445 protein-coding genes, 6 tRNA genes and 4 pseudogenes (2 of these 455 running past the window's edge) are annotated in these 443,891 nt (G+C 64.6%); 220 read left to right on the top strand and 235 right to left on the bottom strand.

All coding sequences use genetic code 11. The annotated features are described in order from the left end of the window. The 3 genes in view from IB232_RS07300 to IB232_RS07290 are tightly spaced (at most 6 nt apart) and all read left to right on the top strand, a layout consistent with a single transcriptional unit that may run on beyond the window. A protein-coding gene (locus IB232_RS07300) for an alkaline phosphatase family protein (RefSeq protein ID WP_192397850.1) crosses the window boundary here: on the top strand, positions 1-870 show its 3' portion. Its footprint begins 741 nt before the window's first position; only the last 870 of its 1,611 coding nucleotides appear in the window; its start codon lies off the left edge, out of view; the stop codon is at positions 868-870. 6 nt (positions 871-876) lie between these two features. Continuing rightward, a complete protein-coding gene (locus IB232_RS07295) occupies positions 877-3,459 on the top strand; it encodes an alpha/beta fold hydrolase (RefSeq protein WP_192397849.1) in 2,583 nt (860 codons plus the stop codon). Continuing rightward, the gene (locus IB232_RS07290; RefSeq protein WP_192397848.1) at positions 3,456-5,987 is read left to right on the top strand and encodes an HlyD family secretion protein; all 2,532 of its coding nucleotides are present in this window, start codon (positions 3,456-3,458) and stop codon (positions 5,985-5,987) included. Before IB232_RS07295 ends, IB232_RS07290 begins: the two co-directional genes overlap by 4 nt. A gap of 141 nt (positions 5,988-6,128) precedes the next feature. On the opposite strand, the gene IB232_RS07285 is transcribed toward IB232_RS07290, so the two are convergent. Further along, positions 6,129-7,385 (bottom strand): NAD(P)/FAD-dependent oxidoreductase, encoded by a 1,257-nt coding sequence (locus IB232_RS07285; RefSeq protein ID WP_192397847.1) that lies wholly within the window; start codon positions 7,383-7,385, stop codon positions 6,129-6,131. A gap of 137 nt (positions 7,386-7,522) precedes the next feature. On the opposite strand from IB232_RS07285, the gene chrA reads away from it, so the two are divergent. Then, on the top strand, positions 7,523-8,875 hold the full coding sequence (gene chrA, locus IB232_RS07280; RefSeq protein ID WP_192397846.1) for a chromate efflux transporter: 1,353 nt from the start codon (positions 7,523-7,525) through the stop codon (positions 8,873-8,875). Positions 8,876-8,929: 54 nt separating this feature from the next. Next, positions 8,930-10,519 (top strand): sensor domain-containing diguanylate cyclase, encoded by a 1,590-nt coding sequence (locus tag IB232_RS07275; RefSeq protein WP_192397845.1) that lies wholly within the window; start codon positions 8,930-8,932, stop codon positions 10,517-10,519. Here IB232_RS07275 and IB232_RS07270 read toward each other — a convergent pair. Continuing rightward, the gene (locus IB232_RS07270) at positions 10,516-11,208 is read right to left on the bottom strand and encodes an aspartate/glutamate racemase family protein (RefSeq protein WP_192397844.1); all 693 of its coding nucleotides are present in this window, start codon (positions 11,206-11,208) and stop codon (positions 10,516-10,518) included. The genes IB232_RS07275 and IB232_RS07270 overlap by 4 nt on opposite strands. 80 nt (positions 11,209-11,288) lie before the next feature. Beyond that, a complete protein-coding gene (locus tag IB232_RS07265; protein ID WP_192397843.1) occupies positions 11,289-11,693 on the bottom strand; it encodes a GFA family protein in 405 nt (134 codons plus the stop codon). Between the two features lie 83 nt (positions 11,694-11,776). On the opposite strand from IB232_RS07265, the gene IB232_RS07260 reads away from it, so the two are divergent. Next, entirely contained in the window at positions 11,777-12,691 is a 915-nt protein-coding gene (locus IB232_RS07260; protein WP_412547711.1) for a pseudouridine synthase, read from the top strand. On the opposite strand, the gene IB232_RS07255 is transcribed toward IB232_RS07260, so the two are convergent. Beyond that, complete coding sequence (locus IB232_RS07255) at positions 12,692-13,609, bottom strand: AraC family transcriptional regulator (RefSeq protein ID WP_192397842.1); 918 nt, start codon at positions 13,607-13,609, stop codon at positions 12,692-12,694. A 257-nt stretch (positions 13,610-13,866) separates the two neighbouring features. On the opposite strand from IB232_RS07255, the gene IB232_RS07250 reads away from it, so the two are divergent. Together IB232_RS07250 and IB232_RS07245 are read left to right on the top strand one after the other, a co-directional pair. After that, positions 13,867-14,604, top strand: a complete 738-nt coding sequence (locus tag IB232_RS07250; protein ID WP_192397841.1) for an SDR family oxidoreductase — start codon at positions 13,867-13,869, stop codon at positions 14,602-14,604. A 74-nt stretch (positions 14,605-14,678) separates the two neighbouring features. Then, complete coding sequence (locus IB232_RS07245; protein WP_192397840.1) at positions 14,679-14,987, top strand: putative quinol monooxygenase; 309 nt, start codon at positions 14,679-14,681, stop codon at positions 14,985-14,987. Here the strand turns inward: IB232_RS07245 and IB232_RS07240 are convergent. The 3 genes from IB232_RS07240 to IB232_RS07230 form a co-directional block, all read right to left on the bottom strand. Continuing rightward, positions 14,963-15,415 (bottom strand): hypothetical protein, encoded by a 453-nt coding sequence (locus tag IB232_RS07240; protein ID WP_192397839.1) that lies wholly within the window; start codon positions 15,413-15,415, stop codon positions 14,963-14,965. The genes IB232_RS07245 and IB232_RS07240 overlap by 25 nt on opposite strands. Beyond that, entirely contained in the window at positions 15,415-15,717 is a 303-nt protein-coding gene (locus IB232_RS07235) for an I78 family peptidase inhibitor (protein WP_192397838.1), read from the bottom strand. Before IB232_RS07235 ends, IB232_RS07240 begins: the two co-directional genes overlap by 1 nt. 68 nt (positions 15,718-15,785) lie before the next feature. Next, on the bottom strand, positions 15,786-16,385 hold the full coding sequence (locus IB232_RS07230) for a short chain dehydrogenase (RefSeq protein ID WP_192397837.1): 600 nt from the start codon (positions 16,383-16,385) through the stop codon (positions 15,786-15,788). Between the two features lie 113 nt (positions 16,386-16,498). Between IB232_RS07230 and IB232_RS07225 the strand changes: the two genes are divergently transcribed. Then, the gene (locus tag IB232_RS07225) at positions 16,499-17,410 is read left to right on the top strand and encodes a LysR family transcriptional regulator (protein ID WP_192397836.1); all 912 of its coding nucleotides are present in this window, start codon (positions 16,499-16,501) and stop codon (positions 17,408-17,410) included. Here IB232_RS07225 and IB232_RS07220 read toward each other — a convergent pair. Then, the gene (locus tag IB232_RS07220) at positions 17,407-18,639 is read right to left on the bottom strand and encodes an NADH:flavin oxidoreductase/NADH oxidase family protein (protein WP_192397835.1); all 1,233 of its coding nucleotides are present in this window, start codon (positions 18,637-18,639) and stop codon (positions 17,407-17,409) included. The two genes, IB232_RS07225 and IB232_RS07220, sit on opposite strands and share 4 nt — an antisense overlap. Before the next feature lie 78 nt (positions 18,640-18,717). Here IB232_RS07220 and IB232_RS07215 point away from each other — a divergent pair, with 78 nt between their 5' ends. From IB232_RS07215 to IB232_RS07200, 4 genes are all read left to right on the top strand, one after another. Beyond that, positions 18,718-19,131, top strand: coding sequence for a MerR family transcriptional regulator (locus IB232_RS07215; protein ID WP_192397834.1), 414 nt, complete (start codon positions 18,718-18,720; stop codon positions 19,129-19,131). Between the two features lie 264 nt (positions 19,132-19,395). After that, the gene (locus tag IB232_RS07210; protein WP_192397833.1) at positions 19,396-19,809 is read left to right on the top strand and encodes an HPF/RaiA family ribosome-associated protein; all 414 of its coding nucleotides are present in this window, start codon (positions 19,396-19,398) and stop codon (positions 19,807-19,809) included. A gap of 215 nt (positions 19,810-20,024) precedes the next feature. Continuing rightward, positions 20,025-21,008, top strand: coding sequence for a hypothetical protein (locus IB232_RS07205; RefSeq protein WP_192397832.1), 984 nt, complete (start codon positions 20,025-20,027; stop codon positions 21,006-21,008). A gap of 444 nt (positions 21,009-21,452) precedes the next feature. Then, positions 21,453-22,766, top strand: coding sequence for an NAD(P)/FAD-dependent oxidoreductase (locus IB232_RS07200; protein WP_192397831.1), 1,314 nt, complete (start codon positions 21,453-21,455; stop codon positions 22,764-22,766). Between the two features lie 63 nt (positions 22,767-22,829). On the opposite strand, the gene IB232_RS07195 is transcribed toward IB232_RS07200, so the two are convergent. The 6 genes from IB232_RS07195 to IB232_RS07170 form a co-directional block, all read right to left on the bottom strand. After that, entirely contained in the window at positions 22,830-23,306 is a 477-nt protein-coding gene (locus IB232_RS07195) for a DUF1348 family protein (RefSeq protein WP_192397830.1), read from the bottom strand. 40 nt (positions 23,307-23,346) lie between these two features. Beyond that, entirely contained in the window at positions 23,347-23,586 is a 240-nt protein-coding gene (locus tag IB232_RS07190; protein WP_192397829.1) for a hypothetical protein, read from the bottom strand. Positions 23,587-23,601: 15 nt separating this feature from the next. Continuing rightward, on the bottom strand, positions 23,602-25,656 hold the full coding sequence (locus IB232_RS07185; protein ID WP_192397828.1) for a pyridoxamine 5'-phosphate oxidase family protein: 2,055 nt from the start codon (positions 25,654-25,656) through the stop codon (positions 23,602-23,604). A 50-nt stretch (positions 25,657-25,706) separates the two neighbouring features. Next, complete coding sequence (locus IB232_RS07180) at positions 25,707-26,336, bottom strand: glutathione S-transferase family protein (protein ID WP_192397827.1); 630 nt, start codon at positions 26,334-26,336, stop codon at positions 25,707-25,709. Between the two features lie 169 nt (positions 26,337-26,505). Beyond that, positions 26,506-27,411: a LysR family transcriptional regulator gene (locus IB232_RS07175; RefSeq protein WP_192397826.1), complete on the bottom strand. Its 906-nt coding sequence runs from the start codon at positions 27,409-27,411 to the stop codon at positions 26,506-26,508. Next, complete coding sequence (locus IB232_RS07170; protein ID WP_192397825.1) at positions 27,408-28,301, bottom strand: LysR family transcriptional regulator; 894 nt, start codon at positions 28,299-28,301, stop codon at positions 27,408-27,410. The genes IB232_RS07175 and IB232_RS07170 overlap by 4 nt, the downstream gene beginning before the upstream one ends. 298 nt (positions 28,302-28,599) lie before the next feature. Here IB232_RS07170 and IB232_RS07165 point away from each other — a divergent pair, with 298 nt between their 5' ends. Next, complete coding sequence (locus tag IB232_RS07165) at positions 28,600-30,027, top strand: mechanosensitive ion channel family protein (RefSeq protein ID WP_192397824.1); 1,428 nt, start codon at positions 28,600-28,602, stop codon at positions 30,025-30,027. Positions 30,028-30,244: 217 nt separating this feature from the next. On the opposite strand, the gene IB232_RS07160 is transcribed toward IB232_RS07165, so the two are convergent. Continuing rightward, positions 30,245-30,754 carry a ProQ/FinO family protein gene (locus IB232_RS07160; protein ID WP_192397823.1) on the bottom strand — a complete coding sequence of 170 codons (510 nt, stop codon included), beginning with the start codon at positions 30,752-30,754 and terminating at the stop codon, positions 30,245-30,247. Positions 30,755-30,859: 105 nt separating this feature from the next. Then, complete coding sequence (locus tag IB232_RS07155; protein ID WP_192397822.1) at positions 30,860-31,780, bottom strand: LysR family transcriptional regulator; 921 nt, start codon at positions 31,778-31,780, stop codon at positions 30,860-30,862. A gap of 140 nt (positions 31,781-31,920) precedes the next feature. On the opposite strand from IB232_RS07155, the gene IB232_RS07150 reads away from it, so the two are divergent. Continuing rightward, positions 31,921-32,316 carry a RidA family protein gene (locus IB232_RS07150; RefSeq protein WP_192397821.1) on the top strand — a complete coding sequence of 132 codons (396 nt, stop codon included), beginning with the start codon at positions 31,921-31,923 and terminating at the stop codon, positions 32,314-32,316. Between the two features lie 78 nt (positions 32,317-32,394). Here IB232_RS07150 and ycaC read toward each other — a convergent pair whose 3' ends face one another. Continuing rightward, the gene (gene ycaC, locus IB232_RS07145) at positions 32,395-33,027 is read right to left on the bottom strand and encodes an isochorismate family cysteine hydrolase YcaC (protein WP_192397820.1); all 633 of its coding nucleotides are present in this window, start codon (positions 33,025-33,027) and stop codon (positions 32,395-32,397) included. 159 nt (positions 33,028-33,186) lie between these two features. Here ycaC and IB232_RS07140 point away from each other — a divergent pair, with 159 nt between their 5' ends. Next, positions 33,187-34,089 carry a LysR substrate-binding domain-containing protein gene (locus IB232_RS07140; protein WP_192397819.1) on the top strand — a complete coding sequence of 301 codons (903 nt, stop codon included), beginning with the start codon at positions 33,187-33,189 and terminating at the stop codon, positions 34,087-34,089. A 161-nt stretch (positions 34,090-34,250) separates the two neighbouring features. Here IB232_RS07140 and grxC read toward each other — a convergent pair whose 3' ends face one another. Together grxC and IB232_RS07130 are read right to left on the bottom strand one after the other, a co-directional pair. Continuing rightward, entirely contained in the window at positions 34,251-34,505 is a 255-nt protein-coding gene (gene grxC, locus IB232_RS07135; protein WP_192397818.1) for a glutaredoxin 3, read from the bottom strand. Between the two features lie 12 nt (positions 34,506-34,517). Then, positions 34,518-35,036 (bottom strand): carboxymuconolactone decarboxylase family protein, encoded by a 519-nt coding sequence (locus tag IB232_RS07130; RefSeq protein ID WP_192397817.1) that lies wholly within the window; start codon positions 35,034-35,036, stop codon positions 34,518-34,520. A 129-nt stretch (positions 35,037-35,165) separates the two neighbouring features. On the opposite strand from IB232_RS07130, the gene IB232_RS07125 reads away from it, so the two are divergent. After that, the gene (locus IB232_RS07125) at positions 35,166-35,990 is read left to right on the top strand and encodes an AraC family transcriptional regulator (RefSeq protein WP_192397816.1); all 825 of its coding nucleotides are present in this window, start codon (positions 35,166-35,168) and stop codon (positions 35,988-35,990) included. Positions 35,991-36,035: 45 nt separating this feature from the next. On the opposite strand, the gene IB232_RS07120 is transcribed toward IB232_RS07125, so the two are convergent. After that, complete coding sequence (locus IB232_RS07120) at positions 36,036-36,914, bottom strand: LysR family transcriptional regulator (protein WP_192397815.1); 879 nt, start codon at positions 36,912-36,914, stop codon at positions 36,036-36,038. Positions 36,915-37,020: 106 nt separating this feature from the next. On the opposite strand from IB232_RS07120, the gene IB232_RS07115 reads away from it, so the two are divergent. After that, the gene (locus IB232_RS07115; protein WP_192397814.1) at positions 37,021-38,022 is read left to right on the top strand and encodes a zinc-dependent alcohol dehydrogenase family protein; all 1,002 of its coding nucleotides are present in this window, start codon (positions 37,021-37,023) and stop codon (positions 38,020-38,022) included. Between the two features lie 121 nt (positions 38,023-38,143). On the opposite strand, the gene IB232_RS07110 is transcribed toward IB232_RS07115, so the two are convergent. The 3 genes from IB232_RS07110 to IB232_RS07100 form a co-directional block, all read right to left on the bottom strand. Further along, a complete protein-coding gene (locus IB232_RS07110) occupies positions 38,144-38,413 on the bottom strand; it encodes an Atu4866 domain-containing protein (RefSeq protein ID WP_192397813.1) in 270 nt (89 codons plus the stop codon). 89 nt (positions 38,414-38,502) lie between these two features. After that, on the bottom strand, positions 38,503-39,240 hold the full coding sequence (locus IB232_RS07105) for an SDR family oxidoreductase (RefSeq protein ID WP_192397812.1): 738 nt from the start codon (positions 39,238-39,240) through the stop codon (positions 38,503-38,505). Between the two features lie 122 nt (positions 39,241-39,362). Beyond that, complete coding sequence (locus IB232_RS07100; protein WP_192397811.1) at positions 39,363-39,899, bottom strand: NADPH-dependent FMN reductase; 537 nt, start codon at positions 39,897-39,899, stop codon at positions 39,363-39,365. 146 nt (positions 39,900-40,045) lie between these two features. Between IB232_RS07100 and IB232_RS07095 the strand changes: the two genes are divergently transcribed. From IB232_RS07095 to IB232_RS07085, 3 genes are all read left to right on the top strand, one after another. Further along, on the top strand, positions 40,046-40,954 hold the full coding sequence (locus tag IB232_RS07095; protein ID WP_192397810.1) for a LysR family transcriptional regulator: 909 nt from the start codon (positions 40,046-40,048) through the stop codon (positions 40,952-40,954). Between the two features lie 187 nt (positions 40,955-41,141). Further along, positions 41,142-42,065 carry an NADP-dependent oxidoreductase gene (locus tag IB232_RS07090; protein ID WP_192397809.1) on the top strand — a complete coding sequence of 308 codons (924 nt, stop codon included), beginning with the start codon at positions 41,142-41,144 and terminating at the stop codon, positions 42,063-42,065. Between the two features lie 148 nt (positions 42,066-42,213). Next, positions 42,214-42,771, top strand: coding sequence for a flavin reductase family protein (locus tag IB232_RS07085; RefSeq protein ID WP_192397808.1), 558 nt, complete (start codon positions 42,214-42,216; stop codon positions 42,769-42,771). A 15-nt stretch (positions 42,772-42,786) separates the two neighbouring features. Here the strand turns inward: IB232_RS07085 and IB232_RS07080 are convergent, their stop codons facing one another. The 4 genes from IB232_RS07080 to IB232_RS07065 all read right to left on the bottom strand — a co-directional run bounded on the left by IB232_RS07080 (position 42,787) and on the right by IB232_RS07065 (position 45,878). Beyond that, positions 42,787-43,656 (bottom strand): helix-turn-helix domain-containing protein, encoded by an 870-nt coding sequence (locus IB232_RS07080; RefSeq protein WP_192397986.1) that lies wholly within the window; start codon positions 43,654-43,656, stop codon positions 42,787-42,789. Between the two features lie 145 nt (positions 43,657-43,801). Beyond that, positions 43,802-44,218: a nuclear transport factor 2 family protein gene (locus IB232_RS07075; protein WP_192397807.1), complete on the bottom strand. Its 417-nt coding sequence runs from the start codon at positions 44,216-44,218 to the stop codon at positions 43,802-43,804. A gap of 36 nt (positions 44,219-44,254) precedes the next feature. Beyond that, on the bottom strand, positions 44,255-44,854 hold the full coding sequence (wrbA, locus tag IB232_RS07070) for an NAD(P)H:quinone oxidoreductase (protein WP_192397806.1): 600 nt from the start codon (positions 44,852-44,854) through the stop codon (positions 44,255-44,257). A gap of 118 nt (positions 44,855-44,972) precedes the next feature. Then, the gene (locus tag IB232_RS07065) at positions 44,973-45,878 is read right to left on the bottom strand and encodes a LysR family transcriptional regulator (protein ID WP_192397805.1); all 906 of its coding nucleotides are present in this window, start codon (positions 45,876-45,878) and stop codon (positions 44,973-44,975) included. Between the two features lie 259 nt (positions 45,879-46,137). On the opposite strand from IB232_RS07065, the gene IB232_RS07060 reads away from it, so the two are divergent. Beyond that, positions 46,138-46,902 (top strand): SDR family NAD(P)-dependent oxidoreductase, encoded by a 765-nt coding sequence (locus IB232_RS07060; protein WP_192397804.1) that lies wholly within the window; start codon positions 46,138-46,140, stop codon positions 46,900-46,902. A 372-nt stretch (positions 46,903-47,274) separates the two neighbouring features. Here IB232_RS07060 and IB232_RS07055 read toward each other — a convergent pair whose 3' ends face one another. Both IB232_RS07055 and IB232_RS07050 read right to left on the bottom strand, forming a co-directional pair. Next, positions 47,275-47,460, bottom strand: coding sequence for a hypothetical protein (locus IB232_RS07055; RefSeq protein ID WP_192397803.1), 186 nt, complete (start codon positions 47,458-47,460; stop codon positions 47,275-47,277). Positions 47,461-47,501: 41 nt separating this feature from the next. Beyond that, positions 47,502-47,717 carry a general stress protein CsbD gene (locus IB232_RS07050; RefSeq protein WP_225592164.1) on the bottom strand — a complete coding sequence of 72 codons (216 nt, stop codon included), beginning with the start codon at positions 47,715-47,717 and terminating at the stop codon, positions 47,502-47,504. A gap of 238 nt (positions 47,718-47,955) precedes the next feature. Between IB232_RS07050 and IB232_RS07045 the strand changes: the two genes are divergently transcribed. The 4 genes from IB232_RS07045 to IB232_RS07030 all read left to right on the top strand — a co-directional run bounded on the left by IB232_RS07045 (position 47,956) and on the right by IB232_RS07030 (position 50,862). Then, entirely contained in the window at positions 47,956-49,278 is a 1,323-nt protein-coding gene (locus IB232_RS07045) for a cation:proton antiporter (RefSeq protein WP_192397802.1), read from the top strand. Positions 49,279-49,398: 120 nt separating this feature from the next. After that, complete coding sequence (locus IB232_RS23470) at positions 49,399-49,620, top strand: hypothetical protein (RefSeq protein ID WP_225592163.1); 222 nt, start codon at positions 49,399-49,401, stop codon at positions 49,618-49,620. A gap of 449 nt (positions 49,621-50,069) precedes the next feature. Further along, entirely contained in the window at positions 50,070-50,273 is a 204-nt protein-coding gene (locus tag IB232_RS07035) for a hypothetical protein (protein ID WP_192397801.1), read from the top strand. Positions 50,274-50,628: 355 nt separating this feature from the next. After that, on the top strand, positions 50,629-50,862 hold the full coding sequence (locus tag IB232_RS07030; protein ID WP_225592162.1) for a DUF3309 domain-containing protein: 234 nt from the start codon (positions 50,629-50,631) through the stop codon (positions 50,860-50,862). Here IB232_RS07030 and IB232_RS07025 read toward each other — a convergent pair. Next, on the bottom strand, positions 50,839-51,387 hold the full coding sequence (locus IB232_RS07025) for a hypothetical protein (protein ID WP_137972081.1): 549 nt from the start codon (positions 51,385-51,387) through the stop codon (positions 50,839-50,841). The genes IB232_RS07030 and IB232_RS07025 overlap by 24 nt on opposite strands. Before the next feature lie 194 nt (positions 51,388-51,581). Here IB232_RS07025 and IB232_RS07020 point away from each other — a divergent pair, with 194 nt between their 5' ends. Next, complete coding sequence (locus IB232_RS07020; RefSeq protein ID WP_192397800.1) at positions 51,582-52,313, top strand: alpha/beta fold hydrolase; 732 nt, start codon at positions 51,582-51,584, stop codon at positions 52,311-52,313. An 87-nt stretch (positions 52,314-52,400) separates the two neighbouring features. Here IB232_RS07020 and IB232_RS07015 read toward each other — a convergent pair whose 3' ends face one another. Next, positions 52,401-52,766, bottom strand: a complete 366-nt coding sequence (locus IB232_RS07015; RefSeq protein ID WP_192397799.1) for a DUF883 family protein — start codon at positions 52,764-52,766, stop codon at positions 52,401-52,403. A gap of 683 nt (positions 52,767-53,449) precedes the next feature. Here IB232_RS07015 and IB232_RS07010 point away from each other — a divergent pair. Then, complete coding sequence (locus IB232_RS07010) at positions 53,450-53,731, top strand: hypothetical protein (RefSeq protein ID WP_192397798.1); 282 nt, start codon at positions 53,450-53,452, stop codon at positions 53,729-53,731. 79 nt (positions 53,732-53,810) lie between these two features. On the opposite strand, the gene IB232_RS07005 is transcribed toward IB232_RS07010, so the two are convergent. Together IB232_RS07005 and IB232_RS07000 are read right to left on the bottom strand one after the other, a co-directional pair. Continuing rightward, positions 53,811-54,338, bottom strand: a complete 528-nt coding sequence (locus IB232_RS07005) for a hypothetical protein (RefSeq protein ID WP_192397797.1) — start codon at positions 54,336-54,338, stop codon at positions 53,811-53,813. A 124-nt stretch (positions 54,339-54,462) separates the two neighbouring features. Beyond that, positions 54,463-63,048, bottom strand: a complete 8,586-nt coding sequence (locus tag IB232_RS07000) for a GH36-type glycosyl hydrolase domain-containing protein (RefSeq protein ID WP_192397796.1) — start codon at positions 63,046-63,048, stop codon at positions 54,463-54,465. 246 nt (positions 63,049-63,294) lie between these two features. Between IB232_RS07000 and IB232_RS06995 the strand changes: the two genes are divergently transcribed. After that, complete coding sequence (locus tag IB232_RS06995; protein ID WP_192397795.1) at positions 63,295-64,128, top strand: BON domain-containing protein; 834 nt, start codon at positions 63,295-63,297, stop codon at positions 64,126-64,128. Positions 64,129-64,241: 113 nt separating this feature from the next. On the opposite strand, the gene IB232_RS06990 is transcribed toward IB232_RS06995, so the two are convergent. Both IB232_RS06990 and IB232_RS06985 read right to left on the bottom strand, forming a co-directional pair. Beyond that, positions 64,242-64,583: a hypothetical protein gene (locus IB232_RS06990; RefSeq protein WP_192397794.1), complete on the bottom strand. Its 342-nt coding sequence runs from the start codon at positions 64,581-64,583 to the stop codon at positions 64,242-64,244. 89 nt (positions 64,584-64,672) lie between these two features. Then, positions 64,673-64,882: a hypothetical protein gene (locus IB232_RS06985; RefSeq protein WP_225592161.1), complete on the bottom strand. Its 210-nt coding sequence runs from the start codon at positions 64,880-64,882 to the stop codon at positions 64,673-64,675. A gap of 219 nt (positions 64,883-65,101) precedes the next feature. On the opposite strand from IB232_RS06985, the gene IB232_RS06980 reads away from it, so the two are divergent. Beyond that, complete coding sequence (locus IB232_RS06980) at positions 65,102-65,320, top strand: hypothetical protein (RefSeq protein WP_192397793.1); 219 nt, start codon at positions 65,102-65,104, stop codon at positions 65,318-65,320. 68 nt (positions 65,321-65,388) lie between these two features. Further along, the gene (locus tag IB232_RS06975) at positions 65,389-67,506 is read left to right on the top strand and encodes an EAL domain-containing protein (protein ID WP_192397792.1); all 2,118 of its coding nucleotides are present in this window, start codon (positions 65,389-65,391) and stop codon (positions 67,504-67,506) included. Here the strand turns inward: IB232_RS06975 and IB232_RS06970 are convergent. The 3 genes from IB232_RS06970 to IB232_RS06960 form a co-directional block, all read right to left on the bottom strand. Beyond that, entirely contained in the window at positions 67,496-68,224 is a 729-nt protein-coding gene (locus tag IB232_RS06970) for a Crp/Fnr family transcriptional regulator (RefSeq protein WP_192397791.1), read from the bottom strand. The genes IB232_RS06975 and IB232_RS06970 overlap by 11 nt on opposite strands. 150 nt (positions 68,225-68,374) lie before the next feature. After that, a complete protein-coding gene (locus tag IB232_RS06965) occupies positions 68,375-69,112 on the bottom strand; it encodes a Crp/Fnr family transcriptional regulator (RefSeq protein WP_192397790.1) in 738 nt (245 codons plus the stop codon). 367 nt (positions 69,113-69,479) lie between these two features. Further along, on the bottom strand, positions 69,480-72,044 hold the full coding sequence (locus tag IB232_RS06960) for an EAL domain-containing protein (RefSeq protein WP_192397789.1): 2,565 nt from the start codon (positions 72,042-72,044) through the stop codon (positions 69,480-69,482). A 325-nt stretch (positions 72,045-72,369) separates the two neighbouring features. Between IB232_RS06960 and IB232_RS06955 the strand changes: the two genes are divergently transcribed. Then, the gene (locus IB232_RS06955) at positions 72,370-73,113 is read left to right on the top strand and encodes a polysaccharide lyase family 7 protein (RefSeq protein ID WP_192397788.1); all 744 of its coding nucleotides are present in this window, start codon (positions 72,370-72,372) and stop codon (positions 73,111-73,113) included. Positions 73,114-73,203: 90 nt separating this feature from the next. Continuing rightward, positions 73,204-73,734 carry a hypothetical protein gene (locus tag IB232_RS06950; protein ID WP_137971293.1) on the top strand — a complete coding sequence of 177 codons (531 nt, stop codon included), beginning with the start codon at positions 73,204-73,206 and terminating at the stop codon, positions 73,732-73,734. Positions 73,735-73,901: 167 nt separating this feature from the next. On the opposite strand, the gene IB232_RS06945 is transcribed toward IB232_RS06950, so the two are convergent. The 7 genes from IB232_RS06945 to IB232_RS06915 all read right to left on the bottom strand — a co-directional run bounded on the left by IB232_RS06945 (position 73,902) and on the right by IB232_RS06915 (position 81,751). Beyond that, the gene (locus tag IB232_RS06945) at positions 73,902-74,795 is read right to left on the bottom strand and encodes a hypothetical protein (RefSeq protein ID WP_192397787.1); all 894 of its coding nucleotides are present in this window, start codon (positions 74,793-74,795) and stop codon (positions 73,902-73,904) included. Between the two features lie 236 nt (positions 74,796-75,031). Beyond that, positions 75,032-75,862 (bottom strand): hypothetical protein, encoded by an 831-nt coding sequence (locus IB232_RS06940; protein WP_192397786.1) that lies wholly within the window; start codon positions 75,860-75,862, stop codon positions 75,032-75,034. A 75-nt stretch (positions 75,863-75,937) separates the two neighbouring features. Next, complete coding sequence (locus IB232_RS06935; RefSeq protein ID WP_192397785.1) at positions 75,938-78,037, bottom strand: PAS domain S-box protein; 2,100 nt, start codon at positions 78,035-78,037, stop codon at positions 75,938-75,940. Between the two features lie 196 nt (positions 78,038-78,233). Then, entirely contained in the window at positions 78,234-79,670 is a 1,437-nt protein-coding gene (locus IB232_RS06930; protein ID WP_192397784.1) for a catalase, read from the bottom strand. A gap of 104 nt (positions 79,671-79,774) precedes the next feature. Beyond that, the gene (locus tag IB232_RS06925; protein ID WP_192397783.1) at positions 79,775-80,341 is read right to left on the bottom strand and encodes a cysteine hydrolase family protein; all 567 of its coding nucleotides are present in this window, start codon (positions 80,339-80,341) and stop codon (positions 79,775-79,777) included. A gap of 53 nt (positions 80,342-80,394) precedes the next feature. Next, positions 80,395-81,219, bottom strand: coding sequence for an alpha/beta fold hydrolase (locus IB232_RS06920; protein WP_192397782.1), 825 nt, complete (start codon positions 81,217-81,219; stop codon positions 80,395-80,397). 13 nt (positions 81,220-81,232) lie between these two features. Then, a complete protein-coding gene (locus IB232_RS06915; protein WP_192397781.1) occupies positions 81,233-81,751 on the bottom strand; it encodes a hypothetical protein in 519 nt (172 codons plus the stop codon). Between the two features lie 315 nt (positions 81,752-82,066). On the opposite strand from IB232_RS06915, the gene IB232_RS06910 reads away from it, so the two are divergent. The 5 genes from IB232_RS06910 (at position 82,067) to IB232_RS06890 (ending at position 85,916) form a co-directional block, all read left to right on the top strand. Then, positions 82,067-82,702: a response regulator transcription factor gene (locus tag IB232_RS06910; RefSeq protein WP_192397780.1), complete on the top strand. Its 636-nt coding sequence runs from the start codon at positions 82,067-82,069 to the stop codon at positions 82,700-82,702. Between the two features lie 93 nt (positions 82,703-82,795). Continuing rightward, on the top strand, positions 82,796-83,179 hold the full coding sequence (locus tag IB232_RS06905; protein WP_192397779.1) for a response regulator transcription factor: 384 nt from the start codon (positions 82,796-82,798) through the stop codon (positions 83,177-83,179). A 205-nt stretch (positions 83,180-83,384) separates the two neighbouring features. Continuing rightward, positions 83,385-84,173, top strand: coding sequence for a hypothetical protein (locus IB232_RS06900; protein ID WP_318652240.1), 789 nt, complete (start codon positions 83,385-83,387; stop codon positions 84,171-84,173). Between the two features lie 49 nt (positions 84,174-84,222). Further along, a complete protein-coding gene (locus IB232_RS06895; RefSeq protein WP_192397778.1) occupies positions 84,223-84,834 on the top strand; it encodes an isochorismatase family cysteine hydrolase in 612 nt (203 codons plus the stop codon). Between the two features lie 29 nt (positions 84,835-84,863). Further along, positions 84,864-85,916: an aldo/keto reductase gene (locus tag IB232_RS06890; RefSeq protein WP_192397777.1), complete on the top strand. Its 1,053-nt coding sequence runs from the start codon at positions 84,864-84,866 to the stop codon at positions 85,914-85,916. Positions 85,917-85,926: 10 nt separating this feature from the next. On the opposite strand, the gene IB232_RS06885 is transcribed toward IB232_RS06890, so the two are convergent. The 5 genes from IB232_RS06885 to IB232_RS06865 form a co-directional block, all read right to left on the bottom strand. After that, on the bottom strand, positions 85,927-86,697 hold the full coding sequence (locus IB232_RS06885) for an SDR family oxidoreductase (protein ID WP_192397776.1): 771 nt from the start codon (positions 86,695-86,697) through the stop codon (positions 85,927-85,929). Positions 86,698-86,788: 91 nt separating this feature from the next. Next, complete coding sequence (locus IB232_RS06880; RefSeq protein WP_192397775.1) at positions 86,789-87,007, bottom strand: DUF3820 family protein; 219 nt, start codon at positions 87,005-87,007, stop codon at positions 86,789-86,791. Between the two features lie 94 nt (positions 87,008-87,101). Continuing rightward, on the bottom strand, positions 87,102-88,658 hold the full coding sequence (ahpF, locus tag IB232_RS06875) for an alkyl hydroperoxide reductase subunit F (protein WP_192397774.1): 1,557 nt from the start codon (positions 88,656-88,658) through the stop codon (positions 87,102-87,104). Between the two features lie 136 nt (positions 88,659-88,794). Then, the gene (ahpC, locus tag IB232_RS06870) at positions 88,795-89,358 is read right to left on the bottom strand and encodes an alkyl hydroperoxide reductase subunit C (protein ID WP_192397773.1); all 564 of its coding nucleotides are present in this window, start codon (positions 89,356-89,358) and stop codon (positions 88,795-88,797) included. Between the two features lie 143 nt (positions 89,359-89,501). After that, complete coding sequence (locus IB232_RS06865) at positions 89,502-90,110, bottom strand: PilZ domain-containing protein (RefSeq protein ID WP_192397772.1); 609 nt, start codon at positions 90,108-90,110, stop codon at positions 89,502-89,504. Positions 90,111-90,275: 165 nt separating this feature from the next. Here IB232_RS06865 and IB232_RS06860 point away from each other — a divergent pair, with 165 nt between their 5' ends. From IB232_RS06860 to IB232_RS06825, 8 genes are all read left to right on the top strand, one after another. Beyond that, complete coding sequence (locus IB232_RS06860; protein ID WP_192397771.1) at positions 90,276-90,725, top strand: flavodoxin; 450 nt, start codon at positions 90,276-90,278, stop codon at positions 90,723-90,725. Then, positions 90,725-91,192, top strand: a complete 468-nt coding sequence (locus IB232_RS06855; protein ID WP_192397770.1) for a cupin domain-containing protein — start codon at positions 90,725-90,727, stop codon at positions 91,190-91,192. The genes IB232_RS06860 and IB232_RS06855 overlap by 1 nt, the downstream gene beginning before the upstream one ends. A gap of 96 nt (positions 91,193-91,288) precedes the next feature. Beyond that, the gene (locus IB232_RS06850; protein ID WP_192397769.1) at positions 91,289-92,065 is read left to right on the top strand and encodes a class II aldolase/adducin family protein; all 777 of its coding nucleotides are present in this window, start codon (positions 91,289-91,291) and stop codon (positions 92,063-92,065) included. Beyond that, the gene (locus tag IB232_RS06845) at positions 92,062-92,967 is read left to right on the top strand and encodes an alpha/beta fold hydrolase (RefSeq protein WP_192397768.1); all 906 of its coding nucleotides are present in this window, start codon (positions 92,062-92,064) and stop codon (positions 92,965-92,967) included. Before IB232_RS06850 ends, IB232_RS06845 begins: the two co-directional genes overlap by 4 nt. Continuing rightward, positions 92,946-93,476 (top strand): DUF1569 domain-containing protein, encoded by a 531-nt coding sequence (locus tag IB232_RS06840; protein WP_192397767.1) that lies wholly within the window; start codon positions 92,946-92,948, stop codon positions 93,474-93,476. Before IB232_RS06845 ends, IB232_RS06840 begins: the two co-directional genes overlap by 22 nt. 124 nt (positions 93,477-93,600) lie before the next feature. Further along, entirely contained in the window at positions 93,601-94,185 is a 585-nt protein-coding gene (locus tag IB232_RS06835) for a hypothetical protein (protein ID WP_192397766.1), read from the top strand. 111 nt (positions 94,186-94,296) lie between these two features. Continuing rightward, positions 94,297-95,208, top strand: coding sequence for an SDR family oxidoreductase (locus tag IB232_RS06830; protein ID WP_192397765.1), 912 nt, complete (start codon positions 94,297-94,299; stop codon positions 95,206-95,208). Positions 95,209-95,322: 114 nt separating this feature from the next. Next, positions 95,323-96,096 carry a crotonase/enoyl-CoA hydratase family protein gene (locus IB232_RS06825; RefSeq protein ID WP_192397764.1) on the top strand — a complete coding sequence of 258 codons (774 nt, stop codon included), beginning with the start codon at positions 95,323-95,325 and terminating at the stop codon, positions 96,094-96,096. 37 nt (positions 96,097-96,133) lie between these two features. On the opposite strand, the gene IB232_RS06820 is transcribed toward IB232_RS06825, so the two are convergent. From IB232_RS06820 to IB232_RS06810, 3 genes are all read right to left on the bottom strand, one after another. Further along, positions 96,134-97,207, bottom strand: coding sequence for a hypothetical protein (locus tag IB232_RS06820; RefSeq protein ID WP_192397763.1), 1,074 nt, complete (start codon positions 97,205-97,207; stop codon positions 96,134-96,136). 70 nt (positions 97,208-97,277) lie between these two features. Next, complete coding sequence (locus tag IB232_RS06815) at positions 97,278-98,090, bottom strand: SirB1 family protein (protein WP_192397762.1); 813 nt, start codon at positions 98,088-98,090, stop codon at positions 97,278-97,280. A gap of 78 nt (positions 98,091-98,168) precedes the next feature. Continuing rightward, positions 98,169-98,501, bottom strand: coding sequence for a hypothetical protein (locus IB232_RS06810; protein WP_192397761.1), 333 nt, complete (start codon positions 98,499-98,501; stop codon positions 98,169-98,171). Positions 98,502-98,732: 231 nt separating this feature from the next. Between IB232_RS06810 and IB232_RS06805 the strand changes: the two genes are divergently transcribed. Continuing rightward, positions 98,733-99,563, top strand: coding sequence for an ATPase (locus IB232_RS06805; RefSeq protein ID WP_192397760.1), 831 nt, complete (start codon positions 98,733-98,735; stop codon positions 99,561-99,563). A gap of 56 nt (positions 99,564-99,619) precedes the next feature. On the opposite strand, the pseudogene IB232_RS06800 reads toward IB232_RS06805, so the two are convergent. The 8 genes and pseudogenes from IB232_RS06800 to IB232_RS06765 form a co-directional block, all read right to left on the bottom strand. Continuing rightward, positions 99,620-100,207 (bottom strand): annotated as a pseudogene (locus IB232_RS06800) (putative glycolipid-binding domain-containing protein). Positions 100,208-100,329: 122 nt separating this feature from the next. Continuing rightward, entirely contained in the window at positions 100,330-100,668 is a 339-nt protein-coding gene (locus IB232_RS06795; RefSeq protein ID WP_225592158.1) for a HopJ type III effector protein, read from the bottom strand. Continuing rightward, the gene (locus IB232_RS06790; RefSeq protein ID WP_192397759.1) at positions 100,668-100,961 is read right to left on the bottom strand and encodes a DUF1244 domain-containing protein; all 294 of its coding nucleotides are present in this window, start codon (positions 100,959-100,961) and stop codon (positions 100,668-100,670) included. The genes IB232_RS06795 and IB232_RS06790 overlap by 1 nt, the downstream gene beginning before the upstream one ends. Positions 100,962-101,121: 160 nt before the next feature. After that, complete coding sequence (folX, locus tag IB232_RS06785) at positions 101,122-101,493, bottom strand: dihydroneopterin triphosphate 2'-epimerase (RefSeq protein WP_137971322.1); 372 nt, start codon at positions 101,491-101,493, stop codon at positions 101,122-101,124. After that, a complete protein-coding gene (gene folE / locus IB232_RS06780; RefSeq protein ID WP_192397758.1) occupies positions 101,494-102,048 on the bottom strand; it encodes a GTP cyclohydrolase I FolE in 555 nt (184 codons plus the stop codon). It lies immediately after the preceding gene. Positions 102,049-102,058: 10 nt separating this feature from the next. Next, positions 102,059-102,769 (bottom strand): dihydromonapterin reductase, encoded by a 711-nt coding sequence (folM, locus tag IB232_RS06775; protein ID WP_192397757.1) that lies wholly within the window; start codon positions 102,767-102,769, stop codon positions 102,059-102,061. 90 nt (positions 102,770-102,859) lie between these two features. After that, entirely contained in the window at positions 102,860-103,423 is a 564-nt protein-coding gene (locus IB232_RS06770; RefSeq protein WP_137971325.1) for an antibiotic biosynthesis monooxygenase, read from the bottom strand. Positions 103,424-103,628: 205 nt separating this feature from the next. Next, entirely contained in the window at positions 103,629-105,152 is a 1,524-nt protein-coding gene (locus tag IB232_RS06765) for a fumarate hydratase (protein ID WP_192397756.1), read from the bottom strand. Between the two features lie 275 nt (positions 105,153-105,427). On the opposite strand from IB232_RS06765, the gene IB232_RS06760 reads away from it, so the two are divergent. The 3 genes from IB232_RS06760 to IB232_RS06750 are packed head-to-tail and all read left to right on the top strand — an operon-like array spanning position 105,428 to position 108,284. Next, on the top strand, positions 105,428-106,555 hold the full coding sequence (locus IB232_RS06760; protein WP_192397755.1) for a sensor domain-containing diguanylate cyclase: 1,128 nt from the start codon (positions 105,428-105,430) through the stop codon (positions 106,553-106,555). After that, on the top strand, positions 106,548-107,486 hold the full coding sequence (locus tag IB232_RS06755) for an iron-sulfur-binding ferredoxin reductase (RefSeq protein ID WP_192397754.1): 939 nt from the start codon (positions 106,548-106,550) through the stop codon (positions 107,484-107,486). The genes IB232_RS06760 and IB232_RS06755 overlap by 8 nt, the downstream gene beginning before the upstream one ends. 24 nt (positions 107,487-107,510) lie before the next feature. After that, positions 107,511-108,284 carry an enoyl-CoA hydratase gene (locus IB232_RS06750; RefSeq protein WP_192397753.1) on the top strand — a complete coding sequence of 258 codons (774 nt, stop codon included), beginning with the start codon at positions 107,511-107,513 and terminating at the stop codon, positions 108,282-108,284. A 145-nt stretch (positions 108,285-108,429) separates the two neighbouring features. Here IB232_RS06750 and pyk read toward each other — a convergent pair whose 3' ends face one another. Then, the gene (gene pyk, locus IB232_RS06745; RefSeq protein WP_192397752.1) at positions 108,430-109,881 is read right to left on the bottom strand and encodes a pyruvate kinase; all 1,452 of its coding nucleotides are present in this window, start codon (positions 109,879-109,881) and stop codon (positions 108,430-108,432) included. A 134-nt stretch (positions 109,882-110,015) separates the two neighbouring features. Between pyk and IB232_RS06740 the strand changes: the two genes are divergently transcribed. The 3 genes from IB232_RS06740 to IB232_RS06730 all read left to right on the top strand — a co-directional run bounded on the left by IB232_RS06740 (position 110,016) and on the right by IB232_RS06730 (position 111,308). Next, positions 110,016-110,390 carry a tetratricopeptide repeat protein gene (locus tag IB232_RS06740; protein ID WP_192397751.1) on the top strand — a complete coding sequence of 125 codons (375 nt, stop codon included), beginning with the start codon at positions 110,016-110,018 and terminating at the stop codon, positions 110,388-110,390. A 72-nt stretch (positions 110,391-110,462) separates the two neighbouring features. Continuing rightward, complete coding sequence (locus IB232_RS06735) at positions 110,463-110,888, top strand: DUF4124 domain-containing protein (RefSeq protein ID WP_192397750.1); 426 nt, start codon at positions 110,463-110,465, stop codon at positions 110,886-110,888. A 60-nt stretch (positions 110,889-110,948) separates the two neighbouring features. After that, positions 110,949-111,308: a PilZ domain-containing protein gene (locus IB232_RS06730; protein WP_192397749.1), complete on the top strand. Its 360-nt coding sequence runs from the start codon at positions 110,949-110,951 to the stop codon at positions 111,306-111,308. Positions 111,309-111,345: 37 nt separating this feature from the next. Here the strand turns inward: IB232_RS06730 and IB232_RS06725 are convergent, their stop codons facing one another. After that, positions 111,346-112,272, bottom strand: a complete 927-nt coding sequence (locus tag IB232_RS06725; RefSeq protein WP_171016255.1) for a LysR family transcriptional regulator — start codon at positions 112,270-112,272, stop codon at positions 111,346-111,348. 189 nt (positions 112,273-112,461) lie between these two features. Here IB232_RS06725 and fpr point away from each other — a divergent pair, with 189 nt between their 5' ends. After that, positions 112,462-113,241: a ferredoxin-NADP reductase gene (gene fpr / locus IB232_RS06720; protein WP_137971335.1), complete on the top strand. Its 780-nt coding sequence runs from the start codon at positions 112,462-112,464 to the stop codon at positions 113,239-113,241. Between the two features lie 60 nt (positions 113,242-113,301). Here the strand turns inward: fpr and tsaA are convergent, their stop codons facing one another. From tsaA to IB232_RS06645, 15 genes are all read right to left on the bottom strand, one after another. Continuing rightward, entirely contained in the window at positions 113,302-113,994 is a 693-nt protein-coding gene (gene tsaA / locus IB232_RS06715; protein WP_192397748.1) for a tRNA (N6-threonylcarbamoyladenosine(37)-N6)-methyltransferase TrmO, read from the bottom strand. Positions 113,995-114,041: 47 nt separating this feature from the next. Next, entirely contained in the window at positions 114,042-114,452 is a 411-nt protein-coding gene (locus IB232_RS06710; protein ID WP_192397747.1) for a VOC family protein, read from the bottom strand. Positions 114,453-114,519: 67 nt separating this feature from the next. Then, on the bottom strand, positions 114,520-114,798 hold the full coding sequence (locus tag IB232_RS06705) for a hypothetical protein (protein ID WP_192397746.1): 279 nt from the start codon (positions 114,796-114,798) through the stop codon (positions 114,520-114,522). A 10-nt stretch (positions 114,799-114,808) separates the two neighbouring features. Continuing rightward, entirely contained in the window at positions 114,809-115,225 is a 417-nt protein-coding gene (locus tag IB232_RS06700; RefSeq protein ID WP_192397745.1) for a GFA family protein, read from the bottom strand. Between the two features lie 22 nt (positions 115,226-115,247). Then, positions 115,248-115,679, bottom strand: coding sequence for a GNAT family N-acetyltransferase (locus IB232_RS06695; protein ID WP_192397744.1), 432 nt, complete (start codon positions 115,677-115,679; stop codon positions 115,248-115,250). A gap of 3 nt (positions 115,680-115,682) precedes the next feature. Continuing rightward, on the bottom strand, positions 115,683-116,081 hold the full coding sequence (locus IB232_RS06690) for a VOC family protein (RefSeq protein WP_192397743.1): 399 nt from the start codon (positions 116,079-116,081) through the stop codon (positions 115,683-115,685). Between the two features lie 70 nt (positions 116,082-116,151). Beyond that, a complete protein-coding gene (locus IB232_RS06685) occupies positions 116,152-116,505 on the bottom strand; it encodes a hypothetical protein (RefSeq protein WP_192397742.1) in 354 nt (117 codons plus the stop codon). Between the two features lie 75 nt (positions 116,506-116,580). After that, complete coding sequence (locus tag IB232_RS06680; RefSeq protein ID WP_192397741.1) at positions 116,581-116,853, bottom strand: hypothetical protein; 273 nt, start codon at positions 116,851-116,853, stop codon at positions 116,581-116,583. A 94-nt stretch (positions 116,854-116,947) separates the two neighbouring features. After that, complete coding sequence (rpsU, locus tag IB232_RS06675; protein ID WP_318652239.1) at positions 116,948-117,196, bottom strand: 30S ribosomal protein S21; 249 nt, start codon at positions 117,194-117,196, stop codon at positions 116,948-116,950. Positions 117,197-117,318: 122 nt separating this feature from the next. Next, on the bottom strand, positions 117,319-118,155 hold the full coding sequence (locus IB232_RS06670; protein WP_192397740.1) for a S1 family peptidase: 837 nt from the start codon (positions 118,153-118,155) through the stop codon (positions 117,319-117,321). A gap of 91 nt (positions 118,156-118,246) precedes the next feature. Then, the gene (locus tag IB232_RS06665) at positions 118,247-118,873 is read right to left on the bottom strand and encodes an ankyrin repeat domain-containing protein (RefSeq protein ID WP_192397739.1); all 627 of its coding nucleotides are present in this window, start codon (positions 118,871-118,873) and stop codon (positions 118,247-118,249) included. Positions 118,874-119,894: 1,021 nt separating this feature from the next. Continuing rightward, a complete protein-coding gene (locus IB232_RS06660; protein WP_192397738.1) occupies positions 119,895-120,446 on the bottom strand; it encodes an RNA 2'-phosphotransferase in 552 nt (183 codons plus the stop codon). 926 nt (positions 120,447-121,372) lie between these two features. Continuing rightward, positions 121,373-121,636 (bottom strand): hypothetical protein, encoded by a 264-nt coding sequence (locus IB232_RS06655; protein WP_192397737.1) that lies wholly within the window; start codon positions 121,634-121,636, stop codon positions 121,373-121,375. 676 nt (positions 121,637-122,312) lie between these two features. Beyond that, entirely contained in the window at positions 122,313-122,777 is a 465-nt protein-coding gene (locus IB232_RS06650; RefSeq protein WP_192397736.1) for a hypothetical protein, read from the bottom strand. Positions 122,778-122,866: 89 nt separating this feature from the next. Further along, a complete protein-coding gene (locus IB232_RS06645; RefSeq protein WP_192397735.1) occupies positions 122,867-123,247 on the bottom strand; it encodes a hypothetical protein in 381 nt (126 codons plus the stop codon). Positions 123,248-123,408: 161 nt separating this feature from the next. On the opposite strand from IB232_RS06645, the gene IB232_RS06640 reads away from it, so the two are divergent. Continuing rightward, positions 123,409-124,374 carry an integron integrase gene (locus IB232_RS06640; RefSeq protein ID WP_192397734.1) on the top strand — a complete coding sequence of 322 codons (966 nt, stop codon included), beginning with the start codon at positions 123,409-123,411 and terminating at the stop codon, positions 124,372-124,374. 48 nt (positions 124,375-124,422) lie between these two features. Here the strand turns inward: IB232_RS06640 and rimO are convergent, their stop codons facing one another. Next, positions 124,423-125,745: a 30S ribosomal protein S12 methylthiotransferase RimO gene (gene rimO, locus IB232_RS06635; protein WP_137971346.1), complete on the bottom strand. Its 1,323-nt coding sequence runs from the start codon at positions 125,743-125,745 to the stop codon at positions 124,423-124,425. A 206-nt stretch (positions 125,746-125,951) separates the two neighbouring features. Between rimO and IB232_RS06630 the strand changes: the two genes are divergently transcribed. Next, on the top strand, positions 125,952-127,850 hold the full coding sequence (locus IB232_RS06630; protein WP_192397733.1) for a potassium transporter Kup: 1,899 nt from the start codon (positions 125,952-125,954) through the stop codon (positions 127,848-127,850). On the opposite strand, the gene tcyN is transcribed toward IB232_RS06630, so the two are convergent. From tcyN to IB232_RS06600, 6 genes are all read right to left on the bottom strand, one after another. Then, positions 127,851-128,606, bottom strand: coding sequence for an L-cystine ABC transporter ATP-binding protein TcyN (tcyN, locus tag IB232_RS06625; RefSeq protein WP_192397732.1), 756 nt, complete (start codon positions 128,604-128,606; stop codon positions 127,851-127,853). Then, on the bottom strand, positions 128,606-129,274 hold the full coding sequence (gene tcyL, locus IB232_RS06620) for a cystine ABC transporter permease (protein ID WP_192397731.1): 669 nt from the start codon (positions 129,272-129,274) through the stop codon (positions 128,606-128,608). Before tcyL ends, tcyN begins: the two co-directional genes overlap by 1 nt. Next, positions 129,271-130,068, bottom strand: a complete 798-nt coding sequence (gene tcyJ / locus IB232_RS06615; RefSeq protein WP_192397730.1) for a cystine ABC transporter substrate-binding protein — start codon at positions 130,066-130,068, stop codon at positions 129,271-129,273. The genes tcyL and tcyJ overlap by 4 nt, the downstream gene beginning before the upstream one ends. 109 nt (positions 130,069-130,177) lie before the next feature. Beyond that, positions 130,178-131,179 carry a D-cysteine desulfhydrase gene (locus IB232_RS06610; protein WP_192397729.1) on the bottom strand — a complete coding sequence of 334 codons (1,002 nt, stop codon included), beginning with the start codon at positions 131,177-131,179 and terminating at the stop codon, positions 130,178-130,180. Between the two features lie 114 nt (positions 131,180-131,293). Continuing rightward, positions 131,294-131,370: transfer RNA gene (locus tag IB232_RS06605), tRNA-Met, on the bottom strand. Positions 131,371-131,484: 114 nt separating this feature from the next. Further along, a tRNA-Met gene (locus IB232_RS06600) sits at positions 131,485-131,561 on the bottom strand. A 127-nt stretch (positions 131,562-131,688) separates the two neighbouring features. On the opposite strand from IB232_RS06600, the gene dinB reads away from it, so the two are divergent. After that, positions 131,689-132,741: a DNA polymerase IV gene (dinB, locus tag IB232_RS06595; RefSeq protein ID WP_192397728.1), complete on the top strand. Its 1,053-nt coding sequence runs from the start codon at positions 131,689-131,691 to the stop codon at positions 132,739-132,741. A 187-nt stretch (positions 132,742-132,928) separates the two neighbouring features. Here the strand turns inward: dinB and IB232_RS06590 are convergent, their stop codons facing one another. Genes IB232_RS06590 through IB232_RS06575 form a run of 4 tightly spaced genes read right to left on the bottom strand, consistent with a single transcriptional unit; the run spans position 132,929 to position 137,554 of the window. Continuing rightward, entirely contained in the window at positions 132,929-133,333 is a 405-nt protein-coding gene (locus IB232_RS06590; protein WP_192397727.1) for an META domain-containing protein, read from the bottom strand. Then, complete coding sequence (locus tag IB232_RS06585; protein ID WP_192397726.1) at positions 133,330-133,767, bottom strand: hypothetical protein; 438 nt, start codon at positions 133,765-133,767, stop codon at positions 133,330-133,332. The genes IB232_RS06590 and IB232_RS06585 overlap by 4 nt, the downstream gene beginning before the upstream one ends. A gap of 28 nt (positions 133,768-133,795) precedes the next feature. Beyond that, the gene (locus tag IB232_RS06580) at positions 133,796-134,791 is read right to left on the bottom strand and encodes a 2-hydroxyacid dehydrogenase (RefSeq protein ID WP_192397725.1); all 996 of its coding nucleotides are present in this window, start codon (positions 134,789-134,791) and stop codon (positions 133,796-133,798) included. A gap of 9 nt (positions 134,792-134,800) precedes the next feature. Further along, positions 134,801-137,554 carry a response regulator gene (locus IB232_RS06575; RefSeq protein WP_192397724.1) on the bottom strand — a complete coding sequence of 918 codons (2,754 nt, stop codon included), beginning with the start codon at positions 137,552-137,554 and terminating at the stop codon, positions 134,801-134,803. Between the two features lie 164 nt (positions 137,555-137,718). Here IB232_RS06575 and cysM point away from each other — a divergent pair, with 164 nt between their 5' ends. The 6 genes from cysM (at position 137,719) to IB232_RS06545 (ending at position 145,582) form a co-directional block, all read left to right on the top strand. Next, positions 137,719-138,606, top strand: a complete 888-nt coding sequence (cysM, locus tag IB232_RS06570; protein ID WP_192397723.1) for a cysteine synthase CysM — start codon at positions 137,719-137,721, stop codon at positions 138,604-138,606. A 2-nt stretch (positions 138,607-138,608) separates the two neighbouring features. Beyond that, positions 138,609-139,958, top strand: a complete 1,350-nt coding sequence (gene rlmD, locus IB232_RS06565; protein ID WP_192397722.1) for a 23S rRNA (uracil(1939)-C(5))-methyltransferase RlmD — start codon at positions 138,609-138,611, stop codon at positions 139,956-139,958. Between the two features lie 80 nt (positions 139,959-140,038). Then, entirely contained in the window at positions 140,039-142,285 is a 2,247-nt protein-coding gene (relA, locus tag IB232_RS06560) for a GTP diphosphokinase (RefSeq protein WP_192397721.1), read from the top strand. A gap of 143 nt (positions 142,286-142,428) precedes the next feature. Further along, positions 142,429-143,259: a nucleoside triphosphate pyrophosphohydrolase gene (gene mazG / locus IB232_RS06555; protein ID WP_192397720.1), complete on the top strand. Its 831-nt coding sequence runs from the start codon at positions 142,429-142,431 to the stop codon at positions 143,257-143,259. A 15-nt stretch (positions 143,260-143,274) separates the two neighbouring features. Then, entirely contained in the window at positions 143,275-143,814 is a 540-nt protein-coding gene (locus tag IB232_RS06550) for a DUF2058 domain-containing protein (protein ID WP_192397719.1), read from the top strand. 112 nt (positions 143,815-143,926) lie between these two features. Next, positions 143,927-145,582: a GGDEF domain-containing protein gene (locus IB232_RS06545; protein WP_192397718.1), complete on the top strand. Its 1,656-nt coding sequence runs from the start codon at positions 143,927-143,929 to the stop codon at positions 145,580-145,582. 1 nt (position 145,583) lies between these two features. Here the strand turns inward: IB232_RS06545 and IB232_RS06540 are convergent, their stop codons facing one another. From IB232_RS06540 to purM, 4 genes are all read right to left on the bottom strand, one after another. Further along, positions 145,584-145,853 (bottom strand): Rho-binding antiterminator, encoded by a 270-nt coding sequence (locus IB232_RS06540; protein WP_192397717.1) that lies wholly within the window; start codon positions 145,851-145,853, stop codon positions 145,584-145,586. A 94-nt stretch (positions 145,854-145,947) separates the two neighbouring features. After that, positions 145,948-146,667 carry a DUF3108 domain-containing protein gene (locus IB232_RS06535; protein ID WP_192397716.1) on the bottom strand — a complete coding sequence of 240 codons (720 nt, stop codon included), beginning with the start codon at positions 146,665-146,667 and terminating at the stop codon, positions 145,948-145,950. Positions 146,668-146,675: 8 nt separating this feature from the next. Further along, a complete protein-coding gene (gene purN / locus IB232_RS06530; RefSeq protein ID WP_192397715.1) occupies positions 146,676-147,323 on the bottom strand; it encodes a phosphoribosylglycinamide formyltransferase in 648 nt (215 codons plus the stop codon). Continuing rightward, entirely contained in the window at positions 147,323-148,381 is a 1,059-nt protein-coding gene (gene purM, locus IB232_RS06525) for a phosphoribosylformylglycinamidine cyclo-ligase (protein ID WP_192397714.1), read from the bottom strand. Before purM ends, purN begins: the two co-directional genes overlap by 1 nt. A gap of 196 nt (positions 148,382-148,577) precedes the next feature. Between purM and IB232_RS06520 the strand changes: the two genes are divergently transcribed. The 3 genes from IB232_RS06520 (at position 148,578) to hda (ending at position 151,480) form a co-directional block, all read left to right on the top strand. Next, on the top strand, positions 148,578-149,603 hold the full coding sequence (locus IB232_RS06520; RefSeq protein ID WP_192397713.1) for a DUF2066 domain-containing protein: 1,026 nt from the start codon (positions 148,578-148,580) through the stop codon (positions 149,601-149,603). Between the two features lie 81 nt (positions 149,604-149,684). After that, positions 149,685-150,779 (top strand): AI-2E family transporter, encoded by a 1,095-nt coding sequence (locus IB232_RS06515; protein WP_192397712.1) that lies wholly within the window; start codon positions 149,685-149,687, stop codon positions 150,777-150,779. Beyond that, the gene (gene hda, locus IB232_RS06510; RefSeq protein ID WP_192397711.1) at positions 150,776-151,480 is read left to right on the top strand and encodes a DnaA regulatory inactivator Hda; all 705 of its coding nucleotides are present in this window, start codon (positions 150,776-150,778) and stop codon (positions 151,478-151,480) included. Before IB232_RS06515 ends, hda begins: the two co-directional genes overlap by 4 nt. Positions 151,481-151,499: 19 nt before the next feature. Here the strand turns inward: hda and IB232_RS06505 are convergent, their stop codons facing one another. Genes IB232_RS06505 through arsC form a run of 3 tightly spaced genes read right to left on the bottom strand, consistent with a single transcriptional unit; the run spans position 151,500 to position 152,855 of the window. Continuing rightward, on the bottom strand, positions 151,500-151,907 hold the full coding sequence (locus tag IB232_RS06505) for a DUF2069 domain-containing protein (protein WP_192397710.1): 408 nt from the start codon (positions 151,905-151,907) through the stop codon (positions 151,500-151,502). After that, positions 151,900-152,505 (bottom strand): NAD(P)H:quinone oxidoreductase, encoded by a 606-nt coding sequence (wrbA, locus tag IB232_RS06500; protein ID WP_192397709.1) that lies wholly within the window; start codon positions 152,503-152,505, stop codon positions 151,900-151,902. The genes IB232_RS06505 and wrbA (IB232_RS06500) overlap by 8 nt, the downstream gene beginning before the upstream one ends. Then, on the bottom strand, positions 152,502-152,855 hold the full coding sequence (gene arsC / locus IB232_RS06495; RefSeq protein WP_192397708.1) for an arsenate reductase (glutaredoxin): 354 nt from the start codon (positions 152,853-152,855) through the stop codon (positions 152,502-152,504). Before arsC ends, wrbA (IB232_RS06500) begins: the two co-directional genes overlap by 4 nt. Before the next feature lie 73 nt (positions 152,856-152,928). Here arsC and IB232_RS06490 point away from each other — a divergent pair, with 73 nt between their 5' ends. Both IB232_RS06490 and IB232_RS06485 read left to right on the top strand, forming a co-directional pair. Next, positions 152,929-154,146: a YihY family inner membrane protein gene (locus tag IB232_RS06490; protein ID WP_192397707.1), complete on the top strand. Its 1,218-nt coding sequence runs from the start codon at positions 152,929-152,931 to the stop codon at positions 154,144-154,146. Positions 154,147-154,325: 179 nt separating this feature from the next. Continuing rightward, positions 154,326-154,517, top strand: coding sequence for a hypothetical protein (locus tag IB232_RS06485; RefSeq protein ID WP_192397706.1), 192 nt, complete (start codon positions 154,326-154,328; stop codon positions 154,515-154,517). 53 nt (positions 154,518-154,570) lie between these two features. On the opposite strand, the gene IB232_RS06480 is transcribed toward IB232_RS06485, so the two are convergent. Further along, positions 154,571-154,963, bottom strand: a complete 393-nt coding sequence (locus tag IB232_RS06480) for a hypothetical protein (RefSeq protein WP_192397705.1) — start codon at positions 154,961-154,963, stop codon at positions 154,571-154,573. A gap of 124 nt (positions 154,964-155,087) precedes the next feature. Continuing rightward, positions 155,088-156,497: a PilZ domain-containing protein gene (locus tag IB232_RS06475; protein WP_192397704.1), complete on the bottom strand. Its 1,410-nt coding sequence runs from the start codon at positions 156,495-156,497 to the stop codon at positions 155,088-155,090. Positions 156,498-156,527: 30 nt separating this feature from the next. Here IB232_RS06475 and IB232_RS06470 point away from each other — a divergent pair, with 30 nt between their 5' ends. Beyond that, entirely contained in the window at positions 156,528-156,995 is a 468-nt protein-coding gene (locus tag IB232_RS06470) for a TlpA disulfide reductase family protein (protein ID WP_192397703.1), read from the top strand. A gap of 5 nt (positions 156,996-157,000) precedes the next feature. Then, on the top strand, positions 157,001-157,273 hold the full coding sequence (locus IB232_RS06465; protein ID WP_192397702.1) for an acylphosphatase: 273 nt from the start codon (positions 157,001-157,003) through the stop codon (positions 157,271-157,273). Here IB232_RS06465 and IB232_RS06460 read toward each other — a convergent pair whose 3' ends face one another. Together IB232_RS06460 and IB232_RS06455 are read right to left on the bottom strand one after the other, a co-directional pair. Next, entirely contained in the window at positions 157,274-158,224 is a 951-nt protein-coding gene (locus IB232_RS06460) for a hypothetical protein (RefSeq protein WP_192397701.1), read from the bottom strand. A 13-nt stretch (positions 158,225-158,237) separates the two neighbouring features. Then, entirely contained in the window at positions 158,238-159,953 is a 1,716-nt protein-coding gene (locus IB232_RS06455; protein ID WP_192397700.1) for a proline--tRNA ligase, read from the bottom strand. A gap of 101 nt (positions 159,954-160,054) precedes the next feature. Between IB232_RS06455 and IB232_RS06450 the strand changes: the two genes are divergently transcribed. Continuing rightward, complete coding sequence (locus IB232_RS06450) at positions 160,055-160,462, top strand: PaaI family thioesterase (RefSeq protein ID WP_225592205.1); 408 nt, start codon at positions 160,055-160,057, stop codon at positions 160,460-160,462. Positions 160,463-160,533: 71 nt separating this feature from the next. Here IB232_RS06450 and IB232_RS06445 read toward each other — a convergent pair whose 3' ends face one another. After that, complete coding sequence (locus IB232_RS06445) at positions 160,534-161,829, bottom strand: OprD family porin (RefSeq protein WP_192397699.1); 1,296 nt, start codon at positions 161,827-161,829, stop codon at positions 160,534-160,536. 745 nt (positions 161,830-162,574) lie between these two features. Here IB232_RS06445 and IB232_RS06440 point away from each other — a divergent pair. Then, entirely contained in the window at positions 162,575-163,000 is a 426-nt protein-coding gene (locus tag IB232_RS06440) for an HIT family protein (protein WP_192397698.1), read from the top strand. Between the two features lie 3 nt (positions 163,001-163,003). After that, the gene (locus IB232_RS06435; RefSeq protein WP_137971384.1) at positions 163,004-163,210 is read left to right on the top strand and encodes a SlyX family protein; all 207 of its coding nucleotides are present in this window, start codon (positions 163,004-163,006) and stop codon (positions 163,208-163,210) included. A gap of 47 nt (positions 163,211-163,257) precedes the next feature. Here the strand turns inward: IB232_RS06435 and IB232_RS23465 are convergent, their stop codons facing one another. The 5 genes and pseudogenes from IB232_RS23465 to IB232_RS06415 form a co-directional block, all read right to left on the bottom strand. After that, complete coding sequence (locus IB232_RS23465; RefSeq protein ID WP_225592204.1) at positions 163,258-163,500, bottom strand: cold shock domain-containing protein; 243 nt, start codon at positions 163,498-163,500, stop codon at positions 163,258-163,260. 90 nt (positions 163,501-163,590) lie between these two features. Next, positions 163,591-163,866 (bottom strand): annotated as a pseudogene (locus IB232_RS23740) (cold shock domain-containing protein membrane protein); the annotation flags it as partial. Positions 163,867-164,003: 137 nt separating this feature from the next. Continuing rightward, complete coding sequence (locus IB232_RS06425; protein WP_192397696.1) at positions 164,004-165,071, bottom strand: GGDEF domain-containing protein; 1,068 nt, start codon at positions 165,069-165,071, stop codon at positions 164,004-164,006. 102 nt (positions 165,072-165,173) lie between these two features. Further along, on the bottom strand, positions 165,174-165,644 hold the full coding sequence (locus tag IB232_RS06420) for a Dps family protein (protein ID WP_192397695.1): 471 nt from the start codon (positions 165,642-165,644) through the stop codon (positions 165,174-165,176). Positions 165,645-165,784: 140 nt separating this feature from the next. Next, positions 165,785-166,897 (bottom strand): HD-GYP domain-containing protein, encoded by a 1,113-nt coding sequence (locus IB232_RS06415; RefSeq protein WP_192397694.1) that lies wholly within the window; start codon positions 166,895-166,897, stop codon positions 165,785-165,787. Positions 166,898-167,158: 261 nt separating this feature from the next. On the opposite strand from IB232_RS06415, the gene aspS reads away from it, so the two are divergent. The 16 genes from aspS to nadA all read left to right on the top strand — a co-directional run bounded on the left by aspS (position 167,159) and on the right by nadA (position 180,211). Then, entirely contained in the window at positions 167,159-168,934 is a 1,776-nt protein-coding gene (gene aspS / locus IB232_RS06410; protein ID WP_192397693.1) for an aspartate--tRNA ligase, read from the top strand. A gap of 77 nt (positions 168,935-169,011) precedes the next feature. Then, a complete protein-coding gene (locus IB232_RS06405) occupies positions 169,012-169,761 on the top strand; it encodes a YebC/PmpR family DNA-binding transcriptional regulator (protein ID WP_192397692.1) in 750 nt (249 codons plus the stop codon). Positions 169,762-169,895: 134 nt separating this feature from the next. Beyond that, positions 169,896-170,420, top strand: coding sequence for a crossover junction endodeoxyribonuclease RuvC (gene ruvC, locus IB232_RS06400; protein ID WP_192397691.1), 525 nt, complete (start codon positions 169,896-169,898; stop codon positions 170,418-170,420). An 18-nt stretch (positions 170,421-170,438) separates the two neighbouring features. Beyond that, positions 170,439-171,044: a Holliday junction branch migration protein RuvA gene (gene ruvA / locus IB232_RS06395; protein WP_192397690.1), complete on the top strand. Its 606-nt coding sequence runs from the start codon at positions 170,439-170,441 to the stop codon at positions 171,042-171,044. A gap of 3 nt (positions 171,045-171,047) precedes the next feature. Continuing rightward, on the top strand, positions 171,048-172,100 hold the full coding sequence (gene ruvB / locus IB232_RS06390) for a Holliday junction branch migration DNA helicase RuvB (RefSeq protein ID WP_192397689.1): 1,053 nt from the start codon (positions 171,048-171,050) through the stop codon (positions 172,098-172,100). Positions 172,101-172,153: 53 nt separating this feature from the next. Then, the gene (gene ybgC, locus IB232_RS06385; protein WP_137971394.1) at positions 172,154-172,597 is read left to right on the top strand and encodes a tol-pal system-associated acyl-CoA thioesterase; all 444 of its coding nucleotides are present in this window, start codon (positions 172,154-172,156) and stop codon (positions 172,595-172,597) included. Positions 172,598-172,628: 31 nt separating this feature from the next. Next, entirely contained in the window at positions 172,629-173,300 is a 672-nt protein-coding gene (gene tolQ / locus IB232_RS06380; RefSeq protein WP_137972217.1) for a protein TolQ, read from the top strand. 10 nt (positions 173,301-173,310) lie between these two features. Next, a complete protein-coding gene (tolR, locus tag IB232_RS06375) occupies positions 173,311-173,769 on the top strand; it encodes a protein TolR (RefSeq protein ID WP_192397688.1) in 459 nt (152 codons plus the stop codon). Continuing rightward, positions 173,769-174,725 (top strand): cell envelope integrity protein TolA, encoded by a 957-nt coding sequence (tolA, locus tag IB232_RS06370; RefSeq protein ID WP_192397687.1) that lies wholly within the window; start codon positions 173,769-173,771, stop codon positions 174,723-174,725. Before tolR ends, tolA begins: the two co-directional genes overlap by 1 nt. Continuing rightward, positions 174,722-176,020: a Tol-Pal system beta propeller repeat protein TolB gene (gene tolB, locus IB232_RS06365; RefSeq protein ID WP_192397686.1), complete on the top strand. Its 1,299-nt coding sequence runs from the start codon at positions 174,722-174,724 to the stop codon at positions 176,018-176,020. Before tolA ends, tolB begins: the two co-directional genes overlap by 4 nt. Positions 176,021-176,075: 55 nt before the next feature. Then, positions 176,076-176,573 carry a peptidoglycan-associated lipoprotein Pal gene (gene pal / locus IB232_RS06360; protein ID WP_137971398.1) on the top strand — a complete coding sequence of 166 codons (498 nt, stop codon included), beginning with the start codon at positions 176,076-176,078 and terminating at the stop codon, positions 176,571-176,573. A 6-nt stretch (positions 176,574-176,579) separates the two neighbouring features. Then, a complete protein-coding gene (ybgF, locus tag IB232_RS06355) occupies positions 176,580-177,392 on the top strand; it encodes a tol-pal system protein YbgF (protein ID WP_192397685.1) in 813 nt (270 codons plus the stop codon). Between the two features lie 196 nt (positions 177,393-177,588). Next, positions 177,589-178,236, top strand: a complete 648-nt coding sequence (queE, locus tag IB232_RS06350) for a 7-carboxy-7-deazaguanine synthase QueE (protein WP_192397684.1) — start codon at positions 177,589-177,591, stop codon at positions 178,234-178,236. Between the two features lies 1 nt (position 178,237). Next, positions 178,238-178,912 (top strand): 7-cyano-7-deazaguanine synthase QueC, encoded by a 675-nt coding sequence (queC, locus tag IB232_RS06345; protein WP_192397683.1) that lies wholly within the window; start codon positions 178,238-178,240, stop codon positions 178,910-178,912. A 56-nt stretch (positions 178,913-178,968) separates the two neighbouring features. Then, positions 178,969-179,044: transfer RNA gene (locus tag IB232_RS06340), tRNA-Lys, on the top strand. A gap of 108 nt (positions 179,045-179,152) precedes the next feature. Further along, on the top strand, positions 179,153-180,211 hold the full coding sequence (nadA, locus tag IB232_RS06335; RefSeq protein ID WP_192397682.1) for a quinolinate synthase NadA: 1,059 nt from the start codon (positions 179,153-179,155) through the stop codon (positions 180,209-180,211). Between the two features lie 55 nt (positions 180,212-180,266). On the opposite strand, the gene IB232_RS06330 is transcribed toward nadA, so the two are convergent. Then, entirely contained in the window at positions 180,267-181,697 is a 1,431-nt protein-coding gene (locus tag IB232_RS06330; protein ID WP_192397681.1) for a M48 family metalloprotease, read from the bottom strand. A gap of 100 nt (positions 181,698-181,797) precedes the next feature. On the opposite strand from IB232_RS06330, the gene IB232_RS06325 reads away from it, so the two are divergent. Then, positions 181,798-182,037, top strand: coding sequence for a sulfurtransferase TusA family protein (locus tag IB232_RS06325; RefSeq protein WP_192397680.1), 240 nt, complete (start codon positions 181,798-181,800; stop codon positions 182,035-182,037). A gap of 52 nt (positions 182,038-182,089) precedes the next feature. Here IB232_RS06325 and IB232_RS06320 read toward each other — a convergent pair whose 3' ends face one another. Together IB232_RS06320 and IB232_RS06315 are read right to left on the bottom strand one after the other, a co-directional pair. Then, positions 182,090-182,563, bottom strand: coding sequence for a peroxiredoxin (locus IB232_RS06320; RefSeq protein ID WP_192397679.1), 474 nt, complete (start codon positions 182,561-182,563; stop codon positions 182,090-182,092). Positions 182,564-182,573: 10 nt separating this feature from the next. Next, a complete protein-coding gene (locus tag IB232_RS06315) occupies positions 182,574-183,131 on the bottom strand; it encodes a glycine cleavage system protein R (protein WP_192397678.1) in 558 nt (185 codons plus the stop codon). A 167-nt stretch (positions 183,132-183,298) separates the two neighbouring features. Between IB232_RS06315 and dapA the strand changes: the two genes are divergently transcribed. From dapA to rmuC, 8 genes are all read left to right on the top strand, one after another. Continuing rightward, a complete protein-coding gene (dapA, locus tag IB232_RS06310) occupies positions 183,299-184,177 on the top strand; it encodes a 4-hydroxy-tetrahydrodipicolinate synthase (protein ID WP_192397677.1) in 879 nt (292 codons plus the stop codon). A 17-nt stretch (positions 184,178-184,194) separates the two neighbouring features. Next, positions 184,195-185,310 (top strand): outer membrane protein assembly factor BamC, encoded by a 1,116-nt coding sequence (gene bamC / locus IB232_RS06305; protein ID WP_137971408.1) that lies wholly within the window; start codon positions 184,195-184,197, stop codon positions 185,308-185,310. 93 nt (positions 185,311-185,403) lie between these two features. Further along, a complete protein-coding gene (locus IB232_RS06300) occupies positions 185,404-186,273 on the top strand; it encodes a phosphoribosylaminoimidazolesuccinocarboxamide synthase (protein ID WP_192397676.1) in 870 nt (289 codons plus the stop codon). Positions 186,274-186,395: 122 nt separating this feature from the next. Continuing rightward, positions 186,396-186,485, top strand: a tRNA-Ser gene (locus IB232_RS06295). A gap of 179 nt (positions 186,486-186,664) precedes the next feature. Further along, complete coding sequence (locus IB232_RS06290; RefSeq protein WP_192397675.1) at positions 186,665-187,036, top strand: antitoxin Xre/MbcA/ParS toxin-binding domain-containing protein; 372 nt, start codon at positions 186,665-186,667, stop codon at positions 187,034-187,036. Positions 187,037-187,084: 48 nt separating this feature from the next. Further along, positions 187,085-187,837: an RES family NAD+ phosphorylase gene (locus IB232_RS06285; RefSeq protein WP_192397674.1), complete on the top strand. Its 753-nt coding sequence runs from the start codon at positions 187,085-187,087 to the stop codon at positions 187,835-187,837. A gap of 394 nt (positions 187,838-188,231) precedes the next feature. Next, complete coding sequence (locus IB232_RS06280) at positions 188,232-188,603, top strand: tetratricopeptide repeat protein (RefSeq protein ID WP_412547716.1); 372 nt, start codon at positions 188,232-188,234, stop codon at positions 188,601-188,603. Positions 188,604-188,731: 128 nt separating this feature from the next. After that, on the top strand, positions 188,732-190,141 hold the full coding sequence (gene rmuC, locus IB232_RS06275) for a DNA recombination protein RmuC (RefSeq protein WP_192397980.1): 1,410 nt from the start codon (positions 188,732-188,734) through the stop codon (positions 190,139-190,141). 16 nt (positions 190,142-190,157) lie between these two features. On the opposite strand, the gene IB232_RS06270 is transcribed toward rmuC, so the two are convergent. Then, positions 190,158-190,856: a pirin family protein gene (locus tag IB232_RS06270; RefSeq protein WP_192397672.1), complete on the bottom strand. Its 699-nt coding sequence runs from the start codon at positions 190,854-190,856 to the stop codon at positions 190,158-190,160. 120 nt (positions 190,857-190,976) lie between these two features. Beyond that, positions 190,977-194,447 carry a PAS domain-containing hybrid sensor histidine kinase/response regulator gene (locus IB232_RS06265; RefSeq protein WP_192397671.1) on the bottom strand — a complete coding sequence of 1,157 codons (3,471 nt, stop codon included), beginning with the start codon at positions 194,445-194,447 and terminating at the stop codon, positions 190,977-190,979. A 164-nt stretch (positions 194,448-194,611) separates the two neighbouring features. Here IB232_RS06265 and IB232_RS06260 point away from each other — a divergent pair, with 164 nt between their 5' ends. The 5 genes from IB232_RS06260 to IB232_RS06240 all read left to right on the top strand — a co-directional run bounded on the left by IB232_RS06260 (position 194,612) and on the right by IB232_RS06240 (position 199,246). Beyond that, complete coding sequence (locus tag IB232_RS06260; protein ID WP_192397670.1) at positions 194,612-195,181, top strand: GNAT family N-acetyltransferase; 570 nt, start codon at positions 194,612-194,614, stop codon at positions 195,179-195,181. Positions 195,182-195,186: 5 nt separating this feature from the next. After that, positions 195,187-196,014 (top strand): AraC family transcriptional regulator, encoded by an 828-nt coding sequence (locus IB232_RS06255; RefSeq protein WP_192397669.1) that lies wholly within the window; start codon positions 195,187-195,189, stop codon positions 196,012-196,014. 71 nt (positions 196,015-196,085) lie between these two features. Then, a complete protein-coding gene (locus IB232_RS06250; protein WP_192397668.1) occupies positions 196,086-196,796 on the top strand; it encodes an AzlC family ABC transporter permease in 711 nt (236 codons plus the stop codon). Continuing rightward, a complete protein-coding gene (locus IB232_RS06245) occupies positions 196,796-197,125 on the top strand; it encodes an AzlD domain-containing protein (protein WP_192397667.1) in 330 nt (109 codons plus the stop codon). The genes IB232_RS06250 and IB232_RS06245 overlap by 1 nt, the downstream gene beginning before the upstream one ends. A gap of 249 nt (positions 197,126-197,374) precedes the next feature. Continuing rightward, positions 197,375-199,246, top strand: a complete 1,872-nt coding sequence (locus tag IB232_RS06240; RefSeq protein ID WP_192397666.1) for an MFS transporter — start codon at positions 197,375-197,377, stop codon at positions 199,244-199,246. A gap of 55 nt (positions 199,247-199,301) precedes the next feature. Here IB232_RS06240 and sugE read toward each other — a convergent pair whose 3' ends face one another. Together sugE and rdgC are read right to left on the bottom strand one after the other, a co-directional pair. Next, a complete protein-coding gene (sugE, locus tag IB232_RS06235) occupies positions 199,302-199,616 on the bottom strand; it encodes a quaternary ammonium compound efflux SMR transporter SugE (protein ID WP_192397665.1) in 315 nt (104 codons plus the stop codon). Positions 199,617-199,785: 169 nt separating this feature from the next. Then, positions 199,786-200,706, bottom strand: coding sequence for a recombination-associated protein RdgC (rdgC, locus tag IB232_RS06230; protein ID WP_192397664.1), 921 nt, complete (start codon positions 200,704-200,706; stop codon positions 199,786-199,788). A gap of 160 nt (positions 200,707-200,866) precedes the next feature. On the opposite strand from rdgC, the gene IB232_RS06225 reads away from it, so the two are divergent. The 7 genes from IB232_RS06225 to IB232_RS06195 all read left to right on the top strand — a co-directional run bounded on the left by IB232_RS06225 (position 200,867) and on the right by IB232_RS06195 (position 204,217). Beyond that, positions 200,867-200,942 (top strand) — tRNA-Val (locus tag IB232_RS06225). 14 nt (positions 200,943-200,956) lie between these two features. Continuing rightward, positions 200,957-201,033: transfer RNA gene (locus IB232_RS06220), tRNA-Asp, on the top strand. A gap of 225 nt (positions 201,034-201,258) precedes the next feature. Continuing rightward, positions 201,259-201,975, top strand: a complete 717-nt coding sequence (locus IB232_RS06215; RefSeq protein ID WP_192397663.1) for an FKBP-type peptidyl-prolyl cis-trans isomerase — start codon at positions 201,259-201,261, stop codon at positions 201,973-201,975. A gap of 353 nt (positions 201,976-202,328) precedes the next feature. Then, positions 202,329-202,763 (top strand): DUF1232 domain-containing protein, encoded by a 435-nt coding sequence (locus IB232_RS06210; protein ID WP_192397662.1) that lies wholly within the window; start codon positions 202,329-202,331, stop codon positions 202,761-202,763. Between the two features lie 289 nt (positions 202,764-203,052). Continuing rightward, positions 203,053-203,376 carry a helix-turn-helix domain-containing protein gene (locus IB232_RS06205; protein ID WP_192397661.1) on the top strand — a complete coding sequence of 108 codons (324 nt, stop codon included), beginning with the start codon at positions 203,053-203,055 and terminating at the stop codon, positions 203,374-203,376. Continuing rightward, on the top strand, positions 203,373-203,738 hold the full coding sequence (locus IB232_RS06200) for a hypothetical protein (protein WP_137971427.1): 366 nt from the start codon (positions 203,373-203,375) through the stop codon (positions 203,736-203,738). Before IB232_RS06205 ends, IB232_RS06200 begins: the two co-directional genes overlap by 4 nt. After that, on the top strand, positions 203,738-204,217 hold the full coding sequence (locus IB232_RS06195; protein ID WP_192397660.1) for an SEL1-like repeat protein: 480 nt from the start codon (positions 203,738-203,740) through the stop codon (positions 204,215-204,217). The genes IB232_RS06200 and IB232_RS06195 overlap by 1 nt, the downstream gene beginning before the upstream one ends. On the opposite strand, the gene IB232_RS06190 is transcribed toward IB232_RS06195, so the two are convergent. Both IB232_RS06190 and IB232_RS06185 read right to left on the bottom strand, forming a co-directional pair. Next, positions 204,201-205,961, bottom strand: coding sequence for a bifunctional diguanylate cyclase/phosphodiesterase (locus tag IB232_RS06190; RefSeq protein WP_192397659.1), 1,761 nt, complete (start codon positions 205,959-205,961; stop codon positions 204,201-204,203). The genes IB232_RS06195 and IB232_RS06190 overlap by 17 nt on opposite strands. Positions 205,962-206,056: 95 nt before the next feature. Further along, positions 206,057-208,135 (bottom strand): carboxy terminal-processing peptidase, encoded by a 2,079-nt coding sequence (locus IB232_RS06185; protein ID WP_192397658.1) that lies wholly within the window; start codon positions 208,133-208,135, stop codon positions 206,057-206,059. A 153-nt stretch (positions 208,136-208,288) separates the two neighbouring features. Between IB232_RS06185 and IB232_RS06180 the strand changes: the two genes are divergently transcribed. Beyond that, positions 208,289-209,251: an NAD(P)H-quinone oxidoreductase gene (locus IB232_RS06180; RefSeq protein WP_192397657.1), complete on the top strand. Its 963-nt coding sequence runs from the start codon at positions 208,289-208,291 to the stop codon at positions 209,249-209,251. 2 nt (positions 209,252-209,253) lie between these two features. Here the strand turns inward: IB232_RS06180 and IB232_RS06175 are convergent, their stop codons facing one another. From IB232_RS06175 to IB232_RS06150, 6 genes are all read right to left on the bottom strand, one after another. Beyond that, entirely contained in the window at positions 209,254-209,907 is a 654-nt protein-coding gene (locus IB232_RS06175) for an HAD family hydrolase (protein WP_192397656.1), read from the bottom strand. Continuing rightward, on the bottom strand, positions 209,907-210,896 hold the full coding sequence (locus IB232_RS06170) for an ABC transporter ATP-binding protein (protein WP_192397655.1): 990 nt from the start codon (positions 210,894-210,896) through the stop codon (positions 209,907-209,909). The genes IB232_RS06175 and IB232_RS06170 overlap by 1 nt, the downstream gene beginning before the upstream one ends. A 44-nt stretch (positions 210,897-210,940) precedes the next feature. Then, positions 210,941-211,735 carry an ABC transporter permease gene (locus tag IB232_RS06165; protein ID WP_192397654.1) on the bottom strand — a complete coding sequence of 265 codons (795 nt, stop codon included), beginning with the start codon at positions 211,733-211,735 and terminating at the stop codon, positions 210,941-210,943. Further along, positions 211,725-212,567, bottom strand: coding sequence for an ABC transporter permease (locus IB232_RS06160; protein ID WP_192397653.1), 843 nt, complete (start codon positions 212,565-212,567; stop codon positions 211,725-211,727). Before IB232_RS06160 ends, IB232_RS06165 begins: the two co-directional genes overlap by 11 nt. Further along, positions 212,564-213,370, bottom strand: a complete 807-nt coding sequence (locus tag IB232_RS06155) for an alkaline phosphatase family protein (protein ID WP_192397652.1) — start codon at positions 213,368-213,370, stop codon at positions 212,564-212,566. The genes IB232_RS06160 and IB232_RS06155 overlap by 4 nt, the downstream gene beginning before the upstream one ends. A 94-nt stretch (positions 213,371-213,464) precedes the next feature. Beyond that, positions 213,465-214,520 (bottom strand): ABC transporter substrate-binding protein, encoded by a 1,056-nt coding sequence (locus IB232_RS06150; RefSeq protein ID WP_137971436.1) that lies wholly within the window; start codon positions 214,518-214,520, stop codon positions 213,465-213,467. 290 nt (positions 214,521-214,810) lie between these two features. On the opposite strand from IB232_RS06150, the gene IB232_RS06145 reads away from it, so the two are divergent. Next, positions 214,811-215,527 (top strand): UTRA domain-containing protein, encoded by a 717-nt coding sequence (locus IB232_RS06145; RefSeq protein ID WP_192397651.1) that lies wholly within the window; start codon positions 214,811-214,813, stop codon positions 215,525-215,527. Between the two features lie 51 nt (positions 215,528-215,578). Here IB232_RS06145 and IB232_RS06140 read toward each other — a convergent pair whose 3' ends face one another. The 5 genes from IB232_RS06140 to minC form a co-directional block, all read right to left on the bottom strand. Then, positions 215,579-216,868 carry a M18 family aminopeptidase gene (locus IB232_RS06140; protein WP_192397650.1) on the bottom strand — a complete coding sequence of 430 codons (1,290 nt, stop codon included), beginning with the start codon at positions 216,866-216,868 and terminating at the stop codon, positions 215,579-215,581. 252 nt (positions 216,869-217,120) lie between these two features. Further along, positions 217,121-217,756: an RluA family pseudouridine synthase gene (locus IB232_RS06135; protein ID WP_192397649.1), complete on the bottom strand. Its 636-nt coding sequence runs from the start codon at positions 217,754-217,756 to the stop codon at positions 217,121-217,123. 56 nt (positions 217,757-217,812) lie between these two features. Beyond that, positions 217,813-218,067, bottom strand: coding sequence for a cell division topological specificity factor MinE (gene minE, locus IB232_RS06130; protein WP_137971440.1), 255 nt, complete (start codon positions 218,065-218,067; stop codon positions 217,813-217,815). After that, the gene (gene minD, locus IB232_RS06125) at positions 218,067-218,879 is read right to left on the bottom strand and encodes a septum site-determining protein MinD (RefSeq protein WP_192397648.1); all 813 of its coding nucleotides are present in this window, start codon (positions 218,877-218,879) and stop codon (positions 218,067-218,069) included. Before minD ends, minE begins: the two co-directional genes overlap by 1 nt. Positions 218,880-218,979: 100 nt before the next feature. Continuing rightward, the gene (gene minC, locus IB232_RS06120; protein WP_192397647.1) at positions 218,980-219,711 is read right to left on the bottom strand and encodes a septum site-determining protein MinC; all 732 of its coding nucleotides are present in this window, start codon (positions 219,709-219,711) and stop codon (positions 218,980-218,982) included. A gap of 110 nt (positions 219,712-219,821) precedes the next feature. On the opposite strand from minC, the gene IB232_RS06115 reads away from it, so the two are divergent. Next, entirely contained in the window at positions 219,822-220,757 is a 936-nt protein-coding gene (locus IB232_RS06115) for a lipid A biosynthesis lauroyl acyltransferase (protein ID WP_192397646.1), read from the top strand. A 38-nt stretch (positions 220,758-220,795) separates the two neighbouring features. Then, a complete protein-coding gene (locus IB232_RS06110) occupies positions 220,796-221,998 on the top strand; it encodes a patatin-like phospholipase family protein (RefSeq protein WP_192397645.1) in 1,203 nt (400 codons plus the stop codon). On the opposite strand, the gene IB232_RS06105 is transcribed toward IB232_RS06110, so the two are convergent. The 4 genes from IB232_RS06105 to IB232_RS06090 form a co-directional block, all read right to left on the bottom strand. After that, entirely contained in the window at positions 221,995-222,843 is an 849-nt protein-coding gene (locus IB232_RS06105) for a pirin family protein (protein WP_192397644.1), read from the bottom strand. The genes IB232_RS06110 and IB232_RS06105 overlap by 4 nt on opposite strands. Positions 222,844-222,935: 92 nt before the next feature. Beyond that, a complete protein-coding gene (locus IB232_RS06100; protein WP_192397643.1) occupies positions 222,936-223,706 on the bottom strand; it encodes a VacJ family lipoprotein in 771 nt (256 codons plus the stop codon). Then, positions 223,699-224,997, bottom strand: a complete 1,299-nt coding sequence (locus tag IB232_RS06095) for a serine/threonine protein kinase (RefSeq protein WP_192397642.1) — start codon at positions 224,995-224,997, stop codon at positions 223,699-223,701. The genes IB232_RS06100 and IB232_RS06095 overlap by 8 nt, the downstream gene beginning before the upstream one ends. Before the next feature lie 79 nt (positions 224,998-225,076). Beyond that, on the bottom strand, positions 225,077-225,640 hold the full coding sequence (locus IB232_RS06090; protein WP_192397641.1) for a hypothetical protein: 564 nt from the start codon (positions 225,638-225,640) through the stop codon (positions 225,077-225,079). 84 nt (positions 225,641-225,724) lie between these two features. Between IB232_RS06090 and IB232_RS06085 the strand changes: the two genes are divergently transcribed. Beyond that, positions 225,725-226,093 (top strand): hypothetical protein, encoded by a 369-nt coding sequence (locus IB232_RS06085; protein ID WP_192397640.1) that lies wholly within the window; start codon positions 225,725-225,727, stop codon positions 226,091-226,093. Positions 226,094-226,100: 7 nt separating this feature from the next. On the opposite strand, the gene IB232_RS06080 is transcribed toward IB232_RS06085, so the two are convergent. From IB232_RS06080 to IB232_RS06065, 4 genes are all read right to left on the bottom strand, one after another. Beyond that, positions 226,101-226,505: a carboxypeptidase-like regulatory domain-containing protein gene (locus IB232_RS06080; protein ID WP_192397639.1), complete on the bottom strand. Its 405-nt coding sequence runs from the start codon at positions 226,503-226,505 to the stop codon at positions 226,101-226,103. Between the two features lie 14 nt (positions 226,506-226,519). After that, complete coding sequence (locus tag IB232_RS06075; RefSeq protein ID WP_192397638.1) at positions 226,520-228,073, bottom strand: beta (1-6) glucans synthase; 1,554 nt, start codon at positions 228,071-228,073, stop codon at positions 226,520-226,522. 82 nt (positions 228,074-228,155) lie between these two features. Next, on the bottom strand, positions 228,156-228,380 hold the full coding sequence (locus IB232_RS06070) for a DUF2061 domain-containing protein (protein WP_192397637.1): 225 nt from the start codon (positions 228,378-228,380) through the stop codon (positions 228,156-228,158). Between the two features lie 101 nt (positions 228,381-228,481). Then, positions 228,482-230,707: a putative bifunctional diguanylate cyclase/phosphodiesterase gene (locus tag IB232_RS06065; protein ID WP_192397636.1), complete on the bottom strand. Its 2,226-nt coding sequence runs from the start codon at positions 230,705-230,707 to the stop codon at positions 228,482-228,484. A gap of 213 nt (positions 230,708-230,920) precedes the next feature. On the opposite strand from IB232_RS06065, the gene IB232_RS06060 reads away from it, so the two are divergent. The 6 genes from IB232_RS06060 (at position 230,921) to IB232_RS06035 (ending at position 235,023) form a co-directional block, all read left to right on the top strand. Further along, positions 230,921-231,232, top strand: coding sequence for a DUF485 domain-containing protein (locus IB232_RS06060; RefSeq protein WP_192397635.1), 312 nt, complete (start codon positions 230,921-230,923; stop codon positions 231,230-231,232). Further along, on the top strand, positions 231,229-232,887 hold the full coding sequence (locus tag IB232_RS06055; protein ID WP_192397634.1) for a cation acetate symporter: 1,659 nt from the start codon (positions 231,229-231,231) through the stop codon (positions 232,885-232,887). Before IB232_RS06060 ends, IB232_RS06055 begins: the two co-directional genes overlap by 4 nt. 101 nt (positions 232,888-232,988) lie before the next feature. Beyond that, positions 232,989-233,696: a DUF4349 domain-containing protein gene (locus tag IB232_RS06050; protein WP_192397633.1), complete on the top strand. Its 708-nt coding sequence runs from the start codon at positions 232,989-232,991 to the stop codon at positions 233,694-233,696. Between the two features lie 7 nt (positions 233,697-233,703). Beyond that, a complete protein-coding gene (locus IB232_RS06045) occupies positions 233,704-233,979 on the top strand; it encodes a hypothetical protein (RefSeq protein ID WP_192397632.1) in 276 nt (91 codons plus the stop codon). Next, entirely contained in the window at positions 233,976-234,422 is a 447-nt protein-coding gene (locus tag IB232_RS06040) for a hypothetical protein (protein ID WP_192397631.1), read from the top strand. The genes IB232_RS06045 and IB232_RS06040 overlap by 4 nt, the downstream gene beginning before the upstream one ends. Before the next feature lie 70 nt (positions 234,423-234,492). Beyond that, a complete protein-coding gene (locus IB232_RS06035) occupies positions 234,493-235,023 on the top strand; it encodes an RBBP9/YdeN family alpha/beta hydrolase (RefSeq protein WP_192397630.1) in 531 nt (176 codons plus the stop codon). A gap of 43 nt (positions 235,024-235,066) precedes the next feature. On the opposite strand, the gene bfr is transcribed toward IB232_RS06035, so the two are convergent. Continuing rightward, positions 235,067-235,537, bottom strand: a complete 471-nt coding sequence (gene bfr / locus IB232_RS06030) for a bacterioferritin (protein ID WP_192397629.1) — start codon at positions 235,535-235,537, stop codon at positions 235,067-235,069. Between the two features lie 254 nt (positions 235,538-235,791). On the opposite strand from bfr, the gene IB232_RS06025 reads away from it, so the two are divergent. From IB232_RS06025 to IB232_RS06015, 3 genes are all read left to right on the top strand, one after another. Then, positions 235,792-236,157, top strand: coding sequence for a DUF2784 domain-containing protein (locus IB232_RS06025; RefSeq protein WP_192397628.1), 366 nt, complete (start codon positions 235,792-235,794; stop codon positions 236,155-236,157). Positions 236,158-236,303: 146 nt separating this feature from the next. Continuing rightward, positions 236,304-237,107, top strand: coding sequence for a CBS domain-containing protein (locus IB232_RS06020; protein ID WP_192397627.1), 804 nt, complete (start codon positions 236,304-236,306; stop codon positions 237,105-237,107). Positions 237,108-237,343: 236 nt separating this feature from the next. Continuing rightward, the gene (locus IB232_RS06015) at positions 237,344-238,153 is read left to right on the top strand and encodes an SDR family oxidoreductase (RefSeq protein ID WP_192397626.1); all 810 of its coding nucleotides are present in this window, start codon (positions 237,344-237,346) and stop codon (positions 238,151-238,153) included. Positions 238,154-238,210: 57 nt separating this feature from the next. Here the strand turns inward: IB232_RS06015 and rapA are convergent, their stop codons facing one another. Then, a complete protein-coding gene (gene rapA, locus IB232_RS06010) occupies positions 238,211-241,066 on the bottom strand; it encodes an RNA polymerase-associated protein RapA (RefSeq protein ID WP_192397625.1) in 2,856 nt (951 codons plus the stop codon). 166 nt (positions 241,067-241,232) lie between these two features. Between rapA and IB232_RS06005 the strand changes: the two genes are divergently transcribed. The 4 genes from IB232_RS06005 (at position 241,233) to ccoM (ending at position 242,564) form a co-directional block, all read left to right on the top strand. Further along, complete coding sequence (locus IB232_RS06005; protein ID WP_192397624.1) at positions 241,233-241,532, top strand: aspartate-semialdehyde dehydrogenase; 300 nt, start codon at positions 241,233-241,235, stop codon at positions 241,530-241,532. 5 nt (positions 241,533-241,537) lie between these two features. Further along, positions 241,538-242,140, top strand: coding sequence for an alpha-ketoglutarate-dependent dioxygenase AlkB family protein (locus IB232_RS06000; protein WP_192397623.1), 603 nt, complete (start codon positions 241,538-241,540; stop codon positions 242,138-242,140). Next, positions 242,137-242,289 carry a hypothetical protein gene (locus IB232_RS05995; protein WP_192397622.1) on the top strand — a complete coding sequence of 51 codons (153 nt, stop codon included), beginning with the start codon at positions 242,137-242,139 and terminating at the stop codon, positions 242,287-242,289. Before IB232_RS06000 ends, IB232_RS05995 begins: the two co-directional genes overlap by 4 nt. A gap of 143 nt (positions 242,290-242,432) precedes the next feature. Then, entirely contained in the window at positions 242,433-242,564 is a 132-nt protein-coding gene (gene ccoM, locus IB232_RS23670) for a cytochrome c oxidase subunit CcoM (protein WP_256662106.1), read from the top strand. Between the two features lie 102 nt (positions 242,565-242,666). Here ccoM and IB232_RS05990 read toward each other — a convergent pair whose 3' ends face one another. The 5 genes from IB232_RS05990 to IB232_RS05970 form a co-directional block, all read right to left on the bottom strand. Continuing rightward, a complete protein-coding gene (locus IB232_RS05990) occupies positions 242,667-243,683 on the bottom strand; it encodes an AbrB family transcriptional regulator (RefSeq protein WP_192397621.1) in 1,017 nt (338 codons plus the stop codon). Further along, entirely contained in the window at positions 243,676-245,184 is a 1,509-nt protein-coding gene (locus IB232_RS05985) for a tripartite tricarboxylate transporter permease (RefSeq protein WP_192397620.1), read from the bottom strand. The genes IB232_RS05990 and IB232_RS05985 overlap by 8 nt, the downstream gene beginning before the upstream one ends. A 1-nt stretch (position 245,185) precedes the next feature. Then, complete coding sequence (locus IB232_RS05980; protein ID WP_192397619.1) at positions 245,186-245,632, bottom strand: tripartite tricarboxylate transporter TctB family protein; 447 nt, start codon at positions 245,630-245,632, stop codon at positions 245,186-245,188. Positions 245,633-245,775: 143 nt separating this feature from the next. After that, the gene (locus tag IB232_RS05975) at positions 245,776-246,750 is read right to left on the bottom strand and encodes a Bug family tripartite tricarboxylate transporter substrate binding protein (protein WP_192397618.1); all 975 of its coding nucleotides are present in this window, start codon (positions 246,748-246,750) and stop codon (positions 245,776-245,778) included. Positions 246,751-246,779: 29 nt separating this feature from the next. Then, positions 246,780-248,048 carry an OprD family porin gene (locus IB232_RS05970; RefSeq protein ID WP_192397979.1) on the bottom strand — a complete coding sequence of 423 codons (1,269 nt, stop codon included), beginning with the start codon at positions 248,046-248,048 and terminating at the stop codon, positions 246,780-246,782. A gap of 207 nt (positions 248,049-248,255) precedes the next feature. On the opposite strand from IB232_RS05970, the gene IB232_RS05965 reads away from it, so the two are divergent. Continuing rightward, positions 248,256-248,927, top strand: coding sequence for a response regulator (locus tag IB232_RS05965; RefSeq protein ID WP_192397617.1), 672 nt, complete (start codon positions 248,256-248,258; stop codon positions 248,925-248,927). Next, positions 248,920-250,314 carry a sensor histidine kinase gene (locus tag IB232_RS05960; RefSeq protein WP_192397616.1) on the top strand — a complete coding sequence of 465 codons (1,395 nt, stop codon included), beginning with the start codon at positions 248,920-248,922 and terminating at the stop codon, positions 250,312-250,314. The genes IB232_RS05965 and IB232_RS05960 overlap by 8 nt, the downstream gene beginning before the upstream one ends. On the opposite strand, the gene IB232_RS05955 is transcribed toward IB232_RS05960, so the two are convergent. From IB232_RS05955 to IB232_RS05945, 3 genes are all read right to left on the bottom strand, one after another. Continuing rightward, positions 250,308-251,063: a substrate-binding periplasmic protein gene (locus IB232_RS05955; RefSeq protein ID WP_192397615.1), complete on the bottom strand. Its 756-nt coding sequence runs from the start codon at positions 251,061-251,063 to the stop codon at positions 250,308-250,310. The two genes, IB232_RS05960 and IB232_RS05955, sit on opposite strands and share 7 nt — an antisense overlap. Positions 251,064-251,221: 158 nt before the next feature. After that, on the bottom strand, positions 251,222-252,058 hold the full coding sequence (locus IB232_RS05950; RefSeq protein WP_192397614.1) for an HDOD domain-containing protein: 837 nt from the start codon (positions 252,056-252,058) through the stop codon (positions 251,222-251,224). A 111-nt stretch (positions 252,059-252,169) separates the two neighbouring features. Next, complete coding sequence (locus IB232_RS05945; protein ID WP_192397613.1) at positions 252,170-253,111, bottom strand: YgfZ/GcvT domain-containing protein; 942 nt, start codon at positions 253,109-253,111, stop codon at positions 252,170-252,172. A gap of 119 nt (positions 253,112-253,230) precedes the next feature. On the opposite strand from IB232_RS05945, the gene IB232_RS05940 reads away from it, so the two are divergent. Both IB232_RS05940 and IB232_RS05935 read left to right on the top strand, forming a co-directional pair. After that, positions 253,231-253,485, top strand: a complete 255-nt coding sequence (locus tag IB232_RS05940; RefSeq protein WP_192397612.1) for a succinate dehydrogenase assembly factor 2 — start codon at positions 253,231-253,233, stop codon at positions 253,483-253,485. Then, positions 253,469-253,921 (top strand): protein YgfX, encoded by a 453-nt coding sequence (locus IB232_RS05935; RefSeq protein WP_192397611.1) that lies wholly within the window; start codon positions 253,469-253,471, stop codon positions 253,919-253,921. The genes IB232_RS05940 and IB232_RS05935 overlap by 17 nt, the downstream gene beginning before the upstream one ends. On the opposite strand, the gene nadB is transcribed toward IB232_RS05935, so the two are convergent. Then, on the bottom strand, positions 253,890-255,506 hold the full coding sequence (gene nadB / locus IB232_RS05930; protein WP_192397610.1) for an L-aspartate oxidase: 1,617 nt from the start codon (positions 255,504-255,506) through the stop codon (positions 253,890-253,892). The two genes, IB232_RS05935 and nadB, sit on opposite strands and share 32 nt — an antisense overlap. A 345-nt stretch (positions 255,507-255,851) precedes the next feature. Between nadB and rpoE the strand changes: the two genes are divergently transcribed. The 11 genes from rpoE to pdxJ all read left to right on the top strand — a co-directional run bounded on the left by rpoE (position 255,852) and on the right by pdxJ (position 265,836). After that, entirely contained in the window at positions 255,852-256,433 is a 582-nt protein-coding gene (rpoE, locus tag IB232_RS05925; RefSeq protein ID WP_137971491.1) for an RNA polymerase sigma factor RpoE, read from the top strand. Positions 256,434-256,470: 37 nt separating this feature from the next. Beyond that, positions 256,471-257,052 (top strand): sigma-E factor negative regulatory protein, encoded by a 582-nt coding sequence (locus IB232_RS05920; RefSeq protein ID WP_192397609.1) that lies wholly within the window; start codon positions 256,471-256,473, stop codon positions 257,050-257,052. Positions 257,053-257,060: 8 nt separating this feature from the next. After that, positions 257,061-257,999, top strand: coding sequence for a MucB/RseB C-terminal domain-containing protein (locus IB232_RS05915; RefSeq protein ID WP_192397608.1), 939 nt, complete (start codon positions 257,061-257,063; stop codon positions 257,997-257,999). Positions 258,000-258,112: 113 nt separating this feature from the next. Further along, on the top strand, positions 258,113-259,537 hold the full coding sequence (locus IB232_RS05910; RefSeq protein WP_192397607.1) for a DegQ family serine endoprotease: 1,425 nt from the start codon (positions 258,113-258,115) through the stop codon (positions 259,535-259,537). 153 nt (positions 259,538-259,690) lie between these two features. Beyond that, positions 259,691-261,490: a translation elongation factor 4 gene (gene lepA / locus IB232_RS05905; protein WP_137971495.1), complete on the top strand. Its 1,800-nt coding sequence runs from the start codon at positions 259,691-259,693 to the stop codon at positions 261,488-261,490. Positions 261,491-261,495: 5 nt separating this feature from the next. Further along, positions 261,496-262,347 (top strand): signal peptidase I, encoded by an 852-nt coding sequence (lepB, locus tag IB232_RS05900; RefSeq protein WP_192397606.1) that lies wholly within the window; start codon positions 261,496-261,498, stop codon positions 262,345-262,347. Positions 262,348-262,436: 89 nt separating this feature from the next. Next, positions 262,437-262,814 carry a DUF4845 domain-containing protein gene (locus IB232_RS05895; protein WP_192397605.1) on the top strand — a complete coding sequence of 126 codons (378 nt, stop codon included), beginning with the start codon at positions 262,437-262,439 and terminating at the stop codon, positions 262,812-262,814. Beyond that, complete coding sequence (rnc, locus tag IB232_RS05890) at positions 262,811-263,500, top strand: ribonuclease III (RefSeq protein WP_137971498.1); 690 nt, start codon at positions 262,811-262,813, stop codon at positions 263,498-263,500. Before IB232_RS05895 ends, rnc begins: the two co-directional genes overlap by 4 nt. Further along, positions 263,493-264,395, top strand: coding sequence for a GTPase Era (era, locus tag IB232_RS05885; protein WP_137971499.1), 903 nt, complete (start codon positions 263,493-263,495; stop codon positions 264,393-264,395). The genes rnc and era overlap by 8 nt, the downstream gene beginning before the upstream one ends. 3 nt (positions 264,396-264,398) lie before the next feature. Further along, positions 264,399-265,097 (top strand): DNA repair protein RecO, encoded by a 699-nt coding sequence (recO, locus tag IB232_RS05880; protein WP_192397604.1) that lies wholly within the window; start codon positions 264,399-264,401, stop codon positions 265,095-265,097. Beyond that, on the top strand, positions 265,090-265,836 hold the full coding sequence (gene pdxJ, locus IB232_RS05875; RefSeq protein ID WP_192397603.1) for a pyridoxine 5'-phosphate synthase: 747 nt from the start codon (positions 265,090-265,092) through the stop codon (positions 265,834-265,836). Before recO ends, pdxJ begins: the two co-directional genes overlap by 8 nt. Before the next feature lie 3 nt (positions 265,837-265,839). On the opposite strand, the gene IB232_RS05870 is transcribed toward pdxJ, so the two are convergent. The 6 genes from IB232_RS05870 to IB232_RS05845 form a co-directional block, all read right to left on the bottom strand. Beyond that, positions 265,840-266,625 carry a substrate-binding periplasmic protein gene (locus IB232_RS05870; RefSeq protein WP_225592156.1) on the bottom strand — a complete coding sequence of 262 codons (786 nt, stop codon included), beginning with the start codon at positions 266,623-266,625 and terminating at the stop codon, positions 265,840-265,842. Between the two features lie 73 nt (positions 266,626-266,698). Further along, on the bottom strand, positions 266,699-267,256 hold the full coding sequence (locus tag IB232_RS05865; RefSeq protein WP_192397602.1) for a magnesium transporter: 558 nt from the start codon (positions 267,254-267,256) through the stop codon (positions 266,699-266,701). A gap of 78 nt (positions 267,257-267,334) precedes the next feature. Next, positions 267,335-268,372: a GGDEF domain-containing protein gene (locus IB232_RS05860; RefSeq protein ID WP_192397601.1), complete on the bottom strand. Its 1,038-nt coding sequence runs from the start codon at positions 268,370-268,372 to the stop codon at positions 267,335-267,337. A gap of 107 nt (positions 268,373-268,479) precedes the next feature. After that, entirely contained in the window at positions 268,480-268,659 is a 180-nt protein-coding gene (locus tag IB232_RS05855; protein ID WP_192397600.1) for a hypothetical protein, read from the bottom strand. A gap of 98 nt (positions 268,660-268,757) precedes the next feature. Then, entirely contained in the window at positions 268,758-268,967 is a 210-nt protein-coding gene (locus IB232_RS05850; protein ID WP_068825417.1) for a cold-shock protein, read from the bottom strand. A 167-nt stretch (positions 268,968-269,134) separates the two neighbouring features. Continuing rightward, positions 269,135-269,857 (bottom strand): endonuclease, encoded by a 723-nt coding sequence (locus IB232_RS05845; protein WP_192397599.1) that lies wholly within the window; start codon positions 269,855-269,857, stop codon positions 269,135-269,137. A gap of 139 nt (positions 269,858-269,996) precedes the next feature. On the opposite strand from IB232_RS05845, the gene IB232_RS05840 reads away from it, so the two are divergent. From IB232_RS05840 to IB232_RS05820, 5 genes are all read left to right on the top strand, one after another. Then, a complete protein-coding gene (locus tag IB232_RS05840; protein ID WP_137971506.1) occupies positions 269,997-270,320 on the top strand; it encodes a hypothetical protein in 324 nt (107 codons plus the stop codon). A 94-nt stretch (positions 270,321-270,414) separates the two neighbouring features. Then, on the top strand, positions 270,415-271,194 hold the full coding sequence (locus tag IB232_RS05835; RefSeq protein WP_137971507.1) for a PP2C family protein-serine/threonine phosphatase: 780 nt from the start codon (positions 270,415-270,417) through the stop codon (positions 271,192-271,194). 17 nt (positions 271,195-271,211) lie between these two features. Next, positions 271,212-272,900 carry a serine/threonine-protein kinase gene (locus IB232_RS05830; protein ID WP_192397598.1) on the top strand — a complete coding sequence of 563 codons (1,689 nt, stop codon included), beginning with the start codon at positions 271,212-271,214 and terminating at the stop codon, positions 272,898-272,900. Positions 272,901-272,909: 9 nt separating this feature from the next. Then, positions 272,910-273,770 carry an FHA domain-containing protein gene (locus IB232_RS05825; protein WP_192397597.1) on the top strand — a complete coding sequence of 287 codons (861 nt, stop codon included), beginning with the start codon at positions 272,910-272,912 and terminating at the stop codon, positions 273,768-273,770. Positions 273,771-273,866: 96 nt separating this feature from the next. Beyond that, a complete protein-coding gene (locus IB232_RS05820; protein WP_318652237.1) occupies positions 273,867-275,162 on the top strand; it encodes a phospholipase in 1,296 nt (431 codons plus the stop codon). Between the two features lie 3 nt (positions 275,163-275,165). Here IB232_RS05820 and IB232_RS05815 read toward each other — a convergent pair whose 3' ends face one another. From IB232_RS05815 to IB232_RS05785, 8 genes are all read right to left on the bottom strand, one after another. Further along, positions 275,166-276,017 (bottom strand): substrate-binding periplasmic protein, encoded by an 852-nt coding sequence (locus IB232_RS05815; protein WP_192397596.1) that lies wholly within the window; start codon positions 276,015-276,017, stop codon positions 275,166-275,168. Positions 276,018-276,126: 109 nt separating this feature from the next. Then, positions 276,127-276,447 (bottom strand): DUF2025 family protein, encoded by a 321-nt coding sequence (locus tag IB232_RS05810; protein ID WP_192397595.1) that lies wholly within the window; start codon positions 276,445-276,447, stop codon positions 276,127-276,129. 120 nt (positions 276,448-276,567) lie between these two features. Beyond that, complete coding sequence (locus tag IB232_RS05805; protein WP_192397594.1) at positions 276,568-277,263, bottom strand: polysaccharide lyase family 7 protein; 696 nt, start codon at positions 277,261-277,263, stop codon at positions 276,568-276,570. 182 nt (positions 277,264-277,445) lie between these two features. Continuing rightward, positions 277,446-277,577: a hypothetical protein gene (locus IB232_RS23665; protein WP_256662109.1), complete on the bottom strand. Its 132-nt coding sequence runs from the start codon at positions 277,575-277,577 to the stop codon at positions 277,446-277,448. Between the two features lie 202 nt (positions 277,578-277,779). Further along, complete coding sequence (locus IB232_RS05800) at positions 277,780-277,968, bottom strand: hypothetical protein (protein ID WP_192397593.1); 189 nt, start codon at positions 277,966-277,968, stop codon at positions 277,780-277,782. Between the two features lie 10 nt (positions 277,969-277,978). Next, complete coding sequence (locus IB232_RS05795; RefSeq protein WP_192397592.1) at positions 277,979-278,680, bottom strand: YebC/PmpR family DNA-binding transcriptional regulator; 702 nt, start codon at positions 278,678-278,680, stop codon at positions 277,979-277,981. Between the two features lie 81 nt (positions 278,681-278,761). Next, on the bottom strand, positions 278,762-279,124 hold the full coding sequence (locus tag IB232_RS05790) for a hypothetical protein (protein ID WP_192397591.1): 363 nt from the start codon (positions 279,122-279,124) through the stop codon (positions 278,762-278,764). A gap of 104 nt (positions 279,125-279,228) precedes the next feature. Beyond that, on the bottom strand, positions 279,229-279,978 hold the full coding sequence (locus IB232_RS05785; RefSeq protein WP_192397590.1) for a 3-oxoacyl-ACP reductase family protein: 750 nt from the start codon (positions 279,976-279,978) through the stop codon (positions 279,229-279,231). 114 nt (positions 279,979-280,092) lie between these two features. Between IB232_RS05785 and IB232_RS05780 the strand changes: the two genes are divergently transcribed. After that, positions 280,093-281,016 carry a LysR family transcriptional regulator gene (locus IB232_RS05780; protein WP_192397589.1) on the top strand — a complete coding sequence of 308 codons (924 nt, stop codon included), beginning with the start codon at positions 280,093-280,095 and terminating at the stop codon, positions 281,014-281,016. A 4-nt stretch (positions 281,017-281,020) separates the two neighbouring features. On the opposite strand, the gene IB232_RS05775 is transcribed toward IB232_RS05780, so the two are convergent. Then, positions 281,021-281,863: a class I SAM-dependent methyltransferase gene (locus IB232_RS05775; RefSeq protein WP_192397588.1), complete on the bottom strand. Its 843-nt coding sequence runs from the start codon at positions 281,861-281,863 to the stop codon at positions 281,021-281,023. Positions 281,864-281,982: 119 nt separating this feature from the next. On the opposite strand from IB232_RS05775, the gene IB232_RS05770 reads away from it, so the two are divergent. Then, positions 281,983-283,041 carry a DUF1176 domain-containing protein gene (locus IB232_RS05770; protein WP_192397587.1) on the top strand — a complete coding sequence of 353 codons (1,059 nt, stop codon included), beginning with the start codon at positions 281,983-281,985 and terminating at the stop codon, positions 283,039-283,041. A gap of 15 nt (positions 283,042-283,056) precedes the next feature. Here the strand turns inward: IB232_RS05770 and IB232_RS05765 are convergent, their stop codons facing one another. From IB232_RS05765 to IB232_RS05755, 3 genes are all read right to left on the bottom strand, one after another. Further along, on the bottom strand, positions 283,057-283,338 hold the full coding sequence (locus IB232_RS05765) for a peptidylprolyl isomerase (protein WP_192397586.1): 282 nt from the start codon (positions 283,336-283,338) through the stop codon (positions 283,057-283,059). A gap of 94 nt (positions 283,339-283,432) precedes the next feature. Beyond that, a complete protein-coding gene (locus IB232_RS05760; RefSeq protein WP_192397585.1) occupies positions 283,433-285,388 on the bottom strand; it encodes an AAA family ATPase in 1,956 nt (651 codons plus the stop codon). 206 nt (positions 285,389-285,594) lie between these two features. After that, a complete protein-coding gene (locus IB232_RS05755) occupies positions 285,595-285,732 on the bottom strand; it encodes a hypothetical protein (protein WP_192397994.1) in 138 nt (45 codons plus the stop codon). 268 nt (positions 285,733-286,000) lie between these two features. On the opposite strand from IB232_RS05755, the gene IB232_RS05750 reads away from it, so the two are divergent. The 3 genes from IB232_RS05750 to IB232_RS05740 all read left to right on the top strand — a co-directional run bounded on the left by IB232_RS05750 (position 286,001) and on the right by IB232_RS05740 (position 288,173). Then, positions 286,001-286,258 (top strand): transmembrane sensor/regulator PpyR, encoded by a 258-nt coding sequence (locus IB232_RS05750; protein ID WP_192397584.1) that lies wholly within the window; start codon positions 286,001-286,003, stop codon positions 286,256-286,258. After that, on the top strand, positions 286,245-287,429 hold the full coding sequence (locus IB232_RS05745) for an NnrS family protein (protein WP_192397583.1): 1,185 nt from the start codon (positions 286,245-286,247) through the stop codon (positions 287,427-287,429). The genes IB232_RS05750 and IB232_RS05745 overlap by 14 nt, the downstream gene beginning before the upstream one ends. Positions 287,430-287,714: 285 nt before the next feature. Continuing rightward, positions 287,715-288,173: a hypothetical protein gene (locus IB232_RS05740; RefSeq protein ID WP_192397582.1), complete on the top strand. Its 459-nt coding sequence runs from the start codon at positions 287,715-287,717 to the stop codon at positions 288,171-288,173. Here IB232_RS05740 and IB232_RS05735 read toward each other — a convergent pair. After that, positions 288,157-288,993, bottom strand: a pseudogene (locus IB232_RS05735) (class I SAM-dependent methyltransferase). The gene IB232_RS05740 and the pseudogene IB232_RS05735 overlap by 17 nt on opposite strands. A 130-nt stretch (positions 288,994-289,123) precedes the next feature. Between IB232_RS05735 and IB232_RS05730 the strand changes: the two are divergent. Beyond that, positions 289,124-289,963, top strand: coding sequence for a CAP domain-containing protein (locus IB232_RS05730; protein ID WP_412547710.1), 840 nt, complete (start codon positions 289,124-289,126; stop codon positions 289,961-289,963). A 37-nt stretch (positions 289,964-290,000) separates the two neighbouring features. Here IB232_RS05730 and IB232_RS05725 read toward each other — a convergent pair whose 3' ends face one another. After that, positions 290,001-290,588 (bottom strand): NAD(P)H-dependent oxidoreductase, encoded by a 588-nt coding sequence (locus IB232_RS05725; RefSeq protein ID WP_192397580.1) that lies wholly within the window; start codon positions 290,586-290,588, stop codon positions 290,001-290,003. Positions 290,589-290,741: 153 nt separating this feature from the next. On the opposite strand from IB232_RS05725, the gene IB232_RS05720 reads away from it, so the two are divergent. Then, a complete protein-coding gene (locus IB232_RS05720; protein WP_192397579.1) occupies positions 290,742-291,032 on the top strand; it encodes a putative quinol monooxygenase in 291 nt (96 codons plus the stop codon). A gap of 167 nt (positions 291,033-291,199) precedes the next feature. Here the strand turns inward: IB232_RS05720 and IB232_RS05715 are convergent, their stop codons facing one another. Then, complete coding sequence (locus IB232_RS05715; protein ID WP_192397578.1) at positions 291,200-291,634, bottom strand: helix-turn-helix domain-containing protein; 435 nt, start codon at positions 291,632-291,634, stop codon at positions 291,200-291,202. A gap of 74 nt (positions 291,635-291,708) precedes the next feature. Between IB232_RS05715 and IB232_RS05710 the strand changes: the two genes are divergently transcribed. Then, on the top strand, positions 291,709-292,197 hold the full coding sequence (locus IB232_RS05710) for a DUF2938 domain-containing protein (protein WP_192397577.1): 489 nt from the start codon (positions 291,709-291,711) through the stop codon (positions 292,195-292,197). A 72-nt stretch (positions 292,198-292,269) separates the two neighbouring features. On the opposite strand, the gene IB232_RS05705 is transcribed toward IB232_RS05710, so the two are convergent. The 7 genes from IB232_RS05705 to IB232_RS05675 form a co-directional block, all read right to left on the bottom strand. Beyond that, positions 292,270-294,285, bottom strand: a complete 2,016-nt coding sequence (locus IB232_RS05705; protein ID WP_192397576.1) for a peptidase U32 family protein — start codon at positions 294,283-294,285, stop codon at positions 292,270-292,272. Between the two features lie 125 nt (positions 294,286-294,410). Beyond that, the gene (locus tag IB232_RS05700) at positions 294,411-294,710 is read right to left on the bottom strand and encodes a hypothetical protein (protein ID WP_192397575.1); all 300 of its coding nucleotides are present in this window, start codon (positions 294,708-294,710) and stop codon (positions 294,411-294,413) included. Between the two features lie 145 nt (positions 294,711-294,855). Continuing rightward, positions 294,856-295,296 carry a hypothetical protein gene (locus IB232_RS05695; RefSeq protein ID WP_192397574.1) on the bottom strand — a complete coding sequence of 147 codons (441 nt, stop codon included), beginning with the start codon at positions 295,294-295,296 and terminating at the stop codon, positions 294,856-294,858. 47 nt (positions 295,297-295,343) lie between these two features. After that, positions 295,344-296,036: a GNAT family N-acetyltransferase gene (locus IB232_RS05690; RefSeq protein ID WP_192397573.1), complete on the bottom strand. Its 693-nt coding sequence runs from the start codon at positions 296,034-296,036 to the stop codon at positions 295,344-295,346. Between the two features lie 76 nt (positions 296,037-296,112). After that, positions 296,113-296,700 carry a hypothetical protein gene (locus IB232_RS05685; RefSeq protein ID WP_192397572.1) on the bottom strand — a complete coding sequence of 196 codons (588 nt, stop codon included), beginning with the start codon at positions 296,698-296,700 and terminating at the stop codon, positions 296,113-296,115. Then, on the bottom strand, positions 296,697-297,323 hold the full coding sequence (locus IB232_RS05680; protein ID WP_192397571.1) for a hypothetical protein: 627 nt from the start codon (positions 297,321-297,323) through the stop codon (positions 296,697-296,699). Before IB232_RS05680 ends, IB232_RS05685 begins: the two co-directional genes overlap by 4 nt. 235 nt (positions 297,324-297,558) lie before the next feature. Next, complete coding sequence (locus IB232_RS05675) at positions 297,559-298,260, bottom strand: FMN-dependent NADH-azoreductase (protein WP_192397570.1); 702 nt, start codon at positions 298,258-298,260, stop codon at positions 297,559-297,561. Positions 298,261-298,379: 119 nt separating this feature from the next. Here IB232_RS05675 and IB232_RS05670 point away from each other — a divergent pair, with 119 nt between their 5' ends. The 3 genes from IB232_RS05670 to IB232_RS05660 all read left to right on the top strand — a co-directional run bounded on the left by IB232_RS05670 (position 298,380) and on the right by IB232_RS05660 (position 300,218). After that, on the top strand, positions 298,380-299,279 hold the full coding sequence (locus IB232_RS05670; protein ID WP_192397569.1) for a LysR substrate-binding domain-containing protein: 900 nt from the start codon (positions 298,380-298,382) through the stop codon (positions 299,277-299,279). A gap of 140 nt (positions 299,280-299,419) precedes the next feature. Further along, entirely contained in the window at positions 299,420-299,611 is a 192-nt protein-coding gene (locus IB232_RS05665; RefSeq protein WP_192397568.1) for a CsbD family protein, read from the top strand. A gap of 337 nt (positions 299,612-299,948) precedes the next feature. Continuing rightward, entirely contained in the window at positions 299,949-300,218 is a 270-nt protein-coding gene (locus IB232_RS05660; protein WP_192397567.1) for a DUF2798 domain-containing protein, read from the top strand. Positions 300,219-300,983: 765 nt separating this feature from the next. Here IB232_RS05660 and IB232_RS05655 read toward each other — a convergent pair. The 3 genes from IB232_RS05655 to IB232_RS05645 form a co-directional block, all read right to left on the bottom strand. Continuing rightward, positions 300,984-302,663: an AIPR family protein gene (locus tag IB232_RS05655; RefSeq protein WP_192397566.1), complete on the bottom strand. Its 1,680-nt coding sequence runs from the start codon at positions 302,661-302,663 to the stop codon at positions 300,984-300,986. A 118-nt stretch (positions 302,664-302,781) separates the two neighbouring features. Further along, a complete protein-coding gene (locus IB232_RS05650; RefSeq protein WP_192397976.1) occupies positions 302,782-304,026 on the bottom strand; it encodes a ribonucleotide-diphosphate reductase subunit beta in 1,245 nt (414 codons plus the stop codon). Between the two features lie 352 nt (positions 304,027-304,378). Then, complete coding sequence (locus tag IB232_RS05645) at positions 304,379-307,261, bottom strand: ribonucleoside-diphosphate reductase subunit alpha (protein WP_192397565.1); 2,883 nt, start codon at positions 307,259-307,261, stop codon at positions 304,379-304,381. A 678-nt stretch (positions 307,262-307,939) separates the two neighbouring features. Between IB232_RS05645 and IB232_RS05640 the strand changes: the two genes are divergently transcribed. The 3 genes from IB232_RS05640 to IB232_RS05630 all read left to right on the top strand — a co-directional run bounded on the left by IB232_RS05640 (position 307,940) and on the right by IB232_RS05630 (position 311,560). Further along, positions 307,940-308,665, top strand: a complete 726-nt coding sequence (locus IB232_RS05640) for a winged helix-turn-helix domain-containing protein (protein WP_137971542.1) — start codon at positions 307,940-307,942, stop codon at positions 308,663-308,665. Further along, the gene (locus tag IB232_RS05635) at positions 308,662-310,281 is read left to right on the top strand and encodes an ATP-binding protein (protein WP_192397564.1); all 1,620 of its coding nucleotides are present in this window, start codon (positions 308,662-308,664) and stop codon (positions 310,279-310,281) included. Before IB232_RS05640 ends, IB232_RS05635 begins: the two co-directional genes overlap by 4 nt. A gap of 259 nt (positions 310,282-310,540) precedes the next feature. Further along, on the top strand, positions 310,541-311,560 hold the full coding sequence (locus tag IB232_RS05630) for an alpha/beta fold hydrolase (protein WP_192397563.1): 1,020 nt from the start codon (positions 310,541-310,543) through the stop codon (positions 311,558-311,560). Here IB232_RS05630 and glpD read toward each other — a convergent pair whose 3' ends face one another. Then, positions 311,561-313,099: a glycerol-3-phosphate dehydrogenase gene (gene glpD / locus IB232_RS05625; RefSeq protein ID WP_192397562.1), complete on the bottom strand. Its 1,539-nt coding sequence runs from the start codon at positions 313,097-313,099 to the stop codon at positions 311,561-311,563. 172 nt (positions 313,100-313,271) lie between these two features. Next, positions 313,272-314,030 carry a DeoR/GlpR family DNA-binding transcription regulator gene (locus tag IB232_RS05620; protein WP_192397561.1) on the bottom strand — a complete coding sequence of 253 codons (759 nt, stop codon included), beginning with the start codon at positions 314,028-314,030 and terminating at the stop codon, positions 313,272-313,274. Between the two features lie 165 nt (positions 314,031-314,195). Here IB232_RS05620 and ybaK point away from each other — a divergent pair, with 165 nt between their 5' ends. Genes ybaK through IB232_RS05605 form a run of 3 tightly spaced genes read left to right on the top strand, consistent with a single transcriptional unit; the run spans position 314,196 to position 317,021 of the window. Beyond that, positions 314,196-314,666, top strand: a complete 471-nt coding sequence (gene ybaK, locus IB232_RS05615) for a Cys-tRNA(Pro) deacylase (RefSeq protein WP_192397560.1) — start codon at positions 314,196-314,198, stop codon at positions 314,664-314,666. A 45-nt stretch (positions 314,667-314,711) separates the two neighbouring features. Further along, a complete protein-coding gene (glpK, locus tag IB232_RS05610) occupies positions 314,712-316,199 on the top strand; it encodes a glycerol kinase GlpK (RefSeq protein WP_192397559.1) in 1,488 nt (495 codons plus the stop codon). Between the two features lie 39 nt (positions 316,200-316,238). After that, positions 316,239-317,021, top strand: coding sequence for a substrate-binding periplasmic protein (locus IB232_RS05605; RefSeq protein ID WP_192397558.1), 783 nt, complete (start codon positions 316,239-316,241; stop codon positions 317,019-317,021). Here IB232_RS05605 and IB232_RS05600 read toward each other — a convergent pair. After that, positions 317,018-317,800, bottom strand: a complete 783-nt coding sequence (locus IB232_RS05600; RefSeq protein ID WP_192397557.1) for a type IV pili methyl-accepting chemotaxis transducer N-terminal domain-containing protein — start codon at positions 317,798-317,800, stop codon at positions 317,018-317,020. The two genes, IB232_RS05605 and IB232_RS05600, sit on opposite strands and share 4 nt — an antisense overlap. 81 nt (positions 317,801-317,881) lie before the next feature. Next, a complete protein-coding gene (locus tag IB232_RS05595; RefSeq protein WP_318652244.1) occupies positions 317,882-319,126 on the bottom strand; it encodes an alginate export family protein in 1,245 nt (414 codons plus the stop codon). Positions 319,127-319,484: 358 nt separating this feature from the next. Between IB232_RS05595 and IB232_RS05590 the strand changes: the two genes are divergently transcribed. Further along, positions 319,485-320,264, top strand: a complete 780-nt coding sequence (locus IB232_RS05590; RefSeq protein ID WP_192397555.1) for a PhzF family phenazine biosynthesis protein — start codon at positions 319,485-319,487, stop codon at positions 320,262-320,264. Between the two features lie 104 nt (positions 320,265-320,368). On the opposite strand, the gene IB232_RS05585 is transcribed toward IB232_RS05590, so the two are convergent. Together IB232_RS05585 and argF are read right to left on the bottom strand one after the other, a co-directional pair. Then, positions 320,369-321,472 (bottom strand): ABC transporter ATP-binding protein, encoded by a 1,104-nt coding sequence (locus IB232_RS05585; RefSeq protein WP_192397554.1) that lies wholly within the window; start codon positions 321,470-321,472, stop codon positions 320,369-320,371. Further along, positions 321,469-322,389 (bottom strand): ornithine carbamoyltransferase, encoded by a 921-nt coding sequence (gene argF / locus IB232_RS05580; protein ID WP_192397553.1) that lies wholly within the window; start codon positions 322,387-322,389, stop codon positions 321,469-321,471. Before argF ends, IB232_RS05585 begins: the two co-directional genes overlap by 4 nt. A gap of 328 nt (positions 322,390-322,717) precedes the next feature. Here argF and IB232_RS05575 point away from each other — a divergent pair, with 328 nt between their 5' ends. Both IB232_RS05575 and IB232_RS05570 read left to right on the top strand, forming a co-directional pair. Further along, on the top strand, positions 322,718-323,179 hold the full coding sequence (locus IB232_RS05575; protein ID WP_192397552.1) for a DUF1353 domain-containing protein: 462 nt from the start codon (positions 322,718-322,720) through the stop codon (positions 323,177-323,179). Positions 323,180-323,361: 182 nt separating this feature from the next. Then, positions 323,362-325,470 carry a molybdopterin oxidoreductase family protein gene (locus tag IB232_RS05570; protein ID WP_192397551.1) on the top strand — a complete coding sequence of 703 codons (2,109 nt, stop codon included), beginning with the start codon at positions 323,362-323,364 and terminating at the stop codon, positions 325,468-325,470. Positions 325,471-325,482: 12 nt separating this feature from the next. Here IB232_RS05570 and IB232_RS05565 read toward each other — a convergent pair whose 3' ends face one another. Then, complete coding sequence (locus tag IB232_RS05565) at positions 325,483-326,217, bottom strand: substrate-binding periplasmic protein (RefSeq protein WP_192397550.1); 735 nt, start codon at positions 326,215-326,217, stop codon at positions 325,483-325,485. A gap of 218 nt (positions 326,218-326,435) precedes the next feature. On the opposite strand from IB232_RS05565, the gene IB232_RS05560 reads away from it, so the two are divergent. The 5 genes from IB232_RS05560 (at position 326,436) to IB232_RS05540 (ending at position 329,226) form a co-directional block, all read left to right on the top strand. Beyond that, complete coding sequence (locus IB232_RS05560; protein WP_192397549.1) at positions 326,436-326,600, top strand: hypothetical protein; 165 nt, start codon at positions 326,436-326,438, stop codon at positions 326,598-326,600. 190 nt (positions 326,601-326,790) lie between these two features. After that, complete coding sequence (locus IB232_RS05555; RefSeq protein ID WP_192397548.1) at positions 326,791-327,270, top strand: hypothetical protein; 480 nt, start codon at positions 326,791-326,793, stop codon at positions 327,268-327,270. 111 nt (positions 327,271-327,381) lie between these two features. Then, the gene (locus IB232_RS05550) at positions 327,382-328,242 is read left to right on the top strand and encodes a leucine-rich repeat domain-containing protein (RefSeq protein WP_192397547.1); all 861 of its coding nucleotides are present in this window, start codon (positions 327,382-327,384) and stop codon (positions 328,240-328,242) included. A 93-nt stretch (positions 328,243-328,335) separates the two neighbouring features. Next, positions 328,336-328,665, top strand: a complete 330-nt coding sequence (gene grxD / locus IB232_RS05545) for a Grx4 family monothiol glutaredoxin (RefSeq protein ID WP_137971558.1) — start codon at positions 328,336-328,338, stop codon at positions 328,663-328,665. 63 nt (positions 328,666-328,728) lie between these two features. Further along, on the top strand, positions 328,729-329,226 hold the full coding sequence (locus IB232_RS05540) for a hypothetical protein (RefSeq protein ID WP_192397546.1): 498 nt from the start codon (positions 328,729-328,731) through the stop codon (positions 329,224-329,226). A 2-nt stretch (positions 329,227-329,228) separates the two neighbouring features. On the opposite strand, the gene IB232_RS05535 is transcribed toward IB232_RS05540, so the two are convergent. Then, on the bottom strand, positions 329,229-332,345 hold the full coding sequence (locus IB232_RS05535) for a transglycosylase domain-containing protein (RefSeq protein WP_192397545.1): 3,117 nt from the start codon (positions 332,343-332,345) through the stop codon (positions 329,229-329,231). A gap of 202 nt (positions 332,346-332,547) precedes the next feature. On the opposite strand from IB232_RS05535, the gene IB232_RS05530 reads away from it, so the two are divergent. After that, positions 332,548-332,958: a VOC family protein gene (locus IB232_RS05530; protein WP_192397544.1), complete on the top strand. Its 411-nt coding sequence runs from the start codon at positions 332,548-332,550 to the stop codon at positions 332,956-332,958. 3 nt (positions 332,959-332,961) lie between these two features. Here the strand turns inward: IB232_RS05530 and IB232_RS05525 are convergent, their stop codons facing one another. The 3 genes from IB232_RS05525 to metR all read right to left on the bottom strand — a co-directional run bounded on the left by IB232_RS05525 (position 332,962) and on the right by metR (position 336,361). After that, on the bottom strand, positions 332,962-333,702 hold the full coding sequence (locus tag IB232_RS05525; protein WP_192397543.1) for a glutathione S-transferase family protein: 741 nt from the start codon (positions 333,700-333,702) through the stop codon (positions 332,962-332,964). Positions 333,703-333,756: 54 nt separating this feature from the next. After that, positions 333,757-335,373 carry an FMN-binding glutamate synthase family protein gene (locus IB232_RS05520; RefSeq protein ID WP_192397542.1) on the bottom strand — a complete coding sequence of 539 codons (1,617 nt, stop codon included), beginning with the start codon at positions 335,371-335,373 and terminating at the stop codon, positions 333,757-333,759. A 67-nt stretch (positions 335,374-335,440) separates the two neighbouring features. After that, a complete protein-coding gene (gene metR, locus IB232_RS05515) occupies positions 335,441-336,361 on the bottom strand; it encodes a transcriptional regulator MetR (RefSeq protein WP_192397541.1) in 921 nt (306 codons plus the stop codon). A gap of 111 nt (positions 336,362-336,472) precedes the next feature. On the opposite strand from metR, the gene metE reads away from it, so the two are divergent. Then, a complete protein-coding gene (gene metE, locus IB232_RS05510; RefSeq protein ID WP_192397540.1) occupies positions 336,473-338,794 on the top strand; it encodes a 5-methyltetrahydropteroyltriglutamate--homocysteine S-methyltransferase in 2,322 nt (773 codons plus the stop codon). A gap of 208 nt (positions 338,795-339,002) precedes the next feature. Further along, on the top strand, positions 339,003-339,287 hold the full coding sequence (locus IB232_RS05505) for a hypothetical protein (RefSeq protein WP_192397539.1): 285 nt from the start codon (positions 339,003-339,005) through the stop codon (positions 339,285-339,287). Positions 339,288-339,372: 85 nt separating this feature from the next. On the opposite strand, the gene IB232_RS05500 is transcribed toward IB232_RS05505, so the two are convergent. The 4 genes from IB232_RS05500 to IB232_RS05485 all read right to left on the bottom strand — a co-directional run bounded on the left by IB232_RS05500 (position 339,373) and on the right by IB232_RS05485 (position 342,703). After that, complete coding sequence (locus IB232_RS05500; protein ID WP_192397538.1) at positions 339,373-340,089, bottom strand: 4'-phosphopantetheinyl transferase family protein; 717 nt, start codon at positions 340,087-340,089, stop codon at positions 339,373-339,375. Positions 340,090-340,310: 221 nt separating this feature from the next. Next, complete coding sequence (locus tag IB232_RS05495) at positions 340,311-341,090, bottom strand: dienelactone hydrolase family protein (RefSeq protein WP_192397537.1); 780 nt, start codon at positions 341,088-341,090, stop codon at positions 340,311-340,313. Between the two features lie 96 nt (positions 341,091-341,186). Continuing rightward, positions 341,187-342,047, bottom strand: a complete 861-nt coding sequence (locus tag IB232_RS05490) for a serine hydrolase domain-containing protein (RefSeq protein ID WP_192397975.1) — start codon at positions 342,045-342,047, stop codon at positions 341,187-341,189. 5 nt (positions 342,048-342,052) lie between these two features. Beyond that, positions 342,053-342,703, bottom strand: a complete 651-nt coding sequence (locus tag IB232_RS05485; RefSeq protein WP_192397536.1) for a DUF502 domain-containing protein — start codon at positions 342,701-342,703, stop codon at positions 342,053-342,055. 217 nt (positions 342,704-342,920) lie between these two features. Between IB232_RS05485 and IB232_RS05480 the strand changes: the two genes are divergently transcribed. Continuing rightward, entirely contained in the window at positions 342,921-345,902 is a 2,982-nt protein-coding gene (locus tag IB232_RS05480; protein ID WP_192397535.1) for a sel1 repeat family protein, read from the top strand. Here the strand turns inward: IB232_RS05480 and IB232_RS05475 are convergent. The 18 genes from IB232_RS05475 to nirB form a co-directional block, all read right to left on the bottom strand. After that, entirely contained in the window at positions 345,870-346,292 is a 423-nt protein-coding gene (locus IB232_RS05475) for a hypothetical protein (protein WP_192397534.1), read from the bottom strand. The genes IB232_RS05480 and IB232_RS05475 overlap by 33 nt on opposite strands. A gap of 146 nt (positions 346,293-346,438) precedes the next feature. Beyond that, positions 346,439-346,702, bottom strand: coding sequence for a hypothetical protein (locus IB232_RS05470; protein WP_192397533.1), 264 nt, complete (start codon positions 346,700-346,702; stop codon positions 346,439-346,441). A gap of 47 nt (positions 346,703-346,749) precedes the next feature. Beyond that, positions 346,750-346,872 (bottom strand): hypothetical protein, encoded by a 123-nt coding sequence (locus IB232_RS23660; protein ID WP_263863924.1) that lies wholly within the window; start codon positions 346,870-346,872, stop codon positions 346,750-346,752. Between the two features lie 83 nt (positions 346,873-346,955). Beyond that, positions 346,956-347,513 carry a cysteine hydrolase family protein gene (locus tag IB232_RS05465; protein ID WP_192397532.1) on the bottom strand — a complete coding sequence of 186 codons (558 nt, stop codon included), beginning with the start codon at positions 347,511-347,513 and terminating at the stop codon, positions 346,956-346,958. A gap of 89 nt (positions 347,514-347,602) precedes the next feature. Continuing rightward, the gene (locus tag IB232_RS05460) at positions 347,603-347,953 is read right to left on the bottom strand and encodes a hypothetical protein (RefSeq protein WP_192397531.1); all 351 of its coding nucleotides are present in this window, start codon (positions 347,951-347,953) and stop codon (positions 347,603-347,605) included. Between the two features lie 472 nt (positions 347,954-348,425). Then, a complete protein-coding gene (locus tag IB232_RS05455) occupies positions 348,426-348,605 on the bottom strand; it encodes a hypothetical protein (RefSeq protein WP_192397530.1) in 180 nt (59 codons plus the stop codon). A gap of 79 nt (positions 348,606-348,684) precedes the next feature. Next, positions 348,685-349,122 (bottom strand): hypothetical protein, encoded by a 438-nt coding sequence (locus IB232_RS05450; protein WP_192397529.1) that lies wholly within the window; start codon positions 349,120-349,122, stop codon positions 348,685-348,687. A 547-nt stretch (positions 349,123-349,669) separates the two neighbouring features. After that, complete coding sequence (locus IB232_RS05445; RefSeq protein WP_192397528.1) at positions 349,670-350,050, bottom strand: hypothetical protein; 381 nt, start codon at positions 350,048-350,050, stop codon at positions 349,670-349,672. A 407-nt stretch (positions 350,051-350,457) separates the two neighbouring features. Continuing rightward, positions 350,458-350,832, bottom strand: coding sequence for a hypothetical protein (locus IB232_RS05440; protein WP_192397527.1), 375 nt, complete (start codon positions 350,830-350,832; stop codon positions 350,458-350,460). A 97-nt stretch (positions 350,833-350,929) separates the two neighbouring features. Beyond that, complete coding sequence (locus tag IB232_RS05435) at positions 350,930-351,388, bottom strand: hypothetical protein (protein ID WP_192397526.1); 459 nt, start codon at positions 351,386-351,388, stop codon at positions 350,930-350,932. Between the two features lie 83 nt (positions 351,389-351,471). Beyond that, positions 351,472-351,801: a hypothetical protein gene (locus IB232_RS05430; RefSeq protein WP_192397525.1), complete on the bottom strand. Its 330-nt coding sequence runs from the start codon at positions 351,799-351,801 to the stop codon at positions 351,472-351,474. Between the two features lie 1,145 nt (positions 351,802-352,946). Beyond that, positions 352,947-353,471 carry a M23 family metallopeptidase gene (locus IB232_RS05425; protein WP_192397524.1) on the bottom strand — a complete coding sequence of 175 codons (525 nt, stop codon included), beginning with the start codon at positions 353,469-353,471 and terminating at the stop codon, positions 352,947-352,949. A 35-nt stretch (positions 353,472-353,506) separates the two neighbouring features. Beyond that, the gene (locus IB232_RS05420) at positions 353,507-353,974 is read right to left on the bottom strand and encodes a hypothetical protein (RefSeq protein WP_192397523.1); all 468 of its coding nucleotides are present in this window, start codon (positions 353,972-353,974) and stop codon (positions 353,507-353,509) included. Between the two features lie 71 nt (positions 353,975-354,045). Further along, positions 354,046-355,044, bottom strand: a complete 999-nt coding sequence (locus IB232_RS05415) for an AraC family transcriptional regulator (protein ID WP_192397974.1) — start codon at positions 355,042-355,044, stop codon at positions 354,046-354,048. A 100-nt stretch (positions 355,045-355,144) separates the two neighbouring features. Next, positions 355,145-356,860 carry a bifunctional protein-serine/threonine kinase/phosphatase gene (locus tag IB232_RS05410; protein ID WP_192397522.1) on the bottom strand — a complete coding sequence of 572 codons (1,716 nt, stop codon included), beginning with the start codon at positions 356,858-356,860 and terminating at the stop codon, positions 355,145-355,147. 43 nt (positions 356,861-356,903) lie between these two features. Further along, positions 356,904-357,716, bottom strand: coding sequence for a formate/nitrite transporter family protein (locus IB232_RS05405; protein ID WP_192397521.1), 813 nt, complete (start codon positions 357,714-357,716; stop codon positions 356,904-356,906). 56 nt (positions 357,717-357,772) lie between these two features. After that, on the bottom strand, positions 357,773-358,123 hold the full coding sequence (nirD, locus tag IB232_RS05400) for a nitrite reductase small subunit NirD (protein WP_192397520.1): 351 nt from the start codon (positions 358,121-358,123) through the stop codon (positions 357,773-357,775). Further along, positions 358,123-360,681 (bottom strand): nitrite reductase large subunit NirB, encoded by a 2,559-nt coding sequence (gene nirB, locus IB232_RS05395; RefSeq protein WP_192397519.1) that lies wholly within the window; start codon positions 360,679-360,681, stop codon positions 358,123-358,125. Before nirB ends, nirD begins: the two co-directional genes overlap by 1 nt. Before the next feature lie 544 nt (positions 360,682-361,225). On the opposite strand from nirB, the gene IB232_RS05390 reads away from it, so the two are divergent. The 7 genes and pseudogenes from IB232_RS05390 to IB232_RS05365 all read left to right on the top strand — a co-directional run bounded on the left by IB232_RS05390 (position 361,226) and on the right by IB232_RS05365 (position 371,508). Continuing rightward, entirely contained in the window at positions 361,226-365,320 is a 4,095-nt protein-coding gene (locus tag IB232_RS05390) for a bifunctional nitrate reductase/sulfite reductase flavoprotein subunit alpha (RefSeq protein ID WP_192397518.1), read from the top strand. Positions 365,321-365,577: 257 nt separating this feature from the next. Then, a complete protein-coding gene (locus IB232_RS05385; protein WP_192397517.1) occupies positions 365,578-366,870 on the top strand; it encodes a dicarboxylate/amino acid:cation symporter in 1,293 nt (430 codons plus the stop codon). 178 nt (positions 366,871-367,048) lie between these two features. Beyond that, complete coding sequence (locus IB232_RS05380; protein WP_192397516.1) at positions 367,049-367,231, top strand: hypothetical protein; 183 nt, start codon at positions 367,049-367,051, stop codon at positions 367,229-367,231. A 163-nt stretch (positions 367,232-367,394) separates the two neighbouring features. Continuing rightward, entirely contained in the window at positions 367,395-369,122 is a 1,728-nt protein-coding gene (gene aceK / locus IB232_RS05375; RefSeq protein WP_192397515.1) for a bifunctional isocitrate dehydrogenase kinase/phosphatase, read from the top strand. 71 nt (positions 369,123-369,193) lie between these two features. Beyond that, positions 369,194-369,553 (top strand): annotated as a pseudogene (locus IB232_RS23890) (PAS domain-containing protein); the annotation flags it as partial. 267 nt (positions 369,554-369,820) lie between these two features. Then, positions 369,821-370,840, top strand: coding sequence for a methyl-accepting chemotaxis protein (locus IB232_RS05370; protein WP_412547715.1), 1,020 nt, complete (start codon positions 369,821-369,823; stop codon positions 370,838-370,840). Between the two features lie 77 nt (positions 370,841-370,917). Next, positions 370,918-371,508, top strand: a complete 591-nt coding sequence (locus tag IB232_RS05365) for a tRNA-uridine aminocarboxypropyltransferase (protein ID WP_192397513.1) — start codon at positions 370,918-370,920, stop codon at positions 371,506-371,508. 4 nt (positions 371,509-371,512) lie between these two features. Here the strand turns inward: IB232_RS05365 and IB232_RS05360 are convergent, their stop codons facing one another. After that, positions 371,513-371,869 carry an antibiotic biosynthesis monooxygenase gene (locus IB232_RS05360; RefSeq protein WP_192397512.1) on the bottom strand — a complete coding sequence of 119 codons (357 nt, stop codon included), beginning with the start codon at positions 371,867-371,869 and terminating at the stop codon, positions 371,513-371,515. A 74-nt stretch (positions 371,870-371,943) separates the two neighbouring features. Here IB232_RS05360 and soxR point away from each other — a divergent pair, with 74 nt between their 5' ends. Continuing rightward, positions 371,944-372,399: a redox-sensitive transcriptional activator SoxR gene (gene soxR / locus IB232_RS05355; protein WP_192397511.1), complete on the top strand. Its 456-nt coding sequence runs from the start codon at positions 371,944-371,946 to the stop codon at positions 372,397-372,399. Here soxR and IB232_RS05350 read toward each other — a convergent pair. The 3 genes from IB232_RS05350 to IB232_RS05340 all read right to left on the bottom strand — a co-directional run bounded on the left by IB232_RS05350 (position 372,396) and on the right by IB232_RS05340 (position 377,339). Then, positions 372,396-373,754, bottom strand: coding sequence for an HlyD family type I secretion periplasmic adaptor subunit (locus IB232_RS05350; protein WP_192397510.1), 1,359 nt, complete (start codon positions 373,752-373,754; stop codon positions 372,396-372,398). The genes soxR and IB232_RS05350 overlap by 4 nt on opposite strands. Before the next feature lie 12 nt (positions 373,755-373,766). Beyond that, a complete protein-coding gene (locus IB232_RS05345; protein ID WP_192397973.1) occupies positions 373,767-375,914 on the bottom strand; it encodes a type I secretion system permease/ATPase in 2,148 nt (715 codons plus the stop codon). A gap of 69 nt (positions 375,915-375,983) precedes the next feature. Continuing rightward, on the bottom strand, positions 375,984-377,339 hold the full coding sequence (locus tag IB232_RS05340) for a TolC family outer membrane protein (RefSeq protein ID WP_192397509.1): 1,356 nt from the start codon (positions 377,337-377,339) through the stop codon (positions 375,984-375,986). A gap of 458 nt (positions 377,340-377,797) precedes the next feature. Between IB232_RS05340 and IB232_RS05335 the strand changes: the two genes are divergently transcribed. Both IB232_RS05335 and IB232_RS05330 read left to right on the top strand, forming a co-directional pair. Beyond that, complete coding sequence (locus IB232_RS05335) at positions 377,798-388,780, top strand: retention module-containing protein (protein ID WP_192397508.1); 10,983 nt, start codon at positions 377,798-377,800, stop codon at positions 388,778-388,780. A gap of 104 nt (positions 388,781-388,884) precedes the next feature. After that, complete coding sequence (locus IB232_RS05330) at positions 388,885-389,226, top strand: tryptophan synthase subunit beta (protein WP_192397507.1); 342 nt, start codon at positions 388,885-388,887, stop codon at positions 389,224-389,226. Between the two features lie 63 nt (positions 389,227-389,289). On the opposite strand, the gene lapD is transcribed toward IB232_RS05330, so the two are convergent. The 4 genes from lapD to IB232_RS05310 form a co-directional block, all read right to left on the bottom strand. Further along, the gene (gene lapD, locus IB232_RS05325; protein WP_192397506.1) at positions 389,290-391,236 is read right to left on the bottom strand and encodes a cyclic di-GMP receptor LapD; all 1,947 of its coding nucleotides are present in this window, start codon (positions 391,234-391,236) and stop codon (positions 389,290-389,292) included. Between the two features lie 9 nt (positions 391,237-391,245). Beyond that, positions 391,246-391,944 carry a cysteine protease LapG gene (gene lapG / locus IB232_RS05320; RefSeq protein ID WP_192397505.1) on the bottom strand — a complete coding sequence of 233 codons (699 nt, stop codon included), beginning with the start codon at positions 391,942-391,944 and terminating at the stop codon, positions 391,246-391,248. Between the two features lie 71 nt (positions 391,945-392,015). Then, positions 392,016-392,420 carry a YbaN family protein gene (locus IB232_RS05315; RefSeq protein ID WP_192397504.1) on the bottom strand — a complete coding sequence of 135 codons (405 nt, stop codon included), beginning with the start codon at positions 392,418-392,420 and terminating at the stop codon, positions 392,016-392,018. A 9-nt stretch (positions 392,421-392,429) separates the two neighbouring features. Then, a complete protein-coding gene (locus IB232_RS05310; RefSeq protein WP_192397503.1) occupies positions 392,430-393,017 on the bottom strand; it encodes a YecA family protein in 588 nt (195 codons plus the stop codon). A gap of 134 nt (positions 393,018-393,151) precedes the next feature. On the opposite strand from IB232_RS05310, the gene recQ reads away from it, so the two are divergent. The 6 genes from recQ (at position 393,152) to IB232_RS05280 (ending at position 400,878) form a co-directional block, all read left to right on the top strand. Continuing rightward, a complete protein-coding gene (recQ, locus tag IB232_RS05305) occupies positions 393,152-395,302 on the top strand; it encodes a DNA helicase RecQ (protein ID WP_192397502.1) in 2,151 nt (716 codons plus the stop codon). Positions 395,303-395,407: 105 nt separating this feature from the next. Further along, positions 395,408-396,568 carry a GGDEF domain-containing protein gene (locus IB232_RS05300; protein ID WP_318652235.1) on the top strand — a complete coding sequence of 387 codons (1,161 nt, stop codon included), beginning with the start codon at positions 395,408-395,410 and terminating at the stop codon, positions 396,566-396,568. An 85-nt stretch (positions 396,569-396,653) separates the two neighbouring features. Then, positions 396,654-397,658: a DUF2804 domain-containing protein gene (locus IB232_RS05295; protein ID WP_192397501.1), complete on the top strand. Its 1,005-nt coding sequence runs from the start codon at positions 396,654-396,656 to the stop codon at positions 397,656-397,658. Positions 397,659-397,775: 117 nt separating this feature from the next. Continuing rightward, positions 397,776-398,210: a MarR family transcriptional regulator gene (locus IB232_RS05290; RefSeq protein ID WP_192397500.1), complete on the top strand. Its 435-nt coding sequence runs from the start codon at positions 397,776-397,778 to the stop codon at positions 398,208-398,210. Between the two features lie 255 nt (positions 398,211-398,465). Next, a complete protein-coding gene (locus IB232_RS05285) occupies positions 398,466-400,505 on the top strand; it encodes a FimV family protein (RefSeq protein WP_192397499.1) in 2,040 nt (679 codons plus the stop codon). 94 nt (positions 400,506-400,599) lie between these two features. After that, a complete protein-coding gene (locus tag IB232_RS05280; RefSeq protein ID WP_137971601.1) occupies positions 400,600-400,878 on the top strand; it encodes a SelT/SelW/SelH family protein in 279 nt (92 codons plus the stop codon). On the opposite strand, the gene IB232_RS05275 is transcribed toward IB232_RS05280, so the two are convergent. From IB232_RS05275 to IB232_RS05265, 3 genes are all read right to left on the bottom strand, one after another. Continuing rightward, the gene (locus tag IB232_RS05275; protein ID WP_192397498.1) at positions 400,875-401,747 is read right to left on the bottom strand and encodes a DMT family transporter; all 873 of its coding nucleotides are present in this window, start codon (positions 401,745-401,747) and stop codon (positions 400,875-400,877) included. The genes IB232_RS05280 and IB232_RS05275 overlap by 4 nt on opposite strands. Positions 401,748-401,795: 48 nt before the next feature. Further along, positions 401,796-402,131: a tRNA-binding protein gene (locus IB232_RS05270; protein WP_192397497.1), complete on the bottom strand. Its 336-nt coding sequence runs from the start codon at positions 402,129-402,131 to the stop codon at positions 401,796-401,798. Between the two features lie 91 nt (positions 402,132-402,222). Beyond that, the gene (locus IB232_RS05265; protein ID WP_192397496.1) at positions 402,223-402,972 is read right to left on the bottom strand and encodes a helix-turn-helix domain-containing protein; all 750 of its coding nucleotides are present in this window, start codon (positions 402,970-402,972) and stop codon (positions 402,223-402,225) included. Between the two features lie 133 nt (positions 402,973-403,105). Here IB232_RS05265 and IB232_RS05260 point away from each other — a divergent pair, with 133 nt between their 5' ends. The 3 genes from IB232_RS05260 to IB232_RS05250 all read left to right on the top strand — a co-directional run bounded on the left by IB232_RS05260 (position 403,106) and on the right by IB232_RS05250 (position 405,870). After that, on the top strand, positions 403,106-403,915 hold the full coding sequence (locus IB232_RS05260; protein ID WP_192397495.1) for a UDP-2,3-diacylglucosamine diphosphatase: 810 nt from the start codon (positions 403,106-403,108) through the stop codon (positions 403,913-403,915). Next, on the top strand, positions 403,912-404,940 hold the full coding sequence (locus tag IB232_RS05255; RefSeq protein WP_192397494.1) for a glycosyltransferase family 4 protein: 1,029 nt from the start codon (positions 403,912-403,914) through the stop codon (positions 404,938-404,940). The genes IB232_RS05260 and IB232_RS05255 overlap by 4 nt, the downstream gene beginning before the upstream one ends. A gap of 93 nt (positions 404,941-405,033) precedes the next feature. Next, positions 405,034-405,870 carry a class I SAM-dependent methyltransferase gene (locus IB232_RS05250; protein WP_192397493.1) on the top strand — a complete coding sequence of 279 codons (837 nt, stop codon included), beginning with the start codon at positions 405,034-405,036 and terminating at the stop codon, positions 405,868-405,870. 168 nt (positions 405,871-406,038) lie between these two features. Here the strand turns inward: IB232_RS05250 and IB232_RS05245 are convergent, their stop codons facing one another. The 3 genes from IB232_RS05245 to IB232_RS05235 all read right to left on the bottom strand — a co-directional run bounded on the left by IB232_RS05245 (position 406,039) and on the right by IB232_RS05235 (position 408,488). Continuing rightward, complete coding sequence (locus IB232_RS05245) at positions 406,039-407,427, bottom strand: adenylate/guanylate cyclase domain-containing protein (RefSeq protein WP_192397492.1); 1,389 nt, start codon at positions 407,425-407,427, stop codon at positions 406,039-406,041. A gap of 145 nt (positions 407,428-407,572) precedes the next feature. Next, on the bottom strand, positions 407,573-408,160 hold the full coding sequence (locus IB232_RS05240) for an HD domain-containing protein (protein WP_192397491.1): 588 nt from the start codon (positions 408,158-408,160) through the stop codon (positions 407,573-407,575). A gap of 10 nt (positions 408,161-408,170) precedes the next feature. Further along, entirely contained in the window at positions 408,171-408,488 is a 318-nt protein-coding gene (locus IB232_RS05235; RefSeq protein WP_192397490.1) for an Mpo1-like protein, read from the bottom strand. Between the two features lie 127 nt (positions 408,489-408,615). Between IB232_RS05235 and IB232_RS05230 the strand changes: the two genes are divergently transcribed. Then, positions 408,616-409,617: an AraC family transcriptional regulator gene (locus tag IB232_RS05230; protein WP_192397489.1), complete on the top strand. Its 1,002-nt coding sequence runs from the start codon at positions 408,616-408,618 to the stop codon at positions 409,615-409,617. Between the two features lie 163 nt (positions 409,618-409,780). Here IB232_RS05230 and IB232_RS05225 read toward each other — a convergent pair whose 3' ends face one another. Then, a complete protein-coding gene (locus tag IB232_RS05225) occupies positions 409,781-411,235 on the bottom strand; it encodes a TrkH family potassium uptake protein (protein WP_192397488.1) in 1,455 nt (484 codons plus the stop codon). Positions 411,236-411,425: 190 nt separating this feature from the next. Between IB232_RS05225 and IB232_RS05220 the strand changes: the two genes are divergently transcribed. Both IB232_RS05220 and IB232_RS05215 read left to right on the top strand, forming a co-directional pair. Beyond that, positions 411,426-411,773 carry a YkgJ family cysteine cluster protein gene (locus IB232_RS05220; protein ID WP_192397487.1) on the top strand — a complete coding sequence of 116 codons (348 nt, stop codon included), beginning with the start codon at positions 411,426-411,428 and terminating at the stop codon, positions 411,771-411,773. A 30-nt stretch (positions 411,774-411,803) separates the two neighbouring features. Beyond that, positions 411,804-412,361 (top strand): nitroreductase family protein, encoded by a 558-nt coding sequence (locus tag IB232_RS05215; protein ID WP_192397486.1) that lies wholly within the window; start codon positions 411,804-411,806, stop codon positions 412,359-412,361. A gap of 332 nt (positions 412,362-412,693) precedes the next feature. On the opposite strand, the gene IB232_RS05210 is transcribed toward IB232_RS05215, so the two are convergent. The 6 genes from IB232_RS05210 to IB232_RS05185 all read right to left on the bottom strand — a co-directional run bounded on the left by IB232_RS05210 (position 412,694) and on the right by IB232_RS05185 (position 416,696). Continuing rightward, entirely contained in the window at positions 412,694-414,016 is a 1,323-nt protein-coding gene (locus tag IB232_RS05210; RefSeq protein ID WP_192397485.1) for a sensor histidine kinase, read from the bottom strand. 56 nt (positions 414,017-414,072) lie between these two features. Next, the gene (locus tag IB232_RS05205) at positions 414,073-414,516 is read right to left on the bottom strand and encodes a Spy/CpxP family protein refolding chaperone (protein WP_192397484.1); all 444 of its coding nucleotides are present in this window, start codon (positions 414,514-414,516) and stop codon (positions 414,073-414,075) included. Positions 414,517-414,621: 105 nt separating this feature from the next. After that, the gene (locus tag IB232_RS05200) at positions 414,622-415,299 is read right to left on the bottom strand and encodes a response regulator transcription factor (RefSeq protein ID WP_137971617.1); all 678 of its coding nucleotides are present in this window, start codon (positions 415,297-415,299) and stop codon (positions 414,622-414,624) included. Positions 415,300-415,327: 28 nt separating this feature from the next. Beyond that, on the bottom strand, positions 415,328-415,753 hold the full coding sequence (locus IB232_RS05195; protein ID WP_192397483.1) for a hypothetical protein: 426 nt from the start codon (positions 415,751-415,753) through the stop codon (positions 415,328-415,330). A gap of 51 nt (positions 415,754-415,804) precedes the next feature. Then, on the bottom strand, positions 415,805-416,104 hold the full coding sequence (locus IB232_RS05190; protein ID WP_192397482.1) for a YciI family protein: 300 nt from the start codon (positions 416,102-416,104) through the stop codon (positions 415,805-415,807). Position 416,105: 1 nt separating this feature from the next. Further along, positions 416,106-416,696, bottom strand: a complete 591-nt coding sequence (locus IB232_RS05185) for a septation protein A (protein WP_192397481.1) — start codon at positions 416,694-416,696, stop codon at positions 416,106-416,108. Between the two features lie 65 nt (positions 416,697-416,761). On the opposite strand from IB232_RS05185, the gene IB232_RS05180 reads away from it, so the two are divergent. From IB232_RS05180 to rluB, 6 genes are all read left to right on the top strand, one after another. Further along, entirely contained in the window at positions 416,762-417,622 is an 861-nt protein-coding gene (locus tag IB232_RS05180) for a PHP domain-containing protein (RefSeq protein WP_192397480.1), read from the top strand. Positions 417,623-417,635: 13 nt separating this feature from the next. Further along, a complete protein-coding gene (locus IB232_RS05175; RefSeq protein ID WP_192397479.1) occupies positions 417,636-418,268 on the top strand; it encodes an L-threonylcarbamoyladenylate synthase in 633 nt (210 codons plus the stop codon). A 110-nt stretch (positions 418,269-418,378) separates the two neighbouring features. After that, positions 418,379-419,077 carry a segregation and condensation protein A gene (locus tag IB232_RS05170; RefSeq protein ID WP_167629469.1) on the top strand — a complete coding sequence of 233 codons (699 nt, stop codon included), beginning with the start codon at positions 418,379-418,381 and terminating at the stop codon, positions 419,075-419,077. Continuing rightward, complete coding sequence (gene scpB / locus IB232_RS05165) at positions 419,078-419,869, top strand: SMC-Scp complex subunit ScpB (RefSeq protein ID WP_192397478.1); 792 nt, start codon at positions 419,078-419,080, stop codon at positions 419,867-419,869. Positions 419,870-419,961: 92 nt separating this feature from the next. Continuing rightward, positions 419,962-420,147: a DUF1289 domain-containing protein gene (locus tag IB232_RS05160; protein WP_192397477.1), complete on the top strand. Its 186-nt coding sequence runs from the start codon at positions 419,962-419,964 to the stop codon at positions 420,145-420,147. An 88-nt stretch (positions 420,148-420,235) separates the two neighbouring features. Beyond that, a complete protein-coding gene (gene rluB, locus IB232_RS05155) occupies positions 420,236-421,405 on the top strand; it encodes a 23S rRNA pseudouridine(2605) synthase RluB (RefSeq protein WP_192397476.1) in 1,170 nt (389 codons plus the stop codon). 206 nt (positions 421,406-421,611) lie between these two features. Here the strand turns inward: rluB and IB232_RS05150 are convergent, their stop codons facing one another. The 5 genes from IB232_RS05150 to IB232_RS05130 all read right to left on the bottom strand — a co-directional run bounded on the left by IB232_RS05150 (position 421,612) and on the right by IB232_RS05130 (position 426,246). After that, entirely contained in the window at positions 421,612-422,538 is a 927-nt protein-coding gene (locus tag IB232_RS05150; RefSeq protein ID WP_192397475.1) for a GGDEF domain-containing protein, read from the bottom strand. A 202-nt stretch (positions 422,539-422,740) separates the two neighbouring features. Next, positions 422,741-423,481, bottom strand: coding sequence for a YciK family oxidoreductase (locus IB232_RS05145; protein ID WP_192397474.1), 741 nt, complete (start codon positions 423,479-423,481; stop codon positions 422,741-422,743). A 30-nt stretch (positions 423,482-423,511) separates the two neighbouring features. After that, positions 423,512-424,183 (bottom strand): N-acetylmuramic acid 6-phosphate phosphatase MupP, encoded by a 672-nt coding sequence (gene mupP, locus IB232_RS05140; RefSeq protein ID WP_192397473.1) that lies wholly within the window; start codon positions 424,181-424,183, stop codon positions 423,512-423,514. A 5-nt stretch (positions 424,184-424,188) separates the two neighbouring features. Next, complete coding sequence (gene ubiG / locus IB232_RS05135) at positions 424,189-424,887, bottom strand: bifunctional 2-polyprenyl-6-hydroxyphenol methylase/3-demethylubiquinol 3-O-methyltransferase UbiG (RefSeq protein ID WP_192397472.1); 699 nt, start codon at positions 424,885-424,887, stop codon at positions 424,189-424,191. 30 nt (positions 424,888-424,917) lie between these two features. Further along, positions 424,918-426,246, bottom strand: a complete 1,329-nt coding sequence (locus IB232_RS05130) for a TRZ/ATZ family hydrolase (protein WP_192397471.1) — start codon at positions 426,244-426,246, stop codon at positions 424,918-424,920. Positions 426,247-426,349: 103 nt separating this feature from the next. On the opposite strand from IB232_RS05130, the gene mtnA reads away from it, so the two are divergent. The 15 genes from mtnA to IB232_RS05055 all read left to right on the top strand — a co-directional run. Further along, on the top strand, positions 426,350-427,426 hold the full coding sequence (gene mtnA / locus IB232_RS05125) for an S-methyl-5-thioribose-1-phosphate isomerase (RefSeq protein WP_192397470.1): 1,077 nt from the start codon (positions 426,350-426,352) through the stop codon (positions 427,424-427,426). 225 nt (positions 427,427-427,651) lie between these two features. Continuing rightward, entirely contained in the window at positions 427,652-430,426 is a 2,775-nt protein-coding gene (gene gyrA, locus IB232_RS05120) for a DNA gyrase subunit A (RefSeq protein WP_192397469.1), read from the top strand. A gap of 7 nt (positions 430,427-430,433) precedes the next feature. Further along, entirely contained in the window at positions 430,434-431,519 is a 1,086-nt protein-coding gene (gene serC / locus IB232_RS05115) for a 3-phosphoserine/phosphohydroxythreonine transaminase (RefSeq protein WP_192397468.1), read from the top strand. Continuing rightward, positions 431,519-432,616, top strand: coding sequence for a prephenate dehydratase (pheA, locus tag IB232_RS05110; RefSeq protein ID WP_192397467.1), 1,098 nt, complete (start codon positions 431,519-431,521; stop codon positions 432,614-432,616). Before serC ends, pheA begins: the two co-directional genes overlap by 1 nt. A 26-nt stretch (positions 432,617-432,642) precedes the next feature. Next, positions 432,643-433,752, top strand: coding sequence for a histidinol-phosphate transaminase (gene hisC / locus IB232_RS05105; RefSeq protein ID WP_192397466.1), 1,110 nt, complete (start codon positions 432,643-432,645; stop codon positions 433,750-433,752). 4 nt (positions 433,753-433,756) lie between these two features. Further along, the gene (locus IB232_RS05100; protein WP_225592153.1) at positions 433,757-435,988 is read left to right on the top strand and encodes a bifunctional prephenate dehydrogenase/3-phosphoshikimate 1-carboxyvinyltransferase; all 2,232 of its coding nucleotides are present in this window, start codon (positions 433,757-433,759) and stop codon (positions 435,986-435,988) included. Further along, the gene (cmk, locus tag IB232_RS05095) at positions 435,985-436,653 is read left to right on the top strand and encodes a (d)CMP kinase (protein WP_192397464.1); all 669 of its coding nucleotides are present in this window, start codon (positions 435,985-435,987) and stop codon (positions 436,651-436,653) included. Before IB232_RS05100 ends, cmk begins: the two co-directional genes overlap by 4 nt. Before the next feature lie 146 nt (positions 436,654-436,799). Beyond that, complete coding sequence (gene rpsA, locus IB232_RS05090) at positions 436,800-438,479, top strand: 30S ribosomal protein S1 (protein ID WP_137971638.1); 1,680 nt, start codon at positions 436,800-436,802, stop codon at positions 438,477-438,479. A 158-nt stretch (positions 438,480-438,637) separates the two neighbouring features. Next, entirely contained in the window at positions 438,638-438,922 is a 285-nt protein-coding gene (gene ihfB, locus IB232_RS05085; RefSeq protein WP_137971639.1) for an integration host factor subunit beta, read from the top strand. Positions 438,923-438,954: 32 nt separating this feature from the next. Continuing rightward, on the top strand, positions 438,955-439,254 hold the full coding sequence (locus tag IB232_RS05080) for a LapA family protein (protein WP_192397463.1): 300 nt from the start codon (positions 438,955-438,957) through the stop codon (positions 439,252-439,254). A gap of 100 nt (positions 439,255-439,354) precedes the next feature. After that, positions 439,355-440,362, top strand: coding sequence for an MraY family glycosyltransferase (locus IB232_RS05075; RefSeq protein WP_192397462.1), 1,008 nt, complete (start codon positions 439,355-439,357; stop codon positions 440,360-440,362). Positions 440,363-440,410: 48 nt separating this feature from the next. After that, positions 440,411-442,411, top strand: coding sequence for a polysaccharide biosynthesis protein (locus tag IB232_RS05070; protein WP_192397461.1), 2,001 nt, complete (start codon positions 440,411-440,413; stop codon positions 442,409-442,411). An 89-nt stretch (positions 442,412-442,500) separates the two neighbouring features. Further along, the gene (locus IB232_RS05065; RefSeq protein WP_192397460.1) at positions 442,501-442,827 is read left to right on the top strand and encodes a ComEA family DNA-binding protein; all 327 of its coding nucleotides are present in this window, start codon (positions 442,501-442,503) and stop codon (positions 442,825-442,827) included. A gap of 109 nt (positions 442,828-442,936) precedes the next feature. After that, complete coding sequence (locus IB232_RS05060; protein WP_192397459.1) at positions 442,937-443,833, top strand: NAD(P)-dependent oxidoreductase; 897 nt, start codon at positions 442,937-442,939, stop codon at positions 443,831-443,833. Next, a protein-coding gene (locus tag IB232_RS05055) for a hydroxypyruvate isomerase family protein (RefSeq protein WP_192397458.1) crosses the window boundary here: on the top strand, positions 443,817-443,891 show its beginning. Its footprint extends 729 nt past the window's final position; only the first 75 of its 804 coding nucleotides appear in the window; the start codon lies at positions 443,817-443,819; its stop codon lies beyond the right edge, outside the window. Before IB232_RS05060 ends, IB232_RS05055 begins: the two co-directional genes overlap by 17 nt.

The raw sequence follows: 443,891 nt of genomic DNA, 5'->3' as shown, positions 1-443,891 counted from the left end.
CGCATGCGCAAGCTGTGCCTGGACTACTTCCGCCAGCTCGATGGCTTCATCGAGGAACTGGTGACCATGGCCGGTCCGGACGTGCAGGTGTTCATGGCCTCCGACCACGGCTTCACCGCCACCACCGAGGTGGTGCGGATCAACGCCTGGCTGTTCGAGAAGGGCTACCTGCACTGGAAGGAAGTGCTCGATCCGGACTCCGAGGCCGCCAAGCGTCGCGAGGACAGCATGTTCGCCAACCTCGACTGGACCAAGACCACCGCCTACTGCCGCACTCCGTCGAGCAACGGCATCAATATCCGCGTGGCGCGCAATCCGGGCGAGACCGGGATCAAGCCGGAAGACTACGAGGCCTTCCGCGAGCAACTGATCCTCGACATCAAGGCGCTCAAGGACCCGGTGACCGGCGAGAGCATCGTCGCCGAAATCCACCTGCGCGAGGAAGTCTTCGCCGGCCCGGCGATGATGGACGCGCCGGACCTGCTGCTGGTGCTGCGCGACTTCGGCTTCGTCTCGATCAAGAACAAGCTGCCGATCGTCGAGCCGCGTGAAGAGCCGGCCGGTACCCACCACCCGGACGGCATCTTCATCGCCTGCGGCCCAGGCATTCGCAAGGGCGTACAGATCGAGCGTCGGCACATCTGCGACGTCGGCGCGACCCTGCTCTACAGCCAGGGCCTGGAAGTGCCTGGCGACTTCGAGGGCAAGGTGGCCAACGACATGTTCATCAAGCCGTGGCTGAACCAGAACCCGATCCGCATCGGCGAAGCCACCCGCGGGGTGAACAAGGACGCCAACGCCGAGGGCATGGCCGACGACGAGAAGGACAAGCTGATGGCCCAACTGCAGATGCTCGGCTACATGGAGTAACGCGAGATGGCGATGGCCGAGGTCAACGGAGTCCGGCTGCACTATCAACAGCTGTCCTGTGAACGCACGGAAGGCGAGATCGAGGACGTGGTACTGATCCACGGCCTCGCCGCCAACCTGGCGTTCTGGTACATGCAGATCGGCCATGCCCTGGCCAGGCACTATCGGGTGACCATGTACGACCTGCGCGGACATGGTCGTTCGAGCATGCCGCAGCAGGGTTACACCCCGGCCGCGCAGGCCGAGGACCTGCGTCAGTTGCTCGATCACCTGGGCATCGGCCGGGCGCATTTCATCGCCCACAGTTTCGGCGGCACCATCGCGCTGAACCTGGCGTGCGAGCAATCCCAGCGCTTTCGCAGCCTGACCATCGCCGATACGCACATCGCTGCGATTCGCAACGTGGGTGCCGACTGGCGCTATGCCGACCATATCCAGCGCATCCTGGATGACAACGGCATACCGCTGAACACCCGCGAACCCTATTTTGGTTACCGCCTGCTCAAGGAGGCGGCGACCCTGCAACTGAACCAGCGCGAGTTGCCGGAAGCCCTGCGCGAGCTGATCAATCCGCTGATGGGCAGCTCCGGCAAACGCACCGCCGACCAGTGGGTGAAACTGCTGGAGAGCACAGCCGCCCAGCAAGAGCTGATGGGCGACGACGGCCTTGTGGTGGAGCGCCTGCGCCAGCTGGATTTCCCCCTGCTGGCGATCTACGGCGAACGCTCCCAGGCGGTGACCACCGGCGAGCTGCTGCTCACCGTCTGGCCGCGGGCGGACTTCCGCCTGGTGCGCGGCGCCGGGCACTTCTTCCCGGCCTCGCGGCCGCAGAAGCTGATCCGCTCCTTCGAGTTCTTCCTGCGGCGCGCCAGCAACCAGCGTCAGGGCCGGGCCGACGACGCCGAGGCCAAGCCGTTCTTCCGCAGCGACCGTATCTACAGCCGTGGCGAGCAGTGGTTCTACGCCACCCGCGAGGGCAAGGAGCAGGGTCCGTTCATCGCCTTCGACGATGCCCTCGACCACCTCAATGCCTTCATCGCCGAGGTGCTGGCGCGCAAGCTCCAGGCCGGCTCGATGTTCAACCTGCCGAGCAAGGTGCGAGTGCCGGCCGGGCTCAGCGAGGACGACTTCCACCTGATCGCCCGCAACGGTTTCGGTGACGGGGTCAACGCCTATGCCCACGCCATGGCCTGGTTCAACGACCATCTGTACGTCGGTACCACCCGCGGCAACTTCCCGCTGATGAAGGCGCGCCTGCCGATCAGCATGGATCCCTGGCCGGTGGAGTGCCCGGCCAACCCGTTCGACCTCGACCTGCATGCCGAGATCTGGCGCTACAACCCGCGCAAGGACGAATGGAAACGGGTGTTCAAGGCGCCCACCATCATCGGTAGCGACGGTTCGAAGATTCCCCGCGAGCTGGGCTTCCGCGGCATGTGTGTGTATCCGGGCAGCGCCGGGCGCAAGCCGGGGCTGTTCGTCAGCACCTGGTCGCCGGCCAAGGGCCCGGGTCCGCTGCTGCTGCGCAGCGAGGACGGGCTGAACTTCACACCCACCTGCGAGCCGGGCCTGATGGGCCTGCCGGTAACCACCATCCGCACCATGGTCAGCTTCAAGGGGCGCATGTACACCACGCCGGCCGGTTCGCGCGGTGGCAACCCCAACGTCTCCTCGCACTCTATCGTCTATGAGAGCGCGGCACCGGAGGAGGGCGGCTGGGAGGCGGTCAGCGATTTCGGCTTCGGCGACGAGGGCAACAAGACCATCTTCGAAATGTGCCCGTTCGGCGACCACCTCTATATCGGCACCTTCAATCTCAAGGGTTATCAGGTCTGGCGCAGCACCTGCGAGACCAAGCCCTATCACTGGGAACAGGTGATCGCCGACGGCGCCGGCCGCGGCCCGCTCAACCAGTCGGTGCTGAGCATGTACCCGTTCAAGGGCGCGCTGTATGTCGGCAGTGCCATCCAGGGCGGCGGCATCGACCGGCAGAACGGCGTGGGCCCGGCGCCACCCGAGCTGATCCGCATCCGCCCGGACAACAGCTGGGACCTGCTGGTGGGCGACGCCCGCATGACCGAGCAGGGCTGGAAGGAGCCGCTGTCCGGCTACATGGCCGGCTTCGACAACTTCTTCAACGGCTACTTCTGGCGCATGGCCGAGCACGAGGGCTGGCTGTACCTGTCGACCTTCGACTGGAGCGGCCTGCTCGGCTACGCCCGGCGCGACAGCTGGCCGGAGCCTTTCCTCAACATCGTCAACAGCGTCGGCGAGAAATTCATCTTCGAGCGCCAGTCGGGCTTCGACCTGTACCGCAGCTACGACGGCGAAAACTGGGTGCCGGTGACCACCGACGGCATGGGCAACCCCTACAACATCGGCATGCGCACCATCGTTTCCTCGCCCTACGGCCTGTTCCTCGGCGCCGCCAACCCCTTCGGTCCCAGGGTCTGGCCGCTGGGCGGGGACCGTTATATCGACAATCCGCGCGGCGGCTGCGAAGTGTTCTTCGCCCCGCGCAAACAGATGACCTCGGCCGCACCCAGCGCCGGTATCCGTGACCGGTCCAAAGGAAGCCCCGTGCTATGAACGGCAATATCTCCGCGAAGAAAGAGTCCGATCTCGGCGATGCCCGCAAGATCGCCACGCCGCTGCTGCTGCGCAAGGGGCTGCAAGTGTTCCTGCGCAACGGCCGGCAGGAGCCGCTGTACGTGGTCATCGACCCGTCCAGCCAGCTGCAATGGGAGCTTGAAACGCAGCAGTTCTTCGTCCTGGAAATGCTCCAGGTAGACGAGGAGTTCGTCGCGGTTGCCGCCAGTTACGAGCGGCGTTTCTCGCAGGTGCTCACTCGCGGCCACCTGGACTCGCTGCTGGTCAATCTGATCGACCAGCGCCTGCTCGGCATGGCGGCGGCCGCCCACCCGCTGGTGGCGCAGTACCGCGAGCAATTGCAGGAAGACCTGCAGCGCCTGCTGGAAGAGAAGGTCGCGCGCTTCCGCGACAAGGCCACGCCGCCGGGGCGCCGTGAGGCATCAGCTCCCGCACCGATCAGCGCAGCGCCGATGCAGTCTGCCGCGCCCGCGCCACGCGCCGCGCCCAGTGCCTCCAACGATGGGGCCGATGCCGACCATTTGCAGGCTGGCGTGCGCGGTTCGGCAGGGATGGATGACACTCTGCAGATCCCGGTACTGCACCTGTTCAACCCGCACCGCCTGCTCAAGTCCATGCAAAGCTGGACCGAGCCGCTGAAGTACGGGGTGTTCGTCCTGCCGCTGTTGTTCGGCCTGGCGCTGGGCATCGTCCTCAACAACTTTTCCCAGGCGCACCTGGATGCCACCACCATGCTGTCCGGCATGGGCGCCATCGGCCAGGTGTTCTTCAGCCTGTTCACCGTCAACCTGCTGTGCACCCTGACCCTGGCGCTGACCGCGCAGAAATATCGTGGCACGGTATACAGCCTGTCGATCGCCTTCATGCTCGGCTTCCTTCCGCGCTTCATGCCGCGCATCCGCCATCTGATCGGCCTGAGCCGTCGCGAGCGCCTGTGGCTGCATGGCGGGCCGGTGCTGATGCGCCTGGCGCTGTTCAGCCTCGGCGTATTCACCTGGTATATGACCCGCGCCTCCAACGGCGTGCTGCCGGCCGCTGGCCTGGCCCTGGCGATCACCAGTGCGGCGGCCCTGCTGCTGACCCTCAACCCGCTGTCGAAGAGCAGCGGCTATCACCTGATCGCCGTGCTGGTGGATGAGCCGCACCTGCGCGGCAAGGCATTCAAGGCGCTGTTCGGGCGCATAAAGGGCAACGCCTACCGCGAGGCCAACGACACGGCGCTGATGGCCTACGGCCTGGCCTCGATCCTGTATTCCGTGCTGCTGTTCGTCATTGCCCTGCTGCTGGTGGGCAGCTGGCTCAAGGTCAACTTCGGCGGCACCGGTGTGCTGGCCAGCGTGGTGCTGATCGGCTACCTGAGCGTGCTGACCTACCGCAAGTTCAAGTCGGCCAACGAAATGTACGAGCGCACCGTGCAGTACGAGCGCTGGAAGCGTCGGCGCCTGCCGGAGAACGTCGAGCAGAAGGTCGGCGTGCAGGCGACCAACAAGCTGGCCCGCTACACCGGGCGGGTGTTCGCCCTGTCGCTGCTGATCTGCCTGTTCCTGCCCTATCCCTACGAGCCCGGTGGCTCCTTCGTGATCCTGCCGACCGAGCAGCAGCAGGTGGCCAGCGACATCGGCGGCATCGTCACCGAGGTGCTGGTGGAAGGCGGCGAGCAGGTCAAGGCCGGCCAGGTGCTGGCGCGCCTGGCCACCGGTGACTACGCCGCCCAGGTGAAGATCGCCGAGGCGCGCATTGCCGAGGAGCAGGCCATAGTCGCCGAGCTGAAGGCACGGCCCCGTGCGGAAGAGGTGGAAGTGGCCACGCGCAGCCTGGACATGGCGCGCACCCAGACCCAGTTCAGCCAGTCCAACCATCAGCGCCATGTCACCCTGCTGGCCAAGGGCGGGGTGTCTGCCCAGCAGGCCGACCAGGCCCGTCGCCAGTACGAAGTGGAACTGATGGCGGTCAAGGTGGCCGAGGCCAACCTGGCACTTTCCAAGGCTGGGGCCACCGCGGATTCCGTGGCCGCCGCCGAGGCCCAGGTGCAGCGCTGGCAGAGCGAGCGCGACCTGTACCTGGCGAAGATCGAGCGCTCGCAGCTGCGCGCGCCGATGGACGGCAAGCTGATCACCCTGCTGCTCAAGCAGAAGGTCGGTAAGTTCCAGCCGCCGGGCGAGCCCTTCGCCGTGGTGGAGAAGGCCGACCGGGTGTTCGCCGAGATAGAGGTGCCGGAAACCGAGATCGGCTACGTGCAGCCGGGCGCGGTGCTCAAGGTCAAGCCGCTGGCCTATTCCGACCGGCTGTTCGACGGCACCGTGACGCAGATCGATGCCAACGTGGTGGAGAAGACCGCCGGCAAGTACGTCAAGGTACTCACCATCATCGACAACCCGGCTGGCGAGCTGAAGTCCGGCATGACCGGCTACGCCAAGTCCGCCGGCGAGACCCTGCCGGTTTGGAAGGCCTTTACCCGGGCGATCTTCCGCTTCATCGACGTCGAGCTGTGGTCGTGGATTCCGTGATGGCGGGCGAGGCGCTGCTCTAGTCCCCTCTCCCTCCGGGAGAGGGGACATGCAGACAGCTCGGTCCCCGGATTGCATCCGGACTACGAATAAAAACACCGGCCTCGGCCGGTGTTTTCGTTTGACGGGGCAGGCTGTCGGTCAGGCCGCTGGTGCCGGCAGCAGCTCCTTCAGCGGCCGGCTGTCATCGGCCAGCTGTTCGGCGGTCACGGCGATGCCCTCGGCCACCAGGCGCTTGGCGGCGATGAAGTCCTGCGGGCGGTTGACCGTGTCGGCCGCCAGGACCTTGCCATCCTTGAGATAGAAGGCGCTGAAACTGTCGGTCTGCGGCTCGCCGCGCAGCACCAGGCGTTCGAAGCCTTCGGACAGGCCGACCATCTTCAGCTTCAGCTCGTACTGGTCGGACCAGAACCAGGGCACCGAGGCGTAGGCCTTGAGCTTGCCGGCCATGCCGGCGGCCGCCACGCGCGACTGTTCCAGGGCGTTGGGCACCGACTCCAGACGCAGACGGCGGCCGAGCAGCGGGTTGGGGTGGTTGGTGCAGTCACCGGCGGCGTGGATGTCAGGATCGCTGGTCTGGGCGTACTCGTTGACCAGGATGCCGTTGTCTACCTCGAGCCCGGCCTCGGCGGCCAGTTCGGTGTTGGCGATCAGGCCGATGCCGACCACCACCAGGTCGGTCTCCAGACGGCTGCCGTCGGCGCAGATCACCGCGCTGACCGTCTCGCCAGTCACCTCTAGATCGGCCACCTGCACATTGGTGCGGATATCCACGCCGGCCTCGCGGTGCTTGCGTTCGTAGTAGGCCGACAGCTCGGCGGCAGTGACCCGCTGCAACACTCGAGGCAGGGCTTCCAGAACGGTGACCTGCAGGCCCTGGGCGACGGCCGCGGCCGCCACCTCCAGGCCTATGTAGCCGCCACCGACGATGGCCAGGCGCTTGCCGGCCGCCATCTGGGCACGGATCAGCTCCACGTCGTCGAGGGTGCGCAGGTAGTGGAAGTTGGCGCAGCGCTCGGCGGCCGCGGCATTCGGCACGCTCAGCGGGCGCGGGCGGCCGCCGGTGGCGATGGCCAGCTTGTCGTAGGCCAGCTGCTTGCCGTCGGCCAGTTCCAGGCGCTTGTTGGCGCGGTCGATGCGCAGCACCCGCACGCCGCCGAAGAACTCGACATTGGCCTTGTCGTAGGCCATCTGCGGGCGGATCGATAGGCTGCTCTTCTCCACGCTGCCGGCCAGGTAGGCCTTGGACAGCGGCGGGCGGTGGTAGGGCAGGTGCGCCTCCTCGCCGAGCAGCAGGATGTGGCCCTCCCAGCCCTCGTTGCGCAGGGCGATGGCCAGTTCGCCGCCGGCGTGGCCGGCACCGATGATGATGGCGATGGAGGATGCAGCGTCGGTCATGGCGGGCTCTCGGCACAAGGAAAGTGGTCGCTAGTGTATGCATCCGCACGGTCCAAGTCCCGGCCGAAGATGCCAATCGCCATGCCGTTGTCGCAGTGTCTGTGGCAGCATTGCCCCAGGTATTGGGGGGCAGGGACATGCACACGGAGAAAAAACTGGCTGCACCGCAGCCGCTGAGCTGGCGCGAGGCGCTGCTGTTCTGGCTCAAGCTGGGCTTCATCAGCTTCGGCGGGCCGGCCGGACAGATCGCCATCATGCACCAGGAACTGGTGGAGCGCCGGCGCTGGATCTCCGAGCGGCGTTTCCTGCATGCCCTCAACTACTGCATGTTGCTGCCCGGCCCCGAGGCCCAGCAACTGGCCACCTATATCGGCTGGCTGCAGCACCGCACCTGGGGCGGCATAGTCGCCGGGGGGCTGTTCGTGCTGCCGTCGCTGCTGATCCTGATCCTGCTGTCGTGGCTGTATGTCGCCTTCGGCCACCTGCCGCTGGTGGCGGGCATCTTCTACGGGATCAAGCCGGCGGTGACTGCCATCGTGCTGCAGGCCGCCCACCGCATCGGTTCGCGGGTGCTGAACAACGGCTGGCTATGGGGCATCGCGGGGGCCGCGTTCGTCGCCATCTTCGCCCTCAACCTGGCGTTCCCGCTGATCGTGCTGGCGGCGGCGCTGGTCGGCTATCTGGGCGGGCGCCTGGCGCCGCAGCATTTCGCGGTCGGCGGCGGGCATGGCGCGGCGGCGAAGTCCTACGGTCCGGCGCTGATCGACGAGGACACGCCGCCGCCGGCGCACGCACGCTTTCGCGCCTCGCGCCTGCTGCTCCTGCTGCTGATCGGTGCGCTGCTGTGGCTGCTGCCCATGGGGCTGCTGACCCTGGCGTTCGGCTGGCAGGGCAGCCTGACCCAGATGGGCTGGTTCTTCACCAAGGCCGCGCTGCTTACGTTCGGCGGTGCCTACGCGGTGCTGCCCTATGTCTATCAGGGCGCGGTCGATCACTACGGCTGGTTGAGCCCGACGCAGATGATCGACGGCCTGGCTCTGGGCGAGACCACGCCGGGGCCGCTGATCATGGTGGTGGCCTTCGTCGCTTTCGTCGGTGCCTACGGGCAGCCGGTGTTCGGCACCGATTCGGCCTTCGCCAGCGGTGCTCTGGCGGCCTGCCTGGTCACCTGGTTCACCTTCCTGCCGTCGTTCCTGTTCATTCTCGCCGGCGGCCCGCTGGTGGAGTCGACCCACGGCGAGCTGAAGTTCACCGCTCCGCTGACCGCCATCACCGCGGCGGTGGTCGGGGTGATCGTCAACCTCGCGCTGTTCTTTGCCTACCATGTGTTATGGCCCCAGGGCTTTGCCGGAACCTTCGACTGGCCGGCGGCGTTGATCGCCCTTGGGGCGGCGCTGGCCCTGTTCGTGCTGCGCCGCGGGGTGATCCAGGTGCTGCTGGCCAGCGCCGCCGTGGGCCTGGCGGTGCATCTGTTACGCGGTCTTTATTGACCCGAACCAGGCTTTTCTATATTTGAAACACAGTGGCTGGAGCAGCAGGATTCGATGAGTCAGAACGCAGATACGGATAGCGCGGATCACCGCTGGTGGCAGCGGCCGACCCTGGTGCCGCTGGCCAGGGTGTTCGTGATACTGGTCTGCGTGTCGCTGGTGGCCACCGATGGTTGGCTGATGTGGAACGCCCGCCAGGTACAGCTGCGCGATGCCGAGATCGAAACCTCCAATCTGGCCTCCGCTCTGGCGCGCCAGGCCAGCGATACCCTGAAGAAGGCCGATACCGTGCTGCTCGATCTGGTCGAGCGCCTGCAGGTGGACGGCATGCAGCCGCAGCAGCTGCAGCGCCTGCAGGGCCTGATGCGCCAGCACGTGTACGAGCAGCCTGAGCTGCACGGCCTGTTCGCCTACGACCGCGACGGCAACTGGCTGGTCAACTCCTTCGGCGAGGTGCCGCCGGGCGCCAACAATGCCGACCGCGAGTACTTCCGCTATCACCTCCAGTACCCGGACGACCACGGCGCGCATGTCGGCACGCCGGTGCGCAGCCGCACCACCGGTGACTGGATCATCCCGCTGTCGCGACGGGTGGAGGATGCCCAGGGCAACTTCGCCGGGGTGGCCCTGGCCACCATTTCCATCGACTTCTTCCGCCAGTTCTATGCCACTTTCGATATCCGCGAACACGGCAGCATCAACCTGGTGCTCAACGACGGCACCCTGCTGGTGCGCAACCCCTACCGCGAGGATCTGATCGGCGCCAGCATCGCCGGCGGACAGATCTTCAAGACCCTGCTGCCGCAGAGCCCCACCGGCACCGCGATGTTGCCGTCGGTGATCGATGGCGTGGAGCGCATGTTCAGCTACCGGCAGATCCAGGGTTACCCGCTGGTGGTGATCGCCGCCCTGGCCGAGCAGGACATCCTCGCCGACTGGCGCGCCGACACCTCGCGCCAGCTGGTGGTGGTGATGCTGCTCGCCGCGCTGCTGGCGCTGTTCGGCTTCTACCTGCTGCGCCTGATCAAGCAGGGCCAGAAGACCGAGATCGAGCTGATGGCCACCCGCGACGCCCTGCGTGCCTTCAACCGGCGCCTTGAACAGCAGGCGCTGGAGGACGAACTGACGCGCCTGGCCAACCGCCGCCGTTTCATCCGCGCCCTCAGCGACGAGTTCGCCCGCGCCGCGCGCAGCCAGAAGCCGCTGGCGCTGGTGATGTTCGATGTCGACTACTTCAAGCAGTACAACGATATCTACGGCCATTCCGCCGGCGACGAATGCCTGCGCGCCGTGGCCGAGGTGATCCGTGGTGGGCAGAAGCGCCCGGCGGACCTGGCGGTGCGCTACGGCGGCGAGGAGTTCTGCCTGCTGCTGCCGGAGACCGACGCCCAAGGCGCGCTGCAGGTCGCCGAGCAGGCGCGCGTGGCGCTGGAGGAGCTGGGCATGGCGCACGCCGGCTCGCCCTGGCGCCGGCTGAGCCTGAGCGCGGGCGTGAATGTCTGCCAGCCGACCCCTGACATGGCCGCCGAGAGTGGGCCGGAGCGCCTGATCCAGGGCGCCGACAAGGCGCTGTACGCGGCCAAGGCGGCCGGCCGCGACCGCGTGGTGCTGTACGACGGTACGGTCGAACAGCTGATCGGCTAGCCCAGCGCCTGGTCGGCTGCCGCCCGCGCATGCAGCAGGGTGGTGTCGAACAGCGGCACCGCGGCATCCGCATCCCCCACCAGCAGGCCGATCTCAGTGCAGCCGAGGATCACCGCCTGGGCGCCCTGCGCCACCAGCCGGGCGATCACCTCGCGATAGGCCTGGCGCGATTCCTCGCGCACCGTGCCCATGCACAGCTCCTCGTAGATCACCCGGTGCACCAGCAGGCGGTCGGCCTCGTCCGGCACCAGCACCTGGATGCCGTGCCGGCTCTCCAGGCGCTCTCGGTAGAACGGCTGCTCCATGGTGAAGCGGGTGCCGAGCAGGCCGACCCGCTGCAGGCCGGAAGCGCGGATAGCTTCGGCGGTCGGGTCGGCGATATGCAGCAGCGGAATGCCCACCGCCTGCTCGATGGCATCGGCGACCTTGTGCATGGTGTTGGTACAGAGCACCAGGAACTCCGCTCCGGCCCGTTCCAGGGACACGGCCGCCTCGCCCAGCAGGGCGCCGGCGCGCTGCCAGTCGCCGCTGCGCTGCAGTTGCTCGATCTCATGGAAGTCCAGGCTGTACAGCACCAGCCGCGCCGAATGCAGGCCGCCCAGGCGTGCCTTGATCGCTTCGTTGACGTGGCGGTAGTAGGGCAGGGTGGACTCCCAGCTCATGCCGCCGATCATGCCTATGGTCTTCATCAGGATTCCTCGGGTATCGAACGACTATCCTGCGCTGCCGCGGCGGGCACGGGCAGCTACAGCGGCGCTCTGATCGAGCCCTACAGATGGCGGATCTCGGCGGGTGTCTCCATCCAGTTGTTGTGCAGGCCGTCGGCGTAGTGCACGGGTGCGGCCAGCAGTTCGTCCGGGCTGAGGTCGTCCAGGCTGGCCAGGCTCACGGAGGCGAAGGCGCCGCCGATCTCCGGGATGTTGCCGCGGCTGAACACGCGGATGCCGCAGTGCTTGCAGAACAGGTGGTGGGTGCTGAAGGTGTTGAACTGGTAGCCGCTCAGCGCGTCCTCGCCGCTCTCCAGTTGCAGGGCATCGGGCTTGAGCAGCACGCTCCAGTTGCGTGCCTTGACGCAGAAACTGCAGTTGCACTTGCCGGTGCCGTTGGCCAGGTCGATCTGCGCGCTGAAGCGCACCTGCTTGCAGTGGCAGCTGCCGTGGTAGGTCTTGAGCATGGTGGAGCCTCCCTGTGATGGTCGCCCAACAGCCTAGTCGGCGCAGACGAGTGGGGCGGCGTTTTTCCCCGGTCTGAGGAATAATGCGCAGCCTCGTTGCCAAGCTCCCTGCCATGTCCTCGCGCCCGCTCAACGTTCGCCCCAGCTACCTGCACCTGCCGGCCGGCAACTGGCACACCGTGCTCGACTGCCTGTGCGCGCGCTTCCCGCAGATTTCTCGCGATACCTGGCTGCAACGCATGGCCCGCGGCCTGGTGCTGGACGACCAGGATCGCCCGCTGGGTCCCGAGGCGGCTTACCGCGAGGCGCTGCGGGTGCAGTATTTCCGCGAGATCGAGAACGAGCGGAAGATCCCGTTCCAGGCCCATATCGTCTACCAGGACCAGCACCTGCTGGTGGCGGACAAGCCGCACTTCCTGCCGGTGATGCCGGCCGGCGACTACGCCGAGGAAACCCTGCTCACCCGCCTGGTGCGCGAGACCGGCAATCCGCACCTGGCGCCGCTGCACCGTATCGACCGGCACACCGCCGGGCTGGTGCTGTTCTCCGCCGAGCCCGCCAGCCGCGGCGCCTACCAGGCACTGTTCCGCGAGCGGCGCATCGACAAGCGCTACCAGGCCATCGCCCCGGCGCTGCCGCAGTATGAATTTCCGCTGCGTCGGCACAGCCGTCTGGAAAAGGGCGAGCCGTTCTTCCGCATGTGCGAAGTAGACGGCACGCCGAACAGCGAGACCCTGCTGGAAGTGCTGGAGCGCAACGGCGAGCTGTGGCGCTACCGGCTGTTCCCGGTCACCGGCAAGCAGCACCAGCTGCGCGTGCACATGGCCGCGCTGGGCGCGCCGATCTGCAACGACACCTTCTATCCGCAGCTCAACGATGAGAAGGGCGTGGACGACTTCACCCGCCCGCTCAAGCTGCTGGCCCACAGCCTGGAGTTCGCCGACCCGCTGAGCGGTGAGGCACGGGGCTTCCAGAGCGGTATCAAGCTGGACTGGTAATCAGACCGCGTTGCGCAACCGAGCCAGATCGCGCACCGGCGGCTGGCCGAACAGGCGGCTGTATTCGCGGCTGAACTGCGACGGGCTCTCGTAGCCGACCCGGTAGCCGGCGCTCGACACATCCAGGTTCTCGCACAGCATCAGGCGCCGCGCTTCCTGCAGGCGCAGCTGCTTCTGGTACTGCAGCGGGCTCATGGCGGTCAGCGCCTTGAAGCGGTGGTGCAGGGTGGAGGTGCTGAGGTTGGCCACCTTGGCCAGTTCTTCGATGCGCAGCGGCTCGCCATAGTGCTGGTTGAGCCATTCGATGGCGCGGTTGACCCGATGCGCCTGGCTGTCCGCCGTGGCGATATCTCGCAGCAACTGGCCCTGGGGGCTGTGCAGCAGGCGGTAGAGAATCTCGCGCTGCACCAGCGGGGCGAGCATGGCGATGTCGCGCGGGTTGTCGAGCAGGCGCACCAGACGCAGCACGGCGTCCAGCAGCGGGGCGTCGAGGCGGTCGACATGCAGGCCGCGTCCGCTGCCCTGGTTGGGCACGCCGATGGGCCCGGCGCTGGCGATCAGGCTGGCCAGCTCGGCCGGGTCGATATCCAGGCGCAGGCTCAGGTACGGCTGCTCCACCGCAGCCACCGTGACTTCGCCGGTGACCGGCAGGGTCACCGAGGCCACCAGGTAATGCAGCGGATCGTAGCAATATACCTCGCCCTCCAGGCGCACCACCTTCTGCCCCTGGGCCATGATGCACAGGGCCGGGCGGTACAGGGTGTGGACGATGGGCGACGGCTCGGTAGCGCGGTACAGCGCCAGGCCGGGGATCGCCGTCTCGACTATGCCTTCGCCGGCACAGTATTGGGCAATCAGCCCGGCCAGCTCGCAGCGCTGACCTTCCAGGTTCTGTTCGGCATTCTCGACGTTGGGCATGGCGCGGGTCTCCTCGGTTGCCGCAAGCATACGCGCAGCGTGTGACGGTTCGGCTGCTATCGGCAGGATCAGGCAAGAGCACGGCAGTTTTGTGCAAACCGACTTGTCATAGTCTGCTAAGCGTAGTGCTTGTTCGTGGATGGTTTGCAGGATCAGGCAAGTCGTCAGCAGTTTCCGGCTAACGTCCCGCGCATCCTGACGCGCAATCTCTGCCTCGTCCCGGCGCCACTTCCGCGCCGCTTGCCGAGGAACAGCTCATGTCGCAGATCGCAGAGAAAGTCATCGTCATCACCGGTTCCAGCAGTGGCATCGGCGAAGCAACCGCCCGCCTGCTGGCCAGCCAGGGCGCCCGCGTCGTACTCGGCGCCCGCCGCAGCGAGCGCCTGGAGGCGCTGGCCGCGGATATCCGCAACCAGGGCGGCACGGCCGAGTACCGCACCACCGATGTGGTCCGCGAGGAAGAGGTGCAGGCGCTGGTCGACCTGGCCTTGGAGCGCTTCGGCCGGGTCGATGTGCTGGTCAACAACGCCGGCGTGATGCCGCTGTCGCCCCTGGCAGCGCTGAAGGTCGGCGAGTGGAACCGGATGATCGACGTCAATATCCGCGGCGTGCTGCACGGCATCGCCGCCGTGCTGCCCAGCATGCAGCAGCGCCGCGCCGGGCAGATCATCAACGTCGCCTCCATCGGCGCCTACAAGCCGATCGTCACCGGCGCCGTGTACTGCGCGACCAAGGCGGCGGTGGTGTCGCTGTCCGAGGCGCTGCGCCAGGAAGTGGGCGCCGATATCCGCGTCACCGTGGTATCGCCCGGCGTCACCGAGTCGGACCTGGCCGAGACCATCTCCGACGGCGCCACCCTGGAGATGATCCGCGAGTTCCGCCGCGACGCGATTCCGGCCAGTGCCATCGCCGAAGCCATCGCCTATGCCATCGGCCAGCCGGCTGCGGTGGATGTCAGCGAGCTGGTGATCCGTCCCACCTCCAGCGCCTATTGAGAGGGTCTTTCCGAGACGACCCGTCTGGAACGATACGCCGCCCCACAGGGGGCGGCTCTTGCGGGAGACATGCAATGAATCAAGCAATCACCAGCCTGGCGCGCTTCCAGGCCCGGGAAGGCCACGGCGAGGAGCTCGGCCTGCGTCTGTGCGAGTTGTTGCTGCGGGCCAGGCGCGATGCCGCCTGCCATGGCTGCGAGCTGCTGCATGACCAGCAGTGCCCCGAGGAGTGGCAGCTGTGCGGGCAGTGGGCTTCCGAGCAGGCGCTGCAGGCGCACCTGCAACTGCCGCACATGCAGCTGCTCGGCCGCCTGGTGGAAAGTGGCCTGATCCGGCGCATGGAGATGCGCGTCGAGGATTATTCGGCGGGGCTGGCGTCGTAGCTGTAGGTGCCGCTTTCGAGGTTCAGATCGATGCGGACCTTCCAGTGGCTCTGCTCGTGGCCATTCTCGGCCAGGCCCTCCACCGTCACCCGGGTGGCGCCATCGCTGGCGCAGCTGAGCTGGGCGAAGCTCAGTTCGGCGTGGTCGTTGTTGACCTCGGCGAAGCCGTAGCCCTGTTCCACCCGCCACAGCGCACCTGCCTGATCCGGGGCGATGCGGTCGACGAAGATCAGGTCTTGGCCGTATCGCGAGTAGCGCAGCAGGCGCAGGTCACCGTGGTTTTCGCCAAGCTTCCAGCTGCCGCAGTCGAGCACCTGGCGCAGGCTGGCGAACTGCTCGCGAGCCTCGCCGTAGCTGACTTCCCGGCCCAGCGCCGTGGCCTGGCCGACCACGCAGGTGGCGAGCAGGCTGCAGAGCAGCGCGCGCATCAGCCGCAGCTCAGGCGGATGATGGTGTCGTCTTCGTCGATGTCGATGTTCAGGCGCTGCGGGTTGTAGTCCATGGTCACCGGCTGGTTCGGCTGGGTCACCCGCAGGTGCTCGGCGCCGGCTTCTGCGCGAGCTTCCTCGGCCATCTCGGTGGTGATGCGCTTTTCCACCAGATGTTGCACAGCCTCGGCGTTGCAGCGGCCATCGCCCTTGCTCGCGGCGGCCGGTTTGTCCGGGCTGGAGGAACAGGCGGCCAGCAGCGCACAGGCGAGCAGGGCGGAGAGTTGCAGTGATCGGGTCATGAGGGGCGTCCTTGTCTGAAACACCCCACCACGGTGCCACCGCTGGCACGCTCAGGCAACCGCCGGGATCACAGTACGCGATAGACCTGCCCGGTCTGCCGGCCTTCCGCGCTCTTGGCGTAGGCCAGCGCCACTGTGGCTGCAGGTACCGCCTTGAAGCCGCGGAAGTAGGGGCCGTAGTTGGGCAGCGACTCTTCCAGCACGGTCGGGCTCACGCTGTTGATGCGCAGGCCGCGCGGCAGCTCGATGGCGGCGCCACGGACGAAACCGTCGACCGCCGCGTTGACCATGCTCAGGGCGCTGCCGAAGCGGATCGGGTCTTCGCTGAGCACGCCGGAGGTGAGGGTGAAGGAGGCGCCGTCGTTGGCGAACTCGCGGCCGATCAGCACCAGGTTGACCTGGCCCATCAGCTTGTCGTCCAGGCCCACGGCGAACTCCTTGGCGGTGAGTTCTTCCAGCGGGCCGAAGTGGCCGTTGCCGGCGGCGCTGATCAGGGCGTCGAACCGGCCGGTCTGCTCGAACAGGCGGCGGATCGAGGCCGGGTCGGTGATGTCCACCTGCAGCTCGCCGCTGTTGCGGCCGACGCGGACGATCTGATGGCGGTCCTTGAGTTCGTGGTCGATGGCGCGGCCAATGGTGCCGCTGGCGCCGATCAGGATGATTTTCATGGAGTGGCTCCGTACTGGTGAGTGACGGGGCCAGCTTAGGCGCTGCGCTGTTGCCAATAATCCTGGCAATGTGAAACCTTTGGTTCTCATCAGGAAACAATGAGCGCCACGCCATGAGCGAACTGGAAGACCTGGCCGCCTTCGCTCTGCTGGTGGAAGCCGGCAGCTTCACCGCCGCGGCCGAGCGTCTGGGCTGCAGCAAGGGCCAGCTGTCCAAACGTATCAGCGGCCTGGAACGCAGCCTCGGCAGCCAGCTGCTGCACCGCACCACGCGCCGGCTGCACCTGACCGCCGCCGGCGCCGCCCTGCTGCCCGAGGCCCAGGCGCTGCAGGCCCAGGCCCAGCGCGCGCGCCAGGTGGTGCGCAGCCTGCAGGAGGAGGTCAGCGGTACGGTGCGTCTGACCGTGCCGGTGTCCCTCGGCGAGACCTTCTTCGATGCGTTGTTGCTGGACTTCGCCAGCCGCTACCCGCAAGTGCGGGTCGAGCTGGACCTGGCCAATGTCTATCGCGACCTGGTGGCGGACGGCTTCGACCTGGCCATCCGTTCCGGCGTAAGTCCGGACGAGCGCCTGGTGGCCAAGCCGCTGTTCGCCCTGCAGGAAATCACCTGCGCCGCGCCGGCCTACCTGGCACGCCACGGCAAACCGCAGACGCCGGCCGAGCTGGGCGCGCACCAGTGCCTGCTGAACACCCACTACAGCGGTTTCGAGGAGTGGCTGTACCACCGCCAGCATCAGCTGGAGCGGGTGCGGGTGTCCGGCAACCTGGCCAGCAATCACTACAGCCTGTTGAAGAAGGCGGCGCTGAGCGGCGCCGGCGTGGCGCGCCTGCCGTCCTACATGGTGCAGGACGAACTTGGCGACGGCCGTCTGGTCTGGCTGCTGCGCGATCACCAGACCCGCAGTACGCCGGTGTTCCTCGTGCATCCCTGGCAGGGCACCCTGCCGCGCCGCACCCAGGCCCTGGCGGACTACCTGCTGGGCTGGTTCGAACGCAGCCGCCAGGCCCTGGACGGCCTGCGTTAGCCGGCGCGGCTGGCGATCCAGCGCTTGTACTGGCGGGCGCGGCGGGCGATACGCAGCTGCTCGCCGATCAGGGCGCGCAGTGGCGACACGTCCGGGTTGGGCTGGTGGCCCTGGCTAAGACGGCGCAGCTGGAACTTCACCGCCGCCATGTAGGCCAGCGAGGCCAGGGCCTTGCGTTTCCAGGCGATCGGCGCCAGTTCGGCACGACGCTCGCGGCCCTGGCGCCAGTGCTCGGGCAGCGCCGGGTCGATGGCCAGGGCGGTGGCGATGCCGGCCATGGCCACGCCGCTTTCCAGCACTTTCTCCACCACCGGCAGGCGACGGATGCCGCCGGTAACCATCACCGGCATGCGCGCCACGGAGGCGATCTCGCCGGCGAATTCGAGGAAGTAGGCCTCGCGCGCCAGGGTGCGGCCGTCGCGGGCGTCGCCTTGCATGGCCGGGGCCTCGTAGCTGCCGCCGGACAGTTCGACCAGGTCGACGTCCAGCTCATTGAGCATCTCCACCACGCGCTTGGCGTCGGCGGCGTCGAAACCGCCGCGCTGGAAGTCCGCCGAGTTGAGCTTGACCGCCACGCAGAAGCCCGGCGAAACGCGCGCTCGCACCGCCTTGACCACTTCCAGCAGCAGGCGGGCACGGTTTTCCAGCGGCCCGCCCCAGCGGTCCGTGCGCTGGTTGGACAGTGGCGAGAGGAACTGGCTGAGCAGGTAACCGTGGGCAGCGTGAACCTGCACACCGCTGAAGCCGGCGCGTTCGGCGAGCTCGGCGCTGTTGGCGAAGCGCTGGATCAGCGCGCCGATTTCCGCGTCGTCCAGCGCCTTGGGCAGCGGGAACATCTTGGAGAAGCTGCCCAGCTCCAGGGGCACGGCGGAGGGCGCCACGGTCGGCTGGCCGAGGTTGGCCTGCATCTGCCGCCCCGGGTGGTTGAGCTGCATCCAGAACTGCGCGCCCTTGGCGCGGCCGACCTTGGCCCATTCGCGGAAGCGCTGCAGCAGGCTGTCGTCTTCCAGCACCACGCCGCCAGGGCCGGTCATGGCGTGGCGGTCGATCATCACGTTGCCGGTCAGCAGCAGCCCGGCACCACCCTCGGCCCAGGCCCGGTACAGGCGCAGCAGCTCGGCGGAGGGGCCCTGGTCGATGCTGGCCATGTTCTCTTCCATGGCGGCCTTGGCAATGCGGTTGGGAATGCTGGTGCCGTTGGGCAGTTGCAGGGGCTGGAAGGGGCTCATGAAGGGTTCTCCCGGTGGACGATGGGTGAAGCCTAAGATTAAAGTTAACTTCAAGGTCAATACCCCACGGAGCATTTCATGAAGATCGGTGAACTGGCGAAACGCACCGGCCTGGCCGCCTCGCGCATCCGCTTCTACGAGGCCAGCGGGCTGATCGCCGCCCAGCGTCAGGCCAACGGCTATCGCGAATACCCGGCACAGACCGAGCAGGTCCTGGCGGTGATCACTCGCGCCCAGCAGTCGGGCTTCAGTCTGGAGGAGATCCGCCGCCTGCTGCCCGACCCGGTGGCGCAGAGCTGGCCCCACGACGAGCTGCTCGCCGCGCTCAAGCGCAAGGTCGAGGAAATCGAGGTGATGCAGGCGCGTCTGGCGCAGAACAAGGCACAGCTGCTGGCCACCATCGCCGATATCGAGAACAAGCCCGAGGGCATGCTGTGCAACGAGAACGCCGAGCGCATGATGGCCAGCCTGCGGGCGCGGCAGGCCGACTAGCGCAATCTGCTGCAACACTCGTGCGACGGGGGTGCGCCATCCTGGATTTGCTCACCGGCAGCGCCTGTAGTAAGACTGGAGCCAGAGATTCATCCGGACCGTGGCAGACGCCTCGGTCCATTCGAAGTTGTGTGGCCCAGCAAGGGGAGTGGTGCGCCGATGGTCGGCGCACGGCGCTTCGCAGGCACACCAGAGGAGATGCTTCACCCGCCTGACCCCGCAGCCGCAGTACCTCGGAACACCCCAGGAAAACGAGGAAGCCCCATGCAAGTTCAAGTTCGCACCAATCAGATCGAAGGTAGTGCTCGGCTTCAGGAATGGGTAAGCGCGGAGGTGATGGACAGGCTCGAACATTTCGACGAGCTGCTGACCCGGGTGGTCGTCCACATCAGCGATGAGAACGCGCACAAGTCCGGCGGCGACGACAAGCGCTGCCAGATCGAGGCCCGGCCCAAGGGCCATCAGCCCATCTCCGTGACGCACAAGGCCGAGGCCATGGGCCTGGCCATCGACGGCGCCGCCGAGAAGATGCGCCATGCCCTGGAACACCTGACCGGGCGCCTGGAGGGCAAAACTCTCTCCACCGGCCGCTTCGTCGAAGCCGGCGACGTGCTGCTCACCGATGCCCTGTTGGAAGAGGAATTCCTGGCCAAGCAGGACGACCTGCAACGCGAATAACCCGCGCCTCCATTGTCGCGATCAACACAACCGCCCTCTCGGGCGGTTGTCGTTTCTGCGCTCCGCCGAGGCGCCGGCTCCTATACTGAAACCACCAGGGTCGGGCGTGCTGGACGTTCCGTTGGAGCGGGGGCCGGGCGGGTAGCGGGGCTTGACCTGCGACCTGTCGGGAAAGGGAAGGGCGGCTCGCCGCAGCGGCGGGCAGGCGATATCACATGAGCACCGCATGGCTGGTCGCCGCGCGCCGGCGCCTTTGCATCCCGCTGCTGGCCGGGTTGCTGGTCGGCTGCGCCAGCGATCCGCCCGTGCATGTCTCCGCGAGCACCTGGCGCCAGGTCGACCAGGACATCGCCGCCGCCTCGCGCAGTGCCGAGGACCAGGCCCGCCAGCACGCGCTGGAGGCCATGCAGCGCTGGCTGGCGCTGGTGCAGCGGCAGACCGACGAGGAGTTCATTCCCTGGTTCTACGGCTACTGGACCCAACAGTGGCTGAGCTTCAAGGTGTCCTGGTACAAGCTCGGCGCCGACGAGGACGATCCTACGGTGCGGCGCCTCGCCGCCTACCTGCAGGAGGAATACCAGGAGCTGGTGCTCGAGCCGGTGGCCGAGGAGGTCTCGCCCGAGCGCATCCTGCATGCCTCCACCCGCATCTATGTGCGCCAGCTGGACATGCGTCTGCAGACCATCCCCGGGCGTCACGGCGTCCCCCAGGATCAGTTCGACCAGCGCCTGGCCGCGCTGCCGGTGATCTCCGGCGAGCCAGGCGCCAGCCTCTACCAACTGATCCACGCCGACCCGCTGGAGCGCCTGCCGGCCTATGCCGCACTGCTCGAACGGGTGGGCGCCGTGCCCGGCGGCGACTGGTCGGCCGACCCCGGCATCTCCCTGGTGGCCCAGCGCACCAGCGAGCGCCTGGTCGACGAGATGACCACCAGTGGCGCGGTCAGCGCGGTGGCCGCCATGGTTGGCAGGGTGGCCGGTACGGCGCTGTCCCTGGGCGCGACCATCTTCACCCTGATCAGCCGTGACGCCGCCCGCCCGGAGAGCGAGGCGCAGCTGCGGCACAGCCTGGCGGTGGCGCTCGACCAGGAGTCCAGGGCACTGCTGAGCAGCCCGGACCGCGGTGTGCTGGCCGGCGTCTGGTACCTCTCCGGGCAGATAGAGGAGGGCCTAGGGCGGCCGTTCCAGTATCAGCCATGAGTCCAAATTGTTTAGCAAGCGATGAACTGAGCGTGCAAAGAATCGGATTTAACCCGGATTAGCCGCCGTGCGAGTCTCGCCTTCATGAGTTCGCCCAGCCGCCGTTCCAGCCTTGTGTCCAGTCCTTGCCTATCCAGGGTTGGCGACAGCGTCGCGCTGCTCCCCGAAATCCTCGCCTTCTGGGCCCTCTGGCACTGTCGCCACGCCCGCCCACCGGATCGCCCGCTCGCCCCTTGAGCAATTCCTCGCGCATATGCGCGGACGCCCTGGTCCGGAACACTTATCTGCTGAACACGCGTTTTTGCATGCCTTGGATAGCGATGCGTCCCGCTCGATCCGCGTGCACCGTCAGCTAGACGAGGCGAGCAGGCGCCGGACCAGCACCCTGATACAGAACAAGAACAGCCGACCCGCGCGCTGGGCCGGCCACAGAGGAAAGCAACGATGAACGCCGCCACCCAACCCGTTATCGCCGCAGCCGAGCGGGCCAAGTCCTACTACAGCGCCACGCTGAACGAGGAGACCAACTACCCGACCCTGCAGGGCCAGGTCAGCGTCGATGTCGCCATCATCGGCGGCGGCTTCACCGGCGTCGCCACCGCGGTGGAGCTGGCCGAGCGCGGCCTCAAGGTGGCCATCGTCGAGACCCACAAGATCGGCTGGGGCGCCACCGGGCGCAACGGCGGCCAGGTCACCGGCAGCCTGTCGGGCGATGCGGCCATGCGCAAGCAGATGCGCAATACCCTGGGCGAGGAAGTCGACGACTTCATCTGGCATCTGCGCTGGCGCGGCCACGAGATCATCAAAAACCGCGTGGCCAAGTACGGCATCCAGTGCGATCTGCGCCACGGCCACCTGCACGCGGCGATGAAGCCTGCGCACATGGACGAGCTGCGCGCCTCCTACGCCGAGGCCATCGAGCGCGGTATGGGTGACGACGTGAGCCTGCTCGATGCCGCCGGCGTGCGCGAACACCTGGCCAGCGACATCTACCTGGGTGCGATCAAGAACACCCGCAACATGCACCTGCACCCGCTCAACCTTTGCATCGGCGAGGCCAAGGCCGCCGCGAGCCTGGGCGCGCTGATCTTCGAGCATTCCGAGGTGCTGGACATCGTCCAGGGCGCCAACCCGGCGGTGATCACCGCCCAGGGCCGCATCGACGCCAAGCAGGTGCTGCTGGCCGGCGACGTCTACCACAAGCTGGCGCGCAAGCAGCTCAAGGGCATGATCTTCCCGGCCATGGGCGGCATCGTCACCACTGCGCCGCTGGGCGAGCTGGCCAAGGAGCTCAACCCGCAGACCCTGGCCGTGTACGACTGCCGCTTCGTGCTCGACTACTACCGCATGACCAACGACGGCCGCCTGCTGTTCGGCGGTGGCGCCAACTACTCAGGCCGCGACTCGCGCGATATCGCCGGCGAGCTGCGCCCGTGCATCGAACGCACCTTCCCCCAGCTCAAGGGCGTGGAGATCGAGTTCCAGTGGAGCTGCGCCATGGGCATCGTGATGAACCGCATCCCGCAGCTGGGCAAGCTGTCGCAGAACGTCTGGTACTGCCAGGGCTACTCCGGCCACGGCATCGCCACCACCCATATCATGGGCGAGATCATGGCCAACGCCCTGACCGGCACCCTCGGCCACTACGACACCTTCGCCGCCTGCAAGCACATCAAAGTGCCGATGGGCGATGTGTTCGGCAACCCGATGCTGGCTGCCGGCATGTGGTACTACCAGATGATGGAAAAACTGCGCTGATGACGCGCGCTCACGCCATCCGGGCATGCCCGCTTCCGCCCGGAAGCGGGACACCTGGCGTCGTTACAAACCCAGCTCCGACAGCCCCGGATGCTCATCCGGTCGCCGCCCCAGCGGCCAGCGGAATTTGCGCTCGGCCTCGCTGATCGGCAGGTCGTTGATGCAGGCGAAGCGATGGGCCATCAGGCCGTTCTCGGCGAACTCCCAGTTCTCGTTGCCGTACGAGCGGAACCAGTTGCCGGAGTCGTCGCGCCACTCGTAGGCGTAGCGCACGGCGATGCGGTTGTCGGTGAATGCCCACAGCTCCTTGATCAGGCGGTACTCCAGCTCCTTGTTCCACTTGCGCCGCAGAAAGGCCTCGGCCTCGGCGCGGCTGGTGGCGAACTCGGCGCGGTTGCGCCACCTGGTATCGGGGGTATAGGCCAGGGCCACCTTGCCGGCATCGCGGCTGTTCCAGCCGTCCTCGGCCAGGCGGACCTTGAGGATGGCAGTCTCGCGGGTGAAGGGCGGCACCGGTTGGCGGATTTCGGGCGTGGACATGGGCTTGCTCCTGTTGGCGAAGGTGAAGGGGGCGGGTTGCTCAGTGATGCGTGGCGCTGGCTTGTGGCTGGCGAATGCCGGTGCGCAGTGCTCGCCACAGGCTGACCAGGCGATTGGTCGACGCGGCGGAGCAGGGATGTTCGAGTGCCGCGGCCATCTGTGGCAGCAGCAGGTTCGCCTCCCATTCCATGGCGTCACGGTTTGCCGAGAACGATGTGGGTGTATCGGGCCACTGCACGGGTGGCTGCATATCCCAGTTTTGCAGATCGCTTCTGTTCATCTCGCGGTCTCCTCGTCAGATATCCAGCACCAGGGGTTGGGTGTTGCCTTCGGTATGCGCCGGCACGGCGCAGCAGATCAGCACGTTGTCGCCGTCCGGCAACTGCGCTGGCGGATTGGGGTAGTGCACGGCGCCGCTGACCAGCCGGGCGGCGCAGGTGCCGCAGGAGCCGCCGCGGCAGCTGAATTCGGGACTCAGGCCCCGGCTTTCGGCCAACTCCAGCAGGCTGCCGCTGTCGGGCTTCCAGCGCGCCTCGGCGGCCGAGGCGGAGAAGTACACCGGCACCGGCACCGTGGCCGCCGGTGGCTGCTCCAGGCTCGGCGGCTGCTCGCTCTGCGAACGGCGCAGGGCGGACGGGCCGAAGGCCTCGGCGTGGATGCGCTGGTCGGGAATGTTGAGGCCGCGCAGGCCGTCGTACATGTCCTGCAGGAAACCGCTGGGGCCGCACAGGTAGAAGTCGTAGTCGTCCAGCGGCAGGCGTGCCTTGACCTGGGCGAAGCTCAGGCGGCCAGCCAGTTGGTAGTCGCGTTCGAGCTGTGCATCTGTGTCTGGGCTGCTCAGCGCGCGGTGGATATGCAGCAGGCCGGACGCCCGCTGTTGCAGCGCCGTCAGCTCCTCGCGGAAGGGCAGGTCGGCCAGGCTGCGGGCACTGTGGAACAGATGGATGTGCCGCTCGCGCTGGTGCTGGCGGTTCTGCGCCACCAGCTCGCGGGCCATGGACACCATCGGGGTGATGCCGACGCCGGCGCCGATCAGCACCACCGGCCGATCGGTTTCATCGACCAGGGTGAAGCTACCCAGCGGTGCGCGTACTTCCAGCAGATCGCCGACCTGGACGTTTTCGTGCAGGTGGCGCGAGGCCTTGCCCTGCAGTTTCACGCTGATGCGGATGTGGCCGTCGGACGGTGCGCTGGAGACGCTGTAGGTCCTGACCAGGGCCTCGTCGCCGGCCTGCAGGCGCATCGGCAGGTGCTGGCCGGCGGCGAAGGGCACGTTGGCGTTGTCCTGCGGGACGAGGAACAGCGAGCGGATGTCGCTGCTCTCCTGCTGCACCCGCGCCACGCGCCATTGCTGCCACTGCCGGCGTTGCTCGTACTGGCGCACGCGCTCCTCGGTCTCCGCCCAGGTGCCGGTGGCCAGGCTGGTCGGCGCGTAGTCGTGGAACTGCCAGCGGATGCCCAAGGCGGCCGGGCGCAGCACCACGTGCTCAACCTCGACCGTCCACAGCCGCTCGGCGCCCTCGAAGGACTTGGTCAGCGGGCTGTCGAGCAGCAGCTCGGTGCGCCCGCTGACTTGCAGCATGTCGCCACTGGCGAAGTCGACGAACAGCAGGCCGGCGATGGGGTTGGCCTGCAGGTTGCCCAGGGTGTTGAAGAACAGGTTGCCGGCGTAGTCGGGAATGGTCAGGCGGTTGCCCTCGACCCTGACAAAACCGGCGCGGCCGCCGCGATGGGAGACGTCCACCGAACGGCTGTGGTCGTCATGCTCGATGTAGCTGGCGATGAAGAAAGTGTCGGCGGCGCGGATCAGCTCGCTGCTGTAGGCGTCCAGGCCGGCGAAGTCCTGGCGCGGCGGCTTGCCACCTGTCGGCACGGTGACGCGGGTGTAGGAGCGTTCCTGGATGTACTTGGGGCAGTTGCCGTAGGAATGCTCGACCTCCACCGCGAAGCCGGCGGCCGAAGCCTGCTGGATCACGCCGTTGATGCGGTTGCGCCGGCGGGTATGCAGCTCGATGCCGAGCATGCCGATAGAGTTGCCTGCCTGCAGTCCGGCGGCTGCCGGGTCTTGCGAGTCGGGCTGAGTGGCAAGGAACAGGTGCTGCGGGTCGGCTGAGGTGACGAAGCCTTCCGGCCCTTCGAGCAGGGTGGCCCAGGGGCGGCCGTCTGCATCTACCGCGCCGACCACCATGAACGGCAGCTGGTGGTAGAACTCGCGGTGCTGGTCGGGCATGTAGTCGCGGATGACCTTCTGCCCGATCACTTCCATGCGCTCGGTGGCGTGCACGGCTTCCTGCAGCTGGCGTTCGCCGGCATGCCAGGGCGATTTGCGGTGCTTGGGTAGATGGTCCATAACGCGCTCCTTGAGAGGGCTGCCGGGAAACCCGGCAGCCTGGTCGACACTCAGTTGGCTTGCAGACCCGCAGCGGTGCGCGGCATGGCCACGAAACCGGGCAGTGCTTCGATGCGCTGCAGCCAGGCCCGCACGTTCGGGTAGGCCTCCAGCGACACGTTTCCTTCCGGGGCATGGGCGATGTAACTGTAGTTGGCGACATCGGCGATGGTCGGCGTCGAGCCGGTCAGGAAGGGCGCGGCATCGAGTTCGCCTTCCATCAGGGTGAGCAGGGCATGGGCGCGGTTGATCACTTCTTCGGCATTGAACTTGGCGCCGAACACGGTGATCAAGCGGGCCGCTGCCGGGCCAAAGGCGAGCTGCCCGGCAGCTACCGACAACCAGCGCTGCACCTGGGCTGCGGCAGCCGGCTCTTCGGACAGCCAGCGGCCTGCGCCGTACTGCTTGGCCAGGTACACCAGGATGGCGTTGGAGTCGCTGAGGATCACGCCGTTGTCGTCGATCACGGGCACCTGGCCGAAGGCGTTGATGGCCAGGAAACGCTCCTGCTTGTGCTCGCCCTTGGCCAGGTCGACGAAGACGAGCTCGGTGGGCAGTTGCAGCAGCGACAGCATCAGTTGGACGCGGTGAGCGTGGCCGGACAGCGGGAAGTGGTAGAGCTTGATCGGGGTGCGGGACATGGCGTGATTCCTTGCGTGAGAGTGATCGAAACCGAAGCGTGGGGGGTGGGTTCGCGTCGATGGCTGTAGATTGAGTCAATGCACTCGATGGCGGAATCACCATAAAACGCAATCGATAATTGCGATTTATGAAATTGTGCAGGCGCAGCAGCTTCGCTGAGGCGGGGCTTCAGGCTCCGCGCAGGGCGGGATGGGCGCGCAGCAGCGGCACGCTGAAGTCGATGAAGGTACGCGTGCGCGCCGCCGCTCGGCGGCCTTCCCGGTAGATCAGGTGAGCGGGCAGGCTGGGCAAGGCGAAGTCGCTCAGTACCGGCACCAGCAGGCCACTCTGCAGCTCCCGGTGGGCCTCGTGGCTCATGCAGCGCACCAGGCCCAGGCCGCTGACCGCCGCGCGGATCGCCGCCTGCTGGGTGGTGCAGTTCAGGCGCGGAGCAGGGCGCACCAGGCGCACGCCGTGCTCACCGCGAAAACGCCACTCGGCCACATGGCCGGTGCTGCTGGTGACGATGGTCTGGTGGGCAGCGAGATCGTCCGGGCTCAGCGGCCGGCCCCACTGCTGCAGATAGGCCGGCGCCGCGCAGACGATAGGCGCTACGGCGCCGACGGCAATGGCAAAGCCGCTGGAGTCAGGCAGGTGGCCCACCACCAGTGCCACATCGATGCCATCCTCCACCAGGCGCGGCAGGTCTTCGCGGGTTTCGGTGACGATGCTGACCTCGGGATACGCCGCCAGATAGTCCAGCACCACAGGGGTGAGCACCTGATGGCTCATCAGCAGCGGTGCCGAGAGCGTCAGCTGCCCGGCAGGATGCGCATGCTGGCCAATCGCGGAGCATTCGGCCTGTTCCACGCCCGCGAGTATCTGCCGGCAGCTGGCGGCGAACCGCATGCCGGCCGGGCTCAGTCCCGTGCCGCGTGCGCCGCGCAGTAGCAGGGGGGCATTCAGGCGTGCCTCCAGCGTGGCGAGGGTGCGCATGACGGTGGCGATGGATAAGCCCACGGCCCGCGCGGCCGCGGCCAGGCTGCCAGCCTCGGCCACGGCGAGAAACACCTGCATTTCACGAAAGCGGTTCATGGGGCCGTGGCGGCGTTCAGCGCAGGGTTCTGTTGGAAACGCGCCACGCAGTAATCGACGAAGCTGCGCACCTTGGCCGATGGCCGCGAGCCGAGGTAGACCACATGAATCGGCAGCGGTGGGGGGGCGAAGTCTTCCAGTACCAGTTCCAGTTCACCTTTGCCCAGGGCTTCGGCGGCCTGGTACGAGAGCACGCGGGCGAAGCCGCCGCCCAGGCTCGCGGCAAGGATCGCCGCCTGGTTGGAGCTGACGGTCAGGCGTGGTTTCAGGGGCAGGGTGATCAGGCCGGTGGGGCCCATCAGTTGCCACTGGGTCATCGCGGCGCTGGCGGAAGTCATGATGATCTGCGCGGTCAACAGGTCGTCCGGGGTTTGCGGTCTGGCCACCTGGTCCAGGTAACTGGGCGATGCGCAGATCACCGAACGCACTTCGCCCACCTTCAGCGCATGGTAGTCACCCTCCGGCAGGCGACCAATGCGGATGGCCACATCCACGCCTTCCTCGGCCATGTTGACCGGGCGATCCACCAGCAGCGCGTTGATGTTCAGCTCCGCGTGCGCGGCGAGAAAATCGCTGATCAGCGGGATGACATGCAGCTCGCCGAACATCACCGGCGCGGTAACGGTCAGAGTACCGCGCACCCGCACGCTGGCGCCGGCAGCGAGTTCTTCGGCTTCCTCCAGTTCCAGCAGAATGCGCCGGCAGTCTTCCACATAGCGCCGGCCGGCCTCGGTCAGGCGCAGGCTGCGCGTGCTGCGTGCCAGCAGCAGGGTGCCGAGGCGGTTTTCCAGCGCCGCAATCGCCCGGGTCACGCTCGGCGGCGACATGCCCAGCAGCTTGGCGCCGCCGGCAAAGCTCTGCGCTTCCGTCACGGCCAGCAGCACTTTCATTTCCTGAAACCTGTCCACGCTCACCGCCAGTTTGCCGAGTGGATTGGGCCGCCATCGCTGCAGCGCCTGGCCGTAGCCTAATGGCCAGGGCGGATGGCTGTCAGCTGCATGTCGGTGCGCCGTGATTTTGCTCCGCAGCACTTCGCCTGCGGCAGTCCTCCACGGCAGTCGGCAAGCCAGCTCCTGGATGGCAGGTTCGGCCGCGGTTGGCGTCGAAGATGTGGTCGCGGTCCATTCATCTTTGCCGGCAATCCAGTCATGCTTGGTGTCTGTTCCTTTTCCTGCAGTGGAACCCTCCATGTTTGCACTGATCGCCCAACACCCACTCACCATCGGCGTCGTCCTGCTGCTCGCCGACCTTGCGTGCTGGCGCCTGTTGCCGGCCGAGGCCAAGGTCTTGCGGGTGCTGCTGCGCCTGGGGATCTTCATTGCCTACAGCCTGGCCATCATCAGTGCCGGGATGAGCCCGCTGCAGCCGCCGCCGTGGAGCGAGCCGGCGCTGAGCATGCTCGGCTCCGCCTTGGGTATCGCCTGGTGGCTGCTCTTTGCGCGCACCCTGACCGTGGTGCTCGGCGTGCTGCTGATGCCGCGCAGCGGCCACACCGGTCGCCTGCTACAGGACGTGCTGGGCGCGGTGATCTTCCTGGCGGCCATAGTCGCGGCGGCGGCCTACATCATGCAGCTGCCGGTCAAGGGCCTGCTGGCCACCTCCGGGGTAGTCGCCATCGTCATCGGCCTGGCGCTGCAGAACACCCTGGGCGACGTGTTCTCCGGCATCGTGCTGAACACCACCAAACCCTATCGCCTGGATGACTGGGTATCGATCGACGGCATCGAAGGCAAGGTGATCGAGATCGACTGGCGCGCCACGCACCTGCGCACCAGCCAGGGCAGCACTGTGGTAATCCCCAACTCGGTGGCCGCCAAGACCAAGGTTCTCAACCTCAATCGCTCCACCGATATCGATAACGTCAAACTGAGCATCAGCGTGCCGGTGCAGGTGCGACCAGTCCTGGTGCTCGACGCCCTCAATCGCGCCCTGCAAGGCGTCAGTGCGCTGCTGCAGAAGCCCAAGCCGAAGGTGTCGGTCAAGAGCTCCGACCTGAGCATGGTGGAGTACGAGATGAGTGCATTCGTGGCCGCCGGCAGCAGCTCGAGCGAGGTGCGCAATCAGCTGTTCGACCTCGCTCACCGACATCTGCAGGCCGCTGGCATTCTGCGCGGCACCGAGCATGTCGATGTGCCGCGCAGCCGCCAGCGTGTCCTGCTCGACGACGTGAAAATTTTCCGTGCGCTGGATGCCGAGGACAAGGATCGATTGGCCGAACTGCTGGTGGCCCATACCTTCAGCAAGGGCCAGGTGGTGCTGGAAGTCGGCGAAGTCAGCGAGCAGCTGCTGCTGATCGGTACCGGTGTCATATCGGCCGCCGTGCCCAATGGCAGCGACATGATCGAGGCCGGACGCATGGGCCCGGGCGAGGTCATGGGTGAGCAGGGCGTCACCTTCGGCACGCCGTCCGAGGCGCGCTTCACCGCGCTCAGTTCGGGGGTGCTCTACAGCCTCGACAAGGAAGCGCTGGACGCCTGCCTGGAGCAACGCAGCGAAGTGGGCAGCGCGCTGGCCAAGTTGCAAAGCTTCCGTCAGCAGGCCAGTGCCTCGCTGCTGGAGCAGAAGCCGGTGACGATCAAGAAGGGCAAATTCCTCAGCTGGCTGCAGCGCTCTTGAGGGCAGGTTCGAGCCAGCGCGCCGACCACGCGGGAGTGGCCGGCGCCGCCCTCGGCTCTTCTCGCTGAGGCGCTGAAATCAGGTCGGCAGGGATTGCCCAGCAGGTCTTCGAGTCGCCACATCATCACCCTCGCACCATGGGAGCGACGGCAAGCAGCATTCGCGCTGCTTGCCGGTGACGGGTTTGGTGAGGCGACCCGACGTCAAGCGCGAGTGGTTAGTCCGCGGCCTGTTCCGCCGTGGTGTCGGCGGCGGGAGCCTGAGCAGGCTCTTTCGGCTTCGACTGATTACGCCGTGCCTGCATGCGCTGGCGCTTGGCCTGTTGCTTCGCATGTTGCGCCTGAGTCGCCGTCACCGTGCCAACTGCCTGGCCTTGCAGGTCCAGACGCGGCGCGTTCTCCGTCATGCTGGTCCAGTAGCGGCTGCCACGGCACCAGGTGGCGAGGCCCAGCTTGAGCTGTTCGGCGGTGATGCCGAGCAGCTCCAGGTGTTGCTCGGCATCCTTGAGGATGCCCTCCTTGAGCGGCACCTTGGGCGCCGGATTGACCGGGAAGGCCAGCGGGAAGTGCATCTGCAATCGCCAGATCGCTTCCACTGCAGGATCCTGCTCGCGAGGCTTGGTTGGCTGGGATGACTTCCGCTTGCGCGGTTTCGCGCTATCGGTTTTCACCTGCTCTTTTTCGGCCCGCAGGCGGTCACGTAGCTCAGCTAGTTGCTCAAAACCCATCGTTCAATTCACGGCTCATGGTTGATTCGAGATGCAAGGTTATCCCATGCCGTCGTTTGAAGCAGGTTAATCAGGCGGCGACCGACCAGTGACGTGATCGCCGCATCAATCCCGCCCCGTTATCGGCGCATGCTCGGCCAGCAATTCGATGACCCAGTCGATGAATACGCGCAGCTTGGCGCTGACATGGCGATTCGGCGGAAATGCCAGGTACATGGGCATCGGTGCCATGCGCCAGTCCTCGAACAGCGGCAGCAACTCGCCGCTGGCCAGGTGCGGCTTGGCCATGTAATGCGGCAACCAGAGCATGCCCAGCCCGGCGAGACCCGCGGCGAGATACGCGTTGCCATCGTCGACCGTCAGCAGCGCGCGCCCCTGGGCCTCGATGCGTTCCTCGCCGCGCTGCATCGCAATGGGCAGGGCCTTGCCGGTGCGAAACCAGAGATAGCCGACGGTGGTGTGGCGACCCTCTTCCAGCTCGCGCGGGTGCGCTGGCTGTCCGGCGCGCTGCAGGTAACTCGGCGCGGCATAGACACCGAGTTGCAGGTCGCCCACATGCCGCGCCACCAGGGACTGGTCGGTGATCTCGCCGCCACGCACCACGCAGTCGACGTTCTCGCCGATGATATCGACGATGCGATCGCTCACGCCCATGGTCAGCTGGATTTCCGGGTAGCGTGCATAGAATCCGGGCAAGGCCGGTATCAACTGCATGCGCGCCAGCGGGCTGGGCACGTCCACCCGGAGCCGCCCGCGCGGTGCCATCGTGGCGCTGGACAGGCTGGTCTCGGCGTCGTCCAGATCGGCCAGCAGACGGACGACGCGCTCGTAGTAGACCGCGCCATCGGCGGTGACGTTGACCTTGCGTGTCGTGCGGTTGAGCAGGCGCACGCGCAGCCTGGCCTCCAGCTGCTGGACCAGCTGGGTCACGCTGGTCTTGCTCATGTTCAGGGTGGCGGCCGCCTTGGTGAAGCTGCCAGTTTCCACCACTCGGGCAAAGGCCTGCATCGCGTTGAAACGGTCCATTTCACGTCTCACTCGGGTCTGGATAGTTTGGATTCTACAAACAGTCATGACCAGAGTTGCTCGTTTATCCAGGCCGGCCGCCTTTCTACAGTGGCTCCATCGTCAATAGCGGGCCGCGATGGCCCCACTGGAGGTATGCCATGAGCAGCAAACGTGATGTCGTATTCCCGCCAGACCGCCACGCCCTGTACGAGCTTCACCGCTACTCGCCGGCGATTCGCTCCAATGGTTTCCTGTTCGTCTCCGGACAGGTGGGCAGCCGCAAGGATGGCTCGGCCGAACCGGACCTCGCCGCCCAAGTGCGCCTGGCCTTTGCCAATCTCAATGCGATCCTGGCCGAGGCCGGCAGCAGTTTCGATGACGTGGTCGACACGACCATCTTCATGGTCGATCCCGACTCGAAATTCGAGACCATCTGGGAGGTAGCCGCCGAGTACTGGGGCGAAGCGCCCTACCCGACGGTCACCGCCATCGGCGTGACCTGGCTGTCCGGTTTCGACTTCGAGATCAAGGTGATCGCCAAGCTGCCGCAATAGATGCAGCGCCTGCGCAGGTTGAGCGCAACACAAAAAACCGGAGCCCGATACAGGCTCCGGTTTTTGTTTATGGATGCATCACTTGGCTGCGGTCAGGGCGCTGTAGCTGGTGATCAGGTTGCGGTAGTCCGGGATGTGGTCGGAGCAGATCTTGGCCAGGCCTTCCACATCGTTGCGCCAGTCGCGGTGCAGTTCGCAGGCCACGGCGAACCAGTTCATCAGCTGCGCGCCTGCCTGGGTCATGCGGCTCCAGGCGGAGTCGCGGGTGATCTGGTTGAAGGTGCCGGAGGCATCGGTGACCACGAACACATCGAAGCCTTCCTCGATGGCCGACAGTGCCGGGAACGCTACGCACACCTCGGTGACCACGCCGGCGATGATCAGCTGCTTCTTGCCGGTGGCCTTGATTGCCTTGACGAAGTCTTCGTTGTCCCAGGCGTTGATCTGGCCGGGACGGGCGATGTACGGCGCGTCTGGGAACATCTCCTTCAGCTCGGGAACCAGCGGGCCGTTGGGGCCGGTTTCGAAGCTGGTGGTGAGGATGGTCGGCAGGTTGAAGAACTTGGCGAGGTCGGCCAGGGCCAGGACATTGTTCTTGAACTTGTCGGGCTCGATGTCGCGCACCAGGGACAGCAAGCCGGCTTGGTGGTCGACCAGCAGAACGGCGGCGTTATCTTTGTCCAGACGGTTGTATTTGAAAGAAGTAGTCATGGTTGCGTTCCTCGCGTTGCAGTTGGGTGCCGAATGAGCCGGCGGGTGTGTTTGGGTGGTGCCGTGCAGTGCTGACTGCATGGAGGAAAGATTAAATTCGGACCCATTGGTGCGGTAGACTGCAAAAATTGCCTCTAGCGTTCTGTTTGGAGAACGATCATGGAAGACCTCAACAGCCTCTATTACTTCACCCAGGTGGTTGAGCACGGCGGCTTCGCCGCTGCCGGGCGCGCGCTGGACATGCCCAAGTCCAAGCTCAGCCGGCGTATCGCCCAGCTCGAGGAGCGCCTCGGCGTGCGCCTGCTGAACCGCACCAGCCGGCACCTGTCACTCACCGAGATCGGCCAGGAGTACTACCGGCGCTGTCTGGCGATGCGCGTGGAGGCGGAGGGCGCGGCCGAGGTGGTCGAGCGCAACCGCGCCGAGCCGCGCGGCCTGGTGCGCCTGGCTTGCCCCACCACGCTGCTGAACTCCTGGGTCGGGCCGATGCTCAGCCGCTACATGCTCAGGTACCCGCTGGTGGAGCTGTACATCGAGAGCACCAACCGCCGGGTCGACCTGCTTCACGAAGGCTTCGACATCGCCCTGCGGGTACGCTTCCCGCCGCTGGAAAACACCGACATGGTGATGAAGGTGCTGGGCGCCAGTACCCAATGCCTGGTTGGCCACCCGGATCACCTGGCCAGCCTGCCGGCAGGCTTCCAGCCGGAGGATCTGGGCCGGCTGCCGAGCCTGCACTGGGGCGGCACGCAGCGCGACTACCAGTGGGAGCTGCTGCAGGACGAGGCCAGGCTGGTAATCCCGCACCGGCCGCGCATGGTCACCGACGATCTGCTCGCCCTGCGCAACGCCGCGCTGGCCGGCGTGGGCATCGCCCACCTGCCGCGGGTATCGGTGCGCGAGGAACTGGCAGACGGCCGGCTGGTGGAGATGCTGCCGGGCTGGACGCCCCGCTGCGGCATCGTCCACGCCATCTTCCCTTCACGCCGCGGGCTGCTGCCTTCGGTGCGCACGCTGATCGACTTCCTCGCCGAGGAGTTCAGTCAGAGCGATATGGCTTGATTGGCTGAAAGGGCGAGCGGCAAGGCACCCGCCAGAACAGGAGACCAGGCAAGGCAGAGTCGCTTGTGGATAAACACAGCGCTGCCTGCACTTGAATCTGGGTGTCGAGCGGAAATAACGAGTGCTCCGGATGGGACCGCATTCCGGAGCACTCTCGTGCATCAGGTGAGCAACAGTGCATCGAGCCCGCCCTTGTGATCGAGGCTCGCCAGGTCATCAAAGCCACCGACATGCACATCACCAACAAAGATCTGCGGGACGGTTCTGCGCCGGGATCGCTGCAACATTTCCGTCAGATGCCGTGGTGATTCCTCAACGTCGATTTCGTGGGGGGTGATGCCCTTGCTCGATAGCAGCCGCTTGGCGCTGACGCAGTAGGGACAGTGTCGGGTGGTGTAGATAGTCACTTGGCTCATGGCGGTTACCCCCTAGCGTGGCGACGGTGGGAAGTCGATATCGGTCGCAGCGATGTTGTTCAGGTAATTGGTCAGGGTGAGCAGCGTGACCTGCGCAACCACCTCCACGATCTTGCTGTCGGTGAGACCGGCCGCACGTGCCGCAGCAATTTGCTCATCACTCAGTTGGCCGCGGCTTGCGGTGATCTGGTGCGCCAGCGCTGCTATCGCGCCGAGTGTGCCGCTACGGGCTTGGCTGATGGCCTCATCGCTCAAGCCAGCCTTGGCGCCAAAGAAGGTGTGGGCGGCGAGGCAGTAGTCGCAACCGTTGATTTCCGAGGTGGCCAGGGCAACGACTTCACGCTCGGCGGGGCTCAGCGAGCTTTTACCCATGGCCTGGGCGAGGCCCAGATAGCCGTTCAGGGCGGCCGGCGAGTGAGCCAGGGTCTTGAATGCGTTGGGAATGAAACCGAGGCCTTTCTGAATGCCTTCAAGGGCAGCGCGTGAGCCAGCAGGGGCCTGGTCCAGCGAGAGAGCGGCGATACGAGTCATGGTAGTTCTCCAGTAGGTTGATTAACCGGCTTGTCGATCAAGCTTGGAGTTCATGCTAGGGACGGAGGCTTTCCTTTCGGATTCAGATCGTCGAAGTTATGCAACAGATCGTCTAAATGTGGGTGCGACATGGACCGGCTCTCGACATTGCTCAAGCACTTCAACCTGCACGCTTCCACGTTTCACCAAGGTGGGTTCTGCGGCACCACCCGCCTTTATGGGCAGCACAGTTTCGGCCACGCCCATTTGTTGCGCTCGGGGCGCCTGGCCTTCAGGGACAAACGCAACCGACTGATCGAACTGACGGAGCCCAGCCTGATACTGGCTGTGCGCCCGCAGGAGCATCAGTTGCTGGCGACGGAAGCGGATGCAGCGGAGTTGGTGTGTGCCACCTTGCAATTCGATGGCGGAGCCAACAATCCGCTGACCCTGGCCTTGCCGGACTTCATCATCAAGCCGCTGCGCGAATTGCAGGGCCTCGATGGCACCCTCGACTGGCTGTTCGAAGAAGCCTTCGGCGACGAATGTGGTCGGGATGTCATCCTCAACCGGCTATTCGAGCTGATGGTGATTCAGCTGCTGCGCCACCTCATCGCCAACCGCAGTATTGCCTCGGGGATGATGGCCGGCCTGGCTAACGCTCAGCTCTCCCGCGCCCTGGTGGGCATTCACAACGAACCCCAGCGCAACTGGTCGGTGGCGGAACTGGCTGAGCGCTCGGGCATGTCGCGCGCGAGCTTTGCCGCGCACTTTCGCACCGTCATAGGCATAACCCCTGCGGACTACCTGGCGAACTGGCGCATCAGTCTGACGCAGAAGCGCTTGCGAGAGGGCCGCCCCATCGCCCTGATTGCCGATGAGGTCGGTTACGAAAGTCCATCTGCGCTGGCCCGCACCTTTCGTCGCAAGGTGGGGGCAAGTCCCACGGAGTGGCTCCAGCACAACACGGCGTGATGCCTGGCAGAGGTGTGTGCCATTCGCAGCGCCGGCGCCCGAGACTTATAAGTGCTCCCGGAGAAAATCGACGAACGCCATCGTCCGTGCCGAACGACGTCGCTCACGATTGAACACGGCGCTGACGGGCAGCGCGGTGGTCTGATAATCGTCGAGCAGGCTACGCACGCTGCCTTGTTCGAGATCTGCGGCGAACAGCCATTCTGGAGAGAGGGAGATGCCCAGACCGCCGAGGACCATTTCACGAATGGCCTCGCTGCTGTTGCTGGTGACGTTGCCTTTGATGGCGACATCGCTCGCGTCCTTCCCGCGCGTGAAGCGCCAGCGGTCGTAGTGCTCCAGCAAGGTGAAGCCGATGCAGTTGTGGCCTGCCAGTTCAGCTGGCTCGCGTGGCTGGCCGTGTCGATCCAGATAGGCGGGGGAGGCATACACACGCCGCGCGCTGGTGCCCAGGGACACGGCCACCAGGCCCTCGCTTTTCACCACTCCGATGCGGATGGCCAGATCGATGTTTTCCATGAGCAGGTCTTCGTTGTGATCGCTTAGCCGCAGGTCGATCCGCACATCGGGGTGGCGCTGCAGAAAGGTCCCGAGCAGAGGCGCAATGCACAATCTCCCGTAGCTGACCGGTGCGGCGATGCGCATGGGGCCGGCGATCTGCTCCTGGCCGCTGGCGAAGCTGCGCGTGGCGCTTTCGAGCTGGCCGAGAATGTCCTGGCAGTGGCTGTAGAAGCGTTGCCCCTGGTCGGTCAGCGCCAGGTGCCGGGTGCTGCGGGCGAACACGGGGCCGCCGAGATATTGCTCCAGGGCGCGGACCTGCTTGCTTACTGCAGGCTGGCCCATGTTCAGCTCGCGAGCTACGGCAGAAAACGATCCACGCTCCACGACGCGCACGAAGATGCGCATGTTGTCGAACAGATCCATCGCCATTCGGCCTCTGTGGGGAATAAATAATATGAAAATTTAGCTTCTTATCGGAATGGATGAGGCGGGGCAACCTGTAAGCGTCCACTTCAGAGAGGTTCCCATCATGAAACACCAGATGCTTGCCGCTATCGCCGAGTCCGCCCAGGCCCCGCTGGCCGTGCGCCACGTCGCCCGCCCTGTTCTCGGCAAGGGGCAGGTCCTGGTCAGGGTCCACGCCGCGGGTGTCAACCCGCTCGATACCAAGATTGCCACCGGCGCAGGTGCTCATGCCCGTCAGGCGCTGCCGGCGGTGCTCGGCCTGGATCTGGCCGGCACGGTCGTCGAGCTGGGCGAGGCGGTCGAGGGCTTTATCACTGGCCAGGAGGTCTTCGGCATGGCCGGCGGTATCGGCGGCGCCCAGGGCACCCTGGCCGAATACATCGCCGTGGATGCCCGGCTGATCGCACCCAAACCGCAAACGCTGAGCATGCGTGAGGCGGCCGCCTTGCCATTGGTGTTCATCACGGCGTGGGAGGGTCTGGTGGATCGCGCCAATGTGCGCACAGGTCAGCGTGTGCTGATCCACGGCGGCGCCGGGGGTGTCGGCCAGGTGGCGGTACAGCTGGCCAAGGCGCGCGGTGCCGAAGTCTACGCCACCGGTTCGGCGGCGAGCCTGGACTTCATTCGCTCGCTAGGTGCCACGGCTATCGACTACCAGGCGCAGAGCGTGGAGGCCTATGTCGCGCAATACACGGCCGGCGAGGGCTTCGATATCGTCTACGACACCGTTGGCGGCAGCACACTGGATGCGTCCTTTCAGGCCGTGAAGCCTTATACCGGGCATGTCCTGAGCTGCCTCGGCTGGGGCCAGCACAGCCTTGCGCCGCTATCGTTCAAAAGTGCCACCTATTCGGGGGTCTTCACCCTGACGCCGCTGCTTACCGGCAAGGGCCGCGAACATCACGGGGCCATACTGCGCGAGGCCGCCGCGCTGGCCAATACAGGCCAGTTGGCGATCCGGGTCGATCAGCAGCGCTTTGCGCTGAGTGGAGTCAATGAGGCGTTTCGCCAGGTCGCGGAGGGTCGCGGCAAGGGCAAGACGGTAATCCAGTTGGTGGGTGAATAGCCCCCGTTGCTCTAAGGCTCTATCCGTACTAACGGCCAGAGCGTCCGCTTCTGGCCGGTAGCGAACGCCGGTGACAGGCTGCTTTCGGCCAGAGCGGTCGGTCAGGCAGCAGCGCCAAGCATTACATGGAGGGCTCGACTTCTTCGCGATAGAGAACCATCCCAGCGTGGTAAAGAACACCATCGCGGAACTCGCCATCAGCGGTGAAGCCGGTATCGTCCACGTATTCGACATGGTCGCCCTCAAGCCAGTAGCGCCCCTGGTAGGCACTTTTCTTCTTGCCACGGGCTTCGTCATAGCGTCCACCAGCCAGCAACTCATGACGAATGCGGCCATCTGCGGTAACCCACATGCCCACGTACTTGTTCTGATCTCCCGACGGTTTCGCCATTTTTCATCCTCTGCTTTGTCTGTCTCAGCTGGTCTAGGCAATAGCGCTCGCTGGCCTGTTACAAGGCCAGTAGCGTGGTTGCACAACAGTCAGAAAGGGCTTGCCGTGGGACGCACGATCAGCTCGCTTACATCCACGTTTGCGGGCTGTTCCACGGCATAGGCAATCGCTCGGGCTATGGCCTCGGCCGGAATGGCGATCTTGCGGAACGCCACCATTTCGGCGCGACCGCCTTCATCGGAGATGCTTTCAGCTAGCTCGGATTCGGTTACGCCAGGTGCGATGACGGTTACTCGGATGTCTCCGCCGACCTCCTGCCGGAGGCCCTCCGAAATGGCTCGCACGGCGTACTTGGTAGCGCAGTAAACAGCCGCGGTCGGACTGACGGCGTATGCACCAATCGAGGCGATATTGATGATCTGCCCGGCGCGTTGTTGCTGCATCAGCGGAAGGGTCGCGGCGATACCGTGCAACACCCCGCGGATGTTGACATCGATCATGCGATCCCACTCGTCCACCTTGAGCGCTTCCAGTTTGGAGAGCGGCATCACACCGGCGTTGTTGATCAGGACATCGACTCGACCGAAACGAGTGACGGTGAAGTCAACGAAGTTCTGGACGTCTTGTCTGCTGGTCACGTCGAGGGCGCGAAACGCTGCGCTACCACCGGCGCCCTGAATATCATCTGCAATTTTCTCAAGGCGGTCGGTGCGCCGAGCACCCAGCATCACCTTCGCTCCGCGGCTGGCCAACAGCCGTGCAGTGGCTTCACCAATGCCGCTGCTGGCGCCGGTAATTACGATGACTTTGCCTTCGATGTTCATCATGGTCTTTTCCTGTCCGCTTCACTGTTCACCCGCAAGTGGGCCTGGAAAAAGATTAGGGTTAAGGGACTGGCAACCATTAATCGATTACTGCACACCACTTGCCTAATCCTGCAGAGCTGCTGTCACTGGCTCACCAGCTCATAGGGCTTTTGCTCCCGCGCAGACCTAAGCGCTCTGGCCCACCAGTTCAGCTGGACCAACATGCGTGCCATGGGGATTCTTGCCTGATCCGCCTCGCGCCAAAGTCCATCCTCATCCAATAGCGTCCACGGATTGGCCAGTGTCACTGCGCTGCAGATGGGCACGGCGTGCTGCCCCGCCAGGACCTGGCGAAGCTGACCGATAGCGTGGATGCCTCCCGATTCACCGCCATAGCCAATGAAGGCCACCGGCCTGGCCTGCCAGCGAATCGCTACCTGGTCGATGAAGGCCTTCAGGTCGGCGGAGTAACCATGGCTTTGCTCCGACGCGAAAATCAGGAAGGCATCGGCTCGGGTGAGATGGGGAAGTGCTGCTCGTCGCAGAGAGGTATCGAGCAGGCAGCATTCGAATTCGGCGCGTTGCGCTATAACCGCCGAGGCCCATCTGGCCAGCACAGGGGCGATCGCTTCTTCATCGTTGCTTTCGTAAATCAGGACCAGTTTTACCTTGCAGTTCATCTCATCCTCCCGACACATTTCCGCTTGCGGTGGCACGTCTGTTGCTGAATTTCTAGGCTCAGCTCGGGCTCTGGGAAACAGCGTAAGAGCGATGATCCGGCCGATATAGCCGGTCCTCAGGCATACAATTTGTGACTTGAATTCATATGAGACGGCTAGACATCAACTGCTTCGCCGAAATGAGCGTCTTCGTCAGGGTCGTCGAGGACGGCGGTTACACGGCAGCGGCCAAAAGCTGCGCGATGAGCCCCTCTGCGGTGAGCAAATTGATCTCTCGCTTGGAGAACAGGCTTGGGGCTCGCCTGCTGAATCGCTCGACCCGTCGGCAACTGCTGACTCCCGAAGGGGCTGCCTTCTACGAGCGCAGCCTGACCATTTTGGCCGCGCTCGATGAGGCGGAGCAGGAGGCAGCAGCCAGTTCGGCGCCTCAGGGCACCGTGCGGATCAACTGCAACGTGGACATTGGTCGCCTGTATCTGCTGCCGCTGCTGAACGTGTTTCTCGAGCACCACCCGGGGGTGTCAATAGAGGTCTTCCTCAGCGATGAGGTGGTCGACCTCATCAGCTCCCGGGTGGACGTGGCGATCCGTAGTGGCCCGCTCAAGAACTCGAACCTAGTGGCCAGGCGTTTGGGCGAGACTCGAACCCTGGTCGTGGCATCACCCAGCTATCTCGACGCGCACGGCATCCCGCAGGTGCCAGCGGAGCTGGCGGCTCACAACTGCCTGGGGTTCACATTCAGCCAGCCTTCGATGGAGTGGAGCTTCAGGAACAAGAATGGCGAGGCGATCTCTGTGCCAGTAGCGGGCAACGCTCGAGTCAGTGATGGCAACGGCGTTCGCGACCTGGCGCTCCTGGGGCTCGGCGTTGCGCGCGTTGGCTTCTGTCAGGTCGCGCAGGATCTGGCGGCAGGTCGCCTTCTGCCGGTGCTGGAGGATTACATGCCCGCGGGGAAAACCGAGGTCCATGCTGTCTACGTGGGGCAAGGGGGGCGATTGCCTACGCGTGTCCGAGTGTTCATGGACTTCCTGGCGGCGAACCTCAAGATTCATTGACCTGACAGCTGCTCCACTTGGTCGCGCCCGCCATGTATGCATCACGGAGCGGCTTTTCTAAATAGCTGAATATATTCGTCGAAATTAGACGTCTTTTTTGAAAAGACGATTGCGCACAGACTTTCCTCACCCCGGCAACCGCGGCGGCTGCAAGCCCGGTAGCTCAATCCCACTCCCGAGGTGACACATGAAAGCGATTCGCGTAGCGCAATACGGTCAACCGGAAGGTTTGCTGTTCCAAGAAACTCCTTCGCCAGTTCCCGGCCCGGGCGAAGTGCTGATCGAAGTGGCTGGCAGCGGCGTGAACCCCATCGACTGGAAGGTGCTTTCCGGCGCTATGAAGGCCTTCATTCCGCTGCAGTTGCCCTACACGCCAGGCGTGGAAGTCGCAGGTCGTGTGGCGGCTATCGGTGAGGGCGTTACTAGCTTCTCCGTGGGTGACGAGGTGTTCGGCTTCATTGGAATCGCCGGTGGTTACGCCACGGAGGTGGTCGCCAGCGCCGATCGTCTGGCCCGTAAACCGAACCGATTGTCCTCCCTGCAGGCCAGCGGCGTTCCAGCCGCCGCGCTTACCGCCTGGCAGGCGCTGCACGAGCATGCCCGGTTATCGGCTGGGCAGCGGATTCTGATTCACGGTGCAGCGGGTGGTGTCGGGAGCATGGCCGTGCAGATGGCGCGAAACGCCGGGGCCAACGTGATTGCCACCGCATCAGCCGGCAACCATCCCTACCTGCGTTCGCTGGGCGCCTCGCAAGTGATCGACTACAACCAGTCGTCATTCGAGTCCGTGGTCGACGCCGTGGACGTGGTGTTAGACCTGGTCGGTGGTGACACCCAGACGCGCTCATGGTCCGTGCTGAAACCAGGTGGTGTGCTGGTATCCCCGGTGAGCCAGCCCGACGCCAGGCAAGCCGAGGCGCTGGGTGCCTCCGGCAAGCATTTCGCTACGCGTTCGGATGGAGCCCAGCTGCAACAGATCGCTGAGCAATTCGACTCCGGTGAGCTGATGATCGAGATCGAGGTTCTGCCGTTGTCTCAAGCGGAAGGCGCACTGCGCAAAAGCTGGGCGCGGCATACGCGCGGCAAGCTGGTTCTCGACGCGCGTCACTGATCCGATCCAAACCCAGAAGGGCACAAGCCGGGCAGACGCCCGGCTTCTTTTTGCCCGCAATTTCCCGACAGGCCGGGCAGGCCCGCGACAGAAAAGACGGAGGCACGGTGGGAGTCTGGCTCTCCATTTTCAAGTAGAGAAGCCGAGCATGCGCAGCTACCAAAAAACCGACTTTCCGCTGGTCGAAACCCGACGCCATCTCGAAACGGGACCAATAGTCCTGGTCACCTCCAGCTGGCGAGGTGACCGCAACATCATGACCATGGGTTGGCACATGATGATGCAGTTCCGGCCTGCGCTATTCGGCTGCTACATCTGGGAAGGCAACCATAGCTATGAGCTGATCCGCCGCAGCCGAGAATGTGTGATCAACGTGCCGACCGCCGAGCTGGTCGAGTCCGTCGTCGCCGTGGGCAACAGTTCGGGCAGATCCAGGGACAAGTTCGAAGTCTGTGGGCTGACGGCGGTGCCTGCGACGCGGGTGAAGGCGCCCCTCATCGAGGAATGCTACGCGAGCTTCGAGTGCCGCTTGGTCGACGACAGCCAGATTGCTGAGTACGGTCTGTTCATCTGGGAAGTATTGAAGGGGCATGTAGCCTCGAACGTCACCGAGCCGGCCACCTTGCACTACCAAGGGCAAGGACAGTTCCGCGTTGCCGGTCGAACCCTCGATTTGAGTGAGCGATTCTTGCCGCAGAATCTCTGAGGTTTCTGGCGTGGCTCAGGTTTGCCGATAGGCGCTGGGGGTGACGCCCACCTCCCGGCGAAACACTTGCGAGAAGTGGCTCGGGCTCGAATACCCGACCTCCAGGCCGATGTCGATGACGCTCCGGTCGGTCTCGAGCAGCAGACTCCGGGCGCGGTTCATGCGCAGACGGATGAAATACTGGGAGGGTGAAAGGCCGGTGGCGCGTTTGAACATCCGGCTGAAGTGGTATTCGCTGAGGTCCGCGATCCGCGCCAGGTGAGCCAGGCTGAAATCCTCGGCAAGGAGCTCGTGCATCGCCTCGACCACACGGCGAAGCTTGTACGCCTGCAGCGCATTGGCTCTACGCGTTTGGCTAAGCGGGTCCAGGTAATTGCGCACCAGATGCACCGCCAACGCCTGCGCCAGGCAGTTCACCAGCAAAGGACTGGGTTGGGGTTGGTCGACCAGCTCTGTGCAAATCTGCTGCAGCATGCTGGTCACCCGCTCATCGCGGGCACCGGAGATATCGACAAACCTTACTGACCTTTCCTGATCACCCAGCACCTCGCGGGCGGCCAGCTCGATCAGCGGCAGGCCCAGGTAGAGGTGCATCACCTCGAAGCAGTCAGCGCCGTGGGTTTGCCAGCGCATCTCATAGGGTTCGCTGGTGCTGGTCAGGAAGAAATCTCCGGCCTGCACCTCTGCCGCCTGCCATTGCCCACCGAGTGAGCGCTCCTCGACCCTGGCTGATCCTGTCAAGACCAGCACCAGTAATGGCTCCACAACCGCAGGCACCAGTACCGGCTCGGTAACGGTGTGATGGCTGTACAGTTGCATCACGGCGTCCTGCAAATGCGGGCGCGCCGGCACCAGGCGAGGCTGGCCCGGTAGGTGCTGCGGCATCGATTCGGCGGCGATGCGTTGGTGACCGCGGGCAGCGCGCTCGTCAGACTCGGGAGGGCCCACAGGTTCTCCATCGGCAATGCCCCGCGGAGGGGCGGCACCGTTAGGGTAACGCAGCGCGATGTTTCCGAGCAGGTTGCCGCGGTCAGTCGGCAAGCCCAACGATGGGCGCGTCCAAGGCGAGCGCAGCCCGGACTGGATCGAAGTATTCGCGGATGAAAGCCAGCTTGCCGTTTTCGACACGCACGAACAGCACATAATCCTGTTGGTAGATACGTCCCGTCGGCTTGATGAGCCCTTCAGCCTTGACCTCAGCGCTCGCCTCAGCAGCGTTGGCGCCCGGGTGTATCTGCAGGTCATGGAAGCGGAAGTTTTCCACCGCGCCAACGAACCAGCCCACATGGTCGAGTACCCGCTCGCGGCCGACCAGGCGGGCCGGGTGACCAAGCGCCGGGGCGAATGGCAGCTCCCAGACCAGGTCGTCGGCGATCAGCGTTTTCCAGCGCTCATGATCGTCAACAAAAGTTTCGAAGTGCAAATGCAGCAGCTGTTCGGCTGTCATGGCGGGCGCTCGCTTAAGGCAAAGGGTCAGGTGTGATCAACCGAACAGCTTGATGGCGGTCTTGGCGATGAGCTCGCCTTGATGCCGGGCGCCATCCAGTTCGATTTCGCTAGGCTGGCGCGAGCCGTCGCCGCCGGTGATGGTGGTTGCGCCATAGGGTGCGCCACCGACCACCTCCGCAACACTCATCTGCCCTTGGTGGCTATAGGGCAAACCTACGACAGTCATGCCGAAGTGCAGCAGGTTGGTGATGATCGAAAACAGCGTGGTTTCCTGGCCGCCGTGCTGGGTCGCGCTGGCGGTGAAAGCTCCCCCGACCTTGCCGTTGAGTGCACCACGGGCCCAGAGACCACCGGCCTGATCTAGAAAGGCTGCCATCTGGCTGCTGATACGACCGAAGCTGGTGCCAGTACCCACGATGATTGCATCGTAGTGTTCGAGCTCGGCGACTGTAGCCACTGGCGCGGCTTGATCCAGCTTGAAATGCGCTGCCTTGGCGATGTCGTCGGGAACCGTTTCCGGCACGCGCTTTACGTCCACCTGAGCACCGCCCGCGCGGGCGCCTTCGGCCACCGCATGGGCCATCGTCTCCAGGTGACCGTAAGAGGAGTAGTAAAGAACCAGAACCTTAGCCATGAGAGCCTCCATTGATGTGAAGAGCAGCGTGTGGGCTGCGATGGAGCCAATCTCGCACGGCCAATCATTCAACAATAGATAGCTAATTCTGGGGTTTAGGTTCTATTTTCTGGAACAGTCAGGTGTCGGCTGCCTGGCCTTTGAAGCGCTCGATCAACCACCTGGCCGCGGGGCCTGGAGGGGTGTCGGTTCGGTAGATGACATCGAACACGTAGTCGCCGCCAGGGCAGTCGGGGAGGTCAAGTTGCACCAGCCGCCCGCTCTCGAGGTCGTCGCGTACCCGGTCGATCGGCATGTTCCCCCAGCCGATGCCTTCGCGCAGCAGTAGATGCTTGGCGCCCAGGTCGGCCAGGCGCCAGGTGTGCGTTGCCACCACGGCGAATTCTTGGTCCTCGGTGAGTCTTGAGCGATCGGTGAGGACCAGCTGCACATGCGAGCGCCCCGCCCCGGGTTGGTTTGTGCTCTGCTGAGCCAACGGGTGGCTGGGGGCAGCCACCGGAACCAGGGCTACCTTGCCCACCGCGACCCGTTCGATACCACTGATGCTGGTGGCCAATGGACCGCTGACTCCGAGCGTTGCCCTGCGCTCGAGTACACGCTGAGTCACCGCGCCCAGGGCCTCGATGTGCAGGTGCAGCGCCACCGTCGGAAACTCTTCGCGAAACGCCTTGAGCGCGTCCACGACTCGCTCGTTGGGCAACATCACGTCGAGGACCAGGTGCACCTCGGCTTCCAATCCGTGCAGGAGGCCGCGCACCTTGGCCCGTAATCCATCGATGCCGTTGTAGATGGTCCTCGCCTCGGCGAGAACTGTACGCCCTGCGTCTGTCAGCTGAGGTTTGCGGGTGGTCTTGCGATCGAACAGGCTGACGCCGAGCTGCATTTCCAGATTGGCAATTGAATAGCTCACCACCGAAGTCGCTCGATGCAACTTGCGCGCGGCGCCTGCGAAGCTGCCCTCGTTTACCACGGTAAGAAATACGCGCAACTGGTCCAGCGTAGGGGTGCCCGGCTCTGCAATCATTTCTATTCCCTCGAACGTTTAGCCCATCTTATCCCGGACTCGTCGACAAGCCATGAACACTCGCTTGGCACCGCAGGTGACAGGCAGGCGCAGCAGCCCTTCTGCGACAGGAGCAGTTCAGCGCAAAACTCCGACATCGCAGGCAATTACGCTAAAGCTCGACTCATTGCAGTGCGAGACAGTGAGCCCGTCGAAAACGACAGCGCCTAGGGGTGCTGGGCCGCGAATTTCTCGCCGGCTCGTGACGAAGGAGATCACCATGACTGTTATCAACCACAGCGTTATTCAAGAAGTCGCAGGCAAGGTTGCACTGGTGACCGGTGCAGCCAGCGGCATCGGCAAGGCCATCGCACTGATGCTGCACACGAGGGGTGCCAAGGTCATTGCCGAAGACCTGAATCCCGCCGTAGAGGAACTCGCTCGCCCAGGGCTGGTGCCGCTGGTGGCCGACATCACGGCTGACGGGGCCGCCGAGCGTGCCGTCGGGCTGGCTGTGGAGAAGTTCGGCCGGCTCGACATCCTGGTCAACAACGCCGGCATCATCATCAACAAGCTGGTGATCGACATGACGCGCGAAGACTGGGAGCGTATCCAGGCGGTGAACGCCACCGCGGCCTTCCTGCATTCCCGCGAGGCGGTCAAGGCAATGATGCCCAACAAGTCGGGCGCCATCATCAACATCGCCTCGTATGCCTCCTACTTCGCCTTCCCGACCATTGCTGCGTACACCGCCTCCAAGGGTGCGCTGGCTCAGCTGACTCGCACCCTGGCACTCGAGGCCATCGAGTACGGCATCCGGGTCAACGCCATCGGCGTCGGCGACGTCATCACCAACATCCTCAACGACGTGGTCGAGGATGGCCCAGGGTTCCTGGCGCAGCATGGCGAGGCCGCCCCCATCGGCCGCGCGGCTCAACCGGAGGAGATTGCCGAGGTCGTGGCATTTCTCGCCTCAGACCGGGCCAGCTTCATCGTCGGATCGGTCGTCATGGCAGACGGAGGCATGACCGTTACGGCCGGTTGATCCAGCGATGGTAAGCGACCAGTGCTAATTGGCACTGGTCGTACCGTCCCCCTGACAGTCCGCTTTTGGCCGGTAGCTACCTTTCGCCTACGTCCGCTTCTGGGAACTGTGGAATGAACCCCGCATCGCTTGAAGATTGGCTGTCCTAGGAGCGGGCAAAGCAGGCTGTCGAGGATGCGAACTGCTGTCGGAGGACGCGGTAGGTGTCGGGAATGCGACTGGCTGTCGGAGTCGTGCGATTGACTGGCGATTTGAAAGCAGTGGTAGTGTCGATTTTGAACGCGAATCACGCATGCGAATTAGCGTCGGAGCCGATGCGAATACTCATGCACAGGGAACACTAGTGCTGGCGCTGCGCCCTGAACATCTGAGTCAGGCTACGTTCTTGAGGCTGATGAGATCCTGCCCCGAGTTGTGCAGTGTGTGGTAGCGATTTACGTTGGCGATCGAGGCATAGCAGTAGCGCACGGTGCGCGTATCGGCTGGCGGACTGCTGCGCATGGTGATGTGGATAATGTTGCCCGAATCACGTGACACGGCAAAGTAGGAAAAAAGCATGCTGATACCCTCTGGCCGGGTTTCCGGCGTGTTGTTGCTAGTCAGGCGTTGCGGTGTCGTTCGAAGAAGCTCATTACCTGCTTCTGGGCATCCTCGCGCGGCATGTCATAGCGGCTTTGCACCAGGTCCGTCAGTTGTTGGGCATCGCCCTGGGTCCGCGCCAGTTCATAAAGCGTCAGTTGATCCCAGGCTATGTGTGCATAGCGGGCCACGTGCCCCCAGTTCATCCGAATGATCTCTGCAGGGGTGCTGTTCATTCGTGTCTCTCCTGATCTGGCCAGGCGTGATTGCCTGCATGCGGATGGATGTAGTCAGCATGTCAGCGGCGACTGCGCCTGTCGGTGCGCTACACCACCTAGGCCAGCCTCTCATCACACAAGCTTGTACTGCATGCGCCAAGCCGAGCCCGTGGTCCGCCGCAAGCAGCGATAGCCAAGCCGGCCAACTAGGCGGATGCTCAAGACAGATTTGCTCCATTCCCCCAGAGCCAACCCCATGTCTGTCGCCTTTTGGTCGTTGTTGCTTGGCATCCTCCTTATCACCATGGTTTTGGCGGGGACACTATTGGCCCGCTTGCTGCTGAGCAGTGCCATGATCTACATGGCTGTCGGGTTCGCCTTCGGCCCTTTCGGGCTGGACATTGTTCAGTTGGATCCAGCACTCCATGTCTCAGCGCTCCTGTGGGGCGCTGAGATAGCGCTGCTTATTTCCCTGTTCGCAGTGGGGCTGAACATGGGGGCGGTGCCGCTGCGCGACAAGCGTTGGGGGCTGCCGTTGCGTCTGGCGCTCGTTTCCATGGCGCTCACCGTTGGGTTGGTGACGCTAGTTGGCGTCTACCTGCTGGACATGCCGCTGGGCGCTGCGGTGCTGCTCGGTGGCATTCTGGCGCCTACCGACCCGGTCTTGGCCTCAGGCGTACAGACCACGCTCAGCAACAACCAGGATCGGTTGCGCTTCAGCCTCTCTGGAGAGGGCGGACTGAACGATGGCACGGCTTTCCCCTTCGTCATGCTCGGCCTTGGCCTGTTGGGTTTACACGAACTGGGCGTCGGAGGTTGGCGTTGGTGGCTGGTCGATCTGGCTTGGGCCACTTTTGGAGGCCTGCTTATTGGCGCATTGGCGGGGGCGTCGATCGGCAAGCTTGTGGTCTATCTGCGCACCCGCCATCACCTTGCCGTCGGTCTGGATGAGTTCCTCTCGCTGGGGCTGATCGCAATGGCCTACGGTGCAGCGCAACTGTCTCTGGCTTCAGGATTCCTCGCCGTGTTTGCTGCAGGGCTGGCACTACAGCGGGTCAAGGAGCAGCCTCGCGCCGGCAGCAAATCGCTCGGTATGGGACCGGACCTGGCTGAGCATGGGGAAGGCGAGTTAGCCGTTCACTCTCATCATGCAAGCGCGGCGATGAGTCACGCCGTGCAAGGCTTCAACGATCGTCTGGAAAGCCTCGCCGAGCTGGCACTGGTACTGCTGATCGGTGTGATGCTGGCCTACACCCGTCCCAGCCTGGACGCATTCTGGTTGATTGCGCTGCTGTTCGTGCCTATGCGTGCAATTGCGGTGGTGTTAGGCACGCTTGGTGAGCCGCTGGCTGGACATCAGCGCAGCATGATCTGTTGGTTCGGCATTCGTGGTATCGGATCGCTCTTCTACCTGATGTTCGCCTTGAACACGGGGGTCTCGGGTGAGCTGGCAGAGCAGCTAATCAGCTTGACGCTGCTCACCGTGGCCGCCTCGATCCTGCTGCATGGGGCGTCGGTCAGGCCGCTGATGCAGTGGTATCGGCGGCGCGACAGGGAAGGGGCAGCGCCATGCCAGTGATCGAGCCCCTGCTGCTCGGCAGCGTGCGCATCTGCACCTACGCGGGGGAGCGCATTGCTGACCAATGCCAGCGGCTTCTTCTTCGCCCGCGACCAGCACTGTTCTTGGTAACCAATCGGCATGCTGATGGGTGAGTCGAGCCGGCATTTCCCTGAACGCATAGAGATCGACGTGCACAGCGACCCAGATGACATGGGGGGCTCCTGCGCTTTCTCTGTACCGCTGTATCGTGATGGCCAGAGCCTGTGGCGCGAAGGGCTGGACGCGGCAGGTGCCATCGATGTGGCATTGGTCGAGATACGCCTGCGCATCTTCAATGGTCTGGCGCTCCTGTCGAAGTAGGCAGCACGCTGCTGGTAGTGGGCTTCCCGCTGGGCTTCCACGACAACCTGCATCACATGCCCGTGGTTCGCCATGCAGTGCTTGCTTCGTCTTTCGGTCTGAGCTTTCAGGGCTAGGGCTACTTCCTTACCGCTGCGCGTACACACCGTGGCACCAGTGGCGCGCCGGTAGTGATGCGGGCGCCTGTAGCACGCAATGGCCTGGGTGAGTTGCCATGGCTGTTGCTCGGTATCCACTCAGCATGTATTGACCTGGGCAGCCGCGACCGTATCCAGGGCGAGGCGCTGTGACTCAACTGCACCTGGTATGCGGACATCCTGCTGACGCTCAGTGAGCGCTAACGTTTGTGGTGTTAAGCGCGTTAGCGCACCGACCGCTACGGTCCGGACTGTCATCGTCCTCCCTCGGTGCCGGCATATCGCAGGCACCATGCTCCAACCGAGGTCACCATGAACAAGCCGAACGAGCCACGCAGTCCCAAGACGCTGGAAAAAAGCTCCGGAGGGGCTTCTGGCAACAGTCAGCAGTACAGAGCCAACCAGGGGCCGCAGAAGCAGAATGCTCCGCAGCCTAGTGCCAAGGGCGAGCGGGAGGAGAAGAAGCTTGCCCAGGGCGAAGTCCAAGGCTCTAGTGAGAAATCGAAGAACTCCTGAGTCCAGCCAGAACCAATGAGCGCCGACACCAGCAAGGATAGTGGGTCAGTCTCGTCGGGAGACTTCTAGCTCGTCGACCTGGATCTGTCGCAGGGGCTAGAGCACAAGCTGTTTTCTACAAGACCCTATCCCATGACCTGCACCGTCGTTCGTCTGGGCGTCGGTGTGGCTTTTGGCTACCGCGGTACCTGTCCCTCCTGCTTCGCGCTGTCGGTGCACCTTGGCCATCGAGCGCAGCATGCGAATGAGCTTTCGTCCTCATCAGCGCAAAACCCACGCGACCAGCTGCACTGCTCCGCAGAGAGAAGGCGTCCCTGCGTGCGCTTGCGTACAGATTGGCCAGGTGCATGCGTTCATGCTGATGCATGAGGAGTTGCGGCCCAAGGACCGGACGGCAGCTAACCCATCCCTCCACCGCAAGGGGAACTCCATGAACCTGAGTGTCCTTTTACTGCTTCTACTGTTCGGCTTGCTGATGAGCGTCATCCCCAACTGGCCATACAGTCGCACCTGGGGTTACTGGCCGAGTGGTGGGCTGGGAGTCATGGTGATTGTCATGCTGGCCCTACTGTTTCTCGGGCTCATTTGAACCAACAGCTCCACCGCTACGGGTGGTGTAGATATCGACATCCTGGCAGCGACCGGCAGCGGCCTTGAGCACTTTGCGGGCGATAGAGGTTTCTTGCACGCTGTGTGTCTGTGCCACCAGCAGCACGTCTTCATCGGCACTGCTCTGCAGCGGCTGCCAGATGATTGCCGCACCGACCGCACAGCCCACTAGTGCGCCCAGAAGCGCACCCCAGCCGATCAGCATCGCGGGGCCGAGCAGCAGCCAAGCCTGCAATGGGTTAGAGTCGCCGAGCAATAGCGCCACCTCCAACAGCACACTGCAAGCGACACCAACGGCCGTGCCGACTATGCCATAGCGCAGCAAGCGCAACAGCGCGGCGTGGTGACTGACCAGTGCCCCTGCCTTTGCCGTATCCGTAGCGTCGACGGCAATGATGTGCAGATGCTCGCTGCGCAGGCCTCGTCGAATCAGCTGGGACAGTGCGCTTTCCGCGAGATCACGCCGAGAGAAGGCGCCTGAGACACTGTGCTGGTAGTTGTGCATGTGCTGCTCCTTGGGGCCATTCATCAGTGTTGGTCGAGGCTGCAGGTTAGAGAGCTCTCGATATTTCGTCTGTACGTTCGCCAACACTGCCGGCATAGCGTGCGCTAGCGAACGGTGTCTGGGGCATAGCCGGGGGAAAGTAGTGCTCATCGCCTTCGCCGCGGCGGAGGTTCGCTAACTCCTTGAGGTACGCCATGAACAAGCCGCATCTTCTTCTCTTGCCGGGGCTGCTGTGTGACGCCCGCCTGTGGCAGCACCAGGTTGCTGCGTTGGCAGACGTGGCGCATGTCGCTGTGGTCGATCTGAGCCAGGCCGATTCCATGGAGGAATTGGCGCAGGACGCATTGGCTCAGGTGCAGGGGCAGAGTTTTGTCCTGGCGGGTTTTTCCCTCGGTGGCTATGTCGCCCTGGAGATCATGCGCCAGGCTCCGCAGCGGGTGCTCGCGCTGGCCCTGCTGGATACCAGCGCGCACGCCGACGACTCCGAGAGCAAGCGGGCCAGGGTGAAGGCGATGTGCCAGGCCGAACAGGACTTTTCCGCGTTCGTTGCCAGCTTGCCGCCCAGGTTGCTGCACCCCCTGCACCAGCAGGATGCTGCACTGGTGCAGGTGGTCACGGCGATGGCCGAAAGCCTTGGCCCCGAAGTCTTCATTCGTCAGCAACTGGCCATGCTCGGGCGTATGGATAGCCGTGCTAGCCTGGGGCAGATCGTATGTCCCACGCTGTTGCTGTGTGGTCTAGAGGACGCCATCACGCCGCCCGCGCTGCATGTTGAAATGCAGTCGGCAATTGTGGGGGCGCAACTGGCGCAAATCGAGGAGGCAGGTCATTTGACACCCTTGGAGCAGCCGCAGCGTGTTTCCAGTAACCTCGAAAGCTGGTTGAAGGCATTGCAGCACCCATTGCCCGGGGCAGTCGCAGGTTGAAACACTAGCTCGAGTGCCAGGCTGTCAGGTAGCGATTGCGGTGCCATGGTGGGCTCTCGCACATTGCCTCCACTCTCTCACGGCAGTCTACCCACGTCGCGCCATCACGAAGCCGAGCAGAAAGGCGATGGCGATGCCCGCGCCAAGCGCTTTCCAAGGCTGTTCATGAACATACTCGTTGGCCACGGTGGCTGTCTGACGTGCCCGCTGCACCACGCTGTCGCTCATGTCCTGAGCCGCCGCTCGAGCTTGGGCGATGCGGGTATTGAGTTTGTTTCTGGCCTCGGTCAGCTCCTCGCCGGTAAGTGAAGTAGCCCCCTTGATCAGATCCTCGATGTCTGCGAGCAGATTGTGAAAGTCACGGGAAACTCCGGACTGCGCGAGCATGGGGGCGGTGGTTGCGGACTTGTCGCTACTGTTGCCCGATTTGGGCAATTGGTTTTGCGCTTGCATGGTTAGCTCCTGTGGCTGGTCGGCGAATAGGCCGGTATTGAAGCGCACAGCCTGGGCTGCCTGCGACCTGACTGTCTGTGCGATAGCCAACGCTGTTGGGCGCATGACCTATGCGCGCTAGCGTACGGACGGGCGCTCTATTTGCTGTCACCGTCCTTGCCCAGGGTGCGTCCTTGCGTACCCACGGAGCACTCATTGGAGGTGACTATGTACGAGCCCCGAGAACCAGGGCGGCCGCGAAACCCAGATGACCAGCCGCATACCCCTGAGTCCGATACCACGCAGCCAAGTAGCGACGAGTCCACCCGCCTGCCGCTACCAGGCGAGCTGCACGAATCGCCCCCCCTCACGCGTGATAGGCGAGAGCGGGCCACTCGCGATCCGCAGGATGACTTGATGGATAGCTAAGCCGATCCAAGAGAGCCCATGCATCGTGCTGCCGCACATACGGAGCTACCGGTTCGAGCTAGGCGGCGCCTGGGTTGAACTGGTCGAGCCCCTCGTTGATTGAAGGATTGGGCGGCGCCTCTCGGCCTGCTGTCTGGGCGCGCTGAGGGTTATGTGTAGGTCAATGCTGAGCGTGGAGTCGGTACTGACTTACGGGTGTTGATTTTCAACTTATCGGTATGTGCCGCGGCAGCCTGTGCCGCGCCTTCTAGCGATTGGTTAGTCGGAGCGAATTTATGAACGCACACTCCCGCGCGCCAATGCTCGCCTTCGGTTTAGCCCTGGCGATGCTGGCGGTAACCGCCCTGGTAGCGGCGCTGGACCTTTCGTCTCGGGAGCTGGCGGCAGCGCGCCAGCAAGCCAGGGCCTGGGAAGCCTATGCATTGAGCCTGCATAGACGCGACCTGTTCGAAACCCGAGATGGTGTCGCGGAAGAGGTCGGGCCTCCTTATGGTCTGGTAGCCAGGCGCTTGGAAATTGTTGACCTGCATCCCCGCCGAACAGGCTTCCGTTTCTGAGCCTGATCGCCACGACACAGGCCGGGGAGCGATAGCGATCGGTCAGGTGACGCGGGATGAGCGCAGTTGTCGCACCGAGTTACCTAGCAACCTCGGCTTGTCTCTCGAGACTCATGTCGGTTTCCTTGTACAGATCCGCCGAGGCCTTGATCACTTCACGGGCGATAGCGGTTTCTCCCTCGGTATGGGTCTTCGCCACCAGCATCACATCCCGTTCATCTTCGCTCTGAAAGGGTTGCCAAAGATTTGCCGTACCTGCGGCGCAGCCAAGAAACGTGCCGGCTAGAATGCACCACCCAACAAACATCGCAGGGCTGGTGACCGAGAAGATATTCAATGGGATGGTGTCGCTTACCAGCAGCACGAACTCCACCAGCAGCCCGATGGCAAAACCGACACTCGCGCCGATGACGGTATAGAGCATGAAGTTGATCTGGCTGCCGCGGCTGACCTGCAGAGCATCGGCAGCGGGTGGGCTGTGGTTGTTGATGGCCGTGATCTGCAACTGATCGCTGCGCAGGCCCTTTTGCATGAGCTTGGACTGGGCGGTTTCGGCGAATTCGCGCCGAACGAAGAGTCCTGCGATGTCGCGTTGGTAGCTATGCATGGTGCTGTTCCTGATTGGCAACCGTACGCGACGGTCGAGACTCCAGCCTGGCCAGTCCAGTGTCTGCTGTCTGTGCGATCACCAACGTAGCGGGGCAGACAGTCCTATATCGTGGCTGCGGCGCTTAGCTTGGCCGGCAGCGCAGCTCGACGTGGTGCTCATGGCCATCGTCCACCAGCGGACATTCAATACCCCCGAGCAGCACGCCATCCAGATACAGCGACGGGACGACATCGGCCTGCTGCACCACCGTTATGCGGTACAGCGTGGTGCCGAAGCGGTAGTCAAGGCTGAACCCCGGCCAATCGGCCGGCAGCACCGGTTGCAGATGCAGGCTGCTGGCGTTGCGCTGCAGGCCGAGCAGCGACTCGACAATCAGCCGGTACATCCAGCCCGCCGCGCCGGTGTACCAGCTCCAGCCGCCGCGCCCGGCGTGCGGCGCCACGCCATAGACATCGGCGGACAGCACATAGGGTTCGACCTTGTACTGCTCGATGGTCGTCGCGTTACCGTGATTGACCGGGTTGATCAGGCGCAGCAGTTCCCAGGCGCGCACGCTGTCGCCCAGGCCGGCGAAGGCCATGCTCGCCCACACGGCGGCGTGGGTGTACTGGCCGCCATTCTCGCGCACGCCGGGCACATAGCCCTTGATGTAGCCGGGGTCGAGCGCGCCTTTGTCGAAGGGAGGATCAAGCAGTTGCACCAGGCCCAGGTCGCGGCGCAGCAGATGTTTCTCCAGCGCGTCCATGGCGCTGCGCTGGCGCTCTGGCGCAGCCGCACCGGAGAGCACCGACCAACTCTGGGCAATGGAGTCGATGCGGCATTCTTCATTGCTCGCCGAGCCCAGCGGGGTGCCGTCGTCGAAGTAGGCGCGGCGGTACCAGGCGCCGTCCCAACCATGCTCCTCCAGGCTGCTGCGCAGCAGCGCGGTCTGCTCCATGCAGCGTTGAGCGAACGCCGCGTCGCCCCGGGTGAGCGCGGTGGCGGAGAACTGCTGCAATACCTCGTAGAGGAAGAAGCCCAGCCACACGCTTTCGCCCTGGCCCTGTTCGCCGACGCGGTTCATGCCGTCGTTCCAGTCGCCACAGCCGATCAGCGGCAGGCCGTGCGCGCCGCGGGCCATGCCGTGCTCGATGGCGCGCACGCAGTGCTGGTACAGGCTTTCCTGCAGGGACGAGCGTTGCGGCAGGTCGTAGTAGGACTCTTCACCGGCATTCAGGGCGCGGCCCTCGATATATCCCACTGGCTCGTCGAGCACGCGGTGGTCGCCGCTGATGCGTACATAGCGGCTGGTGGCCAGGGGCAGCCACAGGTAGTCGTCGGAGCAGGCGGTGCGAACGCCACGATCCAGTGGTGGATGCCACCAGTGCTGTACATCGCCCTCGCTGAACTGATGGGCGGCGCACAGCAGCAAATGCTGGCGGCTGGCGGCCGGGCTGGCATGGATCATCGCCATGCTGTCCTGCAGCTGGTCGCGGAAGCCGTAGGCGCCACCGGACTGGTAATAGCCGCTGCGGGCCCAGAAGCGGCTGGCGATCACCTGGTACATCAGCCAGCCATTGACCAGCACATCGACGGCCGGCTCGGGCGTGCTGATCCGGATCGCCCCCAGGGTCGTGCGCCAGTGGCTGCGCACCTGGTCGAGTACGGTGCTGGCCGCGCTGTCGCCGCGAAAGCGCAGGGCTAGGTGCGCGGCCGTCTTGGCGTCGTGGCCGGCGCCGAGGCGGAAGACGATCTCCCGGCTGTCGCCGTCGGCCAACTCGAAGGCCACCTGGATCGCCGCGCACGGGTCGAGGCCGCTGCCGGTGCGCCCCGACAGGCGCGGCTTGGCCAGCGCCGCCGGAGCATTCAGGTTGCCGTTGCGGCCGAGGAATTCGCTGCGATCGCCGCTGACGCTGCGCGCCGGCGAGTCGACATCGAAGAACGCCACGCGGCCGGGAAACTCGATGGAGTAGGCGTTGCGCGCGAACAGCACGCCGCTGACCGGGTCCTGCTCGGTGACCACGTGCAGGGCCGATTTCTCGCGCAGGTCGCCGAGCACCCAGGCCACGTAGCCGGTCGCCGACAGGCGTCGCTGGCGACCCGAGAGGTTGCGCACCTTCAGGCGCGAGAACTTGAGCGAGGCATCCAGCGCCACGTACACCCACAGCTCGCTGTGGATGCCGTCCTCGTCATGCTCGAAGACGCTGTAGCCGAAGCCGTGGCGGGTGGTGTAGCCCCCCGTGCCGGGGCGTGGCAGCGGAGTGGGCGACCAGTAGTGGCCGCTGTCGTCGTCGCGCAGGTACAGGGCCTCGTCGCTGGCATCGCCGACCGGGTCGTTGTGCCAGGGTGTCAGGCGGTATTCATGGGCGTTCTCGCTCCAGGTATAGGCACCGCCGCTCTCGCTGATCACCGTGCCGAACTGCGGGTTGGCCAGCACGTTGGACCAGGGCGCCGGGGTGCTGACGCCCTGGCCCAGATGGATCACATACTCGCTGCCATCGGCGCTGAAACCGCCGTAGGGGTTGCCCAGCAACAGCGTCGGGTTGCCGGGTGGCGGGCCGGCCGGCAGGCGCCGGGGCGTGCGCATCAGCTCCGCATTGAAGCGCGGCAGGGCCTGCTCGCTGGCGCGTCGGTGCACCTGCTCGGCCAGGCTGCCATTGCTGTCGCTGAGTACCAGGCGCGCCACGGCGAGCATCAGCACGCGGTCCTCGGTGGACAGCTGCTGGGCCGGACGGACGAAGATGCCGCCCGGTCGGTCGACCAGGCTGGCCTCGCTGCCGGAGGTGACCAGCGCCATGATCTGGTCCTGCAGCTGCTGGCGATAGCCGGCCTGGTCCTCGTTCCAGATCACCAGGTCCAGCGCCAGGCCTTTCTGCCGCCAGTAGGCGTGGGCCTGCACCAGTTGGCGGACCAGTTCGATATTGGCCGGGTCGGCGATCTGCACCAGGACGATCGGCAGGTCGCCGGAAATCGCCTGGCCCCAGAGGTCGGACTGGTTGCGCTGGTTGCCGAGCAGCACGCCGGCATCGGCGCGCAGCGCGGCGTTGGCATAGAGGATCGAGGCGGCCATCTGCTCGAACAGTCGGGCATCGGCCTGCGAGGCGTTGAGTTGGCGCAGCAGCACTTGGCTGTGAGTCCAGGCCAGGCCGAACACGCGGTCGGCCAGGTGGCGGTCGCGGTACTTGTTGACCAGTTGCAGGCAGGCTTCGCGCGTTTCGGCGATGCCGCTGACCAGGTCGATGATCGCGGTCTGGCCGGGCTCCAGACTGATCCGGCAGCGAATCGCCACGATCGGGTCGAGCACCGAGCCGGCGCTGCCGGACAGGTTGTCGACGCCGATGTCGAGCGCAGCCGGGCGGGCCGCGCTGCGGCCGCGGCCGATGAAGCGCGCGCGATCGGTCTCGTAGGACATCGTGTCGATGTCCACACCGTGGGCGGCCAGCAGGTGGCACATCCAGGGCACGCTCTCATGGCTCGAGCGTGGCCGGCGCGAACAGAGGATCGCCTGCAGCTCCGGCACCAGCTCGGTCTGCACGAACAGCTTGCTGAAGGCCGGGTGCAGGGCATCGGCGATGGCCGGGGCGAGCACCACTTCGGCGTAGCTGGTCAGCTCCAGGCTGCGCCGTACGCGGGCACGGTTGGTCAGGTGCAGGCGGCGCAGTTCGATGTCGTCCTCGGGCGAGACGACGATTTCGGTATGGCTGTCGAAGTCGCGCTCGCGCACGCGGAACTCGGCGCGGGCATCGGTGAAGATCGCCTCGTAGCCGGCCGTGCGGCGCAGGGTCGGCTGGTGCGCGGCGGACCAGAAATCGCCGCTGGCGACATCGCGCAGGTAGCAGAACATGCCCCAGTGGTCGCGGCTGGTGTCCTCCTGCCAGCGCGTCACGGCGGTACCGTCGCAGCGGCTGTAGCCACCGCCGGCGCTGCTAAGCATCACGTGGTAGCGGCCGTTGGACAGCAGCTGCACGGCCAGGCGGCGGCGATCCGGGTCGGTGAATACCCGAAGCTTGGTCTCGCTGACCCGTGCGGCCGCGTCGGCGGCAGGCGAGTGGGCGGCATGCAGGTACTGCGCGGCGGTTTTCGGGATGCGTTCCTGCAGCAGCAGGGCGGTGGCCTGGAACTGCGGGTCGGACTCGAAACGTCGCTGCATCGGCCGGTCCAGCAGCACATGGGCCAGCGCCAGCAGGCTCATGCCCTGGTGGTGGGCCATGAACGAGTGGATCACCGCGGCGCTCTGCCCGCGTGGCAGGCGTGACGGGGTGTAGTCGACTGCCTCGTACAGCCCGAAGGTGCCGGCCAGCCCTTCGGTGGCCAGGCGCTGCAGATTCCGGCAGGCGGCTTGCGGGTCGACCATCAGGGCCAGGACCGAGGCGTAGGGAGCGACCACCATGTCCTCGCCGAGCCCGCGCTTGAGGCCCAGGCCGGGGACGCCGAAGGCGCGGTACTGGTAGTTGAAGTGGGCATCCTGGGTGTTGTAGCCGGACTCGGACACGCCCCACGGCAGGCCCAGCTGGTTGCCATGCTGGATCTGCCGGGCCACGGCGGCGCGGCAGGTCTGGTCGAGCAGGGTGCCGGGATAGTTGGGCATCACCAGCATGGGCATCAGGTACTCGAACATCGAGCCGGACCAGGACAGCAGGACCGGCACGCCGGCGTTGCTGGTGAGCAGGCGGCCGAGGGTGAACCAGCCTTCCTGGGGCAGCTGGCCCTGGGCGATCACCACGAAGTTGGTCAGCCGCGCCTCGGAGGCCAGCAGGTCGTAGTAGGCGGCGTCCAGGCGGTTTTCTTCGGCGTTGTAGCCGATGGCGAACAAGTCGCGCTGCGGATCGTAGAGAAAGCCGAAGTCCATCTTTGCCAGATCGCCGGCTTGCCAGGCGAGGCGCTCGGCGCAGGCGATGCGCTCGCCGGCGCAGCGCTGTACCGCTTGCACGCGGGGTTGGTCGGCGGCGGGCCACTGGGTGCTGTCCAGCTGCGTCAGCTGCTGCCAGGTCGCCTGCGCCGGCTGTTGGCCGCTGCCGAGTGGCGGCAGGCGGAACTGCTGCAGCTCGTCATGCAGGTCTTCACAGTGCGCCACCAGAGCCTGCAGCCAGCGTTCGCCAGCGCCGCCCTGCGCCGGGTGCAGGGTCTGGCGCAGCAGGCGGCTGCACTCGAGCAGCCGTTGCAGGTGCAGGGCGGCCGCCTCCAGGCTCTGTGGCGGCGCCGCCAGTGCGCTATCGAGTTCGCCCTGAACGTCGCGCAGGACACGTTCGTCGAGTTGCGCGTCGACCACCGCCTCGCGCAGTAGCGAGAGGGTGTCGACGAGGCCGGTAAACAGCTGGGGTGTGAACAGGGGCTGGTCCGCCAGCTCCAGCAGGCCGGGGCGCAGGGTCAGCAGCAGGCCGGCCAGGTTGCCGCTGTCCACCGTCGACACATAATGCGGTGGCAGTGGCTTGAGGGTCTGGGTGTCGTACCAGTTGAAGAAGTGCCGGCGATGGCGTTCCAGGCTGGCCATGCTGCTCAGCGACTGCTCCAGACGCGCCAGCAGGCGGCCGGCGCTGAGGTAGCCGAAATCGTAGGCGGCCAGGTGCGAGAGCAGGGCCATGCCTATGTTGGTGGGCGAGGTGCGGTGGGCGATCACCAGGCTCGGCTGCTCCTGGATATTGTCGGGCGGCAGCCAGTTGTCCAGCGGGCCGACATGCTGGTCGAAGAAGGCCCAGGTCTTGCGCGTCAGGTTGCGCAGAAAGCGCAGCTCCTCGGCGGAAGGCGCGAAGCTCGCGCGGGCCCTGGGGCGGCTCAGCCACCAGGCGATCGCCGGGCTGGCCAGCCACAGCAACAGCAGGGGGCTGGCCAGCGCCAGGACCGTGGGCCTGGACACCAGCAGTGCGGCGCAGGCCAGCGCCAGCGTGGGGGCGACCCACATCAGCCGGTACAGACCGGGTAGATCGTTGCGGCTGCTGCGCTCCACCTCGCGCGAGGGGCTCCACTGCAGCAGGTGGCGCCGGCTGAGCAACATGCGCCACAGGGTGCGGGCGATGGCGTCCAGGCTGAACAGGGCCTCGAAGGGCAGCCATACCAGCGCCAGCATGGCGCGGCCGAAATGCAGCGCGGCCATGCGCGCGACGGCCTGCAGGTGCTGGCCGAAGGACGTGTCATGGGGTTTGCGCAGCAGTTCCAGCAATGTGCCGAGCAAGGGTTGGGTCAGCACCAGGGCGAGCACCGCCAGGGTCCACAGCAGTGCCTGGTCGATAGCGAACCAGCCCCACAGCAGCATGGCGAGAAAGGCCGCCGGCTCCAGGCTGCGGCGCAGGTTGTCGAGAATCTTCCAGCGCGCCAGCGCGCCGAGGCGATTGCGCTGCAGGCCACCCGCGGGCTTCGGCGTCCACGGCAGCAGCCAGGGCAGCAACTGCCAGTCGCCGCGGATCCAGCGGTGCCGGCGCTTGCAGTCGGCGCTGTAGCGGGCCGGGTGTTCCTCGTACAGCTGCACGTCGCTGAGCAGGCCGGAGCGGGCGTAGCAGCCTTCGATCAGGTCGTGGCTGAGGATGCGGTTGTCCGGGAAGCAGCCTTCCAGCGCCTGCTCGAAGGCATCCACCGCGTAGATGCCCTTGCCGATGAACGAGCCGTGCTGGAACAGGTCCTGGTACACGTCGGAGACGGCGCGGGTATAGGGGTCGACTCCGGCGTCGCTGCCGAACAGCTGGGCATAGGCCGAGCGCGCGGTGCTCGGCAGGCTGATGCCGACCCGTGGCTGGAGGATGGCGTAACCGCTACTGATGCGGCGCCGCACCGGGTCGAACACCGCCTGGTTGAGCGGGTGGGCAAGGGCGCCGACCAGTTGCCGGGCGACATCGCGCGGCAGCTGGGTGTCGGTGTCCAGGCTGATCACGTACTGCACCGGCGGCAGGGCGGCGATGTCGCCGACGATCAGGGCGAACTGTTCCTGGCCCTGGCCGCGCAGCAGGGCATTCAGCGCGGCGAGCTTGCCGCGCTTGCGTTCATGGCCCATCCACACGCCTTCGGCGGGGTTCCAGCGGCGCGGGCGATGCAGCAGGTAGAAGCGTTCGGCGCTGACTGGCGGGTACTTGTGGTTGAGCGCCTCGATCAGCTGGCGGGCCAGCACGAGCAGGGCGGCATCCTGTTCCAGCACCTCGCTCGGTGCATCCATGAAGTCGGTGAGCAGGGCGAAGTGCAGATTGGCGTCGCGGTTGGCCAGGAAGCGTACTTCCAGGCCTTCGACCAGTTCCTCGATATCCCGCGCGCAGCCCATCAGGGTGGGTACCACCACCAGGGTGCGCGCCTGGTCGGGAATCCCGCCGCTGTAGTCCAGGCGCGGCAGGATGTGCGGCGCCACGGTCAGGGTCACCAGCCAGTTGACCAGGCCCAGGGCCAGGCAGCTGGTCATCAGCAGGGCCGGCACGCCGAGCAGGGCCAGCAGGCCGTCGCTCACGCCGTTGGCCTGGGCGCTGGCGAGGAAGGGCCAGGCCAGAAGCAGGCTGAGGGTGAACACCGGGGTGAGGAAAAAGGTCAGCGGCGCACTGCGCAGCAGGCGCTGCCAGGCCTCGGTCAGCGGTACACGGGCCTCGATCCGGCGCTCCAGTTCGCCCAGGCCTGGGCCCAGCAGATAGAAGCCGACGTGGCTGCAGACCCCTGCGCTGGCATTGGCGGCCAGCTCGATGGCGGTGCGGGCTACCGTCTCCTCGCTATGCGCGCAGTGCTTGGCCAGGCGTTCGATCACATGGCGGTAATGGTCGCGGGTGGCGAAGTCCATGTGCGGGTAGATCTGCGCCGGGTCTTCGTGCAGCACCTGTTCTGCCCGGCTCATGCTCTCGACGAAGCTGCGCCAGTCGATGGCGGACAACTTGCGCAGGCTGTTGATGCTGTTGCTGATGGACACCTGTTCGGCGGCCTGCTGCTGGGCATCCAGCTGCACCAGGCGCTCGATGTTCAGGCCGCTTTCGCCGAGCGTCTGTTCTATCCAGGTCAGCGGCAGGATCAGCGCCGCGCTCTGCCCCTGCAGGCGCCTGGCCAGCTCGGCGACGAACGAGCTGGTCAGCGGCGGTTGCGAACGGGCCATGTCGGCGACGGTCAGCAGCACGCTCTTGGCGTCGTGCTCGGCGGTTTCGTGCAGACGGTCGGCCCAGTCGTTGGCCAGGTTGCGGTCGTCCCAGTTGGCCATTACCCGCGAGGCCACACGGCGCAGGTTCTCGATCAGCGCCAGGCGCAGCATGATCGGAATCGCCCACAGCTCGCCGAGGGTCAGCGGCGTGACGGACTGGTAGGACACGATGAAGCGACTCAGGCTCTCGCTGTCGACCCGGCCGTCGCCATGCGAGATGGTTTCCAGGGCAATGTCGTAGACCCGCGGCAGACCGCTCGACGGGCCACCTGCCAGGCGTGGCAGCTCGCGGCTATAGCCCTTGGGCAGGTGCTGGCGCGCGGTACGGATCTGCTCCTCGATCAGGTAGAAGTTGTCCAGCAGCCATTCCGCCGCCGGGGTGGCGCGGCGTGTGGCCGGCGGTACCTCGCCGAGCATGGCGCAGCTGTGCACCAGCAGCGCCTCGTTGTCGTCGAGGCGTACCAGCAAAGCCGCGGAGGCCGAGCGTGGGCTGAGCTGGTGCTGCCTGGCCAGAAGGTGGCCGTGGCTTGCCATTTGCTCTGCGCTGAACAGTTCGGCACGCAAGACGGGCTCGTAGGCAAACTTACGAGGCGTACTGCGCAGGCGCGACGAGTTGCGGAGCCATGTGCTGGGCATTGTTTCCTTGACCTGCCACGTCTGTTTTCGGCGACCTGCGGGAGCGCGCAGTGGGGCAACGGGATGGCGTAGCTTAGGAGGCAAGTCTGCGCAGAGTGGTTGGCGCGGTCTGTCCGCTAGCGCACATAGCCCGGCAGGTCTATCGGCTCTATGCGCGCTAGCGCACCGACGAGCGGCGCAGCGCCTGCCAATGTCCTCTACCCGCAATCACGCAATCGTGTGTGCTGTGGCTCTTCAGAGGTCACCATGAAAAAACAATCGCGCATCTTGTGCCTGGCTTCCGCCATTGCCCTTGCCGCCAGCACCGCCAGTGGCGGAGCCATTGCTGCTACGGAAGCACAGGAGGTCACCAATGCCCGCCAGGAAACCCAGATCTGGACCACCTATGCGCTGAGTCCGTATCTGCGCGCCAACGACCTCAAGGTCTCGGTGGAAAACGGCAAGGCCACCTTGACCGGCAATGTCGCCGAAGAGGTCAACAAGGATCTGGCCAGGGAGATTGCCCTGGGCGTCCAAGGCATCACCGAAGTCGATAACCGGATTGTCGTCAACGCCGACTACCAGCCGGCCAAACCCGGCGCCGAGCGCAGCTTTGGCGACACCATCGATGACGCCGGCATCACCGCGAAGATCAAGTCGAAGCTGATGTGGGGCAAGAACACCGACGGCATGTCCACCAATGTGGATACCAAGTACGGTCGGGTGACCCTGCGCGGCACGGCGCAGAGTGCCGCCGAGCGTGATCTCGCTGGCCGTATGGCAATGAACACCCAGGGAGTGGTCGCGGTGGACAACCAGATCAAGGTCAATGCCCTGCAGCCGACGGTCACTGAAAACGGCAAGAGTATGGCCGACGAAGCGGGCGCCGATCTCTCCGACAGCTGGATCACCACCAAGGTCAAATCGACTCTGCTCTACTCCAGCAACGTGTCTGGCTCGGCCATCGATGTGACCACCAACAAGGGCATCGTCAGCCTCAGGGGCAGGGTCAGCAACGGCGCCGAGCACGACCTAGCCATCGAGCTGGCGCAGAACGTACGTGGCGTGAGGAGCGTGCAGTCCAAGGAACTGGTGTTTTAACGCAGCGCATTGCTGCGGGATCATCACGCCGCCGCTAGAACGGCTGGCGTGGCGATCCGTTTGCACATGCTTCAGGGATCTCCGGCCAGGCAGGCATGGAGGGCTGGTTACGGCTACATCAGCTGGTCGATCAGAATCGCGTTGCTATAGATCAGGCTGCCATCGCTGAGCAGGTGACCGACCAGATGGAACTGGCCACGCTGATCGTCTGGTCGCAGATAGACCCGCAGATTGCAGTCCCCCAGCGCTCCGCATTCGTCCGGCAAGCTAAGGTTCAGTGTCCCCAGATCGACATCGACCGTGGTCTCGCGCTGGTGGCTCTTCTGCAGGTATTCCTCTGCCTGTTCCAAGTGCAGGTGGTCGACGCCGTTCAGATAGAAGTCGATATGTTCCATCGGCGTGGATCTGTCTGCCCCATTGGCTTTGCGCCAACCTTCGATGCTGAAACTGCTCATAGCAATACCTCCTGAGATGATGACGTGCGGGGGTTGCAGCTGCGTGCACAAGCCCGGCGCAGAAGCGCCAGGCTCTTCGCTCGGTTCGCCTACGGCAGCAGCTGCCAGACCTCGGCATTAGCCAGCTCCTCCACGGTGGCGTGTCGGCTGCGACCGTGCAGTGGGTTGAGTTCGTAGCCGAAGGGGGGCTCATAGGTGGCGGAGTAGTGCACGCCGCTCAACTTGTGCAGGTAGCGCAGCAGCGGATGGCACTGTGCATTGATGTGGCTGACTAGATGTGACTCTGTCATTCCGTGCATGGCGCGATCTGCTGGCTGCCCTGGTTGCCACCATTCTGTGCGGCTGTCGGACGCCGGTCTGTACGCTAGCGAACCACCGACGGTAACGCCTGCGGGCCTGCTCCGAAGGCTCTACCACCTATGTGCGTTAGCGTACGGACAGACTCGGACATGGCTGTCATGGTCTACCTGCCCGAGCTCCGCCTTCAGTGTGAGAGAGGGTCTGCATTGGAGGTCAGCATGAACAAGCCAATCGAGCCGGATGCTCCGGGCAGCGATATCGAATCGACGGAACGCGTTCCCGAGTACGCGCCGTTGCCCAACGAGATCCACGAACCACAGATCCCGCGGCAACCCGAGATCGACCAACCACCCGTACGCAATCCGGCGGACGAGCGGCAATACATCCATCTGGAATCGACTGCGGATGAGGATGAAGGCGAACCGGGACAGCCATGAGTTCGCTTGCGCGGCGAGGTGCTTCTCCGTACCACCTCACACCTAACAGTACTCAACGGAGACGGGTGATGACCTACCGGATACTGATTGTCACCGCGGATGCCGTCGATTGCCGTGGGCTGCTGGGCATGCTCGGCGAAGCGGCGGATGGCCCCTTCAACAGCGAGCAGGTCAAGACATTGTCCGCTGCATTGGGGCGCGTGCAGGAGGGCGGCATCGATGCGGTGTTGCTCGATCTGGCGCTACCCGACAGCCAGGGGATCGATACCTTCAAGAAACTATTTGCGGTGGCACCAAAGGTGCCGATCATGACCCTGTGCGTGCCGGAGGACGAGACCCTGGCGCTGCAGGCGCTGGAATGCGGCGCCCAGGGGTATCTGTTGAAGGGATTGTTCGCCAGTTACCTGGTGGCGCAGTCGCTTAGCCACATCATTCAGCGCCAGACGATGGAGACGCATTTCGGCGTTGAGAAGGTCCGTGCGGAACTCACCCTCAACTCGATCAGCGATGCCGTTATCGGTACGGATCTGCAGGGCAATGTCGACTACCTGAATACGGCGGCGGAAAACATGACCGGCTGGCCGCGTGACGACGCTCATGGCCAGCCCATCGACCAGGTGATGTACATGGTCGATGGCGAAACGGCTGCGGCTGCCGTCAACCCGGTGCGCCTGGTGCTCGAGCAGAAGCAGCCGATGGGGATGACGGCCGGGAGCATGCTGGTGCGGCGCGATGGCAGCAACGTGGCGATTGAGGATTCCGCCGCGCCGATTCTCGACCCCGGCGGCCAGATCAGCGGGGCCGTGGTGGTGTTCCACGATGTGTCCGAGGCGCGTGCCATGGCTATGCGTATGGCCTATCTGGCCCAGCACGACCCCCTCACCCGGCTGCCCAACCGCGTGCTGTTGAGCGACCGTATCGCCCAGGCGATCAGCCTGGCGGAGCGCAGTGGCAATGCCATTGCACTGATGTTCCTCGATCTGGATCACTTCAAGCACATCAATGACTCCCTCGGCCATGCGGCGGGGGATCAGCTGTTGCAAATAGTGGCGCAGCGGCTATCGGCCTGCGTGCGTAGCACCGATACGGTGAGCCGCAATGGTGGGGACGAGTTCGTGGTACTTCTGGCGGAGGGGCGTGACATGCAGGATGCCAGCGTCATCGCGCACAAGATCATCGCGGCGCTGTCTGCTCCGTACTCCATCGACCAGCACGAGCTGCACATGACCTGCAGCATCGGCATCAGCGTTTACCCGGCAGATGCCGACAGTGCCGAGGGGTTGCTGAAGAACGCGGATACCGCGATGTACCACGCCAAGGAGGTGGGGCGGAATAACTACCAGTTCTTCAAGCATGCGATGAACGTGCGCGCCGTGGAGCGGCAGGTCATCGAAAGCAACCTGTGGCAGGCCCTGGATCGCCGTGAGTTCATGCTGCATTACCAGCCCAAGGTCAACCTGGCAACAGGCGTCATCACTGGTGCCGAGGCGCTGTTGCGCTGGCTGCACCCGCAATGGGGAGTGACCCTGCCGGAGCGCTTCGTGGCCATTGCCGAGGAGTGCGGTTTGATCGTGCCGATTGGTCGCTGGGTGCTGCGCGAGGCTTGTCTGCAGGCTGCGTGCTGGCGGGAGAAGGGGTTTGAGCTGCCCACAATATCGGTGAATTTCTGCGCGCTGGAATTTCGTCATCCGGACTTCGTCGCCGGTGTGCAGGCCATTCTCGACGAGAGCGGGTTGCCGCCAGCCTGTCTGCAGCTGGAAATCACGGAAAGCGTACTGATGCGCGATGCCGATTCCAGCGCCGAGATCCTGCGCCAGCTCAAGGATATCGGGGTGCAACTCGCCATGGATGATTTCGGTACCGGTTACTCCAGCCTGAGCTACCTGCTGAAATTTCCTATCGATGTGCTGAAGATCGACAAGTCCTTCGTGCACTCCATCGGTGCCGGCGATGGTGCCATCGTCAGCGCAGTGATCGCCATGTGCGCCAGCCTCAGCTATCAGGTCGTCGCCGAAGGCGTGGAAAACGATACGCAGCTGGCCTTTCTCCAGGGCGAGCTGTGCCAGGAGGGGCAGGGCTACCTGTTCAGCCATGGCGTGGCGAGCGAGCCATTCACCGTGTTGTTGCAGGCGAGAAAATGCGGGATGCCGGTGAACGCGGCGTCGGAGTCAGAGGCTAGGTTATAGCTGGGCGCGGTGCCTCAAGCAGCCGTGCGTAGCCTTCGTTGAGCGCGGCGTAACACTCACAGGCGGCGGCTTCCAGGCCGCTGCGGTCAAGGATGGTGATCTGCCCGCGGCTGTAGTGAATTAATCGGCGCAGCTGCAGCGCACCGGCGGCAGTGGTGACGCCACTGCGGCGTACCCCCAGCATCTCCGCCAGGTATTCATGGGTCAGGTAGAAGTGATCCGCATGGGCCCGGTCATGGGTCATCAGCAGCCATCGGGCCAGGCGTGGCTCGAGTTCGTGGAAGTGTCCACAGGCGGCGTTCTGCGTTAGCTGGGTCAGCGTTACATAGAGATAGCGCTGCAGGGTGCGCTGCAGTTTCGGACAATCGCGCAGTACCCGACGCAGGTTCGTGGCGCTGATGCGCAGCGCGCTGCCGCTGCCTTGCACCACGGCGCGACTCGGAGCGGCCGCAATGCCCAGGGACAGAGTAGCGCCCAGCATGCCCTCGTTGCCGATCAGACCCAGCTCTAAGGGACGATGCTGTTCCAGAGTAGTGACGAGGGAAATGAAGCTGCGGACAGGGAAGTAAAGGTAGCGGAAGGGCTGAGTGGTCTCGCAGAGGATGGTCCCGAAGACCAGCTCCACCGGCTCGCAGTGCAACAGGACTCGCCGTTGCTCCTTGTGGGGCAGGTTATTCAGCAGAAGATTGACGATGGGCGGCGGATTGGGAGCCGGCATGATGATGTCCAGCAGCACGGAGCGAGCCGACGGGGCGAGGGAAAGGTGCCTGGCGATCCCGCTGTCGCAGTCTGCTCCAGTGCGCCGCACGGCTCTGTTCGCTACAGCACGGTGCGACGCCTTTATCCTCTTGCCTGTGCCATGAGGCCATCAGGTGTGCTCTATATCGGTGTTGCGCAGGACATATGGCAGCAGACGGTCGGTTTCCTTTTTTACCACGGCGTAGCACTCGCAGCTCAGTTGTTCGAGCTTGTGTCGGTCGAGCACGGTGATATGCCCGCGGCTGTACTCGATCACCCCCTGGCGCTGCAGCTTGCCGGCCGCCTCGGTTACACCTTCGCGACGCACGCCGAGCATATTGGCGATCAGCTCCTGGGTCATGGTCAGCTGGTTGCCAGGCAGGCGGTCCAGTGACAGTAGCAGCCAGCGGCATAGCTGCTGATCGATCGAGTGGTGGCGATTGCACACTGCGGTCTGCGACATCTGGGTAATCAACGCCTGGGTATAACGGAGCATCAGTACCAGCAATTCGCCATGCCGATTGAATTCATCCTTGAGGCGCTGACCTGGCAACCGATAGGCGGAGCCGCCACTTTGCACGATGGCTCGGCTGGGGGTGCTTTCACCGCCCATGAACAGAGCTATGCCGACCAGCCCCTCGTTGCCGACCACCGATATTTCCGCCGATGCGCCGCTTTCCATCACGTAGAGCAGCGAGATGATCGAGTCGGTAGGAAAGTAGACATGGCGCATGGTGTCGCCGGACTCATAGAGCACTTTCCCCAAAGGCAGAGAAACATGCTCCAGGTGAGGGAGCAAGCGCTCCTGCACGTCGCTTGAGAGAGCCGCCAGCAGGTGATTCTGGCGCGGTATCGATGAGTTATGCATTTTCGATTCTCTCAATAGGTGAGCAAAACTATACGCCGCTAATGAACGGTGCCGTACATGTGAGTCTTGGCCTGCTCCTGCGTTCCTACGGTCGCGTGGTAGAGAAGGAACACCTCCTTGGTCTGTGGCGCAGCCTAGGCAGGTTTCCTCTCGGCATATCAGGCTGCCGGAATAGAGGCCATAGCCGAGCTTCTTGGACAAAGAAGGGCTGTCAGTGTCCGATTTTGGCCGAAAGAAGACTGTCGCTGCAGATTAGAGAACGCAGAAAGCCGGGAGCTTGTTTACCTGGTGTTAGTGAGCCGCGCAGCTTATAGCAACTGGTGGTTACTGATGTGGTCTCGGTTGCATGCGCGCAACGCCGTTCCTCTCAGCCTTTTACAGGCGTTGCACTTAGCAATTCCGTAAAGGCCTCGACATCAAGCGGCTTGCTCAGGAAGTAGCCTTGCCCTTCATCGCATGAGATTGCTTTAAGCATGTCGAGCTGTTCGGCAGTTTCAATGCCTTCCGCAGTAACGGTGAGCGACAAGGTGCGCCCCATATCCACGATGGCGAGGATGATCGCTTTGTCTTCCTCAACCCCCTCCATTCGACTGAGGAAGCTTCGGTCAATTTTCAAACCATCGAAGGGAAAGGTGCGCAGATAACTCAGCGACGAATACCCTGTTCCGAAGTCGTCCATCGCCAGGCGAACGCCGAGCGCCTTGAGTGCGTGCATCTGCGCCAGCGCGCCTGCGGCGTCTTCGAGCATGACGCTTTCGGTAATCTCCAGCTCCACTCGGGAAGGCCTAATGCGCGAATCGACCAGTGCCTTCTCGATCCGCTCGACCAGATTCCCGCCTTTGAACTCAATGGTGGATAGATTGATCGAGAGGAACAGATCCGCAGGCCACTGCGTCGCCTGCTGGCAGGCCGTACTGATTACCCAATTGCTCAACGGGATGACTAGCCCAGTCTGTTCGGCAATTGGGATAAAGGTGTCCGGTGATACAAGCCCGCGCTCAGGGTGTTGCCAGCGAACCAGGGCTTCTGCGCCAACCATCTGCCCGTCGGCGAGCCGGTAGCGTGGTTGGTAATACAGCCGTAGTTCGCCATGCTCGATCGCGGAACGCAGGTCGGTTTCCAGGCGGCGTCGTTCGATGATCTTGTTGTTCATCTCGCCTGAATAGAATCGCCAGGTGGCACGTCCCCCGACCTTTGCTTCATACAGCGCAATGTCCGCATAGCGAAGCAGCTCGCTGGACTCCAGAGCATCGTTGGGTGCCATGGCGATGCCGATACTGGCGCTGACATAAGTTTGATGTCCGTCGATCTCCATGGGCCGCTCGATGGAGCTCAGCAGGCGTTGGCACAGGGCTTCGACGTTACTTTGCGAGCCGATTTGGGAAAGGATCAGGACAAACTCGTCACCACCTATTCTGGCGACCAAGTCCTCATTTCGAACGCACTCGGCCAAGCGCTTGGACACCGCGTTTAGCACCTGATCACCTGCGGCATGGCCGAGCAGATCGTTGATTGGTTTAAAGCGATCTAGATCCATGCAAAGCATGACCAGCGGTTGTTCACTAGTCGGCCCTGCTTTCAGTTTGGCGTCGAGGAACTCCTGAAGCCGCGTTCGATTTGCAAGCCCGGTCAGGGCGTCATGCTGTGACAGAAACTCGATTTGTCGCCGCGCTTCGACTTCCCCGGTGACATCGGTTGCTGTGCCGCGAAAGCCTTGGTCCGGCATCGCGCGCGCTGAAACGCGGGTCACATGCTCCTGACCGCTGCTGCCCATATAGCGACAATGAATGCTGTTCTCCACACGGCGACTGGCGACGCTTAACCAATGAGACAGGGGACCGTGCTCCGTGGACATCAACTCATCGATCGGCGTGCCGATCCAGGCGTCTCTGGGTAGCCCAGTGACCGCCTCGAACCGCTCGGACAGGTAGGTAAAACGCCACTGACTGTCGATCTCCCATATCCAGTCGGAACTGATTTCCACGATGTCGCGAAAACGGGCCTCGCTGACTGCCAGAGCATCCTGGCTTCGTTGCAACGACAGATAACTTGCATCCAAGGCTTGAGCGCTGGCAGCGGTGCGGCGCCACAACGCCCAGGCGAGCAGGCACACCAGCAACGCGGTGATGCCCAGCAGCGAGAAACCTACTCCCAACAAATGCTGGCCCGGCCTTTCCGGATCCCATCGCAAACTCCCTGCCGCACCATTCTCTCCCAGGGCAAAAACAGGACCGTGCTGAACAGCTGTTGCCGTGCGTAACCCCGCGATACCGTACTCCTTGCCTAGTTGCTCAAGGCTAGGCGGGTCCAGAACGCGGACAAAGATGAGTACCGAAGGCTGCCTTCCATCGGGCTGCACGGTCGGATCCGTTCCCGGCGTGATGGCTGCCGCCGCGACAACGGCCGGCTGCCCGTCAATGCTGATGAGAGTGGTGACGGGCTCTTCTTCCTCCGCTCCAGCGCGCGCTTGGGTAAGCACCGAAGCCAGCGATTGCCCAAGCCAACTCGATGCCGGTGTGGACTGAAATTGACCCCTGATCACCGAGTACACCGTGTGATCCGTGTCATTCACGACAAATAGACCTTGCAGGCCAAAGTCGCCATACAGGGTTGGTCCAATGTTCTGCCTCACATATGCCCAGTCGGCGTCCACTTCATGGTGCAGGTGGCGATAGGCATCGCCCCAGAACGCGTAATCCCTGACCGTCGAGCGCAGCGACTTTTCCAGCGATTGGACTGCCTTCTCCGTATAAAAGGCGCCCTTGAGCTCTTCCGTATGGTTCAGGTCATGGGCTAGGTAGATGAGCAAATAGCCGGCGAGTACAAATATGCCTGTCAACAGGCCGACGAACTTGAAAAAGGAAGTCCGAGTCAGCGCTACGCTTGAGCGGGTGTGCGAGCTACCGCCGTCAGGCGGGATATCGTCAGTCATTAGATATTTCACTGGTCGAGGGCAACGCGGAACACGGCAGGTGCTTGGCAATTCAGTTTAAGTGAACGTGGAGAAAGCGTCAGGCAATATGCCCGGATCGGCGCCGCTTCGTAGTTGCTACCTCTCAGGAGACTGCAAATGGCCGTTGGCCGCCACCGACCAGTTTTGTCGGATGAATGAGCTGACCAGGTGCCGCGGGCCCCGAGCCGAGGTGGCGATCCAGATACCATGGCGAAGATTGCCCGTCATGTGAAACCTGGATACTGATCGCGCTGTCTGCACAGAGTCCGTATGGGACGTCTGAATAGCCATTGGGAGCGAACCAATGCATCGATCACTACTCTGCCTGGCCAGCCTGCTGCTGGTTGCCGGCTGTAGCCACGACGAGCCGGGCGACTATCAGTCGCCGGCCGACAACTACGACCTGACCCACTGGAAGCTGACCCTGCCCGATGATGAGGCTAGCGAGGTGCGCAGCGACGAGCTGAAGGGCGGCTACGCCTCGCGCTACTTCCACCTGGCCGACAACGGCGCGATGGTCTTTATGGCCCCGGCCGGCGCCGGTACCACCAAGAACTCCGACTATCCACGTGCCGAGCTGCGCGAGCTGCTCGATCCGGCCGACGACAATCGCAACTGGACCGGCGCCGGCTTCCACCAGCTCAAGGCAAGCGCCCGGGTGCTGCGCGCGCCGAGTACGCAGAAGATCGTCGTCGGGCAGATCCATGGCTTCGACGCCCGCCCGCTGATCAAGCTGCAGTGGGAGAAGGGCAAGCTCAAGTCGCTGATCAAGCGCCACCCCAAGGGCAGCAACAAGGACATCAGCCATGTCTTCGCCACGCCGGTGGGCAACGATCTGTTCTCCTATGTCATCGAGGTGCAGGACGGTGTGCTGACGGTGGAGGTCAACGGCGAGCGCATCCAGCATGACTTCTACAAGGAGGATGCGGCCTGGCGCGAGGTGCCGTTCTACTTCAAGGCCGGCGCCTACGTGCAGGACGACGACGAGGACGGCGACGACGATGTGGGCGAGGTGCAGTTCACGCAGCTGAACGTACACCACGACTGAAAGGCGAGGCGCAGCTCACCCCGTTGGCGGTGAAGCACGCGCCGTGACGCGCTATCCTGTGCGCCCCCGAACCCTCTGCAGGACCGCCCGATGCAAGCCCAGCTCCTCGAACTCATCACTCTGATCAGCTCCGGCTGCATGACCGACGAGGAGATCGCCCGCATCGCCGACGAGGCCGCCCAGGCCTACGCCGACCCGCAGGCCTTCCTTGCCGCCAATCCGGACATCAACTACGACGACGATTTCCCCATTCCGCTGGGCGAGTGGGTGGTGATCGGCAGCCTGCCGGAGACCGTGCTGTTCCAGGCGGACAGCTACGAGGAGCTGCTGCAGCAGATCATCGATTCCTTCGGCCCGCAGGTCAGCTTCAACATCAAGCCCAAGCAGCTGCAGAAGGTCGAGCCGCTCAAGGCGCTGAACCGCATCCAGGTACAACTTTCGGCGCTGTACAAGGAAAAGGGCGGCTACGTGCTGGTAGACCTCAGCGAGCCGCTGGATGACGAGCTGCAGTGCGTGCTCGTCTACACCAGCGACCTGCCGCGGGTGCTGGAGCTCGCGGTCGAGGTCGGCATCTACGCCGCCCCGGCCTACGAGGCGCTGAAGGCTGCCCAGGAAGAGTGAGTGGCGGCGCCGCGCGGCGCTAGCCATGAAAAAGGCCGCTTCCCGATTGAGGGGAGCGGCCTTTTTTCTGGCTGACGATCAGGTCACCAGGGCGATCAGGATGATCACCGGGATCGGTACACCGAGGAACCACAGCAGAAGTGAGCGCATGTCCGTTCTCCTTGTTTTCAGGTAAGCGGGGCGGTGGAGCGGTAGTCGTCGACTACCAGCACCACGGCGTCACGGCTGCGACCACCGAGGGTGGCGGCGAAGCTGCCGACGAAGGCGCCGATCAGTAGTGCGACGAACATCCACAGGGTGGCGTGCGCGGCCGCCTTGCGGGCTTCATCGGCGGCCTGTTTGGCCTGCACCACGCTCTCGCGAGCCTGGGCATAGATCTCGTCGACACGGGCCTGGGCCTCGGTGGGCGACAGGTTGGTGCGTTGCGAGACCAGCTGGATCAGGTAGGCGCGGTCGGCGGGGGCGAGCTCGCCGTCGTTGTCCAGGTTGCGCGCGAGGATGCGCGCGACCACACCATGGGCCGCATCGTCCGCGCTGGGCGCCGGGCGATTGTCACGGAACAGGCCGTCTATGTAATAGCCGTATTCCTCTTCGGCACTGGCCAGCGCCGTTGGCGCCGCGCCGGAGGCAACCTGGGCGCTGGCTTGCACGCCGGCACCGACGATGCCGCTCACCGAGCCCACCAGCACGGTGGCGGTAAGAAGGGTCGCCACGGCCCAGGCCAGGAAGCCATGCGCGGTATCGCGGAAGAACACCTCGTCACCGTGCAGGGCGGTCCACTTCACGCGCAGGCGACCGGCGAGGTAGCCGCCCATGCCCGCCGCGATCAGCTGGGTCAGGGCCAGCCAGATGATCGTGGAGATGCCCAACCCCTCGGCGCTGATGCCTTCGTTGCTCCAGGGCGAGACCGCACTGAAACCGAGGCCGAAGCCGAGCAGGATCAGAATCAGCGACAACGCCGCCGCGGCGATGGCGCCGGCGAAGATCGCGGCCCAGGAAACACCAGAGGTATTGGCGGATTCATCCAGGGCAGTTGCAGCAAGATCGGGTGTGGTGATCATGTTTTTTTATCCTTGCTTGGACGGAAAACCCACTGCACGAGACGACGGATCGCCGGCTCTTATGCGTTAGTGAGAGCGCCAGTCGGTAAGGTTCATGCTTCTTGCCATGGGGCAGGGTGGCGTGGGCGTCGGCTCGCCATGCCGGGACACTCGGGGGCTCGCTGCTGAAGGCACGAACTCCTCGGCGAGCCGGGGCAGCCGATAGTGGCCGCTCCGGCCTGCGAGGCGCGGCAGGTCTAGCTGGAAGACAGGTTCGCCGCGGCGTGCAAGCGCTCGCGCATGGCCTGGAAGTACAGGGCGGAACCCTTGAAGAAGGCGCCCGGCAGGATGCCGTAGCGTTTCAGCGCGGCCTCCACCTGCGGCAGCCCGGCCTGTTCGGCCAGCTCATAGGCCCGCAGGCCTTTCTCGATGCGCTCGGCCGTGCTGGCGAAGTCGGCGAAGCCCATGTCGCGGCTGCTGGCGAAATAGGCGAAGCGGATGCGCGGGCGCAGCGCCACGCGGCGGATCAGCGGCCAGTCCAGCGCCGCCAGCGCCCGCTCCACGGCCGGGCCGACTATGACCTCCTGCTCCCACAGGAAGAACGCCTCGAACAGCTCGCGGCGTGCCGGTTGCGGCAGCGGCTCGTGCAGCGCCTGGGCGCGGTGGCAGCGGTTCAGTGCGGCCAGCAGGCGCGGCTGCAGGTAGCGCTCGGCACCGGGCGTGCAGCCATGCAGCTTGCTGAAGTGATAGGCCGTGTAGGCCTCGACGCAGACCTGCCGGTTGATCTCGCGGAAGGCATCGGCGAAGGCGTGCAGCTGGCGCAGCTTGTCGCGGCGCACTGCCGGGGTGAACAGGAATTGAGCGGAGAGCAGGGCGCCCATCTTCAGGCCCAGGGCGAAGTAGCCGGCGCCCCACAGCGCGCCGTGGGCGGCGATCAGCGGGAACACGCTGCGCCCGCCGGAGTCCTCGTACAAGTGGTGGTAGACCGAGGCGCGCTGGCCCAGATCGGTGAGTGCGCCGGCCAGTACCGTCGCTTCCTGGTGGATCCGCCGGTAATCCCGGGAGAGAACACAGCCTTCGCTATCCATGTGCACGGCTCCAAGATCAATCTTCTGTGTTCACTCTAAGAAGATTCATCCTCGGCAGCCTCGTGGCAAATTGCCTCAGGTGCTCGGCAGCGGTAGGCGGATGACGAAGCAGGCGCCCTGGCCGGCGGGGCGCGCTTCGGCCTCGATGCTGCCGCCGCAGTTCTCGACGATGCTGCGGCAGATCGGCAGGCCCATGCCCATGCCGTTGCGCTTGGTGGTGAAGAAGCTGTCGAACAGGCGCTCGACGTGCTCGGCGGCGATGCCCGGCCCGCTGTCTTCCACCCGCAGTTGCAGCTGCTCGTCCAGGCGCCGCGTCGTCAGCACGATGCTGCGCAGGGCGCACTCGGCCTGGGCCATGGCCTGCAGGGCGTTGACCAGCAGGTTGACCAGCACCTGTTGCAGCAGGGTACGGTCGCCACGCAGGCGCGGCAGACCGGTCTCCAGGTCCAGGCGCAGGGTCACGCCCTGGCTCTGCAGCTCATGGCGCAGGAAGGCGGCCGCCTCCTTGGCCAGCGCATTGAGCGACAGCATCTGCGGCTCCGGGCTCTGCTGGCGCGCCATGCCGCGGATGCGCGCGATGATCTCGGCGGCGCGGCGGGCGTCGCCGACCATGCGCTGGGTCAGGTCGCGCACTTCGTCGAGGTCCGGTTGTGGGCGGCCCAGCCAGCGCAGGCCGGCCTCGCCATAGGTGGCGATGGCCGCCAGTGGCTGGTTTACCTCATGGGCGATGGAGGCGGTCAGCTCGCCGAGCATGGAGATGCGCGCGGCATGGGTCAGGTCGGACTGCATGCGCTGCAGGGCGTTGCGCGAGGCCACCAGTTCGCTGATGTCGATGTTGCCCACCAGCACCATGCCGCGCTCGCGCATCTCCGGCGGCGCGGTGACGAAGAACAGCACGTCCAGCTCGCGGCCATCCAGGGTGCGCGTCTTGGTTTCCGCCAGGTAGCCGGGCTCGCGGCGCCAGGCGGCTTCCAGGCTGTGGCGGAAGGCCTCGTCGTGCCCCGGTATCCAGAAGCGGCTGACCGAGCCGAGCATCTCGCCGCGCTCGCGGGCGCCGTACAGCTCCAGGGTGCGCTGGTTGACGTCGATGGCCAGGGTCGCGTCCATGGCCCGGCGGACGAACTCGGGGTGCTGGTCGATATAGGCGGGTAGGTCGCTCACTCCCTGTTCGCGCAGCTCGGCGAACAGGCGGTTGGTGCCGCTGGAGTCGAGCTGCCAGAACGACACCGCCATCACCTCGAACAGGTTGCGGTAACGGGACTCGCTCTGCTCCAGGGCGGCGTAGGCCTGGTTGCGCGCGGAGAGATCGATGACGCCGACCATGAGGATGCCTTTCTGCATGTTCTCCGGCGGGAAGGAGGCGGTGAACAGCACATCGAATTCTTTGCCGTCGATGGTGCGCAGGCGGGTTTCCTTGACGTAGCTGGGCGCCTTGGTCACGGCGGCGATGATGCTTTCGGCGAATACCGTGGAGCTGGCTTGCGGCCAGAACGGTTCCACCGTGGTCAGCAGCTCGGCCTTGGTGCCGCGACCGAACAGGTGCACGGTCTGCTCGTTGACGTCGAGCACGCGGGTGGCGCGCATCATCTCGCGCACCAGCTCGGGGTGCTGGCGGAAGTGCGTGCGCAGGTCGGTGATGCCGCTCTTGAACAGGCTGCGCACCATGGCGCCGACGGCGGTGAAGTCGAGCTCCCAGAACGACGCGGCCATGGCTTGGAACAGGTTGCGGTAGCGGTACTCACTCTCCGCCAGGACCAGATCCGTGGCCTTGCGTGCGGTGATGTCGCGGCCGCTCTCGACGATGGCCTGGGGCGCGCCGCTGGCGTCGCGGCGCAGTGACCAGCGCGTCTCGATCAGCAGTTCGCGGCCATCGGCGCTGCGTCGGCTCAGCTCGCCACTCCAGCGGCCGTCGTCGAGCACCTTCTGGTTCAGGCAGGTCAATGCTTCGGTGTGCTGGCAGCGCAGCAGCTCATGGGCCGGCTGGCCGAGCGCCTCGGCGCTGCTCCAGCCGTAGAGTTCCTCGGAGGCCTTGTTCCAGTAGCGGATGCGGCCGCTCAGGTCGCGCAGGAAGATGCTCTCGTCGACCAGCTCCAGCAGGTCCACGCCGAGCATGGCGTCCGTTGTTGTGCGGGCCTCGTCGAGCTCGGCCGAGGCGCCGTAGTCGTGCCCTTGCATTTGCTCCTCCCGCGCCGGCGCCACTGGCCAATGCCGACAGATCGATCGCCTGGGCATGGCGTGTGCGCCACACCGCAACATCTAAGCGTAGCGGTTGGCAGAGGGCCGTCTTGTAAGACTTTAGTCTAAGGCGTGCACCGCCCAGCGGGCGGCGGCAGCGGCGTGCCGGGCGGCCGAAGCCGCCCGGCTCCGGGGCTTACTGGTGCAGGCGAACGATAGCCTCGCGCACGCCGGCGCCATAGGCCGGGTCGGCCTTGCTGCAGTTGCCGATGTGCCGCTCGATGACTTCCTGGCTGGCTCCCCGGATAGCCCGCGCGGTGTTGTCGAACAGCGCCTGCTGCTGGGCCGGCGACATCAGCTGGAACAGGGCGCGCGGCTGCGAGTAGTAATCCTCGTCGACGCGGTGGTTCCAGTGGTCGGCAGCGCCCTCCAGGCTCAGCGGTGGCTCGGCGTACTCCGGCTGCTCGGCCCATTCGCCGAAGCTGTTCGGCTCGTAGGCCAGGCGCGCGCCCTGGTTGCCGTCGACGCGCATCTGGCCGTCGCGGTGGTAGCTGTGGAACGGACAGCGCGGCGTGTTGACCGGTATGTGCGTGTGGTTGACGCCGAGCCGGTAGCGCTGCGCGTCGCCGTAGGAGAACAGCCGTCCCTGCAGCATCTTGTCCGGCGAGAAGCCGATGCCGGGCACCACGTTGGCCGGGTTGAACGCGGCCTGTTCGACCTCGGCGAAGACGTTCTCCGGGTTGCGGTTGAGCTCCAGCTGGCCGACCTCGATCAGCGGGTAGTCCTTGTGCGGCCAGACCTTGGTCAGGTCGAAGGGGTTGATGCCGTATGTGGCGGCGTCCTGCTCCGGCATCACCTGCACGTAAAAGGTCCAGCGCGGGAAGTTGCCCTGCTCGATGTTGTCGTAGAGGTCGCGCTGGCTGCTCTCGCGGTCACCGGCCACCACTTGCCCGGCCTCGGCGTCGCTTAGGTTGCGGATGCCCTGCTGGGTCTTCCAGGTGAACTTGACCCAGTGCCGCTGGTTGGCGGCGTTGATGAAGCTGAAGGTGTGGCTGCCGAAGCCGTGCATGTGCCGATAGCCGTCGGGCACGCCGCGGTCGCTCATGACGATGGTGACCTGGTGCAGCGCCTCCGGCAGGTTGGTCCAGAAGTCCCAGTTGTTCTGCGCGCTGCGCATGCCGGTGCGCGGGTCGCGCTTCACCGCGTGGTTAAGGTCGGGGAACTTGAGCGGGTCGCGCAGGAAGAACACCGGCGTGTTGTTGCCCACCAGGTCCCAGTTGCCCTGCTCGGTGTAGAACTTGATGGCGAAGCCGCGGATATCGCGCTCGGCATCCGCCGCGCCGCGCTCGCCGGCGACGGTGGAGAAGCGCACGAAGATCTCTGTCTGCTTGCCCACTTGGGAGAACAGCGCCGCGCGGGTGTAGCGGCTGATGTCGTGGGTGACCGTGAAGGTGCCGTAGGCGCCCGAGCCCTTGGCGTGCATGCGCCGCTCGGGGATCACCTCGCGGTCGAAGTGGGCGAGCTTCTCCAGGAACCACACGTCCTGCAGCAGCGCCGGGCCGCGCGGGCCGGAGGTCTGGATATTCTGGTTGTCGACGACGGGGGTGCCGGCGGCGGTAGTGAGCTTCTTCATTGTTTGCTCCTTCGAATGGCAATGACGGCTGGAACACGGTGCGATGGCGGGCAAGCCTAGGATCAACCCGATGACTTGCCCGCGGTCCGCTCAGCTGCGGCTTCTCATGCAGCGTTTCTGGCCTGGCCGAGGTACTCGGCGGTGGAGATGACCGGCGCATAGCCGAAGCTCAGCGCGGCCATGAAGGCCGCATGCACCTGCTCGGCCGGCACCTTCACGCCGTTGAACTCCAGGTCGAGGGTGGCGCAGGCGTCGTGCAGCACGGTGGTTCGGTAGCCGAAGTCGACGGCGGCGCGGGTGATGCCGTCCACGCACATGTGGCTCATGTTGCCGACCACAACCACCTCGCTCACGCCGTGATCGTCGAGCACCTGCTTCAGCTCGGTTTCACGGAACGAGTTGATGTAGTGCTTGAGCACCACCGGTTCGCCCGCTTTGTTGATCACGCTCGGGTGCAGCTGCGCGCCCTCGCTGTGCGGGCGGAAGAAGGGCGCGTCCTGACTGGTGAACTCGTGGCGGATATGCACCACCAGGTCGCCCCGTTCGCGGAACGCTGCGATGACCTGGGCCGCCTTGGCGGCAGCTGCTTCGACCTTGCTCAGGGTCCACAGCCCGCCGGGGAAGTAGTCGTTCTGGATGTCCACCACGATCAATGCTTGCTTGCCGCTCATTGCGTTCTCCTTTTCGTTGTGGCCCGCCGGGGATTCGGCGGGCGCATGAGCACTCAGCTGCGCAGGAATGCCAGCAGGTCGGCGTTGAGCTGGTCCTTGTGGGTGTCGGCCAGGCCGTGGGGCGCGCCGGGGTAGACCACCAGCTTGGCGTCGGCGATCAGCTTGGCCGAGGCCAGGGCGGCGGCGCCGATCGGCACGATCTGGTCGTCGTCGCCATGCAGCACCAGGGTCGGCACGTCGAACTTCTTCAGGTCGTCGCGGAAGTCGGTGGCGGAGAAGGCGGCGATGCAGTCGTAGGCGCTCTTGTGTCCGGCCATCATGCCCTGCATCCAGAAGGCATCGATGATGCCCTGGGACGGCTTGGCGCCCGGGCGGTTGTAGCCGTAGAACGGGCCGCCGGCGATGTCCTTGTACAGCTGCGAGCGATCGGCGATGGAGCCGGCGCGGATGCCGTCGAATACCTCGATGGGCAGGCCGTCCGGGTTGCTTTCGGTCTTCAGCATCAGCGGCGGTACGGCGGAGATCAGGCCAAGCTTGGCCACCCGCTTGGTGCCGTGGCGGCCGATGTAGCGCGCCACTTCGCCGCCGCCGGTGGAGAAGCCGAACAGGACCGCGTCATGCAGGTCGAGGGTCTCGATCAGCTCGGCCAGGTCGTCGGCGTAGTGGTCCATGTCGTTGCCGTCCCACGGCTGGCTGGAGCGCCCGTGGCCGCGGCGGTCGTGGGCGATGACGCGGTAGCCGTGGTTGGCCAGGAACAGCATCTGCGACTCCCAGCTGTCGCCATTCAGCGGCCAGCCGTGGCTGAACAGAATGGGCTGACCGCTGCCCCAGTCCTTGTAGTAGATCTCGACGCCGTCGCGGGTAGTGATGGTGCTCATGCGGGATGCTCCTTTATGGATGGTTGCACTGCGGTTGGCCCAGCCCGGCGTGCCGCGCGCGCAGGCGCAGGCACTGGTAGCCGAGGCCGACCAGGAAGAGGAGCAGCGCGGCCAGGATGGCCAGCTTCACCTCAGGGGAATCGGGGCCGTTGCCGATGGGTGCGGACGGCGGCAGGCGCGACAGGGATTCGTTGAGCCCAGGGATCATCAGCAGCAGGAAGCTGAAGCTCATGCAGGCGGTTTCCAGGTAGGCACGAGCATTGCCCAGGCGCTGCAGGCGCATGGCCTGGCGGGCGAGCAGGATGACCGCCACGGCGAGGATGCCGATGGCGTGGCCGCTGTTGAAGCCACCGGTGCTGGACAGGCCGAAGGCGGTCAGTACCGAGCCGAGCATGCCGTACCAGTAGCTGTTGCCCAGCGCGCCGTGGGGCGGAATACGGCCGTGGCGGGCGAAGGCGTAGAGGCCGGCGAGCACCGGCACCAGGCTGAGGGCAGTGTGCACAATGCCCAGGGTGGATAGCGGGTTGGCCATGGTCAGACCTCCAGCAGGTGAACCGCATGGGCGTCGCCGTCTGCCTGAGGCTACTGCACGGTGGGATGCCGTCGTGGGCCACACTGCCGGCCCGTGCTGCGGACTATAAGAAGGCCGGCACTGGCGCCACCATTCTACGAAGGGGCGTGCCGGGCATATCTAGGTATGAGCCGAGCGGCAGATCGTCGCGCCGTGCCCGGACGGCGTGGTGTGCTGCGCTCATACGTTGGTATGGGTGGCGCAGACGCTGCGCGTGCATCGCGGCTAGAATCCACGGCGACCCTGCCGTCGGGGTCGTCGAGCGAGGAGGGCGCGATGCCGGAAGCCGTGGGGCTGGTCCACATAGTCGATGACGATGCGTCCCTGCGCGCCGCGCTGGACAGCCTGTTCCGCTCGGTCGGCCTGGCCACCCGGCAATACGGCTCGGCTCAGGAGTTCCTCGATGCAGAACTGCCCGAACAGCCCGCCTGCCTGGTGCTCGACGTGCGCCTGCCGGGGCGTAGCGGCCTGGATTTCCAGAGCGAGCTGCTGGAGCTGAAGAACCCCATCCCGGTGGTGTTCATGACCGGCCATGGTGATATCTCCATGTCGGTGCGCAGCATGAAGGCCGGCGCCGTGGACTTCCTGACCAAGCCTTTTCGCGACCAGGACATGCTCGACGCGGTGGCCACCGCCCTGGACCGTGACCGCCAGCGCCGCGCCCAGAACCGCGACGTGGCCGGCGTGCACGAACGCTTCGCCAGCCTCAGCCCGCGCGAGCGCCAGGTGATGGCGCTGGTAACCACCGGCAAGCTGAACAAGCAGGTGGCGGCCGAGCTGGGCCTGAGCGAGATCACCGTGAAGATCCACCGTGGCCATGCTATGCAGAAGATGCAGGCGCGTTCGCTGGCCGAGCTGGTGAAGATGGCCGGTGTGCTGCAGCTGGAACGCGACGGCACGGCGCGCACATGAACTTCCGTATGATTTGCAAACCGTCAGGTTCGCGCCAAGCTGCACGCAACTGACACGCGACCCTCCGCCGCGTTGGCCTGCCGGGATGAGCCTGTGTCCGAAGCTCCGCTGATTTCCATCATCGACGACGACGAATCGGTGCGCCTGGCCACCGCCAGCCTGCTGCGCTCCGAGGGTTATCGCACCGAACTGTTCGCCAGCGCCGAGGACTTCCTGGCCGGCGACGCCGCGCGCTTCGCCTGCGTGGTCAGCGATATCCAGATGCCCGGCATGAGCGGTATCGACCTGACCGACCGGCTGCTGGCCGGCGATGCCGCCGCGCGAATCATCCTCATGACCGCCCGCACCGAGCGCGAACTGCTCGCCCGCGCCGGCGCCAGTGGCGCGGTCTGTCTGCTGTGCAAACCCTTCGCCGCCGAGCAGCTGCTGAGCTGCGTGGCGCTGGCTCTGAGCGGCGCCGGCAGCTGTCTGCCCTGACCTATACCAAGGCATGAGCTGGCTGAACCGCGGTCTGATGGTGCCGTTCGCGGCGCCGCGCGACCATGGCTACAGCCTGGCTCAGCCGGGCCCCGCAGCCGCCATCGAGCCTGCTCCTGCGCCCACCAGTGACCGGGCCTACCGAGTGCCGTTGCTCGAGCTTTCGCCGCCGCGCTGATAGAGACGAGCCAACAGGAGCAAGCCCGTGGACAGTTCGAACATTCCTAAGATCCCGCGTTTTCCCCGCCACTGGCGCCTCGGCGCCGTGACCCTGGGCGTGCTGGCCGCCCTGGCCCAGGCCAGCCTGGCCCACGAAGCCGGAGGCATCCATAGCGAAAAGACCGCCAAGGCCGAGGCCGCCTTCGACCTGGTGCACACCCGGGTATCCAAGGACGGCGAGATGCTGGTCTTCGAGCAGCTGGTGGACGGCGAGGCCGGCAGTCGCACGCCGACGGCCAAGGGCAGCTTCGCCGGCGCCGAGGTGTACAGCTACGTCTGGCCGACCAGCCTGGACAGCGGCAGCGTCGGCTTCGAACCCGGTTCGGGCATTCTCGCCCTGGCGCTGACCTCGCACCCGGATTTCGACGACACCCCGCAGCTGGACGAGAACGGCGACGGCAAGAAGGACAACGACGGCGGCCTCTGGCATTCGCACTGGGTGGTGCTGACCAAGGACGCCACCTGCGGCCCCTCCGGGCTCAAGGTGCGTGACATTCCCGAAGGTGCCAAGCCCAAGCTGCCGCCGACCTGGCCGGGCGCTGCGATCTACATCGATTCGCCCGGATACGACCTCAGCCTCAAGGGCGATGCCGCGCAGATTCACGTGCCGCTCAAGGCGGTGGGCTTCCCCGAGAGCTTCAATTACGACGGGGTGAGCGCTGCGCTGCAGGTCAACGCCGATCTGCACAACCCGCTGCTGTGCGTGTCCAGCGTGTGGGATGTGGCTTCCGGCGACCTGACCCTGCCGGCCACCTGGAAAGTCACCGACAAGTGACGTGCTACGCGGCGCCCAACCGGCGCCGCTTCTTTCCAAGGAGTGCACCATGGGCTACTCGAAACAGGACACCGGCCTGCTGCTGGTCGACCCCTACAACGACTTCCTCAGCGAGGGCGGCAAGCTCACCGCGCGAGCCAAGCCGGTGGCCGACCGCGTCGGCACCCTGGCCAACCTGCGCGCCGTGGTGGCCGCCGCACGCCAGGCCGGTATCCGCGTGTTCTACGTGCCGCACCATCGGGCGCGGCCCGGCGACCTGCAGAGCTGGCTGCATCCCAGTCCGTACCAGCTGGGCGCCGCAAAGGCCCAGGTATTCGCCGCCGGCAGCTGGGGCGGCGAATGGCACCCGGACTTCCAGCCCCACGACGATGACGTGGTGGTGCAGGAGCACTGGGGCGGCAGCGGCTTCGCCAATACCGATCTGGACCTGCAGCTCAAGCAGCACGGCGTGCGCCGGGTGATCGTCATCGGCCTGCTGGCCAATACCTGCATCGAGGCCACCTCGCGCTTCGCCGCCGAGCTGGGCTACCACGTGACCCTGGTGCGCGATGCCACGGCGGCCTTCTCCGAAGAGGCGCTGCACGCCGCCCATGAAATCAACGGGCCGACCTACGCCCACGCCATCCTCACCACCGCCGAAGTCACCGCCGCCCTGGCCTGAGTGCTTCGACCCTCCACGGGAGAACAGACATGCGCTACACCACCTTCGGCCGCCGCAGCGGCCTGCGTGTTTCCGAACTGGCCCTGGGCACCGGCAACTTCGGCACCGGCTGGGGCCACGGCGCCGAGCGCGACGAGGCGCGGCGGATCTTCGATGGCTATGTCGAGGCCGGCGGCAACTTCTTCGACACGGCCAACGGCTATCAGGCCGGCCAGGCCGAAGTGCTGCTCGGCGAGTTCCTCGGCAGCCAGCGCGACGACTTCGTGCTGGCCACCAAGTACGGCCTGGGCACCGCGCCCGGCGCCGGCATCGCCCACACCGGCAACAACCGCAAGAACCTGGTGCGCGCAGTGGAGGAGAGCCTGAAGCGGCTCAACACCGATCACCTCGACCTGCTGTGGGCGCACATCACCGACGGCATGACGCCCATCGACGAAATACTGCGCGGCTTCGACGACCTGGTCAGCGCCGGCAAGATCCACTACGCCGGGCTGTCCAATTTCCCGGCCTGGCGCATCGCCCGTGCCGATCTGCTGGCCGAGCTGCGTGGCTGGGCGCCGCTGGTGGGCATCCAGCTGGAATACAGCCTGGCCGAGCGCAGCGCCGACCGCGAGCTGCTGCCGATGGCCGAGGCCCTGGGCCTGGGCGTCACCCAGTGGTCGCCGCTGGGCGGAGGTTTCCTCACCGGTAAGTACCGCGCCGGCAACGACGACAGCCGCGCGACCAAACTGGGCATGCTGGTGCACGGCGAGAAGAGTGCCCGGGAAACCGCCATCCTCGATGCGCTGCTCGGCGTGGCCGAGGAGCAGGGCAGCAGCGCCACCCAGGTGGCCATCGCCTGGCTGCTGCACAAGGCGCGTCGCTCCAGCACCACGCTGATCCCGATCCTGGGTTCGCGTACCCGCGAGCAGTTCGATGGCACCCTCGGCGCCTTGCAGGTGAACCTGAGCGACGAGCAGTTCGAGCGTCTCAGCACCGCCAGCGCCATAGCGCTGGGCGTGCCCCACGAGCAGGCGTTGGAAATGCGCGAACCCTTCGCCGGGGGCCGCGACCTGCAGTGGCCGACGGTACCGGTGATCTGAGCGGAAAGGGCTAGAGGCTGAAGCCGCCGTCGATGGGGATGATGGTGCCGGTCATGTAGGCGCCGGCTGCGCTGCACAGGCTGATGGCCAGGGCGGCCATCTCTTCCTCGCGCCCCCAGCGTTGCATCGGGATATGCGCCACGTCCTCGGCCATGGCCGCTTCGTCGCCGGCGATGTGCCGGGTCATCTTGCTCGGGAAGCGCCCAGGGGCGATCACGTTGACGTTGATGTGCTCGCTCACCAGCTCCTTGGCCAGCATGCGCGACAGCTGGTGCAGCGCCGCCTTGCTCGGGCCATAGGCGTAGGCCTGTTCGCCGAACGAGCTGATGCCGGCCACCGAGCCGATGTTGATCACCCGCGCCGGGTTCTGCGCGTTGCCAGCCTTGCGCAGCAGCGGCAGCAGTTGCTGGATGCAGCTGAACACGGCGGTGACGTTGAGCTGCATGACCTTCTCCCAACCTTTTACCGGGTAGCTTTCCAGCGGAGCGCCCCAGGTGGTGCCGGCGTTGTTGACCAGGATATCGAGCTGCTCCACGCGACGCCCAAGCTCCTCGGCCAGGGCGCGGGCGCCTTCTTCACCGGACAGGTCGGCGGCCAGGCCAATGCATTCGCCATGCACTGACAGCTCCTCGGCAGCCTGGATGCAGGCGGCGCCGTCACGCGCGCAGATGAATACCCGGGCGCCGGCTTCGAGCAGGCCCTGGGCGATCATCCGGCCGATGCCGCGGCTGCCGCCGGTGACCAGGGCGGTGCGGCCCTGCAGGCTGAAATAGGGATGCATGGCGATTCCTCGAAGGTGATGGGACGAGCCCGTACCCTAAACGAGGCGGCCGGCGGACGCGGCGCTTATAGCCGGCGCAAATGCCGGGGCATCAGCGTTTGCCCTGGCGCAGCGGCTCCAGCAGCGGCTTGAGGCCGTTGTGGTCGATCTCCTGCATCAGCGCCAGCAGGCGGCCGATCTCGCCCTTGGGAAAGCCTTCGCGGGCGAACCAGTTAAGGTAGTTGCCCGGCAGGTCGGCGATCAGCCGGCCCTGGTAGTTGCCGAAGGGCATGGTGCGGGTGACCAGCAGGAGGAGGTCTTCGGGATTCATGAGCGCGCCGGGTGCGGAGTAGGGCGCCAGTTTGCCCTGAGCGGCGGCCATGAAAAAGGGCCGCGAAGGGCCCTTTGTCTTTGCAGCGCAGCGATCAGCTGGTGCGGATCAGGTGGTCGAAGGCGCTCAGCGAGGCCTTGGAGCCTTCGCCCATGGCGATGACGATCTGCTTGTACGGCACGGTGGTTACGTCGCCGGCGGCGAACACGCCGGGGATGTTGGTGGCGCCCTTGGCGTCGACCACGATCTCGCCGAAGCGGCTCAGCTCCACGGTGCCTTTCAGCCAGTCGCTGTTGGGCAGCAGGCCTATCTGCACGAAGATGCCTTCCAGCTCGACGGTATGCACGGCGTCGCTGGTGCGGTCCTTGTAGACCAGACCGGTGACCTTCTGCCCATCGCCCTTGACCTCGGTGGTCTGTGCGCTCTTGATCACGGTGACATTGGGCAGGCTGTACAGCTTCTTCTGCAGCACGGCGTCGGCACGCAGGGTGTCCGCGAATTCCAGCAGGGTGACGTGGGCAACCAGGCCGGCCAGGTCGATGGCCGCTTCCACGCCGGAGTTGCCGCCGCCAATTACCGCCACGCGCTTGCCCTTGAACAGCGGGCCGTCGCAGTGCGGGCAGAAGCACACGCCCTTGGCCTTGTATTCCTGCTCGCCGGGCACGCCCATCTCGCGCCAGCGGGCGCCGGTGGAGAGGATCACGGTCTTGGCCTTGAGCGATGCGCCGTTGTCGAACTGCACTTCATGCAGGCCGCCTTCGCTACTGGCCGGCACCAGGGCGCTGGCGCGCTGCAGGTTCATGATGTCGACTTCGTATTCCTTGACGTGTTCTTCCAAGGCGCGGACCAGCTTCGGCCCTTCGGTTTCCTTGACCGAGATGAAGTTCTCGATGGCCATGGTGTCCAGCACCTGGCCACCGAAGCGCTCGGCGGCGACGCCGGTGCGGATGCCCTTGCGCGCGGCGTAGATGGCCGCCGCGGCGCCGGCCGGGCCACCACCGATGACCAGTACGTCGAAGGCTTCCTTGGCACTCATCTTCTCGGCATCGCGGCTACCGGCCTTGGTGTCGATCTTGGCGAGGATTTCCTTCACCTCCATGCGGCCGGAGGCGAACACTTCACCGTTCAGGTAGATGCTCGGCACGGCCATGATCTGGCGGCGCTCGACTTCTTCCTGGAACAGCGCGCCGTCGATGGAGACGTTGCGGATGTTGGGGTTGAGTACGGCCATCAGATTCAGCGCCTGGACCACGTCCGGGCAGTTCTGGCAGGACAGCGAGAAGTAGGTCTCGAACTCGAAGGTGCCTTCGATGGCCTGGATCTGCGCGATGGTCTCGGCGTCCAGTTTCGACGGATGGCCGCCGACCTGCAGCAGGGCCAGCACCAGCGAGGTGAACTCGTGGCCCATGGGGATGCCGGCGAAAGCGACGCCGATATCGGCGCCCGGACGAACCAGGGCGAAGGACGGACGGCGCGCATCGCTGCCATCGGTCTTGAGGGTGATCTTGTCGGTCAGGCCGACGATGTCTTGCAGCAGTCCGAGCAGTTCCTGGGACTTCTCGCCGTCATCGAGGGAGGCGACGATCTCGAACGGCTGGGTGACCTTCTCGAGGTAGGCCTGCAACTGGGTTTTAAGAGTGGCATCCAACATGACGGGGTTCCTTTGACGAATTTCGGACAAACAAACGCCCGGGCGGATCGCGCCCGGGCGTTCGGGCACTTGGAGGGCTGGATCTCAGCCCGCAAAGCGCAAGACGGTTGGGGCCAGGACGGCCCCGGGCAGATACTTAGATCTTGCCGACCAGGTCCAGCGACGGAGCCAGGGTCTTCTCGCCTTCTTTCCACTTGGCCGGGCAAACCTGACCCGGGTTGGCAGCGGTGTATTGGGCGGCTTTCAGCTTGCGCAGGGTCTCGGAGACGTCGCGAGCGATTTCGTTGGAGTGGATTTCCAGGGTCTTGATCACGCCTTCCGGGTTGATCACGAAGGTGCCGCGCAGAGCCAGGCCTTCTTCGGCGATGTGCACGCCGAAAGCGTTGGTCAGCTGGTGGGTCGGGTCACCGATCAGCGGGAACTTGGCTTTGCCAACGGCCGGGGAAGTCTCGTGCCAGACCTTGTGCGAGAAGTGGGTGTCGGTGGTGACGATGTACACCTCGGCACCGGCCTTCTGGAACTCGGCGTAGTTGTTGGCGGCGTCTTCGATCTCGGTCGGGCAGTTGAAGGTGAAGGCAGCCGGCATGAAGATCAGTACGGACCACTTGCCTTTCAGGCTCTGCTCGGTGACTTCGACGAACTCGCCATTGTGGAAAGCGGTGGTCTTGAACGGCTGAACCTGGGTGTTGATCAGGGACATTGAGTGAACTCCTGTTGGGGTTGGTAACTTGATGCTGCGCATACTAACCGCAGTATCCGTAATCGCTAAATTGAATGAAGGCATCAAGACGATTGGTTTGGTCTATGTGCCTATATCTAAAGAGTGGCAGTGATCTATGACGCTCATCCGGCGATCTGCAATTGCGGATGCCGCTGGCGGTACTGCTCGAAGATGTATTGGCGGATGCGCTCGGCATGTTCGCCATGCTGCACCTGCAGGCCATAGGCCGCGCGATGGCGGCCGATGCGGCGAATGCACTGGCCCTTGATCGGCAGGCTATCGCGACCCGGCAGCGGCAGCCACAGGCTGAATTTCTCCGGCGGCTCCCGCATCGGCGAGCCCAGCACCAGGCTGGTGGGCGCCAATTCATACACCAGCATGCCGCTTTCCGCACCGCTGGCGTCACGCAGGGCCAGTGGTTCGTCAAGTTCCAGGCGCCATGGGCGGCGGACAGCGCCATCCTCGAAGATGCTTGGCGCCCCCATTTCCAGCTGCAAGCCATGCAGTTCGTCTTCCACCAGCTGCAGCGGGAAGGTCATCCGGCAATCGTCCATCTGCGCCTCCAGGCTGAGCCTGGCGTGGCAGCCCAGGCGGGAGAGCAGGGCGTTGGCCTGTGGGCCGCCGTCCACCTTGAAGGCGGGAATGGGCAAAGGCTTGCCAATCAATTGGCTATTGAAAACTTCCCTGATGAAATTCAGCTCTTCGCTGGACAGGGTGGGTTGCTCGGACATGGGGGCCCCTCCGAGGGCTGCTTGCCAGATTACTGCAAGCAAGAAATGCGCCTTCTGGAGGCGGACGAACACATGGGGTGGGACGGCTGCATGCCGAGCGAGTTCCCCGGCAGGCGACATGCGGCATAATGCGCGGCGTTTTTTCTGGAATCTGCGGAGTGCTGCATGAAAGTCGCCATTTTGTCCGGTTCGGTCTACGGGGCCGCCGAAGAAGTCGCCCGTCGCGCCGTTGAGGTGCTGGAAGGTGCCGGTTTCGAGGCCTGGCACAAGCCCGGCGTGGCGCTCGATGAGGTGCTGGCCTTCGCTCCCGAGGCGATTCTGGTGGTGACGTCCACCACCGGCATGGGCGAGCTGCCCGGCAATATCCAGAACCTCTACTACGCCATCCGTGACCGTTTCCCGGCCTGGAGCGGCCTGGCCGGCGCGGTGATCGCTCTGGGTGACTCCAGCTACGACGTGTTCTGCGGCGGTGGCGAGCAGATGCGCGAACTGCTGCTGGAGCTGGGCGTGCGCGAGGCGCTGCCGATGCTGCGCCTGGACTCCAGCGAGTCGGTGACGCCGGAAGAGGACGCCATGCCCTGGCTGGCAGAACTGGCTCAGGCGCTGAGGGGCTGATGCACCCACGCGCCGCCGAGCTGATCCGCGAGCTGCAGCTGGCCGCGCATCCCGAAGGCGGCTACTACCGACGCCTGTTCACCTCCGCGGTGCGCGATGCCGACGGTCGTGCCGCGTCCAGCGCCATCGTGTTCCTGCTGCCGGGCGGCGTGGTCAGTCGCTGGCATCGGGTCGACGCGGACGAGCTGTGGCATTACCACGAGGGCGCGCCGCTGGAGTTGCTGGTCGCGCAGACGCCGGACCAGGTGCGCCGCGAGCGGCTCGGCCCCGTGACAATCGACCAACTGCCGCAGCGGGTGGTGCCGGCGCAGGCCTGGCAGGCCGCGCGCAGCCTGGGCGATTTCACCCTGGTGGGCTGCACGGTGGCGCCGGAGTTTCGCTTCGACGGCTTTCGCCTGCTGGCCGACGATGCGGCGGCGTTGGCGCTGTGGCCGCGCCTGGCGGGCGACTATCCCGAGCTGCTTTGACCCGCTCGGCCACTAGGCTGGCCTGCAAGGCGACTGGTGGGCGGCCCGTTGCTCGCTAGACTCCTCGGCACAACGACAAATGCCGAGGTACCCGCCGTGAACGCTCCGCTCAATCTCCCCGATGTGAAGAGTCAGGTTTCCGCTGCCGAATGGCATACCCGCGTCGACCTGGCCGCCTGCTACCGCCTGATCGCCCTGTATGGCTGGGACGACCTGATCTTTACCCATATCTCGGCGAAGATCCCGGGCAGCGACGAGTTCCTGATCAACCCCTATGGCCTGATGTTCCACGAGATCACCGCGTCGAGCCTGGTGAAGATCGACCTGGCCGGCAAGAAGCTGATGGACAGCCCCTACGACATCAACCCGGCCGGCTACACCATCCACAGCGCCGTGCACGAGGTGCGCCACGACGTGGCCTGCGTGCTGCACATCCACACCGCCGCCGGCATCGCCGTTTCCGCGCAGAAGCAGGGCCTGCTGCCGCTGTCGCAACAGTCGCTGTTCGTCCTGGCCAGCCTGGCCTACCACGGCTACGAAGGGGTGGCGCTCAACCACGACGAGAAGAGCCGCCTGCAGCATGACCTGGGCGACAAGAACTTCATGATCCTGCCCAACCACGGCCTGCTCACCGCCTTCGGCAGCATCGCCGACGCCTTCCTCGGCATGTTCACCCTGCAGCGCGCCTGCGAGATCCAGGTCATGGCGCAGAGTGGCGGCACGGAGCTGATCCATATTCCGCAGCAGATCCTCGATGGCGCCCGCGCGATGATCGCCGGCGTGATGAAGAGCCCCACGGGGATGGGCGGCGCGTTGCCCTGGCCGGCGCTGCTGCGCAAGCTCGATGCGCAGATGCCGGGTTACGACCAGTGACGGCCCTGCCGGGCATTGCCCTGGCCGACTGGCGGGCGCAGGGGCGCGGCTTCAGTTTCAACGGCCAGGCCATCCGCTACTGGACGGCGGGCGAGGGCGAGCCGCTGTTGCTGATCCACGGCTTCCCCACCGCCAGCTGGGACTGGCACTACCTGTGGCAGCCGCTGGCGGCCAAGTACCGGGTGATCGCCTGCGACATGCTCGGCTTCGGCTACTCGGCCAAACCGCGCGAGCATGTCTACAGCCTGCTGGAGCAGGCCGACCTGCAGCAGGCGCTGCTAGCCCATCTGGGCATCGGCGGACCGGTGCATGTGCTGGCCCATGACTACGGCGACAGCGTGGCCCAGGAGCTGATCGCCCGTCATCAGGAAGGCCGCCTGCAATTGGCCAGCTGTGTGTTCCTCAACGGCGGGTTGTTCCCCGAGACCCACCGCCCGGTGCTGACCCAGAAACTGCTGCTCAGCCCGCTCGGGCCGCTGCTCGGCAGGCTGTTCTCGCGCAGCAAGCTGAAGGCCAATCTGACCAAGGTGTTCGGCCCGCAGACGCCACCCAGCGAGAGCGAGCTGGACGCGTTCTGGGCGCTGATTGCGCACAACGACGGCCCGGCGGTGATGCACCGGTTGATCCGCTACATCCTCGACCGCCGCGTCAATCGCGAGCGCTGGGTGGCGGCGATGCAGGAGACGACGGTGCCGCTGCGCGTGATCGACGGCGCGCTCGATCCGATCTCCGGGGCGCACATGGTGGCGCGCTATCGCGAGCTGATCGCCAACCCGGACACGGTTTTGCTGGAGGCCATAGGCCACTATCCGCAGACCGAGGCGCCTGCAGAGGTGCTCGCCCACTATCTGGAATTCCGTGAACGCTGGGAGGCGAAGGTATGCAAAGACGCACTCTGTTGAAAGGCGCCGCCGTGGGCGGTGTCGTGGCGCTGGGCGCCGGGTTCTGGGCATTGCCCAGCGGCGCCGCACCGGCGGCGTTGAGCCTGGATGGCGCGCGTCAGGTACTGGCCGGCCTCAAGGGCCAGGCGCTGACCAGCATCCAGGGCTGGACCCCGACCGAGGTGTTCAACCACTGCGCGCAGAGCATCGAGTATTCGCTCGACGGCTACCCCGAGCTGAAGCCGGCCTGGTTCCGTCACAGCGTCGGCCCTGCCGCCTTCGCCGTGTTCAGCGCCCGCGGCGCCATGCGTCATCCGCTGACCGAAGCCATTCCCGGCGCCGCCCCGCTGGCCGAGCCGGCCGGCCAGGAACTGGCGCTGCAGCGCCTGCAGCTGGCCTTCGAGCGTTTCGCCGCGCACCAGGGCGAGCTCAAGCCGCACTTCGCCTACGGCGCCCTCGACCATGCGGAATACGCCCAGGCTCATGTGATGCACCTGTACAACCACCTGAGTCTGATCCGGCCGGCCTGATTTCAGCGTTCCAGAGGCCTGCAAGCGCCGTCTCGCCTGACGACCGTTGATCCAACGAGTCGAACATCGGCGCAGGCGGCGCAGTCGTTTTCAGGGTATGCACTCCATCTTCGAGGTGATACCCATGAACAAGAACCCGCTTTCCGCGTTGCTGTTCAGCGCCATGCTGACCGGCCTTTCCCTGCCTGCCCTGGCCGAAACCGATTCGACCGGCCCGACCGTACCCGGCTCGACTTCGCCCACACCGGCGGAGGTGCCGGGTGCCACTTCGCCCAATGGCAACGATACCGGCACCTTCACCCCCGGCTCGCCGACCGGAACCGACAATGGCGTCGGCAATGACAGCGGCCTGGGTAACGACGCTCCGGGCATGAACGGTCCGGGCACTGGCAATGGCACAGGCCTGGGTAATGACAGCGGAACCGGTACCGGGACCGGCACTGACAGCGGAATCGGTAATGGTACCGGCACTGGCACTGGCACTGGCACTGGCACGGGTATCGGTACTGGTACCGGCTCGGGCAGCACTGCGCCCGGCAGTACCGGCACCGGGACTGGCACCGGTACCGGCAGCAGCACTGGCGGCACCACGGGTGGTGGCACCACCGGCGGCGGTACCTCGGGCGGTAGCACCGGTGGTGGAGCCACTGGTGGTGGCAGTACTGGCGGCGGCGCTGCGGGTGGTGGCGCGGCCGGTGGCGGTCAGTAACCACGCATAAGGTCGCATTATCGGCCGTCATTCAGACCGCTCGCGCGCCTTGTGCGCCGGGCGGCCTGTGCCTGACACTCGGGCTCTTTTGCACACTGCCGAGGAGCCCTCATGAGCGACGCCATCCGTTTTCAAGATCAAGTGGTCATAGTCACCGGCGCCGGCGGTGGCCTGGGCCGCGCCCACGCGCTGCTGTTCGCCAAGCATGGCGCCAAGGTGGTGGTCAACGATCTGGGGGGCAGCACCAACGGTGAGGGCGCCAATGCCTCGGCGGCGGACAAGGTGGTGGCCGAGATTCGCGCCGCCGGTGGCGAGGCCGTGGCCAATCATGATTCGGTGACCGACGGCAGCAAGATCGTGCAGTGTGCGCTGGACAGCTTCGGCGGCATCGACGTGGTGGTGAACAACGCCGGCATCCTGCGCGACAAGTCCTTCCACAAGATGGAAGACGCCGACTGGGACCTGGTCTACAAGGTCCATGTCGAGGGCGCCTACAAGGTCACCCGCGCCGCCTGGGAACACCTGCGCGAGCAGCAGTACGGCCGCGTGATCTTCACCGCGTCCACCTCCGGCATCTACGGCAACTTCGGCCAGTCTAACTACGGCATGGCCAAGCTGGGCCTGTACGGCCTGACCCGGACCCTGGCCATCGAGGGCCGCAAGAACAACGTGCTGGTCAACGCCATAGCCCCCACCGGCGGCACGCGCATGACCGAAGGCCTGATCCCGCCGCAGGTGTTCGAGCAGCTCAAGCCCGAGCTGGTCAGCCCGCTGGTGGTGTACCTGGGCAGCAACCAGTGCCAGGACACCGGCGGCCTCTACGAAGTCGGCGGCGGCTGGATGGGCAAGGTGCGCTGGGAGCGCAGCCTGGGCGCCGGCTTCGATCCGAAGACCGGCTTCAGCCCGGAAGACGTGGCCGACAGCTGGAAGCAGATCGGCGACTTCGAAGGCGCGGCGCACCCGGACGACAACGTCACCGCTCTGCGCGAGATGATGGCCAACCTGCAGAAGCACGCGGGCTGATCCGCCAGCGACACGGGGGATTCGGCCAGCAGGCTGCAATCGACCCCGAGCAGGTTTAAGTTGAAGGCCGGCAGCGATGCCGGCCTTTTTCGTTTCCGTCTTCTGGAGCCTGTCATGAGCCTGATCGTCGAACACAACGGCCCGGTCACCGTCCTCACCCTGGATCGGCCGCAGGTGCGCAATGCGGTGGACCGGCCCACGGCGGATGCCCTGGCCGCAGCCTTGCGTGCGTTCGAGGCTGATGACTCGGCGCGGGTGGCGGTGCTCACCGGCAGCGGCGGCGCCTTCTGCGCCGGCGCCGATCTGGGTGCGGTGGTCGAGGGTGGCGAGCGCAGCAATAGGCTGGACGAGCAGGGCGACGGTCCCATGGGGCCGAGCCGCATGCAGCTGAGCAAGCCGCTGATCGCCGCCATCGAGGGCCATGCGGTGGCCGGCGGCCTGGAGCTGGCGCTACTGGCGGACCTGCGGGTGATGGCCGACGATGCGGTGCTTGGCGTGTTCTGTCGACGCTTCGGCGTGCCGCTGATCGACGGCGGCACCGTGCGCCTGCCGCGCATCATCGGCCAGGGCAGGGCGCTGGATCTGATCCTTACCGGTCGCCCGGTGCACGCCGAGGAGGCGCTGCAGATGGGCCTGGTCAATCGGGTCACGCAGCCAGGACAGGCGCGAGCGGTGGCCGAGGCCCTGGCGCTGGAGATCGCCGGCTTCCCGCAACGCTGCATGTTGGCCGACCGCGCCAGCGCCTACGGCCAGTGGCAGCTGTCGCTGGACGAGGCGTTGCAGGAAGAATTTCGTGGTGGCATGGCGGTGGTGCAGAGCGGGGAGACCCGTGCCGGCGCCCTGCGCTTTTCTGCAGGTGCGGGACGGCACGGGGATTTTGCCGAGTAGCAGGCCTGGTTGCCCCGGGATGGCCTGCTCCCGGCAGTTAACGCGCTTGCAGCTTGAAGTTGTCGTCCGAGGGTTCCTTGGTGTAGGCGCCCTGGTCATGCACCAGTTTCTGCGTGCCGTTCATCAGGGTGGCAATGCGGCTATCGGCGGTCTTGGCCGAGGCAGCCTGGTTGCTGGTGCCGGTCACCAGGGGCGGGTTGAAGCTGTAGGACCAGAGGTAGTGCCACACCGCCGCGTTGTGTTTCTCGGTGATCTGTGTGGCGTTGAAGTACCAGGGCTTCAGCTCGCTGAAGGCAGTCATGTTCATCAGCCCCTTGTTCTCGTCGCCGACGAAGATGGTGCTGGTGACGGCCGAGGTGCGGTAAGCCTCGAAGATCACGCCCTTACCCTTCAGCTCGCTGACATAGGTGCGGCATACCGCGCCGGTCCACTGGTTGCCGAGCCAGCCCTTGGCGTTGTTGGAGTAGAAGGGGTCGAGCAGGGCCACGCGCTTGGGCAGCAGCTTGCTGTTGAGGGTGCCGGCGGTGACCGCATCGCTGATCTTCTTGCTCAGCACGATGGCCATCTGGTTGCCCAGGGAATGGCCGAGGATGCGGATGTTGCTGCCGGTATAGCCGCTCATGTTGTCCTTGTAGCTCTTGAACAGCAGATCGCTGGCGGACTGGGTCGGGCCTGTGCTGTAGACGCCGCTGGCGTTGCGCCAACGCATGGCACGCGGGCCACTGGTGCTCCAGATCTTGGCCTCGGCATCGGTGACTTCGCCCTCGTCGGCGAACTGGTTCCAATACAGCACGCCGACGTTGTAGCCGGCACTGAGCCAGGCGGAGGCCAGGTCCAGGCTCGGGCCGCCGGCGCCTTCGCGGTTGAAGGTTTCGCGGTCCTTGCGGGCGGTGGCACCGTTCTGCCAGCCATGGATGTAGATCACCGTGGGTTTGCTGGCGCCGAAGTAGGCGTTGCTTTGCCCGGGCACGGCTTTTTGCCAGGTATCGCCATGGCCGAACCAGTACAGGCCGTAGTCGAGGTTGTTGAAGGTGGAGTCGGGGAAAACGCCAGGGGCGGCGTGGACAAGCGAGGAAAAGCACAGCAGGCAAAGCACGAATAGCTTGCGCATGGTGGGTGTCCCGAATGTTGTTATTAGTGTTTTGGGGCGGGACTAATTAGGCAGAGCGCGTGCTGTGCTGTCAATGCAGGGCTGGCGTACGCCCCATGCGCCCCAGCTCGTCGAGGCGCTGGCCCAGGCGCAGCCGGTCATGCTCGTCGTCGCACAGCAGCAGGGCGCGCTCCAGGTCGAAGCGTTCGGCCTGCGGGCACTCCAGCTCGTGATAGATGGCGGCACGCAACAGGTGGTCGCTGCTGTTCGGCGGTGCCAGCAGGATGATGCGCTCGGCGTCCTTGAGCGCGGCCATGTGATCGCCGGCGGCGCCGTGCAGATGGCAGAGGTTGCGCGACAGGCGCAGCAACAGCGCGCGTCCGTCGCAGACCTGGAAGTGGCTGGCGCCCAGTTGGGCGTCCGGGCCGGCAACACGCGCCAGCAGTTCGCGGCAGTCGCGGGTATACAGGCGGCGGCCGTTGCACGGGTCGAGCAGGTGGTCGGCGCCGGGCACGCGCAGCAGCAGGTGCCCGGGGAAATTCACCGCCTGTAGCGGAATATCCAGACGCTGGGCCAGTTCCAGGGCGATCAGCGCCAGCGACAGCGGCTGACCGCGCCTGCGCTGCAGCACCTGGTGCAGCAGTGCGGCGCGTGGGCGCAGCGGCAGGTCGTCGTCTTCGTGGAAGTCCAGCTCGCCCAGGCGCCGCAGCAGCGGTTGGGCCAGGTCCGGGCCGGCCAGGTTGGGCAGGCCGGCGGCTACCTGCTGGCGCAGGTTGGCGAATTCGCGCAGCACCAGCTCCTGCTGCAGGGTCGGCTCATGCTCGGCGGCGATGCACAGGGCCGCCTGCAGCAGGGCAGGCGGGTCCGATTCCACACAGGTCAGCCAGGCGGGGCGAGCGGTCATGCGGTTCTCCGTGACGAGACGCGTGAGCAGACTATTGCCCGTCCGGCTCGGCTCGTCCAGTCACTTTCCGCGCGCAGATCAGGCGTAGACGCGCTGGCCGCGGTACATGCGCACCGAGTGGCCGCGCTGTTCGGCGTCGTTGTCCTGGGCTGTGCTCTGCTGTTCCGGCAGCTCGTGGCCGCGGTACTGGCGCGCCGGATGGGCCGGTGCGGGGGCTGCTGCGGCGCTGTCGCTCAGCTCGGCCAGGCGGATGCCCAGTCTGCGGGTGTCCTGATCGCTCGAACGCAGGCAGGCGAGGAGCATGGCCTCGACCGCGTCCGGCTGGCTCAGGCGGATGTCCACGGACAATTCCTCGCGCAGGCGGCGGCGCAGCGACTGCATGCAATCGAGAACGGCTTTGTTCAGTTCCATGACGGCTCCCTCGTATCGGTTGCTCGGCGCGAAGACCCACGTTCAGGCCAAAGCAAGGCGCGTACCAGAACGCCAGAGTCGCGAACTGTGCGGTCGTTCACAGGTCCATAGGCGGCCGGTTGCCCGGCGCTGGTGCAGGTTGCACTGGTCTGGCGCCCGCTGAAGACGGGCCAGCGAACCGGGTATACTGGCCGCCATCCGTTCTGCCTTTCCGTATTTCTGAAGGTTTCTATGCGCAACGACGCCCACGACGAACTGGACCACGTGCCCAGCCTGACCACCGATCCGCGCGACCGTGACGACTATCAGGTCGGCTACCAGGCGCCCGCTCAGGGCCATGCGTCCCGCAGCAACGTGTCGAGCTACCCGCAGGTGGAGCGGCGCCGTGGTTTCGGCACCGGGCCTCTGTGGGCGTTGATCGGCGCACTGGTCATTGCCCTGGGCGGCTTGAGCTGGTGGAGCTATCAGCAGATCGCGCAGATGCAGGCGCAACTGGTGGCGACCCAGGAGAGCTTTGACAGAATTACCGAGGAAGCAGCCGGACGTATTCAGGACATCTCCGGCAAGGTGGTGGCCACCGAATCCAACGTCACCAGCGGCAGCGAGGCCCTCAAGCTGCGAGTCAAGCAGCTGGAGAGCAAGCTGGCCGAGCTGAGCAAGCAGCAGCAGAACGTGGCCGGCCAGCAGAGCGGGCAGGGCAAGCGCATCGACCAGCTGGCTGCCGATCTGAAGACCCAGCAGGGCGCCACCGGCCAGTTTGATGGCCGCCTGGACAAGCTGGCCAGCGAGCAGAAGAGCGGCCTGGCCGGTGTCGGCAAGCTGCAGGAGCAGCTCAAGAGCCAGGCCGCCGATATCGAGGCGCTGAAGAAGAGGGGCGATCAGAGCCAGGCCGTGCGCAGCCTGGAGCAGGACCTGCTGGTGCTGCGCAGCGAGCTGGAGAACCGTCCGGCGCCGAGCAACAACACCGCCGAGTTCGATGCCTTCCGCGCCCAGGTCACCCGCAACATCAACGGCCTGCAGGCCCAGGTGCAGAACCTGCAGCAGCAGCTCAACAGCCGCTAAGTGGCGCAGATGTAAAAAGCCCCGCCTAGGCGGGGCTTTTTCATGTCGGCGATGCGCTAGGCGCAGTCCGCCTGGCGCAGGATGTTCTGGCTGACGCGCACGAACTGGCCGATGGCCTGGACCAGCAGGTCGCCGTCGTCCAGGGTCAGCTCGCAGGGGGCATGGCCCTCGGCTTCGCACAGGTACACGGCATGACTGGCCTGGCGGTGCAGGCATTGGTAGCGCTGCTGGCGCGCCTCGACCCGCAGGCTGAGCAGGTCGACATGGGCCACCGAGACACGCTCGCTGTCGCCGACGGCGAGGGCACCTTGCTGCAGCAGCGGCGTGTGGGTGAAGGGTGAGGCGGACAGCATCACCTGCTGGCACTCGGCGAGGTCTTCGCGTAGGTGGCCATCGAGGAACCAGTTGCCGCGGATGTCGCGATGCAGATCGAGGCTGCGCTGGCCGTGGTTGTCCACCTTCAGTCACAGGCGGCGGAAGCGCCAGCGTTCGTCGTACTTGAGGGTATAGGTGGCGACGATGCTGTTGCCACGAATGCTCTGCATCAGGTGGCTGCTGGCATTCACCCCGTCGCTGGCGATATCCAGGTTGAGGTGTTCGACGCCGGGGTTGGTCCAGGGCTTCCAGACCAGGCTTTGTTGCATCCTTGCACTCCTCCGCTCAAGGTGCGCCGGCATCCTGCCGCGCTAGATGAGAAAGAGCATACGGCGCCAACCGCGCGCTGTCTGTCAGCCAAAGCCGACAGATGCGCAGCTTGTTGCGCAACTCAGCCCTTGCGCTTGAGCGGTTGCTGGGCGAACTGCACGCCGCCCAGGCCGGTGTCCTGCAGGGCGCGGATGTTGGCGTGGTCGTTGCCTTCGGGGGTGGCCAGCACGGAGCGGTAGTGTTCGCCGAAGGCGCGCAGGGTCTCTTCCAGGCTGAGGCCTTCGAGCAGCGCCAGGCCAAGGGTCTTGCAGGAGCCCTCGTTCTGCCCGGCGGCGCTTTCCACCGCGCCGTTGCGGAAGGCGCTGGGCTGGTAGTCGTAGTGCTCGGCGACGAAGGCCAGGGTCTCGGCGAACTGGAATTGCTCGCCGTGCAGGCGGGCGCGGAAGTCTTGCAGGCTCATCAGTGCTGGTTTCCTTTGTCGAAGGCGGCCTGCTGCTCGGCAGTGGCTTCCTTCTGGTATTGGGCTTTCCACTCGGCGTAGGGCATGCCGTAGACGACTTCGCGGGCCTGCTCCATGTCGACGGCCACGCCCTGCTCATCGGCGGCGGCCTTGTACCACTTGGACAGGCAGTTGCGGCAGAAGCCGGCGAGGTTCATCAGGTCGATGTTCTGCACATCGGTGCGTTCACGCAGGTGCTCGACCAGGCGGCGGAAGGCGGCGGCCTCCAGTTCGAGGCGTTGTTGTTCGGTCATACAGGCTCCTTGTCATCGGAAGCAGATTCAAAGTCTCGCGAGCTAGAGCCGGGCTAGGCGGCAAAGGGGCGAGGGCGCGGAGTTTACATGACGTAAATGAGCACCCGAGGCCCTTTTCCAACGACGCATGGCCGAAGCGCAGCAGACTTTGGGCCGCTTCTCAGCGGTGGGCGGCGAGGGTGATGGACACCGACTCGGCGAAGCGCAGGGCGTGCAGCTTGTCCACTTCCACCTCGGCGTAGCGCACGGCCGGGTTGGCCATGACCAGGTCGAGAATCTCCTGGGTCAGACGCTCGAGCAGGGCGAAGCGGTTTTCCTCGACGTGGCGGATCACCGCCTTGGTGATGGTGCGGTAGTTCAGCGCGTGGTCGATGTCGTTGTCACGCACGGCCTCGTCGGCCGGGTAGAGGATGGTCAGGTTGATCAACACGTCCTGCTTGTTGTTGATCTCCTCCTCCTTGATGCCGATGAAGGTGCGCAGGCGCAGGTCCTTGACCCGGATGCGCGCCATCCCAGGTTCCAGTCGCGGCATTTACTTGCTCCGTCCGATCAGTTGCAGGAATTCCTGGCGAGTGTTGCTGGACTCGCGGAAGGCGCCCAGCATAACCGAGGTGAGCATCTGCGAGTTCTGCTTTTCCACCCCGCGCATCATCATGCACATATGCTGCGCCTCGATCACCACGGCCACGCCGGCGGCGTTGGTGACGCTCTGGATGGCTTCGGCGATCTGCCGGGTCAGACTCTCCTGGATCTGCAGGCGGCGCGCGTACATGTCGACGATGCGCGCCACCTTGGACAGCCCCAGCACCTTGCCGGTGGGGATATAGGCGACATGGGCCTTGCCGATGAAGGGCAGCAGGTGATGCTCGCACAGCGAGTACAACTCGATGTCGCGGACGATCACCACCTCGTCGCTGGCTGAGGCGAACAGGGCGCCGTTGACGATCTCCTCCAGCGACTGGGCGTAGCCGTGACAGAGGTACTGCATGGCCTTGGCGGCGCGCTCGGGGGTGTCGCGCAGGCCTTCGCGCTGCGGGTCTTCGCCCAGGCCCAGGAGGATCTCGCGGTAATGCTGCGGCAGGTTCATGGCGCGGTCCTCAGGCCAGATGGCGGCCACCGTTTACGGTCAGGGTGGTGCCGGTGACGTAGGGGTTGTCCAGCAGGTAGCGCAGGCTCTGGTAGATCACCTCGGCGCCCGGCTCGAAGCCCAGCGGCGTCTCGGCCAGGCGTCTGGCGCGGTACTCGGCGCTGTCGCCGTTATTGAACTGGATCAGCGCCGGGGCGATGCCGTTGACCTTGATCGCCGGGGCAAAGCGCGCGGCGAAGGACTGGGTCAGGCTGTCCAGCCCGGCTTTGCTGGCGCAGTAGGCCGGGCGCTTGGCGCTGCCCTTGCGCGACACGTCGTCGCCCAGGTGGACGATATCCGCCGGACCGCCTTGGCGCAGCAGTTCCTCGCAGTGCAGGTTGATCAGATAGGGCGCCAGCATGTGCACACTGACCATGCGCTGGAACACCTCGGCTTCGTGGCCCGGAGTTTCCGCCTCCCAGTCCGAGGCGTTGTGCACGATGGCGCGCAGGCTGTCGGTGCGACCTTTGAGCTGCTCGATAAAGGCCAAGATGCCGGCCTCGCTGGAGAAGTCCGCCTGCAGGGCTGTGGCGCCGCGCTCACGCAGGCGCTGCACGCCTTCGCGCTCGCTGCGGTAGCTGAAGATCACCGGCTGGCCGTCGTCGAGCAGACGCTCGGCGCAGTGCAGGCCGAGGCGTTGGCCGGCACCGGTGATCAGGATGGGGGCAGCGGGGGCGGTCATTGCGGGGCTCGTCGATCGGACTGGATCGGCCAAGTAAACCCCAGCCCCCGCTGCGCTACAACCATGCGCGGCGTGGGGGAAAGCGCCGCTTCAGGGTGTCTGCAGCACTTCGTCCGCCTGGCGTGCGCGGCGGCCTTGCAGCCAGGGATCGAGCAGATGGGTGGAGAGGGGGATGAACCAGTAGGTCATCAGCGGCGTGAGCAGCAGGGTACTGAGCAGCACGCGCAGCACCAGCGGCCACTCGGCCATGAAGCCGCCGAACAGCAGGTTGAACGCCAGTGACACCGGGAAGAACGCCAGCCAGATGGCCACGCTCTGCTTCCAGCGCGGCGGGCGGCGCAAGGCATTGCCGAACCAGGCGTCCAGGCCGCTGACGCGCCGCTCGTGGGGCTGAGCGAACAGGCCACTGCCGCGCTGCAGCCAGGCGCGGCGCGAGGCGGAATGCTCCCAGGCGGCGAGGGTGGCGGCATCGGTGAAGCGGAAGATGATCTGGAACTCGTCGTCCTCGGGCGGTGGGGCGAGGACGCCGGAGCCGAGGTAGCCGGGGAAGTCGGCGGCGAGTTGCTGGCCTTCGTGCAGCCAGGCGCGGAAATCCTGGAAGCACTCGCGCGGAACGCGGCGTGCCACCAGCATGGTGACCGGATCGGTAGACATCGTGTATCTCCACAGCGACAGGCGCGGCCCGGGTAGGGCGGTGCGCGGTATGGCCCGCCGGGGTGATGGCGGAACATAGAATTAGGTCAATGTTATTGCCATTTATGCTGGATGGCTAGAGATACGCAGAGGGGCATTCGGCCAATAAGGCTGGCAAAAGAAAAAGCCCGGCACTGGGCCGGGCTTCTTCGTAGCGCAGGGGCGCTTACTTCACTTCCACCGCCAGGCTTTCAGCGATCTTCTTGTTCCAGATCGCCGGGCCGGTGATGTGCACCGATTCGCCCTGGGTGTCGACCGCCACGGTAACCGGCATGTCTTTCACTTCGAACTCGTAGATCGCTTCCATGCCCAGCTCGGCGAAGGCCAGCACCTTGGACTTCTTGATTGCCTGGGCGACCAGGTAGGCGGCGCCGCCGACGGCCATGAGGTACACGGCCTTGTTGTCGCGGATCGCGTCGATGGCGATCGGGCCGCGCTCGGACTTGCCGATCATGCCCAGCAGGCCGGTGCTTTCGAGGATCTGGCGGGTGAACTTGTCCATGCGGGTGGCGGTGGTCGGACCGGCCGGGCCCACCACTTCGTCACCGACCGGATCGACCGGGCCGACGTAGTAGATGAAGCGGCCTTTCAGGTCCACCGGCAGCTCTTCGCCCTTGTTCAGCATGTCGACCATGCGCTTGTGCGCAGCGTCGCGGCCGGTGAGCATCTTGCCGTTGAGCAGCACGGTTTCGCCCGGCTTCCAGCTCTGCACTTCTTCCGGGGTGATGGTGTCGAGGTTGACGCGGCGCGCGCTCGGGCCGGCTTCCCAGACGATTTCCGGGTAGGCGGACAGGTCCGGCGCTTCCAGCTCGGCCGGGCCAGAACCGTCGAGCACGAAGTGGGCGTGACGGGTGGCGGCGCAGTTGGGGATCATGCACACCGGCAGCGAGGCGGCGTGGGTCGGGTAGTCCATGATCTTGACGTCGAGTACGGTGGTCAGGCCGCCCAGGCCCTGGGCGCCGATGCCCAGCTGATTGACCTTGTCGAACAGCTCGAGGCGCATTTCCTCGATCTTGTTCTGCGCACCGCGAGCCTTCAGCTCGTGGATGTCGATGTGCTCCATCAGCACTTCCTTGGCCATCACTGCGGCCTTCTCGGCGGTACCGCCGATGCCGATGCCGAGCATGCCCGGCGGGCACCAGCCGGCGCCCATGGTCGGTACGGTCTTGAGTACCCAGTCGACGATCGAGTCGGACGGGTTGAGCATGGCCATCTTCGACTTGTTCTCGGAGCCGCCGCCCTTGGCCGCGACGTCCACTTCCACCTTGTCGCCGGGGACGATGGAGTAGTGGATCACCGCCGGGGTGTTGTCCTTGGTGTTCTTACGCGCGCCGGCCGGGTCGGCCAGGATGGAGGCGCGCAGGACATTCTCCGGCAGGTTGTAGGCGCGGCGCACGCCCTCGTTGATCATGTCGTCGACGCTCATGGTGGCGCCGTCCCAGCGCACGTCCATGCCGACCTTGACGAACACGGTGACGATGCCGGTGTCCTGGCAGATCGGACGGTGGCCGGTGGCGCACATGCGCGAGTTGATCAGGATCTGCGCCATGGAGTCGCGCGCGGCCGGGGACTCTTCCTTCAGATAGGCCTCATGCATGGCCTGGATGAAGTCGACGGGGTGGTAATAGGAGATGAACTGCAGGGCGTCGGCGACGCTCTGAATCAGGTCGTCCTGCTTGATCACGGTCATTTGGGCGCTCCTCTATCAGGGAACATCTATAAGGAAACGCCGGACCACGACCCGGCGCAACGGCAAAAAGTCGTCCGGAACGACTTTTGACGTCGTTCCGCGACGGCCCGCAGGGTGGCTGCCACGGATGGCGGGCCACAAAAAACGGCGGCGCAGTATAGCGCGCTGGCAGGGACCGGCACAGCCGCGCGGGCTGGCCGATGGTCGCGGGCGCGCTATCAATTTCACTATTACGGGGGTAGAGTTGGGCAAGGTGCCAGTACGGGACGGAACCCATGAGTACGAGTAGTCCAGGGGTGACAAAGCGCGGTCTGCAAAGCCTTTTGCTGAAGCGCTTCGGCATGGCGGTAGCGAGCTATGCCCTGGTGCTTCTGCTGATGTGGGTGGCGCTGTGGGTAGGCATCTATAACGGCACCGTCTCCTTCGCCTTGTTCTGCACCGGCCTGGTGGCGCTCAGCCAGCTGGCCTTCTACGCCCTGTTCCGCAGCGGGCGTAACCTGCACTTCGCCGACCCCAGCCTGACCGAGGCGCAGATCCTCGTCGGCCTTGCCCTGCACACTGCCTTGCTGGTCCAGCTCGACAGCGCCCGCGGCAGCCTGCTGATGTTCTACCTGATCATCCTGATGTTCGGCGTGTTCCAGCTGCGCCCACGGGTGTTCGTGCGCTGCGCCGCCGTTGCCTTCTTCTCCTTCGCCGGGCTCAACCTCCTGGAAGGCTACCAGATGCGCCTGGATGATCCGGGTCAGGCCCTGCTGCAATGTTGCGCGCTGTTTATCGGCCTGACTTGGCAGAGCCTGTTCGCCAGCTACGTGCAGGCCCTGCGCCAGCGCATGCGCCAACGCCGCTATGCGCTGCAGGCGCACCAGGACACCCTGCGCGGCATGATGCGCCAGCTCGAAGACCTCGTGGCCACCGACGAGCTGACCGGGCTGTTCAATCGCCGCCACTTCCTGCGCCTGGCCCTGCGTGAGCTGGACAACCTCGGCCACGGCCGCCAGCACGGCCTGGCGCTGATCGACCTGGACCACTTCAAACGGATCAACGATGTGCACGGCCATGCCGCCGGCGACCGCGTGCTGCAAACTTTCGCTGCCGTGGCCCGCGCCTGCCTGCGCGACGGCGATGTACTGGCCCGCTACGGTGGCGAGGAGTTCGTGCTGCTGCTGCCCAACACCGACGCCGACCAGTTCACCAGTTGCTGCGAGCGGCTGCGCGAGGCATTCGCCAATGCCGAGCCGGTCGGCGTGCAGGTGAGCAATCTGAGCCTGTCCGCCGGGATGACCCTGCTCAACGAAGGCGATGATCTCGACGAGGCCCTGCAGCGGGCCGACCAGGCCCTGTATCGGGCCAAGCGCGGCGGCCGCAACCGCTGTGACGCGGCCTGGGAGGGCGCCGGTGCCTGAACTGAAAGCCGCCGGCCAGGCCTGGTCGGTACCCGCCGGCAGCAATCTGCTCGATGCCCTCAACAGTGCCGGCCTGCGCGTGCCCTATAGCTGCCGCTCTGGTAGCTGCCATGCCTGCCTGGTGCGTTGCGTGCGCGGTGAGGTGCTGGACGAGCAACCCGAGGCGCTCAGCGAGGCACGCCGTGAACAGGGCTGGCGCCTGGCCTGCCAGTGCCGGGTGGTGGACGATCTGGAGGTGCAGCTGTTCGATCCTTCCCGCGATGGCCTACCGGCACGCGTGCACTCGCTCGACTGGCTGAGCCCGTCGGTACTGCGCCTGCGCCTGTTGCCGGAGAAACCGCTGCGCTACGCCGCCGGTCAGCATCTGGTGCTGTGGACGGCCGACGGCTTGGCGCGGCCCTATTCGCTGGCCAGCCTGCCGGGCGAGGAGCCCTGGCTGGAGTTCCACCTGGACTGCCGTCAGAACGGCGCCTTCAGCGATGCCGCCCGCCAGCTGCAGGCGGGCGATGTGCTGCGTCTGGGCGAACTGCGCGGCGGCGCCCTGCATTACGACCCGGCCTGGAGCGAGCGGCCGCTCTGGTTGCTGACCGCCGGCACCGGCCTGGCGCCACTTTGGGGAGTGTTACGCGAGGCATTGCGCCAGCATCACCAGGGCCCGCTACGGGTCATTCACCTGGCCCATGACGCCGCCGGCCACTATCTGGCCGAGTCGCTGCAGGCGCTGGCTGCGAGCCATCCACAGCTGCAATTGCAGCTGGTGACCGCGTCCGAGCTGGCGGTGGTTTTGGCGGAACTGCGGCTTGTTTCGCGACAGACCGTCGCCTTACTCTGCGGCTCTCCCGCCAGCGTGGAAGCCTTCGCCCGCCGCCTCTATCTGATCGGCGTGCCGCGCAACCAGGTGCTGGCCGATCTTTTTCTGCCCCATGCATAACCGGGGCACTGCCCTGGAGTTGCAATGAGCGAACATGTATTGGTCGAGCGCGAAGGCGGTCTGCTGACCCTGCGCCTGAACCGCCCGGACAAAATGAACGCGCTGACCCGCGCCATGTACAGCCGGATGGCCGAGGTGCTGGACGCGGCCAACGAAGATCGCGCGGTGCGCGCGGTGCTGATCACCGGCGGGGCCGAGTGCTTCACCAGCGGCAACGACGTGGCCGATTTCCTGCAGGCGCCGCCCACCGGCATGGACAGCCCGGTGTTCCAGTTCATGCGCGCGCTGTTCGACTTCAGCAAACCGGTGGTGGCCGCCGTCGCCGGTCCGGCGGTGGGCATCGGCACCACCCTGCTGCTGCATTGCGACCTGGTCTACGTCAGCCGTGACGCCAAGCTGCGCACCCCCTTCGTCAATCTCGGCCTGTGCCCGGAATTCGGCTCCAGCCTGCTGCTGCCGCGCCTGCTCGGTCAGGCCAAGGCGGCTGAAGTACTGCTGCTGGGCGAGGCCTTCACCGGCGCCCAGGCGGCCGAGTGGGGCATCGCCAGCGGTGCCCTTGAGGATGGTCCGAGTACGGTGGCCAAGGCCCGCGAAATGGCCCTGCGCTTCCTCGAGCTGGCGCCTTCCGCGGTGGCCGACAGCAAGCGCCTGATGCGCGCGCCGGGGCGCGAGGAGCTGCGCAAGGTGATCGAGGAGGAGGGCGCCCTGTTCGGCCAGCGCCTGCGCTCGCCGGAGGCCATCGAGGCGCTGTCGGCCTTTATGCAGCGCAGAAAGCCGGACTTCTCCAAGTTCGCTTGACTGTTGGTGCCCTCTCCTGCCGGGAGAGGGGAAGGGGCAAGGGTTCAGTAAGCGACTCGCTGCCGATCCCTCACCCAGCCACCCAGGGGAGAGGGAGAAATAAAAAAGGCCGCTCATCGAGCGGCCTTTTTCATGGGCGGCACACTCAGACCAGCGGATCGCCCACATGGAGGATCTTCATGGTGTTGGTGCCGCCGGTGCCGTGGTAGCTGTCGCCCTTGGTCAGGATCACCCAGTCGCCGGGCTGCACGAAGCCGCGCTTGAGCAGCTCGTCCACCGCCGCCTGGCTGACCTTGTTCGCCGGCATGGAGGTCGGGTCGAACGGCACTGTGTAGACACCGCGGAACAGGGCAACCCGGGCCTGGGCCTCGCGGTGCGGGGTGAAGGCGAAGATCGGGATCGACGAGCGGATGCGCGACATGATCAGCGGGCTGTAGCCGCTCTCGGTCAGGCTGATGATGGCCTTGACGCCCGGGAAGTGGTTGGCGGTGTACATGGTGGCCAGGGCGATGCTCTCGTCGCAGCGCTCGAAGGTGCGGCCGATGCGGTGGCTGGATTTCTGGCTGGTCGGGTGTTTCTCGGCGCCCAGGCACACGCGAGTCATGGCTTCCACGGCTTCCACCGGGTACTCGCCGGCGGCGCTTTCGGCCGAGAGCATCACCGCGTCGGTGTAGTCCAGTGCGGCGTTGGCTACGTCGGAGACTTCCGCGCGGGTCGGCATGGGGCTGTGGATCATCGACTCCATCATCTGGGTCGCGGTGATCACCGCTTTGTTGTAGCGGCGGGCGTGGGCAATGATCTTCTTCTGGATACCGACCAGCTCGGCATCGCCGATCTCCACGGCCAGGTCACCACGGGCCACCATCACCGCGTCGCTGGCGCGGATCAGGCCGTCCAGTGCGGCGTCGTCAGCCACTGCCTCGGCGCGCTCGATCTTGGCCACCAGCCAGGCGTTGCCGCCGGCCTCGGTGAGCAGGCGGCGGGCGTAGTCCATATCGGCAGCGTCACGCGGGAAGGATACGGCGACGTAGTCCAGGTCCATCTCGGCGGCCAGCTTGATGTCGACCTTGTCCTTCTCGGTCAGGGCCGGCGCGGTCAGGCCGCCGCCGCGGCGATTGATGCCCTTGTTGTCGGACAGCGGGCCGCCGATCACCACGCGGCAGTGCAGCTCGTCGGCGCCCTTGAGCTCGACGCGCATGACCACGCGGCCGTCGTCCAGCAGCAGATCGTCGCCTACGTCGCAGTCTTGGATCAGAGCTGGATAGTCGATGCCGACCACTTCCTGGTTGCCCTCGGTGCGCGAATGGCTGGCGGACAGGCGGAACAGGTCGCCTTCCTTGAGCTCGATGCGCTTGTTGGCGAATTTGGCGATGCGTATCTTCGGACCCTGCAGGTCGCCGAGCAGCGCCACGTGGCGGCCGTGCTTGGCGGCCAGCTCGCGGACCAGCGCGGCGCGAGCCTTGTGATCGTCGGCGCTGCCGTGGGAGAAGTTCAGGCGGGCAACGTCGATGCCGGCAACTATCAGCTGTTCGAGAACCTCCGGGGAATTGCTGGCGGGGCCGAGGGTGGCGACGATTTTGGTGCGGCGCAGGGTCATGCGGTAACTCCAGTTTGCATAGCGTGCGGCGAGGCTACTACGGCCTTTCACTGTAGTCATTGTTCGCCTGCACTACCTTGTCTCTGCAGAAATCGCCGCGCACGCCGATACACTGCACAGCGGAGGAATTGACCATGCGAACCCTGATCCTGATTCTCACCCTGACCAGTCTCGTCGGCTGCAATCGCCTGTCCCTGGACCGTCACCTGGACGAAGCCTATCGGCACTACACCGAAGGCGATTGCGACAAGGCCCTGCTCGACCTGTCGCGTGCCGAGCGCAGCAGTCGCTCGCGCAGCTACATGCAGCCGGAAATCTCCCTGCTGCGAGGCCAATGCCTGGAGCGGCAGAACCTGTTCGTCGACGCGGCACAGACCTACGAGTTCATCGTCACCCGCTACCCGGCCAGCGAATACGCCTATCGCGCTCGCGCAAGGCTGGAGACATTGCGTCAGCTCGGGCATCATCAGGCGGGAGAGCCGGCCAAGGCATCCGCCGCATCCCTCTGATGCGGCCGTCAGTCGGCTGGTCCGCAGGAAGCGAAGCGTGGCGTTAAGCTGCGCCGAAGGAGGGAAGCCCGCATGCGTCATTTCATATTCATCGCCTTGCTCGTGCCGGCACTCGCCAGCGCGGAGATCTACCGCTGGACGGACGCCCAGGGGCGCGTGCATTTCAGCGAGAAGCCCGCCGGAAAAGGCGCCGAGCAGGTAGAGGTGAAGCCTCAGGTCGTCGAGCGCGACGATGCCACTCGTGAGCGTGAGCAGCGCACCCAGCAGTACTTCGATGCGCGTCGCGACGAGAAGGCCCAGTCTCAGGCTCGTGCCTCCGCGGCCCGTGCCGAGCGCAACAAGGAATGCAGCGAGCTACGCAGCAATCTGGCGCAGATTCAGCGCGGTGGCCGTTACTTCACCACCGATGCCAACGGCGAACGCAGCTATATCGACGAGGCGGAAGTAGAGGCTGCGCGCAGCCGTCTGTCGTCTCGTATCGCCGAGCGGTGCGGCTGAGTCTGGTCGAGTCCCAGCGCAACAGCCATACTCGAACTCCATCCATAGCGATTGGCCACCATGCACATTCAGCGCCACATCGAACGCCACCAGCTGCCGTACTACTTGAAGGTGTTCAACCGCATCACCGACAAACCCATGGGCTACATCGGCAATGTCTCGCTGGATGGCCTGATGCTGATCAGCCAGTACCCCATGCTGGTCAATGCGCGCTTCGACATGCGCCTCAAGATCCCCGGCCGCGATGGTCGTGTGCACAATGTCGACTTCGCCGCCTGCTGCCAGTGGAGCCGCGAAGATGTCACTCCCGGCACCTACGACTCGGGCTTCTCGCTGGTCGCGCCGCCGGTCGAATACGTCGAGATGGTCGACGCCCTGCGCAGCTACTTCAGCTTTCATCCCCTGGCCGCCTCGGCCTGACTGACTCGCTTCCCTATCTGATCGCCCGGGCCTCCGCTCAGGCGATCGGCTGCAGCACGATCTCGTCGCTACGACGGATGCCCGCAGTCATCTCCCGGCACAGTTCGAGAAACTCGCGCATGGCGGCGGTCTGGTACTTCTGCCGGTGCCAGATGAAATAGAACTGGCGGGTGAGGTCCAGCTCCGGGGTTTCCACCGGCACCAGGCTGCCGCGGCGGAAGGCGTCACGCAGGGCCAGGCGTGAGATGCAGCCGATGCCCAGGCCGGACTCCACGGCGCGCTTGATCGCTTCGGTGTGCTCCAGCTCCAGACGGATATTCAGTTGCGCCGGGTGATGGCGCATGGCCTGGTCGAAGGTCAGCCGCGTGCCGGAGCCTTGCTCGCGCAAGATCCAGGCCTCTCGGCTCAGCTCTTCCAGCGTCGCCGTGCCGCGTTCGGCCAGCGGGTGGCGCGGGGCGCAGAACACCACCAGTTCGTCCTCGACCCAGGGCTGTACTTCGATGTCCGGGTGCTGGCAATCGCCCTCGATCAGGCCCAGGTCCAGTTCGTAGTGGGCTACCCGCTGCACCACGTTGGCGGTGTTTTGTACGTGTAGCTTGAGACGGCATTCCGGATGGCGCTGCATGAAATTGCCGATCAGCAGGGTGGCCAGATAGTTTCCCACGGTGAGGGTGGCCCCTAGCTCCAGCAGGCCGAAGCCGGTCTTGCCGCTGAGCAGGCGCTCGATCTCCTTGGCCTGGTCAAGCAGCGCCACCGCCTGGGGCAGCAACTGGCGACCGAGGGCATTGAGCGAGAGGCGTTTGCCAGCGCGATCGAACAGCTGGCAGTCGGACTGCCGCTCCAGTTCACTGAGCGAGGTGCTGGCGGCGGACTGGGAGAGGGCCAGAGATTCCGCCGCGCGGGATACGCTTTCCTGCTTGGCCACGGCGACGAAGACTTCCAATTGTCTGAGCGTGAATCGCATATCTATATAACCAATAATCTATATCGCGATAATTCGCTTAACAGATATTGTGGCTCTCATTAGAATGGCGCGCAACGCTGCCGGCCCCGGCAGACGATTGTGTGCGTAATCACCTGACATTGACCTGACGCAAATGGGTCGAGGGTGTTTTCCGGCAATCTGAAAACCGAGACTTTTGAGGACACCCGCATGAGCAACATGAACTCGGAACGCGTCGTCAGTGTGCACCACTGGAACGACACCCTGTTCAGCTTCAAGTGCACCCGCGACCCGGGCCTGCGCTTCGAGAACGGCCAGTTCGTCATGATCGGCCTGCAGCAGCCCAATGGCCGCCCGCTGATGCGCGCATATTCCATCGCCAGCCCGAACTGGGAAGAGCACCTGGAGTTCTTCAGCATCAAGGTGCCGGACGGCCCGCTGACCTCGCAGCTGCAGCACCTCAAGGAAGGCGACGAGATCATCATCAGCAAGAAGCCCACCGGCACGCTGGTTCTCGATGACCTCAACCCCGGCAAGCACCTGTACCTGCTCAGCACCGGCACCGGCCTGGCGCCGTTCATGAGCGTGATTCAGGACCCGGAAACCTACGAGCGCTTCGAGAAGGTCATCCTGGTCCACGGCGTGCGCTACGTGAACGAAGTCGCCTACCGCGAGTTCATCACCGAGCACCTGCCGAAGAACGAGTTCTTCGGCGATGCGCTGAAGAACAAGCTGATCTACTACCCGACTGTGACCCGCGAGCCGTTCGAGAACCAGGGCCGCCTGACCGACCTGATGCGCAGCGGCAAACTGTTCGAGGACATCGGCCTGCCGCCGATCAACCCGCAGGACGACCGCGCGATGATCTGCGGCAGCCCGAGCATGCTCGACGAGACTAGCGAAGTGCTCGACAGCTTCGGCCTGAAGATCTCCCCGCGCATGCGTGAGCCGGGCGACTACCTGATCGAGCGTGCCTTCGTCGAGAAGTAAGCGCCAGCCGCCGCAAACACAAACCCGCCATTGGCGGGTTTGTCGTTTCTGGATGATGGATTAGCCCGGCACCACTTCCAGCACGCAGATACGCCCCGGCTCGGGGTAGTGCCAGCGCACCTGCACATCCCACAGCAGCACGCCGTAGCGGCGCTCGGGCTCCGGAACCTGGTAGGCGGGTCGCGGATCCTGGGCCAGGCATTGCTCGATCAGTTCGACCAGTGGCTCGCCCAGGCGCAGGGCGTGTTGCCGTGCCTGTTGCAGCGCCTCGTCACTCCAGGTCAGTTTGATCGGCGTCGGCGGCGCATCGGCGATGCGATTGGACGCGCCGGGCACGCCATCGGCATAGGGTACATAGGGTTTGATATCCAGCACCGGCGTGCCGTCCAGCAGGTCGATGCCGGACAACCACAGCCGCCCCGGCTCGACCTTCTCCAGCTTCACCACCGATTGGCCGATGCCATTGGGGCGGTGCGTTGCGCGGGTGGCGAACACCCCCAGCGAGGCGTTGCCGCCCAGGCGCGGCGGCCGCACCTTGAGCCGCGGCTTGTCCTCCAGGGCTTGGTGGAAGAGGAACAGCAGCCACACGTGACTGACCTGCTCCAGCCCCTCGACCGCCTCGGCGCGATCGAACGGCGCTACCAGCTCCAGCACGCCGCGAGCGGCCGGGGCCAGTTGCGGCTGACGGGGAATGGCGAACTTCTCCTTGAAGCAGGAGCGCAGGAAACCGATGGGGCTGACGGAATGAGACATGGCGGCACGCGTGGCGGGAAACCCGCCCATGGTAGCGAGCGCTCGCCTCAGTCGGCCACCTCGTCGTAGCCACGGCCGCGCCATTGCAGCAGGCAGAGACCATGGCCGAACGGATCGCGCAGGCCGGCCAGACGCCCCCAAGCCTCGTCAATCGGGCCGCGCTCCAGGCGGGCACCGGCGGCCAGGGCGCGAGCCAGTGCGCTGTCCAGATCCGCCACAACTAGGTCCAGATGCAGCGGCGTCCAGTGGGCTGCGTAATCGCGGCGCAGGACACGATTGGCGACCGGAGCGCTGCCGGGCTCCTTGTGCAGCAGGTAGACCGGCACCGGCGCGCCCTCCAGTTCGGCAACGCTGCCGTCGAACAGATAGCGGCGCAGACGCAGGCCGGCGGCCTGCTCGTAGAAGGCCACGGCCTGTTCCAGGTCCGGCACGTCCAGATTGATCAGCAGCTCGGTCATGACTCCGCGCTCGCTAGGGTGGCCGGTTGGGCGGAGTTGCTCGCAGTACCGCGCGCATCCATAGTCTTCATCGAAACACTTTGTCGCTAGTGAACAGCCCCATCACCGCATTGTGGCATTGCGTGCAGACCAGCCCTCGTTCCTGGCCGGAGTGTGGGTCTGCGTTCTCGTGGGGCTGTACGCAGGCGGGTAGGGCGAAACGCCGCTGCAGCGCGCTCAGGTCCCGGCGCACATCGAAGTACACCCACTCGCGGCAGTTCTCCGACCAGGCCTGGCCGCGAAACGTCTCCTCGGCGCCGTTGTGCAGCAGAGCCTGTTCCAGTGCGCGCAGGTGTTCGCAGAGCATGGCGCGATCCTCAGGGCTTGGCCGGGGCCACCGGTGGGCGCTCCGGGTATTGCGGGAGCTGGTCGCAGATCTCCAGCCACGGCGCCTTGGACGCGACGAAGATATGCGCGCCAGGGCCCTGTTCGACTGGGGTATCGAGGCTGCCCATGCGCACCCGTACGATCTCCGGCATCTGCTCGCGGCGGCTGTAGATGGGCGAGCCGCAGTGGCTGCAGAACACCCGGTGGCTGCCCTCGGCAGTGCAGAAGTCCTTCAGCGCATCCTCTCCGGCGGTGACGACGAAATCCGTGGTGGCAACCAGCACGTTGGAGGCGAAGGCCGAACCGCCAGCCTTGCGGCAGCGCGAGCAGTGGCAGAAGAACCCCGGGCCGAGCTCGCCGCGAATCTCGTAATGCACCGCCCCGCATAGGCAACTTCCGTTGTACATGTGAAACCCTCGCTGAACTGGATCAGCTTTCGCTGATGTAGCCCTGGCGCAGTGCCTGCGCCTCGTCCTCGAAGATCGCCATGGCCGTGCTCATACGGCGGAAGCCGAGGCGACGATAGAAGTCCTCCTTGCCCGGTACTGCATAGAGAATGATCTTGCGATGCCCGCGCGAGGCCGCCACCAGCCGCGTCACGATCTCGCGGCCGAGGCCGCTGCCCTGATACTCGGGCAACACAGCGACGTCGCAAATGTAGGAGCAATCGACCCCATCGGCCAGCGCGCGACCGGCACCCACCAGCCTGCCGTCGACATACGCCAGGCAGCGCAACAGGCTATTGCCGAAGGCGGTGCGTAGCCAATCCGGGCTCTTGTTTCCCAGCGGCGCGGCCAGGTACAGGGCGGAAAGCTCGTCCCAGTCAATGCCTTCGAGTGAGTCGGACCAGAGAATGTCCATGGCTCAGTCCTGCGCGTCGTGGCAGACCACGCACAGCTTGTTACCGTCCGGGTCGCGGAAGTAGGCGCCGTAATAGTGCTCATGGTACTCGGGGCGCAACCCCGGTTCGCCCTCGCACTTGCCGCCATGGGCCAGGGCGACGGCATAGGCACTGTCGACCACGGCTCGGCTGGGTGCCGCGAAGGCCACCATCTGCCCGTTGCCACCTGCATGCGGCTGCCCGTTATAAGGTCTGCCAATCAGAAACAAGGGGCGCGGTTCGGCCTGCATCGGCTGCCAGCCGGCCCAGGGCCGCGACGCATCGCTGAAGCGCAGCTGATTGCCCAGCGCGTTCATCAACGGCTGATAGAACGCCAGGGCTCGTTCGAAGTCGCCAATGCCAAGGAAGACGTGGGAGAACATGCGCGGTATCCGAATGGGTGGGAGGAGGAGCTTAGCTTGCAGCGAATCGGGTGGAGGGGCTAACGTTTGGTTAAGGGGCCGGCTTTAGCCGGTCCCGAGTGAGCGAAGCGAGCGGCTTGAACCAGTAGTTGAACCATTGCCACCTACTAGAAATGCCGGAATATGCTTTTTCTGCTGTGTTCTTAACCTGTTCAATTGAGTCTCCGCCACCAGCGGCAAGGACCTCCCACTGCTCATTGCAATAGAAAAGGAGATAGTCGTCCTCTCCTGGGTTCTGGCATATAGAGAGTTTTGGTACCGGCCCTATAAGGTTTCCATCTACGTATGTGGAAATTCTGCCTGTATAGGTAACAGATTCATCAACTATGGCAAAGGCTATTACCTTTGCGGAGTCTTGAATGGCGGGCGGCTTAGGTCTGTCCATGGTTACCTAACGTTTGATTAAGGGGCCGGCTTTAGCCGGTCCCGAGTGAGCGTAGCGAACGACTTGAACCACTAGTTAGGTTTCACTTCTGCGCTTAACTCTTTGCGTGAAGCCATGTTTCCTTGCCTCGTGATTTTGGAGTGATTCAATAGCATCCGGAAATCCGCTCTTGGCTGATTGAAATAGGTAAGTCTCTGCTTTTTCAAAAAGGCTTGTGTCATATGTGGACATTGCTTCTGAGTGCAGCAGTACAAATAGATGATGTTGAGCATCAGCATCGCCAGCCTCTGCTTTTGGCTCTAACTCTCGGATAGTCTCCCAAATCTTTTTTTCGATCTCGGATTGCATATGGAACCTAACGATTAAGCTAAGGGGCCGCGGAACGCGGTCCCAGCGAACGAAGTGAGCGCTTTGAGCGCATTGTTAGAAAACAATTGCACGACTAGCGCCCCGCAGCTGAATTGCCACTTTTAGAAAATTGCTCCTTAAGGCCAATTTTCAACCACAAATTACCACCTGACTGTATTGAAAGCTCTTTCATCTTTTTTGCCTTGCGCTTCAATATGGATGGTTTTTCGTAATAGCCAAATCTTCGCTTGTACCAGCGCCGATCTGTCTCGTGCTTTAACTTTTTCTTGAGTTTGCGGAGCGCAACCTCAATTGACTCACCAGCTTCTACTTTGACGGTCACTGTCATTTCTTGCGTTTTAGGGACTGACACCTGTCCATCTTTGGTTTCTAACGTTTGGTTAAGGGGCCGGCTTTAGCCGGTCCCAGCGAGCGTAGCGAGTGATTTGAACCAATTGTTATACGTCACTGCCCGGTTATGTTTCTAATTATTGGCTCAAAGTCTTTAATCTTGCTTGACTGTATAACTATTCCCAGATTGTTGGGTATAGAGGAAAGGGCTATGGCCCTTTGGCTTGTTGGGACTGGTTGAATGACGATATTTCCTTGCGCGGTATGTTGTGGGCCGGCATAGAGAACGCCTAATAGCCCAACTCGCGTTCCTATTATCGTATTGCCTTTTTTATCTGTGTAACTGCCGATGTTTGCTAGAAATACAGGCGATCCACTTGACCCTGGAAAGCAAGCGGCATCAATCAGAAATTCAGGAGCCCCATTGAATTCAATATTTGGATGCGTTGAGGTTATGCCTTTTCGGATAAGAGGCAGGTTATTTTTCTCATCCCAAATTCCATTTGGGTAACCGATCATCACTATGTCTTCCATTGAGGTTAATGATGTACGAATTGCAGTTGTTGGAATTATTGACTCATCAAGGATGACGTAGAAAAAATCAGAGCCCATTTCTTTTGCCTGATTTAAAAGTGGGCCTGCTAGAAAAATTGCTAGATCAATGTTGGGGTCTGGATGTTTTATGCATTGACTCTCAAAGTTGTCAAAGGTAATGCCTAAGTGCTCGCCGACCTTGGGAAATCCATTCTCGTCCCGTAAGGTCATGTGGAATTTACCCTTAACAGCCCCGGCTATAACATGTTTGTTGGTAATAATTGCGGGAATACATTGATCGCCATTTTTCAGGAAGCCGAAGAAGAATCCAGTTCCTGAAGACTTTTCGCCTTTATCGTTTTCGCACTCGATTCTTACTGTGGAGTGCACCAAACGATCAATAATTCCAAGCTCCATAATTACCTCGTGGCGTATAACGATTAAGCTAAGGGGCCGGCTTCGCCGGTCCCAGCGAACGGAGTGAGCGCTTTGAGCGCATTGTTAGGTCTCACGAGAATATTTCAGGGTAGTGCTTTATTAGAATTTCTTTCATTGCGGGCTTCCCGCTGAAGCGCTCACGATCCCTAGCTTCATCAATGATCGTTCTTCCACGGCAGTCTTTAACAGTTAGTTTGGGCTGGTAAGCACATAGTATTTCTAGGGCTACTAGGTCATTTTCGCGCCCTGCGCGTGTGAAAATAATAGCGGTGGAGCCGTCTGAGCCGATGGAATCAATATTTGCGCCTGCAGATAAAAGTGCCTTCATGATTTCGAAGTGGTGCCGGTTAGTAGCCCACATTAAGGCGCTCCAACCATGGTGTTCTGCATCAAGTTCGTCTAATGTCGCCCCAGCCTCAATGAGCTTATTGACCACAAGTAGATCGTTGCACATGGCGGCATGAATAACTGAGTTGTCTCCTGTTTGATACGCCCCAATCTCAATTAGTTGGCACGCAAGGTGACTACGTTTACGAAGAATACTTGCTGGCAGCGGAAATCGCCCCCACTCATCTTTGGCTCTTAATGTTCTCTTTTTTTGCGCAAATTTAAGGGCAAGAGCATCGTCGCCACGCTCAATGGCGTCAAAAATTCGGTGTCGCATTAAGCGTCGGAACCAGGTTTTGAGGGCGCCCAAGTAGTGCCCTATTGTTCCGGGCTCCCAAGCTATAACTATGGCCACAGTGTTACCTTTTTTTAAGACCTAACGATTAAGCTAAGGGGCCGGCTTCGCCGGTCCCAGCGAACGAAGTGAGCGCTTTGAGCGCATTGTTAGGTTGCATTTTGCACATGATAAGAGGCGAATGCGCTTTTAGACTGTATTTTCAACCCACTTATCTGGGGGTTGTTGTCTGACCCGGCCGAGCTCCAAGTGTAACGCTCGCCGGAGTAAGCGTGTATGAGTTCGGAGCTGTCCCAATAGAGACTTTCTAAAACTTTTTCATATTGGAATATCCAGTCATCATCAAGACACCAAAAATCTTTGTAGTAGGCTGCAAAGTGCATTAGGTGTCCGTAATAGCAGTGCCCTTGTGAGTTTTCGAGCAGGCTGAACATGGGGCTAATTATTAGTGCCTTAGAGTTCCCTAAACCTTCCAGAACTCGCCGGTTATGATTTTCAGCTTCTTTTTCCCTGCTAAGACAGTGAATGTGGCCGTAGACGATGCTGGACATTTTGAAATGTAACCTAACGATTAAGCTAAGGGGCCGGCTTCGCCGGTCCCAGCTCACGAAGTGAGCGCTTTGAGCGAATTGTTAGCGGATAGCGCATTATTTGGTGTCTATATTTATGCCGCATAAAGGACAATATTTTATTTTCTTTGGCAATGAAATAAAGTGGCCACTGTTCATTAGTGTTGGCCCGACATTGCCTTTACACGATGGGCATTTTGTTGAGAGTTTTATCGCTAGCATTGCCGCGAAACCAATGAAGAAGCCCACAAGAGACCAAGCGGTGGGTTGCTGACCTTGGTTGATCTGGTATTGAGCCAAGCCAGCGCTGACTAGCATGCCTCCATAAATGGCGGCGTTTGATACCCTTACTCGGGTATTGATGAAACTCCGAATTGTCAATGTAACCTCCCTGGCCGCTAACGTTTGGTTAAGGGGCCGGCTTTAGCCGGTCCCGAGTGAGCGAAGCGAACGACTTGAACCAGTTGTTAGGCCTCGTCGGGAAACTCAAGATAGGGTGGTGGGACAGCTTTTGTCAGCCAGACCCCATTCTCAGATTGATAAAACTCGTACCCATCCTGATGCATATCGGAAGCGCGAACTTTCAAAATAGCCGGCTTTCCGTGACGGGCACCTACTTCAACGGCCGTAGTCACTGCAGCCGATAGATGCACGTGCTGCCTAGAGCCAGGGATAAGGCCACTGGCCTGAATTGAAGGAATAAATCTCGTGGCTGTACCGTGGAATAGTGTGGTTGGTGGAGCAAGCCGGGTGAGTTTTAGATCTACGGCAATGGAATGCCCTTGATTAGCTCGGATTTTCTCACCAGATGCGTCAATGGAAAAACGCTTCTTTTCACTCGTGGCGACGATTTCTTGGATTATTTCTTTAGTCAGAGATATGTTTTTAGTGGTGGAAAGCTGAATGAGCTCTTCGAAACTCGCCCATCCTTCTGCATCGAGCGTAAGCCCTATTTCTTCTGGTTTATGGCGTAGAACAAGGCTCAGAAATTTGCTTTTAGATTCGAGTTGCTTAGACATGATGCATGTAGGCCTAACGATTAAGCTAACGGGCAGACAAAAGCGCAGCTTTTGGCTGTCCAGCGAACGAAGTGAGCGGCAGTTGAGCGCATTGTTAGAACACAGCTATGCACATACCCATTTGCCGTTCGGATTTTGATGTGCGCCAGTGTGTGCGCCACCAACTACCCATGTGCCATCCGGGTTCTGGTGGGCTCCCGTGTGTTCTCCGCCGCACACCCAGGTTCCGTTGGGATTTTGATGGGCTCCTGTATGCGCTCCGCCGCATACCCAAGTGCCGTTTGGGTTTTGGTGAGCTCCTGTATGTGCGCCACCGCATACCCAGGTGCCATTAGGATTCTGGTGCGCACCTGTATGAGCCCCGCCGCAAACCCATGTTCCGTCAGGATTTTGGTGGGCGCCGGTATGGCCTTTGTATGTTTTTTCTTCCTTCATTTATTGGCCCCTCCAAAGAATTTAAAGATGTGTTCTAACGTATGGTTAAGGGGCGGGCTTTAGCCCGTCCCAGTGAGCGTAGCGAACGGTTTGAACCATTTGTTAGGCGAAGTGCTCACCTATATATGGATTGATTAGTTCTACTACGTAGGTAAAGGACAGTCCAATGCACAGAATAATTGCAATGAATACCAGCGTAAGAAATTTGCTGCCGCCAAAACGTATATGCCACCACCATCGAAAATTGAGTAATCCGATAAGAATAAATGGCACAGTAACTAGTGTAATTGCCACCCCGATTGCTGTTTTGGGCTCCGTAACTAGAAACGAAGAAAGGGTTAGCAATACAACCATAACTGCTTTGTGGCGACGATTACTCGTTGGACTGTTCAATGGGATCGGTTTCATGTTCTGCCTAACGTTTGGTTAAGGGGCCGGCTTCGCCGGTCCCAGTGAGCGCAGCGAACGATTTGAACCAATTGTTAGACGCATTACTCCTGCTCTTTTTTGCGGAGTATGGCAACAAGCTCTTCAAGGCTTTTGGCTATGCGCTCGTTTGATTCAACGATTCGTTCATTGACTGCGTTTGTCTTTTTGGCGCCCAGGCGGATGGCTGCCCACATTAGGAAGAAAATTAGAACAACAGGGGCTGCTGCAATTATAAGGTTTTCGATTGCCGATTTTGATGCGGCTTCTGCGGCATAAGCAGAAAATGGAAGTGCAAGAGCAGAGGTGACGGCGATAGCCTTATTCATGTTTGATTGCACCTTATTTCCTTATGCGACTAACGTTTGGTTAAGGGGCCGCGGAACGCGGTCCCGAACGAGCGAAGCGAGTGGCTTGAACCAGTTGTTAGGCCCCTTTGCCGCGTATGCGAGTCCATAAGGACCGCTTTGGTGCTTTTGCGGACTGGCAACGCACGATAGCCGCCTCAAGTGTGCGACGAATATGGTCAAACGTTTCGGACGCCAGCGCAACCTGAAGCGGTTGAACGGCTTGAGGAACAGGTGACTTAGTGAGTGCATCAGCGACAAAGAGTCTCGTGCTTCGGCTCTGGGACTCAAGGCCCGAAATTACTTGATTAGGGAATCTAGCTACGAGGTGAGGAAGCAAGGTTGCATAGCGTTGCATCATGCGAAAGTAGTCATCCAGCTCATCGCAATTTACCTCTCCCGAAAGCTCTGCTTTTGCACGCTCCCCAAATATTGAATCTATTGTTGCAATGACATCGATCGTGTCTTGGGCATTGCATCGTCTGGCGATAGCGGCAGGGTCTGGGAAGCTTTCCGAATAGTCGAGACTAACGGGATCAACGCCAGCTGTTGCGTGGGAGATTAGGGATGCAAGATTATTTTTCATGGAGCCTAACGTTTGGTTAAGGGGCCGGCTTCGCCGGTCCCAGCGAACGGAGTGAGCGATTTGAACCAATTGTTAGGCTTTGCACGGGGTTAGAAGATGAAGAATAGAGTCAAATCTGCCAGGGGCGGCTACAGTTATTGACTCTTGCGATTTGTCGTTGTCATGGAAGCCTGATGTAGAGATGCCAATTTTTTTGAATAGCATTACCCCGACTCCTTCCAAAGGGCTGTCGTCAAGCCAACGTAAATATTGAATAGGATTTACAGCGCCAGTGCCTAATATCTTTACTGTTCCTATCCATGCCTCTAAGCCTGGATATAAAGTAATTTCGATAACTTCATCGTCTTGTGAGTTGTAGGTTACAGATAAGTGCTTGCCGTTACACTCCCAGAACTCTTCCCTCTCTTTGTTTCTGTTAAGCCTAGATCTATAAGGGCTAGTTTCAAAAAGCTCTGCTACCTCACTTGGTTTCATTCCAAAGACTATTGGTAGTACGCCTTTGCCAGGCTGGATAACTAGGTTTTCGCTGCTTTTCATGATGGCCTAACGATTAAGCTAAGGGGCCGGCTTTAGCCGGTCCCAGCGAACGAAGTGAGCGATTTGAGCGCATTGTTAGGTGCTTTGGCTCATATTAGGCTTCGCTCCAGTATAAGAGTAAGCTTGCCGTCTACATATAGATATTTTTTCGCCCACTCTCCTGTTTGAACCTCCGTTCGATGAATGTGTTCGAGCGATGTCTCTGTATGGGAAATAATCTGCGAGGGGTCTTCTGGGGAGTTGACCTCAACTATGACTGGCCATTCCTCTAATTCCTCAAATAGCAATTCTTTTCCATTGAAATTTGGCAGTATTCGTATGCTTTCGGCGTATTCATTGTCAGAGCGATAGTAGGCTCCCCAAAAAGAGCTGTCGTGCAAGAAAAACTTTACACTGAGAATTGCTTCTAGCCTGCTCTTAATTTCATCAATTGATGTGACTTTGGTGGCATACAAGTCGAATGTTTTCATATGGGCTATGGTGAGAGGCGCCTAACTATAAGTAGACGACACAAGTGGCGTAATATTTTCCGCCACATGTGTCGCATAACATTCCTTGTCGTCCGCTAAGTCCTTGTCTAGCCTGCAGATGGCATCAGGAGATGCGACATGAATCAGGGAGCAATTGCGACATGGATGACAAGCCCAAGCTGCTCGATCAGGTACGCGAGCAAATTCGCCTTCGACACTATTCGATTCGCACCGAAGCTGTCTATCTGGAGTGGGTCAAGCGCTATATCCGCTTTCACAAGTATCGTCATCCGCAAGAGATGGGGGGCCCGGAGGTCGAGGCTTTTCTAAGTGATCTTGCAGTGCGCCGGGATGTTTCGGCCTCTACGCAAAACCAGGCGTTGTCGGCGATTCTCTTCCTCTACAAGCAGGTGTTGCAGATCGAACTGCCGTGGATGGATGGCGTGATTAGGGCGCGCCGTCCGCAGCGTCTGCCGGTTGTGCTGACGCGGGAGGAGGTGGCGAGTGTGCTGGCACAGCTGGATGGCACGCTGTGGTTGATAGCCAGCCTGCTATATGGCTCCGGTATGCGCTTGATGGAAGTGCTGCGTTTGCGCGTTAAGGATGTGGAGTTTGCTCGCTTGGAAATCCTGATTCGGGATGGCAAGGGGCAGAAGGACAGGGTGACTATGCTGCCGCGTAAGCTGGCGGCGCCCCTGCAACTGCATTTGCAGCGGGTGCGAGCCCTGCATGATCAGGACCTGCAGGAAGGTTACGGTCGGGCGAACTTGCCCCATGCGCTAGCGCGCAAGTATCCGAACGCGGCGGCAGAGTGGGGCTGGCAGTTCGTGTTTCCGTCAATTAACCGATCCGCGGACCCGCGCTCTGGCGGCATCTTCCGTCACCATCTGCACGAGAAGACTATCCAGCGCGCGATCCGTAACGCAGTGCGGCGGGTCGGGCTGCATAAGCCGGCCACGCCGCATACCTTTCGCCACTCCTTTGCCACGCATCTGCTGGAGAGTGGGCAGGACATTCGTACCGTACAGGAGTTGCTCGGCCACTCCGATGTGAAGACCACGCAGATCTACACCCATGTGCTCAATCGCGGAGGCTTGGGAGTAATCAGCCCACTGGATCGGGCATAAAAAAGCCCCGCATTGGCGGGGCTTTTTCATTGCGGCGCGGAGAGGCTATCAGACCAGCTCGGCCCAGAGGTCGTACTCGTCGGCGTCGACGATGCGCACGCGGACCTTGTCGCCCGGCTGCACGCTGGTGGAGTCGATGAACACGCTGCCGTCGATCTCCGGGGCGTCGGCCCAGGAGCGGGCGACGGCACCTTCGTGGTCGACTTCGTCGATCAGCACTTCGATCTCGGTGCCGACCTTGCGCTGCAGGCGCGCGGCGGAAATCGCCTGCTGGTGCGCCATGAAACGATCCCAGCGATCCTGCTTGACGTCATCCGGTACCGGCTCCAGGCCCAGGTCGTTGGCTGGGGCGCCGTCCACAGGGCTGTATTGGAAGCAGCCGACGCGGTCGAGCTGGGCTTCGGTCAGCCAATCCAGCAGGTACTGGAAGTCTTCCTCGGTCTCGCCGGGGAAGCCGACGATGAAGGTGGAGCGGATGGTCAGTTCCGGGCAGATTTCGCGCCAGGACTTGATGCGCGCCAGGGTCTTGTCTTCGAAGGCCGGGCGCTTCATGGACTTGAGCACTTTCGGGCTGGCGTGCTGGAAGGGGATGTCCAGGTACGGCAGCAGCTTGCCGGCGGCCATCAGCGGGATCACGTCATCGACGTTCGGGTACGGGTAGACGTAGTGCAGGCGCACCCACACGCCCATGCTGGAGAGCGCTTCGCACAGCTCCTTCATGCGCGTCTTGACCGGCTGGCCTTCCCAGAAATCGGTCTTGTACTTGAGGTCAACACCGTAGGCGCTGGTGTCCTGGCTGATCACCAGCAGCTCTTTGACGCCGGCCTTGACCAGGCGCTGTGCTTCGGAGAGCACGTCACCCACCGGGCGGCTGACCAGCTTGCCGCGCATGGACGGGATGATGCAGAAGGCGCAGCTGTGGTTGCAGCCCTCGGAAATCTTCAGGTAGGCGTAGTGACGCGGGGTGAGCTTGATGCCCTGCGGCGGCACCAGGTCGACATAGGGGTTGTGGTCGGCCTTGGGTGGGATCACCTCGTGCACGGCGTTGACCACCTGCTCGTACTGCTGCGGGCCGGTGACGGCCAGCACGCTCGGGTGCACATCACGGATGGCGTTCTCGGACACGCCCATGCAGCCGGTGACGATCACCTTGCCGTTCTCGGCGATGGCTTCGCCGATGGTGTCCAGCGATTCGGCCTTGGCGCTGTCGATGAAGCCGCAGGTGTTGACCACCACCACGTCGGCATCCTGGTAGGTCGGGACGATCTCGTACCCTTCCATGCGCAGCTGGGTGAGGATGCGTTCGGAGTCGACGGTGGCCTTGGGGCAACCTAGGGAGACGAATCCGACTTTGGGCGTGGCGGTGGACATCGGGGGCTAACCTCAAACGGGCGCTCGGAAGGGCGCCTCTGATCAAAAAGTGCGCAATTCTAGCGGCAGCTTGCGTGCTTGAACAGCCTGACGGGACAACTGATCTATGCTCAGCCTGGCCGTCTGCAGCGAGCCGCGACAGCCCTGGATCGGGCTGAGCGGCGTGTTTCAGGTCGCGCTGCCCACTCGTCCGGATGGAGCCGCCCATGAGCGAAGTCGTCGCCGAGCACACTAAGTCGCCCCATGCCTCGTCCTCCATCGGCTTGCTGATTGGCGCGGTGGGCGTGGTCTACGGCGATATCGGCACCAGCCCGCTGTACACCCTCAAGGAGGTGTTCAACGGCGGCTATGGCGTGCAGGTGAATCACGAGGGCGTGCTCGGCGTGCTGTCGCTGATCTTCTGGTCGCTGATCTGGGTGGTGTCGATCAAGTACGTGCTGTTCGTGCTGCGCGCGGACAACCAGGGCGAGGGCGGGGTGATGGCGCTGACCGCGCTGGCCCGGCGTGCGGCCTCGCCCTATCCGCGGTTGCGGGTGGTACTGGTGCTGCTCGGCCTGTTCGGCGCCGGGCTGTTCTATGGCGACAGCATGATCACCCCGGCCATCTCGGTACTGTCGGCGGTGGAGGGCCTGGAGATCGCCTTCGCCGGGCTGGAGCACTGGGTGGTGCCGCTGGCGCTGATCCTGCTGGTGGGACTGTTCCTGATTCAGAAGCACGGCACCGCGCGCATCGGCATTCTGTTCGGGCCGGTGATGCTGCTGTGGTTCGTCACTCTGGGCGCACTGGGCGTGTACGGTATCGTTCATCAGCCGCAGGTGCTGCAGGCGCTCAACCCGTACTGGTGTATTCACTTCTTCATCGCCCACCCGGGCATTGGTGTGGCCATTCTCGGCGCGGTGGTGCTGGCGCTGACCGGCGCCGAGGCGTTGTATGCCGACATGGGCCATTTCGGCCGCCAGCCCATCGCCCGCGCCTGGTTCCTGCTGGTGCTGCCGGGGCTGGTGCTGAACTACTTCGGCCAGGGGGCGATGCTGCTGGACAACCCGGAGGCAGCGCGCAATCCCTTCTATCTATTGGCGCCGGGCTGGGCGCTGCTGCCGCTGGTGGGGCTGGCCACTTTTGCCACCATCGTCGCGTCCCAGGCGGTGATCTCCGGCGCCTTCTCGCTGACCCGCCAGGCCATCCAGCTCGGCTACATCCCGCGCATGCACATCCAGCACACCTCAGATGCGGAGCAGGGGCAGATCTATATCGCTGCGGTGAACTGGGCGCTGATGGTCGCCGTGGTGGTGCTGGTGCTGGGCTTCGAGTCGTCCGATGCCCTGGCCGCAGCCTATGGGGTGGCGGTGACCGGCACCATGCTGATCACCACGCTGCTGTCGGCGGCCGTGGTGCTGTTGCTATGGAAGGCGCCGCGCTGGTTCGCCATTCCGCTGTTGCTGGTGTTCTTCCTGGTGGATTCGCTGTTCTTCGCCGCCAACGTACCGAAGATCTTCCAGGGCGGAGCCTTCCCGGTGATCGCCGGGTTGGCGGTGTTCGCCCTGATGACCACCTGGAAGCGCGGCCGTCACCTGCTGGTGGAGCGTCTGGACGACAACGCCTTGCCGCTGCCGATCTTCATCTCCAGCCTGCGCGGCCAGCCGCCGCTGCGGGTGCGCGGCACGGCGGTGTTCCTCACCGCGCGCTCCGACGCCGTGCCCCACGCGCTGCTGCATAACCTGCTGCACAACCAGGTGTTGCACGAACAGATAGTGCTGCTCACGGTGGCCAGCGAAGACCTGCCGCGGGTGCTGCCGGAGCGGCGCTTCGAGGTGGAGGCCTATGGCGATGGCTTCTTCCGGGTGATCCTGCACTTCGGCTTCATGGAGGAGCCGGACGTGCCGGAAGCGCTGCGCCTGTGCCATCTCAACGAGCTGGACTTCAGCCCGATGAGCACCACCTGGTTCCTCAGCCGCGAGACGGTGGTGGCCAGCAAGCGCTTCGGCATGGCGCGCTGGCGCGAGGCGCTGTTCGCCTTCCTGCTGCGCAACGCCAACAGCAACCTGCGCTTCTTCAAGCTGCCGCTGAACCGGGTGATCGAACTGGGTACCCAGGTGGAGATCTGATCAGCCCTGGCGGTCGAGCAGAAACTTGCTGAGGAACTGCCGGGTGCGTTCTTCCTTCGGTGCGCTGAACAGCGTCTTGGCCTCGCCCTGTTCGACTATCACACCCTGGTCGATAAAGATCGCCCGGTTGGCCACGTCGCGGGCGAAGCTCATCTCGTGGGTGACGATGACCATGGTGCGCTTCTCCTCGGCGAGGCCGCGGATGGTCGCCAGCACTTCGCCGACCAGCTCCGGGTCGAGTGCCGAGGTAGGCTCGTCGAACAGGATCACGTCCGGCTGCATGGCCAGTGCGCGGGCGACGGCCACGCGCTGCTGCTGGCCGCCGGAGAGGCGCTTGGGATAAGCGTCCTCCTTGCCGCTTAAACCGACCTTGGCCAACAGGGCGCGGCCGCGTTCGATGGCCTGGGTGCGTGGCTCCTTCTTCACCTGCACCGGACCCTCGATAACGTTCTCCAAGGCGGTGCGGTGGGGGAACAGGTTGAAGTTCTGGAACACGAAGCCGACATGCTGGCGCAGCTTGCGTACCAGGCCCTGCTGGGCCTTGAGTGGCTGGTCGGCGTCGATGGCGATGCTGCCGACGCTGATCTGCCCGCCGCTGGGTTCTTCCAGCAGGTTGAGGCAGCGCAGCAGGGTGGTCTTGCCCGAGCCGCTGGGGCCGATGATGGCCACCACCTCGCCGGGAGCGACGTCCAGGTCGATGCCCTTGAGTACTTCCTGGCCCTTGAAGGCCTTTCTGAGGTTGCGCACGGAAATCATCAGGAGTCCTGCTCGTGGCGGTTGACCCGCGCCTCGAGGCGCGCCTGGAAGTGCGCCAGGATGCTGGCCAGCACCCAGTAGATCAGCGCGGCGGCCAGGTACATGGTGAAGATCTCGAAGGTGCGCGCAGTGATCAGCTGCGCTTGGCGGAACAGCTCCGGCACCTGGATGGTGGCGGCCAGCGCGGTGTCCTTGACCAGCGAGATAAAGCTGTTGCCCAGCGGCGGCAGCGCGGTGCGCGCGGCCTGGGGCAGGATGGCGCGGTACAGGGTCTGTGCCCGGCTCATGCCGATGCTCGCCGCCGCTTCCCACTGACCACGGTCGATGGAGGCGATGGCGGCACGCAGAATCTCGGAGGTATAGGCGCCCATGTTCAGCGAGAAACCGATCAGGGCGGCGGTCAGCGGCTCCAGCTGGATGCCCAGCTGGGGCAGACCGTAATAGATCATGAACAGCTGGACCAGCAGCGGCGTGCCGCGGAAGAACGATACGTAGATCCGCGACAGCCACTGCAACGGCCAGTAGCCGTACAGCCGCAGCAGGGCCAGGGTAAAGCCGAGCAGCAGTCCGAAGAACATGCCGCCCAGGCTCAGTACCACCGTCCACAGGGTGCCCTTCAGCAGAAAGGGCAGGGAGTCCAGCGCAAGCTGCAGGCTGGTTTCGATCATTGGGTGACGTCAGCCTTGAACCATTTCTCGGAGAGTTGCTTGAGGGTGCCGTCGGCCTTCAGCTTGGCCAGCGCCTTGTCGATGGCGGCCAGCAGCTGCGGGTTGCCCTTGCGCAGGGCGATGCCGGCCTCCTGGCGGGAGAAGGCGTCGCCAGCCACGGCCAGCCGGCCACCGGTTTTCTCGACCATCTCGAAGGCGGCCAGGCGGTCGACCAGGATCACATCGATGCGGCCGACGTTGAGGTCCTGGAATTTGGTCGGGTCATCGTCGTAGGTGCGGATGTCGGCCTGCGGCACGTTTTCCTTCAGCCACTGCTCATAGTTGGTGCCCAGGCCCACACCGACCTTCTTGCCGGCCAGGTCGGCGGCGCTCTTGATGCTGTCGCCATCGGCTTTGCGGGTCAGCGCCTGGATGCCGGAGACGGTGTAGGGGGCGGAGAAGTCGTACTTCTTCTTGCGCTCGTCGGAGATGGTCACCTGGTTGATCACCACGTCCAGACGCTTGGACTCCAGGGCGGCGAGGATGCCGTCCCACTTGGTCGGCTGGAATTCGGCGCTGACGCCTAGTTCCTTGGCCAGGGCCTCGGCCAGCTCGACTTCGAAGCCGGTGAGCTTGCCGTTCTCGTCCTGGTAGTTGAAGGGCGGATAGGTGCCTTCTAGGCCGACCTTGAGCGCGCCATTGGCCTTGACCTCGTCCAGCAGGTCGGCGGCGAAGCTGGGGGTGGCCAGGCTGGCACCGAGCAGCAGGCTCAGGCTGCCGAGAAGGAAGTGACGACGCAGAGTAGTGAATTTCATGGGATGCCTCTTATGCAGTGGGCGGAAAGTCGGGCAACTCTAGGGTTTAATTTTTATTCGATAAAATAATTAAAAATTATCTGCTTATTCCTGTGCTTGTTTCCAGGTTTCATGTGGTTTTAGCAGGATGATAGGCGAACAGCGCCGGTGCACCGCCGGTGTGCAGGAACAGCAGCGGCCCTTTGCCGGGGAAGGCGCCTCGGGCGATACCGTCGAGCAGGCCGGCGAAGGCCTTGCCGGTATAGACCGGATCGAGCAGCACGCCCTCCAGACGGGCCAGCAGTTGGATCGCCTCCAGGGTGCCGGCGTTCGGCTCGCCGTAGCGCGGGGCGAAATACTGGTCCCAGAGTTCGATGCTCAGAGTGTTCGGCACATTCACCTTGAGCAGCTCAGCGGTGCGCTGCAGCAGGCCTTCGACCTTGGGGCGCTGGGTCGCGTCCAGGCGCGACACGGTGACGCCGACCACGCGGGTGCCGGGCAGCGCATGTTCCAGCGCCAGGGCCAGGCCGGCGTGGGTGCCGGCGCTGCCGGAGGCCAGCAGCACGGCGGCGAACTCCTGGCTGCTGCGCTGCATCTGCTCGGCGAGTTCCAGGCCGGCGCGCACGTAACCGAGGGCGCCGAAGGCGTTGGAGCCGCCGATGGGCACCAGGTAGGGCTTGCGGCCGGCGGCGCGCAGGCACTCGCAGGCATCGGCCAGCAACTGGTCGGCATTGTCCAGGTTGGCCACCGGCTCGATTTCGGCGCCGAACAGGTCTAGCAGCAGGCGGTTGCCATTGCTCAGATAGTTGCTGTCGGCGGTGTCGATCGGGTTTTCCAGCAGGGCCAGGCAGCCCAGGCCGAGCCGGGCGGCGATGGCGGCGGTCTGGCGCACATGGTTGGACTGGATGGCGCCGGCCGTGACCAGCACATCGGCGCCCTGGGCCAAGGCGTCGGCGGCGAGGAATTCCAGCTTGCGTGCCTTGTTGCCGCCCAGGGCCAGCGGGGTGAGGTCGTCGCGCTTAATCCAGATATCGCGCCCCAGGTGCCGGGAGAGGCGTGGCAGGTGTTCCAGCGGCGTGGCGCTGGGGATCAGTTCGAGGCGGGGAAAGCGGGCGAGGGCTTGGCGCAGCATGTGGGCGGACCGGAGTGGAAAGTTGTCACTCTAGTCAGTTGCGGGCGCCGCCGGCAAATACGCCGCACAAAAGAAAACGCCTCGATGGGTTTCCCCATCGAGGCGTTCTTAATCTGGTTGCGGGAGCCGGATTTGAACCGACGACCTTCGGGTTATGAGCCCGACGAGCTACCAGACTGCTCCATCCCGCGCCGGCCATTCTACTCAAGGATGGGTATGTGTCAATCGATTTTTGCTTTTTAATCAATTACATAAATCGTAGGCAAGAAAAAAGGCCACTCGTTTGAGTGGCCTTCTTCTGAATCTGGTTGCGGGAGCCGGATTTGAACCGACGACCTTCGGGTTATGAGCCCGACGAGCTACCAGACTGCTCCATCCCGCGGCGGCCATTCTAGCGGCGAAAGCTTTTGTGTCAACCACTGATTTAGAAAAAGCTGTTTTTTCTCAGATGCTTAGCGCGGGACGAATGGTAGACTTCGGGTCCCAGGGCAGGCCGTACGGGGCTTGGCGTGCGCAAGATCATCCACATCGACTGCGACTGTTTCTACGCCGCCATCGAGATGCGCGACGATCCGCGCCTGGCCGGCAGGCCGCTGGCGGTGGGCGGGGCGGCGGATCGGCGCGGGGTGGTCGCGACCTGCAACTACGAGGCGCGGGCCTGGGGCGTGCGCTCGGCCATGCCCATGGGCCAGGCGCTCAAGCTGTGCCCGGACCTGCAAGTGGTGCGCCCGCGCATGGACGCCTACAAGGCTGTGTCGCGGGAAATCCACGCGATCTTCCGCGACTACACCGAAATCATCGAGCCGCTGTCGTTGGACGAGGCCTACCTGGACGTCTCCGACAGCCCGCATTTCGAGGGCAGCGCCACGCGCATCGCCCAGGACATTCGCCGGCGGGTGTCCCAGGAGCTGCATATCACCGTGTCGGCCGGTGTGGCGCCGAACAAGTTCCTGGCCAAGATCGCCAGCGACTGGCGCAAGCCCAACGGGCTGTTCGTGATCACCCCGGATCAGATCGAGGAATTCGTCGCCGCGCTGCCAGTCAGCAAGCTGCACGGGGTGGGCAAGGTCACGGCGAGCAAGATGGAGCGGCTGGGCATCATTAGCTGTCTGGACCTGCGCGAGTGGAGCAAGCTGGCCCTGGCGCGCGAGTTCGGCAGTTTCGGCGAGCGCCTGTGGAACCTGGCGCGCGGCATCGACGAGCGCGTGGTGCAGGTGGATAGCCGGCGTCAGTCGGTGAGCGTGGAGAACACCTTCGACCAGGACCTGCCGGACCTGGCGGCCTGCCTCAAGCAGCTGCCGGAGCTGTTGCAGCAGCTCGATATGCGCATGGCGCGTCTGGACGCCAGCTACCGGCCGGACAAGCCGTTCGTGAAGATCAAGTTCCACGACTTCAGTCAGACCACCTTGGAGCAGGCCGGCGCACGCCGCGACCTGGACAGCTATCAGCTGTTGATGAGCGCGGCCTTCGCCCGCGGCAACAAACCTGTGCGTCTGCTCGGGGTAGGTGTGCGCCTGCTGGATCTGCGTGGTCGGCACGAACAGCTGGAGTTGTTCGAGTAGGCGGCTCACCTCTCCCGCTTGTGGGAGAGAGGTCGGGGGAGAGGGAGTTGGCCGACCCTCTCCCTAGCCCTCTTCCGTAAACGGGAGAGGGGATGTCGCGGAGTAGCCCGGATGTAATCCGGGGCGAAGTTGCCGGGTGTCCCGGATTGCATCCGGGCTACAGCGGTGACACACCGAGAAGGGCTGCTCAGCCTTCTTCCGGAGACAGGCGAATCGGCTTGCCCTCGGCCGGCCACAGGCGCAGCTGGTCGGTGCCCGAAACATCCCAGCGCTGCACCCGGCCCAGGGCCTCGAGGAAGCGCTGCTCCTGCTCCATCAGCTCCGGGGCGCACATCTTGCGGGTGGCGCCGGCCTGGCCGAAGTTCAGCTTGTCGCCATCGCGGCTGTAGCTGGCAAACCAGTGGTTGCAACCTGCGTTGCCGTAGGCGCGGCCGTCTTCGCCCAGGGTGATGGTCAGGTGGCTGCGCTCGACCAGCGGGCGCTCGCCGATCCATTCCACCTGGTAGGTCTTGTCGCTTTCCAGCTGTACCGGGTCGCTGGCGCAGCCGCTCAGGGCGGCGGCGAGCAGAGCGGGAGCCAGGGCGTGTTTCATGCGCTTTTCTCCGTGCAGGCGGGGCAGAAGTGTTTGCCGCCGCGGCTGGCCCAGCCCAGTTCGAGCAGGCGTGCCTCTGCGGCGGGCTGCTGGGCTTTGGTGCCGAGCGAGGCGTCGACGGCGAATTCCAGGTCGATGCGCTTGGCGCAGCCATCGCAATCCACCTGCCAGTTGTGGATCGCCAGTTCGCGGAAGGCCGGGCCGCTGGCCACCGCCAGCCACTGGCCGGGCGGGTTGATCAGGTGGCGGACCTTTTCCACGGCCAGGCTCATGGACAACTCCTTGCTGCCCTTGAGGGTCACCAGCAGAGTGTCGCCGGCCTGGATGGCGCCGCCGTTGCCGGTGACCTGGTAGCGGCCCGGTGCCAGGGCGCGGCACTCGGTGAGGGTGTGTTGCGGGTTGAGCAGCGTGTAGCGGAAATCGTGGGTGGTCATGAAGCCTCCTGAGCTGGGCGGGATGCTATCACGCGGCAGATGTCACCCGGTTGACCGCTGCGCCGGCGGCCCAGGCGGCGATATTCTCCAGGGTGGTGCCGGCGATGGCGGCCAGGGCTTCGTGGGTCAGGAAGGCCTGGTGCGCGGTGACGATCACATTGGGGAAGGTCAGCAGGCGCGCCAGCACATCGTCCTGCAGTGGCTGGTCGGAGCGATCCTCGAAGAACAGCTCGGCCTCTTCTTCATAGACGTCCAGGCCCAGGTAGCCGAGCTGGCCGCTCTTCAGTGCGCCGATCAGCGCGGGCGTATCGACCAGCGCACCGCGACCGGTGTTGATAAGCATGGCGCCGCGCTTCATCTGCGCCAGCCGCGCATTGTCGATCAGGTGCCGGCTGGTCTCGGTCAGCGGGCAGTGCAGGCTGATGATGTCGCTCTCGCCGATCAGATGGTTGAGGGTCACCTGATGGCCGCCGAAGCGGGCCAGCTCGGCCACCGGGTAGGGGTCGTAGACCAGTACCCTGCAGCCGAAGCCGGCCATGATGCCGGCGAAGGCCTGGCCGATCTTGCCGGCACCTATCACCCCCACCGTCTTGCCGTGCAGGTCGAAACCGGTCAGGCCATGCAGGCTGAAGTCACCTTCGCGGGTGCGGTTGAAGGCCCGGTGGATGCGCCGGTTGAGCGCCAGGATCAGCGCCACCGCGTGCTCAGCCACCGCATGCGGCGAATAGGCCGGCACCCTCACCACGACCAGGCCCAGGCGCTCGGCGGCGGCCAGATCGACATGGTTGTAGCCGGCTGAGCGCAGGGCGATCAGGCGCGTACCGCCGGCGGCCAGGCGCTCCAGCACCGGCGCGGACAGGTCGTCGTTGATAAAGGCGCAGACTACCTCGCAGCCTTCGGCCAGGGCCGCGGTGTCCGGCGTCAGCAGGCTGTCTTGGAACTGCAGCCGCCAGCCGGCCGGCAGCGTGCAGGCCGCGAAGCTGGCCTGGTCGTAGGGCTTGCTGCTGAACAGGATGATCTTCATCGAGGCTCCTCAGGCGCTGATCGCGGCCTCCTCGGCCAGCCGGGCGATGGCCGCGTCCAGTTCATCCAGGGCGTTCTGCGCGTTCGGATCGTCCTGCTTGAGCAGGGTCTCGCTGCGCTGGCAGGCGGCGCGCAGCTGCGGCACGCCGCAGTAGCGGGTGGCGCCGTGCAGACGATGGACCCGCTCGATCAGCGCATTGCGCTCGCCACTGTCGCGGGCCTGGCGAATGGCCTGACGGTCGGCGGGCAGGCCGGCCAGCAGCATGCTGAGCATGTCGCTGGCCAGGTCGGCCTTGCCAGCGGCCAGACGCAGGCCTTCCTCGGCGTCGAGCACGCGCAGGCTGGCGCTGATTGCCGGAGCGCTGGACGCGGCCGGCTGCGGATGGTTGCGCAGGGCCAGGCCGGTCCACTTGAGCACTACCTGGGCCAGCTGGCGCTCGTTGATCGGCTTGGTCAGGTAGTCGTCCATGCCGCCTTGCAGCAGCGCGCGTTTCTCGTTGGCCAGGGCGTGGGCGGTGAGGGCGACGATGGGCAGCGGGCTGCGTTCGCGCTCCTGTTCCCACTGGCGGATCGCCTCGGTGGCCTGGCGACCGTCCATGCCGGGCATCTGCACGTCCATGAACACCAGGTCGAAGGCCTGTTGCTGCACGGCCTGCACGGCGGCGTAACCACTGTCCACGGCGGTAACGTCGGCGCCCATGTCGTCGAGCAGGGTCTGCACCAGCAGCAGATTGGCCGGGTTGTCGTCGACACACAGCAGGCGCGGCGGGCGGCTGGTCAGCGGCGCGCTGGTCTCGGCTTTAATCTGGCGCGGGCTGATCAGCTCGCTCAGGGCGCGCAGCAGCTTGCGCGTGCAGGCCGGCTTGGCCTGCAGCTGCAGATGGGTCTCCGGCAGCGCCTCGTGGTACAGCGACTGTTCGGTGGTAGGGCACAGCACCAGGGCCTTGCAGCCGAGGCGGTCGAGGTCCCACAGGCGCTGGCCGAGCTGTTCCGGCGGCAGTTCCTGGATACTAACGCCGAGCACCGCTAGGTCGATCGGTTGGCCGGCCTCGCGCTGGCGGGTCACCTGCTCCAGCAGCTGGTCGAGGCTGGTGAATTCCAGTACCTGCAGGCTGCAGTCTTCCAGCTGGTGCAGCAGGGCCTGGCGGGTCAGTTCGTGGTTTTCCAGCATGGCCACGCGGCGGCCCTGCAGCGGCGCGCGCGGCAGGTCGTCGCCGTCGTCGCGGGCCTTGGGCAGGGTCAGGCTGATCCAGAATTCCGAGCCGGTGCCGGGGTTGCTGTCGACGCCGATCTCGCCGCCCATCTGTTCGATCAGGCGCTTGGAAATCACCAGGCCGAGGCCGGTGCCGCCGGCCTGGCGGCTCAGCGAGTTGTCGGCCTGGCTGAAGGCCTGGAACAGGGCGCGCAGGTCCTCGTCGGAGAGGCCGACGCCGGTGTCCTGCACGCTGATGCGTAGCTGGGCGCGGTCGTCGCTCTCGTCCTCGACCATGGCGCGCACGGCGATGGTGCCTTCGCGGGTGAACTTGATCGCGTTGCTCACCAGGTTGGTCAGCACCTGCTTGAGGCGCTGCGGGTCGCCTTGCAGCGACAGCGGGGTGTCACGGTAGATCAGGCTGACCAGCTCCAGCTGCTTCTGGTGGGCGGACGGCGCGAGGATGGTCAGGCAGTCCTGGATCAGATCGCGCAGGTTGAACGGGATGTTTTCCAGCACCAGCTTGCCGGCCTCGATCTTGGAGAAGTCGAGCACCTCGTTGATGATCCCCAGCAGGCTCTCGGCGGACTTTTCGATGGTGCCCAGGTAGTCCTGCTGGCGCGGGGTCAGGTCGCTCTTCTGCAGCAGGCCGGTGAAGCCGAGGATGCCGTTGAGCGGGGTGCGGATCTCGTGGCTCATGTTGGCCAGGAACTCGGACTTGATGCGGCTGGCCTCCAGGGCCTCCTTGCGCGCCAGGTCCAGCTCGATGTTCTGGATCTCGATGGTCTCCAGGTTCTGCCGCACGTCCTCGGTGGCCTGGTCGATGCTGTGCTGCAACTCCTCCTGGGCGTTCTGCAGCGACTCGGCCATGCGGTTGATACCGGCGGCCAGTTCGTCCATCTCATGGTTGCCCAGCGGCGGCAGGCGGGTCTCCAGCTGGCCGTCCTTGAGCTGGATCACGCCCTGCTTGATGGTGCGCAGCGGATCGTTGATCGCCCGGCTCATGCGCAGGGCGAGCAGGGCGGTGACGGTGAGGCCGGCGACGATCAGCAGCAGGCTGGCGAACAGGCTGCGATAGCCCTGCAGCAGGGTGCGGTGGTGCGACAGCTCCAGCTCGACCCAGCCCAGCAGTCGGTCGGCGCTGTCCGCCTCGGCGGGGCCGGCGAGGCTCTGATGGCGGCCGAATACCGGCATCAGGAAGCGCGTGGCGTCCTGGCTGCTGCTGGTGGCCAGCGGTTCGACCGTCGCCTGTGGCGGTGGGTTGAGCATGTCCGGCCCGGCCTGGGCCAGGCTCTGCCGCTCGGCGGAGAGGAAGCTAACGGCGCGCACGTCCTGCTGGTTCAGCGCCTCCTCGGCCAGGCGTTCCAGCTGCGCCGCATCGCCCCGGGCCAGGGCCTGGGCGGCCAGGGGCGCAAGGTGCTGCACCGCCGTTTCGCCACGCTGCTGCAGCTGGCTGCGCAGGTCGGCCAGCTGCATCCAGGTGAAGTAGCCACCCAGTACCAGGGCCAGCAGGCTGGTGGGCAGTAGGGTGAGCAGCAGCACGCGGCCCTTGATGCCGAGGTCCTTGAACACGGGGTTCTCCAGCGATCCGATGTTTCGCGAGTTTAGCGGCTGAGCCGATGAGCGGACAGCGGCGCGGAGCAGCGGCGTGATCTCGGCCGGTCATGCCGATATGGCCGGCGGCGGTTTGCCGGTATCATGGCGCACCTGTTTCGTGAACGGATAGCCGTCTCGCCATGACCCTGCAGTTTCCCACCATCGCCGACTGCATCGGCAACACTCCGCTGGTCCGCCTGCAACGCCTGCCCGGCAACACCTCCAATACCCTGCTGGTGAAGCTGGAAGGCAACAACCCGGCCGGTTCGGTGAAGGACCGCCCGGCGCTGTCGATGATCACCCGCGCAGAGCAGCGCGGCGACATCCAGCCCGGCGACATCCTGATCGAGGCCACCAGCGGCAACACCGGCATCGCCCTGGCGATGGCAGCGGCGATCAAGGGTTACCAGATGGTCCTGATCATGCCGGACAACTCCACCGACGAACGCAAGGCGGCCATGACCGCCTACGGTGCCGAGCTGATCCTGGTGGACAACATGGAAGTGGCGCGCGACCTGGCCCTGGCCATGCAGGCCGAGGGCAAGGGCAAGGTGCTCGACCAGTTCGCCAACGGCGACAATCCGGAGGCCCACTACCGCGGCACCGGCCCGGAGATCTGGCAGCAGACCGGCGGCGGCATCACCCATTTCATCAGCTCCATGGGCACCACCGGCACCATCATGGGCACCTCGCGCTACCTCAAGGAGCAGAACCCGGCCATCGAGATCATCGGCCTGCAGCCGCAGGACGGCTCGGCCATCCCCGGCATCCGCCGCTGGCCACAGGAATACCTGCCGAGCATCTACGACGCCAGCCGGGTGGACCGCGTGTTGGACATCACCCAGGCCGAGGCCGAGGATATGATGCGGCGCATGGCGCGCGAGGAGGGCATCTTCTGCGGCGTTTCCTCCGGCGGCGCGGTGGCGGCCATGCTCAAGCTGGCCCAGGAAGTGGAGAACGCCGTGATGGTGGCGATCATCTGCGACCGTGGCGACCGCTACCTGTCGTCCGGCCTGTTCAACCGCTGACCATGAGCAAGCACAGATCGCTGCGCTTCCAGCCCGCCGGTGGCGAGCGCAAGGCGCAGGTGCCGGTAGGCAAGAAGCAGAAGCTGCTGATCGAGCGCCTGGCCAATGACGGCCGCGGCATCGCCTTCGTCGACGGCCGCAGCTGGTTCGTCGCCGGCGGCCTGCCGGGCGAGGAAGTGGAAGCTCGCGTACTCAACGCCCGCAGCCAGGTGGTGGAGGCGCGCACCGAACGCGTGCTGCGCGCCGTGGAACTGCGCCGCGAAGCGCCCTGCGCCCACGCCGGCAGCTGTGGCGGCTGCACCCTGCAGCACTTTCCCCATGCCGAGCAGCTCGCCCTGAAACAGCGCACCCTGGCCGAACAGCTGCAGCGTCTCGCTGGCGTGCAGCCGGATGAGTGGGTGGCACCGCTGACCGGCCCCGAATTCGCCTACCGCCGCCGCGCGCGCATCGCCGTGCGCTGGGACGTCAAGGCCAAGCGCCTGGACGTCGGTTTCCGCGCCGCCGCCAGCCAGGACATCGTCGCCATCGCCGACTGCCCGGTGCTGGTACAGCCCTTGCAGCCGATCATGCGTGCTTTGCCGCAGCTGTTGCGTAGCCTGGACAAGCCGCAAGCTCTGGGGCACGTCGAGCTGTTCCACGGCACTCAGTCGGCCGTGCTGCTGCGCCACACGGCGCCGCTGGGCGAAGCCGATCTGCAGCGCCTGCGCGAGTTCTGTGCCGAGCACGAGGCGCAGCTGTGGCTGCACGGTGCCGGCGAGCCCGAGGCAGACCAATCTGGGCAAACCCTGGGCTACCGCCTGGAGCCCTGGAACCTGGAACTGCAGTACCGCCCGGGCGATTTCGTCCAGGTCAACGGTGCGGTCAATCAGGCCATGGTCGAACAGGCGCTAGACTGGTTGGCGCCGCAGACTGGCGAGCGCGTACTGGATCTGTTCTGCGGCCTGGGCAACTTCGCCCTGCCGCTGGCGCAGAAGGTGCGCGAGGTGGTGGCGGTGGAGGGTGTGCAGGCCATGGTCGAGCGGGCGCGGGCCAATGCCGTGGCCAACGGCCTGGGCAATCTGCACTTTTTCCAGGCCGACCTGTCGAACCCGCTGGCCGGGGCACCCTGGGCCGCCGCGGGCTTCGATGCGATCCTGCTGGACCCGCCGCGCGACGGCGCCTTCGAGGTGGTCAAGCAGATCGGCGAACTGGGCGCGCGGCGCCTGGTATATGTTTCGTGCAACCCTGCGACCCTGGCGCGCGACACCGCCGAACTGGTCAAGCAGGGCTTCCGGCTGAAGCGGGCCGGGATTCTCGACATGTTCCCGCAGACGGCGCATGTGGAGGCGATGGCGTTATTCGAGGCTGGCTAGGATGCCGGCGCAATCCGACCGGCTCACAGAAGGCCGGCGATAATCCGGTGGGCTGCGACCCGCCGTAGGGAAGGCAGAAGATGGTACAGGTGAGAGCACACCAGCCGATCAACCTCGACGGCAGCATCAACCTCGAGGCCTGGCTGGACCATACGCTGAGCGTCGACCCGGCGCTGGACCGCGCGGCACTGAAGGCGGCCTGCGAGTTCGCCCGCGAGGTGGAGCAGCAGGCCAACGCCGCGCAGAACCTGTGGGCGGAAGGCAACTCCAGCTTCCAGACCGGCCTGGAGATCGCCGAGATCCTCGCCGACCTCAAGCTGGACCAGGACAGCCTGGTGGCCGCCGTGATCTACCGCGCCGTGCGCGAGGGCAAGGTCAGCCTCAAGGCGGTGCAGGACAAGTTCGGCCCGGTGGTGGCCAAGCTGATCGAAGGCGTGCTGCGCATGGCCGCCATCAGCGCCTCGCTCAACCCGCGCGACTCCCTGGTGCTCGGCTCCCAGGCCCAGGTGGAAAACCTGCGCAAGATGCTGGTGGCCATGGTCGACGACGTGCGCGTGGCCCTGATCAAGCTGGCCGAGCGCACCTGCGCTATCCGCGCGGTCAAGCATGCCGATGACGAGAAGCGCCTGCGCGTGGCCCGCGAGGTGTTCGACATCTATGCGCCGCTGGCCCATCGCCTGGGCATCGGCCATATCAAGTGGGAGCTGGAGGACATCTCCTTCCGCTACCTGGAGCCCGAGCAGTACAAGCAGATCGCCAAGCTGCTGCACGAGCGCCGCCTCGACCGCGAGCAGTACATCGCCGAGGTGATGCAGCAGCTGCGCGACGAACTGACCGCCACCGGCATCAAGCCGGACATCAGCGGCCGCGCCAAGCACATCTATTCGATCTGGCGGAAGATGCAGCGCAAGGGTCTGCAGTTCAGCCAGATCTACGACGTGCGCGCCGTGCGCGTGCTGGTGCCGGAGGTGCGCGACTGCTACACCGCGCTGGGCATCGTGCACAGCCTGTGGCGGCACATCCCCAAGGAATTCGACGACTACATCGCCAACCCCAAGGAGAACGGCTACCGCTCCCTGCACACGGCGGTGATCGGCCCGGACGGCAAGGTGCTGGAAGTGCAGATCCGCACCCAGACCATGCACGAGGAAGCCGAGCTGGGCGTCTGCGCGCACTGGAAGTACAAGGGCACCGACGTCAAGGGCAACTCCGACCATTACGAGGAGAAGATCTCCTGGCTGCGGCAGGTGCTCGAGTGGCACGAGGAGCTGGGCGACATCGGCGGCCTGGCCGAGCAGCTGCGTGTGGATATCGAGCCGGACCGGGTCTATGTGTTCACCCCGGACGGCCACGCCATCGACCTGCCCAAGGGCGCCACGCCGCTGGACTTCGCCTACCGCGTGCACACCCAGATCGGCCACAACTGTCGTGGCTCCAAGGTCAACGGGCGCATCGTGCCGCTGACCTACAGCCTGCAGACCGGCGAGCAGGTGGAGATCATCACCTCCAAGCAGGGCGCGCCGAGCCGCGACTGGCTCAACCCCAACCTGGGCTACATCACCACCTCGCGGGCGCGGGCGAAGATCGTCCACTGGTTCAAGCTGCAGGACCGCGAGCAGAACGTCGCTGCCGGCAAGGTCATGCTCGAGCGCGACCTGTCGCGCCTGGCGCTGCCGGCCGTGGACTTCGCCAAGCTGGCCGAGAAGTGCAATCTGAAGACGGTCGAGGACATGTACGCTGCCCTCGGCGCCGGCGATCTGCGCCTGGCCCACGCGGTCAACCTGGCCCAGCAGCAGGTGGAGCCTGAACGTGGCAACGAGCAGCTGGAACTGATCCCGCGGCGCGCGACTTCGCCACGTCCCGGCCGCCGCGGCGACATCCAGATCGAGGGCGTCGGCAACCTACTGACGCAGATGGCCGGCTGCTGCCAGCCGCTGCCGGGCGATCCGATCGTCGGCTACATCACTGTCGGTCGTGGCGTCAGCATCCATCGCCAGGACTGCGCCTCGGTGCTGCAGCTGGCCGGGCGCGAGCCGGAGCGGATCATCCAGGTCAGCTGGGGTCCGGTGCCGGTACAGACCTATCCGGTGGATATCGTCATCCGCGCCTACGACCGCTCGGGCCTGCTGCGTGACGTGACCCAGGTGCTGCTCAACGACCGCATCAATGTGCTGGCGGTGAACACCCGCTCGAACAAGGAGGACAACACCGCCTCCATGCTGCTGACCATCGAGATTCCTGGCCTGGATGCCCTGGCCCGGCTGCTGGCGCGGATCAGCCAGCTGCCGAATATCATCGAGGCGCGGCGCAATCGCAGCGGCGGTTGAGCTGCTGCGCTCGGTCTGGCGTTGTGATCGTAGCGAAGGCAGCCTCTGTCGTGAGTGGGAGGCTGCCTAGCCAGCCCTTCGCTCGCGACGCTCAACACCCTGTTAAGTAGGGCGGGTGAACCCCGCGAGAACCAGGTAAACCCATGTACCAACTCGACGACCTGCTGCACCTGATGGCCCGCCTGCGCGACCCGCAGCACGGTTGCCCCTGGGACCTCAAGCAGAGCTACGCGACCATAGTCCCGCACACCATCGAGGAGGCCTATGAGGTGGCCGACGCCATCGAGCGCGGCGACTTCGACCACCTGCCCGGCGAGCTCGGCGACCTGCTGTTCCAGGTCGTCTACTACAGCCAGCTGGCGAGGGAGGAGGGGCGCTTCGAGTTCGCCCAGGTGGTCGATGGCATTACCCGCAAGCTGATCCGCCGCCATCCCCATGTGTTCCCCGATGGCGACCTGTACGGCGCGCCGGACATGGCCCGCCTGGAAGAGGCGGCGATCAAGCAGCGCTGGGAAGAGATCAAGGCCGAGGAGCGCGCCGAGAAGGCCGCCGTTCCGCAGCAGCTGTCGCTGCTCGACGATGTGCCCCAGGCGTTGCCGGCCCTGAGCCGTGCGGCCAAGCTGCAGAAGCGTGCGGCCCAGGTCGGTTTCGACTGGCCCGAGGCGCTGCCGGTGGTGGACAAGCTGCGCGAGGAGCTGGACGAAGTGCTGGAGGCCATGAGCGAAAACGACGCTGAGGCCATCGCCGAAGAGGTCGGCGATCTGCTGTTCGTTGCAGTCAATCTGGCGCGGCACCTCAAGGTCGATCCGGAAACGGCCCTGCGTGCGGCCAACAACAAGTTCGAGCGGCGCTTCCACTACATCGAACAGGCATTGCGCGACGCCGGTCGCCCCATCGAGAATTGCAGCCTGGAAGAGCTGGATGCCCTGTGGGGCGAAGCCAAGAAACTGGAAAAACTGCAGCCCAGCTGCTGACTGTCGAGATCGAATATGAGTCTTTCCCTCCGCGACCAGCTGCTCAAAGCCGGCCTGGTCAATGAAAAGCAGGCCAAGCAGGCCGGCAAGCAGAAGCAGAAGCAGCAACGCCTCGAGAAGAAGAACCAGGTCGAGGTGGACGACTCGCAGAAGCAGGCCGCGTTGCAGGCCAAGGCCGAGAAGGCTGCCAAGGACCAGGAGCTGAATCGTCAGCAGCAGGAGAAGGCCGAGCAGAAGGCCATCGCCGCGCAGATCAAGCAGCTGATCGAGACCAGTCGCCTGCCCAAGCTGACCACCGAGGACTACTACAACTTCGTCGACGACAAGAAGGTCAAGCGTCTTTCGGTCAACGCCCTGATGCGCGACAAGCTCAGCCGCGGCTCGCTGGCCATCGTCCGCCTCGGCGGCGCCTACGAGGTGATCCCGCGCGAAGCGGCGCTGAAGATCCAGGAACGCGACCCGGCCCGCGTGCTGTTGCTCAACACCCAGACCGAGGCGCCGGACGCCGACGACCCGTACGCCGCCTACCAGGTGCCGGACGACCTGATGTGGTGATTGTTCGCCACGCCTGAAACAGACGCCGCCTTCCGCCGGAATGCGGCGTTTTTCATTCCCGCTGCGCTTCTGCTAGACCTACAGAAGCGATCTCGCGCGAGGTTACGCCTCCTTGTCCCTTGTTCATCCCGCATCGCGCCGCGGCCGTTTCGGCGGCCTCCTGAGCGGCCTCTGGCTGATCTGCCTGGCGCTGGTTTTGCCGGTTCAGGCCGAGGAGCTGCGTCCGGTCAGTCTGCAGCTGAAGTGGCGCCACCAGTTCCAGTTCGCCGGCTATTACCTGGCGCTGGAGCGTGGCTACTACCGCGAGGCCGGCATCGATCTGCGCATCCTGCCCTGGCGCCCGAGCGTCGATGCCATGGAGGAGGTGCAGGCCGAGCGCGCCGACTTCGGCATCGCCGGCTCGGAGCTGGTCCTGGCCCATGCGCAGGGCCGGCCGCTGGTGAGCCTGGCGGTGATCTTCCAGCATTCCCCGGCCGTGCTGTTCGCCCGCCGCGCCGCCGGCATCGGCAGCGTGCATGACCTGCCGGGCAAGCGCGTTGTGCTGCATGACGCAGAGGCCGAACCCTTCGCCTACCTGCAGCACGAAGGCATCGCCCGCGACAGCCTGGTCCGCGTGCCGCCCATGGACAACCAGCTGCAGGCCCTGCTGGAGGGGCGGGTCGACGTGATTTCCGGCTACTCCACCGACGAGGCCTATGTGCTGCAGCAGCAGGGCTTCGACTATATCGAGATGACGCCGCGGGCGGCGGGCATCGACTTCTACGGCGACGCGCTGTTCGTCAGCCAACGTCTGCTGCGCGGCGATCCGGCGCTGGTCGAGGCCTTCCGCGCCGCTAGCCTGCGTGGCTGGCGCGAGGCGTTTGCCGATGTCGAGGGCAGCATTGCGCTGATTCGCCAGCGCTACGCCCCCGAGCTGAGCGAGGGCAAGCTGCGTTTCGAGGCCGAGCAGATGCGCCGTCTGGTATTTCCCGACCTGATCGAGATGGGCTACCAGCATCAGGGACGCTGGCAGAGCATCGCCGAGGTGTACCAGGAGCTGGGCATGCTGCCGCCGGGGGCGAGCGTCGACGGCCTGATCTACCAGGTGCCGCAGCCGCTGGGCAGTCGCATGCTCAACTGGGCCAGCTTGGTAATCCTCGCCGGCCTGTTGCTGGTGGCCTGGGTGGCACGGCGCTTCTATCGCCTGAGTCGTTCGTTGCGCCTGAGCAATCTGGCGCTGACCGAGCGTCTGCGCGAGAACCAGCAACTGCAGGATCAGTTGCGCTTCGCCGCCGAGCGCGACCCGCTGACCAACCTGTACAACCGCCGCTATCTCTACGCCAGCCTGCCGCTGGAGATCGCCCGCGCCGAACGCGAAGGCTATGGCGTGGGGCTGGTGCTGATCGACGCCGACTACTTCAAGCTGGTCAACGACACCTACGGTCACTCGGCCGGCGATCAGGTACTGCTGGCCTTGGCCGACCTGCTGCGCGGCCATGCCCGGGCTGGCGACATTCTCTGTCGCTGGGGCGGCGAGGAGTTTCTCCTAGTATTGCCGCGCATCAACCAGGCGGCGTTGGCTCAGCGCGTGGAACAGTTGCGCCAGGAATTCAGCGAACTGGCGCCGCTGGACGTGGCGCCGCAACGCCACTTCAGCTTCTCCGCCGGCTATGCCCTGTATCCGGACGATGGGCGCGACAGCGAGAGCCTGATCCTCTGCGCCGACAACGCGCTGTATGCGGCGAAGAAGGCGGGTCGCAACCAAGTGATGGCGGCGGGGCAGGGCTGATTCAGCAGCGCGGGCCCAGTTCGACTCGTCCGAAGCGGGCGTTGGCAGTCAGTGGCGTGATCGCCAGCAGGTGATCCAGACGCAGCCGGTGCAGGCCCTGAGCGTCGCGCACCACGAGGAATTCCTGCTTCTGCGCATCGGTCTCGGTGGTGAGGGCCTCGGCCTCGAGGCGGGTGCCGTCGCGCAGCTCGATGGCTAGGCGGTAATGCTGCAGGCAGGCCACTTCGAGATGATCGTAGAGGCTGCAGGAAATCGGCTGGTAGTCGCTCATGGTGCTTTCCCCCTGGGGTGATGGGTACAGGCTAGGTTGATCGCCGGGCAGAAAAAAGCCGGGCAGTGCCCGGCTTTCTTCGTGTGCGCGAGTATTACTCGGCGATGCCCTCGACGGTACGGCCGTCGACCTGGCCGTCCTTGAGCATGATCTGGTATTCCTTGCCGTCCTTCTCCACCTGGTGCAGGCGCACCAGCAGGTAGTTCCAGTCCTTGGCGAACCACAGCACGGTCTTGCGGCTGCTTTGGGTAGGATCGCGCACGCGCTCGACCTTGATCGCGTCGATCAGGCCGGCCTTGGTGCGCACGCGTTCCTCGCCGAGCACGCGGAAGTCGTAGGTCTCGACCTCGTCGCCATCGATCACCTGGTAGCTCATGCTCTGCTTGCCATCAGCCACGTCGTGTTGCAGCACCAGCTGGTAGGTCGACTTGTCCTGGATGCCGCGATTGAGCGGGAAACGCACCGGGTCGCCCCGGTCGTTGCCCAGCACCTGCTTCTCGGTCCAGTCGAAGTCCAGCTCGATCTGCTTGGCCTTGCCCAGGCCGCTGCGGTCGAAGCGATAGGTCAGCGGCAGGAAGGCGTCGTTCTCCATGCGGAAGGTGCTGGTCTCGTTGAGACTGGCCACCAGCATCGAGGCCTCAAAGTTCAACTCCCAGCGGCCGTTGTCCAGCGCCTCCAGGCTGCGGCTGGCGGTGCCGCTGATCGGCACCTGCTTCCAGTCGGCGGTGTAGCTGGCGGAGAAGGGCTTGAGCTCCAGGGCGGCCTGCACCGGCAGGGCCAGGAGGGCGAGCAGCATCAGCAGAACGCGGGGCATGGAATCTCCTATGTGCGGATCAGGTGTCCGGTGGCCGGCAGGTCCTTGCCGTCCAGTTGAGCGCCGCTGGCGCCCAGTTGCAGGCGGCCTTCGGCGAACCAGCGCATCGCCAGAGGATAGATGTGGTGCTCCTGGGAATGCACGCGCTGGGCCAGGCTTTCCGGCGTATCGCCAGACTCTACCGGCACCACCGCCTGTACGACCAGAGGCCCGCCATCGAGTTCCTCGGTGACGAAGTGCACGCTGCAGCCATGCTCGCTGTCACCGGCCTCCAGCGCACGCTGGTGGGTGTGCAGGCCCTTGTACTTGGGCAGCAGCGAGGGATGGATGTTCAGTAAACGACCGGTGTAGTGGTTGACGAACCCGGGCGTGAGGATGCGCATAAAGCCGGCCAGTATCACCAGCTGCGGGTCGAAGCCATCGATGGCCTCGACCAGCGCGGCGTCGAAGGCCTCGCGGCCGTCGAACTGCTTGTGGTCCAGCACACGGGTGGCGATGCCGGCCTGCTTGGCCCGTTCCAGGCCGTAGGCATCGGCGCGGTTGGAAATCACCGCGGCGATGCGCGCCGGATTGCCGTCATTGGCGATGCTGTCGATCAGGGCCTGCAGGTTGCTGCCGGACCCCGAGATCAGCACCACGACATTGCAGTCGGCCATTAGTGGGCTTTCAGGTTGTTCAGCACGACCAGCTCGGCACCTTCGGCGGCCTGGGCGATCTGGCCGATCACCCACGGGGTTTCACCCGAGGCGCGCAGGCTGGCCAGGGTGGCCTCGACCTGATCCTGGGCGACGCAGATGACCATGCCGACGCCGCAGTTCAGCACGCGATGCATCTCGTGCTCGTCGACGTTGCCTTTTTCCTGCAAGAAGTCGAACACGGCCGGGCGGCTCCAGCTGGCCACGTCGATCACCGCCTGGGCGCCTTGCGGCAGCACGCGCGGGATGTTGTCGAGCAGGCCGCCGCCGGTGATGTGGGCCATGGCCTTGACCGCGCCGGTGTCCTTGATCAGTTTCAGCAGCGGCTTGACGTAGATGCGGGTCGGCGCCATCAGCAGGTCGGCCAGCTTGCTACCGTTCAGCTCGGTGGCTTCGATATCGGTGCCACTGACTTCAAGAATTTTGCGGATCAGCGAGTAGCCGTTGGAGTGCGGGCCGGAGGAGGGCAGGGCGATCAGTGCGTCGCCGGTGACCACTTTCGAGCCGTCGATGATCTCGGCCTTCTCCACCACGCCGACGCAGAAGCCGGCCAGGTCGTAGTCTTCGCCTTCGTACATGCCCGGCATTTCGGCGGTTTCACCACCGACCAGGGAGCAGCCGGCCAGTTCGCAGCCGGCGCCGATGCCGGTGACCACGGTGGCGGCCACGTCGACATTCAGCTTGCCGGTAGCGTAGTAGTCGAGGAAGAACAGCGGCTCGGCGCCGCAGACGACCAGATCGTTGACGCACATGGCGACCAGATCCTGGCCGATGCTGTCGTGCTTGTTCAGGTTCAGCGCCAGGCGCAGCTTGGTGCCGACGCCGTCGGTGCCGGACACCAGTACCGGTTGCTTGTAGCCGGCGGGAATTTCGCAAAGGGCGCCGAAACCACCCAGGCCACCCATGACTTCCGGACGCGCGGTGCGCTTGGCCACGCCTTTGATGCGCTCGACCAGGGCTTCGCCGGCGTCGATGTCGACACCTGCATCCTTATAGCTGATGGAGGGTTGCTTGCTCATGGGTTCAGGCCTTTAGAAGGGGGAATGCTGTGGGCGACCGGCATTGGCGCGGGCCGGTCCGCGAAGGCGCGCGATTTTATCAGGCTTGCCCGCCAGCGGCCACCTGGCGCGACGGTTGCCGGGGGACAGGCGGCTGTTTAAGGTATAGCCCTTCGTGTGCCGCCCGGGCACATCCTCCCCAACCGAGACCCTATCGATGCGCCTGTCCGCCCGCCTGTTTGCACTTTGCCTCTCGCTGCTCAGCCTGCCGGCCCTGGCCGAGACGGTCAGCGGCCTCTACCAGGTGCGCGAGCCGGTCACCAGCCAGCAACCGGAGGAACGCACGGCCGCCCTCAATCGCGCCCTGGAGACCCTGGTGCTGCGCCTGACCGGCGACGCCAAGGCGGTGCAGAGCCCGGCGCTGGAAGGAGTGCGCCAGGACCCGCAACAGCTGGTTAGCCAATACGTCTACGAGGGCGAGACCCTGGTGGTGGACTTCGACCCGCTGACCACCGAGAACAAGCTGCGCCAGGCTGGCCTGGCGCTGTGGGGCGCCAATCGCCCGGCCATTCTGGCCTGGTGGCTGAACAGCGGCGCCGAAGGTGTCAGCCTGGTTGGCGATGGCCAGGAAGCGGCCGCGCCGCTGCAACAGGCCGCCCAGCATCGCGGCTTGCCGCTGCGCCTGCCGCTGGCCGATCTAGAGGAACAGCTGGTCGCTACTCCGGAAAACCTCGCCGCCAGTCAGCCGGACGCGCTGCAACCGGCCTCCGAGCGCTACGGCGCCGATGCCTTGCTGGCCGTGCAGGCCCGTGAAGAGGGTGGCCAGTGGCAGGCCGAGTGGCGCCTGTGGCTGGGCGACGCCCGTGAGCAGGGCAGGGCCCAGGGCGCTGACCAGAAGGCGCTGGCCGATGCCGTGCTGCTGGCCGTGAGCGAGCGTCTGGCCCCTCGTTTCCTGGTCAAGCCGGGCGCCGCCAGCGCCCTGACCTTGGAAATCCAGGGCGCCGACCTGGGTCGCTACGCCGAGCTGGAGCGTCTGCTCGAACCCTTTGCCGCGCGCCTGGTGCGGATCAAGGGTGATCAGATGGTCTGGCAGGTCAACGCCAGCGCCGAACAGCTGCGCGCCCAGTTGGGCCTGGCTGGCCTGCAGGAAGTGCCGGCCGATACCGCGCCGCTGGATGCCAGCAGCGATCCGCAGGCTGCACCCGCTCCGGCGCCGGCCAATCTCATGCGCTTCCGCTGGTAACCGCGGTTAGCCGTTCAAGGACTGATAGGTGCACTGCCCGGTGGGCGTGCAGGTTCCATCACCAGAGGCGGAGTGCCTGAGATGACCGATTCGCGGCGTTGGCTATGGCTGGCCGGACTGTTCCTGTGTGGCTGGCTTATCTACCTGCTCACCCCGATCCTGTCGCCGTTTCTGGTGGCGATGCTGCTGGCCTACATGGGCGATCCGCTGGTGGATCGCCTGGAGAAGCGTGGCCTGTCCCGTACCTGGAGCGTGGTCATTGTCTTCGGGCTGTTCAGCCTGCTGTTGCTGATCATGCTGCTGGTGCTGATTCCCATGCTCGGCCGCCAGCTGGTGCGTCTCTACGAGCTGGCGCCGCAGGGCCTGGATTGGGCCCAGCACCAGGCGCTGCCGTGGGTGCAGGCGCAACTCGGTCTGGCCGAGGGCTTCTGGCGCTTCGAACAGGTCAAGCAGGCGCTGTCCGGACACCTGGGCAAGACCACCGACATCGTCGGCGGCCTGCTGGCCCAGGCCACCGCGTCGAGCCTGGCGCTGCTCGGCTGGCTGGGCAACCTGTTCCTGATCCCGGTGGTGGCCTTCTACCTGCTGCGCGACTGGGACCTGATGATGGCCAAGCTGCAGAACCTGTTGCCGCGGGCTCGCGAGGGTCTGGTGGTGCGCCTGGTCGGCGAATGCCATGAAGTGCTCGGTGCCTTCATGCGCGGTCAGTTGCTGGTGATGCTGGCCCTGGCCGCCATCTATTCGATTGGCCTGATGACAGTCGGCCTGGAGCTGGGTCTGCTGATAGGCCTGCTTGCTGGCCTGGCCAGCATCGTGCCGTACATGGGCTTCATCGTCGGTTTCGGCGCCGCCGTGGTGGCCGCGCTGTTCCAGTACGCCGGCTTCGATCTGTACCCGCTGATCGGCATCGCCGTGGTGTTCAGCATCGGCCAACTGCTCGAAGGCATGGTGCTGACGCCCATGCTGGTCGGCGATCGTATCGGCCTGCACCCGGTTGCCGTGATCTTCGCCATACTCGCCGGCGGTCAGCTATTCGGCTTCACCGGCGTACTGCTGGCCCTGCCGGTGGCGGCGGTGATCATGGTATTGCTGCGCCATGCGCATGATTTCTATAAACTTTCCGCACTTTACGGAGAGTCTTCCGGCGATTCGCAAGAATCGCCGCCCAGTGCATGAAACCTGTACAACTGCCCCTCGGCGTGCGTCTGCGTGACGACGCCACCTTTGCCAACTACTACCCCGGCGCCAACGCGGCCGCCCTCGGCTATGTCGAGCGCCTGTGCGAGGCCGATGCCGGCTGGACCGAGAGCCTGATTTATCTCTGGGGAGGTGAGGGCGTTGGGCGCAGCCATCTGCTGCAGGCGGCCTGCCTGCGCTTTGAGCAGCGTGGCGAGCAGGCCGTGTACCTGCCGTTGGCCGAAGTGGCGGATTACGGCCCCGAGCTGCTGGATGGCCTGGATCAGGCCGAGCTGGTCTGTCTGGACGATCTCGATGCCGTGGCCGGTCGTTCTGACTGGGAAGAGGCGCTGTTCCACCTGTTCAATCGCCTGCGTGATTCCGGCCGCCGCCTGCTGCTGGCGGCCACCGTGTCGCCGCGCGAACTGCCGATCCAGCTGCCCGACCTGCAATCGCGCCTGACCCTGGCGCTGGTGTTTCAGCTGCATTCGCTTTCCGACGAAGACAAGCTGCGTGCCCTGCAGCTGCGTGCTTCACGTCGTGGCCTGCACCTCACCGACGAAGTCGGCCGCTTCATCCTTACCCGCGGTGAGCGCAGCATGAGCGCGCTGTTCGAGCTGCTGGAACGCCTCGACCAGGCCTCGCTGCAGGCTCAGCGCAAGCTGACCATCCCGTTCCTCAAGGAAACCCTGGGCTGGTAAGGCCCAAGATGTACTTCCCTTATTCTCCTGCCACTTTGCGGTCGTACTGAAACTTCCAGCGCACGTAGAGCAGGGCGCTGCAGAACAGCAGCAGGCTGATCACCGTCTCCAGCGCGCCAAACAGGGCGCGGTTCGGGTCGATGGCGGCCAGCACTCCCTGGATGAAGTAAATGTTCACCACGAAGCACGCCCAGGCGTGGGCGCGGGCGTTGCCCAGCAGCAGGCCGGGGGCGAGCAGCAACAGCGGCAGCAACTGGATGCTCAGCACCACCCAGGTGCGCGCACCGTGCAGGTCGGCGAAGGCCAGGTTCCACACCAGCAGCAGGACCAGCAGGGCGGTGAAGCTGAACAGGCTGAGGGCGCGGCTGATCTTCAGGCGCGGGGCCAGCCACTCGAGGCTGGGCAGGGGCTTGGGCGTTTTAGCCACGGGTGGTCTCCAGTTTCGCGGCGGTGTTCGCCAGGCGCTGGCCGAGTGCGCGGCACAGGGCGATTTCGTGTTCGTCGAGGCTGCGTTTGCCGTCGGCGCCGGCATGGTGGCTGGGGCCGTAAGGCGTGCCGCCGCCGCGGGTGTCGAGCAGGGCGCCTTCGCTGTAGGGCAGGCCGCAGACCAGCATGCCGTGGTGCAGCAGTGGCAGCATCATCGACAGCAGGGTGCTTTCCTGGCCGCCATGCAGGCTGGAGGTGGAGGTGAATACGCCGGCCGGTTTGCCGACCAGTTCGCCGGTCAGCCACAGGCTGCTGGTGCCGTCGATGAAGTACTTCATCGGTGCGGCCATGTTGCCGAAGCGGGTCGGGCTGCCCAGGGCGAGGCCGGCGCAGTGCTTGAGGTCGTCGATGCTGACGTACAGCGCGCCTTCGTCGGGGATGGCCGGGGCCACGGCCTCGCATTCGCTGGACACCGCCGGCACCGTGCGCAGGCGCGCCTCCAGGCCGCCCAGTTCGACGCCGCGGGCAATCTGCCGGGCCATCTCGGCGGTGGCGCCGTGGCGGCTGTAGTAGAGCACCAGGATGTAGGGCGAACTCATGCCAGCAGCTCCAGCACCTTCTCCGGCGGGCGACCGATCACGGCGTGTTTGCCAGCGACCAGGATCGGCCGCTCGATCAGCTTGGGATGGGCGGCCATGGCGGCGATCAGTTGTTCATCGCTGAGGCTGGCATCGGCCAGGCCGAGCTCCTTGTATTCATCCTCGCCACTGCGCAGCAGCGCGCGGGCCCCGATGCCCAGCTTGCTCAGCAGCTCGCGCAGTTCGGCGGCGCTGGGCGGCGTTTCCAGGTAGCGCACCACTTGCGGTGTGAGGCCGCGGGCTTCGAGCAGCTCCAGCGCGCCGCGGGACTTGGAGCAGCGCGGGTTGTGGTAGAGGGTCAGATCGGTCATGGCGGGTGCCCATTGGCGAATGAGGGCGCTATTCTAGCCGCGTCGAGCAAGAAACGGGTTCTAAGGAGTGGGCATGCGACAGCGGCTGGATGATGTGGTGGAGTTCTGGCGTTTCCTGTTGCACCGTTTCCTCGCCGACCGCGCCATCAACAGCGCTGCCGCGCTGACCTACACCACGCTGTTCGCCGTGGTGCCGGTGATGACCGTGACCTTCGCCACGCTCTCGGCCGTGCCGGCGTTTCAGGACACCGGCGAACAGATCCAGAGTTTCATCTTCCGCAACTTCGTGCCGTCGTCCGGCGAGACGGTGCAGCAGTACTTGCGCGAGTTCACCACCCAGGCGCGTCACCTGACCTGGGCCGGCGTGGCGTTGCTGGCGGTCACCGCGTTCTTCATGCTGGTAACCATCGAGAAGACCTTCAACGCGATCTGGCGGGTGCGCCAGCCGCGTCGCGGTATCTCCAGCTTCCTGCTGTACTGGGCCATTCTCAGTCTGGGGCCGTTGCTGCTGGGCGCCGGTTTCGCCGTCACCACCTACATCGCCTCGTTGTCGCTGCTGTCCGGGCCGGATGCGCTGATCGGGGCCAAGACCCTGCTGGGTTTCGCGCCGCTGCTGTTCAGCACGGCGGCGTTCACCCTGATCTATTCGGCGGTGCCCAATACCCGCGTGCCGCTGGCGCATGCATTGACCGGAGGGCTGTTTGCCGCGGTACTGGTGGAAATAGCCAAGGGCATCTTCGGCCTGTTCGTCAGTCTGTTCCCCGGTTATCAGTTGATTTACGGCGCTTTCGCCACCGTGCCGTTGTTCCTGCTGTGGGTCTATCTGTCCTGGCTGATCGTGCTGTTCGGTGCCGAACTGGTATGCAACCTGTCGTCCTCGCGCATCTGGCGTCGCCGCGCATTACCACGCCTGCTGGTGCTGCTCGGTGTACTGCGGGTATTCCATGATCGTCAGCAGCGGGGGCGGCCGGTGCGCCATCTCGATGTGCAGCGCGAAGGCTGGTTGCTGCCGGAGGACGAGTGGGAGGAAATCCTCGACTTCCTCGAGCGCGAACAGCTGATCTGTCGCACCAGCGGCGGGGGCTGGGTGCTGTGTCGCGATCTGGAGCATTACAGCCTGCACCGCCTGCTCGGCCATAGCCCCTGGCCGCTGCCGCGACCGGGTCAGCTGCCGGAGCAACTGGACGAGGCCTGGTATCCGGCGTTGCGCCAGGCATTGGCGCAACTGCATGAGCAGCAGGCGACGCTGTTCGAGGGCAGCCTCGCGCAGTGGCTAAGGGCCAAGGAATAGGCTTGCCAGAAGTGACGAAAAAAGTCAGTTTAAGGCGATGTGCAGTCTGTCGCGTGAGACTGCAAGTGCGCTGAGGCGCGGAAACCACCGGCCCAGGAAGGCTGGCACGCTTCTGGCAACTACCCAGCTACATGCTGGCACACTGCTAGCGGCCTGAATGACTCAGGGAAGTCGAGTGAATGAGCAGTAGCAAGAACAAGATAGTGCCGTTGCAGCCCCGGGACACGGAGGAGGCGCTGGAGCGACTCAACCGTATCACCGGCCTGCGTTTCTCGCGCTGGCCCGAGTCGCTGGCGGCACTGGCTCGCCAGGCAGCGGAAGAAGCTGAGCCGCCGAAGCCCAGCAGTGTGGTGCGTTTCGGGGTTTTCTGAACCCCTGAAAAACAAAACCCCCGCCGAGGCGGGGGTGGTAAGAGTCGGAAGCGTCAGGCCAGCGCCTGGCGGGAGGCGGCGTCCAGCATCTCCACGGCTTGCACGAACAGTTCCTCGACGATCAGCGTTTGCGCCGGTACCGCCGAGCGCAAGCGCACCTGCATGTCCTCGATCTTCTGTTTCATTGGCAGGCGGGCGATGCCCGAGAGCATGACCTTGTTGTGCCCGTTGACCTTGCCATGATCCACCGCCGCTTCACGCACCTGGCTGCCGTCACGGTAGCGCACCATCAGCGATACCGGCAGGTTGGCCAGCCCCGGCAGGTGCAGCCAGACCGCGACGTTGAACTCCCCGACCCGGCCCTCATAGGGCGTTACGCTCAGGCGCGCGCTATTGACGATGCTGGCAGGGACTGGGCCGATCAGCTTGTCGTTGGCTTGGGACATGGGAAGGCTCCGGGCAGAACTCGTTGGTATAGGAATGGGCGGATTATAGGCGTGGGGCCCGCGGCGAAACTGTGCACTGAGGCTCCGCTGGCTGAGACTTTCGTCGCAGAACCTGGCTGAAGGATCAGGCCAGGCGCAGGGGGTGGCGAATCACCGTGGGAGTGCTGAGATTGGCTTCGGGCAGCGGCAGCACGGCCTGGTTGTTGACGTTCGCCAGTTGCAGCCAGACGTTCTCGCCTTCGACGAATTGCCCACACGGTAGCCAAAGGCCGTGATGCCAGCCAGCGCCGGGTTCCGGGGTGCTCTGTAGCACGCCGGGGTGAGTCTGGGCACTGGGTGCGCGGCGCAGCCAGACCGGGCGGGGCAAGCCCTTGAGATAGCGCAGCCCAAGATGCAGACCTTGCTGATTGAGGTGGCGCCAACGTACCAGAGCCAGGGTCGGCGTGCCGCTGTGGGTCAGCACCAGCGCCAGTTGCCCGACTGGCAGCTGCACCGCCTGGTCGGCATGGCAGAGCAGGCGCGCGCCGCCAGGGCTGGCGTCAAGCATCTGCGCGGCGCAGCTGGTGGGACGCTTCTCCAGCAGTTGCGCGTGGATGGCCGGCAGGCCGATCACCAGGCTGCAATCGGCGCTGAAATCGGCGCGCGGATGGCGGCGCTGCTGGCGGCCGAGCCAGTTCTGCCGAACCCGCTCCAGCAGTTCGCGCTCGCGCGGGCTCTGCAGCGGTGCCGGCTCATGCAGGGCTACCAGCAGGGCGCCGAGCTCCAGGCGGCGCAGATATTCGGGCGAGCCGTGCACCTCGGCGTCGTAGGGCAGGCAGGGTTGGGCCTGGCTGAGGTCGATCAGCGGGCCTTCGCCTTCTTCGTCTTCATCCCAAGGCAGCAGGCGAGCCAGGTCGGCCAGGGGCGTGAGGGCGCCGAACAGCGCAGCGCACTCGCCTTCAGCCAGGTGGAAGGGATTGCTCAGGGCCAGCACCAGCATCTGCTGGTACAGGCCGCGCAACGATCCGGCCGGGGCGGGCTGGAACGGCGCTGCGACATGTTCGTCGAGACAGCCCTGGTGCTCGCCGATCCAGTACAGCAGGTGGCTGTCGCTCCACAGCGAGGCCGGCGGCTCCTGGTATAGCTGGTAGTGGCGCAACAGGCTCTGGGCGAGGAAGTGCTCGGCCATGTACAGGCACCAGGCCAGGTGCGGACGCGAGGGCTGGCGGCCCTGGAGTATCTGCAGCAGCAGGCGTTTGAAGCCGGCAGCCAGCTCGTCACACAGGTGGACGAACAGCGCGCTGGGCATGGCGCCGTCGCGCAGCGGCTGGCAGTAGTGGCGGTACTCTTCGCAGAAGCTTTGCAGGGCCCGCTGCCTTTCCAGTAAGGTCATGGCGCAGCGATTGAGGCGGAACAGCAGGTTCAGCACTTGCTGCAGGCCATCCTCACGGGGCTGCTGGCGCGCGCCGGCGAGCTCGGACATGAGGTCGGCGAGTGGCGTGGCATCCTCTTCGAGGATGTCTGGCACTTCCAGGTGCAGAGCATCCAGCGTCATATCAACCCCGCGTGCACGAGGAGCGAATCCATGGGAAGGCCACTCCAGATGATGATAGGTGTCGTTGCCGGGCTTCTTCTGGCCGGCTGCGCCGAGGACTGGGGCGTCGATCAGCATGGACGAAAGGTAACGGCTGAACAACTGGAAGGCCAGTGGTTGGTGATCAATTACTGGGCCGAGTGGTGCAAGCCCTGTCGCACCGAGATTCCGGAGCTGAACAGGCTCAACGAGGGGGTGCGCGACAAGGGTGCCCAGGTGCTCGGCGTCAACTTCGATGCGCTGCAGGGCGAGGCTCTGAGCAAGGCTGCTGAGGCATTCGCTATCCGCTTCACCGTACTGGCGCAGGACCCGGCGCCGCGCCTGGAACTGCCGCGCAACGATGTGTTGCCGGTCACCTATATCATCGATGCCGATGGCAGGCTGCGCGAGCGCCTGGTCGGCGAACAGACCGCCGCCGGCCTGCAGGCGCGGCTGGCTCACTGGCAGGCGGAGGATTAAGGCAAATGCAGATCTGCTTGCACGGTTTCGTCAGCGGCAAGGTGCAGGGAGTGAGCTTTCGCCAGCGCACTCAGGAGGAGGCCGAGCGTCTCGATCTGAACGGCTGGGTGCGCAACCTGGCCGATGGTCGGGTCGAGGTGCTGGTCGAGGGTGAGGAGTCTGCGGTGCGCGAGCTGGAAAGCTGGCTCGGGCATGGTCCGCAAGCGGCGCGGGTGGATGTGCTGGAGCTGGAGCAGCAGCCGGTGCAAGGCGTCACCGGCTTCGTCGTCAGGCGCTGATCAGTCTTCGCCCGGATCAGCCGCGAGGCGGCCGGCGTCCTTCATCAGGGCCTTGAGGAATTCCTGCTGCAGTTCCGGGTCGTTGCGGGTCAGCTCGATCAGGCTCTGCTCCAGCTCGCTGGCTTCTTCCTCCAGGCCCAGGTCGGACAGGCGCTTGACCCGGTGCACCCAGTGGGACACTTCGTCGTCTTCCAGATCGTCGTAGATCAGGGCGTGGGCTTCGCGCAGCTTGCCGCGAAGGTTGCGGCTGACCAGCAGGGTGGCTTCGGCGCGAGCGCCGTCCTGCGGGTCCTCAACGCTCAGCAACAGGGTGCCGACCTGGCTGGCGTCATGCTCGGCAAAGGGGCCGTCGAGCAGGTTCAGACGTAAAACGCCACTGCGGTCGCTGGTCAGTTCGTGGGTCTCGCGACCGGCCTTGACTAGCACCGGGCGTTCCGCCCAGGGCAGGCTGGAATACTCCATGCGCTTGTCGTGCTGCTTTTCCTCAATGGCCGCCAGGTTCTGCTGGGAGCGGCCGTTGGACTCGACGTTCATCGCAGGGTTGAGACCAGCCACGCCGTAGCTGATCCAGTCCTTGGTCACGCTATCCGGCAGGCGGCCGAGTGCGATCACGTTGACCACGTTGGCACCGACGCCGGCGACCACCGCCACCGCGCCCAGCGGCACTTCGTAGAGCTCGCGCCAGGGCTGGTAGGGGGTGTAGCGGTCGTAGCGGCGGGTGACCTCGAACTCGGTCACTTCGAAGGTCTTCTGCTCGTGAATGCGTACCCGGCGCTGCGGCAGCTCCAGCACCCGCGGCTCGCCCACGTCGATCTGCAGGCTGTGATCGAGCAGGCGGCGCTCGAAGCGCTCCTCGTGCTCGCTGCGCTGCGGCAGCTGGTTGGCGCAGCCGCCTAGGAGGAGGACGCCGAGCAGGGTGGCGCCGGTACTGAGGGTGTGTCGCTGGAACATGCGGCCTCGGTACTCAGCGGGGGATGCGGTTTGCCAGGAAGGACAGCACCTCGGCAGCCGGCAGTGGCTGGCTTTCGCTATCGCGGCGGTGCTTGTACTCGAGGTTGCCCTCGGCCAGGCCACGCTCGCTGACCACGATGCGGTGCGGGATTCCGATCAGTTCCATGTCGGCGAACTTCACGCCGGGGCTGGTCTTCTTGTCGCGGTCGTCCAGCAGCACTTCGTAGCCGGCGGCGGTCAGTTCGGCGTAGAGCTTGTCGGTGGCTTCGCGCACCGCTTCGTTCTCGTACTTCATCGGCACGATGGCGACCTGGAAGGGCGCCAGGGCGTCGGTCCAGAGAATGCCGCGCTCGTCGTAGTTCTGCTCGATGGCTGCGGCCACGACGCGCGATACGCCGATGCCGTAGCAGCCCATGGTCAGGGTCACCGGCTTGCCGTTCTCGCCCAGTACCTTGCAGCCCATGGCCTCGCTGTACTTGGTGCCGAGCTGGAAGATATGCCCGACTTCGATGCCGCGCTTGATCACCAGGGTGCCCTGGCCATCCGGGCTGGGGTCGCCCTCGACCACGTTGCGCAGGTCGGCGATCGCCGGCAGCGGCAGGTCGCGCTCCCAGTTGATGCCGAAGTAGTGCTTGTCGTCGACGTTGGCGCCGGCACCGAAATCGCTCATCAGGGCGACACTGCGGTCGATTACGCAGGTGATCGGCAGATTCAGAGGGCCCAGCGAGCCGGGGCCGGCACCGATGGCGGCGCGAATTTCTGCTTCGGAGGCGAAGACCAGCGGGCTGGCGACCAGCTCGTGGTTGGCGGCCTTGATCTCGTTCAGCTCGTGGTCGCCGCGAACGATCAGGGCTATCAGCTTGCCTTCCTCGGCGGCATGCACCACCAGGGTCTTCACGGTCTTGTCGATGGCCAGGCCGAACTGCTCGACCAGCTCGTCGATGGTCTTGGCGTTCGGCGTATCGACCAGGCGCAGTTCTTCGGTGGCCGCTCCACGCGCTTTCTCGCGCGGAATGGCTTCGGCCTTCTCGATGTTGGCGGCGTAGTCGGAGGTGTCGCTGAAGGCGATATCGTCTTCACCGGATTCAGCCAGCACGTGGAATTCGTGGGAGCCGGTACCGCCGATGGAGCCGGTATCGGCCTGCACTGGGCGGAAGTTCAGGCCCAGGCGGGTGAACACGTTGCAGTAGGCCTGGTGCATGCGGTCGTAGGTTTCCTGCAGTGAGGCCTGGTCCGCATGGAAGGAGTAGGCGTCCTTCATCAGGAACTCGCGCCCACGCATCAGGCCGAAGCGCGGACGGATCTCGTCACGGAACTTGGTCTGGATCTGGTACATGTTGATCGGCAGCTGCTTGTAGCTGTTCAGCTCGTTGCGTGCCAGATCGGTAATGACTTCCTCGTGGGTCGGACCGACGCAGAACTCGCGGTCGTGGCGATCCTTGATGCGCAGCAGCTCGGGGCCGTATTGCTCCCAGCGTCCCGACTCCTGCCACAACTCGGCCGGCTGAACCGCTGGCATCAGCACTTCCAGGGCGCCGGCGGCATTCATCTCTTCGCGCACGATGGCCTCGGCCTTGCGCAGTACGCGCAGCCCCATAGGCAGCCAGGTGTACAGGCCGGAGGCGAGCTTGCGGGTCATGCCGGCACGCAGCATCAGCTGGTGGCTGATCACTACTGCGTCTGAGGGGGTTTCCTTTAGGGTCGAGAGCAGGTACTGACTGGTACGCATGTTTGGCCGTTATGTCGGTTGCGAGGGCAAATAATGACTCGGCATTGTACGGTGCCAGCCATGTGGCGTACAGGACAGACCGGGAGTTGGGGATGGCGGAGCTGACAGCTGGCCAGGTGCAGGCGCTGATCCGCGCTGGAGTGCCGATGGCCGAGGATATCGACCTGTGCATCGACCGTCTCGATGCCGATCTGGCAGTGGCGCGGGTGCCCTTCCAAGGCAAGCTGGTGCGACCGGGTGGAACACTGTCGGGGCCGACCATCATGTCGCTGGCCGATGCGGCCATGTATGCGGTGGTGCTGGGGCGATTGGGGCGAGTGGAGATGGCGGTGACGGCCAATCTCAATATCAACTTCCTGGCTCGGCCCAAGCCCGTGGATCTGATTGCCGAGGCACGCATTCTGCGCCTGTCGCGGCGCCAGGCCGTATGCGAGGTGCAGCTCTACTCTCAAGGCGAGGAGGGTGAGCTGGTGGCGCATGTCACCGGGACCTACGCCTTGCCTCAGTGACAACTGCTGCAGATAAAAAAGAACCCGGCCTAGGCCGGGTTCTTTTTGCACTGATGCGGTATCGCTAGGACTTACAGCACGTCCAGCGGGTACTCCACGATCAGGCGGGTGTCGTTCAGGTCGTCGCCGTAAGCGCTGTTGTAGGCATCGTTGGCGCGCCAGATGGCGTGACGCAGACGGAAGGACAGGTCTTTAGCGGCGCCTTCCTGGATCACGTACTTGGTCTCGAAGTTCCACTCGTGCTCTTTGCCTTCTTCCTCGAAGCCTTCGACAGTGATGTCTTCACCGTAGATGTAGCGAGTCATGAAGCTCAGGCCAGGCACGCCGTAGGAAGTCATGTCCAGGTCATAGCGAGCCTGGTAGGACTTCTCGTCTTCGCCGACGAAGTCGGAGTACTGAACGGAGTTGTTCAGCCAGACGGTGCCGCCGCCATCGATGCCATAGTTGTAGCCGGTGTCGCCGGAGGACTTCTGGTACGCTACGGTGAACTTGTGAGCGCCTACGTTATAGGCGGCCGCCAGGCTCCAAACCTTGTTATCCAGCTCGCCGCCATAGGCTGCGCCGTCATCATCGCTCTTATAAGCGTTGAGGTCGAAGTTCAGAGACTGCTCGTCGGCCAGGGGCAGGGTGTAGTTAACGTTGATGTATTTCTTCTTCCAGAAATCTTCAACGTCAGACGCGTGGAACGCTGCGCTGAGGTTGTCGGTGAAGGCGTAGCTGGCGCCAACGATGTTGGCCGACCTCAGGGTTTGGCCGCTCTGGGTCAAGCTGTCACGGTCGGTGTTTGCCTGCGAGTTCATCGCGGTGAATCGACCAGCGCTGAGTTCAAGCCCTTCAATCTCATTGCTAACCAGGTAAGTACCGGTTGCGACTTCCGGGAGGATGCGGCTGTCGTCGGTGGAGAATACCGGGCTTGCTACAAACTGATTGCCGTATTTCAGAACGGTGTCGGAAACGCGGAATTTAACGGCGCCACCTACTTCAGTCTGGGTGTCATCGCCACGGCCGTCATCGGTCTGGCCGAACAGGCCATTACCGTATTTGCCGCGGCCGCTGTCGAGCTTGATGCTGGAGAGGGAGTGAGCATCAACGCCGACACCGACAGTGCCTTGGGTGAAGCCGGATTCGAACAGCAGACGGATGCCCAGGCCGGTTTCTTCGCGATAGCCGGCTGGATTGGCCGAAGTGCTATTGCCGTTAGATGCGCCATTGCGGAAATCGCGGTTCATGTACAGAACGCGGTTGAAGATGTCGAAGCTGCTGTCTTCAACAAAGCCCTTGGACTCGGACTGTGCGCTGGCGAAAGCCAGTTGGGTGGTACCGGCGGTCACGGCCAGAGCCAGTGCGCTCCACTTCATCACTTGCATTGTGATTGCTCCTTTGGTTTAGAAGAGTTGTGCTGCCCATTGTTTTGTTTTCTGGGCGGCTCTTTCTTTTTGTGTCGGCGCTAACTTATAGCACGGTGACTTAAGTTGGCGACAGATATCATTGATTCCCTACAAGTTCTCTCTGTGAGCGTCGCAAATCTGCATTTTCGACGTCGCAATTTTGTAGGTTTTGTCGTCTCCAGTCCTGCGCTCCGGCTTGTTCTGAAAAGACTGCAAATCCAATCGCTTAGGGCTTTGCAGGCGGCTCGGAACTCGCCGACGCTGACGGTGCTGCTCATAAAGCAACTTCCATGCACAAAACGCTAATCGGCTATGGAAAGTTTCTTTCGTTTGCTCTCTTCGGTGCGGTCTCACGGCTGCAAGTCCCTTTTCATGGGGCCTTCCAGCAGGTGAGTCTGCTCTCGATAGGGGCATTTCCCATGTCGAGCGGGCGTCCGAGCGTTACCGTGATCCATTGCTGCAAGGTGGAATTTACTCGTCGGTAACGTTTTTGCCTGTGCGCTTGTTCAATTTGTGGGCGCTGCCAATTTGATGGCGCCCGTTTTTGAAGCGTGGTCCCGCGACCTTCTTGCTTATCGTGGCTTGGCCATACTTTAGGCTGTCATCTCTTCTTGCTTCGGGGGCGGTCTCGCATCCTTTTGGCGCGCGCGAGCTACCGAGGTGAATTGCTCGGGGCATCCCGCTATGCTGCGCGGTCGTTGGGCCTGGTCCGGAGGAAATTCAGATGTTCAGCCTTGATTCCCGTTTACAGCAGGACACCCTGGTCATGGGGGATTTCCCACTCTGCCGCCTGCTGTTAATGAATGATGCCAATTACCCCTGGTTCATTCTGGTGCCGCGTCGCGAGGCGGTCAGCGAGCTGTTCCAGTTGGATACTGTCGATCAGCAGCAGCTCTGGTTGGAAACCACGCGCCTGGCGGAGACCCTCAAGGATGCCTTCGTCGCCGACAAGATGAATGTCGCCACGCTGGGGAACGTAGTCAGCCAACTGCATATGCATGTGATCGTGCGTCGCCGCGAGGATCAGGCGTGGCCGGCTCCCGTCTGGGGGCGGCATCCGGCGCGTGCCTATGAGGCTGACGAAATAGCCTCGATCCGCGAGCGCCTGCGACTGGTGCTCACCAACGATTTCCAGTTTGCGGAGGCTTGAGCGATGGAGCTGGAGCAGCGTGTCATCGAACTGGAGAGCCGGCTGGCCTTCCAGGACGACACCATTGCGGCACTGAATGACGTAGTGGTGGCGCAGCAGCGGGATATCGAGCGCTTGCAGCAGCAGATTGCCGTGTTGGCCCGTCGCCAGGAGGAAATGGTCGGCCAGTTCGGCATCGCCGAGGGCGATGCGCCCCCGCCCCATTACTGAACTCAATAAAAAAGCCCGCATCAGAGGGCTTTTTCATGCGCCTTTATTCAGCGTTGGCCGGGCAGGGCGACTATCACGTCTTCGGCCTGCAGGCCCTTGTCGCGTTGCATCACCGAGAACTCCACGCGCTGGCCTTCGACCAGGACGCGGTGGCCTTCGCCGCGAATGGCGCGGAAGTGCACGAAGATGTCGTCGCCGATGTCACGGGAAATGAAGCCGAAGCCCTTGGAAGTGTTGAACCACTTGACGGTGCCGGTCTCGCGGCTGTCGTCGAGGTCGCGACGGGGCATGGCGCTACGCGGGCTGCGTTCGCCCAGGTTGATGGCCAGATGCAGCAGGGCGGCAGCCAGCAGGGTGGCCAGGCTCAGCGAAACGGCGGGTTGATTGCCGATCTGTGCCAGCGGAGCGAGCAGGATCAGTCCTTGCAGTACGCTGGCAAATACCAGCAGGGCCGATACCAGGGCTTGCAGCTGGTTGCGGACACCGTCATGGCGCACCGGCAGCAGGGGCGCCAGCAGCAGGTTGGTCAGGCCGAACAGTGCCAGATAAATCGCGTCGGGTTGTTGCAGGTAGGGCAGCGTTTCGCTGCGCAGGCTGGGGGCGAAGGACAGCAGCAGGGCGCCGCCGCCTGTTATCAGGTGAACGATTTTCAACATGGTCAATGAACTCGCTTGTTCGAAATGGCTATCAGAGGAGCGGAGTCGCAAGCCCGGTGGATGGGCAACGCGCTTCGCCTATGCCGCAGCAATGCGGCACGGCGAGTATTTAACCGCAAAGAGGATGTCGGCTCAAATCAAGCGCTTAGAGCTGCTTCCGGGGTGGGCGGGTGGATCTGGTTGCGGCCGTTGCGTTTGGCCTGGTAGAGCGCATCGTCTGCCCGGGTGACCAGGCTGTCGAAGGTGTCGCCCATCTCGGCCAAGGCCAAGCCGAATGAGGCGGTGATGGTGTCGAGCACCTTGTCGGTGCTGCGCACCTTGACGCGCAGGGCCTGGATCTTCAGGCGCAGCTGCTCGGCGAAGTCGCCAGCGGTGCCAAGGTCGAAGCAGTCCTGCAGGATCACGCAGAACTCTTCGCCGCCATAGCGTGCGGCCACGCCGCGTGCCGGCAGCAATTCGCGCAGCAACTGACCGACATGCTGCAGCACGCGATCACCCAGAGGATGTCCGTACTGGTCGTTGAACTGCTTGAAGTGGTCGATATCCAGCATGACCAGGGCCAGGCCCTTGATGTCTCCGGCTAGGGCCTGTTCCAGCAGACGGGTGAAGGCGTGGCGATTGAAAACATGGGTCAGGCTGTCCAGAGTCGCGGCGGCCTGGGCGCGCTCCAGTTGGCCGCGCAGGTTCTGGATTTCGGCCTGGGCCGAGCGCAGGCGGTAGAGGAATTTTTCCTGCTGGTCCTGCATCTGTTGGGTGCTCAGTTGCAGTTCGTTGAGCACGCTGGGCAGGTCGTCGACTATCGGCTCCTGCAGGGCCGCAAGCCCCTGGGACAGGCTGGCCTGATAGTGCTGGCTGCCGCTGACGCTGCGCTGCACGTCACCCTCGATATCGTCCACCAGCTCGATGACCTGATGCTGGCCGGCGCGGGCGTCTTCCAGTTCACCGCGGATGATGAAGTCGCGGAACAGCTTGACCGCCGTCTCGGGCGGAAAGCTGGAGAAGTCCTTGATGGCCTTTTCCAGCCGTCGGTTCAGCTCGGGGTCGGAGCCTTTGCAGTAGCTGTACCAGAGTGCGTAGTGCACCGGGTTCGGCGGAATGTCGTGACGCACCATGTGTGGCACGGCCTGCTTGAGCAGATCGGCGGCCTCGCGAGTCTCTTCGGGGTAAAGCTCGAGAATGGAGGGGGCTTTCGGCTGCTGGCTCATGCGCGTCACTGGGGTATGGGGAAAGGCAAAGGATAGAGTAGCTGTGGGCGCTTCGCCTAGCAAAAGGCCCGGTCTAGCCGGGCCTTTTTTGCGTATGGGCGATCAGGCGGCCAGCAGGCTGCGCAGCATCCAGGCGGTTTTTTCGTGCACCTGCATGCGCTGGGTCAGCAGGTCTGCGGTTGGCTCGTCGCTGACCTTGTCCAGCAGCGGGAAGATGCCGCGGGCGGTGCGCACCACCGCTTCCTGGCCCTGGACCAGCAGCTTGATCATGTCCTCGGCGCTCGGCACGCCTTCCTCTTCTTTTATCGAGGACAGGCGGGCATAGGCGGCGTAAGTGCCGGGCGCCGGGAAGCCGAGGGCGCGGATACGTTCGGCGATGGAGTCCACGGCCAGTGCCAGTTCGGTGTACTGCGCCTCGAACATCAGGTGCAGGGTGTTGAACATCGGGCCGGTGACGTTCCAGTGGAAGTTGTGGGTCTTCAGATACAGGGTGTAGGTGTCCGCCAGCAGGCGCGACAGTCCTTCGGCGATAGCGGCGCGGTCCTGTTCGGCGATGCCAATATTGATTTCCATACCTTTACTCCTCTCAGGTGGCCGGGGTAGACGTTCCCCGTGATGGTTCCGAGCCTATCACAGGGGCCGCGTTTGCCCGTCCGTTCTATGTCAATGAAGGCGATGCTTGGAGACTATGAGCGCGCTGGCGGTTCCGTCTGTTACCGGTGTGCTAGTTCCGGATGCAGTTGCAGGGTGCGGTTGAATACTTCGACCCAGTAGCCGCTGAACTGCATGCCCGACAGGTTGTTGATCTCCAGGATGGCGCGCAGGCGCGGGCGCTTGCTCATGGTCTGGTGGGCGCGCTCGTGGGTGCGGGCGTCGAAGGTGTCGGCGATGTTCAGCAGCAGGGCGCCGGGGTGGATTTCCGTCTCGCGCAGGCCTTTGGGGTAGCCGCTGCCGTCGGCATGCTCCTGATGCTGCAGGATGATCTCGCTCGCCGTGTTCCAGGCCGGCATGCGCTTGAGCAGCTCGCAGGCCTGGCGTGGGTGGGATTGCATCTGCCGCCGCTCCTCGCGGCTCAGCTCGCTTTCCTTGTGCAGCAGGTCGAGCGGTAGAAAGGCCATGCCGAGGTCGTGCAGGCATACCGCCGCAGCCAGTTGTGCGGGCTCCACCGGCCGGTCGGCAACCTCGTTCATGCCCAGCGCCAGGTCGAGCAGGCGCAGTCCGCGGCCGTGCCAGAATGGCGAGCGGTGCTCGCTGGTGGTCATCAGCTCGATGAAGAACAGCAGGTCGGCGTCTACTTCTATTCTGTAGTCGGCGAGCAGTTGCGGAATCTGCCCGTGGCCAACTTCGACCGGCTGCAGGCGGGTCTCCGGTGCCAGGTGCTGCAGCAGTGTGTGGCGAATCTCGGTCTGCCGCGACGCGGGAGCGGCGGCCAGGGCCTGGAGGGCCTGGCACTGGCTGGCGATCTGCCCCGGATCAGGGTTCGCAGCCCGGCCCAGGGCGGCCTCGATCAGGTTGCGCAGCTGGTCCAGACTGAGCAGCAGGATGTCGCCGAGCAGACTGTCGAATTGCAGGCTGCCTTCACGCAGACGGTCGAGCACATCCTCCATGGCCTGCGGCAGCGGAAGCAGGTGGTTCAGCTCCACCAGGCCGAGACTGCCCTTAATGGTGTGCACCAGGCGAAACAGTTCGCGCAGGCGCGTACCGTCCTGTGGGTGGCGTTCCAGTTCGATCAACAGCTGCTCGCAGCGCGGCAGGTGATCGGCGGTATCGAGGCGAAATTCCTCCAGCAGATCACTGGGAACATCGGCGGGGCGGGCTAAGGCCATGGGACGGTCTCCGCTGGGCTGGACTCTCAGTATAGAAAGGCCGCGGGCGGTGGGCTGCAAGGGGGCGATTAACCCTATATAATCGCGCCCCTTGTCTCCGGATGCGGAAGCGCATCGATCGCGGCGCTGTAGCGCCTTTGATCGCGTTTTCCTGCGGTTTCCCCTCCGAATTGAAGAAAATGTCCGCCGCTATCCGGCGGAAACATGCCCGGGCCGGCCGGGTACGAATTCAAGACTGATCTAGAGAAGCGAACCACGACCATGATGCGCAGCCACTATTGCGGCCAGTTGAACGAGAGCCTGGACGGCCAGGAAATCACCCTTTGCGGCTGGGTTCACCGCCGTCGCGACCATGGTGGTGTGATCTTCCTCGACATCCGCGACCGTGAAGGCCTGGCCCAGGTGGTATTCGACCCGGATCGTGCCGAGACCTTCGCCAAAGCCGACCGCGTCCGCAGCGAATACGTGGTGAAGATCACCGGCAAGGTGCGTCTGCGTCCCGAGGGCGCGCGCAACGCCAACATGGCGTCCGGTGCCATCGAGGTGCTGGGCTACGAGCTGCAGGTGCTCAACGAGGCGGAAACCCCGCCGTTCCCGCTCAACGAATACACCGACGTGGGCGAGGAAACCCGCCTGCGCTATCGCTTCATCGACCTGCGTCGTCCGGAAATGGCCGAGAAGTTGAAGCTGCGTTCGCGCATCACCAGCAGCATCCGCCGCTACCTCGACGACAACGGCTTCCTCGACGTCGAAACCCCGATCCTCACTCGTGCCACTCCGGAAGGCGCGCGCGACTACCTGGTGCCAAGCCGCACCCACGCCGGCAGCTTCTTCGCTCTGCCGCAGTCGCCGCAGCTGTTCAAGCAGCTGCTGATGGTGGCCGGCTTCGACCGCTACTACCAGATCGCCAAGTGCTTCCGCGACGAAGATCTGCGTGCCGACCGTCAGCCGGAATTCACCCAGATCGACATCGAGACCAGCTTCCTCGATGAAAGCGACATCATGGGCATCACCGAGACCATGATCCGCAACCTGTTCAAGGAAGTGCTGGGCCTGGAATTCGGCGAGCTGCCGCATATGACTCTGGCCGAAGCCATGCGTCGCTTCGGTTCCGACAAGCCGGACCTGCGTATTCCGCTGGAGCTGGTAGACGTCGCCGATCAGCTGCAGGGCGTCGAGTTCAAGGTGTTCTCCGGCCCGGCCAACGATCCGAAGGGCCGCGTCGCTGCCCTGCGCGTGCCGGGTGCTGCTTCCATGCCGCGTAGCCAGATCGACGACTACACCAAGTTCGTCGGCAACTACGGCGCCAAGGGCCTGGCCTACATCAAGGTCAACGAGCGCGCCAAGGGCGTCGAGGGCCTGCAGTCGCCGATCGTCAAGTTCATCCCGGAAGACAACCTCAAGGTCATCCTCGACCGCGTTGGCGCCGTCGATGGCGACATCGTGTTCTTCGGCGCCGACAAGGCCAAGATCGTCTGCGATGCTCTTGGTGCGCTGCGCATCAAGGTCGGCCACGACCTCAACCTGCTCACCTGCGAGTGGGCGCCGCTGTGGGTCGTCGACTTCCCGATGTTCGAGGAAAACGACGACGGCAGCCTGACCGCCATGCACCACCCGTTTACCGCGCCGAAGTGCACCCCGGAAGAGCTGGAGGCCAACCCGGCTGCCGCGCTGTCCCGTGCCTACGACATGGTGCTCAACGGTACCGAGCTGGGTGGCGGTTCCATCCGTATCCACGACAAGGCCATGCAGCAGACCGTGTTCCGCGTGCTCGGCATCAGCGAAGACGAGCAGCAGGAGAAGTTCGGCTTCCTGCTCGACGCCCTCAAGTTCGGTGCTCCGCCCCATGGTGGCCTGGCCTTCGGCCTGGATCGCCTGGTGATGCTGATGACTGGCGCCAGCTCGATTCGTGAAGTGATCGCCTTCCCGAAAACCCAGAGCGCGGCCTGCGTCATGACCCAGGCCCCGGGCATCGTCGATGCCAAGGCGCTGCGCGAGCTGCATATCCGCCTGCGCGAACAACCCAAGGCTGAGTAAGCGGTAGCAACAGGAGCCTGGCATGCCAGGCTCCTTGCATTTCAGGCACTACAAAACCGAAAGAAACGGAGTGAGTTATGGCCGGTCATTCCAAATGGGCCAACATCAAGCACCGCAAGGGTCGCCAGGACGCCAAGCGCGGCAAGATCTTCACCAAGCTAATTCGTGAGCTGACCGTGGCCGCCAAGCATGGCGGTGGCGTGCCGGCGGACAACCCGCGCCTGCGCCTGGCGGTCGATAAAGCTCTTACGGCCAATATGTCGCGTGACGTGATTGACCGTGCCATCGCCCGCGGCGCCGGCAACACCGAAGCCGACAACATGATCGAGCTGAGCTACGAGGGTTACGCGCCCAGTGGCGTGGCGATCATCGTCGAGGCCATGACCGACAACCGCAATCGCACCGCCGCCGAAGTGCGCCACGCCTTCACCAAGTGCGGTGGCAACCTGGGCACCGATGGTTCGGTGGCCTACATGTTCGAGCGCAAGGGGCAGATCAGCTTCGCCCCAGGCGTGAGCGAGGATGCGCTGATGGAGGCGGCCCTCGAGGCCGGCGCCGACGACGTGGAGATGGGTGAAGATGGCTCGGCCATGGTGTCGACCAGCTTCGCCGACTTCCTCGCGGTCAACGAGGCGCTGACCGCTGCGGGCTTCAAGGGCGAGGAGGCCGAGGTGGCGATGATTCCCTCGATCATGGCGCCGATCGCCGACCTGGAGACCGCCAAGAAGGTGCTCAAGCTGATCGACATGCTCGAGGACCTGGACGACGTGCAGAACGTCTACCACAACGCGGAAATCTCCGACGAGATCATGGAGCAGTTGGACTGATTCCGATCCATCGGCCAAAGCCGGAAGTCGCCTCGCGCGCTTCCGGCTTTTTTATATGTGCGCCGCTCCGTATACTCGCGGCTGGATAAATAGACAGTGTGTCGGCTCGGCCGGCTCGCGGAGCGCAACGCTGCATGACCCTGATCCTTGGCATCGACCCCGGCTCGCGCATCACCGGCTACGGTGTGGTGCGCGATACCGGGCGCGGCTGCGAGTACGTCGCCTCCGGTTGTATCCGTACGGGTGATGGCTCACTCGCCGAGCGCCTGCAGGTGGTATTTCGCGGTGTCAGCGAGGTGATTCGCCTGCATGGCCCGGTGACCATGGGCATCGAGCAGGTGTTCATGGCGAAGAACGCCGACTCCGCGCTCAAGCTCGGCCAGGCCCGCGGCGCAGCCATAGTCGCCAGTATCGAGGCGGGGCTGGACGTCAACGAGTACACCGCCAGCCAGGTCAAGCAGGCCATCGCCGGAACCGGCGGCGCCGACAAGCAGCAGGTGATGATGATGGTGATGCACCTGCTCAAGCTGACGCAGAAACCGCAGATCGACGCCTCCGACGCCCTGGCCATCGCCCTCTGCCATGCTCACCACCGGCAGAGCCTGATTCCCCACGGCCTGCTCGGCGCCAAGCGGCGCAGCGGGCGGCTGCGCCTGTAACCAGAAGGAAACCAATTCGTGATCGGACGCCTGAAGGGCACCCTGGCGGAGAAGCAGCCGCCGCACCTGATCCTCGACGTCAACGGTGTCGGCTACGAGCTGGAAGTGCCGATGACCACCCTCTATCGCCTGCCGGCCCTGGGCCAACCGGTGACGCTGCATACCCACCTGGTGGTGCGCGAGGACGCTCATCTGCTCTACGGCTTCGCCGAGAAGCGCGAGCGAGAGCTGTTCCGTGAGTTGATTCGGCTCAATGGTGTCGGCCCCAAACTGGCCTTGGCGCTGATGTCCGGCCTGGAGGTGGACGAGCTGGTGCGCTGCGTACAGGCTCAGGACACTTCGACCCTGGTGAAGATCCCGGGTGTCGGCAAGAAGACCGCCGAGCGTCTGCTGGTGGAGCTCAAGGATCGCTTCAAGGCCTGGGAAAGCATGCCGTCCATCGCGCCGCTGGTGGTGGAACCTCGTGCCGGCGTGGCAGTCTCAAGCGCCGAGAGCGACGCCGTGAGCGCGCTGATATCCCTCGGCTTCAAGCCGCAGGAGGCCAGCAAGGCCGTGGCGGCCGTGCAGGAAGAAGGGCTTTCCAGCGAAGAGCTGATCCGTCGTGCCCTGAAAGGAATGGTGTAAGAAGTGATAGACGCCGACCGCCTGATAACTGCCAGCAGTCGCGACCGCGACGAGCAGCAGGACCGCGCCATTCGCCCGCTCAAGCTGGCCGAGTACGTCGGCCAGCCAGTGGTGCGCGAGCAGATGGAGCTGTTCATTCAGGCCGCCAAGAACCGCCAGGAAGCGCTGGACCATACGCTGATCTTTGGCCCGCCCGGCCTGGGCAAGACCACCCTGGCCAACATTATCGCCCAGGAGATGGGCGTATCGATCAAGAGTACTTCCGGCCCGGTGCTGGAGCGCCCGGGCGATCTGGCCGCGCTGTTGACCAATCTGGAAGCCGGCGACGTGCTGTTCGTCGACGAGATCCACCGCCTCTCGCCCGTGGTCGAGGAAGTGCTGTATCCGGCCATGGAGGACTTCCAGCTCGACATCATGATCGGCGAGGGTCCTGCGGCCCGTTCGATCAAGCTCGACCTGCCACCGTTCACCCTGGTCGGCGCTACCACTCGCGCCGGCATGTTGACCAACCCGCTGCGCGATCGCTTCGGTATCGTCCAGCGCCTGGAGTTCTACTCCAGCCAAGACCTGGCCACCATCGTTAGCCGCTCGGCCGGTATTCTCGGCCTGCATATCGATGCGGAAGGCGCATTCGAGATCGCTCGCCGTGCCCGTGGAACGCCGCGTATCGCTAACCGCTTGCTGCGCCGGGTGCGCGACTTCGCCGAGGTGCGTGCCGGTGGTCAGATCAGTCGTGGCATCGCCGACCAGGCGCTGAACATGCTGGATGTCGATGAGCGTGGCTTCGACCACCAGGACCGACGTCTACTGCTGGCGATGATCGACAAGTTCGACGGCGGCCCGGTCGGTATCGACAATCTGGCTGCCGCCATTGGCGAGGAGCGCGGCACCATCGAGGACGTGCTCGAGCCGTACCTGATCCAGCAGGGCTATATCATGCGTACCCCACGGGGTAGGGTGGTGACCCGACATGCCTATCTGCATTTCGGGCTCAATCTGCCCAAGCGCCTGTCCGAACCACCCACTGCCGACCTTTTCACCGGCAGCGACGAATAGTTGCAAAACAAGGGCTTGCCCGGATTGGCAACGCCAGGAGTAAACACTAGAGTATGCGCGCGCAAAACGAGGCCCAGCCTTTTGCCCTCAAGTGTCGGGTGTATTACGAGGACACCGACGCCGGCGGCATCGTCTACTACGTCAATTACCTCAAGTTTATGGAGCGGGCTCGTACCGAGTGCCTGCGCAGTCTGGGTTTTGCCCAGTCGCAGCTCGCTGGCGAGAACCTGTTGTTCGTCGTGCATTCCGCCGAGGCGCGCTATCACGCGCCTGCCAAGCTGGATGACGAACTTTTTATCACTGCCGAGGTAATCGAGTTAAACCGTGCCAGCCTGCGCTTTCGTCAACAGGTACGGCGGGCAACGGATGAGGCACTGCTCTGCGAGGGGCAGTTCGTGGTGGCCTGTGTGCGCACCGACAATTTGAAGCCCCGTGCCATTCCCGAAGCGCTGCGCGCAGCCTTCGCCGGCATGGGTCAAGTCACAGCAGGAGAGTAGCGTGGAAGCAACAGCCAACGCCGTTGACCATATGTCGATGTGGAGCCTGATCAGCAACGCCAGTTTCGTGGTGCAGCTGGTCATGCTGACCCTGGTGGCCGCCTCGGTGGTGTCTTGGATCATGATCTTCCAGCGCAGCACCATGCTGCGAGCGGCGAAGAAGTCGCTGGAAGTGTTCGAGGAACGCTTCTGGTCCGGCATCGACCTGTCCAAGCTGTATCGCCAGGCCGGCAGCAATCCGGACCCGGATTGCGGCGTCGAGCAGATCTTCCGCGCCGGCTTCAAGGAGTTTTCCCGCCTGCGCCAGCAGTCTGGCGTCGATCCGGACGCGGTGATGGACGGCGTGGCTCGTGCCATGCGCGTTGCTATTTCGCGTGAGGAAGAGAAGCTGGAAACCAGCCTGCCGTTCCTCGCCACCGTCGGCTCCACCAGCCCCTATATCGGTCTGTTCGGTACCGTGTGGGGCATCATGAACTCCTTCCGCGGCCTGGCTCAGGTGCAGCAGGCCACCCTGGCCACCGTGGCACCGGGCATCGCCGAGGCGCTGATTGCTACGGCTATCGGTCTGTTCGCTGCGATCCCCGCGGTCATCGCCTACAACCGCTTCTCGGCGCAAGGCGATCGCCTGATCAGCCGTTACTACACCTTTGCCGACGAGTTCCAGGCGATCCTGCACCGCAAAGTGCACACCAGCGAGGACTGAGGCTCAGCCCATGGCCAGAATTCGCAACAGACGCAAGCCGGTCGCCGAGATGAACGTCGTGCCATATATCGACGTGATGCTGGTGCTGCTGGTGATCTTCATGGTGACCGCGCCGATGCTCAACCAGGGCGTCAAGGTCGACCTGCCCAAGGTCTCCAGCGAGGTGCTGCCGCAGGACAATAACTCCCGCGTGCTGACCATCTCGATCAAGGCCGACAAGACCTACTACTGGAACATGGGCGACGAGGTCGATCCGGACCAGAGCAAGGCCAGCGAAACCGCTACCGCGTTGCCGGCCCTGGTGCAGACGGTGACCGCGATCATGAGCCAGAACGCCGGCCAGGGTAAGAAGGTCCAGGTCTTCGTGCGTGGCGACAAGGCGGTCGACTATGGCTCGGTGATGGCCGTGATGGGCGGTCTGCAAGAGGCCGGCGTTGGCAACGTCGGGCTGATCACCGAGGCACCTTGATGCAGCAGCAGAGCGTTCGCTCCTCATCGGAAAGTTACTTCTGGCCGACCGTCTGGGCCGTGGCTCTGCACGCCCTGATGTTCGCCATGCTGTTTGTCAGCTTCCACTTTGCCCCTGAGTTGCCGCCGGCTCGACCTATTGTCGAGGCAACGTTGTACCGGCTTAATTCGAAGAGTCCTGCCACTACTCAGACCACTCAGAAGATTGCTGGTGAGGCTGAGAAGACCAAGGCCCGCCAGTACGAAGTGGAGCAGCTGGAGACCAAGAAGGAAGAGCAGCAGAAGCAGGAAGCGGCGGAACAAAAGAAAGTCGAGGCGGCCAAACAGGCTGAGGCGAAGAAGCAGACCGAGGCCAAAAAGGCTGAAGAAGCGAAGAAGGCCGAGCAGAAGAAGCAGGCAGATATCGCCAAGAAGAAGTCCGAAGAAGAGAAGAAAAAAGCTGCTGCCGAGGAGGCTCGTAAGAAGGCCGCCGAGCAGGCGAAGAAGAAAGCTGCCGAAGACGCCAAGAAGAAAAAGGCGGCTGCCGAGGCTGCTAAGAAGAAAAAAGCCCAGGAAGCTGCGCGCAAGGCCGTTGACGACAAGAAGGCCCAGGCGCTTGCTGAGTTGCTGGGTGATACCACCGAGCGTCAGCGAGCGATGGCGGACGAAGTGGGTGATGAGGTTGCCGGCAGTCTCGACGACCTGATCATCAAGCTGGTCAGCGAGCAGTGGCAGCGTCCACCGTCGGCGCGCAACGGCATGAGTGTCGAGGTTCTGATTCAGATGCTGCCCGATGGCACTATCGTCAATGCTTCTGTCACCCGTTCCAGTGGCGACGCGCCTTTCGACAGTTCTGCTGTGGCTGCAGTCAAGAACGTTGTTCGTATTCCCGAGATGCAACAGCTGGATAGTGCAACCTTTAACGCCATGTACCGTCAGCGGCGGATGATTTTCAAACCGGAGGATTTGTCTCTGTGAATACCTTGATTCGTATCGCCCTGCTGGGTCTGGCGTTGCTGGTTGGCAGCGTGCAGGCAGCGGACCCATTGGTAGTAACCAGTGGTAGCGACCGTGCCATCCCCATCGCCGTGGTGCCCTTCGGCTGGCAGGGCGGCACCGTGCTGCCCGAGGACATGTCCACCGTCATCGGCAACGACCTGCGCAACAGTGGCATGTACGAGCCGATCCCGCGGCAGAACATGATCAGCCTGCCGACCTCGGCGGCCGAGATCATCTACCGCGACTGGCAGGCCCTGGGTGCCCAGTACGTGATGGTCGGCAGCATCGTGCCGAACGGCGGTCGCCTGCAGGTGCAGTTCGCCCTGTTCAACGTGGCGACCCAGCAGCAGGTGGTGGCCGGCACCGTTGGCGGTACTCCGGACCAGCTGCGCGACATGGCGCACCATGTCGCCGATCAGGCCTTCGAGAAGCTCACCGGGATCAAGGGCGCGTTCTCCACCAAGATGCTCTACGTCACCGCCGAGCGTTTCGGCGTGAACAACACCCGTTACACCCTGCAGCGCTCCGACTACGACGGCGCCCGTGGCGTGACCCTGCTGCAGTCGCGTGAGCCGATCCTGTCGCCGCGTTATGCACCGGACGGCCGCCGCATCGCCTATGTGTCGTTCGAGCAGCGTCGTCCGCGCATCTTCCTGCAGCACATCGACACCGGCCGCCGCGAGCAGCTCACCAACTTCGAAGGCCTCAATGGCGCCCCGGCCTTCTCGCCGGATGGCAATCGCCTGGCCTTCGTGCTGTCCAAGGACGGCAACCCGGAGATCTATGTGATGGACCTGGGCTCGCGCAATATCCAGCGCGTGACCAATTCCGGCTCGATCGAGACCGAGCCGTTCTGGGGCAAGGACGGGCAGACCCTGTACTTCACCAGCGACCGCGCCGGCAAGCCGCAGATCTACAAGCAGAGCATCCACGGTGGCGCTGCTCAGCGTGTGACCTTCACTGGAAACTACAACGCCAACCCGAAGCTGTCGGCTGACGAGAAGACCCTGGTGATGATCCATCGCCAGGACGGTTTCACCAACTTCAAGGTGGCCGCCCAGGACCTGGTGACCAGCCGCCTGCGCATTCTCTCCGAGACCAGCCTGGACGACTCGCCCACTGTTGCGCCCAATGGCACCATGCTAATCTACGCCACCCGCCAGCAGGGCCGGGGAGTGCTGATGCTCGTGTCCACCAACGGGCGTGTCAGGCTCCCGATTCCCACCGCTCAAGGTGATGTCCGGGAACCGTCCTGGTCTCCTTTCCTGAACTGATGCGGTAAAACACTTTCTGCTGTAAACACACCTAGAAATCATTAGGAGCTACACCATGGAAATGCTGAAATTTGGCAAATTTGCCGCTCTGAGCCTGGCTCTGGCCGTGGCTGTTGGTTGCTCGTCCAAAGGCGGCGACGCTTCCGGCGAAGGCGCTGTTGACCCGAACGCTGGCTACAACGCCAACGGCAGCGGCGTTGACGGTGCTCTGAGCGAAGAAGCCGCTCTGCGCGCCATCACCACCTTCTACTTCGAGTACGACAGCTCCGACCTGAAGCCGGAAGCCATGCGCGCTCTGGACGTACACGCCAAGGACCTGAAAGGCAACGGCGCTCGCGTCGTTCTGGAAGGCCACACCGACGAGCGCGGTACCCGCGAGTACAACATGGCTCTGGGCGAGCGTCGTTCCAAGGCCGTTCAGCGCTACCTGGTACTGCAGGGCGTTTCCCCGGCTCAGCTGGAACTGGTTTCCTACGGTGAAGAGCGTCCGGTTGCTACCGGCAGCGACGAGTCCTCCTGGGCTCAGAACCGCCGCGTCGAACTGCGCAAGTAATTCGCCATGCGTAAGTGCCCTCGTATCCTGACCTCTCTGGTGCTCGCCCTGCCGCTCGCGGCCATGGCCGAGGTTCCCGTGGTGGATGGCAGCTCCGGTAGCAGCTATCCGCCGGTGGGTTATGGTACGAGTGGCGCCTATGCCGGGGGCGGGGCGCAAGCCCCGGCCACGGCGCAGGGCCAGCTGTTCATGCAGCTGCAGCAGATGCAGGACGAGATAGCCCAACTGCGTGGCATGCTCGAAGAGCAACAGAACGAGATCCAGCGTCTCAAGCAAGAAGGCGATGCCCGTTATCAGGACATCGACAGCCGCCTGCAAGGCGGTGCCGCCGGTGCGCAAGCGCCCGCACAGAATCCCCCGGCCGATGGCGCGATCAACGCCACCGGCAACCCCGCCGCTCCTGCCCAGCAGGCTCCGGCGGCCAGCAACGAGCCGGCCGACCCGGCGAAGGAAAAGCTGTATTACGACGCTGCCTTCGACCTGATCAAGGCCAAGGATTTCGACAGGGCCGCTCAGGCCTTCAATGCCTTCCTGCGCAAGTACCCACAGAGTCAGTACGCCGGCAACGCCCAGTACTGGCTGGGCGAGATCAATCTGACCAATCGAAACCTGCAGGAAGCCGGCAAGGCCTTCGCTCTGGTCGCGGCCAATTACCCGACCCACGCCAAGGTGCCGGATTCGCTGTTCAAGCTGGCCGATGTCGAGCAGCGCATGGGTAACACCGACCGCGCCAAGGGCATCCTGCAGCAGCTGATCGCCCAGTACCCCGGCTCTTCGGCGGCCCAGCTGGCTCAGCGCGACCTGCAACGCCTGCCCTGATTCGCCAGCCCTGCTGGTCAGAAAACCCGCGCTAGTCGCGGGTTTTTTATGGCTGCCATCCCTGGCAGCTACCCTGCGGGTCGTCGCCTGCGCGACGTTAAAAATTTCTCCCGGAAATTTTTTTGTTTAGAATCGCCGCCCGAATCACTCGCAACGGAGGCGGATGGCCTGTTTAGCCGTCACGCCCGGTGCTCATATGCAAGAAACCCTGCGCATTACCGAGATTTTCTACTCGTTGCAGGGCGAGACGCTCACCAGTGGGCTGCCCACGGTTTTCGTCCGCCTCACCGGCTGCCCGCTGCGCTGCCAGTACTGCGACACCGCCTACGCTTTCAGTGGAGGCGAGATCACCAGTCTGGACGCCATCCTCGAGCGTGTAGCCAGCTACAAGCCGCGCTATGTCTGTGTGACCGGTGGCGAGCCGCTGGCTCAGCCCAACTGCGTTCCGCTGCTGCAGCGTCTGTGCGATGCCGGCTACCAGGTATCCCTGGAGACCAGCGGCGCCATCGATATCGCCCCGACCGACAAGCGCGTCAGTCGGGTGGTCGATCTGAAGACGCCTGGCTCCCAGGAGGTCTCGCGCAACCTCTACAGCAACATGGCCGAGCTGACCCGCAACGATCAGGTCAAGTTCGTCATCTGCTCGCGCGAGGACTACGACTGGGCCGTGAGCAAGTTGATCGAGTACCGCCTGGACGAGCGTGCCGGCGAAGTGCTGTTCTCGCCCAGCCACCAGCAGGTGAGCGCACGCGACCTGGCCGACTGGATCATCGCCGACAACCTGCCGGTGCGCTTCCAGCTGCAGCTGCACAAGATTCTCTGGAACGACGAGCCGGGACACTGATATGACAGACAAGAAAGCCGTGGTGCTGCTCTCGGGCGGCCTCGATTCGGCCACCATTCTCGCCCAGGCCAAGGCTGCCGGGTTTGCCTGCTACAGCGTGAGCTTCGACTATGGCCAGCGCCACCGCGCGGAGCTGCAGGCCGCCGAGCGCGTGGCGCGCCAGCTGGGCGTGGTCGAGCACAAGGTGATCGGTCTCAACCTCAACGGCATTGGCGGTTCGGCGCTGACCGACAGCTCCATCGCCGTGCCCGAGGGCCCGACCGAAGGCATCCCGATCACCTACGTGCCGGCACGTAACACCGTGTTCCTTTCCCTGGCCTTGGGCTGGGCGGAAGTGCTGGGCGCCCATGACATCTTCATCGGCGTCAACGCAGTGGACTACTCGGGTTACCCGGATTGCCGCCCCGAGTTTATCGCCGCCTTCGAGCGGGTGGCCAATCTGGCGACTCGCGAGGGCGTGGAGGGCAGTGGCTTCCGCATCCAGGCGCCGCTGCAGAATCTGAGCAAGGCGCAGATCGTGCAGATCGGCCTGCAGCATGGCGTGGACTATGGGCTGACGGTGTCCTGTTACCAGGCTGACGACGACGGCCGCGCCTGTGGCAAGTGCGACAGCTGTCGCCTGCGCGCCGCCGGTTTTACCGCGGCTGGAGTGGCGGACCCGACCCGTTACGCCTAAAATTTTTCGTGGAGTGTTGATTTCCTGAATCAAATCAGTATCATGCGCTCCGCGTTGGGTCGTTAGCTCAGTCGGTAGAGCAGTTGGCTTTTAACCAATTGGTCGTAGGTTCGAATCCTACACGACCCACCACTCCCTCCTTCGCGTCACCTCTTCGCATACTCCCCATCAGAACGCTCTCGCCAGAACTCCTGGTGGGTATAATCGACTGCACTGAAAGCATATTCAGAGCCTGATGACATGACCCAGATTTCCGAACGCCTGTTGGTTCAGGCTCACCTCGACGCCAAACAGCCCAAGCCGCTGACGCCGGACGAAGAAGCCTTCTACCGCAGCGAGATCGCCGCCGAGCTGAAGAAGCAGAACGCCGTGCTGGTGGCCCACTATTACTGCGACCCGGTGATCCAGGCCCTGGCCGAGGAAACCGGCGGCTGCGTCTCCGACTCCCTGGAAATGGCCCGTTTCGGCAATCAGCACGCGGCGCAGACCGTGGTGGTGGCCGGGGTCAAGTTCATGGGCGAGACGGCGAAGATCCTCAACCCGGAAAAGCGCGTGCTGATGCCGACCCTGGAGGCCACCTGCTCGCTCGACCTGGGCTGCCCGGTGGATGAATTCTCGGCGTTCTGCGACCAGCATCCGGACCGTACCGTGGTGGTGTACGCCAACACCTCGGCGGCGGTGAAGGCGCGTGCCGACTGGGTGGTGACCTCCAGCTGCGCGCTGGAGATCGTCGAGAGCCTGATGGACAACGGCGAGAAGATTCTCTGGGCGCCGGACCAGCATCTGGGGCGCTACATCCAACGCGAGACCGGCGCCGACATGCTGCTGTGGGATGGCGCCTGCATCGTCCACGAGGAATTCAAGGCCAAGCAGCTGGAGGACATGAAGGCGCTCTATCCGGAGGCGGCCATCCTGGTCCATCCCGAGTCGCCCGAGGCGGTGATTGAGCTGGCCGATGCAGTGGGCTCCACCAGCCAACTGATCAAGGCCGCGCAGACCCTGCCGAACAAGACCTTCATCGTCGCCACCGACCGCGGCATCTTCTACAAGATGCAGCAGCTGTGCCCGGACAAGGTCTTCGTCGAGGCTCCCACCGCCGGCAACGGCGCGGCCTGCCGCAGCTGCGCGCATTGCCCGTGGATGGCTATGAACACCCTGCAGCGCACCTTGCAGTGCCTGCGCGAGGGCAGCAACGAAATCCTGGTGGAGCCGGCACTGATTCCGCGGGCGATCAAACCGCTCAAGCGCATGCTCGATTTCACCCAGGCTGCTCGACTGAAGCTGGCGGGTAACGCCTGAGTTTTTAGCGCGCAGAAAAAAGCCCGGCGATTGCCGGGCTTTTTTATGGCGGGGTTCAGCGCATCATCTTGTCCAGTGCGCGTTTCTCTTCCATCAGCTCCTGCTGGCGGGCGTCTATGCGCGAGGCCAGGGGGAAGTTGCTGCTGGCGCGGCGCTTGGCCAGATCGAGCTGTTCCAGCGCCTGGTCGTAATCGCCGACCAGGGCGAAGAACTCGGCGCGGGCCTGGTGCAGGCCGATGATGTTGCGCGTCAGGCCGCGCACCTCGGCGACCTGGTACCAGACGTCCGGGTCGTTGCCGCGCTGCTTGAGCAGCTGGTCAAGGGCGGTCTCGGCCTCCTTGGTCTGATTCTGCTTGAGCATCAGGTCGATGCGTGCCTGCTCCAGCGGGTAGCTATCCGGGTACAGGTTGCGCATGCGCTCGATACGCTGGCGGGCGTCGCCCAGGCGGTTGGCGTTCTCGTCCAGGTCGATCATGGCCAGGTTGTAGATCAGCTCGTCGGGTGCCTTGGCCAGCAGGTCGTTGAGGTCCTTGCGTGCCTCTTCGGAGCGACCGGCCTTGATCTGCGCCAGGGCCAGGCCGTAGCGGGCGGCGTCCAGCTTGGGGTTGCCGTCGAGCATGGAGCGGAAGCGTTTGGCGGCGATGCCCGGTGTCTCCTCGAACATCAGCTGGGTGCGGGCGCGCATCAGTTGGTAACGCAGGCTGTCTTCGACCCCCTTGGGCGGATACTGCTCGGCGCGGTTGCGGGTGTCGGCGATACGCGACTCGGTCACCGGGTGGGTGAGCAGGAATTCCGGTGGTCTGGAGTCGTAACGATACTGGCGCATCAGGCGCTCGAACATGCTCGGCATGGCACGTGGGTCGTACCCGGCCTTCTCCAGATTGAGCAGGCCGATGCGGTCGGCTTCCTGTTCGTTCTGCCGGGAGAAGCGCCGCTGCTCCTGAATGGCCGCAGCCTGGGCGCCCATGATGGTAGCGATGCCGGCATCGCCTGCACCGGCTGCGGCGGCTACGATGCCGGCGAGCATGGCGGCCATTACCGGTACCTGCATGCGTTGCTGGGCCTCGATGCCGCGGGCGAAGTGGCGTTGCGACAGGTGCGCCAGTTCGTGGGCCATCACCGAGGCGTATTCGGCCTCGGTCTGGGCGTGCAGCAGCAGGCCGCCGTTGACCCCGACTATGCCGCCGGGCGCGGCGAAGGCGTTGATCTGCGGGCTGTTGAGCAGGACGAACTCCAGGCGCCGATCCTCCAGCTGGCTGGTCTCGGCCAGGCGGTAGACGCTGGTCTCCACGTAGTCCTTGAGCAGCGGATCGGAGAGCTGGTCGACCTGGCCGCGCAGCACGCTAAGCCAGGCGCGGCCGAGGCGGTGTTCCTGCTCCGGCGAGACGATGGACGAGCTGGAGTCACCGAGCGACGGCAGGTCGCTGGCGAAGGCGGGTAGCACCAGGCAGGCGAGGGCGAGCAGGGAGGGGCGCAGAAGAGTCATGCACGGGGCTCTTGGCAAACGAAGGCCTTACTGTAGCCGCCTCGCCGCTCTGCTGGCCAGGGTTGTGCGGTATCCTTGCCGGCCTTCTAGGAGAGACTGCATGACCGATTTCCCCGCCTGCGACGCCGAGCTGGACGCCAGTGGCCTGAGCTGCCCGCTGCCCTTGCTCAAGGCCAAGCTGGAGCTCAATCGCCTGGCCAGCGGTGCGGTGCTCAAGGTGACCGCCACCGACGCCGGCTCGCAGCGCGACTTTCGCGCCTTCGCCCGGCTGGCCGGCCATGAGCTGCTGCGCGAGGAGGAAGAGGGTGGGGTGTTCCGCTACTGGCTGAAGAAGGCCTGAAGCGAGCGCGATGAAAAGGGCCGCATCAGCGGCCCTTTTCATTTCGGCGTAATCAGCCCTTGTGCAGGGCCTGAGCCGCCGCCAGTACTTCATCCACATGGCCCGGCACCTTCACGCCGCGCCACTCGCGGCGCAGCACGCCGTCGGCGTCTATCAGGAAGGTGCTGCGGTCGATGCCCAGGTATTCCTTGCCGTACAGCTTCTTCAGCTTGATCACGTCGAACAGCTGGCAAACGGTCTCGTCCTTGTCGCTGATCAGCTCGAAGGGAAATTCCTGCTTGCACTTGAAGTTTTCGTGGGACTTCAAGCCGTCACGCGATACCCCGAAGACCAGGGTGTTGGCAGCCTGGAAAGCCGGATACTGGTCGCGGAAGCCCTGGCCTTCGGTGGTGCAGCCCGGGGTGCTGTCCTTGGGGTAGAAGTAGATCACTACCTGTTGGCCCTTGAGGGCGCTGAGGCTGACCTGTTGGCCGCTGGTGGCGGCGGCGCTGAAATCGGCGACCGGCTGGTCGAGGGAAACGGCCATCTCGGATTCCTTATGGGTTCTGCGGGCGCCAGGGTTCGATCAGCGCGTCCAGGTTGAGGGCGTCGGAGAAGTCGAGGAACTGGTCGCGCAGCCAACTGATCTGGGTGCCCGGTGGCAGCGTCACGGTCAGCGTGGCGTTGAGCAGGGTGCCGCCGGTCTGCGGGGCCTGGTAGGTATCGCAGGTGATGCTTTCCAGCTCCACGCGGTGGTCGCTGAAGAACTGGCACAGCTCGTTGAGGATGTCCGGGCGGTAGGCGCAGCTGACATAGGCCACATAAGGCAGCGAATTGGGGCGAGCCTCGAGGGCGCCGCTGCGGATCATGTTGACGCTGAAACTGTGACGCTTGGCCAGGGGCGGCAGAACGCCTTCCAGGCGGGCCAGGGCGTCCCAGCTGCCGCTGACCTGCAAAGTCAGCGAGCTGTATTCGCCGTGCCGGGTGAGGCGGCTGCTGACCACGCCGCAGCGGTTTTCCTGGGTGGCGCGGCAGAGCACGCTGGTCAGCTCCATGGGGTTGGCGCCAAGGGCACTGATGACAAGGAATTGTTCGCGAACCTGGGGGGTGGACATTCAGCTTTCCTGAAACGAAGAGGGCTGGCGCGATGAGGCGCCAAACAAAGAGGGAAGGGTAGCGAAAAGCGCCGCTCAGGGGAATGCTGGCCTGGGTCCCGTTCGCTTGTGCAACACAGGTGGCGCCAGTACCATTACCGCTCTCTTTTTCCGGCAGGAGCGGTTGCATGATTTCGGGCAGTATGGTGGCACTGGTCACGCCCATGGACGCACAGGGTGGTCTGGACTGGGCTGCTCTGAGCAGGCTGGTCGACTTCCACCTGCAGGAAGGCACCAACGCCATAGTCGCCGTCGGCACCACTGGCGAATCCGCCACTCTGGATGTCAACGAGCACGTCGAAGTCATCCGCCGCGTGGTCGACCAGGTTGCCGGTCGTATCCCGGTGATCGCCGGTACCGGCGCCAACAGCACCCGCGAAGCCATCGAGTTGACCCAGAACGCCAAGAGCGTCGGCGCTGATGCCTGCCTGCTGGTCACCCCCTACTACAACAAGCCGACCCAGGAAGGCTTGTACCAGCACTTCCGCCACATCGCCGAGAGCGTGGCCATTCCGCAGATTCTCTACAACGTGCCGGGCCGCACCGCCTGTGACATGCTGCCGGAGACCGTCGAGCGCCTGTCCAAGGTCGCCAACATCATCGGTATCAAGGAAGCCACCGGCGACCTGCAGCGCGCTCAGGACATCCTCGACCGCGTCAGTTCCGACTTCCTGGTCTATTCCGGCGATGACGCCACCGCCGTCGAGCTGATGCTCATGGGCGGCAAGGGCAACATTTCCGTGACCGCCAACGTCGCCCCGCGTGCCATGGCCGAGCTCTGCGCCGCCGCGATGGCCGGCGATGCCGCTACCTCGCGCGCTATCAACGAGCGCCTGATGCCGCTGCACAAGAACCTGTTCATCGAATCCAACCCGATTCCGGTGAAATGGGCCCTGCAGGAAATGGGCATGATGCAGGACGGCATTCGTCTGCCGCTGACCTGGCTCAGCCCGCGCTGTCACGAACCGCTGCGTCAGGCCATGCGCCAGTCCGGCGTCCTGGCTTAATCGAGGAATACTTGCGCATGAAGCGACTGGCTGGACTCTCTGCCCTTGCCCTGATCATCTCCACCACCAGCGGCTGCGGCTGGCTGTGGGGCGATGAAGGCTACTTCCGTGACCGCTCCACCGACTATCTGGATGCGCGCCAGACTGCTCCCATGCAGATGCCGCCGAACGTCGACGCCAAGCGCATTGACCCGCTGCTGCCGGTGCCAGCGCATGTCGCCACCAGCTCCGAGACCCCGCAGAGCTTTGAAGTGCCGCGCCCGCAAGCCCTCGGCACGACCGGCGAGGCCAGTGAATTCAGCCTGCAGAAGAGCGGCGACTCGCGCTGGCTGGTGGCCCAGCGTGCTCCGGCGGAAGTCTGGCCGGTGGCTCGCTCCTACTTCGAGAACAGCGGTTTCCGCATTGCCGAAGAGCGCCCGCAGACCGGCGAGTTTATCACCGAGTGGCAGGGCGTTGAGGACCTGGCGCCGTCCATGGGCCGTCGCGTGGGCAGCCTGATGGCCGATACCGACAACCAGGTTCGCGTGCGTGTGCGCATCGAGCCGGGCGTGGTGCGCAATACCAGCGAAGTGTTCGTGGTCAGCGCCGAGCGTGAGGAAGGCAGCACTGCCGACGTGGCCTTCCCGGCCCGTACCGGCAACGCCAGCCTCGAGGCCTCGCTGCTCGACGGCATGCTCGCCGACCTCAGCAGCACCGCCGAGCATGGCTCGGTATCCCTGCTGGCTGCGCGCAACTACGACGCCCCCAGCCGCATCAACCTGACCCAGGACGGCGCCGGCAACCCGGTACTGAACCTCAGCACCGACTTCGACCGTGCCTGGTCCAGCGTCGGTCGCGCTCTGGAGCTGGGCGACGTGCGCGTCGACGACATCAACCGCAGCCTGGGCGTGTACTACGTCAACCTGGCTGAGGGCGCCAAGAAGCCGGAAGAAGAGAAGGGCTTCATCAGCGGCCTGTTCGGCAGCGAGCCGACCCAGGAAGAGATCGATGCCCGCGCCGAGCGCTATCAGGTGCGCCTGACCAGCAGCGCCGGTGGCGACGTGCAGGTCACCGTGGAGAAGGACATCAACACCGTGGCCCCGGAAGACGTGGCCCGCCGTGTGCTGACCCTGATCCAGGAAAACCTCGGCTGATCCCGGCCCGGCGGCTGCCGGGCCTGCAGCGAATCGATAGGCGAAACCCGGTGGGTTTCGCCTGTTTCGTTTAAACCAGGCGGAAACTTCGACATGACCACTCCCACCACCCTGAGCCTGAAGAAGATCTACTCCGGCAAAGTCCGCGACCTCTACGAGATCGATGCCAAGCGCATGCTGATGGTCGCTACCGATCGCCTTTCGGCCTTCGACGTGATCCTCGACGAGCCGATCCCGGAGAAGGGCAAGATCCTCACCGCCATTTCCAACTTCTGGTTCGACAAGCTCAAGGACGTGGTGCCCAACCACTTCACCGGCGACAGGGTTGAGGACGTGGTGCCGGCTGCCGAGCTGCCGCTGGTGGAAGGCCGTGCGGTGGTCGCCAAGCGCCTCCAGCCGGTCGCAGTGGAAGCCATCGTGCGTGGCTATATCGTCGGTTCGGGCTGGAAGGAATATCAGAAGAGCGGCACCGTCTGCGGCATCCAGCTGCCGGCCGGCCTGAAGGAAGCGGCCAAGCTACCGCAGCCGATCTTCACCCCCTCGACCAAGGCTGCCGTTGGCGACCACGACGAGAACATCAGCTTCGAGCAGTGCGAGGCCATCATCGGTGCAGAACTGGCGGCCAAGGTGCGTGATACCGCCATCGCCCTGTACAGCGCCGCAGTCGAGTACGCGGCCACCCGAGGCATCATCATCGCTGACACCAAGTTCGAGTTCGGCCTGGACGAAGACGGCACCTTGACCCTGATGGACGAGGCGCTGACCCCGGACTCCAGCCGCTTCTGGCCGGCCGACAGCTATGCCGAAGGCAGCAACCCGCCGAGCTTCGACAAGCAGTTCGTGCGTGACTGGCTGGAGTCCACCGGCTGGAACAAGGAGCCGCCGGCACCGGCCGTACCGGCCGAAGTAGCGCAGAAGACCGCCGACAAATACCGCGAGGCACTGACCCGGCTGACCAGCTGAGTCGCACCGCGGAAGAAGGAGGGAGCCATGGGCTCCCTTTTTCATGCCTGCCGCAAGCGCCTGATCGCACAAGAAAAATTGCTGGACTAACGGCGCTCAGCTGATATCATGCGCACCGCTTTGGGAAGATGCCGGAGTGGTCGAACGGGACGGATTCGAAATCCGTTGTGTCAGCAATGGCACCTAGGGTTCAAATCCCTATCTTCCCGCCATACAAAGTGCAAAACCCCTGGAGTCCTCGGACTTCAGGGGTTTTTGCGTTTCTGGGGTATGGAAAAGTCGCCTGCAGCTCCTGTTTAGCATCTAGGCTCGTATCTCCAAATAACTTCTCTAGTGTTTGTTTTGCAATTAGTTTGCTATGTTTGTTTCAAACGAACATCTGGAGGCGATAATGAGTGCGCTCAGCAAACCCGGCGTCGATGCCGATGCGGTATTGCTCAAGGCCCTGCTCAGTACTCGTGAGCAGTTGGGTCTCACCCAGCAGGAGCTGGCGGAGATAGTCGGGGTCAACCGTTCCGCCATCAGCCGCTGGGGCGATAGCGGTGGCCTGCGTCCGCAGAGCAAGACCGGCGAACTGGCGCTGCTGCTGATCCGTATCTACCGCGCCCTGTTTGCTCTGTTTGGCGGCAATCTCGATGACATGCGCCACTTCCTGCGCACCGAGAATCGCCATCTGGCCGGCGTGCCGCTGGAGCAGATGGGCCAGGTGCAGGGGCTGGTGCGTGTGGTGGAGTACCTCGACGCGATCCGCGGCAAGGTCTGACTTCCTTTCCCGACGCCCCGCCATGGTGGGGCTAAGCGAGTTTCCGATATGGATATCTGGCAGGCCTGTGCCGGCGCAGAACAGCTGACTCCATTACGCGGCCGGCTGGTACGCCTGGTGGAGAACCAAGAGCAGGTGGCCACCCTGCAGCTGGTGGATACCCTGGAAGAGCAGGCCCTGCTCGAGCAGCTGCTGGAGAGCAGCAAACCGCCACTGCCGCCCGGCGACGAGCCCTTGCACTACCTATTACACACGCCGTTCCGTTACCCGCCGCTGCGCTGGGGCTCGCGCTTCGGTCGGCGCCATGAGCCGAGCCTGTTCTACGCTGCCTGCCAGCTGGAGACGGCCATGGCCGAGACGGCGTTCTACCGTTTCGTGCTCTGGTATGGCATGGCCGAGCCGCCGCCGAGTGGGCGCATCCTCTCCGAGCATTCCTCCTTTGAAGCGCGCTATCAGGTGCAGCGCGGCATTCGCCTGCAGCTGCCGCCGTTTGATCGGTACCGCCAGGCGCTCACTCATCGCAGCGACTACCAGGCTACCCACGAACTGGGCAGCGCCATGCGCGAGGCAGGGGTGGAGGCGTTCGAGTATCCCTCGGCGCGTTGTCCGTTAAGCGGCACCAATGTCGCCCTCTATGCACCTGCCGCGTTCAGCGAGAAGCGCCCGCGCAACCTGCAACCCTGGCTGTGCGAAACCACCTCCGGATATGTGGCTTTCAAGAGTGCCCAGGCGCCGGATATTCCACGCCTGTTCGGCCTGGAGCTGTACCTGGTCGACGGCCACCTGCCGCAGCCCGCCTAAGGCCCGCGCCTGCGCTGAAAGAGGGCGAGGGCGGCGCACTTGTGCACATTGGCGAAGCAGCTTGTCAAGCTTCTGTCACAAAGCGTCGTAATCGCTTGATTCTCCATGATCATTTTTCAAGTCAATGAAAAATAAGGGATTTTTTCATTGGTGAAAAAAGCATCAGTTTGAGCCAAGGCCCCAGACCGTGGGCGGTGAGAAAGGTTTCCACCAAGTTGTCCACGTAGTTATCCACAGCTTCTGTGGATTGTCCGAGTAGTTGCTCTAGAGCGCGGTTTTGCGCGTTTGGCAAGTCTTTACCGGGCGAGAAAAGAGAGTAGAGTGGCGCGCCCCGAAGCCAGCCGTTGCTTACATGAAGTCTCGCGTTCTGTCCGCCGCCCAGCACCAGCCCGACATGGGTAATCGTCTGCCGGTTCGTCTGGCCTTCTGGCTGCTCGATCGCCCCCGCCTGGGGCATCACTCCACCATCAAACGCTTCGCCGGCGGCCTGCTCAAGCAGCCGGCCCGCAAGGGCTTAGTCGCGGCGCAGAGCCGCCTCGGTCAATTGCTGTGTCGTGACTGCGGCAACGCGCGTGATCGCCGCATCGGCCAGGAGCTGCTGCGTCAGGCGGCCCGCGCCGGCGACCTGCGCGCCCAGCTGGAACTCGGCCGCCTCTATTGCCAGCCGCGTCAGCGCGAGCCGCTGCAGGCCAGGCACTGGCTGGAACTGGCGGCGGCCCAAGGCTCCCACGAGGCCGCGCGCCTGCTGCAGCGTCTCGATCACTGATCGACGCGGGTATACTGCCGGGCATTCCTTTCCCGCCAGCGAGTCCGCCCGTGCCCGTTTCCTTCGTTCTCGATCTGCCCAATCTGCTGCTCGGCCTGTTGCTCGGCGCCGTGCCACTGGCCGTGCTGCTGTGGCGCCAGCAGCGCGGGCTGGCGAGCCAGGCGGCCGAGCGTCTGTTACTGGAAGAGCGCCTGAGCCAGGCGCGCCTGGCTCAGGAAGGCCTGAGTGCCCAGCTCGATGGCGCCAACGATGATCTGCGCAGCCAGCAGCAGGAGGGCGCTCGCCAGCAGGCCGAGCTGGCTGCCCTGCGTCGCGAGAGCGAGCTGCTCGGCCGCGAGCGCGAGGCCGCTCAGGCGGCTGCTCAGGAATGGGCGCGCGAGCGTGAGAACAAGGAAGGTCAGCTGCGCCAGCTGGAGAGCCAGCGTGCCGGTCTCGCCGCCGAACTGCGCGAGCAGCAGGAACATCACCAGCAGCGCCTGACCGATCTGCAGGCCGCTCGCGACGAGCTGCGTGCGCAGTTCGCCGAGCTGGCTGGCAAGATCTTCGACGAGCGCGAACAGCGCTTTGCCGAGACCAGCCAGCAGCGCCTCGGCCAGTTGCTCGATCCGCTCAAGGAGCGCATCCAGGCGTTCGAGAAGCGGGTGGAGGAGAGCTACCAGAACGAGGCGCGCGAGCGCTTCTCCCTGGCCAAGGAACTGGAGCGTCTGCAACTGCTCAACCAGCGCCTGGGCGACGAGGCGACCAACCTGACCCGCGCGCTCAAGGGCCAGAAGACCCAGGGCAACTGGGGGGAGCTGGTGCTGGAGCGGGTGCTGGAGCATGCCGGCCTGGAGAAGGGCCGCGAGTACCACACCCAGGTCAGCCTCAAGGGCGCCGATGGCGAGCGCTTCCAGCCAGACGTGCTGATCCAGCTGCCCGGCGACAAGCAGGTGATCGTCGACGCCAAGGTCAGCCTCACCGCCTACCAGGCGATGATCGTCGCCGAGGACGAGGTCGTCCGCACCCATGCCCTGAAGCAGCATGTTCTGAGCCTGCGTAGCCACCTCAAGGGGCTGGCGGTGAAGGACTACCAGCGTCTGGAAGGCTTGCACAGCTTGGACTTCGTCCTGCTGTTCGTACCTATCGAAGCGGCCTTCGCCGCCGCCTTGCAGGCCGACCCTGGCCTGTTCCAGGAGGCCTTCGAGCAGCATGTGGTGATCGTCAGCCCGACCACGCTGCTGGCCACGCTGCGGGTGATCGACAGCCTGTGGCGTCAGGAACGGCAGAGCCAGAACGCTCGGGATATCGCAGAGCGTGCCGGCCAGCTGTACGACAAGTTCGTCGCCTTCATCGCCGACCTGGACGAGATGGGCAGCCGCCTCAAGCAGCTGGACAAGGCCTATGACGCAGCGCGCAACAAGCTGTGCGAGGGCCGCGGCAACCTGATCAATCGGGTCGAGAATCTCAAGCTGCTCGGTGCCCGCGCCAGCAAGAGCCTGCCGGCGGATCTCATCGAGCGCGCCGCCGGCATGCCGCTGCTGGACGAGGCGGGCGAGTAACTCGCGCGCTCGCGGTTCAGGCCACGTCGACCAGAATCACCTCGCTGTCTTCCAGCGCGGTGACCCGCACCACTTCTTCCTGTGCGATGGCCACGCCGTCGCGCTCCAGTGCCTGCACGCCGTTGACCTCGATACGGCCCTTGGCCGCTACCAGGTAGCCCTTGCGCAGGCGGCCCAGCGGGTACTCGGCGCTTTGCCCTGCGCTCAGAGTGGCGGCAGCCAGGCGGGCATCGGCGCGGATGCGCAGGGCCTCCTCGTCGCTGTCGTGGCCGCTGGCCAGTATCACGAACTGGCCGGCGCGCTCGCCTTGCGGGAAGGGCTTGGCGCCCCAGGACGGCGCTTCGCCTTGCTGGTCCGGGATGATCCAGATCTGGAAGATCTTGGTGGTGACATCTTCCAGGTTGAACTCCGAGTGGGCGATGCCGGTGCCGGCGCTCATCACTTGTACGTCGCCGGCCTCGGTGCGGCCCTGGTTGCCCAGGTTGTCGCGGTGCGTGATGGCGCCTTCGCGGACGTAGGTGATGATCTCCATGTCATGGTGCGGGTGCGGCGGGAAGCCCGAACCTGCAGCGATCTCGTCGTCGTTCCACACGCGCAGGCGGCCCCAGTTGGTGCGCTGCGCATCGTGGTACTCGGCGAAGGAGAAGTGGTGACGGGCGTTCAGCCAGCCGTGGTGGGCATGGCCGAGGGAGGCGAACGGGCGTACGTCGATCATGGTGATGACTCCGTGGCTGCAACGCCGTATTGCGCTGCAGGAATGGCGAGCATCATCTATCGAGGATGTATTGATAAAAAGCGCAAAAAACCGCTACTTCCTATCGATTAAATCAATGATTCAGGCTAAGGTCAGGTGCCGGCTGATTAGCGCCCGCAGCGCCGCCGGCTTGACCGGCTTGGCCAGGTAGTCGAGGCCGGCGGCGTGCACCTCGGCCACCAGCTCGGGGCGGCCGTCGGCGCTGATCACCACGCCGGGCAGCGGCTGGCCCAGACGCGTGCGCAGCCAGGCCATCAGCTCGGTGCCGGTGTCGCCTTCGTCCAGGTGATAGTCGATCAGCGCCAGTTGCGGGCGCACGTCCTCGTCGAGCAGGTGCTCGCACTCCAGGCGATTGCGTGCCGTCCATACCTGGCAGCCCCAGCGCGACAGCAGGCTGTGCATGCCGGTGAGGATGCTGTCCTCGTTGTCGATGCACAGCACCTGGGCGCCGCCCAGGGTGTGGCCGTTGAGCTCGATGCTCGCCGGCTTGGCCTGCGGTGCGGCGCCGCGCACCAGTGGCACGCGCACGCTGAACACGCTGCCTTTGCCCGGCCAGGAGCGCACTTCCAGGCGATGGTCGAGCACTCGGCACAGACCATCAGCGATCGCCAGGCCCAGGCCCAGGCCTTTCTCGGCGCGGGTCTGGTGGCTGTCCAGGCGCTTGAATTCCTCGAAGATCACCTTGCGCTTGTCCTCGGGAATGCCTGGGCCGCGGTCCCAGACCTCCAGGCGCAGGAATTCGCCGTCGCGGCGGGCGCCGAGCAGCACGTGGCCGCGGGCATAGCGGAAGGCGTTGGTGAGGAAGTTCTGCAGCACCCGGCGCAGCAGCTTGGGGTCGCTGTCGATGCGCAGTTTGCTGGGCACCAGGTGGAAGTCCACGCGCTGCTCCTGGGCCAGCACGCGGAATTCGGCGCCGAGGGCGTCGAACAGCTGGCCGAGGGGGAAATGGCTGCGCTCCGGGGTGATGCGGCCGTTCTCCAGGCGCGAGATGTCCAGCAGGTCGGTGATCAGGTCTTCCGCCGAGCGCAGCGAGCTGTCCAGGTGGCGCACCAGTTCCTGGGCTTCCTGGGGCAGGGCGTCCTGCTGGTGGGAGAGAGAGGCGGAGAACAGCCGCGCGGCGTTCAGCGGTTGCATCAGATCGTGGCTGACGGCGGCGAGGAAGCGGGTCTTCGACTGGTTGGCCGACTCGGCGTTGCCCTTGGCCTCGCCCAGTGCCTGGTTAAGTTGCGACAGCTCGTGGGTGCGTGCCTCGACCCGCTGCTCCAGCCCTTCGTTGGCCTCCAGCAACGCCTGCTCGGCCTGGCGGAACGCGGTGATGTCGGTGAAGCTCATGACGAAACCGCCGCCGGGCATCGGGTTGCCGATCAGCTCTATGACCCGGCCGTTGGGGAACAGCCGCTCCGAGGTGTGCGCCTTGCCCTGGCGCATCCAGTACAGGCGCTTGGTCACGTGCTCTTCCACGTCACCGGGGCCGCACAGGCCGCGCTCGGCGTTGTAGCGGATGATCTCGGCAATCGGCCGGCCGACGCCGATCAGCCCGTCCGGGTACTCGAACAGTTCCAGGTAGCGACGGTTCCAGGCCACCAGGTGCAGGTTCTGGTCGACCACGCTGATGCCCTGGTTGATGTTCTCGATCGCCCCCTGCAGCAGGGCGCGGTTGAACTGCAGCACCTCGGACGCCTCGTCGACGATGCGCACCACGTCCTCGACCTGCATGTCGCGGCCTTCGATGGCGGCGCGTACCACGGCGCGGGTACTGGATGCGCCGAGCACGCCGGCCAGCAGGCGTTCGGTATGGGCGATCCACTCGGGGTCGGCATTCTGCGTCGGGATGAACGGGCGATCCTGCTGGTAGGCGAAGCGCACGAAGCTCTGGCGTGCGCGTTCCTCGCCGACGAAGCGCGCGGCCAGGGTCATCAGGTCGGCCACCTGCACGGCCAGCAGGTTGCGCCCGCTGGACTTGGCGCCGGTATCCAGGCCGATGAAGCGGCCGGCCTGCCAGTGCTCGGAGACCCGCGAGCGGGAGAGCCAGGAGACCAGGGCGAACAGCAGGAAGTTGCCGGCCAGCGACAGCAGCACGCCGCGGGTCAGGGGGTCAACCTCGATGCCGATCGGGTAATAGAGCAGCTCCGGCAGCAGCGGGAAGCGGTCCAGTGACCAGCGCAGGCCGCCCGCGGCCAGCGGCAGGGCCAGGGTGTACAGCCACAGGGCGCAGCCGGCGGCGAGGCCGGCGAACACGCCGCGGCGGTTGGCCTGTTTCCACACCAACGCGCCGAGCATGGCCGGTGCCAGCTGGCCGATGGCGGCGAACGACAGCTGGCCAATGGTGGCCAGGCTGGCGTTGGTGCCGAGCAGGCGATAGCAGACGTAGGCCAGCAGCAGGATGATCAGGATGCTCAGGCGCCGCGCGCTGAGCATCCACTGGCGGAAGGCCTCGAACGGTCGCTCGGTGTTCTGCCGGCGCAGCAGGGCCGGCAGCAGCATGTCGTTGCTGACCATGGTCGACAGCGCCACGGCCTCGACGATCACCATGCCGGTGGCGGCCGAGGCGCCGCCGATGAAGGCCAGCATCGCCAGCGCCGGATGCGCCTCGGCCAGCGGCAGGCTGATCACGAAGGAGTCCGGCTGCACGCCGGCCGGCAGCAGCAACTGGCCGGCGAGGGCGATGGGCACCACGAACAGCGCGGCCAGCAGCAGGTAGGCGGGGAACACCCAGCGCACCAGGCGCAGGTCGGCCGGCTCGATGTTCTCCACCACGCTGACGTGGAACTGACGCGGCAGGCAGATGATCGCGGTCATCGCCAGGCCGGTCTGCACCAGCATCGCCGGCCAGCTCACGGTCTGCGACCAGTAGCCTTCCAGCGCCGGGGCTTGGCTGGCCCGTTCGAGAAGGTCGCCGAAGCCGCCGAACAGGCCCCAGGTGACGAACACGCCGACGGCGAGGAAGGCCAGCAGCTTGACCAGCGACTCGAAGGCAATTGCCAGCACCATGCCGCGGTGGTGCTCGGTGACATCCAGGCTGCGGGTGCCGAACAGCACGGTGAACAGGGCCAGGATCAGCGACACGATCAGCGCCGTGTCCTGGCTGCGAGTGGGGCTGGGCGTGGTGCCGATCAGCAGGTTGACGCCGAGCACGATGCCTTTCAGCTGCAGGGCGATATAGGGCAGCACGCCGACCAGGCAGATCAGCGCCACCACCACCGCCAGGCTCTGCGACTTGCCGTAGCGCGCGGCGATGAAGTCGGCGATCGAGGTGATGTTCTCGCGCTTGCTGATGGCCACCATCTTTTCCAGCACCCAGGGGGCGAACAGCAGGACGATGATCGGCCCCAGGTAGATCGGCAGGAACGACCACAACTGGCCGGCCGCCTGGCCGACCGCGCCGAAGAAGGTCCAACTGGTGCAGTACACCGCCAGCGACAGGCTGAAGACCCAGGCACGCAGGCGCGGCTTGAGCGGCGTGCGGCGGCGGTCGCCATAGAAGGCGATGGCAAACAGGATGGCCATGTAGGCCAGGGCGACGAAGGCGATCAATCCGCCGGACAGCGACATGCGAACTCCGCGTATGGGGCATGGTCAGCAAGACCATTGACTATGGGTTTAGTCTCGCACGCGGCGCCGCAATCGTCAGGCCGACCAAGGTCGCAACCAGCTTGAGTCGCCGCCAGGCGCCTGCTAGCGTGATCGGCCGTGGTCGCCTTGCCGGAGTTCGTGTCATGTTCAAGCCTCAACCTGTCACCCTGCAGCAGGGTGCGCTGCGCCTCGATCCGCTGAGCGAGGGTGACCTGCCTGGCCTGCTGCAATTGGCCGAGGCCAACCGCGAATCCCAGCAGTACATGAGCGGCACCACGCGCCCGGACTGGTACCGCAACGCCCTGGCCGATCAGCGCGAGGGCCGTGAGGTGGTCTTCGCCATTCGCCTGGCCGGCGAGCTGGTCGGCACCACCAGTTTCTTCGACTTCAATCCGGTGCTGCCGGCCGCCGAGATCGGCGCGACCTGGCTGGATGCCCGCCAGCACGGCACCGGCCTCAACGGCATGATCAAGTACCTGATGCTGCGCCACGCCTTCGAGGAGTGGCAGTTGGTGCGCGTGCAGCTGAAGACCGCCGCGAGCAACCTGCGCTCCCAGCGCGCCATCGAGAAGCTCGGCGCCCAGCGCGAGGGGCTGCTGCGCAACCACCGGCGCCTGGCCGACGGCCGCCTCGATCACACGGTGATGTACAGCATCACCGACAGCGAGTGGCCGCAGGTCAAGGCCGGCCTGGAGGCGCGCTTCGGCGCCTGATCGCGATGGCCGACGGCGAGCAGACCCGTTTCTGGGAGAGCCAGGCTCTGACCGGCGTGGAACTGCTGCACGCGCGCTATATCGAGCAGCGCTTCGCTCCGCATGTGCACGAAGGCTTCGTGTTTACCGTGATCGAGGGCGGCGCCCAGCGCTTCCGTCATCGCGGTAGCGATCACCTGGCTCCGGTCGGCAGCATGGTGCTGATCAACCCGGATGAAGTGCACACCGGTTCCAAGGCTCACGAGCAGGGCTGGTGGTACCGCGCCTTCTACCCGGCACCGGCGCAGGTCCAGGGTGTGCTGGAGGAGTTGGGTCTGGCCGGTGGCGGCATGCCGTCGTTCGGCGTCAGCGTGCTGCAGGACCTCGACCTGCACCAGGCCTTCGGCCATCTGCACCGCATGCTCGATAGCGACGCCGATGCGCTGCAGCAGCAGACGGCCTGGCGCGAGGCGATCCTGCTGCTATTCCAGCGCCACGCGCGGATATCCCAACCTGCCGAGCCCGGTCGTGAGCCACGCGCCGTGGCTCTGGCCAAGGATCTGCTGGCCGCGCGCCTGGGTGAGCCGCCCTCGCTGGAGGAGCTGGCGTCGCTGGTCAATCTCTCGCCCTTCCACTTTGCCCGCGTGTTCCGCCGAGCCACCGGCCTGCCACCGCATGCCTGGCTCAAGCAGCGGCGCCTGGAGCAGGCGAGGGCGCTGCTGCGTTCCGGCTGCGCACCACTGCAAGTGGCCATGCAGCTGGGCTTCTCCGATCAGAGCCATCTGAATCGACAGTTCAAGCAGAGTTATGGCGTCAGCCCCGGCGAGTATCGCCGCGCCTGTGCCGATTTCTGAGATAGACGCGCAAGATCGTTCAAGACACCGCCCGCGGCGCCCGGCTAGCCTCCTCGGTTCAAGGAGGTTCCATGTCCCGTCATCACGAATTCCTGCAAGGCACTCGCGACATGCTGCCGATGCTGCTCGGCGCCATGCCCTTCGGCATCATCTACGGCAGCCTGGCCGGCGCTGCCGGGCTCACGCCCTGGCAGACCATCGGCATGTCGGTGCTGGTGTTCGCCGGCTCGGCTCAGTTCATCGCCATCAGCCTGCTGGGCGGTGGCGCGACCCTGGCCGTGCTGTGGCTGACCACGCTGGTGGTCAACCTGCGCCACGCCTTGTACAGCGCTAGCCTGCAACCCTTCGTGCGTCACCTGCCCAAGCGTTGGCGGGTGCCGCTGGCCTTCTGGCTGACCGACGAGGCCTTCGCCGTGGTCCAGCACCGTTATGCCGAGAGCGACGCTTCGCCGCACAAGCACTGGCACTTCCTCGGCGCGGCGCTGGCCATGTACGTCAACTGGCTGGCCTGCACACTGGTCGGTCTGGTGTTCGGCCAGGCGGTGCCGAACATCGGTGACTGGGGACTGGACTTCGCCATGCTCGCCACCTTCATCGGCATCGTCGTGCCCATGCTGCGCAATCGTCCGCAGGTGGCGGCGGCGCTGGTGGCCGGCGCGGTGGCGCTGGCCTGCCACGGCCTGCCCTACAAGCTCGGCCTGATGGCCGCTGCCTTCGCCGGCATCGTCGTCGGAGTGCTGCTGGAGCGTCGCTACCGCCTGCTGCAGGACGAGGTGTTCTGATGGAAAACTGGATCCTGATCCTCGGTATGCTGGTGATCACCTTCACCACCCGCTATAGCCTGTTCGCCTTCCCCGACCTGCGCTTCCCACCACTGATTCGCCAGGGCCTGCACTACGTGCCGACCGCCGTGCTCACCGCCATCGTGGTGCCCGGCATGCTGCTGCCGGATGGCAAGACCTGGGCGCTGAGCCTGGACAACGCCTACCTGCTGGCCGGCCTGGCGACCATTGCCATCGCCGCGGTGACTCGCCATCTGCTGGCGACCATTGGCGGTGGGCTGCTGGTGTTCTTCCTGCTGCGCTGGTGGCTGGGGCAGATGCCTATCTGATTCGTAGCGAGTTTCGATAATCAGCCGCAGCCCGGACTTCAGTCCGGGAAACCTCAACCAGTCCCGGACTGAAGTCCGGGCTACGGCGCTATCGGCGACACGGAATAGCCTGGAAGCCCCTTACCCCCGGCCCCTCTCCCAAAGGGCGTGGGAGCAAGGCACGAAAGCGCAACGCAGGTGTGGCTTTGCCTGGGGCAGATGCTGTCCAATATCGGACGGCCCGCTCGGCCTCTCACAGGTACAAGGACGATGACCCAGAATTCGCAATTCGCCCTGCTTGGCACCCGGCGTTTCCTGCCGTTCTTCGTGACCCAGCTGCTCGGCGCGTTCAACGACAACATCTTCAAGCAGTCGCTGATCCTCGCCATCCTGTTCAAGCTCAGCGTCAGTGCCGACCGCGATCTGCTGGTCAACCTCTGCGCACTGCTGTTCATCCTGCCGTTCTTCCTGTTCTCTGCCCTCGGAGGCCAGTTTGGCGAGAAGTTCGCCAAGGACGCGCTGATCCGCGCGATCAAGCTGGCCGAGATCGCGATCATGGCGGTCGGCGCAATCGGCTTCCTGCTCGACAATCTCTACCTGATGCTGGCGGCGCTGTTCGCCATGGGCACTCACTCGGCGCTGTTCGGCCCGGTGAAGTACTCGATCCTGCCGGCGGCGCTGCGCGAGCAGGAGCTGGTGGGCGGCAACGCCCTGGTGGAGATGGGCACTTTCCTCGCCATCCTCGCCGGCACCATCGGCGCGGGCCTGCTGATGTCCGGTGAGGGCTATCGCGTGGCGGTGGGCATCGCCATCGTCGGCACCGCCGTGGCTGGCTACCTGGCCAGTCGCAGCATCCCGCACTTCGCCGCGGCGCTGCCGCAGCTGCAGCTGGACTGGAACATCTTCCGCCAGTCCTGGCAGATCATGCATCTGGGCCTGGGCCAGCGCCCGGCGGTGTCGCGCTCGCTGATCGGCAGCTCGTGGTTCTGGTTCCTCGGGGCGATCTACCTGACGCAGATTCCGACCTTTGCCAAGGATCTGCTGCACGGCGACGAGAGCGTGGTGACGCTGATCCTCACCGTATTCTCGGTGGGCATCGCGCTGGGCTCGATGCTCTGCGAGCGCATGAGCGGGCACAAGGTGGAGATCGGCCTGGTGCCGTTCGGCTCGTTCGGCCTGTCGCTGTTCGGCATCCTGCTGTGGGCCACCTCCAGCAGCTTCCCGCAGGCGGCCGCGGCGCACGACTGGCTGGGTCTGCTGCAGATGGGCGAGGCCTGGTGGGTGCTGGCCTCGATCCTCGGCCTGGGCGTCTTCGGTGGCTTCTACATCGTGCCGCTGTACGCGCTGATCCAGTCGCGTACCGAGGCGCACGAGCGGGCGCGGGTGATCGCCGCCAACAATATCCTCAACGCGCTGTTCATGGTGGCGGCGGCGCTGGTGTCGATCCTCTTCCTCAGCGTCGCCGGGCTGTCGATCCCGCAGCTGTTCCTGGCCATCTCGCTGATGAACCTGGCGGTCAACGCCTACATCTTCAAGATCGTCCCCGAGTTCACCATGCGCTTCCTGATCTGGATGCTCAGCCACTCGATGTACCGGGTGCGCCACCAGAACCTGGAAGTGATCCCGGAGGAGGGCGCGGCAGTGCTGGTGTGCAACCACGTGTCCTTCGTCGATGCATTGCTGATCGGTGGCGCGGTACGCCGGCCGGTGCGTTTCGTCATGTACTACAAGATCTACAACCTGCCAGTGCTCAACTTCATCTTCCGCACCGCCGGCACCGTGCCGATCGCCGGGCGCAACGAGGACCCGGAAGTGTTCGAGCGGGCCTTCGCGCGTATCGCCCAGTATCTCGCCGAGGGGGAGGTGGTGTGCATCTTCCCCGAGGGCAAGCTGACCACCAGCGGCGATATCGACGAGTTCAAGGCCGGGGTCGAGCGCATTCTCGCCGCCAATCCGGTGCCGGTGATTCCACTGGCGCTGCAGGGCCTGTGGGGCAGCTTCTTCAGCCGCGCGCCGCACAAGGGGCTGTTCAAGCGCTTCTGGTCGCGAGTCAACATAGTCGCCGGCACGGCGCTGCCGGCGGACACCGGACGCTTGGCGCTGCAGGAGCAGGTAAGCCTGCTGCGTGGCGACCAGCGCTAAGCTCGATGCCCACAAAAAAGCCCGCCAATCGGCGGGCTTTTTTATGGCGGCGCACTCAGTGGCTGAGCTTGAGGCCGACTAGGCCGATGATGATCAGCGCCACGCTGCCCAGGCGCATCAGCGCCATGGATTCGCCGAACAGGACGATGCCGGCGATCACCGTGCCGACGGCGCCAACGCCGGTCCAGATGGCGTAGGCGGTGCCCAGCGGAAGCTCCTTCATGGCCAGGCCGAGCAGGGCTAGGCTGACGATCATGGCGCCAACGGTGAGCACGGTGGGGAGGGGGCGGGTGAAGCCGTCGGTGTACTTGAGGCCGATGGCCCAGCACACCTCGAAGAGGCCGGCGAACAACAGGATGATCCAGGACATGGTGGTAGCTCCGTACTGCTGAAAAGGCGACGGGCCGTCCCGGATGATCACTCGAAAGGAGCCACGAGGTCGTCCTCGCGTCGTTCGCTATTCTGCACAGGGCGCTGCACAGGGCAAGCCCGAGAGGACGGGCGGACCCTGTGAGTTGTTGCGGAAGTTGTCCGGAAGGTCAGATGCCTTCCGGGATCTCTTCGCCGCCGAGTGCCTCGAACAGGGCCGGCAGGAAGTCGGCGAAGGTCAGCATCATCAGAGTGAAGCTGGCATCCAGCTGCCCCGGTGCATCTTCACCGCCATCCTGAGCGGCCTGGTCCTGCAGCAGGTCCTCGAAGCGCAGGCGCTTGACCGCCAGCTTGTCGTCCAGCACGAAGGACAGCTTGTCCTGCCAGGCCAGGGACAGCTGGGTGACCAGCTTGCCGGCGGACAGGTGCAGCTGGATTTCCTCGCTGGTCAGGTCCTGGCGCTTGCAACGCACCACGCCGCCGTCCTCGCTGGTGTCGCGCAGCTCGCACTCGTCGAGCACGAAGAAGTCCGGCGCGGCGGCTTGGGTCTTGACCCAGTCTGTGAGGGTGGCGGTCGGCGCCATCTTCACGCTCAGCGGACGCACCGGCAGCGAGCCGATGGCCTCGCGCAGGGTCGACAGCAGGTCTTCGGCCTTTTTGGCGCTGGCGCTGTCGACCAGGATCAGGCCGAGCTTCGGTGCGATGGCGGCGAAGGTGCTGGAACGACGGATAAAGGCGCGCGGCAGGAAGCTCATGACGATCTCGTCCTTGAGCTGGTCGCGCTCCTTCTTGTAGACCTTGCGCATCTGCTGCGCCTCGATCTCGTCGACCTTGTCCTTCAGCGCATCGCGAACCACGCTGCCGGGCAGGATGCGTTCTTCCTTGCGCGCGGAGATCAGCAGGAAGTCACCGCTGACATGCACCAGCGGCGCATCGCCACCCTTGCCGAACGGGGCCATGAAGCCGTAGGTGGTCAGCTCCTGGCTGGCGCAGGGGCGCGCGGCCTTGGCGGCCAGTGCCGCTTCCAGGGCTTCGGCGTCGAAGGGCACGTCCTGGGTCAGGCGATAAACGAGCAGGTTGCGGAACCACATGGGGGTTGACTCTCCAATTACGCAAAGCGCGCATTATTCTCCGCCGGGGCGGATTGGCCAACCCATCGCTAAGCCTTTGGAACAATTGCAGATTTTTTTTAAAAAAGAGCTTGCCAAGGCCAGGGTCGCTCTCTAGAATGCGCCCCACTTCGAGAGTGAAGGGTGATTAGCTCAGCCGGGAGAGCATCTGCCTTACAAGCAGAGGGTCGGCGGTTCGATCCCGTCATCACCCACCATCTCGCAGTTACGCGCAGCGGTAGTTCAGTCGGTTAGAATACCGGCCTGTCACGCCGGGGGTCGCGGGTTCGAGTCCCGTCCGCTGCGCCATACATAAGCCTTGGTTAGACTGAAGACCAAGACTGGAAGAAACGACCGAAAGGTCGTTTTTTTTTGCCCGTGATTTCCATCCAGTGCGCAGGGCGTGCCCGGCGAGGCCAGGGTGGCTGAACTTATCCGCTTTCTGCGGCTCCTACAGTGCCGTAGCCAGTGCTTGCCGCAGGCTGCTAAGCTCGCGTCTCTCTCCGGCCCCTGCGGCTATAACAAGGAACAAGCATGAAACAACATCGTCTAGCGGCGGCGGTTGCCCTGGTCGGCCTGGTACTGGCCGGCTGCGATGCGCAGACCAGCGAAGTGGAACTCAAGACCCCGGCGCAGAAGGCTTCCTACGGCATCGGCCTGAACATGGGCAAGAGCCTGTCGCAGGAAGGCCTGTCTGACCTGGACTCCAAGGCCGTAGCCATGGGCATCGAAGACGCCATCGGCAAGAAAGAGCAGAAGCTGAAGGACGAGGAGCTGGCCGAGGCCTTCGCCTTCCTGCAGAAGCGTGCCGAAGAGCGCATGACCAAGCTCAACGAGGAATCGGCCCAGGCCGGCAAGAAGTTCCTCGAGGAAAACGGCAAGAAGGATGGCGTGGTCACCACCGCCTCCGGTCTGCAGTACGAAGTGATCAAGAAAGCCGAAGGTGCCCAGCCGAAGCCGACCGACGTGGTTACCGTGCACTACGAGGGCAAGCTGACCGACGGCAGCGTATTCGACAGCTCCGTCGAGCGTGGCAGTCCCATCGATCTGCCGGTGAGCGGCGTGATCCCGGGCTGGGTCGAAGGCCTGCAACTGATGCACGTTGGCGAGAAGTACAAGCTGTACATTCCCAGCGAGCTGGCCTACGGCGCCCAGAGCCCGAGCCCGGCCATTCCGGCCAACTCGGTGTTGGTGTTCGAGCTGGAACTGCTGGCCATCAAGGATCCGGCCGCTGCTGGCGCTGCCCAGTAACAGTCCTCGGTTACAGAGAACGCCCCGCTTGCCGGGGCGTTTTCTTTTGCCGAACCGGCAGGCGACCTGTCGGTCTGAACGAGGGTAACGCCGGTTGTGGTGTTACGGTTATGCACATTGCGCCGGTTACCAGACTTGCCAGGCCCGTTGCGTGTTTCATGAGCAATGCTCGTATCGTAACTAGCTGATTTATATTGTTTTTTGCTCGTGAGCAAAAAACATCCGATCTGTGGAGAGGCCCCGTGGTACGGGCGTTTGATCGAGTCATCAAACAACTGTTCACAGGGTTATCCACAGCTTCGGTGGATAACCAGGCGGAGCCCAGCAGGCATGCGTCATCGCGGAGATTGGCCATGAATCCCCCGTTCAATTCCATGCGTTACCTCAGGTTGGCGCAGCGTGTGTTGGCCCGTGGCCGACTACCTGCCTTGTTGCTGGCGGTGACCCGCAAGGGCGAGGGCGGCGCGCGTTTCGCTCGTCTGCGCGGCGATCTGAAATTGCTGCAGGGGCTGTGTGCGGCCTGGTGGCGTGGCGAGTACCGCGCCATCGGTAGCCAGGCGCTGGTGGCCGTGGTCGCCGCGCTGGTGTATTTCCTGATGCCACTGGACATGGTGCCGGATTGGCTGCTCGGTGTCGGCCTGCTGGATGATCTGGCCGTGCTGGCGTGGGTGCTGCGTACCTGGGAAACGGAGCTGCAGGCCTATCGAGTGTGGCGCGATGCACAGGCGCCCGAGGTGCTGCGTCGGGTCGAGGCATTGCCGGGGCTGGACGAAGAAGGCTCGGCGTAACGACTAGGCGTGTGCTGGCGCAATGTCGCTCGCACGATGTCAGGCGCTCATCCCACATCTAGCTGCCCGCGCTGCGAGACGAACCCCTCTGCTCGAAGCCACTCGCCTATCACGATCAGCACCAGCTATGAACTGCATGCGACTTGCCGAGCATTCGCGCTGTGTCGACGGCGCCGACTCTTGTCTGCTGGGTCAGTATAGGTCACGCTCTTGGGGCAACCGGGCGTTTAACATAGGCGCCTGAAGGGAGGTGTCGAGCGTTTCGGCACTGCGGTCCACGGAGAGTTGTATGAGTGTGCAAGTGATCACGCGCGACGGCGAGGCGGAGTACGCCGTGCTGCCCTGGGCCGAATATCAGGCCCTGCTCAAGGCCGTCGGCCAGGCCTCCGCATCCGTTGCCAGCGCCGCACCGGTGCCAACCGGCTCCGGGCTCGATCAGTTGGCCAGCCTGCGAGAGGCCAAGGGCATGTCCCAGGCCGATCTGGCGCGTGCGGTGGGCATCAGCCCGCATTATCTGAATCTGTTCGAGACCGGTGAGCGTGCGCCGGACGGCGCCATTCTGCGCTCGCTGGGGCGGGTGCTGGGCGTGAGCGACTGGGAGCAGTCGTCTTGAGTGTGCGTATCCATCGGCAACACTGGCAGGCCCTGCTAGGTGAGCTGGAAGATGCGCGTCGTCAGCGCCATCTGCTGACCTACCGTGCGCTGGTCGAGCGTCTGCAGCTGCCTACGCCAGCCATGCAGACCCTGACCGCCGCCCTGGAACACCTGGCGGCCCTCGATGCCCGCGCCGAGCGCCCCCTGCGCAGCGCGCTGGTGATCAGCCAGGGCGCCAGCCGCCTGCCGCGCACCGGCTTCTTCGAGTGCGTGAACCGTCTCGGACGTTTCTCCGGCCCCTCCGACGGCATCGCCGCCGCCTCCTGGCATGCGGCCGAAGTGGCGCGGGTCTTCGAGTTCAGCTACCCCGAGGAGCCCTGATGCTCTGGCGCCTGCGTGCCCGCCTGGGCTACTGGGTGGCGCGGCGCCTGTTCCACTGGCGCTGGCTGATGCAACAGCCGCGCGCCTGGAACTGGATGCAGGGCCAGTTTGCGCGCATGGCCGCGCTCGGTGATACGCCGGCGCAAAGCTTCTACGGGCATCTGCTGCTGTTTCGCGGTCAGGGCTTCGGCGCGCGCGAGGAGGGCCTGCGTCTGCTGCGTCTGGCGGCCGAGGGTGGTGACGGCAAGGCGGCCTATCAGCTCGGCGTGCAATACCTCACCGGCGACAGCCGCCAGGCTCCGGATGCGGTCGAGGCGGCGCGCTGGTGGGAGCGAGCCGCCGCGCTTGCCCATCCGCTGGCGGCGCAGCGCCTGTCCCAGCTCTATCGAGATGGCGGCCCCGGTCTCGCGGCGGATGCGCTGCAGGCCGAGCGCTATGCCCGGCGCGCCGAAGAGCTGGGCTTCAGGCCGAGAGGCTGAGCGTATCGAGGATATGCAGGCTGTAGCCCGGCACCGCCTTGGCGTGACGCTTGGCTTCCGAGGCCAGGCCGGCCAACTGGCTGGCATCCAGCTGCGGGCAGTTCTGCGGATGCAGATACACCACACCGATAGACAGTGATAGCAGGGGGAATTCCTCGCGCTTGCCCTGGCGGTTGTGGCTGACGAAGCAGCCGGCCTGCAGGTGTTCCTCACGATAGAAGCGTCGGCACTGGGCCTGGAAATCCTCCAGCAGCTGGTTGAGCCGCTCGCGCCAGTTGCCCGGGCCGAGTACTAGCAGAAAATCATCGCCACCGATATGGCCGACGAAGTCGCGGCTGGGGTCGACCCTCTCGTTTAGGCATTGTGCCAGGCACAGCAATATCTCGTCACCGCGGGCGTAGCCGTAAAGGTCGTTGAACGGCTTGAAGCTGTCGATATCCACATAGCACACCACCGCCTCGCGGCCTTGCTGCAGCAGGCGGCCGAGGCACTGCTGAATCGGCACGTTGCCCGGCAACAGGGTCAGCGGGTTGGCGTGGCGGGCCTGTTGGATCTTCAGCTCGGTAATCAGCTTGAGCACGTCGATCACCCGGCCCAGACCGCGGTAACGGCCCTGCTGGGTGATGATGAAGTCTTCTTCCATGCGCTGGCGCGCACGGCTGGTGAGCAGGCGGCTGACCTGCTGCAGCGACTGGCCGACGTCCACGGCAAGGAAGTCGGTGCTCATCAGGCGGCTGATCGGTTTGCGCGCGAACAGGTCGGTGGCGAAGGGCTTGAGCAGCGCATCGGATAGCGAGTGGCGATGGACGATACCGACCGGCTGTTCCTGGCTGTCCAGCACCGCTAGGGAGTTGAGATTGGCCTGGGCGCGGAAGGCCTCCAGAACCACGGCGATGGCGGTGTCCTGGGCCACCGCGGGCTGCTCGTTGAGCAGCGCGGAGAGGTCTCCGCTGTCTTCACCCAGAGATGGCGCCACGCTCTCCAGACGCGGCAGCAGTTTCTGCGCATCGCGTGGCGGTTGTTCCTGGGGGCGGCACAGCAGGTAGCCCTGGACCAGGTCGACGCCCATCTCGATCAGGATCGCCAGCTCTTCCACCAGCTCAATGCCTTCGGCGATCACCTGGGCGCGGGAGGCCTTGGCCATTTTCAGGATGGAATCGACGAATTCGCGCTTCACGGCGTCCTGGTGGATGCCGTCGATGAAGTGGCGGTCGATCTTCACGTAGTCGGGGCGCAGCTCGGACCACAGGCGCAGGCTGGAATAGCCGGCTCCGAGATCGTCCAGGGCAATGGAGAAGCCCATGGCGCGGTAGTGGTGCAGTGCGGTGTCGAGCAGCTGGAAGTCATCGATCGGCGCCTGCTCGGTCAGCTCGATCACCACCTGATCCGGCGGGATGCCGAAGTCCTGCAGCAGCTTGAGGGTACGGCCGGGCTGGTGGCTGGGCTCCAGCAGCGACTCCGGGGACACATTGAGGAACAGCTTGCCGCCCAGCTGCTGGTCGCGGAAGCGGCGGCAGGCGCTCTTGCGTGCCAGCAGTTCGAGCTCGCTCAGGCGGCCGACATTGCGCGCCACGCTGAACAGCGCCAGAGGCGCATGCAGCGAGCTGTTGGAAGGGCCGCGGGTCAGCGCCTCGTAACCGAGAATGCGTCGCTCGGACAGGCTGACGATGGGCTGGAACAGGCTGTGAAGGTCGCCGTGAGCGAGGATGGATTCCAGCGCGCTCAACTGCTCGGTGACGGTCATGGGAGGTGTCTCGGTCTGCCGGAAAAGAAAAGGGCCGATATCGCTACCGGCCCCTTATTTCACGACAGAACGATGACTGTTTGATTACGCCTGGGTCAGTGCTTGGCCAGAGTGGCTTCCAGGCCGAGGTAGTCGAGCAGGATGCGCCCGCTCTCGGTCAGGTAGGCGTCGTCTTCCGGTTTGGTCTTCTCGGGCTCGGCCGGGGCGGCGTCTTCATCCTCGTCCTTGATCTCCTTGAGCAGTTCCTCGCCCTTGGCCTTGCGCTTGGTGTTTTCCAGCGCCAGTTGCTTGGCCTCGATGTCGGCGTGCTGAGTGCGGCGCGCCTGCTCGTTGAGGCTGACGCTGGTCTCGGCCATCAGCTTCTGCGCCAGCGCCAGGCGCTCGCGGGTGAAGACGAAGTCCGGGTTGCCCGCGGTGCGCGATTCGTGGCGCGACTTCAGCTCGGCGAGGAACGGCTTGTAGGGGTTGCTGTCCGGTTTCAGCGCCGGGTTGATGCTGTCCCATGGCATGGCCTCGGGCAGGGCGCTCTCGCCGATTTCCTGGGTGTCGACGATGTCCGGGTAGGCGATGTCCGGCAGCACGCCCTGGTGCTGGGTGCTCTGCCCGGAAACGCGGTAGAACTTGGCCAGGGTCAGCTTCAGCTCACCATGGTTGAGCGGCTGGATGGTCTGCACCGTGCCCTTGCCGAAGGTCTGTCCGCCGAGGATCAGCGCGCGGTGATAGTCCTGCATGGCGCCGGCGAAGATCTCCGAGGCGGAGGCCGAGAGACGATCCACCAGCACGGCCAGCGGGCCGTCGTAGAACACGCCCGGCTCCTCGTCGGCCAGCACGTCGACGCGGCCGTCGCTGTTGCGTACCAGCACGGTCGGGCCCTGGTCGATGAACAGGCCGGTCAGCTCGGTGGCTTCCTGCAGGGAGCCGCCGCCGTTGTCGCGCAGGTCGATGACTACGCCGTCGACCTTGTCCTTCTTCAGCTCGCCCAGCAGACGCTTCACGTCGCGGGTAGTGCTCTTGTAGTTGGGGTCCTGGGCACGGTAGGCCTTGAAGTCGAGGTAGAAGGCCGGAACCTTGATCACCCCGAGCTTGTACTCGCGGCCCTCGTGCTGCAGCTTGAGCACGGACTTCTGCGCGGCCTGTTCTTCCAGCTTGACCGCCTCGCGCACGATGGTGACCACCTTGCTGGTCTGGTCGCTTGGTGCGTTGCTGGCCGGGATGACTTCCAGGCGCACCTTGGAGCCCTTGGGCCCGCGGATCAGCTTGACCACTTCGTCCAGGCGCCAGCCGATCACGTCGACCATGTCCTTGTCGCCCTGGGCGACGCCGACGATCTTGTCGGCGGGGACGATCTGCTTGCTCTTCTCGGCCGGGCCGGCCGGTACCAGGCGCACGACCTTCACATACTCGTTGTCGGTCTGCAGCACAGCGCCGATGCCTTCCAGCGACAGGCTCATGTTGATGTCGAAGTTCTCCGCGTTATCCGGGGAGAGATAGTTGGTGTGCGGGTCGTAGGTCTGCGCGAAGGCGTTGATGTAGGCCTGGAACACGTCTTCGCCACGGGTCTGCTCGAGACGCTTGCGCTGGTTCTTGTAGCGCTTGAGCAGCAGTTCCTGGATGTCCTTGGGCTCCTTGCCGGCGATCTTCAGGCGGAGGACCTCGTCCTTCACACGCTTGCGCCAGAGGTCGTCCAGCTCCGCCTTGTCCTTGGCCCAGGGCGCCTTCTCGCGGTCCACCAACAGGCTCTCGTCGACGCTGAAGTCGAACTTGTCGACGCCGGCTTCGAGCAGGGCCTGGGCATGGTCGAGGCGTTCCTCGGCGCGCTGCAGGTAGGTGCGGTAGATGATGAAGCCGGGCTCCAGATCGCCGCTCTTGAGCAGGTCGTCGAACTTGCCCTGCCAGCGGTTGAACTGGGCGATGTCGGCGGCGGTGAAGTAGCTGCGCGCGGGGTCGAGCATCTTCAGGTAGCCGTCGTAGATCTTCGCCGAGCGCTCGTCGTTGAGCGGCGGCTTGTTGTAGTGATGGCGCTTGAGCAGTTCGACCACGTTGAGGCTGGCGATTACCTGCTCGCGGTCCGGTTGCAGGTAGGCCCAGTTCTCCGCGGCGGCCTTGGCGGCGGCGGGCAGGGCGTGCAGACCGAGAAGCAAGGCCAGGGCTGTTGCGGGAAGGAAACGCTGCATGTTGGTTCGACGCGAAGGCAGGTGATAACGCATATTAGGCCGTCTGGTAGAGCGCCGGGTTCCATCTATCCCGGCGGCAAAATGCAAAAGCCCGGCATCAGGCGCAAAGCCGCGTGCTGTCTATGCCGGGGTCTCACTCACTATGGAGGCAGCATGAAGGCATTGCAAGGCGTCGAGGGGCAGTTGGAATGGGCCGAGCGCGCCTCTCCGGTCTGCGATGTGGGCCAGGTCCGCATTCGAGTGGCCGCGGCGGGGCTCAATCGCGCCGATCTGCTGCAGCGTGCCGGCCATTACCCACCGCCGCCGGGGGCCAGCGATATCCTCGGCCTGGAGTGTTCCGGGGTGATCGCCGAAGTCGGTCCCGGCAGCCAGTGGCAGGTCGGCGAGCGGGTTTGCGCGCTGCTGGCCGGCGGTGGCATGGCCGAAGAAGTGGTGGTGGACGCACGCCATGTGCTGCCGGTGCCGGAAGGGCTGTCGCTGGCCGAGGCCGCGGCGTTGCCTGAGGTATATGCCACTGCCTGGCTCAACCTGTTCCAGCTGGCCGCGCTCAAGCCTGGCGAGAAGGTGCTGCTGCATGCCGGCGCCAGCGGCGTGGGTTCGGCGGCGATCCAGCTGTGCAAGGCGTTCGGCAATCCGTGCTGGGTCAGTGTCGGCTCGGCGGAACGCCTGGCCTATTGCGAGGGCCTGGGCGCCCAAGGCGGCGCGATTCGTGGCGAGGCGCTGGAGAGCTTGCGTGACCTCGGCCCGTTCGACGTGATTCTCGACCCGGTGGGCGCCAGCTACGCCGAGCTCAACCTGCAGCTGCTGGCGCGCGATGGGCGCTGGGTGAACATCGGCCTGATGGGCGGCACCAAGGCGCAGCTGGACATGGCGCTGCTGCTCGGCAAGCGCATCCAGCTGACCGGCTCGACACTGCGCAACCGTGACGAGCAGTTCAAGGCCGAGCTGATGGCCGACCTGCATCTGCATGTCTGGCCGCTGTTCGCCGAGGGCCGGCTGAAGCCGCAACTGGAGCGCAGCTTCGCCCGCAAGGATGCCGAGGCGGCCTTCGCCGCGCTGGCCAGCAACCAGGTGGCCGGCAAGCTGGTGTTGCTGCTCGACGAGAGCCTGACCTAGACCTATTTCCAGGCGAGGATGTCCCAGCCGGCCTGCTCGGCATGGGCGCGCAGGGTCGGGTCCGGGTTGACCGCATGGGCGTGCGGTACCTGCTGCAGCAGCGGCAGGTCGTTGCGCGAGTCCGAGTAGAAGTGCGCACCGTCCAGGGTTTCGCCCTCCGCCTCCAGCCAGGCCTGCAGGCGGGTGACCTTGCCCTCACGGTAGGTCAGCACACCGACGGTGTTGCCGCTGTAGCAGCCGTGCTGCCGCTCGCAGTCGATGGCCAGCACTTCCTCTATGCCCAGGCGCTCGGCGATGGCGCTGACGAGGAAATGCGCCGAGGCGGAGATCACCAGCAGGCGGTCGCCGGCGCCGCGATGGGCGGCCAGGCAGCGCATGGCGTCGCTGAAGATGATCGGCTCGATCACGTCCTCGACGAAGGGCCCGACGACGAACTCGACCTCCTCCGGTGTGCGCCCCACCAGCGGCCCCAGGGTGAAGGTCATGTAGTCCTCCATCGCCAGCTTGCCCTGGGAGTAGAGGGCCATCAGTTCCTGCTCGCGCGGCACGAAGGAGTCGCGGTCGACCCACTGGATATCGGCCATGTGCTGGGCCCAGAGCGAGGCGCAGTCGCCGTGGATCAGGGTCTCGTCGAGATCGAAGATTGCCAGGGCCATCAGGCCACCTCCCGGATTGCGTTGGCGTCGATGGACAGGCCGATGCACTGGCCCTTGCCGATCAGGGCACCCTCGCTGCGGTTGAGCACGTCCACCAGCAGCTCCACGCCGTTGGCCTGCACCCGGTAGCGGATCACGTTGCCTAGCAGGCTGTGGCCGAGCACCTCGGCGGCGATGGCGCCGCTGTCCTCCAGGCGGATGGCCTCGGGGCGGATAGCGATGCGGCTGCTCACCGGGCGCAGCAGCAGGCGGCTGGCGGTGTCGGCATCGAGCAGGTTGTAGTTGCCGATAAAGCCGGCGGCGAAGGCATCCACCGGCGAGGTGTAGAGGGATTCGGCGTCGCCGCTCTGGACGATCTTGCCGGCGTTCATCAGGAAGATGCGGTCGCTCATGGTCAGCGCTTCTTCCTGGTCGTGGGTGACGAAGATGGTGGTCAGGCCCAGCTCCTGCTGGATGGCGCGGATCTGCTCGCGCAGGTGCTTGCGGATGCGTGCGTCGAGGGCCGACAGCGGCTCGTCGAGCAGCAGCAGGCGCGGGCGGGTGACCAGCGAGCGGGCCAGGGCTACGCGTTGGCACTGGCCGCCAGAGAGCAGGTGCGGGTAGCGCGCGGCGTAGTCGGTGAGTTCGACCAGGCGCAGTACCTCGTCGACGCGCTGGGCGCTCTCGTCCTTGCCGACCTTCTGCATGCGCAGGCCGAAGGCGACGTTCTGCTGCACGGTCATGTTGGGGAACAGTGCGTAGCTCTGGAACACCATGCCGATGCCGCGCTTCTGCGGCGACAGCGGCACCAGGTCCTGGCCGTCGAGCAGAATCTGCCCGCCGTCCACCTCGGTGAGGCCGGCGATGCAGCGTAGCAGGGTGGACTTGCCGCAGCCGGAGGGGCCGAGCAGGGTGACGAACTCGCCCTGGCCGATCTCGCACTGGATGTCGCTGAAGATAGGGGTGGCGCCGTAGCTCTTGTGCAGATTGCGGATGGAAAGGTAACTCATGAATGGGTCCTTGTAGGCTTCGACTCGCTGCGCTCGCGCGCAGCCTACGGCTTGTCCTTGTTCAGGCGGGTGGCCGCCCAGGTGAAGACCAGTACGAAGAAGAAGTAGGAGATCACCAGCGCGCTGTTGAAGTGGCCGCTGCTGTTGCGCATGTTGTTCAGGTACACCTGAAGGGTCTCGTAGCGGGTGCCCACCAGCAGGTTGGCGAACACGAACTCGCCGAACAGGAAACTGAAGGAGAGGAACAGCGAGACCATCAGGCCGTTGCGCAGGTTGGGCAGCACCACCAGGAAGGCGGCCTTCCAGGTGCTGGCTCCGAGCAGGTGGGCCGCGTCCATCAGGTCGCGCAGATTGATCGCCTGCAGGTTGTTGGTGATGGCGCGGTACATGAACGGCAGCGCCACGGTGAAGTAGCAGCCGATCAGGATCCACGGCGTGCCGACCATCGCCAGCGGTCCGGAGCCGTAGACCTGCAGCAGGCCCACCGACGACACCACCGGCGGCACGGCGAAGGGCAGCAGGATGAAGATGTTCATCAGTCCGTCGAGCCTGGGGAAGTGGTAGTGCACCACGAACAGCAGCGGCAGGATCAGCAGCGCCGCCAGCAACAGTGCACCGACGCATACCAGCAGCGACTGGCCGAAGGCGGCGAGGAAGCGGCTGTCGCTCCACAGCGCCAGGTACCACTTGAAGGTCAGGCCGTCCGGCAGGATGGTCGCCGACCAACTGGTGGACAGCGAGTAGAGCAGGGTGGCCGCCAGCGGCAGCAGCAGGATCAGGAACAGCAGCCAAACCACCACGCGGTGGTAGAGGGCGGCGGGCTTGGTATCAGCGCGCATCGTGATAACTCCTGCGCAGCAGCCACTGGTGGACCACGGTGATCAGCGCCATCAGGCCGACCAACACCATGGCCAGTGCGCTGGCCAGGTTGGGGTCGAGGCTGATGTCGCCGGCCACCAGGCCGGCGATGCGGATCGGCATCACGTTGAAGTTGCCGGTGGTCAGGTAATACACGGTGGCATAGGCGCCTAGGGCGTTGGCCAGCAGGATGACGAAGGTGCCGAGCAGCGCCGGGGTCAGCACCGGCAGGCCGATGTGCCGCCAGAAGTCCCAGGTACTGGCGCCGAGCAGCTGGGCCGACTCGCGCCAGTCCTGGCGCAGGGCGTCGAAGGCCGGGTAGAGCAGCAGCACGCCGAGGGGAATCTGGAAGTAGGTGTAGAGCACTATCAGGCCGGTCTTGGAGTAGAGGTTGAAGTCCTCGATCAGCCCGGCCTGCTTGAGCAGCAGGGTCAGTGCGCCGTTGAAGCCGAGCAGGATGATGAAGGCGAAGGCCAGTGGCACGCCGGCGAAGTTGCTGGTCATGTTGGAGAAGGCCATGACGAAGTCGCGCAGCTTCGAATCCACCTGGCGCAGCGAGTAGCTGCCGAGGATGGCGATGGCGATGCCGAACAGGCTCGACCAGAAGGCGATCTGCAAGCTGTGCTTGATCGCCTGCAGGTAGAACTTGGAGGCGAAGATCTTCTGGAAATTGCCCAGCCCCCAGGCATCGCCAACCACCAGGCTGTTGATGGCGACCCACAGCAGCGGGGCGACCTGGAAGGCGAAGAAGAACACGGCGAACGGCAGCAGGCACAACAGCGCCGGCCATTTGCCGCGGAGTACGGCTCTCACTTGAGCAGATCCTTGCACAGAGGTTTGTCGTGGGCGGCGCCGAGCAGGGTGCAGACGGTACCGCACAGTTCGGTCTGCCGCGGACGGGCGCTGGCGTCGAGGCTGAAGGCCTCGCCCAGGACCAGCAGCGGGACCTCGCGCTCCTCGGCCAGCAGGCCGTTGTGCGAGCGGTCGTTGTTCATGCCGTGGTCGGCGGTTACCAGCACCTGATAACCGGCGTCGAGCCAGTCCTGCAGGTAGTCGGCGAGGACCACGTCGGCGCGCCGTGCGGCGTTGCGGTATTGCGGCGAATCCAGGCCATAGCCATGGCCGGCGTCGTCGATGTTCATCGGGTGCACCAGCAGGAAATCCGGCGCGTATTTGAGGCGCAGGCTCTCGGCATCGGCGAACAGGTGCGAATCCGGGTAATGGTCGGCGTAATAGAAGTGGCCGTGCTGGATCGGCAGGGCCTCATTGCTGGTATGGCGGTCGCGGGCGGCGACGAAGGGCGCCCGGTTATACAGCTCGCTCATCCAGTGGTAGGCCGCGGCGGCGGTGGAGAGACCGGCGTCACGGGCGTAGTGGAAGATGCTGCGCTCCTTCGACAGGCGCACCACGTCGTTGTGCACCACGCCGCTGTTGATCGGCGTGACGCCGGTGAGGATGCATTCATAGAGCGGGCGCGACAGTGCCGGCAGCTCGCATTCGAGCTTGTACAGCGCGGCGCGGCCGGCGGCGCAGTAGGCCTGCAGATGGCCCAGGGCATGCCGGGCAACCTCGTAGTTGAGGCCGTCCAGCAGGACCAGGATGACTTTGTGTTTCATCAAGAGTCCCTCTTGAGATATGCAGTGGGAGCGGCCTTGGCCGCGAGCGGCACCAAACCTGCATCGCGGCCAAGGCCGCTCCCACAAGGAGGGCTTACTGCATTTCGATGATCACGTTTTCCTGCCACTGCTGCGGCAGGGCCTTGGACGTGGCTTCCCAAGCGGCCGCATCCTTGATCGGCTGGACCTTGGCGTATTGCTCGTTGGGCAGCAGCTTGGCCTGCACTTCCGCCGGCAGGGTCAGGTGCTCGGCGCGGATCGGCCGGGCGTTGCCCTTGGCCAGGTTGATCTGGCCGGCGTCGGAGAGGATGTACTCGCGCGCCAGCTTGGCCGCATTCGGGTGCTTGGCGTACTTGTTGATGATGGTGGTATAGCCGGAGATCACCGAACCGTCGGACGGGATCAGCACCTCGAAGCGGTTGACGTCGATCTGGTCGCGGTAGGACAGGCCGTTGAAGTCCCACACCACGCCGACTTCCACTTCACCTTTTTCCAGGGTCTGGATGGTCGGGTTGGACAGCGACAGGCGACCCTGCTTGGCGATCTCGGCGAAGAAGTCCAGGCCCGGCTGGATGTTCTTCTCGTCACCGCCGTTGGCGATGGCCGCGGCCAGCACGCCGTTGACCGCCTGGGCGGCGGCGCTGACATCACCGATGGCGACCTTGTATTTGCCCTGCTTCAGGTCGGCCCAGGACTTGGGAACGTCCTTGACCAGCTGCTTGTTGACGATGAAGGCGATGGAGCCGGTGTAGGCCAGCATCCAGTGACCGTCCGCATCCTTGGCCCAGGTCGGTATCTGTTCCCAGGTGCTTGGCTTGTAGGGCTGGGTCACGCCCTTCTGCACGGCGATGGGGCCGAAGGCGGCGCCGACGTCGCCGATGTCGGCGGTAGCGTTGTCCTTCTCGGCATCGAACTTGGCGATCTCCTGAGCGGAGCTCATGTCGGTGTCCAGGTGCTTGAGGCCATACAGCTTGTTCAGATCGGCCCAAGTGTCCTTCCAGTTGGCCCAGCTATCGGGCATGCCGACGCTGTTGACTTCGCCCTCGGTGCGGGCGGCTTGTTCCAATGCTTTCAAGTCCTCGTTGGCCATGGCCTGGTTGCCCAGAACGATGGCCGATCCCAGCAGTGAAGCCAGCAGCAGGCGTTTCATGTGGAGCTCCTTGTCAGGGTGAAAGTTTGGTCTAGATCAGCAAGACCCAGGCCAAATCTAGAGGCTTTGTATGACGCTTTTATGGCGATGCCGCGCACCCAGGCACGCGCTGGAAAGCGTAGACCATGGCTAAGTGGCTGATTTGTCAGAGTTGCCAGGAAGTAACTGGCATGCGGCGTGCAGGTCGTTGGCACGAAAGGCTGGCTGTCATCGGACAGTCATCTAGGCTGCCTAGCATGACCGGCGCCTGCACCGGCTTGGTGCTGGTCTATGCCAGATGGGAGAAATGCATGCGCGAAGAAGCGCCCCGTACCGTTACCGCCATCTGCCGCGCCCTGCAGGAGCAGATCGACCACGGCCTGCTGCCCCAGGGCGGCAAGCTGCCGGCCGAGCGCAAACTGAGCGAATTGTTCGAGACCACCCGCATTACCCTGCGCGAGGCGCTGGGCCAGCTGGAGGCGGAAGGGCTGATCTATCGCGAGGAGCGCCGTGGCTGGTTCGTCTCGCCCCGGCGGCTGGCCTACAACCCGCTGGTGCGTAGCCACTTCCACGCGATGGTGCGCGAGCAGGGCCGGGTGCCGTCGACCGAGGTGCTGAGTGCGCGGCTGATGCCGGCACCGGTGGATATCTGCGAACGCCTGGAGCTGCCGGCGCTGTCGGCGGTGCTGCAGATTCGTAGGGTGCGGCGCATCGACGAACGGCTGGTGCTGTATGTCGAACACTATCTCAACCCGGCCTACTTCCCCGGCATTCTCGATGCCGACCTGACCGCGTCGTTGACCGAGCTGTACGCCAGTCGTTACGACATCCGCTATGGCCGGGTGGCCTTCGACATCCTGCCCACCGCGCTGCCGGTGGACGCCGCCTTCAACCTCAAGGTGACGCCGGGCAGCCCGGCCCTATGCATCACCCGGGTCAACCGCGACCAGCGCGGACGAATCATCGACTGCGACGTGGAGTACTGGCGCCACGATGCGGTGCGGGTCAGTGTCGAAGTACCGGAGTAAGGGGCTGGAGGGTGGTGGGGGCTGTCCCTCTCTCCCTATGGGAGAGGGAGTTCAAGCCAACTCAGAGCTGCCGTAGAAGGCGGTCAGCACCCGTACCAGGTGGGCCAGATCGTGGCTGCCGGCCAGTTCGCGGATCGAGTGCATGGCGAAGGTCGGCAGGCCGATGTCCACGGTACGCACGCCCAGCTGACTGGCGGTGATCGGGCCGATGGTCGATCCGCAGCCCATGTCGCTACGTACCACGAAGCTCTGCACTGGCACTTCCTCGGCCAGGCACAGGTGGCGGAAGAAGCCGGCGGTCTCGCTGTTGGTCGCGTAGCGCTGGTTGCTGTTGACCTTGATCACCGGGCCGGCGTTGAGCTTCGGGCCGTGGTTGGCGTCGTGCTTGTCGGCGTAGTTGGGATGCACGCCGTGGGCGTTGTCGGCCGACACCAGCAGCGATTTCTGGATGGTGCGGACGAAGGCGTCGCCTTCAGGCAGCACGCGGCGCAGCACCTGTTCGAGGAACGGGCCGTCGGCGCCGCAGGCCGAGCAGGAGCCGATCTCCTCGTGGTCGGTGCACACCAGCACGCAGCTCTCGTCGCCCTCGGCCGCCAGCAACGCCTGCAGGCCGGCATAGCAGGACAGCAGGTTGTCCAGGCGCGCGCCGGCGATGAAATCCTGGTTGAGGCCGATCACCGCGGCCCCCTGGGTGTCGTAGAAGCTCAGCTCATAATCCAGCACCGCGTCGGCGGCGATACCGTGTTCGCTGGCCAGGCGGTCGGCGAGCAGTGCGCGGAAGTCGCCGCGCTCGTCGCCGGCCAACTGAGCGAGGATCGGCGGCAGCTCGTTCTGTGCGTTGATCGGCCAGCCCTGGTTGGCTTCGCGGTTGAGGTGGATGGCCAGGTTGGGGATCACCGCGATCGGTTGCTCGAAGTCGATCAGCTGGCTTTGTACCTTGCCTCCTTCGCGGAAGGTCACGCGGCCGGCCAGCGACAGGTCACGGTCGAACCAGGGGGCGAGCAGAGCACCGCCGTAGACTTCCACGCCGAGCTGGAAGAAGCCCTGGCGCTGCAGCTCCGGCTGCGGCTTGACGCGCAGGCAGGGGCTGTCGGTGTGCGCGCCGACCAGGCGCAGGCCGCCTTCTAGCGGCGCGCGGTTGCCGAGGCGGAAGGCGATGATCGAGGAGTCGTTGCGCGTCACGTAGTAACGCCCGCCCGGCTCGGTGTGCCAGGGCTCGCGCTCGTCCAGCGGGCGGAAGCCGGCACTGTGCAGGCGCTGGGCCAGGCTGCGGGTGGCGTGGAAGGGGGTGGGCGAGGCCTTGAGGAACTCGATCAGGCCTTGATTCAGCTCAGCGCGCATAACGGACTCCGGACAGCGATGGCCCGAGTTTATCGCACTGGCGGCGTTCACCCCAGGTGTGCTCGCGGCCTGGGCGGGCAGGAGCTGCAGCCCGGACGCAATCCGGGGGCGGAGCTGCCTGTTTCCCGGATTGCATCCGGGCCACGGGAAAGGCTCAGTCTGTAGGGTGGATCGCGCTTTATCGATCCACCGAGCGGCGTGGGGGTGGATGAAAAGAGCGTCATCCACCCTACGGGCTGGTCAGCTATCGCGTCAGAACGGCGCCGGGCATTCGAAGCGCAGGCGCTCGCCGCTGGTTGGGTGGGTCAGGCTGAGCATGCTGGCGTGCAGGCACAGGCGCGGCCAGGCGGCCAGGGCCTGTTCGTGGGCGTACAGCCCGTCGCCGAGCAGCGGGTGGCCGATGGACAGCATGTGCACGCGCAGCTGGTGCGAGCGACCGGTGATCGGCGTCAGTTCCACGCGGGCCCAATCGCCGCAGCGTTCCAGCACGCGCCAGAAGGTCAGGGCGTGCTTGCCCTGTTCATGGTCGACCACATGGCGCGGCTTGGTCGGCGGGTCGTAGCGCAGGGGCAGGTCGATGCTGCCGCTGTCCAGTTCCGGCTGGCCCCAGCACAGGGCGGTGTAGGCCTTCTCGGTCTCGCGGTCGTGGAACTGGCGGGATAGCTCGCGGTGGCTGTCAGCGTCGCGGGCCAGGACGATGATGCCGCTGGTTTCCCAGTCCAGACGGTGGACGATGCGCGCTTCCGGGTAGCCATTTTCCTGCAGGCGGGTCACCAGGCAATCGCGGTTGTCTTCCGCGCGGCCGGGCACCGAGAGCAGCAGGGTGGGCTTGTTGATCACCAGCAGGGCAGCGTCCTGGTGGAGAATCTCGATGTTCGACAGCGGCATGGGCATTCCACAAATGACAACGGCGGCCAGGGCCGCCGTCGTTCACCACGGACGGATCAGCGATCCGGCAGGGTGATGTTGAGTTCCAGAATCGAGCAGCTGCCCTGGTTTTCCAGCGCCACGTGCACCTGATCCTGCTCGATCTTGACGTACTTGCGGATCACCTCGACCAGTTCCTTCTGCAGGGCCGGCAGGTAGTCCGGCTGGCTGCGCTGGCCGCGCTCGTGGGCGACGATGATCGACAGACGCTCTTTCGCGATCGACGCAGGGGTTTCTTTCTTGCGTTCACGAAAGAAGTCGAAAATGTTCATTAGCGCGCTCCAAACAGGCGTTGCATGAGTCCTTTCTTCTGCACATCGAGGAAGCGATGGGGCACATCCTTGCCCAGCAGACGGTCGACGGCATCGCCGTAGGCCTGACCGGCGTCGCTCTGGTCATCGAGGATGACCGGTACGCCCTGGTTGGAGGCCTTCAGCACTGCCTGGGATTCCGGGATCACGCCCAGCAGGTTGATGGCGAGGATTTCCTCGACGTCTTCTACGCCGAGCATTTCGCCCTTGGTAACGCGCTCGGGGTTGTAGCGGGTCAGCAGCAGGCGCTCCTTGATCGGCTCCAGGCCCTGTTCGGCGCGACGGGACTTGCTGGCCAGCAGGCCGAGCATGCGGTCGGAGTCGCGTACCGAGGAGACTTCCGGATTGGTCACGACGATGGCTTCGTCGGCAAAGTACATGGCCAGGTGGGCGCCAGTCTCGATGCCGGCCGGGGAGTCGCAGATGACGTATTCGAAGTTCTGGGACAGCTCGTCGATGACCTTGCCGACGCCTTCCTTGGTCAGGGCGTCCTTGTCGCGGGTCTGGCTGGCGGCCAGCACGTACAGGTTCTCCAGGCGTTTGTCCTTGATCAGGGCCTGGGTCAGTGTCGCTTCGCCGTTGATGACGTTGACGAAGTCGTACACCACGCGGCGCTCGCAACCCATGATCAGGTCCAGGTTACGCAGGCCCACGTCGAAGTCGACGATGACGGTCTTGTGGCCGCGCAGGGCGAGGCCGGTGCCGATGGCGGCACTGGTGGTGGTTTTGCCCACGCCGCCCTTGCCGGAAGTCACTACGAGGATCTTGGCCAAGGTGATTCACCCCAAATATATGAAAAATCGGGAAATCCGGCGCCGGTAAACTGGCTTCCGAATGCCCCTTTTGGTCCCTGAAATTGGGCCGCAGTATCCGTTAAAGGCGGGTGATGTTCAACACGTCACCCGACAGGCTGACCTGTACCGATTGTCCCCACAAAGGGTCGCGGCGCAGGTCCTCGGCGGTCTTGTACTGGCCGGCGACCGAGAGCATCTCGGCGCCCATCTGCTGGCAGAAGATCCGCGCCTTGGCATCGCCCTTGACGCCGGCCAGGGCGCGTCCGCGCAGCGGACCGTACACATGGATATTGCCGTCGGCGAGAAGTTCCGCGCCGGCACTGACCGGCGCCATCACGACCAGGTCGCCGCCCTGGGCGTAGATCTGCTGGCCGCCGCGCACCGGCGTGGTGATGATCCTGGTCGGCTTGTACTGCGGCTCGGCCGGCTTCACTTCCTTTTTGCGCGCTTCCACCGGCTCGACCAGTTTCTCGCGAGCGCCGGAGGGCGGCAGCACGGGAATGTCTAGGGCCTCGGCGGCTTTGATGTCGTCCTCGCGGCTGGCGCGGATGGCCAGGGTACGCAGACCGTGCTGACGGCAGACCTGCATCAGCTTGCTTAGGTCAAGCTCGCCTTCGCCATCCGGCAGCTTGTCCAGGGCCAGCACCAGGGGGATGTTCTGGAAGAAGTTGGGGGCCTGGGCCACTTTGTCGGCCAGCTGCCGGTCCAGGCGCTCCAGATCGTTGTGCGCCAGTTCCAGCACGGTGATGGCGAGCATGCTGCCCTTGAGCTGGAACACGGGGTCTTGGTCGAGGAGATCGGCTTGGCTCATGGTTCGCCCACTGCATTGAATGGGCACGACTTATAACGAGAAGGCCGCAGCGCCGCAAGCCGAGAGGAGTTCTGTAGAATGCCGGGCTTTGTCGCTCGCTCGGAATCACCATGGATCGCCCGCAATTTCGCGCCTATTTCCTCCATCCGCGCTTCTGGCCACTGTGGTTGGGCCTGGGGCTGCTGTGGCTGATCGCCCAGCTGCCGTACCGGGTGCTGCTGGTACTGGGCCGGGCGCTGGGTGCCGTGATGTACCGGGTGGCCGGCTCGCGTCGGCATATCGCCGCGCGCAATCTGGAGCTGTGCTTCCCTCAATTGAGTGCTGATGAGCGCGAGCGCCTGCTGAAGGAGAACTTCGCCTCCACCGGCATCGCCTTCTTCGAGACGGCCATGGGCTGGTGGTGGGCCAAGCCGCGCCTGGCCAGCCTGGGACGCATCGAGGGACTGGAGCACCTGCAGGAGATCCAGAGGCAGGGGCAGGGGGTGATCCTCATGGCGCTGCACTTCACCACCCTGGAACTCGGCGCGGCGCTGCTGGGGCGGGTGCAGACCATCGACGGCATGTACCGCGAGCACAAGAACCCGCTGTTCGACTACATCCAGCGCCGCGGCCGCGAGCGCCACAACCTGGACGCCACCGCCATCGAGCGCGAGGACATCCGTGCCATGCTCAAGGTGCTGCGCGCCGGCCGTGCCATCTGGTATGCGCCGGACCAGGACTACGGCCCCAAGCAGAGCATCTTCGTGCCGCTATTCGGCATCCAGGCCGCCACCGTCACCGCCACCACTAAGTTCGCCCGCCTGGGCAAGGCGCTGGTGGTGCCCTTCACCCAGGAGCGCCTGGCCGACGGCGCCGGCTACCGCCTGGTGATCCACCCGCCGTTGGAGAATTTCCCCGGCGAGAGTGAGGAGGCCGACTGCCTGCGCATCAACCAGTGGATCGAGCAGGCGGTCAGCCAGCACCCCGAGCAGTACCTGTGGGCCCACCGGCGCTTCAAGACGCGTCCGCCAGGCGAGCCCAAGCTGTATCGCAAGCGCGGCAAGTAGCGGGCCCCTATACTCGCTAAAAAAAGCGGAAACGCCCCATGACCCAAGCAGTAGAAGCAGCGCGGCCCGTCACCGGGCTGATCCTCTCCGGCGGCGGAGCCCGAGCGGCCTATCAGGTGGGCGTGCTGGGTGCCATCGCCGACCTGCTCGGCGAATCCTGCCGCAATCCCTTCCCCGTGATCGTCGGTACCTCCGCCGGCGCCATCAACGCTGTCGGCCTGGCCTGCGGCGCCCTGCATTTCGCCAGCGCGGTGCGCCGGCTGACCGAGGTCTGGCAGGCCTTCCACTGTGGCGACGTGTATCGCAGCGACTGGTCCGGCGTGTTGCGCCAGGCCAGTCGCTTCTTCGGTCACAGCCTGCTGGGCATGGGCAAGGACCTGCCGGTGGCGCTGCTCGACAGCTCGCCGCTGGGTGGCCTGCTCGGCCGCGAGCTGGACTTCTCCGGCATCGCCGCGGCGGTGCGCATGCGCCAGCTGCGCGCGGTAGCGGTGACGGCCTTCGGTTACGAGAGCGGGCAGGCAGTGACCTTCTACCAGGGCCGCGCGACCATCGACCCCTGGTTCCGCCATCGCCGTGTTGGCGTACCCACGCGTCTGAGCCTGGAACACCTGCTGGCCAGCGCAGCGATCCCGCTGATCTTCCCGCCGGTGAAGGTCAACCGCGAATACTTCGGCGATGGCGCGGTACGCCAGTCGGCGCCGATCAGCCCGGCGCTGCACCTGGGCGCCAACCGGGTGCTGGTGGTGGGGGTGAGCGGCAACCCGCTGGGCAAGGGCGCCAACCAGCAGGTGGTGCGTCCGCGCAGCGGCCTGCCGCCGACCCTGGCGCAAATCAGCGGGCATATGCTCAACAGCACCTTCATCGACAGCCTGGAAGGCGATATCGAGACCTTGGAACGGCTCAACCACATGAGCGGCCTGGTGCCGTCCGGCTTGCACCCGCGCGGCCTTGGCCTGAAGCCGGTGGAAGTGCTGGTGATTTCGCCGAGCCAGCCGCTGGACCAGATCGCCGCCCGCCACCGCCACGAGCTGCCCAAGGCCATGCGCTTCTTCCTGCGCGGCCCGGGCGCCACCCGTGCCAGCGGTGCCGGCGTGCTCAGCTACCTGCTGTTCGAGCCGGGCTACTGCAACGAGCTGATCGAGCTGGGCTACCAGGACGCCATGGCGCAGAAGGGTGCCTTATGCCGCTTCCTCGGCGTAGCCGAAGAGGCGGCGGAGGCTGCAGCGGCGTCTGTGAGCTAAGCAGTCAGGCGATCATCGCGGAAGTCGCGCAAGGCCTGCTCGATCTCCTCGCGACTGTTCATCACGAAGGGCCCGTACTGCACGATCGGCTCGTTGAGCGGCGTGCCGGCGATCAGCAGCACTCTCGCACCACCGACGCTGCCCATCTCGATGGCGCCGGCGTCGGACAGGCGCGCCAGGCGGCTCTGGCCGATGGTGTGGCCATTGACCGCCAGCTCGCCCTCATAGACGTAGAGCATCACCCTCTGGCCATCGGCCAGACGCGGCGAGAGGCGGCTGCCCGCCGGCAGGTGCAGGTCGAACAGTTGCGGCGCGGTATGCGGACGCTGCACGGCGCCATCCTGTTGCACCTGGCCATCGTCGAAACGGCCGGCGATCACCGTCACGCCCACGCCGCCCTCGGTGGTCAGGCGCGGGATTTCCTGCGGGGAATAGTCGCGGTAGCCGGCGTCGCCCAGCTTGTCCTTGGCTGGCAGGTTGAGCCAGAGCTGGAAACCGCGCATCACGCCTTGTTCCTGCTCCGGCATCTCGCTGTGGATGATGCCGCGGGCGGCGGTCATCCATTGCACGCCGCCGCTTTCCAGCAGACCGACGTTGCCTAGGTGATCCTCGTGGCGCATGCGCCCTTCGAGCATGTAGGTGATGGTCTCGAAGCCGCGGTGCGGGTGCGGCGGGAAGCCGGCGATGTAGTCGTCCGGGTTCTCCGAGCCGAATTCGTCGAGCATCAGGAAGGGATCGAAGCGCTCGATGCCGGCACCGCCGAACACGCGGGTCAGGCGTACGCCGGCGCCGTCCGAGGCGGGCTGGCCGATGTGCTGGGTGATCACTTGGCGAAACTGGGTCATGGGGCACCTCCATCTATGGAATGCGCCCATGCTATCGCCATGAATTGAATGGATGGTTGCGAAATTTGCCGCTTATATATCTATGGAATGGATCATTCTGCAATCTGCAGCTTGCGCGCCTCCCGGTACACGTAGCGCACCTTCTCGTACTCGAAGGGGCTGTTCAGCTGGCCGTAGCGGAAGTTGGTGGTGTTGCGCAGGTCCACCACGCGCAGGGCGGTGATTTCCGGATGATCGCTGCTGACCTCGGCCACGTTGAGGTAGTTGATCTGGCTCTCGGCGACGAAGTCGAACACCTTGCCGCCGGTGTCGCGCAGGTTGGACGGGCCGAGCAGCGGCAGCATGACGTAGGGGCCGTCCGGCACGCCGTAGAAGCCCAGGGTCTGGCCGAAGTCCTCGCTCTGCTTGGGCAGGCCGATACGGGTGGCCGGGTCCCACAGGCCGACGACGCCGACCGTGGTGTTGACCAGCAGGCGCCCGGTGGTCTGCAGCGAGCGTTTGCCCTTGAACTGCAGCAGGCTGTTGAGCAGGTTGGGCACATCGCCCAGGTTGCCGAAGAAGTTGCTCACGCCGCTGCGCACGAAGCCCGGGGTGACATAGCGATAGCCGCGCACCACCGGCAGGAACACCCACTCGTCGAAGCGGTAGTTGAAGTGGTAGACCCGGCGGTTCCATGGCTCCCAGGGGTCGTAGACATGCAGCGCGCTGGTGGTGGAGCGCTCGAACTCGCGCTGGTCCAGGTAGGGGTTGAACTGCAGCTGGTCGAGGGGATTGGTGAAGCCGTCTTCATCCACCGCGGTATCGGCTTGGGCCAGGCCGCTGGCGAGCAGCAGGGCGAGCGAGAGAGTCCATTTTCTAGCCACGGAAGAACTCCAGCATGGCGTCGCTGTTGACGCGGTAGTTGAGGTTGCCGCAATGCCCGCCGCGCGGGTACAGGGTCAGGCGCTCGCCGAAGGTGCGGCGCAGGAAACCGATGTCGCCGGGGCCGAGAATCAGGTCATCGGCGTTGTGCATCACCGCCACCTTGGAGCTCTTCTTCAGGTAGCTCTCCAGGGCGTACAGGCTGACCTCGTCGACCAGCTGCGGCAGGCTGCCGCCGTCGTACTTCTCGCGCCAGTAGGGCATCAGTTGCTCGACGATGTAGCAGTCGAAATCGCACTGCAGGGCGCGCTTGAAGAACGGGGTGAGGCTGGTGCCTTCCTTGATCGGATAGTGCGGCGGGGTGATCAGGCCGCGGCGGTTGATCAGGTCGGCGGTGAAGGCCATGTCCGACACCGAGAAGCGGAACGAGCTGCCGATCAGCATGGCCAGCTGCTCGTTGCTCAGCTTCTGCCCCGACTGCTGGAAGTCGTAGAGCAGCGCGTCGTTCAGGTCGATGTGGCCCTGCTCCTCGAAGTAGCGGGTCAGCTTGCTCAGTACCAGTTCGAAGTAGGTGGTGCTGTTGTCGATGCCGGCGACCTTGGTCTGCACCAGGCGGTCCAAGTTGGTCACCGAGGTGTACAAGTTGACCGGCGGGTTGAGCAGCAGCACGCGCTTGAAGTTGAAGCTGCGCAGGCGCTCGTCCAGCTCGCTGACGAAGGCCGCGTTGAGCGCGCCGAGGCTGTAGCCGGTGAGGTGGTATTCGCTGACGTCCAGCTTCGGGTGCTGGGCGCGCACGGCCATCATCACCCGGTACAGGTCCTCGGCGTCCTGGCGCGACAGGCCGGGAGTGGCGGTGCGCGAGGCGGCGCTCATGAAGTCGTAGCTGGTCGGCGAGGACAGCTGCACCACATGGTAACCGGCGCTGTAGAACAGGCGCTTGAGCTCCTCGGTCTTGCCGCTGGCGTAGCTGGCGCCGGTGCCGGAGATGATGAAGATCAGCGGCGCGCGGCCGTCCTGCTCGGCCAGGCGGTAGCGCAGCTTCTTCACCGGCCAGAAGTTATCCGGCAGCTCGAACTCCCGCTCGGGGCGCAGCTTGAGGTCGTAGTCGGCCTGGTCGATGTCATCGTCGCTGGGCAGCTCCGGGCGCAATTCCGGCGGCGTGCTGGCGATGGTCGCCTCGAAGGGGTTGTCCAGCGGGTAGCCGTAGCCGGCGAGAGGAACATCGGCTGCCAGCGCGGGCGCACCGAACAACAGACCGCCGAACAGGGCGGCAAGGAGGGGAAGGCGAGGCATGGCCGAATTCCTTGGCGAAGGACTGCTGCAGTGAATACCGGGCTTATGACAAGTGCAAGCACCGGGAGTGCCGTTTCGTTTAATCGAGTGAACTGAGGCTCTCTACCCAGATCAGCTCGCAGGCGCCTTCGCCGATATCGTCGCGGCTCAGCGAGCTGAGCCAGTGGAAGCCATCATCGCCATCCACCCTTACCAGCTGCCCGGCCAGGCTGATGCGCTGGCCCGGCTCGACCCGTTCCAGCGCATGGGCCACGGTTGCGTCTGCCGGGATCAGGTGCATGTTGGCGCTGTGGGTCTCGATGTCGCGCCGCGGGATGGGGAAGTCGTCGGTGCGCCAGCGGTACCAGCGGTTGCCCTGGCTGATGTCGATGCGCGCCAGCACCTGCGGGTCGGCCATCGGCCCCCAGCCCAGGGCCAGGTCGGTGGGCGATACCCGCGCGCCGCGGTCGAAGCGATAGTTCTCGCGGCCCAGCACCAAGGCCTCCAGCTGGAACGGCTGCAGTGGTGTGATGGTGTGGCCGTTGACGCGGATCACGCCGTCCGGCGTGGCCACTGGCGGCTCGGGAGACGGGCGCAGCCACTGCCAGCCGAGCGCCAGGGCAGTCAGCAGGAGCAGGGTGAATAGCAGGCGGCGGGCGTTCATGAGGGCAATTCTAGTGTTTCGGTCTTGCGCTCGGGCGCGAGCGGATTAAGCTGGGCGCCTTTTTCGGACCACCGGAGCGCCAAGATGTCCCGCCATTTTCCCCTTCTGCTGTTGCTGCTGGTGTTGCCACTGTGGCTGGCGGCCAGCTACGGCGTGCGCTTCGCCCTGATGGAGGATGGCCAGTGGGTGGGCACCTGCGTGGAGCAGGCAGCGCGCTGGGAATGCCAGGCCCGGGCCGGGCTCGGCTACCTGATCCACTTCCGGGTGATCGCCTGGACGTCACTGGTGCTGGCCGTGCTGGGCTTCATCGCGCCGGGCAAGGTCGGTCGCGTGCTGGCGGGCCTGGCCCTGTTCGTCGGCATTCCGGCGCTGGTCCTGTACAGCGCCAGCCTGGCGGTGTTCGCCCTGGTGCTGGCCGGATTGCGCCTGGTACGGGCGCCGCGCGCTGCCTGATTCCCCTCTAGCGTCGGGGCGCCGGGCAGGGCTCGGCAACACCAGGCCGCAGCTGCACCACCTGCCGCGGCGCGTGATAGGGCGCGAGCACGGTGCCGCTTCCCGGCGCCGTCACACACCACTCCCAGTAGTAATCCAGGCGGCCGTGCAGGAACAGCACTTCGCTCTGCCACGCATGTCGGCTGGCAAAGCGAGCGATGCCGTCGGCATCGGTCAGACGGGTTTCGCGCGATTGCTCGATAGGCGTCGGGTGGGCGCGGCCGATCAGCGTGACGCTGGCGCCAACCAGAGGTAGGCCCTGCTCGTCCAGCACCCGCAGCTCGGCCTCGGGCTGGGTGGTGCGGTAGGCGGGGTAGGGTACGCAGGCGCCCAGGCCCAAGGCCATAAGCGTTACGAGCAGCAGTCTGGGCATCCTTGCCCCGTCCTTCAGCCGCGCGACAGGCGCAGGCTGCGCCACAGGGCGCCAACCAGCAGCGTGCTGGTCAGCGCCCAGCCGATGGCCTGCAGGTTGTGCAGACCTTCCTGATACAGCTGCGGGGCGATGCCGGCGCCGACGATGATGGTCAGCAGGGCGATCTCGCGGCGCGGCGCACGTACCGGGCGGCACAGATAGGCCAGTGCCGGCAGCAGCAGGGCCAGGCTGGGGAAGCTGCGGTAGCGCGAATCGAATACCAGGCCGAGCATCAGCACCGCACCGGCGAACCCGGCCGCGGCCAGCCACCAGCCGCCGCGAGCCTCAAGCCAGGCAAAGGCGCGTTCGCGCCAGCCGCCGCGTGCCGACAGGGCCAGCACAGCATGGGCCAGCACCAGCAGGTTGAGGCCGAGCAGGGCGGCGGCCCACAGCCACTCGCTCCAGTAGCGGCTGGTGATCAGCGCCAGTTCGCTCCAGCCCAAGGCGCAGGCGGCACCGAAGGCGGCGGTAAGCGGCAGCAGCAGGGCGGCGCGGGTGGATGTCGGGCGACCAGCAAGAATCAGCGCGGCGAGCAGCAGCAGGCCACTGGCGCCCAGCCACAGCGGCCAGTGCGGCAGGTTGGATACCGGGCCGGCGAGAATGCCCTTGTCCTGGCGGTCTGCGTCGAACAAGCCCCAGTAGCCACCGACGGCGCCTTCGCTGTCGCGTTTCCAGGGCTGGTCGAAGGCCTCGATCAGGTTGTAGTGCCAGTTGTTTTCCTCGGCCAGCTTGACGAAGCCACGGATGAACAGCGCCTCGTTGACCCGGCTCGGCAGCGCCGTCTCGCGCTGGCGGCCCTCGCTGGGCCAGCCGGTCTCGCCGATCAGGATGTCCTTGGGCGCGTAGGCGTTGCCGAAGGTGCGGCGCACACTGGCGACCTGGGTCAGCGCGGCGTCGATGCCGGTGGGATCGTCTTCCCAGTAGGGCAGCAGGTGGATGGTGATGAAGTCCACCGCCGGCGCTACTTCCGGGTACTGCAGCCAGAACTCCCAGACGTCGGCGTAGGTCACCGGTTGCTCGACCTCGGCCTTGACCCGCTCGATCAGCTTGACCAGTTGGCCGCCGGTGACTTCCTTGCGCAGCAGGGCCTCGTTGCCGACGATCACGGCCTGGATCACGTCTGGGTTGGCCTTGGCGTTGGCGATCAGTGCCTTGATTTCCAGCTCGGTGTCCACCGGGTTGCTGCTCACCCAAGCGCCGGCCAGCAGTTTCAGGCCATGCTTGCGGGCCAGTTCGGGCAGCGCCTCCAGGCCGATCTGCGAGTAGGTACGCACGCACTCGAAGCGCGTGGCCAGTTGTGCGAAGTCGATTTCCACCTGTTCGCGGCGGATCTGCAGCGGCTGGTCGAAGGGCGACTGGTCTTTGCCGAACGGTGTGTAGGAGGCGCACTGCAGCTTGTGCGTCGGGGTAGCGGCATCGGCCAGCTGCACGGGGCGGCCGACTCCGTACCAGGCGGCGCCGAGAGCCGCGAGGGCGAGCAGAAGGGCGAACAGGTAGGGCAGGAGAGTGGCGCGTGGGCTGGAGGTCATGTCGGCTGCTGCTGCGAGGTGGCAAAGCCGCGCATCTTAGCGGAAGCCGGACGCCCGCGGACAGTTCGGGCGCAATGTGGTGTCAGGCGTGATGATGCAACCAGGCGTGCTTGGGAATCGCATCGCGCGATTGGCCCGGCTTCTCGAAGCGCTGCCAGAACTTCTCGTGGAAGTAGAAGCCCACCGAGTTGCACAGCGGCTCGACCACCGCCACCAGCCCGCCCACCGTGACGCTGCCGGTCAGTGCGTAGGCCACGCTGAAGGCGATGCAGAAGTGCATGAGGGTGAAGGTCACTGTCTTGAGCATGGCGCACCTCGATGAATGAGAATTGTTCTTTGTTGAGGTGAACCTTAGCGGTGGCTGCCGACGCAGGGAAATCGGCCTTGCCCATGGTCTTGATAGTCAAGCTATATCGATTTAAGCAGATCGATTTTCTCCGCGCGCTCCTCGACCGGCAGCACCTCGGTGCCGGCCCGGCCGGTTTCGAAGTCGGTCAGAAACTGCGCCAGGCTTTCCAGGGGCCGCGGCTTGCTGAGCAGATAGCCTTGGATATAGTCGCAACCCAGCTGGCGCAGGAAGGTCAGCTGCTCGGCGTTCTCCACGCCTTCGGCGACTACCTGAAGGTTGAGGGTGTGGGCCATGCCGACGATGGCCTGGACGATCTGCCGGTCGGCATTGGCGCTGGGCAGTTCGAGCATGAACGAGCGGTCGACCTTCAGGGTGTCCAGGGGCAGGCGCTTGAGGTAGGCGAGCGACGAGTAGCCGGTGCCGAAATCGTCAATGGAGATGCCGACGCCCAGGTCGCGGATGCGCTGCAGTAGGGTGAGGGCCTGGTTGACGTTGCTCATCAGGGCGTTCTCGGTCACCTCCAGCTCCAGGCGCTGGGCGCGCAGGCCGGAGGCTTTCAGGGCGCGCGCCACTTCGTCCGGCAGGTCGTCGTGGCTGAGGTTGAGCGCCGAGCAGTTCACCGCCACGCGCAGGTCGTGGTGCGCATGTTTCTGGCTGAGCTGGCGCAGGTCCTGGCAGGCGCGGCGCAGTACCCAGGCATCCAGTTCGCCGATGAAGCCGTTGGCCTCGGCGATGCCGATGAAGCGGTCGGGGCTGAGCAGGCCCAGGCGCGGATGTTCCCAACGCACCAGGGCCTCCAGTTTGCCGACGCGCCCGCTGCCGAGGTCGAGGATCGGTTGATAGTGCAGCAGCAGGCCGCGGTCCTTCTTCAGCGCCTGGCGCAACTCTTCTTCCAACTCCAGCTCCATGCTCGCCTTGTTGCGCAGGTGCTCGCTGAAGAAGTGCACGGCGTTGCGGCCGCTGCCCTTGGATTGGTAGAGGGCCAGGTCGGCGTGCTTGAGCAGTTCCTCGCAGGTCTCGCCGTCGCGCGGGTAAATGGCGATACCGACGCTGGTGGTCATCACCATATGCCGGCGGGCCAGGGTGATCGGCTTCTTCATCCGCGCCATGATCCGCCGCGCCAGGGCGCGGGCCTCCTCGATATTGCTGAGGCTGACCAGGATGCAGAATTCGTCGCCGCCGAAGCGCGCCATCACGTCCTGGTCGCGCACGGTGTGGCGGATGCGCTCGGCCACTTCCTTGAGCAACTGGTCGCCGGCGTCGTGGCCGAGGCTGTCATTGATCCGCTTGAAGTGGTCGATATCCAGGAACATCAGCGCCAGGGCCTTGCCCTGAGCGGCATGGCTGCTCAGTTTCTCGGCGAACACTTCGTTGAACGAGCGGCGGTTGAGCAGGTTGGTCAGTGGGTCGTAATGGGCGGCCTGTTGCAGCGAGGCCCGGGCCTGGTTGAGCTGGCTGAGCAGCGAGTTGACCCGCAGCAGGTCGTGTTCCTTGCGCTGCAGCTTGCGGTCGGCCCAGGCCGCGCCGAGTCCGCCACCGATGGCGAGGAGGGCGATCAGGGCGATGCTCAGGCCTAGCTGCAGGGCATTGGCCGGGCTCTGCAACTGCAGCGGCGTGCCCAGTGGTACGACCATCTCCAGGGCCCACATGCCGGTGAAGTGCATGGAGACGATGGCGCCACCCATCACCAGGCTGGCGATGATGCGCAGCAGCTGATGGAGGAAGCCCTCGCGGCCGCGGAAGAACAGCGACAGCTGCAGAGCCGCCAGGCTGGCGACCACGGCAATCACCAGGGACAGGGCGAACAGTCCCGGACGGTAGTACAGCTGCGCCTCCGAGCGCATGGCGGCCATGCCGCTGTAGTGCATCAGACCGATACCGAAGCCGATGCACAGCGCCGCCTGCAGGCGCTGGCGCAGGCTGGGCTGGTCCTTGGCCAGGCCGGGCATGGCCAGCAGGGCGGCGAGGATCACGATGAGCAGGGAGAACACCGTGGTCGGCAGGTCGTAGCGCACTGTAACCGGCGCCTGGAAGGCGAGCATGGCAATGAAGTGCATACCCCCCACGCCGCCGCCCAGGCTTAGGGCGCCCACCGCGCACCAGTTGCGCCGCGCCTCGGCGCGTTCGGCATGGCCGGCCCGTTCGGCGAAGCTGAGCGTGGCGTAGCCGGCGACGCAGGCGAGCAGATAGGCCAGCACCACCAGCGATGGGGTGTGGCTGCAGTCGAGCAGAATCTGTGCCCCTTCGGGCTTGCTGGTAAGAAAACGCAGACCTAGCCAATCCATAGCAGGCGACCTCACGGACAGGGTGCAAGGAGGAAACTACAGGCTTGGGAAGCCGTGAGTATAGACGTTCGTACCAAATGCCAAGCGTGTCGCGGCGGTGCTAAGACTTTGGTCGCAAACGGTCGGAGGTTACGACTAAGGTCGTCTGTCTCGCCTCGCCAGTCGCTCGCAGAGTGGCCTCACCAGTAACTCGTGCTGTGGAGGACAACAACAATGAACGACAGCGTCTACAAGCGGATCGAGCAGAGTCCGCGCTTCCAGGAGCTGGTCGCCACCCGCGACCGCTTCGCCTGGACTCTCTCCGCCATCATGCTCGGCCTCTATGTGGCCTTCATCCTGCTGATCGCCTTCGATCCGCAATTACTCGGCACCCGCATCAGTGACGACTCGCCGATGACCCTGGGCATTCCGCTGGGTGTCGGCCTGATCCTCTCGGCCTTCGTGCTGACCGGCATCTACGTCAAGCGCGCCAACGGCGAATTCGACCGCATGACCCAGGAAATCCTGGACGAGGTGCAGAAATGATCGCGCGTCTCCTCACCGCCATCGGCCTGATGGTCGCCGCCCCGGCCTTGTGGGCCGCCGGCGCCCTCGAAGGCGAGGTGCAGCGTCAGCCGCTGAACATGGCGGCCATCGTCATGTTCGTCGCCTTCGTCGGCTTCACCCTCTACATCACCTACTGGGCCTCCAAGCGCAGCAAGTCGGCGGCCGACTTCTACACCGCCGGTGGCGGCATCACCGGCTTCCAGAACGGCCTGGCGATTGCCGGTGACTACATGTCGGCGGCGTCCTTCCTGGGTATTTCCGCCCTGGTATTCGCCTCCGGCTACGACGGCCTGATCTACTCGATCGGCTTTCTGGTCGGCTGGCCGATCATCCTGTTCCTGATCGCCGAGCGCCTGCGCAACCTGGGCAAGTACACCTTTGCCGACGTTGCCTCGTTCCGTCTCAAGCAGAAGGAAATCCGCACCCTGTCCGCCTGCGGTTCGCTGGTGGTGGTGGCCTTCTACCTGATCGCGCAGATGGTCGGCGCCGGCAAGCTGATCGAGCTGCTGTTCGGCCTCGACTACCACGTGGCGGTCGTGTTGGTCGGCATCCTGATGGTCTGCTACGTGCTGTTCGGCGGCATGCTGGCCACCACCTGGGTACAGATCATCAAGGCGGTGCTGCTGCTGTCCGGCGCCTCGTTCATGGCGCTGATGGTGATGAAGCACGTCGGCTTCGACTTCGGCACCCTGTTCAGTGAGGCAGTCAAGGCTCACCCGAAAGGCGAGGCGATCATGAGCCCCGGCGGCCTGGTGAAGGACCCGATCTCGGCGATCTCCCTGGGCCTGGCGCTGATGTTCGGTACCGCCGGCCTGCCGCACATCCTGATGCGCTTCTTCACCGTCTCGGACGCCAAGGAAGCCCGCAAATCGGTATTTTATGCCACCGGCTTCATCGGCTACTTCTACATCCTGACCTTCATCATCGGCTTCGGCGCGATCCTGCTGGTCGGCACCAACCCGGACTTCAAGGACGCCTCCGGCCTGCTGATCGGCGGCAACAACATGGCGGCGGTGCACCTGGCCAATGCCGTGGGTGGCAGCCTGTTCCTCGGCTTCATCTCGGCCGTGGCCTTCGCCACCATCCTCGCCGTGGTTGCCGGCCTGACCCTGTCCGGCGCCTCGGCGGTGTCCCACGACCTGTATGCCAGCGTGATCAAGAAGGGCAAGGCCAACGAGAAGGATGAGCTGCGCGTGTCGAAGATCACCACCGTGATCCTCGGTGTGCTGGCCATCGGCCTGGGCATCGCCTTCGAGAAGCAGAACATCGCCTTCATGGTCGGCCTGGCCTTCTCCATCGCGGCGAGCTGCAACTTCCCGGTGCTGATCCTCTCCATGTACTGGAAGAAGCTGACCACCCGTGGCGCCATGATCGGCGGCTGGCTGGGCCTGATCACCGCGGTGGGCCTGATGATCCTCGGCCCGACCATCTGGGTGCAGATCCTCGGCAATGCCGCGCCGATCTACCCCTATGAGTATCCGGCGCTGTTCTCCATCGCCGTGGCCTTCATCGGTATCTGGTTCTTCTCCATCACCGACAAGTCCAGCGCTGCAGACGAGGAGCGTGCACGCTTCTACCCGCAGTTCGTGCGCTCGCAGACCGGCCTCGGCGCCAGCGGTGCCTCGGCTCACTGAGCAATATCTCCGTGTGACTGGGCAGCCTTCGGGCTGCCCTTTTTTATGGGCGACTGTATGATCGCCGCCCATTCGCATGGATGAACCGAGGACTCTCAAGGATGAACACGTTTTTCTGCCGTTGGGGCGCCATTGCCCTGACTGTCTGCCTGAGCCTGCTGATGGGCTGCTCCTCAAAGGGCGGCGATGTCGGCGGCGCAGGTGCCGAGCCGGTGAATGCCGGTTATGCGCCCACACAGGGCAAGACCAGCGGCCGCCTGCTGGTATGGACCGCCGACTTTTCCGTGGAAGTGGTCGACCTCGCCAAGTCCGCCGAGCAGCTGAGCGCGCGCATGATCGCCCTCGGCGGCTATGTGGAGGAGAAGAGTGACTACGGCAGCCAGAGCCAGAGCTTCGTCTACCGCGTGCCCAAGGACGCCTTCAATGAGGCGCTGGGTGACGTCGAGCGCAGCGGCACCGTGCAGCGCCGCCACGTCAAGGGCGAGGACGTCACCGAACAGTACGTCGACGTGGAAACCCGCCTGAAGAACAACCTGGCCCTGCGCGACCGCTTCCGCGACCTGCTGGCCAAGGCCAAGGACGTCAAGGACATCCTGCTGATCGAGGCGGAGCTCAATCGCATCCAGTCGGAGATCGACTCGATGGAGGCGCGCATGCGCGTCCTCAAGGACCAGATCCAGATGTCCACCATCCGGGTCTCGCTGGAGCAGCAGGTACCGCCGAAACCGGCCACTATCTACGGGCCGTTGGGCTACCTGTACAAGGGCGCGGAGTGGTTCGTGGTCAAGCTGTTCGTCATTCGCGAGTGATCGGCTGATGGAGACGCTGCGCGCGCTCCTGGCGACGCTGGTGTTTCTCGCCGGCATTGCCTGCCTGGTGCATGGCCTGTCGGGCGGGCCGCTGTGGCCCTGTCTGCTCGGCATGGCGCTGTGCTTCCTGCTGGCCTATTGGCTGTGGCCGCGCAATCGGCAGGCGGACAGCCCCTGGTTCGATGTGCTGGAGCTGCTGGTCGAATTGCCGGTGAACCTGCTGCTGTGGCTGCTGCGCCAGCTCGGCCGGCTGTTCCGTGACGTGGACGGGGTGGATCTATGAAGCGGCGTACGGCGGTGCTGCTCGGATTGGTTGCGCTACTGACGGTAGGGGCGGGCGGCTATGCCTGGCTGAAGGCGCCTTATGCCCATTCGGCGGCGGCTGGCGTGGCCCGCGAGTTCCTCACGCTGCTGCAGGAGGGACATCTGCAGCAGGCCTACGAGTTGACGCTCAAGAGGCAGAGCTTCGTGGGGCGCGACCTGGCGGAGTTCCAGCCCTTTGCTGCTCGCCAGCTATGTTCGGCGGAGCATCTGCCTCTGGTAGGGCAGCCGCATCCGCCCCAGTCCAATGGCAATCGCCTGCGCCGCGGGCTGGCGGGCCACGAGGTGGAAATGCCCAGCGTCAAACTGCGTTTCGAGAAGAGCCCCTGCCTGATGACGGTTGAGCTGCGCCGCGATGGGGAAGGGCGCTGGCGGGTGTTCTACTTCCAGTCTCGCGCCGGCTGAGCCCGCGCTTGAGCCTGCGCCGTGCTTGCTGCATGGTGTGCGCAGGTTTTTCGACAAGGCAGTCAACGCGATGGATACGACCTTTCTGATCATCCCCGGCTATGGCGACTCCGGTCCCGAGCACTGGCAGAGCCTGTGGCAACGCCAGGATCCGCGTTTTCGTCGGGTCGAGCAGCGCGACTGGTGGAATCCGGTCTGCGCGGAATGGGTCGAGATCCTGGAGCAAGCCGTGGCGGCCAGCGGGCCGCAGACCGTGCTGGTCGCGCACAGCCTCGGTTGTGGCCTGGTCGCCCATTGGGCCGCGCAGACCCGCCAGCGCATCCGCGCCGCCATGCTGGTCGCCCCGCCCGACCCGGAAGGGCCAGCCAAGGAGCTGAACATCCAGGGCTTCGTGCCGGTGCCCGACCTGCCACTGGCCTTCCCGAGCCTGGTGGTGGCCAGCAGCGACGATCCCTACAGCAGCCTGGAACACGCCCATGGCGCCGCCACTCGATGGGGAAGTCGCTGGCACAACGTCGGTGCCTGCGGCCATATCAATGGCGACAGTGGCTTGGGTGAGTGGGCAGAGGGAAAGGTGCTATTACAGTCGCTTCTCGGCTAGTAAAAAGCCCCGCACTGGCGGGGCTTATTTCATCACGGATGGATCATTCGTCCATCTGCGACTGCAGGTAGTTCTCCAGGCCGACCTTGTCGATCAGGCCCAGCTGGGTTTCCAGCCAGTCGATGTGCTCTTCCTCGGATTCGAGGATGTCTTCCAGTAGCTCGCGAGTACCGTAGTCGCCGACGCTCTCGCAGTAGGCGATGGCGGCCTTCAGGTCCGGTACTGCGGATTGTTCCAGCCGGAGGTCGCAGGTCAGCATTTCCTTGGTTTTCTCGCCGATCATCAGCTTGCCGAGGTCCTGCAGGTTGGGCAGGCCTTCGAGGAAGAGGATGCGCTTGATCAGCTTGTCCGCATGCTTCATCTCGTCGATGGATTCTTTGTATTCGTGCTCGCCGAGTTTCTTCAGGCCCCAGTCTTCGTACATGCGCGCGTGCAGGAAGTACTGGTTGATCGCCACCAACTCATTGCCGAGGATTTTGTTCAGATGCTGAATGACCTTCTTGTCGCCTTTCATGATTCGCCTCGCCCTGAGTGGTGTTAATGAATACGGCTGGATAGTGCAGAAGTCTGCGCCGTAAGTTGTTTTTGGTCAAATATAAGTCGTTGAATTATATATAAAAATTAATATAAATAAGAATGTTTAGCTTCCGCGTTTTGGCGCTAACTCATTGATATATGGCGATAAACGTTGGGTGGCTGTTTAATGGCGCCGAGTTTGCCGTGAAATAATTCAAGAGATGAGCGCCGCGCGCTGCCGGAGAGAATGCAATGCTGTTGCGATTGGCCGCGGATGCGGTCGTGGTGGTGCACCTGTTGTTCATCCTCTTCGTGCTCGGCGGCGGCCTGCTGGTGCTGCGCTGGCCGCGTCTAGCGCTGTTGCATCTGCCGGCGGCGGCGTGGGGCGTGGCGGTGGAGCTGCTGCACCTGTATTGCCCGCTGACGCCGCTGGAGAACCGGCTGCGCCAGGCGGCGGGGCAGGCCGGCTATGACGGCGGCTTCGTCGAACACTATCTGATCCCGCTGATCTACCCGGCCGGGCTGACGCCGCAGATCCAGCTGTGGCTCGGCGCGGTGGTGGCGGCGATCAACGTGCCGGTCTACCTGTGGCTGCTTCGGCGCCTGCCGCGGCGCTGAGCGGAGCGGTTATCGCGAACTGCTCTAACACAAGGGTTCCGCGGGCCTAGCTTTAGAACTGCGGTACCCGTTTTGCACTTGCCGTGGCGCGCCGGAGGGGCGTGTCGGGTGCGGGTTGATCCCCGGATCGGCAAGGAGCGCGTGCCATGCAAGCCTCAACCATCCTCTTTCTACTGATCGCCGGCGCGGTGCTAGTGGCCTGTTCGCTATTGCTGCGGGTGTTCTCCGCCGGCAAGTACGAGATCAAGACCATCGACCTGGTGTTCCTGGTCATCCCGCTGCTGGTGGTGGCGCTGGCCACCGGCAAGCTCAAGGGCATCGACATGTTCGGGGTCAAGGCCGACCTCAGCGAGCTGCTGGCCGATGCCGCCCAAGGCAAGATCAAGGAGCAGGTGGCGCCGGCCAAGCAGCTGACCGTGCAGGATGCCGTGCAGGTGATGCAGATGGCCGGCAAGGGCGGCATCAACGAGCTGCGGGTGCTGATCGAAAAGCGCATCGAGGCCCTGGAGCTGCGCCTGGGCCATGGCGGCTACTACGGCGAGGCACTGAAGACCTATCTGGAGTCGCTGTCCGGCAGTTCCTACCTGCGTGTGGTGGTGGTCAACCGGCCGGACGGCAAGCTGTTCGGCATGTTCAATGCGGCCAATCTGATTGGCTACCTGCGGGTGGCTGGCGACTCCGGCTACCAGCAGTTCGAGCGCCTGCTCAACAGCAGCGACGCGGCCAGTTGGGACGAGCTGAGCAAACTGCCGGGCTTCGTTGGCGTGCAGTCGGCGGTGGCCAGCAGCACTTCGCGGCGTGAGGCGCTGGAGCGTATGGAGCAGCTGCGCACCGACAGCCTGCCGGTGGTCAATGCCGAGGGCTTCTTCATGGGCACGGTGGAGCGCAGCAAGCTCACCGCCAGCCTGATTCTGGCGGTGACTCAGCGCCTCGACGGGGCAGGGCAATGAGAACCTGTCCACGATCTCCTGGCTGTCGGCCATACGGCGTTAAAAGCGGTCTCGGAATGCTCATTTACCACTCGTAAACTGCGCTTCCTCGACCGTTTTTGCCTTGTCTGGCTCTACATGGACAGGTTCTGGCGGCACTTGTGGCCCGTCATTCAGCCGCCTGATTCAGTGCCGCCGCGCGGGATGCCTTGGCTACACTCGGCCCAACTTCACCACAGAACAAAAGGCAAAGCAGTATGCAGAACCGCATGATGATCACCGGCGCTGGCTCCGGTCTGGGACGCGAGATCGCCCTGCGTTGGGCCCGTGAAGGCTGGCGCCTGGCGCTGTGCGACGTCAACGAACCCGGCCTGGCGGAAACCCTCAAGCTGGTGCGCGAGGCTGGTGGCGATGGCTTCACCCTGCGCTGCGACGTGCGCGACTACAGCCAGCTGACTGCCGTGGCCCAGGCCTGCGAGGAGCGCTTCGGCGGTCTGGACGTGCTGGTCAACAATGCCGGTGTGGCGGCCGGTGGCTTCTTCGCCGACCTCAGCCTGGAAGACTGGGACTGGCAGCTGTCGATCAACCTGATGGGCGTGATCAAGGGCTGCAAGGCCTTCCTGCCGCTGCTGCGCGCCAGCAAGGGCAAGATCATCAACATCGCCTCCATGGCGGCGCTGATGCAAGGCCCGGCGATGAGCAACTACAACGTGGCCAAGGCCGGCGTGGTGGCGCTCTCGGAGAGCCTGCTGATCGAACTCAAGCCCGAGGAAGTGGCGGTGCACGTGGTCTGCCCGTCGTTCTTCCAGACCAACCTGCTGGACTCGTTCCGTGGCCCGACCCCGGAGATGAAGCAGCAGGTCGGCAAGCTGCTGGAAGGCAGCCCGATCAGCGCCGCGGACATCGCCGCCTATGTCTACGACGAAGTGGCCAAGGGCGAGTTCATGATTCTGCCCCACGAGCAGGGCCGTATGGCCTGGGCCATCAAGCGCCAGCAGCCGCAGGTCATCTACGACGAGATGACCAAGATGTGCGAGAAGATGCGCGCCAAGATCGGCGGCGCCTGAGTCGCGCGGCAATGAAAAAGGGCAGCCGAGGCTGCCTTTTTTGTTTTGCCGAACAGGTCAGCCGGCCACCAGCACCCGGATCGCCTCCAGACGCAGGGCCGCCTTGTCGAGGAAGGCCAGGCCGCTCTCGCGCTGCTTGCGCAGGGCCTCGATCTCGCTGCTGCGCACCGTCGGGTTGACCGCCTGCAGGGCGGTCATGCGGGCGATTTCCTCATCCAGGGTCGCGGTGAAGCGCTGGCGCGCCTCGCTCACCCGCTCGTTGTGGCGCGGTGCGATCTTCGCCTCGGCGGCGTTGATCTGCTTGGCCAGCACGTCGCGCTGGGCCTGCACGAACTTGTTGGCGCTGGCGCGCGGTACCGTCTCCAGCTGGTCGTTGAGGGTGTCGAAGGCGACCTTGCTGGCCAGGTCGTTGCCGTTGGGGTCGAGCAGGCTGCGCAGGGCTACCGGCGGCAGGAAGCGACTCAGCTGCAGGGCCTTGGGCGCCACCACTTCGCTGACGTAGAGCAGCTCGAGCAGCACAGTGCCAGGTTTCAGCGCCTTGTTCTTGATCAGCGCCACGGCGGTGTTGCCCATCGAGCCGGACAGCACCAGGTCCATGCCGCCCTGCACCATGGGATGTTCCCAGGTGAGGAACTGCATGTCCTCGCGGGCCAGGGCCTGGTTGCGGTCGTAGGTGACGGTCACCGCCTCGTCGTCGCCGAGCGGGAAGCTGGCGTCGAGCATCTTCTCGCTTGGGCGCAGCACCAAGGCGTTCTCGGAGTGGTCCTCGCTGTCGATGCCGAAGGCGTCGAACAGCTCTTCCATGTAGATCGGCAGGGCGAACTGGTCGTCTTGCTCATGGATATCCTCGACCAACTGCTGGCCGTTGCCGGCGCCACCGGAGTTGAGTTCCAGCAGACGGTCACGGCCGCTGTGCAGCTCGCCTTCCAGGCGCTCGCGCTCGGCCTTGGCCTCGTCCAGCAGGGTCTGCCAGAGGCCGTCGTCGCTGTCTTCCAGCAGTGGCAGCAGGCGCGGGCCGAACTGGTGCTGCAGGGCGTTGCCGGTCGGGCAGGTATTGAGGAAGGCGTTCAGCGCCTGGTGGTACCACTGGAACAGACGCTCCTGCGGGCTGTTCTCCAGGTACGGCACGTGCAGCTGGATGACGTGCTTTTGGCCGATGCGGTCGAGGCGGCCGATACGCTGCTCGAGCAGGTCCGGATGGGCCGGCAGGTCGAACAGCACCAGATGGTGGCTGAACTGGAAGTTGCGGCCTTCGGAGCCGATCTCGGAGCAGATCAGCACCTGGGCGCCGAATTCCTCGTCGGCGAAGTAGGCGGCGGCGCGGTCGCGCTCGAGGATGTTCATGCCCTCGTGGAACACCGTGGCCGGAATACCGGAGCGCACACGCAGGGCGTCTTCCAGGTCCATCGCGGTTTCGGCGTGGGCGCAGATCACCAGCACCTTCACGCGCTTGAGCATCTTCAGGGTGTCGATCAGCCAGTCCACACGCGGGTCGAATTTCCACCAGCGGGTGTCTTCGCTGCTGTCCTGGGCCTGGTAGCTGACTTCCGGGTAGAGGTCGGCGTGCTCGCCCAGCGGCAGCTCCATGTACTCCACCGGGTTGGCCAGCGGGTAGGGGTGCAGTTCGCGCTGGGGGAAGCCCTGCACGGCGGCGCGGGTGTTGCGGAACAGCAGGCGGCCGGTGCCGTGGCGGTCGAGCAGCTCGCGGATCAGGCGCGCGGCGGCGTCGCTGTCGCCATCGGTGACGGCGGCCAGCAGCGCCTCGCCCTCGTTGCCGAGGAAGCCGCTGATGGTGGCATGGGCCTTCTCGGACAGGCGGCCCTCATCGAGCAGCTCCTGCACCGCCTCGGCGATCGGCTTGTAGTTGGCGCTTTCGGCGCGGAAGGCATCCAGATCATGGAAGCGGTCCGGGTCTAGCAGGCGCAGGCGCGCGAAGTGACTTTCCAGGCCCAGCTGTTCCGGGGTGGCAGTGAGCAGCAGCACGCCGGGGATGGTCTCGGCCAGCTGTTCGACCAGGCGATATTCGTCGCTGGCCTTTTCCGTGTGCCAGACCAGGTGGTGCGCCTCGTCGACCACCAGCAGGTCCCAGCCGGCGGCGAAGGCGGCGTCCTGGGCCTTCTCGCTGTCCTTCAGCCATTCCAAGGAGACCAGCGCCAGCTGGGTGTCCTCGAACGGGTTGCTGGCATCGCTCTCGGCGAAGCGCTCGGCATCGAATAGGGCGACCTGCAGGTTGAAGCGGCGGCGCATCTCCACCAGCCACTGGTGCTGCAGGTTTTCTGGAACCAGGATCAGCACGCGGCTGGCGCGGCCGGAGAGCAGCTGGCGGTGGATTACCAGACCGGCCTCGATGGTCTTGCCCAGGCCCACTTCGTCGGCCAGCAGGACGCGCGGGGCCATGCGGTCGGCGACTTCGCGGGCGATGTGCAGCTGGTGGGCGATCGGCTGGGCGCGGGCGCCGCCCAGGCCCCACAGGCTGGACTGCAGCAGGCGGCTCTGGTGTTCCAGGGTGTGGTAGCGCAGGGCGAACCAGTTCAGCGGGTCGATCTGCCCGGCGAACAGGCGGTCGCTGGCTAGGCGGAACTGGATGAAGTTGGACAGCTGGGTTTCCGGCAGGCTGTAGGGTGCGTGCTGGGCATCGAAGCCGTGGTAGACCAGCAGGCCGTCGACGTCCTCGACTTCCTGCACGGTCAGCTTCCAGCCCTCGAAGTGGGTAATCTCGTCACCCGGGGCGAAGCGCACGCGGGTCAGTGGGGCGTTGCGCAGGGCGTACTGGCGAGTTTCGCCGGTGGCCGGATAGAGCACGGTGAGCAGACGGCCGTCGGAAGTGAGGATGGTGCCCAGGCCGAGTTCCGCCTCGCTGTCGCTGATCCAGCGTTGCCCCGGTTGGTACTGCACAATGCCACTACTTGCCATGAAATGCCCCAGCTGCGAAAAAAGCGGCGTATGTTAGCGGAACGCCGCGTCGAGAGCGACGCCCGTGGCTGAATCAATGCGTGCGGCCTGAGTCGAAAGTGTAGCGAGCGCCGGTTCAAGTTGGAGTCCATCCGGCCGACAGTTGGGTTAACCACGGAGAGCACCGATGCTGCCGCCCATTCCCCATAGCCTGGTCCCGGTCACCGCCCAACAGGACGTGATCAAGCCGCGCCCGGACATTCCGCCGGTGACGCCGACCAACGAGAGCTCCAACGAGAGCGCGGTGGAACTGGACAAACGGCACCCGCAGGAAGCCGAGGAGCTGCTGCGCGAGGAGCAGCGCCGGCGCCAGCGCCGTGGCTACACCCCGGAGGAGCTGGCCGAGCTGGAGGCCCACAACCCCGAGGAGGAAAAGCTGCTGGAGGAGCTGCCGCGCCAGGGCCTGTGGGTGGACGTGGAAGTCTGACCCGCGTGGATCTGTTCGATTCCCCAGTACTGGAACTGCCAGACGCCGAGCTGGATTTCCGCCCGCACTGGCTGGATGCGACTGTCGCCGAACAATGGCTGCAGCAGCTGGCCGCCGAGACGCCCTGGGAGCAGCCACAGCTGCTGATCCACGGTCAGCATTTCCCCGTGCCGCGCTTGCTGGCCTGGTATGGCGACCCCGAGGCCAGCTACCGCTATTCCGGCCTGATCCACCAGCCACTGCCTTGGACGCCGCTGCTGGCCGACATCCGCGCACGGGTGGAAGAGGTGGCTGGCCAGCCGCTCAACGGCGTGCTGCTCAACTACTACCGCGACGGCAACGACTCCATGGGCTGGCACAGCGACGACGAACCCGAGCTCGGGCGCAATCCGCTGGTCGCCTCGCTCAACCTTGGTGGGCCACGCCGTTTCGACCTGCGGCGCAAGGGCAGCGGGCGCATCGAGCATTCTCTGCAACTCGATAGCGGTTCGCTGCTGGTCATGGCCGGCGCAACGCAGCATCATTGGCAGCATCAGGTGGCGAAAACCCGCAAGCCGGTGGCGCCACGCATCAACCTTACTTTCCGCCTGATCCGGTCCCGACCATGAGCGACGACAAGCTGATCGACTTCACCGCCGAGCGCGGCAAGCGCATCCACGACCTGCATGACAAGAAGCTGGACGATATGCGCCAGGCCTTCGAGCAGGCCATGCCGCTTAAGGGCAAGGGTAAATCCAAGCCGAAGAAGAAGCGCTGAGCGTCCGCACACGCCAGTAGCCACCCGCCTGCGGCGCCCTGTCGCGGCGCCCACCTCACCGGACATTGATCCGGATCAATTCCCGCCGCCACGCCTCCTCTAATCTGAGCCCATCACGACACGGCACAGCTCAGGAGGCAGCCATGTTCCTCGATACCGTAGTTCTCGCCGGCATCGGCACAGTCGCCCTGATGGTCGCCTTCTTCGGCGGCGTCGGTCTCTTCATCTGGAAGGATTCGCACAAGAAAGCCAAGGCAATCGCCAAGGCCGAGTGATCCTTCCGAACCAGTGCACGCAAGGCATTTAGGGCGACTTCGGTCGCCCATTTTTTTGCCTGTTAAAAAAGAGGCCCGCACGCGGCGGGCCTAAACGTGGGTCTAGCCTCGTCGTTGCCACAGGCGGAAGGCTGGCTCGGCGAAGAACAGCACGCACATCAGGCGCAGCACCTGCAGGCCGGTGATCAGCGGTACCGACAGGGCCAGCGCCTCGGCGGTCAGGCTTAGCTCGGCGATGCCGCCGGGCATCATGCCGAGCATCAGCGAACGGTGATCCAGCGCGCCCAGCCAGCTCAGCGCCTCGGCTACCAGCGCGGCGGCGAGCATGGCCAGCCCGGTAGCCACCAGCACCAGGCCGATAAAGCGCGGCGCGCGACGGAAGAATTCGCGGTTGAAATGGCAGCCCAGGGCGCTGCCGATCAGCCACTGGCCGACTTCGCTGGTGCCGCCGGGCAGGCTCAGCGGGCGATCCAGCCATACCGCGCCGACGGCGGAGAACAGGATTGGCCCGAGCAGCCAGGGGTTGGGTTGGCGCAGGCGTTGCCAGAGCAGGGCGAACAGGGCGCCGCCGGCCAGCAGCGCGCTCAGGGTCGGCAGGTCGCTGGCGCCGCCGGCATGCGCCAGTGCGGGAGCGGCGCCCAGCCACCACTGGAACAGCGCCGGCACGCAGAGCACCACCAGCAGCAGGCGCACGCTTTGCCCGGCCGCCACTTCACCGGTCTGCGCGCCATTGCGCTGGCCGAGGTTGACCATCTCGCTGGCGCCGCCGGGCATGCTGGCGAAGAACGCCGTGGCGCGGTCGACGCCGGAGCGGCGCAGCAGGGCGATGCCGATCAGGCAGGTCAGGCTGGTGGCGAGCGCGCCGGCCAGCAGTACGCCGCCGTGAGCGAGTACCTGCTCGAGCACCGCCGGGCTGAAGTGCAAGCCGATGCCGGTGCCGACCAGCCACTGGCCCAGCTTGCGTGCACCAGGCACCTCGCCCAGTTCCAGGCCGCCGAGACAGCGCAGCAGCATGACCGCCAGCAGGGAGCCGACCATCCACGGCAAAGGCCAGCCCACCAGGCTGGCCAGGTAGCCGCCGGCGGCGCCGGCGACAGGGGTGAGCAGCCAGTTAGGCATGCGCTGCCTGCAGCTTGCGCCGGTTGCGCCACCAGCGGATGCCGGGCAGGGCCAGCATCAGGATGGCCAGACCCCAGAGCGCGACGGTGATCGGGCTGGACCAGAGGATCGCCAGGTCGCCGTTGCTGATCGACAGGGCGCGGCGCAGGTTGGATTCCATCATCTCGCCGAGGACGAAGCCGAGGATCAGCGACGACAGCGGAAAATCCATCTTGCGCAGCAGGTAGCCGAACAGGCCAAGCGCGGCCATCAGCACCAGATCGAAGGTGGTGCTGTGCACGGCGTACACGCCCACCACCGAGATGATGGTGATGGCCGGCACCAGGATCCAGGTCGGCACACTGAGCATGCGGGCGAACAGGCCGACCAGCGGGATGTTCATCACCAGCAGGATGACGTTGCCGATGAACAGCGAGGCGATAAGCCCCCAGACCACGTCCGGCTGCTGCTCGAACAGCAGCGGGCCGGGGGTGATGTTGTACAGGGTCAGGGCGCCGATCATTACCGCCGTGGTGCCCGAGCCCGGTACGCCGAGGGTCAGCATGGGGATCAGCGAGCCGCAGGCCGAGGCGTTGTTGGCCGCCTCCGGCGCCGCCACGCCACGCAGGTCGCCTTCGCCAAAGCGGCTGCTGGCACCGGCCAGACGCTTCTCGCTCATGTAGGTGATGGCGCTGGCGATGGTCGCCCCGGCACCCGGCAGCACGCCGATGACGAAGCCGGCAAGCGAGCTGCGCACGCTGCTCCACCAGGTGAAGGCGAATTCCTTGGCGTTGAACAGCATGCGCCCGCTGGCCTTGGCCGCCTGCTGGCCGGTGGCGGTGTGTTCGAGCATCAGCAGCACCTCGCTGACGCTGAACAGGCCGATCACCACGATGACGAACTGGATGCCGTCGGACAGGCCGACGCTGTCGAAGGTGAAGCGGTACACGCCAGTGGTGGCGTCGACCCCGACCGTGGCCAGGCCCAGGCCGATCAGCGCGGCGAGCAGGGTTTTGACCGGTTTGTCACCGACCATGCCACCCAGGCAGGCGATGGCGAACACCATCAGCACGAAGTACTCGGCCGGGCCGAAGGCCACCGCCCAGTTGGCCAGGATCGGCGCGAACAGCACCACGCCGATGGTGGCGATGGTGCTGCCGATGAACGAGCTCATGGCCGACAGCGACAGGGCGATGCCGCCCTTGCCCTGGCGCGCCAGCGGGTAGCCGTCGAGGGTGGTCATGATCGCCGCGGCGTCGCCCGGCACGTTGAGCAGGATGGCGGAGATGCGCCCGCCGTACTCGCAGCCCAGGTACACGGCGGCCAGCAGGATCAGCGCGGTCTCCGGCGGCAGGCCGAGGGCGAAGGCCAGCGGCAGCAGGATGGCCACGCCGTTGATCGGGCCAAGGCCCGGCAGCAGGCCGACCACAGTGCCGACGAAGGCGCCGAACAGCGCCACCAGCAGGTTGACCGGGCGGGTGGCGACATCAAAGCCCTGCATCAAGAAATTCAGCGTTTCCATCTCAGCTCTCCAGGAAAGCGGCGAACAGGCCCAGTGGTAGCGGCACGTCCAGCAGATAGTCGAACAGCAGGTACAGCAGCACGCCCATTAGGGCGCCGCTGATGGCGCTGAGCAGCGGGCGGCCGCCGAACAGCAGGCCGAGGGAGAAGCCCGCCAGAGCGGTACTGAGGATGAAGCCCAAGGGCTCGAACAGCAGGGCGTAGGCGAGCAGGGCGCCGATGCACAGCGCCACCTTGCGCGCCAGGGCCCAGGAAATCGGCAGGGTCGGCTCGCCGCTGGGTTTGCACAGCAGCCACAGGGCCGAGGCGGCCATCAGGGTCAGCAGCAGCAGCGGGTAGGCACGGGGGCCGACCGGGTCATACGAGAAGGGTGCCTGGAAGCCCCAGGCGACCACGGCGAGAAAGGCGCAGACGAGCAGCCACACCGCGGCAAACAGGCGGACGTACATGAGGAGTCCCTCAGGATAGGGGGTAGGGGGGAAGCGTCGGGAGCGACGGAAAGGCAAGGTGGAACGCGGCGAGGCGAGGGAGTTGGGTTAACCCAATGACCGAGCCGCCTTCCAACACAGCCTTTCCTGGCGCAGCAGCTTCCCTACTGAACCAGGCCGAATTCGCCGGCCAGGGCCTTGTAGTCCTGCACCTGCTTGAACACGTAGGCCTTCAGCTCGTCGCCGGTCATGCTCAGGGGGAACAGGTCGCGCTGCTCGCGCAGCTTGGCGAACTCGGGGCTGGCCAGCAGGGTGTCGAACTGGCCCTTCCACCAGGCGTAGTCCGCATCGCTCACCTCCGGGCCCATGTAGAAGCCACGGATCACCGGCCAGGTGATGTCGTAGCCCTGCTCCTTGGCGGTCGGCAGGTTGGCCAGCTTGCCCGGCAAGCGCTGGTCGGAGAGCACGGCGATGACGCGGATCTTGTTCGCCGCCAGTTGCGGGGTAACTTCACCGAGGCCGCTGGAGGTGACCTGCACATGGCCGCCGAGCATGGCGGTGAGGGTCTCGCCGCCGCCCTCGAAGGCAACGTAGCGCAGCGCCTTCGGGTCGATGCCGGCGGCGCGGGCGATCAGTGCGGTCTGCATCCAGTCCTGGCCGCCGATGGTGGCGCCGGCGCCGAAGACGATGCTGCCCGGGTCCTTTTTCAGGGCCTGGACCAGGTCGTCGAGGGTCTTGTAGGGCGAGTCGGCGCGTACGCTGATGGCGCCGTAGTCGGTGCCGATGCCGGCCAGCCAGCGCACGGCGTTCTCGTCGTAGCGACCGAACTTGCCCTGGGCCAGGTTGAGCAGCGAACCGGAGGAGAACGCGGTGATGGTGCCGGCGTCCTTCGGTCGTTGGGCGACCACCGCGTTGTAGGCCACGGCGCCGACGCCTCCGGGCATGTAGGTGACGCGCATCGGGGCCTTGAGCAGGCCGTTGTCCTTCAGGCCGCTCTGGGCCAGCTTGCAGGTCAGGTCGAAACCGCCGCCGGGCTTGGCCGGGGCGATGCATTCGGGGCGCTTGGGTTCGGCCAGCAGCTGGCTGGACAGGGCCAGGACACCGAAGGCCAGGGCGATACGGGACAGGGCAGTGTTCATCATCTTCTCCTGTGGAGTTTTATTGTGGCTTACCAGATCGGCAGCGAGTAGCCGACGATCACACGGTTCTCGTCCGCGTCGCGGGCGAAGCTGGAACGGAAGCTGGCGTTACGCAGGCGCACGTAGAGATCCTTGAGCGGGCCGCTCTGCACCACGTACTTGACCTCGGTGTTGCGCTCCCACTCGCGGCCTTCTTCGGTGCTGCCGGCGACCTGGGCGTTGTCGCCCTTGATGTAGCGGGTCATGAAGCTCAGGCCGGGTACGCCGAGGGTGGCGAAGTCGAAGTCGTAGCGCGCCTGCCAGGAGCGCTCCTCGGCGTTGGCGAAGTCGTTGATCTGCACGAAGTTGACCAGGAACGGGTCGCTGCCATCGATGTAGGCGAAGCCGGTGTCGCCCGTCAGGTGCTGGTAGCCGAGGCCGACCTTGTGCCCGCTGTGGGCGTAGGAGACCAGACCGTTCCAGGCGTTGTTGTCGACCTTGCCGGCCTTGGCCGAGCCGCTGTCGTCGCTGATCGACACGCGCAGGTCGGCGCTCAGGCTGCCGCCGCCCAGCGGCTGGCTGGCCAGCAGGCCGAGGAAGTGCTGGCGGTAGATGTCTTCGACGTCGGCGTAGTAGTAGCGCGCGGTCAGGCCCTTGGCGAAGGTCCAGTCGAGGCCGGCCAGGTCCATGTGCTCGGCGGTCACGCCACTGGCAAAGCGCCCATTTTTGCTGTTGAGGATGATGTCCTCGGAGTTGGTCGAGGCGCGGTCGATGACCTTGTCGAAGCGCCCGCCGAGCAGGCTCAGGTTGTCGAACTCGCTGGAGCTCAGCAGACCGCCCTCGAACACCTGTGGCAACAGGCGGCTGTCGCTGGCCTTGACCACCGGCAGCTCGGGGATATGCGAGCCGTAGCGGAGCTCGGTCTTGGAGAGCTTGACCTTGCCGGTCAGGCCCAGGCGGCCGAATTCGTCCGGGGTGCCGCCATCGTCCTGCACGGGCAGCAGGTCGGTGCCGGTGCGGCCGCCGCCGGAGTCGAGCTTGACGCCTAGCATGCCGAGGGCGTCGAGGCCGAAGCCGACGGAGCCTTCGGTGTAGCCGGACTGGATATCGAGCAGGAAGCCCAGGCCCCATTCCTCGCGCTTGTTCTGGCCATCGCCTTCGCGGAAGTCGCGGTTGAGGTAAATGTTGGTGGTGATGAGGGTGGCGCTGCTGTCTTCGACGAAGGCGGCGTGCGCGGCGGCAGGCGCCAGGGCGCAGGCGAGCAGGCTGAGGCTGAAGCGACGGACAGGCGCCGAGGCCTGCCGATGGGCAGATCGCATCATGTGGTCTCCGATTGTTGTTCTTGTCACACCGGAGCAACCACGCACCCGGCGTTTTATGGGTGGTTCTCGCCACCCTGTTCGCGATCCTAGGGGGCGAAACTTTCGCCAGGCTTTCAGGGTGAAAGAAAGCTGCGGCGGCCTTCACAGGCCGCCGGCGCTGGTTACACTCGGCGCATAACGACAAGATTTTTGGAGTGTGCCGACGTGCGAATCCTGCTGGTCGAGGACCATCTGCCCCTGGCCGAAAGCGTGGCCCAGGCCCTGCGTGGAGCGGGCCTGACCGTCGATGTGCTGCACGACGGGGTGGCCGCCGAACATGCCCTGGCCAGCGAGGACTACGCCCTGGCGGTGCTCGATGTGGGCCTGCCGCGCCTCGACGGTTTCGAGGTGCTGGCCCGTGTGCGCGGGCGCGGCAAGACCCTGCCGGTGCTGATGCTGACTGCCCGCGGCGAGGTCAAGGATCGCGTCCACGGCCTCAACCTGGGCGCCGACGATTATCTGGCCAAGCCCTTCGAGCTGACCGAGCTGGAGGCGCGGGTCAAAGCGCTGCTGCGCCGTAGCGTGCTCGGTGGCGAGCAGCAGCAGCGCTGCGGCGCGCTGGTCTATGACCTGGGCACGCGGCGATTCACCCTGGGCGAGCAGCTGCTCAACCTGACGTCCCGCGAGCAGGCGGTGCTGGAGGCGCTGATCGCCCGGCCGGGAAGGGTGATGAGCAAGGAGCAGCTGGCCGACCAGGTGTTCGGCCTGGACGAGGACGCCAGCCCGGACGCCATCGAGATCTATATCCACCGCCTGCGCAAGAAGCTGGAGGGCAACGCGGTGCGCATCGTCACCTTCCGCGGCCTCGGCTACCTGTTGGAGTCCACGGGTGAGTGAGGCCAGCGCCGGCAGCCTGCGTGGCCGGTTGCTACGGCGCCTGGCGGCGCTGCTGGCCATCCCGCTGCTGATCGGCAGCCTGAGCGCCTACTGGAACGGTCGCGAGGCCGCCGACGCCGCCTACGACCGCACCCTGCTGGCCTCGGCGCGGGCGATTGCCGACGGCCTGTACACCGAGGATGGCTTGCTGCGCGCCGATGTGCCCTACGTGGCGCTGGACCCCTTCGCCTACGACCTGGAGGGGCGCATCTTCTATCAGGTCAGCGACCTGCAGGGGAAACTGGTGTCCGGCTACGACGGGCTGCCAGCGCCGCCGCCGGCCACGCCACGTACCGATGATTACCCGGCGCTGGCGCGCTTCTACGACGGCGAATTCGATGGCGCTGGCGTGCGTGTGGTCAGCCTGCTTCAGCCGGTCAGCGAACCGGGGATGAACGGCATGGCGGAGATCCGTGTGGCCGAGACCGACGTGGCCCGCGTGCGCATGGCCCGCGGCCTGCTGCTCGACACCCTGTGGCGCATGGGCCTGCTGGCGCTGATCAGCCTGGCCCTGGTGTGGCTGGCGGTGAGCGCCGCGCTGCGGCCGCTGGAGCGCCTGCGCGCGGCGGTGGAAGAGCGTCAGCCGGATGATCTGCGCCCACTACCGCTGGTCGAGGCGCAGGACGAGTTGCGCCCGCTGGTGGCTTCCCTCAACCACTTCACCGAACGCCTGCGCCAGCAGTTCGAGCGCCAGGCCCAGTTCATCACCGATGCCTCCCACGAGCTGCGCACACCCCTGGCCGCGCTCAAGGCGCGTATCGAACTGGGCCTGCGCGAGCGCGAGCCTGCGCTGTGGCACAGCACCCTGGAGAAGGCGGCGCAGAGCACCGATCGCCTCACCCATCTGGCCAACCAGCTGCTGTCCCTCGCACGCATTGAGCGGGCCGCCCGCGCCATCGAGGAGGGCGGCGCGGAACGGGTGGAGCTGGCCCAGCTGGCCCGCGAGCTGGGCCTGGCCCTGGCGCCGCTGGCGCACCAGCGAGGTATTGCCCTGGCCCTGGAGGCCGAGGCGGAAGTGCCGCTGCGTGGCGAGCCGATGCTGCTGCACGAGCTGATCTACAACCTGGTCGACAACGCCCTGGCCCACACGCCGGTTGGCGGCAATGTGGTGCTGCGGGTGCTGAGCCCCGCCGTGCTGGAGGTGGAGGATGACGGCCCGGGCATTCCCGCCGAGGAACGCGAGCGGGTGTTCGAGCGCTTCTACCGGCGCAATCCGCAGGGCAGCGGTGCTGGGTTGGGGCTGGCGATAGTCGGCGAGATCTGCCGCGCCCACCGCGCCGAGATCGAACTGGCGCAGGGCGAGCTGGGTGGCTTGCTGGTGCGGGTGAGCTTTCCGCCGGCTCAGTAAGCGAGGCTCAGAGGCTGCTGGATTTCCAGCAGGTACTGGGACACCTTGCCGCTGCCCTGCAGGGATTTCAGGCCGCGGTTGAACTGCGCCATGCGCTGTTCGTTGCCGGGCACTTTCTTCGATAGCAGCAGGTGCAGGCTGTCGCTGCGCAGCGGTTGCGGGTGGAAGCTCAGCTGGCCGCGCGCCGCGCGGCTGAACCGGCTGTGCAGCAGGTCGAAGGCCACCACCTTGTCCATCGGGAACACGTCCAGGCGCCCGGCCAGCAGCATGCGCAGGCCCTGTTCCTCGTTGCTCAGACGCTTGACCTTGAGCGTGCCGTCGCGCTCGGCCTGCTGGAACGCCTGGCCGTAGTCATAGTCGATGGCGCCGCCGACGCGCAGCGGCTTGAGGTCGGCGACCTCCTTCCACTCGATCGGGTGGTCCTTGCGGTGGAACAGGTAGTAACCGCTGTCCACCACCGGTTCGCTGATGAAGAAGGCTTGTTCGCGCTCGGGGCTGCGCAGCCATACGGCGCTGCCGTCGCTGTTGCCACGCTCGGCGCTGCGCAGGGCGCGGGCCCAGGGATAGAACTCCCATTTCACCTGTATTCCTTCCAGGGCGAAGGCTTCCTCGACGATGCGTGAGGCGACGCCGTGGTGGGGCAGGTTCTGGCCGAGATAGGGACTCCATTCGCCGTTGGTCAGGCGTACGTCGTCGGCCGAGGCGGCCAGCGGGAGGAGCAGGGCGAACAGCAACGACAGCAGGCGCATGGCACGTTTCCTTACCTGAGCTGAGCGGGACGGAAGCGAGTCCTTCGCTTCCGTGGCGTACGGCTTTATCGCCGCCCGGGATGAGCCGGGCTTGCTTGCAGTCTAGTCAGGATATGCGTGGCCTGCGGAGACGGGCGACCAAGCGTCGCCCGCTCGGCTTACTGCAGCATGCTGGCGGCGGCTTCCATGGCCGCGGAGAGGTCTTCGTCGGCCTGCATGTCGACGTTCGGGTCGAGACCGAGCTTGGCGAAGGCCGGGATCTGGCTCCAGTCCAGCTGGGTGTAGGGATGCTCACTGCCCAGGTAGCTCTGCAGGGTGGCTACCTGAACGATGTCGACGTAATCGGCCTTCGCCGAGTTGCGGCTGAAGTCCAAGTGCTGGCTGGGCACGATGGCGATCGGCTCGGGGAACTCCCAGGCGCGCAGGATCTTGTCGCCGATGATCGGGTGGATCTTCTCGATCACGTGGTTGAGGCTGATCGAGTCGGCCAGCAGAGCGTTGTTCTCTTCCGCGTAGGTGAGGATCGGCAGCACGCCGATCTGGTGTACCAGGCCGGCCAGGGTGGCCTGGTCGGGCATCAGGCGGGTGTAGTGGCGGCACAGGACGTGGCAGATGCCGGCGATCTCGGTGCTCTTGTTCCACACTTCGCGCATCTTGCGGTCGACCACGTCGCTGGTGGCCTGGAACATCTGCTCCATGGCCAGGCCGGTGGCGAGGTTGCAGGTGTAGTTGATGCCGAGGCGGCCAACGGCCATCTGCAGGTCGGTGATTTCCTTGCTGGTGCGCAGCAGCGGGCTGTTCACCACCTTGATGATGCGCGCGGTCAGCGCCGCGTCGTTGCCGATCACCTTGCTCAGGGCGGGGATACTGATGTTCGGGTCTTCCGCCGCCTCGCGCACCTTCAATGCCACTTCGGGCAGGGTCGGCAGCACCAGCTCATCGTTTTCAATGGCCTGGATCAGTTCTTCCTGGACTTTCTCGGCAAGCTTGCTCATCTCGATTCTCGGGGCACTCGACCGCTTCAGTTTAGGCATTGAAGCGGACTTCGTTCAGGGATGTCGGGGTTTGTACCGCGTTTGCCCGGGGTCATGCATCAGCTTTTTTACCTAGCGCTGGATTTCGCGATCCGCGTCCAGTTGGTACGGCAGTTCCAGCAGCTTCAGGCCAGGGCCGTCGGCGCTGCCGAGGTGGATTCGACCATCGGCGACCGCATCTTCCTGTAGCACCGCCAGCAGCTCGGCGCCGCCTTCGGTGGTGGCGGCCAGTACCACTTCGCCGACGCTGGAACCGTGGACTGGCGAGAACAGCTCGCTGCCTACGACCGGCAGTTCGCCCTGGGCCAGGCTCAGACGTTGTAGACGCCGCTTGAGCTTGCCGAGGTACTGCATGCGCGCGACGATTTCCTGGCCGGTATAGCAGCCTTTCTTGAAGCTGACGCCGCCGACCGCCTGCAGATTGATCATCTGCGGGATGAACAGCTCGCGGGTGGCACCGAACACCTGGCCGACGCCGGCGCGCACCTGGCCGAGCAACCAGTCGTTGAGCGGCGCCTCGCGCAGTTGCGCGGCCAGGCGGCTGCGCAGGCTCTCAACTTGGTCCGCCGGCGCCCACAGCTCGGCGCGGCCGCCGGGCAGGCGAATGGCGGTCAGGCCGTTGGCGCGTGCTACGGCGTCAGCCTGTTGCGGCAGGTCCAGACCGAGGGCGAGCAGTGCGCTGTCGCCTCCGTCCAGGCCGAAGCGTACCCAGGCGGCGGATTCATCGGCCAGGCTCGACTTGGAGAACACCGCGTACTTCTTCAGGTCCGCCAACTGCGCCTCCAGCAGTTCGCCGGCCATGGCCAGCAGGTAGCCGTCGCCATCCTGCAGGATGCGGAAGCTGGAGGTCATGCGGCCCTTGGGCGTGCAGCGCGCGCCCAGGCTGGAGGTGCGTTCGTCGAGATAATTCAGGTTGCAGGTGAGCTGGCCCTGGAGGAACTTGGCGGCGTCGGGGCCGCGCACGGCGAGCAGGGCTTCGTGGTTCAGCAGGGTGAAGAAGGCGGAGTCGGCCATGGGCGATCGCTGGTTGCAAAAGACAAGGGCGTCATCATAGAGGCCCCCCGGAGCCTTGTCAGCGTGCCGAGTGCGTGCGGCGCCGGTATACTGCCGCTCCTTTGCACAGGAGCCGCTGCATGGCCGACGCTACCGAACTCAATCGACTCTTCTGGCACAGCCGCCGCGGCATGCTGGAACTGGACGTGCTGCTGGTGCCCTTCGTCAAGGAGGTCTACGCCAGCCTGGATGCCGAGGATCAGGCGCGCTACCGCAAGCTGCTGGAGTGCGAGGATCAGGACATGTTCGGCTGGTTCATGCAGCGCGGCGAGCCGGAAGACCCCGATCTGCGTCGCATGGTTCGCATGATCCTGGATCGTGTCCAGCCGAAGTGACGTCTTCGAATGCCATTGGCAGGCCTCGCGCCTGCTGCTGGCAGCCTATCTGTCGGCGCTGGCCCTGGCGCTGATTACCCTGTTCGTCGTCGAATTGCCGCTCTGGGCATCCCTGCTCGGTGCCTGTGCTTGCCTGCTGCGCGCCGCCTGGGTGTTGCCGCGGCAGATCCTGCTGCGTTATCCGGCGGCCTTTACCGGATTGCGTCGCGACGAGGAGGGCTGGCAATTGTTCAATACGCGCGATGGCTGGCAGCCGGTGCAGTTGCGTCCGGACAGCCTGGCGCTGCCGTTGGTCGTGGTGTTGCGTTATCGTCTGGCCGGTGAGCGGTGGGTACGTGGCCTGTGCATCCCGTGTGATGCGTTGCCGCGCGAGGCGCACCGGCGCCTGCGCGTGCGCCTGAAGTTCAGCCGGCGTAGGTGGGCGGCGCCAGGATAGTGTCGCGGGCCTCCGGCAGCATGTCCGGATAGTCCAGGGTGTAGTGCAGGCCGCGGCTCTCGCGGCGCAGCATGGCGGATTCGATCATCAGCTCGGCGACCTGGGCCAGATTGCGCAGCTCGATCAAGTCGCGGCTGACCTTGTAGTTGCTATAGAACTCGTCGATCTCGTCGAGCAGCAGGCGCACCCGGTGCTGGGCGCGCTGCAGGCGCTTGTTGGTGCGCACGATACCGACGTAGTCCCACATGAACCGCCGCAGCTCGTCCCAGTTGTGCGCGATGATCACATCCTCGTCCGAGTCGGTCACCTGGCTGGCGTCCCAGGCTGGTAGTGCCTGGGGCATCGGCACCTGGTCGAGCTGCGCGACGATGTCCTCGACTGCCGAGCGGGCATAGACGAAGCATTCCAGCAGCGAGTTGCTGGCCATGCGGTTGGCGCCATGCAGACCGGTGAAGCTGGTCTCGCCGATGGCGTACAGGCCGGGCACGTCGGTATGACCATGTTGGTCGACCAGTACGCCGCCACAGGTGTAGTGCGCCGCTGGCACCACCGGGATGGGCTGACGGGTGATGTCGATGCCGAACGCCAGGCAGCGTTCATACACGGTGGGGAAGTGCGCCTTCACAAATTCGGCTGGCTTGTGGCTGATATCCAGGTACACGCAGTCGATACCCAGGCGCTTCATCTCGTGGTCGATGGCGCGGGCGACTATGTCGCGCGGGGCCAGTTCTTCGCGCGCATCGAAGCGCGCCATGAAACGCTCGCCGTTGGGCAGCTTTAGATGGGCCCCTTCGCCGCGCAGGGCCTCGGTGACCAGGAAGCTCTTGGCCTGCGGGTGGTACAGGCAGGTCGGATGGAACTGGTTGAATTCAAGGTTGCCGACCCGGCAGCCGGCGCGCCAGGCCATGGCGATGCCGTCGCCGCTGGCCCCGTCCGGGTTGCTGGTATAGAGGTAGACCTTGGCTGCGCCGCCGGTGGCGAGGATCACGAAGCGCGCGTGGTAGGTGTCGACCTCGCCGCTTGTGCGGTTGAGCACATAGGCACCGACGCAGCGCTGGCCGGGTAGGCCGAGCTTGCGCTCGGTGATCAGGTCCACCGCCACCCGCTGCTCCTGCAGTTCGATGTTTGCACGCTGGCGGGTCTGTTGCAGCAGAGTGTTGAAGATGGCCGCGCCGGTGGCATCAGCGGCATGGATGATGCGCCGATGGCTGTGGCCGCCCTCGCGGGTGAGGTGGAATTCGAAACCGCCGTCCTCGCGATCCTGTTCTTCGTCGCGGGTAAAGGGCACGCCCTGTTCGATCAGCCACTGGATGGCTTCGCGGCTGTGCTCTACGGTAAAGCGCACGGCGTCCTCGCGGCACAGGCCGCCGCCCGCGTTGAGGGTGTCGCTGACGTGGGACTCCACGGTGTCGGCGTCGTCCAGCACCGCGGCAACACCGCCCTGGGCCCAGTAGGTGGAGCCGTTGGCCAGGTCACCCTTGCTCAACACGGCGATGCGCAGGTGCTCGGGCAGGGTCAAGGCGAGGGTCAGGCCGGCAGCGCCGCTGCCGATGACCAGAACGTCGTGCTGATGATGTTGGCTCATTTACTGCTGATTCCGCAGGGATCGAAATGGCGCCGCCTAGTATATAGACGGGGTGGCCGGCACAATAGCTGGGCTTATGACGTAGAAGAACACTCTGGAACTTTCTTAGTCGTTCAAGTTCCAACGACAGTTGCCAAATGTGCCTGTCGTATTGGAGCGGCGGCCTGATTGGCCAGGTTATTCATGCAGTAGTCGAATCGACGATGCTGTAACGCTTTGCAAGGCCATCGAGAGCCGAGCAAAGCTTCTTCGGAGGGGAGAACTTTTGCGCAACGCCCGAGTCTATCTTGGCAGACGGAAAGGCTGGCCGGCGCGGATCTCCTCCGGAACGCACGAGGAGTATTCATGCTAGCCCAGGAAGACGATCAGCAGCTGGTCGAGCGGGTGCAGCGCGGCGACAAGCGGGCCTTCGATCTGCTGGTACTTAAGTACCAGCACAAGATTCTCGGCCTGGTGGTGCGCTTCGTCCACGACAGTCATGAGGCCCAGGATGTCGCCCAGGAGGCCTTCATCAAGGCCTACCGGGCACTTGGTAATTTCCGCGGTGACAGCGCGTTCTATACCTGGCTGTACCGCATCGCCATCAACACGGCGAAGAATTATCTGGTCTCGCGGGGGCGGCGTCCGCCAGACAGTGACGTCAGCTCAGAGGATGCGGAGTTCTACGACGGAGATCACGCGCTCAAGGACATAGAATCGCCCGAGCGTGCCATGTTGCGGGATGAGATCGAGGCCACGGTGCATCGGACAATCCAGCAATTACCGGAGGATCTGCGCACGGCGTTGACCCTGCGCGAGTTCGATGGATTGAGCTACGAGGACATTGCCAGCGTCATGCAGTGTCCAGTTGGTACCGTGCGCTCGCGGATCTTCCGGGCTCGCGAGGCCATCGACAAAGCCCTGCAGCCTTTGCTGCAGGAAGCCTGAATGTGAGACAGCGGCGACAGCCAAGAGAGGAAACACCATGAGTCGTGAAGCCCTGCAGGAATCGCTGTCCGCGGTGATGGATAACGAAGCGGACGAACTGGAACTGCGTCGAGTGCTGGCGGCTGCCGGCGACGATGCCGAGCTGCGTGGCACCTGGTCGCGTTACCAGATTGCTCGTGCAGTCATGCACAAAGAGTTGTTCGAGCCGCGTCTCGATATCGCGGCCGCCGTTTCCGCGGCGCTTGCCGAGGAGGCAATGCCGACTGCGACTGCTCGTGGTCCGTGGCGCATGGTTGGACGAGTAGCGGTAGCTGCCTCGGTGACCTTGGCCGTATTGGCCGGCGTACGCTTCTACAATCAAGATGAGCTGGCCGGTGCCCAATTGGCGCAGCAGGGCGTGCAGCCCAGCCTGACTCTGCCGCAGGTGCAAGGCCCCGCTGTGCTGGCTGGCTATACTGAGGCGGCGTCGCCGTTGCAACAGAATGCCGAACAGTCCAGTTCGGGTTGGCACGAACAGCGTCTGCCTGCTTACCTGCGTCAGCATGCACAACAGGCTGCCGCCACCGGTGCTGACGCCGCGCTGCCTTACGCCCGAGCCGCCAGCCTGGAAAATCGCTGAGAGGGTACATGCGCGTCATCCCCCTTATAGCTCTACTCGGCAGCTGTCTGGCTCTACCCGCACAGGCTGCCGAGAGTTGGTTGCAACGGTTGGCTCAGTCCGACCGGCAAAGCTTTCAAGGCACTTTCATTTACGAGCGCAATGGCAGCTTCTCCACCCACGGCATCTGGCACAGGGGGAGCGAATCCGGTGTTAGTGAGCGCTTGCTGCAGCTCGATGGGCCCGCACAGGAAGTGCTGCGGGTCGATGGCAAGCCGCAGTGCATGAGTGGCGCGTTGGCCGAGCAGGTGGTCGATGCACAGTGGCCGGCACGTGAACTCGATGCGAAACAATTGGAGCAGCGCTACGACATGCGCGTGCTGGGGCGTTCCCGGGTGGCCGGGCGCTCCGCCACCGTGCTGGCGCTGATCCCCCGCGATCAGCATCGCTATGCCTTCGAATTGCACCTCGACGACGAAACCGCGCTGCCTTTGAAGTCACTGCTGATCAGCGAGAAGGGGCAGCTGCTGGAGCGCTTCCAGTTCGTCAACCTGGACCTGGCCGCGAATGTCGATGACGCCGCGCTCAAGCCTGGAGAGTCGTGCAAGCCGGTCAGCCTGAGCAAGGTGGCCGAGTTGCCGCAGTCCTGGAAGGCGGGTTGGGTGCCGCCGGGATTCGAGTTGAATCAGGCGCTGCAGCGCACCAGTCCTGCCTCGTCCGAGCCGGTTGCCTGCCTGCTGTACGGCGATGGTCTGGCGCGCTTCACGGTGTTCCTCGAGCCCCTGCGTGGGGCTGGAGCGGAGGACGCCCGTAGCCAGTTGGGGCCGACGGCGGTTGTGTCACGCCGCATGAGTACCACCGATGGCGACATGATGGTCACCGTGGTGGGGGAGATTCCTCTGGGTACCGCCGAGCGCGTGGCCTTGTCGATGCAGACTGCGACGGCTGTCGAGAGCTCTGCCCAGTGATCTTGTGCGGCATGGGCCGATTCGGAGTGTTTTCTGGCTCCGAGTCGGCCTCGTTGCATCTGCTGTAATGATCGTGAAAATTCCTGTCTTCTAAGTGGATGGAGCTGAAGTCGATGCTTAGCCTGAAATCCTCGCTGTCCGGTCTGTGTGCCCTGCTGTTGCTGGGGCAGATGTCTCTGGCGCGTGCCGAGTTGCCTGAATTCACCGAATTGGTGGAGGAGGCCTCGCCGGCCGTGGTGAACATCAGCACCCGGCAGAACCTGCCGCAGCGCGAGGTGGCTGCTCAAGGGCAGGTACCGGATCTCGAGGGCCTGCCGCCGATGTTTCGCGAGTTCTTCGAGCGCAACATTCCGCAGATGCCGCGCGGCCCGGGTGGCGGTCGCCAGCGCGAGGCGCAGTCCTTGGGTTCAGGCTTCATCATTTCCGATGACGGCTACGTACTGACTAACAATCATGTGATAGCGGATGCCGACGAGATCATCGTGCGTCTGTCCGACCGCAGCGAGCTGGAGGCCAAGCTGATTGGTGCCGATCCGCGCACCGATGTGGCTCTGCTCAAGGTCGAGGGTAAGGGCCTGCCGACCGTCAAGCTGGGCAAGTCGCAGGCGCTGAAGGTAGGCGAGTGGGTGTTGGCCATCGGCTCGCCCTTCGGCTTCGATCATTCGGTGACCGCTGGTATCGTCTCTGCGAAGGGGCGCAGCCTGCCGAACGAGAGCTACGTGCCGTTCATTCAGACCGACGTGGCGATCAATCCGGGTAACTCCGGCGGCCCGCTGTTCAACCTAGACGGCGAAGTAGTTGGTATCAACTCGCAGATATTCACCCGCTCCGGTGGCTTCATGGGCCTCTCGTTCGCCATTCCCATCGATGTGGCCATGGATGTCGCCAACCAGCTGAAGTCCGAGGGCAAGGTCAGCCGCGGCTGGCTGGGTGTGGTGATTCAGGAAGTGAACAAGGACCTGGCGGAATCCTTTGGTCTGGACAAGCCGGCCGGTGCGCTGGTGGCTCAGGTGCTGGAAGAGGGGCCGGCTGCCAAGGGCGGCCTCCAGGTTGGAGACGTGATCCTCAGCCTAAATGGCCAGCCAATCATCATGTCGGCCGATTTGCCGCATCTGGTCGGGGCGCTTAAGCCGGGCAGCCAGGCGGATCTGGAGGTGGTACGCGAGGGCGAGCGCAAGCGTATTACGCTGAGCATCGGTGCCCTGCCGGAAGAGGGCGAGGAGATGCCGGTGGCCGGTGAGGCGGGTGTCGAACGCAGCAGCAATCGCCTGGGGGTATCGGTGGCGGAGTTGAGCGCCGAGCAGAAGAAGGCTTTCGACCTGCGCGGTGGAGTGGTCATCAAGGAAGTGCAAAGCGGCCCGGCGGCGCTGATCGGTCTGCGTCCCGGCGATGTCATCACTCATTTGAACAACCAGGCTATCGATTCGGCCAAGACTTTTGCACAGGTGGCCAAGGAGTTGCCGGTCAATCGCTCGGTGTCCATGCGCGTGCTGCGCCAGGGGCGGGCCAGCTTCATTACGTTCAAACTGGCCGAATAGGCGTAGTTGGAAGCGAAAAGGGGCGGCATCTGCCGCTCTTTTTTGTGGCCGGCGGCCCTGTGGTTTGCGTGACGGGTCGGTCGCTGATCGGGTAGAATCCCCGGCTATTTTTCGGCGGGCAGCCTGCCTGCGGCTTTATTCGAGTGTTGATCCGTGAGTGATCTGAGTCATATCCGCAATTTCTCCATCATCGCCCACATCGATCATGGCAAGTCGACCCTGGCCGACCGCTTCATCCAGATATGTGGCGGCTTGTCCGATCGCGAGATGGAGGCCCAGGTCCTCGACTCCATGGATCTTGAGCGTGAGCGTGGCATCACCATCAAGGCTCACAGCGTAACCCTGCACTATCCGGCGCAGGATGGTAAGACCTACCAGCTGAACTTCATCGATACCCCCGGTCATGTCGATTTCACCTACGAGGTCAGCCGGTCCCTGGCTGCCTGCGAAGGCGCGATCCTGGTGGTCGATGCCGGTCAGGGCGTCGAAGCCCAGTCCGTGGCCAACTGCTACACCGCCATCGAGCAGGGCCTCGAGGTCATGCCGGTGCTGAACAAGATGGACCTGCCTCAGGCCGAGCCGGAGCGGGTCAAGGACGAGATCGAACATATCATCGGCATCGATGCCACCGACGCAGTGCCGTGCAGCGCCAAGAGCGGCATGGGCGTGATCGATGTGCTGGAACGCCTGGTCCAGGTGATCCCGCCGCCGGAAGGCGACATCGAGGCGCCGCTGCAGGCCCTGATCATCGACTCCTGGTTCGACAACTACCTGGGTATTGTCTCCTTGGTTCGCGTCAAGCATGGCCGGATGAAGAAGGGCGACAAGATCCTGGTCAAGTCCACCGGCAAGACGCACCAGATCGACAGCGTCGGCGTGTTCACTCCGAAGCACACCGAGACCGCCGACCTCAAGGCCGGTGAAGTGGGCTTCGTGATCGCCGGTATCAAGGACATCCACGGTGCTCCGGTGGGCGACACCCTGACCCTGTCCAACACCCCGGACGTGGATGTACTGCCGGGCTTCAAGCGCATCAAGCCGCAGGTCTACGCCGGTCTGTTCCCGGTCAGCTCCGACGACTTCGAGGACTTCCGCGAAGCCCTGCAGAAGCTGACCCTGAACGATGCTGCGCTGCAGTACGAGCCTGAGAGCTCCGACGCCCTGGGCTTCGGCTTCCGTATCGGCTTCCTCGGCATGCTGCACATGGAGATCATCCAGGAGCGCCTGGAGCGCGAGTACGACCTGGATCTGATCACCACCGCACCGACGGTAATCTTCGAAGTCGAGATGAAGAACGGCGAGACGCTGTCCGTCGACAACCCGTCCAAGCTGCCCGATCCGGCCGGCATCCTCGATATGCGCGAGCCGATCGTGCGGGCCAATATCCTGGTGCCGCAGGAGCATCTGGGTAACGTCATCACCCTGTGCATCGAGAAACGCGGCGTGCAGCGCGACCTGCAGTTCCTCAGCAGCCAGGTACAGGTTTCCTATGACCTGCCGATGAACGAGGTGGTGCTCGACTTTTTCGACCGCCTGAAGTCGGTGAGCCGTGGCTATGCCTCGCTGGATTACAGTTTCGACCGCTTCCAGTCGGCCAACCTGGTGCGCCTGGATGTGATGATCAACGGCGAGAAGGTCGACGCCCTGGCGCTCATCGTGCACCGTGACCGTGCCCACCAAAAGGGCCGGGTGCTGACCGAGAAGATGAAGGAACTGATCCCGCGACAGATGTTCGACGTGGCGATTCAGGCAGCCATCGGCGGGCAGATCATCGCTCGGACCACGGTCAAGGCGCTGCGCAAGAACGTATTGGCCAAGTGCTACGGTGGCGACGTCAGCCGTAAGAAGAAACTGCTGGAGAAGCAGAAGGCCGGTAAGAAGCGGATGAAACAGGTAGGCAGCGTGGAAATCCCGCAGGAAGCCTTCCTCGCCGTACTCAAAGTGGATAGCTAAGACCTATGTCGTTCAACTTCCCGCTGATTCTGGTGATTGCCGTTGCGGTTTGCGGCGCCTTGGCATTGCTCGACCTGTTGCTGCTGGCGCCACGGCGCCGGATGGCGATCGCGGCCTACGAAGGTCAGGTCGGTCAGCCGGACGAACTGGTGCTGCAGCGCCTTAACAAGGAGCCGCTGCTGGTCGAGTACGGCAAGTCCTTCTTCCCGGTTCTGGCGATTGTCTTGATTCTGCGCTCCTTCCTGCTGGAGCCCTTCCAGATTCCGTCGGGCTCGATGAAGCCTACCCTGGAAGTGGGTGACTTCATCCTGGTCAACAAGTTTGCCTACGGCATTCGCTTGCCCGTGGTGGATACCAAGGTTGTCGAGGTGGGTGATCCGCAGCGTGGCGATGTGATGGTGTTTCGCTATCCGAGCAACCCTAGTATCAACTACATCAAGCGCGTAGTAGGACTGCCGGGGGACCGCATCGCCTATACCCAGGACAAGCGTCTGCTGGTCAATGGCTTGTCGGTTGCCGAGGAGCTGCTGGGTGAGGAACCGCGTTCCCTGGGTCGTACACTGGTCTATCGCGAGAAGTTGGGCGAGGCCGAGCATCTGATCCGTAAGCAGCTGCATCGCAATGTACGCCCGGGTGACGAGTGGGTAGTGCCGCAAGGGCATTACTTCATGATGGGCGACAACCGCGATGACTCCAACGACAGCCGCTACTGGAATGATGGTGCGATTCCCAAGGAGCTGTGGGGCATGGTTCCCGATCGCAATATCGTGGGCAAGGCCTTCGCCGTATGGCTTAGCTGGCCCGATCCCAAGCTGCGCAGCCTGCCGAACTTCTCCCGGGTCGGCCTGATCCACTGACACGCCGAAATTGCGAGGCGCTGTTCAATCGAGCATCGCCTGCTTATATATAGTCATCGCCTTACAACAACACTCAACTGGGGTCGATCATGATGTTTGCACGTTCGCAGAAGGGCATGTCTCTGCTGGGGTGGATGGTGGTTCTTGCTCTGGTGGCTTTTTTTGCCAGCACCGGCTTCAAGATGTTTCCGCACTACATGGATTACATGGCTCTCGAGGGCATGATTACAAAGGTGGAGACTGAGCCAAGCCTTGGCGTTTCTACTGTTCGCGACTTCTACGAACACGTTGAGAAAGGAATGACTGTGAATGGTATTCGCGATCTTGATTTAGAAGAGGCGCTACAAATCAAACTTGAGAATAATGAATTCTTTGTTCATCTCAAGTATGAGAAACGCGAGTCGTTGATCGAGAATCTCGACCTCGTTGCCAAGTTCGACAAAGAATTCCGAATCCGCGCCCAGTGAGCTATTCCCTTCCTCGCCTCGAGCGCCAGCTCGGCCATACCTTCCAGAACCAGGAGCTGATGCTCCTGGCGCTGACTCACCGTAGCTTCGCCGGACGCAATAACGAACGTCTTGAGTTTCTTGGCGATGCGATACTCAACTTCGTCGCTGGAGAGGCACTGTTCGAGCGCTTTCCTCAGGCTCGCGAAGGCCAGCTGTCGCGTCTGCGTGCGCGGTTGGTGAAAGGTGAGACCCTGGCCATACTGGCCCGTGGCTTCGAGCTGGGTGAGTATCTGCGTTTGGGCTCCGGTGAGCTGAAGAGTGGCGGTTTTCGCCGCGAGTCGATTCTCGCCGACGCCCTAGAGGCGCTGATCGGAGCCATCTACCTGGACGCCGGCATGGATGTGGCTCGTGAGCGAGTGCTGGCCTGGCTGACCAACGAGCTGGACAGTCTGACTCTGGTGGATACCAACAAAGATCCCAAGACTCGCCTGCAGGAGTTCCTCCAGTCGCGCGCCGCTGAGCTGCCGCGCTACGAGGTGGTTGATATCCAGGGCGAGCCCCATTGCCGTACCTTTTTCGTGCAGTGCGAAGTGGCGCTGCTGACCGACAAGACCCAGGGGCATGGCGCCAGTCGGCGCATTGCCGAGCAGGTCGCCGCCGCCGCCGCGCTGGTGGCGCTGGGCGTGGAGAATAGCCATGACTGATGCACCCGTGACCCGTTGTGGCTATGTGGCCATCGTCGGCCGGCCCAATGTGGGCAAGTCGACGCTGCTCAACCATATCCTCGGGCAGAAGCTGGCGATCACCTCGCGCAAGCCACAGACCACCCGCCACAACATGCTCGGCATCAAGACCGAGGGTGATGTGCAGGCCGTTTACGTCGATACACCGGGCCTGCACAAGCACAACGACAAGGCGCTCAACCGCTACATGAACCGCAGTGCATCCACGGCCCTCAAGGACGTCGATGTGGTGGTGTTCGTGGTCGATCGTACCCGCTGGACAGACGAAGACCAGATGGTGCTGGAGAAGGTCCAGTACGTGAAATGCCCGATCCTGCTGGCGGTGAACAAGGCCGACCGGCTGGACGACAAGAGCGAGCTGCTGCCGCATCTGGAGTGGCTCGCCACCCAGCTGCCGCAGGCCGAGGTGGTGCCGATTTCCGCCCTGCATGGACAGAATCTCGACACCCTGGAGCGCCTGGTGGCGGAGAACCTGCCGGAGTCCGAGCACTTCTTCCCGGAAGACCAGATCACCGACCGTTCCAGTCGCTTCCTCGCCGCCGAACTGATCCGCGAGAAGATCATGCGTCAGCTCGGCGCCGAGCTGCCGTACCAGATCACCGTGGAGATCGAGGAGTTCAAGCAGGAGGGGCGCGTGCTGCACATTCACGGCCTGATCCTGGTGGAGCGCGATGGCCAGAAGAAGATTATCATCGGTGACAAGGGCGAGCGCATCAAGCGCATCGGCCAAGATGCGCGCAAGGACATGGAGGTGCTGTTCGACTCCAAGGTCATGCTCAATCTCTGGGTCAAGGTGAAGGGTGGCTGGTCCGATGACGAGCGTGCGCTGCGCTCCCTGGGCTACACCGACTTCTGATACATGCTCGTCAGCGCGCTTCCGGCCTTCGTCCTGCACAGTCGGCCCTACAAGGAAACCAGCGCACTGGTCGATTTCCTCACTCCCGAAGGTCGGTTGCGCGCGGTGCTGCGTGGCGCCCGTGGCAAGGCCGGCAGCCTGGCGCGACCGTTCGCGCCGCTGGAGCTGGAGTTGCGCGGGCGGGGTGAGCTGAAGAATGTCGGCCGCCTCGAAGCCAGTGGCATTGCGCACTGGCTGCAAGGGCAAACGCTCTACAGCGGCATGTACCTCAACGAGCTCCTCCTGCGCCTGCTGCCCGCCGAAGACCCGCATCCCGCGCTGTTCGAACATTACGCCCTGACGCTCCAGGCCCTGGCTGCAAACCCGCCGCTGGAGCCGCTGCTGCGTGCCTTTGAATGGCGCCTGCTGGACGAGCTGGGCTATGGTTTCGCCCTGGATATCGATATTGCCGGCCAGCCGATAGCCGTCGATGGCCTCTACCGTCTGCGCCCGGACGCTGGTCTGGAGGCGGTGGCGCAACTGCAGCCGGGTCTGTTTCAGGGCGCCGATCTGTTGGCCATGGCCGAGGCCGACTGGTCTTCGCCTGGCGCCCTGGCGGCGGCCAAGCGCCTGATGCGCCAGGCCCTCGCTCCCCATCTGGGCGGTCGACCGCTGGTCAGCCGCGAACTCTTCATGAATCTCAAGGAACCCGCTCGTGACTGAAGCCAATCGCATCCTCCTCGGCATCAACATCGACCATGTCGCGACCCTGCGCCAGGCTCGCGGCACCCGTTACCCGGACCCGGTCAAGGCCGCGCTGGATGCCGAAGAGGCTGGCGCCGACGGCATCACTGTGCATCTGCGTGAGGATCGTCGGCATATTCAGGAGCGCGATGTGCGGCTGCTCAAGGACGTGCTACAGACACGCATGAACTTCGAGATGGGCGTCACCGAGCTCATGCTCGACTTCGCCGAGAGCATTCGTCCCGAGCACGTCTGCCTGGTGCCGGAAACCCGCCAGGAGCTGACCACCGAAGGGGGCCTGGATGTCGTCGGTCAGGAAGAGCGAATCAAGGCCGCAGTACAGCGCCTGGCCAAGCTGGGCTGCGAGGTGTCGCTGTTCATCGATGCCGAGGAGCGGCAGATCGAAGCGGCCCGCCGCATCGGTGCACCAGCCATCGAGCTGCACACTGGCCGTTATTCGGACGCCCATACCCCGGAAGAGGCCGCTCGGGAGCTGGCGCGCATCCGTGATGGCGTGGCCTGCGGCCTGGCCCATGGACTGATCGTTAATGCCGGCCATGGCCTGCACTATCACAACGTCGAGCCGGTGGCGGCGATTGCCGGCGTGCACGAGTTGAATATCGGCCACGCCATCGTCGCTCACGCCTTGTTCGTCGGCTTCAAGGGTGCGGTGGCCGAGATGAAGCAGCTGATTCTGGCCGCGTCCGTTCGCGGCTGAGGATCACTCTGCGTTCAGCGCGTGCTGGCGGTGGGTGCGCAGGATCCGCGCGTATTCGCCGTTCTCCTGCAGCAGGCGCAGGCCCTTGTCGAACTCCTCGATCAGCTGCTGAGCTCCCGGCCGGTTGCGCGGCACCAGGAAGTGCAGGGTGTTGCTGCCGACCACACCCTGCGACTCGCTGAAGCGTTCGGCGGCCAGCCCGGAGCGATGAATGGCGCGCTCACCGAGCAGGCTGTCGGCGACGAAGAAGTCATCGCGGCCGAGGTCGATCAGGCGTGCGCAGGTGGTGAGGTCCTGAGGTTCGTGCCGTTGCAGCTTGCCTGCCGCCAGCAGCGACGCGAGACGGGGAGGGGGCTGCCAGCCCAGCGGCAGGCACATGCGCTTGCCTGCCAGCTGTTGCAAATCTCCTGGTTCCAGCGGTTGCCCGGCTCTGCTGAACAGGCGCTGGGTGGTTTCGTATAGTTTCGCGGAGAACAGATAGTCCGCCTGGCGCTCGATCGTCGGCAGATAGGGGTAGGTGGCGTCGAACTGACCCTTGAGCGTCGCCTGGTAGCCGCGCTTCCAGGGCAGCCAGGTCAGACTCGTCTGATGACCCGCCTGGTTAAGCACCTGTTGCACCAACTCGGTGAGCATGCCGCCATTGGGCAGGTTCTGCCCGGTGAAGGGGGCGTATTCGTCGCCGGTCACCAGCCTGATCGAGGCGGCGTTGGCCAGGCTGCCGAACAGCAGACCGCTGGCCAGCGGCAGAAGCAGGCGGATCATCATGGGCGCGCAGGGGCCTTGGGTCATGCGCGGCCGGGGCGGCCGCCAACCTATTCTAGCCCAGCATGAGGTGGCGGGCCGCAGCGGCCCGCCTGCCCTGTCACATCAGGCGGCGGAACTGATGCCAGCGGTGCTGCAAGCCAACTGCCCAGCTTGGGCTGGCCGGTCCGGTGCCGGCGAGCTCCAAGCCTGGGTGGTGCGCCACCACCTGGCTGAGTATCGGCTCTTGGGCCGAGCTGACGTCGACGAAGAACAGATGCTTGCCTTCGTGCAGACGGTCGGCGAAACGGCGGAACGCGCTGTTGGGCTGCTGCATGCCGAACAAGCTGCCTTCCCAGATGCTGAAGCCGAGCAGTACCACGGCAAGGAAGACGAACGGGATCCAGCCCGCCGGGGTCGAGGCCCAGTCATTCAGCCAGGCCAGCAGCAGTACCAGTACGGCCAGGGCGATTCCTATCAGGCTGCCGATCGAGCCGGAGTGGACCACGTCCTGTTTGAGGATCGATGGCACCTCGTGCAGGTGCTGGTGCTGTTCCAGCGCCGCATCCTGCTCGCTCAGCACGTGGATCTGCTCGGTATTGATGCCGCGAGCCTCCAGCTCGCCTTCCAGGTTCTCCAGATCGTCCAGGTTGTCACTGATGTAGTAGTGCCGGTTCATGGCATACCTCCCACCTTTTGCTTGGCGGTCCCCCGGCCGGCCGGTGCTCAGGTCGACGTTGACCTGGTTACATTTTAGTCAATGGCTGGGAGCGAGGTTGACCGTCGGGCGGTCGATGATGGTGCGGTCACGGCCGCTGCTCTTGGCCTGATACAGGCATTGATCGGCGCGCTGCAGCCAGTGGCTCCAGGGTTCGTCGTCGCGCAGCAGCGCGCCGCCGATGGACATGGTGACCGGCCCACCGGGCCCGCGCAGGTTGTCGCGGACCGTCGCCAGCAGGTTCTCTGCTGCCGACTCCAGGCCTTCCGCATCGGTGTCCGGGAGCAGCAGGAGGAATTCCTCGCCGCCGAAGCGGAACAGCCGGTCGCCCTGGCGCGAGCAGGCCTTGATCAGCCTCACGTAGTCGATCAGCACCTGGTCGCCGGCCTGGTGGCCGTAGAGGTCGTTGATCTGCTTGAAGTGGTCCAGGTCCATGGCCAGTGCGCCGTAGTTGCGGCCGTGGCGGCGCTTGCTGGACACGGCGATCTTCAGTTCCTCGTTCATGGCCCGGCGGTTGCGTGCGCCGGTCAGCGGGTCCTGGATGGCCAGCAGCTGCAGCTGCTCGCGCTGGATGCGGGTGCGATAGGCGAAGATGAAGGTCAGCACTCCGGCCATGGCATTGGTGACCAGGAAGGAGATCATCTGGTAGTGGCTTTCGAACACGCTGCCGGGGACCCACAGCGCGTGGCCTACCAGGCCGGAGAGTACCAGCAGGGTGGCAGCGATGGCCTTGCCGGGCGAGACCATGAAGAAGTTGAAGAGGATCAGCGGATAGATCCAGAACAGGCCGTTGACGCCGAGGTTGATGGCGATCAGCGTGGAGCCCACGGAAAACACGCCGGCCAGGTACAGGCCGGGCTTCTCCGTGTCACCGGTGCGCCAGGCATAAACCACGGCGGACAGGGTGGAGAGCACGATCACGGCATCGGCGATGCCGACCAGGAGATTGCCGTGCAGCAGGCGATAGACCGCATAGGGTGAAATGCCGAGCACGCCGATGATGCCCATCAGGGTGATGATGGACAGCTGGAAGTCGTTGCGCAGTCGCTTGAACATCAGCGCGGCTCTCTGGCTCATGGCCCATTTCATTGTTATGGGCCAAGGATGCAGGGCTTTGCTCGTATCGGCAAGGAACTGTTAGGCAAAGTGCCAGTATCGATGCGCTTACTGAATTGCCGCGGAAGTTACTTCTTGCCCAGGCTGATCTGGCGGCTAGGAGCCCAGGATTGTCCGCTTACGCCCTTGGCGATCTGCTGGATCTCGCCGCCGGAGTTGAGGAAGGCGGCGACTTGGGCTTCGAGGGATTCGCTGGTTTCCGAAGCCGGCTGCGGCTTGGGCTGCTGGGTGGACTTCTTGACTCGCATGGTTCCCCCTCGAGGAATGATTGGCTACGCGGGGCGCAGCGAAGTAGCAGGGATAAAAAAACCGGCCCGAAGGCCGGTTCTTTTGGACGTCGTGCAGATCAGATGACCTGGACTTCGTCAGCTTGCATGCCTTTCTGGCCTTGGACGGCGATGAAGGAAACCTTCTGGCCTTCCTGCAGGCTCTTGAAGCCGGTGCTCTGGATCGAACGGTAGTGAACGAACAGGTCGGCACCACTTTCCGGAGTGATGAAGCCGAAGCCTTTCTCGTCGTTGAACCACTTGACGGTGCCGGTTTGACGTGCGGACATGGAAAATCTCCTTGAACAAAGTTAACACGGCGCTGGAACAGCCCAGGCCATGACTGAGTGCAAAGAGTAAAGAAACCGAGGGGGGTTGGACCGAGATCTAAACCGGTCGATTTGCGGTGACACATGCAGCACAGTCCCGCCACCTTACAGGCACTGCGCTGATTTACCTAATCATTTCTGCCTTTTCCGGTAAACGGCGCCGGGCAACGGCGCAGATCGGCCGCGCCGACGAAGGGGTTGCTCCAGCCCATCACGCAGGCGATACGCTGGTTGCGCTGGCGTTCCCAGGTTTCTATCGGGTAGTTCCGGCTCCAGGCCTCGAACAGGCGGCGCTCCTGGCGCGACAGCTGCAGGCAATAGCGCTGGCTCATGTAGAAGTAGGTGCGGGCGATCATGCCGCGTACCTTGGGGCGCGGCATCGCCTTGCGCGCCTGGAAGTCCACCACCATCGGGCAGGCGCCGTACTGGTCCGGCTGCTGTGGCAGCCAGGCGAAGGGCAGGTTGCTGCGATCACCGTTAAGTTCGCCGATGCTCGGCACCAGATTGAACAGGTCGGCTTCGGCGCGGCGATAGGTCTCGTCGCTGCGCGCGCAGTGCTTGCGTCCGCCTTGCTGCCAGCAACGTCGCTGGTGGCCGATCACCCATGCCGGCACCAGGTGCTCCCACTCGATGCGTGCCGCGCGCTGGGGATTCTTGCGTGGCTGGTAGCCGCAGCTCTTCAGATCCACCCGATTACCGCTGTAGCGACAGCCGCAATAGAACTCCACCGACTGCTGGGCGTACAGCTGCCAGGCAATTTTCTTGGCTTCGCTGAAGGTGCGTGGTGGCGCGGCGAGGGCGGGCAGGGCGAGACAGCAGACGAGCAACAGCAGGGTAAAGCGCGTGGGCATGGGTACGACATCCCAGAAAAAGCGCCGCATCATACCGATCAGGAAGTGCCTGCCAATCGTGGCACGGCGCTGGCCAGGGCTACTCGCCGGAAGCCTTGGGGCGTAGCATCGAGGCTATCGATCGACGAGGAGAAACCTCATGCGAACCATTCTGTTGCTACTGGCCGCCGCACTCAGTGGCGCGGCGCTGGGCGCCGAGCCGGTGCGCCGCGAGATTCCCATCGAGTACGTCAGCCCCGGTGCCTCCGGCAGCGTCAGCTCTTCCAGTCGCAGCCAGAGCTACGACGTCTATGGAGGCCATGCAGTGCCTAGCCAGGGCTATGGCCGCCAGGTGCAGATCATCCAAGGCGGCTCGAGTGTGCAGCAGAGCGGCGGCATTCGACAGAGCATCGAGTACCCCGGTGGCATCGAGGTGCAGCGGTATCCGGGGCAGAACAGCTACGAAGTACAGCGCAGCCGCTGACGACTGCTTAACAGTTCGCGCGCTTCGGGCTGACAGTCTCGGTTCGGCGCAGCATCATGCACGGCAGTGCAGATTCAGAAGGTAGCCAGCAGTCATGTCGATGCAGTCCCTGGGGTTCGCGGCGCAGAGCGTCTCGGGTCGGGTTCGAGGGCATAACGAAGACGCCGTGCTCTGCCTCCCCGAGCTCGGTCTGTGGGCAGTGGCCGATGGCATGGGTGGCCACGAGTGCGGCGAAGTGGCCAGCGCCATGGCCCTGGACACTCTGCGCCAGGCCATTTCCGCAGGCGGCGACCTGGAGGCGGCGATCCACGCGGCCAACCAGGCGATCCTCGATGCGGTGCAGGAAGACGGCGGCCGGCGCATGGGCAGTACGGTGGTGGCCGCGCGCTTCTTCGATAGCGAGTTCGAGGTGGCATGGATCGGCGACAGCCGCGCCTACCGCATCAGCCTGGACGGCATTGCCCGTCTGACCCGCGACCACAGCTGGGTGCAGGCGATGATCGACGCCGGCGAGCTGAGCGTGGAGGAAGCCCGTCAGCATCCACGCCGCAACATCGTCACCCAGTGCCTGGGGCAGAACGAACAGGCCCTCGAAGTCGGCCGGGTGCAGGGCAGCCTGGCGCCCGGCGAACTGCTGCTGCTGTGCAGCGACGGCCTGACCGGCGAGCTGAACGATGAGCAGATCCAGGAGGTCTGTGCTGGGGCGGCGACCCTCGATGATCTGGTCGAACAGCTGATAGGGCTGGCCAATCAGCTGGGCGGCAAGGACAATATCTCCTGCATCGTGCTGGGGCGCAGCATGGCCGAATCGACCGAGATCGACGCCAAGCCCCGCAACTTCCTCAGCCGTTGGCTCCATTCCCGCAAGCACTGAATGATCGACGCACATCCATGAGCACCACTCTGCTTGAAATCCCCGGCTACCGGGTGCACGGCCAGTTGGGCAAAGGCGGCATGGCCGAAGTCTTCCTGGCTACCCAGGAGTCGCTGAGCCGCAAGGTGGCGATCAAGGTCCTGCGCAGTGCCGAGGATGAGGCCTTCAGTAAGCGCTTCATCCAGGAGGCGCACATAGTCGCCTCGCTCAATCACCCGTCGATCATCACCATCCATGACATCGACCGCCTGGCCGATGGTCGCTACTACCTGGCCATGGAGTTTCTCCCCGGCGGCGACCTGGCGCGGCACAAGGGCGAGCTGTTCGCCCCGGAGCGCGCCCTGCAGATCATCCGTGAGATCGCCAGCGGCCTGGCGGTGGTGCACGACAAGGGTCTGGTGCACCGCGACGTGAAGCCGGCCAACGTACTGTTCCGCAGCAACGGCACGGCGGTGCTCACCGACTTCGGCGTGGCCAAGGACCTGGACATCGACAGCGAGCTGACCCAGTTCGGCGTCGCCGTTGGCAGCCCGGCCTACAGCAGCCCCGAACAGGCCCAGTGCCAGCCGCTGGACGCGCGCAGCGACATCTACAGCCTGGGCGTGATCCTTCTGGAGCTGCTCACCGGCAGCAATCCCTATCGCGGCGGCAACTACACCCAGACCGTGGTCAACCACGTGCAGATGGAGCCGCCACCGCTGCCCGACAGCCTCGGTGCCTTTCGCGGCCTGCTGGCGCGCATGCTGGCGAAAAAGCCGGACGAGCGCTTCGCCGACTGCCGCGCGCTGCTCGCCGCACTGGACGAGACGGAACTGAGTGACCTGGAGGAGACCCAGCTGCGCCCGGCCCTGCCGGTCAGCGAGCCGGTGGTCGTGGAAGCCCCAGTGCCGCGCAAGCGCCGTTCGGCCATGCCGCTGCTGGTGACGTTGAGCGTACTGGTGCTGATCGGCACGCTGACCTCGGCGGGCCTGTACATCAAGGAGCAGCGGCAGATCGGCGCGCTGCTGGCCGAGGCCGAGCAGCGTTTCGCCGCCGGCCAGCTGATCGAGCCGGCGCAGGACAGCGCCGAGCACTATTTCAACCAGGTGCTGGCGCTTGATGAAGACAGCGACGAGGCCCAGGCCGGCCTGCTGCGCATCCGCGAGGCGCGGATCAAGGTGTTCACCGACCTGGCCGAGCAGCGCCTGGCCGACGGCCTGCTGACCGAGCCTGCCGAAGACAGCGCCGACTACTACTATCGTCAGGCCCTGGCCATCGACCCGCAGCACGCCACCACGCTGGCCGGTCTGCAGCTTGTGCTGGACGCGCGCATCGCCCGCTACCTGCAGTTGGCCGAGCAGAGCATTGCCGACAAGCGCCTGCTGCTGCCCGAGGAGGACAGCGCGGTGTACTACTACCGGCAGATCCTCGGCTGGGCGCCAGACAATGCCGACGCCCTGGCCGGACTCAGCCACGTGGCGCAGCTGTACCGCGACCTGGCCAGTGCCGCCTACCGGCGCAGCGACTTCCCCGGCGCCCTGGCGATGATCGAGCGCGGCCTGGAAGTGGAGCCGCAGAACGCCGAGCTGCTGCAGATGCGCGGCGAACACGAACAACTGCTCGGTGAGGCTCGTGCCGCCCGAACACGCGCCGCCGCGGCCCAGGCCGAGCGCGAGCGCAACAGCAACCCGATCAAGCGGGCCTGGAACAACATCTTCGGCCAGTAGGACCCAGACATGCTCAAGCTGCACTTCAAAGACAGTCGCCAGGCCCCGGTCTGGCTGGTGGAGGAACGCTTCACCCTGGGCCAGGACCGGCGCAACAACCTGGTCCTGGAGGATGCCGGGATCAACGCCTTCCATGCGGAAATCCGCCAGGACGGCGGCCTCTACTACATCAGCGACTGCGACAGCGAGCTGGGCACCTTCGTCAACGACGAACGCATCGGCAGCCGCTACCAGCTGCGTTCCGAGGATCGTGTTCGCCTGGGCGAGGTCGAGCTGCTGCTGGTCGATCCAGGCAAGGCCAAGTCGCATGCTGAGGCCAGTCAGCGCTGGTTCCTCCAGGTGATCCAGGGTGAGCACGAGGGCAAGAAATTCCATGTCAGCGGTTCGATGACCTTCGGCCGCTCAGTCAAGTGCGAGCTGTGCTTCAGCGATGCCCAGTTGTCGCGCCGCCATTGCGAGTTCTTCCTGCGCGACGACGTGCTGGAGGTCAAGGACCTGGCCTCGTCCAACGGCGTGCTGATCAACGGCGAGAAGAGCGCCGCCGCCGTGCTCAAACCGGGCGACCAGGTGCGCATGGGCTCGGTGATCCTGCTGGTGATAGGGCCGAAGGTGGATACACACGAGGTGGCGGAGGAGAGCGAAGACGCCACGGTATTCGTGCGTGCCGTCGACCTGCCCGCGCCCAAGGCCAAGCCCCAGGCGCGGCCGGCGAGCAGTGCGGTCCCCACCGCCAACCCGCTGCGCGCCGCCGCACGCGCCCAGGCCGCCCCGGCGCCCGCCACCAAAAGCGGTAGCGGGGCGCTGCGCGTCGCCCTGGTGATCGGCGTGCTGCTGATCGTCGGTGGGCTGGCCGCTGCCGCGCTGCTCTGATGCCCGATCGGTGAGTGCCGCTGGCGCAGCCTGACAGTGCCTGGCGACGCTGGCGGGGTTAGCCTTGGCCGATTCGCCTCACGCATCGGAGTAGCCGTGAAGTCACTCGTTCTGCTGTCCTGCGCCGGCCTGCTGGCTGGTCTGTCCACCCATGCCCTGGCCTGGTCCAACCACTCGCTGGGCAGCCTGCTGGCCCTGCGCGAGATGCCTGAGCTGCGCCAGGAGGTAGCGATAGAGCCGCTGGAGGCCTTCCTCGCCGACCAGGCGCCGGCCATCGAGCGCCTGCTGGACGAGCAGGAAAGCTACGCCCGCGAGCATTTCTCCTACTACCCGGCGCGCCCGGACGAGCTGCGCTGGCAGGCGGCCGGTGGTGGCGATCGGCGCGCTGCGTTCCTCCAGGCCCTGCGCGTCAACCCGGAGATCAAGCTGGCCAGTTTCATCCAGCAGCTGCCAGGGCAGGATGCCGGCGGCCGACCACTGCTGAGTGGCGAGGATGTGCTGGTGTTCCACAAGGTCGGCCCCTGGACCCACTGGCGCTACCTGGGGTTGAAGGATGGTGAAAAGGTCGCGGCACTGCAGGTAGTGGCCAGCGCCGCGGATGAGCCGGACTACGGCCATGACATCAACCTGTTCAGCGACAACCCCGGAGCCGTTGGCCAGCGCTACAACTTCGGCCCGCAGCCGTTCGGCGATGCGCGCTTCGAGTACTCCTCCCAGGCGCCGTTCCATATCGGCTACTACCACGAGTCGGCGCTGATCTTCGCCGCCGCGCCCTACCTGGGGCAGACCCTGCCGCACTGGCGCGTATACCAGTACAGCGGCCTGGCGCGCCTGGCCTTTGCCAGCGGCCATCCGTACTGGGGCTATCGCTTCCTCGGCTGGGCCATGCACTACCTGCAGGACCTCACCCAGCCGTACCACTCCAGCGTGCTGCCGGGCGTGGATACCGCCGGCATGGTGCTGATCGCGGCCAAGGCCGAGGCCGGTTACCCCGAGGACCGCGAGGCAGCGATCAAGCGCGTGGCTGACCGTCACACCGCCATCGAGCAGTACCAGTTCGACCGCATGCAGGCGTTGCTGACGGCGGGCCAGGCGCAGCATCCGTTGCTGACGGCCTATGCCGAACGCGATGGCGATGCCGGTTACCCGGCCTTCGACGTGGATTACGCGGCCCAGGTGGTGGCGGCGGAGTCGCATGAGCGCGCCGGCGAGCTCGATACGCTGATCGGCGACTGGATGGCTCGCGGTGATACCGCCAAGGGCTTCAGCGAGAGCAATCGTCTGCAGGCGGTGGAGCCCGATCCGGCCCTTGAGACGCTGCTGGTGCAGCTGTTCCGCCACTTCGGTGCGCACAGCCGCAATGCGCTCAGCGGCATTGTGCCCAAGCAGTAGGCGTCAGGGGCGATACCACAGCTCGCGGCGCTGCAGCGGGGTCTGCGGCGGCAGCAGCGGATTATCCAGCTCGATGATCTGGCGCTGCTCAAGTGCAACGCGGCGCAGGTCGGCGCCGTGATACTGCTGGAACACTCGCTCGAACGAGCCATCGGCCAGGGCCAGTTCCAGGCCCTGGCGCACGATTTCCGCCAGCTGCGGATCGTTCGGCGAGAAGAAGAAATACAGCGCGGTGGGGTAGTGCAGCACCAGGTACCTGTCGGCCACCAGTGGGCGCTGCCGGTTGTGCCTCAGCTCATCCTCCACCTCCAGCACGGCCCGTGGGAAATAGTCGAAACGCCTGGCTTCCAGCATCAGGAACAGGCTCTCGTAACTGGAGCTGACTTCCACCCGCAGGCCTTGGCCGCGCAGGATGGCGGTATCCGGCCAGTCATGGCCCTGGCCGGCGCGCAGGCGGCCCAAATCGCTCAGGTTGTGTACGCCTTGCAGCAGGTTCGGTTGGTCCGCCCGCAGGAGGGCGATGCGCCAGCCATACAGGCCCTTGTCCAGCGGAATGCGAACCGGCAGCAGATGTCGCTCGCGCTCCAGGCTGGTCATGGTCCAGACCACGTCCACCGCCTCGCCCTGTTCCAGGCTGAGCAGGGCGCGCTGCTGTTCCATGTGGTGCTGTGAGGGCACGATGCGCAGGCTGCTGCCGACCTTGTCCAGGGCCAGCTGCAGCTGCGCCAGCGGATAGGCTGAGCGGAACTCGTCGCCGACTGGTGCGCGCGGGTAGCGCAGCACGCCTTCCGCGGCCAGGCAGGGTGCGACGCACAGCAGCAGGGTCAGCAGCCAGGTCAGACGCCGCACAGGCATCGATTGCAATCCTTTCAATCGTGGACGATGCGCGCCGGCGCATCCTTATGGTGCGCGCATTATGCCAGCCCGGGTGGCGCACGCCGACTTCAGTGTGCCGTGCCGCCGCTCAAGTGCGGCGGCGCTCGGCGATGATCTCCGGCAGGTCGCTGCGGCGCAGGTACACCAGCAGTGGCTCTGAGATATTCAAGCGCTCGTCGATGCGCTGTTCCAGGAGTAGACCAAGTCGCTCGCGGCTGAGGGTCATCAGCGCGCCCTTGAGCGGTTGCCAGACGAACTCGGCGCAGGGCTGGATGCTCTCTTCGGTCACGTCGAGGCCGAAGGAGTCCTCGCTGAAGCGCACGATGTGCTGGTCGCTCTTGGCGTTGTAGCCGACCAGGCCCTGCAGGGCTTCGGCGGCGGCGCAGATGGTGGACGATGTGATGCTCATGCAAACCTCCTGTGGATGTTGTCGAGGATTGCGCGCAAGGAGCTGCCGCTATTTTTTTGCCGGCCATCCTAGCCAATGGTCGCGGCGGCGCCTTGCTCTGGATCAAGCCCGATACCGCGGTTACGGCTTCCGGTGCTCGATATCGAGGTGGTAGAAGGTCGCGCGGCCCCCCTCGGCGCTGCTTCCGGAGTTGTCCTGGGCATAGGTGCCGGCCTTGAAGTAAAGAAGCTGTCTGCTCCAGCTGGAGGCGATTTGCCGGTGGTAGGCACCATTGTCCTCGTCGCTGTACACGGCGATGGCCAGGCGGCCGCTAGGAGTGAGGCGCAGGCGATAGGCGAAGCGCTCGTCGAGCGTCACATCGTTCACCAGCATGACGTTCTGCACGTGCTCATCGTCGGGATGCTTGCGCACCAGAGCCTCGACGCTGCCGCTGTTGAGCTCGGGGCGGTAGTGATATTGCAGCTTCACCAGCGGCTCGCCGACATCGCCGGGGCGGTTGATGCTGTGGATCTGGCCGATCACCAGCTTGTTCTTGCTCGGCACCTGGTTGACCGTCAGCTCGGCGCTGAGCAGGTTGTCGGCGTCGCCGTGGTGCCAGTTGCGCAGCTCGCCGTTGGGCCAGGTTTCGCGCAGCTCGCTGCGTGGGTAGCGGGAGTTCTCGGTGGAGGAGCCGGTGACCGGCACCCAGAAGCGCACGCTGCTGTTCTGCGGGCGGAAGTACTGGCTGCTGTAGCCCTTTTTGAGGCGTTCGGTAGTAATCACCGTGGCCGATTCGGTGGCGGGAATGGTCAAGTTCCAGGTAGTCAGGTCGAGCATCGGGTCCCCCTTGCAGTAAACGTAACGGTCGGGGTTCCGACCCGTCTACGCCGGGAAGTTCAGCGTTGCGCTTGATTCTGGACGAATGGGTACTGGCGCCTGGCCAGGCCTCTGCCTGGTGGCCATCAGACTTTCTGCGGGGCTGAAACGAAGCACCCGGCGCTGGCCGGGTGCGAGAAGGGTTAGCTGGATGGGGCGTGGCTGCCCAGCAGGGTGGTTCCGGATTTCTTGCTGCGCTTGGCCATGCGTTTTTCCTGGGAGGTCTTGAGAGGCTTTTTCTTCGCCTCTTTGTGTCTATCCAGACCTTTGCTCATGGTGGAGTCCTCCGAAAATGGCGATTCAGTTTGAATGGCATGGTTCGACGGTCATTTCCACCTCCCAGGCTGCGCCAGCCTGATCTGTACACTGCTTAGAGGATAGTCGCGAAGTGCACATGTGGTTCGGTCATGCGTCGCTAGGCTTTGCCGCTGGGCGCCAGAGGGCTCAGGCAGCTGTATGCGGCAACATGCGTGAGGTTTACGGAGTATTCAGGTGCTGCAGCTCACGGCGCACCATGGCGGTATATTCGGGTGGGTTGAGGCGGTACAGCTCGGCCGCCACCCAGTCCAGCCAGCGCGCACCGAGGTTGGCGCGCTCTGCCAGTAGGCGCCGGGCTTCGACCTCGGCGCGGGCGGCATGTTGCTGGTGGAACTGGCTGCGGCTCACGCGCGGCGAATTAGCCGGCGAGGCCGACATAGACGTTCTGCACGTCGTCGTGGTTGTCGAGGGCTTCGAGGAACGCTTCGACTTCTTCCATCTGCGCGTCGCTCAGGCCGCTCACCGGGTTTTTCGGGATGTAGCCGATCTTCGCCGAGTTGACGGTGAAACCATGCTCCGGCAGGGCCTTGCACACGGCGTCGAGGTCGGTCATCTCGGTGATGAACAGGGTGTCGCCTTCCTCGGCCGGCTCGAAGTCCTGGGCACCGGCTTCGATGGCGGCCAACTCAGGATCGGCACCGCTATCGGTAGAGGCTTCGATCATGCCGACATGGCTGAAGTCCCAGCTCACCGAGCCGGATGCGCCCATTTGGCCCTTGCGGAACAGCACGCGGATTTCCGCCACAGTACGGTTCAGGTTGTCGGTCAGGCACTCGACGATCACCGGCACCTGGTGCGGGGCGAAGCCTTCGTAGGTGGTGCGCTCGAAGTTGACGGTCTCACCCAGCAGGCCGGCGCCTTTCTTGATCGCGCGCTCCAGGGTGTCCTTGGGCATCGAGGCTTTCTTGGCCGCGTGGACGGCGACGCGCAGCTTGGCATTGGTGTCCGGATCGGCGCCGTTACGGGCGGCGACCATGATCTCCTTGACCAGGCGACCGAAAATCTTGCCCCTGGCGTTGGCTGCGGCTTCTTTAGGTTTGGCTTTCCACTGTGCGCCCATGGCGGTGTTCTCGCGGGTTGCGTCTGACGGAGCCCCGTATGGCGGGGCGAACTGAAGGAGGCGATTCTAGCGACTTCGTCGCTAGACGGCGATGGTGAGCAGCGGCAGGTAGAACGCGATCATCACCAGCGCCAGGAATAGCCAAGTTAGCGCGGTGGCCAGGCTCAGGCCGATCGAAGACCAGCGCTGACGTAAGAACAGCCAGAGAGCAAGCCAGGTCATGTTGTAGGCAAGAAGACTGCCCAAGCAGATTCCCACACGTTGCGGATGGCCGACTACCCAGACGCTGAAGCCGGGCATGTCGGGCCCGAACATTGCGAACATCTCGGCGAAATGCGGCAGCGCCTGCCACTGCGCATAGGCTAGTGCTGTGGCGGCCAGCAGGAGTAGAAGCGAGAGGGCGACTTTCAGTTTCGAGCGGGGAGCTGGTGCGGCGCGGTCCATGCGGGCGTTTCCTGGCAGGGGAGGAGGGCGCGCAGTTTCGCCACTGGCCAGGCAAAAGAAAACCCCGTGCACGGCAGGCCGGCACGGGGTTGTTGGCTGATGGATCAGGCGGCGAAGCCGCCGTCGATCAGCAGGTTGGCGCCGGTGATGTAGCCAGCTTCCGGGCCGGCCAGGTAGGCGACGAAGCTGGCGATTTCCTCGACCTGGCCGTAGCGCCCTACGGCCATCATCGGTTTCAGCGAGGTGGCGAAGTCGGTGTTGTCCGGGTTCATGTCGGTGTCCACCGGGCCCGGCTGCACGTTGTTCACCGTGATGCCGCGCGGACCGAGATCGCGGGCCAGGCCCTTGGTCAGGCCGACCAGGGCTGACTTGCTCATGGCGTAGACGGCGCCGCCGGCGAAGGGCATGCGATCGGCATTGGTGCTGCCGATGCTGATGATGCGGCCGCCGTCGCCCATGTGCCGGGCGGCTTCCTGGCTGGCGATCACCACGCTGCGCACGTTGATGGCCAGAGTGCGGTCGAGGTCGTCGATGCTGAACTCCTCGATGGGGGCGATGGCCAGTACGCCGGCGTTGTTGACCAGGATGTCGAGGCGGCCGAAGGTGCGCACCGCTTCGCCGATGGCGCCGCGGATTTCCTGTTCGCTGGCGCTGTCGGCGCGGATCGCCAGGGCGCGGCCGCCGGCGGCTTCGACTTCGGCGACCAGCGCGTTGGCGCTGGCGACGGACTGGCTGTAAGTGAAGGCTACGGCGGCGCCGTCGCGGGCCAGGCGTTTGACGATGGCGGCGCCGATGCCGCGGGAACCGCCCTGGATGAAGGCGACTTTGTCTTGCAGGTTGAGAGTCTGGTTCATGGCTGTGTCTCCGAGTGAAGTGGGGTTGCTGGAGACGAGTATCTGCTGCGGATTGGATTATGATTAGTCGATATTTCTGCGTTTCTTTCGATACCAAAGGTTTATAGTCGGAGCATGGATACGCTCAATTGCATCGAATGTTTCGTTCGCAGCGCGGAGGCCGGCAGCTTTGCCGAGGCCGCGCGGCGCCTAGGTCTGACGCCGGCGGCGGTGGGCAAGAACGTGGCGCGCCTGGAGGCGGAGCTGAAGGTGCGGCTGTTCCAGCGCAGCACCCGCAGTCTGTCGCTGACCGAGGCCGGCGAGCGCTTCCTGAGCGAGTCGGCAGGCGGGTTGAACGACCTGAAGGCGGCCATGGCCAATCTGGCCAGCCGTCAGGGCCAGCCTGCCGGGGTATTGAAGGTGAGCATGGGCAATGCATTCGGCCGCTACTACGTGATGCCGCTGCTGCCGGAATTCCTTACCCGCTATCCCGGCGTGCAGCCGGATTTCCACTTCGACAACCGCCCGGTGGACCTGATTGCCGAAGGCTTCGACGCGGCTATCGGCGGCGGCTTCGAGCAGGCGCCGGGTGTGGTGGCGCGCGAACTGGCGCCGGCACACCGGGTGCTGCTGGCTTCCCCGGCCTACCTGGCCGAACGCGGCCAGCCGCGCGAACCGAGCGAGCTGGCAGAACACGACGGCATTCTGATCCGCGCTGCGCAGACCGGACGCATCCGCTCCATGCTGCTGCGCAATCGCGAGGGCCAGCAAGCCGGCATCGAGCTGCGCCCGCGGCTGGTCATGGGCGACCCGGAGGCGGCCTGCCAGGCCGCACTCATGCACCTCGGCATCTGCCTGGTGGCCATGCCCCACGCACTGCCGCACCTGCAGGCCGGCACCTTGCAGCGGGTGCTGCCGGACTGGTTCGTGGACACCGGCATCATCTCCATCCACTTCGCCGCGCAGAAACTGCTGCCGCACAAGACCCGGGTGTTCATCGACTTCCTGGTCGAGCAGTTCCGCGCCCAGGGGCTGAATCAGCGCTTCTCGGCGCGTTGACCCCTCAGGGTCGCGGCCCGCTCGGTTTGACGAACAGCAGGGTCATGCGGTCGGGCTCGCCGATCTTCTCGTACTTGCTGCGCTCCTCGGCGCCGCCCTTGAGGTGGGGCGGCAGGCTCCAGACGCCGTTGGGGTGGTCGCGGGTGTCGCGCGGGTTTGAGTGCATCTGTTCGATGGTGGCGAGGACGAAGCCGGCATCCTTGGCTCGGCCGATCACGTGGTCGGTGGGCAGGTAGCCGGTGCCCTTGGTCTGTTCCAGGGTGGCGTTCTTGGCCGCACGGTAGGCGGTGATGCCGAGTTTGCCGCCGGGTTTGAGCACCTGGTAGATGGCGCTGAACATCGCCTTCTCGCTGCCGGCCTCTTGCCAGTTGTGCAGGTCGTCGAAGCTCACCACCAGGTCGACCGACTCCGGCTCGCCCAGCTTGGGCGCCTGCGGGTCGAATTCGATGATGCGCGCCTTGTCGTAGCGCTTGGCGTCCTGCTCGAACTTGTTGCGCAGCGCGCTGGTGGCTTCGCGCTGCTCGGCATCGCCGCCGCTGGGCAATGCCGCACTGTACTGGCCTCGCTCGCGCAGCAGCGGGGCGAGGATCTCGCTGTACCAGCCATCGCCGGGGCCGACTTCGATCAGGGTCTGGGTCGGCGACAGGTCGAAGAAGCGCAAGGTTTCCATCGGTCGGCGATCTGGGTCGCGCAGGCGATGCTCGGGGGAACGCCAGTCGCCGGCCAGGATGGCGTGGTACTGGTCGTCCTTGATCTGGCCAGTGCTGTCGAGCGGTTCGTCGGCGGCGTACAGCGGGGCGCAGATGGCGAGTAGCAGGGCGGAGATGCAGGGCAGTCGGCGAGTCATGGAAGAGTCCTCGGCAAGGTACTTCCTAACTTGCGACCGGCGAAGCGGGCGGAACGCTCAACCAGTTTTCGCCCCGGCTGTGCCAAGCTGCTGCATCAGGCCATGTGCAAGGAGCCGCCATGCCCGCTTCGTTACGTCTGTTACCCCTGTGCCTGCTGGCCTGCGTTGCCCAGGCCACGCCCGAGCCCGAACCCGAGGAGGTACCGCTGTACCGCGAGATCAAGGACTGGGTGGTGGCCTGTGACAACCAGCGCAGTTGCCAGGCCATCAGTGCGGGGCAGACCAGCGACTACAGCGCGCTGCGCCTGCTGCTGCAGCGCAATGCCGGTCCGGCGGGCCAGCCGCGGCTGCGCCTGGTCTACGCCGGGCAGACTCAGTACTTCCCGCTGCTGGCGGACGAGCGGCCACTGCCCGATGCGCTGACCAATGCCCTGCAGCTGGTGCCGGCCGAGAACGAGCTGATTCTGCAAGCCCAAGGCGAGGCGGTACGCGGTCTGCTGGCCGAGCTGCGCAACGCCGATCGGCTGCGCATGGCGGTGGATGGCGACGAGGACGTGGCGGTGTCGCTGAGTGGCCTGTCCGCGGCGTTGCTGCTGATGGACTCGGTGCAGGACCGCCTGGGTACCCGTGGCGCGCTCTACCGTCCTGGCGCCCGTGCGGACGCCGAGGTGCCGCCGCCACCGCCTGTGGCGAAGCTGCCTGCCTATCCCGCAACCGCGCCTATGCCGGCCGAAGAGGCCGACCGCATCGTGCAGGCGGTATTGCAGGCGAACCGCGATCCGCAGCAGGAAGAGGAAATGGGCGAGGCTCCCGTGGGCGATGCCTTTGCCTTGAGCGCGAGCGAGGCGCTGGTGCTGGTGCGTACCTGGTGCGCGGCCTACAACTGCGAGTACTCGCTGTACCGGCTGCAGCGCAAGCCGCCCTACGAGGAAGTGGAGTTGCGCCTGGATCCGCTGCCGCTGCAGGGCAGCGAGCCGACCGGTTGGGTCGGTTACGATCCGCAGACGGGGATTCTGCAGTATCGGGTGAAGGCGCGGGGCGTGGGGGATTGCGGCGAGGCCGGCAGCTGGCGCTTCGATGGCGAGCGCTTCCGGGTGCAGTCGTATCAGCTGATGTCGCGCTGTGCGTCGGGCAACCCGGGCGAGTGGCCGACGTTGTGGAGGATGGCGGAGGACTAGCCTCCGCCGGATGCATCAGTCCTGACGCGCGGTGACTTCCACCAGGTGGAAGCCGAACTGGGTCTTGACCGGGCCCTGGACCTCGCCGACCGGGGCGCTGAACACCACCTGGTCGAACTCGCGAACCATCTGGCCGGGGCCGAAGGTGCCGAGGTTGCCGCCGTCGCGGCTGGACGGGCAGGTGGAGTTCTCCTTGGCCACCTGGGCGAAGTCGGCACCGCCTTCGATGGCGGCTTTCAGTTCATTGCACTTGGCTTCGCTGGAAACCAGGATGTGACGGGCAGTGGCGCGGGCCATGGGAATTACCTCCAGTTGAAGAGGCGCAGAGCCTAACGCAAACCGCCCCCGCATGGCACGCCTGGCGCCGCGCGGCGCCAGGTTGCCGAGCGCATCAGGCCATGCCTGGGCCGGGTTGCGGCTCCTCCACCGCCAGGTCGAAGAACGGATCGAGATCGGCCATCGGGCTGGCGGCGACGCGCTCCAGATGGCATGGGCGGGCGGGGTGCGGGCGCGGCGTGGCGAGCGGATCGTCGAGCAGTTCGCGCACCGCCTCCAGCACTTCCTCGCCGGCCACCGTTTCCTCTTCCAGCAGGCGCCGGGTGATGTGTTCCAGCGCCGGGCGCAGGCGTTGCAGCAGGGCCAGGCAATCGCGGTCGAGTTCCTGCAGCAACTGGTCGGCTGCCGCCAGCGCTTCGCGCGGGTCGCTGTCCAGATGCGCCTCGCGCACCGCCTGCAGGCTCAGCAGCGAGCCGTTCGGGCCCATGCCCAGGGCGGCGACCATGGACAGCGCCAGCTTGCTGGCCTCGTGCAGGTCCTGGCCGGCGCCGGAGGAAATCTCGGCGAAATGCAGGCGCTCGGCGCCGCGGCCGGCCAGCAGCATCTGGATGCGTGCGCGCAGCTCGGATTCCAGGTGCAGGCGCTTGTCCTCCACCGGGGTGACCAGGGTCACGCCCAGGGCCTGGCCGCGCGGCAGGATGGTGACCTTTTCCACCCGTCCACAGTTGAGCGCGGCGGCGACGATGGCGTGGCCGGCCTCGTGCACGGCGATGCGCGTGCGCTCGGCCTCCGACAGGGCGCTGACACCCAGCGGCTGCTCGCCGATGCGGCAGGTCTCCAGGGCGTCCACGCAGTGGCGCATGCTGACCTGGGCGGAGCGAGCGCGAGCGGCCAGCAAGGCGGCGTGGTTGACGATGTAGGCGATGGCTGCCGGGGTCAGGCCGACGCTGTTGCGCGCCAGCAGGGCATGGTCGATATCGTCGGCGGCCTTGACCTTGCCGGCATACAGGCGGAACAGCTGCTCGCGATCGGCCAGGCTGGGCAGGCCCACGGCGATGTTGCGGTCGAAGCGCCCCTCGCGCAGCAGGGCCGGGTCCAGCGAGTTGGGGAAGTTGGTGGCGCCGAGCACCAGCACGCCGCTGTCGGCGGCGAAACCGTCCATCTCGGTGAGGAACTGGTTGACGATGCGGTTGGCCTCGGCGTCGCTGGCGCGGCTCTGTTCGCCACGGCGGCCGATGCCGTCGATCTCGTCGATGAACACGATGCACGGCGCATGTTTGCGCGCAGTGCGGAACAGCGTCTTGACCTTGTGGATGCCGACGCCGAAGTACATCGACGAGAAGTCGCTGCCGGTGACCTGGATGAAGTGCGCGCCGCATTCGCCGGCCAGGGCCTTGGCCAGCTGGGTCTTGCCGGTGCCGGGCTCGCCAGTCAGCAGCACGCCCTTGGGCGGCCGCGCGCCAAGGGCGGCGAAGGCGGCCGGGTCGCGCAGGTAGCTGGTGACGTCCTGCAGGGCCTGCTTGGCCTCGCTGGCGCCGATCACGTCGGCGAAGCGGATGCCGGTGTTGTGCTTCAGCGCCTGCTGCGGGCGCAGCTTCCACACGCCGAACCCGGCGCCGAGCAATAGCAGCAGGATGAACGGCCACTGGCTCTGCAGTTCACGGTACCAGGGCGCCTCGCCGTCGGTATCGAACAGGCCGATGGGGAACAGCGCGGCGCCGCTGCCGTAGCCGCGCAGGATCATCTCGCCGACGCGCCCGGACTGGTCGGCCAGCCAGTAGCGCCGACCGTCATGGGTGGAGACGTACACCGCCTCGTCGCTCAGGGCGGCGCTAGCGATGCGTCCGCCACGCATGTCGCCGACCAGGGTGGAGAGGTCGCGGCGGTTGGCGGTCCAGGGCGCGGTGGAGCGCTGCAGTTCGCTGAGCATCACGGCCGAAATATCGCCCGGCGGCGGGGTGGTCGGGCGGATCGACTGCCAGTAGCCGACGGCGACCATGGCGAGCAGGGCGATACAGAGCGAAATACCACCGAGCAGGCGGCGGTGGCGGTGGACAAATCGTTTGGTCATGGCGATCCCGGAGTGCAGTCATACAGCGCCCACGAATGGGCAATCCAGGCGGCATCGAGCTCCGCTCGCGAGAGGCCGCTGCAATAGCAGCGATTCGGCACGCGAGCGGATTATCGGCATCGGCCACGGCGGTTTAAGCGATCAGGGACGAGCGGATATACCGCCGGTCGATCTAGCGAAGCGGCAGCGCGGCAAGCGCAGCGGCGCTACAACGGTCCCGGTTCGGGGATGGGGGCGGGCAGCGGGGCGACTTCCTCGAGGTTCTCCAGCACTTCCTCGGGTAGTTCCTCGGCGCTGGAGTCTGGCTCGGTTGCTGGGGTCGGTGTGGCTTCTTCGTCGGCCATGGCTTGGGCCTCGTTGAGTGGGCTACCTGGAATTGGGGTCCGCCTGGCGTTGGTAAGTTCCTCTGGAACGGGCTCAGAGTGCGTTCAGCGTTGCTTGTGTTGCAGTCAGAATGACAGCGAGGAGTCATATTGACTTCTATTCGATGTGTGTCATTTCAACTCTACTATTCTCAAGTGTATGAAATTATTGAGAAAAATACTGGCACGCTTCCTGATATATCCATGGCAAAGGGGACCTACCGCCCCCGCTCTCCAGGGAGACATCGCCATGATCGAGTTCCTCAGCTGCCCGAAAAACGTTCTGCGTGTATCCACTCAACTGCTGGTTGCCGGTTTGGTGATCCTGCTGGCAGGCATTGGCGCCGGCTACGGCATGGAGGGCCAGCTCAGCATTCCCGCGCTAGTGATCGCCCACTCCGGCGTGGTGATCGGCCCGACCATGCTGAAGATCGGCTATGTGATGCGCCTTATCGGCCAGCACTACATGCGCAAGGCTGGCTGGGAGGCGAACTGTGCAGTTGCTTGATCGCCACGCCGCCCTGGCCATCGCACCGCTCTGGCGCCTGGGATTCCGGCCCTTCTTCCTCGGGGGGGCGCTGTTTGCCCTGGTCGCCGTGGCCCTGTGGGGCGCGGCGCTGTCCGGCCACGCCGGCCTGCAACCGCTGGGTGGCCTGCTGGCCTGGCATCGCCACGAGATGCTGTTCGGCTTCGGCCTGGCGATCATCGCCGGCTTCCTGCTCACCGCCGTGCAGACCTGGACCGGGCTGCCCAGCCTGTCCGGGCGTCCGCTGATCGCGCTGTTCGCCTGTTGGGCGGTTGCGCGCCTGGCCTGGTTCCTGCCGCTGCCCATGCTGGTGCTGGCGGCTATCGAACTGGCCTTCGCCGTGGCCCTGCTGTGGGCCTTTGGCCGTCTGGTGTACAAGGCGCGGCAGAAGCACAACGCGCCCATCGTCCTGGTACTCGCACTGCTCGCCGCCTGTCAGGCCCTGACCCTGTATGGAGTGGCCCTGGGCGACGATGCCCTGCAACGTCGCGGCACCCTGGCTGCGCTGTGGCTGGTGGCGGCGCTGATGGGCATCATCGGTGGACGGGTGATTCCGTTTTTTACCCAGCGCGGTCTGGGCCTGGCCAGTCAGGTGTCAATGAGCCCCTGGCTGATGTGGAGTCTGCTCGGCGGTTCGCTGGCCATCGCCGCGCTCACCGCCGCCGGGCTGAACCTGCAGCCGCGGCCACTGCTGGCGCCGTTGTTCCTGTTGGTGACTGCTCTGCATGGCCTGCGCATTTGGCGCTGGTACGAACCGGGTATCTGGCGCGTGCCTCTGCTCTGGTCACTGCACCTGGCCTATGCATGGATGGCCGTGGCGGCGCTCGGCATGGCCCTGTGGCACCTGGGCCTGTTGCAGCAGCCGAGCCTGGCCAGCCATGCGCTGGCAGTGGGCGCCATGGGTGGATTGATCCTGGCCATGCTGGCGCGGGTCAGCCTCGGTCATACCGGCCGGCCTTTGACGCCACCGCCAGCCATCGCCTGGGCCTTCGCCCTGCTGCACGGGGCGACGCTCTGCCGTGTGCTGCTGGCTGGCTTCAGCGTCTACGGCCTCTGGCTGGCCGCCGCCGGCTGGTGCCTGGCGTTCGCCCTGTTCCTGCGTCACTACGCGGCGATGTTCTGGACGGCGCGGGTGGATGGCCATCCCGGCTGAGAACCGGCTTACGACCTGCTGCGCGTCGGCCAAACGGGGTTGAAAGCTCTCTCAGAATGCTTATTTACCTCTCGTAAACTCCGCTTCTCGATCTCTTTCGCCCCCGTTTGGCTCTAGCTCGCAATGTCATAAGTCGGTTCAGGCGGCAAGGCCTTGCCCGCGACGGCAAGGTCTTTCCTGTCCAGCGTGCGGGAAAATCAGTCGAAGCCAGTAAACATGGGGCCTGCAGCAGGCTGGCCCGCATCCTGCTAACGAAGGGGCGACGGACTTCAGCAGGGATCTGCCATGACCACCACCATCAGCAACAACTCGCCGCTGGCCAGCTACCTCGCCAGCGGTGGTAAAGCCGCCACCGCCGCCACGCCGGCCAGCCAGGAAAAGCCTGCCGAGAGCACCAAGGACCCGATTGCCGAGCTGCGCAGCCTGGCCCGGCAGATGGTCGCTCGCAGCGAGGGCGGCCTGTTGCGTGCGCTGCATGGCGGCAGCGGCCCGCAGCTGGCCAGCGATCGCGCCTCGCTGAACCCCAATCTGCAGGACGACAGCGCCCAGATCGCGCTGCCAGATGTCGCCGCGCTGGATCGCGAGGACGCCGCCAAGCTGCTGGCGCAAGTGAACAAGCTGATCGACGCCGGCCTGGGCGACAGCAAGGCCTTCACCGGCACCAACGGTGACAAGAGTACCGACTCGCTGACCACCTACCGCGACTGGTTGCAGGAGAAGGGCGGCATCAGCATCTACGTCTGATCGCCTGCAGCGTGTAGCTCAGCGGTACGCGCTCCCGCCCGCTGCGCAGTCGCCATTCACCGTCCTCGCCGAGGATCATCTGCCCGGGGCCTCCCAGGGGATGCTGTCGTGCTCCTCCAGCCCGCTGATGTCCAGGCCGTGGCGCAACAACGCCGAGATGATCTCGCCGAGCCCGTGGTTCCATTCGTGGGTAACGCTGGCGCTCAGCGTCTGTCGGTCTGCACATAGGTGCTGTGGTCGTCCCACACCATGGGCTGCGTCTGTTCGAAGTAGGGATGGCGGATCACCAACGGGTCCTGGCAGTCCTCGTCCAGGGAGAGCAGCAGCGGGTGGCCCTCGCGCAGGACAGGCGCCCGCCGGGCTTGAGCAGGGCAGCCACGTTGCGCGCCCAGTCGTCGATACGCGGCAGCCAGTTCAGCGCGCCGATGCCGGTGTAGACCAGATCGAAGCTGGCCCGCGGCAACGCCGTGGCGGCGTCGTAGACCGAGGACTCGACGTAGTCGATGGCGGTGCCGCAACGCGCCGCCAGGCGGCGCGCCTGCTGCAACGAGGCGGGGGAGAAGTCCAGGCCGCTCATGTGCGCGCCGAGGCGGGCCAGCGACAGGGTATCGGTGCCGATATGGCACTGCAGGTGCACCGCGCGCAGCCCGGCGATATCGCCCAGGCGCGGCAGATCGAAGCGCACCACGGCAGAGAGGTGCTCGGGAGTGGCGACGAAGGTCTCCGCCTCGTAGTCCGGCGAGGCAGCATGCAGGCCCGCCCGCTCGTTCCAGTTGGCCCTGTTCAGGTCGAGAGAGTTCGGCTCGAGGGAATCATCCATGGCGGCACTCCTTTGCTCGGGAACGCGACGGTAGCCGCCTGGTCTGCATCGGGGCAAGCCCGGCATTTCCTGCCGCCGCCATAAGCGGCATGATGAGGCCATAAGAACCTGGGGGAATCCAATGCACTCGATGTCGTCCGTACTGCGCTCCATCCTTCTGGCGCTCGGTCTGCTGGCCAGCACCGCACAGGCCGCCGACGAAGCCCAGTTGATCGAGGCGATCAACGCCTACCGCAGCCAGGTGCAGCGTTGCGCGGAGCAGGCGTCGCCGGAGCTGCCGCCGCTGACCGCGGATATCCGCCTGGTGCTGCCGGCTACCGGCGGGACCGATCTGCAGGACGCCCTGGCCCGCGCCGGTTACCCGATGGTCAACGTGCAGGCCATCACCCTGTCGGGCCCGCGCGATGCGGCCGCGGCCATGCAGGCGCTGCGCGAGAGCTTCTGCCAGGTGGTGCTCGACCCGCAGTTCGTCGATGTCGGCGTGAGCCGCGCCGACCGCGACTGGCGCATCGTGCTGGCGCGGCCGCTGCTGGGCGGACGCCTGGGCGACTGGCAGACCGAAGGCAAGAAGCTGCTGGCGGAGATCAACGTGGCCCGCGGCCAGGCGCGCAATTGTGGCGAGCAGCCCTTCGCCGCCGCCGCGCCGCTGGCCTGGAACGACGTGCTGGGCAGCACGGCCGAGGCGCATAGCCGGGCCATGGCCAACGGCAACTTTTTCGACCACCGCGACCGCGACGGCCGCACGCCCGGCGACCGCGCCGAACTGGCTGGTTACTCCGGCCAGCGCATCGGCGAGAACATCGCTGCCGGGCGCGATACCGCACGCAACGTGGTTGACGGCTGGCTGGCCAGTCCCGGCCACTGCGCGAACCTGATGAGCCCCGAACTCAGCGAGCTGGGCGCCGCCTACGCGGTAGACCCGAAGAGCGACGCCGGCATCTACTGGACGGCGCTGTTCGGCGCGCCTTGAGCCAGTAATCGCCTGGCGCTGGCCCGCCAGCGAGCCGTCACAGCGCCTTTACCACCTCGGCCAGGTGCTGCTCGTAGCGGGCAATGTCGCGCTCGATGTTCGGCATTTTCATCACGTCGGTGCTGAGGAAGGTCGGCAGGGCGCTCATGCCGAGGAACTGGTTGGCCTTGTGGAACGGGAAGTACACCGCGTCCACGCCCTTGGCCTCGAAGAAGTCGGTGGGGTCGTCGAAGGCCTGCTGCGGGGCATTCCAGGTCAGCGACAGCATGTACTTCTTGCCGTGGATCAGGCCGCCGCTGCCGTACTTCTGCGAGGCATCCGAGCGGGTGCGGCCGTCGTTGGCGTAGAGGCTGCCGTGGCCGGCGGTGAACACCTCGTCGAGGTACTTCTTAACGGTCCAGGGCGCGCCCATCCACCAGCCGGGCATCTGATAGATCACCAGGTCGGCCCAGAGGATCTTCTGCACCTCCTCTTCGGCATCGTAGCCGCCGTCGATAAAGGTGGTCTTCACGTCGAAGCCGGCGCGGTCGAGGTAGGCCACTGCCGCGTCATGCAGGGTGGCGTTGTAGCGGCCGTCGGAATGGGCGAACTGCTTGCCGCCGTTGAGGAGCAGGATCTTCTTCATGGGAGCCTCCGGGCATATCGAATGGCCGGCAGGTTACGCAGGCGCTCCCGTTGGAAACAGCCGCTACGGGGCAAATGATTGTTGCTGACAAGTCATGAATGCCAAGGACGCTATTGCGCTAGGGTGTGCCCACCACTCATCCCGGAGCGCACCATGTACGGCTTTATCCTTAACGCTTACACCAAGCCCGAACAGGCCGCGGCCTTCGAGCAGCTGTTCCGCGCCTATGTCGAGCCCAGCCGCGCCGAGGCCGGCTGCGTGCAGTACCACATGCTGCGCGATGCGGCCGATCCAACGCTGTTCATCTTCTTCGAGGTGTGGGCGTCGCGGGAGGCATTCGCAGAGCACACGGCCTTGCCGCATATGCGCGAGTTCAGCGAGCGGCGCATGGATTACCTGCGCCGCGACTTCGAGATCCGCGAGATCGAGATGCTCAGCGCCTAAGAACCTGTTTACGAGCTTCTGGACTAGAGCGAGACAAGGCCAAGGCGGCCCCGCAAAAACAGCCGAGGAAGCGGAGTTTACGAGCTGTAAATGAGCATTCCGAGACGCCGCGTCCCGGACTGTTTTTAACGCCGTATGGCCGACGGCCAGGAGATCGTAAATAGGTTCTAAGCCTTTTCCGGCGGTGTGGGTGCGTGCTTGCTCTTCGCCGCCTGCCTGGCGGCGATGCCCATCAGGCGCTGGAACTTGGGGCAGGCCAGGTGGTTCTCGGCCGGACAGACTGCGGCGTGGCGCAGGCCGTCGCGGATGGCGGACAGGCGTCTGATGGTCAGGTCCAGCTGATCGGCCTTGTCTTCCAGTAACTGCCGGTCGATGGCCGGGCCATTCTCGGCCGCCAGCATCTCGGCGATATCGTCCAGCGAGAACCCGGCGGTGCGGCCCAGGGCGATCAGCGACAGACGCTGCAGCACCGACTCGCCGAACACCCGTTTCAGGCCGTTGCGGCCGATGGAGCGGATCAGCCCCTTTTCCTCGTAGTAGCGCAGGGTTGAGGCCGGCAGACCGGACCAGCGCGCGACCTTGCCGATATCCATCTCTTTCATCACTTGACCTCAAGTCGACTTCAACTGGCAGCCTTGCTTTGCAGGCTTTTCAGACAGGGTAGATGGAGGTGGGTATGGCAGTCGAGATGATCGTGCAGGCAATCGTTCTGGGTATCGGCGCGACGCTGGTGATGGACCTGTGGGCGCTGGCGCGCAAACGCTTCTTCGGCGTGCCTGCGCTGGACTACGGACTGGTCGGACGTTGGCTGGGGCATATGCGCCACGGCCGCTTTCGCCACGCGGCCATCGGCAAGGCGCCGTCGGTACGCGGCGAGCGGCTGATGGGCTGGTTCTTTCACTATCTGACCGGGCTGGTCTTCGCCGGGGCGTTTCTGGCGCGGGTAGGCGGCGAATGGCTGCAGCGGCCGACGCTATGGCCGGCGCTGGCGTTCGGTGCGCTGACCGTGGCCGCGCCGCTGTTGCTGATGCAGCCGGCGTTCGGCATGGGCATCGCCGCCTCGCGTACGGCGAACCCCTGGCAGGTCCGCATGCGGGCGCTGCTCACCCATCTGGTATTTGGCGCTGGCCTGTACCTGGCGGGGTGGCTGCTAGTGCTGCTCTGACCAGGGTGTGGAAGCCTGGGCTCCGCTTGGTGGGTCGATGGAGCGTGACCCACCCTACTAAAGCGCCTGTGGTCAGTGGCTATAGCCGGTTGGCTTGTTGCGGATGGTCTTCAGCAGGTCTTCCGGGCTGATGCTGGCGACCATCTTGCTGTGGGCTGCGCTGCCCGGTTGTGGCTGGTGGAGGATATGGCCCTTCATCTTGCCGATGATGTGCATCTCGCACGGCTTGCAGTCGAACTTCAGGGTCAGCACCTCGTCGCCCTGGATCAGCTGCATCGGCTGCACCTTGGTACGCACGCCGGTGACGCCCTTGGCCTGCTTGGGGCAGAGGTTGAAGGAGAAGCGCAGGCAGTGCTTGGTGATCATCACCGGCACTTCGCCTTCTTCCTCGTGGGCCTCGTAGGCCGCGTCGATCAGCTGCACGCCGTGGCGGTGGTAGAAGTCGCGGGCCTTCTGGTTGTAGACGTTGGCCAGGAAGCTCAGGTGCGACTCCGGGTACACCGGCGGCGGGCTGGTCTCGGCCTTGCGGCTGCCGCGTGGGTGAGCGGCGACGCGCGCCTCGGTGAGCTTTTCGATGGCCTCGCGGCGCAGCGCCTTGAGCTGCGAGTTGGGCACGAAGAACGCCTGCGGGGCGTCCAGCGCCACGTCCAGCGCGTGATATTCGGTGGTGCCGAGCTGGGTCAGCAGGTCGCGCAGGCCGTCGAGCGCCTGCTCCGGCTTGTTGGCCACGCCAAACGGGCCGGGCAGCTCTGCCTGGGCGCTGATGCCTTCCTCGCTGGTGGCAGTGAGCTGCAGGCGTTCTTCACGCAGAACGGCCTTCCAGCTCACACCGATACGGCGCTCGGCGCTGGTCTTGAGCAGCGCCTGCTGCCAGTTGTGGTCGAGGTTGCGCGACAGCGGATGGTTGGGGCGCAAACGGAACAAGCCCTCGGGCATTTCATTGGGTTCGACGCGGTAGCGGTAGCGCTTCTCGCCGTCTTCCTCGAATTCGTTTTTCAGCTCGGCGATGTTGGCGCGGAAGCCCACCACCTCGCGCTTGACCAGCACGTTGAGGCCGTCGCCATTGGACAGCGGCTCATGAGTGACGGCGATCAGGTCGCGCTTGTTGACCTTCTCCACATTGCCCACGGCCAGGCCGGTGAAAGTCGGCGAGTCGAAGGCACCGATGTCGACCTTGCGGTCGGTGACGAAGTAGTCGGTGCTGCCGCGGTGGAAGGTCTTGTCCGGATCTGGCAGGAAGAAGTGCGCGGTGCGGCCGCTGGAGGCGCGTGCCAGGTCCGGGCGGTCTTCGAGGATCGCGTCGAGTTCCTTGCGGTAGTGGGCGGTGATGTTCTTCACGTAGCCCATGTCCTTGTAGCGCCCCTCGATCTTGAACGAGCGCACGCCGGCCTCGACCAGCGCGCGCAGGTTGGCGCTCTGGTTGTTGTCCTTCATCGATAGCAGGTGTTTTTCGAAGGCCACCACGCGGCCCTGGTCGTCCTTCAGGGTGTACGGCAGGCGACAGGCCTGCGAGCAGTCGCCACGGTTGGCGCTGCGCCCGGTCTGCGCGTGGGAGATGTTGCATTGGCCGGAGAAGGCCACGCACAGCGCGCCGTGGATGAAGAACTCGATGGAGGCTTCGGTGGCGTCGGCGATGGCGCGGATTTCCTGCAGATTCAGCTCGCGCGCCAGTACCAGTTGGGAGAAACCGGCCTGGTCGAGGAACTTGGCCCGGTCCAGCGTGCGGATGTCGGTCTGGGTGCTGGCATGCAGCTCGATCGGCGGAATATCCAGCTCCATCACGCCCATGTCCTGCACGATCAGCGCATCGACGCCGGCGTCGTACAGCTGGTGGATCAGCGTGCGCACCTGCTCCAGCTCGTCGTCGTGGAAGATGGTGTTGAGGGTGGTGAACACCCGCGCGTGGTAGCGGCGGGCGAACTTCACCAGCTCGGCGATATCGCTGACCTCGTTGCAGGCGTTGTGCCGCGCACCGAAGCTCGGCCCGCCGATGTACACGGCATCGGCCCCATGCAGGATGGCCTCCCGGGCGATGGTCACATCGCGGGCAGGGCTGAGCAGTTCCAGATGGTTCTTGGGCAGGGACATGGTGTTTCTTCTTTATCGGCGTGACACGGCAAGGCGCGCATTGTAGCGGGGCGAGGGGAGGGTGGCACCCCGAGGTGCCGGGTGGTTGCGGCGGGCGGCCCGTGGGGCGGGCCGGGAAAGCGGGGTTACTGCACGTTGCCGAGGCGCTGATCGGTGAACACGCACACTACGCCGGCGCGGTTGTGCATCACCTGGTGGTCGAAGTCGCAGTAGGCAGCGGCGACGCTCAGGGCCATCTGCTCGCTGATCAGCTGGCCGTCATCCGGGCGGAACCAGGCCATCTGCCCGGCCTTGCAGCGTTCGGCCTGAGGGTCGGTGTTGTAGATGCAGATCTTGCTCTGGGCTTCGTTCTGCTCCTGGTCGAAGCAGGCGCCGAGGGAGAGGGCGGCGGCGCTGAGCAGGCAGAGGCGGGCGAGGGTGTGCATGGTCGGATCCTGTGTTGACTGCAAAGAGGCGTTAGGGCTCCGTGGCAGAGGAAGGTTCCTCGTGCCCCGCGCCGCTTCGTTCAACTGTGAACCCTGCACGGGCCGGCGCCTCTGAGGCGTAATACGGAGGCATCAGCGGTGCCGCTCAGGGGATGTCGCCGCAGAAGATGTCCTGGTCACCGTCGGACGCTGACGTGCGCAGCACCAGCGCATGAGGCGCGGCGCGCAGCGTTGCCAGAGGTACCTTGGCGGTGCGCGACAGACGCCAGCCATCGGCCGAGCCCCTGTGCTGGGTCAGCAGCGTGTCGTTGAGCTCGTAGGCCGGTTGCGCGCCGAGCTGCTGGCAGCTGCCCGGGTAGATGAAGGCCAGCAGGCGTACCGGCAGTGTCACGCCGAAGGGCACGCCGCTGACGAAGGCCGACATGTCGGTCAGCTCACCGCGGGGCGAGAGAGTCGCCTGGCCGATTCGGCCAGAGTTCTTGGCGGTGCCGGCCAGCTTGACCTGGACATGGTCGCCGGAGCCACCGCCACTGGCGCAGCCGGCCAAGGAGAGGGCGAGCAACAGAGTGATGGTGATTCCGTGCATATGGGGCTCCTATGCGGTTCTGCGAACAGTCTAGTGCCCGGTGCTGATCAGTGCAGGCGCGTGCTGCGGCGTTCCTCGACCACCGTCTCGGCCTGGCGGGCCAGCTGATCGAGCAGGCGGTCACGCTGCTTCTCGGCGTCGCGCATGGCCCTCTGGCCGTGCTGTTTGACCAGGTAGGCGTGGATCTGCCCGACCTCCTTGGACTGGAAGATCGGCACCAGGTCCTGCACCGCGACCAGGCCGTCCGAGGCGTGGTCGCGGGTGTTCATCAGCACCTGCGGTCCGCGCGCGCCCAGCACCCGGAAGCCCATGGCTTCGAAGGTAGGCACGCGGCTGGCCACGCAGGCCAGGGCTGCGTGCGGGTGGAGCAGCTGTATCTGCTGCAGCATGGCGCGGGCGATACCCTGGCGGCGGTGGCTGGCCTGCACGGCCATATAGGCCAGGGTGCAGGCATCCGGATCATCCGCGCTGGGCAGGTAGAGGGCGAAGCCCAGCACCTGGGATGGGTCCTGGTCGTCGAGGGCGAGGATCAGCCGGGCGCTGCTCTCCGGCTCGCTGCCCATGGCCTGCAGGTACAGGTGCACCTCGAAGCCGATCACGTACTGGTACAGCTGGTACAGCGGATTGCTGGGCGTCAGCGGGGCGGGGCTGATGTCGCTGAAGTAGTCGACCACCATCTGCAGCACCTGGCTCTTCAGCGACTCGGGCGGCGGGTTGGTCAGGTGGGTGAGGGTGAACATCGGGAGGGGGGCTCCGGGCAGGTTCGATCGGCGGCATGGCATTGTAAGACCATGCCGACCGACTGGGTGCCCAGACTTAGCGCGCGGTGAGCAGACCCTGCTGCACGGCGTCTTCCAGGCTGCTGCGCGCGAGTTGCGTCAGTACGTTGTTCAGCGATTCGTTGAAAGGCAGGGCAAAGATCAGCAGCAGCTGCATCCAGGTGGTGGTGGTTTCCTCTTTTTCGACGCGGCCCAGCACCTTGCCTTGGCCATCCTTGAACACGGTTTCCATGGTCAGCGTGTTGTCGTACTTGCCCGGGATGACGAACAGGGTGAAGCCGGTGATGAAGGCACCGACCATGCTGCCGCGCTCGTGGTTGGTGATTTGCACGGTGGCGTAGATATCGGAGGTCTGCTGTTCGAGAGTGACTCGCTCGAACTGCTCGCTGCTCTGGTACTCCTTGAGCACGAACTCCGCCAGCTTGGCCTGGTTCAAGTTGGCACCGGTGGGATTGCCATTGAACAGGTGCTGGCCTTCCACCTTCAGGTAGAGGCTGGGCTTGTCGCTGCTGGTGGCTACTGGTGGCCACTGTTTGACCAGGGTCAGATCGTCATGGGAGTAGGTGGCGCAGCCGGTAAGGCTGAGCAACAGCGTGGCCAGTAGAAGGGTGAGAATCCGGTTCATTGAGTGCGTCCTTGAGGTTGGTTGGCCAGTTGCTGGAGGCTGTCCTGCAGCAGGTCTTCGACCAGTTCGTTGAGCTGGGTAGCGCCGAGGGCAAGGTTGAAGTAGTCGTCATCCCACAGCCCGGTGTTCTGCTTGAGCTGCAGCGTCTTCTGGCTGCTGGCGAGCGTTCTGCCCTGGGTGTCCTCGAAGGTCAGGGTGCCGCTCAGGTCGTACTTGTCGACATAGATCGGGCCGTTGAACCAGATCCAGCCGGTCAGGGTAAGGATGGCGCCGGGGAAATAGCCCGGATGTGGCGTGCGCTTGCCTTTCAGCGAATTGAATTCCAGCTTGAGCAGGACATCCTGCTCGCCGAGCGTGGCCGGGAAGCTGATTACTTCGCGGAAGTACTCGCCGCGCTCGATGCGTTTGTTCAGCTGTGCGGTGAACTGGCTGCCCAGGTTCTTGCGCACTTCGGCGTCGATGCTGCTGTCCGACACCACCACGCTATCGACCATCACGGCCTGTTGGCGGGGTGTGCTTGCTTTTTGTGCAGGTTCGCCGATGGGGCCGGCGGGATTGAAGGAGACGCAGCCGGTGAGGCTCAGGCTGAGCAGGGCTGCTGCAACGTAATGCAGGGTCTTCATTGAGCGTCCTTGTTCATGGAGGCGATGTGCCACTTTTTGGGCGGGCGCCATTCTAGCGATTGCGTGCGGGAAGGGAAGTTGTGTTTTGGGGGCGTAGCCGGCCTGCGGGGAAGTCTTGCTTGAACAACAGCATGTGTGGTGGAAAACAGGCGGCGTTTCCACCTAGAGAACGGGCTGCTTGCTGGGGGCGGCGTTGGCCGCCGTGACCGGCGGCTTCCGCATCAAGCAGCAGGTATCAGGCCGGCTCCGGCGTCCGCTGCGCCTGCAGCTCCCGCTGCAAATGCTCCACCAACGCATCGACCTGGCTCAGCGCCTGGGCCACCGACGCGGCCAGCAGCTCGCCGCCGACTTCCTGGCCCTCGATGGCGATCTGGTGCACGCGGGTGATGCCGATGAAGCCGAGGGCGGTGATCAGGCTGGACTCCAGATGGTTCATGTGCGCCATCGCACCGCCTGCGTCGAAGCCCACGCCGCCGCGGGCAGTGAGTATTACCGCGTGCCGGGGCCGGTCGGCCAGCAGCGGGATGTACGGATCGAGCGGTTTGCTGGCGTCGAACGCCACGGTGCGGTCGGTGCGCACGATCTGGTCGATCCACGCCTTGAGCGCGGCCGGCATGCTGAAGTTGTACAGCGGCGTGCCGATCACCAGCACGTCCGCCGCCAGCAGCTCGTCGATCAGCAGCTCGCTCTCCTGCAGCGTGTCGTGCATCCACGGTTCGCGCTGTTCATCCGCGGTGAAGGCGGCGGCGATCCAGTCGTGGTCGATGATGGTTGGCGGGTTCTGGCCGATGTCGCGGTAGGTGAGGCCGTCCTGCGCGCGGCGGGCCAGCCACTGGCTGACGAAACGCTGGCTCAGGTTACGGCTGTGCGAGCCGTGCAGATCCTTGCCGGCGAAGCTGGGGCGGGCGCTGGCATCCAGGTGCAGTATGTGCGGCATGTCGAGTCTCCTGCTTGAAGTTGTGCTCATCTGTATTTCGCAGCAGACTCAGGCTATGGCCGCCAGGTAGCGGCGACAAACGATGATTATTTTTCGCTACGCCTGAGGTGAATTCATCCATGAGTCAGCGCTGGTTACCCTCGCTCTCGGCCCTGCGCGCCTTCGAGGCCGCCGCTCGCCACGAGAGCGCCAAGCAGGCCGCGGAAGAACTGTCGGTGACCGCCACGGCGATCAGCCACCAGATTCGCGCCCTGGAAGAATCACTCGGCGTGGCGCTGTTCCTGCGCAAGCCGCGCCAGCTCGAACTGACCGCCCAGGGCCGCGAGCTACAGCAGACGCTGGAAGCCGCCTTCGACAGCATCAGCGCTACGGCCATGCGCCTCAACGCGCGGCCCTGCCGCCAGGCCATCACCCTCAGCACCACACCGGCGGTGGCGGTGCGCTGGTTGCTGTCCTGGGTCTGCCTGCTGCGCGAATCCCATCCGGATATCGACCTGCGCATCCACGCCTCGCACGAGCCGGTGGCGCTGGATGGCGTCACCGCGGACATCGCCATCCGCTACGGCGACGGTCGCTGGCCGGGGCTGGTGGCGGAGAAGCTGTTCGACAACACCTTCATCCCGACCTGCAGCCCGCGTCTCGGCCTGCAGGATGTGGCGGAGTTGCCCAGGCACACGCTGATCCACTTCCGTAACCAGGCCGTCGTCTCGTCGCCGCTGGATTGGGCGTTGTGGCAGAAGCAGGCCAAGGTGGCGGGGCTGGATGTCAGCGCCGGGCTGGTGTTCTCCGACGAGACCCACGCGATCTCGGCCGCCATCGGTGGGCAGGGGGTGGCGCTGATGAGCCGGCAGCTGATCGAAGATGAGCTGAGGGAAGGGCGGTTGATGCAGCCGTTCGGGCCGGAGGTGGAGGGTAAGCCGTTCTTTCTGGTGTACCCGGAGAGCCGGCGGGACGATCCGGCCATTCGGGCGGTGCGGGATTGGGTGATGGCCGTGCCGGGTGGGCTTTGCACGCTATAGGCCGGCCGTGCAGGACGGCTTCGCTGCCTTGCCGGCCACCCCAATCGCCCCGCGAAGCGGGTGAGCGAGCAAAAGAAATACGAAACGATTGAGGCCAAACGGGCTCCACTCTCCGTAACCCATCGGAAATGAGGTGCCACATGAGCAGCACGACAGACAAGATCAAAGGCAACGCCAACGAAGCCATCGGTAAAGTCAAAGAGGGTGTCGGCAAGGCTACCGATAACCCTCGTCTTGAGGGCGAGGGGGATGCTCAGCAGGTGAAGGGCAAAGTCCAGCAGGTCAAAGGCGACGTCAAGGACGCGATCAAAAAAGGCGTCGACAAGACCTGATAGCAAGGCTCTGGCACTTGGCAGCTGGAGTGTCGAGGGTTGCGTTCCCGCGCCCTGCGTGGGAATGCTCAGGCTTATCCGCCCTATAACTCGGCCCGCATTGGGGGAAAACCGCAAAGCGTTTTCCGCCGGGATTTCCAGGCTGCCTGCTAGACGGCATCGTTCGTCTTGCCAGTCGTTCGCTGGGCGGTTTAGCATCGCCCCGTCCACGCGGTTCCGCGTCGACCGTAAGCGTTCACGTCAACCAACGCGCCCCATCAACTCCGGCATTGCCGGGGCTGTTTGCCCATCGCTGGGCGAAAGGCGCCTTTGCTTGACCGGATCAGGAGATCACTCCATGAACGCTTCTACCAAGCCCACCATCGTCTTCGGCATTCCCAAGCTTCCCGCGCGTTATGGTGCATGGGTGATGCCGCTGCTGCTGTCCATCTTCATGACTTGCATCGTGTCCTTGATCAGTACGCTCAAGGGCATTGGCTGGTCGCCGCAGTTTGCGCTCAAGTGGCTTGCCGCCTGGGGGCTGTCGTGGGTGATTGCGTTTCCCGTGTTGTTGCTGGTGTTGCCGCTGGTGCGGAGGGCGACGATGGCGCTGGTTAGGGCTGGCTGACGGCGGTGTATTCAGGCCGAGATCGCTTTGGCGGCTCGGCCTGATTCTGGATTTTTCGTGCCGCTGCTAATTTCTTCGTTGGGTGATGCAGTGGTTCCGCCCTGCCGGGCGGGTCCCTTTTGGCAAACGCCCCAAAAGGAACCAAAAGGTCTTGCCCCCGCCATCCGGGTCTCGCTGCGCTCGACTTCCCTCACTCCATCGTTGCTCCAGGGGCCCGCCGCGAAGGGCCATCCGTGGCCCATCGCGGCTCTCGCGGCATCCATGCCGCTCAACCCCTTACGCAACGATTCCGTTCGGCCTTCTGAAGGGGGCGGGGAGTTGCCTGAGGGCGCGATGACGCTTCTGTAGGGTGTTACTCGCCCGAAGGGCAGTACACCGTTCCGGTGTGGTGGGCTGCCTGCGGCGAGACCACCCTACGAAAGCGAGTCTGCTAACTCCGGTCGGGCGCGCAGCGCTTAGGCGAACCATCAAGCAACTCGGAGCCCGAGTCCCCGTCAGGAGGCCGAGTGGAGGTGTTGCGCAGGGGGACGAGCCGCATGGATGCGGCGAGAGGCTTGAAGGGCCATGGATGGCCCTTGCAAGCCGGCCCCCGGAGCGGCACCGGAGGGAGGGAAGTCGAGCGCAGCGAGACCCGGATGTCGGGGTGCCCTTCTCTTTGGTTACTTTCTCTTGGGCACGCAAGAGAAAGTGACTCGCCGTAAGGGCGAAAGGGGAGGTTACGATCAGCATGTTGGTCTGGAAATAAATCAGATTTCTTTAGATTTATTAATTTCTTGCTGCCTCATAAATTATTTTGCTATTGCCTGGGCTCTTGAAAAGTACAGCAAGAAACTTCCCTTGGAACTTGTTGTTGATTTCGTCTGTGATCTTTTGATGTACGTCGCCTAGTATCGTGTGTAGGGCAGGCTCGTCAAAAGAAGATTTGAAGTCAGTGATTGTTTTCTTGAAATATTCTTTTCCAAGTTTGTTCATTGCTGCGGCAGCTATTATTCTGTTGCCATGAACTAGTGTGCCATAGGCGGAGCCGCTTTTTTTGGGAAGATCTTTTATCTTCTGTTTTATCCAGTTGTCAATAGATCGTAAGGTTGTAATGGTGTTAAAAGTATACGAGCCGTTTGTTTGCGGGTTGAAGATTGCTTTGTAAGGAGCCTTTGTTAGGTCAATAAAGAATCTGCCTGTGCCTGTTTTGGCTGCTACTGCAAGATTTGAGTCTCCTGAGGCGCAGGCTAAAGAAATGGTTGCTTCAATAAGCGTGCATGAAGTTTCAGTGATTGTTGATTCTTCCGAGTCTCTTATGAATTTGTACTCTATTCCCTCCATGTACATTTCTTTTTGGATTCGATGTTGCTCTGTGTCTTGTGCAACAAAGTCCCGCCCCTCGATGCGGTTTTGGAAGTTGTTGCTTCTGGTTATCGTGCTGCCAAAATCATCATGGGCGCCTTCTAATGATATGAAGCGCACGGAGACTCTAAGTCTTTCCAGTGCTGCGTCATCATCTATTTTGCTAAGTGTGCTTATTGTTTGTGCCCCGTTGACGACGGATGGGTTTGTTAGTTTGAAAGTCCCGTAAGTTTTTGTTGTGGTGTTGGCCGCGGCGCGATCTATGTTTGAGGCGGTAAATGTTACACCGTTATTGTAGTACCAGAAGAGATGCGGTTCTTCGAGTGCGGTTTTCCGGATTTTATTATTTACCTCGGTGTCGCCGAGGGCGCCTCTAATGTTGGCTGATATGATCCTGCCGTTTGTTCCTGACCAGATTTTTTTTAGCTGCAAACCATCAATGGTACCGTAGTAAGCAGTATTGGGAGTGTCAATTGAGTGCCAGTTTTCTATAGTCGCAGTGAACTCTACAGCGGCAGATAGATCTTTGGATAGGAAGTTATAGGTTTCAGAGAGTCCTATAACGACATGTGATGCTATGGCGCTGTCTACGCTATTTAGCTCGCTCTCTAGCCGCTCTAGTTTTTGTGTGCTGTGTTTTGCTAAGGTGCTCGATCCTGTTGTTGCTAGAACTATCTTTAACAGGACGCCGGGGGTGCTAATTTTTTCCCAAATCCCCTCGATTTTGGGATGAATTTCTTTTCTGAATGGTTCTTGGTTGTTTTCAATAATGTCTTTTATGCCATCTATAAAATTGCTAACGTCTTTTGCCTCGGGTTCTCCCGAGCCAGAGTTGATCCATTTAGCTTGGGCTAGGATCACTTCTTTTTCAGTCGGGTCGAAATAAATAGCATCAATGCCATTGTCGTCCCCGTCGTCTATTACTGCTTCGGCAGCTTCTTTAGGGGTGGCGTTGGTGTTTATTTGTACAGCAAGTGCCGCAAGGCATCTGCTTAATATTTTGTTTTCCCTATCTTTATCTTGTAAGCCGATATCGCTCAGATTGAGGTGGGGCTCATAAAGCTCTTTTATCTTCTTTTTGATCTGAGTTACTTGTAGAGACATATCTTTCTCAATATAAAAAAGCCCCGCACTAGGCGGGGCTTTTAGTTTCTCTCGCTACCCCGAACATCCGTACTCAGGTAAGCGCTTCTAATTTGTCCTAACAGTCTAGACCCAGGAATCAATCCCAGCTCAACGCACCACCAGTCTGATACTCGATGACGCGAGTCTCGAAGAAGTTCTTCTCCTTCTTCAGGTCCATGATCTCCGACATCCACGGGAACGGGTTGCTGGTGCCCGGGTACTCTTCCTTCAGGCCGATCTGGGTCAGGCGGCGGTTGGCGATGAACTTGAGGTAGTCCTCCATCATCGCGGCGTTCATGCCCAGTACGCCGCGCGGCATGGTGTCACGCGCGTATTCGATCTCCAGCTGGGTGCCCTGCAGGATCATCTGGGTCGCTTCGTCCTTCATCTGGGCGTCCCACAGATGCGGGTTCTCGATCTTGATCTGGTTGATCACGTCGATACCGAAGTTCAGGTGCATGGACTCGTCGCGCAGGATGTATTGGAACTGCTCGGCGGTGCCGGTCATCTTGTTGCGGCGGCCCATGGAGAGGATCTGGGTGAAGCCGCAGTAGAAGAAGATGCCTTCCAGTACGCAGTAGTAGGCGATCAGGTTGCGCAGGAACTGGCGATCGGTCTCCGGGGTGCCGGTCTGGAACTGCGGGTCGGAGATCGAGCGGGTGTACTTGAGGCCCCAGGAGGCCTTCTTCGCGACGCTCGGGATCTCGTGGTACATGTTGAAGATCTCGCCTTCATCCATGCCCAGCGACTCGATGCAGTACTGGTAGGCGTGGGTGTGGATCGCTTCCTCGAAGGCCTGGCGCAGGATGTACTGGCGGCACTCGGGGTTGGTGATCAGGCGGTACACGGCCAGCACCAGGTTGTTGGCAACCAGGCTGTCGGCGGTGGAGAAGAAGCCGAGGTTACGCATGACGATGCGGCGCTCGTCGTCGCTGAGGCCGTCCTTGCTCTTCCACAGAGCGATGTCGGCGTTCATGTTCACTTCCTGCGGCATCCAGTGGTTGGCGCAACCATCCAGATACTTCTGCCAGGCCCAGTCGTACTTGAAGGGTACGAGCTGGTTGAGGTCGGCGCGGGCGTTGATCATCTGCTTGTCGCCGACGTGTACGCGGGCGCTGGCGCCTTCCAGGTCGTCGAGGCCTTCCTGGATGTCCAGGTCGTTCAGGGCCTTCTTGGCGCGGGCCACGGCGTCGGAGTCGTCGGCCGATACGGCGCGGGCGTCTTCCACGGAGCCGGCGGCTTCGTCGTCCAGTTTGTCGATGGCGGCGCCGACTACGGGAGCGGCGGGCTTGGCGGCCGCCTCGGTGGCGTCTTCCTTATCGAATTCGTCCCAGCTGAGCATGGTGGTCTCCTGCTTGGTCATCGGGCCGGGTTTCTGTTCGGCCTGTATGAATGTCCAGTAATTCTGATTATGTTCCGTTGCGATCTGCACGCAAGGGTAAAACCGTGCCACCTATCTGGTGGCGCCCAGGCCTGCAAGGCAGGCGAGGGGAGATGTCCTTGGGGCTGGGCCCCTGTCCCCGAAGGGGAAACCGAGCTGCTTTGGCTTTCTACCTCGGCAACTCGGTGCGAGCGGTTTGCAGAGCGAGGCAGCGCTAGGCGCCCGGAAGGGTGGAGCCCCTGAGCGTGCTGGTGCACGTGATGGGGGCCGCCCTGCCGGGCAACAACGCGCGGTCCGCTCTGCGAGCCGCGACTTACTGACAGGCTTCGCAGTCGGGCTGGTCGATGGCGCACGCCTTTGGTACAGGGGCTGGGCCGGCCGGAGCAGCGAAGTTGCCCTCGTCGATCGCACCACTGGACACGGCGTTGAGCTTGCCGGTGTTGATGGTGGATTTCTCGGTGCTGGTAGCGGCCAGGGCACGGAGGTAGTAGGTGGTTTTCAGACCACGGAACCAGGCCATGCGGTAGGTCACGTCCAGCTTCTTGCCCGAGGCGCCGGCGATGTACAGGTTCAGCGACTGGGCCTGGTCGATCCACTTCTGGCGGCGGCTGGCGGCGTCGACGATCCACTTGGTTTCCACTTCGAACGCGGTGGCGTACAGGTCTTTCAGGTCCTGCGGGATGCGCTCGATCTGCTGTACGGAGCCGTCGTAGTACTTCAGGTCGTTGACCATGACGCTGTCCCACAGGCCGCGGTTCTTCAGGTCGCGAACCAGGTAGGGGTTGATCACGGTGAACTCGCCGGAGAGGTTCGATTTCACGTACAGGTTCTGGTAGGTCGGTTCGATCGACTGCGACACGCCAATGATGTTGGAGATGGTCGCGGTCGGCGCGATGGCCATGATGTTGGAGTTGCGGATGCCTTTCTTCACGCGCTCGCGGATCGGGGCCCAGTCAAGCGACTCGGAGAGGTCGACGTCGATGTACTTCTGGCCACGGGCCTCGATCAGGATCTGCTGGGAGTCCAGCGGCAGGATGCCCTTGGACCACAGCGAACCTTCGAAGGTGGAGTAGGCGCCACGCTCGTCGGCCAGGTCACAGGAAGCCTGGATCGCGTAGTAGCTGATCGCTTCCATAGACTTGTCGGCGAACTCGATGGCCGCGTCGGAGCCGTAGGCGATGTGTTGCAGGTACAGGGCGTCCTGGAAGCCCATCAGGCCGAGGCCGACCGGACGGTGCTTGAGGTTGGAGTTGCGCGCCTGCGGTACCGAGTAGTAGTTGATGTCGATGACGTTATCGAGCATGCGCACAGCGGTCTTCACGGTGCGGCCGAGTTTCTCGGTATCCAGCTTGCCGTCGACGATGTGGTTGACCAGGTTGATCGAGCCCAGGTTGCAGACTGCGATCTCGTCCTTGTTGGTGTTCAGGGTGATCTCGGTGCACAGGTTGGAGCTGTGCACCACGCCTACGTGCTGCTGCGGGCTGCGCAGGTTGCACGGGTCCTTGAAGGTCAGCCACGGGTGGCCGGTTTCGAACAGCATGGACAGCATCTTGCGCCACAGGTCTTTGGCGGCGATGGTCTTGAAGACCTTGATCTTGCCGTACTGGATCAGGGCTTCGTAGTACTCGTAGCGCTCCTCGAAGGCCTTGCCGGTCAGGTCGTGCAGGTCCGGTACTTCGGACGGGGAGAACAGGGTCCACTGGCCGTCGTCGAACACGCGCTTCATGAACAGGTCCGGAATCCAGTTCGCGGTGTTCATGTCGTGGGTACGGCGGCGGTCGTCACCGGTGTTCTTGCGCAGCTCGAGGAATTCCTCGATGTCCAGGTGCCAGGTTTCCAGGTAGGCGCAGACGGCGCCCTTGCGCTTGCCGCCCTGGTTCACGGCCACGGCGGTGTCGTTGACCACTTTCAGGAAGGGCACAACGCCCTGGGATTTGCCGTTGGTGCCTTTGATGTAGGAGCCCAGCGCGCGCACCGGAGTCCAGTCGTTGCCCAGGCCGCCGGCGAATTTCGACAGCATGGCGTTGTCGTGGATGGCGCCGTAGATGCCCGACAGGTCATCCGGCACGGTGGTCAGGTAGCACGAGGACAGCTGCGGACGCAGGGTGCCGGCGTTGAACAGGGTCGGGGTCGACGCCATGTAGTCGAACGAGGACAGCAGGTTGTAGAACTCGATGGCGCGTTCTTCACGGCTCTTCGGCTCTTCGATGGCCAGGCCCATGGCCACGCGCATGAAGAACACCTGCGGCAGTTCGAAGCGGATGCCGTCCTTGTGGATGAAGTAGCGGTCGTACAGGGTCTGCAGGCCCAGGTAGGTGAACTGCTGGTCGCGCTCGTGGTTGATGGCGCGGCCCAGTTTCTCCAGGTCGTACTCTTTCAGCTTGGCGTCGATCAGCTCGAACTCGGAACCCTTCTCGACGTAGGCCGGCAGGGCCTTGGCGTAGAGGTCGGCCATCTCGTGGTGAGTGGCGCTGCTGGCGATGCCGAGGAAGCCCAGGGCCTCGGCGCGGATGTTGTCCATCAGCAGGCGGGCGGTGACGTAGGAGTAGTTCGGCTCGCGCTCGACCAGGGTACGGGCGGTCATCACCAGGGCGGTGTTGACGTCCTTCTCGGCCACGCCGTCGTACAGGTTCTTCAGGGTTTCGGACTCGATCAGCGAGCCGTCGACTTCTGCCAGGCCTTCGCAGGCTTCGCGGATGATGGTCTGCAGGCGGCCCATGTCCAGCGGCTGCACGCTGCCGTCGGCCTTGGTGACGCGGATGCTCGGGTGCGGTTGGGCGACGTCGTCGCTGGCGCTCTTGCGCTTGTTGGCCTGGGCTTCGCGGTAGATCACGTAGTCGCGGGCGACTTTTTGCTCGCCGGCGCGCATCAGGGATAGTTCGACCTGGTCCTGGATCTCTTCGATGTGGATGGTGCCGCCGGACGGCATGCGGCGCTTGAAGGTGGCGGTGACCTGCTCGGTCAGGCGCGCGACGGTCTCATGGATACGCGACGAGGCGGCGGCATTGCCACCTTCAACTGCGAGGAACGCCTTGGTGATGGCCACGGTGATCTTGTCGTCGGTGTAGGGGACGACGGTGCCGTTGCGCTTGATCACGCGCAGCTGGCCCGGGGCGGTGGCGGCCAGATCCTGACTGGATTCGGCTGCCTGCGGCGCCACGGCCTGCGGGTTCTCGCGAGTTGTGTCGGTGTGCATGAGGTTCTCCACTTCTAATTGGTTTGGACACTCGAGGTGCCTTGTGTTCATTCCATTGAAAAACGTCACGATATCCGGCGTTCCAGCCAGGCATCGAGAAAAGCAGTCTTTGGGGCAGTAATGGCGCGGACTTCAAGCGCCTTCCTGGCTCCAAAGTCGGTAACGATACCGGTGGCTGTAACCACTAGGTGTAGTGGTCGGTGCCTGTGGCGTCGTACCTGTTCAGCGAATCTGGGGGGCTTGCTGCGCTGTCCGTGCCGCGACCATCCACCGCTGCGGCGGATGTGTGTGAAGTGCTACCGGTAGCGAGCGGATCGGGCCCCTCTGCATTCTTTTTTCTTAGTGTCCGGTGCCTCGTAAAAACACCATATGTAGGTGTGAGGCGCGATGGGGATACAAGATAATGCGCTAACCGGGGCATTGCAAGGGAAGGGTGGAGGGCAATTCTGTGGATAACTTGTGGGTGAATTGTGGGTGAAATTCGCCAGAATCGCGGCAGGCCCCATGAACCCTGGCTTCTACCGTTCGTCGACCTTGGTGAGCCGGTTTGCCGGCCGGGAAAAGTATTCTGCGGGCGTGGAAGCTAACACAATATCTAGTGTTTCTGGCATGCGCTGTGCTAACCGGTTTCGGTTGTTACAATGCCGCCACCAATGGCGTTTCCGCTGGAGAGAAGTCGTGGAACAAGAGGCCTGGCAGATCCTGATCGTCGAGGACGATCAGCGGCTGGCGGAGTTGACCCAGGAGTACCTGCAAGGCAACGGCCTGCAGGTGGCGATCGAATCCGATGGCGCTCGGGCCGCGGCGCGTATCCTCAAGGAGCAGCCGGACCTGGTGGTGCTCGACCTGATGCTGCCGGGCGAGGATGGCCTGTCCATCTGCCGCAAGGTGCGTGGCCAGTTCGCCGGGCCGATCCTGATGCTCACCGCGCGTACCGATGACATGGACGAGGTGCTCGGCCTGGAGATGGGCGCCGACGACTATGTGTGCAAGCCGGTGCGCCCGCGTGTGCTGCTGGCGCGCATCCGTGCCCTGTTGCGGCGCAGCGAGGGCGTGGCCGAGGCGCCGACGGCGGAAAACCAGCGGCGCCTGGAGTTCGGCCCGCTGGTGATCGACAGCGCCATGCGCGAGGCCTGGTTGCGCGGCGAGGGTATCGAACTGACCAGCGCCGAGTTCGACCTGCTCTGGCTGCTGGTGGCCAATGCCGGTCGGATTCTGTCCCGCGAGGAGATCTTCACCGCCCTGCGCGGCATCGAGTACGACGGCCAGGACCGTTCCATCGACGTGCGCATCTCGCGCATCCGCCCGAAGATCGGCGATGACCCGATGCACCCGCGCCTGATCAAGACGGTGCGCAGCAAGGGCTACCTGTTCGTCGCCGAGGCCGCCAGCGCGCTGCAATGAACACCATTTTCCTGCGCATCTATGGCGGCATCATCGCCGCCCTGGTGCTGGTCGCACTGCTCGGCGTCGGCGCCCTGCAGCTGACCAACGAGGTGCGTAGCGACCAATACCGCGAGCAGCTGGCGCGCGGCACCTTTCGCCTGATGGCGGACAGCCTGCAGCCGATGGGCGAGGTGGACCGGCGCCGGGCGCTGGTGACCTGGAGCCGGCTGATCGGCGTTTCGCTGGAACTGCAGCAACTGACCGCCGAGCCGCTGGATGGCCGCGCACGCGGGCGTCTGTTGCGCGGCCAGGTGCTGGTGGAGCAGACCGGCCCACACGCGGCGCGGGTCTACGCGCTGGTTAGTGCCGAGCAGCAGCTGGTGCTGACCACCGAGGTCGAGCAGATCAGCGAGCAATTGGCGCGCGCCACCGTCTACCTGCTGATGGACGAACTGGTGCGCTACCCCATCGTCGAGCAGCCCAAGCGTCTGGCCGCGCTCAAGGAGGAGAAACAGTTCGGCTTCGACCTGCGCCTGGTGACCCTGGAGAAGGTCGACCTGGACGAGGACCAGCAGCGTCGGGTGGACGAAGGTGACACGGTGCTGGCGCTGGGTAAGGGCGGCGACTCGATCCGCGTGATCGCCGGCATGGTCGGTACGCCCTGGGTGCTGGAAGTCGGCCCGATCTACCAGATGAATCCCTACCCGACCGAGCTGCTGGTGCTGATCGGCGTGCTCGGCCTGACCCTCACCGGATTGATCCTCTATCTATTGGTACGGCGCCTGGAACGTCGTCTGCTGGCCCTGGAAAACGCCGCCTCGCATCTGGCCAGCGGCCGCCTGGATGCCCGCGCGCCGACCCAGGGCGCCGACTCGGTGGGACGCCTGGCCGCCACCTTCAACGCCATGGCCGAGCAGTTGCAGCGCCTGCTCAATGTGCAGCGCGAAATGGTGCGCGCCGTGTCCCACGAGCTGCGCACACCGGTAGCGCGGCTGCGCTTCGGCCTGGAGATGGTCGGTGACGCCGACAGCGACGAGGCGCGGCGCAAGTACATGGACGGCATGGACGGCGACATCCAGGAACTGGACAAGCTGGTCGACGAGATGCTGGTCTACGCCCGCCTGGAGCAGGGTTCGCCGGAGCTGATCTATCAGCAGGTGGACCTGCGCGCGCTGCTCGACCAGGTGATCAAGGAGCTGGCGCCGCTGCGCGCCGATATCCGCGTCGACCGCGGCCAGTGCCGCGATGCCCCGGATGGCAGCGCCCTGGTGGAAGCCGAGCCGCGCTACCTGCACCGCGCCCTGCAGAACCTGGTGAGCAATGCCATGCGCCATGCCGATGCCCGCGTGCGCCTGACCTACCACATCGGCCCGGAGCGCTGCCGGGTGGATGTGGAGGACGACGGCCCCGGCGTACCCGAGGACGCCTGGGAGCGCATCTTCACGCCCTTCCTGCGCCTTGACGACAGCCGCACCCGCGCCTCCGGCGGCCACGGCCTGGGCCTGTCCATCGTGCGCCGGATCATCTACTGGCACGCCGGCCGCGCCCACGTCGGCCGCAGCGCCAACCTCGGCGGCGCCCACTTCAGCCTGGTGTGGCCGCGCGAGCAGCCGGCGACGACGGAACCGCTCTGAGAGCCTATTCCAAGGCTGCTGCGCGTCGGGCCTGCTGCGTTAAAAACAGACTCAGAATGCTCATTTACTTTCGTAAACTGCGCTTCTTCGCCTGTTTTTGCCTTGCATGCCTCTAGCTCGCAGCCTTGGAACAGGCTCTTCGGGCGAGTCACTACCGTTCGGCACCCTTCATCAAATTGTCATCGAACTGTGGCAGCGCCAACGCACGAACATCCGCAGACTCGCGCTTCACTGGGGTTCTGCGTTCTGGGTGTTCTCGATGCGTGCGTTGCTCTTCTTCGTCGCGCTGCTGTGCGGCTTGCCGTCCTTTGCGGCTTCTCGCTGTGATCTGCAGGTGCCGACCGCCATGGCGGATGTCGGCGAGGTGCGCCTGGCCTATCAGAGCATCGGCCGCGACAGCGATCCGGCGCTGCTGCTGGTCATGGGGCTCGGCGGCCAGTTGATCCACTGGCCCGATGAGGTGCTCTCGCGCCTGTGCGAGCAGGGCTTCCGGGTGATCCGTTTCGACAACCGCGACGTTGGCTTATCGACCTGGCTGGGTGCCGCTCCCGAGGTGAACCTGGGCTATGAGCTGCTCAGCTATCAGGTGGGGCTCGGCGCCGCCGCCCCCTATTCGCTGCGCGACATGGCCGGCGATGCCCTGGGGCTGATGGATGTGCTGGGCGTCCAGCGTTTCCATGTGCTGGGCGCCAGCATGGGCGGGATGATCGCCCAGCACATGGCCGACCTGGCGCCGCGGCGGGTGGAGAGCCTGACCCTGCTGATGACCAGCTCCAGCGCGCCTGGCCTGCCGGCACCGAATGCACGGCTGCTGCAGCAGCTGGCGCGGCGCGAGGCGCCGGATCGCGCTGCGGCCATCGAGCAGCAGGCCGACCTGCTGGCCGCGCTCGGCAGTCCGAGCCTGGCGGTGGATCGCGCGCAGTTGCTGGTGGAGGCCGAGCACAGCTACGACCGGGCCTTCAATCCCCAGGGCGTGCAGCGGCAGATCCTGGCGATACTCACCGAGCCTAGTCGGGTGGAGCTGCTCAATCGCTTGCAGGTCCCGACCCTGGTGGTGCACGGCACCGCCGACCCGCTGTTGCCGGTGATGCATGGAGTACACGTGGCGGCCCATATAAAGGGCAGTGAGCTGAAGCTGATTCCGGGCCTGGCTCATCGCTTCCAGGCGGCGTTCAAGGAGCCGTTGCTGGCCGCCGTGCTGCCGCACCTGCGCGCCCATCGCCTGGACGACACACAGCTGGCCCAGCGCCAGGAGAGCGGGGCGCAGTCGCCGCTCTGATCAGACCGCGCGAGCGCTGGCCAGGGGCTGTGGCTGGCGGCTGGCCTGTAGGTAGTCCCGCAGCTTGGCCTGCTGGCCGGGCGTCATGAACAGACCGAGCTTGGTTCGGCGCCAGAGGATGTCCTCGGCTTCCACGGCCCATTCCTCGCGGCGCAGGTAATCCACTTCTCGGGTGTACAGGCCAGCGCCCAGGTGTTCGCCCAGTTCGTTCTGCCACTGCAGGCCGTCCAGCAGGCGCCAGGTGCGGCTGCCGTAGGTGCTGGCCCAGCGCTGGGCCAGTTCGCGGTCTAGCCAGCCGAAGCGGGCGATCAGCTTGTTCACCAGCGCCTCGCGGCTGTCCATGTTCTCGCCACCCGGCAGTGGCGCCTGGTCGGTCCAGGCCGGGCACAGGCGCGGGAAGTAGGGGGCGAGCTGGCTCATGGCCGACTCGGCCAGCTTGCGGTAGGTGGTCAGCTTGCCGCCGAACACCGACAGCAGCGGCGCCTCGCCCGGCGCCCCGGACAGCGACAGGGTGTAGTCGCGGGTCACGGCCGAGGGCTCGTCGGATTCGTCGTCGCACAGCGGGCGCACGCCGGAGTAGGTGTGCAGGATGTCGCTGCGCTGCAGCTGCTGCTTGAAGTGGGCATTGACCACCTTGAGCAGGTAGTCGGTTTCTTCCTCGCTGATGCGCACCTGGGCCGGGTCGCCCTGGTACTCGCGGTCGGTGGTGCCGATCAGGCTGAAGCGTTCCAGCCAGGGGATGACGAAGACGATGCGCTGGTCCTCGTTCTGCAGGATGTAGGCCTGCTCGCCGTCATGGATGCGCGGCACCACGATGTGGCTGCCCTGGATCAGGCGGATGCCGTAGGGCGACTTCTGCTTCAGGTCGTCCTGGATGAAGCGCGCCACCCACGGGCCGGCGGCGTTGACCAGGGCGCGGGCGCGGATCGAGAACAGGCTGCCATCGGCGCGCTCCAGGTGCAGGTGCCACAGGCCCTTGCTGCGCCGCGCGCTGACGCAACGGGTGCGGGTGTGGATGTGCGCATGGCGCTCGCGGGCGGCCATCAGGTTGAGCACCACCAGGCGCGCGTCGTCCACCCAGCAGTCGGAGTACTCGAAGCCGCGCGCCATCTCGGCCTTGAGCGGGCTACCGGCACCGAAACGCACGCCGTTGGAGCCCGGCAGCTTCTCGCGCTTGCCCAGGTGGTCGTAGAGGAACAGGCCGGCGCGGATCATCCACGCCGGGCGCAGGTGCGGACGGTGCGGCAGGATGAAGCGCATCGGTTTAACGATATGCGGGGCCTTGGCCAGCAGCACTTCGCGCTCGGCTAGTGCCTCGCGGACCAGGCGGAATTCGTAGTGTTCGAGGTAGCGCAGGCCGCCATGGATCAGTTTGCTGCTGGCGGAGGAGGTGTGCTGGGCTAGGTCGTCGCGTTCGCAAAGGAACACAGAGAGGCCGCGGCCGGCCGCATCGGCGGCGATGCCGGCACCGTTGATGCCGCCACCGACCACGGCCAGGTCGTAGATTTCAGCGATGGGGGGGGGCTGACTGAGCGACATGGCAAGGCACCGTAAGTTGTAATGTGAACTTATGAATGTTCGATTTCGAAAATATGCTAGCCGAGCAGGCGCGCTTCCGCCAGCCCGAAGGGCGGCCGACCATCAGAAAGGCGAGATGGCTCGCACAAGCGCAGCGTGGGTTACGAGAGGTTGCGCGTAGCCCGGCGCGGGATCAGACGATATGCAGCTGGATCTTCTGCTCGGTCAGCAGGCGGCTCAGCCCGGCGGAGGGCGGGGCGTCGGTGAAGATGTGGTCGACCAGGGCGATGGAGCCCAGGCGCACCACGGCATTGCGCCCGAACTTGCTGGAGTCGGCGGCCAGCAGCACCTGGCGGGCGTTGTCGATGATGGCCTGGGAGACGCGTACTTCCTGGTAGTCGAAGTCCAGCAGACTGCCGTCCTCGTCGATGCCGCTGATGCCCATGATGGCGAAGTCGACCTTGAACTGCTGGATGAAGTCCGCCGCCGCCTGGCCGACCACGCCGCCATCGCTGCGCACGCTGCCGCCGGCCACCAGCACTTCGAAGTCGGCCTTGTCGGCCAGGGTGGCGGCCACGTGCAGGTTGTTGGTGATCACCTTGAGGTGCTTGCGCCCGAGCAGGGCGCGGGCGATGGCCTCGGTGGTGGTGCCGATGCTGATGAACAGCGAGGCGTAGTCGGGGATCTGCGCGGCGATGGCTTCGGCGATGCGCTGCTTCTCGTCGCGCATCTGCCCGGCGCGCATGGCGTAGGCGGTGTTCTGGATGCTCGATGCCTCGCTTGCCGCGCCGCCATGGGTGCGTCGCAGCAGGCCCTGTTCGGCCAGCTGGTTGATGTCGCGGCGGATGGTCTGCGGGGTGACGGCGAAGGCCTGGGCCAGCTCTTCGATACTGACGTAGCCGCGCTCGCGGGCGCGTTCGAGGATGCTCTGCTGGCGGGGTGGGAGGCTCATGGGCTTTCCTTTTTTATCGGCCGGCGGATTATAGCGAGGTGCCGCCTGCTGGCGACTTTTATGACCAGCCATCCGCGGCGGCCACCCTGTGCGACAGCGAGGGCTGCTCCGCCAGGTTTTTTCCGCTAAGGTACGCGCCTTCGTCAGGGATTTTCACATTCGAACATGACTCCTGCCATCGATCTGCTGAAAAAGGCCAAGGCCGAGCACCAGGTGCACAGCTACCACCACGACCCCAAGGCGCCGTCCTATGGCCTGGAGGCCGCCGAGAAGCTCGGCCTGGAGCCGGCGCGGGTATTCAAGACGCTGCTCGCCGCCACCGAGAAGGGCGAGCTGCTGGTGGCGGTGGTGCCGGTGGCCGGCAGTCTCGACCTCAAGGCCCTGGCCCATGCCGCCGGAGCGAAGAAGGCCGACATGGCCGACCCGCAGCAGGCCCAGCGCAGTACCGGCTATCTGGTCGGCGGGATCAGCCCGCTGGGGCAGAAGAAGCGCCTGCGCACCTTTATCGACGAATCCGCACGCCAGCACCCGACCATTCATGTCAGCGCCGGCCGCCGTGGCCTGGAAGTGGAGCTGGCGGCCGAGGTGCTGGCCCTGCACACCCAGGGCACCTTCGCCGCCATCGGCAGGGAATGATCCGGCTCCCGAGCGGAGCTCACGCATAACAACAAGGAAACGCGCATGTCCCAATACCTGCTTGCCATCGACCAGGGCACCACCAGCTCCCGCGCCATCGTCTTCAGTGCACAGGGCTTGCCGCTGGCCAGCGCCCAGCAGGAGTTCAAGCAGTACTTTCCCAAGGACGGTTGGGTCGAGCACGACGCCGAGGAGATCTGGCTGACCACCCTCAAGGTCTGCCGCGAGGCTTTGGCCAGCAAGGGCCTGAACGCCGACGAGGTGCTGGCCATCGGCATCACCAACCAGCGCGAGACCACCGTGGTGTGGGATGCGGTCAGCGGCTCGCCGATCCACCCGGCGATCGTCTGGCAGGATCGGCGCACCGCCGACTACTGCGCCGGGCTCAAGGCCGAGGGGCACGAGGCCAAGGTGTCCGACAAGACCGGCCTGCTGATCGACCCGTATTTCTCCGCGACCAAGCTGCGCTGGATCCTCGACAACGTGCCCGGAGCCCGCGAGCGCGCCGAGCGTGGCGAGCTGCGCTTCGGCACCGTGGACTGCTTCCTGCTGTGGCGCCTGACCGACGGCAAGTCGCACCGCACCGATGCCAGCAACGCCTCACGCACCTTGCTGTTCAACATCCACAGCCAGCAGTGGGACGACGAGCTGCTGCAGCTGTTCGACATCCCGCGCAGTCTGCTGCCGGAAGTGCTGGATTGCGCCGCCGATTTCGGCGTCACCGAGCCGGCGCTGCTTGGCGCCGGCATTCCCGTGCTGGGCATGGCCGGCGACCAGCAGGCCGCGCTGATCGGCCAGACCTGCTTCGAGCCCGGCATGGTCAAGAGCACTTACGGCACCGGCTGCTTCATGATCCAGAACACCGGCGACAAGCCGGTGGTGTCGAAGAACCGCCTGCTGACCACCGTGGGCTACCGTCTCAATGGCAAGGTCACCTACGCGGTGGAGGGCAGCATCTTCGTCGCCGGCGCCGCCGTGCAGTGGCTGCGCGACGGCATCAAGCTGATCAGCGACGCTCGCGACACCGAGCTGCTCGCCGAGCAGACCGGCGATGCCTGCGGCGTGTACCTGGTGCCGGCCTTCACCGGCCTCGGCGCGCCGTACTGGGACCCCAAGGCACGCGGCGCGATCTTCGGTCTGACCCGCGACACCGGGATCAAGGAGATCGTCACCGCCGGCCTGCAGTCGGTGTGCTACCAGACCCGTGACCTGCTCGAGGCCATGCGCCAGGATGGCGCGGCCGAGCCCAGCGCGCTGCGCGTGGACGGCGGCATGGTGGTGAACAACTGGGTCATGCAGTTCCTCGCCGACATTCTGGGCGTGCCGGTGGAGCGCCCGGTGGTCACCGAGACCACGGCCCTGGGCGTGGCCTACCTGGCCGGCCTGCAGGCCGGGCTATACCGCGATCTGGATGAAGTGGCCAGCCACTGGCACCGCCAGCAGCGCTTCGCCCCGCGCATGGCCGATGTCCATCGCGGCAAGCTCTACGCCGGCTGGCTGGACGCGGTGAAGAGGGTGCGCAGCGAGGGCTGAGGTGGTACAAGGGTGCCAATTTCCCCTTGAGGTCGCCGCATGCAGCCGCGCCGTCGCCTGCCGCTCCTTGCTTTCGCCCTGTGTTTGCTCGCCGGCCCTGCGCCGGCGGGCAGCGCGCTTGACGAAACGCTGGTCATCGCCGCCGATCTCTGGTGCCCGGTGAACTGCGCGGCCGATGCGGCTCGGCCGGGCATCTTCGTCGAACTGGCGCGCGACATCTTCGCCGAGGCCGGTGTCGCCGTGCGCTACGAGACGCGCAACTGGGCGCGGGTGCTGCAGGAGGTGCGCCGCGGCGAACTCAACGCGGCGGTGGGCGCCGGCCACGAGGACGCCCCGGACTTCCTGTTCACCCGCACGCCAGTGGCCATGTCGCGCAACTGCTTCTATACCCGCCAGGACTCCACCTGGCGCTTCAGCGGCGTCGATTCGCTGGCCCCCGTGCGCCTGGGCGTGATCAACGACTACAGCTATGGCGAGCCGCTCAATGCCTACGTGGCCGCCCATCGCGACGGTGATCGGGTGCAGGTGGCCGCCGGCGACAACGCCCTCGATCTCAACCTGACCAAGCTGCGCCATGGCCGGCTGGACGCCCTGGTGGAAAACAGCTGGGTGATCCAGTCGCGCCTGGCCGATCTCGGCCGCAGCGGTGAGCTGCGCGAGGCCGGCTGTCGCGAGCCGGATGTGCCCATCTACCTGGCCTTCTCGCCAACCCGCGCGGACAGCGCCCGCTATGTCGAGCTGTTCGAACACGGCCTGCAGCGCTACCGCGCCGACGGTCGTCTGCAGGCCTTGCTCAAGGCCTATGGCGTCGAGGAGCGCTAGGACTCGCGCTGCATCACCTGCTCATAGGCGCTGGTCAGCTCGTTCATCTGCCACAACAGGGTTTCGGTGGTGGTAGTGATTACCGTCGGCACATAGCGCGAGTCGGCAGACAGCTGGAAGCCGGCGCGGGCGAAGCGCCACTGGGCCTCGACCTTCTTCAGCGCGGCGGCGATCTGCGGGGTGTTCTGCTCGGCGGCCAGCAGCTCCTGCTGGGCTGCCTCGAATTCCGTGGTGGCCTGTTGCAGCTGCTGCTCCAAACCCTCGGCCGGCAGTTGCCAGCTCAGCGCCAGGTAGAGCTTGGCGATGCGCTGGCTGAGCATGCGCTGGCGCCCGCTGCGGTTGACCAGGCGCGCGCCGGCATTGCCGGTATGGGCCTCGATCAGTTGTACCAGCGCCTCGCTCTGCGCCAGCAACTGGTCGCTGAGCTGCAGCAGGCTCAGCGCCTGCTGCGGTTCGGGGCGCGACAGGGCCAGCTCGCGGTAGCGTTGCCAGGTCAGCCCGACCTGCTCCAGCGCCGTGGTGATTTCGGCGCTGGGAGCGTATTCGCTGAGCGCCTGGTAGTTGCTTTCGAAGCGCGCCACGCTCTGGTCCAGTTGCTGCACGGCCTGGTCGCTGCGCACGTCGGTGCCGATCATCAGGTAACTCTTGGCGATGCGCTGGCTGAGCATGCGCTGCATGCCGGACAGGTTCATCGCTTCGGCATCGCCGATGGCCGCGCCGGCGGACGGGCAGAGCAGGGCGCAGGCGAGGCCGAACAGAATGGCAAGACGACTCATCATGGATACCTCCGAAGGCGCGCGGCCGGGCCGCGCGCTGGAATGGCCCCGTTGCGGGGCCGCCGGTGAAGACCGCGAGGCGGATCAGTAGGTGTACTGCAGCTGCAGCCAGACCTTGTCGGTATCCACGGTGCGGGCCTCGTCCGCGGAGTCGTAGGTGGCGTACTTGACCAGGCCGACCAGGCCTTTCACTCCGGGAATCGGGTGGGCGTAGGACAGGTCGATCTCGTCGCCGTAGTCATCGCTGCCCTGCTCGGTGGCAAAGTCGTGGTACCAGGCCTGCAGGGTGCCGCCGAACAGCGGCGCGGTGACGCCGAAGTAGGCGTCCTCGATGCCGTCGGCCGGGGTGGTGAGGAACTGGTCGGCCCAGCCCTGGAAGGCATGTTTGGTCGCCAGCGGGGTCTGGAAGGCGCGGTTGCCGGTGCCACCGTCGCCGCCCAGCACTTCGTAGCCGGCCTTCAGCTGCACGCCCTTGAGGGTGTAACCGAGTTCGGCCAGGTAGTACTCGCTGTCCAGGTCCAGCGGGTTGTCGCCGTAGTCCTTCTGCTGGGCGTACTCGAGCACGTAGCTGATGCCGGCGACGGCACCGTTCAGGCGCAGGCCGCTGGTCTGGCTGGACAGCGTGCCCTCGGCGGCGGTGGGCGCCACGGCGATGTTGTCGAGGTCCAGCAGGTAGCTGTAGGCGGTGGCCGTCAGCTGCGGCATGAACACGTACTGGGCGTTGATCAGGTGGCTGTGGCCATCGATGTTGGCCGGGTTGGTGCGGTTGTCGTAGCGACCGTTGTCCGGGCCCCAGATGGTGTTGACCTGGTCGATGTAGGCGTAGCTCAGGGTCAGGCCGTCGATCGGCTTGAGCTGGGTCAGGGCGCCGTCGTAGGTCTGCTCGTTCTGGCGCCAGGCCACGCTGCCGATGAAACGCTGGTTGTCGAGGTTGATGCGCTGGCGACCGAGCACGGCGCTGCCGAGCTTGTGGTCGTAGCGCAGCAGGGCCTGGTTGACCTCGGTGCCGTCCGGGTCGGCGACCACCGAATATTCCGTCTGGCCGTTGCGGGTGCTGTTGTAGGCGTCGTCACCGATGCGGCTGACGTTGTCCACCTCGATCAGGCCGGACAGGCCGTACCACTTGCCGCTCTGGAAGCCGGCGCGGGTACGCAGGGTCTGGGCGTTGGCGTCACGCAGCGCGTTCTCCTGGTCGACATTCTCGAAGCGGTAGCGCGCATCGAGAATCGGCTTGCCCTGGGTGAGCAGGTTGCTGAAGTCTTCGGAGGCGAAGGCGCCTTGGGCGAGGGTGGCGGAGGCGATGGCGAGCGACAGCAGGGTCGGTTTCATGCACATGGGTGGTCTTTCCTGTTAGCCAATTAACGCAAAAAAAAACGCCACAGCTCCCACGCTCCCATGAGAGGGGTGGGGGTTCCGTGACGTCGTTGTCGGTTGAGTTGGCAGACACGCCGTTGTGCTGACCGGGGCCTGCCATAGCAGGCGGCATGCCAGGATTGGCAAGTTACTGATTTATTAAGAATTAGTGACGATTTAGAGCCTTTTGCGATAACGCGCCTGCACCGCGCTCGCCCGCGACGCCTTGAGACAGTGCAGCTGTAATGGCGCAATCGGCCACGACTGTATCGGGCCGCCGGGCCTGGTGCGCGGCATGCTGGCGGCCTCAAGACCAATGCCAGGGAGCGCAGCCATGCCACTCGAATTTCACCAGATCGACGCCTTCACCGACCGACCGTTTCGCGGCAACCCGGCCGTGGTCTATCGGCTCGACGCCTGGCTGGAGGACGAGCTGATGCAGCGCATCGCCGCCGAGCACAACCAGGCCGAGACGGCCTTCACCGTGCGCGAAGGTGCGGCCTGGCGGATTCGCTGGTTCACCCCGGCATGCGAAGTGCCGCTGTGCGGCCACGCCACCCTGGCCACCGCCCATGCGCTGTTCGCGCTGTATGGTGAGCCGGGCGAGCGGCTGCAGTTCGTGTGCATGTCCGGTGCGCTGGCGGTGAGCCGCGAGAGCGGCTGGCTGGTGCTGGATTTCCCGGCCATGTGGCTGGAACCGGTGGAGATGGCGGCCGAGGTGGCGGCCATTCTCGGGCAGAAGGTACTGGCGGTGCAGGGCGGCAAGGAGCTGCTGGCGGTGCTGGAGTCGGAGCAGGCGGTGCGCGAGTGCCAGCCGGACCTGGCGGCGCTGGCGAAACTGCCGGGCCTCGGTGTGATCGTCACGGCACCGGGCCGCGAGCACGACTTCGTTTCGCGCTACTTCGCCCCGGACATCGGCATCGACGAGGACCCGGTCACCGGTTCCACCCACTGCATTCTCGCGCCGTACTGGGCCGAGCGCCTGGGTAAGAGTGAGCTGAGCGCCTACCAGTGCTCGGCCCGTGGTGGCGAGCTGCACTGCCGGCTGGAAGGCGAGCGGGTGAAGATCGCCGGCCAGGCCGTGCTGGTGGCCAGCGGCAAGCTGTTTCTTTAAGCCTGAATAGGCGGGCGTAGCCCGCGAGCATCATCACCCTAAGCGCGGGTTTCACCCGCCCTACGGTCGTCTGCTGATTGTGTTCGAAAAAGCGGATTCGCCGATCAGCTGCTGCTGTGGCGGCGTACGCCGGACTCACCCAGGCTGACCTGCGCGGCCACGCTGCCCTGGGCGGCGAACACCACCAGGTGATCGGCGGCGACGCGGATACCCACCTGCTGGCCGGGTGCATGGTCGGCATGGCTGGGGAAGATCGCTTCCAGCTGAGTGCCGGTGGGCAGTTGCAGGCGATACAGGGTAGCGGCGCCGAGGAAGGTCTTGCCGACGATCTGTGCCTGCAGGGCGCTGGCGGGGGCATAGACGATATCGTCCGGGCGCAGCAGCACATCCACCGCGCTGCCGGGTGCCAGGGTGTAGGCGCGGTTGCCGCGGATGCTGCCCAGCTCGGTCTGCACCGTGTCCGGGCTCTGCAGCTGGCCACGAATGAAGTAGCCCTGGCCGACGAAGCTGGCGACGAAGGGCGTCAGCGGCTCGTGGTACAGGTTGTAGGGCGTGTCCCACTGCTGCAGCCGGCCTTCGTGAAAGACCCCGACATGGTCGCTGACGGCGAAGGCCTCTTCCTGGTCGTGGGTGACCAGGATGGCGCTGGTGCCGCGGGCCTTGAGGATGTCGCGCACCTCGTGGCTGAGGCGCCGGCGCAGTTCGCCGTCGAGGTTGGAGAAGGGCTCGTCGAGCAGCAGCAGCTGCGGCTCCGGCGCCAGCGCGCGTGCCAGGGCCACGCGTTGCTGCTGGCCGCCGGACAGCTCGTGGGGGAAGCGCTTGCCCAGCTGGCTGAGCTTGACCAGCTCCAGCAGCTCGGCGGTGATCTTGTCGCGCTGCGGGTGCTTGCGGATGCCGAAGGCCACGTTGTCCGCCACCGACAGGTGCGGGAACAGGGCGTAGTCCTGGAACACCATGCCGATGCGGCGCTTTTCCGGGGCCAGGGTGAAGCCGGCGCGGGAGATCACTTCGCCGCCCAGCTCGATCTCGCCCTGCAGCACCGTCTCGAAACCGGCGATGGCGCGCAGAGTGGTGGTCTTGCCGCAGCCCGAGGGGCCGAGCAGGCAGCCGATGTCGCCGGCGTTCAGGTGCAGGTCGAGCGACTGCACGATGCGGTGTTCGTGGTAACCGCAGGCCAGGTCGCGCAGCGACAGCAGCAGTTCGCTCATGCCGGGCGGCAACCCGGGGCGACCAGCACTTCCATCAGCGCCTTCTGTGCATGCAGGCGGTTCTCGGCCTGCTGCCAGGCCAGCGAGCGCGGGTCGTCAAGCAGATCTTCACTGATCTCCTCGCCACGGTGGGCGGGCAGGCAGTGCAGGAAGATCACGCTCGGATCGGCGGCATCGAGTAGGGCGCGGTTGACCTGGTAGGGGGCGAACAGCTTGAGGCGCTTGGCGCTTTCCTCTTCCTGGCCCATGGAGGTCCATACGTCGGTGCTGACCAGGTGGGCGCCGGCCACCGCTTCCTTCGGATCGCGGACGATGCGCACGCGGTCGCCGGCGGCCTTGAGGAACTCGGCCTTAGGCTCGTAACCCTCGGGGCAGGCGATGCGCAGCTGGAAGTCGAACTGCACGGCCGCTTCCAGGTAGGTGTTACACATGTTGTTGCCGTCGCCGACCCAGGCCACGGTCTTGCCCTTGATGCTGCCGCGGGCTTCCTCGAAGGTCTGCATGTCGGCCAGCAGCTGGCACGGGTGCAGGTCATCGGACAGGCCGTTGATCACAGGCACGCTGCTGTGCGCGGCGAACTCGGTGAGGTTGCTGTGGGCGTAGGTACGGATCATCACCACGTCGAGCATGCTGGACATGACGATGGCGGTGTCGCCGATCGGCTCGCCACGGCCCAGCTGGGTGTCGCGCGGGGAGAGGAAGATGGCCTGGCCGCCGAGCTGGATCATGCCGGCCTCGAACGACAGGCGGGTACGGGTGGAGGCCTTCTCGAAGATCATGCCGAGCACCCGGCTCTTCAGCGGCTCGAACAGCACCCCGCGCTGGCGCAGGTCCTTCAGCTCGATGGCTCGACGAATCAGGCCGCTCAGTTCCAGCGGGCTGAAGTCCATCAACGAGAGAAAGTGCCTGGCGCTCATCTTGTTCACTACCTTAATTCGACAACTGTCGCGGCCCCGTTTTTGGGGAAAAGCAGCCCACACAACGGCTGGAGCCGCGAGAGGGCGACAAATGGGGGAGGCGCGATCTTATAAGGAAATGTCGCGGCGTGCCAGCAAGGGACTAGATCGACAGATGGCACTCAGATCGGCTGCATCAATTCTGAACCGCTTGCTGTGGGCCAGCTTCTCGAGTGCGGTGCTGTCAGTGAGCGCCATGAGGCGACGCCCAGGGAGGCGCTTCCCTCGCCAATGTCGAGCGTCGATCTGTTGAGCTGGCGGCACCGAGACGATCGCCGCCGGAGGCAACATGAGTCGATACCCATTCTTCGATCATCCGCTGGATACCCGCTACGACTGGCAGGCCAGCGACAAGCTGGGCAAGGATCACTGGCGCGTCCTGGTGCCGTTCAGGCTGATGCTGAGCGAGCGGCAGTGGGTGCATGTGCCGGCCGGTATGCTCAGCGATGGCGGCTCCATTCCGCGCCTGGTGCAGAACATGGTGTCGCCTTGGGGCAAACTGGGCCAGGCCTATGTCATGCACGACCAACTATGCGAATACCTGTCGCTGACCGTCGATGGCCGGCCCGTGCCGATCACGCGGCAGCGCTGCGACGAGCTGCTGTATGTGGCCATGCAGGTGCTCGGGGCGACGCCGGCAGAGCTGGGGACCGTGAGGGCGGCGGTCGATCTGTACCGCAGAGCGGCCGGGGTTACCCGGCCAAGCAGCATCGCGCTGAAGCGATCGCTGGAAGCCGGTTGGCAGACGTGACGGTGGCTGCGCGTGAGCGAAGATGAGCCAGCAAGCCCGATCGGCCGAGCCGGCTGAATCCGCGGCCATGATGCTCGTCGATTCATGAGGCTGAGAACCCTGGCCAAGCCCGGCTGCAGCCTCCATAGTCAGGTCCATGCGACTAGACCGGTCGTCTCGATCAGAACAATAGAGGCTAGGCCATGACCAAGACCCTCCATCACCGTGCCTGTCACCTGTGTGAGGCCATCTGCGGCCTGACCATCGAAACCGAAGACCGCGACGACGGCAGCCGCCAGATCCTCTCGATCAAGGGCGATGCCCTGGATACCTTCAGCCGTGGCCATATCTGCCCGAAAGCGGTGGCGTTGCAGGACATCCAGAACGACCCGGATCGCGTGCGCCAGCCGCTGCGCAAAGTTGATGGCCAGTGGCGGCCGATCGCCTGGGATGAGGCCTTCGAGCTGGTCGCCGAGCGCTTCGCGGCGATCCAGGCCGAGCACGGCAAGAACGCCGTCGCTGTGTACCAGGGCAATCCCAGCGTGCACAACTACGGGTTGATGACCCACAGTAACTACTTCCTCGGCCAGCTGAAGACGCGCAACCGCTTCTCCGCCACCTCGGTGGACCAGCTGCCGCATCACCTGACCAGCTACCTGATGTACGGCCACGGCCTGCTGCTGCCGATCCCGGATATCGACCACACCCAGTTCATGCTGATCCTCGGCGGCAACCCGCTGGCCTCCAACGGCAGCATCATGACCGTGCCGGATGTGGAGAAGCGCCTCAAGGCGCTCAAGGCCCGTGGCGGCAAGCTGGTGGTGGTCGACCCGCGGCGCAGCGAGACGGCAGCCATGGCCGACCAGCACCTGTTCGTGCGTCCGGGCAACGACGCGGCGCTGCTGCTGGGCCTGCTCAACACCCTGTTCGACGAGGGCTTGACCCGCGCCAGCGCGCTGCCGGTCAATGGCCTGGATCAGGTAAAGGAGGCCATCGCGCCATTCACCGCTGAAGCCATGAGTGGCCGCTGCGGCGTGCCGGCGCAGAACATCCGCCAGCTGGCCCGCGACTTCGCCGCTGCCGAGTCGGCGGTGTGCTACGGACGCATGGGCGTGTCCACCCAGGCCTTCGGCAGCCTGTGCCATTGGCTGATCCAGCTGATCAACCTGGTCACCGGTAACCTCGACCGGGTCGGCGGCGCGCTGTGCACCAGCCCGGCGCTGGACCTGGTGGCGACCACTTCGGGCGGCCACTTCAATGTCTGGCAGAGCCGCGTCTCCGGCCTGCCGGAATACGGCGGCGAGCTGCCGGTGGCGGCGCTGGCCGAGGAAATGCTCACCCCCGGCGAGGGGCAGATTCGCGCGCTGGTCACCGTGGCCGGCAACCCGGTGCTGTCCACGCCCAACGGCCGTCAGTTGGAGCAGGCGCTGGATGGCCTGGACTTCATGGTTTCGGTGGACCTCTATATCAACGAGACCACCCGCCACGCCGACCTGATCCTGCCGCCCACCGCGCCGCTGGAACACGATCACTACGACACCACTTTCAACGTGTTCGCCGTGCGCAACGTAACCCGCTTCAACGAGCCGGTGCTGGCCAAGCCAGCTGGCGCGCTGGACGACTGGGAAATCTTCGTCGGCCTGGCCAAGGCCTTCGCCGCGAGGAATGGTACCGAGCTCAAGCCGACCATGCCGCCGCAGCAGATGATCGACATGGGCCTGCGCTTCGGTCCCTACGGCGACAAGTCCGAACACAAGCTCAGCCTGTCGACGCTGCGCGAGGCCCCGCACGGCATCGACCTGGGCCCGCTGCAGCCGAACCTGGCGGCGCGGCTGAAGACCGAATCCAAGGCCATCGAGGCTGCTCCCGAATTGCTGGTGGCGGATCTGGCGCGCTTCGCCGCCGAGCCGTTGCCGGCCGACGGCGAGCTGGTGCTGATCGGCCGTCGCCACGTGCGCAGCAACAACTCCTGGATGCACAACTACCATCGCCTGGTGAAGGGCAAGCCGCGTCACCAGTTGCTGATGCACCCACAGGATATGGCCGGCAGAGGTCTGAGTGATGGTCAATGCGTGCGCGTGCAGTCGCGGGTTGGCATGATCGAGGTGGAGGCCGTGGCCAGCGACGAGATGATGCCCGGCGTGGTCAGCCTGCCGCACGGCTGGGGCCATGCCCGTCCCGGCGTGCAGATGGGCATCGCCAGTGCCCAGCCGGGCGCCAGCGCCAACGACCTGACCGATGATCGCCAGCTGGATGCGGTGTCCGGCAACGCGGCGTTGAATGGGGTGCCGGTGCGGGTGGAGGCTGCCTAGCGCTGGCGTGGGTCAGAGATGCACGCCGTAGCGGGCGTAGATCTCGTCGATGATGCCTTGCTGCTTGAGCTGGACGATCGCTGCGTCCAGCTTGTTCAGCCAGGCCGCATGTCTGGGGTGGACGCGCATGCTCACGTCGTATGAGCTGATCACGTCGCCGATCTCGAGGCGGCGGTACTCCGGCACCTCGCGCATGTGGTACTGGGCGATGGCCTTGTTGACGATGATCTGATCGAAGCGCGACTTGGCCAGCATGCTCAGTAGCTGCTGTTCGTTCAGGCCGTTGCGCCGGTCGATCTGCCCCGAAGCGATCAGCGCCGCCAGCTCGGGATAGGCGTAGCCGCGCACCATGCCCACCGATTTGCCGCGCAGGTCCTCGGGTTGCTTGACCGGAAAGGCCTTGTGCGGGGCGAACGCCAGCACATCCACCACCTTGCCGAACGGCGCCGAGAATACACCCGGCGTCGCCTGGTTCTGCACCCAGCCGGGATAGACGCCCGGCTCCAGGTCCAGCTGTCCTTCGTTGAACAGCAGGCCGATGCGCGGATAGGGGTAGTACTGCACGTCGAAACGGTCGCCGGTGAGCTTGGCCAGTTCATCGAGGATGTCCTGGTAGATGCCGCGCCGGCCGTCCTCGATCATCATCGGCGGATAGTCGTAGAAGCCCACCCTGAAGGTCTCGGCGACAGTGCCCTGCGCGCAGCCGTACAGGCACAACATGCTCATCGCCTTGATCAGCCACTTCACTGCATCGTCCCCGACTCCTGCCCGCTGCCATCCAGTCTAGCCACCCGGCGGCTCGCCAGGGAGCCGCCGCGCCATCCCCGGGGTCGCTGCTGAGTTTTTGGTTATGGATTATCGCTGCCGTGTGGACAGGTCTGTTTGCTTTGTGGCTATCTGGGGGGATATTCCAATAACGATTTCAAGTTCGTCACTGCGCTGATCCAAGCGCTACAGGGGATGTCATGGACAACGAAGGCTTGCTCATTGAGATTCGCGATTTGCTGGCAGAGCAGAACAAGCTCATGACACGTATTGCAGAGATGAATGAGCGAGCCATGGCGCAAAACACCAAAAGTCTGGAGTACGCGGCCAATGCCGATTCCTTCGTTGCAAAGAGCAAGCGATAGAATGGGGCCATTATTTGGGTGTTTGTAACTTTCATGGCAGTCGCCCTAGCCTTGATATGGCATGGCCAAAGCTCAACGCTCAAGCTGCTAGGGCTCTAGCAGGCCATCTAAGCGCAAAAAGTACATTCGCACATAGCGCCTGAGACTCCATTTCAGCTGCCGGCCGCTGAACTTTTCCGTTAGGTAGCACATGACCAGCAGTGGCTTAATCTCCGCCAACAAACTCTCCGCCGCCGACCTGATGGCCAACCCGGTATGGCGCTTCCACGCAGATGCGGAGGGTGGCGAGGAAGTGGATGAATCACACTTAGCTCCATGCAACGAGCCACTCGCTCTCGGTACGTTTGGAAGCTACCTCGTCGCAGCAACCTATCGCCTCAAAAACGGCGCCAGTCTTCCCGGCGCTGTTCAGGTCGACGTGTTGGGTAAGAGCGCGCACTTCACACCCGCCGTCGTGTACGCACGAGATAAGTCAGTTGATCCGTTAGACCGCGACGCAGAGCGGCGACTTTCAAGAATCACTAAGACGTCGGACGCCAAGCCCATACGCTGGGAACTGGCCGTCACCTTCCATGGTGAGAATCAAACACGGCGCGGGCGTATTGCACGGACATATGGCACCGCACTTTTGCTGCTGGCGCGCCTGATTCTCCTAAGGTTCAGCAGGTGAAGGCGTTGAAAACATGGCATAGCCATTCCGTCAAAAGGATCGCCCCAAGCTGCGCTTTGGGATTCTGCTCAATCGCCGCAACTCGTTTCCCATCCCTTTCTAGGTGAAAGCATGGTTATGGATAACCCGTTTCATACCAGTCATTGGCCAAAGTCGATCGCACATCCCGACCAATACGAATCGGGAACCACGCTTAGCCTCTGTTGGGATCTAGGTGATATCTCTGATTCAGAGAAGAAAAAAGTTATTGCCGCCTGGGTAAAGGCGCTGCCCTTGCTTTCCCACATCACACATCTGCGCGTTTGGTCGCACGTGACTCAGCCTCTCTTTGATGCGATTTGTAAGCTGAGCAACCTTGAAGTGCTTCAAATCAAGTGGAGCAATGTCAGCCGTTTGGACGCGATCCGGAACCTATCCGCTCTTAAGGCTCTATCAATCGGCAGCTCAACACGCGTCGAGTCAATTGCCCCGCTGACTGCGCTGCAATCCCTGGAGCTTCTCGAAATTGAGAACTTCAAATTGATCACTGACTTCTCGCCATTGGTTGACCTTCGCTCACTTCGTCACCTATCCGTTTCAGGCAGCATGTGGAGCAAGCAAGCCGTAGCCAGCCTCGAACCGTTTGCGCAGATGACCTGGCTATCCTCGCTTTGTGTTGATACTTCCAATGTGAAATCCCTGCGTGCTCTCGAGCCGCTCACTAACCTGAAGAGCTTAGGCATTGGTGGGCGCCTACCCTATGACGAGTACGCCTGGCTATCTTCGAAGCTTCCAAACACCGAGTGTCAGTGGTTCCAGCCCTACCTAGACCTATCTGAGTCCGGCTACTCGCCATGTGCTTCCTGCGGAGAGAGGTCCATGGTCATGGTTACTGGGAGAGGGAAGCCGATCCTATGTAGGCATTGCGACGATGCCAAGCTGGCGAAGCATGTAGGTCTATTTGAGCAAGCCCGCGCCGCAGCGGACAGCTGAATCACATCATGCAATCGGCATTGCAGATCCTTTCGGTTACAATCGCGCCATCCCGCCCGGCGCTGGTCCGGGGAAGTTCAGATGAGGTGAGTCGTGGATATTATCGATACCATCAAAGAGCAGATCGCCAATAACACCATCCTGCTGTACATGAAAGGCTCGCCGAACGCGCCGCAGTGCGGTTTCTCGTCCCGCGCCGCGCAGGTGGTGATGGCATGCGGCGAGAAGTTCGCCTACGTGGACATCCTGCAGAACCCGGAAATCCGCGCCAACCTGCCCAAGTACGCCAACTGGCCGACCTTCCCGCAGCTGTGGGTGGCCGGTGAGCTAGTCGGCGGCAGCGACATCATGACCGAGATGTTCGAGAAGGGTGAGCTGCAGACCCTGATCAAGGACGCCGCCGAGAAGGCCAAGGCCGAATAAGCCGAGTCGTTCCCCCGAAGCCGATGCCACCGCATCGGCTTTTTTGTGCCCGAGGATTCAAGGATGAAGAAGACCCTGGTGTCGGCCCTGGCGTTGCTGGTGGCCGCGCCGGCCCTGGCCGACTGTAATTACCGCGCCGTGGAGGTGCAGGCGCAGACGCCCGCGCTGTACGTCGGCGCCGGCGTGCGGATGCGCGTCGAGTTCGACAACTACAAGCTGGACGGCGAGGTGGACAGCTTCCCCGAGCCGCCTCTGCGTATCCGCCCCGTGCAGGGCGGCAAGGCCTGCGAGGTGGATGGCGGCATCTGGCTGCGCAACGCCGTGCTGCTGGACGCCAGCGAGCAGCGCCTGCTGGTGCAGAGCTTTAGCGGTTCCGCTGGCGAGCTGACCTTCTACGACACCAGCAGCTGTGCGCAGCTGGCGCGAATCGAGCTGCCGGAGGCGAGCTGGGCGCTGCAGGGCGAGCAACTGGTGATCGGCCGCGAGTGCAGCGAGGCCGGGCTGGCCCATTGCAGCGAGCGCGAAACCCATACCTTGAACGAGCAGTGCCTGCCGCAGTGAGGCTATAGCCGGCGCACCTGCACGGCAGCCGGCGGCACGCCGCAGCCGGTATGGCTGGCCGGCTCCAGGTAGGGGGTGAGAATCGGCGCCATGCCCTTGAGTACCTGTACCGGCAGCGCCGAGGTGAAGCGGAAGCCTTCCGCCGCCCGGCCCGGCACGAAGGCGGTGAGGGTGCCGAAGTGGCGCGGGCCCAGGTAGAAGACGAAGGTCGCCGTGCGGTTCATCGCCCGCGAACTCAGCACATGGCCGCCGCGGGTGGTGCTCTCTATACGGTTGTCGCCGGTACCGGTCTTGCCACCGAGCACCAGCGGCGTGCCGTCGGCCAGCTGGAAGCTGCCATGCAGGCGCCGTGCGGTGCCGGCCTCGACCACCTGGGACAGGGCGCCACGCAGCGCCGCCGCCACTTCCGAGGGCAGTACCCGCTCACCGCGCTGGCTGTTCTGCTTCAGCAGCGTCTCGTAGGGCGTGTCTGCGGCGAAATGCAGGCGGTCGATACGCACGCTGGGCTGGCGGATGCCGTCGTTCTGGATGATGCCCATCAGCTCGGCCAGCGCCGCCGGACGGTCGCCGGAGCTGCCGATGGCGGTGGCCAGCGACGGCACCAGGTGTTCGAACGGATAGCCCAGGCGCTGCCAGCGCTGGTGGATATCGAGGAACGCCTCGACTTCCAGCAGGGTGCGGATGCGGCTGTCGCGGGCGCTCTTGTGGCGAGTCTTGAACAGCCAGCCGTAGACTTCCTGGCGCTCCTCGGCGCTGGCCGCCACGGCGTCCTTGAAGGTCGCCTGCGGCTGTTCGATCAGGTAGCCCAGCAGCCACAGCTCCAGCGGGTGCACGCGGGCGATGTAGCCTTGGTCCGGCAGGCTCCAGGCACCGGGGCCGTAGTCCAGGTACAGGCTGTGCAGCTTCTTCTCGGTCAGCTTCTCGGTCTTGACGTTGGCGTGGGCGCGGATGAACGCGGCGAAGGTCGTCTCGTCCACCTCCGGCATCAGGTAGCGATGCACGGCGGCCAGGCGCACGGCGGTGGGACGCAACCCTTCGAGGAAGGTGTCCAGGCGCTCCTGGGCGCTCTGGCCCTGGTACTTGCGCCAGAAGCGCAGGAGGAAGGTGGTGCCCTCGCGGTCGGCGAAGCGTTTGAGGTAGCCCTCGCGCAGCGGGTGTTTGTCGTCCTGCAGCAGGGCGGCGCTGCTGCTCTCGCCGTGGTAGGTGCTGTAACGCACCAGGTCGCGCAGCAGGCGGATGAAGGGCAGGTTGATCGATTCGCGCAGGGCCTCGCGCAGGGTGGGGATGCGTGCGTTGTCCTCGCGCTTGAAGTTGCCGAAGGTGTGCGCGCCGCCGCCGGTGAAGAAGGTCTCGTAGGGGCTGGCCGAATACTTGCGCTCCAGCGCCGCCTCCAGGGTGTCGCGCAGGTTCTGCTCGGGCTTGGCGATCAGTTGGTCGAGCATCCAGCGGCTCAGGTGGTCCTGCGGTGCCACCTCGACCTTGCGCAGCGCCTCGGGGCTCTTCCCGGCGTAGCGGGCATGCAGCTCCGCGATCACTTCCAGGTAGGTTGTCAGCACCCGCAGCTTGGCGGTGGAGCCCAGTTCCAGCTTGCTGCCCTCGTTGATGTCGAAGGGCTGGTCGGTGCTGTCGGTCTGCACCCGCACCCGCGCACCATCCGGGCTGCGCTCGAACAGGGTGAAGCTGTAGCGCACGTCGGCGGTCTTTTCCGGCGACAGCAGGCGCTCGCCATACAGGCCGATCTGCCCGGCGAACTCGGGGTCGGCCAGGCGCCGCAGGTACGCGCTGACCTGGTCCTGCAGCGGTCCGTTGAGGGTGCTGCTGGCGGCCAGGTCAAGGCGGTCGAGGTCGTACAGCGGCATGTTGAGCAGGCTGGACAGGCGCGAGCGGGCCACGCTGATGCCCTTGTTGCCCTGTACCGGCTGGATCGCCGGGTGCTGCTCCAGATCGCGGAAGCGCAGCTTCTGCGCCAGCGCTGCGTCGCGCAGGGCCCAGCTGATCACGCCGCCATTGGCCAGCACGCGGATGTGGCTGTCGGTCAGCGCCTCCAGCTCCTTGCGGCCCTGGGCCAGGTAATAGGAGGGGCGGCGCTGGGCGATCATCAGCGCCAGCACCTGGCGCAGCGCCAGGCCACGCTCGGCGCTGCTGGCCACCGGCGTGCGCGCCGGGTCGAGCAGGGCGTTGACCCGCGCGAAATCGGCGCCGAACCACACCCGCAGGCCATCGGCCAGGCCGTGCACCTCACCGTGGCCGGGGGCGGCGGAGAGCGGCACGCTGTTGAGGTAGTCGCGCACTATCTGCTGGCGCGCGGCGAAGGTCTGCGGCCCCGCGCGATAGGCGCGCACGCTGGCGGAGATCATCTGGCGCAGCTTCTCCATGGCCGACAGGGTCAGGCCGTCCGGCGAGTGACGGTATTTCTCCAGCTGGGTGGCCAGGGTGCTGCCGCCGGCCGACTGCTCCTGGATGGCGAAGCTCTTGCCCACCTGCGACAGCGCCGCCTTGGCGAAACGCGGCCAGTCCACCGCCGGGTTGGCGCGCGGCTGGTCCTGGTCGAGCAGATGGCGGTTCTCGATGAACAGCAGGCTATTGACCACCAGCGGCGGGATGTCGGCGAAGCTCGGATACAGCTGCTGCGGATAGTGGAACAGGTACAGCGGCTCGCCACGGCAGTCGCTGATGGCCAGGCCGGCCTGGACCTTTTCGCTGAACGGCGGGAAGAAGCCGTGCTCGCCATAAGCCAGCAGGGCCGGAGACTGCTGGGCCTGGGCGGTGATCAGGAAATGCCGCTGTTGCAGGCGCTCCAGCAGCAGCGGCAGATGGGCGTAGCCCAGGCGCTTGTCGAACGGCCCGTCGCTGGGGAAGGCGATGTCTTCGCTGGGGCCGGGTTGCAGGCTGTAGCTCAGCTCGCTGGCGAACTGGCTGAACTGGCGGGACTGGAAATAGGCAGTTTCGATCTCGCGGTAGATGGCCAGGCCGAGCAGTACAACCCCGCCGAGCAGGCCTATCCAGAGCAGGTTTTTCAGCTTGCGCCGGCGCGGCGGGGGATTCTGGGTGTAAAGCGCTTCCGGGTCGCTCACGGGGAGCGCAGTCTGGGGTGCGTCCGATTGCCAAAGTGCGCCCATGATCGACTGGCCTGGCTGCTCAAGGATGCCTGCTCTAGTTTCAAGCGTAGTCCGCCGCAGAGCGCCGCACGGCTTTTTATCGCCCATTCCAGAGCGTTTTCCGCCCTGCCGGCGGCTGTTCGTCGGCTGGCGCGAACGGGCGACGGCGCGGCACGGTCAACCCTGCTTGACTGTCGCGGCAACCCCCTCAAGGAGAACGACCATGGACAAGGGTTCCAGCCTGATTCCCTGCGTGCTGTATCGCGACGCCCCGGCCGCCATCGCCTGGCTGGGCGAGGTGTTCGGCCTGCGCGAGCAGCTGCGCGTGCCGGGCGAGGACGGCAGCATCCACCACGCCCAGCTGCTGCACGGCAACGGCATGCTGATGCTCGGTACGCTGCGCGACGGCGACTACGCCGGAAACCTGCGCGATCCGCGCCAGGTCGGCGGCAATACCCAAGGGATTTACCTGGTGCTGGAGGATGTAGACGGCGCGTACGACCGGGTGCAGCGCGCCGGCGGCGAGATACTTATCCCGATCAAGGATGAGGAGTATGGCGGCCGCGGCTTCACCTGCCGTGATCTCGAAGGTCAGCTGTGGAGCGTGGGCAGCTACGACCCCTGGAGCGAGTAGGTTTCAGACTCGACGCTGGCGGTCTTCGGCGTAGCGCCGCAGCACCCATTGCCCGGCCGGGCGGGCGAACAGCTGGTCGAGGAAGGCCTGGGTCTGCTGGCCATGCCCGGCGATGTGCTCCCAGGGGGTGCCGGCCGGGGTGAACAGCGGGCCGTACAGCGCGGCAGCCGCCACGTCCGCCAGGCTCAGCTGGTCGCCGACCAGGTAGCGCGCCGGGTCGCCGCCGGTGAGCTGCTCGATCAGGTCGAGGCCGGCCAGCAGTTCCTCGCGGGACTTGGCCACCCGGTCCGGACGGATGCCGTAGAGCTTCTTCACGCCGTCGATCAGCAGCGGCTTCATCAGGTCGCGCAGGCCGAACCAGGGCCGGTAGACCTTGAGCATGGCGTGCATCACCGTGCTCCAGTCCTCGATCTGGCCATACAGCCAGCGGCGCACGTGCACACCGAGGCGGTCGAAACGTTCTTCCAGTTCCAGGATCTGCGCGCGCTGCTCGGCATCCGGCGGCAACAGCGATCGCTCGGGGTAGCGCTGCTCCAGGTGCAGGGCGATGGCGGTAGAGTCGCCCACCACCTGCTCGCCGTCACGCAGGATCGGCAGCGTGACGATGTCGGCCAGGCGCTTGCTCTTCAGGCGATGGAAGCCGGGGAAGAGGTTATCCACCCGGTAGTCGAGACCCTTGTGGTCCAGGTGCCAGCGGGTCTTCTCGCAATAGTGGGAGATCGGGAACTGGTACAGGGTGCGCATGGGCTGCGGCCTTTCGCGGGAGGAAGGGCCGCAGTGTAATGAACCGCCAGCTGACTACGAAGTCGCGCTCGGCTCGAAGCTGTCGGCCCTCGCCATGGCCCACATGCGCCGGTAGAACTCGCCGTCGATGCGGCCATCGAGCAGCTCGCCGGGCTTGAGGAACACGTGCAGCTGCGAGTACAGCTTGATCTCGCTGGCCGACATGCGCCGCACCAGGTGCTTGGCCTCAATCTGCGAAGGGTGGCTGAGCCCGGCGGCGGCAATCATCTCGGCCAGGCCCTTCATGGTGTTGCGGTGGAAGTTGTGCACCCGCTGGGCCTTGTCCGGCACCACCAGGGCGCGCTGGCGCAGGCGGTCCTGGGTGGCCACGCCGGTCGGGCACTTGTTGGTGTGGCAGCTCTGCGACTGGATGCAGCCGATGGCGAACATGAAGCCGCGCGCCGAGTTGGCCCAGTCGGCGCCCAGGGCCATGACGCTGGCAATGTCGAAGGCGCTGACGATCTTGCCGCTGGCGCCGAGGCGGATCTTGTCGCGCAGGTTGATGCCGACCAGGGTGTTGTGCACGAACAGCAGGCCCTCGCGCAGGGGCACGCCGATATGGTCGGTGAACTCCAGCGGCGCCGCGCCGGTGCCGCCTTCCTTGCCGTCGATGACGATGAAGTCGGGCAGGATGCCGGTCTGCAGCATGGCCTTGGCGATGCTCATGAATTCCCAGGGATGCCCCAGGCACAGCTTGAAGCCCACCGGCTTGCCGCCCGAGAGCTCGCGTAGCTGGGCGATGAACTGCAGCAGCTCGATCGGCGTGGCGAACGCGCTGTGACGCGCTGGCGAGATGCAGTCCACGCCCATCGGCACGCCACGGGTCAGGGAGATTTCCTCGGTCACCTTGTGCTTGGGCAGGATGCCGCCATGGCCTGGCTTGGCGCCCTGGGACAGCTTGATCTCGATCATCTTCACCTGGGCGCTGGCGGCCTGTTCGGCGAAGCGCGCGGGGTCGAAGCGGCCGTCCTCGCCACGGCAGCCGAAGTAGCCGCTGCCCAGCTCCCACACCAGGTCGCCGCCATGCTCGCGGTGGTAGGGGCTGATGCTGCCTTCGCCGGTGTCGTGGTAGAAGCCGCCGAGCTGAGCGCCCTGGTTCAGTGCGCGAATGGCGTTGGCGCTGAGCGAGCCGAAGCTCATCGCCGAAATGTTGAACACCGAGGCGGAGTAGGGCTGGCGGCACTGGGGCCCGCCGATGGTGACGCGGAAGGTGGCGGGGTCGCAGTGATCGGCCGGCAGCATGGAGTGGCCGATGAATTCGAAGCCGCTTTGGTACACGTCGCTCAGGGTACCGAACGGCTTGTCGGCCCCCTCGTTCTTGGCCCGCGCATACACCAGCGAACGCTGTGCCCGGGAGAACGGCAGCTTGTCGCCGTCCGCTTCCAGCAGGTACTGGCGGATCTCCGGGCGGATGCTCTCCACCAGGTAGCGGATGTTGCCGAGGATTGGGTAGTTGCGCCGCACCGCCTGGCGCGTCTGCAGCAGGTCGTTGATGCCGACCAGGCTGAGCACGCCGCCGAGCAGGGTCAGCGCCCACAGCCACTCATGGGCGCCGAGAAAGGGCAGGCTGAGCAGGGTGAACAACACACAGAACGCGAAGAAGGCATAGCGGTTCAGCAGCGACAGACTCATGGGACTTCCTTATGGCTGGTGCGGCCAGGCAAGGGTAGCGTCAGCGGCGCCGTCCTGCCGCCTCGCTTCAACCGCGCGCGGCGCTAACGCCAGCCAGGGTGGCGAAGGAGGTGTCCTTGGCGGTAAGCAGAAAGTCGCGCATGAAGGGCGCATCGAGCATGTCGCTGCGGATGCCGGCCTGCAGGGTGGCGAACAGGCCGCGCTCGCCCAGGCGCTTGGCGGTGACGTAGCCGCGCGAGCTGTATTCGTGCAGCGCCCAGTTGGGCAGGCTGCACACGCCGCGGCCGCTGGCCACCAGCTGCATCATCATCACTGTCAGCTCCGAGGTGCGTACCTGGGCCGGCTCGACGTCGGCCGGCTCGAGGAAGCGGGTGAAGATGTCCAGGCGGTCGCGCTCCACCGGATAGGTGATCAGGGTTTCCTTCTCCAGGTCCTCGGCAACGATGTAGGAGCGGCTGGCCAGCGCGTGCTGGTTGGCCACTGCCAGCAGCGCCTCGTAGGTGAACAGCGGCACGTAGGTGATGCCGGGCAGGTCCACCGGGTCGGACGTCACCACCAGGTCCAGGTCGCCGCGGGCCAGGGCTGGCAGCGGGGCGAAGGAGAAGCCCGAGGCGAGGTCCAGCTCGACTTCCGGCCAGGCGTCGCGGAACTGGTCGATGGTCGGCATCAGCCACTGGAAGCAACTGTGGCATTCGATGGCCATATGCAGGCGCCCAGCGGTGCCGCCGGCCAGGCGCGCCATGTCGCGTTCCGCCGCGCGCAGCTGCGGCAACAGGCTATCGGCCAGTTGCAGCAGGCGCAGGCCGGCGCTGGTGAAGCGCACCGGCTTGGTCTTGCGCACGAACAGCTGCATTCCTAAGCGCTCCTCCAGTTCCTTGAACTGGTGGGACAGGGCCGACTGCGTCAGGTGCAGGCGCTCGGCGGCCTCCACCAGGCTGTCGGTCTCACGCAGGGCGTGCAGGGTCTTGAGGTGGCGCAATTCCAACATGAGCGAATCTCAATGAATTAAACTTGTGATCATCACGAATATGTTGAGTTTGTCTCATGCAGCGCTCTCTGTCGAGAATGTGCGCCATTGACGAACACTGGAGATGGACAAATGGCATTGGCACACAACCTCGGCTTCCCGCGAATCGGCCGCGACCGCGAACTGAAGAGGGCTCTGGAGGCCTACTGGAAGGGCGAACTGGACGAAGCTGGTCTGCGCGCCGTCGGCCGCGAGCTGCGTGCCGCCCACTGGCAGCTGCAGAAGGACGCCGGCATCGAGCTGCTGCCGGTCGGTGACTTCGCCTGGTACGACCAGGTACTGACCCACTCACTGACCTTCGGCGTGATTCCCGAGCGCTTCCACGTTCACGGCGGCAAGCCGACCCTGGACACCTTGTTCGGCATGGCGCGTGGGGTTTCTGGAAACAAGAGCAGCCACAACACCTGTTGCGGCGGCGCGCATGCGCAACCCCTTCTCGCACAAGAGCTAACCAAATGGTTCGATACCAACTACCACTACCTGGTCCCTGAATTCAGTGCCGACCAGCAGTTCGCCCTGAGCTGGGAGCAGTTGTTCGAGGAAGTGGAGGAGGGCAAGGCCCTGGGCCACAACCTCAAGCCGGTGCTGATCGGCCCGCTGACCTACCTGTGGCTGGGCAAGGAGAAAGGGGACGACTTCAATCGTCTCGACCTGCTCGAGCGCCTGCTGCCGGTCTACGGCGAGATTCTCCAGCGCCTGGCTGCTCAGGGCATCGAGTGGGTGCAGATCGACGAGCCGATCCTCGCCCTCGACCTGCCGCAGGCCTGGAAGAACGCCTTCGAGCGCGCCTACAACCTGCTGCAGAAAGAGCCGGGCAAGAGGCTGATCGCCACCTACTTCGCCGGTCTGGAAGACAACCTCGGCCTGGCCGCCGGCCTGCCGGTCGACGGCCTGCACATCGACCTGGTGCGTGCACCGGAGCAGTTCCCGGCCATCCTCGATCGCTTGCCGTCCTACAAGGTGCTGTCTCTGGGCGTGGTCAACGGCCGCAACATCTGGCGCACCGATCTGCAGGGCGCGCTGGAGGTGTTGCAGCAGGCCCATGAGCGCCTGGGCTCGCGTCTGTGGGTGGCGCCGAGCTGCTCGCTGCTGCACAGCCCGGTCGACCTGGCCCGTGAAGACAAGCTGGATGCGGAGCTTGCGAGCTGGCTGGCCTTTGCCGTGCAGAAGTGCCAGGAGGTCGCCGTGCTGGCCCAGGCTCTGCGCGAGCCGCAGGCAGCCGAGGTGCAGGCCGCGCTGGCCGAGAGCAGTAAGGTGCAGGCCAGCCGTGCGCAGTCGCCGCGTATCCACAAACCGGCGGTGCAGGCTCGTCTGGCGTCGATCACTGCCGCCGACAGCCAGCGCCAGTCGCCGTTCGCCGAGCGCATCGCCAAGCAGCGTGCGCTGCTCGACCTGCCGCCGTTCCCCACCACCACCATCGGTTCCTTCCCGCAGACCTCGGCCATTCGCCTGGCGCGCCAGTCGTTCAAGGCTGGCAAGCTGTCCGCCGCCGAATACACCGAGGCCATGCACAGCGAAATCCGCCACGCGGTGAGCATCCAGGAACAGCTGGGCCTGGACGTGCTGGTGCATGGCGAGGCCGAGCGCAACGACATGGTCGAGTACTTCGCCGAGCAGCTCGACGGCTACGCCTTCACCCGCTTCGGCTGGGTGCAGAGCTATGGCTCGCGCTGCGTGAAACCGGCGGTAATCTTCGGCGACCTGAGCCGTCCGCGGCCGATGACGGTGTCCTGGATCGAGTACGCCCAGCGCTGCACCGACAAGCTGATGAAGGGCATGCTGACCGGCCCGGTGACCATGCTGATGTGGTCCTTCCCGCGCGACGATATCTCCCGCGAGCAGCAGGCGCGCCAGCTGGCCCTGGCGATCCGCGACGAGGTGGTGGACCTGGAAGCCGCTGGCATCAAGGTCATCCAGATCGACGAGGCCGCCTTCCGCGAGGGCCTACCGCTACGTCGCGCGCAGTGGCAGGGTTATCTCGACTGGGCCACCGAGGCGTTCCGTCTGACGGCCAGCGGTGTGCGTGACGAAACCCAGATCCACACCCACATGTGCTACAGCGAGTTCAACGACGTGATCGAGTCCATCGCCGCCATGGACGCCGACGTGATCACCATCGAGACCTCGCGCTCGGACATGGAGCTGCTGGATGCCTTCGAGCGCTTCGAGTACCCCAACGAGATCGGCCCGGGCGTGTACGACATCCACTCGCCCCGCGTGCCGGACAGCGCCGAGATGGTCCGCCTGATGCGCAAGGCCGCGCAGCGCGTGCCGGCCGAGCGGCTGTGGGTCAACCCGGACTGCGGCCTGAAGACCCGCGGCTGGCCGGAGACCGAAGCGGCGCTGGTCAACATGGTGGCGGCGGCGCGTCAGCTACGCGCCGAGCTGGCCTGATCTAGACCGCTGAACAGGTGGGGTGGGGCACGCAGGTGTCGCGTCCCGCCCCGGCGTTTTTGCGCCTTCGCCCACCGACGGATGAGCTGCAGCCCAGGCCATCCGGGCATTCAGCCTGAACCGTAACGGCGCTGCGGGAGTCGGAATTCTTGCAGGGATACCGCGTCGGTCGATCGGGCCGGCGCGCCCGAACGCAGGAGATGCCCCGATGGTCATGCACTACAAGGTCTCCGGCCACCTCGCCTGTGGCTCCCACGGCGCCAAGCTGCCTTCCACCACTGACCTGGCCAAGGTGAAGTGCCGCAACTGTCGCAAGACGGAAGCCTTCACCGAAGCGCGCCGCACCAGCCGCAACGCCGCCCGCCGGGCCGCCCGTAGAGACAAGAGCGAGCGGGCCAGCACGGACTGGCGGACTGCCTGGATGCAGCGCCTCAGCGGCCTGCCGGGCCGGCAGCGCCTGCCTCGCGGCTTCGGCGATCAGGCGTACGTCTAGCGGGCGGCAACTGCCAGCAGTAGGTAGCCCGGATGCAATCCGGGAGCGCAGTTCGTCGCTGTGGCCAACCCGGATTGCGCCCGGGCTACAGGCCTGCCGGTTTGGCGGCGATGGCCACCAGGCTGAGCAGGTAGCCGTCGAACTCGGCGAACTGGCCGTTCAGCTTGGCGCCTGCCGTCCAGTCTGCACTGAGGTCGATCAGCAGGCGCAGCTCGGCGTGGTCCTCATCGTCACGGCCGAGCAGCTCGGCGTCGTGGAAGTAGAAGCGTTGCAACACCAGCGGGTAGAGGGCCTTGAACAGGCTCTCCTTGAGCGAGAAGGTCAAGGTGACCAGGCGGGCGAAGGCCTGCGGGTCCAGACCTTCGGCGCGCTGCAGCTCGGCGGGGGTGAGAATCTCGCCGGCCAGCTTGGCCGCGCGCTCGGCGCTCAGCTGCTTCTCCAGGTCCAGACCCAGGCCTTGCCAATCCTGACGCGAGGCGACCATGGCGGCGGCCTGTCCGGCGCCATGGGTGATCGAGCCGATCACACCGGCCGGCCAGATCGGCACGCCGTCCTCGTCGCGGCCTGGCACCAGCGCTTGGCCGCACAGCTGGCGCAGGGCCTCGCGGGCGCACAGACGTCCGGCCAGGTATTCGCCTTGGCGCTTGGCCACGCCGCGCACCGGCTCGATGGCGCAGCGTTGGAAATCCTCGGCTGCCAGCCGTGCAGGATCGAAGCTGGCGCGCACCAGGCGGGCGCCGGGCAGCTGTAGCGGCGCGGGTTCCAGTGGCAGCTGGCAGAAGGGCGGGATGTGCGAAGTCATGGCCGGCATTCTGCCGTGGCCGGGGTGGTCGGGCCAGCCGTTTACATTTCTTTGCACAGCGATAACGAAGCGCTACAGAGCAAGCGCTTGTTTTTGGTAAGAATGCGCCATGCGTTCCCTATGAACGCTGGTGAGGTTGTAGCCACGGCAGGCGTGTCGCCACCGTGGTTTTACTCTACTGATCGAGTGCGGGAGTCCTTCGCGACTCCCGTTTTTTTTGCTCAGAAAACCTGTTTCAGCAACTGCTGCATATCGGCCCAGGAGCGCTCGTCAGCCTCTTTCTGGTAGCCGAGGTCGAGGCCATGACCCTTGTGTGCGTCGGCGTCCGGGTTGCTGAAACCGTGCTTGGCGCCGGGCAGCTCGACGAAGCGGTAGTCGGCGCCGGCCTGGTCCATCTCGGCCTTGAACGCGGCGATCTGCTCCGGCGTGATGAAGCTGTCCGCCGCGCCATGCTCCACCAGCACCTTGGCCTTGACGCTGCCGGGCTTGGCCGGGGTGTCGGTGACCAGCGCACCGTGGAAGCTCACCACGGCGGCCAGCGGCATACCCTGGCGGGCCATGTCCAGCACCACGCGACCACCGAAGCAGTAGCCGATGGCGGCGATCCGCTGGGCGTCGGTCTGCGGCTGCGCCTTGAGCAGGTCCAGCCCGGCCTGGAAGCGCGCGCGCGGCGTGGCCGGGTCGGCCATCACCGTCTGCATGAAGGCACCGGCGTCCTTGGGATGCTGGGTGTGCTTGCCCTCGCCATACATGTCCACGGCCAGGGCGCTGTAGCCGAGGGCGGCGAGGTCGCGGGCGCGGCGCTTGGCGTAGTCGTTCAGGCCCCACCATTCATGCACCACGATCACTCCGGGACGCTTGCCCTCGATGGCGTCATCCCAGGCGTGGTAACCGATCAGGCGCGTGCCATCGGCGCTGGTGTAGGAAATCTCCTTAGTCTGCACGGCGGCCAGGGCGAGGGGGCTGCAACACAGCAGCAGAGCGGTCAGCAAGGTGCGCATGGGAATCTCCTGAAAAGTGGGGAAGGACAAGCCTAGCCAGCCCGGATCGGTTGTGCATCAACCGCGGAGCAGGGGCGGCGGTTCTGGCCTGCCGGCTTACCGGTTTGCGCTGGCTCGCAACTGGCGCACCACCTCGGCCTCGATGGCGCCCTGGTCGCTGCCTTCGGCGAAGACGGCGCAACTGGCCGTGGCGCTGCGGTATACCGCCACCACGCTGCCCGGGCCGCCGCCGGTATGACCGTGCAGGTACAGGCCACTGGCCTCCGGGCCCTGCATCAGGCCCAGGCCGTAGCCGGGCGCGACCCAGGGCCGGCCGGCGAGCGGGCCGCCGAGCAGATGTGGCGTCTGCATCTGCGCAAGCAGTGGCGCGGGCAGGAAATCGCCGCCCAGCAGGCGTTCCAGTAGTAGCGCCGCCTGGTCCAGCGGGCCGACCAGCAGGCCGTGATAGACCCAGGCGGGGTCGTAGGCGGGCGGTGCGCCCACGCCCCAGTCGGCGCGTGTCCGGGCCAGGCGCACCTGGGGCACGCCCAGCGGCGCCAGCACGCGCTGCTGCAGAGCCTCGCCGAGGGGCAGGCCGGTGGCGCGCTCGATCAGCCGCGTCACGTACAGATAGCCGACGTTCGAGTAGCGCCAGCCGGTGCCCGGCGGGTAGCGCAGGCGGCTGGCGTCGAGACGCTGCAGCAGCTCCTCGACCGGCCAGGGCACCTCGTTATGGGCGACGGCGGTGTGGTAGTCGGCGAGCTCGCCGTAGTCCGCCAGGCCGGCCTCGTGGCGCAGCAGCTGGCGCAGGGTGAAGGGACCTTCGGCGACTGCCTCGTCCAGCTCCAGCAGACCGTCGCGCACCAGGGACAGGGCGGCGGCCGCGATCACCGTCTTGCCGAAACTCCACCAGGGCAAGGGCTCATCGGCCTGCGCGGGCGTCAGCAGCGAGCCATCGCCAACCAGGGCGACGCGCATGGTCATCAGGCAGTTGCCGCCTTGCTCGGGCCCGGCGGGGTGATGCCCATCGAGACGTAGATGCTGGTGAACCTGTCCATGCCCATCTCCGCCGGCTTGACCCATTCCACCGGCACGTAGAGCAGGCCGCCGCCCACCGGCACCGGCGCGGTGGGCACCAGGATGGCGTGGTAGGCGCGGCCGTCGATCTCGATGGGCTGCGGGTTGGGCAGCAGGGCCAGCACGGCGGTGCCGTCGCCGCCGAAGAAGCACCAGACCGGGCTCATGGCCGCCAGGTCGGCGTCTTCCTTCTTGTCGAGCAGGCCGACGAAGCGGTCGGCCATGCCGTACAACGGGCCGATCAGCGGGATTCGCCGCACGGTGTAGCCGAACAGCCGACTCAGCGGGCCCTTGAGGCCGAGCTGCACGGCCAGGCCGAGCGGGTAGAGTGCCACCAGCAGCACCAGAGTGCCGAGCAGCCAGGCCAGTTCCTGGCTGGTGACAAAGGGCTGACCGAGCTCGGCGAACAGTTTGCCGACCATGCTGGAGGGGCCTACCAGGCCATTCAGCAGGCTTACCACCCAGCCCAGCAGGGCCAGCGACAAGGCCAGCGGCAACAGTGCGAGCAGGCCGGCCAGCCAGGTGGTGGCGATGGAGTGGAAGCTGTTCTTGAACATGGCGGGAGTCCGTGGCGAAGGCACGCCAAGGCTATTGCAAAGCGCCGCTCTTGTGCAGGGCGGCGCTCGCAGTCTGCGGCGATGAGTGTCCTGTCGGCGCCGTGGGCATGTCTGCCACCGCCTCGGCTGGGCAGAGCACGAAGCTGTCGGATGGGTCCGTTTCGCCTCGGCGGGCAAGGCTAGAATCGGCGCTGGTTTCTCCGCAGCGATGGACGTCATGAACGCAATGGATTCTGCAGCAGCCAGCACCGCCTGGCTGCACCTCGGCTCGGACGACGGCTCGATGGTTCTCGACCGACAGGGCCGGGTCTCGCCGCTCTGGTGCCTGCTCCTGGCCAGGGCCGCGGTGGTGCCGGCGATCACCGCGCCGGAGGTGGGTGTCGAGACACCGCGGCAGGGCCTGCGGGTCGCCCTGGATCGTGCGCTGGACCATTGGCAGCTGTTCTGCGCATTCATTGCCGAACATCCGCAGTTCCACCGGGTGCCGGCGCTCGGCGTGCACCTGGCGGCGGTGGCCGAGTACATCGAGCAGGTCGCGCAACAGTTCGATCGCCCGCTGGCGGAGATGTGGCTGCAGGGCGATCTGGATGCCCTGTCCGGGCCGTTCGACCAGAACGTGCCATCGCGCATCGAGTTCTGGCGCTGGAACGCCGATTCGCGCCTGGACCTGGTACAGGCCGGCGACCCGCTCGAACTGCACGAGATCACCCTGGTGGTGGATTTCGAAGACGTGCAGGACTGGTGCCGCGGCTTCGGCCTGGACAGCTTCGACCACCCGTATTTCCAAGAGCTGGCCCGTGCCGATGAGTTCGCCGCGCAGGCCACGTCCTTTGCCGACTTCCGTGAAGCAGAAGCGGAACCATACGATCCCTGGCAGCAGCACAATTTCCGCGCCCATGAGCACGACGGGCTGGTGGGCATGCTGGCTGAGGACGGCCGCTGGCACGTGCCGCCGCAGTGGCAGGAAATTCGCCCCGACGCCCACAGCTACGTGCGGGTCTGGGTCAGGCAGGGTGATCTGTGGGGGCTGCTGCAGATCGAGCCGCAGGCCGAGCTGCTGTTCGCGCCGCAGTTCGATGCCGTGGTCGATTCGGCGGCGGACGATTTCTGTGTGGCCAGCCTCAACGGGCGCCACGGCCTGCTGGATATCGAGGCGCGCGACTGGCGCGTGCCGCCCGTGCACCAGGAGCTGCGCCGCGAATGCAACGGCCTGCTGCGCGTGCGCGAAGGCGCGTTGCTGGGCTACCTCGATGACCGCGGCGGCGTGCTGCAGCCACCGCGCTACCAGCAGACACGCCCATTCGGCAGCGCTGGGCTGTTCGACGCACCGGGCGTGGCCTGGGTGGTCGAGCAGGGCCGCTGGGGCCTTATCGACAGCGCCTGTCGCCCGCTGCAGCCCTGTGTATTCGAGCGTGTCGAGTTTCGTGAGGAGCACGATCAACGCGGCTGGCGCGTGTGGCAGGCTGGCCGGCAGGGCTGGGTCAACGCCGCCGGCGTGCTGGCGGTGGCCTGCGAGTGGGACGAGGTGGACTGCTACGAGCCTTACCAGCACGCCTGCGCCGCCGAAGGCATCTATCGGGTCGTGCTCGATGGTCGCCAGGGCCTGCTGCCCAGCCAGGGCGACTGGCGCATCGCCTGCGACTACGACGATATCGAGCCGTTGGGCGTCGGCCCTGGCGCGGCGCCTCTGCCGGAAGACGAGTTGCGCCATGGTGCCGAGCCGGAAGAGGGCGACCTGGCCAGCTACGTGGCCGCTGGCGATGCGCAGCAGTCGCGCCTGCTGATCCGTGTACACAGCGCCCAGGGCTGCGCGGTGATCGACGAGGCAGGGCGACAGATGGTGCCGCCAGGCCCGTGGCAGATCGAGCCCATCGGCAACGGCAATCTGTATTGGCTGCTCCTGCAGGATGAGCAGGAGCGCTACCAGCTGTGGGACGTCGCACGGCGCATGCCCGCGCTGCCGGGCTGGCATGCCGGAGTCGACGTGCTGCATGTCTGCGGCCGGCCCGTGCTGCTGAGCTTCGCCGAGGAGGAGGGGATAGCCGACAGGTTCAACCTGCGGTTGTGGAGCGCCGACGGTCAGCCGGCGTTTGCCGAGCGCTGCATCGGCCTGCTGGGCGAAACCGAGCTGTATTACGCGCATCTCTGGAGCAGCCAGCGCGAGGAACTGCAGGCGGCCTGGGGCCGCGGCGAGGCGGTCGAGGCTCTGGTCACGACTGGCGCAGGCCCTGCACGAGTGGCGTCCATCGTTCCGGGCCAGCCCCTCGTCGAGGCGCAGCCGGAGTGGCAGCGCCGCTATCGCCAGGGCGACCTGGGCGCCGCCCTGGCATTGTCGCGGCATAGCCGCGAGGCCGAGCAGGCCTATCAGTGGGCGCGCAACGCCTGTGGTCTGGGCGAGGTCGCGGGCCAACCCTCTGCCGCGGCCTGGCTGCACCTGGTCGAGCTGGCGCTGCAGGGGAACGGTGATCTGCGGCAGGCGCGCAACTGGGTCGAGCAGGGTTTGGCCGCCGATTCGGAGCTCGATGAGACCGGGCGTTTGCTGCTCTGCATGGGCCGTCTGTGGCTCGATCCGGCGGCCGGTGAACCCGATGCCAAGAGCGCCTTCGAGGCGCTGGAGCGAGTGCAGCTGTACAGCGGCCACCACCAGCCCGAGCATGCCGAAAGCCTGTACCTGCTGGGTCAATGCTGGCAGCAGGGGCTGGGCTGCACCGCGGACACCACGCGTGCCCGTGAACTGTGGCGCAGCGCCTCGGCCGACGGCCATGCGGCCGCGACCGAGTCACTGGTACGGCTGCTGGCCGCCGAGGCGGAACAGCTGGACGAGGCCGATGCGGCGGCTGCGCTATGGGAGGAAGCGCTGCACCACGCCCTGCAGTTCCTCGAATACCACGGCGAGACCGCGCCCCGAGCATCGGCGGCAGCGCTGCAGGCGTTCGTAGGCGAGGTGCTATTGAGCAGCGCTGCTCCGGAGTGGGAGCTGGCCGAGGACTACCTGCTGCAAGCGGCCCAGGCAGGCAATGCGCAGGCCATGGGTCTGCTGGCGGAAGTGGTGTACCGCGACAAGAGCAGCCCGCTGCGCAGCTTCAAAGAGGCGCTGCACTGGGCCTGGCGCTACGCCGCCGCGCAACGGGTCATCCCCTCGGCGGAGGTGGGTTGGCAGCGCTGGTTATTCGCCGTGGTGTGGCTGCTGCGCCGCTAGTCTGGCATTGGCGCTGCGCACGAAGCGCCAATGCACCACCCACAGCACAATCGCCAGCAGGCCGGCCGCCGACCCGAGCGGATGGGGAATCAGCGAGACCACCTGCGCCGCGCACCAGCCCCAACCGCTGACCAGCCCTGCGTCGCGCGGCAGACTTAGCCGCGGATCGTGGCGAGCCTCTGCGCGTAACGAGGCCATCACGTTGGCGACTATGAAGAAATCCTCGATGAAGTTGTACGGCAACAGGAACATCAGCCACACGCTGCGCGGCCGCGCCTTGCGCGCCTCGGGCCGCACCAGCGCCAGCGCACGCTGCAGATCGCGGCAGTAGAGCGCCACCAAGATCAGGAACAGCAACACCGCGATCAGGCTGCCGAACGGGCCGAGCATCTCCACTTCCTTGAGGATGCCGCCACCTGCCTCTGGGTGGAGGAAGGGGTAAGCCAGGCCGTAAGCGATGGGCAGGCTGAGGGCGATCTTGATGAGGAACAGGGTGGGGCGATCAGGATGGTGATTCAGGGCTACTCTCCTGGTTTTCAGAGAGAAGGTGACTCCACCTTCTCGACCTCATTGCGGGTAAGGCAGAACCAGCGACCTTCATCGTTCGCGCCAAACCAGAGATAACCGTAGCTATCTATTTCAAGCACCTGCGTCACCGTACCTTCGCATTGCAGGAGGCGCTGTACCTCTTCTTCAGGTAAGTCATGGGTGAGCCATCCTGGGATTGCCATGATCAATACTGAGTCGCCCACGGAAATCGGCCTGGTGTGGTTGCTGCTTCCCTGAGTGCCGCCATTCATGGGTAAGACCTGTTCCGATTGGCTGGTGAGTAGCACTGGGAGTGCTGTCATGTGGCGCTGATCTTTTCAACGACTTCTTTTGCTTTGTTCAGGCTGACGCCATGCACTTCTCGGTAGGCCCTGATCGCTAGGGTTTTGTTGCCTGTGCTGATCAGGTTCTCGATGTGCATCATCGTCGCTTGGCCGGGTTCTGGGTAAAGACTTTAAGGCCCAAGTCGCGGACTCGGGGCCGAAGATGTCGAGAGTCGCTTGCTCACTCATGCTGGAGCAAATCTCGTAGTTCGCTGGAGGTGACCACCGTGGCGTACCCACCGCTGAGGTTTGCCAGAGCCATGGCATGTACGTCCTCGGCGCTGCGCATAACGCCGTTGTAGTCGGCTTTGGCGAAGGCAAACGTCGCATCGGCAGCGACGTATGTAGCGAAGCCGAGGTTGCCTGCCGTACGAGCCGTAGCCTCGACCGAGTTGTTGGTGCTGACCCCCACGATTGCAACGGCCTCGATACCTCTGGCGCGAAGCCAACGCTCAAGCCCGGAGTTGATGAACGCATCCGGGACATTCTTCTCAACCACATGCTCGGTATCCAGTGGCTGCAGTTGCTTCTGGAACTCGACGCCAGATTGTCCCGGCCAGAACGGAGAGCCGGGTGTGCGCGAGATATGACGCACATGCACAACAGGCACCTTCGCCTCCCGCCACGCCTTGAGCGTCGTTGCGATTGCGTCCTCCGCTCTCGGGTTGTTGCGAGCGCCTGCGGAAGGCTTGAGCATGCCACGCTGCATATCAATGATGATCAGGGCTGGTATGTGCATGAGGTGTGAGCCCTTGGGTTTGGTGAGAGGGCGGCATTAGCCGGTATTGAGCTCGCGAAGCGAGCGACCTGAACCACTAGCTGGGTGGCTCAGAGTTTTAGCTTCTCTACTGCTTCTTTCCAAGTCGTTTCAAATTCATCCCTGGTAAGTGGGGCATCGCAAAAATCTGCAATGCTCATATTGGTGTCAAGCCAGAAGCCATAATTTTCTTTGTTTGGTCCTGCGATGACTGGTTTGCCATTTTTGGTTATACCAATTTCACGATGCGGTAAACCTCTTTCGTCAAACTCTATTAGCCATTCATGCACTAGATGAAGTTTTGATTCATAGTCAGGATTGGATCTTGGGATAAAACCAAGAAGTGCTCTCGCGAAGCGCTGAACGATTGAAGGGGATGGCCGCTCCCAGTCTGTTGCTTTACTGGTGCGAATGAATTGCATGAATAAGCTACCTCGCGATTAAGCTAGCGGGCAGACAAAAGCGCAGCTTTTTGCTGTTCCGTTAGCGAAAGTCAGTGAAAGTTAAGATCATTGTTATGTGAGTGTTAGAGGCCAAGGCCTAGCGACTTCGTGGCTTCTTCGGGGCGGCCATAGTCAATAACATCTGTTCTATATGAGTCGCGAGGAAAAAGTCTCATGTAAAAGGCCTCCCCAAGGTCAATAAGGTTGTCCGCTGTTATTGCTTTAGGGGTGCCATAGGTAATCATTAGATCATCATTCTTAATGTTTTTACGAACGATATCTTCGGTCCAGTCATTTTGAAATGGCCACCTCGCGGTGAAGATCCCCTCGCCTCTGGGCGACAACCAAAATTTATTTGTTGTACCATCAATAGCCCAAGAGAAATAATGGTGCTCGAGGGTGAATTCTACTTGCGGAGGTTGTGTTGAATTGTCGATTTTGTAGTTTTTGATTATTCCGGCCCAAGCAACGTTTGAGCTTTTGTGTGAATTATATTGCTAGAGACATCTCTAGGGAAGATATTGAATTTTGCCTCTTTCATGGCTTTCTCTTCCCACTCTGAAGCCGGCTTGTAATAAATCGTACAGCCAGATAGCAGGGCGATTAAAAAGAGCATTGCCAGGTGTTTCATGATTTCCTCGCATAACGTTTGGCTGAGGGCCGGTTTTGGCCAGTCCCGAGTGGGCGAAGCGAACGAATTAAGCCATTTGTTAGGCTGTATTGCTCGCTTGTTTACCTGCTTTTTTAGTAAGTTTGAAAACAGTAGCTGCCGACAGTGCGCACACCAAGATCGCCAGAAGATTAATATGCAAATAAAATTTCGGGGTATTGCCAAACCCGTAGCCGATCTGGATTGGACCTATGAAGTTGTAGCTTGATTCAGGGGTGGTAAAGGCAATGATTTGCGGGAGAAAAAGTAGGACGATCAGGAAGAAGGCTGTGGGCTTAGATTTTAAGCCGAAGTAGCCAAGGAATAGTGAAGCTATGCCCAGAGCTAGGTAGTAAATGCTCATAAATTGACCGCTTTGCACGCCAAAAGCCGCATAGACAGCTGGGGTGGCAATTGCTGATGCTCCAAAAATTATGCAGAACCATGAGATCAATATTCCAAGGGTTTGTTTTTCTTGCTCTGGTTTAGGTGTATCCATGTTTGACCTAACGTTTACCTAAAGGGACGGCTTTAGCTGGTCCCGCAGTTAGCGAAGCGAGCGACTTGAACCAATTGTTATGCATTGTGCTCACCAGTGCCCAATGCACGTTAGATGTTGCTGTCCAAGCTCTCCACTGCAAGATATTTTTCCAGTCTGTGGCCATGTGGGAGAGTAGGTTGTAAAGATACTGCCTCTCTCAGGGAGATATAGCACTTCTGAGCTATTTGATGGGTGGCCCAGATATTTAGGGTATAGCTCTGCGAGTGATGTAGGTAGCCTTTGTTTTCCGAATGGAAGGAATTAATAGCCGATAAGATATTGTTGGCACTGGCTGTAATATCTCTTCCTTTAGGATCTTCCCCTGGTGTCCATATAGAACACCCGGGTAGTGAAACCAAAAGTAAAGCAAGTGCGTAGAGTCTCATGTTTCGTTTCTTCTTGATGCATAACGATTAAGCTAAGGGGCGGCGGAACGCCGTCCCAGCGAATGGAATGAGCGATTTCAGCGCCTTGTTAAGCATTTTGTCCGTTGCGTAAAAATACATTACTCAATATTGATGTATTTGGTTTTTGCATGTATACCGCAAGGGCAGCACTCTTTGGGTGACCAACTTACGGAGATATAGGGTTTGCCCTTTCCATTTTGCTCTAATGTGAACTCTGCACTAGCAGTCGCAGGCGTGAAGCTTGGAACAAGGACTTCATCGTCTTCATAGGTGGTGACGCCGTTCTTGGTATAGGCGATAGCTATTTCTGGATCATTTAGATCTTCCAGCTTACGCGGGACGGTAACTCTATATTTGTTTAGGCCGGAAAGCTTTTCAAGTTTTATTAGATCATCAAATTCTTGCCCGGCCCTTGGTGCGTAGCATGCTAAAGAAGCGTGTGAGAAAAGTATGCTGATGATGATTATTAATGTGCGCATATTTTGCCTAACGTTTGGCTAAGGGGCCGGCTTCGCCGGTCCCGAGTGAGCGAAGCGAGCGACTTGAGCCAATTGTTAGATTGCCCAGCCGTACGCTGCAAGTGAGGCCAGCGCTGCGCTTGACCGACGGTGCGCACGGCGTGTCGGTTGTGACCTCGGAAGTTATTTGTGATGTGCACATTCTTTGAAAGCAACTCCTTTGCTGGCCACAAATAACGGCCTCTACTGCCAGGCGACCATTCGATTCAGGAGCACCGCGCTGATGCGGTGATTATGTTTCCTGGCTCGGTGCTGAATAACCAATTTTGCCCTTGCGCCTAACGATTAAGCTAAGGGGCCGGCTTCGCCGGTCCCAGCGAGTGAAGCGAGCGATTTGAGCGCATTGTTATATTTCATAACCATACTGCTTAAAGTAGCTGCGAATAAGCCGTTTTTGTTTCGTTGTGAGCTTCCAAAAACGGATTGCTCATATAGTTTTTGCACACGGATAGTTCTGGGATGCCACCGAGCTCCAAAAGTAGTGCGACAACTTCTAGGCTTCCAACTTCGATTGCGTGAGCGATAGCCCAAGGTGAAATCTTTGCTCCAAGACTCCGCAGTAGTATTACGCCATTTGCGTTGTTTTCGACTGCTAGCCAGTGGAGCGCTGTTTCACCGCAACAGTTTTCCTCTTCCAGAATACTTCTGTCCTCAGCCACAATCGCCGGCACTTTTTCCGGCTCATTAAGGACTGCGTCAAGCAATCTCTCGAACTGGTAGTTGTGTACTATTTCATCAGTCATGTGTTCGGGCCTGGATAGCAGGCGAAATATAACGTTTGGTTAAGGGGCCGGCTTTAGCCGGTCCCGCGTTAGCGAAGAGAACGGCTTGAACCATTTGTTATGCGCTTGTTCCATGTATGCCGGTACTGCGTGTCGACTTGAAATTCGGATGTTTATTTGCAAATTCTGCTCTTAGGTCTTCTACCATTTGCTTTAGCTGGTTGTCTTGCGGTCGTAGCCAGTAAAGCATTTTTTCAACTATGAGCGGCGCATCATCAACATGGTTGGAGATTAGCTGGATAGCCTTTTTCTCGCCAAGCCCCTCAACTGTTGACTCATACCACCAGCGAACGCTACTAGCGTCACCATAAACCAGTCCGTATTCTAATATCACCTCAAGGTGAACATGCTTTAGCTGGCCTCTTTTTACTAACGGTAAGCCGAGGCTTGAACTTGCTCTGAGAACACGCCAGATGAATTCAAATTTTGAGTATTCATCAAGCGTCCTTAGCCATTTTAAAGTTTCGGATTCTCTTTTCGAGTCTCGTCGAAGACTCGCATATTCAATTGGATTCATTGGTCTATAGTGCGCATAACGATTAAGCTAAGGGGCCGGCTTCGCCGGTCCCAGCGAACGGAGTGAGCGCTTTGAGCGCATTGTTAGGAAACACTTGCACGCTTTTGCTTTGCTGAGATGGCAAGTAGAAATACGCCAAGAGCAATAAGGTAGTGCCCAACCTGAGCTGCATGGATAGAGATTTTTTGCCCTAAGGGCAAGCATTGATAGAAGCTCTTTTCAAGCCAGCAGCCCCCGTCGTCTCCAGGATTATCTGTGAACGTCATGTACACAGCTGACTGAAGATGAAGAGTGAAGCCAATCAGCAGAAGTGTTGCTGCCTTCTTGTGGCCTGTTAGGAGCATATAGCCTGCTGCTACCGTGCATGCTGACATTCCTAGAAGGTTTAGTGTCAGTTCTAGGTCAAATTCCATTTGTGGTTCCTAACGATTAAGCTAAGGGGCCGGCTTCGCCGGTCCCAGCGAACGGAGTGAGCGCTTTGAGCGCATTGTTAGGCCTCAACCTCAATGCGTCCATCTGAGATTGAGGCCTTTACCATTGCAGAATGGATGAAGGCATCATCAGGGCTCACTTGATGTAAGAGCCTTTCAAGTTGGCTAATTATGTTTCTGGCCTCATTCCACGGAATGCTCTGCTCTTGGCGACTGACTTCATAACTGACTATGCCGGTAACCGGATTAGTCCTAGGTGTTTTTTCGTGGCTTTCCAGTACTGGTTGCGCATAGCCATAGATCTCAAGCTCACCCCCGGATTTTCGGACTTTAACAGGGAGCATGAGTGTGTGTTGTACATCGGGCGGGCGTACAAATGTAGCGCTGAGTGACCCACCGTCCCGGTGAATGTCTAAACTAATAAGTATCGAGATCGCAGCTTTCATGCAGTGCCTAACGTTTGGTTAAGGGGCCGGCTTTAGCCGGTCCCGCAGCGAGCGAAGCAAGCGGCTTGAACCACTTGTTAGGCATTTCGGCTTCCTTTGGATAGAAGCGATTTGATAGTTGTGAAGCCAAGAAGAAGCACTAGAAAAAAATAGAGAGATAGCACGAGAACTGACAATAGGAAGTGCCTGATGGTTAGTTCTCTTGGGGAAGGTGTCCTCTCAATTAACTCAACTGGCTGCAAAGAGTTTAGCGGCCAAGGTATCAGGAAGAAAATTTCGACTTGCTTCCCAGCTGCGGATGGTTTTGAGCTTACACGCATGATGGCTAGTTGATCTTTGGGTAGTGCTTCAAGGCTCTTGGGGTCAAAGAAGAATAAAGAGAAGGTCATTGCACCCACTAGACCGATAAGGCCAATTTTACCGAGCAGGTGCGTTAGCTGGTTTGTTGGATTTGGTGGCTTCATGGATTGCCTAACTATTATTAGGCGCCATCGCTGTCGCATAACATCCGAACGAATGTCGGATAACGTTCCTTGTCGCCTTGCAAGTCCTTGTTTCTTCACCCTACCACCTCGCCAAACGCGACAGCAGTTGGGTGGAAAAGCGACACGAGGGCGGCAAGACCAGATGCCAGCAGTCTGCTGACTTGCAGCCGACGCTACTAACTTGTTTTGCAGCTGTCTATGGTGCTTCACGCGCACCACCCAAGGCCTCGTTTGGGTCGAGGTAGAACATCTTCTTCCAGCCCTGAGTGCTGCTATCCCAACGCCACGGATCGGGCAGCAGGCTGAGGATGGTGTAGTGCAAGTGGGGTGGTTTGCCGCGGGCGTTGCCGGTGTCGCCGACGCTGCCGATGCGGCTGCCGGCTAGTACCGGTTGGCCAGGCAGGGCGCTGTAGTCGTCGAGGTGGGCGAAGTAGTGCAGGCGCCATTTGGGGCCGAGCATCAGTACTACCTTGCCGCCCATGTCGATTTCGCTGCGGAACAGCACGATGCCATAGGTGGGGGCGATCACTGGCGTGCCGGTGCGGGCGAATATGTCGATGCCTTTGTGCACGCCGGAGCGGCCCCAGGGTTCGAACCAGAAGCTCTGCTGGCTCCAGTCGCGGGCGGTGGCGCCCTGTACTGGCACGCGCAGCCATTCGGGGGCGATCAGCCAGGCCAGCAACAGGGCCAGAAGCAGATGGCGTTTGCGGGGTTTGCTCATTTCATCGCGCATCCATGCGGTGTTGTATCAGGGGTTCAACCGCTGAACGCCCAACTGTTGTTGCGATTATGCAGGTAGATGAAGACGTTCTCGCTCTTGTCGCGGGCGACGCCGGCGGTGCCCCAGGGGAAGTGGGCGAGTGTACCGTCCAGTTTGCCCAGCTGCTCGTTCAGCCAGCGTTGGTGCAGTTTTTCCCGCAGCGGGATGGAGGCGTAGAAGTCGTCGTCGGAATCGCTTGGGATGCTCGGGTCGGCCAGTGCGATGAACAGGCTGACCAGTTGCTCCGACTCGAAGCGCAGGCTCAGGTCTATGCCCAGGCGGCCTTCCTGCAGGCTGATGTGGGCGAAGCGGCAGAGTGCCTCGCGGTCGCCGATCAGCACCGGGCGCGAATCACCGACCTGGAAGATGGGGCCCAGTTGCTCAGGCGTGGTGGCGGGGGTGATAAGGCTGCCCGCGACGTGCACGTGGCCGGTGTTGCGGTCGAACTGCAGGGCTTTGGTCATCGGTTGATTTGGTGCTGAAGGACGGGGTTGCTCTGGAGCGGTTGGTCTGGCGAGATCGGGTCTGCGGCGAATCAGCCTTCCTGCGCTCGATAGGCGCCTGGTGTCAGTCCGGTCCACTTCTTGAACGCTCGGTGGAAGGCCGAAGGTTCGGAGAACCCGAGCTGCTCGGCCAGGTCCTGAATGGACAGTTCGTCGCGGCCCAGGTGGTAGATGGCCAGGTCGCGGCGCAGGTGGTCCTTGAGTTCCTGGAAGCTGCTGCCTTCCTCGCGCAGGTGGCGGCGCAGGGTCTGCGGGCTGATGTGCAGCTGCATGGCGACGCTCTCCAGGTCCGGCCAGTGGGCGCAGTCACGGCCGAGCAGGCGGCGGATGCGGCTGGTCAGGCTGTCGCCGCCATCCGGGCGGGCCAGCAGGTCGGCTGGCGAGTGTTCGAGGAACTGCTTGAGCGTGCGTTCGTCCTGCAGCAGCGGCATGGCCAGGTAGCGGCTGTGGAACAGCAGGCTGGTGCAATCTGCGTCGAAGCGGCGCGGACAGGGGAAGAGCAGATCGTACTCGGCGCTGTGCGGCGGCTCGGGGTGGACGAAGCTGGCTTCTTCCAGGCGGATGCGCTGGCCAATCAGCCAGCTGCCGAGGCGGTGCCAGATCACCAGCAGGCTTTCGGTCAGGAAGTGGTCCGGGTCCCACAGGGCCGAGCTGTCCAGGGTCAGGCGCACCCATTCGCCTTCGCGCTGCAGCTGTACCCGAGGCGCGTCGGGGAACAGGCCGTAGAACAGCATGCCGCGGACCAGGGCCTTCTCCAGGCTGTGACAGTGGATGATGGCGTGGCACATCATGGCGAAGGTGCCGCGCTTGCTGGGTATGGCGCCGAAACCCATGTACTCGTCGTCGAGCAGCGCCCACAGGCCTTGCAGCAGGCGGGTGAACTGTTCGGGAGCCAGGCGAGCACGCGGTTCGTCGAGCAGCGCCGGCTGGATGCCCACTTCGCGCAGCAGGGCGGCGTAGTCGTAGCCCTGGCGGTCGGCGCCGCGCAGAGCGGCGCGGACGAAGTGGCTGGCGATGGTGCGTTCGCGCATGGCGTGGCTCGGCGTGAAGGTGCCCGGATGGTAAGGCGGCATGGCGGAGTGGAACAAGCGTCGCTCCGGCCATGGGCGATGGGGTTTCCGCAGTGCAGCCTTAGTTGAGCAATTGCCAGGCAAGCAGGGCAGCCAGGATCAGGCTGGCGCCACGCCAGAACAGCAGCGGGTTGCGTTCCAGCAGCGGCGGGCGGGTGCGATCGAGGTATTCGGCGCTGGGCTGGCGCAGGTCGTGGATGAACTCGGAGAGCTCGGCGTGGCGCCGGTTCGGGTCGGGATGCAGGGCCTTGCGCAGCACCTCGTCGATCCAGGGCGGGATGCTGCGCTCGGCGTCCTGCACCGAGTGGTAGACCAGGCGCAGCTGCTCGGCGCGATTGCGGCACTTGGCGACTTCCGCGCCGTAGGGCAGGCGGCCGCTGAGCAACTGGTAGGTGATCACGGCCAGGGAGAACAGGTCCGAGCGAGGCGAGCCGGCCTCGCCGATGAAGTATTCCGGGGCCATGTACTGCAGGGTGCCCGGCAGCGGGTTCTGCACGCGCTGCGGTGCCTGCTCGCTGAGGCCGGCGACCCGCGCCGAGCCGAAGTCGATCAGCCGGACGGTGCCGGTGGCGTCGATCAGCAGGTTATCCGGGCGCAGGTCCTGGTGCAGCATCTCCAGGCGGTGGAAGGCCTGCAGGCCACGGGCGATCTGCTCGACCAGGGCGCGCACCTTCTCTATGCCCGGCCGGGGATTGTCGACCATCCACTGGCGCAGGGTCTGCCCCTCGATGTACTCGGTGACGCTGTACAGGTAGCTGCGCCGCCGCGTTTGCGCCGGGGCCTTGAGCACGTGGGCGCTGTCGATGCGGCGGGCGATCCATTCCTCGGTCAGCAGGCGCTCCAGGTGGGCGCGGTCGTGCTGCAGTTCGGTGGCTGGGGCCTTGAGCGCCACCGGCGTCTTGCCGTCCAGTGCCAGGTACACATGGCTGCGGCTGCTGGCGTGGATCTCGCGCACGATGCGGTAGCCGTCGAACTCCATGCGCGCCTGCAGCAGCGGCGGCAGGGCCAGGTCGCCGACCCGTTGCTGCAGCTCGCCGGCATCCTGGCGTGGCAGCTGGTCGATGCGCACCAGCTGCACGGTGAGGTTGTCGTCGCTGCCGCGCGAGTAGGCCTGTTGCACCAGAGTGCGGGCGGCCCCGTCCAGGTCGTCGCCATAGGCACGGATCAGGGCGGCCATGGCGGCTGGTTCAAGGTATTCGTGCACGCCATCGCTGGTCAGCAGGAAGATGTCGCCCGGCTCCAGGGCCAGTTGGCGGTAATCCAGCTCCAGATGCGGGCCCACGCCGAGGGCGCGGCTGAGATAGCTGGTGTCGCGCGAGACCCACAGGCGGTGGTCCTCGGTCAGGCGTTCCAGGGCGCCGTCGCGCAGGCGCTGGATGCGTGTGTCGCCGGCGTGGAACAGGTGTGCGGTGGTGGCCTTGAGTACCAGGGCGCTGAGGGTGCAGACGTAGCCGCGGTCCATGTCGTAGCGGTACTGGCTCTGCCGCGTCTGTGCATGCAGCCAGGAGTTGGCCGCCATCAGCACGCGCCAGGCGGATTTCTTCACCGACCAGGCGTCGGAGGTGCAGTAGTAGTCTTCGAGGAAGCTGCTGACCGCCGCCTCGCTGGCCACATGGCTGACCGAGCTGCTGCCGATGCCGTCGGCCAGGGCGATGGCGATGCCCTTGGTGGAGAGCTGGGGCTCATCGGGAATGCACAGGCCGTGGAAGTCCTGGTTGACCTCCTTGCGCCCCTTGTCGGAGTGCTGGCCGACGGAAATCCGCAGCTGATTGCTCATGCGATGCGCACGTGGGCCCCGCCGGCTGGCGGGGCCGCGGGGCTCAGACGAAGGAGCGCTTCAGCGCGGTCTTCACATGGGTGGCGTAGAGCGTCAGGCCGGTGAAGGCCAGGCCGCCGACCAGGTTGCCCAGGGCGGTGGGTATCTCGTTCCACAGCATGTAGTCCATCACCGAGAAGTCGCCGCCCATGATCATCGCCGAGGGGAACAGGAACATGTTCACCACCGAGTGCTCGAAGCCCATGTAGAAGAACAGCATGATCGGCATCCACATGGCGATGGTCTTGCCGCTGACGGTGGTGGAGATCATCGCGCCGACCACGCCCATGGACACCATCCAGTTGCACAGCATGCCGCGCAGGAAGATGGTCAGCCATCCTGCCACGCCGTACTCGGCGTAGCCCAGGGTGCGGGCCTCGCCGATGTGCGAGATCTTCTCGCCGATCACCCCGGGCTCGGTGGAGAAGCCGTAGGTGAAGACGAAGGCCATCATGAAGGCCACCGTCAGGGCGCCGGCGAAGTTGCCGGTGAACACCAGGCCCCAGTTCTTCAGCACGCCGCCGACGGTGACGCCGGGGCGCTTGTCCAGCAGGGCCAACGGGGTGAGGACGAACACCCCGGTGAGCAGGTCGAAGCCCATCAGGTAGAGCATCACGAAGCCGACCGGGAACAGCACGGCGCCGAGCAACGGCGAGCCGGTCTGCACACTGATGCTGACGGCGAACACGGCCGCCAGGGCGAGAATGGCGCCGGCCATGAAGGCGCGGATCAGGGTGTCGCGGGTGGACATGTAGATCTTCGATTCGCCGGCATCGACCATCTTGGTGGCGAACTCGGCAGGGACCAGATAGGACATGGCAGTGTTCTCTGTCGGAAATGGGGAGGGCGCCGCCGTGCGGGCGGCGCCGGGGCTCAGCGGAGAATTTCTACCCGCTCGCCGTGCAGGCGCACCGGCCACACCGGCAGCTGCTGCTCGGGGTATTCCAGGCAGCCGCCGTCGCTCAGGCGGTAGTGCTGCTTGTACAGCGGCGAGGCGATCACCAGGTCGCCGCCGAGGTGGCCGATGATGCCGCGGCCGATCACGTTGGCCCCGGACTTGGGGTCGCGGTTGCCGATGGCGAAGACTTTCTGCTCGGTGTCCGGCAGGTAGAACAGGGCGACCTGTTCACCGCCGGCCAGGGCCACCACCCCGGAGTTGGCCACCAGGTCGGCAGTACTGCACAGCGGTTGCCAGGCGTTTTCGAGTTGGGTTGCTGTGCTCATCAGACGGGCTCCATGGTCACGGGAATCAGTTCGAGTTCGTTGTCACGCGCCGGGCGGCGCTGGCCGCGTTCGCGGACGAAGTGGATGTCCGGGTCGCCGCCGCCTTCGTTGACGAAGGTGCGGAAGCGCTTGAGCTTCTCCTCGTCCTTCAGCGCGTTGGCCCATTCGCATTCGTAGCGGTCGACCACCAGCTGCATCTGCGCTTCCAGCTCGGCGTTCAGGCCCAGGCTGTCGTGGATGACCACGTCCTTGAGGTAGTCCAGGCCGCCTTCCAGGGATTCGCGCCATACGGAGGTGCGCTGCAGCTTGTCGGCGGTGCGGATGTAGAACATCAGCACGCGGTCGATGTAGCGCACCAGGGTGGCGTCATCCAGGTCGGTGGCGAACAGCTCGGCGTGGCGCGGACGCATGCCGCCGTTGCCGCAGACGTAGAGGTTCCAGCCGTTCTCGGTGGCGATCACGCCGATGTCCTTGCTCTGCGCCTCGGCGCATTCGCGGGTGCAGCCGGAGACGGCGAACTTGATCTTGTGCGGCGAGCGCAGGCCCTTGTAGCGGTCCTCCAGCAGCAGCGCCATGCCCACGCTGTCCTGCACGCCGTAGCGGCACCAGGTGCTGCCGACGCAGCTCTTCACGGTGCGTAGCGACTTGCCGTAGGCGTGGCCGGTTTCGAAGCCGGCGGCGATCAGCTCGCCCCAGATCTCCGGCAGCTCGTGCAGCTGGGCGCCGAACAGGTCGATGCGCTGGCCGCCAGTGATCTTGGTGTAGAGGTCGTACTTCTTCGCCACCGCGCCGATGGCGATCAGGCCGTCCGGGGTTATCTCGCCACCGGGGATGCGCGGTACCACCGAGTAGGTGCCGTTCTTCTGCATGTTGGCCATGAAGGTGTCGTTGGTGTCCTGCAGCGGCACCAGCGCCGGGTTCATGATCGGCTTGTTCCAGCAGGAGGCGAGGATCGAACCCACGGCCGGCTTGCAGATGTCGCAGCCGACGTGGCCCCTGCCATGCTTGGCCAGCAGCGATTCGAAAGTCTCGTGACCCTCGACGCGCACGAAGTGGTAGAGCTCCTGGCGGGTGTAGGCGAAGTGCTCGCACAGGCTCTTGTCGACTTCCACGCCGCGGGCGGTGAGTTCGTGCTCGACCACCTGCTTGAGCAGCGCCGCGCAGCCGCCGCAGCCGGTGGCTGCCTTGGTGCAGGCCTTGACCCCGGCGATGTCGCTGCAGCCGCCGTCGATGGCCGAGCAGATCGCGCCCTTGCTGACGTTGTGGCAGGAGCAGATGGTGGCGGTGTCCGGCAGGGCGTCGGCACCCAGCGCCGGGGCGCCTTCGCCGGCCGGCATGATCAGGCTGGCCGGGTCTTCCGGCAGCTTGATGCCGTTCTGCGCGTACTGCAGCAGGGTGTCGTAATAGCTGTTGTCGCCGACCAGCACGGCGCCGAGCACCTGCTTGCCGTCGGCGGAAACCACCAGGCGGCGGTAGCTGGAGGTGGCCTCGTCGATGTAGCGGTAGCTCTTGGCACCGGGCATGGCGCCGTGGGCGTCGCCGATGGAGCCGACGTCCACGCCGAGCAGCTTGAGCTTGGTCGACATGTCCGCGCCGAGGAAGGGCGAGCCCTCCTGGCCGCACAGCTGGGCCGCCACCAGGCGGGCCATCTGGTAGCCGGGGGCGACCAGGCCGAAGATGCTGCCGTTCCACGCCGCGCACTCACCGATGGCGAAGATGTTCTCGTCGCTGGTCAGGCACTGGTCGTTGATGTTGATGCCGCCGCGCGGACCCAGCTCCAGGCCGCAGGCGCGGGCCAGGGCGTCCTGCGGGCGGATGCCGGCGGAGAACACGATCAGGTCGGTCTCGAGGAAGTCGTCACCGGCGAAGTTCATGCGGTAGCGGTACTCGCTGCCGGCGCTGATCGACTGGGTGGCCTTGGACAGGTGCACGCCCACGCCCAGGTCTTCGATGCGCTGCTTCAGCGCGGCGCCACCGAAATCGTCCAGCTGTACCGGCATCAGGCGCGGGGCGAATTCCACCACGTGGGCTTCGAGGCCCAGGGACTTCAGCGCGTTGGCCGCTTCCAGGCCGAGCAGGCCGCCGCCGACCACCACGCCACGGCGCTTGCCGTTGGCGGCGGCGCGGATGCCGTCGAGGTCGTCGAGGGTGCGGTAGACCAGGCGCGAATCACCTTCGGCGCCTTCGATCGGCGGCACGAAGGGGTAGGAGCCGGTGGCCAGCACCAGCTTGTCGTAGCCGAAGCGGCCCTTGGCGGTGACCACTTCGCGCTTGGCGCGGTCGATCTCCAGTACCTGGGCACTGAGGTGTAGGGTCAGGCCTTCTGCTTCATAGAGAGAGGCGGCGCTCATGGCCAGGGACTCGGCATCGCGGCCGCCGAAGTATTCGGACAGGTGCACGCGGTCGTAGGCGCGCTGCGCCTCCTCGCCGAATACCTCGATGCGATAGTGCGCCAGGGCGCCGCCCGCGAGCAGTTGCTCGACGCAGTTGTGGCCGACCATGCCGTTGCCGACGACGATCAGTCGTTGCTTGTCAGTGGTAGCGTCTGTGCTGTTCATAGCGTTTCCCGGCCAAAGCTCATCAGGTTTTTCCCCGGCAAATAAAAAGGCGCCTGAAACCTCTCGGTCTCAGGCGCCTTTGCCTGTTCTGTCCGACGCCAGCGAGGGCGCCGTAATGCCCATTGCCAGCGTTGGCTGTCGATCGCCTTTGATCGAATGGACGGCCCGGATGTAGCGGGCTCGGAGGGGACTATGCAGCGGCTGTGCCAGTTTTCTTCAGTCGGCCTGCAGCCCGCTGTTTATGGGGGATTTTCGCTGGGACAGAGGCTTCGATGAGTGATCTGCCGAGACCCAAAAGGATGCGTCCGGCGGCTGCGTTGCCCTATTGTGAATCGCGCTGGCATGACTGTTTATCTGCCGGATTGCCCGCCAGGCCGCGTGGCGCGTGCGCCGGCGCGCTCTGGGCCGGGGCTGGCGCGTGCCTTGCTATGACGGGGGGACGGGCAATCACAGTCGATTGCCGATTCACGACAAAGGCGCCGTGTTGCTCTCGCTCGAAGCGAAGGGCGGCATGGCGCCTTTGTCTTTCTGGCGATGGGCAGGTATGGCGGACAAGACGATACGGAGCGTGTGCCCCTACTGCGGCGTTGGCTGCGGCATCGTCATGCAGGTTGCGGACGGGCGCGTGGTCAAGGTGACGGGGGACAAGCAGCACCCGAGCAACTTCGGCCGCCTGTGCACCAAGGGCAGCTCCAGCCATTTACCTCTGGCCGAGTCCGGGCGCATGCAGCATGCCTACCTGCGCAGCGAGCGCTCGCACGAGCCTGCGCGTACGCCGATGGCCGAGGCCATCGCCAGCGCCGCCCGGCGCCTGCGCGCGATTCTCGACGAGCATGGGCCGGACGCCATCGCTTTATATGTCTCCGGGCAGCTGTCGCTGGAGGCGCAGTACCTGGCCAACAAGCTGGTCAAGGGCTACCTGGGCAGCAACCAGATCGAGTCCAACTCGCGCCTGTGCATGGCCAGTGCCGGCAGCGGCTATAAGCTGTCGCTGGGCGCCGACGGCCCGCCCGGCTCGTATCAGGACTTCGACCAGGCCGATCTGTTCTTCGTCATCGGCGCCAACATGGCCGACTGCCACCCGATCCTGTTCCTGCGCATGATGGATAGGGTCAAGGCTGGGGCCAGACTGATAGTCGTTGACCCCCGGCGCAGCGCCACGGCGGACAAGGCCGATCTGTTTCTGCAGATCAGGCCCGGCACCGACCTGGCGCTGCTCAACGGCCTGCTGCATTTGCTGCATATAAATGGCCATAGCGATCCGGCCTTTATCGAGCGCTTCACCGAAGGCTGGGAGGTGATGCCTGAGTTCCTCGCCGAATACACGCCCGAGCGGGTCGCCGAACTGACCGGCCTGCCCGAGGCTGCCATCCGCCAGGCCGCCCAGTGGATTGGCGAAGCAGGGGAGTGGATGAGCTGCTGGACCATGGGCCTCAATCAGAGCACCCACGGCACCTGGAACACCAACGCCATCTGTAATCTGCACCTGGCCACCGGCAAGATCTGCCGCCCCGGCAGCGGGCCGTTCTCCCTGACCGGCCAGCCCAACGCCATGGGTGGCCGAGATATGGGCTATATGGGCCCAGGCCTGCCGGGCCAGCGCACGGTGCTGAGCGAGGAGGACCGCTCCTTCGTCGAAAACGCCTGGGGCGTGCCAGCCGGCACCCTGCATAGCCGCCTGGGCGGCGGCACCGTCGGCCTGTTCGAGGATATGGCGGCGGGCAAGGTCAAGGCCTGCTGGATCATCTGCACCAACCCGGTGGCCAGCATGGCCAACCGCGGCAAGGTAATCGAGGGCTTGAAGGCCGCCGAACTGGTGATCGCCCAGGATGCCTTCCTCGATACCGAGACCAACCGCTACGCCGACATCCTCCTGCCCGGCGCGCTTTGGGCTGAGGCCGAAGGGGTGATGATCAACTCCGAGCGCAATCTGACCCTGATGCCGCAGGTCGTGTCGCCGCCCGGCGAGGCCATGGCCGACTGGCAGATTATCGCCGAGGTCGCCTGCGAGATGGGTTTTGCCGGGGCCTTCAGCTACGCCTCGGCGGCCGAGGTGTTCGAGGAGATCAAGCGCTTCCACAATCCCAAGACCGGCTACGACTTGCGCGGCGCCAGCCATGCGCGCCTGCGCGAGACGCCGCTGCAGTGGCCCTGTGCGAGCGAGGCGGGCGCCGACCGCGCCCCGATTCGCTACCTCAATGACGGCGTCAGCCAGCAGCTCAAGCTGGCCGAGGATGGCAGCGCTCCGGCCATCGCCTTCGCCACGCCCAGCGGCAAGGCGCAGTTCTTCGCCCGCCCGCACCTCGACCCGGCGGAGATGCCGGATGCCGACTTCCCCTTCGTGCTCAACACCGGGCGCCTGCAGCACCAGTGGCACACGCTGACCAAGACCGGCAAGGTCGCCACCCTGAACAAGCTCAACCCGGGGCCCTTCGTCGAAGTGCACCCGGAAGATGCCGAGAACCTCGGCGTGCGCGACAAGGATCACCTGGAGATCCGCTCGCGCCGTGGCCATGCCGTGCTGCCGGTGTTGGTCACCGACCGCGTGCTGCCCGGCGGCTGTTTCGCGCCGTTCCACTGGAACGACCTGTACGGCGACAACCTGGCGATCAACGCCATCACCAGCGACGCCGTCGACCTCATTTCGCAGCAGCCGGAATTCAAGTTCTGCGCCGTCAGCCTGCGCCGCGTCGAGCTGATCGACCACCAGTTCCTGCAGACGCCCGCCGCGGCGAGCGTCGCCCCCCCTTGCGAAACCCTTTCTGAACATTTGTCCGAGGAACTCGATATGTCGCATATCGACGCATTCGCCCGCCTGCTCGGCGTGCCCGAGGGCGCACCGCCGCCATTGAGCGACAGCGAACGCACCTACATGGCCGGCTTTATCGGCGGCCTGCGCGCCAACCCGGGCGGCGGCGTACCCAGCCTGCCGCCTCAGGCGCCGCTGGCCGAGCCGACCCGCCTGTGGCTGGATGGGCTGCTGGCCGGCATGTTCAATCGCGCGCCGCTGCCACAGGGCGGTGCAGCTGTGGTTGCGCTGCCCGAGCCCGCCGCGAAGACCCCGGTGACCCTGTTGTGGGCCTCGCAGACCGGCAATGCCGAGGCCTTGGCCGAACGCTTCGCCGGCCAGCTCGAGGAAGCCGGCTGCGCCGTGGAGCTGGCGGCCATGGCCGGCTACCCCATGGACAGGCTGGCCGGCGTGAGCAACCTGCTACTGCTCAGCAGCACCTTCGGCGACGGCGATGCGCCGGACAGCGGCCAGGGCTTCTGGAATGACCTGCGCAGCAGCCAGGCGCGCCTGGACAACCTGCGCTACGCGGTGCTGGCCCTGGGTGACCCCAACTACGACCAGTTCTGCCAGCACGGCAAGAACCTCGACACCCGCCTGGCAGAGCTGGGCGCCACGCCGCTGCGCGCGCGTCTGGACTGCGACACCGATTTCGACGCGCCGGCGGCCGCCTGGCTCAGCGAGCTGCTGCCGTTACTTGGTCCGGTCAGCCAGCCCGAGGTGACGACAGCTCCCGTCGCCCCGCCAGCGAAGGTCAGCAAGGAATGCCCCGCCACCGCACGCCAGGTAATCAACCTGCGCCTGAACGCGGCCGAATCCAGCAAGGACACCCGTCAGTTTGGTTTCGCCATTGGCGATTCGGGCCTGGCCTACGAGGCCGGCGACGCCCTCGGCGTGTGGCCGCGCAACTGCCCGGAGCTGGTCGAGGAAGTGCTGCAGCTGGCGCGCCTGGATGGCGAGCAGCCGGTCAGCGTGGCCAAGGTCGGCGAACTGCCGCTGCGCGAGGCGCTGGCCAGCCACTACGAGATTGCCCGGCCGAGCAACGAGGCGCTGGCGCTGATCGCCGAACGCAGTGGGAGCACGGAACTGCGAGGCCTGCTCGACAGCAAGGAGCAGCTGCAGGACTGGCTGTGGGGCCGCCAGCTGGCCGATGTACTGCAGGCGTTCCCCAGTCAACACGCTGCCGGTGAACTCCTGGGCAGCCTCAAGCGCCTTCAGCCGCGGCTGTACTCGATTTCCTCCAGCCCCAAGGCACATGCCGGCGAGGTGCACCTGACCGTGTCGGCGGTGCGCTACGGCAAGCGCAAGGGCGTGGCGTCGACCTTCCTCGCCGACCGAGTCGAGGGCGGCGAGGTGCCGCTGTTCGTGCAGACCAGCAGGCACTTCCGCGTGCCGCAGGACGGCGACGTGCCGATCATCATGATCGGCCCAGGCACCGGGGTGGCGCCGTTCCGTGGCTTTCTCCACGAGCGCCGCGCCCGTGGCGACGCCGGCAAGAACTGGCTGTTCTTCGGCGAGCAGCACGCGGCGACCGACTTCTACTACCGCGACGAGCTGCAGGCGATGCAGCGTGACGGCCTGCTGACCCAGATGAGCCTGGCTTTCTCCCGCGACCAGGCCGAGAAGATCTACGTGCAGGATCGCATCCGCGAGCAGGGCGCCGAGCTGTGGCGCTGGCTGGAGGAGGGCGCCCAGGTGTATGTCTGCGGCGATGCCAGTCGCATGGCCAAGGATGTCGACATGGCCCTGCGCGAAGTCGCCCGCGACCACGGCGGCCTGAGCGATGAAAAGGCCGCCGAGTTCATTCGCGGCCTGGCCGAGGCCAAACGCTATCTGCGCGACGTGTACTGAGCGGGCGAAATCCCGCCGCGGCCTTGGCGGAAATCCGCCAAAGTGTGTGTTTTTGCTAAGTGGTGATGAATAATAAGTAATTGTTAATTAAGGAATTTTCAATATTTAAAGGTCTGGCATAACGCTTGCGATAAGTGCTGCAGCCCCGCAGTCGGGCACCAACAACAAATCCCTCCAGAGCAGGAGGGTTAGCACTTTTGAGCAGTCGCATGATCACCCAGGGAAGGCGGTCCGGCGGCAGCGAGCGAGGAACTGCCATGACCCGCAAACCCTTCTACAAGAGCCTGTATGTCCAGGTCCTGGTGGCGATCGCCATCGGCATCCTGCTCGGCCACTTCTATCCCGAGACCGGCGTGGCGCTGAAGCCGCTCGGCGACGGCTTCGTCAAGCTGATCAAGATGGCCATCGCGCCGATCATCTTCTGCACCGTGGTCAGCGGCATCGCCGGCATGCAGGACATGAAGGCGGTGGGCAAGACCGGCGGCTACGCGCTGCTGTATTTCGAGATCGTCTCCACCCTGGCCCTGGTCATCGGCCTGGTGGTGGTCAACGTGGTGCAGCCGGGCGTGGGCATGCATGTTGACCCGAGCACCCTGGATGCCAGCGGTATCGCCGCCTATGCCAAGGCCGGTGAGGCGCAGAGCACCGTGGCCTTCCTGCTCAACGTGATCCCGGCGACCATCGTCGGCGCCTTCGCCACCGGCGACATCCTGCAGGTGCTGTTCTTCTCGGTGATCTTCGCCTTCGCCCTGCAGCGCATGGGCGACTACGGCAAGCCGGTGCTGGAGTTCATCGACCGCATCGCCCAAGTGATGTTCGGCATCATCAACATGATCATGAAGGTCGCGCCCATCGGTGCCTTCGGCGCCATGGCCTTCACCATCGGCCAGTACGGCGTCGGCTCGCTGGTGCAGCTGGGCCAGCTGATGCTGTGCTTCTACATCACCTGCGTGTTCTTCGTGCTGGTGGTGCTCGGCGGCATTGCTCGCGCCCATGGCTTCAGCATCCTCAAGTTCATCAAGTACATCCGCGAGGAGCTGCTGATCGTGCTCGGCACCTCGTCCTCGGAGTCAGCTCTGCCGCGTATGCTGGACAAGATGGAGAAGCTCGGCGCGAAGAAGAACGTGGTCGGCCTGGTGATCCCGACCGGTTACTCGTTCAACCTGGACGGCACCTCGATCTACCTGACCATGGCCGCGGTGTTCATCGCCCAGGCCACCGACACGCCGATGGACATCACCCACCAGCTGACCCTGCTGGCCGTGCTGCTGATCGCCTCCAAGGGCGCCGCGGGCGTCACCGGCTCGGGCTTTATCGTGCTGGCCGCCACGCTCTCGGCGGTCGGCCATCTGCCGGTGGCTGGCCTGGCGCTGATCCTCGGCATCGACCGCTTCATGTCCGAGGCCCGTGCCCTGACCAACCTGGTCGGCAACGGCGTGGCCACCATCGTAGTCGCCAAGTGGTGCAAGCAGCTGGACGAGGACACCCTGCAGCGCCAGCTGGCCAGCGGTGGCAAGAGCCAATTGCCAGCCAGCGCCGATATCGTCTGATCGCTTTCTCACCGCCCGCTTTGCGGGCGGTCTCTCCTGGCCCGCCCCTCCCGGCGGGCTTTTTTTATTTCAGTGAACATTTGTTTGATCGGCTTCACAGCCTGGTGACATGGCGCGAGCCAAGCGGGGCGGCGCAGGGCATAAATGCCGCCTGCGTAACGACTCTGGAACGGATGCCATGTCGAACCCATCGCGCGTCTCTGCGCCCCGCCAAGCCGAAGCCCTGCTGCTGCGGCATGGCGCCAGCCACTGCCTGCCCAGTCTTCCTGCCTCCCTTGGTTTAGCCGTTCGCAGCATTTTCTCCTGCACCGATGACGCCCGCATTTTCGATCACGCCGGCAGCCAGCCCGCACTGATCTGACCGTTCTGCTCGACCCGAGAGCCTTTAGGCGATGTCCACCCCGGCATCGCCTCTTTTTTGCCCGTTCGCAATCTGACCACCCGGACTCTTGGACGCTGCGGCTTTTCCTCGGCGCCAGCTGTGGCTAAGCTCGCGGTTCCGCACATGCAGCAGAGGCTTTCCCATGTCGCAGCAACGGCCGGCCGCCGATATCGCCCGATTGATCCTCGACGGTTTCGACGACTATCGCGCGCACTTCCGCGAGATCACCAACGGCGCCCGCGCCCGCTTCGAACAGGCCCAGTGGCAGGAGGCGCAGCTCGCCTCGGCAGCGCGCATCAACCTCTACGAGGAGAAGGTGGCGGAAGTCACCGGGCGCCTGCGCACGACCTTCGCCGACGAGCAGCTGCTGGACATCGATCTGTGGCCGCTGGCCAAGAGCGCCTATATCGGCCTGATCGACCTGCGCAACGACGATGAGCTGGCCGAGACCTGGTACAACTCGATCTTCTGCGGCCTGTTCAGCCATGACCAGATCAGCGACGGCTGCATGTTCATCCACACCACCCGGCCCTCGCTGCGCCCCCACGAGCGCACGCCGCAGACCCGCAGCTACCAGCCGCGCGGCGACCTCAACCAGGCCCTGCGGCAGATATTCACCGACTACAGCTACAACGCCCCGTTCGAGGACCTGGACCGCGACCTAGCCAAGCTCGAACAGCAGCTGCGCAGCAATCTGCCGGACTGGGTGTGCAAGGACCAGGACCTGACCATTGAGCTGTTTTCCTCGACCCTGTACCGCAACAAGGGCGCCTACCTGGTGGGGCGCATCTTCACCCCGGACGAACAGTGGCCGCTGGTGTTCCCGCTGCTGCACCGCGAAGGGCAGGGCGTGCTGGTCGATACCCTGATCACTGACGAGGCGGAAGTCTCGATCATCTTCTCCTTCACCCGTTCCTATTTCATGGTGCGGGTGGAGATTCCGGCGGAGTTCATCGGCTTCCTCAAGCGCATCCTGCCGGGCAAGCACATCGCCGAGCTGTACACCTCGATCGGCTTCTACAAGCACGGCAAGTCGGAGTTCTACCGGGCGCTGATCAACCATCTGGCCGGCAGCGACGACAAATTCATCATGGCCCCCGGCGTGCGCGGCATGGTGATGAGCGTGTTCACCCTGCCGGGCTTCAACACCGTGTTCAAGATCATCAAGGATCGCTTCTCGCCGTCGAAGAACGTCGACCGCAGCACGGTGATCGAGAAGTACCGCCTGGTGAAGAGCGTCGACCGGGTCGGGCGCATGGCCGATACCCAGGAGTTCTCCGACTTCCGCTTCCCGCTGTCCAAGTTCGATCCGGAATGCCTGGCCGAGCTGCTGGAAGTGGCACCGTCCACCGTGGAAGTCGAGAACGGCGATACCGTGCTGATCCGCCACTGCTGGACCGAACGGCGCATGACCCCGCTGAACATCTACCTGGAGCACGCCAACGAGGCCCAGGTGAAGGAGGCGCTGGAGGACTACGGCCTGGCCATCAAGCAGCTGGCCGCCGCCAATATCTTCCCCGGCGACATGCTGTTGAAGAACTTCGGCGTCACCCGCCACGGCCGCGTGGTGTTCTACGACTACGACGAGATCAGCTACCTGACCGAGGTGAATTTCCGTCGCATCCCGCCGCCGCGCTACGAGGAGGACGAAATGTCCAGCGAGCCCTGGTATTCGGTGGGGCCGAACGATGTGTTCCCCGAGGAATTCCCGCGCTTCCTGTTCGTCGATATCGGCCAGCGCCGGCTGTTCAGCCAGTTGCATGGCGATCTCTACGAGGCCGACTACTGGAAGGGACTGCAGAACGCGATCCGTGCCGGAAAGGTCATCGACGTGTTCCCCTATCGGCGCAAGGCCGACCTGATCGCATGAATGGGCGGCGTGCCGCCTAGGGAGTAATCCCCTACCGTTCGTCAGGGAAATGTGAGGTGGATGCTGGCCAAATGCCGGTTTGGTACGGCTGTGCTAGAACCAATGGTGCAAGGCCAGGAAGTCTCCCCACATTTCCCAAGGACGGTGCGCATATGCGTCAGAACCTTCCCGTGACCCAGCGTGAGCGCACCTTTACCGATGCCGATCGCCTGATTTCCACTACCGACCTCAGCAGCAAGATCACCTACGTCAACGACGCCTTCGTCGAGATCAGCGGCTTCAGCCGTGAAGAGCTGATCGGCCAGCCGCACAACCTGGTGCGCCATCCGGACATGCCGCCCGGAGTCTTCGCCCACATGTGGGAGACCATCAAGCTGGGCAAGCCGTGGATGGGCATCGTCAAGAATCGCTGCAAGAACGGCGATCACTACTGGGTCAGCGCTTACGTCACGCCCATCTACGAAAACGGCAAAATGGCCGGCTACGAGTCGGTACGCTCGGTGCCCAGCGAGGCGCAGAAGCGCCGCGCCGAAGCGTTGTACGCACGCCTGCGGGCCGGCAAGCCGCCGGTGTCGCGGATCGAATACTGGACCTACGACATCCTGCGCAGCTGGCCGCTGATCATCGCTACCCTGGTCATACTCGCCGGCCATGCGTTCCTCAACGGGCCCTGGCTGCTGGGCTTCATCGCTGCGGTGATGTTCGGCCTCGGTTCCTTCCAGCTGTACAGCAAGCGGCAGATGATTCGCCGCACTCTGGCCGAGCATCCCAAGGCCTTCACCAGCGCCCTGGTGGCCCTGACCTACAGCGACAGCCGCGGTGCCCAGGCGTTGCTCGACATGGCGATGATCAGTGAGGAGGCACGCCTGCAAACGGCGCTGACTCGCCTGGAAGATGCTGGCGAGAGCGTGCGCAAGCGTGCCGCGCAATCCGCCGAACTGTCGCGCTCCGGGGCCGAGCTTCTGGAGCAGCAGCGTAGCGAGACAGACCAGTCGGCCACCGCGATCAACCAGATGGCCTCGACTATCCAGGAAGTCGCGCACAACGTGCAGAACACCTCGCATGCGGCGGAAGAGGCCGACCGCCTGGCCCTGCATGGGCGCGATCTGGCCGGTGGCAGCCTGCAGGCCATGCAGCAGATGGCCGGTGCGGTGCAGGAGATCGGTCAGGCGGTGAACGAGCTGGCCGAATCGACCCAGTCCATCGGCAGCGTGGCCGATGTGATCACCTCCATCGCCGAACAGACCAACCTGCTGGCGCTCAACGCCGCCATCGAGGCAGCGAGGGCGGGCGAGCAGGGCCGCGGTTTCGCCGTGGTGGCCGACGAGGTGCGCGCCTTGGCCGGGCGCACCCGCGAGTCCACCGAGCAGATCCACCAGATCATCTCGTCCCTGCGCAGCGGCGCGGACAAGGCGGTGAACACCGCCAGCCGTGGTGAGGAGATCTCCCGCGACAGCGTGCGCAGCGTCGAGGCGGTGCGTGAGGCGCTGGACGGCATCAGCCAGGCGGTGACGCGCATCACCGGAATGAGTCAGCAGATGGCCACCGCGTCCGAGCAGCAGAGCCATGTGGCGGAGGACATCAGCCGGCAGATCACCCGCATCGCCCAGCTCTCCGACCACAGTGCCGGGCAGGCCCAGCAGAGTGTCGGCATCAGCCAGGAGCTGGAGCAGATGGCCGCCTACCTGCACAGCCTGGCCGAGCGTTTCAACCACTAGCGTAGTGCGCCGCCAGCGTCCTGCTGGCGGCGTGGCTCCGGTCGCTGTGGCACACTGCGCGGCCGGAGGAACCCGCCATGTCCCGAGTGCGCTGCGAACGCTGTGCCCGCCCGCAGAGCCACTGTCTCTGTCATCTGATCCCACGCCTGCCGAGCCGCACGCGGGTGCTGATTCTGCAGCACCCGGATGAGGTCGGCCACGCGCTGAACACCGCACGCCTGGCCGCCCTGGGCCTGGAAAATGCCGAGCTGCTGGTGGGTGAGAACTTCGCCGGCCTGCAGCTGGACCCGGCCTATCGCGCCTGCCTGCTGTTCCCCGGCGAAACCGCGCAAGCGCTGCCGCTGGCGCCGCTGCCAAGCGACGATCGTCCGCTGTTGCTGGTGGTGCCCGACGGCACCTGGCGCAAGGCACGCAAGCTGCTGCACCTCAATTCCTGGCTGGCCGAGTTGCCGCGCGTGTGTCTGCCATCAGGCCTGAGCTCGCGCTACCGCCTGCGCAAGGCGCCCGCCGAGGGCGCGCTGGCGACCATCGAGGCAATCGCCATGGCCCTCGATCTGCAGGAGGCGCCGCAGCGCTTCGACGAACTGTTGCGGCCATTCGAGGCACTGATCGAAGGGCAGATCGCCGCGATGGGCGCCGATACCTACCAGCGCTACCACGGCGGCTAGCGCTTCAGCGATTCTCGTCGAGCAGCACGCTGTCGAACTGGATGCTCCGGGCGCCCAGGTGCAGCAGGCTGTCGGCGAACAGCTGGTTGCGGGTGCGCTGGCAATCCCAGGCGGCTTCCCAGTCCTCGCGGCGGCGCCAGTGCAGGCGGCCGAGCAGGTGGTGCTCGCCGCTGGCATGCAGCTCCGCGCCCAGGTAACCGCTGCCGTCCTGGAACAGCTGGCGCAGTTGCTGCAGGTAGTCGTGGAAGCGCTGGATGATCTCCGCGCGGTGCGCGCTGTTCACTTCGATATCGATCAGCAGGGCGAAGCGGGCCTGGTGGTTGTCGTCTGCAATTTCGCTATGGGCACTGGGCATGAGCATGGCATTGGCTTCCTGGGCTTGAACTCGAACACCGGGCGAGGGTAAAACCTCAACTTAGCTTGAGGTCAAGAGCCATGAACAAGCCTTCACAACCACCGCGCGACCTGAGTGTTGGCGAGCTGGCCAGGCGCAGCGGCGTCGCGGTATCGGCCCTGCATTTCTACGAGACCAAGGGTCTGATCGCCAGCAACCGCAATGCCGGTAACCAGCGGCGCTACCCGCGCGAGACCCTGCGCCGGGTGGCAGTGATCAAGGTGGCGCAGCGGGTGGGCATCCCGTTGGCGGAGATTGCGGCTGCGCTGAGCGAGCTGCCCCAGGGACGCAATCCGATGGCGGCAGACTGGGCGGGATTGTCGGCACGTTGGCGCGAGGATCTGGATCAGCGGATCGCCAAGCTGCAGATGCTGCGTGATCAGCTGGATGGCTGCATCGGCTGTGGCTGCCTGTCGCTGGAAGCCTGCCCGCTACGCAACCCGGGCGACCAGCTGGCGGCGGAAGGGCCCGGCGCGCACTGGCAAGCGCCCGACTAGCGCTCGCGCATCGCCTCGGAGCGCGCCTTGAGTACCGGCTTGAGCAGGTAGTCCAGCACGCTCTTCTCGCCGGTGACGATGTCCACCGTGGCGACCATGCCGGGAATGATCAGCAGCGGGTGATCGTCGTTGCCCAGGTGGCTTTTGTCGGTGCGCACCTGGATCAGATAGAAGCTGTTGCCTTCCTCGTCGGTGATGGTGTCGGCGCTGATCAGCTCCAGCTTGGCCTTGAGCCCGCCGTAGATGGTGTAGTCATAGGCGGTGAATTTGACCATGGCCTTCTGCCCGGGATGCAGGAAGGCTACGTCCTGCGGGCGGATGCGTGCTTCGATCAGCAGGTTGTCTTCCAGCGGTACCACCTCGACCATGGGATCGCCGGGCTGCACCACGCCGCCGATGGTGTTGACCTTGAGCAGCTTGATCACCCCGTACACCGGCGAGTTCACCGTGGTACGGCTGACCCGGTCCTGGATGGCGACGCTGGTGGAGGTGATCTTCTTCAGCTCGGTGCGGACTTCGTTGAGCTCCTTCAGGGCCTCGGTGCGGAAGGTCAGGGTCGACTCGTTGAGCTTGCTCTCGATCTCCTGCATGGCCGACTCGGCCCTGGGAATGGCCAGGTTGGTGGCCTCCAGCGAGCCACGCATCTCCACGGCGCTGCGGCGCAGGCGGAGGATTTCCACTTCGGAAATGGCGCCGGCGGCCACCAGCGGCTGCGACATGCTCAACTCCTGCTGCACCAGGCCCAGGCTGGAGCGGTACTGCTGGGCCTTGGCGCGGAATTCGGCCAGCTCCTGGGTCTTCTGCCGCAGCTGTTCCTTGAGGGTGTTCTGCTCGCTTTCCAGGCGCTGCTGGCGCGAGCGGTACAGGGCCATCTCGTCCTCGACCAACTGTGGCGCTTCCTTGACCAGTTCGTCCGCCAGCGCCAATGGCCGGCCCTCGGCCTCGGCGCTGAGGCGCTCGACGCGGGCCAGCAGGGCCAGGCGATCGGCCTCGGTCTCGCCCTTGTTGGAGATGAAGCGGGTGGCGTCCAGGCGCAGCAGCACATCACCTTTGTTCACCACCTGGCCTTCACGCACGAAGATCTCGGTGACGATGCCGCCTTCCAGGTTCTGGATGACCTGCACCTTGCTCGAGGGAATGGCCTTGCCTTCGCCGGTGGTGACTTCCTCCAGCACGGCGAACTTGGCCCAGATCAGCGCTACGATCAGGCAAGCGCTGACCGACCACACGGTGGCCCGCGCCAGCCAGGGCGAATCCTCCAGAATGGCGCCGTCCACCTCGGGCATGAACTCGGTGTCCTGCTTCTTGCGTTGCAGGCTGCCGAAGTAGTCGCGCAGCGATTGGGTCAGTTCCACGCCATACCTCCGCTAAACCGCTGCCGGGCCGACGCGGCCGCGACGCAGGGCATCGATCACCGCTTCCTTGGGCCCGTCCGCCACCACGTGGCCGTAGTCCAGCACGATCAGGCGATCGACCAGGCTGAGCATCGAGCTGCGGTGGGTGATCAGCAGCAGGGTCTTGCCCTGGGACCAGGTCTGCAAACGGTTGCGCAGAATGTCTTCGCTGGTGTTGTCCATGGCGCTGGTGGGTTCGTCCAGCAGCAGGATCGGCGGGTCGAGCAGCAGCGCGCGGGCCAACAGCACCGCCTGGCGCTGGCCGCCGGACAGCAGCTGGCCGCGCTCGCCCACCGGGCGATCGAAGCCTTGGGGGTGTTGCCGGGCCAGGTCGGTGACGCCGGTCAGTTCCGCCACTTCGAGCATGCGCGCGTCGCTGACGTAGCGTGCGCCGAGGGTGAGGTTGTCACGCAGGCTGCCGGCCAGCAGCGGCAGGTCATGGGCGACATAGCCGATCTGGTGGCGCAGGTCGGCCACGTCCAGCTGGCGCAGGTCGAGGTTGTCGAGCAGGATCTGCCCCTCGCTCGGGGTGTAGAAGTTCATCACCAGGCGCGCCAGGGTGCTCTTGCCCGAGCCGCTGCGACCGATGATGCCGACCCGTTCGCCTGCGGCCATGTGCAGGCTGACCTTGCTCAGTGCCGGGGTGTCCTGGCCGGGGTAGCTGAAGCTGATCTGGCGCAGGTCCAGCGCGCCCTTGAGGTGGGTGCGCTCCAGCGGCCGCTGGTTGGCCTGGCGCTCCTGCGGCAGGGCCATCAGCGCGTCGGTGCTGGTCATGGTCAGGCGCGCCTGCTGGTAACGGGTGATCAGCCCGGCGATCTGCCCAAGCGGCGCCAGTACACGGCTGCCGAGCATGTAGCTGGCCACCAGGGCGCCGACGCTGAGATTGCCGGCGATGATGATGTAGACCCCGGCAACGATGGTGGCCATGCCGGCGAACTGCTGCAGGAACATGGTGCCGTTGGTGGCCAGGGAGGCGAGGAAGCGCGCATGGCTGTCCAGGCGGGTGAGGGCGCCGTGGGTCTTTTCCCAGCGATGCTGGCGTTCGCTCTCGGCGCTGCAGGCCTTGAGCGTTTCCAGGCCGCCGAGGGTCTCGATCAGCAGGGCCTGGCGTTCGGCGCCCAGGGTCAGGCTCTTCTGCACTGTATCGCGCAGGCGCGCCTGGATGATCAGAGCGAACACCGCGGTGATGGGGAAAGCCAGCAGCGGGATCACCACCAGCCAGCCGCCCAGCAGGCCGATGACCAGGATCATCAGCAGCGCGAAGGGCAGGTCGATCAGACTGGTCAGGGTCACCGCGGTGAGGAATTCGCGCAGGCCCTGGAAGTCATGGATGCTCTGCGCGAAGCCGCCGATCGTGGTGGGTCTGGCCGTCATCGACATGCCGGTGATGCGTTCGAACAGGGTGGCGGACAGCACCACGTCGGTCTTCTTGCCGGCCACGTCCAGCAGGTAGGCGCGCAGCACGCGCAGCAGCAGTTCGAAGCCGGTGCCGATGAACAGGCCGATGACCAGTACCCAGAGTGTGGATATGGCCTGGTTGGGCACTACCCGGTCGTAGGTCTGCATGACGAAGAGCGGGACCATCAGCCCCAGCAGGTTGATCAGCAGGCTGGCCAGGACGGCGTCGGTGTAGAGCCAGCGCGACAGTTTCAGCGTGTCGCGGAACCAGGCCTCGACCCGTGGCACCAGCGGCGTGCGGGAGTCTTCCAGTTCGTGCTGCGGCTTGGCGAAGAAGGCCTGGCCGCTGTATTCCAGCGCCAGGTGATCGCGGTTGACCCACTGCTCGCCGCCATCGGCCTCGCAGGGCAGGATCTGCATCTGGTTCTTCGGGCCCATCTTGCGCAGCACGGCGCTACGGCCGTCCTTGAGCAGCAACAGGACTGGCAGGTTGAGCGGCGAGATGGCGCCCAGCTCGCGGCGCAGGATGCGCCCCTGCAGACCGGCGCGCGCGGCGGCCCGGGGCAGCAGCTCGGCACTGAGGCGTTGTTCGGGCATCGGCAGACCGGCAGTCAGGCTGGCGCGGCTGGCCGAGCAGTCATGCAGGTTGCAGAGAATGAGGAGTCCGTCCAGCAGCGGGTCGTCATGACTCTGCCGCTGGTCGTCGGAAGGTCTCCGTTCCATGGTGGTCAAAGGTCACTACTCCTGAGAAGTCGCCCGGCGTTTATCGCGCGGGCGACGTCTGCGCCGGGACTACTTCATTTCCGGCAGGCGGGCCTCGCTCTTCACTTCGGTGAGGGCTACAGCTTCGACCGGAACTACGACGTTCTGTTTCTTCAACAATTCGCCCATGGCTGCGATGACGCGGTACATGGAAAACTCTTCGGTGTAACGAACCTCGGTGTAGCGGCGGTTGGCGGTGAAGAGTTCGTTGTCACTGTCCAGCAGGTCGAGCAGGGTGCGCTGGCCGAGGCTGAACTGTTGCTGGTAGGCCTCACGCACGCGCGAGGTGTAGTCCGCATAGTCGCGGGCCTTGGGCGTCTGCAGGCGGGCGTTCTCCATGGCGTTCCAGGCCAGCGAGAGGTTCTCGTTGACCACGCGCAGGGCGTTGTTGCGGATATCCATGGACTGGTTGATCTGGTGAGCCGCCGACTGCAGACGCGCCTTGTCGCGCATGCCGTTGAACAGGTTGTAGTTCATCACCACGGCTGCGCGCCAGGTGTTGTAGTGGCCCTCGTCGCCTTGCACGTTATCGTCGGCGGTGGTGGCCAGTTCGAGGTCGAAGCGCGGGTAGAAGGGCGCCTTGGCCACTTCGTACTGTTTCTCGGCGGCGTTGACGTCGGCCTGGGCGGACTTGAGGAAGGGGTTGTTGTCCATCACCGTCTGCCGGGCGACGTTGACGTCTTCCGGCATCTCGCCCTTGATCGAGGCGGGTTGCTCCAGCTCGTCCGGCATACGACCGGTGGCGCTGAAGAAGTTGGCTTCGGCGTCTGCCAGGTTGACCTGCTCGGTATAGAGGTTGTTCTCGGCCAGGGCCAGACGGGCTACCGATTGGTCCAGGTCGGCAGTACTGCCAACGCCGCGCTCGCTGCGCAGGCCGATCTGGTCATTGATGCGCTGGTGGGCCTGCAGGTTGTTCTGCGCCAGGGTCACCATCTCACGGCGCTTGAGCACTTCGAGGTAAACCTCGACGGTACGCAGGGCCAGGCTCTCGGAGGTGCCTTGTACATAGTAGGCACGGGAGTCGACCACCGACTTGGTGCGCGCCACTTCGTTGGGCGTGTTGAAGCCGTCGAACAGCATCTGCCGCAGGCGCAGTTCGGCGTCGTTATAAGTCAGGGTTTCCTTATTGTGATCACCCAGTGCTCGGGTACTGGGGCTGTCGGTCTGCTCACGGCCGTAACCCAGAAGCAGATCAACGGTAGGTAGATAGCCGCCCTTGGCAATTTTCACTTCCTCATCCGCAGACAGACGATCATTCATGCTGGCATGCAGCTCGGGATGATTGTCGATGGTGCTCTGGATGGCTTCCGAGAGTGTCATGGCCTGCGCCTGAAAACAGGCTATGGCCAGCAAAATGCCACCGTAGAGCGGTTTTAGTGAGGGCATGATCTTTTTCTCCTTATTTATATGCTCGGTTCCTGTCGTCAAAATGCTGACGATTTTCGCCTGAAAGAGCGTTTCAGGCCTGTAACATCACAGCTAAGAACATCTTCCAGAGTAGCTAAGAAAAATTCGTCACAAGATTTATGAGAAAAAAGTCTTATGCACTGTGTGAGATACGGCACATTGTTTCTCCCGTAAGCCGCGAAAAACGGGGCCTTCAGGCCTTTTCGCAGTTAAAGCAGACGGTCAAGCGCAGTTTGGAGCATAAGGGGCGGGAATGTTTCTGATGGGTAGGTTCGGTGCAGTTGGGGCGACACTTTTTTGTCGCATTTCAAATTGGGTTCCTTGCGCCGCTCCACTTTCTCAACTTTCTTCGCATGCAATCCCCGAGTTCGAAAGGTGATTTGGCCCTTTTGAAACGTGTCGACGGTGGTCGGCAGCTGTAGTGCGGAGGAAGGATCATGGCTACTTTGATTGGTGTCGTCAGCCAGGTTGTCGGCGAGGTCTTTGCGGTAGCCGGCGATGGAACGCGTCGACCGTTAGTCGAAGGCGATCGGGTTTATGCCGGCGAACAATTGGAAACCGGCGCCGCTGGCGCGGTCGCAGTCACTCTCACCAATGGTGAGGTCCTTACCCTCGGGCGCGACAGCAGCCTGGGTCTCAACGAACAGATGCTGGCGGGCTACGATGGCCAGACGGTCCAGCCCCAGGAGCAGGCGCCCGCCACTCCCACCGACGGCGATCTGACTGACGTCGAACAACTGCAAGCCGCGATCGAGGCCGGCGTCGACCCGACCCAGGCTGGTGAGGCGACTGCCGCCGGTCCTGGGGCTGGTGGTGGTGCCGGTGGTGCTGGCGGTATCGGTGGTGGCCACAGCTTCGTATTGCTGGGTGAAGTGGGCGGTGCGCTGGATCCCGTCATCGGCTTCCCGACCGAGGGGCTGAACACCGGTCCCGAGTTCCCCGATCCCGAGCCCATCGTTACCGACGAGCCAGCAGCGGACTTCACTCCCTCGATCGAGATCGAGTACGAGGACGGTAATGGCAATATCTCGGTAGGCCCGGCCATTGTCGATGAGGAGGCACTGGCCGACGGTACCAACCCCGGCAGCGGCGCAGAGCAGGCCAGCGGCAACATCATCATCACCTCGCCGGATGGCGTTGCTTCGCTGCAGATCCAGGGCTTCGACGGCGTTTGGGTGGACGTCACGAACGGCGGTGTGGTGGTCGGCCAGTACGGCACCCTGACCGTGGATGCCGCCGGCAACTGGACCTACACCCTGACCGACAACACCCTCGATCATCCCAACGCCGGTGCGTCCGGCGCTGCCGACCAGGTCGGCGAAAGCTTCCCGGTGCGGGTATTCGATCTGGACGGCGATGTATCGCCGACCGTGCAACTGAACGTGCTGGTCAATGACGACGCGCCCATCCTCACCGAAGGCGAGGGCGCCCAGGTAGCCGCCATCGTCGACGAGGACGAAACCTCCGATGGCATCACCGATGGCGACTCGGTCACCAACGTGGCCGCCGGTGGCCCCGGCACCCTGAACGCGCTGGTCAACTTCGGCGCCGATGGTATCGGCGGCTTCGGCTTGTCTGGCAGCGCTACTGCCATTTCCAGCCTGGAGGCCCAGGGCCTGACCTCCGGCGGTACCGCCCTCAGCTACAGCGTCGCAGGCAACGTGCTGACCGCATCGGCAGGCGGCGAAACCATTTTCACCTTGCAGGTGGGCGCCGATGGCAGCTTCACCTTCACCCTGGTCGGCCAGCTGGATCACCCGACTCCCGATGGCAATGATGACGAACTGCTCGATCTGCCGATCGATTTCTCCGGTGTACTGACTGCCGTCGATGGCGACGGCGACTCGGTTGGCACCTTCACTGGCGGCAGTTTCGTCATCGACGTGGAAGACGATGTTCCGCAGTGGGCCGGTAGCCGTGGCGAGGGCGAAGAACAGTTCTTCCCGCGGGTCACCGAGCTCGTACACGAGGATGCATTGACCGCTGGTGGCGGTGCACCCCATGACGGCAACCCGGAAGGTGGGCAGACCACCACGGTGTCTGGTCTGGCCGGTTCGCTGTCGGCCCTGGTCGACTTCGGTGCCGACGGTCCTGGCGACTTCGGTCTCTCCAGCGACGTCAGCTCCATGGATCTGCAGGGGCTGACTTCCGGTGGCGATCCGTTGACCTATGAAGTGGTCGGCAACGTGCTGACCGCCAGCGCGGGCGGCGAAACCATCTTCACTCTGACCGTGAATGCCGATGGCAGCTGGGAGTTCGTGCTGCAGGGCCCGATCGACCATCCCATCGCGGATGGCTCCTTCGATTCCGAAGATCTACCCGGCCTGGGCGTCGACTTCTCCGGCATCCTCACCGCGACCGATGGTGACGGCGACCCGCTGGTAGGCGGCTTCCCGCCTGGCAGCTTCGCCGTCGACATCGAGGACGACGTGCCGGTAGTGGCCGGTGGCGAAGAGGGCAACGAAATCTCCGGCGTGGTTCATGAGGACGCGCTGACCATAGGCGGCGGGGCTCCCTACGAGGGCAACCCGGAAGGCGGCCAGACCACCATCGTGGGCAGTGCCACCAGTGGCTCGCTCAGCGGCCTGGTCAGCTTCGGTGCCGATGGCCCTGGCGACTTCGGTCTCTCCAGCGATGTCAGCTCCATGGACCTGCAGGGTCTGACCTCCGATGGCGATGCGCTGAGCTATGCAGTGGTCGGCAATGTGCTGACTGCCACCGCGGGCGGCGAAACCATCTTCACCCTGACCGTGAATGCCGATGGCAGCTGGGAATTCGTGCTGGAAGGGCCGCTGGATCATCCGGTCGCCGACGGCAGCCTGGATGGCGAGTTGCTGCCTGGCCTGGGTATCGACTTCTCCGGGGTACTGACCGTCACGGATGGTGATGGCGACCCGCTGGCCGGCGGCTTCCCGACCGGCAGCTTCACCGTCAACGTCGAGGACGACGTACCGCGGCCTGACGGCAACGAGCAGACGGCAATTCGTCAAGAGGTGCAGGAAGATGCCTTGAACCTGGTCGACGGCGCGCCCTACGAGGGGAACGATGAGGGTGGCCAGACCACCGTCGCCTCGGGCGATCCGGGCGATCTTTTCGCGCTGATCGACTTCGGCGCCGACGGTCCCGGCACCGTGGGCCTGTCCAGCGACACCAGCTCGCTGGATGCACAGGACCTGATGTCCGAAGGTACCGAGCTGTCCTATAGCGTGATCGGCAACGTGCTGACCGCAACCGCCAATGGCAACACCATCTTCACCCTGACGGTGGATGCCGATGGCGGCTACGAGTTCGTGCTGAGCGGCCCGCTGGATCATCCGATCGCGGACAGTGCACTGGACGACGAAACCCTGGCTGGTCTGGGCATCGATTTCTCACAAATGATCACCGCGACCGACGGTGATGGCGACCCGCTCTCCGTGAGTCTGCCCAACGGCAGCTTCGCCATCGACGTCGAGGACGACGTGCCGGTGGCCCGCGAGTTCAGCCAGCGGCCGTGGGTCAGCAACCAGGTCGACGAGGATGAGCTGCCCGGTGGCATCACCGATGGCGATGGCGTTACCAACGTGGCCAATGGCGCGGCCGGTGCGCTATACGCCGCCATCAACTTTGGTGCCGACGGCCCTGGAACGATCGGCATGACCGGCAGCCCGGCAGCGATCGGTGCCCTGGAGGCCCAGGGCCTGACCTCGGGCGGTGTGGCGCTGAGCTTCACCGTGGTCGGCAATCTGCTGACCGCCACTGCCGGTGGTGACACCATCTTCACCCTGCAGGTGAACGGCGACGGCAGCTACACCTTCACCCTGTCCGGCCCGCTGGATCATCCGGTGGCCGACGGCACCCCGGCTGGCGACAACGAGATGCTCGGTTCGGGCATCGACTTCTCGTCGGTGATCACCGCAACCGATGGCGACGGAGATCCGCTGAGCGGCCTGAACCCGGGCAGCTTCGTGATTCGGGTGGAAGACGACATCCCCGTGGCGGTACCGCTGCAGTACGACAACGAGCAGAACCCCATCCCGCTGGTCTCGGGCCAGGTGGACGAGGATGAGTTGACGAATGGCATCGGTGACGGCGACAGCGAGGGCACTTCTGTATCCGGCCCTGCTGGCACCCTGAATGCTCTGGTCAACTTCGGTGCGGATGGCCCCGGCGACTTCGGCCTGAGCGACGATCCGGCCGACATTGCCACCCTGGAGGCCCAGGGCCTGACCTCGGACTCCATTGCGCTCAGCTACTCGGTGGTGGGCAACGTGCTCACCGCCACCGCCGGTGGCAACCCGGTGTTCACCCTTACGGTGAATGCCGATGGCAGCTACAGCTTCGAGCTGCAGGGGCCGCTGGATCATCCATTGCCTGGCAGCACCGATGACGACCAGCTGCTTGGTCTGCCAATCGACTTCTCCGGCGTGCTGACCGCCACCGATGGCGACGGCGACCCGGTGGATGGCTTCGCCGATGGCAGCTTCGTGATCAATGTTGAGGACGATGTGCCGGAGGCGCAGAACGACAATGCCACCGTTCTGTCTGGCCAGGCCCAGAACATTAACCTGGTGTTCGTGCTGGACTTCAGCGGCAGCATCGACAACACCGAGCTGAACGCCATGCTCGATGCCGTGCGAGCGGCTGGACAGGAGTTGTTCAATACGGCTACCGGCGCAGTTCAGATTCAGATCGTGGCATTCTCGGGTACCTCGATTTCTTTCCCGACGATCGACAACATCGCGGACTTCACCGATTTGGTGAACTCGCTCAACCCGCAGGAGCCGGGTGGTGATCGGCCGCTCTCTGGCCTCACCGACTTCACCGATGCGATCCAGGAGACCATGGCTGCGTACACCCCGCTGCCGGGGTGGACTAACCAGGTCATCTTTATCAGCGACGGCAACCCCAACGAGCAGACCGGCCCTGGTGGCGCGCCTTCGTTGACCGAGCCGACGGCGACCGACTGGAACAATTTCGTCGACAACAATGGCATCAACGTCACCACCATCGGCATCGGCGATAACATCGACGACCCGCGTCTGGAAGACGTCGATGTGGACGCCGGGGCGAACAACGATCCGCTGCGTGTCGATGATTTCGACGACCTGGTCGATACCCTGGTGGATCAAGTGATCGGTGGCCTTGTGGGTGGCAATGTCTTGCTGGGCAATGACAATGCCGTGGGCGGTGGTGACGACGATGCCTTCGGTGCCGATGGCCGCGGCCAGATTCTCTCCATCGAGATCAATGGCACTACCTACACCTGGGACGGCACCGCCGATGGCGATCAGCAACTGACCGACATCGCTACGGCCGAAGGCGGCAAGCTGAGCTTCAACTTCTCCACTGGCGCCTGGAGCTATCAGGCTCCGGCCAACGTGGCCGGTGACAAGACCGAGACCTTCACCTACACCATCGTCGATAATGACGGCGACCCATCTACCGCCACCCTGAACATCTACGTTGAGGACGGCAGCCCGGTCGAAGCTACGGTTACCGACGACCGCGTTGCCGGCGGTATACCGGATGGCGATGGCCTGACGGCCTCGGTCAGCGGCAGTGTCGCCTCTTTGGCAGTTGGCCCCGATACGGCGGTCTTCAGCCTCAATCCCGGCGGTATTGGTGGCCTGACGGGCGCAACCTCGGGCGGCGTCGCGCTGGTCTACTCGATCAGCAGCAACGTGCTCACCGCCACCGCCGGCCCGGCCGGCCCGACGGTCTTCACCCTGCAGGTCGATCCTAGCGGTAGCTATACCTTTACCCTGGATCGTGCCTTGGATCATCCGCTGGGCAACGGTGACGATAACGAGCAGCTGACCCTCAACTTCGCCAGCGTGCTCGAGGCTGAAAGTGCCGGTGGCGCCCCTGTCGACCTGGCCGGAGCCTTCCTCATCCACGTCGAGGACGATGTGCCGGTGGTCGACATCCTGCCCAACTCGGCAGCGAGCGTGGCCGAAGGTTCGACCTATGACGGTACCTGGACCCATGGTACGGGCGGCGATGGCGCCGGCAGCATCAAGGTGCTGGTAGGCCCCAACGAGTACAACCTGGATACCAACATCTCGCTGGCGAGCGGCACGCTGCGCGTCAACAGCGATGGCACCTGGAGCTTCCAGGCTGGCAGCGGGCTGGATCAGGATGTGATCAACAGCCAGACCTTCTCGGTGCGGGTGCGTGACTACGATCAGGACACCGCGACCGACAGCTTCACCATCCGCATCACCGATGCCGGTTCTCCCACTGGCGGGCAGACCAGCAATGCGGTGGATGAAGAGGGGCTCTCCGGCGGCATCACCGGCGGTCCCAATGATGCGGCGGGTACCGGCACTACGGTCACCGGCAACCTGGGCTACAGCTTCGGCCCGGACGGTGCGGCACCCGTGGGTGCCTTCACTTGGAGCACGGCAGGTCTGCCGGCGCTGACCTCAGGCGGCACTGCGCTGACCTATTCGGTGAGCGCCGATGGCCTGACCCTGACGGCGGCCAAGGTGGGAGGCGGGGCAACCGTCTTCACCGTCAAGGTCACCAATGCCTCGACCGGCGCCTACGAGTTCAAGCTGCTGCAGCCGCTGGATCATCCGGCCCCGGTTTCACCGACCGGCAGCGACGAGAACAATATCGACCTGAGCTTCGCATACACGGTCAAGGACGATGACGGCTCGACCGCCAATGGCAGCCTGGGCATCTCCGTCGACGACGACAGCCCGACGGTCAATCTGCTGCCGGATGCACCGGTCAATGTGGCCGAAGGCACTACCTACAGCAGCGGTACCTGGACCGGTGGTTACGGTGCCGACGGCGGCGGTAGCGCCAAGGTGCTGGTGGGGGCCAACGAGTACAACCTCAATACCAACATTGCCCTGGATACCGGCATTCTGCGCGTCAACAGCAACGGTACCTGGAGCTTCCAGGCCGCCAATGGCCTGGATCAGGATGTCTACAACAGCCAGAGCTTCTCGGTGCAGGTGCGTGACTACGACCAGGACACCGTGATCGATAGCGTGACCATCAACATCACCGATGCGGCCAAACCCTCGGGAGGTACGGCGAACAACGCTGTAGACGAGGAAGGACTGAGCAACGGCATCACCGGCGGTCCCAATGATGCTGCGGGTATCGATACCACGGTCACCGGTAGCCTGGGCTACAGCTTCGGTCCGGATGGCGCGGCACCCGTGGGAGCCTTCACCTGGAGCACGGCGGGGCTGCCGGCGCTGGCCTCTGGCGGCACCGCGCTGACCTATTCGGTGAGTGCCGATGGCCTGACCCTGACAGCGGCCAAGGTGGGGGGCGGCGCAACCGTCTTCACCGTCAAGGTCACCGATGTCGCGACGGGCGCCTACGAGTTCAAGCTGCTATTGCCGCTGGATCATCAGGCCCCGGCTTCACCGACCGGCAGCGACGAGAACAACATCGGCCTCAGCTTCAGCTACACCGTGAAGGACGATGATGGTTCGACCGCCAACGGCAGCCTGGGCATCTCCGTCGACGACGACAGCCCGGCGGTCAATCTGTTGCCGGATGCACCGGTCAATGTGGCCGAGGGCACCAGCTACAACAGCGGCACCTGGACCAGCGGTTATGGCGCCGATGGTTCCGGCAGCATCCAGGTGCTGATAGGCGCCAACGAGTACAACCTGGACGCCGATATCGCCCTGGCGACCGGCACATTGCGGGTCAACAGCAACGGTACCTGGAGCTTCCAGGCCGCCAACGGTCTGGATCAGGATGTCATCAACAGCCAGAGCTTCTCGGTGCGGGTGCGTGACTACGATCAGGACACCGTGACCGATAGCATGACCATCAACATCACCGATGCGGCCAAGCCCACGGGAGGTACGGCGAACAACGCGGTGGATGAAGACGGGCTGGCCAACGGCGTAGCCGGTGGCCCCAACGATGCAGCGGGGGCCGATACCACGGTTACCGGCAACCTGGGCTATAGCTTCGGTGCCGACGGTGCCGCGCCCACTGGAGCCTTCACCTGGAGTACGGGAGGTCTGCCGGCACTGACCTCCGGTGGCAGCGCGCTGACCTACTCGGTGAGCGCCGACGGCCTGACCCTGACGGCGGCCAAGGTGGGAGGCGGCGCAACCGTCTTCACCGTCAAGGTCACCGATGTCGCGACAGGAGCCTACGAGTTCAAGCTGCTGCTGCCGCTGGATCACTCGGCACCTGTCTCCCCGGTTACCAGTGACGAGAACAACATCAACCTGAACTTCAGCTACACGGTCAAGGACGATGACGGCTCGACAGCCAATGGCAGCCTGGGCATCTCCGTCGACGACGACAGCCCGACCGCCAAGGACAACAGCATTAGCGTGACCGAAGGCGGGGTGCCACCGTTTAATCTGATCCTGGTGGTGGATACTTCCGGAAGCATGCTGTACGAGATCGGCGGCAACACCCAGGGTTCGCCCAACCGCCTGGAGCTGGCCAAGGAAGCGCTGTCCAACATGATCGACAGCTATGCCGCCCTTGGCGTGGATCTGGCGATCACGGTGATCGACTTCGCCACCGGTGCCCTGCTGATTCCGCAGACCACCGACCCGGATGTGGCCAAGCTCAACATCCAGAACCTGGCTACCGACGGCGGCAACACCAACTACAACGCACCGCTGGTCCTGGCACAGAATCAGCTGACCGCCGACCTGGTCAACCTGCCGGACTACGAGCACAAGGTGTACTTCCTGTCCGACGGCCAGCCCAATGTAGGCAACGTGCCTGCCGGATGGACATCCTTCATCAATGCCAGCGGCGCCGAGGTGTATGCGGTTGGCCTCAGCGTCAGCAGCAATGCCGGGGCGATCGCGCAACTGGGTCTGGTCGAGGATCATGGTGATGCCGTCACCCTGATCGACGACCCCTATGACCTGGATGCGACCCTGCAGGCCACTGTGCCGCAGCCGACCATGGGCAATATGGTGACCGATGTTGACCCGGTAGCTGGTGTCGATACCAGTGGTGCGGATGTACCGGTGACGGTGACCCAGATCAGCTTTGTCGCAGCCAACCCGGCGGCCTACATCGGGGTGGCCGACAGCGTCGTCGGCAATGTGGTGACCTTCCTGGTACAGGGCGGCACCACTGGCCCGATCACCACTCCACTGGGCGGTACCCTGGTGGTCAACGCCAACGGTTCCTACAGCTATACACCGCCAAATGATGTGCTGGTCGATAGTCAGGAGGTGTTCACTTACACCATCGTCGACAAGGATGGCGACCAGTCCAGCGCCAACCTGAATATCAGCGTTCTGGATACCAGCCCGATCGTTGCCAACGTGTACGAGGACGGCCTGCCCAACGGCCTGCCGGATCCGGGCTCCAACGTCACCAGCGTGTCGGGCACTCTGGCCGGCGCCGTGGTAGACAGCGCCGGTGTGACCTTCAGCCTGGGTAGCGTTGCCGGCCTTCCGGCGCTGACTGCCGATGGTGTGCCTATCACCTACAGCGTGGTCGATGGGCCGACCTCCGACACCCTGACCGCCAAGGCCGGTACGGTGAACATCTTCACTCTGGTGCTGCAGGCCAATGGCAACTACACCTTCAACCTGCTGGGGGCCATCGACCATGCCACGGCCAATGGCGACGATCAGGAACTGAAGGATCTGGACCTCTCCAGCATCATCGTGGCCAAGGAAGGGGCAACCAACGTCCCGTTGATTCGCGACTTCATCGTGCAGGTCGAGGACGATGTGCCGGTTATCCAGTCCACCTCCAACCTGGTGTACTCCAACAGCAACAACCCGGGTGGCGCCACTGGTGTGTTCGACTACAGCACCGGCGCCGATACCCGCGACACTGGGCCGTTCAGTGCCTCCGACTCGGACTTCAAGTCCATCACCCTGACCGGCTCCGTGGGTGGTGTGGCGATCAGCTCGCAGTCGGTCACCTGGGTATCGGAGAGCGCCACGACGGCGACCTTCGATGTCGAGTTCGAGTACGCACCTAACCCATCCAACCCGAGCGTCAAGGAGGAAGCCGCAGGTACCCTGACCTTCGACAAGGTCAACGGCACCTACACGGTGACGCTGGATGGGCCGATCGAGGGCTTCCAGGTGCTGAAGACCAGCGCGAACCTGGGAATCGTCGGCTATGTGCCGGGCAGCAGCACGGTGGACAACACCAACCCGGACGTGGCGGTTTCCCAGCTGGCCAGTGACTTCTTCGTGCAGTTCCGGGGTTACGCGGAGCCTGGGGCTGGTACTGGCGGTAATAACCTGCAGACTGGCGGGGCCAACACCAACATCTTCGTCAACGGCGAGCTGTTCAGTCAGGCCAGTTCGTATGTGACCCTGTCCAATACCTCCAACGGTGTAGCTGGAGATACCATCGGCCAGGGCGAGGTGCTGGACCTGAACTTCTATACCTCCAGCCCGACCGGCAATCTTGCCGTAACCCCGACAGGTCGCGCCGATGGCATCTTCCTGAAGTTCGACGGCATCAACAGCGAGGATCTGGTGGTCGTCCTGAAGCTGATCGGCCCGGGCGGAGTGACCACGACCAAAGCACTGGTGATCAACAACAGCGACATCTACCGCAACAGCAGCGGCGCCACGGCGCTGGCCGCCCTGGCGGTGTATGGCATTACGCTGGATAACAACGACGGTGCGATCGTCATCGAGAACAATGACTTCAACGGCGCAGGTGAGAGCTGGCAGATCTACGGTGCTCAGATACTGACGACAGTGGAGGGCATCACGACCTCGACGGCGATCAACTATGACAATGACTTCGGTGAATCGGGGGGCTCGACCCTGACCACCAACTTCAATAATCAGACCGACAACGACGTGGTCAAGGTCTCCGATATCGGCTTCATCAAGACCCAGACCACGACCGTGGATGCGGAGCTGGACTTCCAGGTGGCGGTGCAGGACGCCGACAACGATGCCACTTCGAGTGTGAACCTGCATGTCACCATCGAGGCCGGCAACACCTTCACCGGCACTGCACTGGCTGACGTGATCCAGGGCAGCACCGGCAACGACACACTGTCCGGCCTGGCCGGGGACGATGTACTGATCGGTGGTCTTGGCAATGACCTGCTGATCGGTGGTGCCGATAACGACACCTACCGGTGGACTGCCGGAAACACCGGCACCGACACGGTGCAGGGCTTCGTTAACAACTTCAACGGCAACGCCCAGGGCGACCGGCTCGATCTGTCGCAACTGCTGACCGGTGAACACGGGCAGGCGGGTGATATCGGCAACTTGCTGAGCTTCATCGACATCAGTACAGCCAACCTGGGAGGAGGTGCGGCGCTGGATACGGTGATCAAGGTCAGCGACACCTCCACCGCCGATCCGGCGACCTCGACCGAGCAGACCATCGTGCTGCAGGACGTCAACCTCGTGAGCCTCTACGGCGGCACCGAGAGTGGCACCATCCTTGGCATGTTGGGAGACGGTACGCTCAAGGTTGACGTGGCATAACCAGCGAGGCGCCCGGTGAGTCGACACTGCTGAACGGGCGCTTATATGATCGGCCCGCTACCCTTCTGGGGTAGCGGGCCTTTTTTATGCCTGGAGGAAGCCACATGGTGTACGTGCAAAGGGATGCCGAGGGGCGTTTGCTGCGGGTGGAGCATGATGCGTTCGAGGGCATGACGGAGACGCTGGCGGTCGAGAGCGAAGAGCTGCACAACTGGCTGGCGGCCCGTGAAGAGGTCAAGGAGCGCCTGACCAGCCTGAAGGACTCCGACCTGGAACTGGTGCGGGTGCTGGAGGATGTGGTCGGCGTGCTGGTGGCGAAGGGCGTTATCCGCTACACCGATCTGCCGGAAGCAGCACGGCGCAAGCTGGATAGGCGCGCTGTGACCCGTGCCCAGATCGAGGGCCTCAGTGGTCTGCTGGGTGACGATGATCACCAGCTGATCTGACGCAGACCAGCACGCAAAAGCCCGCCGTCATGGCGGGCTTTGCATTACATCGGAAAGCTTGGCTCAGCCCTGCCAGGGTGCCGGCGCGCCGATCAGGCGACCCATGGCGCCGTAGATGCCCATTTCCTTGAGTACATTCAGCTCGCCTTCGGTTTCCACCATCTCGGCGATCAGCGGCAGGTCGATGCTGTTGGTGGCGCGGAAGATCGCCTCGATGAACACGCGCTTGTCATTTTCCTTGTCGATGGCGCGGATGTAGCTGCCGTCGATCTTCAGGTAGGCCAGGCCCAGGTGGGTCAGGTTGCCGATCAGGCTGAAGCGCCCGCCGAAGTGCTGCAGGCCCAGGTGGTAGCCTGCCTCGCGCACTTGTTGGCTGAGTTTCTCCAGTTCCGCTGGTGGCGGCAGGTATCGCTCGTCCAGCTCCAGGGTCATCAGCTCGCTCTGCTGCGGATGTTCCCTGAGCAGGTTCAGCAGCTTCTCCAGGCTGCCAGCGTCACGCAGCGTGGCAGCGGACAGGCTGAGGGCGAGCGGCTGCGGGTACTTGGCCAGGTGCGCCAGACTGTGTTCGAGCATGGCCAGGTCGAAGCGTGCGGCCCAGCCCAGGCGTTCGATCCACGGCAGGAAACGGCCGGCGGCCACGGCCTCGCCTTGTGGGTCGAGCAGGCGTGCCAGGACCTTCTGGTGCAGTACCTGGCTGGTGTCCGCGCAGGCCGCCACCGGTTGGAAGTACAACTGCAGCATGCTCTGGTTGAGCGCATCGTCGATCCAGCGTCGCCAGTCGTGCAGGCCGTGGCCATTGGTGGCCTGGTAGTCGTCCAGGCGCTCCCAGGACTTGCCCGCATTGCTCTGTGCCTGGGCCAGAGCCTGATCGGCGCGGCCGATCACATTGGCCACTTCCTCACCGGGGCGGAATGCGGCGATGCCAAGGTGCGCCACCGGCGTGCAGTCGCTGGCGCCGGTCTGGCGCAGGCTCTCCAGCCCGTCTGCCAGTTCCTGGGCGAGGCGGTCGGCGTCCTCGGCGACCAGGCCCGGGGCGAGCAGGGTGAACTCGCCGCCGCGGCTGCGTGAGGCCAGCCAGTCCGGTGCACCGCGCTGTTCCAGCAGACGCTTGAGCAGCTCACCGATGCTGTAGATCAGCGAGTCGGTACGCTGGCCGCCCATGCGCTGGTTGAGACCGCCGAGATCGTTGACGCGCAGGAACATCAGGTAGCCGGAGGCATTCTGCTCGGTCACCGCCAGCTGGTTGGCCAGCTTGATCTCGAACAGGCGGCGGTTGGCCAGGCCGGTGAGGCTGTCCAGGTAGGCCTCTTCGCGCAGCTTTTCGCTGCGCGCGGCTTCCTCGGCGAACAGCTGCTTGAGCTTCTCGACCATCTGGTTCATCGCCAGCACCACGCGTTTGAGTTCGGGGGTACGCGGCACGCGGGGCAGGGTGAGGAATTCGCGGCGGGTGATGGCCTGGGCCTGGCTGACCATGTTGTCCAGCGGGCGCAGCTGGGTGCGTAGCAGCCAGCCGCCGAGGATGGCGCTGACCACGCCGCACAGCAGCAGCCAGACCAGGCTGCCGATGGCGCTGTCCCACAGCTTGGCCAGGGCGAACTGCGGATGGCTGAGTACTTCGACCCGTGCCGCCTGCTCCCAGCCGCGCATGATCAGTGCATCGCCACCCTGCGGGTCGAGGTCGACCAGGTCGACGAACCAGGCCGGCACCTTGTCCGAGGTGGTTGTGGTGCGTCGCTCGACTATCACTTCCTCGCCGGGAATGCGCACCACGCGGATGGTGGCGAAGTAGCCGCTGTCGAAGATTGAGCTGACCATCAGCTCGATCATTGCCGGGTCGTCCACGTGCGGCGTCATCGACAGGCCCAGCGCGGTGGCGGCGTCCTGGGCATGCGAGCGCAACTGGCTGAGCAGCTGTTCGCGCGAGGACTCCACGCCGGCGATGAAGCTGCCGGTGAAGGCCACCACGAGGAACAGGCAGATGGCGAGGAACAGTTGTTTCAACAGGGACATAGGCCTCTCCTAACCCTCTCCGATGTCGAAGCCTTCGGCTCGCATCTTTTTCAACAGATCCTGCCAGCGCGACAGTTTCTTGGTGTCGCTCTTCCTGCCGGTCTGGCCTGGCAGATACAGGCCCTCGGCATTGAAGGCGTAGACCGGCAGCAGGTCCTTGCGCTGGGATGCGGGGCGGATCTCCCCGATCAGATTGTCCAGCACCAGGGGTTCTGCGCCGGGGCTGGCGTAATAGGTGAGCACCATGTGCGCCTGGTTGTAGCGCAGTGCCTTGACGTACGTGATGCGCAGCTTGTCGCTGGGCACGCCCAGACGGCGCAGGGTGAAGTACTTGGCGATGGAGTAGTCCTCGCAGTCGCCGGCGCCCTTGATCAGCGCCTCGACCGGCGTGGCCCAGTAATCATTTTGCCGCCAGTTGCGGCTGTCGTCGGAGAAGCGGAACTGGCGATTGAAGAAGCGATTGACCGCGGCCAGCTTCTCGTTTTCAGGGAGGTTGGTACTGGCGATGATCAGCTCGTCCCAGGCCTCGATGCGGCCCTTGGCGACGCCGAGGTTGCCGTAGCGCTGCTCGGCATTCTGCAGGATCAGACCGAAGTCCCAGTTGGCGCGCGCCACCATCGCCAGCAGCAGGCCGAGCAGGGCGCCGAGTAGCAGCCGGCCTGTCGGCAGGCGCTTGGCTCGTCCCTGAGTGCTCGGCCGCAACGGCATGAAAATGTCTCCACGAGAGGTGGAGAAAGTGTAGGCAGCGCGTCACATTTTTTCCGCTTTCGCGGTGCGCTTCAGCCGCGGCTGGGCAGGGTCTTCTGACGCAGGATGTAGAGGCTCACCAGCACCGCGCTGGTGAGCATGAAGGCACGCGCCCAGACTAGCGGCACCAAGTAGCAGGACAGGCCGATGCTGGCCCACATCAGGCCCAGGGCGTAGACCTTGCCCTTGAGTGGAATGCCGTTGCCTTCCAGGTAATCACGAATCCACGGGCCGAGGCGCGGGTGGTTGACCAGCCACAGGTAGAAACGCCTGGAGCTGCGCACGAAGCAGGCCGCCGCTAGCAGCAGGAAGGGCGTGGTGGGCAGCACCGGCACGAAGATGCCGATCACCCCGAGTACCACGCTCAGCCAGCCGATCGCCAGCAGCGCGTAACGCACGCTGCGGTGGCGGCTCTGCTGGATATCGCTATGCGCCATGGGCGCGGCTTAGTGGTGGCGGGGTTTGAGAAGGGCAGGCTTCTCTTCCGGCGCCTGGCACAGCAGGAACAGGGCGGTGAGCAGTTCGGGAATCTGGTCGACCATGCTGTCCACCAGTTGGCGGTCGCGGGCGATCTCGGCGAATTCCGGCTGCTCGTCGAACAGGCCGGAGGCGACCATGATCGGCAGCAGCAGCTCGCTGACTTCGTCTTCGGAGTCTTCGAACCACACGGCCTCGCGCAGGAACACGCCTTCCATGAAGCCGATGCACCAGCCGCGCAGGTCGGAGTCGTCCGGCTCGTCGCCGAGGTCGATGTCGCAGGGGATTTCCGGCTCGTCGTCGCTGGCCAGCTGGCGGGCGATGTGTGCCTTGAGCAGTTGCAGGGTGGCTTCGATCTCTTCGCGCTCGGCCTCGCTGCGGTAGTGCGGCGGCTCGGCGAACAGGGCATCGATCCACTCGCGTTCCGGTACATGGTCGGGGCAGATGCAGAGGGCGGTCAGGTAGCCATGGGCGGCCACGTAGTCCAGAGCTTCTTCGTGCAGATCATCGGCATCGAGGAAGGCTTGCAGGCGGGACAATTGCTCGGCGAAGGACATCGTGGGACTACCTTGAGTGAGTAAACATCGGGATTCTAGCCGCCCAGGCCCGCAAAAGCACGGCCGACGGGCGATGGCCTGCCGCCGTCATCGCTCGCGTATACTGCGCCGCTTCCAATGGAGACCGGCACGGCATGCTCGACCAGGCAACCAATCCCCAGGCACTGCGCATCCTCAAAGACGTTTTCGGCTACGACGCCTTCCGCGGCAAGCAGGCGGCGATCATCGAACGCGTGGCCTCGGGCGGCGATGCGCTGGTGCTGATGCCCACCGGCGGCGGCAAGTCGTTGTGCTTCCAGGTACCGGCGCTGCTGCGCGAAGGTCTGGCGGTGGTGGTCTCGCCATTGATCGCGCTGATGGAAGACCAGGTTTCCACCCTCGACGAGCTGGGCGTGGCCGCCGTGGCGCTCAACTCCACCCTGAGTGCCGAGGAGCAGCGCGATATCGCCGAGCGCATTCGCCGCGGCGAGATCAAGTTCCTCTACGTGGCCCCCGAGCGTCTGGTACAGCCGCGCATGCTGGACTTTTTGCAGCGTCTGCCACAACTCGCCCTGTTCGCCATCGACGAAGCGCACTGCGTGTCCCAGTGGGGCCACGACTTCCGCCCGGAATACCTGCAGCTGGGTCAGCTGGCCGAACTCTTCCCCCAAGTGCCACGCATCGCCCTGACCGCCACGGCGGACATGCGTACCCGCGAGGAGATCGTCCAGCGCCTGCACCTGGAGCAGGCCGAGCGTTTCCTCTCCAGTTTCGACCGGCCGAACATCTTCTACCGTATCCAGCCCAAGGATCAGCCGCGCAAACAGCTGCTGGCCTTCCTCGCCGCGCGCAAGGGCGATGCCGGCATCGTCTATTGCCTGTCGCGCAAGAAGGTCGAGGAAGTGGCCGACTTCCTCAGCGCCCAGGGCTTCCCGGCGCTGCCTTACCACGCCGGCCTGCCCAACGACCTGCGCGCCTATCACCAGAAACGCTTCCTCAACGAGGAAGGCCTGATCATGGTGGCGACCATCGCCTTCGGCATGGGCATCGACAAGCCCAACGTGCGCTTCGTCTGCCACATGGACCTGCCCAAATCGTTGGAAGCCTATTACCAGGAAACCGGCCGCGCCGGCCGCGACGGTCTGCCGGCGGATGCCTGGATGGCCTACGGCCTGCAGGACGTGGTGTTCCTCAAGCAGATGCTGGCCAACTCCGAGGGCGATGAACGCCACAAGCGCATCGAGCAGCACAAGCTCGACGCCATGCTCGCGCTCTGCGAGGAGACCCGCTGCCGACGCCAGGCCTTGCTGGCCTACTTCGACGAAGTGCTAGAGAAACCCTGCGGTCATTGCGACACCTGCGTCGACAACGTGCAGACCTGGGACGCCACCGAGCCGGCGCGTCAGGCCCTGTCGACCATCTACCGCAGCGGCCAGCGCTATGGCGTCGGCCATCTGGTCGACATCCTGCTCGGTCGCGAGAACGACAAGATCCGCGCCTCCGGCCATCAGCATCTGCCGGTGTTCGGTATCGGCAAGGCACTGGCCGAAGGCGACTGGCGCACCCTGTTCCGCCAGCTGGTGGCGCGCGGCCTGGCCGACGTCGATCTGGACGGTTACGGCGGTCTGCGCCTGAGCGACGCCTGCCGCCCGCTGCTGCGCGGTGAGGTGACGCTCGAGCTGCGTCGCGACCTCAAGCCGCAACAGGCGGCCAAGGCCAGCGGCAGCAGCGCCAGCCAGCTTGTGCGTGGCGAGGAGCGCGAGCAGTGGGAGGCCCTGCGCACCCTGCGCCGCAAGCTGGCCGAAGAGCACAGCGTGCCGCCCTATGTCATCTTCCCCGACTCGACCCTGCTGGAAATGCTGCGCAGCCAGCCGCGCAACCTGTCCGAAATGGCCCAGGTCAGCGGCGTTGGCGCACGCAAACTGGAACGTTATGGCGAGGCCTTCCTCGAAGTGCTCAACGGCGGCGAGTCTGCCGAGGCGCCCAAAGTGGTCACCGACCTGCGCCACGAGCTGGTCAGCCTGGCCCGCGCCGGCATGACCCCGGCGCAGATCGCCAGCCAGCTGAACTGCGGCGAGAAGAGCGTGTACAACCTGCTGGCCGAGGCCATCGCTGGCCAGCAGCTGTCGCTGGAGCAGGCGCTGGATCTGCCGGAGGAACTGCTCGGCGAGATCCAGGATGCCTTCCTCGATGGCGAGGGCGAACTGCCGCCGGTGGCCGGCATCGCCGAGCAGTTCGCCGGACAGGTGCCGGAAGGGGTGCTGCACTGCGTGCGCGCGGCGCTGCAGGCCGAGTTCGAGGTCTGATGTCGCGGCGATAACGATTCTTTACGCCAATTCGTTGGCGACAAACTTGTGACGTGTTTCTCAAAACGCTAGGGTAAGCCCAAGCGATCGATAAGCGAGGTCCTGGTGTCGCTGCATCCCGACTGGCTGGGCGAGGTCCCGCCCAATCCCTACGCCGAGCAACTGTCTCGCGGCTACCGCCTGTTGCGTTTCGCCCCGTCTCTCGAACGGGAATATCGCGCCTACATGCTGCGCGACACCCTGGAGCTGAAGCGGGTTGCGGTGGTCTATGCCCTGCTGGTGTGGCTGGCCTTCGCCGGTGTCGACATCTGGATGATCGAGGGGCCGCTGCTGGCAGCCCTGCTGGCCATCCGCGCCGGTGTGGCGCTGCTGTTGCTGGCCTGCGGACGGGTGATCCTCAGTCGTCGCCATCCGAAGCTGGCGGCACCGCTGGGCATCGCCGGCATCGGCGCCATGGGCCTGGGCGCGGCGGCCATCATCGCCCTTGGGCATGGCCAGGACCCGTCCTTCCCTTACGAGGGGCTGCTGCTGGTGTGCATCGCCGCCTACTTTCTGGTCGGCCTGCGCCTGATCGAGGCGGTCACCACCTCGTTCCTGGTGCTGCTCGCCTACGGCCTGTTCGAGTGGCTCGGCGGCCTGGCGCCGGAGCGGCTGTTCAACAACCTGCTGTTCCTGCTGGCCGGCAACCTGATCGGCGCGATCGGCTGCTACCAGCTGGAGCTGAAGTCGCGCGAGCACTTTCTGGTCAGTGGCCTGCTGCGCGTCCTGGCCGACCAGGACGGCCTGACCGGCCTGCACAACCGGCGCAGCTTCTATCGCGAGCTGGGCCGCCTGTGGCGCCAGGCGCAGCGTGAGGAGCGCTCGCTGGCGCTGTTGCTGTGCGATGTCGATCACTTCAAGGCCTACAACGATCACTACGGTCACCAGGCCGGCGACCGCGCCTTGCAGCAGGTCGGCGAGGTGTTGCTGCAGGCGGCGCGGCGCCCGCTGGACATGGCAGCGCGCCTGGGCGGCGAAGAGTTCGCGGTGCTGCTGTACGACATCTCGGCGAGTGAGGCCAAGCAGCGCGCCGAAACCCTGCGCCAGAGCCTGGAGGCCCGCGCCATCGAGCACGCGGGCTCGCAGACGGCGAAGGTGCTGACGCTCTCGGCCGGCGTGTGCTGTCTGCAACCGGCGACGGACCTGGCCATGGACAGCCTGTTCGAGCATGCCGACCGCGCGCTTTACGAGGCCAAGGCCTTCGGCCGCAACCAGGTGGTGACCTGAAGCGCCCCCCGCGCTGGCGTGAATCGTCCCTGGCAGCGTCCGGCATGGCTGCTAGCATCGGCGCTTTCCTCTGCCGGCAGTAATCATGGAACGACTGATCCAGGCCAACGGCCAACCTCATTACGGAATCTTCCCGGCCGCACCGGGGCAGGTGAACTGGCGCGACTTCGACTTCCGCTCGCCCATGGGGCGGCGCCTCGGCACCCTGGCCAAGTGGCGGCGCTTTCATCAGTTCCAGTACTTCGGCATCGTCAGTGACGAGTTGATTGGTGGCTGCGCCCTGGCCGACATCAGCCTGCTCACGGCGGGCTTCGTCTATCTGTTCCACCCGGCCAGCGGGCGCATGATCGAGCGCGAGTTCAAGCGGCCGCTGGGGCATGGCACCTCGTTTTCGCAGCAGCCCAACGACGGCGTCTGCGAGCTGCGCAGCGGTGCCAACCTGCTGCGTCTGGACAACCGCGGCAGCGAGAAGCACCTGCTAGTGGAGCTGGACGACGACACGCGCATCGAGGCGAGCTTCTCCGAGCAGCAGTTCGAACCCATGTGCATCTGTACGCCGACGGCGGTGAACGGCTGGGTCTACGCGCAGAAGGTCGCCGGCGTGCGCTGCCGGGGCAGTGTGCGCAGCGAGTTGGGGGACTTCGACCTGCAGGCGCTGAACGCCTTCGCCCACCACGACTGGTCGGCCGGCTACATGCGCCCGGAGACCTTCTGGAACTGGGCCTGCCTGTCCGGCGAGGTGAACGGCGCGCGGGTCGGGCTGAACCTGTCCTGCGGGGTCAACGAGACCAGCTTCAGCGAAAACTGCTATTGGCTGGACGGCGCCCTGATGCCGGTCGGCGGCGTGCACTTCCAGTTCGATCGCGACGACCCGCTCAAGCCCTGGCGCATCGTTTCCGGTGATGGCCAGGTGGAGCTGAACTTCCGTGGCCACGGTCTGCACCGCGAGCAACTGAACCTGGGCGTGCTGGCCAGCAACTTCAAGCAGGTGTTCGGCTGCTTCCAGGGTACCCTGCGCCCGCCGGGCAGGGCGCCGCTGGTGATCGACAACCTGTGGGGTTTCGTCGAGGATCAGTATGTCAAATGGTGACGGCGGGCTTGGCGAAGGCCGTTCCCGGGGTTATGGTTAGTTGACTAATAATTAGGTTTTTCTGCTGTCCACACGATTCGGGGAGTGGGCGGCGGCAGGGACCAGTGAGAGTCTTCTATGCACAACTTCGCGCACCACAGTTTCGGTATGCAGCTGGCCCAGCTTTCCCGCGCCTGGCGCGCCGAGCTGGACCGCCGTCTCTCCGGCCTCGGCCTGTCCCAGGCACGCTGGCTGGTGCTCCTGCACCTGGCTCTGCTCAAGGAAGCGCCGACCCAGCGCGAGCTGGCGCAGACCGTGGGGGTGGAGGGCCCGACCCTGGCCCGCCTGCTCGATGGCCTGGAGTCCCAGGAGCTGGTGCGGCGCATCGCCGTGCCGGAAGACCGCCGGGCCAAGAAGGTGGTGCTCAGCGCCAAGGCGCGGCCCCTGATCGAGCAGATCGAGAGCATTGCCCTGCAGCTGCGCAAGGAGCTGTTCGCCGGCGTCAGCGAGGAGGAGCAGCGCCTGTGCCAGAGCGTCCACGCACGCATTCTGGGCAACCTGGAAAAGACTTGATCCTTGGGTCTTTCCGCTACATCCAGGCCTTTTCCTATCGCGATTTAGCATAAATCGCCGTTGGCGTTTGTTTCGGTGCTTTCTTAAGCTGCCCTTATGCCCGCCAGTTCGGTACTCAAATACCACCTCTCTGGGCGGGCTTGCCGGGCCGCAAGGGAACGCCTGCCCGACAAGTGCTGAGCACACGCCAGACCCGCCGGGGATAAATCATTACGCCCAGGGATATGCCGGTCAGGCCGTGTCGGGGAGGAGCCTATGGCTCGCATCCGTCACCTGCTGCTGACCCTCGTTTCCGGGTCTGCCTTCTACTCCGGCCTGGTGCCCGCCCTGGGGCTGGGTGAAATCAGTCTGCATTCGGCACTGAACCAGCCGCTGGACGCGCAGATCGAGCTGCTCGAAGTCGGCGACCTGAGCGCCGACGAGATCAAGGTCCGCCTGGCCAGCGTCGAAGATTTCAATCGCGCTGGCGTCGATCGCTTCTACTTTCTCAACGACCTGCGCTTCACCCCGGTACTGGGTGGCGGACGCAACCTGATCCGGGTGGCGTCCAGCAAGCCGGTGCGCGAGCCGTACCTGAACTTCATCATCGAGGTGGCGCGCCCGGGGGGCAGCCTGCTGCGTGAATACACGGTGCTGATTGACCCGCCAGGCTCGGCCGCTTTCAGTCCGCAGGTAAGCCTGGAGCCGCAGCCCCAGGAAGCTGAGGCTCCGCCGGTGCGCCCGACCGCGCCGCCGCGGGCAATGCCGCTGGCCAGCCGTGGTGAGCGTTACCGGGTGCAGCCTGGCGACAGCCTGTGGAGCATCGCCGGGCGCCTGCAGGCCGGTGGCAGTACGAGCAGCCGCGAAGCGCTAATGGCCGACCTGCATGCGCTCAACCCAGACGCGTTCAGCGGCGGTGATCGCAATCGCCTGCGCGCCGAGGCTGAGCTGTTGTTGCCCGACTCGGCATCGGCCGCGCCAGTCGTTAGCAATGCGCCGGTCGCACAACCGATCGACCAGCCCGCCGAGCAGCCGGCCGCCGTAGCACCGCTTGAGGTCGAGCGGCGGGATGCCGAGCTGGCCGGCGTCACCGCACAGAACCAGGAGCTGCGCAGCGCCGTGGACGCTCTGCAGAGCCAGCTGGTCCAGCTGCAGGCGCAGATGGCCGAGAAGGATCGCCAGCTGCAGCAGATTCGCGATGACCTGCAACAGCGCCAGTCGGCGCCCGCGCCCGCGGTGGCCGAGCCGCAACCGGTGGCGCAGCCCTCCCGCCCGCTCGTGCCTGCACCGGCCGAACGCGGCTGGGATTGGGCGCTGTGGCTGGGCAGCCTCTTGCTGATCCTCATCCTGCTGGCGAGTGCCTGGCTGCTCGGCCGCCGGCGTCCGTTGCGCGAGCCCGAGCCACAGAGCCGGCCGATCACTCCCGAGCCCAGGCCGGAGTTGCGTGTGCTGGCCACGCCGCAGCCGGCGGCGGCCCCGGAGCCGCCGCTGCAGGTCGACGAGGAGGAGCTTCAGACAGTAATGGCTCCGCCGCCCGCACAGCGACTGCCCGCCAGTGCCGCCGACCCGCTGGAGGGGGCCAATATCTATATCGCGTATGGCCGCTTCGCCGATGCCGGTAATGTCCTGCGCAAGGCGTTGATCCAGCATCCCGAGCGGCTCGACCTGCGCCTGCGTCTGTTCGAGGTGTACGGCGAGCTGGGCGATGCCGCCGCCTTCTTCGAGCAGGAGCGCCGGCTGCGCGAGCTGGGCGCCAGTCATGTGCAGGTTGACCAGATACGTGCGCGCTACGCTGCGCTGCAACGCCCACAGCAGGAGGTGCCGCTGGCCGACGCGGTGCTGCAGCTGGACGAGCCGGAGCCGGTCGTGGTGGCGCCGGACGAGTTCCAGCTCAATCTCGACGACCTGTCGCTGGACGCCGACTGGGATCTGGTCAGCCCGTTCCGGCCCGAGCAGTCAGTGCGGGCGCGGACCGCGCAGGAGCAGGCGCCCGATCCGCATTTCCGCTCCAACCTGCAGGAGCTGCCGGAAGTGCTGGAGATGGAGGTGCTGGAGTCCTTCGCCGAGCTGCCCCAGGAGCAGGTGCTGGACGACGACTTGTCGCCGGAGCCGACCAAGGAGCGCCAGGGGCCGCTGCACAGCGACCTGGATCACCTGGCTGGGAACCGCGAGCATCTGGTCAAGTTGAACCTGGCGCTGGCCTATATCGAGCAGGGCGATATTGGCAGCGCCTGCGACATCCTCAACGAGGTGATCAGCGAGGGTGATGAGGAAGAGCGCGAGCGCGCCCGGGAGCTGTTGGCGAAGATCGCATGATCAAGGGCGGGAAGGCCGACGCCGTGGCATGACCACGGCGTTGTCCTTTCTACGGCGCTATCATGGCGCCCCGATTCAGGCCAGGAGCCGCCGCATGACCAGCAAACCCGAGGTGGTGATCACTTACTGCACCCAGTGCCAATGGCTGCTGCGTGCCGCCTGGCTGGCCCAGGAGCTGCTCAGCACCTTCGCCGACGAGCTCGGCATGGTCAGCCTGCAGCCGGGCACCGGCGGGGTGTTCCGCATCGTCTGCGACGGGGTGCAGCTGTGGGAGCGCAAGGCCGATGGAGGCTTTCCCGAGGCCAAGGTACTCAAGCAGCGCCTGCGCGACCTGATCGATCCCGAGCGCGACCTGGGCCACAACGACCGCTAGGCCACATCCTCGACGCTGGCCGCATGCTTGCTCAGGCGTGCCGAGATCACCGTGGCCAGCAGGATCAGCGCGCCGCCGAACAGCATGCGCACGCCGGGCTGCTCGTTGAACAGCCACCAGGCGAAGGCGATGCCGTAGACCGGCTCCAGGGCGAACACCACCGAGGCGCTGCGCGCGTTGAGCACGCGCAGGCTGGCGACGAACAGGCTGTGCGCCAGCGCCGTGCACAGCAGGCCGAGCAGGCCGATCCACAGCCAGTCCAGCGCGCGTACCTCGGGTAGGGCCGACCAGGCCAGCGGCAAGGTCACCAGCAGGATCGCCAGGTTCTGCCACAGGGCGGCCTGGGCCGGCTTCACCCCGGCCGTGGTGGCGCGGTTGGACACCGAGACCAGGGCGAACAGTAGGCCGGAGAAGATCGCCCAGGCCAGGCCGATGGTGGCGTCGCTGCCCAGGTCGAAGTGCGGGGTCACCAGCACCAGGCCGAGGCTGACCAGCGCCACCACGCCCCATTCGGCCAGGCGCACCTTCTCGCGGAATAGCAGCCCCTCCAGCAGCACGGTGAAGGCCGGGAAACTGGCGAAGCCGAGGGTGGCCACTGCCACGCCCGAGACTTTCACCGCGATGAAGAACGCCCACCAGTGCCCGCCCAGCAGCAGACCGGCGCCGGCCAGGGCCAGGCGCCGGCGCCAGCTGATGGTCGCCAGCGGCTCGCCCAGACGGGCGAATACGCCGAGGGCGGCCACGGCGAACAGCGCGCGGCCGAACACGATCACCAGCGGTGCGGCCAGCGCCAGCTTGCCGAAGATGCCGGACAGGCCGAAGAACAGTGCGCCCAGGTGCAGGGCGAAGAGGGCAGTGCGGTGTTGCATGATTTTTCCAGGCTGCGGGAAACGGAGTAAAGCTGACGCGGAACAGGCTCAGGCCAGTCGCGCGCCATTGGGTAGAGGCCTGTCGAAGCTGGCCAGTACCACCTTGCCGTCTTGATCGTAGACGCCGGTCACCAGCACTTCGGAGCGCACGCCGGCGATCCGCTTCGGTGCGAAGTTGCACACGCACAGCACCTGGCGGCCGATCAGCTCCGCGGCGCCATAGTGGGCGGTGAGCTGGGCGCTGGAGGTCTTTACCCCGAGCTCGCCCAGGTCGACCTCCAGCACATAGGCCGGCTTGATCGCCTTGGCGTTGGGGTAGGCGTTGAGCAGGGTGCCGACGCGCAGTTCCACGCGCTCGAAGTCCTGCCATTCGATGGTCTGCATGACGGCAACTCTCCTGATGATCGGCAGAGTCTAGGCGTGCAGCGCACGGTGGTCTGTCGCAGGACTCGCGGGCTTTGTCGCGCGACTCGCGTCAGGCGCTCGTGCGCAGCTGGCGTGGCGTCAGGCCGAACTCGCGGACCAGCGCCGCGGTAAAGGCACTCTGCGAGGCGTAGCCGACCCGCGCGGCGATCTCGCCCACCGGCAGGCGGCTGTGCAGCAGCCACCGGCGCCCCAGTTGCAGGCGCAGGGCGCGGACATGCTCCATCGGCGTGTGGCCGGTTTCGGCGAGGAAACGCGCATGAAAGCGCGCCGCCGACAGACCACACAGGCGCGCCAGGTCGGCCACCTGCAGCGGATGGGCGCAGTGGCGCTCGATATAGGCCTCGATCCTGGCCAGCGGCAGGCCGAGGGTGATCGGTGCGGGCGCGGCGGTGTTGCTCAGGCTGGCCAGGAGCAGGGCGGCGCCTTGCTGGCCGATCACTTCATCGTTGATCGGGCTGGCTGCCAGCCAGTTGACCAACTGGCCCTGGGCCGGGTCGAGCTGCAGTCGGCCGGGCCTGTCCAGCAGGCGGCGGCTGGCATCGGCGTGGTGGCCGAGACGCTGCTGCAGCCAGCCATCCATCGGAACGTCGAGCACCAGGCACTGGCTGCCCCGGGGGCTGGCGCAAGCGTGGTGAGCGCCCGGCGGCACCACGGCCAGGCTCAGGCTGGAGACCTGGCAGCCGCGCCCGCCCACTTCGAAGTCCAGCTGGCCGCTGAGGCCGAATACCAGCTGGGCATGCTCGTGGCTGTGGGCAATCTGTTCGTGGTGGTAGTGGCGCAGGGAGAGCAGCTGCTGCATGGCGAACTCCTGATCGAGCGGTCAGTGTACATGCCGGAACAGCCGCGCTGGTCGTCATGTAATCGCCATTTTCCTGTCATGGTCATTTCACCGCGGGCGCGCAATCTCGGCTAAACCCAGCCGGAGGCCGCCCATGAGCATCGCCGAGCGCAGCAAGCCCAGTCGCAAGCAGCATGTCCGCACCTTGTGGATTTCCGATGTTCACCTAGGCACCCGCGATTGCCAGGCCGAGCGCCTGGCCGGGTTCCTCAAGCGCTACCAGGCCGACCGTATCTACCTGGTCGGCGACATCATCGACGGCTGGAAGCTGCGCGGCGGCATCTACTGGCCGCAGGCGCACACCAACGTGATCCGCCGCCTGCTGACCATGAGCAAGCGCGGCACGGAGGTGATCTACGTCACCGGCAACCACGACGAATTCCTGCGTCGCTATTCCACGCTGATGCTCGGCAATATCCAGCTAGTTGACGAGGCGGTGCATACCACGGCCGACGGCCGCCAGCTGCTGGTGATCCATGGCGACCAGTTCGACGTGATCACCCGTTACCACAAGTGGCTGGCCTTCCTCGGCGACTCGGCCTACGAGTTCACACTGACCCTCAACCGCTGGCTCAACCACTGGCGCGAGCGCTGGGGCTACGGCTACTGGTCGCTGTCGGCGTTTCTCAAGCACAAGGTCAAGACGGCGGTGAACTTCATCAGTGACTTCGAGGAGTCCATCGCCCACGAGTGCGTCAAGCGCGGGTTGGACGGCGCCGTCTGCGGCCATATCCACCACGCCGAGATCCGCCGGGTCGGAGGGGTCGAGTACATGAATTGCGGCGACTGGGTGGAGTCGTGCACGGCGCTGATCGAGCACCTGGACGGCAGTATCCAGCTCTACCGGCTGGCCGATGAGCAGGCACAGGCCGACGCGCTGGCGACCCTCGGGCAGGCGGCATGAGGATTCTCATCGTCAGCGATGCCTGGCATCCCCAGGTCAATGGCGTGGTCACCAGCCTGCAGGCACTGGTTGGCGAGCTGCGCAGCCTCGGCCACCTGGTCAAGGTGCTGTCGCCGCAGGACTTCAACCACCTGCCATGCCCGAGCTACCCGGAGATTCCCCTGACCTGGGACCTGTGGCGGGTCGGCCCGGCGATCCGCGACTTTCGTCCGGACTGTGTGCACCTGGCCACCGAAGGCCCGTTGGGCTGGGCCGCGCGGCGCTGGCTGATGCGGCGCGGGCTGGTATTCTCCAGCGCCATCCACACCCGCTTCCCCGAGTACGTGCATACCCGCTGGTCGTGGCTGCCGCTGAGCTGGGGCTATGCCTACCTGCGCCGCTTCCATCGGCCCAGCCAGGCGGTGCTGGTGAGCACCGAGCGCCTGCGCGAGGAGTTCGCCGCCCAGGGCCTCGGCCGGCTGCGCTTGTGGCGCAAAGGTGTCGACGGCGCGCGCTTCCGCCCGCAACTGCAGGCTCCGGTCGCGCCGGTGTTTCTCTACGTCGGTCGCCTGGCTGCGGAGAAGAACCTGCGTGCCTTCCTCGATCTGGAGCTGCCGGGCGAGAAACGCGTGGTCGGCGATGGCCCGGAGCGGACGGTGCTGGAGCACGATTACCCGCAGGCACGTTTCCTCGGCTTCCAGCAGGGCGAGGCGCTGGCGCAGTCCTTCGCGGGAGCCAGCGTGCTGGTGTTCCCCTCGCGTACCGACACCTTTGGCCTGGTGATGCTCGAGGCGCTGGCCTGTGGTACGCCGGTGGCGGCCTTCCCGGTGGCCGGGCCGCTGGATGTGCTGGAGCAGGGCGTGACCGGGGTGATGGACGAGGACCTGGGCCAGGCCTGTCGGGCGGCGCTGCAGCTGGATAGGGCGGTGTGCGCCGAACATGCCGCGCGCCAGTCCTGGCGCGCCTCGGCGCTGGAGTTCCTGGCGGCGCAGCCGTTGCTGGACGGCGAGCCGTGCGGTGAGCCGGACGCGCTGCCGAGCACCTGAGGTTCTGCGAGCTCTCCGCAAAAAGGCGCTTGACCTCAAGTCGACTTGAACTGGCAGAGTACTCCTGACGATTACCATCGTGAGGAGCACGACATGAGTACGCTGCAATCGCTGTCCGAGGAGCAAAGCCGACTGTGGAATGGTGCCGGCGGGCAAGCCTGGGTGGACTCCCAGGCGCTGCTCGACGAGCTTTTTGCGCCCTTCGAGCCGGTGCTGATCGACGGCCTGCAGGCCCACGAGCGGGTGCTGGATATCGGCTGCGGCACCGGCGCCACCACCCTGGCCGCGGCGCGTCGGCAGGATGCCGACTGCGTCGGCGTCGATGTCTCCGCACCGATGCTGGCCCTGGCCCAGGCGCGATCCGAGCGCGAGGGCAGCCAGGCGCGATTCGTCTGCGCCGACGCGCAGAGCCATGTGTTCGACCCCGCCAGTTTCGACCGGCTGATCTCGCGCTTCGGCGTGATGTTCTTTGCCGATCCCCAGGCCGCCTTCGCCAACCTGCGCCGCGCCGCCAGTGACGGGGCGAAGCTGCGCCTGATCGTCTGGCGCAGCGCCGCGGAGAATCCCTTCATGACCCTGGCCGAGCGCACGGCCGCTCCCTGGCTGCCGCAGCTGCCGGTGCGTCGCCCGGGCTCGCCGGGGCAGTTCGCCTTCGCCGAGACGCAGCGGGTGCGGGAGCTGTTGGCGGCAAGCGGCTGGGGCGGCGTGGAGATAAGCCCGCTGGATGTGCCTCTGAGCATGCCGGAGTCTGCGCTGGTGCCTTACCTGAGCCGGCTGGGCCCGGTCGGCATCGCGCTGCAGGAGCTGGAGGAGGGCGCCAGGGCGGCGCTGGTCGAGCGCTTGTGCGGGGCGTTCGCGCCTTTCGTGCGGGGCGGGCGGGTGGAGTTCGAGGCGGCCTGTTGGATGATCGAAGCGCAGGCCGCTCCGTAGAACCTATTTACGATCTGCTGCGCGTCGGAAAAACTGCGTTGAAAGTGGCTTCGGAATGCTCATTTACGCTATGTAAACTCGCGTGCGAGCCCAGTCCGCTTTCTCAGCCACTTCTGCGGGGCCGCCTAGGCCTTGTTTTTCTCTAGCTCGCAAGATCGTAAACAGGTTCTACAGGATGATTTTGTCGCGTAGCTTTTCGGCGGCCTGGTTGAGCGCCTGGATGACCTTCTCCTTGTCGTAGTTCTGGATGCCGTTGGTATCCAGGTACATGGAGAAGCCCGGCAGCTCGTGCTCGACGTAGCTGGAGCGGGCGCCCAGGTCGCGGCGGAAGTCCACCACCTGGTAGATCTGCACCGGACGGCTGAAGCCCTTGACTGCGATCTGGCCCTTGTCGCGGCACATGATCACGTCCTTGATCAGCGAGTAGGTCTCGTGGGAGATAAGGATCTCGCCGGCTTCCGAGGAGCTTTCCAGGCGGCTGGCCAGGTTCACTTCGCGACCGATGATGGTGTAGTCCATGCGCGTGTCGGCGCCGAAGTTGCCCACGGTGCAGTAGCCGGTGTTGAGGCCCATGCGGATCTCCAGCGGCTTGGTGATGCCCTGGGCGCGCCACTGCTGGCGCAGCACCTTCATGTGTTTGCGCATGGCGATGGCCATGGACACGGCGTTCACCGCGTCCTTCTTGGCGCCCTGGCTGGAGGGGTCGCCGAAGAACACCAGCACGCTGTCGCCGACGAACTTGTCGATGGTGCCGCCGTACTTGAGGGCGATCTTCGACATCTCGTTGAGATAGGTGTTGAGCAGGTCGGTGAGCTGCTCGGCTTCCAGCTCTTCGGCCAGCTCGCTGAAGCCCTTGATGTCGGAGAAGAACACGGTGAGCTTCTTGCGCTGGGTCTCCAGGCGCACGTGCTTCTTGCCGCTGAAGATCATTTCCCAGACCTGCGGCGACAGGTACTTGGCCAGGTTTCGCGCCAGGCGCGCGGCCTTTTCCTGCTCGCGTTTGATCTCGATGCGCGCCTGGGTCAGGCGCATGCCCTGCTCGTGAACGAAGAAGGCGGTGATGCAGATATACAGGGTGGTCAGCAGGATGCTGGTCGTCGCCACCAGGCTGGGTGTGGAGATATTGATTTCCGGATGGATCAGCGCGGTGTTCAGCGCCATGCTGCCGACGGCGATGAGCAGGGCCAGGCCCATGTTGCGAAGGCCGCCGGCGATCAGCGAACTGAATGCCAGGGTCAGCAGGAACATCAGCGTGGGCACGATGGAGAAGCCCATCAGTACGCCGGCGGCACCGGCATGGATGGCGTCGAGGAACAGCAGGACCAGGTTGGTCTGTTGCGGATGATCGCGCTTGAAGCGGTTGCCCAGGTGGTAGGCCAGGTGCGGGTAGAGCAGGGCGTACGGCACCATCCACAGGATGTTGTAGCCGAAGTGGTTGCTATAGGTACCGGCGGCGATGGCAGCAGCGGGGGCGATGTAGGCCAGTACCCGCGAGTAGTATTCGCGGAGCAAGGGGGCAGGCTGCGCCCTGGGTGTTTCCTGGACGTTGGACTTCATGGATGGAGCGATCCCTGATGTTTTTCTGGCGCTTCTGACGAGCGCCTGAACGGCTGCAAGACCTGAGCCAAGGCTATGGCGGGTGAGGGATCATAACCAGCTGCCATCCGGCGGCCAAGCGCGACCGCCGAATGGCAGAATGCGATCACGCCGGCTGGCGCTGCATGGCGGCCTTGTACAGCGACTGCCTGGGCTGGGCGAACACCCGGCGCAGCATGGGCTCGAAGAACTCCAGCGGTAGCGCCTCGCCTTGCGGATCGAAGGCGGCGGCGTCGTAGCGAGCGCAGAACTCGATGGTCGCCTGGTACTGCGGGTGGTCCTTGAACTGCTCGCGCAGATGGCGATCCATGCCCAGGTGATGGAAGAAGTAATAGCCCTGGAAGATGCCGTGCTTCTCGACCATCCAGTGGTTCTCGGCGCTGACGAACGGCTTGAGCATGGCCGCGGCGATGTCCGGATGGTTGTAGGTGCCGAGTGTGTCGCCGATGTCGTGGAGCAGGGCGCAGACCACGTACTCCTCATCGCGGCCATCGCGATAGGCGAGGGTGGCGGTCTGCAGCGAGTGGCTCAGGCGGTCGATGGGAAAGCCGCCGAAGTCGCCGTCGAGCAGGCGCAGATGGCTGAGGATGCGGTCGGGGAGCCGGGTGGCGTACTGGGCGAAATCCTTGGCGATGATGGCCCAGTCGTCTGCCGTGCCGTCTTCCATATGGGTGAAGCGGGCGTGTACGGACATGGCGACGGCCTCAGAAGCGGATACGACCGGTAAAGGCGTCCTTGAGCATCACCCAGTCGCCCATCAGGCTGTACAGCGGGTACTTGAAGGTGGCCGGCTTGTTCTTCTCGAACACGAAGTGGCCGACCCAGGCGAAGCCGTAACCTGCCAGGGGAATGGCCAGCAGCCACAGCCATTGCTGAGTGAACAGGGCGTAGCCGAGGATGCTCAGCACCAGCAGGCTGCCGACATAGTGCAGGCGGCGGCACACATCGTTGCTGTGCTCCTGCAGGTAATAGGGGTAAAACTCGGCGAAGCTGTTGAAGCGATCGGTGGTTTCGGCGCTCATGGCGTACCTCCTGTCATTGTCGACGCCAGTCTATGCGGACTGTCTTCCGCGGCCAGTGACATACAGGGCCAGTTTAGTATCCTCTTGGCGCCAGACCGGCCGTGCTGACCAACGATAAGAACAAACCATGAGCGAACGTACCACTTCCTCCAGCTGGGCTTCCGGCATCGTCCAGGCCCTGGAGCTGGGCGGCGTCGACTGCCGTGCGCTGTTCGTCCGGCTGGGGCTCGACTACGCGGCCCTGACCGACCCGGACGCGCGCTTCCCGCAGGACGCCATGACCCGTCTCTGGCACCTGGCAGTGGAGGCTTCCGGCAACTCGGCCATCGGCCTGAACATGGCCAAGGTGGTCAGGCCGGCGTCCTTCCATGTGGTGGGCTATGCGCTGATGTCCAGCCGCAACCTGCTGGAGGGCTTCAATCGCCTGGTGCGCTACCAGCGCATCATCGCCGAGGGCTCGGACCTGTGCCTGCGGCCCTCGCCCGAGGGTTACGAACTGATCCAGGCGATCCACGGTGATCGCCTGCCGCCGGCGCGGCAGAGTTCCGAGGCGTCGCTGGCCTATTCCCTGGCGTTCTGCCGCTGGCTCACTGGCAAGCCGATCACGCCGCTGCTGGTCAGCTTCCAGGGCCCGGCGCCGGCCAATCTGGAGCTGTACCAGCAGGTGTTCCAGGCACCCTTGAAATTCAATGCTGAGCACTACTCGTTGCTTTACGCCCGCGCCGATCTGGAGACTCCGCTGCCTTCGGCCAACGAGGCACTGGCGCAGCTGCACGACCGCTTCGCCGGCGAGTACCTGGCGCGCTTCTCCGAGAGCCGGGTGACCCACCAGGTGCGCCAGGTGCTGTGCCGCCTGCTGCCCCAGGGCGAGCCCAAGCGCGAGGCGGTGGCCCAGGCGCTGCTGCTGTCCGAGCGCACCTTGCAGCGTCGCCTGCAGGAGGAGGGCACCAGCTATCAGCAGCTGCTCGACGACACACGCCGCGAGCTGGCCGAGCAGTACCTGGCCCAGCCCAACCTGACCCTGCTGGAAGTCGCCTACCTGCTCGGCTTCGCCGACCCCAGCAACTTCTTCCGCGCCTTCCGCCGCTGGTTCGATGCCACGCCGGGCGAGTACCGCGCACGGTTGTGAGGCCAGCAGGCGGCTCGGTGTGCGCAGCGTGGCCAAGCGTAGCGAGCGGTCTGCTGGCTAGGCGCGCCGCAGCGAAAGGCGAGACATAGCGTCTGCTAGGCGAGCCTTGAGCGAGGACGCAACGACGCCAGCGGGACGCGCAGTAGCTTGGCCACGCTGTGCATCAGTGGCGCCAGAAGGCGGGGAGCAGCAGTACCAGTACGGTGAGGATTTCCAGCCTGCCCAGCAGCATACCGGCGCTCAGCAGCCACTTGGCCGTGTCCGGCAGGCTGGAGAAGTTGCCGGCCGGGCCGATGATCGGTCCCATCCCCGGACCCACGCCGGACACCGTGCTGGCCGCGCCGGACAGCGCGGTGATCCAGTCCAGCCCGCACAGGCTCAGGGCCAGTGCCAGGGCGGCGATGGTGATGGTGAAGAAGAACGAGAAGGCCAGGATCGAGCGGACGATGTCCTCGTCCAGGCGATGGCGGTTGTACTGCTGCTTGATCACCGCGCGCGGGTGCACCAGCTGCATCAGGTTGGCCTTGAGCAGGATGAAGGCGACCTGGAAGCGGAACACTTTCAAACCACCGGCGGTGGAGCCGGAGCAGCCGCCGATAAAGCCCAGGTAGAAGAACAGCATGGTCGAGAAGCCGCCCCACAAGCTGTAGTCGCCGAGGGCGAAGCCGGTGGTGGTCATGATCGAGGTGGTGTTCACCGCCACGTGGCGCAGCGCCTCGAACCAGTGCAGCTGGGTGGTCAGGGTGTACCAGGTGGCCAGCACCAGCCAGCTGCCGAGCAACACGAACATGAAGCCGCGCACCTGCTCGTCGCGGATCAGCGCCCGATAGTTGCCACGCAGGGTGGAGACGTAGAGCACGAACGGCAGGCTGCCGAGGATCATCACCACCACCGCCACCCAGTGCACGGCCGGCTGCTGCCACTTGGCCAGCGAGGCGTCGGAGGTGGAGAAGCCGCCGGTGGAGATTGCCGACATGGCGTGGTTGATCGCGTCGAACAGGTTCATCCCGGCCAGCCAGAAGCCCAGCACCGCCAGGGCGCTGAGTCCGACGTAGGCCACCACCATGTACTTGGCGACCATGTGCGAGCGCGGCATGACCTTGTCCGAGCGGTCCGAGGACTCGGTCTGGAACAGACGCATACCACCGATGCGCAGCATCGGCAGAATCGCCACGGCCATGGCGATGAAGCCGATGCCGCCCAGCCAGTGCAACAGCGAGCGCCAGATCAGGATGCCCGGCGACATGCTGTCCAGCCCGGTGAAGATGGTGGCCCCGGTGGCGGTGATGCCGGACATGCTCTCGAAGTAGGCGTCGGTGAAGCTGGCGTGCTGGGTGAAGATGAACGGCAGGGTGGCGAACAGCGACACCAGTACCCAGCTGGACACGGTCAGCATGTACATGTCACGCGGGCGCAGCTGGCCATGCTGCGGGCGGCCCTGGGCGATCATCACGATGCCGGCAACGAAGGTGATCAGGCTGGACCAGAGGAAGGCGTTGATGCCTCGCGGCTGCTCGAACACCAGCAGGGTACCGACCGGCACCAGCATGCTCACGGCCAGGGTGATCAGGAAGATGCCGTTGATGAAGGCGAGGATGCGTAGGGTAGGCAGAGACATCGGGTTCCTTTCGTGGTTGCCTTGAGTCTAGTGCGCCGGCATTGCGGGAGCCGGCGAGGCTGCGGTGGGGCGCCATTCTACCTTGGCGCCATGCCCTGTAAATCCGCCGTGTGGGGCTTCACAGCGGCCGGCCGATTCATAGAATACGGCTCCATTCGCCGGCGCATGTTCGGCTCACCGTGTTCTCGCCATGTCCGCCAACCATCCTTGTCTCGCCTGCGGCGCCTGCTGCGCCAACTTCCGTGTGTCCTTCTACTGGGGCGAATGCCAGTCCGCCGGCGGCACAGTGCCCGATCATCTGGTCGAGCAGATCGGCCCCTACCATGTGGCCATGCTCGGCACTACCGCCAAGCCGGTGCGCTGCATCGGCCTGCAGGGCGAGGTGGGCTGCGGCACCCGCTGCACTGTGTATGAGCAGCGTTCCAGCACCTGCCGCGAGTTCACCGCCAGCTGGGAAGATGGCCAGCACAACCCGCATTGTGATGCGGCGCGTGCCGCCTATGGTCTGCCGCCGCTGACGCCTGAACACTTCGGCTAGAATGCCCGCCTGCTTCCCTTGGAGATGGCCATGCAAGCCCTCGATCTGCTGCTCAATCGCGTATCCGTCGGCCGCCTGCTGGAGCCGGCGCCCGATGCCGCCCAGCGCGAGCTGATGTTCCGCGCCGCCCTGCGCGCGCCGGACCATGGCCAGCTGCGCCCCTGGCGCTTCCTCACCATCGAGGGCGATGCCCGTGTGCGCCTCGGCGAACTGTTCGCCACGGCCATGGCCAGCGATCCGGCGAACAAGGCCGAGGCACTGGACAAGGCCCGCGCCATGCCGCTGCGCGCGCCGTTGCTGATCGTGGTGGTCGCCCGCCTGAGCGAACACCCCAAGGTGCCGCAGGAAGAACAGGTGCTGTCCGCCGGCTGCGCCGCCCACAGCCTGCTGCTGGCGGCCCAGGAACTGGGCTTCGGCGCCATCTGGCGCACCGGCGCCCTGGCCCACCACCCGCGGGTGCTGGCCGGGCTCGGCCTGCACGCCAGCGAGCGGATCGTCGGCTTCGTCTATGTTGGCAGTTTCGAAGGCGAGCGCCGCACGCCACCGGCGCTGGAGCCAGTGCAGTTCGTCAGCGCCTGGCAGGGTTAATTTTTTGAGTTTGACGGATGGCTACTGCAGTCTCGTGAGTGCCCAGTAGAACCCGAATACGCTGCATCCGGCATAGCTAATAACGCTTACCCAGTAGACAAGCGGTTGCTCGCTCAGCGAAAACCAGCCGCCTTGTCCGAAAACCTCACGCGTATAAAAGCTAAATAGAACGTCAATAGCCATGGCTAGCGCCATTGAATACGCTCCCCAATAGTTCCAGTTCTGGCCCATCAATAGAGCCATGCCGGTCAACATTAGGGAAAAGAAAAGTAGTTTTCTGAAACCTCTGAGCATCCGTGTTCCTCGGGTATCGATTGGGGTGGTGTGACCAGTCAGCAGCTTGTCGGCAACTCCAGGGTGGCGACAAATCCCCCCTCTGGATGATTGGCCAGCAACAGCCGCCCCTCATGGCGCTCCGCCGCACGGCGGGCGATGGCCAGGCCCAGACCGTGACCCGGCGCGCTCTGCTGCGGGGCGCGGAAGAACGGTTCGCCCAGGCGCTCGATGATGTCTGCCGGGGCGCCAGGGCCATGGTCGCGTACGGCGATGCGCAGCTGGCCATCCTGCTGGCTCACCTCTATCTCGATCGGCTGCTCCACCGGGTTGAAGCGCAGGGCGTTGCGCAGCAGGTTGTCCAGCGCGCGGCCGAGCATGTCCGGCCAGCCCTGCAGGGCAATCGGGCGGCTGTCCATGCGTACCTGCAGACGCTGCTCGGGCGCGGCCAGGGCGACATCTTCCAGCAGGCCGTCGAGCAACCGGCGCAGATCCACCGGCTGCGGGGTGCCGGGGTCGGCATCCAGACGGGCGAGGGCGAGGATCTCGGCGATCAGCGCCTCCAGGCGATCGCATTCCTGGGTCAGGCGGCCCCACAGCTGGTCGCGCTGGGCTGGCTCGGCGCGCTCGGTCAGGGCCAGGGCCACGCGCAGACGCGCCAGCGGTGAGCGCAGCTCGTGGGACACGTCGCGCAGCAACTGGCGCTGGCTGCCGATCAGGTCCTGCAAACGTGAGCCCATGCGGTTGAAGTCGCGGGCCAGTACGCCGAATTCGTCGCCGCGGTCGGCCAGGCGCGCCAGGCTGTTCTGCTGGTAAGCGGTCTGGCCGAGGTCGTACACGGCGCCACGCAGGCGGCCGAGCGGGCGGGTGATGGACAGGGTCAGCAGCAGGCTGATGGCGGTCAGCACCACCAGGGCGATGGCTAGGGCGCTGAGCGGCCAGAACAGGCTCTCGCGGTGCCAGGCCATCATCTCCGGGTGGGGAATGCGGTAGATGAACAGGTAGGTCTCGCCTGTGGTCGGGCTGTGGTATTCCTCGGTGATGCGGCGCCAGGGCAGGCGTTTGGGGTTGTCGTGACGGGCCTCGAAGGCCGCCGCGCGCGGAGGGAAGGTGCCGTAGACCAGGGCCTGGCCTTCTTCGTTGAGGACCTGGATGTTCACCCGGTAGCGTTGCTTGCGCTTCTCCAGAAACTGCTGGGCGGCCTCCGGGCCATTGCGTTCGTAGAGCTGGCTCCACAGTTCGGCGACATCCTTGAGTGCCGGATGGCGGCCGAGTACCCAGGAGTCCTGGTCCAGCGCACGGCCCAGCAGCATGGACAGGCCGGCGACCAGGGCGACGGCCAACCAGAAGCTGGCGAAGATGCGCCAGAACAGTGAACGCATGGGAACTCCTCAAATAGCAAAGCCCGGCTCATGGAGCCGGGCCGGATAACGCTGGTTTACTGGGCTTGCTTGTCCTTCTCGGCCTTCCAGGCCTCGAACTCGGCACGCTCGGCGCGGCGTTTGTCCATCTCCACCTTGCGCGCGTCGAAGGTCTTCTGCTGCTCCGGCGTGAGGATGGCACGGAAGGCCTTGTCATGCTCCAGGCGGGCGGTTTCCAGTTCCTTCTTCAGGGCATCCTGATCGGCCTGCGGCAGCTTGCTCAGGTACTTCTGGGTGATTTCGCGCGGATCGCTCTTGCGCTCGTGCATCAGCTTGCCCATCTGCTCGCGCTGTTCGGCGCTGAGGTCGAGGTCCTTGAGCATCCGCATGCCGTGGCCGCGATGCTCGCCGTGCATGGCCTTGTTGCAGTGCCCCGGCTCGCCGGGTGCGCCCTCGGGCATGGCCAGGGCGATGGTCGGCAGGCTGGCGGCCAGGAGCAGGGCGGTGAGGGTCTTGCGCATGATGTGTCTCCTTGTCTCGAAACCGGCGGGTTACCGGATGAGCCCAGTCTAGGGAGGGCAAGGTCAAGCGCAGTCAGCTCAGGGTAAAGGCTGAGTAAATGCGGCTCAGGGCGCGTAGTAGTAGCCGCGGCTGCGCAGGGCGACGATGCGTGGGCGGCCGTCTGGATGCGGGCCGAGCTTCTTGCGCAGGTTGCTGACGTGCATGTCCAGGCTGCGGTCGTAGAGGGTCAGCTTGCGGCCCAGCGCCAGTTGCGCCAGGGCCTGCTTGTCCAGCGGCTCGCCGGGTTGCTGCAGCAGCGCCTCGAGGATGCGGCCCTCGGACAGGGTCAGGGTGATCTCATGCTCGCCGAGGCTGGCCACACCGCGTTGCGGGCTGTAGCTGATGTCGCCCAGCTCGACGCGGGTGGGCGTGGCCACCGGCAGGCTGCGGCGTAGCACGGCGCGCAGGCGGGCGGTCAGTTCGCGCGGGTCGCAAGGCTTGGCCAGGTAGTCGTCGGCGCCCAGCTCCAGGCCGAGGATGCGGTCCAGCGGCTCGCCGCGGGCCGAGAGCATCAGCACCGGCAGTTCGGCGTGTTCGCTGCGCAACTGCTTGAGCAGTTCCAGGCCGCTGCCGTCGGGCAGCATCACGTCGAGGATCACCGCCGCCGGGCTCTGTTCGGCCAGCGCGGCGCGGGCGCTGACGCCGTCATGGCTGGCGCGCACGTTGAAGCCTTCCTGCTGCAGCCAGCTGGCCAGCAGCTCGCAGAGTTCGCGGTCGTCGTCGATCAGCAGCAGGTCGGTCATGGTGGCGTCGGTTCTTCAGGTGGAGCGGTCAGACCCACTCGCTGCGGCGTTTGTTCCGGCCGCCGGCGCTCAGGCGACCGACGATGAAGGCCAGCAGGGCGGTACCGGCGCCGATGGCGAACCACAGCTGCTGCTCGCTGAACAGGCGCGGCGGTTGCTCGGCCTGGGCCTGCTTGAGCTGCAGCTTGAGGCGTTGGTTGTCCTGGCGCAGGCGGCCGATCTGCGCGGTCTCGCGCTCGCCGGAGGTGGCGGCCTGCAGTTCGCTGCGCTGGCGCTCGCTCTCCGCCAGTTGCTGCTGCAGGGCGGCGATCTGCGCGGTGCTGTCGCTGGCCGGTGCAGCGACCGGGGCGCTGGCCGGCGTCGGGTTGAGGGCCAGCGGTTGGGATTCTTCGGCGTGCAGCGCGGGGATGACGCAGAGAGCGGTGAGCAACAGGTAGAGCGGGCCTTGGCGCATGAGGGACTCCAGTTTTCGAATTATTGTTATGGGCCTGCGTCGTGTGTGGGGTTAGGGCAGCACCTGCTTGAAAGGCTTGACCAGCACGCTGGCATAGACGCCGGCGGTACGGTAAGGGTCGGCGTCGGCCCAGCTCTGGGCGGCGGTCAGGGATTCGAACTCGGCGACGATCAGGCTGCCGGAAAAGCCGGCCGGGCCGGGGTCGACGCTGTCCACCGCCGGGTGCGGGCCGGCCAGCACCAGGCGGCCTTCGTTCTTCAGCTGTTCCAGGCGGGCCAGGTGGGCGGGGCGGGTAGCCAGGCGCTTCTCCAGGGACTCGGGGGCATCGCTGGCAATGATGGCGTAGAGCATGTCAGTCCTTGCTTTGCTGCGGGGTTTCGTCGTGGATGTGGCGCGCCAGGTAGACGCCCTGAGCGACCAGGAACAGCACGGTCATGCCGAGGCTGCCGAAGACTTTGAAGTCGACCCAGATGTCGTGGAAGGTGAAGGCGACGAACAGGTTGGCGCAACCGCTGAAGATGAAGAAGGCCACCCAGGCCAGGTTCAGGCGCGTCCAGATTTGCTGCGGCAGCTGTACCGCGTGGCCCATGACGCGCTGGATCAGCACCTTGTCGCCGATGAAGTGGCTACCGAGGAAGCCGGCGGCGAACAGCCAGTTGACCACCGGAGCCTTCCACTTGAGGAAGGTCTCGCTGTGGAAGGCCAGGGTCAGGCTGCCGAACACCAGGCAGGCGATCAGGGTCAGCCACTGGCTTTTCTCCAGCTTGCGCTGCAGAAGGAACAGGACGCCATAGACCAGGATCGAACTGATGATCAGCACCGCGGTGGCGCTGAAGATGCCGCCCAGCTCGACGCTGTGGCCGGCCAGTTCGACGGTGCGAGGATCGAGCTTGTAGACGATGAAGAACAGAATAAGCGGGATGAAATCGATGAATTGTTTCACGGCGGCAGCCAGAAGCGGGATGTGGCGGCATAATAACAAACAACCCCATTAACGAAAGACGCGCCATGAAGGTCGATCTGCACTGCCACAGCACCGCTTCGGACGGCGTTCTCGCGCCTGCCGCTGTGGTCACTCGCGCCCACGAAAGGGGCGTGCAGCTGCTGGCGCTGACCGACCACGACACCCTCGAAGGGCTGGACGAGGCGCGCCGCACAGCCGGCGAACTGGGCCTGCGCCTGGTCAACGGCATCGAGCTGTCCTGTACCTGGGGTGGCGCGACCATCCATGTGCTCGGCTACGCCTTCGCCAGCGATGCGCCGGCCCTGGCCCAGGCCATCGCCGAGCTGCATCAGGGGCGCTGGCTGCGCGCCGAGGAAATCGACCGGCGCCTGGCGGCCAAGGGCATGCCCGGAGCCCTGGAAGGTGCGCGGGCGATCCAGCAGGGTCTGGGCGACAGCGGCAACGCGCCGGCGCGGCCGCACTTCGCCGAGTTCCTGGTGCGCGCGGGGCATGTGCGTGACCACGCCGAGGCGTTCCGCAAGTGGCTGGGCTCGGGCAAGCTGGGTGACGTGAAACAGCACTGGCCGACGCTGGAACAGGCGGTCGGCACGCTCAAGGCCGCCGGTGCCTGGATCAGCCTGGCGCATCCCTGGCAGTACGACTTCACCCGCAGCAAGCGGCGGCGCCTGGTGGCCGACTTTATCGCCGCCGGTGGCCACGCCCTGGAAGTGGTGAATGGTTTGCAGCCGGCTGAGCAGGTCGGCGGCCTGGCCATCCTGGCCCGTGAATTTGGCATGCTGGCCAGTGTTGGCAGCGATTTTCACGCCCCGGGCGACTGGTCGGAGCTGGGCATGTACCGTCCGTTGCCGGAAGACCTGTCTCCTCTATGGGAGCGCTTCGACCATGCACGCGCTATTACCGCCTGAGCAGGGAGAGTTCATGAGTCAGTTCTTCCAGGTCCACCCGGAGAATCCGCAGCCGCGTCTGATCAAGCAGGCGGTGGAAATCCTGCGTAGCGGTGGGGTGATCGTCTATCCGACCGACTCCTCCTACGCCATCGGCTGCCTAATCGGCGACAAGGGCGCGGTCGAGCGCATCCGCCGCCTGCGCCAGCTGGACGACAAGCACAACTTCACCCTGGTGTGCAGCGACCTGTCGCAGATCGGCCTGTTCGCCAAGGTCGACACCGGCGCCTTCCGCCTGCTCAAGGCGCACACGCCGGGGCCCTATACCTTCATTCTCAGCGCCACCCGCGAAGTGCCGCGCATGCTGTTGCACCCCAAGCGCCGTACCATCGGCCTGCGCGTACCGGCCCATCCCATCGCCCTGGCCCTGGCCGAGCAGCTGGGCGAGCCGCTGATGAGTGTGAGCCTGATCATGCCCGGTGAAGACCTGCCGATGAGCGACCCCTACGAGATGCGTCAGCTCCTCGAGCACCAGGTGGATCTGATCATCGATGGCGGCTACGGCGGTCTGGAGGCGTCCACCGTGATCAACCTGGCCGAGGGCGAGCCGGAGGTGATCCGCGTTGGCTGCGGCGACCCGACTCCCTTCCAGGGGGAAGAGGCGTGAGCGAGCAGGTCGACAGCCAGGCCGGCGCACAACAGGAGTTACCCTTTGCTCTGGTCTACGGTCAGGCCGTCACCGAGCTGCCGATCGACCTGTACATCCCGCCGGACGCCCTGGAGGTCTTCCTCGAAGCCTTCGAGGGCCCGCTCGACCTGCTGCTGTACCTGATCCGCAAGCAGAACATCGACATCCTCGACATCCCGGTGGCCGAGATCACCAAGCAGTACATGGGCTACGTCGAGCTGATGAAGTCGGTGCGCCTGGAACTGGCCGCCGAGTATCTGGTGATGGCTGCCATGCTGGCCGAGATCAAGTCGCGCATGTTGCTGCCGCGCTCCGCCGAGGCAGAGGAAGAGGAAGACGACCCGCGCGCCGAGCTGATCCGCCGCCTGCAGGAATACGAGCGCTACAAGGCTGCGGCCGAAGGCCTGGACGAGATCCCGCGCCTTGGCCGCGACCTCAGCGTGCCACGCCTGGACGCCCCCGAGGCGCGGGCGCGCAAGCTGCTGCCGGACGTCAGTCTGGAGGAAGTTTTGCTGTCCATGGCCGAGGTGCTGCGCCGCGCCGACATGTTCGAAAGTCACCAGGTAACGCGCGAGGCGCTGTCCACCCGCGAGCGCATGAGCGAGGTGCTGGAGCGCCTCAAGGGCAATGGCTTCGTACCTTTCGTCACTCTGTTCACGGTGGAGGAGGGGCGCCTGGGGGTGGTCGTCACCTTCATGGCGGTGCTCGAACTGATCAAGGAACAACTGGTGGAACTGGTGCAGAATGAGCCCTTCGCGCCTATCCATGTCCGTGCCCGAGCCGAATAGATGAACCTGTCCGACCCGCAAGAACTCGCCTCCCTGCTCGAAGCCTGGCTACTGGCCCTGGGCCGGCCGTTGTCGCTGGAGCGCCTGGGCGAGCTGTTCGAGGAAGGTGAACGTCCGGAACCGGCGCAGATTCGCGAGGCACTTGAAGTGCTGCGACTGTCCTGCGAGGACCGCGCCTTCGAACTGAAGGAGGTCGCCAGCGGCTATCGCCTGCAGGTGCGCGAGAAGTTCGCCCCTTGGGTCGGTCGGCTGTGGGAGGAGCGCCCGCAGCGTTATTCGCGTGCCATGCTCGAGACCCTGGCGCTGATCGCCTACCGCCAACCGATCACCCGCGGCGAGATCGAGGATATCCGCGGCGTGGCGGTCAACAGCCAGATCATCAAGACCCTGCAGGAGCGCGACTGGATTCGCGTGGTCGGCTATCGCGACGTGCCCGGCAAGCCGGCCATGCTGGCCACCACCAAGGTGTTCCTCGACTACTTCAACCTGAAGAGCCTGGAAGAACTGCCCCCGCTGGCCGCCCTGCGCGAGCTGGAACCGGAGCCGATGCTGGCCCTGGACGACGACATGCCGGTACCGGCCGGCCTGCAGGCGCGGGTCGACGCCGAACTGGGCGAAGACGCGCCGACCGAGCCGCGCGAGGAAACCAGCTTCCGCAGCCTGCTGGTCGAGCTGGACGAGATGGAGCAGGGCCTGAAGACCGACTTCGACGACTTGGCCCGGAGCGAAGAAGAGGTTGCTGTCGAAGAGGATCAGAACGAAACCCTGGGCGCCGGCGACTCTCTGCACTGAGGAACTGGCCATCGAGGGCATTGAGACTTTCAATCCCGGCCTGATCCGCTTCCGCCCTATGCTGGCGGCGCCTTCCCCCTACAGGTGCCGCCATGAGCAAGAATCCCTGCATCAAGGTCTGCGAGTTCGACGCCGACATCTGCGTCGGCTGCGGGCGCAGCAAGCGCGAGATCAAGGCCTGGAAGAAACTCGACAAGCACGAGCGCTTCGCCCTGCTGGCCGAGGCCGACCTGCGGCTCTTGGCCTTCCAGGCGACCGGCCGGCGCAAGACCCGCTGAGCGGTCTATAGTCAGCCGTGCGCAGCACCGGCGATCCGCGTATGATGCGCGACCTTTTTCATCCTCAGTTACACCGGGAGGTGCCCAGATGAGTGAGTCCGAACTAGATCCCCGTCCCAGCGGCGAGAAATTGCAGAAAGTCCTGGCCCGCGCCGGCCTCGGCTCGCGCCGTGATATCGAGCAGTGGATCACCGACGGTCGCGTCAAGGTCAACGGTGCCGTTGCCACCCTCGGCGCCCGCGTCGAACTGCGCGACGCCATCAGCGTCGACGGCCAGCTGCTCAAGCGCGAAGACATCCAGCAGACCGTGCGCCGTGTGCTGATCTACAACAAGCCGGAAGGCGAGATCTGCACCCGCGACGACCCGGAAGGTCGTCCGACCGTGTTCGATCGCCTGCCGCGGCCGAAAGAAGGCCGCTGGATCAACATCGGCCGCCTGGATATCAACACCACCGGCCTGCTGCTGTTCACCACCGACGGTGAGCTGGCCAACCGCCTGATGCACCCCTCCTTCGAGATGGACCGCGAGTACGCCGTGCGCGTGCGAGGCGAAGTCACCGAGGAAATGCTCGAGCAGCTCAAGGCCGGCGTGATGCTGGAAGACGGCCCGGCCAAGTTTACCGACATCAAGGAAGCGCCCGGCGGCGAAGGCTTCAACCGCTGGTTCCATTGCGTAGTGATGGAAGGTCGCAACCGCGAAGTACGTCGCCTATGGGAGTCCCAGGGCGTGGTGGTCAGCCGCCTGAAGCGCGTGCGCTTCGGTCCGGTGTTCATGACCTCCGACCTGCCGATGGGCCGCTGGCGCGAGATGGGTCAGCGCGAGCTGGACATCCTCAGCGAGGAAGTCGGCCTCAAGCCCATGGCCCTGCCGGCGATGAACGAGAAGATGCGTGACAAGCTCGACCGCCTGCAGCGCAAGGCGGCTCGGCCGATGAGCCGCAATGAGCGGCCCAAGCGCGTGCTGCGTCCGGCTCAGGATGGTGCCGCGGAGACGAGCGAACAGCGTCCGGCCCGCGCCCCGCGTGGCGAAGAGCGTCCGCAGCGCGCGCCGCGCAAGCCGAGTGGCGAGCGTCGTGAAGGCGGTCGTGGCACGCCGGTGGCCGAGCGTCCCGCCGATGTGAACAAGAAGCGCACTCCACGTCCGGCTGGCGACGCTGCCGAGCGTCCGGCCCGCAAGCCGCGTCCGGCTGCGCCGAGCGGCAATAAGCGGCCGCCGAGTGGTGACGGTCAGCGTCCAGGCTTCGGCCGCAAGCGCTGAGAACCTGCCCACGATCTGCTGCGCGTCGGCTAAACGGCGTTGAAAACAGCCCGGGACGCGGCGTCTCGGACTGCTCATTTACCATTCGTAAACTGCGCGTCCTCGGCCATTTTCACCACCGTTTATCTCTAGCTCGCGAGATCGTAAACAGGTTCTGAAAATGAAAAAGGGGCTCCCAGGAGCCCCTTTTTGTTGGCTGGCGTTTCTCAGCCGGCCATGGACAGGCGATTGCGGCCTTCGCGCTTGGATACATACAGGGCGCTGTCGGCGCGGCGCTGCAGGCTCTCCGATGACTCGCCCGGCAGTAGGGTGGCGCAGCCCAGGCTGATGGACAGCTCCAGGGCGCGGCCTTCTTCCAGGTACTGCAGGCCCATAACCGCCAGGCGCAGGCGTTCGCCGATGATCTGTGCTGCCTCGCGGCTGGTGTTGGACAGCAGCACCAAGAACTCCTCGCCGCCGTAGCGGAACACCATGTCGATGTTGCGCAGGCTGCCCTTCAGGGCCGCGGCCACGGCTTTCAGAACCTCGTCGCCGGTGGCATGGCCGAAGCGGTCGTTGATGCTCTTGAAGTGGTCGATATCCAGCATCAGCACCGACAGCGGCTGCAGGCTGCGGCGGGCGAGGTCGACTTCGCGCTGCATGGCCTGGTTCATGGCAATGCGATTGCCGGTGTCGGTCAGCGGGTCGCGCAGCGCGCTCTGCAGGGCCGCGCGGTAGAGCAGGGCATTGCGCAGCGGGAACAGCAGGCTGGCCAGTAGCGACTCCAGCTGGCCCAGTTCGTCGTCGCTGAAGCGCTGGCTGCGGCGGAAGGTCAGCTCACCCAGGTATTCGCCCTGATGGCTGAGGCGGTAGCTGGCCGAATGGTTGGCGCGCTCACCCAGTTCCAAGCGCAGATCGCAGGCGGCCAGCTGATAGCTCAGCGCGCTCAGCGGCACCAGGCGCTGCACTTCCTGGAAGAACAGACCGAGGATGCGGTCGAATTCCAGGGAGGTCTGCAGCTGCAGGTTCAGTTGCTGACGCAGCTGGGCCAGGCTGACCGGCTTGAGCAGCGGCTGATTGCGACTGGCATAGCCCAGGCGCTGCAGCTTGGCAGCATCGAAATCGATGGTGTTGGAGGGGTTGTGCGGAACCATAGTGCTCGACCTCTGGCGCTTGAGCGCCTTATTGACGGAGGTAGAGCGAATTCTGTGCCACTTTTATAAAGTGCTTTAATTTCAGTGGCTTGAGCTATTTTTGGCAAATAGAGCGGCAATCCGTTGCCGCTCTATTGACGCCGGTGCTGGCAATTTGATGCCTCGTCGCCGGTTGCGACGGAAAACCGGCAGCCAGCTGCTTTTATTGCGCGTCGAATGCCTGGCCGTTGACGCCCTGGCTGTCCGGACCCATCAGGTACAGGTAGACCGGCATGATGTCTTCCGGCAGCGGATTGTTGGCCGGGTTCTCGCCGGGGTAGGCCTGGGCGCGCATGCCGGTGCGGGTGGCGCCGGGGTTGATGCTGTTGGAGCGGACGTTTGCGATACCCTCGACTTCGTCGGCCAGGGTCTGCATCAGGCCCTCGGTGGCGAACTTGGACACGCCATAGGCGCCCCAGTAGGCGCGACCCTTGCGGCCGACGCTGCTGGAGGTGAACACCACCGAGGCGTCTTCCGACAGCTTGAGCAGCGGCAGCAGGGTGCTGGTCAGCATGAACATGGCGTTGACGTTGACCTGCATGACGCGCATGAAGTTGTCGCCGGACAGTTGTTCCAGCGGCGTGCGCGGCCCGACGATGGCGGCATTGTGCAGCAGGCCGTCGAGGCGCCCGAACTCGGCTTCGATGGTGGCGGCCAGCTCGTCGTACTGGTGCGGCAGGGCAGTTTCCAGGTTGAACGGAATCACCACCGGCTGCGGATGACCGGCGGCCTCGATCTCGTCATACAGCTGGTTCAGGTTGCCCTCGGTCTTGCCCAGCAGTAGCACGGTGGCGCCGTGGGCGGCGTAGGTCTTGGCGGCGGCGGCGCCGATGCCGCGGCCGGCACCGGTGACCAGGATCACGCGACCCTTGAGCAGGTCGGGGCGGGCGCTGTAGTCAAACATGGGGGAAATCTCGTTATTGCGTGAATAGGGTCAGCAACTGCACAGGGCGCGGTCGAGCACGGCGCGCAGCTCCAGGGGATGGTCCACCACCACATCGGCGCCCCAGTGGCGCGGATTGTCTTCGGGATGGATGTAGCCGTAGGTGACGGCAGCGGTCTTGCAGCCGGCGGCGCGGCCGGCCTCGATGTCGCGGGCGTCGTCACCGACGAACAGCACGTCGGCGGGAGCCACGCCGATCTTCTCGCAGGCCAGCAGGAGCATGTCCGGCGCCGGCTTGCTGCGCGGCACGTGGTCCGGGCAGACCAGCACGGCCGAGCGCCCATTCAGGCCAAGCTGCTGCATGATCGGCTCGGCGAAGGTCACCGGCTTGTTGGTGGCCACGCCCCAGATCAGGCGCGAGGCCTCGATGTCGCCGAGCAGTTCGAGCATGCCGTCGAACGGCTTGCTGAGTATTGCGCAATGCTGCTGGTAGCGTTCGAGGAACTCCAGGCGCAGGGCTTCGAAGCCCTCCGCACCGATCTCTATATCAAAGGTGGCGGAGACCATGGCGCGGGCGCCGCCGGAAACCACGTCGCGGATCAGCTGCTCGTCCACCGGGGCCAAGCCGCGCGCGGCGCGCATGGCCTGGCACACGGCGACGAAGTCCGGCGCGGTGTCCAGCAGGGTGCCGTCCATGTCGAAGAGAACCGCTCGCAGGGCCATGCGCCTTACTCCTCGCGCAGGGTCTGGATCATGTAGTTGACGTCGACGTCCGCTTCCAGCTTGTAGTGCTTGGTCAGCGGGTTGTAGGTCAGCCCAATGATGTCCTTGACCTGCAGGCCGGCGGCGCGGCTCCAGGCACCCAGTTCGGAGGGGCGGATGAACTTCTTGAAGTCGTGGGTGCCGCGCGGCAGCAGGCGCATCACGTATTCGGCGCCGACGATGGCGAACAGGTAGGCCTTGGGATTGCGGTTGATGGTGGAGAAGAACACCTGGCCGCCGGGCTTGACCATCCTGTAGCAGGCGCGGATCACCGATGACGGGTCGGGCACGTGCTCGAGCATCTCCAGGCAGGTGACCACGTCGAACTGGCCGGGCATCTCCTCGGCCAGCGCCTCGGCGGTGATCTGCCGGTACTCAACGTTCACTCCGGATTCCAGCTGGTGCAGCTGGGCTACGGCCAGTGGAGCCTCGCCCATGTCGATACCGGTGACGTTGGCGCCGCGCTGGGCCATGGACTCGCTGAGGATGCCGCCGCCGCAACCAACGTCCAGCACCTTCTTGCCGGCCAGGCCGACGCGCTCGTCGATCCAGTTGACGCGCAGCGGGTTGATGTCGTGCAGTGGCTTGAACTCGCTCTCGCGGTCCCACCAGCGGTGGGCGAGGGCCTCGAATTTGGCGATTTCGGCGTGATCGACGTTGCTCATGGCGTGCTCTTAAAAGTTTCGAAAACGAATTCAGTGTTTGCCGGCAATGCGCTCGCCCCAGGTGCGGGCGTTGGCGACGATGCGCTGCTCGTCCAGGCGCGTCAGGCGGCCGTCATCGAGCAGTTGCTTGCCGCCGACCCACAGGTGCTTCACGCAGCTGCGGCTACCGGCGTAGATCAGTTGCGACACCGGGTCGTAGACCGGCTGCTGGGCCAGACCGGAAAGGTCGAAGGCGGCCAGGTCAGCCAGCTTGCCCAGCTCCAGCGAGCCGGTGCAGTCGTCCAGGCCCAGGGCGCGGGCGCCGTTCAGGGTGGCCATGCGCAGGGCGCTGTGGGCGCTGAGGGCGGTGGCGCTGCCGGCCACGGCCTTGGCCAGCAGGGCGGCGGTACGAGTCTCGCCGAGCAGGTCCAAGTCATTGTTGCTGGCGGCGCCGTCGGTGCCGATGGCGACGTTGACCCCGGCCTGCCAGAGCTTCTCCACCGGGCAGAAGCCGCTGGCCAGCTTGAGGTTGGACTCGGGGCAATGGATCACGCTGCTGTTGCTTTCTACCAGCAGGGCGATGTCTTCGTCGCTGATCTGGGTCATGTGCACGGCCTGGAAGCGCGGTCCGAGCAGGCCCAGGCTGGCCAGGCGCTGCAGCGGACGCACGCCGTGCAGCTCCAGGCTTTGCTGCACTTCGAAGGCGGTCTCGTGGACGTGCATGTGGATGCCGGCGTCCAGCTCCTCGGCCAGCATCAGCACGTTCTTCAGCTTGTCGTCGCTGACGGAGTAGGGTGCATGGGGGCCGAAGGCGACCTTGATGCGAGGGTGCTGCTTGAGGTCGTCGAACAGGCGCAGGCCCTTGCGCAGGGCTTCCTCGGCGTCACGGGCGCCGGGGGTGGGGAAGTCCAGCACCGGGATGGTCACCTGGGCGCGGATGCCGCTCTTGTGCACCAGCTCGCAGGCCACTTCCGGGAAGAAGTACATGTCGGAGAAGCAGCTGATGCCGCCCTTGAGCTGCTCGGCAATGGCCAGTTCGGTGCCGTCGCGCACGAACTCCTCGTCGACCCACTTGGCCTCGGCCGGCCAGATATGGTCCTGCAGCCAGCTCATCAGCGGCAGATCGTCGGCCAGGCCGCGGAACAGCGTCATGGCCGCGTGGCCGTGGGCGTTGACCAGGCCCGGGGTGAGCACACAGTCCGGCAGCTCGCGCACTTCCGTGGCCGGATGGCGCAGGGCCTCGGCGCGCGGCGCGATCAGGGCGATGCGCCCGTCGCGGATGCCTAGGCCGTGATCGCGCAGTACCACGCCAGCGGGTTCGACCGGCACCAGCCAGGTGGGCAGGAGCAGCAGATCGAGCGGCTGGCGCGGTTCGGGCATGGCATTTATCCGGGCAATAACGAGGTGGCGGCAGTATAACTGAGCCATGTAACAGGCGGCTCGCTATAATCCGCGGCTTTTCGTTTCACCTTGTGGGGATGTCATGCGCGACGAACTGTTGGCGGCAGAGAAGGTAAAAGCCATCGAGTGGCGCGAAGGCACATTGTATCTGCTGGATCAGCGCGTACTGCCGCGCGAGGAAGCCTGGCTGGCCTACGATTCGGCCACCGGCGTGGCCGAGGCCATCCGCAGCATGGTGGTGCGCGGCGCGCCGGCCATCGGTATCGCTGCCGCCTTCGGCCTGGTGCTGGGCGCGCGGGCGCGTCTGGCTACTGGTGGCGACTGGCAGGCGGCGTTGGAGGATGACTTCAAGGTGCTGGCCGAGTCGCGGCCGACCGCGGTCAACCTGTTCTGGGCCCTGGATCGCATGCGCGAGCGTCTGCAGCGCCTGAAGGACGGCGAAAACGCCCTGGCGGCGCTGGAGGCAGAGGCGGTGGGCATCTTCGACAGCGACCGCGAGGCCAATCTGACCATGGCCCAGCTGGGCATGGAGCTGATCCGCAAGCACCAGGACAGTCCGCAGAAGCTGTTGACCCACTGCAATACCGGCGCCCTGGCCACCGGCGGCTTCGGCACCGCCCTAGGCGTTATCCGCGCTGCGCACCTGGGCGGGCTGGTGGAGCGAGTGTTCGCCGACGAGACCCGGCCCTGGCTGCAGGGCTCGCGCCTGACCGCCTGGGAGCTGGCGGGCGAAGGCGTGCCGGTCAGCTTGAATGCCGATTCCGCCGCCGCGCACCTGATGAAGACCGAGGGCATCACCTGGGTCATAGTCGGGGCCGACCGCATCACCGCCAATGGCGACGTGGCCAACAAGATCGGCACCTACCAGCTGGCGGTCAACGCCATGCACCACGGCGTGCGCTTCATGGTGGTGGCACCCAGTTCGACCATCGACATGAACCTGGAAGACGGCGAAGACATCCCGATCGAGGAGCGCGACGGCCGCGAGCTGCTGGATGTCGGCGGCCAGCGCATCGCCGCCGATGTGCATGCGGTCAATCCGGTGTTCGACGTGACCCCGGCCGACCTGATCGACGCGATCGTTACCGAAAAGGGCGTGGTCGAGCGGCCGGATGCGGCGAAAATGGCGCAGCTCATGTGTCGCAAGCGCCTGCATTGAGGCCGGCGGCCTGGGTGTCCGTCGGGGTAGGTCTGCCCGGGTGACTGTGGTAAGCTCCGGCAGTTCTCGGGTGGCCCTGTGCGGGCCATTCCAATAGCGCCAATAACCGACCTAACTCGTTGATTTGTCGTGAGTCGCCGCCCAGCAGGGGCGACTACGGCGGACTCCGGTCTTGCCCAGGAAGGGTGTGACGGGGTTTCACCAGAATAAGGAACCAGGCTTCTCATGGGCGAACTGGCCAAAGAAATCCTCCCGGTCAATATCGAAGACGAGCTGAAACAGTCCTACCTCGACTACGCCATGAGCGTGATCGTCGGGCGTGCGCTGCCGGATGCGCGCGACGGCTTGAAGCCTGTGCACCGTCGCGTGCTCTACGCGATGAGCGAGTTGGGCAACGACTGGAACAAGGCCTACAAGAAGTCCGCCCGTGTGGTCGGTGATGTGATCGGTAAGTACCATCCGCATGGCGACACGGCTGTCTACGACACCATCGTGCGTATGGCCCAGCCTTTCTCCCTGCGCTACATGCTGGTCGACGGCCAGGGCAACTTCGGTTCGGTGGACGGCGACAACGCCGCAGCCATGCGATACACCGAAGTGCGCATGGCCAAGCTGGCCCACGAGCTGCTGGCCGACCTGGACAAGGAAACCGTCGACTGGGTACCCAACTACGACGGCACCGAGCAGATCCCGGCTGTCATGCCGACCAAGATCCCCAACCTGCTGGTCAACGGATCAAGCGGTATCGCCGTGGGCATGGCGACCAACATTCCGCCGCACAACCTGACCGAGGTGATCGACGGCTGCCTGGCGCTGATCGACAACCCCGAGCTGACCGTCGACGAGCTGATGCAGTTCATACCCGGCCCGGACTTCCCCACCGCCGGCATCATCAACGGTCGCGCGGGCATCATCGAGGCCTATCGCACCGGCCGTGGCCGCATCTACATGCGTGCCCGTGCGACGATCGAGGATATGGAGAAGGGCGGCAATCGCCAGCAGATCATCGTCACCGAACTGCCGTACCAGCTGAACAAGGCGCGTCTGATCGAGAAGATCGCCGAGCTGGTCAAAGAGAAGAAGATCGAGGGTATCACCGAGCTGCGCGACGAATCCGACAAGGACGGCATGCGCGTGGTCATCGAGCTGCGTCGTGGCGAAGTCGGCGAGGTGGTGCTGAACAACCTCTACGCCCAGACCCAGATGCAGAGTGTGTTCGGCATCAACGTCGTGGCCCTGGTCGATGGCCAGCCGCGCACGCTGAACCTCAAGGACATGCTCGAAGTATTCGTCCGCCACCGCCGCGAAGTGGTGACCCGCCGGACCGTCTACGAACTGCGCAAGGCCCGCGAGCGTGGCCACATCCTCGAAGGCCAGGCCGTCGCCCTGTCGAACATCGACCCGGTCATTGAGCTGATCAAGACCTCGCCGACTCCGGCCGACGCCAAGGAGCGCCTGATCGCCACCGCCTGGGCCTCCAGCGCCGTGGAAGCGATGGTCGAGCGCGCCGGTGCCGACTCCTGCCGTCCGGAAGACCTGGACCCGCAGTACGGCCTGCGTGACGGCAAGTACTACCTGTCGCCCGAGCAGGCCCAGGCCATCCTCGAGCTGCGCCTGCACCGTCTGACCGGTCTGGAACACGAGAAGCTGCTGGCCGAATACCAGGAGATCCTCACCCAGATCGGCGAGCTGATCCGCATCCTGACCAGCCCCGAGCGCCTGATGGAGGTCATCCGCGAGGAGCTGGAGAAGGTCAAGGCCGAGTTCGGCGACGTGCGTCGCACCGAGATCATGGCCTCGCAGATGGACCTGACCATCGCCGACCTGATCACCGAGGAAGAGCGCGTCGTCACCATCTCCCACGGCGGCTACGCCAAGTCCCAGCCGCTGGCCGCCTACCAAGCCCAGCGTCGTGGCGGCAAAGGCAAGTCGGCCACCGGGGTGAAGGACGAGGACTACATCGAACACCTGCTGGTCGCCAACAGCCACGCCACCCTGCTGCTGTTCTCCAGCAAGGGCAAGGTCTACTGGCTGCGTACCTTCGAGATCCCGGAAGCCTCGCGTACCGCGCGTGGTCGCCCGCTGGTCAACCTGCTGCCGCTGGACGAGGGTGAGCGCATCACCGCCATGCTGCAGATCGACCTCGAGGCCGTGCGTGCGCGCTTCGCCGACGAAGAGAGCGATGATGACGACGTGGTTGCCGAGCAGGTCGGCGAAGTGGTCGAGGTGGAGGAAGCCGAAGAAGGTGACGAATCCGACTTCAGCCAGGACGAGCCGACCGGCGCCTACATCTTTATGGCGACCGCCTACGGCACGGTGAAGAAGACTCCGCTGATCCAGTTCACCAAGCCGCGCTCCAACGGCCTGATCGCCCTGAAGCTGGAAGAGGGCGACTCGCTGATCGCCGCCGCCATCACCGACGGTTCGAAGGACGTGATGATGTTCTCCGACGCCGGCAAGGTGATCCGCTTCAAGGAAAGCAAGGTGCGCACCATGAGCCGTATCGCTCGAGGCGTGCGCGGTATGCGCCTGGCAGCTGATCAGCGCATCATCTCCATGCTGATCCCGGAAGCCGGCGCGCAGATCCTCTCCGCCTCCGCGCGTGGCTACGGCAAGCGCACCCCGCTGGCCGATTACCCACGTCGCGGTCGTGGTGGCCAGGGCGTGATCGCCATGGTGATCAACGAGCGTAATGGCAAGCTGGTCGGCGCCGTGCAGGTGCTGGATGGCGAGGAAATCATGCTGATTTCCGACCAGGGCACCCTGGTGCGTACCCGTGTCGATGAAGTCCGCGGCGCCGGCCGTAACACCCAAGGCGTGATCCTGATCAAGCTGGCCGACGACGAGACCCTGGTTGGCCTTGAGCGGGTCCAGGAACCGTCCGGCTCGGATGACGACGACATCGAAGGCGAAGTGCTTGCCGAAGGCGCCGAGACCGAACCAGTGGAAGTGGCGGACGAGGGTGAGACCCCGGTAGACGCCCCAAGCGACGAAGAGTGAGATTGACGTGAGCAAACGCGCCCATAACTTCTGCGCCGGCCCGGCCGCGCTGCCTACCGCCGTACTGCAACGCGCCCAGGCGGAGATGCTCGACTGGCAGGGCCGCGGCCTCTCCGTGATGGAGATGAGTCACCGCAGCGACGAGTACGTGGCTATCGCCGAGAAGGCCGAGCAGGATCTGCGCGACCTGCTGAGCATCCCGACCGACTACAAGGTGCTGTTCCTGCAGGGCGGCGCCAGCCAGCAGTTCGCCGAGATTCCGCTGAATCTGCTGCCGGAAGACGGTACCGCCGACTACATCGAAACCGGCATCTGGTCGAAGAAGGCCATCGAGGAAGCGCGTCGCTACGGCAACGTCAATGTCGCCGCCAGCGCCAAGGGCTACGACTACTTCGCCATCCCCGGGCAGAACGAGTGGCAGCTGTCGCAAGACGCCGCCTACGTGCACTACGCCAGCAACGAGACCATCGGCGGCCTGCAGTTCGACTGGATTCCCGAGGTGGGCGACACCCCGCTGGTGGTGGACATGTCCTCGGACATCCTCTCCCGCGAAGTCGACGTGTCCAAGTTCGGTCTGATCTACGCCGGCGCGCAGAAGAACATCGGCCCGAGCGGCCTGGTCGTCGCCATCATCCGCGAAGACCTGCTGGGTCGCGCCCGCAGCGTCTGCCCGACCATGCTCAACTACAAGATCGCCGCCGATAACGGCTCCATGTACAACACGCCAGCGACCTATTCCTGGTACCTCTCCGGCCTGGTCTTCGAGTGGCTGAAGGAGCAGGGCGGTGTCGCCGCGATGGAGCAGCGCAACAAGGCCAAGAAGGACCTGCTGTACAAGGCCATCGACGCCAGCGACTTCTACAGCAACCCGATCCAGCCGAGCGCCCGCTCCTGGATGAACGTGCCGTTCCGCCTGGCCGACGAGAAGCTGGACAAGGCCTTCCTGGCTGGCGCAGACACGCGCGGTCTGCTCAACCTCAAGGGTCACCGTTCGGTGGGCGGCATGCGTGCCTCCATCTATAACGCCACCGGTCTGGATGCGGTCGAGGCCCTGGTTGCCTATATGGCGGAGTTCGAGAAGGAGCACGCCTGATGAGTGACGCCGATCAGCTCAAGGCACTGCGGGTACGCATCGACAGCCTCGACGAGAAGATTCTCGATCTGATCAGCGAGCGCGCGCGCTGCGCCCAGGACGTGGCGCGGGTGAAGATGGCCTCCCTGCCGGCGGGCGAGAAGCCGGTCTTCTATCGCCCCGAGCGCGAAGCCTGGGTGCTCAAGCACATCATGGAGCTGAACAAGGGCCCGCTGGATAACGAGGAAATGGCGCGGCTGTTCCGCGAAATCATGTCCTCCTGCCTCGCTCTTGAGCAGCCGCTGAAGATCGCCTACCTGGGCCCGGAAGGCACCTTCTCCCAGGCCGCGGCGCTCAAGCATTTCGGTCATGCGGTGATCAGCCAGCCGATGGCGGCGATCGACGAGGTGTTCCGCGAAGTGGCGGCCGGTGCGGTCAACTTCGGTGTAGTGCCGGTGGAGAACTCCACCGAGGGTGCAGTCAACCACACCTTGGATAGCTTCCTCGAGCACGACATGGTCATCTGCGGCGAGGTGGAGTTGCGCATCCACCATCACCTGCTGGTCGGCGACACCACCAAGACCGACAAGATCACCCGCATCTATTCCCACGCCCAGTCCCTGGCCCAGTGCCGCAAGTGGCTGGACGCGCACTACCCGAACGTCGAACGCGTGGCGGTGCCCAGCAACGCCGACGCGGCCAAGCGGGTGAAGAGCGAGTGGAACTCGGCGGCGATTGCCGGCGATATGGCGGCCAACCTCTATGGTCTGACCAAGCTGCAGGAGAAGATCGAGGATCGTCCGGACAACTCCACGCGCTTCCTCATCATCGGCAGCCAGGAAGTGCCGCCGACCAGCGACGACAAGACTTCGGTCATCGTCTCCATGCGTAACAAGCCGGGCGCGCTGCACGAGCTGCTGGTGCCGTTCCACACCAACGGCATCGACCTGACCCGCATCGAGACCCGCCCGTCGCGCAGCGGCAAGTGGACCTACGTGTTCTTCATCGACTTCGTCGGCCACCACCAGGACCCGCTGATCAAGGACGTGCTGGAAAAGATCAACGGCGAAGCCGTCGCCCTGAAAGTGCTGGGTTCCTACCCGAAAGCGGTTCTCTGAGCCGCGTGAGTGTCTGAGGAGAGCTCATGAGTTGCGATTTCCTCGCCCAGGCCGTGCCGGGCGTGCAGAAACTTTCGCCCTATGTGCCGGGCAAACCGGTCGATGAGCTGGCCCGTGAGCTGAATCTCGACCCGGCTGGTATCGTCAAGCTGGCCAGCAACGAGAACCCGTTGGGCCCATCGCCCAAGGCGCTGGAAGCGATCCGCGCCGAGCTGGCCGAGCTGACCCGCTACCCGGACGGCAACGGTTTCGAGCTGAAAACCAAACTGGCTGCCCGCTGCGGCGTGACTGTAGCTCAGGTGACCCTAGGCAACGGTTCCAACGATATTCTCGACCTGGTCGCGCGCGCTTGGCTCGCGCCTGGGCTGAACGCCGTGTTCAGCCAGTACGCCTTCGCCGTGTACCCGATCGCCACTCAGGCGGTCGGCGCCCAGGGCAAGGCGGTACCGGCCAAGGAGCATGGTCACGACCTGGAAGCCATGCTGGCGGCCATCGACGCCAATACCCGCGTGGTCTTCATCGCCAACCCGAACAACCCGACCGGCACCTGGTTCGGCCCGGCTGCGCTGGAGTCCTTCCTCGCCCGCGTGCCGGAAAGCGTGCTGGTGGTGCTGGACGAGGCCTATATCGAGTATACCGAGGGCGACGAGCTGCCGGATGGCCTCGACTACCTGGCGCGCTACCCGAACCTGCTGGTCTCGCGCACCTTCTCCAAGGCCTATGGTCTGGCTTCGCTGCGTGTTGGCTATGCGCTGAGTTCGCCGCAGGTGGCCGATGCGCTCAATCGCGTACGTGCGCCGTTCAACGTCAACAGCCTGGCCCTGGCAGCCGCCTGTGCGGCGCTGGACGATGCCGACTACCTGGCGGCCAGCCGCCGCACAAACGATGCCGGCATGGCGCAGCTGGAAGACGGCTTCCGCCGTCTTGGGCTGAGCTGGATTGCCTCCAAGGGCAACTTCATCGCGGTCGACTTCGCGCGCGACGCTGCGCCGATCAATCAGGCGCTGCTGCAGGCTGGTGTCATCGTGCGTCCGGTGGCTGGTTACGGCATGCCGACCTTCCTGCGCGTGTCCATCGGCACCGAGCAGGAGAACGCCCGCTTCCTCGAGGCGCTGGAGCAGATCCTCCGTGGCTGATGCAATGCCGTTGCAACAAGCTTCGCGCAGACTCGGCCGCCTGGTGGTGGTGGGGCTCGGCCTGATCGGCGGCTCCTTCGCTAAGGGGATTCGCGAGAAAGGACTGTTCAGCGAAGTGGTGGGTGTGGATCTCGACGCAGAGTCGCGTCGCCTGGCGGTGGAGCTAGGCGTGGTCGACCGCTGCGAGACCGAGCTGGCCGCCGCCTGTCAGGGCGCCGCGGTGATCCAGCTGGCGGTGCCTATCCTAGCCATGGAAAAAGTCCTGGCCCAGTTGGCGCGCCTCGATCTGGGCAATGCTGTGCTCACCGATGTGGGTAGCGCCAAGGGCAATGTGGTGCGCGCCGCGCGTTCGGCCTTCGGTGGCGATGTCGCGCGTTTCGTTCCGGGGCATCCCATCGCCGGCTCCGAGCAGAGTGGGGTGGAAGCCTCCAATGTCGAGCTGTTCCGTCGCCACAAGGTGATCCTCACGCCGCAGGCCTGCACCGATGCCGAGGCGCTGGCGCTGGTCGATGGCCTGTGGCGCGCCCTGGGTGCCGATGTGGAGCACATGGAGGTGGAGCATCACGACCAGGTGCTGGCCGCCACCAGCCATCTGCCGCACCTGCTGGCCTTTACCCTGGTCGACTCGCTGGCCAAACGCAGCGAGAACCTGGAGATCTTCCGTTACGCCGCCGGAGGTTTCCGCGACTTCACGCGGATTGCCGGCAGCGATCCGGTGATGTGGCATGACATCTTCCTCGCCAACCGCGAGGCGGTGTTGCGCACGCTAGACGCATTTCGCGACGACCTCGACGCCCTGCGCGGTGCGGTCGACGCTGGGGACGGGCATCAGTTGCTGGGCGTGTTCACCCGCGCCCGGCATGCCCGCGAGCATTTCAGCAAAATCCTGGCCCGTAGGGCCTATGTGGACGCCATGCACTCGAATGATCTGATCTACCTCGCCAATCCTGGTGGTTCTCTCTCCGGCCGCATCCGCGTGCCGGGCGACAAGTCCATCTCGCACCGCTCGATCATGCTCGGCTCGCTGGCCGAGGGCACCACTCAGGTGGAAGGCTTCCTCGAGGGCGAAGACGCTCTGGCCACTCTGCAGGCGTTCCGTGACATGGGCGTGGTGATCGAGGGGCCGCATCACGGCAAGGTGACCATTCATGGCGTGGGTCTGAATGGCCTGAAGCCGCCGCCCGGCCCGCTGTACCTGGGTAACTCCGGCACCTCCATGCGCCTGCTCTCCGGTCTGCTGGCGGCGCAGCCGTTCGATACCGTGCTGACCGGCGACGCCTCGCTGTCCAAGCGCCCGATGAATCGCGTGGCCAAGCCGCTGCGCGAGATGGGTGCAGTGATCGAGACCGGTCCGGAAGGTCGTCCGCCGATGCACATCAAAGGTGGCCAGCGTTTGACCGGCATGAGCTACGAGATGCCGATGGCCAGTGCCCAGGTCAAATCCTGCCTGTTGCTGGCCGGCCTGTACGCCGCCGGCGAGACCTCTGTGACCGAGCCGGCGCCGACCCGCGACCACACCGAGCGCATGCTGCGTGGCTTCGGTTATCCGGTGAGCGTGGACGGCAATGTCGCCACCGTCGAGTCCGGCCACAAGCTCAGTGCCACTCATATCGAAGTGCCCGCCGATATCTCCTCGGCCGCCTTCTTCCTGGTCGCCGCCAGCATTGCCGAGGGTTCGGAGCTGGTGCTGGAGCACGTCGGCATCAATCCGACCCGCACCGGCGTGATCGACATCCTCAAGCTGATGGGCGCCGATCTGACCCTGGAAAACCAACGCGAAGTCGGCGGTGAGCCGGTCGCTGATATCCGCGTGCGTGCCGCCAAGCTCAAGGGCATCGACATCCCGGAGGACCTGGTGCCGCTGGCCATCGATGAATTCCCGGTGCTGTTCGTCGCCGCCGCCTGCGCCGAAGGACGCACCGTGCTACGCGGTGCCGAGGAGCTGCGGGTCAAGGAATCCGATCGCATCCAGGTCATGGCCGACGGCCTGATCGCCTTGGGCGTGAAAGTCGAGCCGACTCCGGACGGCATCATCATCGAGGGCGGTGCCTTCGGTGGTGGTGAGGTGTGGAGCCATGGCGATCACCGCATCGCCATGTCCTTCAGCGTGGCCTCGCTGCGCGCCGGCGGCGCCATCCGTATTCACGACTGCGCCAACGTCGCCACCTCCTTCCCCAATTTTCTCGGGCTGGCGGCGCAGGTCGGTATCCGGATAGCGGAGGAGGGCAAGGCATGAACGCCGTAGTCATCACCATCGACGGGCCAAGCGGCTCGGGCAAGGGCACCGTGGCCGGCCTGCTGGCCACCAAGCTCGGCTGGAACCTGCTGGATTCCGGCGCCCTCTATCGCCTGCTGGCCTTCGCCGCCGGCAATCACGGCATCGATCTGACCAACGAGGAAGCGCTGAAGACTCTGGCGGCGCACCTGGATGTGCAGTTCATCGGCAAGCGCATCATCCTCGAAGGTGACGAGGTCACCGACGACATCCGCAACGAGCAGGTCGGTGCCGGTGCCTCCATGGTCGCTTCCCTGCCTGCGGTGCGCGAAGCGCTGCTGCAACGCCAGCGTGCTTTCCGCGAGGCGCCGGGCCTGGTCGCTGACGGTCGTGACATGGGCACCGTGGTGTTCCCCGAGGCGCCGCTGAAGATCTACCTGACTGCCAGTGCGGAGGAGCGCGCCCGTCGTCGCTACCTGCAGTTGAAAGGCAAGGTCGAAGGTGTTAGCCTGCCGAGTCTGCTAGACGAGATTCGTGCGCGCGACGAGCGCGACATGCAGCGTGCGGTGGCTCCGTTGAAGCCGGCAGTCGATGCCATTCAACTGGACTCCACCGAGCTGAGCATCGAGCAGGTGATGGAAAGAATTCTCAGCGAGGTCGCCAGTCGCGATCTCGCGGGTAACTGAGCCGCGGCTGTCTTAAGTCGAAAGGCTCGCAAGGAGGCATGCGGGAGACCAGTCATAGTCCCGCAGGCCTCTTTTTACATGAACGAACCCACATTGTCTGGAGTGTGGTTTGGGCGAATCCCCGCCCTTGATCAACAGGAATCAACATGAGCGAAAGCTTTGCAGAACTTTTTGAAGAAAGCCTGAAATCCCTCGACATGCAGCCGGGTGCAATCATCACCGGCATCGTGGTCGACATCGACGGTGACTGGGTCACTGTACATGCCGGCCTGAAGTCCGAGGGCGTCATCCCGCTCGACCAGTTCTTCAACGAACAAGGCGAGCTGACCATCAAGGTCGGTGACGAAGTCCACGTTGCGCTGGACGCTGTGGAAGACGGCTTCGGTGAAACCAAGCTGTCCCGCGAGAAAGCCAAGCGTGCCGAGTCCTGGCTGGTTCTGGAAGCCGCTTTCAATGCTGAGGAAGTGGTCAAGGGCGTTATCAACGGCAAGGTCAAAGGCGGCTTCACCGTTGACGTCAACGGCATCCGCGCGTTCCTGCCGGGCTCCCTGGTCGATGTACGTCCGGTGCGTGATACCACTCACCTGGAAGGCAAAGAGCTGGAGTTCAAGGTCATCAAGCTGGACCAGAAGCGCAACAACGTTGTCGTTTCCCGTCGCAGCGTGCTGGAAGCCGAGAACAGCGCCGAGCGCGAAGCTCTGCTGGAATCCCTGCAGGAAGGCCAGCAGGTCAAAGGTATCGTCAAGAACCTCACCGACTACGGTGCGTTCGTTGACCTGGGCGGCGTAGATGGTCTGCTGCACATCACCGACATGGCCTGGAAGCGCATCAAGCACCCGTCCGAGATCGTCAACGTTGGCGACGAGATCGACGTCAAGGTCCTGAAGTACGACCGCGAGCGCAACCGCGTCTCCCTGGGTCTGAAGCAGCTGGGCGAAGATCCATGGGTCGCCATCAAGGCGCGCTACCCGGAAGGTACCCGTGTTACCGCCAAAGTCACCAACCTGACCGATTACGGCTGCTTCGCCGAGCTGGAAGAGGGCGTGGAAGGCCTGGTGCACGTGTCCGAGATGGACTGGACCAACAAGAACATCCACCCGTCCAAAGTCGTTCAGGTTGGCGACGAAGTGGAAGTTCAGGTTCTCGACATCGACGAAGAGCGCCGTCGTATCTCCCTGGGCATCAAGCAGTGCAAGTCGAACCCGTGGGAAGACTTCTCCGGCCAGTTCAACAAGGGCGACAAGATCTCCGGCACCATCAAGTCGATCACCGATTTCGGTATCTTCATCGGCCTGGACGGCGGCATCGACGGTCTGGTTCACCTGTCCGACATCTCCTGGAACGAAGTGGGCGAAGAGGCCGTACGTCGTTTCAAGAAGGGCGACGAACTGGAAACCGTCATCCTCTCCGTTGATCCGGAGCGCGAGCGCATCTCCCTGGGCATCAAGCAGCTGGAAGACGATCCGTTCTCCAACTACGCCTCCCTGAACGAGAAAGGCACCATCGTGCGCGGTACCGTCAAGGAAGTGGACGCCAAGGGCGCTGTAATCAGCCTGGGCGGTGACATCGAAGGCATCCTGAAAGCCTCCGAAATCAGCCGTGACCGCGTTGAAGACGCCCGTAACGTGCTGAAAGAAGGCGACGAAGTCGAAGCCAAGATCATCAGCATCGACCGCAAGTCCCGTGTGATCAGCCTCTCTGTCAAGTCCAAAGACGTCGAAGACGAAAAGGACGCGATGAAAGAGCTGCGTACCAAGCAGGAAAGCGAAAGCACCGGCCCGACCACCATTGGTGATCTGATCCGTGCGCAGATGAACCAGAACTAAGTTCCGGTGCTTCTGGAAAAAGGGCGACTTCGGTCGCCCTTTTTCATTTCCTAAAGATTCGTATTTCCCCTCTTGACATTCGGGCTACCAAAACACTGGCAGGCGTGCTAAAAACACCCTACTAGATGATCTAGCCGCTTGAAAAAGAAGGGAAAACCATGACCAAGTCGGAGTTGATCGAGCGCATAGTCACCCACCAGGGACTGCTGTCCTCCAAGGATGTGGAGCTGGCGATCAAGACCATGCTGGAGCAGATGTCCCAGGCTCTGGCGACCGGCGATCGCATCGAGATCCGCGGCTTCGGCAGTTTCTCTCTGCACTACCGTGCACCTCGCGTGGGACGTAATCCCAAAACCGGCGAGTCCGTGCGCTTGGACGGCAAGTTCGTGCCGCACTTCAAACCCGGCAAGGAATTGCGTGACCGCGTCAATGAGGATGAGTGAGCTTGCCCGGTACCGCTCGCAAGGAGCTGAATATGCTGAGCAATCTTAAGTGGCTTCTATTCGTTGTTATGCTTTCGCTGTCTGGAATTGCAGCGTTTCTGCTGGTTCTGGAAAACCCCCAATCATCCCATCTGGTGTTTCTGGGATGGTCTACTCCCCAGGCACCTCTCTCTGTGTTGCTAGTGCTGGCCTTCTTGTTGGGTGTGGCGATTTGTCTGGTGCTTAATTTTTGGCTACTGGGACGTATGAGCCTGCGGGTTGCAAAGCAGCAGCGGGAAATCAGAGATTTGCGCCGACAGTTGCCTAGCCAGCAGTCCGGCACTTCCGTTTGATCTGCTAATAATGTTCTTGATTCTAGCGCACCGTTGTTCTGTGCCTAAGTGCCACTCCTGTATATGCAGGATTGAAAGCCAAGGCCTTTGAAATGAAATCATGCTAACGGCCTTTGGTTTACTGCTGGTTCTATTCTGCTCCTGGCTTATGACTTGGTGCTTGCGTCGCTACGCGCTTGCACGCAACGTGCTGGATGTGCCGAATGTCCGCAGTTCGCACAAGGCTCCGGTCCCTCGCGGTGGCGGTATGGCCATTGTGATCAGTTGCAGTCTCGCGATGCTCGTGCTGGCAACCTTAGGCTGGCTGGCTCCAAGCCATCTATGGGCAATGTTGGGAGCCGGCGGGCTGGTGGCGCTAGTTGGCTTTCTCGATGATCATCGTCCTGTTGCGGCGCGTTGGCGCCTGTTAGCTCACTTTATAGCTGCTGCCTGGGGATTGTTCTGGCTGGGAGGCCTGCCAGAGCTATCTGTATTCGGTGAGCATGTTGAATTGGGTTGGCTCGGGGTGCCTTTGGGGGCGTTGTATCTGGTTTGGCTGCTCAATCTGTATAACTTCATGGATGGCATTGATGGCATAGCTGCCGTCGAGGCGGTCAGCGTTTGCTCGGCAGGGGCGTTGTTCTATGCCTTTCTTGGAGCGTGGTATCTGGCCCTGCTTCCTATGGTGCTGGCGCTGTCTTGCGTGGGGTTCCTGATCTGGAATTTTCCACCAGCGCGCATTTTTATGGGCGATGCTGGCAGTGGCTATCTAGGAATACTGCTGGGATTGCTTTCATTGCAAGCTGCCATGCTAAAGCCTCAACTGTTCTGGGCATGGTTGGTCATGCTCGGAGTATTTGTGGTCGATGCCAGTTTGACCTTGCTGCGTCGCATACTTCGCGGAGAGTCGCCCCATCAGGCGCATCGGAGCCATGCATACCAATTCGCCTCCCGGAAGTTTGGTGCGCATTTACCCGTCACTTTGACCGTTGCGCTCATCAATATCTGCTGGTTGCTTCCACTCTCGCTATGGATAGTGTTTGGAGGAGACGGCTTTGCCATCACCCTATTGGCATACGCTCCGCTGGTTGCTTTGGCAGTTAAGTTCCGAGCGGGGCTTGCCGAGTAGGCAGAGCCTGTTAAATTGGGGTCGCCTCCTAATAAGAACGACTCTCTCATGGATTTCCCGGATATTCGCACCTGGCTGCTTGGCTGGCCCCGTCGTTACAAACGCTTGGTTCAGGTATCGGCCGATATTGTCATTACCTGGGTTTCGCTGTGGCTGGCATTCTGGGTTCGGCTTGGTTCGGAGCGGCTGGTGGATCCGTTTGGAGATCATTTCTGGCTGTTTCTAACGGCTCCTCTGGTGGCTATTCCCATTTATATCCGCTTGGGGCTGTATCGGGCTGTCCTGCGTTATCTGGGTAACGATGCACTGTTGACCATCTTTCGAGCGGTAACGGTGTCCTCCCTGTTTCTGGCGTTGCTCGTTTACTGGAATCAGTGGGCGCCTGCAGTCGTTCCTCGCTCCCTGGTTCTCAACTACTGGTGGCTGAATCTGTTGCTGGTAGGCGGTCTTCGTCTACTGATGCGGCAATACTTCATGGGGGACTGGTTTCATGTGCGCAGCGCCATGGCGTTCATGGGGCGCGGCGATGGCCTGCTGAAGGTGGCTATATATGGCGCAGGAACCGCAGGCAACCAGTTGGCCGCCGCCTTGAGGTCGGGCAGGGTCATGCGCCCCGTGGCATTCATCGATGATGATCCCAGTATCTCTTTTCGTGTCATCGCGGGCTTGAAGGTCTATAAGCCCAAGCACATTCAGCAGTTGATCAACGAAACCGGTGCTCAGGAAATCCTGCTGGCTATTCCCTCAGCTACACGGGCCAGGCGCAAGGAGATCCTGCAGTATCTGGAAAGCTTTCCATTACATATTCGATCAGTTCCCGATTTCATGGATTTGGCCAGTGGCAAGGTGCGGGTAGAGGATATCCAGGAAGTCGATATCGCGGACTTGCTCGGGCGTGACGCTGTACCACCTCAAATGGCGCTTTTTGAGCGCTGCATTCGTGGAAAGGTGGTGCTGGTAACCGGAGCTGGAGGCTCGATCGGCGCTGAGTTGAGTCGGCAGATCCTAGGTTGCCTGCCGAGAACCCTGCTATTGCTTGATCACAGCGAATTCAACCTGTACAGCATCCATGCCGAGCTGGAAGCCCGGATGCGCCGAGAGTCTCTGCCGGGGCGTCTGGTTCCAATCCTGGGTTCAGTCCGCTCCCAGGAACGGTTGCAGGATCTGATGCATGGTTGGGGCGTTAATACTGTCTACCATGCAGCAGCTTATAAGCACGTGCCGTTGGTGGAACACAACATAGCCGAGGGTGTTCTCAATAACGTGATGGGCACCCTCTATGCTGCCCAGGCTGCACTTTGTAGCGGTGTAGAAAATTTCGTTTTGATCTCCACGGACAAGGCAGTGCGTCCGACCAATATCATGGGAAGTACCAAGCGGCTTGCGGAGATGGTTCTTCAGGCGCTAAGCCATGAGCCTGCTCCTGTGTTATTTGGGGATTTGGCAGGCTTGCATCGGGTCAACAAAACGCGATTCAGCATGGTGCGCTTCGGCAACGTTTTAGGCTCGTCTGGCTCGGTAATCCCTTTGTTTCGTGAGCAGATCAGGCGTGGTGGTCCGGTCACAGTGACTCATCCGGCTATAACTCGTTACTTCATGACCATTCCCGAGGCAGCCCAGCTGGTGATCCAGGCGGGGGCCATGGGGTATGGAGGAGATGTATTCGTACTCGATATGGGGGGGCCTGTAAAAATCCTCAATCTGGCAGAAAAGATGATCCATCTATCTGGCTTGAGTGTCCGCTCAGATCGCAGCCCACAGGGTGACATTTCTATCGAGTTCACTGGTTTGCGTCCAGGCGAGAAACTTTACGAGGAGCTGCTGATCGGTGAGGGGGCCATGCCAACTGAGCACTCAATGATCATGCGTGCCAGTGAAGAGCATCTGCCATGGGAAGCGCTCTGTACGGTGTTGGGGATGTTGCTAGATTCTCTTAATAGGGATGATTACGACCACATTAGGCAATTACTCCGTGAAACGGTCAGTGGGTACAGTCCTGAAGGAGAAATAGTCGATTGGATTCATGTGCAGCAGCGCACAGAATTATGATACTGTCGACTTGACATTGCTGGACATGGTTCTAAGTTGATTGTGCGCATACGGAAAGTGGCGCTCCAATCCATGAAAAGGGACTAACCATGCTGAAAAAGAAAATTGCTGTACTCGTATTCTCCTGCCTAGCCAGCCTTCCATTTGCAGTTTCGGCTGCTGAGTCGAGCAAAGCCGTCGATCATTCTCAAGCGGCTCCAGCCTCAGAGAGCCAAGTTTCTGTAGTCAATCTCAACACAGCTGATGCGGAGACGCTGCAGAGTGTATTGATCGGGATCGGTAAAGTGAAAGCGCAGGCGATTGTTGATCATCGCAATGCGAACGGTCCATTTGCTTCTGTCGATGAACTGCTGGAGGTGAAGGGCATAGGCGCCGCAACTCTAGAAAAGAATCGCGATAGAATAAGCCTTAACTAGCTTAAATTTGTTTGTGAAGAAGGCCGGTCTTAGACCGGCTTTTTCTTTTTTGCGTCGGCAAGTCAGGGCGTAAGAGGTAAAATGCCGACTGGTTTTGATGGAGTTCCTCATGTCTCTCTTGCCCTCAGTTGCCTTTGCAGGGATTGGCCTGATGGGCCTGCCGATGTGCCGTCGCATTCTGGCTGCAGGGTACCCGCTGCGGGTGTGGAATCGCACGCCCGAAAAGTGCAGGGAGCTTGAGCAAGCTGGGGCGCATGTCGCGTTAACCCCAGCCAAGCTCTGTCTAGGGGCTGATATCGTAATGATGTGCCTTGCTGACACCGATGCAGTTCGCGAAGTGGTTTTTGGTGCAGAAGGCATTGTGCATGAGGCCAGCGCTAAGAAGCTGCTAGTCGATTTCTCCAGCTTAGAGCCTAAAGCAACCCGTGAGATGGCTAAAGAGCTGGAGCTACTCAGTGGCATGCGTTGGGTTGATGCTCCAGTGTCCGGTGGGGTAGTGGGCGCGGAGGCTGGAACACTTGTGGTTATGGCTGGCGGACATGTTGAGGATATTGACATGTTGCGTTCTCTACTTGCTCACTTGAGCCAACGAGTTACGCGAATGGGGGAAATAGGGGCGGGGCAGGTAACAAAGATTTGTAATCAAATGATTGTTGCCAGCAATGTGCTAGTGATCGCTGAAATGGTTGCTCTTGCTGAAAAGGCGGGTGTTGATGCTCGTTTGTTAGGCCCTGCCTTAGCGGGCGGATTTGCCGACTCTCTGCCTCTACAAATACTTGCTCCCCAGATGGCCAACAGTGTATTTGAACCGGTCAAATGGCATATCCGAACTTTATTGAAAGACTTGGATGCAGCTGGGGGGCTATCCCGAGAGCAAGGTATGGCAGTACCGATGAGCAGTTTGGCCACTCAGTTGTTGCGTATGCATGGAAGTGACAAAGGACTTGAGCAAGATCCATCCACCTTGGTGCAGCTTTACCGGGAGAAGCATGAGAATAGCCGCTAACCTCTCTATGCTGTTCACTGAGTTGCCACTAATCGATCGAATAGATGCGGCCGCTTCT

It is taken from the genome of Pseudomonas sp. PDM15 (assembly GCF_014851565.1).
GTDB lineage: Bacteria > Pseudomonadota > Gammaproteobacteria > Pseudomonadales > Pseudomonadaceae > Aquipseudomonas.
This window is presented reverse-complemented; position numbering and strand designations above follow the sequence as displayed.

Excerpts from the sequence above, each read along its gene's own strand:
- ybgC (WP_137971394.1), top strand. The coding sequence starts at position 172,154 with ATGCGCGCGCAAAACGAGGCCCAGCCTTTTGCCCTCAAGTGTCGGGTG.
- IB232_RS06460 (WP_192397701.1), bottom strand. The coding sequence starts at position 158,224 with ATGTTCCAGCGACACACCCTCAGTACCGGCGCCACCCTGCTCGGCGTC.
- IB232_RS05765 (WP_192397586.1), bottom strand. The coding sequence starts at position 283,338 with ATGGCCCGCGCCACTGCCCGTCACATCCTGGTTTCCAGCGAAGCCAAG.
- IB232_RS06175 (WP_192397656.1), bottom strand. The coding sequence starts at position 209,907 with ATGGCCCTGGCAATCTTCGATCTCGACGAGACCCTGATCCACGGCGAC.
- IB232_RS06015 (WP_192397626.1), top strand. The coding sequence starts at position 237,344 with ATGCAGAACCGCATGATGATCACCGGCGCTGGCTCCGGTCTGGGACGC.
- IB232_RS06835 (WP_192397766.1), top strand. The coding sequence starts at position 93,601 with ATGAACAAGAACCCGCTTTCCGCGTTGCTGTTCAGCGCCATGCTGACC.
- folX (WP_137971322.1), bottom strand. The coding sequence starts at position 101,493 with ATGCCGCGACTGGAACCTGGGATGGCGCGCATCCGGGTCAAGGACCTG.
- tcyL (WP_192397731.1), bottom strand. The coding sequence starts at position 129,274 with ATGATCGAAACCAGCCTGCAGCTTGCGCTGGACTCCCTGCCCTTTCTG.
- IB232_RS06930 (WP_192397784.1), bottom strand. The coding sequence starts at position 79,670 with ATGAAGAAGCTCACTACCGCCGCCGGCACCCCCGTCGTCGACAACCAG.
- chrA (WP_192397846.1), top strand. The coding sequence starts at position 7,523 with ATGCACACGGAGAAAAAACTGGCTGCACCGCAGCCGCTGAGCTGGCGC.
- IB232_RS05450 (WP_192397529.1), bottom strand. The coding sequence starts at position 349,122 with ATGGATACACCTAAACCAGAGCAAGAAAAACAAACCCTTGGAATATTG.
- IB232_RS05910 (WP_192397607.1), top strand. The coding sequence starts at position 258,113 with ATGCTTAGCCTGAAATCCTCGCTGTCCGGTCTGTGTGCCCTGCTGTTG.
- IB232_RS06880 (WP_192397775.1), bottom strand. The coding sequence starts at position 87,007 with ATGAATCCCGAAGACCTCCTCCTGCTGGTCACCCGCACCATGCCCTTC.
- IB232_RS06105 (WP_192397644.1), bottom strand. The coding sequence starts at position 222,843 with ATGACCCAGTTTCGCCAAGTGATCACCCAGCACATCGGCCAGCCCGCC.
- IB232_RS05390 (WP_192397518.1), top strand. The coding sequence starts at position 361,226 with ATGGCGGACAAGACGATACGGAGCGTGTGCCCCTACTGCGGCGTTGGC.
- IB232_RS05845 (WP_192397599.1), bottom strand. The coding sequence starts at position 269,857 with ATGCCCACGCGCTTTACCCTGCTGTTGCTCGTCTGCTGTCTCGCCCTG.
- IB232_RS06820 (WP_192397763.1), bottom strand. The coding sequence starts at position 97,207 with ATGCGCAAGCTATTCGTGCTTTGCCTGCTGTGCTTTTCCTCGCTTGTC.
- IB232_RS07210 (WP_192397833.1), top strand. The coding sequence starts at position 19,396 with ATGCAAGTTCAAGTTCGCACCAATCAGATCGAAGGTAGTGCTCGGCTT.
- era (WP_137971499.1), top strand. The coding sequence starts at position 263,493 with ATGACTGATGCACCCGTGACCCGTTGTGGCTATGTGGCCATCGTCGGC.
- IB232_RS23665 (WP_256662109.1), bottom strand. The coding sequence starts at position 277,577 with ATGAGCAAAGGTCTGGATAGACACAAAGAGGCGAAGAAAAAGCCTCTC.
- IB232_RS05315 (WP_192397504.1), bottom strand. The coding sequence starts at position 392,420 with ATGGCGCATAGCGATATCCAGCAGAGCCGCCACCGCAGCGTGCGTTAC.
- IB232_RS06960 (WP_192397789.1), bottom strand. The coding sequence starts at position 72,044 with ATGACTGACGATATCCCGCCTGACGGCGGTAGCTCGCACACCCGCTCA.
- ybaK (WP_192397560.1), top strand. The coding sequence starts at position 314,196 with ATGACTCCTGCCATCGATCTGCTGAAAAAGGCCAAGGCCGAGCACCAG.
- IB232_RS06765 (WP_192397756.1), bottom strand. The coding sequence starts at position 105,152 with ATGACCGTGATCAAGCAGGACGACCTGATTCAGAGCGTCGCCGACGCC.
- IB232_RS06485 (WP_192397706.1), top strand. The coding sequence starts at position 154,326 with ATGAGCAGTAGCAAGAACAAGATAGTGCCGTTGCAGCCCCGGGACACG.
- IB232_RS07050 (WP_225592164.1), bottom strand. The coding sequence starts at position 47,717 with ATGAACAGCACCCCTGCAGAGATCATTCGGATGAACTGGGGGCACGTG.
- IB232_RS06970 (WP_192397791.1), bottom strand. The coding sequence starts at position 68,224 with ATGCCGGCTCCCAATCCGCCGCCCATCGTCAATCTTCTGCTGAATAAC.
- mazG (WP_192397720.1), top strand. The coding sequence starts at position 142,429 with ATGTACCAACTCGACGACCTGCTGCACCTGATGGCCCGCCTGCGCGAC.
- tolA (WP_192397687.1), top strand. The coding sequence starts at position 173,769 with ATGCAGCAGCAGAGCGTTCGCTCCTCATCGGAAAGTTACTTCTGGCCG.
- mtnA (WP_192397470.1), top strand. The coding sequence starts at position 426,350 with ATGCGCGACGAACTGTTGGCGGCAGAGAAGGTAAAAGCCATCGAGTGG.
- IB232_RS06750 (WP_192397753.1), top strand. The coding sequence starts at position 107,511 with ATGAGCGAACATGTATTGGTCGAGCGCGAAGGCGGTCTGCTGACCCTG.
- IB232_RS06790 (WP_192397759.1), bottom strand. The coding sequence starts at position 100,961 with ATGACCGAACAACAACGCCTCGAACTGGAGGCCGCCGCCTTCCGCCGC.
- IB232_RS06270 (WP_192397672.1), bottom strand. The coding sequence starts at position 190,856 with ATGATCGACGTACGCCCGTTCGCCTCCCTCGGCCATGCCCACCACGGC.
- IB232_RS06045 (WP_192397632.1), top strand. The coding sequence starts at position 233,704 with ATGGAGACGCTGCGCGCGCTCCTGGCGACGCTGGTGTTTCTCGCCGGC.
- IB232_RS05335 (WP_192397508.1), top strand. The coding sequence starts at position 377,798 with ATGGCTACTTTGATTGGTGTCGTCAGCCAGGTTGTCGGCGAGGTCTTT.
- IB232_RS05700 (WP_192397575.1), bottom strand. The coding sequence starts at position 294,710 with ATGCACACCCTCGCCCGCCTCTGCCTGCTCAGCGCCGCCGCCCTCTCC.
- minE (WP_137971440.1), bottom strand. The coding sequence starts at position 218,067 with ATGAACATTTTCGACTTCTTTCGTGAACGCAAGAAAGAAACCCCTGCG.
- IB232_RS07015 (WP_192397799.1), bottom strand. The coding sequence starts at position 52,766 with ATGCAAGCGCAAAACCAATTGCCCAAATCGGGCAACAGTAGCGACAAG.
- IB232_RS05495 (WP_192397537.1), bottom strand. The coding sequence starts at position 341,090 with ATGCGCACCTTGCTGACCGCTCTGCTGCTGTGTTGCAGCCCCCTCGCC.
- IB232_RS06470 (WP_192397703.1), top strand. The coding sequence starts at position 156,528 with ATGGGAAGGCCACTCCAGATGATGATAGGTGTCGTTGCCGGGCTTCTT.
- IB232_RS06075 (WP_192397638.1), bottom strand. The coding sequence starts at position 228,073 with ATGACCTCCAGCCCACGCGCCACTCTCCTGCCCTACCTGTTCGCCCTT.
- bfr (WP_192397629.1), bottom strand. The coding sequence starts at position 235,537 with ATGAAAGGCGACAAGAAGGTCATTCAGCATCTGAACAAAATCCTCGGC.
- ubiG (WP_192397472.1), bottom strand. The coding sequence starts at position 424,887 with ATGAGCAACGTCGATCACGCCGAAATCGCCAAATTCGAGGCCCTCGCC.
- IB232_RS06965 (WP_192397790.1), bottom strand. The coding sequence starts at position 69,112 with ATGCATAACTCATCGATACCGCGCCAGAATCACCTGCTGGCGGCTCTC.
- IB232_RS06070 (WP_192397637.1), bottom strand. The coding sequence starts at position 228,380 with ATGCTCAAGACAGTGACCTTCACCCTCATGCACTTCTGCATCGCCTTC.
- IB232_RS05695 (WP_192397574.1), bottom strand. The coding sequence starts at position 295,296 with ATGCACGGAATCACCATCACTCTGTTGCTCGCCCTCTCCTTGGCCGGC.
- IB232_RS06300 (WP_192397676.1), top strand. The coding sequence starts at position 185,404 with ATGACCACTCCCACCACCCTGAGCCTGAAGAAGATCTACTCCGGCAAA.
- IB232_RS05275 (WP_192397498.1), bottom strand. The coding sequence starts at position 401,747 with ATGCAACACCGCACTGCCCTCTTCGCCCTGCACCTGGGCGCACTGTTC.
- IB232_RS05720 (WP_192397579.1), top strand. The coding sequence starts at position 290,742 with ATGTACGGCTTTATCCTTAACGCTTACACCAAGCCCGAACAGGCCGCG.
- IB232_RS05810 (WP_192397595.1), bottom strand. The coding sequence starts at position 276,447 with ATGAGCATCACATCGTCCACCATCTGCGCCGCCGCCGAAGCCCTGCAG.
- IB232_RS06980 (WP_192397793.1), top strand. The coding sequence starts at position 65,102 with ATGAACAAGCCAATCGAGCCGGATGCTCCGGGCAGCGATATCGAATCG.
- grxC (WP_192397818.1), bottom strand. The coding sequence starts at position 34,505 with ATGAGCCAAGTGACTATCTACACCACCCGACACTGTCCCTACTGCGTC.
- IB232_RS06250 (WP_192397668.1), top strand. The coding sequence starts at position 196,086 with ATGTCCCGTCATCACGAATTCCTGCAAGGCACTCGCGACATGCTGCCG.
- IB232_RS07035 (WP_192397801.1), top strand. The coding sequence starts at position 50,070 with ATGAACAAGCCGAACGAGCCACGCAGTCCCAAGACGCTGGAAAAAAGC.
- IB232_RS07000 (WP_192397796.1), bottom strand. The coding sequence starts at position 63,048 with ATGCCCAGCACATGGCTCCGCAACTCGTCGCGCCTGCGCAGTACGCCT.
- fpr (WP_137971335.1), top strand. The coding sequence starts at position 112,462 with ATGAGCAACATGAACTCGGAACGCGTCGTCAGTGTGCACCACTGGAAC.
- IB232_RS05345 (WP_192397973.1), bottom strand. The coding sequence starts at position 375,914 with ATGGAACGGAGACCTTCCGACGACCAGCGGCAGAGTCATGACGACCCG.
- IB232_RS05770 (WP_192397587.1), top strand. The coding sequence starts at position 281,983 with ATGCCCGCTTCGTTACGTCTGTTACCCCTGTGCCTGCTGGCCTGCGTT.
- tsaA (WP_192397748.1), bottom strand. The coding sequence starts at position 113,994 with ATGTCTCATTCCGTCAGCCCCATCGGTTTCCTGCGCTCCTGCTTCAAG.
- IB232_RS07170 (WP_192397825.1), bottom strand. The coding sequence starts at position 28,301 with ATGAAAGTGCTGCTGGCCGTGACGGAAGCGCAGAGCTTTGCCGGCGGC.
- IB232_RS05340 (WP_192397509.1), bottom strand. The coding sequence starts at position 377,339 with ATGCCCTCACTAAAACCGCTCTACGGTGGCATTTTGCTGGCCATAGCC.
- IB232_RS05100 (WP_225592153.1), top strand. The coding sequence starts at position 433,757 with ATGCCGTTGCAACAAGCTTCGCGCAGACTCGGCCGCCTGGTGGTGGTG.
- IB232_RS07160 (WP_192397823.1), bottom strand. The coding sequence starts at position 30,754 with ATGGGTTTTGAGCAACTAGCTGAGCTACGTGACCGCCTGCGGGCCGAA.
- IB232_RS06420 (WP_192397695.1), bottom strand. The coding sequence starts at position 165,644 with ATGGAAATCAATATTGGCATCGCCGAACAGGACCGCGCCGCTATCGCC.
- IB232_RS05980 (WP_192397619.1), bottom strand. The coding sequence starts at position 245,632 with ATGTACGTCCGCCTGTTTGCCGCGGTGTGGCTGCTCGTCTGCGCCTTT.
- IB232_RS05710 (WP_192397577.1), top strand. The coding sequence starts at position 291,709 with ATGGCAGTCGAGATGATCGTGCAGGCAATCGTTCTGGGTATCGGCGCG.
- IB232_RS05220 (WP_192397487.1), top strand. The coding sequence starts at position 411,426 with ATGTCCGCCAACCATCCTTGTCTCGCCTGCGGCGCCTGCTGCGCCAAC.
- IB232_RS07190 (WP_192397829.1), bottom strand. The coding sequence starts at position 23,586 with ATGAACAGAAGCGATCTGCAAAACTGGGATATGCAGCCACCCGTGCAG.
- IB232_RS06895 (WP_192397778.1), top strand. The coding sequence starts at position 84,223 with ATGGGCTACTCGAAACAGGACACCGGCCTGCTGCTGGTCGACCCCTAC.
- IB232_RS06140 (WP_192397650.1), bottom strand. The coding sequence starts at position 216,868 with ATGCGCGCTGAGCTGAATCAAGGCCTGATCGAGTTCCTCAAGGCCTCG.
- IB232_RS06795 (WP_225592158.1), bottom strand. The coding sequence starts at position 100,668 with ATGAGCCTGCAAGACTTCCGCGCCCGCCTGCACGGCGAGCAATTCCAG.
- IB232_RS05465 (WP_192397532.1), bottom strand. The coding sequence starts at position 347,513 with ATGCACATACCAGCCCTGATCATCATTGATATGCAGCGTGGCATGCTC.
- IB232_RS06840 (WP_192397767.1), top strand. The coding sequence starts at position 92,946 with ATGCAAAGACGCACTCTGTTGAAAGGCGCCGCCGTGGGCGGTGTCGTG.
- IB232_RS05475 (WP_192397534.1), bottom strand. The coding sequence starts at position 346,292 with ATGCTCGGCCCGTTCGGCAGCCTGATCGCGGTGTTGCTGTTCCTGATC.
- IB232_RS07285 (WP_192397847.1), bottom strand. The coding sequence starts at position 7,385 with ATGACCGACGCTGCATCCTCCATCGCCATCATCATCGGTGCCGGCCAC.
- IB232_RS07245 (WP_192397840.1), top strand. The coding sequence starts at position 14,679 with ATGAATCAAGCAATCACCAGCCTGGCGCGCTTCCAGGCCCGGGAAGGC.
- IB232_RS05210 (WP_192397485.1), bottom strand. The coding sequence starts at position 414,016 with ATGCGTTCACTGTTCTGGCGCATCTTCGCCAGCTTCTGGTTGGCCGTC.
- IB232_RS07195 (WP_192397830.1), bottom strand. The coding sequence starts at position 23,306 with ATGTCCACGCCCGAAATCCGCCAACCGGTGCCGCCCTTCACCCGCGAG.
- IB232_RS06005 (WP_192397624.1), top strand. The coding sequence starts at position 241,233 with ATGCTGCCGCCCATTCCCCATAGCCTGGTCCCGGTCACCGCCCAACAG.
- IB232_RS06265 (WP_192397671.1), bottom strand. The coding sequence starts at position 194,447 with ATGTCGCTGTCCGGCGGATTGATCGCCTTCGTCGCCCTGGCCTACATG.
- IB232_RS05990 (WP_192397621.1), bottom strand. The coding sequence starts at position 243,683 with ATGCCTAACTGGCTGCTCACCCCTGTCGCCGGCGCCGCCGGCGGCTAC.
- IB232_RS05230 (WP_192397489.1), top strand. The coding sequence starts at position 408,616 with ATGAGCGAACGTACCACTTCCTCCAGCTGGGCTTCCGGCATCGTCCAG.
- IB232_RS05245 (WP_192397492.1), bottom strand. The coding sequence starts at position 407,427 with ATGAAGTCCAACGTCCAGGAAACACCCAGGGCGCAGCCTGCCCCCTTG.
- IB232_RS05280 (WP_137971601.1), top strand. The coding sequence starts at position 400,600 with ATGACCAGCAAACCCGAGGTGGTGATCACTTACTGCACCCAGTGCCAA.
- IB232_RS05070 (WP_192397461.1), top strand. The coding sequence starts at position 440,411 with ATGGATTTCCCGGATATTCGCACCTGGCTGCTTGGCTGGCCCCGTCGT.
- pyk (WP_192397752.1), bottom strand. The coding sequence starts at position 109,881 with ATGACCCTGCGCCGCACCAAAATCGTCGCCACCCTCGGCCCCGCCAGC.
- IB232_RS23660 (WP_263863924.1), bottom strand. The coding sequence starts at position 346,872 with ATGCACATCGAGAACCTGATCAGCACAGGCAACAAAACCCTAGCGATC.
- IB232_RS05460 (WP_192397531.1), bottom strand. The coding sequence starts at position 347,953 with ATGCAATTCATTCGCACCAGTAAAGCAACAGACTGGGAGCGGCCATCC.
- IB232_RS07025 (WP_137972081.1), bottom strand. The coding sequence starts at position 51,387 with ATGCACAACTACCAGCACAGTGTCTCAGGCGCCTTCTCTCGGCGTGAT.
- IB232_RS06865 (WP_192397772.1), bottom strand. The coding sequence starts at position 90,110 with ATGTCCGAGCAACCCACCCTGTCCAGCGAAGAGCTGAATTTCATCAGG.
- IB232_RS06490 (WP_192397707.1), top strand. The coding sequence starts at position 152,929 with ATGCGACAGCGGCTGGATGATGTGGTGGAGTTCTGGCGTTTCCTGTTG.
- IB232_RS05920 (WP_192397609.1), top strand. The coding sequence starts at position 256,471 with ATGAGTCGTGAAGCCCTGCAGGAATCGCTGTCCGCGGTGATGGATAAC.
- gyrA (WP_192397469.1), top strand. The coding sequence starts at position 427,652 with ATGGGCGAACTGGCCAAAGAAATCCTCCCGGTCAATATCGAAGACGAG.
- IB232_RS05795 (WP_192397592.1), bottom strand. The coding sequence starts at position 278,680 with ATGGGCGCACAGTGGAAAGCCAAACCTAAAGAAGCCGCAGCCAACGCC.
- IB232_RS07250 (WP_192397841.1), top strand. The coding sequence starts at position 13,867 with ATGTCGCAGATCGCAGAGAAAGTCATCGTCATCACCGGTTCCAGCAGT.
- IB232_RS05425 (WP_192397524.1), bottom strand. The coding sequence starts at position 353,471 with ATGAGCAAACCCCGCAAACGCCATCTGCTTCTGGCCCTGTTGCTGGCC.
- IB232_RS06680 (WP_192397741.1), bottom strand. The coding sequence starts at position 116,853 with ATGCAATCCGAGATCGAAAAAAAGATTTGGGAGACTATCCGAGAGTTA.
- IB232_RS06325 (WP_192397680.1), top strand. The coding sequence starts at position 181,798 with ATGACCGATTTCCCCGCCTGCGACGCCGAGCTGGACGCCAGTGGCCTG.
- recQ (WP_192397502.1), top strand. The coding sequence starts at position 393,152 with ATGCTCGACCAGGCAACCAATCCCCAGGCACTGCGCATCCTCAAAGAC.
- IB232_RS05725 (WP_192397580.1), bottom strand. The coding sequence starts at position 290,588 with ATGAAGAAGATCCTGCTCCTCAACGGCGGCAAGCAGTTCGCCCATTCC.
- rdgC (WP_192397664.1), bottom strand. The coding sequence starts at position 200,706 with ATGTGGTTCCGCAACCTGCTCGTTTATCGCCTGACCCAGGACGTGCCC.
- IB232_RS07185 (WP_192397828.1), bottom strand. The coding sequence starts at position 25,656 with ATGGACCATCTACCCAAGCACCGCAAATCGCCCTGGCATGCCGGCGAA.
- IB232_RS05360 (WP_192397512.1), bottom strand. The coding sequence starts at position 371,869 with ATGCTCATGCCCAGTGCCCATAGCGAAATTGCAGACGACAACCACCAG.
- IB232_RS06415 (WP_192397694.1), bottom strand. The coding sequence starts at position 166,897 with ATGGCCTTAGCCCGCCCCGCCGATGTTCCCAGTGATCTGCTGGAGGAA.
- IB232_RS07290 (WP_192397848.1), top strand. The coding sequence starts at position 3,456 with ATGAACGGCAATATCTCCGCGAAGAAAGAGTCCGATCTCGGCGATGCC.
- IB232_RS05150 (WP_192397475.1), bottom strand. The coding sequence starts at position 422,538 with ATGGTTCCGCACAACCCCTCCAACACCATCGATTTCGATGCTGCCAAG.
- IB232_RS05330 (WP_192397507.1), top strand. The coding sequence starts at position 388,885 with ATGGTGTACGTGCAAAGGGATGCCGAGGGGCGTTTGCTGCGGGTGGAG.
- IB232_RS06150 (WP_137971436.1), bottom strand. The coding sequence starts at position 214,520 with ATGAAACGCCTGCTGCTGGCTTCACTGCTGGGATCGGCCATCGTTCTG.
- tcyN (WP_192397732.1), bottom strand. The coding sequence starts at position 128,606 with ATGATTTCCGTGCGCAACCTCAGAAAGGCCTTCAAGGGCCAGGAAGTA.
- IB232_RS07090 (WP_192397809.1), top strand. The coding sequence starts at position 41,142 with ATGAAAGCGATTCGCGTAGCGCAATACGGTCAACCGGAAGGTTTGCTG.
- IB232_RS05630 (WP_192397563.1), top strand. The coding sequence starts at position 310,541 with ATGCGTGCGTTGCTCTTCTTCGTCGCGCTGCTGTGCGGCTTGCCGTCC.
- IB232_RS05065 (WP_192397460.1), top strand. The coding sequence starts at position 442,501 with ATGCTGAAAAAGAAAATTGCTGTACTCGTATTCTCCTGCCTAGCCAGC.
- IB232_RS07200 (WP_192397831.1), top strand. The coding sequence starts at position 21,453 with ATGAACGCCGCCACCCAACCCGTTATCGCCGCAGCCGAGCGGGCCAAG.
- IB232_RS05380 (WP_192397516.1), top strand. The coding sequence starts at position 367,049 with ATGTCGAACCCATCGCGCGTCTCTGCGCCCCGCCAAGCCGAAGCCCTG.
- IB232_RS06535 (WP_192397716.1), bottom strand. The coding sequence starts at position 146,667 with ATGCCCCGCGTTCTGCTGATGCTGCTCGCCCTCCTGGCCCTGCCGGTG.
- IB232_RS05650 (WP_192397976.1), bottom strand. The coding sequence starts at position 304,026 with ATGCTCAGCTGGGACGAATTCGATAAGGAAGACGCCACCGAGGCGGCC.
- IB232_RS06195 (WP_192397660.1), top strand. The coding sequence starts at position 203,738 with ATGCTCTGGCGCCTGCGTGCCCGCCTGGGCTACTGGGTGGCGCGGCGC.
- IB232_RS05715 (WP_192397578.1), bottom strand. The coding sequence starts at position 291,634 with ATGAAAGAGATGGATATCGGCAAGGTCGCGCGCTGGTCCGGTCTGCCG.
- IB232_RS06480 (WP_192397705.1), bottom strand. The coding sequence starts at position 154,963 with ATGTCCCAAGCCAACGACAAGCTGATCGGCCCAGTCCCTGCCAGCATC.
- IB232_RS05525 (WP_192397543.1), bottom strand. The coding sequence starts at position 333,702 with ATGCGCACCCTGTACCAGTTCCCGATCTCCCACTATTGCGAGAAGACC.
- IB232_RS05500 (WP_192397538.1), bottom strand. The coding sequence starts at position 340,089 with ATGACTTCGCACATCCCGCCCTTCTGCCAGCTGCCACTGGAACCCGCG.
- IB232_RS06990 (WP_192397794.1), bottom strand. The coding sequence starts at position 64,583 with ATGAGCAGTTTCAGCATCGAAGGTTGGCGCAAAGCCAATGGGGCAGAC.
- lapG (WP_192397505.1), bottom strand. The coding sequence starts at position 391,944 with ATGCCGTTGCGGCCGAGCACTCAGGGACGAGCCAAGCGCCTGCCGACA.
- IB232_RS07030 (WP_225592162.1), top strand. The coding sequence starts at position 50,629 with ATGCTGATGCATGAGGAGTTGCGGCCCAAGGACCGGACGGCAGCTAAC.
- IB232_RS05365 (WP_192397513.1), top strand. The coding sequence starts at position 370,918 with ATGTCCCGAGTGCGCTGCGAACGCTGTGCCCGCCCGCAGAGCCACTGT.
- rpoE (WP_137971491.1), top strand. The coding sequence starts at position 255,852 with ATGCTAGCCCAGGAAGACGATCAGCAGCTGGTCGAGCGGGTGCAGCGC.
- aceK (WP_192397515.1), top strand. The coding sequence starts at position 367,395 with ATGTCGCAGCAACGGCCGGCCGCCGATATCGCCCGATTGATCCTCGAC.
- nirB (WP_192397519.1), bottom strand. The coding sequence starts at position 360,681 with ATGAACAGCACAGACGCTACCACTGACAAGCAACGACTGATCGTCGTC.
- IB232_RS06185 (WP_192397658.1), bottom strand. The coding sequence starts at position 208,135 with ATGCAGCGTTTCCTTCCCGCAACAGCCCTGGCCTTGCTTCTCGGTCTG.
- IB232_RS05235 (WP_192397490.1), bottom strand. The coding sequence starts at position 408,488 with ATGAGCGCCGAAACCACCGATCGCTTCAACAGCTTCGCCGAGTTTTAC.
- IB232_RS05455 (WP_192397530.1), bottom strand. The coding sequence starts at position 348,605 with ATGAAACACCTGGCAATGCTCTTTTTAATCGCCCTGCTATCTGGCTGT.
- cysM (WP_192397723.1), top strand. The coding sequence starts at position 137,719 with ATGACCCTGCAGTTTCCCACCATCGCCGACTGCATCGGCAACACTCCG.
- IB232_RS06915 (WP_192397781.1), bottom strand. The coding sequence starts at position 81,751 with ATGGCCAACCCGCTATCCACCCTGGGCATTGTGCACACTGCCCTCAGC.
- IB232_RS06690 (WP_192397743.1), bottom strand. The coding sequence starts at position 116,081 with ATGTTCTCCCACGTCTTCCTTGGCATTGGCGACTTCGAACGAGCCCTG.
- IB232_RS06725 (WP_171016255.1), bottom strand. The coding sequence starts at position 112,272 with ATGCGATTCACGCTCAGACAATTGGAAGTCTTCGTCGCCGTGGCCAAG.
- IB232_RS06585 (WP_192397726.1), bottom strand. The coding sequence starts at position 133,767 with ATGACCACCCACGATTTCCGCTACACGCTGCTCAACCCGCAACACACC.
- IB232_RS06910 (WP_192397780.1), top strand. The coding sequence starts at position 82,067 with ATGCCGGAAGCCGTGGGGCTGGTCCACATAGTCGATGACGATGCGTCC.
- IB232_RS06280 (WP_412547716.1), top strand. The coding sequence starts at position 188,232 with ATGGGTAATCGTCTGCCGGTTCGTCTGGCCTTCTGGCTGCTCGATCGC.
- IB232_RS06245 (WP_192397667.1), top strand. The coding sequence starts at position 196,796 with ATGGAAAACTGGATCCTGATCCTCGGTATGCTGGTGATCACCTTCACC.
- IB232_RS06670 (WP_192397740.1), bottom strand. The coding sequence starts at position 118,155 with ATGGAGCTTGGAATTATTGATCGTTTGGTGCACTCCACAGTAAGAATC.
- IB232_RS23470 (WP_225592163.1), top strand. The coding sequence starts at position 49,399 with ATGCTGATGGGTGAGTCGAGCCGGCATTTCCCTGAACGCATAGAGATC.
- IB232_RS05060 (WP_192397459.1), top strand. The coding sequence starts at position 442,937 with ATGTCTCTCTTGCCCTCAGTTGCCTTTGCAGGGATTGGCCTGATGGGC.
- IB232_RS05850 (WP_068825417.1), bottom strand. The coding sequence starts at position 268,967 with ATGTCCGCACGTCAAACCGGCACCGTCAAGTGGTTCAACGACGAGAAA.
- tcyJ (WP_192397730.1), bottom strand. The coding sequence starts at position 130,068 with ATGAAATTCACTACTCTGCGTCGTCACTTCCTTCTCGGCAGCCTGAGC.
- IB232_RS05200 (WP_137971617.1), bottom strand. The coding sequence starts at position 415,299 with ATGACCGACCTGCTGCTGATCGACGACGACCGCGAACTCTGCGAGCTG.
- IB232_RS05480 (WP_192397535.1), top strand. The coding sequence starts at position 342,921 with ATGAACGCAATGGATTCTGCAGCAGCCAGCACCGCCTGGCTGCACCTC.
- IB232_RS05405 (WP_192397521.1), bottom strand. The coding sequence starts at position 357,716 with ATGTCCTATCTGGTCCCTGCCGAGTTCGCCACCAAGATGGTCGATGCC.
- IB232_RS05485 (WP_192397536.1), bottom strand. The coding sequence starts at position 342,703 with ATGTTCAAGAACAGCTTCCACTCCATCGCCACCACCTGGCTGGCCGGC.
- IB232_RS05570 (WP_192397551.1), top strand. The coding sequence starts at position 323,362 with ATGACCAAGACCCTCCATCACCGTGCCTGTCACCTGTGTGAGGCCATC.
- glpD (WP_192397562.1), bottom strand. The coding sequence starts at position 313,099 with ATGTCGCTCAGTCAGCCCCCCCCCATCGCTGAAATCTACGACCTGGCC.
- IB232_RS05645 (WP_192397565.1), bottom strand. The coding sequence starts at position 307,261 with ATGCACACCGACACAACTCGCGAGAACCCGCAGGCCGTGGCGCCGCAG.
- IB232_RS05555 (WP_192397548.1), top strand. The coding sequence starts at position 326,791 with ATGACCAGCAGTGGCTTAATCTCCGCCAACAAACTCTCCGCCGCCGAC.
- IB232_RS07085 (WP_192397808.1), top strand. The coding sequence starts at position 42,214 with ATGCGCAGCTACCAAAAAACCGACTTTCCGCTGGTCGAAACCCGACGC.
- IB232_RS06440 (WP_192397698.1), top strand. The coding sequence starts at position 162,575 with ATGTTCAGCCTTGATTCCCGTTTACAGCAGGACACCCTGGTCATGGGG.
- hisC (WP_192397466.1), top strand. The coding sequence starts at position 432,643 with ATGAGTTGCGATTTCCTCGCCCAGGCCGTGCCGGGCGTGCAGAAACTT.
- IB232_RS05585 (WP_192397554.1), bottom strand. The coding sequence starts at position 321,472 with ATGAGCGAACTGCTGCTGTCGCTGCGCGACCTGGCCTGCGGTTACCAC.
- IB232_RS06590 (WP_192397727.1), bottom strand. The coding sequence starts at position 133,333 with ATGAAACACGCCCTGGCTCCCGCTCTGCTCGCCGCCGCCCTGAGCGGC.
- IB232_RS05225 (WP_192397488.1), bottom strand. The coding sequence starts at position 411,235 with ATGTCTCTGCCTACCCTACGCATCCTCGCCTTCATCAACGGCATCTTC.
- IB232_RS07055 (WP_192397803.1), bottom strand. The coding sequence starts at position 47,460 with ATGCTTTTTTCCTACTTTGCCGTGTCACGTGATTCGGGCAACATTATC.
- IB232_RS06710 (WP_192397747.1), bottom strand. The coding sequence starts at position 114,452 with ATGACCGAGCTGCTGATCAATCTGGACGTGCCGGACCTGGAACAGGCC.
- IB232_RS05560 (WP_192397549.1), top strand. The coding sequence starts at position 326,436 with ATGGACAACGAAGGCTTGCTCATTGAGATTCGCGATTTGCTGGCAGAG.
- IB232_RS06655 (WP_192397737.1), bottom strand. The coding sequence starts at position 121,636 with ATGAATAAGGCTATCGCCGTCACCTCTGCTCTTGCACTTCCATTTTCT.
- IB232_RS05915 (WP_192397608.1), top strand. The coding sequence starts at position 257,061 with ATGCGCGTCATCCCCCTTATAGCTCTACTCGGCAGCTGTCTGGCTCTA.
- IB232_RS06255 (WP_192397669.1), top strand. The coding sequence starts at position 195,187 with ATGGCCGACGGCGAGCAGACCCGTTTCTGGGAGAGCCAGGCTCTGACC.
- IB232_RS05605 (WP_192397558.1), top strand. The coding sequence starts at position 316,239 with ATGCAGCCGCGCCGTCGCCTGCCGCTCCTTGCTTTCGCCCTGTGTTTG.
- IB232_RS05945 (WP_192397613.1), bottom strand. The coding sequence starts at position 253,111 with ATGGCCGACTCCGCCTTCTTCACCCTGCTGAACCACGAAGCCCTGCTC.
- IB232_RS05285 (WP_192397499.1), top strand. The coding sequence starts at position 398,466 with ATGGCTCGCATCCGTCACCTGCTGCTGACCCTCGTTTCCGGGTCTGCC.
- IB232_RS07060 (WP_192397804.1), top strand. The coding sequence starts at position 46,138 with ATGACTGTTATCAACCACAGCGTTATTCAAGAAGTCGCAGGCAAGGTT.
- IB232_RS05575 (WP_192397552.1), top strand. The coding sequence starts at position 322,718 with ATGAGTCGATACCCATTCTTCGATCATCCGCTGGATACCCGCTACGAC.
- IB232_RS05435 (WP_192397526.1), bottom strand. The coding sequence starts at position 351,388 with ATGAATCCAATTGAATATGCGAGTCTTCGACGAGACTCGAAAAGAGAA.
- IB232_RS06110 (WP_192397645.1), top strand. The coding sequence starts at position 220,796 with ATGACCCAAGCAGTAGAAGCAGCGCGGCCCGTCACCGGGCTGATCCTC.
- IB232_RS07120 (WP_192397815.1), bottom strand. The coding sequence starts at position 36,914 with ATGGATCTGTTCGACAACATGCGCATCTTCGTGCGCGTCGTGGAGCGT.
- IB232_RS05290 (WP_192397500.1), top strand. The coding sequence starts at position 397,776 with ATGCACAACTTCGCGCACCACAGTTTCGGTATGCAGCTGGCCCAGCTT.
- IB232_RS06080 (WP_192397639.1), bottom strand. The coding sequence starts at position 226,505 with ATGCCCAGACTGCTGCTCGTAACGCTTATGGCCTTGGGCCTGGGCGCC.
- IB232_RS05415 (WP_192397974.1), bottom strand. The coding sequence starts at position 355,044 with ATGCGCGAACGCACCATCGCCAGCCACTTCGTCCGCGCCGCTCTGCGC.
- IB232_RS06805 (WP_192397760.1), top strand. The coding sequence starts at position 98,733 with ATGCGCAACGACGCCCACGACGAACTGGACCACGTGCCCAGCCTGACC.
- IB232_RS07260 (WP_412547711.1), top strand. The coding sequence starts at position 11,777 with ATGCGCAGCCTCGTTGCCAAGCTCCCTGCCATGTCCTCGCGCCCGCTC.
- IB232_RS05420 (WP_192397523.1), bottom strand. The coding sequence starts at position 353,974 with ATGACCAAAGCCCTGCAGTTCGACCGCAACACCGGCCACGTGCACGTC.
- IB232_RS06475 (WP_192397704.1), bottom strand. The coding sequence starts at position 156,497 with ATGACGCTGGATGCTCTGCACCTGGAAGTGCCAGACATCCTCGAAGAG.
- queE (WP_192397684.1), top strand. The coding sequence starts at position 177,589 with ATGCAAGAAACCCTGCGCATTACCGAGATTTTCTACTCGTTGCAGGGC.
- IB232_RS06515 (WP_192397712.1), top strand. The coding sequence starts at position 149,685 with ATGACCGATTCGCGGCGTTGGCTATGGCTGGCCGGACTGTTCCTGTGT.
- ihfB (WP_137971639.1), top strand. The coding sequence starts at position 438,638 with ATGACCAAGTCGGAGTTGATCGAGCGCATAGTCACCCACCAGGGACTG.
- rpsA (WP_137971638.1), top strand. The coding sequence starts at position 436,800 with ATGAGCGAAAGCTTTGCAGAACTTTTTGAAGAAAGCCTGAAATCCCTC.
- IB232_RS06890 (WP_192397777.1), top strand. The coding sequence starts at position 84,864 with ATGCGCTACACCACCTTCGGCCGCCGCAGCGGCCTGCGTGTTTCCGAA.
- IB232_RS06945 (WP_192397787.1), bottom strand. The coding sequence starts at position 74,795 with ATGATCACCACACCCGATCTTGCTGCAACTGCCCTGGATGAATCCGCC.
- IB232_RS07140 (WP_192397819.1), top strand. The coding sequence starts at position 33,187 with ATGGAAGACCTCAACAGCCTCTATTACTTCACCCAGGTGGTTGAGCAC.
- ruvC (WP_192397691.1), top strand. The coding sequence starts at position 169,896 with ATGACCCTGATCCTTGGCATCGACCCCGGCTCGCGCATCACCGGCTAC.
- IB232_RS05445 (WP_192397528.1), bottom strand. The coding sequence starts at position 350,050 with ATGCGCACATTAATAATCATCATCAGCATACTTTTCTCACACGCTTCT.
- IB232_RS06975 (WP_192397792.1), top strand. The coding sequence starts at position 65,389 with ATGACCTACCGGATACTGATTGTCACCGCGGATGCCGTCGATTGCCGT.
- IB232_RS05260 (WP_192397495.1), top strand. The coding sequence starts at position 403,106 with ATGAGCATCGCCGAGCGCAGCAAGCCCAGTCGCAAGCAGCATGTCCGC.
- IB232_RS07020 (WP_192397800.1), top strand. The coding sequence starts at position 51,582 with ATGAACAAGCCGCATCTTCTTCTCTTGCCGGGGCTGCTGTGTGACGCC.
- IB232_RS07240 (WP_192397839.1), bottom strand. The coding sequence starts at position 15,415 with ATGCGCGCGCTGCTCTGCAGCCTGCTCGCCACCTGCGTGGTCGGCCAG.
- IB232_RS05440 (WP_192397527.1), bottom strand. The coding sequence starts at position 350,832 with ATGACTGATGAAATAGTACACAACTACCAGTTCGAGAGATTGCTTGAC.
- IB232_RS06935 (WP_192397785.1), bottom strand. The coding sequence starts at position 78,037 with ATGCAAGGGCACGACTACGGCGCCTCGGCCGAGCTCGACGAGGCCCGC.
- IB232_RS06920 (WP_192397782.1), bottom strand. The coding sequence starts at position 81,219 with ATGAGCACCATCACTACCCGCGACGGCGTCGAGATCTACTACAAGGAC.
- IB232_RS06405 (WP_192397692.1), top strand. The coding sequence starts at position 169,012 with ATGGCCGGTCATTCCAAATGGGCCAACATCAAGCACCGCAAGGGTCGC.
- IB232_RS06950 (WP_137971293.1), top strand. The coding sequence starts at position 73,204 with ATGCAAGCCCAGCTCCTCGAACTCATCACTCTGATCAGCTCCGGCTGC.
- metR (WP_192397541.1), bottom strand. The coding sequence starts at position 336,361 with ATGTTGGAATTGCGCCACCTCAAGACCCTGCACGCCCTGCGTGAGACC.
- IB232_RS06660 (WP_192397738.1), bottom strand. The coding sequence starts at position 120,446 with ATGTCTAAGCAACTCGAATCTAAAAGCAAATTTCTGAGCCTTGTTCTA.
- IB232_RS06040 (WP_192397631.1), top strand. The coding sequence starts at position 233,976 with ATGAAGCGGCGTACGGCGGTGCTGCTCGGATTGGTTGCGCTACTGACG.
- IB232_RS05385 (WP_192397517.1), top strand. The coding sequence starts at position 365,578 with ATGACCCGCAAACCCTTCTACAAGAGCCTGTATGTCCAGGTCCTGGTG.
- IB232_RS05490 (WP_192397975.1), bottom strand. The coding sequence starts at position 342,047 with ATGCGCGTCGCCCTGGTTGGCGATGGCTCGCTGCTGACGCCCGCGCAG.
- IB232_RS06985 (WP_225592161.1), bottom strand. The coding sequence starts at position 64,882 with ATGCACGGAATGACAGAGTCACATCTAGTCAGCCACATCAATGCACAG.
- IB232_RS05855 (WP_192397600.1), bottom strand. The coding sequence starts at position 268,659 with ATGCGAGTCAAGAAGTCCACCCAGCAGCCCAAGCCGCAGCCGGCTTCG.
- glpK (WP_192397559.1), top strand. The coding sequence starts at position 314,712 with ATGTCCCAATACCTGCTTGCCATCGACCAGGGCACCACCAGCTCCCGC.
- IB232_RS07125 (WP_192397816.1), top strand. The coding sequence starts at position 35,166 with ATGGACCGGCTCTCGACATTGCTCAAGCACTTCAACCTGCACGCTTCC.
- IB232_RS05520 (WP_192397542.1), bottom strand. The coding sequence starts at position 335,373 with ATGAGTCTGTCGCTGCTGAACCGCTATGCCTTCTTCGCGTTCTGTGTG.
- IB232_RS06730 (WP_192397749.1), top strand. The coding sequence starts at position 110,949 with ATGCACATTCAGCGCCACATCGAACGCCACCAGCTGCCGTACTACTTG.
- IB232_RS06215 (WP_192397663.1), top strand. The coding sequence starts at position 201,259 with ATGAAACAACATCGTCTAGCGGCGGCGGTTGCCCTGGTCGGCCTGGTA.
- IB232_RS05995 (WP_192397622.1), top strand. The coding sequence starts at position 242,137 with ATGAGCGACGACAAGCTGATCGACTTCACCGCCGAGCGCGGCAAGCGC.
- IB232_RS05265 (WP_192397496.1), bottom strand. The coding sequence starts at position 402,972 with ATGCAGCAGCTGCTCTCCCTGCGCCACTACCACCACGAACAGATTGCC.
- IB232_RS07235 (WP_192397838.1), bottom strand. The coding sequence starts at position 15,717 with ATGACCCGATCACTGCAACTCTCCGCCCTGCTCGCCTGTGCGCTGCTG.
- IB232_RS06320 (WP_192397679.1), bottom strand. The coding sequence starts at position 182,563 with ATGGCCGTTTCCCTCGACCAGCCGGTCGCCGATTTCAGCGCCGCCGCC.
- IB232_RS06540 (WP_192397717.1), bottom strand. The coding sequence starts at position 145,853 with ATGAGCGACTACCAGCCGATTTCCTGCAGCCTCTACGATCATCTCGAA.
- IB232_RS05705 (WP_192397576.1), bottom strand. The coding sequence starts at position 294,285 with ATGTCCCTGCCCAAGAACCATCTGGAACTGCTCAGCCCTGCCCGCGAT.
- IB232_RS07095 (WP_192397810.1), top strand. The coding sequence starts at position 40,046 with ATGAGACGGCTAGACATCAACTGCTTCGCCGAAATGAGCGTCTTCGTC.
- IB232_RS05950 (WP_192397614.1), bottom strand. The coding sequence starts at position 252,058 with ATGAGCAAGCTTGCCGAGAAAGTCCAGGAAGAACTGATCCAGGCCATT.
- IB232_RS06155 (WP_192397652.1), bottom strand. The coding sequence starts at position 213,370 with ATGAAACACAAAGTCATCCTGGTCCTGCTGGACGGCCTCAACTACGAG.
- IB232_RS06740 (WP_192397751.1), top strand. The coding sequence starts at position 110,016 with ATGCGAACCCTGATCCTGATTCTCACCCTGACCAGTCTCGTCGGCTGC.
- IB232_RS05665 (WP_192397568.1), top strand. The coding sequence starts at position 299,420 with ATGAGCAGCACGACAGACAAGATCAAAGGCAACGCCAACGAAGCCATC.
- IB232_RS05790 (WP_192397591.1), bottom strand. The coding sequence starts at position 279,124 with ATGGACCGCGCCGCACCAGCTCCCCGCTCGAAACTGAAAGTCGCCCTC.
- queC (WP_192397683.1), top strand. The coding sequence starts at position 178,238 with ATGACAGACAAGAAAGCCGTGGTGCTGCTCTCGGGCGGCCTCGATTCG.
- IB232_RS07105 (WP_192397812.1), bottom strand. The coding sequence starts at position 39,240 with ATGATGAACATCGAAGGCAAAGTCATCGTAATTACCGGCGCCAGCAGC.
- IB232_RS05755 (WP_192397994.1), bottom strand. The coding sequence starts at position 285,732 with ATGGCCGACGAAGAAGCCACACCGACCCCAGCAACCGAGCCAGACTCC.
- relA (WP_192397721.1), top strand. The coding sequence starts at position 140,039 with ATGGTACAGGTGAGAGCACACCAGCCGATCAACCTCGACGGCAGCATC.
- IB232_RS06060 (WP_192397635.1), top strand. The coding sequence starts at position 230,921 with ATGAACGACAGCGTCTACAAGCGGATCGAGCAGAGTCCGCGCTTCCAG.
- IB232_RS05985 (WP_192397620.1), bottom strand. The coding sequence starts at position 245,184 with ATGGAAACGCTGAATTTCTTGATGCAGGGCTTTGATGTCGCCACCCGC.
- IB232_RS06285 (WP_192397674.1), top strand. The coding sequence starts at position 187,085 with ATGGATATCTGGCAGGCCTGTGCCGGCGCAGAACAGCTGACTCCATTA.
- IB232_RS06465 (WP_192397702.1), top strand. The coding sequence starts at position 157,001 with ATGCAGATCTGCTTGCACGGTTTCGTCAGCGGCAAGGTGCAGGGAGTG.
- IB232_RS05310 (WP_192397503.1), bottom strand. The coding sequence starts at position 393,017 with ATGTCCTTCGCCGAGCAATTGTCCCGCCTGCAAGCCTTCCTCGATGCC.
- IB232_RS06770 (WP_137971325.1), bottom strand. The coding sequence starts at position 103,423 with ATGTCTACCGATCCGGTCACCATGCTGGTGGCACGCCGCGTTCCGCGC.
- IB232_RS05190 (WP_192397482.1), bottom strand. The coding sequence starts at position 416,104 with ATGCTCTACGCCATCATTGCCAGCGATGCCCCCGAGTCCCTGGAGAAG.
- IB232_RS05410 (WP_192397522.1), bottom strand. The coding sequence starts at position 356,860 with ATGAGCAATCAGCTGCGGATTTCCGTCGGCCAGCACTCCGACAAGGGG.
- IB232_RS06955 (WP_192397788.1), top strand. The coding sequence starts at position 72,370 with ATGCATCGATCACTACTCTGCCTGGCCAGCCTGCTGCTGGTTGCCGGC.
- IB232_RS07045 (WP_192397802.1), top strand. The coding sequence starts at position 47,956 with ATGTCTGTCGCCTTTTGGTCGTTGTTGCTTGGCATCCTCCTTATCACC.
- IB232_RS05675 (WP_192397570.1), bottom strand. The coding sequence starts at position 298,260 with ATGCCGCACATACTGCACCTGGATGCCAGCGCCCGCCCCAGCTTCGCC.
- IB232_RS06115 (WP_192397646.1), top strand. The coding sequence starts at position 219,822 with ATGGATCGCCCGCAATTTCGCGCCTATTTCCTCCATCCGCGCTTCTGG.
- IB232_RS05785 (WP_192397590.1), bottom strand. The coding sequence starts at position 279,978 with ATGAACCAGACTCTCAACCTGCAAGACAAAGTCGCCTTCATCCAGGGC.
- pheA (WP_192397467.1), top strand. The coding sequence starts at position 431,519 with ATGAGTGACGCCGATCAGCTCAAGGCACTGCGGGTACGCATCGACAGC.
- dapA (WP_192397677.1), top strand. The coding sequence starts at position 183,299 with ATGATTTCGGGCAGTATGGTGGCACTGGTCACGCCCATGGACGCACAG.
- IB232_RS06330 (WP_192397681.1), bottom strand. The coding sequence starts at position 181,697 with ATGACTCTTCTGCGCCCCTCCCTGCTCGCCCTCGCCTGCCTGGTGCTA.
- ccoM (WP_256662106.1), top strand. The coding sequence starts at position 242,433 with ATGTTCCTCGATACCGTAGTTCTCGCCGGCATCGGCACAGTCGCCCTG.
- IB232_RS05840 (WP_137971506.1), top strand. The coding sequence starts at position 269,997 with ATGCGAACCATTCTGTTGCTACTGGCCGCCGCACTCAGTGGCGCGGCG.
- IB232_RS05530 (WP_192397544.1), top strand. The coding sequence starts at position 332,548 with ATGGACAAGGGTTCCAGCCTGATTCCCTGCGTGCTGTATCGCGACGCC.
- purN (WP_192397715.1), bottom strand. The coding sequence starts at position 147,323 with ATGGCCGACTGCAATGTCGTGGTGCTGATCTCGGGGTCCGGCAGCAAC.
- IB232_RS05655 (WP_192397566.1), bottom strand. The coding sequence starts at position 302,663 with ATGTCTCTACAAGTAACTCAGATCAAAAAGAAGATAAAAGAGCTTTAT.
- bamC (WP_137971408.1), top strand. The coding sequence starts at position 184,195 with ATGAAGCGACTGGCTGGACTCTCTGCCCTTGCCCTGATCATCTCCACC.
- IB232_RS05195 (WP_192397483.1), bottom strand. The coding sequence starts at position 415,753 with ATGCGCCAAGGCCCGCTCTACCTGTTGCTCACCGCTCTCTGCGTCATC.
- IB232_RS06085 (WP_192397640.1), top strand. The coding sequence starts at position 225,725 with ATGTCCCGCCATTTTCCCCTTCTGCTGTTGCTGCTGGTGTTGCCACTG.
- IB232_RS05240 (WP_192397491.1), bottom strand. The coding sequence starts at position 408,160 with ATGTCCGTACACGCCCGCTTCACCCATATGGAAGACGGCACGGCAGAC.
- IB232_RS05690 (WP_192397573.1), bottom strand. The coding sequence starts at position 296,036 with ATGTTCACCCTCACCCACCTGACCAACCCGCCGCCCGAGTCGCTGAAG.
- rapA (WP_192397625.1), bottom strand. The coding sequence starts at position 241,066 with ATGGCAAGTAGTGGCATTGTGCAGTACCAACCGGGGCAACGCTGGATC.
- metE (WP_192397540.1), top strand. The coding sequence starts at position 336,473 with ATGGCATTGGCACACAACCTCGGCTTCCCGCGAATCGGCCGCGACCGC.
- IB232_RS05600 (WP_192397557.1), bottom strand. The coding sequence starts at position 317,800 with ATGATGAGTCGTCTTGCCATTCTGTTCGGCCTCGCCTGCGCCCTGCTC.
- IB232_RS06550 (WP_192397719.1), top strand. The coding sequence starts at position 143,275 with ATGAGTCTTTCCCTCCGCGACCAGCTGCTCAAAGCCGGCCTGGTCAAT.
- nirD (WP_192397520.1), bottom strand. The coding sequence starts at position 358,123 with ATGAGCACAGCAACCCAACTCGAAAACGCCTGGCAACCGCTGTGCAGT.
- IB232_RS06240 (WP_192397666.1), top strand. The coding sequence starts at position 197,375 with ATGACCCAGAATTCGCAATTCGCCCTGCTTGGCACCCGGCGTTTCCTG.
- IB232_RS07255 (WP_192397842.1), bottom strand. The coding sequence starts at position 13,609 with ATGCCCAACGTCGAGAATGCCGAACAGAACCTGGAAGGTCAGCGCTGC.
- IB232_RS07075 (WP_192397807.1), bottom strand. The coding sequence starts at position 44,218 with ATGACAGCCGAACAGCTGCTGCATTTGCACTTCGAAACTTTTGTTGAC.
- IB232_RS06425 (WP_192397696.1), bottom strand. The coding sequence starts at position 165,071 with ATGAGCCAGCAGCCGAAAGCCCCCTCCATTCTCGAGCTTTACCCCGAA.
- IB232_RS06815 (WP_192397762.1), bottom strand. The coding sequence starts at position 98,090 with ATGACCGCTCGCCCCGCCTGGCTGACCTGTGTGGAATCGGACCCGCCT.
- IB232_RS06760 (WP_192397755.1), top strand. The coding sequence starts at position 105,428 with ATGAGTACGAGTAGTCCAGGGGTGACAAAGCGCGGTCTGCAAAGCCTT.
- IB232_RS05865 (WP_192397602.1), bottom strand. The coding sequence starts at position 267,256 with ATGAACCGGCACTACTACATCAGTGACAACCTGGACGATCTGGAGAAC.
- IB232_RS05205 (WP_192397484.1), bottom strand. The coding sequence starts at position 414,516 with ATGCGCAAGACCCTCACCGCCCTGCTCCTGGCCGCCAGCCTGCCGACC.
- tolQ (WP_137972217.1), top strand. The coding sequence starts at position 172,629 with ATGTCGATGTGGAGCCTGATCAGCAACGCCAGTTTCGTGGTGCAGCTG.
- IB232_RS05180 (WP_192397480.1), top strand. The coding sequence starts at position 416,762 with ATGAAGGTCGATCTGCACTGCCACAGCACCGCTTCGGACGGCGTTCTC.
- IB232_RS05270 (WP_192397497.1), bottom strand. The coding sequence starts at position 402,131 with ATGCAGACCATCGAATGGCAGGACTTCGAGCGCGTGGAACTGCGCGTC.
- IB232_RS07225 (WP_192397836.1), top strand. The coding sequence starts at position 16,499 with ATGAGCGAACTGGAAGACCTGGCCGCCTTCGCTCTGCTGGTGGAAGCC.
- IB232_RS06210 (WP_192397662.1), top strand. The coding sequence starts at position 202,329 with ATGAATCCCCCGTTCAATTCCATGCGTTACCTCAGGTTGGCGCAGCGT.
- IB232_RS05470 (WP_192397533.1), bottom strand. The coding sequence starts at position 346,702 with ATGAATGGCGGCACTCAGGGAAGCAGCAACCACACCAGGCCGATTTCC.
- IB232_RS06095 (WP_192397642.1), bottom strand. The coding sequence starts at position 224,997 with ATGCCTCGCCTTCCCCTCCTTGCCGCCCTGTTCGGCGGTCTGTTGTTC.
- IB232_RS06165 (WP_192397654.1), bottom strand. The coding sequence starts at position 211,735 with ATGCGCGCTGATACCAAGCCCGCCGCCCTCTACCACCGCGTGGTGGTT.
- IB232_RS05955 (WP_192397615.1), bottom strand. The coding sequence starts at position 251,063 with ATGCGCCTGCTGTCGTTGCTGTTCGCCCTGCTCCTCCCGCTGGCCGCC.
- IB232_RS23465 (WP_225592204.1), bottom strand. The coding sequence starts at position 163,500 with ATGCCCCGTCGCGACCTCGACGACAGCCGCGAGACCGGCACCGTCAAG.
- scpB (WP_192397478.1), top strand. The coding sequence starts at position 419,078 with ATGAACCTGTCCGACCCGCAAGAACTCGCCTCCCTGCTCGAAGCCTGG.
- IB232_RS07150 (WP_192397821.1), top strand. The coding sequence starts at position 31,921 with ATGAGCAGCAAACGTGATGTCGTATTCCCGCCAGACCGCCACGCCCTG.
- IB232_RS07155 (WP_192397822.1), bottom strand. The coding sequence starts at position 31,780 with ATGGACCGTTTCAACGCGATGCAGGCCTTTGCCCGAGTGGTGGAAACT.
- IB232_RS05370 (WP_412547715.1), top strand. The coding sequence starts at position 369,821 with ATGTTCGGCCTCGGTTCCTTCCAGCTGTACAGCAAGCGGCAGATGATT.
- IB232_RS05895 (WP_192397605.1), top strand. The coding sequence starts at position 262,437 with ATGATGTTTGCACGTTCGCAGAAGGGCATGTCTCTGCTGGGGTGGATG.
- rimO (WP_137971346.1), bottom strand. The coding sequence starts at position 125,745 with ATGTCCACCGCCACGCCCAAAGTCGGATTCGTCTCCCTAGGTTGCCCC.
- IB232_RS05730 (WP_412547710.1), top strand. The coding sequence starts at position 289,124 with ATGTCGTCCGTACTGCGCTCCATCCTTCTGGCGCTCGGTCTGCTGGCC.
- IB232_RS06610 (WP_192397729.1), bottom strand. The coding sequence starts at position 131,179 with ATGCTGCGCCAAGCCCTCGCCCGCTTTCCCCGCCTCGAACTGATCCCC.
- IB232_RS05805 (WP_192397594.1), bottom strand. The coding sequence starts at position 277,263 with ATGCTCGACCTGACTACCTGGAACTTGACCATTCCCGCCACCGAATCG.
- IB232_RS05815 (WP_192397596.1), bottom strand. The coding sequence starts at position 276,017 with ATGCCTGTGCGGCGTCTGACCTGGCTGCTGACCCTGCTGCTGTGCGTC.
- IB232_RS05660 (WP_192397567.1), top strand. The coding sequence starts at position 299,949 with ATGAACGCTTCTACCAAGCCCACCATCGTCTTCGGCATTCCCAAGCTT.
- nadA (WP_192397682.1), top strand. The coding sequence starts at position 179,153 with ATGACCCAGATTTCCGAACGCCTGTTGGTTCAGGCTCACCTCGACGCC.
- IB232_RS05080 (WP_192397463.1), top strand. The coding sequence starts at position 438,955 with ATGCTGAGCAATCTTAAGTGGCTTCTATTCGTTGTTATGCTTTCGCTG.
- IB232_RS05430 (WP_192397525.1), bottom strand. The coding sequence starts at position 351,801 with ATGGAATTTGACCTAGAACTGACACTAAACCTTCTAGGAATGTCAGCA.
- ahpC (WP_192397773.1), bottom strand. The coding sequence starts at position 89,358 with ATGTCCCTGATCAACACCCAGGTTCAGCCGTTCAAGACCACCGCTTTC.
- IB232_RS05830 (WP_192397598.1), top strand. The coding sequence starts at position 271,212 with ATGAGCACCACTCTGCTTGAAATCCCCGGCTACCGGGTGCACGGCCAG.
- IB232_RS05635 (WP_192397564.1), top strand. The coding sequence starts at position 308,662 with ATGAACACCATTTTCCTGCGCATCTATGGCGGCATCATCGCCGCCCTG.
- aspS (WP_192397693.1), top strand. The coding sequence starts at position 167,159 with ATGATGCGCAGCCACTATTGCGGCCAGTTGAACGAGAGCCTGGACGGC.
- folM (WP_192397757.1), bottom strand. The coding sequence starts at position 102,769 with ATGACCGCCCCCGCTGCCCCCATCCTGATCACCGGTGCCGGCCAACGC.
- IB232_RS06180 (WP_192397657.1), top strand. The coding sequence starts at position 208,289 with ATGAAGGCATTGCAAGGCGTCGAGGGGCAGTTGGAATGGGCCGAGCGC.
- IB232_RS05970 (WP_192397979.1), bottom strand. The coding sequence starts at position 248,048 with ATGCGATCTGCCCATCGGCAGGCCTCGGCGCCTGTCCGTCGCTTCAGC.
- IB232_RS05130 (WP_192397471.1), bottom strand. The coding sequence starts at position 426,246 with ATGCCCGAACCGCGCCAGCCGCTCGATCTGCTGCTCCTGCCCACCTGG.
- IB232_RS07275 (WP_192397845.1), top strand. The coding sequence starts at position 8,930 with ATGAGTCAGAACGCAGATACGGATAGCGCGGATCACCGCTGGTGGCAG.
- IB232_RS05860 (WP_192397601.1), bottom strand. The coding sequence starts at position 268,372 with ATGAGCCAGAGAGCCGCGCTGATGTTCAAGCGACTGCGCAACGACTTC.
- wrbA (WP_192397709.1), bottom strand. The coding sequence starts at position 152,505 with ATGAGTTCGCCCTACATCCTGGTGCTCTACTACAGCCGCCACGGCGCC.
- minC (WP_192397647.1), bottom strand. The coding sequence starts at position 219,711 with ATGAGCCAAGCCGATCTCCTCGACCAAGACCCCGTGTTCCAGCTCAAG.
- IB232_RS06520 (WP_192397713.1), top strand. The coding sequence starts at position 148,578 with ATGCGCCTGTCCGCCCGCCTGTTTGCACTTTGCCTCTCGCTGCTCAGC.
- IB232_RS07005 (WP_192397797.1), bottom strand. The coding sequence starts at position 54,338 with ATGCATAGCTACCAACGCGACATCGCAGGACTCTTCGTTCGGCGCGAA.
- pal (WP_137971398.1), top strand. The coding sequence starts at position 176,076 with ATGGAAATGCTGAAATTTGGCAAATTTGCCGCTCTGAGCCTGGCTCTG.
- IB232_RS05505 (WP_192397539.1), top strand. The coding sequence starts at position 339,003 with ATGGTCATGCACTACAAGGTCTCCGGCCACCTCGCCTGTGGCTCCCAC.
- IB232_RS05255 (WP_192397494.1), top strand. The coding sequence starts at position 403,912 with ATGAGGATTCTCATCGTCAGCGATGCCTGGCATCCCCAGGTCAATGGC.
- IB232_RS07180 (WP_192397827.1), bottom strand. The coding sequence starts at position 26,336 with ATGTCCCGCACCCCGATCAAGCTCTACCACTTCCCGCTGTCCGGCCAC.
- mupP (WP_192397473.1), bottom strand. The coding sequence starts at position 424,183 with ATGGCCCTGCGAGCGGTTCTCTTCGACATGGACGGCACCCTGCTGGAC.
- IB232_RS06455 (WP_192397700.1), bottom strand. The coding sequence starts at position 159,953 with ATGCGTACCAGTCAGTACCTGCTCTCGACCCTAAAGGAAACCCCCTCA.
- IB232_RS06695 (WP_192397744.1), bottom strand. The coding sequence starts at position 115,679 with ATGGACATTCTCTGGTCCGACTCACTCGAAGGCATTGACTGGGACGAG.
- IB232_RS05685 (WP_192397572.1), bottom strand. The coding sequence starts at position 296,700 with ATGAACCGGATTCTCACCCTTCTACTGGCCACGCTGTTGCTCAGCCTT.
- tolR (WP_192397688.1), top strand. The coding sequence starts at position 173,311 with ATGGCCAGAATTCGCAACAGACGCAAGCCGGTCGCCGAGATGAACGTC.
- IB232_RS06855 (WP_192397770.1), top strand. The coding sequence starts at position 90,725 with ATGCACCCACGCGCCGCCGAGCTGATCCGCGAGCTGCAGCTGGCCGCG.
- IB232_RS05595 (WP_318652244.1), bottom strand. The coding sequence starts at position 319,126 with ATGAAACCGACCCTGCTGTCGCTCGCCATCGCCTCCGCCACCCTCGCC.
- IB232_RS07065 (WP_192397805.1), bottom strand. The coding sequence starts at position 45,878 with ATGATTGCAGAGCCGGGCACCCCTACGCTGGACCAGTTGCGCGTATTT.
- IB232_RS06940 (WP_192397786.1), bottom strand. The coding sequence starts at position 75,862 with ATGGATAGCGAAGGCTGTGTTCTCTCCCGGGATTACCGGCGGATCCAC.
- ahpF (WP_192397774.1), bottom strand. The coding sequence starts at position 88,658 with ATGTTGGATGCCACTCTTAAAACCCAGTTGCAGGCCTACCTCGAGAAG.
- IB232_RS07205 (WP_192397832.1), top strand. The coding sequence starts at position 20,025 with ATGAGCACCGCATGGCTGGTCGCCGCGCGCCGGCGCCTTTGCATCCCG.
- wrbA (WP_192397806.1), bottom strand. The coding sequence starts at position 44,854 with ATGGCTAAGGTTCTGGTTCTTTACTACTCCTCTTACGGTCACCTGGAG.
- IB232_RS07295 (WP_192397849.1), top strand. The coding sequence starts at position 877 with ATGGCGATGGCCGAGGTCAACGGAGTCCGGCTGCACTATCAACAGCTG.
- IB232_RS06190 (WP_192397659.1), bottom strand. The coding sequence starts at position 205,961 with ATGACCGTCACCGAGCAGTTGAGCGCGCTGGAATCCATCCTCGCTCAC.
- IB232_RS05620 (WP_192397561.1), bottom strand. The coding sequence starts at position 314,030 with ATGAGCCTCCCACCCCGCCAGCAGAGCATCCTCGAACGCGCCCGCGAG.
- IB232_RS05550 (WP_192397547.1), top strand. The coding sequence starts at position 327,382 with ATGGTTATGGATAACCCGTTTCATACCAGTCATTGGCCAAAGTCGATC.
- IB232_RS07175 (WP_192397826.1), bottom strand. The coding sequence starts at position 27,411 with ATGAACCGCTTTCGTGAAATGCAGGTGTTTCTCGCCGTGGCCGAGGCT.
- IB232_RS05825 (WP_192397597.1), top strand. The coding sequence starts at position 272,910 with ATGCTCAAGCTGCACTTCAAAGACAGTCGCCAGGCCCCGGTCTGGCTG.
- IB232_RS05175 (WP_192397479.1), top strand. The coding sequence starts at position 417,636 with ATGAGTCAGTTCTTCCAGGTCCACCCGGAGAATCCGCAGCCGCGTCTG.
- nadB (WP_192397610.1), bottom strand. The coding sequence starts at position 255,506 with ATGAGCCAACATCATCAGCACGACGTTCTGGTCATCGGCAGCGGCGCT.
- IB232_RS07080 (WP_192397986.1), bottom strand. The coding sequence starts at position 43,656 with ATGCCGCAGCACCTACCGGGCCAGCCTCGCCTGGTGCCGGCGCGCCCG.
- IB232_RS05075 (WP_192397462.1), top strand. The coding sequence starts at position 439,355 with ATGCTAACGGCCTTTGGTTTACTGCTGGTTCTATTCTGCTCCTGGCTT.
- arsC (WP_192397708.1), bottom strand. The coding sequence starts at position 152,855 with ATGACCGATCTGACCCTCTACCACAACCCGCGCTGCTCCAAGTCCCGC.
- IB232_RS06445 (WP_192397699.1), bottom strand. The coding sequence starts at position 161,829 with ATGCAAGTGATGAAGTGGAGCGCACTGGCTCTGGCCGTGACCGCCGGT.
- IB232_RS05760 (WP_192397585.1), bottom strand. The coding sequence starts at position 285,388 with ATGACCAAACGATTTGTCCACCGCCACCGCCGCCTGCTCGGTGGTATT.
- IB232_RS05670 (WP_192397569.1), top strand. The coding sequence starts at position 298,380 with ATGAGTCAGCGCTGGTTACCCTCGCTCTCGGCCCTGCGCGCCTTCGAG.
- IB232_RS05835 (WP_137971507.1), top strand. The coding sequence starts at position 270,415 with ATGTCGATGCAGTCCCTGGGGTTCGCGGCGCAGAGCGTCTCGGGTCGG.
- IB232_RS05750 (WP_192397584.1), top strand. The coding sequence starts at position 286,001 with ATGATCGAGTTCCTCAGCTGCCCGAAAAACGTTCTGCGTGTATCCACT.
- IB232_RS06825 (WP_192397764.1), top strand. The coding sequence starts at position 95,323 with ATGAGCCTGATCGTCGAACACAACGGCCCGGTCACCGTCCTCACCCTG.
- IB232_RS06830 (WP_192397765.1), top strand. The coding sequence starts at position 94,297 with ATGAGCGACGCCATCCGTTTTCAAGATCAAGTGGTCATAGTCACCGGC.
- IB232_RS06685 (WP_192397742.1), bottom strand. The coding sequence starts at position 116,505 with ATGGACAGACCTAAGCCGCCCGCCATTCAAGACTCCGCAAAGGTAATA.
- folE (WP_192397758.1), bottom strand. The coding sequence starts at position 102,048 with ATGAACCTGCCGCAGCATTACCGCGAGATCCTCCTGGGCCTGGGCGAA.
- IB232_RS06885 (WP_192397776.1), bottom strand. The coding sequence starts at position 86,697 with ATGCATCCCTATTTCAGCCTGCAGGGCCGCACCGCCCTGGTCACCGGC.
- IB232_RS06290 (WP_192397675.1), top strand. The coding sequence starts at position 186,665 with ATGAGTGCGCTCAGCAAACCCGGCGTCGATGCCGATGCGGTATTGCTC.
- IB232_RS05975 (WP_192397618.1), bottom strand. The coding sequence starts at position 246,750 with ATGAACACTGCCCTGTCCCGTATCGCCCTGGCCTTCGGTGTCCTGGCC.
- IB232_RS07010 (WP_192397798.1), top strand. The coding sequence starts at position 53,450 with ATGAACGCACACTCCCGCGCGCCAATGCTCGCCTTCGGTTTAGCCCTG.
- IB232_RS07110 (WP_192397813.1), bottom strand. The coding sequence starts at position 38,413 with ATGGCGAAACCGTCGGGAGATCAGAACAAGTACGTGGGCATGTGGGTT.
- IB232_RS06025 (WP_192397628.1), top strand. The coding sequence starts at position 235,792 with ATGCTGTTGCGATTGGCCGCGGATGCGGTCGTGGTGGTGCACCTGTTG.
- IB232_RS06020 (WP_192397627.1), top strand. The coding sequence starts at position 236,304 with ATGCAAGCCTCAACCATCCTCTTTCTACTGATCGCCGGCGCGGTGCTA.
- IB232_RS05680 (WP_192397571.1), bottom strand. The coding sequence starts at position 297,323 with ATGAAGACCCTGCATTACGTTGCAGCAGCCCTGCTCAGCCTGAGCCTC.
- IB232_RS06315 (WP_192397678.1), bottom strand. The coding sequence starts at position 183,131 with ATGTCCACCCCCCAGGTTCGCGAACAATTCCTTGTCATCAGTGCCCTT.
- IB232_RS06645 (WP_192397735.1), bottom strand. The coding sequence starts at position 123,247 with ATGAAAACATTCGACTTGTATGCCACCAAAGTCACATCAATTGATGAA.
- IB232_RS07100 (WP_192397811.1), bottom strand. The coding sequence starts at position 39,899 with ATGAACTGCAAGGTAAAACTGGTCCTGATTTACGAAAGCAACGATGAA.
- IB232_RS06145 (WP_192397651.1), top strand. The coding sequence starts at position 214,811 with ATGCGCGAAGAAGCGCCCCGTACCGTTACCGCCATCTGCCGCGCCCTG.
- IB232_RS07230 (WP_192397837.1), bottom strand. The coding sequence starts at position 16,385 with ATGAAAATCATCCTGATCGGCGCCAGCGGCACCATTGGCCGCGCCATC.
- IB232_RS07130 (WP_192397817.1), bottom strand. The coding sequence starts at position 35,036 with ATGACTCGTATCGCCGCTCTCTCGCTGGACCAGGCCCCTGCTGGCTCA.
- IB232_RS06650 (WP_192397736.1), bottom strand. The coding sequence starts at position 122,777 with ATGAAAAGCAGCGAAAACCTAGTTATCCAGCCTGGCAAAGGCGTACTA.
- IB232_RS05295 (WP_192397501.1), top strand. The coding sequence starts at position 396,654 with ATGGAACGACTGATCCAGGCCAACGGCCAACCTCATTACGGAATCTTC.
- IB232_RS06035 (WP_192397630.1), top strand. The coding sequence starts at position 234,493 with ATGGATACGACCTTTCTGATCATCCCCGGCTATGGCGACTCCGGTCCC.
- IB232_RS06050 (WP_192397633.1), top strand. The coding sequence starts at position 232,989 with ATGAACACGTTTTTCTGCCGTTGGGGCGCCATTGCCCTGACTGTCTGC.
- IB232_RS07115 (WP_192397814.1), top strand. The coding sequence starts at position 37,021 with ATGAAACACCAGATGCTTGCCGCTATCGCCGAGTCCGCCCAGGCCCCG.
- IB232_RS06860 (WP_192397771.1), top strand. The coding sequence starts at position 90,276 with ATGAAAGTCGCCATTTTGTCCGGTTCGGTCTACGGGGCCGCCGAAGAA.
- IB232_RS06170 (WP_192397655.1), bottom strand. The coding sequence starts at position 210,896 with ATGAGTTACCTTTCCATCCGCAATCTGCACAAGAGCTACGGCGCCACC.
- IB232_RS06705 (WP_192397746.1), bottom strand. The coding sequence starts at position 114,798 with ATGCTCTGCGAACACCTGCGCGCACTGGAACAGGCTCTGCTGCACAAC.
- IB232_RS05590 (WP_192397555.1), top strand. The coding sequence starts at position 319,485 with ATGCCACTCGAATTTCACCAGATCGACGCCTTCACCGACCGACCGTTT.
- argF (WP_192397553.1), bottom strand. The coding sequence starts at position 322,389 with ATGAGCGCCAGGCACTTTCTCTCGTTGATGGACTTCAGCCCGCTGGAA.
- IB232_RS05215 (WP_192397486.1), top strand. The coding sequence starts at position 411,804 with ATGCAAGCCCTCGATCTGCTGCTCAATCGCGTATCCGTCGGCCGCCTG.
- IB232_RS06995 (WP_192397795.1), top strand. The coding sequence starts at position 63,295 with ATGAAAAAACAATCGCGCATCTTGTGCCTGGCTTCCGCCATTGCCCTT.
- IB232_RS06630 (WP_192397733.1), top strand. The coding sequence starts at position 125,952 with ATGAGCGAAGTCGTCGCCGAGCACACTAAGTCGCCCCATGCCTCGTCC.
- rluB (WP_192397476.1), top strand. The coding sequence starts at position 420,236 with ATGAGTGAGTCCGAACTAGATCCCCGTCCCAGCGGCGAGAAATTGCAG.
- IB232_RS05940 (WP_192397612.1), top strand. The coding sequence starts at position 253,231 with ATGGCCGACGCTACCGAACTCAATCGACTCTTCTGGCACAGCCGCCGC.
- IB232_RS06640 (WP_192397734.1), top strand. The coding sequence starts at position 123,409 with ATGGATGACAAGCCCAAGCTGCTCGATCAGGTACGCGAGCAAATTCGC.
- IB232_RS06065 (WP_192397636.1), bottom strand. The coding sequence starts at position 230,707 with ATGGATTGGCTAGGTCTGCGTTTTCTTACCAGCAAGCCCGAAGGGGCA.
- IB232_RS06205 (WP_192397661.1), top strand. The coding sequence starts at position 203,053 with ATGAGTGTGCAAGTGATCACGCGCGACGGCGAGGCGGAGTACGCCGTG.
- lepB (WP_192397606.1), top strand. The coding sequence starts at position 261,496 with ATGTCGTTCAACTTCCCGCTGATTCTGGTGATTGCCGTTGCGGTTTGC.
- IB232_RS05160 (WP_192397477.1), top strand. The coding sequence starts at position 419,962 with ATGAGCAAGAATCCCTGCATCAAGGTCTGCGAGTTCGACGCCGACATC.
- ycaC (WP_192397820.1), bottom strand. The coding sequence starts at position 33,027 with ATGACTACTTCTTTCAAATACAACCGTCTGGACAAAGATAACGCCGCC.
- IB232_RS06260 (WP_192397670.1), top strand. The coding sequence starts at position 194,612 with ATGTTCAAGCCTCAACCTGTCACCCTGCAGCAGGGTGCGCTGCGCCTC.
- soxR (WP_192397511.1), top strand. The coding sequence starts at position 371,944 with ATGAACAAGCCTTCACAACCACCGCGCGACCTGAGTGTTGGCGAGCTG.
- purM (WP_192397714.1), bottom strand. The coding sequence starts at position 148,381 with ATGAGCAAGCAACCCTCCATCAGCTATAAGGATGCAGGTGTCGACATC.
- rlmD (WP_192397722.1), top strand. The coding sequence starts at position 138,609 with ATGAGCAAGCACAGATCGCTGCGCTTCCAGCCCGCCGGTGGCGAGCGC.
- IB232_RS07215 (WP_192397834.1), top strand. The coding sequence starts at position 18,718 with ATGAAGATCGGTGAACTGGCGAAACGCACCGGCCTGGCCGCCTCGCGC.
- IB232_RS07165 (WP_192397824.1), top strand. The coding sequence starts at position 28,600 with ATGTTTGCACTGATCGCCCAACACCCACTCACCATCGGCGTCGTCCTG.
- IB232_RS06435 (WP_137971384.1), top strand. The coding sequence starts at position 163,004 with ATGGAGCTGGAGCAGCGTGTCATCGAACTGGAGAGCCGGCTGGCCTTC.
- IB232_RS06810 (WP_192397761.1), bottom strand. The coding sequence starts at position 98,501 with ATGGAACTGAACAAAGCCGTTCTCGATTGCATGCAGTCGCTGCGCCGC.
- IB232_RS05775 (WP_192397588.1), bottom strand. The coding sequence starts at position 281,863 with ATGACTCGCCGACTGCCCTGCATCTCCGCCCTGCTACTCGCCATCTGC.
- IB232_RS05540 (WP_192397546.1), top strand. The coding sequence starts at position 328,729 with ATGAAGAAGACCCTGGTGTCGGCCCTGGCGTTGCTGGTGGCCGCGCCG.
- IB232_RS06735 (WP_192397750.1), top strand. The coding sequence starts at position 110,463 with ATGCGTCATTTCATATTCATCGCCTTGCTCGTGCCGGCACTCGCCAGC.
- IB232_RS06135 (WP_192397649.1), bottom strand. The coding sequence starts at position 217,756 with ATGCCGCTGTCGAACATCGAGATTCTCCACCAGGACGCTGCCCTGCTG.
- cmk (WP_192397464.1), top strand. The coding sequence starts at position 435,985 with ATGAACGCCGTAGTCATCACCATCGACGGGCCAAGCGGCTCGGGCAAG.
- IB232_RS05870 (WP_225592156.1), bottom strand. The coding sequence starts at position 266,625 with ATGACCCAAGGCCCCTGCGCGCCCATGATGATCCGCCTGCTTCTGCCG.
- IB232_RS06700 (WP_192397745.1), bottom strand. The coding sequence starts at position 115,225 with ATGTACAACGGAAGTTGCCTATGCGGGGCGGTGCATTACGAGATTCGC.
- ybgF (WP_192397685.1), top strand. The coding sequence starts at position 176,580 with ATGCGTAAGTGCCCTCGTATCCTGACCTCTCTGGTGCTCGCCCTGCCG.
- IB232_RS05250 (WP_192397493.1), top strand. The coding sequence starts at position 405,034 with ATGAGTACGCTGCAATCGCTGTCCGAGGAGCAAAGCCGACTGTGGAAT.
- hda (WP_192397711.1), top strand. The coding sequence starts at position 150,776 with ATGAAACCTGTACAACTGCCCCTCGGCGTGCGTCTGCGTGACGACGCC.
- recO (WP_192397604.1), top strand. The coding sequence starts at position 264,399 with ATGCTCGTCAGCGCGCTTCCGGCCTTCGTCCTGCACAGTCGGCCCTAC.
- IB232_RS06580 (WP_192397725.1), bottom strand. The coding sequence starts at position 134,791 with ATGAAGATCATCCTGTTCAGCAGCAAGCCCTACGACCAGGCCAGCTTC.
- IB232_RS06090 (WP_192397641.1), bottom strand. The coding sequence starts at position 225,640 with ATGAACGCCCGCCGCCTGCTATTCACCCTGCTCCTGCTGACTGCCCTG.
- lapD (WP_192397506.1), bottom strand. The coding sequence starts at position 391,236 with ATGTCCCTGTTGAAACAACTGTTCCTCGCCATCTGCCTGTTCCTCGTG.
- IB232_RS05740 (WP_192397582.1), top strand. The coding sequence starts at position 287,715 with ATGACCACCACCATCAGCAACAACTCGCCGCTGGCCAGCTACCTCGCC.
- IB232_RS06925 (WP_192397783.1), bottom strand. The coding sequence starts at position 80,341 with ATGAGCGGCAAGCAAGCATTGATCGTGGTGGACATCCAGAACGACTAC.
- IB232_RS07270 (WP_192397844.1), bottom strand. The coding sequence starts at position 11,208 with ATGAAGACCATAGGCATGATCGGCGGCATGAGCTGGGAGTCCACCCTG.
- IB232_RS06055 (WP_192397634.1), top strand. The coding sequence starts at position 231,229 with ATGATCGCGCGTCTCCTCACCGCCATCGGCCTGATGGTCGCCGCCCCG.
- sugE (WP_192397665.1), bottom strand. The coding sequence starts at position 199,616 with ATGTCCTGGATCATCCTGTTGTTCGCCGGCCTCTTCGAGGTGTGCTGG.
- IB232_RS05780 (WP_192397589.1), top strand. The coding sequence starts at position 280,093 with ATGGATACGCTCAATTGCATCGAATGTTTCGTTCGCAGCGCGGAGGCC.
- IB232_RS07265 (WP_192397843.1), bottom strand. The coding sequence starts at position 11,693 with ATGCTCAAGACCTACCACGGCAGCTGCCACTGCAAGCAGGTGCGCTTC.
- IB232_RS07220 (WP_192397835.1), bottom strand. The coding sequence starts at position 18,639 with ATGAGCCCCTTCCAGCCCCTGCAACTGCCCAACGGCACCAGCATTCCC.
- IB232_RS05145 (WP_192397474.1), bottom strand. The coding sequence starts at position 423,481 with ATGTTTGACTACAGCGCCCGCCCCGACCTGCTCAAGGGTCGCGTGATC.
- IB232_RS05535 (WP_192397545.1), bottom strand. The coding sequence starts at position 332,345 with ATGGGCGCACTTTGGCAATCGGACGCACCCCAGACTGCGCTCCCCGTG.